432 protein-coding genes, 2 tRNA genes and 2 pseudogenes (2 of these 436 only partly in view) are annotated in these 448,600 nt (G+C 72.2%); 284 read left to right on the top strand and 152 right to left on the bottom strand.

What is annotated here, in order from left to right; translation table 11 throughout:
- The 3 genes from CLV56_RS03230 to CLV56_RS03220 form a co-directional block, all read left to right on the top strand.
- On the top strand, nt 1-103 hold the final stretch of the coding sequence (locus CLV56_RS03230; RefSeq protein WP_039370321.1) for a protein meaA. Its footprint begins 1,910 nt before the window's first position; 103 of the gene's 2,013 nt are visible here — the last part of the coding sequence; the start codon falls outside the window, past its left edge; the stop codon is at nt 101-103.
- A gap of 136 nt (nt 104-239) precedes the next feature.
- Nucleotides 240-764 (top strand): ferritin, encoded by a 525-nt coding sequence (locus CLV56_RS03225; protein WP_100414377.1) that lies wholly within the window; start codon nt 240-242, stop codon nt 762-764.
- A gap of 16 nt (nt 765-780) precedes the next feature.
- A complete protein-coding gene (locus tag CLV56_RS03220) occupies nt 781-1,707 on the top strand; it encodes an FAD-dependent oxidoreductase (RefSeq protein WP_039348513.1) in 927 nt (308 codons plus the stop codon).
- A gap of 7 nt (nt 1,708-1,714) precedes the next feature.
- On the opposite strand, the gene CLV56_RS03215 is transcribed toward CLV56_RS03220, so the two are convergent.
- Entirely contained in the window at nt 1,715-2,320 is a 606-nt protein-coding gene (locus CLV56_RS03215) for an SLATT domain-containing protein (protein WP_100414376.1), read from the bottom strand.
- Between the two features lie 146 nt (nt 2,321-2,466).
- Between CLV56_RS03215 and CLV56_RS03210 the strand changes: the two genes are divergently transcribed.
- A complete protein-coding gene (locus CLV56_RS03210) occupies nt 2,467-3,000 on the top strand; it encodes a hypothetical protein (protein WP_039348935.1) in 534 nt (177 codons plus the stop codon).
- Between the two features lie 27 nt (nt 3,001-3,027).
- Here the strand turns inward: CLV56_RS03210 and CLV56_RS03205 are convergent, their stop codons facing one another.
- Both CLV56_RS03205 and CLV56_RS03200 read right to left on the bottom strand, forming a co-directional pair.
- A complete protein-coding gene (locus tag CLV56_RS03205) occupies nt 3,028-3,552 on the bottom strand; it encodes an O-acetyl-ADP-ribose deacetylase (RefSeq protein WP_039348519.1) in 525 nt (174 codons plus the stop codon).
- Between the two features lie 75 nt (nt 3,553-3,627).
- Nucleotides 3,628-4,239 (bottom strand): LysE/ArgO family amino acid transporter, encoded by a 612-nt coding sequence (locus CLV56_RS03200; RefSeq protein ID WP_039348522.1) that lies wholly within the window; start codon nt 4,237-4,239, stop codon nt 3,628-3,630.
- An 80-nt stretch (nt 4,240-4,319) separates the two neighbouring features.
- Here CLV56_RS03200 and CLV56_RS03195 point away from each other — a divergent pair, with 80 nt between their 5' ends.
- The gene (locus CLV56_RS03195; RefSeq protein ID WP_039348523.1) at nt 4,320-5,201 is read left to right on the top strand and encodes a LysR family transcriptional regulator ArgP; all 882 of its coding nucleotides are present in this window, start codon (nt 4,320-4,322) and stop codon (nt 5,199-5,201) included.
- A 30-nt stretch (nt 5,202-5,231) separates the two neighbouring features.
- Here CLV56_RS03195 and nucS read toward each other — a convergent pair whose 3' ends face one another.
- Both nucS and CLV56_RS03185 read right to left on the bottom strand, forming a co-directional pair.
- On the bottom strand, nt 5,232-5,909 hold the full coding sequence (gene nucS, locus CLV56_RS03190) for an endonuclease NucS (RefSeq protein ID WP_039348527.1): 678 nt from the start codon (nt 5,907-5,909) through the stop codon (nt 5,232-5,234).
- A gap of 9 nt (nt 5,910-5,918) precedes the next feature.
- Nucleotides 5,919-6,416 carry a hypothetical protein gene (locus CLV56_RS03185; protein WP_039348529.1) on the bottom strand — a complete coding sequence of 166 codons (498 nt, stop codon included), beginning with the start codon at nt 6,414-6,416 and terminating at the stop codon, nt 5,919-5,921.
- Between the two features lie 408 nt (nt 6,417-6,824).
- On the opposite strand from CLV56_RS03185, the gene CLV56_RS03180 reads away from it, so the two are divergent.
- From CLV56_RS03180 to CLV56_RS03165, 4 genes are all read left to right on the top strand, one after another.
- A complete protein-coding gene (locus CLV56_RS03180) occupies nt 6,825-8,603 on the top strand; it encodes a 3-hydroxyacyl-CoA dehydrogenase family protein (protein WP_039348937.1) in 1,779 nt (592 codons plus the stop codon).
- Nucleotides 8,604-8,675: 72 nt separating this feature from the next.
- Nucleotides 8,676-8,954, top strand: coding sequence for a hypothetical protein (locus CLV56_RS03175; RefSeq protein ID WP_100414375.1), 279 nt, complete (start codon nt 8,676-8,678; stop codon nt 8,952-8,954).
- Nucleotides 8,955-9,079: 125 nt separating this feature from the next.
- Entirely contained in the window at nt 9,080-9,466 is a 387-nt protein-coding gene (locus tag CLV56_RS03170) for a DUF7144 family membrane protein (RefSeq protein WP_039348535.1), read from the top strand.
- A gap of 40 nt (nt 9,467-9,506) precedes the next feature.
- Entirely contained in the window at nt 9,507-10,298 is a 792-nt protein-coding gene (locus CLV56_RS03165) for an alpha/beta hydrolase (protein ID WP_039348539.1), read from the top strand.
- A gap of 94 nt (nt 10,299-10,392) precedes the next feature.
- Here the strand turns inward: CLV56_RS03165 and CLV56_RS03160 are convergent, their stop codons facing one another.
- A complete protein-coding gene (locus CLV56_RS03160) occupies nt 10,393-11,679 on the bottom strand; it encodes a coiled-coil domain-containing protein (RefSeq protein WP_100414374.1) in 1,287 nt (428 codons plus the stop codon).
- 83 nt (nt 11,680-11,762) lie between these two features.
- Entirely contained in the window at nt 11,763-13,100 is a 1,338-nt protein-coding gene (gene ccrA, locus CLV56_RS03155; protein WP_039348542.1) for a crotonyl-CoA carboxylase/reductase, read from the bottom strand.
- Nucleotides 13,101-13,327: 227 nt separating this feature from the next.
- Between ccrA and CLV56_RS03150 the strand changes: the two genes are divergently transcribed.
- From CLV56_RS03150 to CLV56_RS03140, 3 genes are read left to right on the top strand one after another with little or no spacing between them, the layout of a single operon-like run.
- The gene (locus CLV56_RS03150; protein WP_039348545.1) at nt 13,328-14,083 is read left to right on the top strand and encodes a LamB/YcsF family protein; all 756 of its coding nucleotides are present in this window, start codon (nt 13,328-13,330) and stop codon (nt 14,081-14,083) included.
- Nucleotides 14,084-14,126: 43 nt separating this feature from the next.
- Nucleotides 14,127-14,756: a 5-oxoprolinase subunit B family protein gene (locus CLV56_RS03145; RefSeq protein WP_039348549.1), complete on the top strand. Its 630-nt coding sequence runs from the start codon at nt 14,127-14,129 to the stop codon at nt 14,754-14,756.
- Between the two features lie 13 nt (nt 14,757-14,769).
- On the top strand, nt 14,770-15,630 hold the full coding sequence (locus tag CLV56_RS03140; RefSeq protein ID WP_039348553.1) for a 5-oxoprolinase subunit C family protein: 861 nt from the start codon (nt 14,770-14,772) through the stop codon (nt 15,628-15,630).
- Nucleotides 15,631-15,667: 37 nt separating this feature from the next.
- Here the strand turns inward: CLV56_RS03140 and mce are convergent, their stop codons facing one another.
- Nucleotides 15,668-16,105 carry a methylmalonyl-CoA epimerase gene (mce, locus tag CLV56_RS03135; RefSeq protein WP_100415017.1) on the bottom strand — a complete coding sequence of 146 codons (438 nt, stop codon included), beginning with the start codon at nt 16,103-16,105 and terminating at the stop codon, nt 15,668-15,670.
- Between the two features lie 275 nt (nt 16,106-16,380).
- On the opposite strand from mce, the gene CLV56_RS03130 reads away from it, so the two are divergent.
- The 4 genes from CLV56_RS03130 (at nt 16,381) to CLV56_RS03115 (ending at nt 19,376) form a co-directional block, all read left to right on the top strand.
- On the top strand, nt 16,381-17,574 hold the full coding sequence (locus CLV56_RS03130) for an acetyl-CoA C-acetyltransferase (protein WP_039348556.1): 1,194 nt from the start codon (nt 16,381-16,383) through the stop codon (nt 17,572-17,574).
- A 10-nt stretch (nt 17,575-17,584) separates the two neighbouring features.
- Nucleotides 17,585-18,541 (top strand): methylmalonyl Co-A mutase-associated GTPase MeaB, encoded by a 957-nt coding sequence (meaB, locus tag CLV56_RS03125; RefSeq protein WP_039348559.1) that lies wholly within the window; start codon nt 17,585-17,587, stop codon nt 18,539-18,541.
- A 135-nt stretch (nt 18,542-18,676) separates the two neighbouring features.
- Nucleotides 18,677-18,832, top strand: coding sequence for a hypothetical protein (locus tag CLV56_RS03120; protein WP_211287960.1), 156 nt, complete (start codon nt 18,677-18,679; stop codon nt 18,830-18,832).
- A 16-nt stretch (nt 18,833-18,848) separates the two neighbouring features.
- On the top strand, nt 18,849-19,376 hold the full coding sequence (locus CLV56_RS03115; protein WP_245857558.1) for a PH domain-containing protein: 528 nt from the start codon (nt 18,849-18,851) through the stop codon (nt 19,374-19,376).
- A 60-nt stretch (nt 19,377-19,436) separates the two neighbouring features.
- Here the strand turns inward: CLV56_RS03115 and pepN are convergent, their stop codons facing one another.
- The 3 genes from pepN to CLV56_RS03100 all read right to left on the bottom strand — a co-directional run bounded on the left by pepN (nt 19,437) and on the right by CLV56_RS03100 (nt 24,132).
- Entirely contained in the window at nt 19,437-21,977 is a 2,541-nt protein-coding gene (pepN, locus tag CLV56_RS03110) for an aminopeptidase N (RefSeq protein ID WP_039348562.1), read from the bottom strand.
- A gap of 194 nt (nt 21,978-22,171) precedes the next feature.
- Nucleotides 22,172-22,948 (bottom strand): SDR family NAD(P)-dependent oxidoreductase, encoded by a 777-nt coding sequence (locus tag CLV56_RS03105; protein WP_039348565.1) that lies wholly within the window; start codon nt 22,946-22,948, stop codon nt 22,172-22,174.
- Nucleotides 22,949-22,989: 41 nt separating this feature from the next.
- On the bottom strand, nt 22,990-24,132 hold the full coding sequence (locus CLV56_RS03100) for an acyl-CoA dehydrogenase family protein (RefSeq protein WP_039348568.1): 1,143 nt from the start codon (nt 24,130-24,132) through the stop codon (nt 22,990-22,992).
- 74 nt (nt 24,133-24,206) lie between these two features.
- Here CLV56_RS03100 and CLV56_RS03095 point away from each other — a divergent pair, with 74 nt between their 5' ends.
- Nucleotides 24,207-24,803, top strand: coding sequence for a TetR/AcrR family transcriptional regulator (locus tag CLV56_RS03095; RefSeq protein ID WP_039348572.1), 597 nt, complete (start codon nt 24,207-24,209; stop codon nt 24,801-24,803).
- Nucleotides 24,804-24,866: 63 nt separating this feature from the next.
- Here the strand turns inward: CLV56_RS03095 and CLV56_RS03090 are convergent, their stop codons facing one another.
- Entirely contained in the window at nt 24,867-25,541 is a 675-nt protein-coding gene (locus tag CLV56_RS03090) for a TetR/AcrR family transcriptional regulator (RefSeq protein WP_039348575.1), read from the bottom strand.
- Nucleotides 25,542-25,630: 89 nt separating this feature from the next.
- Between CLV56_RS03090 and CLV56_RS03085 the strand changes: the two genes are divergently transcribed.
- The 8 genes from CLV56_RS03085 (at nt 25,631) to CLV56_RS03050 (ending at nt 32,220) form a co-directional block, all read left to right on the top strand.
- The gene (locus CLV56_RS03085) at nt 25,631-26,332 is read left to right on the top strand and encodes an NAD(P)-dependent oxidoreductase (RefSeq protein WP_039348579.1); all 702 of its coding nucleotides are present in this window, start codon (nt 25,631-25,633) and stop codon (nt 26,330-26,332) included.
- Nucleotides 26,329-27,081, top strand: coding sequence for a DUF4386 domain-containing protein (locus CLV56_RS03080; protein ID WP_039348582.1), 753 nt, complete (start codon nt 26,329-26,331; stop codon nt 27,079-27,081). Before CLV56_RS03085 ends, CLV56_RS03080 begins: the two co-directional genes overlap by 4 nt.
- Before the next feature lie 88 nt (nt 27,082-27,169).
- A complete protein-coding gene (locus tag CLV56_RS03075) occupies nt 27,170-28,309 on the top strand; it encodes a glutamate--cysteine ligase (RefSeq protein ID WP_039348585.1) in 1,140 nt (379 codons plus the stop codon).
- A gap of 50 nt (nt 28,310-28,359) precedes the next feature.
- Nucleotides 28,360-28,965 (top strand): mycothiol-dependent nitroreductase Rv2466c family protein, encoded by a 606-nt coding sequence (locus CLV56_RS03070; protein ID WP_039348587.1) that lies wholly within the window; start codon nt 28,360-28,362, stop codon nt 28,963-28,965.
- Nucleotides 28,966-29,015: 50 nt separating this feature from the next.
- On the top strand, nt 29,016-29,855 hold the full coding sequence (locus CLV56_RS03065) for an alpha/beta hydrolase (RefSeq protein WP_100414372.1): 840 nt from the start codon (nt 29,016-29,018) through the stop codon (nt 29,853-29,855).
- A 108-nt stretch (nt 29,856-29,963) separates the two neighbouring features.
- On the top strand, nt 29,964-30,737 hold the full coding sequence (locus CLV56_RS03060) for a sulfotransferase family protein (RefSeq protein ID WP_100414371.1): 774 nt from the start codon (nt 29,964-29,966) through the stop codon (nt 30,735-30,737).
- Between the two features lie 70 nt (nt 30,738-30,807).
- On the top strand, nt 30,808-31,290 hold the full coding sequence (locus tag CLV56_RS03055) for a ribose-5-phosphate isomerase (protein ID WP_039348590.1): 483 nt from the start codon (nt 30,808-30,810) through the stop codon (nt 31,288-31,290).
- Nucleotides 31,291-31,293: 3 nt separating this feature from the next.
- Complete coding sequence (locus tag CLV56_RS03050; RefSeq protein ID WP_100414370.1) at nt 31,294-32,220, top strand: Fpg/Nei family DNA glycosylase; 927 nt, start codon at nt 31,294-31,296, stop codon at nt 32,218-32,220.
- Here CLV56_RS03050 and CLV56_RS20480 read toward each other — a convergent pair.
- Together CLV56_RS20480 and CLV56_RS03045 are read right to left on the bottom strand one after the other, a co-directional pair.
- Complete coding sequence (locus CLV56_RS20480; protein WP_157805045.1) at nt 32,177-32,353, bottom strand: hypothetical protein; 177 nt, start codon at nt 32,351-32,353, stop codon at nt 32,177-32,179. The genes CLV56_RS03050 and CLV56_RS20480 overlap by 44 nt on opposite strands.
- Before the next feature lie 221 nt (nt 32,354-32,574).
- Nucleotides 32,575-32,648, bottom strand: a tRNA-Gly gene (locus CLV56_RS03045).
- Between the two features lie 162 nt (nt 32,649-32,810).
- Here CLV56_RS03045 and CLV56_RS03040 point away from each other — a divergent pair.
- The 8 genes from CLV56_RS03040 to CLV56_RS20475 all read left to right on the top strand — a co-directional run bounded on the left by CLV56_RS03040 (nt 32,811) and on the right by CLV56_RS20475 (nt 38,681).
- A tRNA-Pro gene (locus CLV56_RS03040) sits at nt 32,811-32,884 on the top strand.
- Nucleotides 32,885-32,939: 55 nt separating this feature from the next.
- On the top strand, nt 32,940-34,298 hold the full coding sequence (tig, locus tag CLV56_RS03035) for a trigger factor (protein ID WP_039348591.1): 1,359 nt from the start codon (nt 32,940-32,942) through the stop codon (nt 34,296-34,298).
- 117 nt (nt 34,299-34,415) lie between these two features.
- Nucleotides 34,416-34,901 (top strand): hypothetical protein, encoded by a 486-nt coding sequence (locus tag CLV56_RS03030; protein WP_039348593.1) that lies wholly within the window; start codon nt 34,416-34,418, stop codon nt 34,899-34,901.
- 94 nt (nt 34,902-34,995) lie between these two features.
- Nucleotides 34,996-35,475 (top strand): SRPBCC family protein, encoded by a 480-nt coding sequence (locus CLV56_RS03025; RefSeq protein WP_039348595.1) that lies wholly within the window; start codon nt 34,996-34,998, stop codon nt 35,473-35,475.
- 135 nt (nt 35,476-35,610) lie between these two features.
- Nucleotides 35,611-36,201: an ATP-dependent Clp protease proteolytic subunit gene (locus CLV56_RS03020; RefSeq protein WP_039348597.1), complete on the top strand. Its 591-nt coding sequence runs from the start codon at nt 35,611-35,613 to the stop codon at nt 36,199-36,201.
- A gap of 38 nt (nt 36,202-36,239) precedes the next feature.
- Nucleotides 36,240-36,875 (top strand): ATP-dependent Clp protease proteolytic subunit, encoded by a 636-nt coding sequence (locus CLV56_RS03015; RefSeq protein ID WP_281254181.1) that lies wholly within the window; start codon nt 36,240-36,242, stop codon nt 36,873-36,875.
- A 104-nt stretch (nt 36,876-36,979) separates the two neighbouring features.
- Nucleotides 36,980-38,254 carry an ATP-dependent Clp protease ATP-binding subunit ClpX gene (gene clpX, locus CLV56_RS03010; RefSeq protein ID WP_039348600.1) on the top strand — a complete coding sequence of 425 codons (1,275 nt, stop codon included), beginning with the start codon at nt 36,980-36,982 and terminating at the stop codon, nt 38,252-38,254.
- Between the two features lie 148 nt (nt 38,255-38,402).
- Nucleotides 38,403-38,681 carry a hypothetical protein gene (locus CLV56_RS20475; protein ID WP_039348604.1) on the top strand — a complete coding sequence of 93 codons (279 nt, stop codon included), beginning with the start codon at nt 38,403-38,405 and terminating at the stop codon, nt 38,679-38,681.
- Here the strand turns inward: CLV56_RS20475 and CLV56_RS03005 are convergent.
- Together CLV56_RS03005 and CLV56_RS03000 are read right to left on the bottom strand one after the other, a co-directional pair.
- A complete protein-coding gene (locus CLV56_RS03005; RefSeq protein ID WP_039348609.1) occupies nt 38,608-39,513 on the bottom strand; it encodes a M56 family metallopeptidase in 906 nt (301 codons plus the stop codon). The two genes, CLV56_RS20475 and CLV56_RS03005, sit on opposite strands and share 74 nt — an antisense overlap.
- Nucleotides 39,510-39,875, bottom strand: coding sequence for a BlaI/MecI/CopY family transcriptional regulator (locus CLV56_RS03000; protein ID WP_100414368.1), 366 nt, complete (start codon nt 39,873-39,875; stop codon nt 39,510-39,512). The genes CLV56_RS03005 and CLV56_RS03000 overlap by 4 nt, the downstream gene beginning before the upstream one ends.
- Before the next feature lie 180 nt (nt 39,876-40,055).
- Between CLV56_RS03000 and CLV56_RS02995 the strand changes: the two genes are divergently transcribed.
- Genes CLV56_RS02995 through cydC form a run of 4 tightly spaced genes read left to right on the top strand, consistent with a single transcriptional unit; the run spans nt 40,056 to nt 45,882 of the window.
- Entirely contained in the window at nt 40,056-41,468 is a 1,413-nt protein-coding gene (locus CLV56_RS02995) for a cytochrome ubiquinol oxidase subunit I (protein ID WP_039348612.1), read from the top strand.
- A gap of 12 nt (nt 41,469-41,480) precedes the next feature.
- Nucleotides 41,481-42,476, top strand: coding sequence for a cytochrome d ubiquinol oxidase subunit II (cydB, locus tag CLV56_RS02990; protein ID WP_039348615.1), 996 nt, complete (start codon nt 41,481-41,483; stop codon nt 42,474-42,476).
- The gene (gene cydD, locus CLV56_RS02985) at nt 42,473-44,146 is read left to right on the top strand and encodes a thiol reductant ABC exporter subunit CydD (protein ID WP_039348618.1); all 1,674 of its coding nucleotides are present in this window, start codon (nt 42,473-42,475) and stop codon (nt 44,144-44,146) included. The genes cydB and cydD overlap by 4 nt, the downstream gene beginning before the upstream one ends.
- Nucleotides 44,143-45,882 (top strand): thiol reductant ABC exporter subunit CydC, encoded by a 1,740-nt coding sequence (gene cydC, locus CLV56_RS02980; protein ID WP_100414367.1) that lies wholly within the window; start codon nt 44,143-44,145, stop codon nt 45,880-45,882. Before cydD ends, cydC begins: the two co-directional genes overlap by 4 nt.
- 84 nt (nt 45,883-45,966) lie before the next feature.
- On the opposite strand, the gene CLV56_RS02975 is transcribed toward cydC, so the two are convergent.
- The 3 genes from CLV56_RS02975 to CLV56_RS02965 all read right to left on the bottom strand — a co-directional run bounded on the left by CLV56_RS02975 (nt 45,967) and on the right by CLV56_RS02965 (nt 49,098).
- Nucleotides 45,967-46,881: a glycine betaine ABC transporter substrate-binding protein gene (locus tag CLV56_RS02975; RefSeq protein WP_039348622.1), complete on the bottom strand. Its 915-nt coding sequence runs from the start codon at nt 46,879-46,881 to the stop codon at nt 45,967-45,969.
- A 64-nt stretch (nt 46,882-46,945) separates the two neighbouring features.
- A complete protein-coding gene (locus tag CLV56_RS02970; protein WP_039348624.1) occupies nt 46,946-47,884 on the bottom strand; it encodes an ABC transporter permease in 939 nt (312 codons plus the stop codon).
- A complete protein-coding gene (locus CLV56_RS02965; RefSeq protein ID WP_039348627.1) occupies nt 47,881-49,098 on the bottom strand; it encodes a quaternary amine ABC transporter ATP-binding protein in 1,218 nt (405 codons plus the stop codon). The genes CLV56_RS02970 and CLV56_RS02965 overlap by 4 nt, the downstream gene beginning before the upstream one ends.
- Nucleotides 49,099-49,355: 257 nt before the next feature.
- Here CLV56_RS02965 and ftsY point away from each other — a divergent pair, with 257 nt between their 5' ends.
- Complete coding sequence (gene ftsY, locus CLV56_RS02960) at nt 49,356-50,561, top strand: signal recognition particle-docking protein FtsY (RefSeq protein ID WP_039348630.1); 1,206 nt, start codon at nt 49,356-49,358, stop codon at nt 50,559-50,561.
- Between the two features lie 84 nt (nt 50,562-50,645).
- On the opposite strand, the gene CLV56_RS02955 is transcribed toward ftsY, so the two are convergent.
- Nucleotides 50,646-52,532, bottom strand: a complete 1,887-nt coding sequence (locus CLV56_RS02955) for a penicillin-binding transpeptidase domain-containing protein (protein WP_170224751.1) — start codon at nt 52,530-52,532, stop codon at nt 50,646-50,648.
- A 251-nt stretch (nt 52,533-52,783) separates the two neighbouring features.
- Here CLV56_RS02955 and CLV56_RS02950 point away from each other — a divergent pair, with 251 nt between their 5' ends.
- From CLV56_RS02950 to CLV56_RS02920, 7 genes are all read left to right on the top strand, one after another.
- A complete protein-coding gene (locus CLV56_RS02950) occupies nt 52,784-54,148 on the top strand; it encodes an ammonium transporter (RefSeq protein ID WP_100414366.1) in 1,365 nt (454 codons plus the stop codon).
- A complete protein-coding gene (locus CLV56_RS02945; protein WP_039348636.1) occupies nt 54,145-54,483 on the top strand; it encodes a P-II family nitrogen regulator in 339 nt (112 codons plus the stop codon). The genes CLV56_RS02950 and CLV56_RS02945 overlap by 4 nt, the downstream gene beginning before the upstream one ends.
- A complete protein-coding gene (locus tag CLV56_RS02940) occupies nt 54,417-56,747 on the top strand; it encodes a [protein-PII] uridylyltransferase (RefSeq protein ID WP_100414365.1) in 2,331 nt (776 codons plus the stop codon). Before CLV56_RS02945 ends, CLV56_RS02940 begins: the two co-directional genes overlap by 67 nt.
- 97 nt (nt 56,748-56,844) lie before the next feature.
- Nucleotides 56,845-58,419 carry a signal recognition particle protein gene (gene ffh, locus CLV56_RS02935; protein WP_039348640.1) on the top strand — a complete coding sequence of 525 codons (1,575 nt, stop codon included), beginning with the start codon at nt 56,845-56,847 and terminating at the stop codon, nt 58,417-58,419.
- A gap of 76 nt (nt 58,420-58,495) precedes the next feature.
- On the top strand, nt 58,496-59,704 hold the full coding sequence (locus tag CLV56_RS02930; protein ID WP_039348643.1) for a CaiB/BaiF CoA transferase family protein: 1,209 nt from the start codon (nt 58,496-58,498) through the stop codon (nt 59,702-59,704).
- Nucleotides 59,704-60,387, top strand: a complete 684-nt coding sequence (locus CLV56_RS02925; protein ID WP_100414364.1) for an isochorismatase family protein — start codon at nt 59,704-59,706, stop codon at nt 60,385-60,387. The genes CLV56_RS02930 and CLV56_RS02925 overlap by 1 nt, the downstream gene beginning before the upstream one ends.
- Nucleotides 60,384-60,962 (top strand): hypothetical protein, encoded by a 579-nt coding sequence (locus tag CLV56_RS02920; RefSeq protein WP_039348646.1) that lies wholly within the window; start codon nt 60,384-60,386, stop codon nt 60,960-60,962. Before CLV56_RS02925 ends, CLV56_RS02920 begins: the two co-directional genes overlap by 4 nt.
- An 81-nt stretch (nt 60,963-61,043) precedes the next feature.
- Here the strand turns inward: CLV56_RS02920 and CLV56_RS02915 are convergent, their stop codons facing one another.
- Complete coding sequence (locus CLV56_RS02915; RefSeq protein ID WP_039348649.1) at nt 61,044-62,471, bottom strand: MFS transporter; 1,428 nt, start codon at nt 62,469-62,471, stop codon at nt 61,044-61,046.
- 74 nt (nt 62,472-62,545) lie between these two features.
- Between CLV56_RS02915 and CLV56_RS02910 the strand changes: the two genes are divergently transcribed.
- From CLV56_RS02910 to CLV56_RS02900, 3 genes are all read left to right on the top strand, one after another.
- Nucleotides 62,546-64,240 (top strand): nitrilase-related carbon-nitrogen hydrolase, encoded by a 1,695-nt coding sequence (locus CLV56_RS02910; protein WP_100414363.1) that lies wholly within the window; start codon nt 62,546-62,548, stop codon nt 64,238-64,240.
- A 67-nt stretch (nt 64,241-64,307) separates the two neighbouring features.
- Entirely contained in the window at nt 64,308-65,000 is a 693-nt protein-coding gene (locus CLV56_RS02905) for an energy-coupling factor ABC transporter permease (protein WP_039348652.1), read from the top strand.
- Nucleotides 64,997-65,308 (top strand): PDGLE domain-containing protein, encoded by a 312-nt coding sequence (locus CLV56_RS02900; protein ID WP_039348653.1) that lies wholly within the window; start codon nt 64,997-64,999, stop codon nt 65,306-65,308. Before CLV56_RS02905 ends, CLV56_RS02900 begins: the two co-directional genes overlap by 4 nt.
- A 102-nt stretch (nt 65,309-65,410) precedes the next feature.
- Here CLV56_RS02900 and CLV56_RS02895 read toward each other — a convergent pair whose 3' ends face one another.
- A complete protein-coding gene (locus tag CLV56_RS02895) occupies nt 65,411-66,121 on the bottom strand; it encodes a GntR family transcriptional regulator (RefSeq protein ID WP_100414362.1) in 711 nt (236 codons plus the stop codon).
- Between the two features lie 97 nt (nt 66,122-66,218).
- Here CLV56_RS02895 and CLV56_RS02890 point away from each other — a divergent pair, with 97 nt between their 5' ends.
- The 14 genes from CLV56_RS02890 to CLV56_RS02825 all read left to right on the top strand — a co-directional run bounded on the left by CLV56_RS02890 (nt 66,219) and on the right by CLV56_RS02825 (nt 81,205).
- Nucleotides 66,219-67,604, top strand: a complete 1,386-nt coding sequence (locus CLV56_RS02890) for a flavin reductase (protein WP_100414361.1) — start codon at nt 66,219-66,221, stop codon at nt 67,602-67,604.
- A gap of 6 nt (nt 67,605-67,610) precedes the next feature.
- Nucleotides 67,611-68,909, top strand: a complete 1,299-nt coding sequence (locus CLV56_RS02885; protein WP_039348656.1) for an acyl-CoA dehydrogenase family protein — start codon at nt 67,611-67,613, stop codon at nt 68,907-68,909.
- On the top strand, nt 68,906-70,408 hold the full coding sequence (locus CLV56_RS02880) for an aldehyde dehydrogenase family protein (protein WP_039348659.1): 1,503 nt from the start codon (nt 68,906-68,908) through the stop codon (nt 70,406-70,408). The genes CLV56_RS02885 and CLV56_RS02880 overlap by 4 nt, the downstream gene beginning before the upstream one ends.
- Entirely contained in the window at nt 70,405-71,295 is an 891-nt protein-coding gene (locus CLV56_RS02875; RefSeq protein ID WP_039348662.1) for an isocitrate lyase/PEP mutase family protein, read from the top strand. Before CLV56_RS02880 ends, CLV56_RS02875 begins: the two co-directional genes overlap by 4 nt.
- Entirely contained in the window at nt 71,292-72,485 is a 1,194-nt protein-coding gene (locus tag CLV56_RS02870; protein ID WP_039348664.1) for an FAD-dependent oxidoreductase, read from the top strand. Before CLV56_RS02875 ends, CLV56_RS02870 begins: the two co-directional genes overlap by 4 nt.
- Nucleotides 72,482-73,972: an aldehyde dehydrogenase family protein gene (locus CLV56_RS02865; protein WP_100414360.1), complete on the top strand. Its 1,491-nt coding sequence runs from the start codon at nt 72,482-72,484 to the stop codon at nt 73,970-73,972. The genes CLV56_RS02870 and CLV56_RS02865 overlap by 4 nt, the downstream gene beginning before the upstream one ends.
- Nucleotides 73,973-74,153: 181 nt before the next feature.
- Nucleotides 74,154-74,969, top strand: a complete 816-nt coding sequence (locus tag CLV56_RS02860; protein ID WP_039348666.1) for an oxidoreductase — start codon at nt 74,154-74,156, stop codon at nt 74,967-74,969.
- A 5-nt stretch (nt 74,970-74,974) separates the two neighbouring features.
- Complete coding sequence (locus CLV56_RS02855) at nt 74,975-75,970, top strand: alpha/beta hydrolase family protein (protein ID WP_039348670.1); 996 nt, start codon at nt 74,975-74,977, stop codon at nt 75,968-75,970.
- 14 nt (nt 75,971-75,984) lie between these two features.
- Complete coding sequence (locus tag CLV56_RS02850; RefSeq protein ID WP_100414359.1) at nt 75,985-77,202, top strand: aromatic ring-hydroxylating dioxygenase subunit alpha; 1,218 nt, start codon at nt 75,985-75,987, stop codon at nt 77,200-77,202.
- The gene (locus CLV56_RS02845) at nt 77,199-77,975 is read left to right on the top strand and encodes a hypothetical protein (protein WP_100414358.1); all 777 of its coding nucleotides are present in this window, start codon (nt 77,199-77,201) and stop codon (nt 77,973-77,975) included. The genes CLV56_RS02850 and CLV56_RS02845 overlap by 4 nt, the downstream gene beginning before the upstream one ends.
- The gene (locus tag CLV56_RS02840) at nt 77,972-78,961 is read left to right on the top strand and encodes a calponin homology domain-containing protein (protein ID WP_100414357.1); all 990 of its coding nucleotides are present in this window, start codon (nt 77,972-77,974) and stop codon (nt 78,959-78,961) included. Before CLV56_RS02845 ends, CLV56_RS02840 begins: the two co-directional genes overlap by 4 nt.
- On the top strand, nt 78,958-79,785 hold the full coding sequence (locus CLV56_RS02835) for an SDR family oxidoreductase (RefSeq protein ID WP_039348673.1): 828 nt from the start codon (nt 78,958-78,960) through the stop codon (nt 79,783-79,785). Before CLV56_RS02840 ends, CLV56_RS02835 begins: the two co-directional genes overlap by 4 nt.
- Complete coding sequence (locus CLV56_RS02830) at nt 79,785-80,465, top strand: hypothetical protein (protein ID WP_039348675.1); 681 nt, start codon at nt 79,785-79,787, stop codon at nt 80,463-80,465. The genes CLV56_RS02835 and CLV56_RS02830 overlap by 1 nt, the downstream gene beginning before the upstream one ends.
- On the top strand, nt 80,462-81,205 hold the full coding sequence (locus CLV56_RS02825) for a maleate cis-trans isomerase family protein (protein ID WP_039348678.1): 744 nt from the start codon (nt 80,462-80,464) through the stop codon (nt 81,203-81,205). Before CLV56_RS02830 ends, CLV56_RS02825 begins: the two co-directional genes overlap by 4 nt.
- 153 nt (nt 81,206-81,358) lie before the next feature.
- Here CLV56_RS02825 and CLV56_RS02820 read toward each other — a convergent pair whose 3' ends face one another.
- Together CLV56_RS02820 and CLV56_RS02815 are read right to left on the bottom strand one after the other, a co-directional pair.
- Nucleotides 81,359-81,544, bottom strand: a complete 186-nt coding sequence (locus CLV56_RS02820; protein WP_039348680.1) for a hypothetical protein — start codon at nt 81,542-81,544, stop codon at nt 81,359-81,361.
- Between the two features lies 1 nt (nt 81,545).
- Nucleotides 81,546-82,208, bottom strand: coding sequence for a class E sortase (locus CLV56_RS02815; RefSeq protein WP_100414356.1), 663 nt, complete (start codon nt 82,206-82,208; stop codon nt 81,546-81,548).
- A gap of 154 nt (nt 82,209-82,362) precedes the next feature.
- On the opposite strand from CLV56_RS02815, the gene CLV56_RS02810 reads away from it, so the two are divergent.
- The 8 genes from CLV56_RS02810 to CLV56_RS20470 all read left to right on the top strand — a co-directional run bounded on the left by CLV56_RS02810 (nt 82,363) and on the right by CLV56_RS20470 (nt 93,729).
- Complete coding sequence (locus CLV56_RS02810; RefSeq protein WP_157805043.1) at nt 82,363-84,108, top strand: neocarzinostatin apoprotein domain-containing protein; 1,746 nt, start codon at nt 82,363-82,365, stop codon at nt 84,106-84,108.
- 130 nt (nt 84,109-84,238) lie between these two features.
- On the top strand, nt 84,239-85,261 hold the full coding sequence (locus CLV56_RS02805; protein ID WP_100414355.1) for a WxL protein peptidoglycan domain-containing protein: 1,023 nt from the start codon (nt 84,239-84,241) through the stop codon (nt 85,259-85,261).
- The gene (locus CLV56_RS02800; protein WP_100414354.1) at nt 85,261-86,595 is read left to right on the top strand and encodes a hypothetical protein; all 1,335 of its coding nucleotides are present in this window, start codon (nt 85,261-85,263) and stop codon (nt 86,593-86,595) included. The genes CLV56_RS02805 and CLV56_RS02800 overlap by 1 nt, the downstream gene beginning before the upstream one ends.
- A gap of 50 nt (nt 86,596-86,645) precedes the next feature.
- Nucleotides 86,646-88,028, top strand: a complete 1,383-nt coding sequence (locus CLV56_RS02795) for a type 1 periplasmic-binding domain-containing protein (protein WP_039348685.1) — start codon at nt 86,646-86,648, stop codon at nt 88,026-88,028.
- Nucleotides 88,009-88,779: an ABC transporter ATP-binding protein gene (locus CLV56_RS02790; RefSeq protein ID WP_157805042.1), complete on the top strand. Its 771-nt coding sequence runs from the start codon at nt 88,009-88,011 to the stop codon at nt 88,777-88,779. The genes CLV56_RS02795 and CLV56_RS02790 overlap by 20 nt, the downstream gene beginning before the upstream one ends.
- Nucleotides 88,776-91,634, top strand: a complete 2,859-nt coding sequence (locus tag CLV56_RS02785) for a branched-chain amino acid ABC transporter permease/ATP-binding protein (protein WP_170224750.1) — start codon at nt 88,776-88,778, stop codon at nt 91,632-91,634. Before CLV56_RS02790 ends, CLV56_RS02785 begins: the two co-directional genes overlap by 4 nt.
- Nucleotides 91,635-91,702: 68 nt before the next feature.
- Complete coding sequence (locus CLV56_RS02780) at nt 91,703-92,359, top strand: neocarzinostatin apoprotein domain-containing protein (RefSeq protein WP_039348689.1); 657 nt, start codon at nt 91,703-91,705, stop codon at nt 92,357-92,359.
- Entirely contained in the window at nt 92,356-93,729 is a 1,374-nt protein-coding gene (locus tag CLV56_RS20470) for a hypothetical protein (RefSeq protein ID WP_039348691.1), read from the top strand. Before CLV56_RS02780 ends, CLV56_RS20470 begins: the two co-directional genes overlap by 4 nt.
- A gap of 68 nt (nt 93,730-93,797) precedes the next feature.
- Here CLV56_RS20470 and CLV56_RS02760 read toward each other — a convergent pair whose 3' ends face one another.
- Both CLV56_RS02760 and CLV56_RS02755 read right to left on the bottom strand, forming a co-directional pair.
- The gene (locus CLV56_RS02760) at nt 93,798-94,658 is read right to left on the bottom strand and encodes an NAD-dependent epimerase/dehydratase family protein (RefSeq protein WP_039348693.1); all 861 of its coding nucleotides are present in this window, start codon (nt 94,656-94,658) and stop codon (nt 93,798-93,800) included.
- On the bottom strand, nt 94,655-95,473 hold the full coding sequence (locus CLV56_RS02755; protein WP_039348695.1) for a hypothetical protein: 819 nt from the start codon (nt 95,471-95,473) through the stop codon (nt 94,655-94,657). The genes CLV56_RS02760 and CLV56_RS02755 overlap by 4 nt, the downstream gene beginning before the upstream one ends.
- Nucleotides 95,474-95,524: 51 nt before the next feature.
- Between CLV56_RS02755 and CLV56_RS02750 the strand changes: the two genes are divergently transcribed.
- Together CLV56_RS02750 and CLV56_RS02745 are read left to right on the top strand one after the other, a co-directional pair.
- Entirely contained in the window at nt 95,525-95,842 is a 318-nt protein-coding gene (locus CLV56_RS02750) for an antibiotic biosynthesis monooxygenase family protein (RefSeq protein WP_039348698.1), read from the top strand.
- Complete coding sequence (locus CLV56_RS02745; protein WP_039348701.1) at nt 95,839-96,531, top strand: alpha/beta fold hydrolase; 693 nt, start codon at nt 95,839-95,841, stop codon at nt 96,529-96,531. Before CLV56_RS02750 ends, CLV56_RS02745 begins: the two co-directional genes overlap by 4 nt.
- Here CLV56_RS02745 and CLV56_RS02740 read toward each other — a convergent pair.
- A complete protein-coding gene (locus CLV56_RS02740; RefSeq protein ID WP_039348703.1) occupies nt 96,506-98,059 on the bottom strand; it encodes a class I adenylate-forming enzyme family protein in 1,554 nt (517 codons plus the stop codon). The two genes, CLV56_RS02745 and CLV56_RS02740, sit on opposite strands and share 26 nt — an antisense overlap.
- 142 nt (nt 98,060-98,201) lie before the next feature.
- Between CLV56_RS02740 and CLV56_RS02735 the strand changes: the two genes are divergently transcribed.
- Together CLV56_RS02735 and CLV56_RS02730 are read left to right on the top strand one after the other, a co-directional pair.
- Nucleotides 98,202-99,008, top strand: coding sequence for an IclR family transcriptional regulator (locus CLV56_RS02735; protein WP_245857554.1), 807 nt, complete (start codon nt 98,202-98,204; stop codon nt 99,006-99,008).
- A gap of 84 nt (nt 99,009-99,092) precedes the next feature.
- A complete protein-coding gene (locus CLV56_RS02730; RefSeq protein ID WP_039349010.1) occupies nt 99,093-99,977 on the top strand; it encodes an HpcH/HpaI aldolase/citrate lyase family protein in 885 nt (294 codons plus the stop codon).
- Between the two features lie 11 nt (nt 99,978-99,988).
- Here the strand turns inward: CLV56_RS02730 and CLV56_RS02725 are convergent, their stop codons facing one another.
- From CLV56_RS02725 to CLV56_RS20785, 12 genes are read right to left on the bottom strand one after another with little or no spacing between them, the layout of a single operon-like run.
- On the bottom strand, nt 99,989-101,146 hold the full coding sequence (locus CLV56_RS02725; RefSeq protein ID WP_039348705.1) for an acyl-CoA dehydrogenase family protein: 1,158 nt from the start codon (nt 101,144-101,146) through the stop codon (nt 99,989-99,991).
- Complete coding sequence (locus tag CLV56_RS02720) at nt 101,137-101,577, bottom strand: Zn-ribbon domain-containing OB-fold protein (RefSeq protein WP_100414348.1); 441 nt, start codon at nt 101,575-101,577, stop codon at nt 101,137-101,139. The genes CLV56_RS02725 and CLV56_RS02720 overlap by 10 nt, the downstream gene beginning before the upstream one ends.
- Nucleotides 101,574-102,719, bottom strand: coding sequence for an acetyl-CoA acetyltransferase (locus tag CLV56_RS02715; protein ID WP_039348706.1), 1,146 nt, complete (start codon nt 102,717-102,719; stop codon nt 101,574-101,576). The genes CLV56_RS02720 and CLV56_RS02715 overlap by 4 nt, the downstream gene beginning before the upstream one ends.
- A complete protein-coding gene (locus CLV56_RS02710; protein ID WP_039348709.1) occupies nt 102,716-103,153 on the bottom strand; it encodes a MaoC/PaaZ C-terminal domain-containing protein in 438 nt (145 codons plus the stop codon). Before CLV56_RS02710 ends, CLV56_RS02715 begins: the two co-directional genes overlap by 4 nt.
- On the bottom strand, nt 103,150-103,650 hold the full coding sequence (locus CLV56_RS02705; protein WP_039348711.1) for an FAS1-like dehydratase domain-containing protein: 501 nt from the start codon (nt 103,648-103,650) through the stop codon (nt 103,150-103,152). The genes CLV56_RS02710 and CLV56_RS02705 overlap by 4 nt, the downstream gene beginning before the upstream one ends.
- Before the next feature lies 1 nt (nt 103,651).
- Complete coding sequence (locus CLV56_RS02700) at nt 103,652-104,875, bottom strand: RidA family protein (protein WP_100414347.1); 1,224 nt, start codon at nt 104,873-104,875, stop codon at nt 103,652-103,654.
- On the bottom strand, nt 104,872-106,269 hold the full coding sequence (locus CLV56_RS02695) for an MmgE/PrpD family protein (protein ID WP_039348713.1): 1,398 nt from the start codon (nt 106,267-106,269) through the stop codon (nt 104,872-104,874). The genes CLV56_RS02700 and CLV56_RS02695 overlap by 4 nt, the downstream gene beginning before the upstream one ends.
- Nucleotide 106,270: 1 nt before the next feature.
- Nucleotides 106,271-107,506 (bottom strand): CaiB/BaiF CoA transferase family protein, encoded by a 1,236-nt coding sequence (locus CLV56_RS02690; protein WP_039348716.1) that lies wholly within the window; start codon nt 107,504-107,506, stop codon nt 106,271-106,273.
- Entirely contained in the window at nt 107,503-108,543 is a 1,041-nt protein-coding gene (locus CLV56_RS02685; RefSeq protein ID WP_245857552.1) for an LLM class flavin-dependent oxidoreductase, read from the bottom strand. Before CLV56_RS02685 ends, CLV56_RS02690 begins: the two co-directional genes overlap by 4 nt.
- On the bottom strand, nt 108,540-109,064 hold the full coding sequence (locus CLV56_RS02680) for a MaoC family dehydratase (RefSeq protein WP_039348720.1): 525 nt from the start codon (nt 109,062-109,064) through the stop codon (nt 108,540-108,542). The genes CLV56_RS02685 and CLV56_RS02680 overlap by 4 nt, the downstream gene beginning before the upstream one ends.
- A gap of 20 nt (nt 109,065-109,084) precedes the next feature.
- Complete coding sequence (locus tag CLV56_RS02675) at nt 109,085-109,822, bottom strand: hypothetical protein (RefSeq protein ID WP_211287959.1); 738 nt, start codon at nt 109,820-109,822, stop codon at nt 109,085-109,087.
- Nucleotides 109,819-111,114, bottom strand: a complete 1,296-nt coding sequence (locus tag CLV56_RS20785) for a DUF4437 domain-containing protein (protein WP_100414346.1) — start codon at nt 111,112-111,114, stop codon at nt 109,819-109,821. Before CLV56_RS20785 ends, CLV56_RS02675 begins: the two co-directional genes overlap by 4 nt.
- A gap of 129 nt (nt 111,115-111,243) precedes the next feature.
- Between CLV56_RS20785 and CLV56_RS02665 the strand changes: the two genes are divergently transcribed.
- From CLV56_RS02665 to CLV56_RS02655, 3 genes are read left to right on the top strand one after another with little or no spacing between them, the layout of a single operon-like run.
- A complete protein-coding gene (locus CLV56_RS02665) occupies nt 111,244-111,774 on the top strand; it encodes a gluconokinase (protein ID WP_039348723.1) in 531 nt (176 codons plus the stop codon).
- Between the two features lie 32 nt (nt 111,775-111,806).
- Entirely contained in the window at nt 111,807-113,540 is a 1,734-nt protein-coding gene (locus CLV56_RS02660; RefSeq protein WP_039348725.1) for an ABC transporter ATP-binding protein, read from the top strand.
- Entirely contained in the window at nt 113,537-115,462 is a 1,926-nt protein-coding gene (locus CLV56_RS02655; RefSeq protein WP_039348727.1) for an ABC transporter ATP-binding protein, read from the top strand. The genes CLV56_RS02660 and CLV56_RS02655 overlap by 4 nt, the downstream gene beginning before the upstream one ends.
- Before the next feature lie 19 nt (nt 115,463-115,481).
- Here the strand turns inward: CLV56_RS02655 and CLV56_RS02650 are convergent, their stop codons facing one another.
- Both CLV56_RS02650 and CLV56_RS02645 read right to left on the bottom strand, forming a co-directional pair.
- The gene (locus CLV56_RS02650) at nt 115,482-118,373 is read right to left on the bottom strand and encodes a tetratricopeptide repeat protein (RefSeq protein WP_039348728.1); all 2,892 of its coding nucleotides are present in this window, start codon (nt 118,371-118,373) and stop codon (nt 115,482-115,484) included.
- 147 nt (nt 118,374-118,520) lie between these two features.
- Nucleotides 118,521-118,967: an HIT family protein gene (locus CLV56_RS02645; RefSeq protein WP_039348731.1), complete on the bottom strand. Its 447-nt coding sequence runs from the start codon at nt 118,965-118,967 to the stop codon at nt 118,521-118,523.
- Nucleotides 118,968-119,163: 196 nt separating this feature from the next.
- Between CLV56_RS02645 and rpsP the strand changes: the two genes are divergently transcribed.
- The 13 genes from rpsP to CLV56_RS02580 all read left to right on the top strand — a co-directional run bounded on the left by rpsP (nt 119,164) and on the right by CLV56_RS02580 (nt 128,747).
- Nucleotides 119,164-119,628 (top strand): 30S ribosomal protein S16, encoded by a 465-nt coding sequence (gene rpsP / locus CLV56_RS02640; RefSeq protein ID WP_039348734.1) that lies wholly within the window; start codon nt 119,164-119,166, stop codon nt 119,626-119,628.
- A gap of 8 nt (nt 119,629-119,636) precedes the next feature.
- A complete protein-coding gene (locus tag CLV56_RS02635) occupies nt 119,637-119,879 on the top strand; it encodes an RNA-binding protein (protein WP_039348736.1) in 243 nt (80 codons plus the stop codon).
- Nucleotide 119,880: 1 nt separating this feature from the next.
- Complete coding sequence (gene rimM, locus CLV56_RS02630; RefSeq protein WP_039348739.1) at nt 119,881-120,420, top strand: ribosome maturation factor RimM; 540 nt, start codon at nt 119,881-119,883, stop codon at nt 120,418-120,420.
- Nucleotides 120,420-121,139 carry a tRNA (guanosine(37)-N1)-methyltransferase TrmD gene (trmD, locus tag CLV56_RS02625; RefSeq protein WP_039348742.1) on the top strand — a complete coding sequence of 240 codons (720 nt, stop codon included), beginning with the start codon at nt 120,420-120,422 and terminating at the stop codon, nt 121,137-121,139. Before rimM ends, trmD begins: the two co-directional genes overlap by 1 nt.
- 341 nt (nt 121,140-121,480) lie before the next feature.
- Nucleotides 121,481-121,831 (top strand): 50S ribosomal protein L19, encoded by a 351-nt coding sequence (rplS, locus tag CLV56_RS02620; protein WP_039349028.1) that lies wholly within the window; start codon nt 121,481-121,483, stop codon nt 121,829-121,831.
- A 95-nt stretch (nt 121,832-121,926) separates the two neighbouring features.
- The gene (lepB, locus tag CLV56_RS02615; RefSeq protein ID WP_245857549.1) at nt 121,927-122,622 is read left to right on the top strand and encodes a signal peptidase I; all 696 of its coding nucleotides are present in this window, start codon (nt 121,927-121,929) and stop codon (nt 122,620-122,622) included.
- A gap of 49 nt (nt 122,623-122,671) precedes the next feature.
- Nucleotides 122,672-123,388 carry a signal peptidase I gene (gene lepB / locus CLV56_RS02610; RefSeq protein ID WP_039348744.1) on the top strand — a complete coding sequence of 239 codons (717 nt, stop codon included), beginning with the start codon at nt 122,672-122,674 and terminating at the stop codon, nt 123,386-123,388.
- A gap of 7 nt (nt 123,389-123,395) precedes the next feature.
- Nucleotides 123,396-124,223 carry a ribonuclease HII gene (locus tag CLV56_RS02605; protein ID WP_245857547.1) on the top strand — a complete coding sequence of 276 codons (828 nt, stop codon included), beginning with the start codon at nt 123,396-123,398 and terminating at the stop codon, nt 124,221-124,223.
- A gap of 57 nt (nt 124,224-124,280) precedes the next feature.
- Nucleotides 124,281-124,589: a DUF2469 domain-containing protein gene (locus tag CLV56_RS02600; protein WP_039348746.1), complete on the top strand. Its 309-nt coding sequence runs from the start codon at nt 124,281-124,283 to the stop codon at nt 124,587-124,589.
- A 99-nt stretch (nt 124,590-124,688) separates the two neighbouring features.
- Entirely contained in the window at nt 124,689-125,057 is a 369-nt protein-coding gene (locus tag CLV56_RS02595) for a YraN family protein (protein ID WP_039348749.1), read from the top strand.
- Nucleotides 125,057-126,634: a YifB family Mg chelatase-like AAA ATPase gene (locus tag CLV56_RS02590; protein WP_100414344.1), complete on the top strand. Its 1,578-nt coding sequence runs from the start codon at nt 125,057-125,059 to the stop codon at nt 126,632-126,634. The genes CLV56_RS02595 and CLV56_RS02590 overlap by 1 nt, the downstream gene beginning before the upstream one ends.
- Nucleotides 126,631-127,809 carry a DNA-processing protein DprA gene (locus CLV56_RS02585; RefSeq protein ID WP_039348751.1) on the top strand — a complete coding sequence of 393 codons (1,179 nt, stop codon included), beginning with the start codon at nt 126,631-126,633 and terminating at the stop codon, nt 127,807-127,809. The genes CLV56_RS02590 and CLV56_RS02585 overlap by 4 nt, the downstream gene beginning before the upstream one ends.
- Complete coding sequence (locus CLV56_RS02580; RefSeq protein WP_039348754.1) at nt 127,806-128,747, top strand: tyrosine recombinase XerC; 942 nt, start codon at nt 127,806-127,808, stop codon at nt 128,745-128,747. Before CLV56_RS02585 ends, CLV56_RS02580 begins: the two co-directional genes overlap by 4 nt.
- A gap of 32 nt (nt 128,748-128,779) precedes the next feature.
- Here CLV56_RS02580 and CLV56_RS02575 read toward each other — a convergent pair whose 3' ends face one another.
- Nucleotides 128,780-129,700 carry a peptidoglycan DD-metalloendopeptidase family protein gene (locus CLV56_RS02575; protein WP_170224749.1) on the bottom strand — a complete coding sequence of 307 codons (921 nt, stop codon included), beginning with the start codon at nt 129,698-129,700 and terminating at the stop codon, nt 128,780-128,782.
- Between the two features lie 131 nt (nt 129,701-129,831).
- On the opposite strand from CLV56_RS02575, the gene CLV56_RS02570 reads away from it, so the two are divergent.
- From CLV56_RS02570 to CLV56_RS02515, 12 genes are all read left to right on the top strand, one after another.
- A complete protein-coding gene (locus tag CLV56_RS02570) occupies nt 129,832-130,359 on the top strand; it encodes a CAP domain-containing protein (protein ID WP_039348757.1) in 528 nt (175 codons plus the stop codon).
- Nucleotides 130,360-130,638: 279 nt separating this feature from the next.
- On the top strand, nt 130,639-131,553 hold the full coding sequence (rpsB, locus tag CLV56_RS02565) for a 30S ribosomal protein S2 (RefSeq protein WP_039348759.1): 915 nt from the start codon (nt 130,639-130,641) through the stop codon (nt 131,551-131,553).
- 85 nt (nt 131,554-131,638) lie between these two features.
- Nucleotides 131,639-132,463: a translation elongation factor Ts gene (tsf, locus tag CLV56_RS02560; RefSeq protein ID WP_039348762.1), complete on the top strand. Its 825-nt coding sequence runs from the start codon at nt 131,639-131,641 to the stop codon at nt 132,461-132,463.
- A gap of 155 nt (nt 132,464-132,618) precedes the next feature.
- Nucleotides 132,619-134,154: an SLC13 family permease gene (locus tag CLV56_RS02555; protein ID WP_039348765.1), complete on the top strand. Its 1,536-nt coding sequence runs from the start codon at nt 132,619-132,621 to the stop codon at nt 134,152-134,154.
- A gap of 84 nt (nt 134,155-134,238) precedes the next feature.
- On the top strand, nt 134,239-134,946 hold the full coding sequence (gene pyrH, locus CLV56_RS02550; protein WP_039348769.1) for a UMP kinase: 708 nt from the start codon (nt 134,239-134,241) through the stop codon (nt 134,944-134,946).
- 48 nt (nt 134,947-134,994) lie between these two features.
- Complete coding sequence (gene frr / locus CLV56_RS02545; RefSeq protein ID WP_211288084.1) at nt 134,995-135,549, top strand: ribosome recycling factor; 555 nt, start codon at nt 134,995-134,997, stop codon at nt 135,547-135,549.
- Complete coding sequence (locus CLV56_RS02540) at nt 135,549-136,391, top strand: phosphatidate cytidylyltransferase (protein WP_039348775.1); 843 nt, start codon at nt 135,549-135,551, stop codon at nt 136,389-136,391. The genes frr and CLV56_RS02540 overlap by 1 nt, the downstream gene beginning before the upstream one ends.
- A gap of 11 nt (nt 136,392-136,402) precedes the next feature.
- Complete coding sequence (locus tag CLV56_RS02535) at nt 136,403-137,401, top strand: zinc-binding metallopeptidase family protein (RefSeq protein ID WP_039348778.1); 999 nt, start codon at nt 136,403-136,405, stop codon at nt 137,399-137,401.
- Nucleotides 137,402-137,447: 46 nt separating this feature from the next.
- The gene (gene rlmN / locus CLV56_RS02530) at nt 137,448-138,578 is read left to right on the top strand and encodes a dual-specificity RNA methyltransferase RlmN (protein WP_039348781.1); all 1,131 of its coding nucleotides are present in this window, start codon (nt 137,448-137,450) and stop codon (nt 138,576-138,578) included.
- Nucleotides 138,544-139,449, top strand: coding sequence for an HAD family hydrolase (locus CLV56_RS02525; RefSeq protein ID WP_100414342.1), 906 nt, complete (start codon nt 138,544-138,546; stop codon nt 139,447-139,449). The genes rlmN and CLV56_RS02525 overlap by 35 nt, the downstream gene beginning before the upstream one ends.
- Nucleotides 139,450-140,184 (top strand): enoyl-CoA hydratase, encoded by a 735-nt coding sequence (locus CLV56_RS02520; protein WP_039348783.1) that lies wholly within the window; start codon nt 139,450-139,452, stop codon nt 140,182-140,184. It abuts the gene before it with no gap.
- A gap of 3 nt (nt 140,185-140,187) precedes the next feature.
- Nucleotides 140,188-140,898 (top strand): AMP-binding protein, encoded by a 711-nt coding sequence (locus CLV56_RS02515; RefSeq protein ID WP_039348786.1) that lies wholly within the window; start codon nt 140,188-140,190, stop codon nt 140,896-140,898.
- A gap of 84 nt (nt 140,899-140,982) precedes the next feature.
- On the opposite strand, the gene CLV56_RS02510 is transcribed toward CLV56_RS02515, so the two are convergent.
- Nucleotides 140,983-141,456: an Lrp/AsnC family transcriptional regulator gene (locus CLV56_RS02510; protein ID WP_039348789.1), complete on the bottom strand. Its 474-nt coding sequence runs from the start codon at nt 141,454-141,456 to the stop codon at nt 140,983-140,985.
- A 218-nt stretch (nt 141,457-141,674) separates the two neighbouring features.
- Here CLV56_RS02510 and CLV56_RS02505 point away from each other — a divergent pair, with 218 nt between their 5' ends.
- Genes CLV56_RS02505 through CLV56_RS02490 form a run of 4 tightly spaced genes read left to right on the top strand, consistent with a single transcriptional unit; the run spans nt 141,675 to nt 145,720 of the window.
- Nucleotides 141,675-142,841, top strand: coding sequence for a polyamine ABC transporter substrate-binding protein (locus CLV56_RS02505; protein ID WP_039348792.1), 1,167 nt, complete (start codon nt 141,675-141,677; stop codon nt 142,839-142,841).
- Nucleotides 142,825-143,994, top strand: a complete 1,170-nt coding sequence (locus tag CLV56_RS02500; protein WP_100414341.1) for an ABC transporter ATP-binding protein — start codon at nt 142,825-142,827, stop codon at nt 143,992-143,994. Before CLV56_RS02505 ends, CLV56_RS02500 begins: the two co-directional genes overlap by 17 nt.
- A complete protein-coding gene (locus CLV56_RS02495; RefSeq protein ID WP_039348795.1) occupies nt 143,991-144,899 on the top strand; it encodes an ABC transporter permease in 909 nt (302 codons plus the stop codon). Before CLV56_RS02500 ends, CLV56_RS02495 begins: the two co-directional genes overlap by 4 nt.
- A complete protein-coding gene (locus tag CLV56_RS02490) occupies nt 144,896-145,720 on the top strand; it encodes an ABC transporter permease (RefSeq protein ID WP_039348798.1) in 825 nt (274 codons plus the stop codon). The genes CLV56_RS02495 and CLV56_RS02490 overlap by 4 nt, the downstream gene beginning before the upstream one ends.
- 105 nt (nt 145,721-145,825) lie before the next feature.
- Here the strand turns inward: CLV56_RS02490 and CLV56_RS02485 are convergent, their stop codons facing one another.
- Nucleotides 145,826-147,202 (bottom strand): aspartate aminotransferase family protein, encoded by a 1,377-nt coding sequence (locus CLV56_RS02485; protein ID WP_039348801.1) that lies wholly within the window; start codon nt 147,200-147,202, stop codon nt 145,826-145,828.
- A 169-nt stretch (nt 147,203-147,371) separates the two neighbouring features.
- Here CLV56_RS02485 and CLV56_RS02480 point away from each other — a divergent pair, with 169 nt between their 5' ends.
- Complete coding sequence (locus CLV56_RS02480; RefSeq protein ID WP_211287958.1) at nt 147,372-148,814, top strand: gamma-aminobutyraldehyde dehydrogenase; 1,443 nt, start codon at nt 147,372-147,374, stop codon at nt 148,812-148,814.
- Between the two features lie 211 nt (nt 148,815-149,025).
- On the opposite strand, the gene CLV56_RS02475 is transcribed toward CLV56_RS02480, so the two are convergent.
- On the bottom strand, nt 149,026-149,670 hold the full coding sequence (locus CLV56_RS02475; protein WP_039349049.1) for a response regulator: 645 nt from the start codon (nt 149,668-149,670) through the stop codon (nt 149,026-149,028).
- Nucleotides 149,667-150,836: a sensor histidine kinase gene (locus CLV56_RS02470; RefSeq protein WP_039348808.1), complete on the bottom strand. Its 1,170-nt coding sequence runs from the start codon at nt 150,834-150,836 to the stop codon at nt 149,667-149,669. Before CLV56_RS02470 ends, CLV56_RS02475 begins: the two co-directional genes overlap by 4 nt.
- A 162-nt stretch (nt 150,837-150,998) precedes the next feature.
- On the opposite strand from CLV56_RS02470, the gene CLV56_RS02465 reads away from it, so the two are divergent.
- The 5 genes from CLV56_RS02465 to ispG all read left to right on the top strand — a co-directional run bounded on the left by CLV56_RS02465 (nt 150,999) and on the right by ispG (nt 156,530).
- Nucleotides 150,999-151,931 (top strand): ABC transporter ATP-binding protein, encoded by a 933-nt coding sequence (locus CLV56_RS02465; RefSeq protein WP_039348811.1) that lies wholly within the window; start codon nt 150,999-151,001, stop codon nt 151,929-151,931.
- The gene (locus tag CLV56_RS02460) at nt 151,928-152,722 is read left to right on the top strand and encodes an ABC transporter permease subunit (protein ID WP_039348815.1); all 795 of its coding nucleotides are present in this window, start codon (nt 151,928-151,930) and stop codon (nt 152,720-152,722) included. Before CLV56_RS02465 ends, CLV56_RS02460 begins: the two co-directional genes overlap by 4 nt.
- A gap of 102 nt (nt 152,723-152,824) precedes the next feature.
- Nucleotides 152,825-154,045 (top strand): 1-deoxy-D-xylulose-5-phosphate reductoisomerase, encoded by a 1,221-nt coding sequence (gene dxr, locus CLV56_RS02455; RefSeq protein WP_039348818.1) that lies wholly within the window; start codon nt 152,825-152,827, stop codon nt 154,043-154,045.
- Nucleotides 154,042-155,343 (top strand): M50 family metallopeptidase, encoded by a 1,302-nt coding sequence (locus CLV56_RS02450; protein ID WP_039348821.1) that lies wholly within the window; start codon nt 154,042-154,044, stop codon nt 155,341-155,343. Before dxr ends, CLV56_RS02450 begins: the two co-directional genes overlap by 4 nt.
- 38 nt (nt 155,344-155,381) lie before the next feature.
- Nucleotides 155,382-156,530 (top strand): flavodoxin-dependent (E)-4-hydroxy-3-methylbut-2-enyl-diphosphate synthase, encoded by a 1,149-nt coding sequence (ispG, locus tag CLV56_RS02445; protein WP_039348824.1) that lies wholly within the window; start codon nt 155,382-155,384, stop codon nt 156,528-156,530.
- 26 nt (nt 156,531-156,556) lie between these two features.
- Here ispG and CLV56_RS02440 read toward each other — a convergent pair whose 3' ends face one another.
- Nucleotides 156,557-157,069: a DinB family protein gene (locus CLV56_RS02440; protein WP_039348827.1), complete on the bottom strand. Its 513-nt coding sequence runs from the start codon at nt 157,067-157,069 to the stop codon at nt 156,557-156,559.
- Nucleotides 157,070-157,122: 53 nt separating this feature from the next.
- On the opposite strand from CLV56_RS02440, the gene CLV56_RS02435 reads away from it, so the two are divergent.
- The 6 genes from CLV56_RS02435 (at nt 157,123) to CLV56_RS02410 (ending at nt 162,088) form a co-directional block, all read left to right on the top strand.
- Complete coding sequence (locus CLV56_RS02435; RefSeq protein ID WP_039348830.1) at nt 157,123-157,965, top strand: GNAT family N-acetyltransferase; 843 nt, start codon at nt 157,123-157,125, stop codon at nt 157,963-157,965.
- A 123-nt stretch (nt 157,966-158,088) separates the two neighbouring features.
- On the top strand, nt 158,089-158,619 hold the full coding sequence (locus tag CLV56_RS02430; protein WP_039348833.1) for a hypothetical protein: 531 nt from the start codon (nt 158,089-158,091) through the stop codon (nt 158,617-158,619).
- 48 nt (nt 158,620-158,667) lie between these two features.
- Complete coding sequence (locus CLV56_RS02425; protein WP_039348834.1) at nt 158,668-159,198, top strand: hypothetical protein; 531 nt, start codon at nt 158,668-158,670, stop codon at nt 159,196-159,198.
- A gap of 67 nt (nt 159,199-159,265) precedes the next feature.
- Nucleotides 159,266-159,850: a hypothetical protein gene (locus CLV56_RS02420; RefSeq protein ID WP_039348838.1), complete on the top strand. Its 585-nt coding sequence runs from the start codon at nt 159,266-159,268 to the stop codon at nt 159,848-159,850.
- Nucleotides 159,850-160,248, top strand: coding sequence for a DoxX family protein (locus tag CLV56_RS02415; RefSeq protein WP_039348841.1), 399 nt, complete (start codon nt 159,850-159,852; stop codon nt 160,246-160,248). The genes CLV56_RS02420 and CLV56_RS02415 overlap by 1 nt, the downstream gene beginning before the upstream one ends.
- A 67-nt stretch (nt 160,249-160,315) precedes the next feature.
- Nucleotides 160,316-162,088 carry a proline--tRNA ligase gene (locus tag CLV56_RS02410; RefSeq protein WP_039348844.1) on the top strand — a complete coding sequence of 591 codons (1,773 nt, stop codon included), beginning with the start codon at nt 160,316-160,318 and terminating at the stop codon, nt 162,086-162,088.
- A 24-nt stretch (nt 162,089-162,112) separates the two neighbouring features.
- Here the strand turns inward: CLV56_RS02410 and CLV56_RS02405 are convergent, their stop codons facing one another.
- The 3 genes from CLV56_RS02405 to CLV56_RS02395 are packed head-to-tail and all read right to left on the bottom strand — an operon-like array spanning nt 162,113 to nt 164,294.
- On the bottom strand, nt 162,113-163,270 hold the full coding sequence (locus CLV56_RS02405; RefSeq protein ID WP_039348848.1) for a GNAT family N-acetyltransferase: 1,158 nt from the start codon (nt 163,268-163,270) through the stop codon (nt 162,113-162,115).
- A 23-nt stretch (nt 163,271-163,293) separates the two neighbouring features.
- On the bottom strand, nt 163,294-163,743 hold the full coding sequence (locus CLV56_RS02400) for a ferritin-like domain-containing protein (protein ID WP_100414340.1): 450 nt from the start codon (nt 163,741-163,743) through the stop codon (nt 163,294-163,296).
- Entirely contained in the window at nt 163,740-164,294 is a 555-nt protein-coding gene (locus CLV56_RS02395) for a hypothetical protein (RefSeq protein WP_039348851.1), read from the bottom strand. Before CLV56_RS02395 ends, CLV56_RS02400 begins: the two co-directional genes overlap by 4 nt.
- 114 nt (nt 164,295-164,408) lie before the next feature.
- On the opposite strand from CLV56_RS02395, the gene rimP reads away from it, so the two are divergent.
- The 10 genes from rimP to CLV56_RS02345 all read left to right on the top strand — a co-directional run bounded on the left by rimP (nt 164,409) and on the right by CLV56_RS02345 (nt 174,228).
- A complete protein-coding gene (gene rimP / locus CLV56_RS02390) occupies nt 164,409-164,867 on the top strand; it encodes a ribosome maturation factor RimP (RefSeq protein ID WP_039348853.1) in 459 nt (152 codons plus the stop codon).
- On the top strand, nt 164,867-165,955 hold the full coding sequence (gene nusA / locus CLV56_RS02385; RefSeq protein ID WP_039348858.1) for a transcription termination factor NusA: 1,089 nt from the start codon (nt 164,867-164,869) through the stop codon (nt 165,953-165,955). The genes rimP and nusA overlap by 1 nt, the downstream gene beginning before the upstream one ends.
- 71 nt (nt 165,956-166,026) lie before the next feature.
- Nucleotides 166,027-166,332 (top strand): YlxR family protein, encoded by a 306-nt coding sequence (locus tag CLV56_RS02380; protein ID WP_039348861.1) that lies wholly within the window; start codon nt 166,027-166,029, stop codon nt 166,330-166,332.
- A gap of 112 nt (nt 166,333-166,444) precedes the next feature.
- Nucleotides 166,445-169,384 carry a translation initiation factor IF-2 gene (gene infB, locus CLV56_RS02375; protein WP_039348864.1) on the top strand — a complete coding sequence of 980 codons (2,940 nt, stop codon included), beginning with the start codon at nt 166,445-166,447 and terminating at the stop codon, nt 169,382-169,384.
- Between the two features lie 112 nt (nt 169,385-169,496).
- Entirely contained in the window at nt 169,497-169,937 is a 441-nt protein-coding gene (rbfA, locus tag CLV56_RS02370) for a 30S ribosome-binding factor RbfA (protein ID WP_039348867.1), read from the top strand.
- Nucleotides 169,934-170,836, top strand: a complete 903-nt coding sequence (gene truB, locus CLV56_RS02365) for a tRNA pseudouridine(55) synthase TruB (protein WP_039348870.1) — start codon at nt 169,934-169,936, stop codon at nt 170,834-170,836. The genes rbfA and truB overlap by 4 nt, the downstream gene beginning before the upstream one ends.
- Nucleotides 170,837-170,877: 41 nt before the next feature.
- Nucleotides 170,878-172,113, top strand: coding sequence for a phospholipase D-like domain-containing protein (locus CLV56_RS02360; RefSeq protein WP_100414339.1), 1,236 nt, complete (start codon nt 170,878-170,880; stop codon nt 172,111-172,113).
- A 157-nt stretch (nt 172,114-172,270) separates the two neighbouring features.
- Nucleotides 172,271-172,717, top strand: a complete 447-nt coding sequence (locus CLV56_RS02355) for a hypothetical protein (protein ID WP_039348874.1) — start codon at nt 172,271-172,273, stop codon at nt 172,715-172,717.
- Nucleotides 172,718-172,887: 170 nt separating this feature from the next.
- Nucleotides 172,888-173,337, top strand: a complete 450-nt coding sequence (locus CLV56_RS02350; protein WP_100414338.1) for a hypothetical protein — start codon at nt 172,888-172,890, stop codon at nt 173,335-173,337.
- Nucleotides 173,338-173,340: 3 nt separating this feature from the next.
- Nucleotides 173,341-174,228 (top strand): serine/threonine-protein kinase, encoded by an 888-nt coding sequence (locus CLV56_RS02345; RefSeq protein ID WP_039348880.1) that lies wholly within the window; start codon nt 173,341-173,343, stop codon nt 174,226-174,228.
- A gap of 21 nt (nt 174,229-174,249) precedes the next feature.
- Here the strand turns inward: CLV56_RS02345 and CLV56_RS02340 are convergent, their stop codons facing one another.
- From CLV56_RS02340 to CLV56_RS20780, 3 genes are read right to left on the bottom strand one after another with little or no spacing between them, the layout of a single operon-like run.
- Nucleotides 174,250-174,918: a response regulator transcription factor gene (locus CLV56_RS02340; protein WP_039348884.1), complete on the bottom strand. Its 669-nt coding sequence runs from the start codon at nt 174,916-174,918 to the stop codon at nt 174,250-174,252.
- Nucleotides 174,915-176,441 (bottom strand): sensor histidine kinase, encoded by a 1,527-nt coding sequence (locus CLV56_RS02335; RefSeq protein ID WP_170224748.1) that lies wholly within the window; start codon nt 176,439-176,441, stop codon nt 174,915-174,917. Before CLV56_RS02335 ends, CLV56_RS02340 begins: the two co-directional genes overlap by 4 nt.
- On the bottom strand, nt 176,380-176,763 hold the full coding sequence (locus CLV56_RS20780) for a hypothetical protein (RefSeq protein ID WP_039348888.1): 384 nt from the start codon (nt 176,761-176,763) through the stop codon (nt 176,380-176,382). The genes CLV56_RS02335 and CLV56_RS20780 overlap by 62 nt, the downstream gene beginning before the upstream one ends.
- 113 nt (nt 176,764-176,876) lie before the next feature.
- Here CLV56_RS20780 and CLV56_RS02330 point away from each other — a divergent pair, with 113 nt between their 5' ends.
- Nucleotides 176,877-177,839 (top strand): bifunctional riboflavin kinase/FAD synthetase, encoded by a 963-nt coding sequence (locus tag CLV56_RS02330; protein ID WP_425437691.1) that lies wholly within the window; start codon nt 176,877-176,879, stop codon nt 177,837-177,839.
- Nucleotides 177,840-177,893: 54 nt separating this feature from the next.
- Here CLV56_RS02330 and CLV56_RS02325 read toward each other — a convergent pair whose 3' ends face one another.
- On the bottom strand, nt 177,894-178,085 hold the full coding sequence (locus CLV56_RS02325) for a hypothetical protein (RefSeq protein ID WP_039348891.1): 192 nt from the start codon (nt 178,083-178,085) through the stop codon (nt 177,894-177,896).
- A 221-nt stretch (nt 178,086-178,306) separates the two neighbouring features.
- On the opposite strand from CLV56_RS02325, the gene rpsO reads away from it, so the two are divergent.
- From rpsO to kynU, 5 genes are all read left to right on the top strand, one after another.
- A complete protein-coding gene (gene rpsO, locus CLV56_RS02320; RefSeq protein WP_039349064.1) occupies nt 178,307-178,570 on the top strand; it encodes a 30S ribosomal protein S15 in 264 nt (87 codons plus the stop codon).
- Between the two features lie 300 nt (nt 178,571-178,870).
- Nucleotides 178,871-181,117, top strand: coding sequence for a polyribonucleotide nucleotidyltransferase (locus CLV56_RS02315; protein WP_100414335.1), 2,247 nt, complete (start codon nt 178,871-178,873; stop codon nt 181,115-181,117).
- A 2-nt stretch (nt 181,118-181,119) separates the two neighbouring features.
- Entirely contained in the window at nt 181,120-182,442 is a 1,323-nt protein-coding gene (locus CLV56_RS02310; protein ID WP_245857544.1) for a M16 family metallopeptidase, read from the top strand.
- A gap of 67 nt (nt 182,443-182,509) precedes the next feature.
- Entirely contained in the window at nt 182,510-185,221 is a 2,712-nt protein-coding gene (locus tag CLV56_RS02305; RefSeq protein ID WP_100414334.1) for a cation-translocating P-type ATPase, read from the top strand.
- Entirely contained in the window at nt 185,218-186,435 is a 1,218-nt protein-coding gene (gene kynU / locus CLV56_RS02300; protein ID WP_039348897.1) for a kynureninase, read from the top strand. Before CLV56_RS02305 ends, kynU begins: the two co-directional genes overlap by 4 nt.
- Before the next feature lie 110 nt (nt 186,436-186,545).
- Here kynU and CLV56_RS02295 read toward each other — a convergent pair whose 3' ends face one another.
- Complete coding sequence (locus tag CLV56_RS02295) at nt 186,546-187,577, bottom strand: NYN domain-containing protein (RefSeq protein ID WP_039348898.1); 1,032 nt, start codon at nt 187,575-187,577, stop codon at nt 186,546-186,548.
- Nucleotides 187,578-187,689: 112 nt separating this feature from the next.
- Between CLV56_RS02295 and dapB the strand changes: the two genes are divergently transcribed.
- Nucleotides 187,690-188,442, top strand: coding sequence for a 4-hydroxy-tetrahydrodipicolinate reductase (dapB, locus tag CLV56_RS02290; protein WP_039348901.1), 753 nt, complete (start codon nt 187,690-187,692; stop codon nt 188,440-188,442).
- 76 nt (nt 188,443-188,518) lie between these two features.
- Here dapB and CLV56_RS02285 read toward each other — a convergent pair whose 3' ends face one another.
- Genes CLV56_RS02285 through CLV56_RS02270 form a run of 4 tightly spaced genes read right to left on the bottom strand, consistent with a single transcriptional unit; the run spans nt 188,519 to nt 190,751 of the window.
- Nucleotides 188,519-188,818: an AzlD domain-containing protein gene (locus CLV56_RS02285; protein ID WP_039348903.1), complete on the bottom strand. Its 300-nt coding sequence runs from the start codon at nt 188,816-188,818 to the stop codon at nt 188,519-188,521.
- Nucleotides 188,815-189,564: an AzlC family ABC transporter permease gene (locus CLV56_RS02280; RefSeq protein ID WP_039348906.1), complete on the bottom strand. Its 750-nt coding sequence runs from the start codon at nt 189,562-189,564 to the stop codon at nt 188,815-188,817. The genes CLV56_RS02285 and CLV56_RS02280 overlap by 4 nt, the downstream gene beginning before the upstream one ends.
- Nucleotides 189,551-190,201 (bottom strand): DUF2461 domain-containing protein, encoded by a 651-nt coding sequence (locus tag CLV56_RS02275; RefSeq protein WP_039348909.1) that lies wholly within the window; start codon nt 190,199-190,201, stop codon nt 189,551-189,553. The genes CLV56_RS02280 and CLV56_RS02275 overlap by 14 nt, the downstream gene beginning before the upstream one ends.
- On the bottom strand, nt 190,194-190,751 hold the full coding sequence (locus CLV56_RS02270) for a GNAT family N-acetyltransferase (protein WP_039348911.1): 558 nt from the start codon (nt 190,749-190,751) through the stop codon (nt 190,194-190,196). The genes CLV56_RS02275 and CLV56_RS02270 overlap by 8 nt, the downstream gene beginning before the upstream one ends.
- A 110-nt stretch (nt 190,752-190,861) precedes the next feature.
- On the opposite strand from CLV56_RS02270, the gene CLV56_RS02265 reads away from it, so the two are divergent.
- The 4 genes from CLV56_RS02265 (at nt 190,862) to CLV56_RS02250 (ending at nt 195,175) form a co-directional block, all read left to right on the top strand.
- On the top strand, nt 190,862-191,674 hold the full coding sequence (locus tag CLV56_RS02265) for a thymidylate synthase (protein ID WP_039348913.1): 813 nt from the start codon (nt 190,862-190,864) through the stop codon (nt 191,672-191,674).
- Nucleotides 191,675-191,700: 26 nt separating this feature from the next.
- Nucleotides 191,701-192,198, top strand: coding sequence for a dihydrofolate reductase (locus tag CLV56_RS02260; protein ID WP_039348915.1), 498 nt, complete (start codon nt 191,701-191,703; stop codon nt 192,196-192,198).
- A gap of 363 nt (nt 192,199-192,561) precedes the next feature.
- Entirely contained in the window at nt 192,562-193,479 is a 918-nt protein-coding gene (gene dapA / locus CLV56_RS02255) for a 4-hydroxy-tetrahydrodipicolinate synthase (RefSeq protein WP_039348916.1), read from the top strand.
- A 4-nt stretch (nt 193,480-193,483) separates the two neighbouring features.
- Nucleotides 193,484-195,175, top strand: coding sequence for a ribonuclease J (locus tag CLV56_RS02250; RefSeq protein WP_039348919.1), 1,692 nt, complete (start codon nt 193,484-193,486; stop codon nt 195,173-195,175).
- A 222-nt stretch (nt 195,176-195,397) separates the two neighbouring features.
- Here CLV56_RS02250 and CLV56_RS02245 read toward each other — a convergent pair whose 3' ends face one another.
- Complete coding sequence (locus CLV56_RS02245; protein ID WP_245857542.1) at nt 195,398-195,691, bottom strand: MerR family transcriptional regulator; 294 nt, start codon at nt 195,689-195,691, stop codon at nt 195,398-195,400.
- A gap of 145 nt (nt 195,692-195,836) precedes the next feature.
- Here CLV56_RS02245 and CLV56_RS02240 point away from each other — a divergent pair, with 145 nt between their 5' ends.
- The 14 genes from CLV56_RS02240 to CLV56_RS02175 all read left to right on the top strand — a co-directional run bounded on the left by CLV56_RS02240 (nt 195,837) and on the right by CLV56_RS02175 (nt 213,555).
- On the top strand, nt 195,837-196,253 hold the full coding sequence (locus CLV56_RS02240; RefSeq protein ID WP_425437688.1) for an Hsp20/alpha crystallin family protein: 417 nt from the start codon (nt 195,837-195,839) through the stop codon (nt 196,251-196,253).
- 349 nt (nt 196,254-196,602) lie between these two features.
- The gene (locus CLV56_RS02235) at nt 196,603-197,973 is read left to right on the top strand and encodes an MFS transporter (RefSeq protein ID WP_039348923.1); all 1,371 of its coding nucleotides are present in this window, start codon (nt 196,603-196,605) and stop codon (nt 197,971-197,973) included.
- Nucleotides 197,970-200,105, top strand: a complete 2,136-nt coding sequence (locus CLV56_RS02230; protein ID WP_100414332.1) for a molybdopterin oxidoreductase family protein — start codon at nt 197,970-197,972, stop codon at nt 200,103-200,105. The genes CLV56_RS02235 and CLV56_RS02230 overlap by 4 nt, the downstream gene beginning before the upstream one ends.
- Entirely contained in the window at nt 200,102-201,616 is a 1,515-nt protein-coding gene (locus CLV56_RS02225; protein ID WP_100414331.1) for an FAD-dependent oxidoreductase, read from the top strand. The genes CLV56_RS02230 and CLV56_RS02225 overlap by 4 nt, the downstream gene beginning before the upstream one ends.
- A 46-nt stretch (nt 201,617-201,662) precedes the next feature.
- Nucleotides 201,663-204,275, top strand: coding sequence for a nitrite reductase large subunit NirB (gene nirB / locus CLV56_RS02220; RefSeq protein ID WP_100414330.1), 2,613 nt, complete (start codon nt 201,663-201,665; stop codon nt 204,273-204,275).
- Nucleotides 204,272-204,769, top strand: coding sequence for a nitrite reductase small subunit NirD (gene nirD, locus CLV56_RS02215; protein WP_100414329.1), 498 nt, complete (start codon nt 204,272-204,274; stop codon nt 204,767-204,769). Before nirB ends, nirD begins: the two co-directional genes overlap by 4 nt.
- Nucleotides 204,766-205,875: a uroporphyrinogen-III synthase gene (locus CLV56_RS02210; RefSeq protein ID WP_039348926.1), complete on the top strand. Its 1,110-nt coding sequence runs from the start codon at nt 204,766-204,768 to the stop codon at nt 205,873-205,875. The genes nirD and CLV56_RS02210 overlap by 4 nt, the downstream gene beginning before the upstream one ends.
- Nucleotides 205,876-205,887: 12 nt before the next feature.
- The gene (locus tag CLV56_RS02205) at nt 205,888-206,589 is read left to right on the top strand and encodes a sirohydrochlorin chelatase (protein WP_039348929.1); all 702 of its coding nucleotides are present in this window, start codon (nt 205,888-205,890) and stop codon (nt 206,587-206,589) included.
- Nucleotides 206,590-206,685: 96 nt separating this feature from the next.
- Nucleotides 206,686-209,229, top strand: a complete 2,544-nt coding sequence (locus tag CLV56_RS02200) for an FtsK/SpoIIIE family DNA translocase (protein WP_211287957.1) — start codon at nt 206,686-206,688, stop codon at nt 209,227-209,229.
- 1 nt (nt 209,230) lies between these two features.
- Nucleotides 209,231-211,243, top strand: a complete 2,013-nt coding sequence (locus CLV56_RS02195; protein WP_100414328.1) for a helix-turn-helix domain-containing protein — start codon at nt 209,231-209,233, stop codon at nt 211,241-211,243.
- Nucleotides 211,244-211,358: 115 nt separating this feature from the next.
- Nucleotides 211,359-212,000, top strand: a complete 642-nt coding sequence (gene pgsA, locus CLV56_RS02190; protein ID WP_039348932.1) for a CDP-diacylglycerol--glycerol-3-phosphate 3-phosphatidyltransferase — start codon at nt 211,359-211,361, stop codon at nt 211,998-212,000.
- Entirely contained in the window at nt 211,997-212,548 is a 552-nt protein-coding gene (locus CLV56_RS02185; RefSeq protein WP_100414327.1) for a CinA family protein, read from the top strand. The genes pgsA and CLV56_RS02185 overlap by 4 nt, the downstream gene beginning before the upstream one ends.
- Before the next feature lie 100 nt (nt 212,549-212,648).
- Nucleotides 212,649-212,945, top strand: coding sequence for a helix-turn-helix domain-containing protein (locus tag CLV56_RS02180; RefSeq protein ID WP_039343733.1), 297 nt, complete (start codon nt 212,649-212,651; stop codon nt 212,943-212,945).
- Between the two features lies 1 nt (nt 212,946).
- Entirely contained in the window at nt 212,947-213,555 is a 609-nt protein-coding gene (locus CLV56_RS02175; protein WP_281254173.1) for a GNAT family N-acetyltransferase, read from the top strand.
- A gap of 20 nt (nt 213,556-213,575) precedes the next feature.
- Here CLV56_RS02175 and CLV56_RS02170 read toward each other — a convergent pair whose 3' ends face one another.
- The 7 genes from CLV56_RS02170 to CLV56_RS02140 form a co-directional block, all read right to left on the bottom strand.
- Complete coding sequence (locus CLV56_RS02170) at nt 213,576-214,229, bottom strand: hypothetical protein (RefSeq protein WP_039343736.1); 654 nt, start codon at nt 214,227-214,229, stop codon at nt 213,576-213,578.
- Nucleotides 214,226-214,675 (bottom strand): MarR family winged helix-turn-helix transcriptional regulator, encoded by a 450-nt coding sequence (locus CLV56_RS02165; RefSeq protein WP_039343813.1) that lies wholly within the window; start codon nt 214,673-214,675, stop codon nt 214,226-214,228. The genes CLV56_RS02170 and CLV56_RS02165 overlap by 4 nt, the downstream gene beginning before the upstream one ends.
- Before the next feature lie 71 nt (nt 214,676-214,746).
- Nucleotides 214,747-215,211 carry an SRPBCC domain-containing protein gene (locus tag CLV56_RS02160; RefSeq protein ID WP_039343738.1) on the bottom strand — a complete coding sequence of 155 codons (465 nt, stop codon included), beginning with the start codon at nt 215,209-215,211 and terminating at the stop codon, nt 214,747-214,749.
- Nucleotides 215,211-215,867, bottom strand: coding sequence for a dihydrofolate reductase family protein (locus tag CLV56_RS02155; protein WP_039343741.1), 657 nt, complete (start codon nt 215,865-215,867; stop codon nt 215,211-215,213). The genes CLV56_RS02160 and CLV56_RS02155 overlap by 1 nt, the downstream gene beginning before the upstream one ends.
- A gap of 1 nt (nt 215,868) precedes the next feature.
- The gene (locus tag CLV56_RS02150) at nt 215,869-216,210 is read right to left on the bottom strand and encodes an ArsR/SmtB family transcription factor (protein ID WP_039343743.1); all 342 of its coding nucleotides are present in this window, start codon (nt 216,208-216,210) and stop codon (nt 215,869-215,871) included.
- Between the two features lie 100 nt (nt 216,211-216,310).
- Nucleotides 216,311-217,102: a DNA-formamidopyrimidine glycosylase family protein gene (locus CLV56_RS02145; RefSeq protein ID WP_039343745.1), complete on the bottom strand. Its 792-nt coding sequence runs from the start codon at nt 217,100-217,102 to the stop codon at nt 216,311-216,313.
- Between the two features lie 3 nt (nt 217,103-217,105).
- A complete protein-coding gene (locus CLV56_RS02140) occupies nt 217,106-221,830 on the bottom strand; it encodes an Lhr family helicase (RefSeq protein WP_039343815.1) in 4,725 nt (1,574 codons plus the stop codon).
- A gap of 72 nt (nt 221,831-221,902) precedes the next feature.
- Between CLV56_RS02140 and CLV56_RS02135 the strand changes: the two genes are divergently transcribed.
- The 6 genes from CLV56_RS02135 to CLV56_RS02105 all read left to right on the top strand — a co-directional run bounded on the left by CLV56_RS02135 (nt 221,903) and on the right by CLV56_RS02105 (nt 227,343).
- Nucleotides 221,903-222,844, top strand: a complete 942-nt coding sequence (locus CLV56_RS02135) for an ATP-binding cassette domain-containing protein (RefSeq protein ID WP_170224747.1) — start codon at nt 221,903-221,905, stop codon at nt 222,842-222,844.
- Nucleotides 222,841-223,614, top strand: coding sequence for a hypothetical protein (locus CLV56_RS02130; protein ID WP_039343748.1), 774 nt, complete (start codon nt 222,841-222,843; stop codon nt 223,612-223,614). Before CLV56_RS02135 ends, CLV56_RS02130 begins: the two co-directional genes overlap by 4 nt.
- On the top strand, nt 223,611-224,474 hold the full coding sequence (locus tag CLV56_RS02125) for a hypothetical protein (RefSeq protein WP_039343749.1): 864 nt from the start codon (nt 223,611-223,613) through the stop codon (nt 224,472-224,474). Before CLV56_RS02130 ends, CLV56_RS02125 begins: the two co-directional genes overlap by 4 nt.
- 562 nt (nt 224,475-225,036) lie before the next feature.
- A complete protein-coding gene (locus CLV56_RS02120) occupies nt 225,037-225,660 on the top strand; it encodes a hypothetical protein (RefSeq protein WP_157805040.1) in 624 nt (207 codons plus the stop codon).
- Nucleotides 225,661-226,690: 1,030 nt separating this feature from the next.
- Nucleotides 226,691-226,918, top strand: coding sequence for a FitA-like ribbon-helix-helix domain-containing protein (locus tag CLV56_RS02110; protein ID WP_039343821.1), 228 nt, complete (start codon nt 226,691-226,693; stop codon nt 226,916-226,918).
- Nucleotides 226,915-227,343, top strand: a complete 429-nt coding sequence (locus CLV56_RS02105; RefSeq protein WP_039343755.1) for a PIN domain-containing protein — start codon at nt 226,915-226,917, stop codon at nt 227,341-227,343. The genes CLV56_RS02110 and CLV56_RS02105 overlap by 4 nt, the downstream gene beginning before the upstream one ends.
- 206 nt (nt 227,344-227,549) lie before the next feature.
- Here CLV56_RS02105 and CLV56_RS02100 read toward each other — a convergent pair whose 3' ends face one another.
- Entirely contained in the window at nt 227,550-228,299 is a 750-nt protein-coding gene (locus tag CLV56_RS02100) for a TetR/AcrR family transcriptional regulator (protein WP_039343757.1), read from the bottom strand.
- 131 nt (nt 228,300-228,430) lie between these two features.
- Between CLV56_RS02100 and CLV56_RS02095 the strand changes: the two genes are divergently transcribed.
- The 5 genes from CLV56_RS02095 to CLV56_RS02070 all read left to right on the top strand — a co-directional run bounded on the left by CLV56_RS02095 (nt 228,431) and on the right by CLV56_RS02070 (nt 234,432).
- Nucleotides 228,431-230,620, top strand: a complete 2,190-nt coding sequence (locus CLV56_RS02095; protein ID WP_100414319.1) for an MMPL family transporter — start codon at nt 228,431-228,433, stop codon at nt 230,618-230,620.
- Nucleotides 230,617-230,811 (top strand): DUF3046 domain-containing protein, encoded by a 195-nt coding sequence (locus CLV56_RS02090; protein WP_039343759.1) that lies wholly within the window; start codon nt 230,617-230,619, stop codon nt 230,809-230,811. The genes CLV56_RS02095 and CLV56_RS02090 overlap by 4 nt, the downstream gene beginning before the upstream one ends.
- Before the next feature lie 243 nt (nt 230,812-231,054).
- Nucleotides 231,055-231,867: an S-methyl-5'-thioadenosine phosphorylase gene (locus tag CLV56_RS02080; protein ID WP_039343762.1), complete on the top strand. Its 813-nt coding sequence runs from the start codon at nt 231,055-231,057 to the stop codon at nt 231,865-231,867.
- A gap of 37 nt (nt 231,868-231,904) precedes the next feature.
- Nucleotides 231,905-232,948, top strand: coding sequence for an NAD-dependent epimerase/dehydratase family protein (locus CLV56_RS02075; protein WP_039343764.1), 1,044 nt, complete (start codon nt 231,905-231,907; stop codon nt 232,946-232,948).
- A gap of 269 nt (nt 232,949-233,217) precedes the next feature.
- A complete protein-coding gene (locus tag CLV56_RS02070; protein ID WP_039343766.1) occupies nt 233,218-234,432 on the top strand; it encodes a fibronectin type III domain-containing protein in 1,215 nt (404 codons plus the stop codon).
- 52 nt (nt 234,433-234,484) lie between these two features.
- On the opposite strand, the gene CLV56_RS02065 is transcribed toward CLV56_RS02070, so the two are convergent.
- The 3 genes from CLV56_RS02065 to CLV56_RS02055 are packed head-to-tail and all read right to left on the bottom strand — an operon-like array spanning nt 234,485 to nt 237,607.
- Nucleotides 234,485-235,504 carry a sensor histidine kinase gene (locus CLV56_RS02065; RefSeq protein WP_039343768.1) on the bottom strand — a complete coding sequence of 340 codons (1,020 nt, stop codon included), beginning with the start codon at nt 235,502-235,504 and terminating at the stop codon, nt 234,485-234,487.
- A complete protein-coding gene (locus tag CLV56_RS02060; RefSeq protein WP_039343771.1) occupies nt 235,491-236,255 on the bottom strand; it encodes a response regulator transcription factor in 765 nt (254 codons plus the stop codon). The genes CLV56_RS02065 and CLV56_RS02060 overlap by 14 nt, the downstream gene beginning before the upstream one ends.
- A 2-nt stretch (nt 236,256-236,257) precedes the next feature.
- The gene (locus CLV56_RS02055) at nt 236,258-237,607 is read right to left on the bottom strand and encodes a hypothetical protein (protein ID WP_100414318.1); all 1,350 of its coding nucleotides are present in this window, start codon (nt 237,605-237,607) and stop codon (nt 236,258-236,260) included.
- A gap of 202 nt (nt 237,608-237,809) precedes the next feature.
- On the opposite strand from CLV56_RS02055, the gene CLV56_RS02050 reads away from it, so the two are divergent.
- The 12 genes and pseudogenes from CLV56_RS02050 (at nt 237,810) to CLV56_RS02010 (ending at nt 248,815) form a co-directional block, all read left to right on the top strand.
- Nucleotides 237,810-238,925, top strand: coding sequence for a flavin-containing monooxygenase (locus CLV56_RS02050; RefSeq protein ID WP_039343826.1), 1,116 nt, complete (start codon nt 237,810-237,812; stop codon nt 238,923-238,925).
- A 59-nt stretch (nt 238,926-238,984) separates the two neighbouring features.
- Nucleotides 238,985-240,622, top strand: a complete 1,638-nt coding sequence (locus CLV56_RS21145; protein WP_039343773.1) for a LuxR family transcriptional regulator — start codon at nt 238,985-238,987, stop codon at nt 240,620-240,622.
- A gap of 381 nt (nt 240,623-241,003) precedes the next feature.
- On the top strand, nt 241,004-241,666 hold the full coding sequence (locus tag CLV56_RS02040; RefSeq protein ID WP_039343775.1) for a glycosyltransferase family 2 protein: 663 nt from the start codon (nt 241,004-241,006) through the stop codon (nt 241,664-241,666).
- Nucleotides 241,663-242,373: a TIGR04282 family arsenosugar biosynthesis glycosyltransferase gene (locus CLV56_RS02035; protein ID WP_039343777.1), complete on the top strand. Its 711-nt coding sequence runs from the start codon at nt 241,663-241,665 to the stop codon at nt 242,371-242,373. Before CLV56_RS02040 ends, CLV56_RS02035 begins: the two co-directional genes overlap by 4 nt.
- Nucleotides 242,370-243,056, top strand: coding sequence for a class I SAM-dependent methyltransferase (locus tag CLV56_RS20455; RefSeq protein ID WP_211287956.1), 687 nt, complete (start codon nt 242,370-242,372; stop codon nt 243,054-243,056). The genes CLV56_RS02035 and CLV56_RS20455 overlap by 4 nt, the downstream gene beginning before the upstream one ends.
- Complete coding sequence (locus CLV56_RS02030; protein WP_245857534.1) at nt 243,053-244,342, top strand: molybdopterin-dependent oxidoreductase; 1,290 nt, start codon at nt 243,053-243,055, stop codon at nt 244,340-244,342. The genes CLV56_RS20455 and CLV56_RS02030 overlap by 4 nt, the downstream gene beginning before the upstream one ends.
- Entirely contained in the window at nt 244,339-244,824 is a 486-nt protein-coding gene (locus CLV56_RS02025; RefSeq protein WP_100414317.1) for a hypothetical protein, read from the top strand. The genes CLV56_RS02030 and CLV56_RS02025 overlap by 4 nt, the downstream gene beginning before the upstream one ends.
- Before the next feature lie 97 nt (nt 244,825-244,921).
- Nucleotides 244,922-245,563: pseudogene (gene recA / locus CLV56_RS21320) on the top strand (recombinase RecA); the annotation flags it as partial.
- Nucleotides 245,546-246,406, top strand: a pseudogene (locus tag CLV56_RS21315) (LAGLIDADG endonuclease); the annotation flags it as partial. The pseudogenes recA and CLV56_RS21315, both read left to right, overlap by 18 nt.
- Nucleotides 246,407-246,451: 45 nt before the next feature.
- Complete coding sequence (locus tag CLV56_RS21310) at nt 246,452-247,141, top strand: hypothetical protein (RefSeq protein ID WP_342745031.1); 690 nt, start codon at nt 246,452-246,454, stop codon at nt 247,139-247,141.
- 2 nt (nt 247,142-247,143) lie between these two features.
- Entirely contained in the window at nt 247,144-247,761 is a 618-nt protein-coding gene (locus CLV56_RS02015) for a regulatory protein RecX (protein WP_100414316.1), read from the top strand.
- 43 nt (nt 247,762-247,804) lie between these two features.
- On the top strand, nt 247,805-248,815 hold the full coding sequence (locus CLV56_RS02010; protein WP_245857531.1) for a M28 family metallopeptidase: 1,011 nt from the start codon (nt 247,805-247,807) through the stop codon (nt 248,813-248,815).
- Here the strand turns inward: CLV56_RS02010 and CLV56_RS02005 are convergent.
- On the bottom strand, nt 248,812-250,278 hold the full coding sequence (locus CLV56_RS02005; RefSeq protein ID WP_039343781.1) for a CapA family protein: 1,467 nt from the start codon (nt 250,276-250,278) through the stop codon (nt 248,812-248,814). The genes CLV56_RS02010 and CLV56_RS02005 overlap by 4 nt on opposite strands.
- Before the next feature lie 62 nt (nt 250,279-250,340).
- Here CLV56_RS02005 and CLV56_RS02000 point away from each other — a divergent pair, with 62 nt between their 5' ends.
- Both CLV56_RS02000 and CLV56_RS01995 read left to right on the top strand, forming a co-directional pair.
- The gene (locus CLV56_RS02000; RefSeq protein ID WP_100414315.1) at nt 250,341-250,895 is read left to right on the top strand and encodes a GNAT family N-acetyltransferase; all 555 of its coding nucleotides are present in this window, start codon (nt 250,341-250,343) and stop codon (nt 250,893-250,895) included.
- Between the two features lie 22 nt (nt 250,896-250,917).
- On the top strand, nt 250,918-251,376 hold the full coding sequence (locus CLV56_RS01995) for a hotdog fold domain-containing protein (protein ID WP_039343784.1): 459 nt from the start codon (nt 250,918-250,920) through the stop codon (nt 251,374-251,376).
- A 36-nt stretch (nt 251,377-251,412) separates the two neighbouring features.
- Here the strand turns inward: CLV56_RS01995 and CLV56_RS01990 are convergent, their stop codons facing one another.
- The 6 genes from CLV56_RS01990 to CLV56_RS01965 all read right to left on the bottom strand — a co-directional run bounded on the left by CLV56_RS01990 (nt 251,413) and on the right by CLV56_RS01965 (nt 257,367).
- Complete coding sequence (locus CLV56_RS01990; protein ID WP_100414314.1) at nt 251,413-252,321, bottom strand: amino acid ABC transporter permease; 909 nt, start codon at nt 252,319-252,321, stop codon at nt 251,413-251,415.
- Nucleotides 252,318-252,965, bottom strand: a complete 648-nt coding sequence (locus CLV56_RS01985) for an amino acid ABC transporter permease (protein ID WP_039343786.1) — start codon at nt 252,963-252,965, stop codon at nt 252,318-252,320. Before CLV56_RS01985 ends, CLV56_RS01990 begins: the two co-directional genes overlap by 4 nt.
- 89 nt (nt 252,966-253,054) lie before the next feature.
- Complete coding sequence (locus CLV56_RS01980; RefSeq protein ID WP_039343789.1) at nt 253,055-253,957, bottom strand: glutamate ABC transporter substrate-binding protein; 903 nt, start codon at nt 253,955-253,957, stop codon at nt 253,055-253,057.
- A gap of 92 nt (nt 253,958-254,049) precedes the next feature.
- Nucleotides 254,050-254,778, bottom strand: coding sequence for an amino acid ABC transporter ATP-binding protein (locus CLV56_RS01975; RefSeq protein ID WP_157805169.1), 729 nt, complete (start codon nt 254,776-254,778; stop codon nt 254,050-254,052).
- A 306-nt stretch (nt 254,779-255,084) separates the two neighbouring features.
- Nucleotides 255,085-256,704 carry an MFS transporter gene (locus CLV56_RS01970; protein WP_100414313.1) on the bottom strand — a complete coding sequence of 540 codons (1,620 nt, stop codon included), beginning with the start codon at nt 256,702-256,704 and terminating at the stop codon, nt 255,085-255,087.
- An 84-nt stretch (nt 256,705-256,788) separates the two neighbouring features.
- The gene (locus CLV56_RS01965; protein ID WP_100414312.1) at nt 256,789-257,367 is read right to left on the bottom strand and encodes a TetR/AcrR family transcriptional regulator; all 579 of its coding nucleotides are present in this window, start codon (nt 257,365-257,367) and stop codon (nt 256,789-256,791) included.
- 87 nt (nt 257,368-257,454) lie between these two features.
- On the opposite strand from CLV56_RS01965, the gene CLV56_RS01960 reads away from it, so the two are divergent.
- From CLV56_RS01960 to miaB, 3 genes are read left to right on the top strand one after another with little or no spacing between them, the layout of a single operon-like run.
- Nucleotides 257,455-257,706, top strand: a complete 252-nt coding sequence (locus CLV56_RS01960) for a hypothetical protein (RefSeq protein ID WP_039343793.1) — start codon at nt 257,455-257,457, stop codon at nt 257,704-257,706.
- Complete coding sequence (locus tag CLV56_RS01955) at nt 257,706-258,092, top strand: VOC family protein (protein WP_039343795.1); 387 nt, start codon at nt 257,706-257,708, stop codon at nt 258,090-258,092. Before CLV56_RS01960 ends, CLV56_RS01955 begins: the two co-directional genes overlap by 1 nt.
- Nucleotides 258,093-258,149: 57 nt before the next feature.
- Nucleotides 258,150-259,745, top strand: coding sequence for a tRNA (N6-isopentenyl adenosine(37)-C2)-methylthiotransferase MiaB (gene miaB / locus CLV56_RS01950; protein WP_100414311.1), 1,596 nt, complete (start codon nt 258,150-258,152; stop codon nt 259,743-259,745).
- Between the two features lie 105 nt (nt 259,746-259,850).
- Here miaB and CLV56_RS01945 read toward each other — a convergent pair whose 3' ends face one another.
- The 10 genes from CLV56_RS01945 to CLV56_RS01900 form a co-directional block, all read right to left on the bottom strand.
- Nucleotides 259,851-260,408: a type 1 glutamine amidotransferase domain-containing protein gene (locus tag CLV56_RS01945; protein WP_039343800.1), complete on the bottom strand. Its 558-nt coding sequence runs from the start codon at nt 260,406-260,408 to the stop codon at nt 259,851-259,853.
- Between the two features lie 153 nt (nt 260,409-260,561).
- Complete coding sequence (locus CLV56_RS01940) at nt 260,562-261,155, bottom strand: hypothetical protein (protein WP_039343802.1); 594 nt, start codon at nt 261,153-261,155, stop codon at nt 260,562-260,564.
- 83 nt (nt 261,156-261,238) lie between these two features.
- The gene (locus tag CLV56_RS01935) at nt 261,239-262,645 is read right to left on the bottom strand and encodes an FAD-dependent oxidoreductase (protein ID WP_100414310.1); all 1,407 of its coding nucleotides are present in this window, start codon (nt 262,643-262,645) and stop codon (nt 261,239-261,241) included.
- Entirely contained in the window at nt 262,642-263,286 is a 645-nt protein-coding gene (locus CLV56_RS01930; protein WP_039359871.1) for an aspartate/glutamate racemase family protein, read from the bottom strand. Before CLV56_RS01930 ends, CLV56_RS01935 begins: the two co-directional genes overlap by 4 nt.
- Before the next feature lie 19 nt (nt 263,287-263,305).
- Nucleotides 263,306-263,611, bottom strand: a complete 306-nt coding sequence (locus tag CLV56_RS01925; protein ID WP_039359868.1) for a muconolactone Delta-isomerase — start codon at nt 263,609-263,611, stop codon at nt 263,306-263,308.
- A gap of 1 nt (nt 263,612) precedes the next feature.
- Entirely contained in the window at nt 263,613-264,317 is a 705-nt protein-coding gene (locus CLV56_RS01920; protein WP_245857529.1) for an ABC transporter ATP-binding protein, read from the bottom strand.
- A complete protein-coding gene (locus CLV56_RS01915; protein ID WP_039359865.1) occupies nt 264,314-265,033 on the bottom strand; it encodes an ABC transporter ATP-binding protein in 720 nt (239 codons plus the stop codon). The genes CLV56_RS01920 and CLV56_RS01915 overlap by 4 nt, the downstream gene beginning before the upstream one ends.
- Complete coding sequence (locus CLV56_RS01910; protein ID WP_039359863.1) at nt 265,030-266,079, bottom strand: branched-chain amino acid ABC transporter permease; 1,050 nt, start codon at nt 266,077-266,079, stop codon at nt 265,030-265,032. The genes CLV56_RS01915 and CLV56_RS01910 overlap by 4 nt, the downstream gene beginning before the upstream one ends.
- Nucleotides 266,076-267,068: a branched-chain amino acid ABC transporter permease gene (locus CLV56_RS01905; RefSeq protein WP_100414309.1), complete on the bottom strand. Its 993-nt coding sequence runs from the start codon at nt 267,066-267,068 to the stop codon at nt 266,076-266,078. Before CLV56_RS01905 ends, CLV56_RS01910 begins: the two co-directional genes overlap by 4 nt.
- 36 nt (nt 267,069-267,104) lie before the next feature.
- Nucleotides 267,105-268,325, bottom strand: a complete 1,221-nt coding sequence (locus CLV56_RS01900; protein ID WP_039359860.1) for an ABC transporter substrate-binding protein — start codon at nt 268,323-268,325, stop codon at nt 267,105-267,107.
- 237 nt (nt 268,326-268,562) lie between these two features.
- Here CLV56_RS01900 and CLV56_RS01895 point away from each other — a divergent pair, with 237 nt between their 5' ends.
- Nucleotides 268,563-269,342, top strand: coding sequence for an IclR family transcriptional regulator (locus CLV56_RS01895; RefSeq protein ID WP_039359857.1), 780 nt, complete (start codon nt 268,563-268,565; stop codon nt 269,340-269,342).
- Nucleotides 269,343-269,410: 68 nt separating this feature from the next.
- Here the strand turns inward: CLV56_RS01895 and CLV56_RS01890 are convergent, their stop codons facing one another.
- The 4 genes from CLV56_RS01890 to CLV56_RS01875 are packed head-to-tail and all read right to left on the bottom strand — an operon-like array spanning nt 269,411 to nt 274,375.
- A complete protein-coding gene (locus CLV56_RS01890) occupies nt 269,411-270,880 on the bottom strand; it encodes a dihydroorotase (RefSeq protein WP_039359900.1) in 1,470 nt (489 codons plus the stop codon).
- Nucleotides 270,881-270,885: 5 nt separating this feature from the next.
- Nucleotides 270,886-272,361: an MmgE/PrpD family protein gene (locus CLV56_RS01885; protein WP_100414307.1), complete on the bottom strand. Its 1,476-nt coding sequence runs from the start codon at nt 272,359-272,361 to the stop codon at nt 270,886-270,888.
- Entirely contained in the window at nt 272,358-273,179 is an 822-nt protein-coding gene (locus CLV56_RS01880) for a cyclase family protein (RefSeq protein WP_039359855.1), read from the bottom strand. The genes CLV56_RS01885 and CLV56_RS01880 overlap by 4 nt, the downstream gene beginning before the upstream one ends.
- Nucleotides 273,176-274,375 (bottom strand): CaiB/BaiF CoA transferase family protein, encoded by a 1,200-nt coding sequence (locus CLV56_RS01875; protein ID WP_039359854.1) that lies wholly within the window; start codon nt 274,373-274,375, stop codon nt 273,176-273,178. The genes CLV56_RS01880 and CLV56_RS01875 overlap by 4 nt, the downstream gene beginning before the upstream one ends.
- A gap of 197 nt (nt 274,376-274,572) precedes the next feature.
- Here CLV56_RS01875 and CLV56_RS01870 point away from each other — a divergent pair, with 197 nt between their 5' ends.
- Nucleotides 274,573-275,922: an MmgE/PrpD family protein gene (locus CLV56_RS01870; protein ID WP_157805039.1), complete on the top strand. Its 1,350-nt coding sequence runs from the start codon at nt 274,573-274,575 to the stop codon at nt 275,920-275,922.
- Nucleotides 275,923-275,963: 41 nt separating this feature from the next.
- On the opposite strand, the gene CLV56_RS01865 is transcribed toward CLV56_RS01870, so the two are convergent.
- Nucleotides 275,964-276,425, bottom strand: a complete 462-nt coding sequence (locus tag CLV56_RS01865) for an NUDIX domain-containing protein (RefSeq protein ID WP_039359851.1) — start codon at nt 276,423-276,425, stop codon at nt 275,964-275,966.
- Nucleotides 276,426-276,509: 84 nt separating this feature from the next.
- Here CLV56_RS01865 and CLV56_RS01860 point away from each other — a divergent pair, with 84 nt between their 5' ends.
- Nucleotides 276,510-278,051 carry a glycoside hydrolase family 5 protein gene (locus tag CLV56_RS01860; RefSeq protein ID WP_100414304.1) on the top strand — a complete coding sequence of 514 codons (1,542 nt, stop codon included), beginning with the start codon at nt 276,510-276,512 and terminating at the stop codon, nt 278,049-278,051.
- A 189-nt stretch (nt 278,052-278,240) separates the two neighbouring features.
- Here the strand turns inward: CLV56_RS01860 and CLV56_RS01855 are convergent, their stop codons facing one another.
- On the bottom strand, nt 278,241-279,302 hold the full coding sequence (locus CLV56_RS01855) for a class I SAM-dependent methyltransferase (RefSeq protein WP_039359848.1): 1,062 nt from the start codon (nt 279,300-279,302) through the stop codon (nt 278,241-278,243).
- 16 nt (nt 279,303-279,318) lie between these two features.
- Nucleotides 279,319-279,609, bottom strand: coding sequence for an antitoxin (locus CLV56_RS01850; protein ID WP_039359845.1), 291 nt, complete (start codon nt 279,607-279,609; stop codon nt 279,319-279,321).
- Between the two features lie 54 nt (nt 279,610-279,663).
- Here CLV56_RS01850 and miaA point away from each other — a divergent pair, with 54 nt between their 5' ends.
- On the top strand, nt 279,664-280,596 hold the full coding sequence (gene miaA, locus CLV56_RS01845; RefSeq protein WP_245857526.1) for a tRNA (adenosine(37)-N6)-dimethylallyltransferase MiaA: 933 nt from the start codon (nt 279,664-279,666) through the stop codon (nt 280,594-280,596).
- A gap of 178 nt (nt 280,597-280,774) precedes the next feature.
- Here the strand turns inward: miaA and CLV56_RS01840 are convergent, their stop codons facing one another.
- Nucleotides 280,775-281,413: a TetR family transcriptional regulator gene (locus CLV56_RS01840; RefSeq protein ID WP_245857523.1), complete on the bottom strand. Its 639-nt coding sequence runs from the start codon at nt 281,411-281,413 to the stop codon at nt 280,775-280,777.
- Between the two features lie 144 nt (nt 281,414-281,557).
- On the opposite strand from CLV56_RS01840, the gene CLV56_RS01835 reads away from it, so the two are divergent.
- The gene (locus CLV56_RS01835) at nt 281,558-282,652 is read left to right on the top strand and encodes a ferredoxin reductase (RefSeq protein ID WP_100414302.1); all 1,095 of its coding nucleotides are present in this window, start codon (nt 281,558-281,560) and stop codon (nt 282,650-282,652) included.
- Between the two features lie 37 nt (nt 282,653-282,689).
- On the top strand, nt 282,690-283,925 hold the full coding sequence (locus CLV56_RS01830; protein ID WP_245857520.1) for a fatty acid desaturase family protein: 1,236 nt from the start codon (nt 282,690-282,692) through the stop codon (nt 283,923-283,925).
- 86 nt (nt 283,926-284,011) lie between these two features.
- On the opposite strand, the gene CLV56_RS01825 is transcribed toward CLV56_RS01830, so the two are convergent.
- Nucleotides 284,012-285,325 carry an aminotransferase class I/II-fold pyridoxal phosphate-dependent enzyme gene (locus CLV56_RS01825; RefSeq protein WP_039359843.1) on the bottom strand — a complete coding sequence of 438 codons (1,314 nt, stop codon included), beginning with the start codon at nt 285,323-285,325 and terminating at the stop codon, nt 284,012-284,014.
- 220 nt (nt 285,326-285,545) lie between these two features.
- On the opposite strand from CLV56_RS01825, the gene CLV56_RS01820 reads away from it, so the two are divergent.
- Entirely contained in the window at nt 285,546-288,194 is a 2,649-nt protein-coding gene (locus CLV56_RS01820; RefSeq protein ID WP_100414300.1) for a M14 family zinc carboxypeptidase, read from the top strand.
- A gap of 200 nt (nt 288,195-288,394) precedes the next feature.
- The gene (locus CLV56_RS01815; protein ID WP_100414299.1) at nt 288,395-288,652 is read left to right on the top strand and encodes a hypothetical protein; all 258 of its coding nucleotides are present in this window, start codon (nt 288,395-288,397) and stop codon (nt 288,650-288,652) included.
- A gap of 24 nt (nt 288,653-288,676) precedes the next feature.
- Here the strand turns inward: CLV56_RS01815 and CLV56_RS01810 are convergent, their stop codons facing one another.
- Nucleotides 288,677-289,603 carry a LysR family transcriptional regulator gene (locus CLV56_RS01810; RefSeq protein WP_039359837.1) on the bottom strand — a complete coding sequence of 309 codons (927 nt, stop codon included), beginning with the start codon at nt 289,601-289,603 and terminating at the stop codon, nt 288,677-288,679.
- A 72-nt stretch (nt 289,604-289,675) separates the two neighbouring features.
- Between CLV56_RS01810 and CLV56_RS01805 the strand changes: the two genes are divergently transcribed.
- Genes CLV56_RS01805 through CLV56_RS01795 form a run of 3 tightly spaced genes read left to right on the top strand, consistent with a single transcriptional unit; the run spans nt 289,676 to nt 294,136 of the window.
- Nucleotides 289,676-291,715, top strand: a complete 2,040-nt coding sequence (locus CLV56_RS01805) for an NADH:flavin oxidoreductase (RefSeq protein ID WP_039359835.1) — start codon at nt 289,676-289,678, stop codon at nt 291,713-291,715.
- A 43-nt stretch (nt 291,716-291,758) separates the two neighbouring features.
- Nucleotides 291,759-293,024 (top strand): aromatic ring-hydroxylating oxygenase subunit alpha, encoded by a 1,266-nt coding sequence (locus CLV56_RS01800; protein WP_100414298.1) that lies wholly within the window; start codon nt 291,759-291,761, stop codon nt 293,022-293,024.
- Nucleotides 293,021-294,136, top strand: a complete 1,116-nt coding sequence (locus CLV56_RS01795; RefSeq protein WP_245857517.1) for an FAD-binding oxidoreductase — start codon at nt 293,021-293,023, stop codon at nt 294,134-294,136. The genes CLV56_RS01800 and CLV56_RS01795 overlap by 4 nt, the downstream gene beginning before the upstream one ends.
- Before the next feature lie 24 nt (nt 294,137-294,160).
- Here the strand turns inward: CLV56_RS01795 and panB are convergent, their stop codons facing one another.
- Together panB and CLV56_RS01785 are read right to left on the bottom strand one after the other, a co-directional pair.
- A complete protein-coding gene (gene panB, locus CLV56_RS01790; protein WP_039359832.1) occupies nt 294,161-295,039 on the bottom strand; it encodes a 3-methyl-2-oxobutanoate hydroxymethyltransferase in 879 nt (292 codons plus the stop codon).
- 85 nt (nt 295,040-295,124) lie between these two features.
- Nucleotides 295,125-296,879, bottom strand: a complete 1,755-nt coding sequence (locus tag CLV56_RS01785; protein ID WP_039359829.1) for an NAD+ synthase — start codon at nt 296,877-296,879, stop codon at nt 295,125-295,127.
- A 357-nt stretch (nt 296,880-297,236) separates the two neighbouring features.
- Between CLV56_RS01785 and CLV56_RS01775 the strand changes: the two genes are divergently transcribed.
- Complete coding sequence (locus CLV56_RS01775; RefSeq protein WP_039368831.1) at nt 297,237-298,574, top strand: glutamine synthetase family protein; 1,338 nt, start codon at nt 297,237-297,239, stop codon at nt 298,572-298,574.
- Nucleotides 298,575-298,643: 69 nt separating this feature from the next.
- The gene (locus CLV56_RS01770) at nt 298,644-301,598 is read left to right on the top strand and encodes a bifunctional [glutamine synthetase] adenylyltransferase/[glutamine synthetase]-adenylyl-L-tyrosine phosphorylase (protein ID WP_039368925.1); all 2,955 of its coding nucleotides are present in this window, start codon (nt 298,644-298,646) and stop codon (nt 301,596-301,598) included.
- 108 nt (nt 301,599-301,706) lie between these two features.
- On the opposite strand, the gene CLV56_RS01765 is transcribed toward CLV56_RS01770, so the two are convergent.
- Nucleotides 301,707-301,961, bottom strand: a complete 255-nt coding sequence (locus CLV56_RS01765; protein ID WP_342744983.1) for a WhiB family transcriptional regulator — start codon at nt 301,959-301,961, stop codon at nt 301,707-301,709.
- Nucleotides 301,962-302,189: 228 nt separating this feature from the next.
- On the opposite strand from CLV56_RS01765, the gene CLV56_RS20910 reads away from it, so the two are divergent.
- Complete coding sequence (locus CLV56_RS20910; RefSeq protein ID WP_100414297.1) at nt 302,190-303,134, top strand: MerR family transcriptional regulator; 945 nt, start codon at nt 302,190-302,192, stop codon at nt 303,132-303,134.
- A gap of 42 nt (nt 303,135-303,176) precedes the next feature.
- On the top strand, nt 303,177-303,572 hold the full coding sequence (locus CLV56_RS01755; RefSeq protein WP_039368827.1) for a hypothetical protein: 396 nt from the start codon (nt 303,177-303,179) through the stop codon (nt 303,570-303,572).
- Nucleotides 303,573-303,633: 61 nt separating this feature from the next.
- Here CLV56_RS01755 and ligD read toward each other — a convergent pair whose 3' ends face one another.
- The gene (ligD, locus tag CLV56_RS01750) at nt 303,634-304,521 is read right to left on the bottom strand and encodes a non-homologous end-joining DNA ligase (RefSeq protein ID WP_039368826.1); all 888 of its coding nucleotides are present in this window, start codon (nt 304,519-304,521) and stop codon (nt 303,634-303,636) included.
- Nucleotides 304,522-304,607: 86 nt separating this feature from the next.
- Here ligD and CLV56_RS01745 point away from each other — a divergent pair, with 86 nt between their 5' ends.
- The 5 genes from CLV56_RS01745 to CLV56_RS01725 all read left to right on the top strand — a co-directional run bounded on the left by CLV56_RS01745 (nt 304,608) and on the right by CLV56_RS01725 (nt 310,800).
- The gene (locus tag CLV56_RS01745; RefSeq protein ID WP_100414296.1) at nt 304,608-307,058 is read left to right on the top strand and encodes a hypothetical protein; all 2,451 of its coding nucleotides are present in this window, start codon (nt 304,608-304,610) and stop codon (nt 307,056-307,058) included.
- An 89-nt stretch (nt 307,059-307,147) separates the two neighbouring features.
- Complete coding sequence (locus CLV56_RS01740; RefSeq protein WP_039368821.1) at nt 307,148-307,699, top strand: Dps family protein; 552 nt, start codon at nt 307,148-307,150, stop codon at nt 307,697-307,699.
- Between the two features lie 28 nt (nt 307,700-307,727).
- The gene (locus CLV56_RS01735) at nt 307,728-308,771 is read left to right on the top strand and encodes an acyl-CoA dehydrogenase family protein (protein WP_100414295.1); all 1,044 of its coding nucleotides are present in this window, start codon (nt 307,728-307,730) and stop codon (nt 308,769-308,771) included.
- Nucleotides 308,768-310,096 carry a PIG-L family deacetylase gene (locus CLV56_RS01730; protein WP_039368818.1) on the top strand — a complete coding sequence of 443 codons (1,329 nt, stop codon included), beginning with the start codon at nt 308,768-308,770 and terminating at the stop codon, nt 310,094-310,096. Before CLV56_RS01735 ends, CLV56_RS01730 begins: the two co-directional genes overlap by 4 nt.
- Nucleotides 310,093-310,800, top strand: coding sequence for a glycosyltransferase family A protein (locus tag CLV56_RS01725; protein WP_039368815.1), 708 nt, complete (start codon nt 310,093-310,095; stop codon nt 310,798-310,800). The genes CLV56_RS01730 and CLV56_RS01725 overlap by 4 nt, the downstream gene beginning before the upstream one ends.
- A gap of 7 nt (nt 310,801-310,807) precedes the next feature.
- Here CLV56_RS01725 and CLV56_RS01720 read toward each other — a convergent pair whose 3' ends face one another.
- Nucleotides 310,808-311,992, bottom strand: coding sequence for an NAD(P)/FAD-dependent oxidoreductase (locus CLV56_RS01720; protein ID WP_039368812.1), 1,185 nt, complete (start codon nt 311,990-311,992; stop codon nt 310,808-310,810).
- Nucleotides 311,993-312,198: 206 nt separating this feature from the next.
- Between CLV56_RS01720 and CLV56_RS01715 the strand changes: the two genes are divergently transcribed.
- Nucleotides 312,199-313,002 carry a sigma-70 family RNA polymerase sigma factor gene (locus CLV56_RS01715; RefSeq protein ID WP_100414292.1) on the top strand — a complete coding sequence of 268 codons (804 nt, stop codon included), beginning with the start codon at nt 312,199-312,201 and terminating at the stop codon, nt 313,000-313,002.
- On the opposite strand, the gene CLV56_RS01710 is transcribed toward CLV56_RS01715, so the two are convergent.
- The 3 genes from CLV56_RS01710 to CLV56_RS01700 are packed head-to-tail and all read right to left on the bottom strand — an operon-like array spanning nt 312,999 to nt 317,837.
- A complete protein-coding gene (locus tag CLV56_RS01710; RefSeq protein WP_100414291.1) occupies nt 312,999-314,900 on the bottom strand; it encodes a SpoIIE family protein phosphatase in 1,902 nt (633 codons plus the stop codon). The genes CLV56_RS01715 and CLV56_RS01710 overlap by 4 nt on opposite strands.
- Entirely contained in the window at nt 314,897-315,649 is a 753-nt protein-coding gene (locus CLV56_RS01705) for a GAF and ANTAR domain-containing protein (protein WP_170224746.1), read from the bottom strand. The genes CLV56_RS01710 and CLV56_RS01705 overlap by 4 nt, the downstream gene beginning before the upstream one ends.
- A gap of 49 nt (nt 315,650-315,698) precedes the next feature.
- Complete coding sequence (locus CLV56_RS01700; protein ID WP_100414289.1) at nt 315,699-317,837, bottom strand: catalase; 2,139 nt, start codon at nt 317,835-317,837, stop codon at nt 315,699-315,701.
- 127 nt (nt 317,838-317,964) lie between these two features.
- Here CLV56_RS01700 and CLV56_RS01695 point away from each other — a divergent pair, with 127 nt between their 5' ends.
- The 3 genes from CLV56_RS01695 to CLV56_RS01685 all read left to right on the top strand — a co-directional run bounded on the left by CLV56_RS01695 (nt 317,965) and on the right by CLV56_RS01685 (nt 321,731).
- Nucleotides 317,965-318,912, top strand: coding sequence for a TIGR03557 family F420-dependent LLM class oxidoreductase (locus tag CLV56_RS01695; RefSeq protein WP_039368810.1), 948 nt, complete (start codon nt 317,965-317,967; stop codon nt 318,910-318,912).
- Nucleotides 318,913-318,985: 73 nt separating this feature from the next.
- Nucleotides 318,986-320,776, top strand: coding sequence for a thiamine pyrophosphate-requiring protein (locus tag CLV56_RS01690; protein WP_039368807.1), 1,791 nt, complete (start codon nt 318,986-318,988; stop codon nt 320,774-320,776).
- 364 nt (nt 320,777-321,140) lie between these two features.
- Nucleotides 321,141-321,731: a DNA polymerase ligase N-terminal domain-containing protein gene (locus CLV56_RS01685; protein ID WP_039368804.1), complete on the top strand. Its 591-nt coding sequence runs from the start codon at nt 321,141-321,143 to the stop codon at nt 321,729-321,731.
- 48 nt (nt 321,732-321,779) lie between these two features.
- Here CLV56_RS01685 and CLV56_RS01680 read toward each other — a convergent pair whose 3' ends face one another.
- Together CLV56_RS01680 and CLV56_RS01675 are read right to left on the bottom strand one after the other, a co-directional pair.
- Nucleotides 321,780-322,391: a flavodoxin family protein gene (locus CLV56_RS01680; protein WP_039368906.1), complete on the bottom strand. Its 612-nt coding sequence runs from the start codon at nt 322,389-322,391 to the stop codon at nt 321,780-321,782.
- A gap of 62 nt (nt 322,392-322,453) precedes the next feature.
- Nucleotides 322,454-323,338, bottom strand: coding sequence for a TIGR03557 family F420-dependent LLM class oxidoreductase (locus CLV56_RS01675; RefSeq protein ID WP_281254171.1), 885 nt, complete (start codon nt 323,336-323,338; stop codon nt 322,454-322,456).
- On the opposite strand from CLV56_RS01675, the gene CLV56_RS01670 reads away from it, so the two are divergent.
- The 3 genes from CLV56_RS01670 to CLV56_RS01660 all read left to right on the top strand — a co-directional run bounded on the left by CLV56_RS01670 (nt 323,304) and on the right by CLV56_RS01660 (nt 326,921).
- Entirely contained in the window at nt 323,304-324,485 is a 1,182-nt protein-coding gene (locus CLV56_RS01670) for a zinc-dependent alcohol dehydrogenase (protein ID WP_039368801.1), read from the top strand. The two genes, CLV56_RS01675 and CLV56_RS01670, sit on opposite strands and share 35 nt — an antisense overlap.
- Before the next feature lie 70 nt (nt 324,486-324,555).
- Nucleotides 324,556-325,587, top strand: a complete 1,032-nt coding sequence (locus tag CLV56_RS01665; RefSeq protein ID WP_245857511.1) for an NAD-dependent epimerase/dehydratase family protein — start codon at nt 324,556-324,558, stop codon at nt 325,585-325,587.
- A gap of 131 nt (nt 325,588-325,718) precedes the next feature.
- Nucleotides 325,719-326,921: a TetR/AcrR family transcriptional regulator gene (locus CLV56_RS01660; RefSeq protein WP_039368901.1), complete on the top strand. Its 1,203-nt coding sequence runs from the start codon at nt 325,719-325,721 to the stop codon at nt 326,919-326,921.
- A gap of 39 nt (nt 326,922-326,960) precedes the next feature.
- On the opposite strand, the gene CLV56_RS01655 is transcribed toward CLV56_RS01660, so the two are convergent.
- The 5 genes from CLV56_RS01655 to CLV56_RS01635 all read right to left on the bottom strand — a co-directional run bounded on the left by CLV56_RS01655 (nt 326,961) and on the right by CLV56_RS01635 (nt 331,942).
- Nucleotides 326,961-328,169, bottom strand: coding sequence for an oxygenase MpaB family protein (locus CLV56_RS01655; protein ID WP_039368898.1), 1,209 nt, complete (start codon nt 328,167-328,169; stop codon nt 326,961-326,963).
- A 357-nt stretch (nt 328,170-328,526) separates the two neighbouring features.
- Entirely contained in the window at nt 328,527-329,036 is a 510-nt protein-coding gene (locus tag CLV56_RS01650; protein ID WP_100414287.1) for a hypothetical protein, read from the bottom strand.
- Between the two features lie 11 nt (nt 329,037-329,047).
- Nucleotides 329,048-329,686: a hypothetical protein gene (locus tag CLV56_RS01645; RefSeq protein WP_039368792.1), complete on the bottom strand. Its 639-nt coding sequence runs from the start codon at nt 329,684-329,686 to the stop codon at nt 329,048-329,050.
- A gap of 103 nt (nt 329,687-329,789) precedes the next feature.
- Complete coding sequence (locus tag CLV56_RS01640; RefSeq protein ID WP_100414286.1) at nt 329,790-330,584, bottom strand: acyl-CoA thioesterase domain-containing protein; 795 nt, start codon at nt 330,582-330,584, stop codon at nt 329,790-329,792.
- Nucleotides 330,581-331,942 (bottom strand): MFS transporter, encoded by a 1,362-nt coding sequence (locus tag CLV56_RS01635; RefSeq protein WP_039368789.1) that lies wholly within the window; start codon nt 331,940-331,942, stop codon nt 330,581-330,583. The genes CLV56_RS01640 and CLV56_RS01635 overlap by 4 nt, the downstream gene beginning before the upstream one ends.
- Before the next feature lie 54 nt (nt 331,943-331,996).
- On the opposite strand from CLV56_RS01635, the gene CLV56_RS01630 reads away from it, so the two are divergent.
- Together CLV56_RS01630 and CLV56_RS01625 are read left to right on the top strand one after the other, a co-directional pair.
- Entirely contained in the window at nt 331,997-332,476 is a 480-nt protein-coding gene (locus CLV56_RS01630) for a winged helix-turn-helix transcriptional regulator (protein WP_039368786.1), read from the top strand.
- Between the two features lie 103 nt (nt 332,477-332,579).
- A complete protein-coding gene (locus CLV56_RS01625; protein ID WP_100414285.1) occupies nt 332,580-332,993 on the top strand; it encodes a nuclear transport factor 2 family protein in 414 nt (137 codons plus the stop codon).
- A gap of 7 nt (nt 332,994-333,000) precedes the next feature.
- Here the strand turns inward: CLV56_RS01625 and CLV56_RS01620 are convergent, their stop codons facing one another.
- The 4 genes from CLV56_RS01620 to CLV56_RS01605 form a co-directional block, all read right to left on the bottom strand.
- A complete protein-coding gene (locus tag CLV56_RS01620) occupies nt 333,001-333,435 on the bottom strand; it encodes a DUF4260 family protein (protein WP_039368783.1) in 435 nt (144 codons plus the stop codon).
- Nucleotides 333,436-333,439: 4 nt separating this feature from the next.
- A complete protein-coding gene (locus CLV56_RS01615) occupies nt 333,440-334,279 on the bottom strand; it encodes an alpha/beta fold hydrolase (protein ID WP_039368779.1) in 840 nt (279 codons plus the stop codon).
- 91 nt (nt 334,280-334,370) lie between these two features.
- Nucleotides 334,371-335,090 (bottom strand): ABC transporter permease, encoded by a 720-nt coding sequence (locus CLV56_RS01610; protein WP_039368777.1) that lies wholly within the window; start codon nt 335,088-335,090, stop codon nt 334,371-334,373.
- Between the two features lie 46 nt (nt 335,091-335,136).
- Complete coding sequence (locus tag CLV56_RS01605) at nt 335,137-336,015, bottom strand: ABC transporter ATP-binding protein (protein ID WP_039368774.1); 879 nt, start codon at nt 336,013-336,015, stop codon at nt 335,137-335,139.
- Nucleotides 336,016-336,193: 178 nt separating this feature from the next.
- Between CLV56_RS01605 and CLV56_RS01600 the strand changes: the two genes are divergently transcribed.
- Nucleotides 336,194-338,962: a helix-turn-helix transcriptional regulator gene (locus CLV56_RS01600; protein ID WP_039368771.1), complete on the top strand. Its 2,769-nt coding sequence runs from the start codon at nt 336,194-336,196 to the stop codon at nt 338,960-338,962.
- A 48-nt stretch (nt 338,963-339,010) separates the two neighbouring features.
- Here the strand turns inward: CLV56_RS01600 and CLV56_RS01595 are convergent, their stop codons facing one another.
- From CLV56_RS01595 to CLV56_RS01580, 4 genes are all read right to left on the bottom strand, one after another.
- Entirely contained in the window at nt 339,011-340,432 is a 1,422-nt protein-coding gene (locus CLV56_RS01595; protein WP_039368769.1) for an aminotransferase class I/II-fold pyridoxal phosphate-dependent enzyme, read from the bottom strand.
- A complete protein-coding gene (locus CLV56_RS01590) occupies nt 340,422-341,561 on the bottom strand; it encodes a M20 family metallopeptidase (RefSeq protein ID WP_100414284.1) in 1,140 nt (379 codons plus the stop codon). The genes CLV56_RS01595 and CLV56_RS01590 overlap by 11 nt, the downstream gene beginning before the upstream one ends.
- A 45-nt stretch (nt 341,562-341,606) precedes the next feature.
- Nucleotides 341,607-342,665 (bottom strand): alpha/beta hydrolase, encoded by a 1,059-nt coding sequence (locus tag CLV56_RS01585; protein ID WP_039368765.1) that lies wholly within the window; start codon nt 342,663-342,665, stop codon nt 341,607-341,609.
- Between the two features lie 125 nt (nt 342,666-342,790).
- Nucleotides 342,791-343,120 carry a winged helix-turn-helix transcriptional regulator gene (locus CLV56_RS01580; RefSeq protein WP_039368762.1) on the bottom strand — a complete coding sequence of 110 codons (330 nt, stop codon included), beginning with the start codon at nt 343,118-343,120 and terminating at the stop codon, nt 342,791-342,793.
- Nucleotides 343,121-343,198: 78 nt separating this feature from the next.
- Between CLV56_RS01580 and CLV56_RS01575 the strand changes: the two genes are divergently transcribed.
- The 4 genes from CLV56_RS01575 (at nt 343,199) to CLV56_RS01560 (ending at nt 347,312) form a co-directional block, all read left to right on the top strand.
- Nucleotides 343,199-344,707, top strand: coding sequence for an MFS transporter (locus tag CLV56_RS01575; RefSeq protein WP_157805038.1), 1,509 nt, complete (start codon nt 343,199-343,201; stop codon nt 344,705-344,707).
- A 59-nt stretch (nt 344,708-344,766) separates the two neighbouring features.
- A complete protein-coding gene (locus CLV56_RS01570) occupies nt 344,767-345,423 on the top strand; it encodes a response regulator (RefSeq protein WP_039368887.1) in 657 nt (218 codons plus the stop codon).
- Nucleotides 345,424-345,638: 215 nt separating this feature from the next.
- Complete coding sequence (locus CLV56_RS01565) at nt 345,639-346,103, top strand: hypothetical protein (protein ID WP_039368756.1); 465 nt, start codon at nt 345,639-345,641, stop codon at nt 346,101-346,103.
- A gap of 3 nt (nt 346,104-346,106) precedes the next feature.
- Nucleotides 346,107-347,312 (top strand): amidohydrolase, encoded by a 1,206-nt coding sequence (locus CLV56_RS01560; RefSeq protein WP_100414282.1) that lies wholly within the window; start codon nt 346,107-346,109, stop codon nt 347,310-347,312.
- A 38-nt stretch (nt 347,313-347,350) separates the two neighbouring features.
- Here CLV56_RS01560 and CLV56_RS21305 read toward each other — a convergent pair whose 3' ends face one another.
- Nucleotides 347,351-350,020 carry a helix-turn-helix transcriptional regulator gene (locus CLV56_RS21305; RefSeq protein ID WP_157805037.1) on the bottom strand — a complete coding sequence of 890 codons (2,670 nt, stop codon included), beginning with the start codon at nt 350,018-350,020 and terminating at the stop codon, nt 347,351-347,353.
- Between the two features lie 138 nt (nt 350,021-350,158).
- On the opposite strand from CLV56_RS21305, the gene CLV56_RS01550 reads away from it, so the two are divergent.
- The 6 genes from CLV56_RS01550 to CLV56_RS01525 all read left to right on the top strand — a co-directional run bounded on the left by CLV56_RS01550 (nt 350,159) and on the right by CLV56_RS01525 (nt 353,893).
- Entirely contained in the window at nt 350,159-350,743 is a 585-nt protein-coding gene (locus CLV56_RS01550; RefSeq protein WP_039368749.1) for a dihydrofolate reductase family protein, read from the top strand.
- Nucleotides 350,744-350,902: 159 nt separating this feature from the next.
- On the top strand, nt 350,903-351,319 hold the full coding sequence (locus CLV56_RS01545) for a polyketide cyclase (RefSeq protein ID WP_100414281.1): 417 nt from the start codon (nt 350,903-350,905) through the stop codon (nt 351,317-351,319).
- Nucleotides 351,316-351,717, top strand: a complete 402-nt coding sequence (locus CLV56_RS01540) for a hypothetical protein (RefSeq protein ID WP_039368746.1) — start codon at nt 351,316-351,318, stop codon at nt 351,715-351,717. Before CLV56_RS01545 ends, CLV56_RS01540 begins: the two co-directional genes overlap by 4 nt.
- An 88-nt stretch (nt 351,718-351,805) precedes the next feature.
- Nucleotides 351,806-352,657 carry a helix-turn-helix domain-containing protein gene (locus tag CLV56_RS20770; RefSeq protein ID WP_039368743.1) on the top strand — a complete coding sequence of 284 codons (852 nt, stop codon included), beginning with the start codon at nt 351,806-351,808 and terminating at the stop codon, nt 352,655-352,657.
- Nucleotides 352,658-352,721: 64 nt separating this feature from the next.
- A complete protein-coding gene (locus tag CLV56_RS01530) occupies nt 352,722-353,117 on the top strand; it encodes a VOC family protein (protein WP_039368741.1) in 396 nt (131 codons plus the stop codon).
- A 155-nt stretch (nt 353,118-353,272) separates the two neighbouring features.
- Nucleotides 353,273-353,893 carry a DNA alkylation repair protein gene (locus CLV56_RS01525; protein ID WP_157805036.1) on the top strand — a complete coding sequence of 207 codons (621 nt, stop codon included), beginning with the start codon at nt 353,273-353,275 and terminating at the stop codon, nt 353,891-353,893.
- A 147-nt stretch (nt 353,894-354,040) separates the two neighbouring features.
- On the opposite strand, the gene CLV56_RS01520 is transcribed toward CLV56_RS01525, so the two are convergent.
- Nucleotides 354,041-354,643, bottom strand: a complete 603-nt coding sequence (locus tag CLV56_RS01520) for a TetR family transcriptional regulator (protein ID WP_100414278.1) — start codon at nt 354,641-354,643, stop codon at nt 354,041-354,043.
- Nucleotides 354,644-354,729: 86 nt separating this feature from the next.
- Between CLV56_RS01520 and CLV56_RS01515 the strand changes: the two genes are divergently transcribed.
- Nucleotides 354,730-355,566, top strand: a complete 837-nt coding sequence (locus CLV56_RS01515; protein WP_039368737.1) for an SDR family NAD(P)-dependent oxidoreductase — start codon at nt 354,730-354,732, stop codon at nt 355,564-355,566.
- A gap of 443 nt (nt 355,567-356,009) precedes the next feature.
- On the top strand, nt 356,010-356,369 hold the full coding sequence (locus CLV56_RS21135) for a cyclophilin-like fold protein (protein ID WP_245857509.1): 360 nt from the start codon (nt 356,010-356,012) through the stop codon (nt 356,367-356,369).
- A 210-nt stretch (nt 356,370-356,579) separates the two neighbouring features.
- Here CLV56_RS21135 and glnA read toward each other — a convergent pair whose 3' ends face one another.
- On the bottom strand, nt 356,580-357,998 hold the full coding sequence (gene glnA / locus CLV56_RS01505) for a type I glutamate--ammonia ligase (protein WP_039368735.1): 1,419 nt from the start codon (nt 357,996-357,998) through the stop codon (nt 356,580-356,582).
- A 230-nt stretch (nt 357,999-358,228) separates the two neighbouring features.
- Between glnA and CLV56_RS01500 the strand changes: the two genes are divergently transcribed.
- On the top strand, nt 358,229-358,624 hold the full coding sequence (locus CLV56_RS01500; RefSeq protein WP_157805034.1) for an RDD family protein: 396 nt from the start codon (nt 358,229-358,231) through the stop codon (nt 358,622-358,624).
- 109 nt (nt 358,625-358,733) lie between these two features.
- Here CLV56_RS01500 and CLV56_RS01495 read toward each other — a convergent pair whose 3' ends face one another.
- The 3 genes from CLV56_RS01495 to lipB all read right to left on the bottom strand — a co-directional run bounded on the left by CLV56_RS01495 (nt 358,734) and on the right by lipB (nt 361,190).
- Nucleotides 358,734-359,450: a DUF4191 domain-containing protein gene (locus CLV56_RS01495; RefSeq protein WP_039368732.1), complete on the bottom strand. Its 717-nt coding sequence runs from the start codon at nt 359,448-359,450 to the stop codon at nt 358,734-358,736.
- A gap of 9 nt (nt 359,451-359,459) precedes the next feature.
- Complete coding sequence (gene lipA, locus CLV56_RS01490) at nt 359,460-360,383, bottom strand: lipoyl synthase (protein ID WP_211288076.1); 924 nt, start codon at nt 360,381-360,383, stop codon at nt 359,460-359,462.
- 87 nt (nt 360,384-360,470) lie between these two features.
- A complete protein-coding gene (gene lipB / locus CLV56_RS01485) occupies nt 360,471-361,190 on the bottom strand; it encodes a lipoyl(octanoyl) transferase LipB (RefSeq protein WP_245857506.1) in 720 nt (239 codons plus the stop codon).
- Between the two features lie 97 nt (nt 361,191-361,287).
- On the opposite strand from lipB, the gene CLV56_RS01480 reads away from it, so the two are divergent.
- The 3 genes from CLV56_RS01480 (at nt 361,288) to CLV56_RS01470 (ending at nt 363,332) form a co-directional block, all read left to right on the top strand.
- Nucleotides 361,288-361,725, top strand: coding sequence for a hypothetical protein (locus CLV56_RS01480; RefSeq protein ID WP_039368730.1), 438 nt, complete (start codon nt 361,288-361,290; stop codon nt 361,723-361,725).
- 99 nt (nt 361,726-361,824) lie between these two features.
- On the top strand, nt 361,825-362,379 hold the full coding sequence (locus tag CLV56_RS01475; protein ID WP_039368727.1) for a hypothetical protein: 555 nt from the start codon (nt 361,825-361,827) through the stop codon (nt 362,377-362,379).
- Nucleotides 362,373-363,332, top strand: coding sequence for a hypothetical protein (locus tag CLV56_RS01470; RefSeq protein ID WP_039368724.1), 960 nt, complete (start codon nt 362,373-362,375; stop codon nt 363,330-363,332). Before CLV56_RS01475 ends, CLV56_RS01470 begins: the two co-directional genes overlap by 7 nt.
- A gap of 3 nt (nt 363,333-363,335) precedes the next feature.
- Here CLV56_RS01470 and CLV56_RS01465 read toward each other — a convergent pair whose 3' ends face one another.
- The 3 genes from CLV56_RS01465 to CLV56_RS01455 form a co-directional block, all read right to left on the bottom strand.
- Entirely contained in the window at nt 363,336-364,235 is a 900-nt protein-coding gene (locus CLV56_RS01465) for a TIGR01777 family oxidoreductase (RefSeq protein ID WP_039368721.1), read from the bottom strand.
- Nucleotides 364,236-364,311: 76 nt separating this feature from the next.
- Nucleotides 364,312-366,201 carry a 2-oxoglutarate dehydrogenase, E2 component, dihydrolipoamide succinyltransferase gene (gene sucB / locus CLV56_RS01460; protein ID WP_100414275.1) on the bottom strand — a complete coding sequence of 630 codons (1,890 nt, stop codon included), beginning with the start codon at nt 366,199-366,201 and terminating at the stop codon, nt 364,312-364,314.
- A gap of 20 nt (nt 366,202-366,221) precedes the next feature.
- Complete coding sequence (locus tag CLV56_RS01455) at nt 366,222-366,437, bottom strand: hypothetical protein (RefSeq protein ID WP_039368715.1); 216 nt, start codon at nt 366,435-366,437, stop codon at nt 366,222-366,224.
- Between the two features lie 169 nt (nt 366,438-366,606).
- Here CLV56_RS01455 and CLV56_RS01450 point away from each other — a divergent pair, with 169 nt between their 5' ends.
- On the top strand, nt 366,607-366,966 hold the full coding sequence (locus CLV56_RS01450) for a hypothetical protein (protein WP_039368713.1): 360 nt from the start codon (nt 366,607-366,609) through the stop codon (nt 366,964-366,966).
- Nucleotides 366,967-367,002: 36 nt separating this feature from the next.
- Here the strand turns inward: CLV56_RS01450 and CLV56_RS01445 are convergent, their stop codons facing one another.
- The gene (locus tag CLV56_RS01445; protein WP_039368711.1) at nt 367,003-368,535 is read right to left on the bottom strand and encodes a leucyl aminopeptidase; all 1,533 of its coding nucleotides are present in this window, start codon (nt 368,533-368,535) and stop codon (nt 367,003-367,005) included.
- A gap of 37 nt (nt 368,536-368,572) precedes the next feature.
- Here CLV56_RS01445 and gcvT point away from each other — a divergent pair, with 37 nt between their 5' ends.
- Entirely contained in the window at nt 368,573-369,664 is a 1,092-nt protein-coding gene (gene gcvT / locus CLV56_RS01440; protein WP_039368709.1) for a glycine cleavage system aminomethyltransferase GcvT, read from the top strand.
- Between the two features lie 136 nt (nt 369,665-369,800).
- On the opposite strand, the gene CLV56_RS01435 is transcribed toward gcvT, so the two are convergent.
- Nucleotides 369,801-370,367, bottom strand: a complete 567-nt coding sequence (locus tag CLV56_RS01435; RefSeq protein ID WP_039368707.1) for a DUF3043 domain-containing protein — start codon at nt 370,365-370,367, stop codon at nt 369,801-369,803.
- A gap of 144 nt (nt 370,368-370,511) precedes the next feature.
- Here CLV56_RS01435 and CLV56_RS01430 point away from each other — a divergent pair, with 144 nt between their 5' ends.
- From CLV56_RS01430 to CLV56_RS01375, 12 genes are all read left to right on the top strand, one after another.
- The gene (locus CLV56_RS01430; protein WP_211287954.1) at nt 370,512-371,258 is read left to right on the top strand and encodes a PspA/IM30 family protein; all 747 of its coding nucleotides are present in this window, start codon (nt 370,512-370,514) and stop codon (nt 371,256-371,258) included.
- Nucleotides 371,255-371,533 (top strand): PspA-associated protein PspAA, encoded by a 279-nt coding sequence (pspAA, locus tag CLV56_RS01425; protein ID WP_039368706.1) that lies wholly within the window; start codon nt 371,255-371,257, stop codon nt 371,531-371,533. Before CLV56_RS01430 ends, pspAA begins: the two co-directional genes overlap by 4 nt.
- Before the next feature lie 110 nt (nt 371,534-371,643).
- Nucleotides 371,644-372,543: a zinc metalloprotease HtpX gene (gene htpX, locus CLV56_RS01420; RefSeq protein WP_039368704.1), complete on the top strand. Its 900-nt coding sequence runs from the start codon at nt 371,644-371,646 to the stop codon at nt 372,541-372,543.
- Nucleotides 372,543-373,115 carry a PspA-associated protein PspAB gene (gene pspAB, locus CLV56_RS01415; protein WP_039368702.1) on the top strand — a complete coding sequence of 191 codons (573 nt, stop codon included), beginning with the start codon at nt 372,543-372,545 and terminating at the stop codon, nt 373,113-373,115. Before htpX ends, pspAB begins: the two co-directional genes overlap by 1 nt.
- 118 nt (nt 373,116-373,233) lie before the next feature.
- Nucleotides 373,234-374,508 carry an aspartate aminotransferase type Ic gene (locus CLV56_RS01410; RefSeq protein ID WP_039368699.1) on the top strand — a complete coding sequence of 425 codons (1,275 nt, stop codon included), beginning with the start codon at nt 373,234-373,236 and terminating at the stop codon, nt 374,506-374,508.
- A 4-nt stretch (nt 374,509-374,512) separates the two neighbouring features.
- A complete protein-coding gene (locus CLV56_RS01405; RefSeq protein WP_100414274.1) occupies nt 374,513-375,685 on the top strand; it encodes a glycerate kinase family protein in 1,173 nt (390 codons plus the stop codon).
- A 91-nt stretch (nt 375,686-375,776) separates the two neighbouring features.
- The gene (gene erpA, locus CLV56_RS01400) at nt 375,777-376,133 is read left to right on the top strand and encodes an iron-sulfur cluster insertion protein ErpA (protein WP_039368697.1); all 357 of its coding nucleotides are present in this window, start codon (nt 375,777-375,779) and stop codon (nt 376,131-376,133) included.
- A gap of 224 nt (nt 376,134-376,357) precedes the next feature.
- Nucleotides 376,358-377,296 carry a carbohydrate kinase family protein gene (locus CLV56_RS01395; protein ID WP_245857503.1) on the top strand — a complete coding sequence of 313 codons (939 nt, stop codon included), beginning with the start codon at nt 376,358-376,360 and terminating at the stop codon, nt 377,294-377,296.
- Between the two features lie 133 nt (nt 377,297-377,429).
- On the top strand, nt 377,430-378,335 hold the full coding sequence (ctaC, locus tag CLV56_RS01390; protein WP_245857499.1) for an aa3-type cytochrome oxidase subunit II: 906 nt from the start codon (nt 377,430-377,432) through the stop codon (nt 378,333-378,335).
- A gap of 71 nt (nt 378,336-378,406) precedes the next feature.
- Complete coding sequence (ctaD, locus tag CLV56_RS01385; protein ID WP_483869447.1) at nt 378,407-380,098, top strand: aa3-type cytochrome oxidase subunit I; 1,692 nt, start codon at nt 378,407-378,409, stop codon at nt 380,096-380,098.
- A complete protein-coding gene (locus CLV56_RS01380) occupies nt 380,095-380,490 on the top strand; it encodes a cytochrome c oxidase subunit 4 (RefSeq protein ID WP_039368689.1) in 396 nt (131 codons plus the stop codon). Before ctaD ends, CLV56_RS01380 begins: the two co-directional genes overlap by 4 nt.
- A gap of 99 nt (nt 380,491-380,589) precedes the next feature.
- Complete coding sequence (locus tag CLV56_RS01375) at nt 380,590-381,828, top strand: L,D-transpeptidase (RefSeq protein WP_100414273.1); 1,239 nt, start codon at nt 380,590-380,592, stop codon at nt 381,826-381,828.
- Nucleotides 381,829-381,852: 24 nt separating this feature from the next.
- Here CLV56_RS01375 and CLV56_RS01370 read toward each other — a convergent pair whose 3' ends face one another.
- The 5 genes from CLV56_RS01370 to ctaE all read right to left on the bottom strand — a co-directional run bounded on the left by CLV56_RS01370 (nt 381,853) and on the right by ctaE (nt 388,294).
- Nucleotides 381,853-383,706 carry a glycoside hydrolase family 15 protein gene (locus CLV56_RS01370; RefSeq protein ID WP_039368686.1) on the bottom strand — a complete coding sequence of 618 codons (1,854 nt, stop codon included), beginning with the start codon at nt 383,704-383,706 and terminating at the stop codon, nt 381,853-381,855.
- Between the two features lie 201 nt (nt 383,707-383,907).
- A complete protein-coding gene (gene qcrB, locus CLV56_RS01365) occupies nt 383,908-385,602 on the bottom strand; it encodes a cytochrome bc1 complex cytochrome b subunit (protein ID WP_425437684.1) in 1,695 nt (564 codons plus the stop codon).
- A 4-nt stretch (nt 385,603-385,606) separates the two neighbouring features.
- On the bottom strand, nt 385,607-386,704 hold the full coding sequence (gene qcrA / locus CLV56_RS01360) for a cytochrome bc1 complex Rieske iron-sulfur subunit (RefSeq protein WP_100414272.1): 1,098 nt from the start codon (nt 386,702-386,704) through the stop codon (nt 385,607-385,609).
- Complete coding sequence (gene qcrC / locus CLV56_RS01355) at nt 386,701-387,534, bottom strand: cytochrome bc1 complex diheme cytochrome c subunit (RefSeq protein WP_039368679.1); 834 nt, start codon at nt 387,532-387,534, stop codon at nt 386,701-386,703. Before qcrC ends, qcrA begins: the two co-directional genes overlap by 4 nt.
- A gap of 112 nt (nt 387,535-387,646) precedes the next feature.
- A complete protein-coding gene (ctaE, locus tag CLV56_RS01350; protein WP_100414271.1) occupies nt 387,647-388,294 on the bottom strand; it encodes an aa3-type cytochrome oxidase subunit III in 648 nt (215 codons plus the stop codon).
- 135 nt (nt 388,295-388,429) lie between these two features.
- On the opposite strand from ctaE, the gene CLV56_RS01345 reads away from it, so the two are divergent.
- Complete coding sequence (locus tag CLV56_RS01345) at nt 388,430-388,858, top strand: hypothetical protein (RefSeq protein ID WP_039368674.1); 429 nt, start codon at nt 388,430-388,432, stop codon at nt 388,856-388,858.
- A complete protein-coding gene (gene trpD, locus CLV56_RS01340; protein WP_039368672.1) occupies nt 388,858-389,904 on the top strand; it encodes an anthranilate phosphoribosyltransferase in 1,047 nt (348 codons plus the stop codon). Before CLV56_RS01345 ends, trpD begins: the two co-directional genes overlap by 1 nt.
- A 6-nt stretch (nt 389,905-389,910) precedes the next feature.
- Here the strand turns inward: trpD and CLV56_RS01335 are convergent, their stop codons facing one another.
- Complete coding sequence (locus CLV56_RS01335) at nt 389,911-390,195, bottom strand: Lrp/AsnC family transcriptional regulator (protein WP_039368669.1); 285 nt, start codon at nt 390,193-390,195, stop codon at nt 389,911-389,913.
- 94 nt (nt 390,196-390,289) lie between these two features.
- Nucleotides 390,290-392,092 (bottom strand): DEDD exonuclease domain-containing protein, encoded by a 1,803-nt coding sequence (locus CLV56_RS01330; RefSeq protein WP_100414270.1) that lies wholly within the window; start codon nt 392,090-392,092, stop codon nt 390,290-390,292.
- A 130-nt stretch (nt 392,093-392,222) separates the two neighbouring features.
- Here CLV56_RS01330 and CLV56_RS01325 point away from each other — a divergent pair, with 130 nt between their 5' ends.
- Both CLV56_RS01325 and CLV56_RS01320 read left to right on the top strand, forming a co-directional pair.
- Nucleotides 392,223-392,492: a hypothetical protein gene (locus tag CLV56_RS01325; RefSeq protein WP_100414269.1), complete on the top strand. Its 270-nt coding sequence runs from the start codon at nt 392,223-392,225 to the stop codon at nt 392,490-392,492.
- Between the two features lie 263 nt (nt 392,493-392,755).
- The gene (locus tag CLV56_RS01320) at nt 392,756-393,754 is read left to right on the top strand and encodes a C40 family peptidase (protein ID WP_039368666.1); all 999 of its coding nucleotides are present in this window, start codon (nt 392,756-392,758) and stop codon (nt 393,752-393,754) included.
- Nucleotides 393,755-393,871: 117 nt separating this feature from the next.
- Here CLV56_RS01320 and CLV56_RS01315 read toward each other — a convergent pair whose 3' ends face one another.
- Entirely contained in the window at nt 393,872-395,668 is a 1,797-nt protein-coding gene (locus CLV56_RS01315; RefSeq protein WP_039368663.1) for an AMP-dependent synthetase/ligase, read from the bottom strand.
- A 97-nt stretch (nt 395,669-395,765) separates the two neighbouring features.
- Here CLV56_RS01315 and CLV56_RS01310 point away from each other — a divergent pair, with 97 nt between their 5' ends.
- Genes CLV56_RS01310 through CLV56_RS20895 form a run of 6 tightly spaced genes read left to right on the top strand, consistent with a single transcriptional unit; the run spans nt 395,766 to nt 400,353 of the window.
- Nucleotides 395,766-396,260 (top strand): polyketide cyclase / dehydrase and lipid transport, encoded by a 495-nt coding sequence (locus CLV56_RS01310; RefSeq protein ID WP_100414268.1) that lies wholly within the window; start codon nt 395,766-395,768, stop codon nt 396,258-396,260.
- Complete coding sequence (locus CLV56_RS01305; RefSeq protein WP_039368660.1) at nt 396,238-396,681, top strand: SRPBCC family protein; 444 nt, start codon at nt 396,238-396,240, stop codon at nt 396,679-396,681. Before CLV56_RS01310 ends, CLV56_RS01305 begins: the two co-directional genes overlap by 23 nt.
- Nucleotides 396,678-397,958, top strand: a complete 1,281-nt coding sequence (locus CLV56_RS01300; protein WP_245857497.1) for an ArsA family ATPase — start codon at nt 396,678-396,680, stop codon at nt 397,956-397,958. The genes CLV56_RS01305 and CLV56_RS01300 overlap by 4 nt, the downstream gene beginning before the upstream one ends.
- Before the next feature lie 60 nt (nt 397,959-398,018).
- Nucleotides 398,019-398,438 (top strand): hypothetical protein, encoded by a 420-nt coding sequence (locus tag CLV56_RS01295; protein ID WP_039368658.1) that lies wholly within the window; start codon nt 398,019-398,021, stop codon nt 398,436-398,438.
- Complete coding sequence (locus CLV56_RS20900) at nt 398,429-399,376, top strand: ROK family glucokinase (protein ID WP_039368655.1); 948 nt, start codon at nt 398,429-398,431, stop codon at nt 399,374-399,376. The genes CLV56_RS01295 and CLV56_RS20900 overlap by 10 nt, the downstream gene beginning before the upstream one ends.
- Nucleotides 399,373-400,353 carry an ROK family glucokinase gene (locus CLV56_RS20895; protein ID WP_211287953.1) on the top strand — a complete coding sequence of 327 codons (981 nt, stop codon included), beginning with the start codon at nt 399,373-399,375 and terminating at the stop codon, nt 400,351-400,353. Before CLV56_RS20900 ends, CLV56_RS20895 begins: the two co-directional genes overlap by 4 nt.
- 30 nt (nt 400,354-400,383) lie before the next feature.
- On the opposite strand, the gene CLV56_RS01285 is transcribed toward CLV56_RS20895, so the two are convergent.
- Nucleotides 400,384-400,788 (bottom strand): hypothetical protein, encoded by a 405-nt coding sequence (locus CLV56_RS01285; RefSeq protein ID WP_100414267.1) that lies wholly within the window; start codon nt 400,786-400,788, stop codon nt 400,384-400,386.
- A 175-nt stretch (nt 400,789-400,963) separates the two neighbouring features.
- On the opposite strand from CLV56_RS01285, the gene CLV56_RS01280 reads away from it, so the two are divergent.
- The 5 genes from CLV56_RS01280 to CLV56_RS01260 all read left to right on the top strand — a co-directional run bounded on the left by CLV56_RS01280 (nt 400,964) and on the right by CLV56_RS01260 (nt 406,039).
- Nucleotides 400,964-401,683, top strand: coding sequence for a lysophospholipid acyltransferase family protein (locus tag CLV56_RS01280; protein WP_100414266.1), 720 nt, complete (start codon nt 400,964-400,966; stop codon nt 401,681-401,683).
- Between the two features lies 1 nt (nt 401,684).
- Nucleotides 401,685-402,854: a MacS family sensor histidine kinase gene (macS, locus tag CLV56_RS01275; protein WP_100414265.1), complete on the top strand. Its 1,170-nt coding sequence runs from the start codon at nt 401,685-401,687 to the stop codon at nt 402,852-402,854.
- A 10-nt stretch (nt 402,855-402,864) separates the two neighbouring features.
- The gene (locus CLV56_RS01270) at nt 402,865-403,509 is read left to right on the top strand and encodes a response regulator (protein WP_039368839.1); all 645 of its coding nucleotides are present in this window, start codon (nt 402,865-402,867) and stop codon (nt 403,507-403,509) included.
- Nucleotides 403,510-403,569: 60 nt separating this feature from the next.
- On the top strand, nt 403,570-404,592 hold the full coding sequence (locus CLV56_RS01265; protein WP_039368652.1) for an ATP-dependent 6-phosphofructokinase: 1,023 nt from the start codon (nt 403,570-403,572) through the stop codon (nt 404,590-404,592).
- A 97-nt stretch (nt 404,593-404,689) separates the two neighbouring features.
- Nucleotides 404,690-406,039: a class II 3-deoxy-7-phosphoheptulonate synthase gene (locus tag CLV56_RS01260; RefSeq protein WP_100414264.1), complete on the top strand. Its 1,350-nt coding sequence runs from the start codon at nt 404,690-404,692 to the stop codon at nt 406,037-406,039.
- A gap of 43 nt (nt 406,040-406,082) precedes the next feature.
- Here CLV56_RS01260 and CLV56_RS01255 read toward each other — a convergent pair whose 3' ends face one another.
- Complete coding sequence (locus CLV56_RS01255; protein ID WP_039368648.1) at nt 406,083-406,709, bottom strand: flavin reductase family protein; 627 nt, start codon at nt 406,707-406,709, stop codon at nt 406,083-406,085.
- 37 nt (nt 406,710-406,746) lie between these two features.
- On the opposite strand from CLV56_RS01255, the gene pdxY reads away from it, so the two are divergent.
- Complete coding sequence (gene pdxY, locus CLV56_RS01250) at nt 406,747-407,604, top strand: pyridoxal kinase PdxY (protein ID WP_039368645.1); 858 nt, start codon at nt 406,747-406,749, stop codon at nt 407,602-407,604.
- Nucleotides 407,605-407,639: 35 nt separating this feature from the next.
- Here the strand turns inward: pdxY and CLV56_RS01245 are convergent, their stop codons facing one another.
- Nucleotides 407,640-408,521, bottom strand: a complete 882-nt coding sequence (locus CLV56_RS01245) for a deoxyribonuclease IV (RefSeq protein WP_039368642.1) — start codon at nt 408,519-408,521, stop codon at nt 407,640-407,642.
- 108 nt (nt 408,522-408,629) lie between these two features.
- Nucleotides 408,630-410,711, bottom strand: coding sequence for a Stk1 family PASTA domain-containing Ser/Thr kinase (pknB, locus tag CLV56_RS01240; protein WP_039368833.1), 2,082 nt, complete (start codon nt 410,709-410,711; stop codon nt 408,630-408,632).
- Between the two features lie 193 nt (nt 410,712-410,904).
- On the opposite strand from pknB, the gene CLV56_RS01235 reads away from it, so the two are divergent.
- On the top strand, nt 410,905-411,273 hold the full coding sequence (locus CLV56_RS01235) for an Rv2175c family DNA-binding protein (RefSeq protein WP_039368639.1): 369 nt from the start codon (nt 410,905-410,907) through the stop codon (nt 411,271-411,273).
- 9 nt (nt 411,274-411,282) lie between these two features.
- Here the strand turns inward: CLV56_RS01235 and CLV56_RS01230 are convergent, their stop codons facing one another.
- The gene (locus CLV56_RS01230; protein WP_245857489.1) at nt 411,283-412,335 is read right to left on the bottom strand and encodes a polyprenyl synthetase family protein; all 1,053 of its coding nucleotides are present in this window, start codon (nt 412,333-412,335) and stop codon (nt 411,283-411,285) included.
- Nucleotides 412,336-412,417: 82 nt separating this feature from the next.
- Here CLV56_RS01230 and metF point away from each other — a divergent pair, with 82 nt between their 5' ends.
- The gene (gene metF / locus CLV56_RS01225) at nt 412,418-413,302 is read left to right on the top strand and encodes a methylenetetrahydrofolate reductase [NAD(P)H] (protein ID WP_039368635.1); all 885 of its coding nucleotides are present in this window, start codon (nt 412,418-412,420) and stop codon (nt 413,300-413,302) included.
- A gap of 71 nt (nt 413,303-413,373) precedes the next feature.
- Nucleotides 413,374-413,643, top strand: coding sequence for a hypothetical protein (locus CLV56_RS01220; protein ID WP_039368631.1), 270 nt, complete (start codon nt 413,374-413,376; stop codon nt 413,641-413,643).
- Here the strand turns inward: CLV56_RS01220 and CLV56_RS01215 are convergent.
- Together CLV56_RS01215 and CLV56_RS01210 are read right to left on the bottom strand one after the other, a co-directional pair.
- The gene (locus CLV56_RS01215) at nt 413,629-414,933 is read right to left on the bottom strand and encodes a phytoene desaturase family protein (RefSeq protein ID WP_100414261.1); all 1,305 of its coding nucleotides are present in this window, start codon (nt 414,931-414,933) and stop codon (nt 413,629-413,631) included. The genes CLV56_RS01220 and CLV56_RS01215 overlap by 15 nt on opposite strands.
- A 158-nt stretch (nt 414,934-415,091) precedes the next feature.
- Nucleotides 415,092-415,562, bottom strand: a complete 471-nt coding sequence (locus CLV56_RS01210) for a YbaK/EbsC family protein (protein ID WP_039340172.1) — start codon at nt 415,560-415,562, stop codon at nt 415,092-415,094.
- Between the two features lie 80 nt (nt 415,563-415,642).
- Between CLV56_RS01210 and CLV56_RS01205 the strand changes: the two genes are divergently transcribed.
- Nucleotides 415,643-416,362 (top strand): class I SAM-dependent methyltransferase, encoded by a 720-nt coding sequence (locus tag CLV56_RS01205; RefSeq protein WP_157805033.1) that lies wholly within the window; start codon nt 415,643-415,645, stop codon nt 416,360-416,362.
- Here CLV56_RS01205 and CLV56_RS01200 read toward each other — a convergent pair.
- Nucleotides 416,344-417,186 (bottom strand): L,D-transpeptidase family protein, encoded by an 843-nt coding sequence (locus CLV56_RS01200; protein ID WP_100414259.1) that lies wholly within the window; start codon nt 417,184-417,186, stop codon nt 416,344-416,346. The genes CLV56_RS01205 and CLV56_RS01200 overlap by 19 nt on opposite strands.
- A gap of 179 nt (nt 417,187-417,365) precedes the next feature.
- Here CLV56_RS01200 and CLV56_RS01195 point away from each other — a divergent pair, with 179 nt between their 5' ends.
- A complete protein-coding gene (locus tag CLV56_RS01195) occupies nt 417,366-417,746 on the top strand; it encodes a DUF3040 domain-containing protein (protein ID WP_245857486.1) in 381 nt (126 codons plus the stop codon).
- Nucleotides 417,747-417,854: 108 nt separating this feature from the next.
- On the opposite strand, the gene CLV56_RS01190 is transcribed toward CLV56_RS01195, so the two are convergent.
- Genes CLV56_RS01190 through CLV56_RS01180 form a run of 3 tightly spaced genes read right to left on the bottom strand, consistent with a single transcriptional unit; the run spans nt 417,855 to nt 422,376 of the window.
- Nucleotides 417,855-420,152, bottom strand: a complete 2,298-nt coding sequence (locus CLV56_RS01190) for a transglutaminase TgpA family protein (protein WP_039340175.1) — start codon at nt 420,150-420,152, stop codon at nt 417,855-417,857.
- The gene (locus tag CLV56_RS01185) at nt 420,149-421,384 is read right to left on the bottom strand and encodes a DUF58 domain-containing protein (protein WP_100414257.1); all 1,236 of its coding nucleotides are present in this window, start codon (nt 421,382-421,384) and stop codon (nt 420,149-420,151) included. Before CLV56_RS01185 ends, CLV56_RS01190 begins: the two co-directional genes overlap by 4 nt.
- Entirely contained in the window at nt 421,384-422,376 is a 993-nt protein-coding gene (locus CLV56_RS01180; RefSeq protein ID WP_100414256.1) for an AAA family ATPase, read from the bottom strand. The genes CLV56_RS01185 and CLV56_RS01180 overlap by 1 nt, the downstream gene beginning before the upstream one ends.
- A gap of 304 nt (nt 422,377-422,680) precedes the next feature.
- Here CLV56_RS01180 and mraZ point away from each other — a divergent pair, with 304 nt between their 5' ends.
- The 18 genes from mraZ (at nt 422,681) to CLV56_RS01090 (ending at nt 441,165) form a co-directional block, all read left to right on the top strand.
- A complete protein-coding gene (gene mraZ / locus CLV56_RS01175) occupies nt 422,681-423,112 on the top strand; it encodes a division/cell wall cluster transcriptional repressor MraZ (RefSeq protein ID WP_039340177.1) in 432 nt (143 codons plus the stop codon).
- Between the two features lie 225 nt (nt 423,113-423,337).
- A complete protein-coding gene (gene rsmH, locus CLV56_RS01170) occupies nt 423,338-424,291 on the top strand; it encodes a 16S rRNA (cytosine(1402)-N(4))-methyltransferase RsmH (RefSeq protein ID WP_039340178.1) in 954 nt (317 codons plus the stop codon).
- Nucleotides 424,288-424,737, top strand: coding sequence for a cell division protein FtsL (gene ftsL / locus CLV56_RS01165; RefSeq protein ID WP_100414255.1), 450 nt, complete (start codon nt 424,288-424,290; stop codon nt 424,735-424,737). The genes rsmH and ftsL overlap by 4 nt, the downstream gene beginning before the upstream one ends.
- The gene (locus CLV56_RS01160) at nt 424,734-426,470 is read left to right on the top strand and encodes a peptidoglycan D,D-transpeptidase FtsI family protein (RefSeq protein ID WP_039340180.1); all 1,737 of its coding nucleotides are present in this window, start codon (nt 424,734-424,736) and stop codon (nt 426,468-426,470) included. Before ftsL ends, CLV56_RS01160 begins: the two co-directional genes overlap by 4 nt.
- A gap of 21 nt (nt 426,471-426,491) precedes the next feature.
- Complete coding sequence (locus tag CLV56_RS01155; RefSeq protein ID WP_039340275.1) at nt 426,492-428,060, top strand: UDP-N-acetylmuramoyl-L-alanyl-D-glutamate--2,6-diaminopimelate ligase; 1,569 nt, start codon at nt 426,492-426,494, stop codon at nt 428,058-428,060.
- A 5-nt stretch (nt 428,061-428,065) separates the two neighbouring features.
- Entirely contained in the window at nt 428,066-429,457 is a 1,392-nt protein-coding gene (locus CLV56_RS01150) for a UDP-N-acetylmuramoyl-tripeptide--D-alanyl-D-alanine ligase (protein ID WP_342745029.1), read from the top strand.
- Entirely contained in the window at nt 429,454-430,518 is a 1,065-nt protein-coding gene (gene mraY, locus CLV56_RS01145) for a phospho-N-acetylmuramoyl-pentapeptide-transferase (protein ID WP_039340181.1), read from the top strand. The genes CLV56_RS01150 and mraY overlap by 4 nt, the downstream gene beginning before the upstream one ends.
- Entirely contained in the window at nt 430,515-431,981 is a 1,467-nt protein-coding gene (gene murD / locus CLV56_RS01140; RefSeq protein ID WP_039340182.1) for a UDP-N-acetylmuramoyl-L-alanine--D-glutamate ligase, read from the top strand. Before mraY ends, murD begins: the two co-directional genes overlap by 4 nt.
- Before the next feature lie 38 nt (nt 431,982-432,019).
- On the top strand, nt 432,020-433,327 hold the full coding sequence (gene ftsW, locus CLV56_RS01135; RefSeq protein ID WP_100414253.1) for a putative lipid II flippase FtsW: 1,308 nt from the start codon (nt 432,020-432,022) through the stop codon (nt 433,325-433,327).
- Nucleotides 433,324-434,415: an undecaprenyldiphospho-muramoylpentapeptide beta-N-acetylglucosaminyltransferase gene (gene murG, locus CLV56_RS01130; protein ID WP_039340184.1), complete on the top strand. Its 1,092-nt coding sequence runs from the start codon at nt 433,324-433,326 to the stop codon at nt 434,413-434,415. The genes ftsW and murG overlap by 4 nt, the downstream gene beginning before the upstream one ends.
- On the top strand, nt 434,412-435,833 hold the full coding sequence (gene murC / locus CLV56_RS01125; RefSeq protein ID WP_039340185.1) for a UDP-N-acetylmuramate--L-alanine ligase: 1,422 nt from the start codon (nt 434,412-434,414) through the stop codon (nt 435,831-435,833). The genes murG and murC overlap by 4 nt, the downstream gene beginning before the upstream one ends.
- Nucleotides 435,830-436,549 (top strand): cell division protein FtsQ/DivIB, encoded by a 720-nt coding sequence (locus CLV56_RS01120; protein WP_100414252.1) that lies wholly within the window; start codon nt 435,830-435,832, stop codon nt 436,547-436,549. Before murC ends, CLV56_RS01120 begins: the two co-directional genes overlap by 4 nt.
- Nucleotides 436,550-436,721: 172 nt before the next feature.
- The gene (gene ftsZ, locus CLV56_RS01115; RefSeq protein ID WP_039340283.1) at nt 436,722-437,999 is read left to right on the top strand and encodes a cell division protein FtsZ; all 1,278 of its coding nucleotides are present in this window, start codon (nt 436,722-436,724) and stop codon (nt 437,997-437,999) included.
- The gene (locus CLV56_RS01110; protein ID WP_039340188.1) at nt 437,999-438,733 is read left to right on the top strand and encodes a purine nucleoside phosphorylase YfiH/LACC1 family protein; all 735 of its coding nucleotides are present in this window, start codon (nt 437,999-438,001) and stop codon (nt 438,731-438,733) included. Before ftsZ ends, CLV56_RS01110 begins: the two co-directional genes overlap by 1 nt.
- Complete coding sequence (locus CLV56_RS01105; RefSeq protein ID WP_039340189.1) at nt 438,730-439,446, top strand: YggS family pyridoxal phosphate-dependent enzyme; 717 nt, start codon at nt 438,730-438,732, stop codon at nt 439,444-439,446. The genes CLV56_RS01110 and CLV56_RS01105 overlap by 4 nt, the downstream gene beginning before the upstream one ends.
- A gap of 53 nt (nt 439,447-439,499) precedes the next feature.
- Entirely contained in the window at nt 439,500-439,982 is a 483-nt protein-coding gene (locus tag CLV56_RS01100; protein ID WP_039340190.1) for a cell division protein SepF, read from the top strand.
- 1 nt (nt 439,983) lies between these two features.
- Complete coding sequence (locus CLV56_RS01095; RefSeq protein WP_039340192.1) at nt 439,984-440,277, top strand: YggT family protein; 294 nt, start codon at nt 439,984-439,986, stop codon at nt 440,275-440,277.
- A gap of 123 nt (nt 440,278-440,400) precedes the next feature.
- Nucleotides 440,401-441,165 (top strand): DivIVA domain-containing protein, encoded by a 765-nt coding sequence (locus CLV56_RS01090; protein ID WP_039340193.1) that lies wholly within the window; start codon nt 440,401-440,403, stop codon nt 441,163-441,165.
- A 407-nt stretch (nt 441,166-441,572) separates the two neighbouring features.
- Here CLV56_RS01090 and ileS read toward each other — a convergent pair whose 3' ends face one another.
- Nucleotides 441,573-444,716 carry an isoleucine--tRNA ligase gene (ileS, locus tag CLV56_RS01085; RefSeq protein WP_039340194.1) on the bottom strand — a complete coding sequence of 1,048 codons (3,144 nt, stop codon included), beginning with the start codon at nt 444,714-444,716 and terminating at the stop codon, nt 441,573-441,575.
- 440 nt (nt 444,717-445,156) lie between these two features.
- Between ileS and CLV56_RS21300 the strand changes: the two genes are divergently transcribed.
- The 4 genes from CLV56_RS21300 to CLV56_RS01065 form a co-directional block, all read left to right on the top strand.
- Nucleotides 445,157-446,095: a TraR/DksA family transcriptional regulator gene (locus tag CLV56_RS21300; protein ID WP_100414251.1), complete on the top strand. Its 939-nt coding sequence runs from the start codon at nt 445,157-445,159 to the stop codon at nt 446,093-446,095.
- Nucleotides 446,068-446,706 (top strand): signal peptidase II, encoded by a 639-nt coding sequence (gene lspA, locus CLV56_RS01075; protein ID WP_100414250.1) that lies wholly within the window; start codon nt 446,068-446,070, stop codon nt 446,704-446,706. Before CLV56_RS21300 ends, lspA begins: the two co-directional genes overlap by 28 nt.
- Complete coding sequence (locus CLV56_RS01070) at nt 446,703-447,653, top strand: RluA family pseudouridine synthase (protein WP_100414249.1); 951 nt, start codon at nt 446,703-446,705, stop codon at nt 447,651-447,653. The genes lspA and CLV56_RS01070 overlap by 4 nt, the downstream gene beginning before the upstream one ends.
- Before the next feature lie 234 nt (nt 447,654-447,887).
- A protein-coding gene (locus CLV56_RS01065) for a hypothetical protein (RefSeq protein ID WP_211287952.1) crosses the window boundary here: on the top strand, nt 447,888-448,600 show its 5' portion. Its footprint extends 1,201 nt past the window's final position; only the first 713 of its 1,914 coding nucleotides appear in the window; it begins with the start codon at nt 447,888-447,890; the stop codon falls past the right edge of the window.

Here is a 448,600-nt window from a genome sequence, read left to right as displayed (position 1 = left end):
CGAGGCCGGCGTCGCCGCGGTCTACACGCCGAAGGACTACGGCATGACCCAGATCATGGACGACATCGTCTCGGTCATCCGGACCGCGAACGACCTGGCCTGACGGCCGTACGCACCGGCCCCGCGCGGTGGGGAAGGTGAGCCATTCCTGCCTGGTGGCGGCGTGGCGGCGGCGCTAGCGTCGTTCCCGAGCCGCCCAACCGACGCGAGGAGCGTCCTCGCAGGCAGGAGTGTCCACGATGGCTTCGGAGAAGTTCGCCGCCCAGCTCAACGAGCAGATCGGCAACGAGTTCGCCGCCCACCAGCAGTACGTCGCGATCGCCTGCTACTTCGACGGCCTCACGATGCCGCAGATGGCGCAGCTGTTCTTCGACCAGGCGCTGGAGGAGCGCGACCACGCGATGATGATGGTGCGCTACCTGCTCGACGCCGATGCCCCGGTCGCGATCCCGGGGGTCGCGAGCCCGGTCAACGACTTCGGCGACGTCGTCGCGCCCGTCCAGCTGGCCGTCGACCAGGAGAAGCTGGTCACGCGGCAGATCAACGAGCTGACCGCGATCGCGCGCTCGGAGCACGACTTCGCCTCGGACCAGTTCATGCAGTGGTTCATCAAGGAGCAGGTCGAGGAGGTCGCGAAGATGAACGACCTGCTCGCGGTGGTCTCGCGGTCCTCCGACGATCTCGAGGCGATCGAGCTGTGGGTCGCGCGCGAGGAGACCGAGTCGGCCGACGACCCGACGGCGCCGCCGGTCGCCGGCGCCTGAGCCGGAAGCCGATGTCGTGCGCGTCCTCGTCGTCGGCGCCGGGGTCACCGGGCTGACCTGCGCCGTGGTGCTGGCCGAGCGCGGTCACACCGTCGACGTCGTCGCACGCGACCTGCCCGCCGAGACCACCTCCGCGGTGGCGGCCGCCTGGTGGTACCCGTATCTCGTCGAGCCCCGGCACCTCGTCCTCGGCTGGGCGGCCCGGACGTACGAGGTCCTGACCGGGCTCGCCGTCGGGGTCGACGCTGTCGCGGTGCGGCGGGCGCACGTGCTGTTCCGGACGGCGCAGCCCGACCCGTGGTGGGCCGAGGCGGTCCCCGAGCTGGGACGGGAGGCAGGCCTTCCCGACGGGTTCGCCGACGGCTGGACGTTCGCGGCGCCGGTCGCGCGGATGGACGCGTACCTCCCGTACCTCGCCTCTCGGCTCGAGGCGGCCGGGGGGACGGTGACCCGGATGGCGCTGTCGGCGCTGCCCGACGGAGCCGACGCCGTGGTCGACGCCTCCGGGCTGGGGGCCCGCCTGCTCGCCGGCGACGACACGGTGACGCCGACGCGCGGCCAGGTCCTCGTCCTGGACGGCCACGCGGTCGACGACGCCTGGTTGGTCGACGACGCCGAGGGCCTGATGTACGTGGTGCCGCGCGGCGCCGACGTCGTCGTCGGCGGGACGTCCGAGTCCGGCGACTGGACCCTCGCCCCGCGTCCGGAGCAGAGCGAGCAGATCCTGGCGCGGGCCCGAGCGATCGTCGGAGGGCTGGAGACCGCGCACGTACGGCAGACGAAGGTCGGACTGCGCCCGAGCCGACCGGCTGTCCGGCTCGAGGTCGAGCAGCGCGCCGACGCGTCACCGGTGGTGCACTGCTACGGCCACGGCGGTGCCGGCGTCACGCTGTCGTGGGGGTGCGCCGAGGACGTGGCCGACCTGGTCGACGGCCTGACCTGAGCACCCGTCAGCGCGCGGCGAGCTCCTGCTCGTCGCGGTCCTCGCTCGCGTCGGCCGCCTGGTCGTCGGCGGGGGACGTGTCCGTGGGCGTCATGTCGGCCGGCGCCGGCTCGGGCTCCGGCTCGGCGATCGCGGGCTCGTCGGTGGCCCCCGACCGACGGGCCGCGACCGCGCGGACGGTCCGCGGGGTCAGCGTCGGGGACGAACGCTCGAGGCGGGTCCAGCTCGCACGGATCTCGGCGAGGCGGTCGTCGGTGATCCGCTCGGACAGGATCGCCTGCTCGAGCTGTCGGCGCAGCCCCGCGTACTCGGTCGCGGCGTGCTGGTGCGCGATGGTCTGGCCGGCGTCGTCGGCGAACGCGTGCAGCAGCGAGAGCAGCGCCGTCGCCACGGCGAGAGAGCCCGCCACCACCGAGACCCACGGGTCGAGGTCGGCCAGCAGGTCCACGATCACGACCACGGCGGTCGCGACCGCGAACACGGCCGTGACCGCTCCGACGAGCCGGTGCCTACGGCGGGTCAGGCGCGCCGCGCGGCGATGGGCTTCGTGGGCGGTCGCGATGTCGTCGAGCCACGACACCACGGTCGGTTCGTCACCTCGGTAGGTCCACACCGACCGGATGCTAGCGAGGTCGGGCCCCTCGGCGGGGGCCGATTGCCACAACATCCCACGGGATGGATCCGTGCGCGTCGCCACCGCGCTTCCGCTGTCGGCAGAACCGGGTGGAACTGGACATCGAGAAGCGTAATCTGGATTACATGATTACGAACGAGCAGCAGGATGAGATCAGGGGCTGGTTCGCGGGCCGCCTCCCGGAGGGGTTGTTCGAGGCCCTCGTGGAGGTCGCGGTCGACCGCGAGGAGATCGTCGTGACCGGGCGTGTTCCCGCGCCGACGACATCGGAGGGCGCGTCGGACGCGGAGCGTCGCGGCGCCGTCGAGGGTCGGGTCCGCGAGTTCCGCGAGCGCACCCGCGACGAGCGGATCGGGATCGCGCGGGAGGCCGAGCACCGCTTCGACCGCAAGGTCTCGTGGGCCGTGGAGTGCGACGGCCGCAGGGTGCTGTTCACCCACGTCGCCGCACCGGTGATGACCCGGCTGCGCCAGCCGGAACGCCAGGTGCTGGACACGTTGATCGAGTCCGGTGTCGCGCGCAGTCGCAGCGAGGCCCTCGCGTGGTGCGTCCGCCTGGTCCAGCGGCACGCCGACGGGTGGCTCGACGAGCTGCGTGACTCGCTCGACGAGGTGCGCAGGGTCCGGGAGCGAGGACCTGACGGCGACACCGACGGCTGACGGCTGCCCGGACAGCGGGCCCGAGCACTACGTCGGCTCGGTCTCCCCGACGACCTGCCGCAGCATCCGATCGGCGGCCTCGCCGTACGCCACCATCCGCACGGTCTCCACGGTCGTCGACGCGTCCCGGATCGACGCCACGGCCTGGGCGACGGCGTCGTCGAGCGGCCAGCCGTACGCGCCGGCCGAGATCAGCGGGAACGCGACCACGCGAGCCCCGACCTCGTCGGCGACCGCCAGGGTCCGGGCGTAGCAGGAGCGCAGCACCGGCGTCCTGTCCTCGGACTCCGACCAGACCGGCCCGACCGTGTGGATCACCCAGCGTGCCGGCAGCAGGCCCGCGGTCGTCGCCACGGCGTCACCGGCCGGGAGACCCGCGGGATGGGTCGTGGCGCGGATCTCCCGGCAGGCGGTGAGGATCTCCGGCCCCCCGACCCGGTGGATCGCGCCGTCCACGCCACCGCCCCCGAGCAGCGTCGAGTTGGCGGCGTTCACGATCGCGTCCGCGTGGACGCCGGTGATGTCGCCCTGGACGACCTCGATGCGCAGCATGCTTCCTGCATACCCGAACCGCCGGGTGTCGACCAGCCGCCGGCCTCTCTGTGCCTGCCCGTCGCCCGCCGGCGCTCAGGCGCCGAGCAGCAGCGAGGTCGCGAGCACGATCATCGTCGCGGCGACGAACGCGTCCAGGACGCGCCACGCGGCGGGCCGAGCGAACAGCGGCGCGAGCAGGCGCGCGCCGTACCCGAGGCCGGTGAACCACACCAGGCTGCCGAGCACGGCGCCGATGCCGAACGAGACGCGTGCGTCTCCGTACGTCGAGGAGAGCGACCCGAGCAGCACGACGGTGTCGAGGTACACGTGCGGGTTGAGCCACGTGAGCGAGATGCAGACGACGACGGTCGTACGCAGCGACGTCGCGGTGGTGCCGCGTGCCGTGAGCGACCCCGGGTTCCACGCGCGGCGGGCCGCCAGCACCGCGTACGTGAGCAGGACGGCGGCGCCCGCGACGCGGATCGCGACCATCACCCCGTCGAGGTCGGCGAGCAGGGTGCCGAGACCGGCGACCCCGGCCGCCACCAGCACCGCGTCCGAGGCCGCGCAGATCGCGACCACGACCCCGACGTGCTCCCGCGCGATGCCCTGGCGCAGCACGAACGCGTTCTGGGCCCCGATCGCCACGATCAGCGACAACCCGAACCCGAGGCCGGCGAGCGCGGCCGGCAGCGACAGCTCCATGACGCCGACGCTAGAGCGCCGCATCGATGTAGATCAGCGAATGTTTCTGCAGGAACATCACGAACGCTTAAGATAGCGAGGTGAGTCTCGATCTTGCGCAGCTACGGGCGCTGGCCGCGGTGGTGACCGAGGGCAGCTTCGATGCCGCGGCTCGTTCGCTGCACGTCACGCCGTCCGCGGTGAGCCAGCGGATCAAGGCGTTGGAGAGCGCGGCCGGGCGTACGCTCGTCCGCCGCACCCGCCCTGTGGCGGCGACCGAGGCCGGCACCCGGATGCTTCGGCTCGCACGCGACGTCGACCTGCTCGTCAGCGAGGCCCAGGCGTCGCTGAGCACCGACCCCGACGCCGGCCCGGTGCGCGTCCCGATCGCGGTCAACGCGGACTCCCTGGCCACGTGGGTGCTCCCGGCCCTGGCGGAGGCGGCCGACGGCGTCGTCGTGGACCTCCACCGCGCGGACCAGGACCGGACGGCCGGGCTGCTGCGCGACGGTGTGGTGATGGCCGCGGTGACCAGTGACCGCGCCCCGGTGCAGGGCTGCTCGGTGACCCGGCTCGGCACGATGCGGTACCGGCCGTGCGCCGCGCCCGGGTTCGTGGCGCGCCATCTGGACGGGCGGCCGTTCGGGCGGGCGCTGCGGAGTGCGCCCGTGGTCGTGTTCGACCGGACGGACCGGCTCCAGGACGACTACCTCACGCGGCACGCCGTACGACCGGGCGACCCGCCGCGCCACCACGTCCCCGGCTCGGACGAGTTCCTGGCGGCCGTCCGGCTCGGACTCGGCTGGGGGATGCTGCCGGACCTGCAGACCGAGGCGCTGCGTGCCGCCGGGGACGTGGTCGTCCTCGAGCCGGGCGCCTCGGACGACGTCGAGCTGGTGTGGCAGCGGTGGAGGCTGCCGTCGGAGGCGCTCGACCGGGTCACCGCCTCGGTCGTCCGGCACGGCCGGGCCGCCCTCGCATGAGCCGGCCTCCGGCGGGAGCCGACCTCGGGCTCAGAAGAGCCGCAGGCTGGGGTCCTCGATCCCGCGCAGCGCGTCGTAGTCGACGATCCGGCACTCGATGCCACGGTCGGTGGCGAGCGTGCGCGCCTGCGGCTTGATCTCCTGCGCGGCGAAGATGCCGCGGACGGGGGCGAGCAGCGGGTCGCGGTTCATCAGCTCGAGGTAGCGGGTGAGCTGCTCGACCCCGTCGATCTCGCCACGGCGCTTGATCTCGACGGCGACCGAGCCGCCCCCGGGGTCCTTGCAGAGCAGGTCGACCGGACCGATCGCCGTCATGAACTCGCGGCGCACCAGCGCCAGGCCGTCCCCGAGCGTGCCGGGATGGTCGGCGAGCAGCTCCTGGAGGTGCTTCTCGACGCCGTCCTTCTGCAGCCCCGGGTCGACGCCGAGGTCGTGGTCGGAGTCGTGCAGGACCTCGTCGATCAGGATCCGGAGCGTGTCGTCGGTCTTGCCGGCTGCGACCGTCCACTCGAGGCGGCCGTCGTCTGCGGAGGACTCCTTCAGCGTGCAGGGAGGGCTCATCCAGTTCAGCGGCTTGTAGGCACGGTCGTCGGAGTGGATCGAGACCGACCCGTCGGACTTGACCAGGATCAGGCGGGTGGCCAGGGGCAGGTGGGCGGTGAGCCGGCCCGCGTAGTCGACCTGGCACCGGGCGATGACGAGACGCACCCCGACAGGCTAGCGACCGCCGGTCCGGGTCAGCACGCGTCCCCGGATCGTGAGCGTCGCGCCGTCGTAGCGAGCCCGCGTCGTGACGCCGTCACGGCCCTTGAGCCGGATCCGGGTCTTGCGAGGCTGCTTCCAGGTCCCGTTGCGGAAGTTCTTGAACCCCTCGAAGTCCTCGCGGAACGTGCCGTCGGCCTCGAGGTGGATCTTCCACCGCATCTGCTTGTTGCGGTAGGAGCCGACGGGATCGTCGGCGTACGCCCCGGCCGGCGGCTCCGTCGCCGCCTCGCTCGCCGTCGGCTCGGCGGTCGGCGTGGTCGGCGGGGGCGTGAGCGTCGTACGGGTGGGTTCGGGTGTCGGTGTCGTGGCGGTCGACGGGGCGTCGGTCGCCGACGGGCTCGCCGAGGACGCGCTCGAGGTCGGTTCGCTCGAAACGGCTGCGGGTTCGGTGCCGCTGCAGCCGGCAACCGTCAGGCAGAGGACCGTCACGACGGCCGCGAGGACACGCATGGCGCCATGCTAGGCAGCCCGGTGGCGCCGCCGTCCGAGGCGCGGCCGACAGTCTCGGGAGGCCTCCCGCTGGCAGTCTCCGTAGCCGGCCACGGAGACCCTCACCTGGCCCTGACGGTTTCCCCAGCCCGGTGACGGTCTGCGTAGCGAGGTGAGACCGCGTCTCGATCACTCGCTGCGCTCGTGCCTCGACGAGCGGATGGGGGCGCGCTCGTGCCTCGACGAGCGGATGGGGGCGCGCTCGTGCCTCGACGAGCGGGTGGGGTGCGCTCGTGCCTCGACGAGCGGATGGGGGCGGGGGAGTGACCTGGCTCACGGCGCGGATGGTGAACCTCTGGAACACTCCCACTACCCGGCAGTAACATGTCGGACACACATCGGCCGCATCACCACCACGAGGAGACGTCCGTGGCGCGCGAGATCACCACTGTCGGAGTTGTCGGACTGGGCACCATGGGCGCCGGGATCGCGGAGGTCCTGGCGCGTCACGGCCTCGGCGTCGTCGGCGTCGACGTCGACCAGTCGTCCCTGGACCACGGGCGTGCGACGATCGAGCACTCGACCCAGCGCGCCGTCGACGGCGGGAAGCTGGAGGAGGGCGACCGCAAGATGCTCCTGGACCGGATCGGCTACGCCACCGATCTCGGAGCCCTGGCGGAGGTCGACTTCGTGATCGAGGCCGTCGTCGAGCAGATCGACGTGAAGATCGCGGTGTTCACGGCGCTCGATGGCATCGTCGCCGACGACGTCGTCCTCGCGACCAACACCTCGGCGCTGGCCGTGACCCAGATCGCGTCCGCGACCCGTCTCCCGAGCCGCGTGGTCGGGATGCACTTCTTCAACCCGGCGCCGGTCCAGCAGTTCGTCGAGATCGTCCGTACGGTCGTCTCCGCGCCCGAGGTCGTCGAGTCTGCGAGCGCACTGTCGACCCGTCTCGGCAAGAGCCCCGTGGTGGTGGGCGACAAGGCCGGCTTCATCGCCAACGCGCTGCTGTTCGCCTACCTGAACCACGCCGCGTCGATGTTCGAGCAGCAGTACGCCAGCCGCGAGGACATCGACGCTGCGATGCGGCTCGGCTGCGGCTACCCGATGGGGCCGCTCGCGCTGCTCGACCTGATCGGCCTCGACACCGCGTACGAGATCCTCGAGACGATGTACCTGCAGGACCGCAAGCGGGTCCACGCGCCGTCGCCGATCCTCAAGCAGATGGTCACGGCCGGGCTCCTGGGCCGCAAGTCGGGCCGCGGTTTCTACACCTACGCCGAGCCGTACTCCTCGACGGTGGTGGACGACACCGCCGGCAGCGCGGCCGCAGCCCCGCAGCTGCGGCGCGAGATCGCGACGGTCGGCGTGGTCGGGACCGGCACGATGGCGTCGGGGATCGTCGAGGTGTTCGCCAAGGCGGGCTACCCGGTGACGTTCGTCGGCCGGTCGCAGGACAAGCTCGACGGCGTCGTCGCCGCGATCACGAAGTCGCTCGACAAGGCGGTCGCGCGGGGCCGGATGACCGAGGACGCGAAGTCCGACGTGCTCGGCCGGCTCAGCGGCGCCACCGAGCGGGAGGCGCTGGCCGACGTCGACATCGTGGTCGAGGCGATCGCGGAGGACATCGACATCAAGCTCGACCTCTTCCGCGACCTGGACCGGATCTGCAAGCCCGGCGCGATCCTCGCCACCACCACGTCGTCGCTGCCCGTGATCGCGTGCGCGTCGGTCACGAGCCGTCCCGGCGACGTGATCGGGATGCACTTCTTCAACCCGGCGCCGGTGATGAAGCTCGTCGAGGTCGTCTCCACGGTCGCGGTCGACGACGAGGTCGCGGAGACCGTCCGGGCCCTGTGCGGAGGGGTGGGCAAGCACGCCGTGTCCTGCGGCGACCGCGCGGGCTTCATCGTGAACGCCCTGCTCTTCCCGTACCTCAACGACGCGGTGAAGATGCTCGAGGCCCACTATGCGACCGCGGACGACATCGACCTCGCGATGAAGCTGGGCTGCCGCCTCCCGATGGGTCCGTTCGAGCTGCTCGACGTGGTCGGCAACGACGTGTCGCTGGCGATCGAGCAGACCCTGTTCCGTGAGTTCCGCGAGCCTGCGTGGGCGCCGGCGCCGCTCCTCGAGCACATGGTCACGGCCGGCTACCTGGGTCGCAAGACCGGGCGCGGCTTCCGCGACTACGCCCGGCGCTGACCCGAGACCGACGGCGGTGGCGGGCCGACCGCGACGCGCGGCCCGCCACCGCCGCCCCAGTACGCTGACCGCATGTCCCGCCGCCGCCGTACGCCACGTGCGCCCCGGGGGACGCACCCGCCGAGCGGGGGTCACGAGGTCGTCGAGGAGCGGCCCGACGGTGCCTGGGTGGTCCGGTCGATCACCGGGTCGTCGTCGACCAAGACCTACACCTGTCCCGGGTGCGGGCAGCCGATCCGGCCGGCGACGCCGCACGTCGTCGCGTGGCCGGTCGAGCCGGGGCTGCTGAGCACCTCCGGGCTCGACGAGCGGCGGCACTGGCACACGTCCTGCTGGCGTCGTCGGCGCTGATCCGGCACGGCGCCCCGCCGGCATACGCGAGTCCGCGACGCGCCGTGCACACGAGTGGCGCACGCGGGTCCGTGTCCGCCATCCTGGCCTCGGCCGGACTGCCCGGCCTTCGAGAGGAGAGACCCATGGCGACGCGCTCCAACCCGGTGGCCCAGGGCGTGACCCTGTTCGCGACCGCGCTGCTCCTGATGCTCGGCATCGTGCAGATCTTCACCGGGATCGCCGGCATCGCCAAGGACGACCTGCTCGTCGCGACGCCGGACTACATCTACGCGCTGAGCACGACCGCCTGGGGCTGGATCCACCTGATCCTCGGCATCATCTTCGTCGTCGTCGCGATCATGATCGTGACCGGCAGCACGTTCGCGCGCATCGTCGGCATCGGGATCGCGGTGCTGTCGCTGATCGCGAACTTCCTCTGGCTTCCGTACTACCCGTTCTGGGCGTTCCTCGTGATCGCCTTCGACGTCCTCGTGATCTGGGCGCTGAGCCGCTACACCGTCGACGACTGACCGCGTACGGGGTGGTGCGGGCGGCTCGTAGGGTGGGGGCGTGAGCGAACCCCAGACGATCCGTGGCAGCTCCGTGCTGCCCGCGCGCCGCGAGCCCATCACGCTGCACACCGCCGACGGGCTGGAGCTCGTCGGCGAGCTGGCCCTGCCGCCGGAGAACGACCCCGTGGCGACGATGGTGTGCCTGCACCCGCTCCCGACCCACGGCGGGATGATGGACAGCCACGTCTTCCGCAAGGCGTCCTACCGCTTGCCGGCGCTGGCCGACGTCGCCGTGCTGCGGTTCAACACGCGCGGCACCACGAGCGCGCAGGGCACCAGCCAGGGGGCGTTCGACGACGGCGTCGGGGAGCGCTACGACGTCGCGGCCGCGATCGAGTACGCCGACTTCACCGACCTGCCGAACATCTGGCTGGTGGGCTGGTCGTTCGGCACCGACCTCACGCTCCGCTACGGGCTGGACGACGAGGTGGCCGGAGCGGTGCTCCTGTCGCCTCCGTTGCGCTACAGCACCGACGCGGACCTGGACGCCTGGGCGGAGTCGGGTCGCCCGCTCGTGGCGCTCGTCCCGGAGCACGACGACTACCTGCAGCCGCCCGAGGCGCGCGAGCGGTTCGCGCGGGTGCCGCAGGCCGAGGTCGTCGCGGTCGACGGCGCCAAGCACCTGTGGGTCGGAGACACCGAGCGTGTGCTGGACGAGATCGTGGCGCGGCTCAACCCCGCCGCGAGGGTCCCGCTCCCGCACACCTGGGACGGGCCGATGGAGCGGGCGGACTCGTCGATGTACGCAGACCGCACCGTCGCCGCGTTCGACACGACGGACCGCGACTGAACCGTCCGGCCACGGGACGGCGTCCGTACCCGAGCAGCGCCGAGGCCCCGGCCCCGTTGGGGGGACCGGGGCCTCGGCGGCGTCACGCGGGTGCTCAGGAGCGTGCGTCACCCTCGTCGTCGGCGTAGTCGCCGGCCGACGGGCCGCCGAGCTTGGCACGCTGCACGGGCGGGGAGTCGGCCGGCCGGTCCGGAACGATCTCGGCGTCGATCACGTCGTCGTCGGTCTCGTCGTCGGCAGCAGCCTCGTCCGCGACCGCCACGTGCTGCTCGAGCTCGAGCGCCGACGGTGCCTCGACCGCGGCGGGCGTCCTGGCCGAGGACGTGGTGTCGTCGTCGAGCGAGTCGAGACCGGCGAACGACCCGATGACCTGGCGCAGCTTGCCGAGCTGGGCCTTGACGGTGTCCCGCTTGCTGACCAGGTCGTCGAGCTCGTTGCGGGTCTCCTTGATCTGGCGCTCGGCATCGGCCCGGGCCTGTGCGAGCGCGTGCTCGGACTGGCTGCGTGCGGTCGACATGAGCTGCTCGGCCTCGCGCTTGGCGCGGGCGAGCACCCGCTCCGACTCCGCCCGGCTCTCCTCCCGGCGCTTGGTCGCCTCGGCGATCGCCTCGCGCGCCCGCGACTCCGCGGCGCTCGCCCGGGACTCGGCGTCGGCGATCATCTTCGTGGTCTGCTCGGTGGCGACCTCGTGGGCCTCCGCCGCCTCCTTGGCCATCCGCTCCTTCTCGAGCGCGAGCACGCGCCGAGCCTCGGTGAGCTCGCGGTCGGCGGCGGCGCGGACCTTCTCGGCCTCACGCGTCGCGGTCAGGCGTGCCGAGCTGGCGGCCTGCGTGGCGGCGAGCTGGATCTGGTCGGCCTCCCGCTTGGCCTTGGCGAGCACGTCCTCGGCCTCGGCCAGAGCGAGGGCGCGCTCGCTCTCGGCCTCGGCGAGCAGCCGCTCGCGGGTCTCCTCGACGTCGGCGAGCTGCACCGCGCGCAGGTCGTCGGCCTCCTTGGCCGCGCTGGTCTTGATGGTGGCGGCCTCGGACTCGGCGACCCGACGCAGGTCGTCCGCGTCCCGCTTGGCACGGTCCAGCATGTCCGCGGACTGGGCCTCCGCGAGCGACAGCAGCTCCGCCGCGCGACCCCCGAGGCCGGCGTAGCTGGGCTTGGCGTTCTCGGTGAGCTGCGTCCGCAGACTCTCGATCTCCCGCTCGAGCTCGCCGAGCCGCGCCTGGGCGGCGCTCGCCGACTCCTCGGCCTTCGCGACGTCGCCGTTGTGCTGCTTGAGGTACGCGTCGACCGCGTCCTTGTCGTACCCGCCTCGGCGCACCAGGGGGAAGCCGGCGTCACCGGTCGAGCGGGCTGGGTCGTTGTCGAGGATGGAGAAGTTGTCTGTCATCGATGGGGGCCTTCACGTCGGAGGTGTGCGGAGGTCGCGTGTGCACAGAGCCTACCGCGACCTCCCCACTGAACTCACCCCCGTCAGACTCCCCGAAAACGGTTGATCTCGGCCTCGTGACGGGCACGCTTCTCCTGGTCGCGGACCCCCAGACCCTCCTCGGGCGCCAGGCAGAGCACGCCGACCTTGCCCTGGTGGGCGTTGCGGTGGACGTCGAGGGCCGCCTGACCCACCTCGTCCATCCCGTAGACCTTGGAGACCGTCGGGTGGATCATGCCCTTGTCGACGAGCCGGTTGGCCTCCCACGCCTCGCGGTAGTTCGCGAAGTGCGAGCTCTTGATGTTCTTCAGGTTCATCCAGAGGTACCGGTTGTCGTACTGGTGCATGTAGCCCGAGGTCGACGCGCAGGTGATGATCGTCCCGCCCTTGCGCGCGACGTACACGCTCGCGCCGAAGGTCTCGCGGCCCGGGTGCTCGAAGACGATGTCGGGATCGTCCCCGCCGGTGAGCTCGCGGATCTTCGCGCCGAAGCGCTTCCACTCGCGGGGATCCTGCTCGTGCTCGTCCTTCCAGAACCGGTAGCCCTCGGCGGAGCGGTCGATCACCAGCTCCGCGCCCATCGAGCGCACGATCTCGGCCTTCTCCGGCGACGAGACCACGCAGACCGGGATCGCGCCGCCGTTGAGGGCAAACTGGGTGGCGTACGAGCCGAGGCCGCCCGAGGCGCCCCAGATCAGCACGGTGTCGCCCTGCTTCATGGCCGCGCCGTTCTTGCTGACGAGCTGGCGGTAGGCCGTCGAGTTGACCAGGCCCGGGCTCGCGGCCTCCTCCCAGGAGAGGTGGTCGGGCTTCGGCATCAGCTGGTTGGCCTTGACGACGGCGAGCTCCGCCAGTCCGCCGAAGTTGGTCTCGAAGCCCCAGATCCGCTGCTGGGGGTCCATCATCGTGTCGTCGTGGCCGTCGGGGCTCTCGAGCTCGACCGACAGGCAGTGGGCGACGACCTCCTGGCCGGCCTTCCAGGCGTTCACGCCGGGGCCGGTGCGCAGCACGACGCCGGCCAGGTCGGAGCCGACGACGTGGTACGGGAGGTCGTGCCGCTTGGTGTACTCGGAGACGCGGCCGTACCGCTCGAGGAAGCCGAAGGTGGAGACGGGCTCGAAGATCGAGGTCCACACGGTGTTGTAGTTGATCGAGCTGGCCATGACGGCGACCAGCGCCTCACCGGGTGCGAGCTCCGGCACCGGCACGTCGTCGACGTGGAGGCTGCGGCGCGGGTCCTTGTCGCGGGTCGCGAGCCCTTCGAACATGTCGACTTCGTCCTTGTGGACCGTGACACCTCGGTAGGACTCGGGGATCGCGATGCTCGCGAACTCCTCGCCCGGGGTGTCGCCTGCCATGATGGCGTCCAGGATGTTCTTCACGTCGTCCTCCAGTTGACCGGCGCGTTCTGCGTTACGCGGATATTACTAATCGGTAATAACCGGGGGTAGGTGGTGTGACCGAAGTCCCACCGGCCGGGTGATGGCGCGGACGGGGACGGAGCTTGCGCGTGCGGGCGTGGTGACACCCGGACGTGGCAGCAGGTCGATCGTAGGATGGCGACCTGGTCGCCGGGCAGCCGGTCCCCGGGACCGCAGGAGGGAATGACGTGCACGTCGACCTGAACAGCGACGTCGGGGAGTCGTACGGTCGGTGGACCCTGGGCGACGACGACGCGGTCCTGCGGGTGGTCACCAGCGCGAACGTCGCGTGCGGGTTCCACGCGGGCGACCCGTCGGTGCTGCGCGCCACCTGCCGCTCGGCGGTGCAGCAGGCGGTGGTGATCGGTGCGCAGGTCGGGTACGGCGACCTAGCCGGGTTCGGCCGACGTTTCGTGGACGTGGCGCCGGCGGACCTCGAGGCCGACGTGATCTACCAGATCGGGGGGCTGGACGCGATCGCGCGGACGGTCGGCGGCCGGGTCCGCTACGTCAAGCCGCACGGGGCGCTCTACCACGCGACCGTCGACCACGCGGGACAGGCCGAGGCGGTCGTCCGCGCGGTGGCGACGCTCGACCGCGGCCTCCCGGTCCTCGGTCCGCCCGGCTCGATGCTGCTGGAGGCCGCGCGCGCCGCCGGCCTGCGGACCGTGGCGGAGGCGTTCGCGGACCGCGGCTACCGCTCGGACGGTCGTCTGGTGCCCCGCGGTGAGCCCGGAGCGGTGCTCTCCGACCCCGAGACGGTCGCGCGCCGCGCCGTGCGCATGGTCACCGAGGGACGTGTCGAGGCGGTCGACGGGAGCGACGTCGACGTGGCCGCGGGATCGCTGTGCCTGCACGGCGACACCCCGGACGCCGTCGGGCTCGCGACGGCCGTGGCCGGCGCGCTCACCGGCGCCGGCGTCGAGCTGCGTGCGTTCGGGTGATCCGCGTGGGTCCCGGGTCGAGATCGGCCGGGAGCGGCGGCCGGTGAGCGTTCGTGCGCAGCGCGTCGTCGCGTACGGGGACCGGGCGGTGCTGGTCGAGCTCGCGGGCCCCGACGAGGTGGTCGCGTGGACTGCGGCGCTGCGGGCCGGGCCGCCGGGCTGGCTCGCCGACCTCGTACCCGCGGCACGGACGGTGCTGGTCGTCGGGGACGGTTCGCTCCCGGTGCCGCAGCTGGCCGAGCGGGTCGCCCGGATCGAGGCGGACGCCGACGCCGGCGGCACGAGCGAGGGTCGCGAGGTCCGCATCGAGGTCCGCTACGACGGCCCCGACCTCGCGGAGGTGGCGCGGGCGACCGGTCTGGACGAGGCCGCGGTGGTCCGGGCGCACACGGCTGGTCCGTGGAGGGTCGCGTTCGGCGGGTTCGCGCCCGGGTTCGCCTACCTCGTCGGAGGAGACCCGCGGCTGCGGGTCGGGCGTCGCGACGCGCCCCGCCCTCGTGTCCCCGCCGGCGCCGTCGGGCTCGCCGGCGCGTACACCGGGGTCTACCCGCGCGAGTCCCCGGGCGGCTGGCAGCTGATCGGGCACACCGACGCGGCGCTGTGGGACGTACGCTCCGACCCGCCGGCGCTGCTCGCCCCGGGCGACCGGGTGCACTTCGTGGAGATCGGATGAGCGTGGAGATCGGATGAGCTTCGCGCTGGAGGTGCTCGCCGTCCGGGGGCCGGTGCTGGTGACGGACCCGGGACGCCCGGGCCTGGCGTCGATCGGCGTGGGCCCGTCCGGCCCTGCCGACCGTGGGGCGTACGCTGCCGCGAACCGGCTCCTCGGGAACGATCCCTCCGCCCCGGCGCTGGAGGTGACGATGGGCGGGCTCGTGGTGCGTGCCGACCGCGGCCTCTGGATCGCGGTGTGCGGTGCCGAGGGCGACGTCGTCGTCGACGGCACCGAGCACCCGGTCGGGATCGCGCTCCCCGTGCGCGACGGCAGCACGGTCGAGATCGCGACTCCTCGTCGCGGTGCCCGCAGCTATCTCGCGGTGCGCGGCGGGCTGGACGTGGCGCCGGTGCTCGGCTCCGCCGCGTACGACACGCTCGGCGAGGTCGGGCCGCGCCCGCTCCGCGCCGGGGACCGGCTCGCGGTCGGGCCCGGCGGTGCGCCGTTGCCGGGCGTCGACTCCCCGGTGCCCCCGCACGTCCCGACCGAGCCGGTGGTCCTGCGCGTGGTCCGCGGGCCGCGCGACGACGCCCTGGAGGACCCCGAGGCCCTGATCGGAACCCGGTGGACGGTCGCGCCGGACAGCGACCGCGTGGGCGTGCGGCTCGACGGCCCACCGCTGGCCGCGGCCGGCGAGCGCGTCGGGTCAGGGGAGAGCGAGGGCGTGCTGCGTGGCGCGGTCCAGCTCCCGCCCTCCGGACTCCCGGTCGTCTTCGGGGTCGACCATCCCGTGACCGGCGGTTACCCCGTCGTCGCGGTCGTCGTCGACGCGGACGCCGACGTCCTCGGGCAGCTGCGCCCCGGGGAGCAGGTCCGGCTGGCGTGGGCCTGAGCCCGGACGCGAGCCCGGGCCCGTGGTCCGACGTGGATCAGTGCGCGGCGTCGGCGGCCGGCTCGACCAGCTCGACGAGGACGCCGCCCGCGTCCTTGGGGTGCACGAAGTTGACGCGGCTGTCCGAGGTCCCGCGGCGCGGCTCGTCGTACAGCAGGCGCACGCCCCGGTCGCGCAGGGTCGCGCTCGCCGCGTCGATGTCGCTCACGCGGTACGCGAGCTGCTGGATGCCCGGACCGTTGCGGGTCAGGAACTTCGCGATCGTGGAGGCGTCGGACAGCGGCGCGAGCAGCTGGATCCGCTGGTCGGTGTCGCCGACGGCGAGCATCGCCTCGCGCACCCCCTGCTCCTCGTTGATCTCCTCGTGCACGGAGTGCAGACCGAAGACGTTGGCGTAGAACTCCAGCGCCTCGTCGAGGTCGGGCACCGCGATGCCGACGTGGTCGATGGCGATGAGCAGATGAGCGGGAACCATGCGCCGCAGGATAGGCCACCGCGGCGACGCCCGGTGACGGTGCGTACGATCGGGTGCCACCGACGGCCCGCCGTACGACCCGGTGCCGGCCTCGACGGCTTCGATCCGAGCGCCCACCCGCGCGCCCTCGAACCGCGCCCACGCGCACCGCACACTGGTCGTGTGACCTTCCTCACCGGTCGCCGCGCCGATGTTACGCACGGGTATCGTGCTGCAGAGGTCAGCACCGGTCCATCGGCACCACCGCGCTGCTCCAGCGCACGAAGGAGATCCTCATGTCCTCTCGTCAGTCCGTCATCGTCGCCGGCGCCCGGACGCCCATCGGTCGTCTGCTCGGCGGTCTCAAGACGCTCTCCGCGGCCGACCTCGGCGGCATCGCCATCGAGGGCGCCCTGGAGAAGGCCGGCGTGTCCGGCGACCAGGTCGAGTACGTGATCATGGGCCAGGTGCTCGGGGCCGGGGCCGGCCAGGTCCCCGCCCGTCAGGCGGCGGCCAAGGGCGGGATCCCGCTCGACGTCCCGGCGATCACGATCAACAAGGTCTGCCTGTCCGGCCTGAACGCGATCGCGACCGCGGACCAGCTGATCCGCGCCGGCGAGTACGACGTCGTGGTCGCCGGCGGGCAGGAGTCGATGACCCGCGCGCCGCACCTGCTCACGGGGTCGCGCGAGGGCTTCAAGTACGGCAAGACCACGATGCTCGACCACATGGAGTACGACGGGCTCTGGGACTCGCTCACCGACCAGGCGATGGGTGCGCTGACCGAGGCGCGCAACGCCGACGTGGACGACCTGACCCGCGAGGAGCAGGACGCGTTCGGTGCCCGTTCGCACCAGCTCGCCGCGGCCGCGCAGAAGAACGGCGTGTTCGACGACGAGATCGTCCCGGTGGAGGTCGCCGGTCGTCGCGAGACCGTGACGGTCGGCGCCGACGAGGGCGTCCGCGGCGACACCACCGCGGAGTCGCTCGCGCGGCTGCGCCCCGCGTTCTCCAAGACCGGCACCATCACCGCCGGGACCGCGTCGCAGATCTCCGACGGCGCCTGCGCGGTCGTCGTGATGGCGAAGGAGAAGGCCGAGGAGCTCGGCCTGACCTGGATCGCCGAGATCGGGTCCGCCGCGACCGTCGCCGGGCCCGACTCGACGCTGCAGATGCAGCCGGCGAACGCCATCGTCAAGGCCTGCGCGAAGGAGGGCATCGACCCCGCCGACCTCGATCTGGTCGAGATCAACGAGGCGTTCGCCGCTGTCGGCATCGCCAGCCAGCGCTCGCTCGGCATCGCCGAGGACAAGGTCAACGTCAACGGCGGTGCGATCTCGCTGGGCCACCCGATCGGGATGAGCGGCGCCCGCGTCGTGCTGCACCTCGCGCTCGAGCTCGGGCGGCGCGGCGGCGGCGTCGGCGCGGCCGCGCTGTGCGGAGGCGGCGGCCAGGGCGACGCCCTGATCGTCCGCGTGCCGCAGCGCTGACCGCCGCCGGATGCCACGCCGTACGGTCGCCGTCGACGAGCTGGTCCGCTCGGCTCGCGACGGCGACCCGCGCGCGGTCGCACGGCTGATCTCGCTCGTCGAGGACGACGCGGCCACGCTGCCGGAGCTGAGCGCCGCGCTCACGCCGTACGTCGGGGGTGCGCAGGTCGTCGGGCTGACCGGCTCGCCCGGGGTCGGGAAGTCGACCTCGACGGCGGCCCTCGTCGGTGCGCTGCGGGCGGAGGACCTGCGGGTCGGCGTGCTCGCGGTCGACCCGACCTCGCCGTTCTCCGGCGGGGCGCTGCTCGGCGACCGGATCCGGATGTCCGAGCACGCGACCGATCCCGGGGTGTTCATCCGTTCGATGGCGACCCGGGGCCATCTCGGAGGGCTCTCGGTCGCGGCGCCGCTCGCGCTGCGGGTGCTCGACGCGGCCGGCTGCGACGTGATCCTGGTCGAGACCGTCGGCGTGGGGCAGTCCGAGGTCGAGGTCGCCGGGCTCGCCGACACCACGGTCGTGCTGCTGGCCCCGGGGATGGGCGACGGGATCCAGGCGGCCAAGGCCGGCATCCTCGAGATCGGCGACGTCTACGTCGTCAACAAGGCCGACCGTGACGGCGCCCGCCAGGTCCGCAGGGAGCTGCGCGCGATGCTGTCGTTGGCGGAGCGCGGCGAGGGTGCCTGGAAGCCGCCGATCCTGCTGACCGTCGCGTACCGCGGCGAGGGCGTCGAGGAGGTGGTCGCGGCGATCCGCGACCACCGTCGCTGCGCCGACGACTCCGGCGACCTCGACCGTCGTCGGCTGCGCCGCGCGCGCGACGAGATCGAGGCGATCGCGGCGGCGCGGCTGCGGGCACGGTTCGCCTCGCTGCACGGGGACGGCCGCCTCGACGGGCTCGCGGCCGACGTCGTCGCGTCGCGCACGGACCCGTACGCGGCGGCCGAGGCGGTCGTCGCGGCGCTCTGAGCCGTGCTGCGGCCGCCCCGGTGCGGGCGGCCGATCGGTCGGGCGGCGGCGCGCCTGTATCGAACCCCCTCACCGATCCGATATAAACGTGCGTGACTGTGCCTGTCCCGAGCCCCCGAGAAAGGCAGCTCCTCCGTGAAAAAGGCGCTCATCTGGATCCTGATCGGGTTCGTCATCTACTTCCTGGTGACGTCTCCCGACGGTGCCGCCGGTTTCGTGGAGACCATCTGGGACTTCATCCTCGACCTGTTCGAGGCGATGGCGGACTTCCTCGAGAGCCTGCTGTCCTGAGGCCGCGGGGGATCCGGTGCTGAGTCTGCTCCTGCGTCTGGTCCCCGACCGGGACCTGGGCCGCCACCTCCTCCTCGACGAGGGGGAGCGGGTCAAGGACGTGGTGCGCCACCACTGGATCGTGTTCGTGGTCCCGTACCTGCTGGTCGCGTGCGGGTTCGTCGTCTTCGTGCTGGGGTTCTTCGGCCCGATCCAGGTCGGGTGGCTGCTGTTCATCGCCGGGATCGGCCTCGGGGCGTGGGGTGTCTACCGGGCGGCCTACCAGCACCTCGACGTCTTCGTGATCACGAACTTCCGCGTGCTGAAGATCCGCGGGGTCTTCGAGGTCAAGATCGCGACGATGCCGATGGCCCGAATCCTCGACGTCACCGTCGACCGACCCTTCATCGGTCGCCTGCTCGGCTTCGGTCACTTCATCTTCGAGTCGGCGGCGCAGTCCCAGGGCCTGCGGGACATCCGCTTCATCTCCGACCCGTACGGTCGCGATCGCGAGATCCAGCGCGCGCTCCAGGAGGCCGGCCTGCGCGGTCCCGCCCCCCGCTGACCACGTCCGGCGGGGCCGCCCGAACCCGCCGGCGCGGGATCTCTCGAGCGGCCGGCGCGTTCAGCCCTGCGCGTCGCGCTCCTGCGCGGCCAGAGCGCGGGCCAGGTCGGCACGCCCTTCGCTGACGTAGCGCCGCGTGGTCGGGTCGATGTCCGCCGTGGCCAGCCACGCGTCGACCGTCGCGAGCGTCTCGGCGCTCGGGTTGGCCCGCGGGAACATCGACTCGAGGATGGTCGACGCGCGCCACACGCCCTTCTCGATCACGGTCTCGGCGGTCTCGAGGTAGCGGGCGACGTACGGTGCGAGCACCTCGGCCTGCCCGCCGACCTGGAACGACGTGGCGATGCTGCGCTGGGTCTCGTTCGGAAGGTCGTCGCGCACGACGACCGCGTCCCACGCCGCGGCCTTCGCGTCGGCGTCCGGGCGGATCGCCCGGGCCCCCGCCGCGTGCTCCTGACCCGCGATCGTCCGGTCCCGCTCGAGCTCGGCGTCGATCTCGGCGTCGCCGTACGCGCCGGTCCGCGCCAGCGCGGTGACGAGCGTCCAGCGCAGGTCCGTGTCGACGGTGAGGCCGTCGAGGACGAGCGACCCGTCGAGCAGCCCGCGCAGCATCGCGACGGCGTCGTCGGATCGCGCCGCCGCGGCGTACCCGCGCGTCAGCGCGAGCTGGTGGTCCGAGCCCGGTACGGCGTCGGTCAGCAGCCGGCGCAGCCCGGTCTCCCAGCGCGAGGCCAGCGCGTCGCGGTGCTGCGGCGCGGCGTACTGCGTGACGGCCGAGAGCCCCTGACGCAGCAGCGACTGCACCGCGGTGAGGTCGGACTCGGTGCCGACCCCGGCCAGGACGATCTCCACGAACGTGCGGGCGCCGACCTCGGCGTCGCGGAGCATGTCCCAGCTCGAGCCCCAGCACAGCGCCCGGGCGAGCGAGGAGTCGATCGTGGCGATCGAGGACCGCAACGTCTCCAGCGACCGGTCGTCGAGCCGGATCTTGGCGTACGTGAGGTCGTCGTCGTTCAGCAGGACGAGGTCCGGCTGGGTCTCGCCGAGGAGCTCGGGGATCGGCGTGGAGGCGCCGGTGATGTCGGTCTCGACGCGGTGCCGGCGGACGAGCCCGTCGGCCGTGCGGTCGTACAGGCCGATCGCGATCCGGTGGCGGCGCAGCGTCGGGTAGTCGGCCGCGGCGGTCTGCTCGACCGCGAACGCGGTGAAACGGCCGTCGGCGTCGACCTGGAAGGCCGGCCGCAGCGTGTTGACGCCGGACGTCTGGAGCCACTCCTGGGCCCACGCGTGCAGATCGCGCCCGGAGGCCTCCTCGAGCTCGGCGAGCAGGTCGGCGAGCTCGGTGTTGCCGTAGGCGTACTTCGTGAAGTAGGCCCGCAACCCGGCGAGGAAGTCCTCCTCGCCGACCCAGGCGACGAGCTGCTTGAGCGTCGAGGCGCCCTTGGCGTAGGTGATGCCGTCGAAGTTGGCCTCGACCGCGTGCAGGTCGTAGTTGTCCGCGGCGATCGGGTGCGTCGAGGGCAGCTGGTCCTGGCGGTACGCCCAGTTCTTGCGCTGGTTCGTGAAGCCGGTCCAGACGCCGGTGTACCGCGTCGCCTTCGCCTCGGCGTAGTGCGACGCCCACTCGGCGAACGACTCGTTCAGCCACAGGTCGTCCCACCACTTCATCGTGACGAGGTCGCCGAACCACATGTGCGCCATCTCGTGCAGGATCGTGTTGGCGCGCGACTCGTAGGCCGCGTGGGTCTGGCGGCTGCGGAAGATGTACTCGTCGCGGAACGTCACCGCGCCGGCGTTCTCCATCGCGCCCATGTTGTACTCCGGCACGAACGCCTGGTCGTACTTCCCGAACGGGTAGCCCATGGCGAACGCGTCCTCGAAGAACGCGAAGCCCTGCTTGGTGACCTCGAGGATCTCGTCGGCGTCGAGGAACTCCCGCAGGGAGCGACGCACGAGGATCGCGAGCGGGATCTCCTCGTAGTCACCCTTGTAGGCGTCGGTGACGACGTCGTACTCACCGGCGACGAGGGCCGTGATGTAGGTCGACATCCGCTTGGTCTCGGCGAACGACCAACGCTCGACGCCCGAGCGGACCTCGGTCGGCTCCGGGGTGGCGGCGTTCGAGATGACGGTCCAGCCGGCCGGGGCGTCGACGGTGAAGGTGAAGGTCGCCTTGAGGTCCGGCTGCTCGAAGGTCGTGTAGACGCGTCGAGCGTCGGGGACCTCGAACTGCGTGTAGAGGTAGACGCGCCCGTCGGCGGGATCGACGAACCGGTGCAGGCCCTCGCCCGTGCGCGAGTACGGCAGTCGCGCGGTGACGCGCAGCTCGTTGTCGGCCTCGAGCCCGTCGAGCGCGAGCCGTTGATCGGCGTACGCGGCGGCGTCGAGCTCCGTGCCGTTCAGCCAGGCGCGGACGTCCCGCCCGTCCACCAGGTCGGCGAACGTCGACGCGCCCGCTTCGCGGCTGGAGAACGTGACCACGGTCGTCGAGGCGAACTCGGTCTCGGAGACCGTGAGGTCCAGCTCGACGGCGTAGTGGCGGACGTCGATCAGCGCGGCGCGCTCGGCGGCCTCGGCGCGCGTCAGGTTCGTTCCAGGCATGCGCCCATCCTTCCACGGCGTCCCAGAACGTGGACTCCACCACCCGTGGGTCGAGGCGCGACCCCTGTGCCCTCCGTCGGTCGAGGCGCGAACCTCTCCGATGGTCGAGGCGCGAGCGGAGCGAGTGATCGAGACCCGTAGGCGTCTCGATCCTCGCTCCGCTCGGCCTCGACGAACGGGATCAGCGGGCTCGCTCAGCGGGGCGCCATGCGCAGGGCGCCGTCCATCCGGATCACCTCGCCGTTGAGGTAGTCGTGCTCGACGATCATCGTGACGAGGTCCGCGAACTCCGACGGCTTCGCGAGCCGCTGCGGGAACGGCACGCCGGCAGCGAGTCCGGCGCGGAACTCGTCCGAGACCGTGGCGAGCATCGGGGTGTCGACGATCCCGGGCGCGATCGCGCAGACCCGGATCCCGTACTGCGCGAGGTCGCGCGCCGCCGGGAGGGTGAGGCCGACGATCCCGCCCTTCGACGACGCGTACGCGGCCTGGCCGACCTGGCCGTCGTACGCCGCGATGGAGGCGGTGTTCACGACCACGCCGCGCTGCCCGTCCGCGTCCGGCTCGGTCCGGGCGATCGCCTCCGAGGCCACCGCGAGCACGTTGAAGGTGCCGACGAGGTTGACCTGGACGACCTTCGCGTACAGGTCGAGGTCGTGGACGCCGCGCCGCGACAGGATCCGAGCCGACGGGCCGATCCCCGCGCAGCTGACGACCGTACGCAGAGGGGCGTCGCCGGAGGCGGCCGCGGTGATGGCGCTGCGGACCGATGCAGCATCGGTGACGTCGGTCGCGACGTAGGTGATGTCGCCGGTCGAGCCGCCCCCGTCGCCGGTCGAGACCTGCTCGATCGCGCCGGCGAGGTCGAGCGCGTACACGGTCGCGCCGCGTGCGGCCAGGGCGGCAGCGGTCGCGGCTCCGAGACCGGAGGCGCCTCCGGTGACGACGGCGGCGGTGGTGGCGAGGTCCATGGGTCTCCTGCTGTTCTGGTCGGGTCGGTCAGCGGGCTCGGTCAGCGGGCGAGGTCGCGGCCGATCACGAGTCGCTGGATCTGGTTGGTCCCCTCGAAGATCTGCATGACCTTCACCTCGCGCATGTAGCGCTCGACGGGGAAGTCCTTCGTGTAGCCGGCGCCGCCGAGCACCTGGACGGCGTCGGTGGTCACCTTCATCGCGTTGTCGGTCGCGACGAGCTTGGCGATCGAGGCCTGGCGCCCGTACGGCCGGCCGGCGTCCTTGAGCCGTGCGGCGGCGAGGTAGGTGGCGCGGGCGGACTCGACCGCGGCCGCCATGTCGGCGAGCACGAACGCGAGGCCCTGGTGGTCGATGATCGGCCGCCCGAACGACTCGCGGTCCTTCGCGTACGCCACGGCGACGTCGAGCGCGCCCTGCGCGACACCGGTGGCGACCGCCGCGATCCCGAGCCGCCCCGCATCGAGCCCGGCGAGCGCGATCGGCAGGCCCTGCCCCTCGTCGCCGAGACGGCGCTCGGCCGGCACCCGCACGTCCTCGAAGAGCATCGTCGCGGTCGTGGAGCCCATCAGCCCCATCTTGTCCTCGGGGTTGTCGGCGCTCAGACCGGGCGTGTCCGCGGGCACCAGGAAGCACGAGATCCCGCGGCCGCCCGCATCCGACGTGCGGGCCATCACCGTGTAGAAGTCGGCCTCGCCGCCGTGGGTGGTCCACGCCTTCGCGCCGTTGATCACGTACTCGTCGCCCTGCCGGACCGCGCGCGTCCGCATGGCCGCGGGGTCGGACCCGGCGTGCGCCTCGGACAGGCAGTACGCACCGAGCAGCTCGCCGCCGAGCATGTCGGGGAGCCACCGCTGCTTCTGCTCCTCGGAGCCCGCGGTGAACAGACCGAAGCACGACAGCGCGTGCACGCTGGTGCCGACCCCGACCGACGCCCACGCGGAGGCGATCTCCTCCAGCACCTGGAGGTACACCTCGTACGGCTGGCCGCCGCCCCCGTACGTCTCGGGGTAGGGGAGCCCGAGCAGGCCCGTACGGCCGAGCGTGCGGAAGACGTCGCGCGGGAAGGTGGCCGTCCGTTCCGCCTCGTCGACGCGTGGACGGAGGTCCTTGTCCACGATCGCGCGGGTCAGCGCGATCAGGTCGGCGGACTCCTCGGTGGGCATCAGGCGTTCGACGGGCATGCGGGCCTCCTGCTCTCGGCCACGACCGGGGATCGGGACTGTACTCATCGTGCTACTCCAGTACAGTAGCCGGTATGCCTCGGCCGCTGCACACCCCCCGACGCTCGCCGCGCCAGGTGGCTCTGCTCGAGGGCCTCGTCGACCTGTTCCTGACCCAGGGCTTCCTGCGGTTCGGGATCGGCGACCTCGCCGAGCGGTTGCGCTGCTCGCGCTCGACGCTCTACGAGATCGCGCCGAGCAAGGAGCAGCTGGTGATCACCGTGGTGCGGGCGTTCTTCCGGCGCTCGACCGAGCGCGTCGAGGCCCGGGTGGAGGCGGAGCGCGACCCCGTACGGCGGATCGGTGCGTACCTCGACGCGATCGCCACCGAGCTCTCCCCGGCGACGCCCGCCTTCTACGCCGACCTGGACGCGTTCGCGCCGGCGCGCGAGGTCTACGCCCAGAACACCGCCGCCGCGGCGCGCCGCGTGAAGCTGCTGGTCGAGTCGGCCGCCGACCCGGCCCGCGCCGTGGACGCCTCGTTCGTCGGCGCGGTGGCGGCCGAGGTGATGGAGTCGATCCAGCGCGGCCAGATGGAGGCGATGACGTCGCTCGACGACGCGCAGGCCTACCGCCGGCTCGCCGACCTGATCGTCGCAGGCGTCACCGGCGCACCCCTTCGCGCTGTGTGACGACAGCCCCGGACCGCTCCGGACGGAACGGGCGCCACGTCACGCAGCGGGGAGGGACGCGGGTCACCACGTCGCGCGGTGGGCGTCGAGCCCGTCGAGCACGACGTCGAGCCCGACCTCGAACTCGTCGGCGAAGGCGTAGCCCGGCCGCAGGGCGTACGCGGTCATCTCCGCCATCGACGGCAGCTCGTCGCGCGGGAAGTCCGCCATGATCGCGGTCGCGAGCGCGGCGAGCTCCTCGGGCGTCTGCCCCGACGGGTCGAACGGGACCGCGTTCTCCTGCAGCGCGAACCCGTACACGTAGCTGTCGAGCAGTGCGTACGCGTGGCCGGCGCCGGCGATCGTGAAGCCGGCGCGGCGCAGGCACCCGAGGACGCGGTCGTGGTGGCGCAGGGTCTCGGGGCCGGGTGAGGTCCTCGACTCCAGCAGTCCGACGGCCCACGGGTGACGCACCAGCACGTGGCGCAGCGAGGAGCAGCGGGCCCGGATGGCCGAGCGCCAGTCGCCGTCGATCGCCGGCGCCTCGACCTCCGCGAACACGGCGTCGACCATCCCGTCGAGGATCGCGTCCTTGTTCGCGACGTGGTGGTACAGCGACATCGCCTCGATCCCGAGCCGGCGTGCGAGTCCTCGCATCGACAGGGCCGCGGTGCCGGACTCGTCCGCGAGCGCGACCGCCTCGCGCAGCACGGTCTCGCGCGTCAGAGGTACGCGTCGGGTCGGGTCCTGCTCGGTCATCGGCTCTCCTCGGTCGGCTCCAGGGCTTGACACCTTACAGCGTAAGGAGCATCCTTACGGTGTAAGGCACCACGAGACGGGGGATTCCCATGCCGAAGAAGATCTGCATCGTCGGGGCGTCGGGCAAGGTGGGCCGGTACATGATCGGCCACGCGCTCGACCGGGGCTACGAGGTCGTCGGCGTCTGCCGCGAGCAGAGCGTCGACAAGCTCGCCGACGTCGCCGACCGGATCACGATCGTCCCCGGCCCCACGGACGACCGGGACGTGATCGCACGTGCCGTCGAGGGCTGCGACGCCGTGCTCGTCGTGCTCGTCCCGTGGGGGATGAAGCACTACGCCTCGGGTACGGCGCAGGCCGTGCTCGACCTCGCACCGACCGACGCGCGGCTGATCTTCTCCTGCGGCTGGCACATCACGCGGGACGGGCAGGACGTGTACAGCTGGAAGGTGCGGTTCCTGGTCGGTGCGATGGGGCGGCTGGCGCCGATCATCCGGGTCGTCGACCTGAACGACCAGGTGGAGGCCGCCCGGCGGATCTTCGCCAGCGACCGGCGCTGGACCGTCGTGCGCGGCAGCGACCTGGAGGAAGGCGAGAGCCAGGGTCTGCCGGTCTGGAGCCGCCACGTCGGCGACCCGGTCCTGGCGAGCAACCTGACGCGCCGGACGGACTTCGCGCTCTTCATGGTCGCGGCGGTCGACGACGAGGAGCTCGTGCACGAGGCGCCCGCGATCGTGGGCCGCCTGACGCCGTCGGCTCGGGCGCACGCGCGGACGGAGGAGACGGCATGACCGCCGTGGCGGCGCCGGCGCGCGACCTGCACGCGCCCGACAACGGTGCGCCCCTCCGTACGAGCGAAGGCGCACGCCGGCGGCTCGCCCGGTTCACCGGCGCCCTCTACCTCCTGCTCGCCGTGCTCGGGATGCTCGGCCCGCTCACGCTCGAGTCGCTGCTCGTGCCCGGTGACGCCGTCGCGACCGCGGACGGCCTCGCGCAGTCCCAGGGACTGTTCGGGCTGAGCCTCGGGGCCTGGATCGGGATCACGGTGATCGACGTGGTCGTCTCGGTCACGCTGCTGGCCGTGCTCGCCCCGCTCGGCGCGGTCCGCGCGCTGCTCTCGTCGGTCTTCCGGCTGGTCTACACCGTGATGATGGCCGCGGGCCTGGTGCACCTGTTCGCCGCGTACGGCGTGGTGGCCGGGACGGCGGCGACCCCCGGGTCCGATGCCGAGGTGCTCGCGTCGCTCGAGACGTTCAGCACGGGCTTCCTGGTGGCGCTGGTGCTGTTCGGCGTCCACCTCGTGCTGCTCGGCGAGCTGCTCCTGCGCTCGCGCGCGGTGCCCCGCGTCCTGGGCGGGCTGCTCGTGGTCGCCGGGATCGGCTACGTCGTCGACTCGCTCGCGTCGCTGCTCGCCCCGTCGTACGGCGGGGTGCTCCCGGTCGTGCTGCTGACGCCCGCCGTCGTCGGGGAGGTGGGCCTGGCACTGTGGCTGCTCGTCCGCGGTGTCGCCCCGCTGCGCACCTCCCTTCGCGCTGCGTGACCCCGGGCTCGTCCTCGGGCGGCCGGATCGGGGTCCACGTCACACGGCGCGAAGCGCACCGCGCGTACGGGCGCGGCAGGATGGGGGCATGGGACTGCCCTTCGCCACGTCGCCGCGCTCGACGGTCGGGATCGAGTGGGAGCTCGCGATCGTCGACGCCGACACCGGCGACCTCCGCCAGGTCGCGCGGCCGGTCCTGGACGCGCTCGCCGGCCCCGACGGCAGCCCGCACCCGCACGTGCACCAGGAGCTGCTCCTCAACACGGTCGAGCTCGTCACCGGCGTGCACGAGACCGTGGCGGGCGCGGCCCGTGACCTCGCGGACAACCTCGCCGAGGTGCGCGACGTGGTCGAGCCGCTCCGTGCGGACCTGATGTGCGCCGGCACCCATCCCTTCGCGCAGTCGGACCACCAGAGGGTCACCGACCAGGAGCGCTACAACACGTTGATCGAGCGGACCCAGTGGTGGGGTCGTCAGATGCTGATCTACGGCGTGCACGTGCACGTCGGGATCGAGGACCGCGCCAAGGTCCTCCCGCTGGTGCGGGCCGTCCTGGCGTACTACGGGCACATGCAGGCGCTCTCGGCGTCGTCGCCGTTCTGGGGCGGCCGCGAGACCGGGTACGCCTCCAACCGGGCGCTGATGTTCCAGCAGCTCCCGACGGCGGGCCTGCCGTTCCGGTTGGACGAGTGGTCGGACCTCGAGCGCTACACCTCCGACATGCTGCACACCGGGGTGATCGACGACTTCTCCGAGATCCGGTGGGACGTCCGGCCGTCACCGCGGTTCGGAACCGTCGAGGTCCGGGTCTGCGACGGGCTGCCGAGCCTCCTGGAGGTCCGGGCGATCGCGGCGTTCACCCAGTGCCTGGTCGAGCACTTCTCGGCCGAGCTCGACGCCGGCCGACCTCTGCCGGACCTGCCGCAGTGGTTCCTCCAGGAGAACAAGTGGCGTTCCGCCCGCTACGGCATGGACGCCATCCTGGTGCTCGACGCCGACGCGAACGAGGACCTCGTGACGACCGACGTGCGGCGGATGCTCGAGGTCCTGGCCCCGGCGGCGGAGCGGCTGAAGTGCTCCGAGGACCTCGCGGCGATCGAGCAGATCCTCGACGCCGGCGCGTCGTACCAGCGACAGCGCGAGGTCGCGCGACGCTCGGGTGGCGACCTGCAGCCGGTCGTCTTCTCCCTCGTGGAGGAAATGCGAGCGGGGCGTCCGTTGTTGTGAGCAACCAGGTGCGCCCCCGCGTACCGGCTGCCCCCGACGAGAGGACGACGATGAGCACGACCGTCGACATGTGGTTCGATCCCGCCTGCCCCTGGGCCTGGATGACGTCGCGCTGGCTGCTCGAGGTCGAGCAGGTCCGTGACGTGAGCGTGGACTTCCACGTGATGAGCCTCGCGGTCCTGAACGAGGACAACGACGAGCTCCCCGAGGAGTACCGCGCGATGCTCGCGCAGGCCTGGGGACCCGTGCGGGTGGCGGTGGCCGCGGCCGCGAAGCACGGCGACCACGTGCTGCGCGACCTCTACACCGCGCTCGGCGACCGCCGGCACCTCCAGGGGCGCGACCTCGACCGCGAGACCGTCACCGAGGCGCTCGTCGAGGTCGGCCTCGAGCCCGAGCTGGGCGACGCGTTCGACTCCGAGGCCTTCGACGACGCGCTGCGCGGGTCGCACCAGCAGGCGATGGACCTGGTCGGCACCGACGTCGGCACGCCGGTGGTCTCGATCGGCGAGGTCGCGTTCTTCGGGCCGGTCGTGAGCCCGGCGCCGAAGGGCGAGGAGGCCGGGAAGCTCTGGGACGGCTGCCTGCTGGTCGCCGGCACGGACGGCTTCTTCGAGCTGAAGCGGACCCGGACGCGCGAGCCGATCCTCACCTGACGGCGGTCCGGCTGCCCTCACCCCGGTCCGGTCGCGGCTAAGGTGCCCCGGTGGACATCGACATCGCGGCCGACCGGGTCGACGACCGCGCGGCGGCCCTCGCCGAGCGGCACCTCGCGCTGGACCTCGAGCACGTACGGGACGTCGACGCCGACGGAGTCGCCTGCCGGCTCTACCGGCCGTACGCGGGGGCGCCCGTCGCGTTGTACGTGCACGGCGGCGGGTGGGTCTTCCACGACCTGGAGACCCACGACCGGTTCTGTCGGCATCTCGCGGACGCGACCGGGTGGGCGCTGCTCGCGGTGGACTACCGGCGCGCGCCCGAGCACCCGTACCCTGCGCCGCTCGACGACGTCGAGACCGCGCTGCGGTGGCTCCGCGGCCACGCGGGCGACCTCGGAGTGGACGCGACCGTGGTCGCCGGCGTGGGCGACTCCTCGGGTGCGAACCTGATCGCCGGGCTGAGCGTGCGCGACCCCCGCGCGCTCGACTTCCAGGTCCTGGTCTACCCGCCCCTGGACGCCCAGGCCGAGACCGAGTCGCGTCGGACCGAGGGGACGGCACAGAACGGGTTCGAGCCGGCCGAGATGGACTGGTACTGGGCGGCGTACGCCCCGACCGCGCAGGCCCGGCACGACCCGGAGGTCTCGCCGCTGCGCGCGGCCGATCTCAGCGGCCAGCCGCCGACGCTGGTGATCACGGCCGAGCACGATCTCCTGCGCGACGAGGGGGAGCAGTACGCAGCGGCGCTGCGCGGCGCCGGGGTCTCCTGCGTCGCCTGGCGCTCACTCGGTACGACCCACGGATTCTGGCGCCGTCCGTGGGAGTTCGCGGAGTCGGTCTCGGCCGTACGGCTGGTCGCCGCGACGCTGGCCGGTCTGCGGCCGTGAGGGCTCGCGGGCGCGGAGGCCTCGCCTGTTAATCTCGGCCATCGGCCGAACTGATCGGACCGCCGTCATCCCATCGCCGCTCGATCGCCGAACGACCGGAGACCGCTCATGCCCCTACCCACCTTCCTGATCGTGGGAGCCCAGAAGTGCGGCACGACGACGCTGGCGGCGACGCTGCGCCAGCACCCGCAGATCACGATGGCCCGGCCGAAGGAGCTGCACTTCTTCGACCGGCGACCCGAGCGAGGGCTCGACTGGTACGCCGAGCAGTTCAAGCCGAACCGCCGCACCAAGCAGTGGGGAGAGGCGACGCCCGCGTACATGTACCTTCCCGAGACCCGCGAGGCGATCCACGAGGCCGTGCCGCAGGCGCGCCTGGTGGTGATCCTGCGTGATCCCGTCAAGCGTGCGTACTCGCACTTCTGGCACACCAAGCGCAAGGGCCGCGAGGACCTGGACTCGTTCGAGGAGGCACTGGCGCTCGAGCCGGAGCGGCTCGCCACGGGGACGATGCGTGAGCGCGCCCAGTACTCCTACGTCGACCGCGGCCACTACGTCGACCAGCTGGAGGCGCTCGCGCGGCTGTACGGCCGCGACCGGCTGCACGTCCTGCTGCTCGACGACCTGATCGCCGACCGGGACACGACCCTCGAGCAGGTGCTGGGGTTCCTCGGCGTCGACGCGTCGAAGGCCGGACAGCTCGAGGAGAAGTGGAAGAACCGCTACCGCGTCGCGGAGAAGCCCGACCAGGCGCCGACGCCGGTCGCGTACCCTCCGCTCGACCCGCAGACCAGGGAGCGGCTCGCGGAGGTCTACGCGCCGTCGAACGAGCGGCTCGCCGCGTGGCTCGGTCGGGATCTGCCCGGGTGGACGCGTCCCTGACCCCGGCGGCGTCCGGGTGCCGGCGCGAGACCCGGCCCGAGCCGGGCGGGACGTGGGAGACAATGGCGGCATGCGCGTTCACATCGGTTGCGACCATGCCGGGTTCGAGCTCAAGAACCACCTCGTCGAGCATCTGAGGGGCCAGGGGCACGACGTCGTCGACCACGGGCCGCAGACCTACGACGCCGAGGACGACTACCCGCCGTTCTGTCTGGCCGCCGGCGAGGCCGTGGTGGCCGAGACGGGCAGCCTCGGCATCGTGATCGGCGGCTCGGGCAACGGCGAGCAGATCGCCGCGAACAAGGTCGACGGCGTACGTGCGGCTCTGGCGTGGTCGGTCGAGACCGCCGAGCTGGCCCGTCAGCACAACGACGCGAACGTCATCGCCGTCGGCGCGCGCATGCACACGACCGACGAGGCGACTGCGCTGGTCGAGAGGTTCCTCGCGACCCCGTTCAGCGGTGCCGAGCGGCACGCGCGCCGGATCTCGCTGCTCACCGCGTACGAGCAGGCGCGTGGCACCGACGTCGCCGTGCACCGCGAGGACTTCTGAGGCGTGCCCGAAGGTCACACGCTCCACCGTCTCGCCCTCGACCTCGACGCCGCGTTCGCCGGTCGGCCGACGCACTCGTCGAGCCCGCAGGGACGGTTCGCCGACGGCGCCGCGCGCATCGACGGGCGGGTGCTGGCCGGGGCCGAGGCGTACGGCAAGCAGCTGTTCGTCGCCTTCGACGGGTTGGCCGAGCAGGTCCGCATCCACCTCGGGCTGATCGGCGGACTGACGATCAGCAGCGGGACGGACCGTCCGGTGGTGGGGGCGGTGCGGTGGCGGCTGGAGTCCGACGAGGCCTGGGCCGACCTGCGCGGGGCGACGGTCTGCACGCTGATCGGCCCGGCGGAGAAGGAGGCGTACGTCGCCGGGCTCGGTCCCGACCCGTTGCGCGGCGACGCCGACCCCGACCGCGCCTGGGCCCGGATCACGCGGTCGCGCCTGACGATCGCCGCGCTGCTGATGGAGCAGGGCGTGCTGGCCGGCGTCGGCAACGTCTACCGCGCCGAGCTGCTCTTCCGGCACGGGCTCGATCCGTTCATGGAGGGTCGGTTCCTGCGGCGCGGGGAGTGGGACGCGCTGTGGGCGGACCTCGTGGCGCTCATGCACGTCGGCGTGGAGCGCAACCGGATCGACACCGTCCGGCCCGAGCACGAGCCGGAGGCGATGGGTCGCGAGCCGCGCCAGGACGACCACGGGGGCGAGGTCTACGTCTACCGCCGTGCGCACCTGCCGTGCTGGGTGTGCGGGACGCCGGTCCGCACCCAGGTGCTGGCGGGCCGGAACCTCTTCTGGTGCCCGCGGTGCCAGCCGCGCAGCCGTCGGCGGGTCCCGGTCACCCGGGCGGCGGCCCGACGGCCCGGGGCGAGGGGAGCGACCGGTCGTACGGTCAGCTCGCGTCCGGAAGCATCCGGGCGGCCAGCATCGCGCTGATCTCCTCGCGCTCGCGACGGGCGGCGGAGAGCTCGTGCGCGCTCCCGAGGGCGTTGGCCGCGGAGATGTCGGCCGAGGCGAAGTGGGACAGTCCGCTGGCGGCGACGTGCCAGGCGAAGACGAGTGCGCGCATCCGACCTCCCGGGTGTGGAGTCGACGCGGCGCCTGGGCCGCCTTCCCTGCCAAGCGGGCCAGGCGCCGCGTTGTGGATGCCGAACCGGCGATGCGTAATCGCGTCGTCGACGTCTTCGACACTAGGAGCGCCAGACAGCCAGGGCGTTAGGCCCGTATGACGGTTTGGTAAACGGTCCGAATCGGACAAGTGAGACGCGCCACGTCGACGCGGTCGAGGAGTGGAGCGGGCGACGGGAATCGAACCCGCGTAATCAGTTTGGAAGACTGAGGCTCTACCATTGAGCTACGCCCGCGCGCCGAGATCCGGGTCTCGCGCGGCCCGGCGACGGCGACCATGATGCCACACCACCCGGTGGGTGTCGTACGGGGACTCCCGTGCGGCGCGGCGCCGATTCGGGGTCGCGCGGCCCCGGCCGCTAGAGTGGATCGGACGTCCGCCTCGCGGAGTCGAGCACCGGGATGTAGCGCAGCTTGGTAGCGCATCCGCTTTGGGAGCGGAGGGTCGCAGGTTCAAATCCTGTCATCCCGACGGTGCCGCCCGAGCGCGGCGGCCAGATGCAGTCACGACCAAGGAGAACGTACTCGTGAAGAGTGCCCAGGAGACACTGAGCCCGACCCGGGTGAAGCTCACCATCGAGGTGCCCTTCGAGGAGCTCGAGCCGCAGCTTCAGAAGGCGTACAAGACCATCGGGTCGCAGATCCAGGTCCCCGGATTCCGTCGCGGCAAGGTGCCCGCGAAGGTCGTGGACCAGCGGGTCGGGCGCGGCGCGATCCTGGACCAGGCGATCAACGACGCGCTGCCGGAGATCTACTCCAAGGCCGTCGCCGAGGCCGAGGTGCAGCCGCTCGGGCAGCCCGAGGTCGACGTGAGCCGCCTCGAGGACGGCGAGCTGGTCGAGTTCACCGTCGAGGTGGACGTCAAGCCCGAGTTCGAGACCCCGGACCTGTCCGGTCTCGAGGTCGAGGTGGCCGACGTCGCGGTCTCCGACGACGACGTCGAGGAGCAGCTCCAGGGCCTGCGCGAGCGGTTCGCGACGCTGACCGAGGTCGACCGCGCCGCTGCCGAGGGCGACTTCGTCACGATCGACCTGTCGGCCAGCAAGGACGGCGAGAAGATCGACGCGGCCCAGGCGAGCGGGATCGTGTACCAGATCGGCAAGAACACCATGCTGGACGGCCTCGACGACGCCGTGACCGGCATGTCGGCCGGCGAGACGACGACGTTCCAGACCAAGCTGGCCGGCGGTGACCTGGTCGGCGAGGAGGTCGACGTCGAGGTGGCGGTCGACGTCGTCAAGGAGCAGGAGCTCCCGGAGCTGGACGACGACTTCGCCCAGACGGCCTCGGAGTTCGACACTGTCGAGGAGCTCAAGGCCGACCTCGCCGAGAAGCTCTCGCGCGGCAAGCGCCTGGAGCAGGCGGCCGAGGCGCGCGACGCCGTGCTCGAGGCCGCCCTGGAGAAGCTGGACGTCCCGATCCCCGACGGCGTCGTCGAGGCCGAGATCGCGAACCGTCGCCAGCAGATCGAGCAGCAGCTCGCGATGGCCGGCATGACGATGGAGGCCTACCTCGACTCCGAGGAGCAGACCATCGACGAGTTCGAGGCCGACCTGGAGAAGCGTGTGCGCGACTCGCTGGTGGCGCAGTTCCTCCTCGACCAGATCGCGGCGGAGTCCGAGATCGGGATCGAGCAGGACGAGCTCACCGAGCACATGATGCGCCGGGCCCAGCAGTCGGGCGAGGATCCCCAGCAGTTCGTCCAGCACATGGTCGAGCACAACCACATCCCCGAGCTGGTCGCCGAGGTCGTCCGCGGCAAGGCGCTGGCCCAGGTCGTCGAGGGCGCGAAGGTCACCGACGCCTCGGGCAACGTCGTCGACGTCGCGAACCTCCGCGGCGACGGCACGTACGGCGAGGACGAGGAGTCCTCCGAGCAGGACTGACCCCCGCGCGTCCCACGACGGCCCCTTCCCGCACCGCGGGTCGGGGCCGTCGTCGTCGGGGCCGCCGACCAGGCGTCTGCCGGGCGCCGGCACGGCGACCGCCCTATCGTGGCGACTGTGGAGGCGCTCGCCGGCTGGCACGACTTCTGCGTCGCCACCGCGGGTGCGACGGCGGCGCTCGCCGGGCTGACCGTGGTGGCGCTGTCGGTCAACATCGGCCAGATCCTGGCGACCCCGACGATCCCCGCACGAGCCGGGAGCGCGCTCGCCGCCCTGGTCGCGGGTGTGGTCGCCGCGTGCGCGGCGCTGGCGCCGGGCCAGCCGCTGTGGGCCCTCGGAGCCGAGATCGGCCTCGTCGCCGTGCCAGGCGTCGCGCTGCAGGTGGTCGCGGTGCGCCGGATCGTCGGATCGGGCGTGGCGCCGGTGCTGGGCGCCACGCAGGTGCTCGTGGGCGCCGTGGCTCCGGTCGCCTACCTGGTCGGCGCGATGCTGCTCCTGCTCGGCCTCGAGGCCGGGTTCGGCGTCGTCGCGGTGGCGATCGTCGCCTCGTTGGCCGCGGGTGTCTTCGTCTCGTGGGTGGCTCTGGTCGAGGTCCTGCGCTGACGCCCTGCCGGAGCGAGGGACCGACGGCGCGTGGCGCGGCCGCCGCGGTCTCGGATACCGTCAGTATGCGAATGCCCCCGGAGGAAGGACTCCCATGACCGCCCCCGCCATCGACCCGTACCTGATCGAGGAGACCATCGAGATCGACGCGCCCGTCCCTGCGGTCTGGGACGTCGTCTCCGACCTGCGCCGGATGGGGGAGTGGAGCCCGCAGTGCCGACGGATGTGGGTCCGGGGCCCGATCGGGGTCGGGACCCGCACGATCAACCTCAATCGCCAGGGATGGAAGGTGTGGCCGACGACGGCGCGGGTCGTCCGGTACGAGCCGCAGACCGCGATCGCCTTCCGGATCACCGAGAACCGCACGGTCTGGACCTTCGAGCTCACCGACCTCGGCGACGGCCGGACCCGGCTGGTCGAGCGCCGGACGGCCCCGCACGGCACCTCGTCGGTCTCCCGCGCCCTGGTCGCGGCCGTGCTGGGCGGCGACGCGGCGTTCCGTGACGAGCTGGCCCAGGGGATCGCCTCGACGCTGGCGCGGGTGCGGACGGAGGCGGAGGGGGCGCGTCGCTGATGCCGCCGACCGCCGCGGCTCCGTCCGCCGGGGCCGGGTTGTGCGCCCGTAGCGAAATCGCCCGGGTTCGCCTCGGGTTCGTCACAGGCCCCCGCTAGGGTCGGAGCCGTGAACAGTGAGACGACGAATCCTCGGATGGCCGGCGAAGCCGGACCGAACGACCTGGACGGGCACATCTACCAGCGCCTCCTCAAGGAGCGGATCGTCTTCCTCGGCTCGGAGGTGCGCGACCAGAACGCCAACGCGATCTGCGCCCAGATGCTCCTGCTGAACGCGGAGGACCCGAAGTCCGACATCCGGCTCTACATCAACTCACCGGGTGGCTCGGTCGACTCCGGCATGGCGATCTACGACACCATGCAGTTCATCTCCAACGACGTGGTGACCGTCGGGATGGGGCTGGCGGCCTCGATGGGGCAGTTCCTGCTCGCCGCCGGCACGCCGGGCAAGCGGTACGCCCTGCCGCACGCGCGCATCATGATGCACCAGCCGTCCGGCGGTCTCGGCGGGTCGGCGTCCGACATCAGGATCCAGGCCGAGCAGAGCCTGATCCTCAAGAAGCAGCTGAACGAGCTCCAGTCGCAGCACACCGGGCAGTCCATCGAGACGATCGAGCTGGACTCCGACCGCGACCGCTGGTTCACCGCCGAGCAGGCGCGCGAGTACGGCTTCATCGATCACGTCGTCGCCCGTGAGGACGCCGTGACGCGAGGTGAGGCCTCGTGACCGCGACCCCCCTTCCCCTCGGGAGCACAGGAGCCGACATGCCGATGCCGCACCAGCAGTTCGCCCCGTCGATGAACTACTACATCCCCCAGTGGGAGGAGCGGACGTCGTACGGCTTCCGCCGCATCGACCCGTACGCGAAGCTGTTCGAGGACCGGATCATCTTCCTCGGCACCCCGATCTCCGACGAGGTCGCGAACGCCGTGATGGCGCAGATGCTGTGCCTGCAGTCCATGGATCCCGACCGCGACATCAGCCTCTACATCAACTCGCCGGGTGGCTCGTTCACCGCGCTGACGGCGATCTACGACACGATGCGCTACCTGAAGCCCGACGTGCAGACGATCTGCCTCGGCCAGGCCGCATCGGCCGCGGCGGTGCTGCTGGCGGCCGGGACGAGCGGCAAGCGCCTCGCCCTCCCCAACAGCCGCATCCTGATCCACCAGCCCTACACCGAGGGCACCTACGGCCAGAGCTCCGACCTGGAGATCACCGCCAACGAGATCCTGCGGATGCGCGAGCTGCTGGAGACGATGATCTCCGAGGCCTCGGGCAAGTCGAAGGACGAGGTGAGCCGTGACGTGGAGCGCGACAAGATCCTGACGGCGGAGCAGGCCGTCGAGTACGGTCTCGTGGACCAGATCCTCGAGACCCTCAAGACCCCTGCGGTCTGACGACAACCGACACACCCCGGCCGGGTCGGCCGCGCATCGGCCCGGCTCGGGGTACGGTCGGAGGGCAATGACGGCCCACGGCCAGCAACGACGGAGGGTGACCGGTGGCACGCATCGACGGCGGTGAGCTGCTGAAGTGCTCGTTCTGCGGGAAGAGCCAGAAGCAGGTCAAGAAGTTGATCGCCGGTCCCGGCGTGTACATCTGCGACGAGTGCATCGACCTCTGCAACGAGATCATCGAGGACGAGCTCCAGGAGACCTCGGAGGTCTCCCTCGAGGAGCTGCCGAAGCCGCGTGAGATCTACGAGTTCCTGAACCAGTACGTCATCGGTCAGGACGCGGCGAAGAAGTCGCTCGCGGTCGCGGTGTACAACCACTACAAGCGGGTGCAGGCGTCGGCGGCCAGCGGGCGGCACAAGGACGACGCCGTCGAGCTCGCGAAGTCCAACATCCTGCTGGTCGGGCCGACCGGGTGCGGCAAGACGTATCTCGCGCAGACGCTCGCGCGGATGCTCAACGTCCCGTTCGCGATCGCCGACGCGACGGCTCTGACGGAGGCCGGCTACGTCGGTGAGGACGTCGAGAACATCCTGCTCAAGCTGATCCAGGCCGCCGACTACGACGTCAAGAAGGCCGAGACGGGGATCATCTACATCGACGAGGTCGACAAGATCGCCCGCAAGTCCGAGAACCCGTCGATCACGCGCGACGTCTCCGGCGAGGGTGTCCAGCAGGCCCTGCTCAAGATCCTCGAGGGCACGACGGCCTCGGTGCCGCCGCAGGGCGGCCGCAAGCACCCGCACCAGGAGTTCATCCAGATCGACACCACGAACATCCTGTTCGTGGTGGGCGGCGCCTTCGCCGGGATCGAGCAGATCATCGAGAGCCGCAGCGGCAAGGTCTCGCTCGGGTTCGACCCGAACCGCGACGAGACCAAGCAGGCCCGCGTCACCGGCGCCGTCTACTCCCAGCTGATGCCCGAGGACCTGCTCAAGTTCGGCCTGATCCCCGAGTTCATCGGTCGGCTCCCGGTGATCGCGACCGTCGACAACCTCGACAAGGCTGCGCTGGTCGAGATCCTGACCCAGCCGCGCAACGCCCTGACGAAGCAGTACGCCCGGCTGTTCCAGCTGGACAACGTCGAGCTGGAGTTCGGGGACGACGCGATCGAGGCGATGGCCGATCTCGCGCTGCTGCGGGGGACGGGCGCGCGGGGTCTGCGCGCGATCATCGAAGAGGTCCTGCTCAACGTGATGTACGAGGTCCCGAGCCGCGACGACGTGGGCAAGGTCGTCGTGAGCAAGGAGACCGTGCTCGACAACGTCAACCCGACGTTGGTTCCGCGACCGGCCGAGCAGCGGCGCGACAAGGCGTCCTGAGCCTCGGGCGAAGGCATCTCGGGCTGGGCGCCGCCACGTCCTGGGTGGGCGTGACCGACGCCACCTCCTCGCGATGGCCGAGTTGAGCCGATCGTGTGAGAGCCTTTGCTCTGTCCATCGATGACCGATCCGGGGGGTTTGTCACACTATGTCCGCAGCAATCGTCATCGTGCCGGTCATGGCCCTGATCGTCGGGGCGGCCGTGCTCGGGCTGCTGGTCCTCGCGTACCCGGGCCAGGGGCGGACCGCGCCGGGGGCGCCGTGGCTCGACGAGGGACTGCGGACCATCGCCGAGCGGATCGGTCTCGTGGAGCGCAACGATGCCGACGGCGGGCCCGGCCGGCCTGCGGAGGTCAGCCGAGGCGGAGCGTCGCAGCAGCAGACGACAGCCACGGGATCGCGAGAGCAGCGGTCGGTCCGATCGTGACCGCGGCGGCCAGCAGGTAGCAGGCGGCGGCCGCTGCGCGGGCCTGCGGAGGGTCTGCGATCCGGAGCAGTCGTCGCTCGAGCACGCCACCCCCGGAGCCGAGCGCTCCTTGCGGGGCGGGACGGCCCCCGACCTTGACCAGAGCCCGCGCGAGCGGCAGCTCTCCGGTGCGCACCCGTGCCCGGTCGTCCGCCAGCATCTCGACCAGCTCGCGGGTCCGGTCGAGCGACGCGTCGCTGCGCAGCAGGCGCGGGAACGCCCGGTGCAGCGCCGAGAATCCCTCGACGACGAGGTCGTGCCGGGCCCGGAGGTGTGAGCGCTCGTGCGCCAGCACGGCCTCGACCTCGGGCTCCTCGAGCGCGCTCAGGGCTCCGCGCGTGATGACCACCCGGGAGTCGAGACCGGGGACGCAGTACGCGATCGGGTCGGAGGCGTCCAGCACGCGGACGCCTCCGTGCGCGGCGTCGGGCGCTCCGAGCAGGTCGACGAGGTGACGGTGGCGCCGACGAGCCGATCGGAGCTCGCGCCCGACCGACCACGCTGCCCAGGTGAGCCGGACACCGACCAGCAGCGTCAGCCCGAGGCAGGCGACGTGCAGCCCCACCCGGAGCAGGCCCGGGTCGGCGACCGGGCGGCCCTCGTGCAGCACCAGCCACCAGGCAGCGGAGAGACCGGCGCCCAGGGTCGCCAGGACGGCGGCGAGCGCCAGGGACTGCCAGAGCACGATCGCCGCGCGGGGTGACCGGTCGGGCCAGCGTGTGCGGGCGAGCGCCGCGGGGACCGGCTGCGCAAGGGCCAGCGCGATCATCGCGAGCATCAGGGGCGTCGTCATCGGTGGCGTGCCTCGATGCGCTCCAGGGCGCGGCGCAGCGCCTCGGCCTCGTCGTCCGTGGCCTGCTCGGCGAAGTGGACCAGGGCGCCGGTCGCGTCGTCGCCGGCCGAGTCCAGGACGGACCTGAGCATCTGCGCGGTCAGCTCGTCGCGGCCGACGGACGCGTGGTACTGGTAGCTGCGGCCGACACGGTCGCGCCCGGCGAAGCCCTTGCCGACGAGTCGGTCGAGGATCGTCGTCACGGTCGTGTACGCGAGGTCGCGATCGCGCAGCGACTCGAGGACCGATCGCCCGGTCATCGGGGTCTCGGCGTCCCACAGCCGGTCCATCACGACGCGCTCGAGCTCTCCCAGGGTGGCCACGGAGCCGATCCTACCGACCCGCTACGACGTCACGTCGTAGCCCCAGGGCCAATCTACGACAGCGTGTAGTAGATTGTGCTCAGCGGCGAGACGCACGACCCCCTGGAGGGGGCCCCGTCCGAGTCGCCGCACCCGGTCGCCCGTACTAGCGTGGCGAGGGTCGTGAGCCGAGGGGGCTGGATGGAAGCACTCGACATCGCACGGTGGCAGTTCGGCATCACCACCGTGTACCACTTCTTCTTCGTCCCGATCACGATCGGGCTGTCGTTCCTCGTCGCCGGCCTGGAGACCGCGTGGGTCCGCACCCGCAACGAGAAATGGCTCCGGCTGACGAAGTTCTTCGGGAAGCTCTTCCTGATCAACTTCGCGATGGGGATCGTCACCGGCATCGTGCAGGAGTTCCAGTTCGGGATGAACTGGTCGGACTACTCCCGCTTCGTCGGTGACATCTTCGGCGCCCCGCTCGCGATCGAAGGCCTGCTCGCGTTCTTCCTCGAGTCGACGTTCCTCGGGCTGTGGATCTTCGGCTGGGACAAGCTCAGACCCGGCCTGCACGCCGCCTGCATGTGGATCGCCGCGTTCGGCACCGCCCTGTCGGCGTACTTCATCCTGGCCGCGAACTCGTTCATGCAGAACCCGGTCGGCTACACCTACAACGAGGTCCGGGGCCGCGCCGAGCTCGACGACTTCATGGACGTCCTGACCAACCAGGTCGTCCTGATCACCCTGCCGCACACGCTCTTCGGCGCGTTCATGGTCGCCGGCGGTCTGATGGCGGCGGTCTCGATGTGGTGGCTGCTCCGCGGCAAGGGCGTCGACGCGGACGCGTTCCGCTCGACGCTGCGCCTCGGCGCGGTGACGCTGATCGTCGCCGGCCTCGGCACGATCGTCACCGGCGACATCCAGGGCAAGGTCATGACCGAGGTCCAGCCGATGAAGATGGCCTCCGCGGAGGCGCTCTACGAGGACGCGCAACCGGCACCGTTCTCGCTCTTCACCTGGGGGACCCTCGACGGATCCGAACCGACGCTCCAGATCGAGGTCCCGCACCTGCTCTCCTACCTCGGGACCGGCGACTGGAACGGCGAGGTCCGCGGGATCAACTCGCTCCAGGCCGAGTACGAGGAGACCTTCGGGCCAGGCGACTACACGCCGTACATCCCGGTCACCTACTGGTCGTTCCGCGCGATGATCACGGCCGGAGGCCTGGCCATGCTGATCGGCATCTGGATGCTCTGGTCGACCCGGAGGGGGAGACTGCCGAGCACCGGCGCCCGGTGGCCCGTGTGGGTCGCGGTCCTCGCGACGCTGCTGCCGCTGGCCGCGAACTCGTTCGGGTGGATCTTCACCGAGATGGGCCGGCAGCCCTGGGTGGTCTTCGGCCTGATGCAGACCGCCGACGGCGTCTCGCCGAACGTCGGACCGGGCACGGTCCTCACGTCGTTGATCGTGTTCACCCTGCTGTACGGAGTGCTCGCCGTGATCGAGGTCAAGCTCCTGCTGTCCGCCGTCCGCAAGGGCCTGCCCGACGTCGACCCCGACCGCGAGACCGGACCGCAGGACGACGACGCGCCGCTGGCGTTCGCGTACTGAGAGGAGACGACCATGGAGCTCACCACCGTCTGGTTCTGCATCGTCGCGTTCCTCTTCATCGGGTACTTCGTGCTCGAGGGATTCGACTTCGGCGTCGGCATGCTGCTGCCCGTGCTCGCCCGCGACGACCGCGAGCGACGCACGATGATCAACACGATCGGTCCGCTGTGGGACGGCAACGAGGTCTGGGTGATCGTCGCCGGCGCGAGCATCTTCGCCGCGTTCCCCGAGTGGTACGCCACGCTGTTCAGCGGGTTCTACCTGCCGCTGCTGCTGATCCTCGTCGCGCTGATCGTGCGTGGGGTCGCGTTCGAGTACCGGCACCAGCGAGACGACGCCGCCTGGAAGCGCCGCTGGGACCTCGCGATCATCGTCGGCTCGTTCGTCCCCGCGCTGCTGTGGGGGGTCGCCTTCGGCAACATCGTCCGCGGCGTCGAGATCGACGCGGACAAGAACTACGTCGGCACCTTCTTCGACCTCCTCAACCCGTACGCCCTGCTGGCCGGGCTCGTCACGCTGACGCTGTTCCTGACGCACGGCGCCAACTTCCTCGCCCTGAAGACGCGCGGGATCATCCACGAACGCGCCCGCACGTTCTCGCTGCAGGTCGGACTGGTCGCCGCGGTGCTCGCGGTGGCGTTCCTGCTGTGGACCTGCCTCGACCACGACGACGCCTGGGTGTGGGTCCTGTCGGGGCTCGCCGCGCTCACCTTCGTCGGCGGGCTGGCCGCGGCATGGTTCCGCCGCGACGGGTGGGCGTTCGTCGGCACGATGGCGGCGATCGGGTTCGCGGTGACGGCGCTCTTCGTGGCGCTGTTCCCCGACGTGATGCCGTCGACGCTCGACCCGGCGTACAGCCTGACGACCGAGAACGCCTCGTCCACGGACACCACGCTCACGATCATGAGCTGGGTCGCGGTGATCTTCGTCCCGATCGTGCTGGGCTACCAGGCGTGGAGCTACTGGGTCTTCCGCAAGCGGATCAGCGTCGAGCAGATCCCGGCATGACCGACCGGCGACCGCTCGACCCCCGCCTGGTCCGCCGATCCGCAGCCGTCCGCCGCTACGTCGTAGCCGCCGTGGCGCTTGCGACGCTGTCGGCCGGCACCGTGGTCGCGTCGTCGTGGCTGATCGCGGACGTGGTCTCGCGTGGATTCGACGGTGAGGGAGTCACCGACACCGTCACCGCCCTGCTGGCGGCGCTCGCGCTCGCCCTCGGCGCGCGGGCGGTGCTGGGATGGGTGCAGACGGTGGTGGCCGCGCGGGCGTCGGTCCGGGTGAAGGCGGACCTCCGGGCCGAGATCGTCGACCGGGCCCTGGCGGCCGAGCCGGCCCCAGCCGGACGGGCAGCACCGACGTCGACGGCGCTGGCCACCCTGCTCGGTCCGGGCCTGGACAAGCTCGACCCGTACTTCGCGCGGTTCCTCCCGCAGCTGTTCCTCGCGGCGACCGTGCCGCTGACGGTCGTGGTCGCGATCGCGTTCGCCGACCCGCTGTCCGCCGTCACGATCGCGGTGACGCTGCCGCTCGTGATCGTCTTCCTGGCGCTGGTCGGTCAGCTGACCCGGGAGCGCACCGAGCGGCGCTGGCGGTCGCTGGTGCGGCTCTCGCACCACTTCGCCGACGTGCTCGACGGGCTCGTCGTCCTCAAGGTCTTCGGCCGCTCGGCCAACCAGACCGAGGGCCTGGCGCGGGTGGGGGACCGTAACCGCACGACGACGATGAGTGCGCTGCGGACGGCGTTCCTGTCGTCGTTCGTCCTCGAGCTCGTCGCGACGATCTCGGTCGCGCTCGTCGCGGTCTCGATCGGGCTGCGCATCGTCCACGGCGAGATGGCGCTGGTGACCGGCCTGTTCGTGCTCGTCCTCGCGCCCGAGGCCTACCTGCCCGTGCGCCAGGTCGGCACCCACTTCCACGACTCCGCCGAGGGCCGTGCGGTCGCCGACGACGCGTTCGCGGTCCTCGAGGGACCGCGACCGGCGCGCTCCGTACGGCCGCCCGACCTGTCGCGCGCCCGGGTCGTCGTCGCGAGTCTCACGGTCGCCTACCCGGATCGCGCAGCACCGGCCCTCGACGGCCTGGACCTGACCGTACGGCCGGGTGCGTTCGTCGCGGTCACAGGACCGTCGGGCTGCGGCAAGTCGACCCTGATCGACGTCCTGCTCGGGTTCGTCCGGCCGACCGGAGGCCGGGTGTCGATCGTGCCCGACGACGCTGACGGCCCCGACGTGGACCTGGCGGACGTGGACCTCGCTGCGTGGCGGTCGCAGATCGCGTGGGTGCCGCAGGTCCCGGTGCTGCTCGCGGGGACCGTCGGCAGCAACGTCGCGCTCGGCGCGCCCGACGCGACCGCGACCGACGTGGCGGCGGCGCTGCGTGACGTGGGCGCCGACGACCTCGCGCCGACGCGCCCGGTCGTCGAGGCCGGGGCGGACCTGTCCGCCGGCCAGGTCCGGAGGGTCGCGCTCGCCCGTGCGCTGCTGCGGGTCCGCTCGGGTGGTGGCCGGCTGCTGCTGCTCGACGAGCCGACCGCGGGGCTCGACTCCGAGCGCGAGCAGCACGCGGTCGATGCGGTGCGGGCCGCAGGAGCGACCGTCCTGGTCGTGGCGCACCGTGCCGCGTTCGTCGACGCCGCGGACACCGTGGTCGAGCTCGCTGTGCCGGCGGTGCCGCGATGAGCGGCGGGTCGCCGTCGGCGCTGCTGCGCGATCTCGGCGGGATGTCGCGGACCGCACGAGGGCGGCTGGCCGGCGGGACGGTGCTCGGCGTGCTCGCGAGCCTCGCGTCGATCGGCCTCCTGCTGACCTCGGGCTGGCTCATCTCGCGCGCCGCCCAGCACCCTCCGGTGCTCTACCTGATGGTCGCGATCGTCGCCGTCCGTGCGTTCGGGATCGCGCGCGCGGCCCTGCGCTACGCCGAGCGGCTCGCGACCCACGACGGCGCGCTGCGGGTCGGGACGGATCTGCGGGTGGCGGTGTACCGGCGGCTCGAACGCCTGGCGCCGTCGACGCTGGCCGCGGGGCGCCGTGGCGACCGGGTGGCCAGGATCGTCGGGGACGTCGACGCCGTCGGCGACCTGCTGGTCCGGGTCTTCGTCCCGCGGATCGTCACCGCCGTCAGCGCGGGGGTCGTCGTCGGGCTCGTGCTCGTGATCCTCCCCGCCGGCGGCGTCCTGCTCGGTGCGTGCGTGGTCCTCGGATGGCTGCTGGCCGAGACCGGCGTCCGCTTCGGCGGCCGTACGGCCAGCGCCGCCACGACCGGTCTGCGCGGCGTGCTCGCCGCCGAGGTGGCGGAGTCGGTCCGCGCGGCGCGGGAGATCGCCGCGTACGGCGCGTCCGCCACGTACGCCGGACGGATCGCGTCCGCGTCGTCGGGTCTCGCGCACGCCGAGCGGCGCACCGCGTTCCTCGACGGCGCCGGAACCCTCGCGATCAGGTTCGCGATGACGCTGGCGCTCGTCGGCATCGCGAGCCTCGGCGTCGCCGCCGTCGCGGCCGGCGACCTGGACCCCGTGCTGCTCGCCGTCGTCGTGCTGGCACCGCTCGCGCTGCTGGAGCCGCTCGAGGCCGTGCCCGGCATCGTGGCCCAGGAGCAGCGCTCGACCCTGTCGCGCCGTCGCCTCCTCGAGCTGTCCGCGCAGCGCGACGAGGCGCTGCGCGATCCGCAGGACCCGGTCGCGCCCCGGTCCTCGGTCGCCCTGCACGTCCGCGACCTCCGGCTCGGCTGGGGAGAGGCCCCTGACCTCGTCGCGGGGTTCGACCTCGATCTGGACGAAGGAGCCACGGTCCTGGTGACAGGACCGAGCGGAGCGGGCAAGTCGACCCTGGCCGCGGCGCTCCTCCGCCTGGCGGCACCCCGGGGCGGATCGATCACGATCGGCGGCGTGGAGACGTCCACGATGACGGGAGCGGACGTACGCGCTCGGATCGGTCTGCTCCGACAGGACGAGCACGTCTTCGACACGAGCGTGCGCGAGAACCTGCGGATCGCCGACCCCGACGCCGACGACGAGCGGCTCCTGATCGCACTGCGCGGCGCGGGGCTGGGCCCCCTGCTCGACCGGCTGCCCGACGGGTTGGAGACCGAGGTCGGGGAGAACGGACGCCGGCTGTCCGGCGGCGAGCGCCAACGCCTCGGGCTCGCCCGCCTGCTGCTCGCCGACCATCGGGTGCTCGTGCTCGACGAGCCCACCGAGCACCTCGATCCGTCGGCGGCCGACCGGCTGGTCGACGACCTGCTGGCGCTGGCCCCGGCCCGGTCCCTGCTCGTGCTCTCGCACGATCCGCGGTTCCTGGCACGCGGCCTGGAGCGCGTCCGACTGGACGCGTGGCACCCGGCCGGCGCCACCGGAGCGGTCGTGGGTGACGGGGCCACCGCGGCGCCGCCCGGGCAGGACCGGCGCGCCCTCACCTGAGAGCGACCGGGACGAACGAGACCCCCGGTCCGCGCGATGCGGGCCGGGGGTCTCGTCGACGGCGTCAGAGCGCCGCGTGGTGCGTCAGCCCTGGAGGCTGTCGATGAAGTCCGGGTTCTCCTCGAGCCAGGCGTCGATCGCCTCTTCCTCCTGGCCCTCCTCGAACTGGTTGACCACGGTGTCCTCGAGCGAGCCGTACTGCTCGTCGTCGAGCTTCATGTTGGCCATCATCTCCGCGACCTCCGGGAACTCGTCGGAGAAGCCGGCGGTGGCCACCTCGTGCAGGCCCTCGGGCTCGCCGAGCGCACCCATCGGGTCCTCGAGGTCCTTCACCGGGAACGCGGTGTTCGCCCAGTACGGACGCCACAGCGTGACGATGATGTCCTCGTTGTTGTCCGTCGCCTTCTGGAGCTCGGTCAGCATGCCCGTCGTCGACGACGTCTGGAGCTCGTACTCGTCACCCAGGCCGTACTCGGGGATGACGCTCTCCTGCACGACCTTGGTCAGTCCGGCACCCTTCTCGATGCCGACGATCGTGTTGTCGTACTGGTCGCCCTTGCCCTTGAGGTCCTCGAGCGAGTTGAGCTCGGAGTACTCGGGCACGGCGACGGTCAGCTTGGCGTTGTCGTAGTACGTGCCGACGTCCTCGAGGTCGTCGCCGTACTGCTCCATGTAGGACGCGTGCGTCACGTCGGGCCACGCCGACGGGTAGACGTCGACGTCGCCGTTGGCCAGGCCGGCGTAGAGCGGCGCGGCCTCGCTGAGCTCGGTGATCTCGACGGTGTAGCCCTCGCCCTCGAGGACGTTCTTCCACAGGTACGCGGTGCTCAGGCCGTCGGTCCAGGAAGGGATGATCCCGAGATTGATGGTGCCGCCACCGTCACCCGAGCTCCCTCCGTCCGAGTCGCCGTCGTCCGAGCCGCAGGCGCTCGCCAGGAGCGCCACGCTCAGGAGCGTGGCCGCGACGGCGCTTGCTCGTGCTGTCAGTGTCTTGCGCATCTATCTTCCTTCCTATCTTTTCTCCGGACGGCGCTTCCGCGGCGTCCGAGGTCAGTGGGGTGCGTCAGCTCGTCCCGGCCGAGCTGGCCATGGCACGCGCCGAGCGGTAGCGCTCCTTGAGAACGCTGAGGGCGTTCGGCCGCTGGCCGCGGTTCTGCCCGATCGACGCCGTGACGCGGTCCAGGTAGATCGCGAGGGCGACCACGGACAGGCCGGCCTCGAAGCCGAGCCCGAGATCGAGGGTCGCGATCGAGGAGGTGACCTCGCCGCCGAGACCACCCGCGCCGACGAGGCCGGCGATGACGGCCATCGAGAGGGCGAGCATGATCACCTGGTTGACGCCGGCCATGATCGTCGGCATCGCGAGCGGGATCTGGATCCCGCGCAGGATCTGTCCCGAGGAGCTGCCGAAGGCCTGACCGGCCTCGACGACCTCCGAGTCGACCTGCCGGATGCCGAGCTCGGTGAGCCGGACGGCGGGCGCGACGCAGAAGATCACGGTCGCGACCACGCCGGCCGCCTCGCCGATGCTGAAGAGCGTGACCACGGGGATCAGCCAGACGAACGCCGGCATGGTCTGCAGCAGGTCCATCACCGGTTTGACGACGGCACTCACCCGGGGCGAGCGCGACGCCCAGATCCCGAGCGGGATGCCGATCACCAGAGCGATCACCGTCGCGACCGCGACCAGCGCCAGCGTCTCCATCGCGTTGGTCCACTGGTCGACGCTGATGATGAACAGCAGGCCCAGCAGCGAACCCAGCGCGAGCTTCCAGCCGTGCGCCAGCCAGGCGAGCAGGGCGAAGACGACCGCCATCAGGACCGGCCCCGGGGTGTCGAGCACCGTGATGATGCCGTCCACCGAACCCTCGATCATGTCGCTGACGGTGGAGAAGAACCCCGAGAAGTTGTCGGTGATCCAGTCGAACAGGTCGGTGAACCAGTCGCCGACGTTGATCCGGGGGATGAACGTGCCTTCGACGTTCTCGGCGAGGATCGTCATGCCGGCACCTCCGTGCTCGTCGGGCCGGTGAGCTCGACTGCCGCGTCGTTCGGGCCGAGCGCGTTGAGCAGGGTCACCCGGGGGATGACCCCGCACAGCCGGCCGTCGTCGTCGACCACCGCGATCGCCGCGCTCTGGTACGAGGCTCCGAGGAGGTCCGCGATCATCGTGTCCGGGTGCACGGTGGCGACCGACCGGAGCGCACCGTCGAGCGAGTCCTTGCCGGCGCGCACGGCCTCGGCGACGTCGTCCTCCTCGACGATCCCGGCGAGCCGCTTCTGGCGGTCGGTGACCATGAGGCTCGAGATCTGGTGCTCGCGCATCAGCTTGTGCGCCGTCCGGGGCCCCTGCTCCGCGCCGAGCACCGCGACCGCGGGCTCCATCACCGACGAGGCCGAGAGCACGCGGGTCCGGTCGACGTCCTGGACGAACTGGGCGACGTAGTCGTTGGCGGGATCGTTGAGGATCTGCTCGGCGGTCCCGATCTGCACGATCCGGCCGTCGCGCATCATCGCGATCCGGTCGCCGAGCCGCATCGCCTCGTTCAGGTCGTGGGTGATGAAGAGCACGGTCTTGCCGAGCTTGCTCTGCAGCTCGACGAGCTGGTCCTGCATCTCGCGACGGATCAACGGGTCGAGGGCGCTGAACGCCTCGTCCATCAGCATGATGTCGGTGCCTGCTGCGAGCGCGCGGGCCAGACCGACGCGCTGGCGCATCCCGCCCGAGAGCTCGCCGGGCATCGAGCCGCCCCAGCCCTCGAGACCCACCATGCCGAGAGCCTCCTCGGCCTTGGCCTCGCGGTCGGAGCGGTTCAGGCCCTGCACCTTGAGCCCGTACGCGGCGTTCTCGCCGACGGTGCGGTGGGGCAGCAGCGCGAAGTGCTGGAAGACCATGCTGACCTTGTCGCGCCGGACCCGACGCAGACCCTTGGTGTCGAGCTTGGTGATGTCCTCGCCGTAGACCTCCATGGTGCCGGCGGTGGGCTCGAGGAGGCCGTTGACCATCCGGATCAGCGTCGACTTGCCCGAGCCCGAGAGCCCCATCACGACGTAGATCTCGCCCTCGCCGACCTCGAAGGAGGCGTCGATGACCGCTGCGGTCGTGTTGTCCTGCAGCAGGTCGTTGCGTGTCTCGCCACGCTTCAGTCGGTCGACCCCGGCCTTCGGTCGGCGACCGAAGACCTTGTAGACCTCGTTCGCTTCGATCGCGTGCACGTGACTCCTCGGAACGCGGCTGATCGCCGACGCACTCACCACGACTCGATCAACCTGAGATTCTGCTGAAACTGGTAACCCGGTCTTTCACACTAACAACCGGTTCCAGCCCGCACCGACCACCGGGGCCCGGAATCGTGGGCTGAAACACACTTGTGATGTTCCGCGGAGCGCGTCGTGGGCGTGCCGCGGCGCGCTCCGCGGCGGTGGACGGCGGTGCGCCGCGCGGCGCACTGCGGCCCGTAGGATCGTGACTCGTGAACGCGACCCAGCTCTTCATCGTCCTCGCCGTCGCCGTCCTCGTGCTCGGCGTCCTCGCTGCGCTCGTGATCTCGGCGCGGGGCCGGGCGCTGCCGCCCGCCGACACCGTCGACCGCCGTCTCGACCACATGCGCGAGCACCCGGAGGAGCCGGTCGCGGAGACCGGCGAGGGACTCGAGCCGGTCCTGCCCGACGCCGGCGAGCTCGACGAGGCCGACACCGACAACGAGACCGGTCTCGACGTCGCCGAGCAGGAGACGCTCGCGCCGGAGGTCGAGACGCCCGCGCCGACCGCCGGCCGGCTCACCCGGCTGCGCGAGCGTCTGTCGCGGTCGCAGTCCTCGTTGGGCCGCGGCCTGCTCGCCCTGCTCAGCCGGGAGCGCCTCGACGAGGACACCTGGGAAGAGATCGAGGACACCCTGATCGGCGCCGACGTCGGCGTCGCCCCGACGCAGGAGCTCGTCGAGACCCTGCGGACCCGGCTGCGGGTCGAAGGGGCGTCCGACCCGTCCCGTGCCCGCGCGGTGCTGCGCGAGGAGCTCGTCGCCCTCGTCGACCCGAGCATGGACCGCTCCCTGGCCGCCACCGGCACGGACGCACCGGGCGTGGTCCTCGTCGTCGGGGTCAACGGCACCGGCAAGACGACGACCGTCGGGCGGCTCGCGCGCGTCCTGGTGGCCGACGGCGACCAGGTGATCCTCGGCGCTGCCGACACCTTCCGCGCCGCCGCCGCCGACCAGCTGCAGACCTGGGGTGAGCGCGTCGGGGTCCCGACCGTACGCGGGCCCGAGGGCGGCGACCCCGCGAGCGTCGCGTTCGACGCGGTGAAGACCGGCAAGGAGGGCGGCTACGACACCGTCGTCGTCGACACCGCAGGCCGGCTGCACACCAAGGCCGGGCTGATGGACGAGCTCGGCAAGGTCAAGCGCGTGATCGAGAAGCAGGCCCCGGTGACCGAGGTGCTGCTCGTGATCGACGCGACCACCGGCCAGAACGGCCTGACCCAGGCGCGTGTCTTCGCCGAGGTCGTCGACGTGACCGGGATCGTGCTGACCAAGCTCGACGGTACGGCGAAGGGCGGGATCGTGATCGCGGTCCAGCGCGAGCTCGGCGTCCCCGTCAAGCTCGTCGGTCTCGGCGAGGGCGCCGACGACCTCGCCCCCTTCGAGCCGGAGGGCTTCGTCGACGCCCTCCTGGAGTGACCGCCCGACCCCGATTCGTCGAGTTGCGGTCGGATCTGCGGGAGGCAATCCCGCCGCAAGTCGACGAATCGGGGACGAGTGGGGTCAGCGCACGGCCTGCAGGAACTTCCTGAGCAGGGGACCGGCGACGCCGGAGCCGGAGTCGCCGTTCTGGACGAAGACCGCGACCGCGAGGTCGTGCCTCGGGTCGGAGGCGACCATCCAGGCGTGCGTACGGACGGGTGAGCCGTACTCCGCCGTGCCTGTCTTCGCTCCGATGCCCGGCCCGAGACCTTGGAGCACGCGGCCGCTGCCCTGAGCGACGGTTGCGCGCATCATCGCGCGCAGGTCGGACGCCTCCGCCTTGGTGAGCGTGCTCTCGACCTCGGGCTGCGCGACCTCGGGCAGCAGGTACGGGACGGTGGTCGCCCCGGACGTGATCGATGCCACGACGGTCGCCATCGTGAGCGGGGCCGCCGTGATGCGGCCCTGACCGATCATCGAGGCGGCGTGCTCGGTGCGGGTCTCGGCCGGGGTCGGGACCTCGCCGAAGTACGCGGGGAACCCGAGGTCCTGGTCGACGCCCATCCCGAGCGACGCAGCCGCGTCGGCGAGACCGGCCTGGTCGATGCGGCCACGCGCGTTGATCATCGCGGTGTTGCAGGACTGCGCGATCGCGCTCCGCAGCGGGATCCGACCGTTCGCCGACGCGGGATAGCCGTCGTAGTTCTCGAACCGCTTGCCGTCGACCACCACCGCGCGCGGGCAGCTCAGCGTGGTCGAGGGCGTCGCCCCGGCACGCAGCAGTCCCAGCGCCGCGACCAGCTTGAACGTCGACCCCGGGGCGTACCGCCCGTAGTTGGCGATCGGCTGGCCGCCGGCCCGGTCGTTGACCGCAGCGGCGAGGATCGCGCCGTCGGACGCGCGCAGCGCCACGAGCGCGCTGGCCGGACGGCTGCCCGACAGGATCCGCTCGGCCGCGCTCTGCGCCTGCCGCGAGAACGTGGTCCGCAACGGCTCACCCGGCTCGGGGGGCTGCTCGAAGGCTGTGCTCGGCTCGATCTCGGGCGCGGGGTTGGCCGGGTCGTCCTCGACCTCGCTCACGCGGGTGATCACCCAGCCGTCGCGGCCGCGCAGCGACTCGTCGTAGCGCAGCTGCAGACCCGAGAGGCCGGTCCGGTCGCCGACCTCGAGCCGCCCGTCGCTCTGCTCGATCAGCTCGGCGGTCGCCTCACCCACGGTGCCGAGGATCGGCGCCGCGAAGCTCGCGGTCGGGGCGAGCGGAAGCTCGTCGTCCAACGACCGGGCCCCGAGGATCGCCTCGATCCGTCCGGAGGAGGGCGCGTCGGCGGTGCGGAGCACGATCGCCTCGACGAAGGCCCTCGGACCCGCGGCGGCGACGGAGCGTACGAAGTCGGGCGCATCGACGCCGACGAGGCGGGCCAGGTCACGGGCAGAGGTCGCCTGGCGTGCCGCTGGGACGAGCGTCTTGTCGATCCCGATCCGCTGGACCGCGCGCGGCCCGACGAGCACCGTGCCGTCGCCGGCGAGCACGTTGCCTCGCACCGGCGTGACCCGCTCGATCTCGAGCCGCTCGTCGGGCCCCATGTCGGCGACGAGCAGCGCAGGGTCCCAGTGCACCTGCCAGGTGTCCTCGACCAGGTCGAGGCGGGCCTGCGTCTCGTACGACCAGGTGACGTCGTCGGCGACCGGCCAGGCGTACGCAAGTGTGACGTCGGCGGTGGTCTCGCCCTGCTCGACGTCGCTCACCTCGACCGTGGGACGTCGCTCGCCGAGGTCCTCGGTGATCGCGGTCACCTGGCTCTGGGCCTCGGTGGCGTCGAGCGGGACCGTGGAGAGGTCGAGGGCCTCCAGAGCCGTGGCCAGATCCTCCGCGAGCGGCTCGGCGTCGGGCGTGGGGTCGCTGCAGGCGGTGGCCAGGCCGGCGACGAGAGCGAGTGCGGCGAGCGGGGGGAGCAGTCGCTTCGGCATGCAGCCCATCCTCACCCGGACGAGGGTCAGCGCCTACCGCGGCACGCGGGGGAGCGGGTGCGAGCACATTCCTGCGGTCGCGCAACTGGGAAACGTCGGCGTAACAAAACCGGGGGAAGTGTCACTTCTGCGAAACGTGAATACGCCGACCACGAAACGTGGCGCCGTGAATCTGGCACACAACGAAGCCGCTCGACGGACACCGTGGTTCGCGCGCCGGCACTGGATTGAAACCTAACCCTGGAGGTTCCATGGACACCGGCCACGCTGCCTGGCTCCTGACTTCCGCGTCGCTCGTGCTCCTGATGACGCCGGCTCTGGCGTTGTTCTACGGCGGGATGTCGCGGACCAAGTCCATCTTGAACATGATGATGATGTCGTTCAGCGCGCTCGGCATCGTCATGGTCGTCTACGTGCTGTGGGGCTGGTCGATGTCCTACAGCAGCACGGTGGGCGGGTTCTTCGCCAACCCGTTCGAGCTGTTCGGGCTGAGCGGCGGCGACATCGACTACATCGCGGTCGCGTTCCAGGCGACGTTCGCGATCATCACGGCTGCGCTGATCTCCGGCGCCCTCGCGGACCGCGTGAAGTTCTCGTCCTGGCTCGTGTTCGTGCCGATCTGGGTCACGCTCTGCTACTTCCCGCTCGCCCACATGGTCTGGGGCGGCGGCTTCCTGTCGGACTCCCCGGACGGCCTCGCGGCGATGATCCTCGGCACGACCGACGGTGCGGCCACGGTCGCCCCGGTCGACTACGCCGGCGGCACGGTCGTCCACATCAACGCCGGCATGGCCGCGCTCGTGCTCGTCATGATCATCGGCAAGCGGATCGGCTTCGGCAAGGAGCCGATGCGTCCGGGCAACCTGCCCTTCACCATGCTCGGCGCGGGCCTGCTGTGGTTCGGCTGGTTCGGATTCAACGTCGGCTCGTACGTCGACGCCACCGGGGTCGAGCCGATCTCGTCGGGTGCCGAGGGCTTCGCCGAGAACTCCATCGCCTACGCGACCGCGTTCGCCTCCGAGACCGGCCTGGTCTGGGTCAACACCGCGGTCTGCACCGCGGCGGCGATCCTGGGCTGGCTGATCATCGAGAAGATCCGCGACGGCAAGCCGACCTCGCTCGGCGCCGCGTCCGGCGCGGTCGCCGGTCTGGTCGCGATCACCCCGGCCTGCGGCTCGCTGAGCCCGGTCGGCTCGATCATCCTCGGCCTCGTGGCCGGCGCGCTGTGCGCCCTGGCGGTCAGCCTGAAGTACAAGTTCGGCTACGACGACTCGCTCGACGTCGTCGGCGTCCACCTGGTCGGCGGCATCGTCGGTACGCTCGGCATCGGCTTCCTGGCGACCAGCGGCGGCCTGTTCTACGGTGACGGCATCGACCAGCTCGTCGTCCAGTTCGCCATCGCCGTGTTCGCCATCCTCTGGACCGGTGTCTTCACCGCGATCCTCGGCTTCGCGATCAAGGCGATCATGGGGTGGCGGATCTCCGACGAGGACGAGGTCGACGGCATCGACTTCGCCGAGCACGGTGAGACCGCGTACGACCTGACGCCGTCGACCGGCGCGGCGCGGCCGACCCGCCAGACCACCACCACCGCCCCCGAAGGAGCCAAGGCATGAAGCTCGTCACCGCGGTGATCAAGCCGCACAAGTGGGAAGAGGTCCGTGAGGCCCTCGAGACCTTCGGCGTCACCGGCATGACGGTGACGGAGGCCAGCGGCTACGGCCGGCAGAAGGGCCACACCGAGGTCTACCGTGGCGCCGAGTACGACGTCTCGCTGGTGCCGAAGATCCAGGTCGAGATCGTGACCGAGAACGAGGACGTGGCCGACGTGGTCGACGTCATCGTCAAGGCCGCCGCGACCGGCAAGATCGGCGACGGCAAGGTCTGGGTCGTCCCCGTCGACTCCGTGGTGCGCGTGCGCACCGGGGAGAAGGACGAGGCCGCGCTCTGACCGAGGAGCTCAGCGCACGGCGCCGGTCGAGGGCCTCGGCCACCGACCGGCGCCTGCGCGACTGCTTCACCAAGGCCGTGGCCGAGACCGGGCATCCGGGTCTCGGCCACGGCCTCGCGCTGGTCGCGGTCGGCGGGTACGGCCGGGCGGAGCTGTCGCCGTCGAGCGACGTCGACGTGGTCCTCGTCCACCCGGGTGACGCCGATGCCGTCGCCGTCGACGAGATCGCCCAGCGGATCTGGTATCCACTGTGGGACGACGGCGTCGACCTCGACCACGCGGTGCGCACCGACGCCCAGATGATCGAGACGGCGGAGGCGGACGTCCGTGCGGCGCTCGGGATGCTGGACGCCCGCCCGGTCGCGGGCGACTCCTCGGTCGTGGTCGCACTGCGCTCCCAGGTGCTCGCCGGGTGGCGCCGCGACGCCCGCCGTCGGCTGCCGGAGCTCGAAGCGGCCTGGCGCGACCGGGTGGAGCGGGTCGGCTGGCTCGCGCAGTCGGCGGTCATGGACCTCAAGGAGTCCGGCGGCGGGCTGCGCGACGGCGTCGTCATGCGTGCGCTGGTGGCGACCTGGTTGGTCGACGTGCCGCACCGTGAGCTGGAGGCGCTGCGCGCCGCGATGCTCGACGTCCGCGACGTGCTGCACCACGTCACCGGCCGGCGGACCGACCGGCTGACCCCCGAGCTCGTCGCGGACGTCGCCGCCGAGATGGGCTTCGCCCCCGACCAGCTCGACCACCACGTCCGCGATCTGGGGCGTCGCACGGCCCACCTTGCGAGCACCACCTGGCGCCGCGTCGACGACGTGCTCGCGTCACGGCCGCGGCGGCGCAGCGGCTCAGGACCCAGGCTCGACGAGATCGCTCCCGGTGTCGCCGTCGTCGACGACGAGGTCGTGCTGACGGGGTCGGCCGACCCGGCGACCGACGCCCTCGTCTCGCTGCGCGCCGCGTCCGAAGCCGCTCGTCGCGGGTTGGCCCTGTCCGCCCCTTCGGCGGCACGGCTGGCGCACGGCGCCGTGCCCGGACAGCCGTGGCCCGCGGAAGCGCGCCGCCTGCTCGTCGAGATGCTCACTGCAGGCCGTGGACTCCTCGGGGTCTGGGAGGAGCTCGACCTGGCGGGTGTGGTCGACCTGTGGCTGCCGGAGTGGGCGCCGATCCGGCTGCGCGGATCGACGTCGCCCGTGCACCAGTGGACCATCGACCGGCACAGCATCGAGACCTGCGTCAACGCCACCGCGCTGATGCGCACCGTCGCCCGCCCCGACCTGCTGGCTGTGGCCGCTCTCCTGCACGACATCGGCAAGGGCGTGCCGGGGGACCACAGCGAGGTCGGTGCGCCGATCGCCGAGCGGGTCGTCCGGAGGTGGGGGTTCCACGCCGACGACGCAGCGGCGGTCGGCCGACTGGTCCGCCTCCACCTCGTGCTGCCCACGGTCGCGACGCGGCGCGACATCGAGGACCCGGACACCGTGGTCGCGGTTGCCGACCGGATCGGGGACACCGAGACGCTCGACCTGCTCGCGGCGCTGACCGAGTCCGACGCGCGAGCGACGGGCCCGAGCGCCTGGACAGCCTGGCGCGCCGGGCTGATCCGCGGCCTCGTCGCCAAGGTGCGAGCGGTCCTCGCCGCCCAGGAGGACGGGCGCGAGCCGCGGGTCGACGACTACGCCGGCTGGCCGGCCGCCGAACCGCGGCCCGACGGCGACCTGGGCGGTGAGCCGTTCGTGGTCGCCACGCGCCCGCACCACGACGGGACGCTGATCCGGATCAGTGCTCCCGACCGTCGCGGACTGCTGGCCGACCTGGCCGGGGCGATCGCCCTCGCCGGCACGGACATCCGCTCGGCGCGCAGCAGCACCGACGACGGCGTCGCCACGAGCATCTGGGAGGTTCCGGACCCGTCGTTGAACGAGCGCCGCCTCACCACCCGGGTCCGCCAGGTGCTCGCCGGCGACCTCTCGCTGGAGTCGCGGCTCGGGCTGACCGAGGCGGCACCCGGGATCGCGCCGCAGGTCCTGCTCCACGCGCGCTCCTCGACGTCGGCGACCGTGATCGAGGTGCGTGCGGCCGACCGTCGGGGCCTCGTCTGGACGTTGTGCAGCACGATCGCGGCGGCGGGTCACGAGATCCGCTCCGCGCACCTGTCGACGTTCGGCCCGCAGGCACGCGACGTCCTGTACGTGGTGGGCGAGGACGGTGCCCCGCTCGACGAGGCCGCCGCGCAGGCGCTGACCGCCCGCCTCGCGGCGCTCCCGCTGTGACGCTCCGCCGGTCGGGTATTGGTGGCCTGCCGTTAGGCTGGACGGTGCGCCGACGCCCGGCGCGACTGAGCATCGCGACACCTGAGGACCGGCTGTCTTGTTCGACACACTCCAGAACCGCCTGCAGACGACCTTCCGCAACCTCCGCGGCAAGGGAAAGCTGTCCGAGGCCGACATCGACGCCACCGCGCGGGAGATCCGCGTCGCGCTGCTCGAGGCCGACGTCGCGCTCCCGGTGGTCAAGGAGTTCGTCGGTCGGGTCAAGGAGCGCGCTCGCGGCGCGGAGGTCAGCCAGGCCCTGAACCCGGCCCAGCAGGTCGTCAAGATCGTCAACGCCGAGCTGGTCGAGATCCTCGGTGGCGAGACCCGCCGGCTGCGGCTGGCGAAGACCCCGCCGACCGTGATCATGCTCGCCGGCCTCCAGGGTGCCGGCAAGACCACGCTCGCCGGCAAGCTCGGCCTGCACCTCAAGGAGCAGGGCCACGCGCCGCTGCTCGTCGCGGCCGACCTCCAGCGCCCGAACGCCGTGAACCAGCTCCAGGTCGTCGGCGAGCGTGCCGGCGTGGACGTGTACGCCCCGCAGCCCGGGAACGGCGTCGGCGATCCGGTCGTGGTCGCGACCGACGCCCTGACCGAGGCCCGTCGTACGCTCCACGACGTCGTGATCGTCGATACCGCCGGCCGGCTCGGCATCGACGAGGAGCTGATGAAGCAGGCCTCCGACATCCGCGACGCGGTGCAGCCCGACGAGGTCCTGTTCGTCGTCGACGCGATGATCGGTCAGGACGCGGTACGCACGGCCGAGGCCTTCCTCGAGGGCGTGGACTTCTCGGGCGTCGTGCTCTCCAAGCTCGACGGTGACGCTCGCGGCGGTGCGGCGCTGTCGATCGCGCAGATGACCGGACGCCCGGTGATGTTCGCGTCGAACGGCGAGAAGCTCACCGACTTCGACGTCTTCCACCCTGACCGGATGGCCTCGCGCATCCTCGACCTCGGCGACATGCTCACGCTGATCGAGCAGGCCGAGAAGGCGTTCGACGCGGAGCAGGCCGCGAAGGCCGCCGAGAAGCTGACCGGCAAGGGCGGCGACTTCACGCTCGACGACTTCATGCAGCAGATGCAGGCCGTCCGCAAGATGGGCTCGCTCACCAAGATCCTCGGCATGCTGCCCGGGGCCGCGCAGTTCAAGGACCAGCTCGCCGACTTCGACGAGCGGGAGATCGACCGGATCCAGGCGATCATCTCGTCGATGACGCCGGCCGAGCGCCACGACCCGAAGATCATCGACGGGTCGCGCCGCTCTCGGATCGCGCGCGGGTCCGGCACCCAGGTCAGCGACGTCAACCAGCTGGTGGACCGCTTCTTCGAGGCCCGCAAGATGATGAAGCAGATGGCCAAGGGCGGTGGCGTGCCCGGGATGCCCGGCATGCCGGGGATGCCGGGGATGGGCGGCAAGCGTGCCGGTGCCCGCCAGCAGGCGAAGAAGGGCAAGGGCAAGGGCCGCCGGGTCTCCGGCAACCCCGCCAAGCGCGCTGCGGAGGCGAAGGCCGCGCAGGAGAAGCAGCAGGACCCGAGCGACGGCGCGTCCGCGTTCGGCTTCGGCAACCAGCAGCAGGGCGCGCAGTCGGCCTCCGACCTCGAGCTCCCCAAGGAGATCAAGGACCTCTTCTGACCCACCGGGTCCGGGGTCGGTCGTTCTCCCTCGGGTTGCTCTATGCCGTAGAGTCTATCTGATATACGATCTACCCATGCCAATCGAGGAGACGCCCGGGCCTCTCGCCGGGGTGCGCGTCGTGGAGGCCGGTCAGCTCCTGGCCGGCCCGTTCGCCGGTCAGCTGATGGGTGACCTGGGGGCCGACGTCGTGAAGGTCGAGCCCCCGGGCTCGGGCGACCCGATGCGTCAGTGGGGACGCGAGAAGCCGCACGGTCACTCGCTGTGGTGGCCGGTGGTCGCGCGCAACAAGCGATCGGTGACCCTCGACCTGCGACGCGAGGAGGGCCAGCGGCTGTTCCTGCGCCTCGTCGAGCACGCCGACGTCGTCCTCGAGAACTTCCGTCCGGGCACGCTGGAGCGCTGGAACCTCGACTACGACCGCCTGCGCGAGCACAACCCCGGGATCATCCTCGTCCGGGTCAGCGGCTACGGCCAGACCGGGCCGTACTCCGGGCGCGCCGGGTACGGCTCCATCGGCGAGGCGATGGGAGGACTGCGCTACATCACCGGCGAGCCGGACCGTCCGCCGTCGCGCACCGGCCTGTCGATCGGCGACTCGCTGGCCGCCACCCACGCGACGGTCGGGACGCTGGCCGCGCTGCTCCACCGCGAGCGCACCGGTCAGGGGCAGGTCGTCGACAGCGCGATCTACGAGGCGGTGCTCGCGATGACCGAGAGCCTCGTGACGGAGTGGGACGTCGCCGGCTACCAGCGCGAGCGGACCGGCCCGATCCTGCCGAACGTCGCACCGAGCAACGTCTATCCGACCGCGGACGGGCACGCGATCCTGATCGCCGCGAACCAGGACACCGTGTTCCGCCGGCTCGCCGCGACCATGGGCGAGCCGGAGCTGGCCGAGCTCCCTGCGTACGCGACCCACGGTGCGCGGGGCTCCCACCAGGAGGAGCTCGACCAGCGGATCGCGGACTGGACCGCCAAGCACGACGCGGATGCGCTGCTCGACCTGCTGCACGAGGCGGGCGTCCCTGCCGGGCGGATCTTCCGCGCCGAGGACATGCTCGCCGACCCGCACTACGCCGCCCGCGACGCGGTGGTGCGCGTGCCGGACCCGACGTTCGGGACGTTGGCGATGCCGAACGTCGTTCCCCGCCTCTCGGCGACGCCGGGCAGCGTCCGCTGGACCGGTCCGACGCTGGGGGAGCACAACGAGGCGGTGTACGGCGACCTGCTCGGCCTGGACGCCGACGAGCGCGCGGCGCTGGGTGCGGCCGGGGTGATCTGATGCCCGCCGACAGCGACCGCGGGGTCGATCCCGGGGCCGACTACCGCGGAGCCGGGTTCCTCGGCCGGCTCGGCGCGGGCGTCCGTCCAGCGGTCCTGGTGGTCGACGTGGTCGAGGCCTACCTCGACCCGGACTCGCCGCTGTCCGACTCGGGCGGGCGGTTCGAGGCGGCCCGTCGGGCGACGGCGGACCTGGTCGCCGAGGCTCGCACGGCCGGCGTCCCGGTGGTCTTCACCGAGGTGCGGCTCGTGCGCGGCGGCGCCGACGGCGGCCTGTTCCGGGTCAAGGTGCCGGCGCTGGCGGCGTTCGAGGAAGGATCGCCGATGGCGCGCTTCCCCGACGACCCGGCGCCGCAGGACGGTGAGGTCGTCGTCTCCAAGCAGTACGCCTCGGCGTTCTTCGGCACCTCGCTGGCCTCCACGCTGAACGCCTGGGGGATCGACACCGTGCTGATCGCCGGGTTCTCGACGAGCGGATGCGTCCGGGCCAGCGCGACCGACGCGCTCCAGCACGGCTTCCGGCCGCTCGTGGTCGCCGACGCCTGCGGCGACCGCACCGCCCAGATCCACGAGCGCAACCTCTTCGACCTCGACGCCAAGTACGCCGACGTGGTCGGCCTCGACGACGCGCTCGCGTACGTGCGCCGGACCCGTCCCGCCCCCGCAGAAGGAGCAGCACGATGATCGAGCAGGACCTCAGAGACGACGACGTGGAGTGGATCGGCTTCGCGCCGGCCGGAGCGGACCAGAAGGCCGAGCTGGTGATGCTCTACCAGTCGGCCGACGCGACCCGACGAGCCGTGCTGGTCCGCTTCCCGGCGGGCTGGGAGCGCACGATCACCGGGCACCAGCCCGCGGGCGAGGAGATGGTGGTCCTGTCCGGCGCGCTCGCGATGAGCGGCCGGACCTGCACCCCCGGGACCATGCTCGTCGTCACGCCGCGGGCGACCCGGTCGGCGACCGCGACGCCCGAGGAGACCAGGGCAGTCGTGTGGTTCAGCGGCGCCGCAGGTGGCTGGAGCCCGACCGAGTCCGACGAGCCGGGCGAGGTGAGCCTCCGGCCGCTCGAGCCCGGAGTCGTGCGGCCGGCGACGCCGGGCCTGTCCGGCTCGGTCGAGGTGGTCGACGGCTCGACCCTGACCACCTTCGAGGTCGAGGTCGACCTGATCAGCCCCGGCGAGGGGCGCTGGTTCCACCTCGCCGCCGGAGAGCGCGCCCCCGGGCTCGCCGGCGACGTGGTGGTGCGCCGCTGGGACTGAGCTCCCAGGCGACGCAGGAAGGGGGCTGCCCGCCGGGCGGCCCCCTTCGTCGTTCCCGCGTACGGCGGGCGTCGCGTGCGCTCAGCGGCCCGCCAGCGCGCGCTCGGCGTCGCTGTCGTAGGACGTCGCAGCGAACCGCAGCACGAGCACGCTCGCGAACAGCGGCGGAACGAGCGCCAGGAACGCGGTGTTGATCGACCCGGTGGCGTCGGAGACGGCGCCGATCAGCAACGGGCCGACCGCGCCGCCGAGCGTCAGGAGGAACTGGACGAGTGCGAACCCGATCCCGCGCTGGTCGGCCGGCACGACGTCGGCGGATGCGGCCGTGAGGTTCGGGATCGCTCCGGCGAAGCCGACGCACGCCAGTGCGACGAGGGCGATCCGAAGGCCGAGGCCGGGCAGCAGCACGACGGCGGTGATGGAGATCGCGCCGAGCAGCAGGAAGACCAGGCTGACCCGGATCCGCCACCCGTCCCGCACCCCGTGGAACCGGTCGCCGATCCGACTGCCGAGGAGGATGCCGATCACGATCCCGGTCCCGCCGACGGCCCCGGCGAGGCCGGCCGCGGTGTCGTACGCCAGCGACTCGGTCCGCTCGAGCAGCGTCGGCAGCCAGTAGAACAGTCCGCCGAGCCCGAGGTAGAGCAGCGCGAGGCTGATGATCACACCCCGCAGGGTCCGGATCCGCAGCAGGGCCCGGGCCTCCGCGACGACGCCCGCGCGGACCGATCGTTCGACCTCGGACTCCGGTGCCGACGGGTCCGCGTTCGTGCGGGCCCGCAGACGATCGATCCGGTCGCCGATGCCCCGGATCGGCTCGCGGAGCGTGAGGACGAGCAGCGCGACGAGCACGCCGGGCACCGCGATCACGAAGAACACCGCCCGCCACCCGAGCGCGTCCGCCACGGCGCCTCCGAGCGCGACGCCGACCGGCAGACCGAGGTAGTAGCCGGCTCGCTCCAGGCCGTACGCCTTGCCGCGCGCCTGGCCTGGGTAGTAGTCGGCGAGCAGGCTGGAGGCCGGGGGGTTGTACAGCTGGCCCGCGGCACCGAGCATGATCCGGGTGACGAAGAACAGCGCGAACGTCGTCGCCAGGCCGCTGAGCACCGAGCAGACGGCCCAGGCGAGGACGACCAGCGCGATGATGCCGGTGCGCCGCCCGGTGTCGGCGAGCCGTCCCGCCGGGAGCAGGAGAACCACGCCGGCGACGGCCGCGGCCGTCGGGATCGCGCCCGCCCAGGTGTCGCTGAAGCCGAAGTGGTCCTGGATCGCCGGGAGCGCACCGGCGACGAGGTTCACCTCGACACGGTCGATGAAGGCGACCAGGGCGACCACGGCCGCTGCCCACCATCCGAAGGGAGCGGGCCGGTCCAACGGCACGAGGGTCTCCCCGCGTCCGGCGAAGGCGTTCAGCCGGGCCGTGCGTCCGCCGGCCCCACCGGCGTCGCCGGGGGTCGCCTCCGTCGCTGCTCCCGGTGCCTCGGGGTCCTGCGGGGGGTGCTCGCTCACGTCTGGCTCCTCTCACCCTGATCGGGTTGGGCGAAAGTCTAGGGGAAAATCATAGAAGGATATATGGTTTGCCCATGACAGTTCGTGTTGCCGCCGTGCAGCTCGCCGCCACCGAGGACGTCGAGGAGAACCTCGCCGCCGCCGTCCGGCTCGTCTCCGACGCCGTGGCCCGGGGCGCTGAGCTGGTCGTTCTCCCCGAGTTCGGGAACCACGTCTCGTGGTACACCGACCGGGCCCACGCGCGGCGGATGGCGGAGACGCTCGACGGACCGTTCGTGACGACCCTCGCCGAGCTGGCAGCCCGCCACGGCATCCACCTCATGGTCAACTGCACGCTGGCCCGCGCGGACGGACGGACGACGGGGACCAACGTCCTGATCGGCCCGGACGGCGGGGTCCTCGCGACCAGCGACAAGCAGGTCCTGATGGGGAGCGAGCGAGACCATCTGGACCCCGCGACCGCACCCTCGCCCGTGGTCGAGACACCGCTCGGACGGATCGGGTTGTACTCGTGCATGGACGGGGTGATCTACGAGACGCCGCGCATGCTCGCGGTCGACGGGGCGCAGATCCTGCTGAACAGCGTCAACTCCTTCGCCCTCGACGAGGCGAGCCTGCACGTACCGGTGCGCGCGGTCGAGAACGGCGTCTGGGTCGTCGCCGCGAACAAGGTCGGCCCGCTCGTGCCCGACCACAGCATCCACGCGGTCGCCGCCGGCGTCGGGGTCCCGGTCGACATGCTGCACGGAGCAGGGGAGAGCCAGATCGTGGCGCCCGACGGGACGGTCGTCGCGATCGCGCCGCGGGCCGGCGAGGCGGTCGTCGTCGCCGACATCGACGTGGCCCTCGCCGACGCCAAGGCACGGCCGGACGGCACCGACCCGATGGCAGGGCGCAGGCCCGAGCTCTACCGGCCGATCGTCGAGGCCCCGCGCGGTCGTACGGCGCCGGCCGGCGCCGCTGCGCTCACGGCGGCGGTGGTCTGCCCCGGACCCGGCGACGACGCGCTCGCCGGACTGCGCTCCGCGGTCGCCGGCGGTGCTCGCCTGGTGGTGCTCCCTGAGCTCGCGGCGTGGTCGGACGGGCGCGTCCCCGCCGCCGGCGGCGCCGGCGCGTTCGGCCTCGCCGACGTCGTCGAGGCACTCGACGGCACCGATGCCGTCGCCGTGTGGTCCGAGCGGGACGGCGGCACCCACCTCGGCCTCGCGGCGGACGCCTCCGGCGTGGTCCTGCGCCAGCCGCAGCTGCACGCGAGCGCGCGGCACGAGGACTGGGTCTGCGAGCTCGGGGACTCCGTGACCGTGGTCGACGTGCCCTGGGGCCGGCTCGCCGTGGTCGTCGGCGACGACGCCCTCTATCCCGAGACCTTCCGGCTCGCGGCGCTGGCCGACGCCGACGTGGTCGCCGTCCCTTTCACGACCACCGCCGCGCGGGACCTCGACCTGATGCTGCTCGAGCGTGCCGCGGAGAACCGGCTGAATCTCGCGGTCGCCTCCCGTCCGGGTCCCCATGGCGCCGGCATGCTGGTCGGTCTCTCGTCCGACTTCACGCTCTGGGCGTCCTGGGCCAACCCGTTCGCCGGCGTGATCAGCCGGCCCGACCCCGTCCTCGCGCGCGCTCCGGTGACCAGCGCCGTGCTCCGTCCGGCCTGTGCGACCAACCGGATGGTCACCCGGGGCACCGACGTGGTCGACGGACGGCCCTGGGACCTGGCCGCGGTGCTCGTCCGGCCCCACGCTGCCGCCGGTCCGAGCAGGGCCGGCGCGTGAGCGCGCCCGTGAGCCCCGCACCCGAATCCTGTCCGAACGCAACCCCGTCCGACTGAAAGGTCTCGACATGCACGTCCCCGATGGATACTTCGACGCCCCGACCGCCGTGGCCACGACGATCGCCGCGACCGCGATCGTCGGGCAGGCGTTCACCCGCGCCCGACGTGAGCACCACCAGCAGCACGCCGCCGGCATGATCGGACTCGTCACGACGTTCGTCTTCGCCGCCCAGATGGTCAACTTCGCAGTGGGGAGCGGGACGAGCGGACACCTGATCGGCGCCGCGCTCGCGGCCGTTCTGCTGGGGCCCTGGGCGGCGGTGCTCAGCATCACGCTCGTCCTGACGGTCCAGGCGGTGCTGTTCGCGGACGGGGGCATCACCGCGCTCGGTGCCAACGTCGTCCTGATGGCCGGCGTCGGCGTGGCGGTCGGCTGGGGTGTCTTCCGGCTCGCGCGGGCCGTGCTCCCGCGCCGGCCCGCCTCGGTCCCGGTCGCGGGCGCGCTCGGTGCGCTGGTCTCGGTGCCCGCCTGTGCGCTGGCGTTCGCGGCCCTGTACGCGATCGGCGGCACCCACGACGTGGCCCTCCCGGACCTGGTCGCGGCGATGGTCGGGTGGCACAGCCTGATCGGGCTCGGCGAGGCGCTCGTCACGGGCGCGGTGCTGGCGGGCGTGATGGCCCTGCGTCCCGACCTGGTCCGCGGTGCCGACGACCTCGCGCCCGCGGCGCGGGACCGTTCGGCCGAGCAGGTCGTGGCATGAGCGCCGCGCGGATCTCCACCCGGACGTTCATCTGGGTCGCGCTGGCGGTAGCGGCGGTCCTGGCCGGAGCGGTCTCGCTCGCGGCGTCGGGCAGCCCGGACGGGCTGGAGTTCGTCGCGGGTCGGCTCGGGTTCGACGCCGCCGCGACGCCGCACCTGCTCGCGGGCCTGCCGACGGCGGACTACGTCGTCGGCGGAGTCTCCGACGCACGGATCTCCGGCGCGGCGGCCGGGCTGCTCGGCTGCGCGGTCGTGGCAGCCGCCGGCTTCGGTCTCGACCGGCTGCTGCGTCGCGGAGCGACCGACTGAGCTTCCGGGCCCGCGTTCACGGGTCGGGCCCGGAAGCACGGAGGCCCGGTCACCACCTGGTGACCGGGCCTCCGTCGTCCGTCGGCCTCCGGGCGGCGGCGATCAGGCCGAGTCCGCCACGTCGCTGCGGGCCTCGAGCGCGGCGTGCAGAGCCTGCTCGCTGCCGTTGAGATGGTTGATCCAGGAGTCGCGGAAGCCCTCCGCGTCGCGCACCTTCGCGAGCTCGAGCAGCTCGCGGTGCTCGTTGATCCGCTGCTCCTGGGTCTCGGGCGACTGGTCGAGGCTGGACATCAGCAGGTGGAGGTAGCGGTCGGCCGAGTGCCACAGGAGCTCCAGCACGTTCTTGTCGACGTTGCCCATGACGTCGGCGAGCAGGGTCTCGTGGAAGGCGTGGTGCGCGGCCGCGAGCGTCGCCGGCTCACGCTCGATCGAGACGTACTCCTCGAGGGCCTCCTCGGCCTCCGCGAGCAGCTCCGGCGTCATCGTCCGACCGGCCTGGAGCGCGAGGTCACCCTCGATCAGGCGGCGCAGCCGGTAGATGTCGGTGAGGTCGTCGGCGCTCAGCGCCGCGACGAGAGCGGAGCGACCGGGGCGCAGGCTCACGATCCCTTCGCTCTCCAGGCGCCGCAGGGCCTCGCGTACGGGGATGTGGCTCACGTCGTACAGCTCGCAGAGCTCGACGATCGAGACCGACGAACCGGGCTGGATCTCGCCCGTGAGGATCGAGGCGCGCAGCTCGTCGGTGACGCGGTCGACGAGTGAGACGTGGGCGATCGGCCGGGACGTCCGGCTGGATCGGCTGCGTCGTGCCATGCGGGTGCTCCTCTGCGTTACGGACAGGTGCGATGCGGATCAGTCGTCTACATCATAGATTCTTGCACCTCCGTCACCCGGGCGTTGCATTCGTGTCATGTGGCGAAAGGCATGGCGCTCGGTCAATCAGATATTGTATATTCTCTACCACGCACAGGAGGTGGTCCCCTTGGTCGAGGCTTCGATGTTCCGTGACGTGCTGGCCCAGTGGCCCAGCGGCGTCACCGTCGTCACCACGGTCGTCGACGGCGTGCGTCACGGGATGACGGCGAGCTCGTTCTCGAGCGTGAGCCTCGACCCGCCTCTGGTGTCGATCTGTCTCGACCGCAAGCTCTACAGCCACGGACTCGTCGAGCGCGGCGGCGTCTTCGGGATCAGCGTCCTCGCGAAGGACCAGGCGGACGTCGCGCGGCGGTTCGCCGGCATGACCGACGCCGAGGACCGCTTCGCCGGCGAGAGCTGGTCGACGGCCTCGACCGGCGTCCCGCTGCTCGACTCTGCCCTCGGCTGGCTCGACTGCCGCGTGGTGCACGCCTACCCGGGCGGTGACCACACGATCTTCGTCGGTGAGGTCCTCTCCGGCCGCGCTGCGCGCCGCACGGCGCCGCTGCTCTTCCACTCCCGCGGCTGGGGCCAGTTCGCGGACGTGCTCCCGGACGTGGCGACGCTCGCCGACAGCGGCCTGGTGCCGTCGTTGCTCCAGCACGGGCAGAGTGGCGAGGAGGTCCGCCGCACGGCCCACCGGGTGCGGCGCAGCGGGATCCGCGTCCGGGTCGCCGACCTGACCGGCACGGCCTCGTTGGAGAACCTGGCCTGGCACGACGGCCCGTCGCGGCCCGGTGACGGGCGGATCGAGGGGAGTGCGCTGGTCGAGTCCCGGCTGCAGGCGCGACAGGCGGCCGATCGTGGCGTCAGCGTGCTGGAGACCCGGGCGAGCGCCCGTGACCTGCGCTCGGTCCGCCGTGCCTGCGACCTGCTCGGGCACTTCGCCTCGACCCCCGGCGCCGACCAGCGGGTGGTCGTGCTGAGCGACGTGTTCGCCGACGAGCGGGTCGACGAGACGCTGGCGGCGATCGACAGGCTGCTGTCCGCCGACGCGACCGAGGTCTGTCTCGACGACACGACCGGGTCGGCGACCCCGCTGCAGGTGAGGGCGCTGCTCCAGGACTCGGTCGGGCTGGCGCGCCCGGTCCCGCTGCGGCTCCGGCTGCGCGACAACGACAGGCTCGGCCTGGTCAACGTGCTCACGGCGCTGAAGTCCGGTGTGCACCACTTCGACACGACGCTCGGCGGCCTCGACGGCGCCGTGGCGACCGAGGACCTGGTCCGCCTGCTCGGCACGCTCGACGTGACGACACCGGTCGACCCCTCGACCCTCGACACCCTTGTCCGCCAGGTGCGCGAGCGCGTCTCGCGCACCTCCTCGGTCGCGGTCGGCTCCGGCCTCACCACGACCGACCCTGCCCCCCTGCCGACCCTGTAGGAGCTGATGACGGCCATGCTGACCGCCGAGTACCTCCTGGACGACCTCGACCCCGACGAGCGCGCCCGCGCCGAGCGGGTCGAGTCGATCCTCCCCGCCGTCCGCGACGCTGCTCAGGACGCCGACGCGCGGGGCGAGTTCCCCACGGGCCACGTCAAGCTGCTCGCCGACGCGGGTCTCCTCGGCCTGGTCGTGCCGCAGGAGTTCGGCGGCCTCGGCGGCGGACTGCGCGACCTCGCCGCGACCACCTACGCGCTCGGCACCGTGTGCGGGTCGACGGCTCTCGCCTACTTCTTCCACTGCTCGGCCTCCTCTCGCGGGCTCCTGCCGCTGGCTGCGCTCGACGCGGGCCTCTACGGCGAGGACGAGGCCGACGAGGTCCGGACCTTCGCCGAGCGGGTGCTCTACCTGATGGGCCGCGACACGAGCTGCCTGGCGAACTTCGCCAGCGAGGCACCCAAGGCGAGCAACGCCAACGTGCTGATCTCGACCACCGCGACCCCGACCGACGGTGGGTGGTTGCTCAACGGGGAGAAGTCGTTCGGCTGCCTGTCCGGGACCGCCGACTACTACCTGGTCACCGCACGACGCTCGGACGTCGACGGGCTCGACGCGATCTCGCTCTTCCTGGTCGCCCGCGACTCCGAGGGCATCCGTCCGCGCCAGCAGTGGAACGGCCTCGGCATGCGGGCCTCCGACAACCACGGCCTGGTGATGGAGGACACGTTCGTCCCGGCGGCCGACGCGCTCGCGGTCCCCGGCGGCTTCGCGCGCGCCACCACCCTGTCGCGCGGCTCCTGGGTCGGCAACCAGGTGGCGATCGCCGCGATCTACGCCGGTGTCGCCCAGGGAGCGTGGGACTTCGCCTTCGACCGCACGATGAACGCGCGTTTCGCCGACACCGGCAAGCCGATCGCGTCCAGTCCGATGCACCAGGCCCTGATCGGCGAGGCCCAGCAACGGCTCGGCGACATGCACCTGTGGCTGCGCAGGCAGGTCGAGCTGGAGGCGAGCGATCCTCCGATCCTCCCGAAGCCCGACGTCGTCAAGAGCTGGAAGCTGGCGAAGGGGGCAATCTGCGAGAACGCCTTCGCCGTGGCGATCGCGTCGATGAAGATGTGTGGGACGTCGGGTGCGCTGATGGACAACACGATCGGCCGTGCCGTGCGCGACACGGCGATGGGCCTGGTCCAGGCGTTCCCGGCCGAACGGGGACGGCTCGACCTGGCCCAGATGCTCGTCGACGACGAGTCCTGGCTGGGCCTGACCACCCAGGACGCGATGGACCGCAAGGAGAGGGCATGACGACCACCGGCGAGGCTCTGGTGAACGTCGCGCTGCCCGACGCCGTCGACGTGGTCGCCGGTCGGGTACGACCGGTCTCGCGGAGGCTCGCGGTCGTCCTCGAGGACCCCTACCGCGGCACGCCGCTCGCGCCGGCCGCGCTCAGCGACGAGGTGGTGGTCGAGGATGCCCTCGCCGCCGCGTGGGACGCGCACAACAGCGGCGCCTGGTCGTCGGTCCCGGCGCAGCGGCGCGCCGAGCTGCTCGAGGCGATCGCGGCGGCGCTCGAGCACGAGCTGCCCCGCATCACCGGGCTGGAGGCGTTCGCGACCGGCGTCCCGGTCCGTCAGACCGGTGTCGTCGGGATGATCGTGCCGGGCGCCTTCGCGCTCGCGGCCCAGATGCTGCGTGCCGGGGTCCTCTCCGAGGAGCAGGTCGACGAGGCCACCGGCCGTCGCACCGAGGTGCTGCGGCTCCCGCTCGGCCCCGCGGTCTGCCTCGTCCCGTGGAACGCGCCGGCCCCGATGGCCGCGCACAAGGTCGCCAGCGCCCTCGCAGCGGGCTGCCCGACGATCCTGAAGCCGAGCGAGTACGCACCGTACGCGACGACCGTGCTCGCGACCGTCGTGGCCGGCGTGCTCGCCGACGCCGGGATCGACCCCGGGGTCTTCCAGCTGGTCCAGGGCGGCGCGGAGGTCGGAGCGCAGCTCGTGGCGGACCCTCGCGTCCGTGCGGTGTCCTTCACCGGCGGCAAGGTCGGCGGTGCCGCCGTCGCGGCGGCGACCACCGGGCGCCTGGCCGGCCTCCAGCTCGAGCTCGGCGGCAACAACCCGCTGGTCGTGATGCCGGATGCCGACCCCGAGGACGCCGCACATGCCGCGGTCGACCTGCTCACCACGATGAACGGTCAGTGGTGCCGGGCGCTGGGTCGCCTGGTCGTGCCGGCCGACCGGCACGACGAGGTCGTCGAGCGGGCGCTCTCCCGGCTGGCCGACCTGAGCGCCGGCGACCCCCTCGACGAGCGGACCGATCTCGGTCCGATCGCCCACTCCTCCCACCTGCGGCGGCTGCGGACGACGCTCGCCGACCTCGAGGCCGCCGGAGGCACCGTGCGGACCGCGACCACGGTTCCCGACGCCGGCGGGAGCTTCCTGGCGCCGGCCCTGGTCACCGGGCTGGACCCCGACGCGGCGACCGAGGAGATCTTCGGGCCGGTCGCGACCGTGCACTCCTACGGCGACGAGCAGGAGGCGCTCGCGATCGCCAACGGCACGGCGTACGGGCTGGAGGGGTACGTCGTGGGCACGGACACCGACCGCGCGCTCGCCGTCGCCCGGCGCATCGAGGCCGGCGAGGTCAAGGTGAACGGGTCGTCGATCATGAGCCTGCACCTCATGACGCCGCGACCGGCCTGGGGGATGTCCGGCGCGGGAGAGGAAGGCACCGTGGAGACCATCCGGTGCTTCACCGGAGCGAGGGTCGTCGGCGTCGAGGGCAGCTTCGCGCTGCACGGACGATGACCGCGGCCGCCCAGCGGCTGCGCACCCTGCTCGCCGGCGACACGGTGGTCCACCTGCCGGGCGTGCACGACGCGGTCACCGCGCGTCTCGCGGTCGCCTCGGGGGCGCGGGCGGCCTGCCTCTCGGGCGCGGTCGCCTCCGCCGTCGGCCTCGGACTCCCGGACCTGGGCTACGTGCACGGCAGCCAGATCGCCGCGCGGGCCCGCGACGTGGTCCCGGCGCTGAGCGACCTGCCGCTGCTGGCCGACGCCGACACCGGGTACGGCAGCGCGCTGCAGGCCCGCGAGACGACCCGGGTCTACGCCGCGGCCGGGATCGCCGGGCTGCACCTGGAGGACCAGGTCGCGCCGAAGCGGTGCGGGCACATGACCGGCAAGGCCGTGGTCGACGTGGACGAGGCGGCGGCGCGGGTGCGGGCCGCGGTCGACGCGGGCACCGGCACGGTGGTCGTGGCGCGCACCGACGCGCTGTCGGTCGAGGGCCCGGACTCGGTCGTCCGGCGGGCCGCTGCCTTCGTCGAGGTCGGCGCCGACGCGGTCTTCGTCGAGGGCGCCGACCTGGCGACGCTGGCGAGGGTGCGTGACGCGCTCGGCCCGGCCGTCCCGTTCGTGCTGAACCGGTCGGAAGCCGCGGCGGCCGGCGGCACGGAGACCGACGCCGAGCTCGCCGCCGTCGGCGTGCGGCTGATGATCCACCCGGTCTCCGCCCTGCTGGCCGCGACCCGCGCGATCGCCGACACGTACGCGGCGATCGCGGCGCGCGGAACGGCCGAGGACGTTGCGCGCTGGCCGTGGGACGACCTGACGGCGCTGCTCGGCCTGGACGAGCAGCTCGGTCTGGAGCAGCTCTACGCAGCCGGCTCCGTCGAGGAAGGAAGCCGAGGATGAGTGAGCGGATCCTCGTGGTCGGGGCGGGTCCGGTCGGCCTGACCTCCGCCCTGAGCCTCGCTCGTGCGGGCCACGCCGTGACCGTGCTGGAGGCGGGTACGCAGCTGTCGTCCGAGTCGCGGGCGAGCACGTACCACCCCCCGACGCTGGAGATGCTCGACGACCTCGGGGTCCTCGACGCCCTGCGGTCGGTCGGGATCGAGTCCCAGCGGTTCCAGTACCGCGACCGCACCGACGGCCCGATCGCCGAGCTCGACCTCGGGCTGCTCGCCGACGAGACCCGCTACCCGTTCCGGGTGCAGTGCGAGCAGAGCAAGCTGACGCCGATCCTGGCCGAGGCCCTGCTGCGGCACGCCGGCTGCGCCCTGGAGCTCGGCGAGCCGGTGACGGGCGTGACGATCGAGGGCGCGACCGCCAGCGTGACCTCGGCGACGGGACGGACCTGGACCGCGGACTGGGTCGTCGGTGCCGACGGCGCCGGCTCGCGCGTGCGCAAGGCGATCGGTGCCGCGTTCGAGGGGCTCACGTACCCGGAGCGGTTCCTCGTCGTCTCGACCACCGAGGACCTGAGCGCCGCGCTGCCGGGGATCGCCGACGTGAACTACGTCTTCGACCCCCGTGAGTGGCTCGTGCTGCTGCGGACTCCCGAGCACTGGCGGATCCTGTTCCCGACCGATCCCGAGAGCCCGGCCGAAGCCGAGGTCGCCCCCGCCCGGGTGCAGGAGCGGCTGCGCCGGGTCGCTGACCTCGGACGGGACTGGGACGTCCTGCACTCGTCGCTCTACGCGGTCCACCAGCGGGTCGCGAGCACCTTCCGGGTCGGCCCGGCGATCCTGGTGGGCGACGCCGCTCACGTCAACAACCCGCTCGGCGGGATGGGGATGAACAGCGGCGTCCACGACGCCGTGCTGGTGTCGGGTGCGTTGGCGGACCTGCTCGACGGCCGCGCGGGCGTCGACGAGCTCGACGCGGTCCTCGCGCGGCGCCGCGAGGTCGCACGGTCCTACGTCAGGACCGTGACGCACGACAACTGGAAGCAGCTGCGTGAGTCCGACCCGCGGGCGCGCGCCGCACACCACGCGGAGCTGCGGGCGCTCGCGGCCGACCCCGCTGCGGCGCGCTCGTACCTGCTGCGCACGTCGATGATCGACTCCCTGCGGCCCCGTCCCGCGGCCGAGGCGGCCGGGTGACGTCCGGAGCTCCGGCGCCGCGGGCGTCGGCCGCGGCCGTCGCTGCGGAGACGGTCGTCCGCGAGAACCCGGCCCGGACCATCGAGGTGGTCGGCCGGCTCGCGACGACCGGTCCGGACGACGTCGACGCTGCCGTCCGTCGCGCACGGGACGCCCAGGCGGTCTGGAGCCGGCAGCCGGTGCCGGAGCGCGCCCGCCTGCTGCGGGTGGCCTCGGACCTGCTCGCGTCCGACGTCGAGGCGCTCGCCGAGCTGATGGCCCGCGAGACCGGCAAGCCGCTGCCCGACTGCCGTGGCGAGATCACGTTCTCGCTGGCCGTCCTGCGCTGGGCGGCCGACCGCGGCGAGGCGCTGCTCGTCGACGGCGTCACCGACGACGAGGACGGTCGGCTGGTGCGGCGGCACCGGCCGTACGGAGTCGTGGGGGCCGTCACGCCGTGGAACGCGCCGGTCGTGCTGGCCGCGCTCAAGGTGGCGCCGGCGCTCGTCGGTGGCAACGCGATCGTGGTCAAGCCGTCGCCCCTGGCTCCGTTCGCCGTCGAGCGCTTCGTGGGGCGGATGGGCGAGGTGCTTCCGGAGGGCTGCCTCCAGGTCGTGCACGGGCACGCGTCGACCGCGACCGCGCTCGTCGGGCACCCGGGGGTCGACCGGGTCGCGTTCACCGGTGGCGAGACGGCGGGTCGCGCGATCGCGGCGACGGCGGCACGGGCGCTGACGCCGTCGTTGCTCGAGCTCGGCGGCAACGACCCGGCGCTCGTGCTGGACGACGCCGTGCTCGACGACGGGTCCCTCGAGCGGATGGTGATGGCGGCGTTCGCGACCAGCGGTCAGGTGTGCATGGCGCTCAAGCGGCTCTACGTCCACCGGTCGCGCTACGACGAGGTCGTCGACGGGCTGCGGGCGGCGGCCGGCCGGCTGCTGCGGACCGGTGACCCCCTCCACGACGGCGTGACCATGGGTCCGGTGGTCTCCGAGCCGTCGGCCCGCCGGGTCGAGGACCTCGTCGGTGCGGCGCGCGCCGGCGGAGCGGACGTCACCGAGCTCGGCTCGGTGGATCCGGGTACCGACCTGGCGGCGGGCTGGTTCGTGCGGCCCACGCTCGTGCTCGGTGCCTCGGACACCGACGCGGTCGTGGCCGTCGAGCAGTTCGGACCGACGCTGCCGGTGCTGGCCTTCGACACCCTCGACGAGGCGGTCGGTCGTGCGAACGCGGGGGACCTCGGTCTGGGGGCCTCGGTGTGGTCCGCGGACGAGGACCGCGCGTTCGCGGTCGGCGCCCGGCTCGACGCGGGCTTCACCTTCGTGAACACCCACAACCGCACCGGTCTGTCGCTGCGCGCACCGTTCGGCGGTGTGAAGCGCTCCGGCTGGGGCCGCGAGTACGGCGACGAGGGGATCCTCGAGCACGTGCAGACGTGTGTGCTGCACGCTCCCGCGGCGTTCCGGGCCGGCGGTCGCGGTCTGGGCGCCACCGCGTACCCCTCCTGAACGTCCACGGCGTCCCCGGGAGCCGGCGGTCGGTGTCTCCGTTCGATGACAAACCTGTCACGTCGGACGAATCGGCAGACGCGCGGGTGCTCCCGGGTGAAGATTCCTCGCAGAACCACTATCCGCGACGGTATAGATCATATATAGTCGCATCACTGGATCGGCAGTCGAGGAGGAGTCCGTGAGTCAGACGCTGAAGCACGTGCAGGAGCACCTGGACGAGTCGGCTCCGACCGACGTGACCGAGACCTTCTCCGCCTGGCTGGCCCTCGTCGAGCGGCTGCAGGCACGGGTCCAGGAGCGCTTCTCGCTCGAGCGCGACCCGTCCTCGGAGGTCCTCGAGGACGTCGGCTCCGACGACGGGCCGCGCGGACGGGTCCGCACCTACGCCGGTCCGGAGATCGACTGGATGGTCCACTCCCACATGGAGAACGCCGCCGCCGGCTTCTGCAACGTGCACCTGACCATCTGGCTCGGACCCCAGGTCAAGGTTCCGCACTTCGGGATGGCGCTCGGGTGCTTCCCTCACGGCTGGATGTACCTCGACTCCGTCCCGCGCAGCTACCTCGTCACCGACACCGACTCCTACGACCGGTACTACGAGCCCGTCAATGCGCGCTGGGAGCAGGTCCGCAACGACAACGACTGGCTCGAGCCGTTCATCAGCCGCTCGGGATTCGTCCGGGCCGGGCTCTCACCGACGGCCTTCTGCTACATGGCGCCCGCAGACGAGCGGATGACCGACCTCGTCAGCGAGCTGGCCACCGAGCACCTGGAGCGCTGGCTCGGCTGGGTCGACGAGGCGCCGCGCGTGCCCGCCGACGAGCAGGCCGCGCTCGCTGCGGCCGACGAGGCGATCCGTCGCAACATCGCCGAGCGGGACCCGGCGAACGTGATGGGCGACCGCTACTTCGGGGCCGACACCACCCAGCGCCTCGTCCGGGCGCTGTGGGGCGGCGACCGGATGCTGCCGCGGGCGCACGAGCAGGGCGCCTGAGGACCGTGGCCGCTCCCGCCCTCGTCCGCGCGCTCCGCACCGCGACCCGGATCCCGGGCGCCGAGGCGCCGTACGACACCGCGCACGTGACCGTGAGGTACCCCGCGCTCGCCGCCCGCACGGACGCCGAGCGCATGAGCGGTCGTCTGGCCGCCGACCCCGCCGGGGGACCGTACCCGGTCGTGGTCCTGCTGTCGGGCGTCAACGTGGCAGCCGAGGCGTACGCCTGGCTCGCGACCACGCTCGTCGAGTCCGGGTTCGTCGCGGTGACCTACGACTGGGTCGGGGAGCTGTTCGCGGGTGAGCACGGGCTGACTCCCGGGGTCGACCTCGGCGCGGTCGGACCTGACACCTACGGCCGCCGCCCCACCACCCAGGCGCTCGGGCCCGTCCTCGAGACGGTCGGCCGGCTCGGCCACCACGGTCCGCTCGCCGGGCTGCTCGAGCCCGGCGCCGTCGGCCTGTTCGGGCACTCCGCCGGCGGGACGGTCGCGCTGCAGTCGGCCCGACCGGCCTGGTTCGACCAGGTTCGGGCCGTCGTCACCTACGGCGCGCACACGATGGCGTCGCAGCAGCTCGGACACGCGGCGGGCACCGTGCTGCCGGTCGCGGTCGAGGTCCCGGTCCTGCTCGTCGGGGGCAGCGCGGACGGTGTCGTCGCCGCGAGCGCGCTGCGCTACGGCGGCGACGCGGGCGATCCCGACCACGACCCGATCGCCGCCACCTGGCGCGACGCCGTCCCGGCCACGACCGACGCGTGGCTCGTCACGCTCGCAGGCGCGGGCCACATGCTCGCCGCCCACCCCGACGACCCCACCACGGCTCGCGGCTTCCTCGAGGAGGCCACCGGCGGCGATGCCGCGGCCCTGCGAGCGACGCTCGCCGAGACCGTCGCGACCTTCCTGCGCGCCCACGTGCGCGGGGAGGCCGAGGCCAAAGACGCGCTGGAGCTGCTGGTCGAGCAGCCCGGTCCACAGATCGCCGAGATCCGGCGACGGTAGGAGGAGATTCCGCGATGTTCAAGAACTTCTGGTACGGGGTGGAGTTCAGCGACGACCTCGTCGTCGGGACGCCCAAGCGCATCAAGGTGCTGGGGCAGCAGCTGGTGATCTACCGCAAGCCCAGCGACGGATCGGTCGTGTGCCTCTCGGACCTGTGCGTCCACCGCGGTGCCGCGCTCTCGGCGGGCGAGCTCAAGGGCGACTGCATCGTCTGCCCGTACCACGGGTGGGAGTACAACGAGCGCGGCGAGGTCCTGAAGATCCCCGCGCACCCCGAGAAGGGGATCCCGCGCAAGGCGCGGATCGACGCGTACCCGGTGGTCGAGCGGCACAAGATGATCTGGGTCTTCCTCGGCGACCTGCCGGAGGAGGAGCGGCCGCCGATCCCCGACTGGTCCGCGGTCGACGACACCGAGACCTACCGTGCGGTGACCGGGACGTTCCTGTGGAAGTCGAACTACGAGCGGATCCTGGAGAACGGCGTCGACATCGCGCACACGCCGTTCGTGCACCGCGGCGCGTTCGGCAACCCGGAGAAGCCCGAGGTGCCGGAGTTCGAGGTGGAGACGTCCCCCTGGCACTGCAAGGCCTCGGTCAAGCTGAACCCGCCGAAGCCCAAGGGCCTGTGGGCACGGATGAACCCGGGTGGGGGCGACCTCCTGAACCGCCCCCTCGTGCCGGTGTCCACCACGTGGTGGCTGCCCAACGCGATCCTGCTCGAGGTCGACCTGCCGATGGGAAAGCTGAAGATCTTCGACATCAACATCCCGATCGACGAGGAGACCACCCTCGTCAAGTTCATCGCGCTGCGGACCTTCTTCAAGGGCAGGTGGGCCGACAAGGACGCCAGGCGCCGCGTGTTCAAGGTGCTGAAGCAGGACGAGGCCGTCGTCGACACGGTGCGGCCCGAGCTGCTGCCGTACGACCTGTCCGACGAGCTGCACGTGCGCAGCGACTACAACCAGGTCATGTACCGCCGCCGCCGTCGCGAGCTGATCGAGGCGGGATGGTCGGTCGAGGGCAACACGATCGTCGGCGAGGGCCCGGCGCGGGTCGAGGCGCGGGTCGTACCGTCGCCGGTCCGGCGCGAGGTGCCCGAGCTGGCCTCGGCGTGGAACTTCAAGGAGGTCCGGAGCAAGGAGCTGCTCGGGCAGCGCGCCGAGCGCGAGGAGCGCGGCGACCTCCCGCGGACCGACACCGTGGAGGCCCCGGGCGAGGAGGTGCCGGCATGAGCGCCACCGAGGCCGAGAGCACGAGCCTCTCCGGCGGGCTGTGCCGGCGCACCTGGGAGCGGATCGTCCACGAGCGCGGCCTCGTCGAGGCTCGGTCGGCCTCCGGCCGGGCGTTCCGGACGCTCGTCTCGCCGATGTCGCCGGACCCCGTGGGCGAGGTCCGCGTGTTCACCGCCGCCGACGAGACGGAGCCGGTCGCCAAGCTGGTCTACGTCGGGCTCACCGTGCGCGCGATCGGGCTGGACAGCCACATGGTCTTCGCCTTCGTCCGTCCCGACCTCCCGGTGCCGCACTTCACGCTGGACTCCGTGCAGGGGCAGGGCTCGTACGCCTTCCACCTCGACCTGATCCCGCGTGCCGACCTCGGCACCCACCTGACGTACCTGGACTGGGCGCACGCCCCGCTGACCCCGGCGTTCGAGGAGGTCTCGCAGCGGCCCGGGCTGAGCAAGGCCGCGATCGGGCCGCGCCAGTTCGCGATGATGTCGCCCTGGATGCTCGTGCACCGGGCCGAGGAGGCGGCGTTCACCGGGATCGACGACGCGGTGACCACCTACCTGGACCACTGGTTCGGGTTGCTCGCCGCGCCGGTCCCGGACGCGGTGGTCGCCGACGTGGCCGACACCGACCTGAGCCTCCGTGACGCCCGCAACCGCGCCAACATCTTCAGCCCCGACGTCGACCACGTGTGGGCGCAGGTCGCTCGTCTGGTCGGCGACGAGGCCATGGAGGACGTCCGGGCCCAGCTGCTGGACAACGAGGTACGGGCATGACCGCGACGGACGCGGAGACCGACGCCTCCGCGCAGAGCAGCGAGACCAGCGCCTGGCAGCAGCGGATCGAGGGGGAGTGGCACGGCCGGCCCTCGCTCTTCGACGCCGAGGGCAACCACGTCGGCTACGAGCACGTGGTCCGGGCGAGCGTGGTCGACGGCGACGTCGCCCGCTACTGGATGCGGACCAGCCTCGAGGGCTCGGGTCCGCTGCGCAACCGCCTCGAGCTCGGTGCGCAGTTCGACTTCGGCATCGTCGACTCCGACGAGAACCGCGTCTACTGCGGACCGGACTTCTACGGCACCGGCCAGCCGTACGGCCTGTTCGTGGACGCGCACTACTACTCGCCGGGCTGGCAGGCCGACCTGCGCACCTGGAACCAGGTGCTGCCCGACGGCGAGACCCAGGTCTACTCGTCGGTGCTGCACGACGGCTGGGCGGTCTGCGCGGTCTTCAACGGCGTCTACAAACGCACGTCCGACCACGCGACGAACCCGCAGACCCAGGCCTTCGTCGACGAGTGGATCGCGGCGGAGACCCGGCGCGGGTCGACCCCGCAGGTCCTGCCGACCAAGGAGCGCGGCCGCTGGACCGGGACGCTCGCGGTGCACGGCGCCGACCAGGAGCCGCTCGGCGAGACCGAGGTCGTGATCGAGCACGAGCCGGAGTCGCTGCGGCGTGCCCGGCAGCGGATCACCTGGCGCGGAGCGCTCGACCGCAGCTACGCGCTGGAGCGCTCGCGCGACGGCGCCCGGGTCCAGTACGACGGTCCCGAGGTCTACGGCAACGCGATCGCGTACGGCCGGGCGCTGTTCACCAGCCAGCACCTGGTGGGGACCGACGCGCGCGGGGTCGAGAAGATCAAGGGCCGCGAGGTCCTCATCGACCCCGACACCCGTGACCTGGCCGTGGTCTGGCAGCTGATGCGCGGCGACACCACGAGCCACGTCGTGCACGGCCTGCTGAGCTGGGAGCCGCAGCGGTGAGCGCCGCCGGCCGGGTCGTCGTCGTGACCGGCGGGACCCGGGGGATCGGGCTCGGCCTGGCCCGCGAGCTGCTGGCGCGCGGCTGCCGGGTCGTGGTGTGCGGGCGCTCGCCCGAGCGGCTCGCCGACGCCGTGACCGAGCTCGGTGCGGCCGGCGACCCGTTCGCGGTCACCGGCCTGGTCGCCGACATCACCGACCGTACGGCGCTGAGCGCGCTGTGGGACCACGCGGTCGCGACCTTCGGGCGCGTCGACGTCTGGATCAACAACGCCGGGATGTCCGCGCCCCGCCGCCCGCTGGCCGAGGTGCCGTCCGAGGCCGTCGAGACCGTGGTCGCGACCAACCTGGTCGGCACCGTGCACGGCTGCGCGGTCGCGTCGGCGGGCCTGGCCGCCCAGTCCGGGGGCGGCTGGATCTGGAACATGGAGGGGTTCGGCTCCGACGGGCAGATCCAGCCGGGGATGGCGGTCTACGGCGCCAGCAAGCGCGGCGTCAGCTACCTCACCGCGGCGCTGGTCAAGGAGACCAAGGGCACCTCGGTGAAGGTCGGGTCCCTCTCGCCGGGGATCGTTGCCACCGACCTCCTCGTCGACGACTACGACGGTCAGCCCGAGGCGTTCGAGAAGGCCCGCCGGATCTTCAACATCCTCGGCGACCGGGTCGAGACGGTCACCCCCTGGCTCGCCGAGCGGCTGCTGGCCGAGCCCAAGCACGGCGCCAAGGTCGCGTGGCTGACCCGGTCGAAGGCGTTCGGGCGCTTCATGACCGCAGGGTTCCGGTCGCGGGACATCTTCGCGCCGTCCGGTGACCGAGCGGCGGCGTGATGGCGGTCGATCCGTGCACCGAGTACGGCCTGGCGCTGGCCGTGGAGGACTTCGTCCCGGTCGTGCTGGCCGGTGCCGGCGCGCTCGCGCTCGCCTCCGCGACCGGCCGCGCGCTGCCGCGCGTGCGGGCGGCGGCGCTGGCCGGCGGCGTCGTGGTCACCCTCGGCGGGCTGGCGAAGGCGGTCTGGAAGCTGCTGGTCGCCATGGAGCCGTGCCGGCAGTACGACCTGCTGGAGAACCTTCTGTTCCCGTGCCTGATGGTCGGGTTCAGCGCGATCGCGTGGGCGCTGACGAGCGTGCTGCGCAGGCGGGCGGTCGCCTGGTGGCCGTTCGCGCTGGTTCCTCTCGTCGGGGCCGGGTGCGCCGTCGGGCTCGGGAGCACCATGCCGATGCTCGGTGTCGCGGCTCTGGCCGCGGTGGCGGTCGGCGTGCTGGCGGCGACGCTGAGCCGACGGCACGGCGACCGGCTCGGAGCCTGGCTGTTCGTGGTGTACCTCGCCGGGACGCTGGTCCTGCCCCCGCTCGCGGCCCGCGAGCACCAGACCGAGCTGGTGCAGTGGGCCGAGCAGCTGACCAACTCGCTGGTCCAGCTGTGCTTCCTGCTGGGCGCGCTGCGCCTGCGCAGCCGCCTGGGTGCTCGGAGCACCCCCGAAGTCCCCGAAGGAGAGCGAGTCCGATGACCGACCGCCTCGGCTGGCGCCGCAAGTTCGGCGTGATCGCCCCCAGCACCAACACGATCGTGGAGCCCGAGTTCGCGATGATGGCGCCGCGGGGCGTCACCTCGCACTTCTCCCGGATCCACATCCGCGACCAGAACATGGCCGACGACGCCGGCATGGAGCGGCTGCTCGACCAGATCCGCGAGGAGATCGGGTCCTCGTGCGAGCGGGTCCTGACCTGCGAGCCCGACTACATGGTGATGGGCATGAGCGCGGAGACCTTCTGGGACGGCGTGGAGGGCAACCGCCGCTTCAAGAAGCAGATCACCGACATCACCGGCCTGGAGGTCGCCACCGGAGCGGAGGCGTGCGAGCGCGCGCTCCAGCTGTACGGTGCGCGTCGGATCGGTGTCGTCACGCCGTACCAGCCGATCGGCGACGAGAACGTCGTGCGGTTCTTCGGTGAGCTCGGCTTCGAGGTCGCCTCGATCCGTGGTCTGCGCTGCCCGACGGCCGTGTCGATCGCGCACGTGAGCGAGCAGGACCTGCGCGACGCGATCCTGGCGGTCGACGGCGAGGACGTCGATGCGATCGTGCAGTGCGGCACGAACCTGTGCATGTCCGAGCTCGCCGACGAGGCCGAGCGGTGGCTCGGCAAGCCGGTGATCGCGATCAACGCGGCGACCTGGTGGATGGCCCTGCGCGACAACGGGATCCACGACCAGCTGGACGGGTTCGGCTCGCTGCTGCGCGAGCACTGATCACCGCACCCCACGACTCCGTACGGGGCAGCCCTCCCGACCCCTGGGCTGCCCCGTACGGAACTCCACGCGCACCCCCGGGACCAGGGCCCGGGGGTGCGTTCGTCGGCCGACCGGGCGCGGCCGTCCCCGGACAGGGTGGTGTGCCGGGCGTCAGCGCGGCTGGGCGCCGGACGCGGTCTGCGGCTCGAGCGTGATCTGCTCGAGCGGGAGCAGCGGCTCCAGGGCCGGGAACACCACGAGGAAGAGCAGCGCGACCGCTGCGAGGAAGAGCACGAGCGCGAGCAGGACGCGGACCGGCGTCGGGCCGGGCAGCAGTCGCCAGAGGGTCGCGTACACGTCAGGCTCCCGTCCCGGTGATGGTGCGCTGGAGGTGGCCGTGCACGATCATCCGCTCGCTGGAACCCCACCGTGGGTGGCACGTGACGAGTGTGATGCGGGCCTTCTTCGGCGTCGCGTCCGGGCGGTCCGGCACCGGAAGCAGGACCCCGGTGGAGCTCGGCGCGACGATCTCCGTGCGGGTCACGACGTACTCGTACGCCGCCCCGGGTGTCTCGACCAGGATGGTGTCACGCGGCTGGACCTGGTCGAGGTGGGCGAAGGGCTCGCCGTGGGTCGCACGGTGGCCGGCGACCGCGAAGTTGCCCGTCCGGCCCGGCAGCGCGGTCTCGGGGAAGTGACCCGGGCCACGGGCGATCTGGTCGTCGGTCACGCCCTCGACGACGACCCACGACCAGTCGGCGCCGAGCCGGGGGATCGACATGACGGCGATCCCGCTGCCGACGGCCGGCTTCGCGGCGACCGGCTGGGTGGCGGGCCCGTCCTGGGCGGCCTCGACCTGCTGCTCGAAGTCGTCACGCAGCCCGACCTGGGCCACGCTCGCCTGCACGTCGCTCCAGAACACGAGGTAGACCCCGAAGAGCAGGACCACGGCACCGCAGGTGACCAGCAGCTCTGCCGCGGCGCGCGCGAGGCTGCGGGTGGCCGTCGAACGAACGAACACCGAAATCCTCTCTGATATATCATTGACAATATCGAGGTTGGTGCTTCAGCCTATCTCTACTTGCACTCCCGATGGGTGCGAATGGCAGTAGACAGGGCTGCGACCTAGGTCGGGTCCCTTCGGGGCCCCCTACCCGAAGAAGAGGAGCGGGTAGATGAGATCGAAGAATCGCACGGTCGCCTTGCTGGCGGGAGCCGGCATGCTGGCCGCGTCGGCGGTCGTCGTCAGCGCCGGACCAGCGGCAGCGGTAACCCCCACAGGTGGATGTTGGGTCTACTCACCCCCGAGTGGAGCCGACATCGAGGACACCAACCCCGCGAGCAACACCTCGTCCACGCTCGCACCGTGGACCGACCCGGCGATGGCGCCCGTCGGTGACGCGGACTACACCATCACCACCACCGGTGGCACGACCGTCGGCAGCACGCGCGACTTCTCGCTGACGTTCAACAAGGGGCCGAAGAACGGTGGTCCGCCGGCCAGCGGCACGGCGTACTACTACTTCTCGGTGAACGGCACCAACCTGCCGGCGATCACCTCGGGGTTCTCCGCGGGCGGTGCTGCGCTGATCCCCGGTGACACCATCAGCGGCTCGTTCACGATCACCTCGGCAGGGACCAACACGGTCCGGCTGCGCAAGGTGATCTACGACATCCCGACCTTCCTGACCCGCGTGAACTGCAACGGTCAGTCGGTCGGCGTCGCGAACGGCGTCAACCCCGCCACCACCCCGTTGGACACCAACATCGCGGCGAGCTTCTCCGCGGTCGGGCCGACGGCGACGATCACCGGCATCACCAACCAGGTCGTCACCACGGCGGCCCGCAGCGGTGATGCGATCAGCTTCGGCGTGTCGAACTTCGCGGGTGCGGGGACCGGCACGGTCGAGCTGTGCAACGCGTCGGGCAGCACCTGCGACGCCACCACCGGCTCCGTGACGATCGCCGCCGCGGGTACGGGCTCGGGAACCTATGCCGTGCCCTCGGGCGCGACCACCGGTTCACGGGCCCTGAAGGTCACGTCGGGTGGTGAGACGAGCCTGACTCCGATCACCGTCCTCGCCGGCGTGACGGTGTCCACCAACGTGACCGGCGGTGGCGCCGGGACCGTGGTGACGGTCTCCGGGAGCAACTGGGACCCGGGCCAGGCCGTGACGATCGGCGGCTACCAGAACGGTCCGCCGTTCCCGCCGCCGGCGTCGTCGGACCCGACCGTCTCGACGACGGCCGACTCGTCCGGCAACATCTCGGCGACCTTCACGGTCAACGACGCGGCCACCGCGTTCATCGGCGCCAGCCGCACCCACGCGGCCGGTCCGCCTCCGACCGTCCTGTTCGGCTCGCAGGCCTTCACCTTCTCGGGTGACACCTGCACCGCCAAGCAGGGTGCGGCCACCACGGGCAGCTGCTCGCTGCTCGAGACCGTCGACCTCACGGTCGTCGCCGGTGACCTCAAGATGTCGAAGGACGCCGGCAACGTCGCGATGGACGGGGTCACGCTGGACGGCACCGTCCAGACCTCGACCGGCGACCTGCAGGACGTCACCGTCATGGACTACCGCGGTGGCACCCTCGGCTGGTCGCTCGTGGGCCGGTTCTCCGGCCTCAACGGTCCGGCGAACCCCGCCGGCGGGAACTTCACGATCCCGTCGAGCGCGATGAGCTGGACGCCGTCGTGCACGGCCGACGCCAACAACGACGACACCGTCGTCGCGGGTGGCACCGGGTCGTTCACGACGGACTCCACCGACCTGCCGCTCTGCTCGGTCGCCACGACCGGGCTGGGCACGGACGGGACCAGCGGCGGCGACACCCTCGCCGACGCCGGGCTCTCGCTCGAGGTCGGGTCGTCGCAGGCAGCCGGCAACTACACCGGTCTGCTCACGCTGACGCTGTCGTGACCCTCGGGTCCCGACACGTCATCTGAGATGACGAGAACCGCACCACCGAAGTAACCCGACCCGGGTGGGTGTCGCCGGCCGACACCCACCCGGGACGGATCGTTCCTACCCCCCGGACGAGGAGCCGTCGATGTCCGTCGCGAAGCGCCTGGTGCGCCCCCTCATCGCCCTGGCCGTCGCCGCGGTCGCGGTCGTCGGCCCGGCTGTTCCCGCTCAGGCCGCCGACAACGGCGCCTGGTCGGTCACGCCGACGCCGGCCGACGACTCCTCGCCGACCCCTCGCAGCTACTTCGTGCTCGAGGGCGCCCCCGGCGCGACGCTCACGGACAAGGTCCGGATCCGCAACTTCACGAAGCGGGCCCTGACCTTCTCCATCTACGGCGCGGACGGGTACAACACCACCGAGGGAGGATTCTTCGCCCTGCGTGGCCTGGAGTTCCCGCAGAAGGACGTGGGCGCCTGGGTGACGGTGCCGGTCCAGACGGTCAAGGTCGCGAAGAAGACCCAGGTCGACGTGCCGATCACGATCCGCATCCCCGACAACGCGACCCCGGGAGACCACGTCGGTGGGATCGTCGCACTGAACGGCGCCGTCGAGGGCACGACCGAGGCCGACGGTCTCGAGGTCGGGCTGAAGCGGGCCGTCGCCGCACGGCTCTACCTGCGGGTCAGCGGGCCCACGATGCCCGCCGTCGAGGTGACCGACATCGAGCTCGAGCACGATCGCGGCGCCCTCGGGTGGACCGGTTCCTCGAGCGGCACCGTCAGCTACACGGTGACGAACACCGGCAACCTCCGGCTGTCCCCGCAGAGCGTGATCACTCTGAGCGGACTCCCGTCGCGCGAGCTCGACGCCGTCGAGTCGGCCGGCGTCGTCGACCTGCTCCCCGGCCAGTCGGCCCGGCTGAACGCCGAGGTCGAGGGGATCGGCCCGTTCGACCGCGTGACCACGACGGTGACGCTCACGACCGCCGAAGGCATCGGCGACGTCGGCGAGACCACGACCTGGGTCGTTCCCTGGGTCCTGATCGCCGTCGTCCTCGCGTTGCTCGCCCTCGGCGCGTGGTGGTGGCTGCACCGCCGCGCCGAGCGACGCCGCGCCTTCGAGGCGCTCGAGAACGCCCCGACCCTCACGGTCTCGGCCGGCCGGTGATGTCGAGGCGGTTGCTCTGGCTGCTCGTGCCGCTGGTCCTCGCGCTGACGGCCGTCCCGACCGCGCACGCGGCGGACACCGCGGACGGTGCCGAGGACGGTCCGGGGCTCGGGGCCACGGCGTCGCCCGGGGCTGGCGCGCCCGGAGACCGGATCCACATCGACGGTGCGGGCTGGCCCGCGCTCACCCAGATCCAGGCCGTCGTCTGCGGCGACCTCGCGGTCGGCGGGTCGGCGGCGTGCGACCAGACCACGGCGATCCTGGCGGTCGCCAACGTCGACGGCGAGATCGACCTCGACATGGTCGTCGGGAACCCTCCCAAACCCTGCCCGTGCGTCGTCCGGGTGGCGTCGTACACCGGCCCGGCGCTCGCGGTGGACATCCCGTTCGTGGTCAGCGGGCACCCCACCGGCACACCGCCGTCCGCCGCCCTGCCGATCCCGAGCCTGCGGGTCACCGACGTCCGTCTCGAGGGCGACGGGGGGATCGCCGGCCTCTTCGGCGCGTCGCCGGAGCGCACCCTCGTCGTCACCGTCGAGAACGTCGGGAACGCCCCGGCGGTCAACCCCGAGGTGAAGATCGGGGTGGGGCGCTCCGACCGCACCGAGCCGACGGTGATCACCGAGCGCAACGTGACGATCGAACCCCTCCAGAGCGTCGACATCGAGACCACGGTGGCGCTGCCGTTCGCCGCGTTCGGGACCTACCACGTCGTCGGCGTGGTCGGGCAGGGAGAAGCGGGCACGTCGTTCTCCACCACGTGGAAGGCCTACCCCTGGGGCCTGGTGGCGCTGAACGTGATCGGCGTCGTGCTGCTCGTGTGGGGCATCCGCCGTCGGATGGCGGCGCGCCGCGCCCGTCCGACGGTCGATGCCGCTCGGCGGGCCGAGATCGCGAGCCGCCCGTACCCGCTGCCCGACGTGGTCTACGTCGAGGCGATCGGCGGCTTCCTCGTGAGTCCTGCGGCGGTCGGCCGCACCGGCCTGATCAAGAAGCTCGACGGGCGGCTGGAGAGCGAGGACCTCGAGGCGTTGCTGCGGGATCCGGGGCTCGCCACCGGCACGACCGTCCTGCGGGGCGCTGGTGAGTCGTCGGCCCGTGACGGCGCTGCGGTGGTCGACCTCGCCGCTCTCGACGCCTGGCTCGTCCGGGGGAGCGCACGTCGCCGGGCGGACGTGGGGATGCAGGTCCTGGACCCGTTGGCACCGCCTCTGCCGACCGACCCGGACGCGGGTGGGGGGCCTGCGGAGGCGCCCGCGACGACCGACGCGGTCGTCGACATCGACGCCGCGGACGGCTGGTTGGACCGCCGACAGAGGAAAGAATCTTCCTAGGTCGCTCGATATCGTATATCCTCACTTCACCTACTCACTCCGGAGCGAGCATGCGGCCATCGATCGTCGAACGGAACAGCGGTCTCGACCGCTCGCTGCTGGTGCGTGCGAGCGTCGCGCTCGCCGCGTTCGCGCTCGCGCTGGTGGGATGCGGCAGCGTGATGCCGGGGAGCATCCGTGACGGGGCCGGCAGCGGCACGTCGCCCACCGCCGCCGGCAACGGCCCCGGGGTGACCGAGGACTCCGTCAAGGTGGTCTTCGTCGGCGTCGACCTGGAGGGCGTCAAGAGCATCACCGGCTTCCAGTCCGCGGACGCCGGGAACCCGGCCAAGCAGGTGAAGGCCCTGGAGACCTGGGTCAACGCGAACGGCGGGATCGGCGGCCGCACGCTCGACGCGGTCTTTCGGATGTACGACGCCCAGGTGGACTCACCGGCCGCCGAGGAGCAGCTCTGCAACAAGATCACCCAGGACGACCAGGCCTTCGCGGTCGTCCTGACGGGGCAGTTCCAGAGCAACGCGAGGCCGTGCTACGCGCAGCGCGAGACCCTCGTGCTCGACGCGACGCTCGTCGCCACCGACGAGGCCACCTACGCCGAGCTGTCGCCGTACCTGTGGTCGGCGAGCTACCCGTCCTACGACGGCTTCGTCGAGGCCTACGTCGCCACGCTGGCCGAGCAAGGGTTCTTCGACGGCCGCGAGGAGGTCGGCGTCGTCGCCGCCGACAACCCGATCAACCGGGCGACGATGGAGGAGCTCGCGATCCCGCTGCTCTCCGACGCCGGCGTCCGCGCCGAGGTCGCCTGGGTCGACACCACCGACCAGGGGAGCCTGTTCCAGGGCAACGAGCAGGGTGCCGTGACCTTCCGCACCGCGGGGATCGACCGCGTCATGTTCCTCGGCGGGGCGCGCCTCGCGTCGATCTTCGCAACGGTCGCGAGCTCGCAGAGCTTCGAGGCGCAGTACTCGATCTCGACGTTCGACAACCCGGCGTTCTTCGTCAACAACCCCGACACCATCCCGCCCGGGGTGATGGACGGCATGGTCGGGGTCGGGTTCGCGCCCTCGCAGGAGGTCGCGGACGACGCGCTCGCGTTCCCCGACTCCGAGGCCGAGCAGCGCTGCGTCGACATCTACGGCGAGTCCGGCATCACCTTCTCCTCGCGCGAGGCCGCCCGGGTGGCCCTCCCGTACTGCGACGCCGCGCTGCTGCTGCAGGCCGGCGCGATCGACCTCAGCGGCGACCTGAACGCGTCGGCCTGGGGTGCCGCGGTCGAGAAGCTCGGCTCTGCCTTCGTCCCGGCGACCGGCTTCGCGGGAGCACTCGGCCCCGGCCGGCACGCCGCCTCGGGTGCCTACCGCGTGATGCGCTTCGACAGCGACTGCGGCTGCTTCGTCTACGAAGGGGGCGACGTTGAGTTCCCGACGTCATGACGCCTCCGCGCCGCGCGGCGGAGCGCCCGTGCTCGCCTGCGAGGGCGTCGCGTGCTCGTACGGCCAGGTCCAGGTGCTGTTCGATGCCGGCCTGCACGTCGAGCAGGGGGAGATGGTCGCGCTGCTCGGACCCAACGGCGTGGGCAAGTCGACCCTGCTCAAGGTGATCGGCGGACTGCTCGCGCCCGACGCCGGATCGGTGTCGATCCAGGGGGTCGACGTGACGCGGGCACCCACCCGGGAACGGATCGAGCGGGGGCTCGCCCAGGTCGTCGGCCAGGCCACCTTCGGCTCGCTGACGGTGGCCGAGAACCTGCGGGTGCACGCGTACACGATCGACGACCAGGCGTGGGCCCGGGAGGCCGTCGACGCCGCGCTCACGGTCTTCCCCCGGCTGCACGCGCGACGGGACCAGCCGGCGTCGACGCTGTCCGGAGGCGAGCGCCAGATGCTCGCTCTCGCGAAGGCGATCGTGCAGTCACCCCGGGTCCTCGTCGTCGACGAGTTCTCGCTCGGGCTCGCTCCGGTCGTGGTCGGCGGCCTGCTCGAGCTGGTACGCCGGCTGAACGCCCGGGGCACGGCGGTCCTCATGGTCGAGCAGTCGGTCAACGTGGCGCTCGCCCTGGTCGACCGTGCGTACTTCATGGAGAAGGGGCGGATCGTGGCGTGCGAGTCGGCGCCCGAGCTCGCGGCCGAGCCGGAGCGGGTGCGCGCGCTCATGCTCGGCGGGCACGCGGAGGTGACCGCGTGACGGCGGCGCAGGCGCTGGCCCTCGACGTCGCCGGCTTCGACCTCGGGATCGACCGCCTGGTGATCGGCGTCTTCACCGGACTGACGTACGGCCTGCTCGCCGTCGGCCTGGTCCTGGTGTACCGGTCGAGCAAGTTCGTCAACTTCGCGTACGGGTCGATCGGCGCCTTCGGCGCCTCCGTCCTCGGGCTGCTCGTGGTCGACTGGGGCGCCCCGTACGTGCTGGCGTTCCCCGTCGCGATCGCGGTCGCCGCCGCGCTCGCGGGCGGGATCGAGGTGGGCGTGATCCGCCGGCTCGCCGGGCGGCCGAGCCTGATCGGGATGATCGCGACCCTCGGCCTCTCGCAGTTCATCCTGATCATGGCGCTGCTGGTGAACAGCGACGGCGTCAGCGGCTTCACGTTCCCCGAGCCGCCGTTGCTCCCGTCGTTCACGCTCGGCAGCACCCCGGTCGGCCCGTCGTACCTGGCGATGCTCCTGCTCGCCCCGGCCGTGCTGGTCGGCCTGGCCCTCTTCCTGCGTCGCTCGAAGCACGGCCTCGCGATCCGGGCTGCCGCCGATGCGGCCGAGACCGCGGAGCTGGAGGGCATCCGGGCCCCGCGGATGGCGTCGTTCGCCTGGGCGATCTCCGGGGGGATCGCGGCGCTGTCGGCGATCCTCGTGACCCCGACGACCGCGGGCCAGTCGATCGACACGCTCGGGCCGGACCTGTTGCTCAAGGGCCTCGCCGGGGCGGTGATCGCACGGATGTCGTCCATCCCGATCGCGTTCGCCGCGTCGATCGGGATCGGCGTGCTGGAGCAGGTCCTGCTCTCCAACCCCGACACCCGCGGCCTGGTGCCGGTCGTGCTCGGCCTCGTGATCGTGGTCGCGCTCCTGCGGCAGCCGTCGCTGGGACGCGCGGAGGCCGACCGGGGCGGCTGGCGCCGGGTCGGCGCACCGCCGATCCCCGCCGCGTACACCCGGGTGCGCTCGATCAGGCTGAGCGCCGTGGCGGTGGTCGCGTTCAGCGTCGTGCTCGCGGTCGCGCTCGCCTACGTGGTCAGCAACGAGACGGCCTCGGTGCTCACCAGCGTGGCGGGCTTCGCGCTCGTCGGCCTCAGCGTCGGTCTGATCACGGGTGTCGCCGGCCAGCTCTCGCTCGGCCAGTTCGCCTACGCCGGGATCGCGGCCGCGGTCTCGGTCCACATGATGGAGTGGACCGGCGGGTGGGTCGTGGGCGTCCTCGCGGGGGTCCTGGCCGGTGCGGTCGTCTCGGCTCTCGTCGGGATCCCGGCGCTGCGTCTGCGCGGGCTCGCCCTGGCCGTCTCCACGCTCGCCTTCGCCCTGGCGACGACGGCCTGGGTGCTGCGGCTCGACCTCTTCCTCGGTGACGGGGTCGCGCCCGGCAAGCCGTCGTGGTTCGGCTACCCCATGGAGCTCGCGCGCGACTACTACCTGTTCGCGATCCTCATGCTCGCGCTCGGCGTGTTCGTCTCGGCGAACCTCTGGCGCAGCGGCTTCGGCCGCTCCCTCCAGGCGCTGCGCGACAACGAGGACGCGGCTCGCGCGTTCACCGTTCCGCGGACTCTCCGCAAGCTCCAGCTGTACGCGGTGGCCGGCGCGCTCGCCGGCCTCGGCGGCGTCGTGATCGGGCACGGCCAGACGCAGCTCACGGTCAACTCCTTCCCCGCGGCCGCGAGCATCGACGTCGTCGCACTGACGGTCGTCGGCGGGCTCGGCCTCGTCATCGGCCCCCTGATCGGCGCCCTGATCATCGTCGGGATCCCCGGGGCGGTCGCACTCGGGATCCCCGGCCAGGCGGCGCTGGCGCTCGGCTGGCTGCTGGTCGTCGTGCTGCTGCCCGACGGCCTCGGCGGGGTCGGGATGCGGCTGCGCGACCGGTGGTACGACTGGTTGGCCGCCCGGGCCGGGATCGACCCGGCCGTCGCGCGGGCCCACCCCGACGTGACCCAGCGCTCGCCGCTGCACCACGGCGCGGACATCGGTGGGATCTTCGCGGTCGACGAGGTCGACCGGGCCTCCGGGCCGGGCGCGGCGCCGCTGCTCCAGGTCCACGGAGTCGGACGTCGCTTCGGCGGCGTGGTCGCGGTGGACCACGTCGACCTGGTCGTCGACCCCGGTGAGATCGTGGGCGTGATCGGTCCGAACGGCGCAGGGAAGACCACGCTGTTCGAGATCGTCGCAGGGTTCACCCGTCCGGACGCCGGCCAGGTGGTCTTCGCGGGCCGGGACGTCACCGGGGCGAGCCCGGAGCAGCGCGCGGTCGCCGGGCTCGTGCGCTCCTTCCAGGACGCGGCGCTCTTCCCGACCCTCACCGTGCGCGAGACCGTCATGCTCGCCGGGGAGCGGACCCGTCCCAGCCGGCTGTGGGTCTGCGCTCTGGGGACTCCGGTGCCCGACCGGCAGCGGGCCGCGCGGGCCGACGAGCTGATCGAGCGGATGGGCCTGGCCCCGTTCGCGGACCGTACGATCAGCGAGCTCTCCACCGGGACCCGTCGCGTCGTCGAGCTGACCTGCCTGCTCGCGCTGGAGCCGCGCGTGCTGCTCCTCGACGAGCCGTCGGCGGGGATCGCGCAGAGCGAGTGCGAGGCGCTCGGAGAGCTGCTGCTCGACGTCCGTCGCGACCTCGGGACCGCGATGGTCGTGATCGAGCACGACCTGCCGCTGCTGTCACGGCTGAGCGACCGGATGGTCGCGATGAACCTCGGGCGCGTGATCGCGGCGGGGACGCCGGACGAGGTCCGGACCCATCCGGACGTCGTCACCTCCTACCTCGGCTCGGACCTCGCCGCCATCGAGCGCTCGGGCCCGAGCCTGACCCCGGTCGCACCGCTGCCCGCGGGGTCGCCGTGATCGCACCACGCCGCACCGTCACCCGTCCGATCCGTCACGCACCCATCCCACGCACCCGGAGAACGCCCATGACATCGAACCTCATCAGGGCCGTGCGAGGCCTCCTCGGCGCGCTCGCGCTCGGCGTCGTCATGCTCGTCGCCGCGCCCGCAGCCTCAGCAGCCCCGCAGCTCGACGTGAGCGAGACGACCGGTCTCAGCGACGGGCAGTCCATCACCGTCGACGGTTCCGGGTTCGACCCGAACCTCGAGGGCATCGCGGTCGGCCAGTGCAAGGAAGGCTTCACCGGTCCGTCGGACTGCAACCTCCAGGGCGGTGCGACCTTCCGCAACGCCGACGGCTCCGGCACGATCGCGACGGTCACCCTGAAGCTCGCGGAGTCGTTCAACGGGATCGACTGCACCACCCAGCAGTGCGTGATCGGCGCTGCACCGCTGCCGACCGCGAGCTCCCAGGCGGTCGTCGACGCGAACACCGCGATCGTGCCGCTCGAGTTCGGCGCAGCGGCCGGGGGCGGCGCCGAGGAGGCGTCGGCGCCGGCGGAGGCTCCGGCGCAGGCGCCGGCCGAGGCTGCGCCGGCGCAGGCCGACGCGGGCGCCCTTCCCAAGACCGGCCCGACCGACAGCCTGCCGGTGCTGCTGCTGGCCGGCGCGGCGCTGGTCCTTCCCGGGGCCGCCCTGATGCTCGCCCTCCCGTCCCGCCGCCGCAGCGGAGCCGGAGCATGAGTGCGCGGGCGCGGCGCTCCGCCGCCCTGCGGGTCGTGGCGTCGGCCGTGCTCGCGGCGGGTGCGCTCGTGCTGACCTCGCCGCCGGCTCAGGCGGTCGCGCCGACCGGCGGGTGCTGGGTCTGGTACGCCGGGACGCCGTCATCGAACATCTCGACGTCGCTCGCGCCCTGGGCGGACGCGGCGTCGGCACCGGCAGGTCCCGCCGACCACACGATCACGCTGTCGCCGAGCGATCCGGCGCCGGGCCAGCGGGTGACGATCGAGTACGCCTTCAACAAGGGTCCGAAGAACGGCGGCCCGGCGGCGGCCGTGGCCGGGACGTTCACCTTCTCGGTGAACGACGGCACCGAGGTCACGGCGAGCAAGGACTTCGGCACCGTCGCCGGCGGCGCTGCGATCCCCGGATCGACCGTGACGACGAGCTTCGTCGCGGTCGAGGGCGACAACGACGTCCGGCTGGAGGGCGCGGTCTTCCGGGCGACGGCGTTCGACATCCGGATCGACTGCAACGGTCAGACCAGCGGCACCGCGCAGACGAATCCGCGGACGGCGCCCCTGCCCACGAACGTGACAGCCAGCGTGGTCGCGTCGGGTGACCCCGTGGATCCGGAGCCGACGACCGCGCCGACCACCACGCCGCCGACCACGACCCCGACGACCGCGCCGACGAGCGCGCCCACGAGCGCCGCGACCACGGCGCCGACCACGTCGACACCGACGGCCGCCCGTGAGGGCGAGCCGGCCACCGGTGACGTGACGTTCGCCTGCACCCTCGAGCCGCTCGGGACCGAGTTCGACTACCCGGCCGAGATCTCGGTCCTCGGGTACCGTGCGGCCGACTCCGACCCGGTCACCCTCCAGGGCGAGCTGAGCGACCTGCCGGGGATCGCGCCGCTGCCGATCAACGGCACGATGGACGTCACGCTCGATCTCGTCGCCGGCGGTCAGGACGTCACGCTCTCCGGCGGCGGTCACGTGGAGGCAGCCACCAAGGCCCCCGTCCCGGTCCCGGTGCTCACGGGTGAGATGACCTCGGAGGAGGCGGAGATCGACATGGCGGTCACCGGCTTCACCTTCGACTTCCCCGACCTCGACATCAGCGCGGACTGCACGGGCGACGCCGAGCTCTCGAGGATGGTCGTCGGCTCCGAGGTTCCCCCGGACGGCGGGGACGGCGGTGGCGGCGACGGTGACGGCTCGGGCGGCGGCGACGGCGGGGGGACCGCCTCCGGCGGCGGCACGCTGCCGCAGACCGGCGGGACGGACGGCCTGGTGGTCGCCGCGCTCTGGGCCGGGGCGCTGCTGCTGCTCGGTTCCGCGGGCCTGGTCCTGGTGCCGGGCCGGCGCCGCACGGCGGCGGGCGGATGACCGCCTGACGCCCCACAGACGGCGGACTCCCTGGCGTACCTGTCAACGCCAGGGAGTCCGCTCGTACGTCAGCGTGCCAGCAGCGGGTGCGGCACGTACGACCGCTCGGCCACGAAGCCGGCCTCGGCCAGGCGCCGGGTCGAGACCGGGACCGACGGAGCGGCGATCTCAGCCCGGTAGACCAGGGGCTCCAGGCCCTGGCTCGCGGCGATCGTGTCGAACAGCTCGGCGTTGCGGGGCGGGACCTCGGGGTGCGTGAGGTTGAAGACCCCGACGAGCTCGTTCTGCACCGCGTGCAGCACCGCGTCGGCGGCGTCGTCGACGGAGAGCCGGTAGAAGAGGGCGTCCGCGCCGAACGGCACCGACCCGCCGAGGTGGGTGTGCGCGAGGGCGACCTTGGCCTCGATCGGGGGATCGTCGGCGCCGAAGACGTCGCCGCACCGGAAGATGGTCAGCCGGTCGCCGGCGGTGTCGCGGTAGACCTGCTCCATCGCGAGGAACATCCGCGGGCTCGGGTCGTCGTCGCTGGTCACCGGCGCGTCCTCGGTCACCTCGTCCAGGTGGTCGCAGGCGTTCCCGTACACCGAGAGCGCGGACAGGGCGACGAGGTGCGTGCCCGCGCCGGCCGCCGTGACGCTGAGCGCGGTCTCGACCAGCACCTCGTGGTACGTGGCCGCCCGGTCCTCGGGCGTCATCGCGCGCGCGGCCGCCGGTCCGGCCGTGACGACCACGGCGTCGGCATCGGCGACGTGCCGTGCGACGGCGGCGCGATCGGTCCCTCGCAAGACGACCACGTCGTCGAAGCGTCGGCGCAGGTCCTCGACCCGCGCCGGCGTGGTCGTGGTGCCGGTGACGTGATGGCCGGCTGATCTCAGGCGCGCGCCGGCCGCCGTCCCGACCAGCCCGGCACCGATCACCAGGACCCTCATCGGGTGCTCCGGATCTGCTCGAGCCCGGCGCGGACGGAGACCAGCTCCTCGACGCGCTGCTCGCCGAGGAACCGCTTCGAGAGCTCGTTCATCGGGTCGAGCGTGTAGGCGTACGTCCGCAGCGCGTGGTCGCGCTCGCGCAGCGCGGCGCGCTGCTCGACGGGGACGGGCTCGGCATCGCGGACCCAGCCGAGCCAGGTGGTGACCCGCTCCTCGACGTGGGCCCGCAGCGTCTCGATCACGGACTCGTCGCGCTCCGCGACGTAGGAGGATCCGGTGGGGGAGAGGAACGCCCGCATGTAGGTGCCGTGGCTGACCGACCAGGTGAAGCGGTCGTCGCCGCGCAGCGCGAGCCAGGAGGCGTTGTCCGGCTCGTAGTAGCGGTCCAGGTAGTCGATGTCGGTCATCAGGTCGCGGCGCGGGATCGCGTCGCTGAAGTGGAAGACGTTCGGGATCGTGCCGAACACGATCACGAGGTGCGGCACGTCGACGTGCGGTCCGAGCCAGACCTGGAGGTTCATGTCGAGGATCGAGGCCCGACGGTTGCCGATCCAGGAGTGGACGAGCCACTCGACGCCTTCGTCGGGATCACCGGCGTAGGTGTTCAGCGAGCCCTCGTAGGTCTCGTCCGGGGTGCTCCACGCGCTGAGCCCCGCGCTGCTCGGGTGCGGCTGCACGTCGAGCTCGGCGGTGATCCGGTCCTTCGCCGCGGTCAGGATCTCCCAGAACGCCTGCCACAGCTCGCGGCTGTCGACGTCGGGGGCCTCCGCGAGGAACTCCGGGATGGTCTTGGTCTGTGCGCTGCTGCTTGTCATGACCGAATCATAATGATATATGATCTATGCGTCGAGAGTCTGGAGCACCGCATGATCGTCGTCGTCAGTCAGGCCTGGACCCGACCGGGTGAGGAGCACGCGGAGGCCTACGTCGCGCTGTCCGGCGCGTTCGGCCGGTTCTTCGCCGACCACCCCGGCTACCGGGGGCGCCGCCTGGTCCGCGGGGTGGAGGACCGCACCCACTTCACCCACCTGCGCTTCTTCGACACGGTCGAGGACTACGAGGCCTGCACCCGGCACCCCGACTACACCGCGCACCTCGAGGCGATGTACGAGCACCTGCGGCCGTACGAGTCGTACCCGCGCGAGTACCTCGAGGTCGTCCTCGACGAGCCCGACCCGCGATGACGACCTTCCTGCTCGTGCACGGGGCGTTCCGTGGGGGCTGGGCGTGGCGGCGCGTGCGTCCGCACCTCGTCGCCGCCGGGCACGACGTGTACGCCCCGAGCCTGGTCGGTGCCGGCGAGCGGGTCGGTGAGCCCGTCGCCGGCCTGGCGACCTGGGTGGACCAGCTCGCCGGCCTGCTCGACACAGAGGACCTGACCGAGGTCGTCGCGGTCGCGCACAGCCAGGGCGGGGTCGTCGTCCGCGCGCTGGTCGCGGCGGCGCCGGAGCGGATCGCGCAGGTCGTCTACCTCGACGCGGCGGTCCCGGATCCCGGTGAGCGTGCGATCGACCTCACCCCGCCGCCGCCCGGGTTCGCGCTGCCCGGGCGCGATGCGCTGGTCCCGGCCCGTCCGCCCGAGCCGGGCGGTGACGTCGACGACGAGCTCGCCGCGTGGATGGCGGGCCGGCTCACCCCCACACCGTTCGCGCCGTCGCTCGACCGGGTCGTCGTCACGGCGGAGCGGGCGGTTCCGGCCTCGTACGTGTTCTGCGCGGACACCCCGGCCGGCTACCCGTCGGAGGTGACGCGCACGCGGCTGGACGAGCGTGGGATCGGCTACCGCACGCTCGACGCCGGCCACGACGCGCCGCTGACGGCTCCGCGTCTCGTGGCCGACGTCCTGCTCACGGCAGTGGAACGTCCCGCTTGACGACCTTGCCCGCGGCGTTGCGGGGAAGAGCCTCGATGGTCGACCAGCGGCGTGGGACCTTGAACCCGGCGAGCGAGGTGCGGCAGTGCGCGTCCAGCGCGTCGGTGTCGAGCTCGCGGCCCGGCGCCATCACGACCACCGCCGCCACCTCCTCGCCCCACGTCCGCGACTCCACGCCGAGGACGCACGCCTCCATCACGTCCGGGTGGGTGGCGAGGACGTCCTCGATCTCGCGCGGGTACACGTTGACGCCGCCGGAGACGATCATGTCCTTGGTGCGCCCGACGATGTGCAGGTAGCCCTCCTCGTCCAGCCGGACCAGGTCGCCGCAGGTGACGAACCCGTCCTCGGTCGTGCACGCCGCCGTCGCGTCGGGGTCCTTGAAGTAGCCGCGCATCAGGTACGGCGACCGGCTGAACAGCTCGCCGGTGCCGCCCGGGCCGACCTCGGCGCCGTCGTGACCGATCACGCGCGTCTCGGTCATGTACCAGGGCAGGCCGACCGAGCCGGGCTTGCGTGCCGCGTCCGGGGGGCGGAGGTTGGAGATGATCCCGCTCTCGGTCGAACCGTAGAGCTCGTGCACGGCGACGCCGGGGAACGTCGCCATCACCCACTGCTTGAGCCCCCACGGCAACGCCGCGGCGTTGAAGTAGAGCGTGTCGAGCCGGCTCAGGTCCCGCGCTGCGATCGCCTCCTCGCCGAGGGAGCGGAGCATCTGCGCGTGGGCCGGCACCAGGAAGACCGACTGCACGCCGTGCCGCTCGGTCAGGTCGAGCATCGCCTCGGGCGACCACGCGCGCAGCATGACCACCGTCCCGCCGGTGAACACCGGTGCGTAGCCGAACGCGAAGCCCGCGCCGTGGTAGAGGGGTGCCACCGCGAGCGAGACCCGGCCGTTGCCGAGGCCCCACTCGGCGGCCGCCTGGTAGAAGGTGAGGGTCCGCGACCGGTGGCTGATCATCACGCCCTTCGGCCGCCCGGTGGTGCCGGACGTGTACGCGATCGAGAACGGGTCGGACTCCTCGACCGGGCGGTGCGGGTCGAGGGGTGAGGCCGCCGCCAGCACCGTCTCGTAGTCTTGCACGACTCCGCCGTCGACGGTCCTGCCAGGGGCGCCGTCGCCGATCACGATCATCGGGATCCCGCGCGCGCTCGCGGCCGGGGTGACGACGTCGAGGAGAGCGGCCTCCACCACGACCGCCGCCGTCTCGGAGTGCTCGATCACGTACCCGGCCTCGGTCGCGGTGTAGCGCGGGTTCACCGGCACCGTCGTCATGGCGGCCATGGCGGTGCCGCAGGCGACCTCCAGGTGCTCGCCGCGGTTGCCCACGCACACCGCGACGTGGGCGCCGTCCGCGAGTCCGAGGTCGATCAGGGCGTTCGCCCAGCGAGCGGAGCGCTCCGCGAGCCGTGCGTACGTCCAGGTGCGCTCGCCGTCGACGACGGCTGTGGCGCGGGGGGTGGCCCGCGCGAACTCGCGCACGCCGTTGGCGATGTTGAGGGAAGCTCCGAGAGCGGTCAGGGTCATGGGATCACCTCGTGCGTCGTCGGGTCGGGGACGGTACGGCGGTCCGTGGTCGCGAGGCGTCTTGCCTCGGACGCGGCTTCGTGGGAGAACGGTGTTCGCCGGCTCCGAGCGCGGAGTCGGGGAGCAAGCGCGAGGAGGGGCCGTGGCGGAGCCGAGGAGCGACGCGACCGTGGACGCGGCTGCACCTGCGGGGACCATCACCGCGGTGGAGCGGGCGGCCGACGTGCTGCTCCAGCTCGCCGCGAGCTCCGAGGCCGACCTCGGCGTCACCGAGATCGCGTCCGCCCTGTCGTTGCCCAAGGCGGCCGTCCACCGGATCCTGGCGTCGCTGCGCAGCCGCGACCTCGTGGTCCTGGACGAGCAGACCCGGCGGTACGCGCTCGGTCCCGCCGCGGTGCGGCTGGGGGTCGTCTCGCTCGAGCGGATCGACATCCGTCGGACCGCTCGGCCGCTGCTGAAGGAGCTGTCCGAGCGGACCGGGGAGACCGCGACGCTGTCGGTCCTGCACGGGACCGACAGCCGGATGTACGTCGAGCAGGTGACGCCGGACCGCGAGGTGATGATGACCGTCTCGCTCGCCGTCCCGTACCCGCTGCACGCGGGCGCGTCCTCCCGGGCGCTGCTGGCCTTCCTGCCCGAGGAGCGCCGCGGGGCCTACCTGTCGAGCGGGCCGCTGAGGGCGGTCACCGGTGCCACCCTGGTCGACCCCGACGAGCTGCGGACCGACCTGGCCGCGATCCATGACCAGGGGTGGGCGCACTCGCGCGGAGAGCGCCTCGACGGGGCCGCGTCGGTCGCGTCCCCGGTCCTCGGCCACGACGGCCTGCCCCTGGCGGTGGTCAGCGTCTGCGGGCCCGCCGAGCGGTTCGAGTCCGAGGTCGACGCGTGTCGAGAGGTGCTGCTCGAGGTCACCCGCCGGTTGTCCCACGCCGCGGGGTGGACGGGCTGACGTGACGACCGCGCCGCGTTGACGGAGGTCGGGCAGCCGGTCTACGGTCAAGCGAAACAGCGTTTCGTATTCGGAGGTCGCGCCGTGGTCGCTCGTTCGTACCTCTACGTCCCGGCGACGGCGGGCGACAAGCTCGCCAAGGTCCTGCAGCGCGGTGCCGACGCGGTCATCGTCGACCTGGAGGACGCCGTCCCCTTCCCCGCGAAGGACGGAGCGCGTGCGGACGTCGTCGCCTGGCTGGAGGGCCTGGACGGAAGGAGCGACGTCGACCGGCGGCCGGCCGGTCCGCCGGACGTCGAGATCTGGGTCCGGCTGAACGCCGGCGAGCCGGGTCTGGTCGACGCGGCCGCCGTCGCGGCTCCGCGCGTCGCGGGCGTGATGCTGGCCAAGACCGAGACCCGTGAGGAGATCGACGCGCTCGACGCGGTCCTCACCGATGCGGAGCAACGCCGCGGCCTCCCGAGCGGCTCGATCGGGGTCGTGCCCCTGCTCGAGTCCGCGGCCGCGCTGCTGCGGGCGCCCGCGATCGCGGCCGGTCCGAGGGTCGTGCGGCTGCAGGTGGGGGAGGCCGACCTGGCCGCGGACCTGGGGTTCGGCGAGGACGCCGACGACGCCGACTGGGCGCCGATCCGCAGCCAGATCGTGGTGACGAGCGCTGCTGCGGGGATCAGCGCCCCCGTCGCGCCGGTCTCGACGGACTTCCGCGATCTCGACGCGCTCGCGGCGAGCACGCGAGCGCTGGCGCGGCGCGGCTACGTCGGCCGGGCGTGCATCCACCCCGCCCAGGTCTCGGTCGTCAACGACGTGTTCACCCCGAGCGAGCAGCGCCTCGCCGCGGCCCGCGCGCTGATCGCCACCTTCGACCGCGCGGTCGAGGCCGGCCAGGGCGTGATCGTGGGACCCGACGGGCGGATGATCGACGAGGCCGTGGTCCGCCGGGCCCGCAACCTGGTGGCGCTCGCGCGCTGAGCCGGGCGGGCTCATCTCCCCACCACCGTCGTCCCGTCGACGAGCGAGCGCGCCACCACCGTGCGCAGCACGTCGTTCGTGCCCTCGCCGATGCTCATCAGGATCGCGTCGCGGTAGAGCCGCTCGACCTCGAACTCGGTCGAGTACCCGTAGCCGCCGTGCACCTTCATCGCGTCGATCGCCGCGTCGAGCGCGACCTCGGAGCAGAAGATCTTCGCCATCCCGGTCTCGCCGTCGGCCCGGCCGCGTCGGACCGCGTCGGCGGCCCACCAGGCCATCAGCCGCGCCGCCTGGAGCCGGGTCCCGATCGTGGCGAGCGTGAGCTGCACGGCCTGGAACTCGGCGATCGGCCGCCCGAACGCCTGCCGCTGGCGTGCGTACGCCAGCGCCTCGTCGAGCGCCCGCTGGGCGATCCCGACCGAGCGGGACGCGATGTTGACCCGGCCCCACTCCAGTGCCGAGAGCACCTGCTGCATGCCGCGGCCCTCGACACCGCCCAGCAACGCCGAGACCGGGACCGTGGCCTCGTCGAGGACGACCTCGCAGGACTCGGTGCCCTTGTAGCCGAGCTTCGCGATGTCCCGCGTGACGGTGAACCCGGGCGTGTCCGCCTCGACCAGCAGCACGCTCATCCCGCGGTGCGCCGGCGTCGCGGACGGGTCCGTCTTCACCAGAACCGGCAGCGGGTCCGCGTGCCGGGCGTTCGTGATCCACGTCTTCGTCCCGGACACCACGTAGTGGTCGCCGTCGCGCCGCGCCGTCGTCCGGATGCCCTGGAGGTCGGTGCCCGCGTCGGGCTCGGTCAGGCCGATGCCCGTCCGGCGCTGCCCGGTCGCGAGGTCGGGGAGATAGCGCTGCTTCTGCTCGTCGGTGCCGTGGGTCGCGATCATCCGGCACGCCAGCGAGTGGCTGCCCAGGATGCCGGCGATCCCCATCCAGCCGCGGGCGATCTCCTCGAAGACCAGCGCGAACGAGACCGGGTCGAGGTCCAGGCCGCCGTACTCCTCCGGCACGGTGATCCCGAACAGCCCCATCCGGCCGAGCCCGGCGACGATCTCGGTCGGGTAGCGCCCCGACTGCTCCCACTCCCGGGCGACCGGCACGATCTCGCGGTCGACGAAGCTGCGCAGGAGGTCGCGGAAGTCCTGCTGGTCTGCGGTCAGGTCCATGGCGATCCTTCTCTCGGGCCTGCTTCTCGGGCGGGGGCGGGGACGGCGACCGGCAGCGCGCGTCCGTCGGGCAGGTCGGCCCACGCGAGCGCGACCGGGTCCCCGATCCGCCAGGACTCCGGGTCGTCGCGCCCCTCCAGCCGGGTCAGCAGGACGACGCCGCCGTCGAGCCGGACGCGGGCCACGACGTACGGGACGTCCAGGTCGGCGCGGGGCGCGCGGTGCACGACCGTGAACGTGTCGACCACGCCGCGTCCGTCGGACTCGGTCCAGCCGAGCCGGTCGGTGCGGCCGCAGCCGGTGCACAGCGCACGCGGCGGGTGCTGGCGGTGGCCGCAGTCGCAGGTCTGGACGAGCAGCACACCCCGGCGCGTCGCGTCCCACCACGGCGCCGTGGTCTCGTCCGGCGGCGGTACGACGGATGCGGTCATCGGTCGGCTCCCAGCACGACCGTGGCGTGGGTGGAGAGGATCCCGCCGGTGCCGTGCACGAGGGCGGTCCGGGCGCCGGGGACCTGGCGGGCGCCCGCCTCGCCGCGCAGCTGCCGGACGGCCTCGACGAGGAGGAGGATGCCCATCTGGCCCGGGTGGCAGTACGAGAGCCCGCCGCCGGAGGTGTTGAGGGGCAGAGCGCCGCCGGGACGGATCGCGCCGTCCGCGACCAGGTCGAGCGCCTCGCCGCGGCCGCAGAGCCCGAGCTCCTCCAGGGTCAGCGCGACCGTGATCGTGAACGAGTCGTACAGCTCGAGCACGTCGATGTCCGCGATCGCCAGGTCGGCGGCCGCGAGGGCATCGGCGGCGGCGCCGGACGCCCCGGTCTCGGTGATCACCGGGCGCGTGGTCATCGAGGTGTTCGTGGTCCGCTCCCCGTAGCCCAGGACGTGCACGGGCGGCCTGGGCAGGTCACGGGCCCGCTCGGCGGAGGTGACGACGACGGCGCCGCCGCCGTCGGTGACCAGGCAGCAGTCCGCGGCGGTGAGCGGGCTGGAGATCATCGGCGCGTCGAGCACGTCGGCTATGGTCAGCGGCCCGGCCTCGTGGCGGTACGCCGCCGGGTTGAGGAGGGCCCACGCGCGCGCCGCGACGGCGATCTCGGCCAGCGCGGCGCGGTCACGCCCCGCGCGGTGGAGGTACGCGCGTGCGGCCATCGCGTAGTACGACAGCGGGTAGAGCGGGTCGTACGGCGACTCGAACTGCGCCTCGAGCGTGTGCTGGTCGCTCGCCCCGGCCAGGCTGCGCGAGCGGGCCGAGCGCTGGTTGGAGGCGAACGAGATCACCACGACCTCGGCCTGGCCCGCCTCGATCGCCTGCGCCGCGCGGGCGACGAACATCTCGAAGGCCGAGCCACCCGCGAACGTGGAGTCGCCCCATCGGGGCTGCACGCCGAGGTAGTCGGCGAGCTGCGTCACCGAGAACCGCGACACCCCGGTGGCCGCGAGGCCGTCGACGTCGGCCAGGGTGAGCCCCGCGTCGTCGAGGGCGCGGGTGATCGCCTGGGTCTGGAGCCCGAGGACCGACCGGCCGGTGACGCCGAGGTCGCACTCGGCCGCACCGACGATCGCGACGCCGCTCATGGCGTGCCCCCGGGACCCTCGGCCGAGCCCAGCAGCACCACGGCGGACGCGGGCGCGACGGCGGTCCGCTCCGCCGTCCCGCCCGCACCGACCACCTCGACGCGCAGGGTGAGCGCGACGCGATCGGGTGCGGACTCGGTGACCTCGCCCGTGCAGCGGATCGTCTCGCCGGCGAAGACCAGCGCGCGGTACCCGATCTCGAGGCTGCGCACGAAGCAGTCCGGGCCGAGCCAGTCCTGGAGCGCCTGCACGAGGTAGGCACCGAAGACCTGGCCGTCGACGATCGGACCGGGCAGGCCCTTCGACGCGGTGTACGCGGTGTCGTAGTGCAGCCGGTGCCAGTCCCAGGTCGCCCCGGCGTACGCGACCATGTCGGTCAGCGTGATCGTGCGCTCCAGCGGCGGCATCGGGGTGCCGACCTCGGGGCCGCTCATGCGCTCGGCTCCAGCGCGACGAAGATCAGCGTCTCGGCGTTCTCGGCGAGCAGGTCGCCGCCCGAGGCCGTGTAGGTGGCCGTCGACGAGACCACGAGCATGTCCGCGCCGGAGCGGGTGGACTTCTCGGCCACGTCGGTAATCCGCCAGGTCGCCGTGACGACGTCGTCAGGACGGGTCCGCCGCCCGAACGTGTAGCGGTTGCCGCCTCGGACCTGACGCGTGCCGGGGAGCTCCAGACCCCAGGTGTGGCCGGCGTACCCCTCCGCGTCGGGGGGCAGGCCCGCGTACTGGTTGGTCTCGCAGATCAGGGTCGGCGGCGCGGTCACCCCGGCGAGGCCGTGCTCGCGGGCGAACGCGTCGTCGGTGTAGAGCGGGTTGGCATCGCCGACGGCGAGCGCGAAGTAGCGCCCGGCGGCCGCGCCGAGCGGCTCCGGGGCCGTGTACGTGCGGGTCGTGCCGATCATCGCGCGCAGCTCGTCGGTCAGCAGGCTCACGTCAGGCCCCCTCGGGGTAGCGGGCGGTCGGGAAGACCTCGAGCAGGAACTCGGGGCGCAGCAGGTCGGCGCAGATCGCGCCGGTCGAGGCCGGCCACGGCGGCGCGAGCAGCCGCTCGCGGACGTCGGCGACGACCTTGTAGTCGCCCAGCGCCCGCTCGACGCAGAACTCGATCGTGCTGGTCAGGTGCTGCGGCCCGAGCCCGGCGTGCGCGAGCAGCTGCAGCACCGCGCCGTACGTGGTCTCGGCCTGCGCGGCGAGGTCGCCGGGGTGCAGCGCCTCCTGCGTCTCCATGTCGAGCGCCGCGAAGCCGGACATGAACAGCGTGCGACCCGCCCGGACGCCCGGTGCGTAGGTGAGCGTGTCGTAGCGCTCCCAGCCGGGGTTGACCAGCTCCAGCGGGTGCCGCGACGCGGTCACGTCGATCGCGACCAGCTGGTCGGGGTGGTGCAGCCGGCTCATCAGGATCCCGCCGGCACCCGGGTAGACGCCGGCGCCGCCGAGGAGCTCCGTGCGGACCCGGTGGGTGCGGCGGTACTCACCGCGGGTGGCGGGGGTCGAGTAGTCGTAGGTCGTCACCGCCGCGTCCAGGCTGAGCCCGGCCTGCTCCAGCAGCGCCCCCGCGCGCTCGAGGCAGTAGCGGTACTGGCCCGTGAAGTCGCCAGGAGCCACGACCTCGCCCGACGCGTCGAGCGGCACCAACGTCGGCAGGTGCACGGTGCCGTCGTGGCCTTCGGTGACCGGCGACGCGATCCAGGTGCCCGCCTGGCGCCGCTCGCTCGCGGCCAGCACGACGCCGGCGCCCGACGACGCCCGGATCTCGACCTCGAGCAGAGCCGCCGAGCGGACCAGCCGGTCGACGACCACGGTGCTGATCGTCGGACCGGCGTCACCGCCGCCGTGGAGGCCGAGCACCTCGTCGCGCACGCCCGCGGCCTGGTCGTACTCGGCCAGGCCCGCGATCGTCACGTACTCGGTCACGTGCGTGACCTCGTGCGCGCCGAGTCCTGCCGCCTCGATGATGGTCAGCACCTTGCGGTACGCGGTGCCGGCCTGCTCGACCATCGAGCCCGACACGGTCATCTTGCCGATCGCGGCATCCATCGCCGCCGCGGTGTGCCCCGAGGTCCACGCGTGCCCCCGCTCGGCCAGACCCAGGCTGAAGGTGAACCCGTCGGCGGGCAGCCAGCCGAAGTCGTCGGGGCGGATGTCGGTCACGGTCATGCGTCGGCCTCCTGGCGGTCGGGGGTCGGGATCTCGTCGGGCGCCTCGACGGCACGGGCGACGGCACGGAGCAGCCCTCGCAGGTCGGGCGCCAGGGGGAGCGCGGCGACGGCGGCGGCGACCTCGTCGGCCCGCGGGCCGGCGTTGCCGCGCAGCTTGGCGTGCAGGTCGCGCGCCGGCAGCGCGCCGTCGCTCCCGGGGCTGCGCTCGACGCGGCCGTGCAGCGTCCTGCCGTCGTCGAGGCGCAGGCGGACGTCGCCGGGTGCGTCGGCCGCGTGCCCGACCGCCGCGGCGTCGACCTCCCACGTCACCGCCGCGGCCAGGGCGCGCGCGTCGGCACGCTCGAGCGCGGTCTCGGAGTACGTGTCGGTGCCGAGCCGGCCGTCGAGGACCAGCGCCGCGACGCTCCACGGCAGCGAGAACTTCGCCGCGTACGGGCTGGCGGGCGCCGCCAGGTCGCGGTCGGGGGCGCACACGACGGACGCCGAGTCGGGGTGCACCCGCGCGTGCACCGCCCGGACCCGCGACCCCGCGACGCCGGCGGCGAACAGCCCTGCCTGCGCCGCGGCCATCGTGGCGTGCGCGAGCTGGCAGGTCGGCCACGGCTTGAACCCGATCGAGCGGACCTCCCAGCACTCGCCGAGACCCTCGACCACCTGCGACGGGCGGGCGGTCGTGTCGGCCAGCGCGTCGTACAGGCCGTGCGGCCCGTCGAGCACCGTCGCCGGCCCGCTCGCGCCGGCCGCCGCCAGGCGGGCCGCGAGGATCCCGGCGTGCGACGCGAGCCCGGGGTGCAGCTGCTTCGTGCTGGCCCCGGTCCCGAGGAACGCGAGCAGACCACCGGCCTGGCTGCCGGCGATGCCGAGCGCATCGGTCGTGGTGGTCGCATCGAGCCCGGACAGTCGGGCTGCGACCGCCGCCGAGGCGAACACGCCGGCGACCATCGTGGCGTGGAGCCCGCGCCGGTGGAAGGCGTGCGGCGCCGCCGCGCCGATCCGGCACGCCACCTCCAGCCCGACCGTCACCGCGTCGAGCACCTCGCGACCCGTCGCACCGACCTGCTCGCCGACCGCGAGCGCCGCGGGCAGCGCGACCGCGGTCGGGTGCACCAGGCCGCCCGCGTGGGTGTCGTCGAAGTCGAGCGCGTGCACCATCACGCCGCTCGCCAGGGCCGCCGCCGGGGCGCCGACGCGGGTCGCCTCGCCCAGCAGCGTCGCCTCCGCCGGCCCGCCGAGGCCACGTGCCACCGTCAGCGTCGGCCCGCACGCGTCGAGCCGCCGCGCGCCGACCGCGGTCCCGAGCCCGTCGAGGACGTGCGCGAGCGTGGTCGCGGTGACGTCGTCGGGGATCTCGGCGGCCTCGACCACCCAGGCGGCGAGCTGCTCGGCGATCACCTCAGGCCCCCGTACGTTCCGGGGCCGTGCGATCCGGTTCCGTGCCGAACGCGCCCGCGTCGGCGAGCGAGGCGATCCGCTCCGCGTCGTAGCCGGCGATCGAGCCCAGCACGTGGTCGGCGTCCTCGTTGCGGCGCGGCGCTCGGCGGTACGTCGGGGGCTCCGACCCCACCCGGACCGGCGACGCGACCTGACGCAGCGTCCCGTACCGCGGGTGCTCGGTCTCGACCACCAGCCCGCGGGCCGCGGTGTGCTCCTCGCGCAGCGCCTGCGGCACGTCGTTGACCGGCCCGCACGGGATCGAGGCGGGGTAGAGCACCGCGAGCCACTCGGCCACGGTGCGCTCGGCGAAGATCGCCTCGAGCTGGGCCAGCAGCTCGACCCGGTTCTCCTGGCGACCGGAGAAGTCGGCGTACGGCGACGGCTGCTCGGCCCACTCGGGGTGCCCGACGACCACGGCGAGTCGCGCCCAGAACTTCTCCTTCGCGCACCCCACCACGAGCCAGCCGTCGGAGGCCTCGAACGCCTGGAACGGGACCAGCGACGGGTGCGCGGAGTGCCGGGTGCGCTCGGGCTCGTAGCCGGCGTTGAGGTGCCAGGTCGCCGGATAGGTGAGCATCGAGACCGCGGTGTCGTACAGGCTCACGTCACAGTCGGTCCCGACACCGTCACGCCGGGCCGCGTGCAGCGCCGCGAGCATCGACAGCGCGGCGACGTACCCGCCGGAGAAGTCGACCAGCGAGAGCCCGGACTTCGTGGGCGGTCCGTCGGGCTCCCCGGTCAGGTCCATCCAGCCCGCCAGCCCCTGGAGGACGTAGTCGTAGCCCGGCTCGGTGCTGCGCGGCCCGGTCATCCCGAAGCCGGTCAGCGAGCAGCACACGATCGCGGGGTTGAGGTGCGCCAGGTCGGCGTAGGTGATCCGCATCTTGGCGGGCACGTCGCCGCGGAGGTTGGAGTAGACGACGTCGGAGACCCGCACCAGGTCCTCGAAGACCGATCGGCCGGCCTCGGTCGACAGGTCGAGGCTGAGGCTGCGCTTGTTGCGGTTGAAGGTCTCGAAGAACAGCGAGTCCTCGTCCTGCGCGTACGGCGGGACGTACCGCCCGACGTCGCCGCCGACCCGCGGGTCCTCGATCTTGATCACCTCGGCGCCGAGGTCGGCGAGGTGGACGCTCCCGAACGGGCCGGCGCCGTACTGCTCGACGGCGACGATGCGGACGTCCTCGAGGGGCTTCATGCGTGACCTCCGGTGAGCGTGGCGACGAGCGCGATGATCGAGTCCTGCGCCGCACGGGTCTGCGCGGCGTCGATCCCGTGGGTCGGCGGGCTGAGCTTGACCGAGTCGGCCAGGCCCTCGTACGCGGCCAGCCGCCCGGCGACCGCGTCCGGGTCGCCCGCCAGGGTCAGGCAGTCGACCATCGTGTCGTCGACGGCGTCGGCGAGGTGGTCGGCGCCGCGCCCGCCGCGGAACGCCTCGCGGACCTGCTCCTGCTGCGCGGCCAGCCCGTGGAAGGCGAAGAACTCGGCGTACGTCCGGACGCTGGCGTAGAACCCGACGGTGGCGGCCACGCGTCGTCGGGCCGTGGCCGCGTCGTCGTCGACGCTGCAGCAGGCGGACACCACGACGTCGAGCTCCGTGCGAGCACGCCCCGCCTGCTCGAGCCCGGTCTCGAGCTCGGGCAGGATCCGCTTCTCCAGGTACGCCGGTGAGCACAGCTCGTGGCTGATCCAGCCGTCGCCCACCCGACCCGCGAGCCGGGTCATCGCGGGGCCCATCGCGGCGAGGTAGACCGGGATCGCCGGGCGACGGACGGCGTACGGGCGCTGGTAGCCGCGGATGCGCATGGGCTCGTGCGCGCCGTCGAGCTCGATCGGCTCCCCGGTGGTGCATTCGGCGACGAACGTGCGGATCGCGCGGACGGTCTCGTCGAGGTGGGCGACCGGCTTGCCCCAGCGGGCGTGGTGCCAGTCCTCGTTCAGCCGCTGCACGCCCGAGCCGAGCCCGAGCACGAACCGGCCGTCGGCGAGCTCGTCGAGGTCCATCGCCTCGAGCGCCGTCACCATGGGGCTGCGGGTGAACGCCAGCGCGATGGCGGTGCCGACGCGTGCCGTCGTGGTCGCCGCCGCGACCGCGGCGGCGGTCACGGTCGCGCTGCGGTGCAGCTCGGGGACCCAGATCACCTTTGCCCCCGCCGCCTCCGCGCGCCGGGCGGCGTCAGCGACCTCCTCGAGCGTCTCGCCCCACGGCGCGTAGCCGATCCGCACCGTGCTCACGCACCCTCGGCCGACAGCGGATGCTTCGGGGTGGGGAAGGTGTCCTCGACCTGCTCGGCGCCGCGCCGGTAGACGTAGAAGGTCCGCTTGAAGGAGCAGACCTCGTCGCCGTCCTGGTTCAGCGTGCGGGTGCGGACGGTGACGATGCCCGCGTGCGGGCGGCTCGCCGACTCGCGCTTCTCGAGCACCATCGACTCGCTGAACAGCGTGTCGCCGGCGAAGACCGGGTGCGTCATCCGGATCTCGTCCCAGCCGAGGTTCGCGAACGCGTTCTGGGTGATGTCGGTGACGCTCTGGCCCACCGCGATCGCGACCGTCAGGGTCGAGACCACCAGCGGCTTGGAGAACTCCGACCTCGCGGCGTACTCGGTGTTGAAGTGCATCTGGTTCGTGTTCATCGTCAGCAGCGAGAACCACGTGTTGTCGGTCTCGGTGACCGTCCGGCCGAGCGGGTGGCGGTAGACGTCGCCGACCTCGAAGTCCTCGTAGAAGCGACCGGTCCAGCCCTGCTTGATGGTCATCGTGTCCGTCCGTTCGTGGGTCAGAATGCGGTCGATCCGGGCTTCACGACGCCGAGGACGGCGGCGAGCAGCACCAGGGCCCAGATGCTGTAGACGTAGGGTTCGCAGCTGCGCAGCGACGACCGGATGTCGTGCTCGACCTGCGGCGTCGAGCCGGTCGCCATGAGTCGGCCGAAGGCGGGTCCGAAGCCGCGCAGCCGCCACCTGATCAGGACGCCGGCGAGGATGCACAGCGCGTACGCGCCGAGCTTCGCGCCGAGCCACCTCGGGTTCGTGTCGACGCCGAACGGGTCGGTCGCGATCATCGTGTAGCCGGCGATCGCGAGCAGCACGGCCACCAGGCCGTACCGCACCGCGAGGTCGAGCCGCTGCACCGTCCGGCCGAACCGGGTCGCGCCGCGGGTGTAGTCGTAGACGGCCATCGCGAGCCACACCCCCGACGCGATCCACAGCAGCGTCAGCAGGACCGGGCCGACGAAGAACTCGTCGCCGAGCGGACCGGCCGCCATCAGGGTGACCCCGCTCGGCAGGAACAGCACGAGGCAGATCCGTGGGGCCAGGTCGACGCCGTGCATGATCTTCAGCGCGGTGGCGCGGGCCTGCGGGGCGAGGTCGTCCCGCAGGATGAACCGGCTGGAGTAGTAGACGCCGAGATCTCCGCCGAGCCAGTAGACGAACAGGAGGATGTGCAGCAGGATCGCGAGGCTGTAGGCGTTGACCCCGTGCACCGCCTCGACGGCCGCGAGCGTGGTGGTCACATCCCGTCCCCGTCCCAGCGGCCGCGCGAGCGGCTGCGCACCGGCAGCGACGAAAGGATCGGGGCGGGGATCGGGTCGCCGGCCTTCCACGGACGACCCGCGCCCCAGCTGTGCGCCTGGTCGTCGGTGCGCTCGTCCGCGTGCTCGGTGCTGCGGCCGAACCAGCCGAAGTCGAGATTGATGACTTCGCGCTCGTGGCTGTGCTCGTGCTCGTGCTCGTGCTCGTGGTCGTGGTCGTGGTCGTGGTCGTGGTCGTGGCTGTGCCCGTGGCCGTCGTGGCCGCCCTGGAGGTTGTAGGCGTCCATCGCCTTCGCGATCGCGACCGCGGCCGGGTCGGTCCCCGAGCCGTGGTGCGTCACCGGGGCGTCGAACCGGTCCTGGTCCTTCTGGAACTGCCAGGACGCCTGCAGCTGACGCATGTCCTCGTCGGTGCGCCACGGCTGCGCCATCGCGTGCGTGGAGTGGGCCCAGCGGAGCGCGGGGTGCGGGCTGTCGTCGAGACCCTCGGGGCCGTAGTTCACGCCCTCGCCGCCCCACATCACCCACTCGTTCTGGGTGTACCAGTTGGCGAGCTCGCCGTCGGAGCGCAGCAGCCAGGTCGCGCCGCCCTCCATCGTCGTGAAGTGCCCGTGCTTGACCCGCGCCGGGCGGAAGAAGTAGGTGCCGAGGTCGAGGGTGCCGAAGTTGTACTCCATGTGGCCCTCGGTCGTGTACGCCTCCTCGTAGCACGGGTGGTGCGCGAGGCGGTGGTCCGCCCAGCCCTCCTGCGCGTGCACGAGCCTGGTGTAGAAGCCGGTCGTCGGGTCGACGTGCAGGTACTTGATGAAGAGGCCGGGCATCGGCCCGGGGTTGGGCACGGCGTCCCACGGCATCGCCTCGGAGTCGATGACGATGACGTCCTCGCGCGCGTCGTCCCAGCGCTTCGCCGAGGCGACCGAGTCGATCGGGTCGAAGCCGGCGTCTCCGTACTCGCGGTAGTGCAGCAGGCGGGTCCCCTCGGCGATGCGGAGGTAGTCCGTCGGCACGCCCTTCGGGGCGTAGACGTACCCGCCCTTGCCGATCCTGCGTCCGCCGTAGTCGATCTCGCCGTCGAGCACGTAGTACTCGGTGTTCGCGTGGTGGATGCCCGGGCTGCGGCCCCAGTCGGTGTGGAAGTCGACGCGCAGCGAGGAGGAGCCGTCCTCCTCGTCGACCGACAGCCGTCGCTCGCTGGCCCGCCCCTCGCCGGTGGGCAGCTCAGCGGCGTGCCAGACGTAGTCGTCTTCCTGGATGAGCTCGACGTGGGGTCGCACGGTGCCTCCTGATGCTGAGCGGATACGAGAATATACGATATCTATTCAAGGCCTCCGTGACCAGGGTTCCCGGGGATCTCCCTTGCAAGATCCGGCGGGACTGCGAGGGTGGGCGCGAGGAGGTGGGCGATGGATCCCGTACGACCGGCACCGCTCGTGGTCGTCATGGGCGTCTCCGGGGTCGGGAAGTCGACGGTCGGGCAGGCTCTCGCCACGCGCCTCGGGGTCCCGTACGCCGACGGCGACGACTTCCACCCGCCGGAGAACGTCGCGGCGATGGCGGCCGGGCGGCCGCTGACGGATGCCGAGCGGGAGCCGTGGCTCGACACGGTCGGCGCATGGCTCGCCGACCACGTCGGCTCCGGAGCCGTGGTCAGCTGTTCCGCGCTGCGGCGCCGCTACCGCGACCGGCTGCGCGCCGCCGCGCCGGACTGCGTGTTCCTCTCGCTGCAGGCGTCCCGGGACGTGCTGCTCGAGCGCATGCGGACGCGCGAGCACTTCATGCCTCCGGCGCTGCTCGACTCCCAGCTGGCGACCCTCGAGCCGCTCGCGCCGGACGAGCCCGGTCTCACCGTCGACGCAGGGGGCGCGCCCAGCGAGGTCGTCGACACCTTCCTCCGCCGGTCCGAGGGCGGAGGTGGGCCCGCGAATTCGGTGTGATTCGCAACCAGCGTGGGGGTAGGTTTCCTCCCGTGCTCCTCACCCTTGCGCGGACCTACCTGCGCCCGTACGCGGGTGCGATCGCCGTCGTCGTCGCCTTCCAGGCCGTCCAGGCGCTGGCGAACCTCTACCTCCCGGGGCTGAACGCGGACATCATCGACAACGGGATCGTCACCGGCGACACCGGCTACATCCTGCGGATCGGCGCCGTCATGATCGCCGTCACGGCGCTCCAGGTGGTCGCCGCGATCGTGGCCGTCTACTACGGCGCCCGGACCGCGATGGCATTCGGGCGCGACCTGCGCAAGGCGACCTTCGACCGGGTCCAGACGTTCGCCGCCGAGGAGGTCGGGCGGTTCGGAGCGCCGACGCTGATCACGCGGACGACCAACGACGTCCAGCAGGTCCAGCTCGTCACCTTCATGTTCTTCGCGATGCTGATCGCGGCGCCGATCATGGGGATCGGCGGCATCATCATGGCGATGCGTCAGGACCTCGGGCTGTCGTGGCTGATCGCGGTCGCGGTCCCGGTCCTCGTGGCTGCGGTCGCGTTCATCATCAGCCGGATGCGACCGCACTTCCGGAAGATGCAGACCCGGATCGACGCGATCAACCGGGTGCTGCGCGAGCAGATCATGGGCATCCAGGTGATCCGGGCGTTCGTGAAGACCGACTACGAGCGTCGCCGGTTCGAGGTGGCCAACGACGACTACCGCCAGGTCGCGGTCCGTGCGGGGCAGTGGATGTCGCTGATGTTCCCGACCGTGATGCTCGTGATGAACGTCTCGAGCGTCGCGGTGATCTGGTTCGGCGGGCATCGCGTCGCCGACGGCACGCTCGAGGTCGGCACGCTCTCCGCGTACCTGACCTACCTGGTCCAGATCCTCATGGCCGTGATGATGGCGACGTTCCTGTTCGTGCTGCTCCCGCGCGCCGAGGTCTCCGCCGAGCGCATCCACGAGGTGCTCGCGACGGATCCGAGCGTGACCGACGCCGCCGACGCCGTCGACGTGCCCGTCACCACCGGGACCGTCGACCTGCGCGACGTCACCTTCTCCTACCCGGACGCGGAGGAGCCGGTGCTCCGAGGCGTCGACCTGGTCGCGCGACCGGGGGAGACCACCGCGATCATCGGGTCGACCGGCTCCGGCAAGTCGACCCTGCTGAACCTCGTGCCCCGCTTGTTCGACGTCACCGGGGGACAGGTGCTGCTCGACGGGGTCGACGTCCGTGAGCGGACCCTGACGACCGTGTGGTCGTCGATGGGTCTCGTCCCGCAGAAGGCCTTCCTGTTCGGCGGCACGGTCGCCTCGAACCTCCGCATGGGCGACCCCGACGCGTCCGACGAGGCGCTGTGGGAAGCGCTCGAGATCGCCCAGGCCCGCGACTTCGTCGAGGCGATGCCGCAGGGGCTCGACGCCTCTGTCTCGCAGGGCGGCGCGAACCTCTCCGGCGGACAGCGCCAGCGGCTCGCGATCGCCCGCGCGATCGTGGCCCGACCGCGGATCCTCCTCTTCGACGACTCGTTCTCGGCGCTCGACTTCGCCACCGATGCGGCGCTGCGGCGGGCGTTGCGGGCCGCGACGGCCGACGCCGCCGTGATCGTCGTCGCCCAGCGGGTCAGCACGATCCGCGACGCCGACCGGATCGTCGTGCTCGACGAAGGCCGGGCGGTCGGGACCGGCCGGCACCACGAGCTGATGGAGTCGTGCGAGACCTACCGCGAGATCGTCCTGTCCCAGCTGAGCGAGGAGGAGGCGGCATGAGCGGCCGAGGGCCGGGCCCCCTGGGCCACGGCGGCCAGGCGGGGCCCCCGCGCCGCGCCGAGGACTTCCGAGGCTCGGCGAAGCGGCTGTTCGCCACCCTGCTCGTGGACCGGGCGTCGGTGATCGGCGTCATGGTGCTCGGCACCATCGGGGTCGGCCTCAGCGTCGTCGGTCCCAAGGTGCTCGGGCACGCCACCGACATCGTGTTCTCCGGGTTCGTCGCGTCGCAGCTGCCCGAAGGCGTGACCAAGGAGCAGGCCGTCGATCAGCTGCGCGCCTCCGGCGACGGGCAGGTGGCCGACATGGTCGGGGCGATGGACATCACCCCGGGCCAGGGGATCGACTTCGACGCGCTCGGGCAGGTGCTGCTCGGCGTGATCGCGATCTACCTGCTCGCCTCGATCTTCATGTTCGTCCAGGGCGTCCTGACCACCCGGCTCGTCCAGCGCACGGTCGCAGGCCTGCGCAGCGAGGTCGAGGACAAGATCGCCCGACTGCCGCTGGCGTCGTTCGACACCCGCTCGCGCGGCGAGATCCTCTCGCGCGTCACCAACGACCTCGACAACGTCGCACAGTCGCTCCAGCAGACGATGAGCCAGCTGGTCACCTCGCTGCTCACGATCGTCGGTGTGCTCGTGATGATGCTGACGATCTCACCGATGCTGACGCTGGTCGCGATCGTCACCGTCCCGGTCGCCGGGTTCGTCGCGGCGGCGATCGCCAAGCGGTCGCAACCGCAGTTCGTCGAGCAGTGGAAGTCGACCGGCGTCCTCAACGGGCACATCGAGGAGAACTTCACCGGCCACGAGGTGGTCAAGGTCTTCGGCCGGCAGGAGCAGGCCAAGGTCACCTTCGACGAGGCGAACGACCGCGTCTTCGGCGCGAGCTTCCGGGCGCAGTTCGTCTCCGGGATCATCCAGCCGGTGATGATGTTCGTCTCCAACCTGAACTACGTGGTGATCGCGGTGATCGGCGCGCTGCGGGTCGCCTCGGGCGCGATCTCGGTCGGCGACGTGCAGGCCTTCGTCCAGTACTCGCGCCAGTTCACCCAGCCGCTCACCCAGGTCGCGTCGATGATCAACCTGCTCCAGTCCGGGGTCGCCTCCGCCGAGCGCGTCTTCGACCTGCTCGACGAGGAGAACGAGGTCCCCGACCTGTCCGAGGCCCTGGCACCGACGCTCGTGCAGGGACGGGTCGCGTTCGAGGACGTCTCCTTCTCGTACAAGCCCGACGAGCCGCTGATCGAGCACCTCGACCTGGTCGCCGAGCCCGGCCAGACGATCGCGATCGTCGGACCGACCGGGGCCGGCAAGACGACCCTGACGAACCTCGCGCTGCGCTTCTACGACGTCGACGCGGGCCGGATCACCCTCGACGGGGTCGACGTCCGCGCGATGGACCGCGACGTGCTGCGTGCGAACTTCGGCGTGGTGCTCCAGGACGCCTGGCTGTTCGGCGGGACAATCCGGGACAACATCGCGTACGGGCGCGAGGGGGCGTCCGAGGACGAGATCGTCGCCGCGGCCACCACCGCGTACGTCGACCACTTCGTCCGCACCCTCCCCGACGGCTACGACACCGTGGTCGACGACGAGGGCAGCAACCTGAGCGCCGGGCAGCGCCAGCTGCTCACGATCGCCCGGGCGTTCCTCGCGAACCCGTCGATCCTCGTGCTCGACGAGGCCACCAGCTCCGTCGACACGCGCACCGAGGCGCTGGTCCAGCAGGCGATGGAGGAGCTGCGGCGCGGCCGCACCAGCTTCGTGATCGCCCACCGGCTCTCGACGATCCGCGACGCGAGCCGGATCGTCGTGATGGAGCACGGGCACATCGTCGAGCAGGGCACGCACGACGAGCTGATCGAGGCCGGCGGGGCGTACGCCCGGCTGTACGCCGCGCAGTTCGCCGGCGCGACGATCTGAGGCCGGGTCGAGCTGGGGGTCAGACCCCGCCGGGGTCGCCGAAGATGCTCATCGCGCTCATCCGGATCTTGTCGCTCCCGAAGTTCACGAGGACGTACTTCCCGGCCTCGAGCTCGGGCCCGACCTCGATCCCCAGGTCCGCGATCCGGCCGCGGCCGTCGAACTCGACGTAGAACGCGCTGTCGAACGACCCGACGTAGGGGAGCACCGCCTTCGTGCCGACGAAGACGGTCGTCGTCGACTCGGTCCCGTAGAGCTGCTCGACCCGCGCGAACGCCTCCAGGAACCGGACCCCGCCAGCCACCTCCATGGAGGCCTTCTCGCAGCTCGACTTGACCTTGGCGACCTTGAGGTCGACCTCGAAGGCGAACTTCGACTCCAGCGAGCCGGCCTCGCAGAACGCGTCAGGATCGTCCGTCTCGGCCCCTGGTTCCTCCTCGAGGTCGGGCGGCGGCGGCGGCGCGTCGAAGCAGCTCTGCATCGAGTGGTGGCCGCCGAGGGTATCGATGGCAGTCAGCAGGTTGATCATCAGCCAGACGTCGTTGGCCTGGATCGTGAGGCCGGCGGCCTGGCGGGCGGTCGGGTCGGACAGTGCGGCACGGGCCGCGGTGGCGACCCGCCAGCGCTCCTCGTGGTACGCCACCGTCGCGTCGACGGCGGCGTAGAAGCGCGTCGACCACGCCTGGTAGAAGCCGGTGGCGAGGATCGAGCACACCTGGGGAGGGTCGACCGCGCTGTAGCGGCAGACCGTGAGCTCCTGGAACTGCCCGTGGCAGCTGTTGAGGCGCAGGATCCGGTCGTTCGCCTCCCACCAGTCGTCGTAGGCGTCCCGGACGGTTGCCTCGGTCACGTGGGCAGCAGACGCTCGATGGATCAGGTCCCGGGTGACGCGCGCCTCGGCCGGGTCGGCCGACGCGAGCCGCGCGTAGACCTGACCTCTCAGCGTGCTTGCTTGCTGATTGAGGGCGGTCCACTCGGCCTGGAGGCGCTGCAGGTGGGTGCGGTAGTAGCTCTCGTACCCGCTCATCGAGGCGAGCTCCGACGCCGTGTCCGGCAGGGTCGGGAGCACCAGGCCGGGCGGCTCGCCGACCATCGACGTGTCGAGCAGGCGTGTCGTGTCGAGGAACGACAGCGGGTAGTCGAACTCACCCGGCTCGACGTCGTCCGGTCCTTCGTCGATGCGCAGGGCGCGCTTGGCGTGCGGCAGCGACGCCTCGCGATCCCGCTGGCACTGGTGGATCCGGGCGAGCTGCTGGTGGACGTGCGGGCTGTCGGGGGCGACGAGCAGCGCCTGTCGCACGGTCGCTTCGGCGTCGTTCCAGCGTTGCATCAGCCCGTAGGCGTGGCCGAGGTTGACCAGGCGGACCGCCTCGGAGTCGACGCCGACCGACGGTGCGGGACCGAGCGTCCCGGCGTGCCGCAGGAACGCGATCGCCCACTCCGGGCGGTTGAGCATGTTCGCGGCCACGGCGGCGTTCGACAGCGCGATCGGGTCGCTCGGATCGAGCGCGTGCCCGCGCAGCGACGCCGCCAGCGCAGCACCCGGGCGCTTGTCGGCGAGCGCGGCCAGCACGACCTCGTCGATCAGCTCGGGCTCGGTGAGCGCGGGCTCGTCGGCCCAGGCCTCGGCGTGCTCGGAGACGATCGCGTCGTCGACCCAGGCCTGGGCGGTGTCGATCGCCTGGGCGAAGGACGGGATGCTCGCGGTGCTGCCGGGGATGGTGCATCCGTACGGGCTCACGGCCTCGGGCTCCGTGGGAGCGCCGCGGAGCTCGCGGGCCATGTGCAGCCCGTCGCCGAACCGTCCGCCGCCGGCGGGCTCGGCGACCACCTGCACGGCAGCGGGCACCGTGACGCCGGCGATCGTGGCGTCGAGGGTCAGGGTCGTCGGCGTGGAGGGTGCGCGCCACCGCAGCCGGTAGGCGCGGGTCGACCCAGCCTCCACCGTCGGGACCGGCGCGCTCGCGATCCCGGAGTCCGGATCGGTGTCCAGGTCGTGCGGAGGCGTCACCTCGCTGCCCGAGGTCGGCACCTGCACGGTGAGCGTGCCGGAGGTCGGGGAGCCTTCCCGGCCCACCGCGAACACGACCTCGAAGACGGACCCGGTGACCACCCTCGGTGGGGCCTCGACGGTCAGCGGAGCGCCGGTCGCCTTGGTCTGGCGGGTGAGGGCTGCACTGGTGCCACCCGCGCGCGTCGACGTGGCCGCCAGGCCGATCCGGTACGCGTGGGTGCCTGCGCCGGGCGGGGTCCACCCGATGCTCGCCTTCCCGGTGGACCCGGTGGTGACGACGGGCGAGACCCGCGACCACCGGGTCCCGGAGCGGCGCTCGAGCCAGACCCGGCGGCCCGCGGTACGCGGAGAGACCGTGGCGGCCACGGTGATCCTGCGCCCGACCGTCCACGGGCCGGCGGGGACGGTGGCCGCCACCGTGCTGCGGGCCCTCACGACGGTGACCGACGTGGTGGCGCGGCGACGGGGCTGGCCGCGGTACGCGACAGCGGTCGCCCGCAGCCGGGTCGCCCCCACCGAGCGCAGTGTCGTGCGCAGCGTCGCGAGTCCACGGCTGTTCGTGCGGGCGCGGCCGACGCGGACCCAGCGCTCTCCGACCCGCCGGTCGACCAGCACACGCCGTCCGCGGACCCGTGGTGTCACGGTCGAGCGGAGCGTGAACGCGACGCCGACGGTCGGCGTACGGTCGCTCGCCCGGATGCTCAGGGACCCGCGGGTGCGTGCGGCCGACCAGGCCTCGGCGCCGCCGGTGGTCGGCCCTGCACCGGCGACGGCGTCCGCCGGGCCCGGCCGCGCAGGTGCTGCTGTGGCGGCCGAGCCCAGCAGCAGCGCCGCAGCCAGCGCGAGGACGAGAGCCGAGGTCGTAGCCGCGCGTGAGCGCCGGTGCGTGCGCGTCATGGAACCGTGCCACCTCCGTGTCGGCGAGCACGAACGCTCGCCGCACCAGCGTGGCGTGAGGCGACGGCGGTGTCGTCGTTCGCGAGGACGACCGGTGTCATCCGCGAGGACGACGCCGGCCGGTCCGCGCCAGCCGTCGGGCGCGGCTCAGCGCGCGGCGCTGGACACGTCAGGAGGGACGTGCGCGCCGTCCCCCTGGGTCACGAGAGCCTCGCGGATCGCCGCGGCGTCGGCGTCGAGACGAGCGGGGTCCGGATCCTGCTCCACGCGCTCGAAGCTGAAGTCGCCGAGGTCGTGGACCGGCCACACGTGCACGTGCAGGTGCGGGACCTCGAACCCCGCCACCATGAGCCCGATCCGCGGCGGGGCGAAGGCCGCCTGCTGCGCGGAGCCGATCCGCTTCGCCACCTGCGTCAGGTGCGCGAGCAGGTCGTCGTCGGCGTCGAGCCAGTGGTCCACCTCCTGGCGGGGGACCACCAGTGCGTGCCCCGGTCGGATCGGGCCGATCGTGAGGAACGCGACCGCCCGGTCATCGGCCCAGAGGAAGCGTCCGGGGATCTCGCCGTCGATGATCTTGGTGAAGAGCGTGCTCATGCGGCTCAGTCTGCCGTACGTCGGACGGGCCGGAGTTGGAGCCGCCTCGGACCGTCTGGCAGAATGGATGGTCGATTCCGTCTCGCGCGTGAACCCTCTCATTCGCGCGCGTCCGGATCCATCGGTCAGGTGCTCGCGAAACCCCACTCCGTGCGCTGGACCACCCACTCACGTTTTCTGAGGAGACACCACACCCGTGGCAGTCAAGATTCGCCTGAAGCGGATGGGCAAGATCCGCACCCCGTTCTACCGTGTCGTCGTCGCCGACTCGCGCACCAAGCGCGACGGTCGCGTGATCGAGGAGATCGGGACGTACAACCCCAAGACCGACCCGTCGACGGTCAACATCAACTCCGAGCGCGCCCAGTACTGGCTCGGAGTCGGTGCGCAGCCGAGCGAGGCCGTCACCGCGCTGCTCAAGCTCACCGGCGACCTCCAGGCCGCTCGTGGCGAGAAGGCCGAGTCGACGCTGAAGACGCCGGCCGCCAAGCGCGACAAGGCCGAGGTCTTCAACGAGGCCCTCAAGGCCGTCCACGCCGAGCCGGTCGCCGAGGCCGTGACCTCGTCGAAGAAGGCCGACAAGGCCGAGGCGAAGGCCGACAAGGCCGAGGCCAAGGCGGACAAGGCCGACGAGGCCGAGACCGAGGCCGCGGAGGCCTGAGCGCCGTGATGGTGGCCGAAGTCATCGAGCACCTCGTCGGCGGCATCGTCGACCACCCCGACGACGTCGACGTCCGGGCCAAGCAGCTGCGGCGCGGGCTGCTGTACGAGGTCCGCGTCAACCCCGAGGACCTCGGCAAGGTGATCGGTCGCGGCGGCCGCACGGCCACCGCGATCCGCACCGTCGCCGGGGCCGTCGCCGGGAAGGGCGGCGCGCGGATCGACTTCGTCGACGTCGACCGCCGGCGCTGACGTGGAGGTCGTCGTCGGCCGGATCGGCCGCGCGCACGGCATCCGCGGCGAGGTCAGCATCGACCTGACGACCGACGAGCCCGAGCGGCGCTTCGCCCCGGGCTCGTCGGTCGTTCTGCGTCCGCGCGAGGGCGCACCGCGCGAGCTCGTCGTCGGTGCGTCGCGCGCCCACGCCGGGCGCCTGCTCGTCACCTTCGAGGGGATCACCGACCGCACGGCGGCGGAGCTGCTGCGCGGTGGCCGGGTGGTCGCCGAGGTCGACGCGAGCGAGCGCCCCGACGACCCCGAGGAGTTCTACGACCACCAGCTGGTCGGGCTCACGGTCGTCTCCGGCGGTCGCGAGCGCGGCACCGTCCGGCAGGTGCTGCACCTCCCGGCCCAGGACATGCTGGCCGTCACGACGTCGGAGGAGACCGAGGTGCTCGTCCCGTTCGTGGCCGCTCTCGTCGAGGTCGACCTCGACGCCGGCACGGCCGAGGTGGCCGAGGTCCCCGGTCTGCTGGACCCCGATGCCGCTCAGAGCGCCGGGCCGGAGTCCTGATGCGGATCGACGTCGTCACCATCTTTCCCGACTATCTCGCACCGCTCGGGCTCTCGCTGCCGGGCAAGGCGCAGGAGCGCGGCCTGGTCGACCTCCGCACGCACGACCTGCGCGAGCACACCCACGACCGCCACCGCACGGTCGACGACACACCCTCCGGCGGTGGAGCGGGGATGGTGATGCGGCCGGAGCCGTGGGGCGAGGCGCTGGACGCGATCCTCGCGTCGCCGCCCGAGCCCGCCGTACGCCCGCGTCTGATCGTGCCGACCCCGTCGGGGCACCCGTTCCGCCAGGCCGACGCGCACCGGCTCGCCGCCGAGCCGTGGCTGGTGATGGCCTGCGGCCGGTACGAGGGGATCGACCAGCGCGTCGTCGACTGGGCCGCCGAGCGCATGCCCGTCGAGGAGATCTCGCTCGGCGACTTCGTCCTGAACGGCGGTGAGGTCGCAGCGCTCGCCGTGATCGAGGCCGTGATCCGTCTGCTCCCGGGCTTCATGGGCAATCCGGAGTCGCTCGCCGAGGAGTCCCACGGCGGCGACGGCCTGCTCGAGTACCCCGTCTACACCAAGCCGGCGTCGTGGCGTGGGCACGACGTGCCGGACGTCCTGCTGTCGGGCGACCACGGCAGGATCGCTGCCTGGCGCCGCGAGCAGGCGGAGCGTCGCACCGCCGAGCGCCGCCCGGACCTGCTCGCCGACGAACCGGGCTCCGGCGACTGACCTCGCCGCACCGCGCTGACGACGCATTCCTGCATCACGCTTGCCGCGTCCACGCCTGCATGGCCTACCCTGTGCGGACCGAGGGGCCGGTTCCGGGGTCGGCTCGGGGCCGACGGGGGTGGCTCCGAGTCGATCCCGGCCCCGGCGCGCGTGCCCCGTCGCGACCCCTCGATTTCGTTGCGTTCCCAGGCATGTGGCAGACTGGGAGGTCGGTGCCGGACTCAGCTGCCACAGGGGTGATGGAGTCCTCGTTCGCCCGTGTCCCGGGCCAGGCGCCGCACACCGAGACCAGACGTACGAGTCCGTGGGTGACCTGTGGCACCGACGAGGAAGAAGTCGAGATGACCAACGTTGTCGATGCCGTCGCCAGCCAGTCCCTGCGTGACGACGTCCCCGAGTTCCGCGCCGGAGACACCCTGAAGGTGCACGTGCGCGTGGTCGAGGGCAACCGCTCCCGCGTCCAGGTGTTCCAGGGCGTCTGCCTGCGCCTGCAGGGCTCGGGCGTCGGGCGGACCTTCACCGTCCGCAAGGTGAGCTTCGGGGTCGGTGTCGAGCGCACGTTCCCGCTGCACACCCCGGTCGTCGAGCAGATCGAGGTCGTGACCCGCGGTGACGTGCGGCGCGCCAAGCTCTACTACCTGCGCAACCTCCGCGGCAAGGCCGCGAAGATCAAGGAGAAGCGCGAGGTCTGAGCGCCTCGTCTGGAGGAACGCTCATGGAGACCGACGGCGCTGCCGGCGCCGAGGATCGACCAGGTACGCACCGGGCAGGCCGTGACGGCCGCCCGGTGCGTACGTCTGTGCGCTGGCCCTGGCCGTGGTGGGGCTCGCGGCCGACCCCGCTGTGGGTCGAGGCGGGAGTCCTCGTGCTGGTGGCCGTGCTCCTGTCCGTCGCGGTGAAGGCGCTGTTCCTCCAGACCTTCTACGTCCCGTCCGAGTCGATGGAGCCGACCCTGACCGGTCACGACGACGGGATCCAGGACCGGATCGTCGTCCAGAAGGTCTCGTACTGGGGACGCGACCCGCACCGCGGCGAGGTCGTGGTGTTCCGTGATCCCGGCGGCTGGCTGCGCACCGAGGAGGCTGCCCGCCCCAACACCGCGCAGCGCCTCCTCGCCACCGCTGGCCTCTATCCGTCCGGCGGCCACCTGGTGAAGCGCGTGATCGGGGTCGGCGGCGACCGCGTCCAGTGCTGCGACACCCAGGGCCGGATCGAGATCAACGGGCTGCCGATCGAGGAGGACTACGTCCTGGATCCCGAGGCGACCGCACGCTCCCCGTTCGACGTCACGGTGCCCGAGGGCTATCTGTGGGTGATGGGGGACAACCGCGCGAACTCGGCGGACTCGCGCGCCCACGCCTCCGAGCCGGGCGACGGTTTCGTCCCGGTCGACATGGTGGTGGGCAAGGTGGCGTTCGTGGTGTGGCCCTGGGACGACCGCGCGGTGCTGGAGGATCCCGAGGTCTTCGACAGCCTGGACTAGGGTGCTCGACCGCCTCCGGGCGCAGGCGTGGGCAGGTTAGGCTGGCGGGGTGCACGCCAACGACACCTCGGCAGAGACCCGTCACGAGCCGTCGTCCGGCGGCCGTCGGGGACGCAAACCGCTGCCGTTGTGGCAGGAGACGATCCTGCTCGCCGTGCTCGCGCTGGTCCTTGCGATCGTCGTCAAGACGTTCTTCGTCCAGGCGTTCTACATCCCGTCGGGCTCGATGGAGCAGACGCTGCAGGTCAACGACAGGATCCTGGTCCAGAAGGTCTCGTACTGGACGGGCGAGCCGCAGCGTGGCGACGTCGTCGTGTTCGACGACCCGGGGGGCTGGCTCGGCCCGGGGGCCGAGGAGCCGCTGGGCCCCGTGCAGAGGGTGCTGTCCGTCTTCGGCCTGTACCCGACCGGCGGGCACCTGGTGAAGCGGGTGATCGGCGTCGGCGGCGACCGCGTGCGATGCTGCAACACCGACGGGCAGCTGGTGATCAACGGCGTCGCGATCGACGAGCCCTACGTCGCGAACCCCGCGGCGACCGCAGCCCAGCCGTTCGACATCCGCGTGCCCGAGGGCCGGGTCTGGCTGATGGGCGACAACCGCAACAACTCCCAGGACTCGCGTGCGCACATGGGGGAGCCAGGGGGCGGCTTCGTGCCGGTCGACGACGTGCTGGGCAAGGCGTGGGTGATCGTCTGGCCGTGGGACCGGACCGGCTCCGCGGGCTCCGACTCCGAGCCGTTCGCCGACGTCGGCACGCCCGAGTGAGGCCGCGGTGAGCCCGGCTGCCGCACCGTCCCTGCGGATCGAGCGCAGTCTGCTGCGCGGCGGCGTCAGCGCGCTCGCCTGCACCGACGAGGTAGGGCGGGGAGCGCTCTGCGGTCCGGTCACGGTCGGAGCGGTGCTGGTGACCGAGACGACGCGGACCGCGCCGCAAGGGGTGCGCGACAGCAAGCTGCTGACCGCCCAGGCGCGCGAGGCGCTGGTCCCGCGGATCCAGCGGTGGGCCCCCTCGTGGGGCGTGGGTCACGCCGGTCCCGACGAGATCGACCGCTACGGCATCATCGCCGCGCTCCGCCTCGCCGGTCACCGTGCGCTGGCGCGGCTCAGCGTCGAGCCCGACACCGTCCTGCTCGACGGCAACCACGACTACCTGACGGTGCCCGAGCAGGCGGCGCTGTTCGGGCCGCCGGCCGAGGTCGACCGGGTCCCCCCGGTCGTGACGATGATCAAGGCGGACCTGCGGTGCTCGGCCGTGGCCGCGGCGAGCATCCTCGCGAAGCAGGCCCGTGACACCATCATGCTCGAGCTGGCCTCCGAGCACCCGGAGTACGGCTGGGCGGAGAACAAGGGCTACGCCGCCCCGGAGCACCTCGCGGCCCTGCGGGCGTCCGGGCCGACGGTGCACCACCGTCGGTCGTGGCGGCTGCCGGGGTGCGGTGAGGAGGACGGGACCGGAGGGGGCCCGGATGCCGCCTGGGAGCCCGTGTCGTCGGAGGAGGCGGCCGGCCAGAGCCGGGTCGTGCTCGATCCCGGGCTCGGCACGGCCGCGTACGACCCGTCGACGGAGCCGGGCGAGGACCTGGTCGACGACCGCTGCTGAGGGCCCGCCCGGGGAGTACGATCGCCACACCCGGGCCGAGAACGACGAGGGAGGGCGATGAGCGCGGAGGACCTCGAGCGCTACGAGGCGGAGATGGAGCTCGCGCTGTACCGCGAGTACCGCGACGTCGTCGGCATCTTCACCTACGTCGTCGAGACCGACCGGCGCTTCTATCTGTGCAACTCCGTCGACGTGAAGGTCCGCTCCGAGTCCGGCGACGCCTACTTCGAGGTCACGATGACCGACGCGTGGGTCTGGGACGTCTACCGGCCCGCCCGCTTCGCGAAGAACGTCAAGGTGCTGACGTTCAAGGACGTCAACGTCGAGGAGCTGGCGACCAGCGACTTCGAGCCGCCCAAGGCCTGACGTCCGTTCGGCCTCCCCAGCCCACCGTCCTCCCCAGCCGGCAGCCGTGCACGGGGCCGGTCGGCTCCTCGCACCACGGTGGGCGTGGAGGTGGTGCGGATGGGTTCGACGTACGAGCAGCGGCGCGCACTGGGGACGTACGGCGAGGACCTCGCCGTGGCGTACCTGCGGGGTCAGGGGATGGAGATCCTGCTACGCAACTGGCGGGTCCGCGAGGGAGAGGTCGACGTGGTCGCCCGGGACGGGGCGACGCTCGTGGTCTGCGAGGTCAAGACCCGGCGCGGCGAGGCGTACGGGTCGGCTCTCGAGGCGGTCACCGACAACAAGGCCGCACGGCTGCGCCGGCTTCTCGGGCGCCTGCTCGACGAGACCGGCTGGCACCCCGGTGAGGTCCGGATCGACGTGGTCGCGGTCCAGGTGCCGCGCCGCGGGGCGCCGACGCTGACCCACCTCGAGGGGGTCGGCTGATGGGCGTCGGGAGGACGCGGTCGGTGGCCCTGTCCGGGATGCAGGGCCGGATGGTCGAGATCGAGGTCGACGTCAGCGCGGGTCTGCCGCGCACCGTCCTCGTCGGCCTGCCCGACACGTCGCTGGCCGAGTCCCGTGACCGCTGCCGGGCGGCGGTCGCGAACAGCCGGCTGCCCTGGCCCGACCGCAAGGTCACCATCAACCTCTCGCCGGCCGACCTGCCGAAGTCGGGCGCGTCGTTCGACCTGGGGATCGCGCTGGCCGTGCTGGCGAGCCAGGCGTACGTGCCCCAGGACCGGCTCGCGCGCGCCGCGGTGCTGGGCGAGCTCGCCCTCGACGGGCGGCTGCGCGCCGTGGCCGGGGTGCTCCCGGCGACGGTCGCCGCGGTCGCCGCGGGCTGCGAGGCCGTGCTCGTCCCCGAGGCGAACGCCGCCGAGGCAGCCCTCGTCCCGGGTGCCAGGGTGGTCGGCGTCCGGTCGTTGTGCCATGCCGCTGCACTGCTGCGGGGCGAGCCGGAGCCTTCCGAGCCGCCCGTCGTCGAGATGTCCGCGATCGCCGTCCCGTTCGGCGACGCCGACCGGTTGGAAGCCCTGGACCTCGCCGACGTCGTCGGGCAGGACCCCGGTCGGGCCGCACTGGTGGTCGCCGCCGCCGGGGGCCACCACCTGATGCTGACCGGCCCGCCCGGCGTCGGCAAGACGATGCTCGCCCACCGGCTGCCCGGGCTGCTGCCCGACCTGGACCACCAGCAGGCGATGGAGACAGCGGCCGTCCACTCGGTCGCGGGCCTCGTGTCGGCCGACGCGCCGCTGCTTCGGCGGCCGCCGTTCGTCGACCCGCACCACACCGCGTCCGCGGTCGCGCTCGTCGGCGGGGGCAGCCGCGGCATCCGACCGGGTGCGATGAGCCTGGCACATCACGGCGTCCTCTTCATGGACGAGGCGCCGGAGTTCCGGCGCGACGTGCTCGACGCGCTGCGTCAGCCGCTGGAGAGCGGGCGCGTGACGATCTCGCGTGCGGCCCAGACCGCGACCTTCCCGGCGCAGTTCCAGCTCGTGCTCGCCGCCAACCCCTGCGGCTGCGGGGAACGAGCCGAGGTCGGCGAGGCGTGCTCGTGCCTCCCCGTGGCGCGCCGTCGCTACGGGGAGCGGATCTCGGCCCCGGTGCGCGACCGGATCGACCTGCGGTTGACCCTCCGGTCGCCCTCGGCCCAGCACCGGCCGGGCGGCGGGGTCACGCAACGGGGCACGACCGAGCGGGCTCAGGCGTTGGTCGCTGAGGCCCGGGCCCGCCAGCACCGACGCTGGGGCGAGCACGGACAGCGTGCGAACGCCGGGGTCCCCGGAGCCGTCCTTCGCGAGCACGGGCTGGTCCCCGACGCGGAGGAGGCCCTGACGTCGCGGGTCCGGAGGGGCCGGGCGAATGCGCGCAGCGTCGATCGCGTGGTGCGGGTGGCCTGGACCGTCGCGGACCTGCTCGGCCACGACCGGCCCTGCGACGACGACGTCGAGGCCGCGTGGCGGCTCCGCGACGATGCCGGGCTGACGGAGACGTTCCTCGCGGAGGTGCTGCGGTGAGCGGCGCCGACCGGTCGGCTCGCCGCGACCGGATGGCGCTCTCGCTGGTCGTGGAGGCCGGAGATCCCCGACTGGCGGCAGCCTTGGTCGACCGGGAGCCGGGCGCGGTGCTCGAGGCCGTCCGCGCCGGCGACCCAGGCATCCCGGAGCCGTGGCGAGCACGAGCGCGCTCGTTGGAGGCGCGGGTCGCGAGCACGCTGGCGCGTGCGCGTGACGCGCGCCTGCGCTGGGTGTGCCCGGGCGACGCCGACTGGCCGGCGCCGCTCGACGACCTCGATCACGTCGGAGTCCACGCGGGCGTGGCGGGACGCCCGCTCGGGCTGTGGATGCGCGGTCGCCGCGACCTGGCCGCGGACGGCGGGGTCGCCGTGGTCGGGTCCCGCGACGCCACCGCCTACGGCTGCGACGTGGCCGCCGATCTCGCGGCCGACCTCGCCGAGTCGGGTCGGTGCGTCCTCAGCGGAGCGGCGCTCGGGATCGACGGTGCGGCACACCGCGGTGCGCTCGCGGTCGGCGGACCGACCCTGGCCGTGCTCGCGTGCGGCGCCGACGTCGACTACCCCCGTGCGCACGCCGGTCTGCTCACCCGCCTCTCGGAGGTCGGGGCGGTCGTGAGCGAGCAGCCGCCGGGCTCGGCCCCGACCCGGGCACGGTTCCTGACACGCAACCGGCTGATCGCCGCGCTCGGAGCCGGGACGGTCGTCGTGGAGGCCGCCGTCCGCAGCGGCGCCCTCAACACCCTGGGCTGGGCCGCGGAGCTCGGCCGTCTCGTGCACGCGGTGCCCGGGCCCGTGACCAACCGCTCGTCGAGCGGGGTCCACCAGGCGATCCGCGACGGCCGGGCGGTGCTGGCCGCGAGCGCGGCCGACGTCCTGGAGGACCACGGCGGCCTGCTCGCGGACGGGCTGGCGCGGACGCCCGGCAGCCGCGCGGCGTCGACCTGGTGGGATGCGCTGGCGCCGCGCGCCCGGCAGGTCCTGGAGGAGGTGCCGGCTGCGGGCGGGATCAGCGGCCCCCGGCTGGCCGACGAGATCGGGCGTCGCCCCGACGACGTCGAGGCGACGCTCCGGTCCCTCGCCGCCGCGGGCCTGGTCGCGCGCACCGAGCGCGGGTGGCGGCTGGTCCGGCGCGCCGACTTGGAGCCGGCGGACGGTCGCCCGACACTCAGGGAGTGAGCGGAGACCACCCGGTCGCGTGGGCCGATGCGCTCGAGGCCTACGAACGACACCTCGCGGCCGAGCGCGGGCTGAGCGACCACACCGTCCGTGCCTACCGCGGTGATCTCGACCAGCTGGCCGCGCACGCCGTCGCCCGCCGGGTCACCGACCCGGGGGCGCTCGGGCTCGCGGATCTGCGCAGCTTCCTCGCCGCCCAGCAGGTCCGCGGGCGGTCCCGCAGCACGCTGGCGCGGCGCGCGGCCGCCGTACGACGGTTCACCGCCTGGATGGTGCGCACCGGCCGCGCGGACGCGGATCCCGGCGCGCACCTCGCGAGCCCACGCCGCCATCGGGAGCTCCCGGGCGTCCTCAAGGACGGTGACGTGCGTGCCCTGCTCGACGCGGCCGCCCGGCGCTGCGAGGACGAGGAGACCGGTGGCGACCCGGCTGCTCGCGCGGTCGCGGTGCGCGACCTGGCGATCCTCGAGCTGCTGTACGCCACCGGGATCCGCGTCGCGGAGCTGTGCTCGCTGGACGTCGACGACCTCGACCGGCAGCGGGGGGTCGTCCGGGTGCTCGGCAAGGGCGCCAAGGAGCGGTCGGTGCCGTTCGGCGCTCCGGCTGCGCACGCGCTGGACCGGTGGCTCGCGTGCCGTCCCGACCTGGCCGTCCACGGCGGGCCCGCGGTGTTCGTGGGCCGCCGCGGTGGCCGGATCGACCCGCGGACCGTCCGCCGGACCGTGCACGCCCGGCTCGAAGACGTCGACGGTGCGCCCGACCTGGGGCCCCACGGTCTGCGTCACACCGCCGCGACGCACCTGCTCGAGGGCGGGGCGGACCTGCGCTCGGTCCAGGAGCTGCTCGGGCACGCGTCCCTGGCGACCACGCAGGTCTACACCCACGTGAGCTCCGAGCGCCTCCGGGCTGCCTATCGCCTGGCTCACCCACGGGCCTGAGCCGGGTCGGCACGCGTTCTGGCGCGGACGGCTCAGGGAGCGGTCAGCAACGGCTCGGGATCGACCGGCTGCCCGCCGAGGAGCACGCTGAGGTGCAGGTGGCACCCCGTCGACAGTCCGGTCGAGCCGACCGCACCGACCGTCTGCCCCTGCGCGACGGGCTCGCCGGCCCCCACGGCGAAGGAGGCGAGGTGGTTGTAGGTCGTCGCCGTCGCGCCACCGTGCTCGATGCGGACGCGGTTGCCGTAGCCCGGCACCGACCCCACGGACGACACGGTCCCGGCGTCCGCGGCGCGCACCGGCGTACCGCAGGAGGCCCCGAAGTCCGTCCCGTCGTGGAGCTTGTGGACCCCGGTCACCGGGTGGACCCGCATCCCGAAACGGGACGTGACCGGCGCGTCGACCGGCATCAGAAGATCGCCGCTGGGCACGACGCGCTCCGGCTCCGGCGGCACCGGGGCGGGACCGTGCGGCGGGAACAGCCGCACCTGCGCCTGGGGGGACAGCAGCGCCAGCGGATCGGCGTAGCCGTCCGCCTCGATCCGGCCGAGGTGCAAGCAGGCCCTCGGGCCGCAGTGGCTCCCGACCGGGCTCAGCCGGCCGAGGGGCTCGCCTCGGGAGACCTCCGCGCCGGACCGGACGACCGCCACGACCGGCTGGTACGTCGACCGGCGTCCACCGTGGTCGACCGTGACGGCCCCGACCCCCGCCACCCGCCCGGCGAACGTCACCGTGCCCGCCGCGACCGCCCGGACCACGGAGCCGGTCGGTGCCGCGACGTCGAGGCCACGGTGTCCCGGCCCGTACGGGCTCGTCGGCGGGAGGTACCCGGCGGCGACCTCGCCTCCGTCGACCGGCCAGTCCCACGCCGCGTACGCGGCGGAGCCGGAGGCGGGGAGCGCGGCGACGGTGAGAGCGAGGGCGAGGAGGAGCAGGGCGCGGGTCCGGGTCACCTCGCCATGCAACATCGTGGATCGCGGCTAGCCTGGCCGCACAAGGGAATCTGGGGACGAGCAGACCGGGTCGGGGGGCCTGGGGACGACGACCGGACCTTTCCTCCGCCCGTGCTGAACGGGGGAACTCCATGCGCATCATCGTCACCATCGCCGCCCTGGCGGCATCATTGCTGGTCGCGCCGGCCGCGACCGCGACGACCACCGCGTCGCCCGCCGGACGTGCGGCCTCCGCCGGCGTGCCCGGCAGCACGCCGGGCGCCCTGGCCGCCGCACGCCGGGGACTCAGACCGGGGGTCTACGAACGTCGTGTGGTCCGGCACACGAACCGCAAGCGCACGAACCGAGGACTGCGGGGTCTGAGACGGTCGGCGTGCCTGGACCGGTTCGCGCAGCGCTCGGCGAACCGGATCGCACGGAACGGGCGGCTCACCCACCAGAACCTCCGACCGGTCCTCGACCGCTGCAACGCCTGGATGGTGGGCGAGAACATCGCGTACGGCTACGTCTGGCCGCGCCGGGTGGTCCGCGCGTGGATGGCGTCGCCGGGCCACCGCGCGAACATCCTCCAGCGGCGCTACCGCCGGATCGGCGTCGGGATGGCCCGCGACGCGTCGGGAACGGTCTGGGTCGCGCAGGTCTTCGGCCAGCCGCGCTGACGCCGCCGCGGGCTCGAGGCCGTCGCTCGCCCGGTCCGGACCGGGCGGCCGGCGGCGTCGGGCCACGAGGATTTCGCTGGTTTCACGGCGTGCCCTAGACTGGTCCGAGCACCTCGGTCCGCCGAGGTGACTTCGCGCGCCCGACCGCCGGTTCTCCGGATGCGCGGTCCTGGTCCCCGTCTCGACGGGGCGGGCCACGTACGGGCGCCAGGGTGCCGACGACCGGTGTCGGCACGACAACCAGGACGGGCGTCCGCGCCCTGCACAAGGAGGAACGCCATGGCCGTCGTGACCATGCGCCAGCTGCTCGAGAGCGGTGTCCACTTCGGACACCAGACCCGCCGCTGGAACCCGAAGATGAAGCGCTTCATCCTGACCGAGCGCAACGGCATCTACATCATCGACCTGCAGCAGTCGCTCGCGTACATCGACCGCGCGTACGACTTCGTGAAGACCACCGTCGCCCGCGGCGGCACGATCCTGTTCGTCGGCACGAAGCGCCAGGCGCAGGAGGCCATCTCCGAGCAGGCGACCCGCGTCGGCATGCCGTACGTGAACCACCGCTGGCTGGGCGGCATGCTCACCAACTTCTCGACCGTCAACGAGCGGATCAAGCGTCTCAAGGAGCTCGACGAGGTCGACTTCGACGACGTCGCCGGCTCGGGCCGCACCAAGAAGGAGCTGCTCGGCCTCAAGCGCGAGCACGACAAGCTCGAGCGCTCGCTCGGCGGCATCCGCGGCATGACCCGGACCCCGTCGGCGGTGTGGGTGATCGACACCAAGAAGGAGCACCTGGCCGTCGACGAGGCGAAGAAGCTGGGCATCCCGGTCGTCGCGATCCTCGACACCAACTGCGACCCCGACGACGTCGAGTACCCGATCCCGGGCAACGACGACGCGATCCGCTCCGTCACCCTGCTCACCCGCGTCGTCGCCGACGCCGTGGGCGAGGGCCTGATCGAGCGCGGCGCCGGCAAGGAGGACGCCGCGGCCCAGACCGACCAGGTCGCCGCCGGCGAGCCGCTGGCCGAGTGGGAGCGCGAGCTCGCCGAGGGCACCGACCCGGTCACCACGGAGGCTGCGCAGGCCGAGGTCCAGGAGTCGGCGTCGGCCGACGACACCCCGGCCGAGGTCGCCGAGGAGACCGCCCAGGCCGAGGAGAACCTCGCCGAGGGCAAGCCCGCTGACGCCTGAGCGTCACCGGTCAACACCGCACGGTCGCTGACGCGGCCACGAACGCTGAGCGATCACGAACGACACGACGAGAAGAGACGAGACGATGGCGAACATCTCTGCAGCAGAGGTGAAGAAGCTCCGCGACGCGACCGGCGCGGGGATGATGGACGCGAAGAAGGCGCTCACCGAGGCCGAGGGCGACTACGACAAGGCCGTCGAGATCCTGCGCGTGCACGGTGCGGCGAAGGCCGAGAAGCGCGGCGCCGAGCGCGAGGCCACCGCCGGTCTGGTGGCGGCCTCCGGTGACGCGATCATCGAGCTGAACGCCGAGACCGACTTCGTCGCGAAGAACGACCAGTTCATCGCGCTGGCCGAGGAGCTCGCCGCGCTCGCCGACTCCACCAGGCCGGCGACGGCCGAGGAGTTCGCGGCCACCGACAGCGGCGACGGCACGACCGTGGCCGACAAGATCGGCTCGCTCGCCGCGATCATCGGCGAGAAGCTCGAGCTCGGCCGGGTGGCCGTCCTGTCCGGCGAGGGCCGCACGGCCACCTACCTCCACCGGCGGGCCAGCGACCTGCCGCCGGCCGTCGGCGTGCTGATCGAGTTCCACGGCGAGGACGAGGAGGTCGCGCGCGGCGTGGCCATGCAGGTCGCCGCGATGCGCCCGCGCTACCTCACCCGCGACGAGGTCCCGGCCGACGTCGTGGCCAAGGAGCGCGAGATCGCCGAGGCGGCCGCCCGCGAGGACGGCAAGCCGGAGCAGGCGATCCCGAAGATCGTCGAGGGCAAGGTCAACGCCTTCTTCAAGGACACCGTGCTGCTCGACCAGCCGTCGGTGACCGAGCAGAAGAAGTCGGTCAGCCAGGTTCTCGACGAGGCCGGGCTCAAGGTGACGCGGTTCGCGCACATCGAGATCGGCGCCTGAGTCGACGCGACGGCCGATCCGGTCGTCGCCCGGGCCGATGGCCCGACGAACGGCCCCCGCAGGGATTCCTGCGGGGGCCGTTCGCGTGCGTGGCGACCTGTGCCCACGTCTGGCGGCCTCTACGGTGTGGGGTGACCACGGTCACAGGAGGGCAGATGAGCACGGACGTCTTCGATCGGGGACACGGCCGGGACGAGTCGCCGGGAGCGCAGGCGGCGGAGGTGCCGGTGCGCAGGAACCGGATCCGGTGGGGCGGCGTCGTCGCAGGGGTCGCGCTCGCGCTCCTGGTGTACGCGGTGCTCCCTGGAGACCTCGCCGTCGCGGCGAGGATCACCGCGGCCACCGCCACGCTGATGGCGGCCTGGTGGATGACCGAGGCGATCCCGATCCCGGCGACGGCGCTCCTGCCGCTGCTGATCTTCCCCGTCCTCGTCGACGACGTCACGGTCGACGACGTCGGGGCGTCGTACGGCAACAACATCATCTTCCTGTTCATGGGCGGCTTCATGCTCGCTCTGGCGATGCAGCGCTGGAACCTCCACCGCCGGATCGCCCTCCTCACCGTGCGGGCGATGGGGACGAACCCGCCGATGGTGGTCGCGGGGTTCATGGTCGCGACCGGCTTCATCAGCATGTGGGTGTCGAACACCGCGACGGCCGTGATGATGCTCCCGATCGGTGTCTCCGTCCTCGTGCTGGTCACCGACATCGGGGCGGAGGACGACGGCGAGGTGAAGGAGGCGGTGATCCGCTCCAACTTCGGGACCGCGCTCATGCTGGGCATCGCCTACGCCGCCTCGGTGGGATCGCTCGCGACGATCATCGGGACGCCGCCGAACACGCTCCTGGTCGGCTACATGGACAGCGAGTACGACGTCGAGATCGGCTTCGGGCAGTGGATGCTGGTCGGCCTGCCGCTCGCGGTCGTGTTCCTGGTCATCTGCTGGTGGATGCTGGTCAAGGTCCTCTTCAAGCCGGAGATCGACGACATCCCGGGCGGACGCGAGATGCTCGGTGCCGAGCTGGACAAGCTCGGGCCCACGTCGCAGGGCGAGTGGCGCGTGCTCGCCGTCTTCGTGCTCGCCGCAGCGAGCTGGGTGACCCTTCCACTCGTCTTCGACGAGCCTCCGATCAGCGACGCGGGAATCGCGGTCGGGATCGCCGTCCTCCTCTTCCTCCTGCCCGCCGGAGCGGCCCGCGGCGTACGCCTGCTCGACTGGGACGCGGCGGTCAAGCTCCCGTGGGGCGTCCTGCTGCTCTTCGGCGGCGGCCTGGCGCTCTCGGCGCAGTTCACCTCGAGCGGACTCACCGAGTGGATCGGCGAGCAGGCCGGGGGTCTCGACGGCGTCCCGGTCGTCCTGCTCGTCGTCATCGTCGCCGCCGGGGTCCTGCTGCTGACCGAGCTCACGAGCAACACGGCGACCGCAGCGACCTTCCTGCCGGTCGCGGGCGGCGTGGCGCTCGGCCTGGACCTCGATCCGCTCCTGCTGGCGATCCCGGTCGCGCTCGCGGCCACGTGCGCGTTCATGCTGCCGGTGGCGACGCCTCCGAACGCGATCGCGTTCGGCTCGGGGTACGTCACGATCAGCCAGATGATCCGGGGCGGGATCTGGCTCAACCTGATCGGGGTCGTGCTCATCACGACCGTGACGATGACGCTCGCGGTGTGGGTGTTCGGGATCGCGTACTGACGCCGTCCTGGCGGGGCCGCGCCGCAGCCGAGCCCGTGCTCCCGCCGTCCGGCGGCCGGTGGGCGATCGGATAGGCTCGTCCCCATGTCACGACGGGTCCTCCTCAAGATCTCGGGCGAGGCGTTCGGCGGCGGCCATCTCGGCGTCGACCCCGACGTCGTGAACGCCATCGCCCACCAGATCGTCGACGGCGTCCGAGCCGGGGTCGAGGTGGCGATCGTGATCGGCGGCGGCAACTTCTTCCGCGGCGCCGAGCTCCAGCAGCGGGGCATGGACCGCGCCCGCGCCGACTACATGGGCATGCTGGGCATCGTGATGAACTGCCTGGCGCTCCAGGACTTCCTCGAGAAGCTCGAGATCGAGACCAGGGTCCAGACCGCGATCACGATGGGTCAGGTGGCCGAGCCGTACATCCCGCGGCGCGCGATCCGGCACCTGGAGAAGGGCCGCGTCGTGATCTTCGGTGCGGGCGCGGGGATGCCGTACTTCTCGACCGACACCGTCGCCGCGCAGCGCGCCCTGGAGATCCGGGCCGACACCGTGCTGATGGGCAAGAACGGCGTCGACGGGGTCTACACCGCCGACCCGCACCAGGACCCGACCGCGACCAAGATCGACTCGATCACCTACGCCGAGGCGCTCCGCCAGGGCCTGCGGGTCGCCGACGCGACCGCGTTCGCCCTGCTGATGGAGAACAAGCTCCCGATGACCGTCTTCGGCATCGAGGGTGAGGGCAACATCGCCGCGGTGCTCCGGGGTGAGAAGATCGGCACGCTGGTGCACGCAGACTGACCCCGAGCCGCAGACGCGGTACGAGCACACGAAGGAGCCCCGAGGGTGATTGACGAGACACTGCGCGACGCCGACGCCAAGATGAACAAGGCCGTCGAGCACGCGCGCGAGGAGTTCGCGGCGATCCGGACCGGGCGTGCGCACCCGGCGATGTTCGCCAAGATCACGGCCGACTACTACGGCACGCCGACGCCGATCCAGCAGCTCGCCGGGTTCCAGATCCCCGAGCCGCGGGTGGTCATCGTCAGCCCGTACGACCTCGGCGCGAAGAGCGCGATCGAGAAGGCGATCCGCGAGTCCGACCTCGGGGTGAACCCGACCGACGACGGCAAGATCCTGCGGATCACGCTCCCGCAGCTCACCGAGGAGCGCCGCAAGGAGTACATCAAGCTGGCGAAGTCCAAGGCGGAGGAGGGCCGCGTCGCGGTCCGCAACGTCCGCCGCGGCGCCAAGCAGGCGATGGAGGCCGCCCAGAAGGACGGCGACATCAGCGAGGACGACGTGACCGGTGGGGAGAAGCGCCTCGACGGCCTCACCAAGAAGCACGTCGACCACATCGACGAGCTCCTGCGCAACAAGGAGCAGGAGCTCATCGAGGTCTGATGAGCTCACCCGACGTCCCCGCGGCGCCCCGACAGCGCGGCGGGCGCAACCTGCCTGCCGCGATCGGCGTGGGCGTCGCCCTCGGCGCCGCGGTCGTCGCGTCCCTCCTGTTCGTCAAGGTGCTGTTCGTCGGCGTCGTGCTCGTCGCCGGCGGCGTGGCCGTCTGGGAGCTGTCGGGCGCCCTGCGCAAGGCCGGGGCGCGGGTGCCGCTCCCGCCGGTGATGGCCGGCGGCCTCGCGACCCTCGCCGCGACGTACGTCGCAGGACCGGAGGCGATCGCTGTCGGTGCCGCACTGACCGTACTCGGCACCTTCGTGTACCGCATGCCCGACGGCGCCGACGGCTGGGTGCGCGACGTCAGCGCCGGGATCTTCACCTTCGCCTACATCCCGGTCCTCGGATCCTTCGTGGTCCTGATGGTGGCCGAGGACGACGGGCCGGCCCGGATCGTCACCTTCGTGGTCGTGACGATCGCGTCCGACATCTTCGGCTACGCCGCCGGCTACAAGCTCGGCAAGCACCCGATGGCCCCGACGATCAGCCCGAAGAAGTCCTGGGAGGGCTTCGGCGGATCGGTGGTCGGCTGTGTGCTCGCGGGTGTCGCCTGCGTGGTGCTCCTGCTCGACGGCCCGTGGTGGGCCGGCGTGGTGCTGGGGCTCGCGGCGGTCGCGATGGCGACGCTGGGCGACCTGTCGGAGTCGATGGTCAAGCGTGACGTCGGCATCAAGGACATGAGCGACCTGCTCCCGGGCCACGGCGGACTGATGGACCGCCTGGACTCGCTGCTCGCGGTCGCTCCGGTCTGCTGGCTCGTGCTGCACTTCCTCGTCCCGGTCGCCTGAGGACGGCGGCGGTGCGGTCGTTCCGGTGCACGGTGTGCTCGAGCACCCTGTACTTCGAGAACTCGGTGTGCCTCGGCTGCGGCTCACCGGTCGGGTTCTCCCGTGCGGAGCGCCGGGTCCGGGTGCTCGGCGACGACGCCGTCTGCGTGAACGCCCGGCTGAACGGCTGCACGTGGATCGTCGAGGCGCCGGGGGAGCAGTGCGGCAGCTGCGCGCTGACCCGGACCCGCCCGGACGACGACAACGCCGTCGGGCTCGGCCGGTACGCGCTCGCCGAGCAGGCGAAGCGGCGTCTCGTCTTCGAGCTCGACGAGCTGGGGCTGCCGATCGTCACGCGCGAGCAGGACCCCGACCGCGGGCTAGCCTTCGACCTGCTGTCGTCGCGTGACACCCCGGTGACGACGGGCCACGCCGACGGTGTCGTGACGATCGACCTCGCCGAGTCCGACGACGCGTACCGCGAGCGGCTGCGGATCGAGCTCGACGAGCCGTACCGCACGATGCTCGGGCACCTGCGTCACGAGATCGGCCACTACTACGAGATGGTCCTCGTGCTCGACGAGCACAGCAGCTGGCGGGGGCGGGTGCGCGACCTGTTCGGCGACGACACCGCCTCGTACGCCGAGGCGCTCGACCGGCACTACGCCGAGGGTGCTCCGCAGGGCTGGCAGGACGCGTACGTGAGCCAGTACGCCACGATGCACCCGTACGAGGACTTCGCCGAGTGCTTCGCGCACGTCCTGCACGTCCACGACACGGTCCAGACCGCCGGCGCGTTCGGCCTGGCGGTGTCGGTCGACGCGGCCACGCTCGACTTCGCCAGCCTGATCAGCGCGGTCTGGCTCCCGCTGTCGTACGCCTTGAACCAGGTGAACCGCAGCATGGGTCAGCAGGACCTCTACCCGTTCGTGCTCGCGCCGACGGTGCTCGACAAGCTCGCGCTCGTCGGCGAGATCGTCGCCGCGACCGGGTCCGCGTCCCGCGTGGGTCGCCTCCGCGGGACGCCGTGAGCGCTGTGCGGTGCCGGTTGGTCGCGGATGCGACACTGGGACGGTTATGTCGAAGGTGAACCCGAACCCGCTCCCGCTGGTCTTCGAGCAGCCCAAGGGGAGGGGCAAGCCGCCGCGCCACCTCGCCGACCTCGATCTCGCCGCGCGGGTCGATGCCGTCGAGGGTCTCGGCCTGCCCGGGTTCCGCGCCAAGCAGCTCTCTCGGCACTACTTCACCCGTCTGGTCGACGACCCCGCGGACATGTCCGACCTCCCCGCCGACGTGCGCGACGCGATGGTCGACGGGCTGATGCCCCGACTGATCGAGCCGGTCCGCACGATGGAGGCCGACCGCGGCACGACCCGCAAGACGCTGTGGAAGCTCTTCGACGGCGCGCTGGTCGAGTCGGTGCTGATGCGCTATCCCGACCGCGCGACGATCTGCGTCTCCAGCCAGGCCGGCTGCGGGATGGCGTGCCCGTTCTGCGCGACCGGCCAGGGCGGTCTGCAGCGCAACATGTCGACCGCCGAGATCATCGAGCAGGTCGTCGACGGCGCCCGGGCCATGCACCGCGGTGAGATCCCCGGCGGACCGGGCCGGCTGTCGAACGTCGTCTTCATGGGGATGGGCGAGCCGATGGCGAACTACCCGGCCGTGATCGGCGCGGTGCGTCGGATGGTCGACGAATCGCCTGCGGGCCTCGGCATGTCCGCCCGCAACATCACCGTCAGCACCGTGGGGCTCGTGCCGCGGATCAACCAGCTCGCGTCCGAGGGCATCCCCGTGACGCTGGCGCTGTCGTTGCACGCGCCGGACGACGAGCTGCGGGACGAGCTCGTGCCGATCAACACCCGCTTCAAGGTCGCCGAGGCGGTCGAGGCGGCGTGGGAGTACGCCCGTACGACCAAGCGCCGGGTCTCGATCGAGTACGCCATGATCCGCGACATCAACGACCAGGCGTGGCGCGCGGACATGCTCGGTGACCTGCTGCGCTCGTACGGCGACTGGGGCTGGGTCCACGTCAACCTGATCCCCCTGAACCCGACGCCGGGGTCGATCTGGACCGCCTCCGACCCCGCCGACGAGCGCGAGTTCGTGCGCAGGCTCGAGGCGAAGGGGATCCCGACGACCGTGCGTGACACCCGTGGGCAGGAGATCGACGGTGCCTGCGGACAGCTCGCCGCCGTCGAGGGCTGAGTCCGCGGCGCCGGTCGCCGTGCTCGCCACCGACCTGGACGGGACCCTGCTGCGCGCCGACGGGACGCTGTCGCCGAGGACTCGTGACGCGATCGCCGCGGCGCAGCGCGCCGGGGTCCCGACCGTCTTCGTGACCGCCCGGCCACCACGCTGGCTCGACCACCTCGCCGACGTGGTCGGTGATGCGACGGGTGGGATCGCGCTGAGTGCCAACGGTGCGTTCGAGTACCACGTCGCGTCCCGTACGGTCACCGAGGTCGGCACGATCGCCCCGGCGGACCTCGCGGCGATCGCCGCCAGGCTGCGGGCGGCGGTGCCCGGGATCGCGTTCGCCGTGGAGCGGGCCGACGGCTTCGTGCGGGAGGAGACCTTCGTACGGCGGCGCCGGCTGCCGACCGACGACCGGGTCGAGACCTGGGACGCGGTCGCGTCCGTGGCGGCCGGCAAGCTGCTCGCGGTCGCTCCCGACCTGGCCCCCGCCGCGTTCCACGACGCGGTCGCCGCGGCACTCGGCGACACGGGCGAGCTGGGCTTCTCCGGAGCCGTGGGCCTGGCGGAGATCACCGCCCGTGGCGTCACGAAGGCGTCTGGTCTCGCCCGGTGGTGCGCGGCGCGCGGCGTGGACCGTCACGAGGTCTGGGCGGTCGGGGACATGCCGAACGATCTCCCCATGCTTCGGTGGTCCGGGCGGTCGTTCGCGGTCGCGAACGCCCATCCGGACGTCCGTGCGGCCGTCCACGAGGTGGTGGCGGCGAACGAGCAGGACGGGGTTGCTGACATCCTGGACCGGATCGCCCTCGACCGGATCGCCGGCAGGGCCGGGAGGGCCGGCGACCGCGCCGTGGCGCCGGCGAGCAGACAGGAGTCCTGAGTGATCGACGTGACCCGCACCGACGACGTGACGGTGGTGGAGCTGCGCCGCCCGGAGCGGCGCAACGCGCTCGACGCCGCGACCTGCGACGCGCTGCGCGAGGCCGCGCTCGCCGCGGACGCCGACGGCACCCGCGCGCTGGTGGTCACCGGTGCCGGGACGAGCTTCTGCGCCGGAGCCGACCTCGACGGCGTGTACGGCGAGACCTTCATCGCGGCGCTGTACGGGATGCTGGGCACCCTGACCGAGCTGCGGATCCCCGTGGTCGCGGCGGTGAACGGCCCCGCGATCGGCGCCGGCACGCAGCTCGCGCTGGCCTGCGACCTGCGCGTCGCGGCGCCGACGGCGCGGTTCGGCGTCCCGACCGCCCGCAACGGCATGGCCGTCGACGCGTGGACGATCCGCACGCTCGCCGCGGTCGCCGGCACGGGCACCGCACGGGCGATGATGCTGGGGGCCGAGATGCTCGACGCGGACACGGCGTACGTCCGCGGGCTGGTCGACCGGATCGGCGACCTCGACGCCGCGCTGGCGTGGGCCACGGAGATCGCCGGGTTCGCGCCGCTCACCCTCGCGTACAACAAGCTCGTCCTGAACAGCCGGCCCGCCGACGCCGACGCCGATGCCGGTGCGCGGATCGCGGCCGGGTGGGACGCCTGCTGGTCCAGCGAGGACGTACGGGAGGCCTCGATCGCGCGGACCGAGAAGCGGCCACCGGTCTTCGTGGGGCGCTGAGCGGTGCCGGCGCCTTCCGAGCCCACCTGGTTCACGCGCCCCTCAGGCGCAGACCTGGCCACCGGTCGCCTCAACGCCGCCTACGACGCAGCGGACCGGCACGTCGTCGCCGGCCGCGCCGACGACCTCGCCCTCCGGGACGGCGCGAGCGCCTGGTCGTACGCCCGGCTGGTCGAGGACGTCGGATCGCTCGCGGGGCTGATGCGCGCGCTCGGCGTCCGGGCCGGCGACCCGGTGGCCTCGGCGGCCGGTTGGCGGGCGGAGACGGTGCTGCTCGCGCTCGCCGCGGCCCGGATCGGTGCGGTGCTGTGGACGGCGGACGAGCCGCTCGAGGCCGTACGGCGGGCTCGGCCGCGTCTGACGCTGGCGAGCGCCGAGGTCCTTGCCGAGGTCGCCGCCGCGCTCGCGGACGTGCCCGACGACGAGCAGGCCCGGCTCGTGCTCGACCCCGACGAGGCCGTCCTCGACGAGCGGCTCGACATCGGCTGGGCCGTCGGACTGCGCGCCGGGGCGAGCGATCCCGCCGGCATCGACCCCGTGGCGGGCGACCAGCCGCTCGCGGTGGCGCTCGACGGAGGTGCCGAGCAGGTCGTGCTGCACGTGCACGCCGTCGACGGCTCGCTGAGTGCGCATCCGGTCCCGTCCGCTGCCCGGCTCGGTCGCATCTGGTCCACCCTGGTGGCGGGCGAGTCGGTCACCCTCCCGCTCACCTGACCGCCGCGTCCGCGATTCGTCGAGTTCCGGACGGAATCAGACGTCCGGATCCGTCCGGAACTCGACGAATCGGGGACGGGACGGTCAGTGCACGCCCCAGGCGTAGGTCTGCTTGCGCAGGTTGAGGTAGACGAACGACTCGGTGGTCCGCACCTGCGGGACGGACCGGATCCGGTCGCTGATCAGGTCGAGCAGCTGGTCGTCGCTCTCGCACACGATCTCGGCGAGCAGGTCGAACCGCCCCGCGGTGATCACCAGGTAGTCGATCTCGTCGATCTTCGCGAGCTGCTCGGCCGCCGCCTCGAGGTCGCCGTCGACGGTGATCCCGACCATCGCCTGCCGTGCGAACCCGACCTCGCGCGGGTCGGTGACCGCGACGATCTGGATCACCCCGGTGTCGGTCAGCCTCTGGACGCGCTGGCGCACGGCCGCCTCGGAGAGCCCGACCGCCTTGCTGATCGCTGCGTACGACCGGCGCCCGTCGACCTGGAGCTCGGCGATGATCCGCTTCGAGGTCTCGTCGAGCGCCGTGGTCGGTACGGGTCTGCGTTCGTTCATGGAGCCATCCTGCCGGAGCGTCGGGGTCACCGATACCCGGGGAGCAGATTCGTCGCGTTCAGGAATCACCCAAATCAACCGGAACTCGGCAGTGATTCAGTTGCAATGATGTAAATCCTGTGCGGAATCGCTTGTGGTGACACGCGTCTCCGTGTGACGATTCCGGGCACCACTTCGCGGCGTCAGGCTGCGGGACGCACGGAACGAGGACCTCAGCCTTGGCACGACAGATCAGCCGGCGGACCCTGCTGCGGGGTGCGGGGGTCGGTGCGTTCGCGCTCGGGAGCGCCGCGGTGCTCCCGCTCTTCGGGACGCCGGACCGCCGCCAGGACCCGGCGACGTGCACGACAGCCGACCTCTCCGAGAGCGATCGTCGGCTGATCGTGTCGAACTGGCCGGAGTACATCGACCCGCCCGAGGACGGCTACGTCTCGACGCTGCAGGACTTCGAGGCCGAGACCGGGATCACGGTCCGCTACACCGCGGACGTCAACGACAACAACGAGTTCTTCGCCAAGGTGATCAACCAGCTCGGCGCCTGCCAGCCGGTCGACCGCGACATGTTCGTGCTGACGGACTGGGCGGCCGCCCGGTGCATCCAGATGGGCTGGGTCCAGCCGATCGCCGCCGCGAACGTCCCGAACCTGCACGCCAACCTGATCGACTCGCTGAGCGGCCTGGCCTGGGACCCCGAGCGCGAGTTCTCCGCGCCGTGGCAGGCCGGCCTGACCGGGATCGCCTACAACAAGAAGCTGGTCGACAAGCCGGTCGGCTCGTTCTCGGAGCTCGTGACCCGCCCCGACCTCAAGGGCCGGATCACGCTGCTGACCGAGATGCGCGACACGATGGGCTTCTTCCTGCTGATGGACGGCGCCGACCCGGCGGACTTCACCGACGCGCAGTGGCAGAGCGCGATCGAGCGGCTCCGCGAGGTCAAGAGCGCCCGCCAGGTCCGTGCCTTCACCGGCAACGAGTACGTCCAGGACCTCGCCGCCGGCAACATCGCCGCCTGCGAGGCGTGGTCCGGCGACGTGCTCGCGGCCGGTGACCCGAACATCGAGTTCGTGGTCCCCGAGGAGGGCCTGATGATCTGGGCCGACAACATGCTCGTGCCGAACAAGGCCGAGCACCTCGCGAACGCCGAGAAGTGGATCGACTTCTACTTCCGGCCCGATGTGGCCGCCAAGCTCGCCGCCTGGGTGAACTACATCTGCCCCGTCCAGGGTGCCCAGGAGGAGATGGAGAAGATCGACCCCGATCTCGCGTCCGACCCGCTGATCTTCCCCGACGACGAGACCCTCGCCCTGACCAACTCGTTCATGGCGCTCGAGGAGTTCCAGATGCGTGAGTACGAAGGAGACTTTGCCGATGTCACTGGTGGCTGATGTGCCCGCGACCGGCCGCGACGGTGACGCCGGCCGCTCCGGCGACCTGCGCCTGGAGGCCGTGACGAAGGAGTTCGCGTCTTTCACGGCGGTGCGCTCCCTCGACCTCGTGGTCCCGCAGGGATCGTTCTTCGCCCTGCTCGGCCCGTCCGGGTGCGGCAAGACCACGACCCTGCGGATGGTCGCGGGGCTGGAGACGCCGACCTCGGGCCGGATCCTGCTCGGCGATCGCGAGATCACCGCGGACAAGCCGTACAAGCGTCCGGTCAACACCGTCTTCCAGAGCTACGCGCTGTTCCCGCACCTCGACATCGCCGAGAACGTCGCGTTCGGCCTTCGGCGCCGAGGGGTCAAGGACACCGACAAGCAGGTCAGCGACATGCTCGACCTCGTGGAGCTGACCGGCCAGGCGAAGAAGAAGCCCGGCCAGCTCTCGGGCGGCCAGCAGCAGCGCGTCGCGCTGGCGCGGGCGCTGATCAACCGCCCCGAGGTGCTCCTGCTCGACGAGCCGCTCGGCGCGCTCGACCTCAAGCTGCGCCGCGGCATGCAGATCGAGCTCAAGCGGATCCAGACCGAGGTCGGCCTCACCTTCGTGCACGTCACGCACGACCAGGAGGAGGCCATGACGATGGCGGACACGGTCGCGGTGATGAACGGGGGCGTGATCGAGCAGATGGGTGCGCCGGCGGCACTGTACGACAACCCCCGCTCGACGTTCGTCGCGAACTTCCTCGGTCAGTCCAACCTGCTCGCCGGAGAGATCCTGGGGCCGGACGGCGACGTGGTCCGGGTCAACGTGCACGGCACCACCGTCTCGATCCCGGGCGACCGTGCGCACGCCGACGGTGCCGACGGGTGGGTCGGCGTACGGCCCGAGAAGGTGATGATCGCCGAGGTCGGCGGTGAGATCGACGCGCCCGGCAACCGGTTCACCGGTGGGGTGGTCAGCGACGTGAGCTTCGTCGGCGTCTCGACGCAGTACCTGGTCCGGATGCCGTGGGGTCAGGAGATGATGGTCTTCGAGCAGAACACCGGTCGCCGCCCGATCCTCGCGGTCGGGACGCCGGTCGACCTGTCGTGGCGGCCGGAGTACGCGTTCCTGCTCGACGCCAGCCAGGACGCGAGCGCCGGCACCGACGAGCCCGACGCATGAGCGCGCCGACCGCGCCGCCCGGCGCGCCGCCCGACGCGCCGGCCGCGCCGCCGCCGAAGGAGCGGGGTCGTCTCACCGGCTACTGGCTCGCTCTGCCGGCCGCGGGGTGGCTCCTGCTGTTCTTCGTCGTCCCGTTCTACTCGCTCGTGGCGATGAGCCTGTTCGACCCCGAGGGCTCGGCGCTGACCGGGTACGAGATGACGTGGCACGTCGGCAACTACGTGGACGTCCTGCAGAAGTTCTACGGCCCGTTGCTCCGCTCGCTGTGGTACGCCGCGATCGCCACGGTCGCGTGCCTGCTTCTCGGCTACCTGCTCGCATACACGATCGCGTTCAAGGCCGGGCGCTGGAAGAACCTGATGCTGGTCCTCGTGATCGCGCCGTTCTTCGCGAGCTTCCTGGTCCGGACGCTGTCGTGGAAGCTGATCCTGGCCGACGAGGGCTTCGTCGTCGACACCCTCCAGACCATCGGGATCCTCGGTGCCGACGGGCGCCTCCTCGCGACCCCGTTCGCGGTGATCGCCGGCCTGACGTACAACTTCCTGCCGTTCATGGTCCTACCGCTGTTCGCCAGCCTGGACAAGATCGACCCGCGGCTGATCGAGGCGGCGAACGACCTGTACGCCTCGCCGGGGCGGGCCTTCTTCAAGGTCACGTGGCCGTTGTCCCTGCCGGGGGTGGTCGCGGGCACGCTGCTCACCTTCATCCCGGCCGCCGGCGACTACATCAACGCGGACCTGCTCGGCAGCCCGAACCAGCGGATGGTCGGCAACGTCATCCAGAACCTCTTCACGAACCAGGGCGACTACGCCGCTGCCGGTGCGCTCTCGATGATCCTCATGATCATCATCACCGTCGCGGTCGTGGTCTCCATCCGCAAGGCCGGGACGGAGGACCTCGTATGAGTCCGCTGCAGCGCACGGGCCGCTGGATCGGCGAGCACCTCGTGCTGGCCGGTGGCCTGCTCGTGCTGATCTACATGTTCGTGCCGATCGCCGTGATCGTGCTGATGAGCTTCAACGACCCGGCGTCGCGCAACGTGTACCGGTTCGACTCGTTCACGCTCGACAACTGGCTCAACCCCTGCGCGCCGCAGGGGATGTGCTCGGCGGTGGCGCGCAGCATCGAGATCGGCCTGCTCGCCACGCTGATCGCGACGGTGCTCGGCACGCTGGCGGCCTTCGCCCTGGTCCGGCACGAGTTCGCGGGCCGCCGGATCGCGAACACGTTCATCGTGCTGCCGATGGCGGCGCCGGAGATCGTGCTCGGCTCCTCGATGCTCGCGCTGTTCGTGTCGGCGGGCCTCGGCGGTCAGCTGGGCTTCTGGACGATCCTGATCGCGCACGTGACGTTCTGCCTGTCGTTCGTGATCATCACCGTACGGGCGCGTCTGGCGGGCCTGGACTCCCATCTCGAGCAGGCCGCGATGGACCTGTACGCGAACGAGAGCCAGACGTTCTGGCGGGTCACGTTCCCGCTGGTCTTCCCCGGCATCCTCGGCGCGGCCCTGCTCAGCTTCTCGCTGTCGTTCGACGACTTCATCATCACGAACCTGAACGCCGGCCAGACCGTCACGTTCCCGATGTTCGTGTGGGGTTCGGCCCAGCGCGGCGTGCCGATGCAGGTCAACGTGGTCGGCACGGCGATGTTCGTGATCGCGGTCGCGATCGTGCTCGCCGGCGAGGTGGCGCGTCGGCGCGAGCGCGGGGGAGCCGTCACCCGCTGACCGCGCCGTACGGCGTGACCCTCCTGACCGCGTACGAGAAGCGGGCCGGAGCCCGACGCCGTTGTCGGTCTCCGGCCCGCTGGTTCGTGCGGTCCGCGGGGCGGATCAGATCAGGTTCTGGCCCTCGCTGATCACGTCGCGCAGGATGCGCTCCATCTCGTCGAAGTGCTCGGAGTCGCAGATCAGCGGCGGAGCGAGCTGGATGACCGGGTCGCCACGGTCGTCGGCGCGGCAGTAGAGGCCCGCGTCGAACAGCGCCTTCGAGAGGAAGCCGCGCAGCAGCCGCTCGGACTCGTCCTCGTCGAACGTCTCCTTGGTGGCCTTGTCCTTGACGAGCTCGATCCCGTAGAAGTAGCCGTCACCGCGCACGTCGCCGACGATGTCGAGGTCGAGCAGCTTCTCGAGCGTGGAGCGGAACGTGTCCTCGTTGGCGCGGACGTTCTCGTTCAGGCCCTCGCGCTCGAAGATGTCGAGGTTCGCCATCGCGACCGCGGTCGAGACCGGGTGGCCGCCGAAGGTGTAGCCGTGCAGGAACGACTCGTGGCCCTTGAGGAACGGCTCCATCAGGCGGTCGCTGGCGATCATCGCGCCGAGCGGCGAGTAGCCCGAGGTCAGGCCCTTCGCGCAGGTGATGATGTCGGGCTGGTAGCTGTACCGCGTCGCGCCGAACATCTCACCGAGTCGCCCGAACGCGCAGATCACCTCGTCGGAGACGAGCAGCACGTCGTACTCGTCGCAGATCTCGCGGACCCGCTGGAAGTACCCGGGCGGCGGCGGGAAGCAGCCGCCGGCGTTCTGGACCGGCTCCAGGAAGACCGCGGCGACCGTGTCGGGGCCCTCGAACTCGATCGCCTCGGCGATCCGGTCGGCAGCCCAGCGGCCGAAGGCCTCGGGATCCTCGCCGTGCTCGGGAGCGCGGTAGATGTTGGTGTTCGGGACGCGGAAGGTGCTCGGCACCAGCGGCTCGAACGGCGCCTTCATCTCCGGGATGCCGGTGATCGACAGGGCGCCCTGCGGCGTGCCGTGGTAGGCGATCGAGCGCGAGATGACCTTGTGCTTGGTCGGCTTGCCCTGCAGCTTGAAGTACTGCTTCGCGAGCTTCCAGGCCGACTCGACGGCTTCGCCGCCGCCGGTGGTGAAGAACACCCGGTTGAGGTCGCCCGGCGCGTAGTTCGCGACCCGCTCGGCGAGCTCGATCGCGCCCGGGTGGGCGTACGACCAGAGCGGGAAGAACGCGAGGTCGCGGGCCTGCTTGGCGGCGGCCTCCGCGAGCTCCTCACGACCGTGCCCGGCCTGCACCACGAACAGGCCGGCCAGGCCGTCGAGGTAGCGCTTGCCGTTCACGTCGGTCACGTACGCGCCGTCGCCGGAGACGATGATCGGCACGTCGGCGTTGTCGTAGCTGGAGTGCCGGGTGAAGTGCATCCAGAGGTGGTCCTTGGCGGCGCGCTGGAGGTGCGCCGGGTCGGCGTGTTGGCTCATGCTGTCGAGTATCACCTACCGACCTTCCAGATGCAACCGATCCAGTTGCTTGAGACGTCATCAACTACGGATTCCGTTGAGCACGGCGAGTTGACACGACCAATCCATTGCCGACGCCGTGGTGCTGTGACAGATTGGGAGCACCATCCCAGAGGAAGGCAGGATCACGATGACCGAGAGCATCGCCAACGTCGTCAACGGCGAGAAGCAGACCGCGGCCGACGGGGCCACGTACGAGGTCCTGGACCCGACGACCGGCCAGGCGTACGCGACCGCGCCGCTGTCGCGCGAGGCCGAGGTCGACGCGGCCATGCAGGCGGCCCAGGCCGCCTTCGACGGCGGATGGCGCGACACCACGCCCCGCGAGCGCCAGGCGGCCCTGCTCAAGCTCAACGCTGCGATCGCCGACCGGCTCGACGAGATCGTCGACGTCGAGGTCAAGGACACCGGCAAGCCCCGTGGCCTCACGGTCAGCGAGGAGATGCCGATGGCCGACGACGCGCTCACCTTCTTCGCCGGCGCGGCACGGGTGCTCGAGGGACGTGCGGCCGGCGAGTACATGGCGGGCCACACCTCGATGATCCGTCGCGAGCCGATCGGCGTCGTCGCGCAGGTGACCCCGTGGAACTACCCGCTGCTGATGGCGATGTGGAAGATCGGCCCCGCGCTCGCGGCCGGCAACACGATCGTGCTCAAGCCCAGCGACACCACCCCCGCCTCGACGGCGCTGCTCGCCGAGATCGCCGCGGACATCCTGCCGCCGGGCGTGCTCAACGTCGTGTGCGGCGACCGCGACACCGGTCGGCTGCTGGTCAGCCACCCGACCCCGCAGATGGCCGCGATCACCGGCTCGGTCCGCGCGGGCATGGAGGTCGCGCGCTCCGCCTCCGACGACGTCAAGCGTGTCCACCTCGAGCTCGGAGGCAAGGCCCCGGTCGTGGTGTTCGACGACGCCGACATCGAGGCCGCGGCCGCCGCGATCGCCGAGGCCGGCTACTTCAACGCCGGGCAGGACTGCACCGCCGCCACCCGCGTGCTCGCCTCGCCGAAGGTCTACGGCGACTTCGTGGACGCGATCGCCGAGGTCGCCAAGGGCACGAGGACCGGGCTGCCGAACGACGAGGACGCGCTGTACGGCGCGCTGAACAACGCCGATCAGCTCGAGCGCGTCGGCGGCTTCGTCGACCGGCTCCCGTCGCACGCGAAGGTCGCGGCCGGCGGCAACCGCCCGGGCGGGGACCTCGCGAACGGCTACTTCTTCGAGCCCACCGTGCTCGCCGATCTGAAGCAGACCGACGAGGCGATCCAGAACGAGATCTTCGGCCCGGTCATCACGGTCCAGCCGTTCACCGACGAGGACGAGGCGGTGGCGTGGGCCAACGGCGTCCAGTACGGCCTCGCGTCGAGCGTGTGGACCAAGGACCACGGCCGCGCGATGCGGATGGCCAAGCGGCTCGACTTCGGCTGCGTGTGGATCAACACCCACATCCCGCTCGTCGCCGAGATGCCGCACGGCGGGTTCAAGCACTCGGGCTACGGCAAGGACCTGTCGATGTACGGGCTCGAGGACTACACGCGCATCAAGCACGTGATGACGAACATCGAGGCCTGACCCGCCCTTGCCGCTGGTCGAGGCGCGAGCCCGCCCTTGCGGCTGGTCGAGGCGCGAGCCCGCCCTTGCGGCTGGTCGAGGCGCGAGCCCGCCCTTGCCGCTGGTCGAGGCGCGAGCCTGCCCTTGCCGCTGGTCGAGGCGCGAGCGGAGCGAGCGATCGAGACCCCCCGTCTCGATCCTCGCTCCGCTCGGCCTCGACGAACGGGGAGAGTCAGACCAGGCCGGCGTCGTGGACGAGCAGGGCGACCTGGACGCGGTTCGTCGCGTCGAGCTTGCCGAACACGCGGGTCAGGTGGGCCTTCACGGTCGCCAGGCTCATGTGCAGCTCGGCGGCGATCTCGGCGTTCGAGAGGCCCTGTCCGACGGCGACCGCGACCTCCCGCTCGCGTTCGGACAGGGCTGCCACCAGGTCCGTACGGCTCGGCGGCACCACCTGCTCCTGCGCGGTGACCCGCCGGATCAGCTGCTCGGTCACGCTCGGGGACAGCATCGGCTCGCCGGCGGCGACCTTGCGGACCGCTTCGACGAGCGCGTCGGGGGGTGTGTCCTTCAGCAGGAAGCCGCTCGCGCCTGCGCGCAGGGCGCGCAGCACGTCGTCGTCGGCGTCGAAGGTCGTCAGCACGATCACCTGCGGCGGCTCGGTGCGCCGCAGCAGCGCGGCGGTGGCCTCGAGGCCGTCGACGCGGGGCATCCGGATGTCCATGAGGACGACGTCGACGTCCGTGCCCACCGCGCTCGCGACCTCGTCACCGTCGGCGGCCTCCGCGATCACCTCGAGGTCGTCGGCGCCGCCCAGGATCAGCCGGAGCCCGGCACGGACCAGCGGGTCGTCGTCGACCAGCGCGATGCGGATCATGTCGGCCACGGTAGCGCCAGCACGAGGACGAACTCGTGCTCGACGATCCGGTACGACAGCCTCCCGCCGGCGAGCTGTGCGCGCTCGCTCATCCCGGCCAGACCGAGCCCGGACTCCGGCAGCGCAGGCGGGCGTGGCGTCCCGACCCGCAACGGGTTGCGCGCCTCGACGACCACGCCGTCGTCGGGACTGCCGTTCAGCGCGATCCGTACGGTGGTGCCGGGCGCGTGCTTGTGCGCGTTCGTCAGCGCCTCCTGCACGACGCGGTACGCGGTCCGCCCGGCCCGCTCCGGGGGTCGCTGAGCGGTGATCTCGTCGTCGAACAGGACCCGCATCCCGGCCGACCGGGCGCCGTCGATCAGGTCGGGGAGGTCGTCCCACGAGGGCTGCGGAGGCTCGGGCGCTTCGGACGGGGTGTCGTCGCGCAGGATGCCGAGGACCTCCCGCAGCTCGGTGAGCGCGAGGTGGGCGTTGTCGCGGATCACGCCGCTGGCCTCGCGCACCTGCTCGGGCGGCAGGTCCTCGCGGTAGGCGAGCGCGCCGGCGTGCATGGCGACGAGCGAGATCCGGTGGGCCAGCACGTCGTGCATCTCGCGGGCGAGCCGGGTCCGTTCCGCGACCCGGGCCTGCGCCACCCGCTCGGCCTGCTGCTCCTCGGCCGTACGGGCGCGCTCGCGCAGCGTGTACAGCAGCTCACGGCGCGACCCGACGTACAGCCCGATCGCGACGACGACCACGACGACGAGGACACTCAGGACGGAGACGAAGCCCCGATCCTCGGTGAGCGACGGGTCGACCAACGTGAACACGATGACGGAGACGACCGCGACCGCGGAGACGGAGACGATCTCCGGCCAGCGGCGGCGGGTGGCCAGCGACGCCATCGCCAGCAGGTGGGGCCCGGCGGCCAGCGCGGAGAACGCGACGGCGAACGAGCAGATCAGCGCCACGGTGACCGGGTAGCGCCGCCGCAGGGGCAGGAGCGCGAAGCAGGCGAGTCCCGCGACCAGGTCGGCGACGGCCCACAGCGGGCTGTTCCGCCACTGCCACGGAGCCAGCGACAGCCAGGCGACCCCGCTGGTCATCGCGGCGAGGGCGTAGCGCCACCCGCTGTTCCACCAGCGCAGGGGCGGTTGGTAGGCAGCGGGCGTGACGGGCGAGTCCACGGCGTCAGCCTAGGGTGGGCCGCTGACCCTGACCCACCTCCTTCGGGCTGATCCGCGGCGCCGAAGGGCCGGTGTCGGCCGCGGGGTCTACGACCTTCGGCCACCCGACGTCCAGCCCATCGCCCGATGTGCGCTGACCCTCGTGGGGTCCAGGGTGGAGGCATGATCGAAGTCCAGAACCTCACGAAGAGGTATGGCGACACCCTCGCCGTCGATGACATCAGCTTCACCTGCAAGCCCGGGTCGGTGACCGGGTTCCTCGGGCCGAACGGCGCGGGCAAGTCGACGACCCTGCGGATGCTGACCGGGCTCACGCCGGCGACGTCCGGCCGCGCGACGATCGGCGGGCACGCGTACCGCGCGATCCCCAACCCAGGCACCCAGGTCGGCGTGCTGCTCGACGCGTCGGCCCAGCATTCGGGCCGCACGGGCCGCGAGGTGCTGACGATCGCCGCGAAGACGATGGGCCTGCCGGACTCCCGGGTCGACGAGATGCTCGCGGTCGTCGGTCTCTCGCCGAAGGAGGCACGCCGCCGGGTCGGCAACTACTCGCTCGGCATGCGGCAGCGTCTCGGCGTGGCGCAGTCGCTGCTGTCCGACCCGCAGGTGCTGATCCTCGACGAGCCGGCGAACGGCCTCGACCCGGCCGGCATCCACTGGATGCGTCAGCTCCTGAGGATGTACGCCGACCGCGGCGGCACCGTCCTGTTGTCGTCGCACCTCCTGCACGAGATCGAGGTGATCGCCGACGAGCTGATCGTGATCGGACGCGGCCGCATCGTCGCGCAGGGCACCAAGGACGACCTGCTGGCCGGCGCCGGGACGTTCGTCCGGGCCCTCGAGCCCGACCTGCTGGCCAGCGCGCTCGCCAGCTCCGGCATCCACGTCACCCCGGCGACCACCGACGGGTTCCACACCGACGCCGAGCCGGCGGACGTCGGCAAGGCCGCGGCGGCGGCCGGGATCGCCCTGGTCGAGCTCCGGCCGGGCGACCGGGCCGGTCTCGAGGACCTGTTCCTCCAGCTCACGTCCGACGACCAGCGCGACGACCTCGTCCACGGCGTCCAGAACGCTCCGAAGGGAGTCCAGGCATGACCGCGACCAGCACCCCCGCGGTGGGGATCGACCTCGACCGTCCCACGATCCCGTTCAGCCGCATCGTGGGCGTCGAGCTGCGCAAGCTCGCCGACACCCGCGCGGGACGATGGCTGCTCGGGGCGGTCGGTGTGATCAGCGTCGTCGTCATGGTGATCATGCTGTGGGTGATCGTGGCGAACGACGTGGCGGTCGGCTTCAAGGACTTCCTGATCGCGATGAGTCTGCCGATGGGGGTTCTCCTCCCTGTGCTCGGCGTGCTCTCCGTGACCAGCGAGTGGTCGCAGCGCACGGCGCTCGTCACCTTCACCCTGGTGCCGCACCGGGGCCGTGTCCTGGCGGCGAAGGTCGTCGTCGGTCTGATCGTCGCCGCTCTCGCGGTCGTCGTGGCCGCGCTCGCTGCCGCCATCGGGATGGTCCTGGCCGGGATGGCGGTCGACACCGCCTGGAACGTCAACCCGCTCGAGCTGCTCGGGTTCTTCGCGCTCCAGGCGCTCGGGCTGCTGATGGGCATCACGTTCGGCGCCCTTCTCCTGAGCTCGCCGGCCGCGATCGTCACGTACTTCGCGTGGGCGTTCGTGCTGCCGACGATCTTCGGGGTGGCGACGGTGTTCATCAGCTGGTTCGGCGACCTCCAGCCGTGGATCGACTTCAACACCGCCCAGCAGCCGCTCTTCGACGGCGGTTGGACCGGCGAGAAGATCGGCCAGCTCGCGACGTCCGGCACGATCTGGCTGGTCGTCCCGTTCGTGTTCGGCGCGATGCGCGTGATGCGCAGCGAGGTGAAGTAGCGCACCCGGCTCCGGCCGGGTGGCAGGACCGGCGAGGTCCGGGCGTGTCGGGGGACCGCCCGGGCCTTCGTCGTGTCCGGAGGGCCCTGAGAGACTGACCTCATGCACGAACGCCGCGACGTCGTCGTCCTCGGGTCGACCGGATCGATCGGGACCCAAGCGCTCCGGATCGTCGCCGCCAACCCCGACCGCTTCCGCGTGGTGGGCCTCTCGGCCGCCGGCTCCGATCCGGCGCTGCTCGCGGCGCAGGCGATCGAGCACGGTGTCGCGGTCGTGGCCGTGGCCCGCGCCGGTGCCGCCCAGGACGTGCAGCTCGCGCTGTACGCGGAGGCGCAGCGCCGCGGGTACGCCGAGGGCGACCACCGGGTTCCGCGGCTCCTCGCCGGTCCGGACGCCGCGACCGAGCTGGCGGCGGTGCGCTGCGACGTCGTCCTCAACGGCATCACGGGTGCGGTCGGGCTGGGACCGACGATCGCGGCCCTCAGGGCCGGGACGACCCTGGCGCTCGCCAACAAGGAGTCGCTGATCATCGGCGGCCCCGTCGTCACGGCGCTCGCGGAGCCCGGGCAGATCGTGCCCGTCGACTCCGAGCACTCCGCGATCGCGCAGGCGCTGCGCGGCGGACGTACCGACGAGGTCCGCAGGCTCGTGCTCACCGCGAGCGGGGGCCCGTTCCGCGGGCGCGACCGCGCGGCGCTCGCCGACGTGACGGTCGAGCAGGCTCTGGACCACCCGAACTTCGCGATGGGCCCGGTCATCACGGTGAACTCCGCGACCCTGGTCAACAAGGGCCTCGAGGTGATCGAGGCCCACCTGCTGTTCGGGGTGCCGATGGAGCGGGTCGACGCGGTGGTGCACCCGCAGCAGGTGATCCACTCGATGGTCGAGTTCGTCGACGGGTCCACGATCGCCCAGGCGTCCCCGCCGTCGATGCTGATCCCGATCGCGCTCGGGATGGGCTGGCCCGACCGGGTCCCGGACGCCGGGCCCGGGTGCGACTGGACGACGGCGTCGACCTGGGACTTCGCCCCGCTGGACGACGACGCGTTCCCCGCCGTACGGCTGGCTCGGCGCGCCGGCGACTTCGGCCGGACCGCGCCCGCGGTCTACAACGCCGCCAACGAGGAGTGCGTCGCCGCGTTCCTCGACGGCACTCTCGGGTTCCTCGGGATCGTCGACACCGTCGGGCAGGTGCTCGAGGAGCACGTCACCGACCCGGGCGTACGCTCGATCACGGGCGGCCTGACCGTCGACGACGTGCTCGCCGCCGACCGCACCGCCCGTGAACGTGCCCGGGCCCTGATCGAGGAGGCTGGTCGATGAGCGAGCCGTTGCTCTACGCGCTCGGCGTCGTCGTCTTCCTGGTCGGCCTGGCCGTCTCGATCGCCCTGCACGAGGTCGGGCACATGGTGCCGGCCAAGGCCTTCGGCGCGAAGGTGACCCAGTACTTCGTCGGCTTCGGGCGCACGGTCTGGTCGAGACGGCGCGGCGAGACGGAGTACGGCCTGAAGGCGATCCCGCTCGGCGGCTTCGTGAAGATCGTCGGTATGCTCCCGCCGCACCGCGGCGACGACCCGAGCCAGGTCCGGACCTCCAACACCGGCCTGTTCACCCAGCTGGTCTCCGACGCGCGCACGGCCGAGTACGAGCACGTCACGCCCGACGACGAGCCGCGGCTGTTCTACAAGCTGCCGTGGTGGAAGAAGGCGATCGTGATGGCCGGGGGACCGGTCGTCAATCTCGCGATCGCGTTCGCGCTGTTCGCGGCGATCTTCCTGTCGATCGGCGCGCAGACGCTCACGACGACGATCTCCTCGGTCTCGGACTGCGTGATCCCGGCCGCCGAGGCGCCGCGGACCTGCACCTCGACCGACCCGGTCGCCCCGGCGAAGGAGTCCGGTCTGGAGGCTGGCGACGAGATCGTGTCGTTCAACGGCGAGCCGATCGACGACTGGTCGCAGATGCAGACCGCGATCCGATCCAACGGCGACTCCGCCGCCACGATCGGCTACGTCCGCGACGGCGAGACGTACGAGACCACCGTCAACACCTCGGTGCAGCCGCGACCGGTGGGCGACGATCCGGCCGTGACCGAGGAGGTCGGCTTCCTCGGTGTCGCGCCGACGGCCGGCTACGAGCGGCAGGACCTCGGCTACGTCGTGACCACGATGGGTGACATGACCGTCGGCACCGTCGAGGCGATCGCGTCGCTGCCGCAGAAGATGGTCGAGGTCACGCAGTCGATCTTCGGCGCCGAGCGCGCCGACGACACCCCGATGAGCCCGGTCGGCGCAAGCCGGGTCGCCGGTGAGATGGTGACGATCGAGGGGACGACCTGGACCGACCGCGTCTACCGGATCGCGACGCTGCTCGCCGCCGTGAACCTCTTCGTCGCGCTGTTCAACTTCATCCCGTTGCTCCCGCTGGACGGGGGCCACATCGCCGGCGCGCTGTGGGAGGGTCTGCGCAACGCGATCGCCCGGCTGCGCCGGCGGCCGCTGCCGGGCCCCGTCGACGTCGGGCGGATGCTCCCGGTCGCGTACGGCGTGGGTGCGCTGCTCCTGGTGATGGGTGTCATCCTGATCCTGGCCGACATCATCAATCCCGTACGCCTGACCTGACCGCACGCCCGACCGAACTCGAGGAGAGCCGCACCCGCATGGACGTCAACCTGGGAATGCCGGCGGCACCGCCGCCGACCCTCGCCCCGCGTCGCCGCAGCCGCAAGATCAAGGTCGGCGCGGTCGAGGTGGGCGGCGACGCCCCGATCTCGGTCCAGTCGATGACGACGACCCCGACCGTCGACGTCAACTCCACCCTGCAGCAGATCGCCGAGCTGACGGCGGCCGGCTGCGACATCGTGCGGGTGGCGTGCCCGAGCCAGGACGACGCGGAGGCGCTGCCCGACATCGCGCGCAAGTCGCAGATCCCGGTGATCGCCGACATCCACTTCCAGCCGAAGTACGTCTACGCGGCGATCGAGGCCGGGTGCGCCGCGGTCCGCGTGAACCCGGGCAACATCCGCAGGTTCGACGACCAGGTCAAGCAGATCGCGCAGGAGGCGAAGGACCACGGCACGTCGATCCGGATCGGCGTCAACGCCGGCTCGCTGGACAAGCGGCTGCTGGAGAAGTACGGCAAGCCGACGCCGGAGGCGTTGGTCGAGTCCGCGGTGTGGGAGGCCTCGCTGTTCGAGGAGCACGACTTCCACGACTTCAAGATCTCGGTGAAGCACAACGACCCGGTCGTGATGGTCAAGGCGTACGAGCTGCTCGCGGAGCGCGGCGACTGGCCGCTGCACCTCGGCGTGACCGAGGCGGGTCCGGCGTTCCAGGGCACGATCAAGTCCGCGACCGCGTTCGGCGCGCTGCTGAGCCAGGGGATCGGCGACACGATCCGGGTCTCGCTGTCCGCCCCGCCGGTCGAGGAGGTCAAGGTCGGGATCCAGATCCTCCAGTCGCTCAACCTCCGTCCACGCAAGCTCGAGATCGTGTCGTGCCCGTCGTGCGGGCGCGCCCAGGTGGACGTCTACAAGCTCGCCGAGGAGGTCACCGCCGGGCTCGAGGGCATGGAGGTGCCGCTGCGGGTCGCGGTGATGGGCTGCGTCGTGAACGGCCCGGGGGAGGCGCGGGAGGCCGATCTCGGCGTCGCGTCCGGCAACGGGAAGGGCCAGATCTTCGTCAAGGGCGAGGTGATCAAGACCGTCCCGGAGGCGAAGATCGTCGAGACCCTGATCGAGGAGGCGATGCGGATCGCCGAGGACATGGAGCCCGTCGACGGCGGCGGCGCGGAGGTCACCGTCTCCTGAGACGGGCGCGCCGGTCCCGCTCGCCGCTACTCGCCGGTCGTGCCGTCGACCAGCTCGCGGACGATGTCGAGGTGGCCGAGGTGGCGCGCGTACTCCTGGAGCAGGTGCACGAGGATCCACGCGAGGTTCGGCGGGTCGGACTCGAACCGGCCCCCGGTCGCGGCCACGTCCAGGAGGTCCGCCTCGGCGACGATCGACCGTGACGTCGCGACCTGCTCGCGGAACGCCGCGAGCAGCTCCTCGTACGTCCCGGGCCCGACGGCCCAGCCGTCGTCGGCCGGGTCGGAGTCGCCCCACGGGTCGACCACCGGCTCCCCGAGGAACCCCCAGACCAGCCAGCGCCGCTCCACGTACGTCAGGTGGACCAGCAGCCCCAGGGGCGTCCAGCCCGACGGCACCCGGCTGGACGTCAGGTCCTCGAGGCTCATCCCGTCCAGCTTGCGCTCGAGCGCGTCACGGTAGTGGTCCAGCTGGTCACGGAGCAGGGCCAGCGGGTCGGTCACGGAGCGGGCAGGTTCACCGATCGGATCTGCGGCCATGCGCTTCACTGTAGGCTTTCACCTGCGCGAACGGTCAGCGGGGAGGTGGTCGGATGCTCGGCACGACGACCGGGGTCCGGGTGCTCGGTGAGCACGACCTGTCCGCCGTCCAGCGCCTGGTGGACCGTGACCCGCTGGTCAACCTCTTCGTCGACCACCGGCTCGCGACCACGCGGATGCAGCCGCGCTGGCTGGGCGGCGAGATCTGGGGCTACTTCGACGGTGGCGAGCTCGTCTCGGCGTGCCACGTCGCCGCGAACTTCGTGCCGGTCGAAGCGACCCCGGACGCGATCGACGCCTTCACGCGCCGGGCGCGCCGCACGGGTCGGTTGTCGTCGTCGATCGTCGGCCCAGCGACGGAGGTCGGTGCCCTGTGGGAGCGGCTGGAGCCGCACTGGGGTCCGGCCCGTTCGCTGCGCCTGAACCAGCCGTTCCTCCAGATCGCCGGTCCGCCGCGGATCGCGCCGGACCCCCGCGTACGGCCGGTGCTGCTGGACGAGGTCGACGTCCTGTACCCGGCGTGCGTGGCGATGTTCACCGAGGAGGTCGGCGAGAGTCCCGAGCTGCCGGGTCGGCACAGCTACCGTGCGCGGGTGACGCAGCTCGTCACGCGTGGCTGGTCGTACGCGATCATCGAGGACGGCGAGGTGCTGTTCAAGGCCGAGGTCGGGTCGGCGACCGCGCGCGGATGCCAGGTCCAAGGGGTCTGGGTCGCGCCCGAGCACCGGGGCCGGGGCCTCGCGGCGCGCGGGATGGCCGGCGTGGTGGAGCTGGCGCGGCGGGAGGTCGCGCCCGTGGTGACGCTGTACGTGAACGACTACAACGTCGCGGCGCGGGCGGCGTACGCGCGGGCGGGGTTCGTGCAGACCTCGACGTTCGCCTCGGTGCTGATGTAGCGGAGCTCGCCGCCCGGACTCCGGGACGCGGTCACGGTTCGGTCACACCCGGGCGGTCCTCGATCGCCGACCGACCGTGTCACCTAGAGTGGCAGATCCGTTCCCCCGCTGAGGAGTTCCCTCATGGTCCGCCGGATCTGTGTCCTGCTCGCCGCCGTCGGCGCTGCCGTCGCTCTCGCCTCGCCCGCCTCGGCCGGCACGCGCTCCGTGCCCGATCCGCGCGGTGACGCCGTGGCAGCGGTCGACTTCACGAAGGTGAAGGTCACGAACGGCAAGAAGGCCGTGCGTGTCCGTGTCGTGATCCCGCGCTTCCGGCGCTCGAAGGCCGGCTTCGTGAGCGTGACGGTGAGTCGGAAGGCGAAGGGGCTCCCCTTCTACCAGCTGAGTCGGGAGCACCGGCGGAACGCCTGGACGAAGCCTCGGCTGGTCGATGAGGCGGCGAAGCCGATCCGCTGCCGGGGGGACAGGGTGCGATTCCGCAGCAACGGGTTCGTGGCGCGCATCCCGCAGCGCTGCATCGACGACAACCGGAAGAAGGTGGTCGCCCTTCCGACGACCTTCGCCCGGGACTTCGACGTCGAGACCGACTTCGACGCCGAGCCGTACCCGTACGACGTCCCCGACCGCCGCGGTCGCTGGGTCCGGTACCGCTGACCCGGACCTCCGCCGTATCCATCACGACTCCGACCCCGAGGAGCCCCCATGATCCGCCGGATCTGTGTCCTGGCCTGCGCCGTCGCCCTCGCTCTGTCCCTCGCGTCACCCGCCTCCGCGGCGAAGCGCACCGTCCGCGACGAGCGCGGCGATGCGGTCAGGTCGATCGACTTCACGAAGGTGAAGGTCGCCAACAGCAAGAACTACCTCCGGGTGCGGGTGACCATCCCACGGTTCCGGCGTGCGAAGGCCGGTACCGTCGGCGCTTCGATCGCGGTGGATGGCCGTGCGTCGTTCCTGTACGTGGGGCGGACCCGTCGGGCGTCGGACGAGCGCTGGACGAAGCCGCGCATGCTCAACAACGAGACCGGCAAGCGCGTGCGCTGTGCCGGTGACCGGGTGCGGTTCCGCAGCAACGGCTACGTCATCCGAGTTCCGCAGCGGTGCCTCCGCAAACGCGGTGCCGCAGTGCACGTCGAGCCCACGACCGCCGTCCGGAACGCGATCTGGTCGTCGAGCCTGACCCCGCCTGACTTCGACTCCAACGACCGATACGGCCGTTGGGTCGCCTACCGCTAGCCCCCACATCCTCGTCCGTTCGTCCGCTTCGTGCGGACGCCCCCGACTCCGAACCCCAGGAGCCTCCATGATCCGTCGGATCTCCCTCGTCCTGGCCGCCGCAGGACTCGCGATCACCGCCGTCGCCTCGCCCGCGTCGGCCCAGACCAAGCGGTTCGAGGACCGCCGCGGCGACGCCGACGAGGCGATCGACATCACGCGTGTGAAGGTCAAGAACGCCAAGGGCGCGATCCGCGTCAAGGTGGTCATCCCGCAGTTCCGTCGCTCGGGGACCGCCGCTGCCGCGGTCACGGTCAAGCGGCTGCGCAAGCCTCGCACGCGCGTCGCGGTGTCCCGCTTCCACCTCGCGGGCTTCGGGTGGTCACGCGGCGAGCTCCTGAACGAACGGACGGGCGAGCCGATCCGCTGCAAGGGCGACCGAGTCCGCTTCACCGACCGCGGATTCGCGATCCGGATCCCGCAGCGATGCCTGCCGGGCAAGCCCGGCCGCATCCGCGCCGCCGCGTACACGATCACGCGCGACGCCTTCTCGTTCGACAGCGACGAGGACGACCTGGTGCTGAGCGGGCCCGACGCCGACATCGACGTCTTCCCCCAGCAGAGCCTCGAGCGCGTCCGGCCGAAGCTCAGCCCGGCCGTCCGGTACCGCTGATGCCGGGCTCCTCCGTACGCCCGTCGGGTCGCCCGCCCCGCGACGTCACCGCTCTGGCCGGCCTGCTCGCGGTCGCGGGCGTGGCGCACTTCGTGGCACCGAAGCCGTTCGAGTCGATCGTGCCGCGCGCCCTGCCGGCGCGGCGTGCCCTCGTGCACGCGAGCGGTGTCGCCGAGCTGGCCTGCGCCGCCGGACTGGTCGCGCCACGGACCCGCCGCGCGGCCGGGTACGCGACGGCGGCGCTGATGGTCGCGGTCTTCCCGGCGAACGTGCAGATGACCGTCACCGCGCTGCGCAGCCCGCGCGCCTCCACCGGCTACCGCGCCGCGACGATCGCCCGGCTGCCGCTGCAGTGGCCGCTGGTGCGCACGGCGTGGAAGGCCGCCCGGTCCGGCTGAGACCGGGCGCTAGGCTGGGCGCTGCCCTGCCGCGGCTCGCGGCCCCGTACGACCTCCAGGAGCAACCGTGGTCACCCGCATGTCCCGATTCTTCGTGCGCACCCTGCGTGAGGACCCGGCGGACGCGGAGGTGCCGTCGCACCGCCTGCTCGTGCGCGCCGGCTACGTCCGTCGCGCCGGGCCGGGGATCTACTCGTGGCTGCCGCTCGGTCTGCGGGTGCTCCGACGGATCGAGACGATCGTCCGCGAGGAGATGGAGCGGATCGGCAGCCAGGAGGTGTCGTTCCCCGCGCTGCTCCCGAAGGAGCCGTACGAGGCGAGCGGTCGGTGGGAGGAGTACGGCGACAACATCTTCCGGCTGGCCGACCGCAAGGGCGCCGACATGCTCCTCGGTCCGACGCACGAGGAGATGTTCACGCTCCTGGTCAAGGACCTGTACTCCTCGTACAAGGACCTGCCGCTGTCGATCTACCAGATCCAGACGAAGTACCGCGACGAGGCGCGGCCGCGTGCGGGCCTGCTGCGTGGGCGCGAGTTCGTGATGAAGGACTCCTACTCCTTCGACGTCGACGACGACGGCCTGAAGCGCGCGTACGAGGCGCACCGCGAGGCGTACATCCGGATCTTCGACCGGCTCGGGCTCGACTACGTGATCGTGCAGGCGGTCTCGGGTGCGATGGGCGGCTCGGCCAGCGAGGAGTTCCTCGCGACCGCGGACAACGGCGAGGACACGTACGTCCGCTCGCCCGGCGGGTACGCCGCCAACGTCGAGGCCGTCACGACCGTGGCGCCGGCGCCCCTGAGCGACGACGCGATCGCCGCGCTGCCCGCCGCGCACGTCGAGGACACCCCGGACACCCCCACGATCGAGACGCTGGTCGCGGCCGCCAACGAGCGGTTCGCCCGCGACGACCGGCCGTGGGGCGCCCACGACACGCTGAAGAACGTCGTGATGTGGGTCCGCCAGCCCGACGGGTCGCGCGAGATCCTCGTCGTCGGCCTGCCCGGTGACCGCGAGGTCGACCTCAAGCGGCTCGAGGCGCAGCTGGCTCCCGGCGAGATCGAGGCGTTCGAGGACGGCGACTTCGCGAGTCACCCCGCGCTCGTGCGCGGCTACATCGGCCCGCAGGTGCTGGGGGAGGACTCGGAGTCCGGCATCCGCTACCTCGTCGACCCGCGCATCGCCGCCGGGACCGCGTGGATCACCGGCGCCAACGAGCCCGGCAAGCACGTCTTCGACCTCGTCTTCGGCCGCGACTTCACCGCGGACGGCACGATCGAGGCGGCCGAGGTGCGCGCCGGCGACCCGGCGCCCGACGGCTCGGGCCCGCTCGAGCTGGCCCGGGGCATCGAGATGGGCCACATCTTCCAGCTCGGCCGCAAGTACGCCGACGCGCTCGGGCTGGAGGTGCTCGACGAGAACGGCAAGCTCGTCACCGTGACGATGGGCTCGTACGGCGTGGGCGTGTCCCGCGCGGTCGCCGCGATCGTCGAGAACTCCCACGACGAGGCCGGGATCGTCTGGCCGGCCGAGGTGGCGCCGTTCGACGTCCACCTCGTCGCGACGGGTAAGGACCCGGCGATCTTCGACGCCGCGGCGAGCCTCGCCGACGACCTGGCGGCGGCCGGGCTCGAGGTGCTGTACGACGACCGCCCGAAGGTCTCGCCCGGCGTGAAGTTCAAGGACGCCGAGCTGATCGGGGTCCCGACGATCGTCGTGGTCGGGCGCGGTCTCGCCGAGGGCGTGGTCGAGGTCAAGGACCGGCGCAGCGGGACCCGCGAGAACATCGCGCTCGACGACGCGGTCGCGACCGTGAAGGTCCGCACGGCCCGGGGCTGACCAGCGGCTCGACCGGGCCGCTGCTCAGACTCCGAGCAGCGGATTGACCCGGTCGAGCAGCAGCGCGTCGGCGATCCGACCGTCACGGCCCAGCATCGACGCCCGTTCCGAGCCGGCCATCGCGAACCCGGCGGCCTGCGCGACCCGCAGCGACGCCGCGTTGCCCTCCTGGATCCTCACGAAGGCACGGACGACGCCGAGCCCGCCGCGCTCACGCGGCGCGAAGGCGTGCCCGACGAGCCGCTCGACCGCCTCGACCGCGATCCCGCGACCGCGGGCCTCGGGATGCAGCCAGTAGCCGATCTCGACGCCCGCCTCGCTCTGCCGGGGGATGCCGATCGTGCCGAGGAGCGCGTCGCTCGACGCGTCGGCGATCGCCCACGACGCGCTGCGTGCCGCCGCGACGCCGTCGAGCACGGCCGCGCGGAACGCCGCCGCGTCGGTGGGGCGGTACGGGACGGGCAGCATCGGCAGCCACCGCACCGTCGTCGGGTCGCTGCAGCCCTCGACGATCCGCGGGTCGTCACGCTCCTGCAGGGCCCGCAGCACCACGCGCTCGGCGCGCAGCGTCTCCAACGACCACCAGGGTCCCCGGGGACCCGGCGGATCGTCGCGGCGCAGCGTGCCGGTCCAGGCGTCGGTGATCGTGCCGTCGTGGGCACCGAGCCAGCCGCGGACCACCCCGTCGAAGCTGAACCCGTGCCTCCACGCGAGCTTGCGCGACGGCCAGTTGCCGCGCTCGGACTGCCACAGCACGGTCTGGAGGTCGAGCCGCTCGAACCCGTACCGCAGCAGCAGCCCGAGCGCGGTGTGCATCGCGCCGGTGCCGCGTGCGGCCGGGTGCGCGACGTACCCGACGATCGCGCGCCCCGGGCCGGCGTCGCGCAGCGTCACCGTGCCGGCGTACGCGCGAGCGCCGTGCCGCGGGCCGCCGGAGCGCGGGGCATCGACGGCGAAGACGTGCTCGGTCCCGCTGGACCACGCGGTCTCGTTGAACCGCAGCCACGCTCGGGCCTGCTCCCGGTCGTACCCCTCCGGGATCGTCGTCCAGCGCAAGGTGAGGGGGTCGACCGACTGCTCGACGACGGACTCGAGGTCGGGCTCCGCCAGGGCTCGCAGGGTCACCGGGCCGTCGGACAGGACCGGCACGTCGTCGGGGAAGCGGTGGGTGGGCATCGCCATGCGGCGAGCCTCGCACAGGTCGGCTACACGCCGAGGCCGGGCAGCGCCGAGGGCCGCCCGCCCCACGCCAGGATCGCCGCCGAGGACTCCGTGAGCGCCTCGACGGCCGCAGCCCGCGTCGGGCCGTCGGTCGCCGCCACGACGGCCCCCCAGGTCACGGCCAGGCGCGACTCGATCGTGCGCGCGACGCGCCGGACGTCGCGTGGCCGGTCGGTGCGCCCGACGTCGTAGGCAGGCTCGCTCGGCACGGGAACCTGGCCGTCGGCCGTGAGGGTCTGCTCGAGCCGGTCGCGGCGGTCGCGGTGGGACGCGAACGCGCCGGCGCTCTGCGCCTGCAGCGCCGTCCCCGCGTCGAGCCGGCCCGCGAGCAGGCCGTAGGCGTACACGGCCGCGTGCTCGCCCGCGAGGGCGGTCTGCAGCGCGTCGACCGCCTCGCTGCCGAGCGTGGGCGTGCCGGGCGTCGCCGTGCTCATCGCGCCCCCAGCGTGTCGCGGAGCACGAGGGCGTCCTGCGCGTGCCCGGCGGCGACGCAGGCCAGGAGCCGGGCGACCTGGCCGTCGGCGGCCTCGAGCGCGGCCGCGCTGCGGGCGTCCCGGGTCCGTCGGCTCTCGCGGGCCAGGCGCCGCAGCGTCGGTGCGGCGCCGGTCGTCCGGCTCGCGCTCGGCTCGGACCCGCTGGACTGCGTCACCGTCGGCGCGCTCGCGCTCGCCGAGGGTGACGCACCCGTCCCGACCGCCGCCGCCAGGACGTCGACCCGCTCCTGGCACCGCTGGGCGACCCCGGCCGCCGCCTGTGCCTGGGCGCCGTCGGCGGTGCGCACCGCGGTCGCGGTCGCGAGCACCTGCTCCTCGTCGGCGAGCGCCGAGGCGAGCAGGTCGGCGTCGGGGTGGTCGTCGCGCTCGGGATCCTTCGGCGGCAGCGCCCAGTCGCACGCGGCGGTGGCGACCAGGGTCGCGGACGCGGCGGCGCCGAGCAGCAGCCGACGCCGACCGACGCCGTACGGTGCGTGGGGGCGCGAGGTCACAGGGCGAACCTATCGCCCGCGCCGTATAGGCTGGGCCTCGGCACGACCACGCGACCGACCGCGCCACTGAACGACGGCCTCGCCCGCCGACAACCGAACACGGAGGCTCCCGAGATGGCTTCGACCCCCCTTCCCGACGACCTCCAGGCGGTGCTGGACGGCGTCGTCGGCTCGTTCGGACTGGACCTCGACGCGGTCGAGCTCTCCGCGTCCCGTGTGCTGCGCGTGGTGGTCGACGCCGACGGCGGCGTGTCGCTCGACGACCTCGCCGAGGTGACCCGCGCGGTCTCGGCGAAGCTCGACGAGACCGACGTCATGGGGGAGAGCCGCTACACCCTCGAGGTCACCTCCCGCGGAGTCTCCCGTCCGCTCACGCTCCCGCGTCACTGGAGCCGCAACGCGGGCCGCCTGGTCAAGGTGCGTCTGACCGACGGCACCGAGGTCAGCGGCCGGATCGACGGCTCCGACGATGCGGGAGCGCAGATCGCCACCGAGGATGGACAGCGACGGATCGCGTACGACGACGTCAAGAAGGCCAAGATCGAGCCTGAGCTGAAGCGGAAGGACACCTGATGGACATCGACATGGCAGTGCTGCGTTCCCTCGAGCGTGAGAAGGACCTGTCGTTCGACGTCGTGGTGACCGCGATCGAGCAGGCGCTCCTGGTGGCCTACCACCGCACACCGGACAGCCGGCAGCGCGCACGGGTCGAGCTCGACCGCTCGTCGGGGCACGTCGTGGTCTGGGCGCGCGAGCGGGTGCTCGACGACGACGGTGCGCCGGTCGTCGACGACGAGGGCGCGCCGACGTTCACCGAGGAGTTCGACGACACCCCGGACAACTTCGGCCGGATCGCCGCGACGACCGCGAAGCAGATCATCCTGCAGCGCCTGCGCGACGCCGAGGACGAGCAGAAGTTCGGCGAGTTCTCCGCCCGCGAGGGCGACGTGGTCTCCGGGATCATCCAGCAGGGTCGGGACCCGGGCGACGTGATGGTCGACCTCGGCAGGATCGAGGCGCTGCTGCCCGTCGCCGAGCGGGTGCCGGGGGAGTCCTACGACCACGGCGAGCGGATCAAGGCGCTGGTCACCAGCGTGCGTCGCGGCACCCGTGGACCTCAGGTCCAGGTCTCGCGGACGCACCCCAACCTGGTGAAGAAGCTGTTCGCCCTCGAGGTTCCCGAGATCGCCGACGGCACGGTCGAGATCGCCGGGATCGCACGCGAGGCCGGCCACCGCACGAAGATCGCCGTACGGTCGCGCGTGGCGGGCGTGAACGCCAAGGGCGCCTCGATCGGGCCGATGGGCCAGCGGGTCCGCAACGTGATGGCCGAGCTGCACGGCGAGAAGATCGACATCGTCGACTTCTCCGAGGACCCGGCCGAGTACATCGCGCACGCGCTCTCACCCGCGCAGGTGTCGAGCGTCACAGTCGTGGATGCCGACGGGCGCGCGGCGCGCGTGATCGTGCCGGACTTCCAGCTGTCGCTCGCCATCGGCAAGGAGGGCCAGAACGCCCGTCTCGCGGCCCGTCTGACGGGGTGGCGGATCGACATCCGGCCGGATGTCGATCCGGCGCCGACGGGGGCGGCGGCCGAGCCCGCAGCGCCGGGCGCCGACGGCGCCGCAGGTGACGGCGTGGCGGGGGGCGCGACACCGTGAGGACCGCCGCGCTAGACTGAACGACGGTGAAACACTCGAACCTGCCCGGCGCCTCGGCGTCGGAGGCTCCGATGCTCCGACGGCCTGTCCGGACGTGCGTCGGTTGTCGGGTTCGGGCGGACAGATCCGACCTGCTGCGGGTCGTGGCGGTCCGAGGTGGCACGACAGTCGTCGTGACGCCCGACCTCTCCGGCTCGGCACCCGGCCGCGGGGCTCACCTGCACCGCGACCAGGCGTGTCTCCAGCTGGCCGTCCGGCGCAAGGCGTTCGGGCGGGCACTGCGAGTCGCGGAGCCGGTCGATCCGACACCGCTGGTCGACCTCCTCACCGGAGCGACCAGCCAGATGCACGCGGCCCCGCCGAGAAGCGGGGCTTGACAGAAGTGGAGCACGCGCTCATGAGCACTCGATGAGTTCCGCGCAATGAGCATGCACATCGTCTAGCGGTCTGCGTCCACACCCGGACTCGGACCGCCCCTGAAGGAGAGCAGTGGCAAAGGTCCGAGTCCATGAACTCGCCAAGGAGTTCGGAGTCACCAGCAAGGACGTCCTGTCGGCGCTGACCGACATGGGCGAGTACGTCCGGTCGGCCTCGTCGACCGTCGAAGCGCCGGTGGTCCGCCGACTCACGGAGAAGTACGGCGACGAGTTCCGCACCAAGGGTGCGGCGAAGAAGTCGCGCAAGGCACCTGCCAAGAAGGCGGCTGCCGCGCCGGCGTCCGATGAGACGCCGGCCACCGAGACCCCCGCGGCGCCGACCCCGGCGCCGCGCAAGAAGGCAGCAGCCCCGGCCGAGCCGACCCCGGCTCCGGACGAGCCGACACCTGCCGTCGAGGAACCCGCCGCGGCCGCACCGGCTGCACCGGCGGAGCCCGCCGAGCCGACCCCGGCTCCCAAGCCGGGCGGCCCGAAGCCGGGCCCGAAGGCGACCCCTCGCCCGCGTCCGGAGCAGCCGGCTGCGCGCAGCGACGCCCCCCGCCCCGGCGGTCGGCCCGCGCCGCGCCCCGGCCAGGCTCCCCGCTCCGGCGAGGGTGGTGCACGTCCTGGCGCCCCCCGCCCCGGCGCTCCGCGTCCGGGTGGTGCACCCCGACCGGGTGGTCCGCGTCCGGGTGGTCCGCGTCCGGGCAACAACCCGTTCTCCTCGACCCAGGGCATGCAGCGTCCTGGTCGCGACGGCGGCCGGGACGGCGGTCGTGACGGTGCGCCTCGTGACGGCGGCACCCGTGACGGCGCACGTCCCGCAGCGCCGCGTCCGCCCGCAGCGCGCGACGGTGGTTCGTCGCCGCGTCCGGGCATGCCGCGCCCCAACCCCGCGATGATGCCCAAGCAGAGCGCCGTCGGTCCGACGCGTTCGGGCGGCGGCGGACGCGGTCGCGCCGGTGGTCCCGGTGGCGGCGGAGGCCGCGGTCGTGGCGGTGCGCCCGGCGGCGGTCCCGGTGGTGGCGGCGGTCCTCGTCCTGGCGGCTTCGGCCGTCCGGGGCCGGGCCGCGGTGGCCGCGGCGGCACGCAGGGCGCGTTCGGCCGGCCCGGAGGTCCGGCGCGTCGCAGCCGCAAGTCGAAGCGTGCGAAGCGCCAGGAGTTCGATCAGATGCAGGCGCCGTCGATCGGCGGCGTGCGCGTCCGCAAGGGCGACGGGCAGACGATCCGTCTCGCCCGTGGCGCGACGCTGACCGACTTCGCCGAGAAGATCGGCGCCGACGCGGCGTCGCTCGTGCAGGTGCTGTTCGCGCTCGGCGAGATGGTCACGGCGACGCAGTCGGTCAACGACGAGACGCTGCAGATCCTCGGCGAGGAGCTCAACTACGACGTCCAGGTCGTCTCGCCGGAGGACGAGGACCGCGAGCTGCTCGAGTCGTTCTCCATCGAGTTCGGCGAGGACGAGGGCAGCGAGGAGGACCTCGCGCCGCGTCCGCCGGTCGTGACCGTGATGGGTCACGTCGACCACGGCAAGACGAAGCTGCTGGACGCGATCCGCAGCGCGAACGTCGTCGACAAGGAGGCCGGTGGCATCACCCAGCACATCGGCGCCTACCAGGTCGCGACCGTGGTCGACGAGCAGGAGCGTCGGATCACCTTCATCGACACCCCGGGTCACGAGGCGTTCACCGCCATGCGTGCCCGCGGTGCGCAGTCGACGGACATCGCGGTGCTCGTGGTCGCGGCCGACGACGGCGTGATGCCGCAGACGGTCGAGGCGCTCAACCACGCGAAGGCCGCCGACGTGCCGATCGTGGTCGCCGTCAACAAGGTCGACAAGCCCGACGCCGACCCGTCGAAGGTGCGTGGTCAGCTCACCGAGTACGGCCTGGTGCCCGAGGAGTACGGCGGCGACACGATGTTCGTCGACGTCTCGGCGAAGTCGCAGCTCAACATCGAGGGCCTGCTCGAGTCCATCGTGCTGACCGCCGATGCCTCGCTCGACCTGCGCGCGAACCCGGAGCAGTCCGCCGAGGGCGTCGCGATCGAGGCGCACCTCGACCGCGGCCGCGGCCCGGTGGCGACCGTGCTGGTCCAGCGCGGCACGCTGCGGGTCGGGGACTCGATGGTCGCCGGACCGGCGTACGGCCGGGTCCGGGCCATGCTCGACGAGCACGGTGACCCGGTCGACGTGGCCGATCCGTCGCGTCCGGTCCTCGTCCTGGGCCTGACCGCGGTCCCCGGCGCCGGCGACACCTTCATGGTCGTCGCGGACGACCGGGTGGCTCGCCAGATCGCCGAGAAGCGCGAGGCGCGCGAGCGCAACGCCGCCCTGGCCCAGCGCACGGCCCGCCGTACGCTCGAGGACTTCATGCAGCACATGGAGAAGGGCGAGACCGACGAGCTGCTGCTCATCCTCAAGGGTGACGGGTCCGGCTCGGTGGAGGCGCTGGAGGAGGCGCTCAGCAAGATCGACGTCGGCGACGACGTCTCGCTGCGGGTCATCGACCGCGGTGTCGGTGCGATCACCGAGACCAACGTGATGCTCGCGGCCGCCTCCGACGCGGTCATCATCGGCTTCAACGTCCGTCCGCAGGGCAAGGCCACCGAGCTCGCCGAGCGCGAGGGCGTGGAGATCCGGTACTACTCGGTGATCTACTCCGCGATCGACGAGATCGAGGCTGCGCTCAAGGGCATGCTGAAGCCGGAGTACACCGAGGCCCAGCTCGGGCAGGCGGAGATCCGAGCGATCTTCCGGTCCTCCAAGATCGGCAACATCGCCGGCTGCATGGTCACCTCCGGGTCGATCAAGCGGAACTCCAAGGCCCGGCTGCTGCGGGACGGGTCGGTCGTGGCCGACAACCTCGACATCAGCAGCCTGCGGCGTGAGAAGGACGACGTCACCGAGGTCCGTGAGGGCTTCGAGTGCGGTCTGACGCTCAAGGGGTACAACGACATCAAGATCGGCGACGTCGTCGAGACGTTCGAGATGCGAGAGATCCCACGGGATTGAGGCCGGGCCCGCTCTGGTCGAGGTCGCCGACCTGAGCAGAGCGGGTACGACCAGGAGAGGGTGCCGTACCGTCGAGGTGCGGCACCCTCTCGCCGTCACGAAGGAGACAACGATGGGAAGCGTGCGCGTCAACAAGGTCGCCGACCGGATCAAGGTCGTCGTCGCCGGGATGCTCGACCGACGGATCAAGGATCCGCGGCTCGGTTTCGTCACCGTCACCGATGTCCGGGTGAGCGGCGACACCCAGCACGCCACCGTGTTCTACACGGTGATGGGTGACGCCGAGGCCCACGCGGGCACCGAGGCGGCCCTGGCGAGCGCCACGGGGCTGATCCGGTCCGAGGTCGGCAAGCAGCTGGGCATGCGGCACACGCCGACGCTGGAGTTCGTCCGCGACGCCGTGCCGGAGAACGCCCGGCAGATCGAGGACCTGCTGGCGAAGGCGCGCGAGAGCGATGCCGAGGTCGCCGCCCGGGCGGCCGGGGCGCAGTACGCCGGCGACGCCGACCCGTACCGCGTCAAGGACGAGCCCGACGACGCCGACGAGGCGTGAGCGGGTCGTCGCGCGCCGGCGAGCCGACCCCCGGCATCGTCGTCGTCGACAAGCCGGCCGGGTGGACGTCGCACGACGTGGTCGCGCGGACCCGTCGGCTCGCCGGGACGCGCAAGGTCGGCCACGCCGGCACGCTCGACCCGATGGCGACGGGCGTGCTGGTGCTCGGCGTCGGCCGGGCGACCCGCCTGCTCGGGCACGTCGCCGGCCACGACAAGGACTACACCGCCACGATCCGCCTGGGCGCGTCGACGACGACCGACGACGCCGAGGGCGAGGTCGTCGCGACGGCCGACGCCGGGGGCCTCGCACGATCGGCCGTCGCGGAGGCGGCGGCCGCGCTGACCGGGGACGTCGACCAGGTCCCGTCGTCGGTGTCGGCGATCAAGATCGACGGTCAGCGGTCGTACGCCCGGGTGCGCTCCGGCGAGCAGGTCGAGATCCCTGCGCGCCGGGTCCACGTCGAGCGCTTCGACCTGTCCGAGCTGCGGTCCGCCCCTGACGGCTGTGTCGACGTCGACGCCGTCGTGACGTGCTCGAGCGGCACGTACGTCCGCGCGCTCGTACGTGATCTCGGCGCCGCGCTCGGAGTCGGCGGGCACCTCACGGCCCTGCGCCGGACGCGTGTGGGTGGGTTCACGCTCGAGCAGGCGCGCACGCTCGACGCGCTCGCCGAGGACTTCACGCTCGTCCCGCTCGCCGAGGCCGCCCGCGCCGCGTTCCCGAGCGTCGACCTCGACGCGGAGCCGGCCCGGCTCGTCGGCCACGGGAGACCGCTGCCGCAGCTCGAGCTCCCGGCGCACGGTCCCGTGGCCCTCTTCGACCCCGACGGGCGCTTCCTGGCGCTGTACGAGCGCAGCGGAGGCGGCGCTCGGCCGATCGCTGTGTTCATCGGGTGAACACGCACCACGGCGAGGGCCGGCTGCCCTAGGGTGTGGCCATGTCGACGCTGCTGACGGTGGCCCTGTGGGTCGTGGTGATCTGGTTCGTGCTGATCGTCATCGTGACGACGGTGCTGATGACCGTGGTCGCGCGGCACACCAAGAAGGACGAGTCGGCCGAGGTCAGCTTCCCGACGCTGGAGCCGATCTCGGAGCAGGTCGGGGACTCGACGATCACGCTCTACACCTACGGCCAGGACGTCTACGACGCGATGCTCGCGGAGATCCGCGGTGCACAGGACCACGTCTACCTCGAGTCGTACATCTGGAAGAACGACGAGCTCGGCGAAGAGTTCAAGCGCGAGGTGATCGCGGCCGCCGATCGCGGGGTCGATGTCCGTCTCGTCTACGACAGCTTCGCGAACGCCGTGGTGCCCCGCGCGTTCAAGCAGTTCGGCCCGAAGATCCAGGTGATGCGGCACGGGTGGTTCTCGCTGTGGATCCTCGTGCTCCGGATCCGCAAGCTCGGCCGCGACCACCGCAAGATCCTGGTCGTGGACGGTCGCGTGGGCTTCGTCGGCGGCTACAACATCGGCGCCGACTACGCCACGAAGTGGCGCGACACCCACATGCGGATCCAGGGACCGCTGACCTGGGAGCTCCAGAACGCCTTCGTCGACTTCTGGAACGCGCACGCGAAGAAGCGGAAGGTCGAGCCGCTGGACGACCCGGGCGCCGACCACTGGGAGCCGCGTCTGCGCGCGCGGCGCAACGCGCCGATCCAGATGTCGTTCCCGATCCGCAACATGTACCTCGACGCGATCGATCGCGCGAAGGTGCGGATCTCGATCACCCAGGCGTACTTCATCCCCGACAGCGACATCCTCGATGCTCTGCTGCGCGCAGCCGGGCGGGGCGTCGACGTCCGCGTCCTCGTCCCGGAGAACTCCAACCACGTGATGGCCGACTGGCTGTCGAAGGCGTTCTACAGCCGGATGCTCGAGGGCGGGATCCGGATCCTCTTCTACCAGCCGACGATGGTGCACGCGAAGACCGCGACGATCGACGGCCGGTGGGCCACGGTCGGCACCGCGAACATCGACCGGCTCAGCCTGACCGGCAACTACGAGATCAACGTCGAGGTGGTCGAGGAGTCCGTCGCGGCGATGATGGACCGGATCTTCGAGAACGACTGCACGGCGACCCGGGAGCTGACGCTCGACGAGTGGTCGCAGCGCGGCCGGATGGCACGCTTCGGTGAGGTCGTGCTGATCCCGCTCCGCCCGATCATGTGAGAGCGGCGCGCGGGCCGAGTGGCGGCCCGCGCGGCCCTCCGGGCGGATGAGAGGGCTCTCACACCGACTTCATCCACCCCTCACCGCCGATGACGAACCTCGAGGTGTCAAGAGCAGGACACCGAGGCCGCAACGCGGCCACCGAGGGGAGATCATCATGGTCAAGCACATGATCCGAGCAGGCGTCGTCGCTCTCGGCGCCGCCGTGGCACTGGGCACCGTCGCCGTGGGTGCCCAGGTGACGAGTACGGCCGGCAAGGAGCCGCCTGCCGGCGTCACGAAGCGGACCGACGGGATCGACGACGTGGTCCTCGTCGCCGACGACGATGACGACGACGGCCGCGCCGGCGCGCGCGACAACACCCGTTCGCGCGACTCTCGGTCGAAGGCGAGCCGGAGCAGGGCGAGCCGTCTGACCCGCAGCCGGGGTCGCAGCCGCGACGCGACCAACAGCCGCAAGACCCGGGTGAGCCGCGACCGGGACCGCAGCCGCTCCGACCTGACCCGCGACTGGACCCGGGACGGCAAGGGTGGGAAGAAGCGCGACTGGAGCGCGAACAAGACCAACGACCGCAGTCGCAACGACACCCGCCGACGCCGCTGACGAGCGGGTGGTGCCGCGGGCCGGGCGTGCGTACGCCCGAACCGTCCGCGGGCTCGGGCGCGTGAGCCGTCGATGAGAGAACCCTCATCGACGGCTCACGGCCGTCTCACCGCCGCGGACCACGATGGAGACATCGACAGGGGCCGGGCCCCACGGAGAAGGGATCACCCATGAAGCAGCAGCTCGTTCGTTCCGGAGTCATGGCTCTCGCCGCGACGGTCGGTCTCGGGGGCCTGGCCCTGACGGCGCAGTCGACCACGGCCGCCGCCGGCAACGGCGAGGTCGCGGTCACGAAGCGGGTCGACGCGGTCGACGACGTGGTGCTGGTCGCCGACGACGACGATGACGACGACGACACGCGTACGCAGGCCACCCGGAGCAAGGCGACGCGGAGCAAGGCCACCCGGAGCAAGGCGAGCCGGCTGACCCGCAGCCGCGGCAAGAGCCGGGACCGGACGAACAGCCGCCGCACCAAGGTGAGCCGCGACAAGGATCGCAGCCGCAGCGACCTCACGCGAGACTGGACGCGTGACGGCAAGGGCAAGAAGAAGCTCGACCGCAGCGCGAACCACACCAACGACCGCAGCAAGAACGACACCCGGAAGATCCGCCGGGGCTGAGCGATGAGCGACGAGCAGGCTGCCTGGGACTTCGCCCGCGGTGACGAGATCGCCGACGGACTGATCGCGATGAAGCTGCTCGGAGGCGGGAACGCGTTCGAGGCCTACCTCGCGTTCGACGAGATCCTCTACGCGCCCGTGGTGGTCAAGGTCGTACGCCCGGACCAGGTCGACGATCCGGACACGCTGCGCGGGCTGGAGCGCGAGATCGACATGATCGACGCTCTCGAGCACCCCGCGATCGTCCGGCGGTTCGGGGCCGACCTCGACGGCGACCGACCGTACGTCATCCTCGAGAACATCGACGGACCCCGCCTGTCGTCGCTGATCCGTCGTCACGGACCCCTCCCGGTCCAGCAGCTCCTCCCGCTCGCGCTCGAGATCGCCTCGGCGCTGCACTACATGCGGCTGCGCGACGTGTGCCACCTCGACATCAAGCCGAGCAACGTCATCATGGGCGCGCCCGCGCGCGTCATCGACCTCAGCATCGCCCGCTCCGCGGCCGCGGCGGCCCGCCTGCGCGACGTGATCGGCACCGACGACTACCTGGCGCCGGAGCAGGCGGACCCGACCTCGGACCGGGGGACCCCGGGCTACGCCTCGGACGTGTGGGGGCTCGGCGCGACCCTCTACCACGCGGCGACAGCGCAGCGCCCGTTCGACGTCGGCGACGAGGGCGACCCGCTGGACGTCCAGTACCCCCAGCTCGTGTCCAGGCCCCGGCCCATGCCCGAGTTCGTGGAGGTTCCGGTCGCCGAGCTCGTCTACCGGTGCATGGCGCCGAGGCCCGAGGACCGGCCGGAGCCGGCCGAGGTCGCGGAGATGGTGCAGCCGCTGATGGAAGCGATGCCGAAGGCACGCCTCGCGGGCTTCAAGATCAGCGCCCGGTGAGCACGCACGACGTGCGGCCGGTCAGCCGTCGAACCGGTAGCCCATCCCGCGCACCGTCGTGATGGCCGACGCACCCAGCTTCTTGCGCAGGTAGCCGACGTAGACGTCGACCACGTTCGAGCCCGGGTCGAAGTCGTACCCCCAGACCTGGGAGAGCAGCTGCTCCCGGGTGAGCACCTGCTTCGGGTGCCGCAGGAACACCTCCGCCAACCGGAACTCCCGGGCCGACAGCTCGATCTGCCGGCCGTCGACGGCCAGCTCGCGCGTGCGCAGGTCGAGCCGCAGCCGGCCGGCGGTGAGCACGTCGTCACCGGACGATCCGACGTTCGCCGCCGTACGCAGCCGCAGGCGGACCCGGGCCAGAAGCTCGTCGAACCGGAAGGGCTTGCTCATGTAGTCCACCGCGCCGCCCTCGAGCGCCGCCACGGTGTCGGTGACGGAGTCGCGCGCGGTCAGCACGATCACGGGGAGGCTCGGTTGCTGCGCGCCGACCTGCTCGAGCACGCCGAACCCGTCGATCCCCGGCAGGCCGATGTCGAGCACGACCAGGTCGAAGTCGCCCGTGAGGGCGTAGTCGATCCCTGTGTGGCCGTCCGCGACCCGCGTCACGGTGTAGCCGTGCGCGGTCAGGCCCTTCGCGAGGAACGAGGCGATCCGGTCCTCGTCCTCGACCACCAGGATGCTGCTCATGGTTCTCCTCTCGTCACCGGGCGGCTCGGCAGCACCAGGCGGAAGGTCGCTCCGGGCCGGTCAGGATCGTCGGGGTCGAGAGCAAGGTAGCCGTCGTGGGCGCGCGCGATGGCGGTCGCGATCGCGAGGCCGAGACCGAAGCCGTCGCCGGCCTCCGCGGCGCCGCGCTGGAACCTGTCGAACAGGCGCTCGCGGTCCTGCGGTGCGACGCCGCGTCCGGAGTCGCGCACCCACAGCGTCAGCTGCGGCCCGTCGATCGCGGCGCCGATGGCGATCTCGTCGCCGTCGGAGGTGTGGCGGACCGCGTTCTCGGCGAGCTGGAGGATCGCCTGCGTGACCCGCTGCGGGTCGATCGACGCGACGACCGACGGTTCCGGGGCGTCCGCGCGGACCCACCTGCGCGGACCGAGCGCGCGGCTCTTCTCGACGAGGTCGTCGATCAGGTCGGCGACGACGACCGGCGCCGGGACGACGAAGTCGGGCCTGCGGGCCTTCGCGAGGACGAGCAGGTCCTCCACCAGCAGGCTCATGCGGTCGATCTCGTCGAGCAGGAGCGCCCGGGTCGCGCTGACCTCGGCCGGGTCGGCGACGTCGACCAGCTCGAGGTGGCCGCGCAGCACCGTCAACGGGGTGCGCAGCTCGTGACCCGCGTCGTCCAGCAGGTCGCGCTGGGACGCGAACGCCTGCTCGAGCCGCTCCAGCATCGCGTTGAACGTGCGGCTCAGCTCGGACAGGTCGTCGCGGCCCTCGACCCCGATCCGCTGGGACAGGTCGGCGCTGTCCGCGATCGCGCGGGTGGCGTCACTGAGGTCACGAACCGGCCGCAGGAGGCGGCCTGCCGTCAGCCACGCCACCAGCGTGATCGCCAGCCACGAGATCGCGGCGACGGCGGCGTAGGTGAGGATCAGGCTGCGCAGCGTCGCGCGCTCGTCGGTCAGGTTCCAGGTGACCACGAAGGCGCCGCTCCCCGACGGGTCGCTGACGGGGCGCACGGCGACGAGCTGGCTGTCGCCGTCGACGGTCTCGATCACCTGGCTCCCGCCGGACTCCTCGAGGTCCCCGAGCGCCTGCTCGAAGGCCGGGTCGCCGAACGGGGCCCCGGCGGAGCGGCCGACGTACGCCCGGGAGCCGTTCGTGTTCACCACGAGGAGCCGTTCGTTGTCGTCGGGCTGGTTGCGACTGAGGAACAGGTCGAGCAGACGGTCGGCGGTCGCGAAGGGCTCTCCGGTCTGCGGGTCGATGCCCTCACCCTGGAGCGTCTCGAACTCACGCATCTCCTGTGCCACCTGGTCGCGGACGTCCCCCTCGATCCGTCGGAACTCGACCAGGTACGCGGCAGCGCCGGCGAGCACCAGGGCCAGGAGCGTGAGGACGGCGACCGCGACGACGATCCGGGTCCGGACCGTCAAGGTGCTCAGGCGGCGCAGCGGTGGGCGAGGGTCGGCGCGCAGGTCGGCGCGACTAGTCGTCGTCCCCTTCATCGTCGTCGTCCCCGTCGTCGCCGTCGTCATCGTCGTCGTCACCGCCCCCGCCTCCGCCTCCGGAGTCCAGTCGAGGAGCCTGACCGACGCCGCCCTCACCGTGGAGCGTACGAGGCTTCGGCGCCCGGTGCTCGAGCCTGTCGTCGTCATCGTCGTCGTCATCGGCGTCGTCGTCCTGCGGGGCGGCCGTCGAGCCGGGTCGTGCGGTGCTGTCGGGCGCGGTGGCCGGCGGGTCGATCCGCACCGGCGTCGTCACCCCGGGATCGGGGGCGGGGGAGGTGAGCGCCGCGGCGAGGGCCGCACCGCCGACCACCACGGCCAGCGTGGCGAGCAGCCCGAGCGCGAGCTTGGTCGTCCACGTCATGCGACCAGCCTGGCGGTCCACCATGCCACGGCGATGAGACGTCGATGAGAGATCTCTCATCGACGGCCGGGCGCGGTCGGCGCGGTCCGCGGCGGGCATGGCACAGTTGCCCTGTGACCGTGTGGCGAGCGAACGGATACCTGGCCGGCGGCCCCCGGACCGGACCGTGCGTGGCGACCCTGGGGGTCTTCGACGGCGTGCACGTGGGACACCGCCGGGTCGTGGACCGCGCCTGCGAGGTCGCGGCGGCGGCAGGGGGCACCGAGCCGCTCCCGGTCGTGGCGGTGACCTTCGACCCCCATCCGACCGCCGTGTTCGCACCGGATCGCGCGCCGCTGGCGCTGACCACCGTGCACCAGCGAGCGACGCTGCTGCGCGACGCCGGCGCGGCCGAGGTGCGTGCGCTGGCGTTCGATCGTGCGATGGCCTCGTGGAGCCCCGAGGAGTTCGTCGAGCGCGTGCTGCTCGGCGAGCTCAAGGCAGCGGGCGTCGTGGTGGGCTCGAACTTCACCTACGGCACCAAGGCCGGCGGGAACGTCGACACGCTGGCGGCCTCCGGACGCGAGCACGGCTTCACCGTCGACGTGCTGCCGCTCGAGGAGGCGGCGAGCGGGACCGTCTCGTCCTCGACCTACATCCGGGCGATGCTGGCCGCGGGCGACGTCGAGGCCGCGAGACGGGCGCTGGGTCGCCCCCACAGCCTCTGCGGCGTGGTGGTCGAGGGGGACAAGCGCGGACGCGCGATGGGCTTCCCGACGGCGAACGTCGCACCCCCGACCGGGTTCGCGGTGCCGGCCGACGGCGTGTACGCCGGCTGGCTGACGCGACTCGACGACGGTACGCGCTACCCGGCGGCGATCAGCGTCGGGACGAATCCGACGTTCGACGGCGTCTCGCGCCGGGTCGAGTCGTACGTCCTCGATCGCGACGACCTCGACCTGTACGGCGTGGAGGTCGAGATCGCGTTCTCCCATCGTGTCCGCGGCCAGGTGCGCTTCGACTCGATGGACGAGCTCGTCGCGAGGATGCACCTCGACGTCGCCGAGGTGCGCGAGGTCCTGGCACCCCAGCCCTGACCCTCGCGAGTCGTTCATGGCGGGGTCGCGAGTCACGCCGGGTGTGGTCGCGAGTCACTCGCGGTCGAAGTCGTCGTCGAGCGCGACCTCCCACGCCTGGTCGATCCGGTCGGCCTCGTCCGCCTCGGCGTCCGGATCCAGGTCGTCGACCTCCACGCCGTGCGGCGGCGGCGCCACCTCCGGGTCGCCGGTCGCGCGGTCGTCGGGCCCGGTCTCGAAGGTCTCCTCGATCTCGTTCTCGCTCATGCGACCCCCTCGGATCTCGTCGGTCCTTCCGATGGTGCTGCGCCGTGCGCGTCGGGGCAACCGACAGGGTCCCGAGCGTCTGGAGCGCCCTGATACTCTGGGAGACGCCGTCAGAACGGCCACGGATTCAGAGTGCCCGGGTGAACAGGCCCCGGCGCGCCGTGCAACGACCATCACGAGGAGACTGCGTGCCTGCCACGAAGACGTTCACCCCTGCTGAGATCAAGGACCTTCCGAAGTCCGAGATCGTCACCGAGTTCGCGACCGCCGAGGGCGACACCGGCTCCCCGGAGGTCCAGGTCGCCCTGCTGACCGCGCGGATCGCGCACCTCACCGAGCACCTCAAGTCGCACAAGCACGACCACCACAGCCGCCGTGGGCTGCTGCTCATGGTCGGTCGTCGTCGGCGCCTGCTGAACTACCTGCAGGACAACGACATCGATCGTTACCGCAGCCTGATCGAGCGCCTCGGCCTGCGGCGATGACCTCGACGACGAGCGGCCCCTCCGCCACGGACGGGCCGCTCGTCGCATGCAGGGCGGGTCGTCCTTCGGGCACACTGAAGTCGACCCGCGACAACAACTGAACAGATCGCACGACCATCCAGCAGACGGAGCAGCGCACGGTCGATGTTCGGTCCTCGGTAGTGGTCCGCGGATGGTGACCCGGCTCAGGCCGGATCGCACTGCGCGGACCTCGATCGAAGACCGACGCCCACCGAGGCAACTCCTCGCACCCCGGGTGCGACCGCTCGCGTGACTGCTCCGCGAGGACCACGTGCACAGATGCGCGTGAGAAAGGGGTATCCCGTGACGGGACCCGAGATCCACTCCACGACTGCCGTCATCGACAACGGGTCGTTCGGCAAGCGTGAGATCCGCTTCGAGACCGGAGTCCTGGCTCGCCAGGCTGCCGGCGCCGTCGTCGCCTACCTCGACGACGACACGATGCTGCTGTCGGCCACCAGCGCCGGCAAGCACCCGAAGGAGCACTTCGACTTCTTCCCCCTGACCGTCGACGTCGAGGAGCGGATGTACGCCGCGGGCCGCATCCCCGGCTCGTTCTTCCGCCGCGAGGGCCGGCCGAGCGAGGACGCGATCCTCACCTGCCGCCTCATCGACCGTCCGCTGCGCCCGTCCTTCACCAAGGGCCTGCGCAACGAGGTCCAGGTCGTCATCACCGTGATGGCGCTCAACCCCGACGTCGCGTACGACGTGCTGGCGATCAATGCCGCGTCGGCGTCGACGCAGATCTCCGGGCTGCCGTTCTCCGGCCCGATCGGCGGCGTCCGCGTCGCTCTGATCGACGGCCAGTGGGTCGGGTTCCCGACCCACAGCCAGCTCGAGAACGCCGTCTTCGACATGGTCGTCGCCGGCCGGATCGCTGACGACGACGTCGCGATCATGATGGTCGAGGCCGAGTCGACCGAGTCGACCTGGGAGCTGGTCCGCGGCGGCGCGACCGCCCCGACCGAGGAGATCGTCGCCGAGGGCCTCGAGGCCGCGAAGCCGTTCATCCGCACCCTGTGCGAGGCGCAGGGGGCGCTGGCGGCGTCGGCCGCGAAGCCGGTCGAGGAGTTCCCGGTCTTCCCCGACTACGCCGACGACGCGCTCGACGCCGTCGAGGGTGTCGCGACCGAGCCGCTGCGCGAGGCGCTCACGATCGTGAGCAAGTCCGAGCGCGAGGCCCGTCTGGACGAGATCAAGGCCGACGTCCTCGACCGGCTCGGCGAGCAGTTCGCCGGTCGCGAGAAGGAGCTCGGCGCCGCGGTCCGCGCGGTCACCAAGAAGCTCGTCCGCCAGCGCGTGCTGACCGACAAGGTCCGCATCGACGGCCGCGGCCTGGCCGACATCCGGACCCTGCACGCCGAGGTCGGCACCGTCCCGCGCGTGCACGGATCGGCGCTGTTCGAGCGCGGCGAGACCCAGATCCTGGGCATCACCACGCTCAACATGCTGACGATGGAGCAGAAGCTCGACACGCTCTCCCCGGAGAAGACGCGTCGCTACCTGCACAACTACAACTTCCCGCCGTACTCGACCGGTGAGACCGGCCGGGTCGGCTCGCCGAAGCGTCGCGAGATCGGCCACGGCGCCCTCGCCGGGCGCGCGCTGATGCCGGTGCTGCCGACGCGCGAGGAGTTCCCGTACGCGATCCGCCAGGTCTCCGAGGCGCTGAGCTCGAACGGCTCGACCTCGATGGGCTCGGTCTGCGCCTCGACGATGGCCATGCTGAACGCCGGCGTGCCGCTGCGCGCTCCGGTCGCAGGCATCGCGATGGGCCTCATCTCCGGTGAGGTCGACGGCAAGGACGAGTACGTGACGCTCACCGACATCCTCGGGGCCGAGGACGCGTACGGCGACATGGACTTCAAGGTCGCCGGCACGCGCGAGTTCGTCACCGCGCTGCAGCTCGACACCAAGCTCGACGGCATCCCGGCCTCGGTGCTCGCGGGGGCGCTGACCCAGGCGCGCGACGCCCGGTTCGCGATCCTCGACGTGATGGGCGAGGCGATCGCCGAGCCGGACGAGATGTCGCTGTTCGCGCCGCGGATCATCACGATCAAGATCCCGGTCGACAAGATCGGCGAGGTGATCGGGCCCAAGGGCAAGGTCATCAACCAGATCCAGGACGACACCGGCGCCCAGATCACGCTCGAGGACGACGGCACCGTCTACGTCGGTGCGGAGTCCGGCGACGCCGCCGAGGCCGCGCGGGCCGCGATCAACGCGATCGCCAACCCGACGATGCCGGAGGTCGGCGAGCGCTACCTCGGGACCGTCGTGAAGACGACGAACTTCGGTGCGTTCGTCTCGCTGCTGCCGGGCAAGGACGGCCTGCTGCACATCAGCAAGCTGCGCGAGCTCAACGACGGCAAGCGCGTCGAGGCCGTCGAGGACGTCGTGTCGGTCGGCCAGAAGGTCATGGTCCAGATCGCCGAGATCGACGACCGCGGCAAGCTCTCGCTGGTTCCGGCCGTCGACGACTCCGCGTCCGACTCCTCCGACGACACCGCGTCCGACGACGAGTGAGCGTGCCGCTCGACCCGGCTCAGCCTGCCGGGACCACCCGTACGCTCCTCACCGAGGGGGGCCTCGTCCGACGGACGGTGCTCCCCGGGGGGCTGCGGGTGGTCTCGGAGGCGATGCCGGGCGTGCGGACCGCAACGATCGGGATCTGGGTCGGCGTCGGGTCCCGTGACGAGAAGCCCTCGCTGAGCGGCGCCTCGCACTTCCTCGAGCACCTGCTGTTCAAGGGGACGCAGCGTCGCGACGCGTGGGAGATCTCTGCCGCCCTGGAGGCTGTCGGTGGCGAGATGAACGCCTTCACCGGCAAGGAGTACACGTGCTACCACGCGCGTGTGCTCGACGACGACCTCCCGCTCGCGGTCGACGTCCTCGCCGACATGCTGACCTCGTCGACGATCGCGACCGACGACGTCGAGGCCGAGCGGGACGTCATCCTCTCGGAGATCGCGATGAGCGAGGACGACCCGGACGACGTCGTGCACGAGCTCGCCACCGGCCTGGCCTGGGGCGACACCCCGCTGGGCCGCCCGGTGGCAGGCGACCCCGGCTCCGTCCGGACGCTGCGCCGCAGCCAGGTCCAGCGGTTCTACCGCCGGCACTACACGGCGTCGTCGATGGTGGTGGCCGTGGCCGGCAACGTCGACCACGAGCGCGTCGTGGAGCAGGTCGCGGACGCGTTCGCGCCGCTCCTGACCGACGACGCCGGTGCCACGGCGAGCGCGACGACCCGCCGCCGCTCCGGAGGCTCCCGGTTCCGGCGGGCCCGGGGGCTGGTGACCCGGCCGACCGAGCAGGCGAACGTCGTGATCGGTCTGCCCGGGCTGGCACGCGGGGACGACCGGCGGCACACCCTCGGCGTCGTGAACACCGTCCTCGGCGGTGGCATGTCGTCACGCCTGTTCCAGGAGGTGCGCGAGAAGCGCGGACTGGCGTACGCGGTGTACTCCTTCGCTCTGAGCTACAGCGACGCCGGGATGCTGGGCGTGTACGCCGGGTGCGCGCCGGCGAAGCTGCGCGACCTGCTCAAGGTGGTCACCGACGAGCTCGCGACGTTCTCCGAGCGTGGCCTGTCCGCCGAGGAGCTCGAGCGGGGCAAGGGCCAGCTCAAGGGCGGGATGGTGCTCGGTCTCGAGGACCCGGCGTCCCGGATGAGTCGGATCGGCAAGGCCGACCTGCTCAACGGCGAGCTGACCGGGCTGGACGAGATGCTGCGCCGGATCGACGCGGTCACGCTGGACGACGCGAACGAGATGGCCGTCGCGTTCGCCGGCAAGCCGTCGCTGGCGGTCGTCGGGCCGTTCGACTCGCTCGACGACGTCACCGGCTGAGCCCCACACGGGTCGCGCCCGCCCGTACACCGTGCGGGCCGGCGCCCGGGGCGGTTCGATGGTCTCCATGGAGACACGCGCCGAGGCCCCGCCGGTGTGGGCCCGTACCGCCGGTGAGGTTCTGGACGACCTCGGCACGAGCCACGACGGGCTGACGGCGGCCGAGGCCGACCGGCGGTACGGCGAGGTCGGTCCGAACCGGCTCGAGGCGGCCGCGCGCGTGCCCTGGTGGAAGCGCGTGCTGGCGCAGTTCCAGGACACCCTGATCTACATCCTGCTCGCGTCCGCGGCGGCGAAGGCGCTGCTCGAGGACTGGGTGGACTTCGCCGTGATCATGGCCGTGGCCGTGATCAACGCGGCGATCGGGCTCATCCAGGAGGGCCGCGCCGAGAAGGCGCTCGACGGGATCCGCGCGATGCTGTCCGTCCAGGCCGACGTGTTGCGTGACGGCGCCTGGACCCGGCTCGACGCCGACCTGCTCGTCCCCGGGGACGTGGTGCGCCTGCGTGGCGGCGACAAGGTCCCGGCGGACCTGCGCGTCCTGGCGGCGACGAACCTCCAGGCCGAGGAGTCGGCCCTGACCGGTGAGTCCGTGCCGACCGCGAAGAGCGTCGGTGAGGTCGCGCAGGACGCCGGGGTGGGGGACCGGCACGACATGCTGTTCTCCGGCACGCTCGTCACCGCCGGCAGCGGCCAGGGAGTCGTCACCGCGACGGGCCCGGCGACCGAGGTCGGCCGGATCCAGACCCTGGTCCAGGAGGTCGAACCGGTCGAGACCCCGCTGAGTCGGCAGCTCGACGCGTTCGGCAAGGCGCTCGCGCTGCTGATCGTCGTGATGGCCCTCGTGATGGTGCTGATCGGACGCCTGATCCACGACTTCTCGGTGCCGGACCTGGTCTCCGCGACGATCGGTTTCGCGGTCGCCGCCGTTCCGGAGGGCCTCCCTGCGTTGGTCACGATCATCCTCGCGCTGGGCGTGCAGCAGATGGCGGCGCGGCGGGCGATCGTACGGCGGCTGCCCGCCGTGGAGGCGCTCGGCTCGGTGACGACGGTGTGCTCGGACAAGACCGGGACCCTGACGAAGAACGAGATGACGGCGCGCGTCGTCGTGACGCGCGCCCACGCGTACGACGTGGAGGGGATCGGGTACGCGCCGACGGGGCGCGTGCTGCTCGACGAAGAGCCGGCCGACCTCGCGACGTACCGCGACCTGAACGCCGTCGTCACCGTGATGGGCCGCTGCAACGACGCCGAGGTCCACGAGTCCGACGGACGCTGGTCGCTGGTCGGAGTGCCCACCGATGGAGCGCTGCGGGTGCTCGGTCTGAAGGCGGGACTCTCCGAGGACGGGTGGGAGAGGCTCGACGAGATCCCGTTCGACTCCGAGACCAAGTACATGGCGACCCTGGAGCGGGACCCGACCGGGGCCCGGACGCTCTGCGTGAAGGGGGCGCCGGACCGGGTGCTCGACCGCTGCGCGCGCCAGCACGGTGCCGACGGCCGCGTGGAGCCGCTCGACCGTGCGTGGTGGGAGTCCGAGATCGACCGGCTCGGCGCGGACGGGCTGAGAGTGCTCGCGGCAGCGCTGCGGCCGGTCCGCCACGGCGACGGCTCCACCATCCGCGACGGTGACGTGGACGAGGACCTCGTCCTGCTCGGCCTCGTCGGCATCGTCGACCCTCCACGCCCGGAGGCCGTCGACGCGATCGCGCAGTGCCGCCGGGCGGGGATCCGGGTCAAGATGATCACCGGGGACCACGCCGGGACCGCCGTGGCGATCGGGCGGGAGATGGGGATCGTCGGAGAAGGCGGACCCGAGGTCCTCACCGGGGCGGATCTCGAGGCGATGAGCACCGAGCAGCTGCGCGCGGTCGTACGCGACGTCGACGTGTTCGCCCGGACCAGCCCGGAGCACAAGATCCGGATCGTCTCCGCGCTCCAGCACCACGGCGAGGTGGTCGCGATGACCGGCGACGGGGTGAACGACGCGCCGGCACTCACCCAGGCCGACGTCGGCGTCGCGATGGGGATCAAGGGCACCGAGGCGACCAAGGAGGCCGCCGACGTCGTCCTCACCGACGACAACTTCGCCACGATCGAACGGGCCGTCGAGGAAGGCCGCCGGATCTACGACAACGTGCGCAAGTCCGTGCTGTTCCTGCTGCCGACCAACGGGGCGCAGGCGCTGGTCATGCTCGTCGCCGTGGTGTTCGGGCTGACGCTCCCGCTCCAACCCGTCCAGGTGCTGTGGATCAACATGGTCACCGCCGTGTCGCTCTCGTTCGCCCTCGCGTACGAGAAGGCGGAGCCGGGAGTGATGGACCGGCCGCCCCGCGATCCCGGCACCTCAGTCGTCGACCTCACGTACGGGCGGCGGATCGTGATCGTCTCGCTCCTGATCGGCGGCGCCGCGCTCTTCGTCTTCTACCGCAGCGACGACCGCGGCGTCCCGTTGGACGAGGCGCAGACCGCTGCGGTCACGATGCTCGCGCTGGGTCAGCTCGCGTACCTCTTCAACAGCCGGTTCCTGGACCGCAGCAGCCTCACGCCGGCGGTGCTGCGCGGCAACCGGGCCGTCTGGGGCGCGTCCGCCGCGATGCTGGTCGCGCAGCTGGGGTTCGTGTACCTGCCGTTCATGAACACGTGGTTCGCCTCCGCACCGATCGGGCTCGACGTGTGGGCGTGGACGGCGCTGCTGGCCGTCGTGGTGTTCCTCCTGGTCGAGGCGGGGAAGGCGACCGACCGCTGGATCGCGGCGCGTGGCAGAGTCGCAGAGTGACGATCACGCTCGACGACGCCCGTGCCCTGGACCGCGACGACTCGCTCGGCCGCTTCCGAGACGAGTTCCTGATCGGCGACGACCCCGTCGCCTACCTCGACGGCAACTCGCTCGGCCGCCCGCCCCTGCGCACCCTCGCTCGGGTCGAGGACCTGATGCGCCGCGAGTGGGGCGGGCGCCTGATCCGCGGCTGGGAGGACGGCTGGCTCGAGCTGCCCGAGCAGGTCGGCGACCGGCTTGCGGCCGCGAGCCTGGGAGCGGCGCCCGGCCAGACCGTCGTCGCCGAGTCGACGTCGGTGAACATCTTCAAGCTGCTGCACGCCGCCTGCGACCTGCGCCCGGGTCGCGACGAGATCGTCGCCACCGACACCGACTTCCCGACCGACCGCTACCTGGTCGAGTCCGTCGCCGCCGCTCGCGGCATGACGGTGCGGTGGCTCAGCCCCGACCTCGTCGTCGGCGTCGAGCCGGAGGACGTACGGGCGGCGCTGTCCGAGCGGACCGCCTTCGTGCTGCTCAGCCACGTCGACTACCGCTCCGGCGCGCTCGCCGACCTGCCCACGATCACCGCGCTCGCCCACGACGCCGGCGCGCTCGCCGTGTGGGACCTCTGCCACTCCGCCGGCGCGGTGCCGCTCGCACTCGACGCCGACGGCGTCGACCTCGCGGTCGGCTGCACCTACAAGTATCTCAACGGCGGGCCGGGCGCCCCGGCGTTCCTGTACGTCGCGGAGCGCCACATCGGTGCGGTCCGCCAGCCGATCACCGGCTGGTGGGGAGTCGCCGACCGGTTCGCGATGGGCCCGACGTACGAGCCCGCACCCTCGATCCGCGTGATGCTGTCCGGCACGGCGTACGTGCCGGGGCTCGTCGCCGTCGACGCGTCGGCGGAGGTGGTCGCGGAGGCCGGGCTGGAGGCGATCCGCGCGAAGTCGGTCGCCCTCACCTCGCTGTGCGTGGAGCTGGCGGACGCCTGGCTGGAGCCGCACGGGTTCAGGGTCGCGTCGCCGCGGGACCCGGCCCGCCGGGGGAGCCACATCACGGTCCGCGGTCCCGGGGCGCGGGCGGTCGCGGACGCGATGACGCAGGCCCGGGTGATCCCGGACTACCGCAATCCCGACATGATCCGGCTCGGCCTGTCGCCCCTGACCACCTCGTACGCCGAGCTGTGGACCGCGCTCGACGTGACCCGGCGGATCGTCGAGGAGCGGTAGCGACGGACAACCCGTGCGGACGTACGATGCGAGGCCTTCACGTCTCGAGTGCCGGCGTGTCGCCCCGGGCTGTACGTCCGCGCGGTCGTTCGGTCCTGCGCCGGTCGGCGTCAGGAACGGGCGAGCAGCCGTACCAGCCGGGCCGTGCTGGACTCGTCGAGCTCGGCCAGGTCGTCGCGCGACTTCACGAAGTCCGAGAACGACTTGTAGCCCAGCGCCTTCTCGTTGAACGACGGGTCCATCCGCTTCATCTGACTCTTCACCACCGAGCTGTGCAGCCAGTCGGCATCGTCCTTCTCGTGGCCGAGCCGCAGCGCGCGGGCGAGCAGCCGCGTCGCGACCGCCTGCAGGTCCTCGGGCTCCGGCTCCTGCTCGTCGCTCCCGGGCTCGGTGAAGACCGGGGCCTGCGCGCTGCTGGTCCGCTTCTTCGCACCGGAGCGCCCCCGCGCGGGTGCCGCCGCCTCCTCGGGAGCAGCCGGCTCGGCGGTCTCCGCCTCGTCGTGCGTGGCCTTCTTCGTGGTCCGTTTGCGCGTGGACTTCTTCGGGGCAGCCTCGGCTGCGGGCGGCGGCTCGATCCCGGGCAGCGCGTCGTACGTGATCATCTCGTCGCACGCCGCCGCCAGCGACTTGCTGGTCGAACCCGCGACGCCGACCCCCACCACGTACCGGCCGAGCCGCTTGCACCGCTGCGCGAGCGCGATGTAGTCGGAGTCGCCGGCCACGATCACTACGTGGGTCAGGTCGGGCAGCCGGAACATGTCCTCGACCGCGTCCACGGCGAGCCGGATGTCGGCGCCGTTCTTGCCGTACGCCGCCGCGGGGAAGAGCTGGACCAGATCGACGGCCCGCCCGACGAGCTGGCCGCGGTAGTCGGCGTTGATCGGCGCCGACCAGTCCGCGTACGCCCGGGTCAGGACGAGCGTGCCGTACGACGAGGCGTAGTCGATGATCGCGCCGATGTCGACGCCGGCCCGCTCGAGCTTCTCGGTGACCTCCGGATCGGGGTCGGTCCCGGCCGGCACCGAGACCTTCTGGCGGTCCCGCTGGAACTGGTTGCGACCGTTGACCTGGTCGTAGCGCGAGATCACGATGTTGTCGAAGTCGATGTAGACGGCGACGCGGGTGTCTCCCGGTTCGGCCATGCGTGCTCCTCCTGTCCGCGACCGGTCGGTCGTACGCCGGCGGGTCTGCGTGCCAGTCTGCCCGACCCGGTGCCCGCGAGGGGTTCGCGCGCCGCGATGAGAGGATCGGCGCATGAGCGAGATCACGGTGGGCGTGCTGGGCGCGCGCGGGCGGATGGGGTCGGAAGCGGTCGGCGCGGTGGAGGAGGCCGACGGCATGACCGTGGTGGCGCAGGTCGACGCGGACGACGCGCTGGACGCCCTGGTCGACGGTGGTGCGCAGGTCGTCGTCGACTTCACGAACCCGAGCGTCGTGATGGACAACCTGCGGTTCTGCATCGAGCACGGGATCCATGCCGTCGTGGGCACCTCCGGCTTCGACGACGACCGCCTCGCCGAGGTGTCCACGATGCTCGCCGACCGCGAGGACGTCGGCGTGCTGATCGTGCCGAACTTCTCGATCGGCGCCGTGCTCATGATGCGGTTCGCGGCGATCGCGGCTCCGTACTTCGAGTCCGTCGAGATCGTCGAGCTGCACCACCCCGACAAGGTCGACGCCCCGTCGGGCACGGCGACGCGGACCGCGGAGATGATCGCCGCCGCACGCCGCTCGGCAGGCTCGGCGCCGATCCCGGACGCGACCACGTCCGACCCGCTCGGCGCGCGCGGTGGCGTCGTCGACGGCGTCCACGTGCACGCCGTACGGTCCCGCGGGCTGGTCGCGCACCAGGAGGTGCTGCTCGGCGACCAGGCCGAGACCCTGACGATCCGACACGACTCCGTCCACCGCTCGTCGTTCATGCCCGGCGTCGTCGCCGGGGTCCGCGGTGTCGTCGGCCGCCCCGGGCTCACCGTCGGTCTCGACGCGGTGCTCGGCCTCGACTAACCCGTCGCGGCCCCGCCATGGGCGACTCGCGACCCTGCCATGGGCGACTCGCGACCCCGCCATGGGCGACTCGCGGTCAGAGGAGGCGGACGAGGGCGGTGGCGAGGGCGGCCGCGAACACGATCACGAGGAACGGCGCTCGCAGCACGAGCAGCACGACCGCCACCCCGATCCCGACGAGCCGCGCGTCGAGGACCAGAGCGGTCCCGTCGGCGAACACCTGCACCGCGACCAGCGCCCCGAGCAGCCCCACGGGGATCAGCGCGGCGACCCGTACGGTCGTGGGGTGCTCGAGCACCCGCTGCGGCACCGACAGCCCGACCAGCTTGAGCCCGTAGCAGGCCAGCGACGCGGCGATCAGCGCCCACCAGATCACGGTGCACCCCCGCCGTGGTGCGGATCGTCGGGGTGCTCGAGCTCGTCGGCGATCGCGTCGGCACCGCGGCGGCGGGTCAGCCACAGCCCGACGACGACGGCGACCGCGCCGCCGACGATGATCGGTGCGCCCGCAGGCGTCACGGGCACCGTCCCGACCGCGACCAGCGCACCGCTGAGCGCGACCAGCCGCTGCGGCCACGCCGTCAGTCGCGGCCACAGCAGCGCGAGGAACGCGGCGCCGACCGCGGCGTCCAGGCCGTACGTCCGGGGGTCGCCGAGGGCGTTGCCGGCGAGCGCGCCGAGGAACGTCATGAGGTTCCAGAGCACGAACACCGACGTCCCGGTCACGTAGAACCCGATCCGCGCGTGCCGGTCGGTCTCGCGCGCCACCCCCATCGCCGTCGACTCGTCGATCACGATCTGCGCGGCCACGAGCCGCCGCCACCCGCCGACGCGCAGGCGCGGGGCGAGTCCGAGGCCGTAGAACATGTTCCGGCTGCCGAGCAGCACCGCCGTGACACCCCCGGTGACGGCGCTGCCGCCGGCGGCGACGACCCCGGCGAACGCGAACTGCGACGCCCCGCTGAACATCAGCAGCGACAGCACGCACGTCTGGAGGACCGACAGGCCGGACGCGGTGCCGATCGCGCCGAAGGAGATCCCGTACGCGCCGGTCGCGAGGCCGACCCCGAGCGAGTCGACGACGACGGATCGGTCACCCGGCGCGAGGTCAGGCCGCCACATGCTTGCGGTGCCACTCCAGCAGCGGCGTCAGGGCACGCCAGTCCTCCGCTACCCGGACGGCGAGACCGGGCGTGCTCATCCAGTCGGGCGTGCCGTACGAGCGCATCAGTGTGAGCGTGTTGTGCCGGAGCAGCTCGATCCGGCGGTGGTCGGCGGGCCAGCCGCGGGGCTGCGTCCTGACCTTGTCTCCACCCAGCGCGTACCCCGCGTCGGTGAGGCCGGCCAGGATCCGCTCCAGGGCCGCCCCGGCACGACCGTCGACCGCCTCGCGATAGCGGGTCTTCGCGCGGGAGTCCGCGCCGTACCAGCCGGCGCCGACCCGCAGGCCGGACGCGTCGAGCTGGACGTAGTAGCCGGTCGAGTCGGCGGTGGCGACGTACGCGCCCTGGTGGGTCTTGTACGGGGTCTTGTCCGCGCTGAACCGGACGTCGCGGTACGGACGGAAGATCTTCGCCGGCCCGAACTCGTCCGCGAGCGCGTCGGTCAACGCGACCATCGGAGCCCGCACGAGGGTCTCGTAGTCCTGCTTGTGCGCAGTCCAGAAGGACTTGGTGTTGTCGTTCTCCAGGTCCTCGTAGAAGTCGGCGGCGGCGACCGTGAAGCCCACCGGGGCGGAGCCCGCCACCGCGTCAGCCATCGTCGTCCTCACCGACGAGCGCGGTGTGGAGGCGGACCTGCTTCAGCCGTGTCCCGTCGCCGACCGGGTCGACCTCGCGGTGCGCGCCGTCGGGAGCCCACCCTGTGCCGGTGACGAACGAGCGCAGCGCGTCGTCGGTCGCGTCCAGCCAGATCGTCGCGCGGCGGAACCGGTCGGCCCGCAGCGTGTCCGCGCACGCCTGCAGCAGCCGCGAGCCGTGACCGGCGCCGGTGTGCTCCGGGTCCACGATCAGCTCGGCGACCTCCCCGTCGGCGACGGGGTCGGCGTCCTCGTCACCGGACGGCCCGACGATGGCGAACCCACGGACCGTGGCCCGCTCGAGCGCCACGAGCACGCGATTGCGGGCGTCGCCGGGCTTGGTCAGCGACGCCTCCCACTTCGGTGCGAACAGCTCCGCGGTGATCTGCTCCAGCAGGTCGGCGGGCAGCACCTCGGCGTACCGGGTCCGCCAGGCCTGAGCCTGCAGCGCGGCGATCGCGTCGGCGTCGGCGCTCCACGCGACGCGGACGCTGGTGTCGGCGGTGGGCATCTGGCGATTGTGCCAGGAGGCGCCGACACGCCGTACGGGCGGGCGCGGCCAGGCGCACGGGTCGGCGCGGCCGGCGTACGAGCGCACGCCCCGGGGGTTAGCCTGACGACGTGCAGGCCTATCTCGATCTCGTGCAGCGGATCCTCGACGACGGCGTGGAGAAGGGGGACCGGACCGGCACCGGCACGCGCAGCGTGTTCGGTCACCAGATGCGGTTCGACCTGCGTGCCGGGTTCCCGCTGGTCACCACGAAGAAGGTGCACCTGAAGTCGGTGGTCGCCGAGCTGCTGTGGTTCGTCGCGGGCAGCACGAACACCGCGTACCTCAAGGCCAACGGCGTCTCGATCTGGGACGAGTGGGCCGGTCCGGACGGTGAGCTCGGGCCGATCTACGGCTACCAGTGGCGCTCCTGGCCGGCACCGGACGGGCGGCACGTCGACCAGCTCGCCGCCGTGATCGAGCAGATCCGCACCGATCCGGACTCGCGCCGCCACCTGGTCAGCGCGTGGAACGTCGCCGACCTCGACGCGATGGCGCTGGCGCCGTGCCACACGCTGTTCCAGTTCTACGTCGCGCCGAGCCCCGACGGCGGGCTCGGGCGGCTGTCCTGCCAGCTCTACCAGCGCTCCGGCGACGTGTTCCTCGGCGTCCCGTTCAACATCGCGTCGTACGCCCTGCTGACGCACATGGTCGCTCAGGTCACGGGGCTCGAGGTGGGGGACTTCGTGCACACCCTCGGCGACGCCCACCTCTACCTCAACCACCTCGATCAGGCCCGCGAGCAGCTCACCCGCACGCCGCGGCCGCTCCCGACGCTGCACCTGGACCCGTCGGTGACGTCGATCGACGGCTTCACGCTGGAGTCGGTCCGGGTCGAGGGCTACGACCCCTACCCGGCGATCAAGGCCCCGATCGCGGTCTGAGACGACGGACGGACGGCGGCGTACGGATGGCAGGCAAGCGCGCGCGGACCACCCTCGTGGCCGCGCTGGGACGCAACGGCGTGATCGGTCGCGACGGCGCGCTGCCGTGGCCGCGCACGGGTGACCTCAAGCAGTTCCGTGAGCTCACGGGCGGTCACGTGGTGGTGATGGGACGCGCGACGTACGACTCGATCGGCCGCCCGCTGCCCGACCGGATCAACATCGTGATCACGCGCCGGACCGGCTGGCAGGGACCCGACGAGGTCGTGGTGAGCCACGACGTGCAGGGCGCGCTGGAGCTGGGGGCCGAGCTCGACGACGAGGTGTTCGTGATCGGCGGGGCGCAGGTGTACGACCAGGCGCTGGAGCTCGCGGACCGGATGGTGCTGACCCACGTGGACGCCGAGCCGGAGGGCGACGTGTGGTTTCCCGAGGTCGACTGGTCGGAGTGGGACGAGACCGGCACCACCGCGTACGACGGTTACCGGATCGCGACGTACGAGCGGGTCGCCCCGCGCCGCTGAGGCTGCAGCCGGGGCACCGGGCGACGGAGACCCGCACCGGGCTGGGAATACCGTCAGGGTCAGGTGCGGATCTGCGTAGCCGGCTACGGAGACCGCCAGGATCGCCGCGTACGGACGGGGACGCTGAGGTGCTGCTGAGCCCGTCCTCGGGCACGTGCTCAAGAAAAATTGAAATCGGGTGTAACGCTTCCGGACCGCCGGGCGATAGTCCCAGTGTCCCGGTCCTGTCCGGGCCCCCGAGCGGACAGGGCCGGGACCTTCCATGTACGGGCGCGGCCGGGCCGCCCCACCGGTCGTACAGCGGGCCGAGGTCGGGCCAGCCGGTGAGGGCCGGGAGCCGGACCAGGCGGTAGCCTCGTGCACATGACCTCTCCCTTCGCTACGCCTGCGGCCCCCTTCGGCCGGGTGCTGACCGCCATGGTGACTCCGTTCACCCCGGACGGCGCCCTCGACCTCGATGCGGCGGCGAAGGTGGCGAAGAAGCTGGTGGACGCCGGCTCGGACGGCCTGGTGGTCTCCGGGACGACCGGCGAGTCCCCGACGACGAACCCGGACGAGGACGGCAGGCTGCTCGCCGCGGTGCTCTCCGCCGTCGGCGACCGGGCCACCGTCGTGGCCGGCGTCGGCAACAACGACACCCAGGCGTCCGCACGCCTGGCCCGGCAGGCGAAGGCGGAGGGCGCCCACGGCACCCTGCTCGTCTCGCCGTACTACAACAAGCCCCCGCAGGCCGGCCTGCTCCGCCACTTCCTGACCGTGGCCGACGCCGGCGACGGTCTGCCGGTGATGCTGTACGACATCCCGGGTCGCGCGGTCGTGCGGATCGCGCCGGAGACCTACCACGCGGTCGCGCAGCACGAGGCGATCGTGGCGGTCAAGGACGCGGTCGGGGACCTGGCGTCCGGGTCGACGCTGATGCGTGACACCGGCCTGGCCTGGTACTCCGGTGACGACGCCCTGAACCTCGCCTGGCTGGCGCACGGCGCCGCCGGCGTGGTGTCGGTCGTGTCGCACGTCGCCGCAGCCCAGTACGCCGCGATGGTGCGGGCGATCGACGCGGGCGAGCTCGGTGAGGCGCGCGCGATCAACGAGGCTCTGCTGGACGTGGTGGCGACGATCATGTCGCCTGAGTCGCAGGGGGCCATCATGGCGAAGGCTGCGCTGCAGGTCCGCGGGGTGCTGGAGCACCGCACGGTCCGCTCGCCGTACGTCGACGCCACCGACGACCAGGTCGATCGGCTCCGTGAGGTGCTGGACACGGCCGCGCTGCTGAAGGACTGACCCGATGAGCCACCCGCACCCCGAGCTCGGGGCCCCGCCCGCCCTGCCCGACGACGGCCTGCGCGTGATCGCGCTCGGCGGCCTCGGTGAGATCGGCCGCAACATGACGGTCTTCGAGCACGCCGGCAAGCTGCTCGTCGTCGACTGCGGCGTGCTGTTCCCCGAGGACCACCAGCCCGGTGTCGACCTGATCCTCCCGGACTTCTCCGCGATCCGGGACCGCCTCGACGACATCGTCGCGATCGTGCTGACCCACGGCCACGAGGACCACATCGGCGGCGTCCCGTACCTCCTGCGCGAGCGCGAGGACATCCCGGTCGTCGGGTCGCGCCTGACCCTGGCGCTGGTCGACTCGAAGCTGCGCGAGCACCGCCTGAAGAACGTGCCGAAGTACGTCGTCGCCGAGGACGAGAAGCTCAGCCTGGCGCCGTTCGACCTCGAGTTCGTGGCGGTGAACCACTCGATCCCGGACGCGCTCGCCGTCGCCATCCGTACGTCCGCCGGGCTCGTCCTGCACACGGGCGACTTCAAGATGGACCAGCTCCCGCTCGACGGCCGGATCACCGACCTGCGGGCGTTCGCGCGGCTCGGTGAGGCCGGCGTCGATCTGTTCCTGACGGACTCGACGAATGCCGACGTGCCGGGCTTCACGACCACCGAGCGCGACATCTCCCCGGTCCTCGACCGGGTCTTCGCGGCGTCGCGCCAGCGGATCATCACCGCCTGCTTCGCCTCGCACGTGCACCGCGTCCAGCAGATCCTCGACGCCGCGGTCAAGCACGGCCGCAAGGTCGCCTACATCGGTCGTTCGATGGTCCGCAACATGCAGATCGCCCGCGAGCTCGGCTACCTCGACGTGCCGGACGGCGTGGTCGTCGACGGACGCAAGATCTCCGACTACCGGCCCGAGGAGCTCGTGCTCGTCTCGACCGGGTCGCAGGGCGAGCCGATGGCGGCGCTGTCGCGGATCGCCGCGAACAGCCACGACTCCGTACGGATCGAGCCGGGCGACACCGTGGTGCTCGCGAGCTCGCTGATCCCGGGCAACGAGAACGCCGTCTACCGCGTCATCGACGGCCTGACCCGGCTCGGCGCGCGGGTCGTGCACAAGGGGAACGCCCTGGTGCACGTCTCCGGCCACGCCTCCGCCGGCGAGCTGCTGTACTGCTACAACATCGTGCGGCCGAGCAACGTCATGCCGGTCCACGGCGAGGTGCGCCACCTGCACGCGAACGCCGCGCTGGCCCGTTCGACCGGGGTCGAGCACGACCGTGTGGTGATCGCCGAGGACGGCGTCGTCGTCGACCTCGTCGACGGGCGCGCGAAGGTGACCGGCAAGGTCGACTGCGGCTACGTCTACGTCGACGGCGCCTCGGTCGGCGACATCACCGAGTCCGAGCTGAAGGACCGCAGGATCCTCGGTGAAGAGGGCTTCATCTCGGTGATCGTCGTGGTGGACTCCTCGACCGGCAAGCTGATCAGCGGCCCGGAGATCAAGGCGCGCGGGTTCGCCGAGGACGACTCGGTGTTCGCCGACGTCGTCCCGCTGATCGAGCAGGCGCTCGCGAACGCCGTTTCCGACGGCACCGACGACACCCACCAGCTCCAGCAGGTGATCCGCCGCACGATCGGTCGCTGGGTCTCGGGCAAGCTGCGTCGCCGTCCGATGATCGTGCCGGTGGTGCTCGAGGCCTGACGGTCTTCCCAGCCGGCTACGCAGACTCTCACCCGGCGCGGCTCGAGGTTGACGGTCTTCCCAGCCGGCTACGCAGACTCCCACTCGGCGCGGCTCGAGGCCTGACGGTCTTCCCAGCCGGCTACGCAGACTCCCACCCGGCGCGGATGGTTTCCCCAGCCGGGTGCGGGTCTGCGTTGCCAGGTTGGGCCGGCATCGGACTCGGTCACCGCGCGGACGCGGTCAGGTGTGCTCGGCTCCGGTCGTACGGGGGAGCGCGCCGAGCTCGGCACGAAGCTCATCGTTCTGCGCCTCGAGATCGAGGACCATCGCGATCCCGGCGAGATTGAGGCCCGCGTCGAGCAGCACGACGATGCGCTGCAGGCGGGTGACGTCGCTGTCGCTGTAGCGACGCGTCCCGCCGTCGGTCCGCGCGGGCCGGACCAGGCCTTCACGCTCGTACACGCGGAGGTTCTGGGCGGCCGTCCCCGCCAGCTCGGCGGCGACGGAGATCGCGTACAGCGGTCGCTCGGCCACCGCACTCACCTCCCCTCGGCCGCCACCCGGAACCGGGCTGGTCTCCACTTGAACATCTTCATGCTATCGGTTATAAAACCTCTATCAACTGTTTCAGATTCTGCGTCTCCAGCGCAGCCGTTCTGTGGAGGTGATGATGATGCTCATGCGCACCGACCCCTTCCGGGAGCTGGACAGGCTGAGCCAGCAGGTGTTCGGGACGACGGCACGACCGGCCTCGATGCCGATGGACGCGTGGCGAGACGGCGACATGTTCGTCGTCGAGCTCGACCTGCCGGGGGTCGACCCGGACTCGATCGACATCGATGTCGAGCGCAACGTCCTGACCGTGCGAGCCGACCGTCCCGCCCGCGAAGGGACGGCCGAGCTGCTGGCGGCCGAGCGGCCCCGTGGCGTGTTCAGCCGGCAGCTGATCCTGGGTGACAGCCTGGACGCGTCCAGGATCGAGGCCCGCTACGCCGACGGCGTCCTCCGCCTGTCGGTTCCCGTGGCGGAGCAGGCGAAGCCGCGCAAGGTCTCCGTTACGCACGGCGACGACGCGCAGCGCGCGATCAGCGCCTGAGATCGCTTCGACCTGCTCGAGGGGCGTGGGCCCGGCGCTCGTGCCAGGCCCACGCCCGCGCTCGGGGCCGGGGGGTCTCGATCCCTCGCTGCGCTCGCGCCTCGACCAGCGGGGAGGGCTGCGCTCGCGCCTCGACCAAGAGGTGTTCCGTTCGTCGAGGCCGAGCGGAGCGAGGATCGAGACGCGGCGGCGTGATGCGCGTCACGTCCCTCACACGGCCGCCTGCCGTCCTGTGCGAGAAGAGTTACGGCCCCGCCACCGCGAGGGCAACGGGGGCGAAACACCCCGTTCATAGCGTCAGCGCCATGATCCCGGCACACGGCCGGGGCACCTCCCACCAGGAGTCGTCATGGCGCTCTCGACCGCCGGCACCGAGCCGGGCACCACGACTACGACCTCCGCGCGACGTCGCCGGACCGGACGCTGGATCGATCAGTGGGACCCCGAGGACTCCGAGTTCTGGGAGTCCGAAGGTCGTCCGATCGCCCGCCGCAACCTGATCATCTCGATCGTCGTCGAGCACCTCGGCTTCACGGTGTGGATGCTCTGGAGCATCGTCGCCGTCAATCTCAACAACGCAGGCTTCTCGCTCACCAACTCCCAGCTGCTGTGGCTGGTGGCGATGCCGAGCCTGGTCGGCGCGGCGCTGCGCCTCCCGTACACCTTCGCCGTCGGGCTCTTCGGAGGTCGCAACTGGACGATCGTGTCCGGGCTCCTCCTGCTGATCCCGTCGGTCGGCCTGGCGTGGGCGGTGGCCAACCCGCAGATCCCGTTCTGGATGCTGCTGGCGATCGCGTCGACGGCCGGCTTCGGCGGCGGCAACTTCGCCTCGTCGATGACGAACATCTCCTACTTCTACCCCGACCGCGAGAAGGGCTGGGCGCTCGGCCTGAACGCCGCCGGCGGCAACATCGGCGTCGCCGTCGTCCAGGCACCGTTCGTCGTGACCGCCGTGATCACCGCGGGCGGTGGACTGGTGCTGTGGCGTGCCGGCCTGATGTGGGTTCCGCTGATCCTGATCGCGGCATTCCTGGCGTGGAAGATGATGGACAACCTCGGTACGGCCGAGGCCGACTTCGCCACCTCCGCCGCGGCCGCGAAGCGCAAGCACACCTGGGTGATGTCGTTCCTCTACATCGGGACGTTCGGGTCGTTCATGGGGTACGCCGCGGCGTTCCCGATGCTCATCAAGATGGAGTTCCCCGACGTCAACCCCGCGTCGTACGCGTTCCTGGGGGCGCTCGTCGGGTCCCTGGCGCGTCCGTTCGGCGGCAAGTGGGCCGATCGTGTGGGCGGGGCGCGGGTGACCGCGCTCAGCTTCGTCGTGATGGGCGGCGGGGTCGGGTTCGCGGTCCTGGCGCTGCGGGCGGAGTCGTTCGTGTTCTTCCTCGCCTCGTTCCTGCTCCTGTTCGTCGCGACCGGCGTCAGCAACGGGTCGACGTACCGGATGATCCCGTCGATCTTCCGGGTCACCGCCGGTGAGGGTGACGAGGCGCAGCTGCGCTCGAAGCGCGAGGCGGCCGCGGCGATCGGCATCATCTCGGCGCTCGGCGCGTTCGGTGGGTTCTTCGTGCCGCGGATCTACTCGATGGCCGCCGACCGGGCCGGCACGATCGAGCCGGCGATGCTGATCTACATCGGGGTGTACGCCGTGATGCTCGCCGTCACCTGGTTCTTCTACCTGCGGCCGGGTGCGGAGATGACCAAGGCGCGGGTATGACCGTCGCCGAGACGCACTGCCCGTACTGCGCCCTCCAGTGCGCGATGCGGCTGGCTCCCGAGGCGAGCGGTCGGCTGGCCGCCTCGCCTCGGGAGTTCCCGACGAACGGCGGCGGGATGTGCCAGAAGGGCTGGACGTCGGCCGAGCTGTTGGACAGCCCGGAGCGCATCACCGTGCCGCTGCGCCGCGACGGGGGCCGGTTCGTCGAGGTCGGCTGGGACGAGGCGCTCGACGAGATCGCCGTACGGGTGCGTGCGCTGCAGGAGGCGGAGGGCGCGGACGCGGTCGCGGTGTTCGGCGGTGGCGGCCTGACCAACGAGAAGGCGTACGCGCTGGGGAAGTTCACCCGGACCGTGCTCGGCACGCGCTACATCGACTACAACGGCCGGTTCTGCATGTCGTCGGCGGCGGCCGCGGGCAACCGTGCGTTCGGTCTCGACCGCGGGCTGCCGTTCCCGCTGACCGACCTGGGTGACGCCGAGGCGGTCCTGCTGCTCGGCAGCAACATCGCCGACACGATGCCGCCGGCCGTGCAGCACCTGGGCGGCGCGCGGGACCGCGGTGGTCTGGTCGTCGTCGACCCGCGGCGCAGCGCGACGGCAGCGCTGTGCGACGACGGCGCCGGGATCCACCTCGCGCCCGTCCCCGGGACCGACCTGGTCCTGCTGCTCGGGCTGACGCACGTGGTCCTCGCCGAGCGCCTCGCCGACGTCGACTACCTGGCCGCGCGGACGCAGGGCTTCGAGGACGTACGGCGAAGCGTGGCGGCGTGGTGGCCGGAGCGGGTCGCGTCGGTCACCGGCATCGACGAGGCCACGCTGCGCCGCGTCGCGCGGCGGCTCGCTGCTGCGGCCCCGCACCGCGGCGGACGGGGCGCGTACGTCCTGACCGGGCGGGGTGCCGAGCAGCACCGCGACGGCACCGACACCGTGACCGCGGCGATCAACCTGGCGCTGTGCCTCGGCCTGCCGGGCCGCGACCGCAGCGGGTACGGGTGCCTGACCGGGCAGGGCAACGGCCAGGGTGGTCGCGAGCACGGCCAGAAGTCCGACCAGCTGCCCGGCTACCGGATGCTCGCCGACCCCGCCGCCCGGGAGCACGTGGCGGGTGTGTGGGGAGTCGATCCCGCCAGCCTGCCGGAGCCGGGCGTCCCGGCCGTCGAGCTGCTCCGCCGGCTGGGCACGCCCGAGGGCCCGAAGGCGTTGTTCGTGCACGGCTCGAACCTCGTCGTCAGCGCTCCGGACGCGCGTGCGGTCACCGACCGGCTGCGTGCGCTGGACCTGCTCGTGGTCTGCGACTTCGTCGCCTCCGAGACCGCCGCCCTCGCCGACTTCGTCCTCCCGACGACCCAGTGGGCGGAGGAGGAGGGCACGATGACGAGCCTCGAGGGTCGGGTGATCCGGCGCCGGGCTGCGGTCGCGGCGCCGGCCGGGGTGCGCAGCGAGCTGGAGATCATGGCCGCGCTCGGTGCCCGGCTCGGTGCGCGGGTGGCGCTGCCGACCGATCCGCGCGAGGTCTTCGACGAGCTGCGTCGGGCCTCGGCCGGGGGCAAGGCGGACTACGCCGGGATCAGCTACGACCGGCTCGACGCCGGCGAGGCGCTCTACTGGCCGTGTCCCGACGACACGCACCCCGGCACGCCGAGGATGTTCACCGACTCCTTCGCGACGCCGGACGGGCGGGCCCGGATGGTGGCCGTGACGCCGGTCGGTCCCGAGGACGACGTGCGCGACGACGCCCCGGTCTACCTGGTCACCGGGCGGGTGCTGCAGCACTACCAGTCCGGTGCGCAGACCCGCCGGGTCGACCGGCTGAACAGCTCGATGCCCGCGGCCTACGTCGAGCTGCACCCGTACCTCGCGGCGCGGCTCGGGATCGAGGGCGTCGAGTCGGTCCGGATCACGTCGTCACGCGGCTCGATGGTGGCGCAGGCGCGGATCAGCGCCGACATCCGGCCGGACACGGTGTTCGCGCCGTTCCACTTCTCCGGCCTCGGCCGGGTCAACTCGGTCACCAACGCGGCGACCGACCCGATCTCCGGGATGCCGGAGTTCAAGGTGTGCGCGGTCGTCGTCGAGGCGGACGACACCGGTGTGATCGACACAGCGACGGCGAGGGAGGTCGTGGCATGACGCGACAGCGTGTGGTGGTGGTCGGCGCCGGCATGGTCGGGGTCCGGTTCGCCGAGGAGCTGATCAAGGACGACCGGGACGGCCGGTTCGAGGTCGTGGTGCTGGGGGAGGAGGAGTACGAGCCGTACAACCGGATCCTGCTCACCGAGCTCGTCGCCGGACGGGCCGACCTGTCCGGCCTCTCGCTGCTCTGCCCGAGCGGCATCACTCTGCGCCGCGGAGCGCCGGTGAGCGCGATCGACCGCGACGCCCGTACGGTCACGGCCGGCGGCGAGACCTGGCCGTACGACCACCTGGTGCTCGCGACGGGGGCCCGGGCGCGAGTCCCGCGGGTCCCTGGTCTGGACGGGCCGGCGGTCGAAGGACTGCCCGGCGGGGTGTTCGTGCTGCGCAGCGTCGACGACGCCCGCGGGATCACCGCGGCCGCCCTGAACGCGCGCCGCGCCGTCGTGATCGGCGGGGGACCTCTGGGGGTCGAGGCGGCCTGCGGGATGCGGCTGCGAGGTGTCGACGTCGACGTGGTCTCGTTCGCCGGGCACCTGCTCGACCGCGACCTCGACCCCGAACCCGGCCGGCTGCTGGCCGACGCGGTCGCGGACCTCGGGATCGGGTTCCACGGCGAGGCGGCGCTGGCTTCGGTCGGCGTCGACGAGCACGGCCACGTGGACGCGGTGGTGCTCGACGACGGCCGTACGCTCGCCGCCGACCTGCTGGTGCTGGCCTGCGGCGCCGTCCCGGAGACGGCGCTGGCTGCGGCAGCCGGCCTGGAGACCGCGCACGGGATCGTCGTCGGCGACGACCTGGCCACCACGCGGGACCCGCGGGTGCATGCGATCGGCGACTGCGCGCAGACGCCGTCGGGCACCGCCGGGCTCGTGGCGCCGGGATGGGACCAGGCGCGGTCGCTCGCGCGCCGGCTGGTCGACGGCGTCGCGAGCGAGGCCGTGCCGGTCCAGCTCGACGGCGCGGCGATGCGGCTGAAGGCCGCCGGGGTCAGCCTGGTCGCGATGGGGCGCAAGGCCTCGAACGCCGGCGACGCCCGAGTCCTGACGCTCAACGACGCGTCGGCGCGCCGCTACGTCGAGGTCGTCGTCGAGGGCGACGAGCTCGTCGGGATGACCTGCCTCGGCTCGGCCGACCTGGCCGCGTCGCTGAGCGTGCAGTTCGGTCGCCGCGGCGTGCTGCCGCTGGACCCGCTCGCGCTGCTCGCGCCGACCGCCGGGGCGGCTCCGGCCTCGGCCGGCTCGCCGACGACGATGCCGGGCAGCACCACGGTGTGCCGCTGCAACGGGGTCACCAAGCGCGACCTGGTGCACGCGTGGGACTGCGGTGCGACCAGTCTCGACGCGCTCGCCGCGGACACCCGCGCGACGACCGGCTGCGGCGGGTGCCGCTCGCTGGTCTGCGGGATCGTCGACTGGCTCCAGGCCAGCGACCCCGACGATCCCGGCACCGAGCCGACCTCACACGCGACCTCCGATGCCCGTGAGCCCGTTGTGAAGGGTGCGTAACGCCATGACACAGAACGCGAAATCTCCGATTCCTACTGTCGACGCCATGGACGAGAGCACGCAGATCTCCGAGACCACCGAGGCGGTCCGCGACCGCCGGCGCCTCGCCGTGATCGGCGCCGGCATGGTCGCCCACCGCCTCGTGGAGGCCCTGGTCGAGCGCGGCGCGACGGACGCGTGGACGATCGACGTCTTCGGCGAGGAGAGCCGACCGCCGTACGACCGGGTGGCGCTCACCTCGTTCTTCTCCGACCGCGATCCTGACGAGCTGCTGCTCGGCGAGCCGTCGCTGTGGCAGACCCCCGGCGTACGGCTCCACCGCGGCGTCAAGGCCCACGAGATCGACCGGGAGGCGCGGACGGTCCGGGCCCGCGGTCGCGACTACCGCTACGACGCGCTCGTGCTGGCCACCGGGTCGTACGCGGTGGTGCCGCCGGTCGAGGGCTCGGAGACTCCGGGTTGCTTCGTCTACCGCACCGTCGACGACGTCGCGGAGCTGCGGCAGTGGGTCAACGACGCCGCCGACCGCCTCGGCCGCCCGGTTCGCGGCGCCGTGGTCGGCGGCGGGCTGCTCGGCCTGGAGGCGGCGGGTGCGCTCCAGGCGCTCGGCGCCTCCTCGACGGTGATCGAGTTCGCGCCGTGGCTGATGCCGATGCAGGTCGACGAGGCCGGCGGCCGGACGCTGCGCCGGATCATCGAGGGTCTGGGCGTGCAGGTCCGCACCGCGACCGCGACCTCGCGGGTCCGCGCCGGGCGCGACGGCCGGGTGAGCCGGATGGACTTCGCCGACGGCGGCGGCCACCTGGACGTCGACGTGGTCGTGTTCGCGACCGGTGTCCGGCCGCGCGACGAGCTGGCCCGCGCGGCCGGGCTGTCGGTCGGCGAGCGCGGTGGCGTCACCTGCGACGAGGCGTGCCGGACCGACGACGAGGCGATCTACGCGATCGGCGAGGTCGCGCACGTCGCCGGCCGCACGTGGGGGCTGGTCGGTCCGGGCTACACGATGGCCGAGGTGGTCGCGGACCGGCTGCTCGGCGGGGACGCCGCGTTCACCGGCGCGGACATGTCGACCAAGCTCAAGCTGCTCGGCGTGGACGTGGCGAGCTTCGGCGACGCGTTCGCCGCGACCGACGGCAGCCTCGAGGTGGTCTACGCCGACCCGGTCGGCGGGGTCTACAAGAAGCTCGTGATGAGCGACGACGCCTCCACGCTGCTCGGCGGCATGCTGGTCGGCGACGCCCAGGCGTACGCGTCGCTGCGGCCGCTGGTCGGCAGCGAGCTCGGCGCCGACCCGACCGCGTGGCTGGTCCCCGACGGCGTCACCCCGGTCAGCGGGGGAGCGCTGCCCGACGACGCGAACGTCTGCTCCTGCAACAACGTCAGCGCCGGCGAGATCCGCGGGGCGGTGCGCGGCGACGGCTGCGAGGCCTGCCACGACATCGGTGCGGTCAAGGGCTGCACGAAGGCCGGGACGAGCTGCGGCTCGTGCCTCCCGCTGGTCAAGCGGCTCCTCGACGACGAGCTGACCGCGGCTGGGATCGAGACCAGCAACGCGCTGTGCGAGCACTTCGCGATGAGCCGCGCGCAGCTGTTCGACATCGTGCGCGTGACCGGGATCCGCACCTTCTCCGAGCTCGTCGACCAGCACGGGACGGGCCGCGGCTGCGACATCTGCCGTCCGGTGGTGGCGTCGATCCTCGCGTCCCTCGGTGCGGGGCACGTGCTCGACGGCGAGGCCGCGTCGCTGCAGGACACGAACGACCACGTCATGGCCAACATGCAGAAGGACGGCACGTACTCCGTGGTGCCGCGGATCCCCGGCGGCGAGGTGACGCCCGCCGGACTGATCGCGATCGGGCAGGTCGCCGAGGAGTTCGGGCTCTACACGAAGATCACCGGCGGTCAGCGGATCGACCTGTTCGGCGCTCGGATCGAGCAGCTGCCGGCGATCTGGCAGCGGCTGGTCGACGCCGGGTTCGAGTCCGGCCACGCGTACGGCAAGGCGCTGCGGACGGTGAAGTCGTGCGTGGGGTCGACCTGGTGCCGCTACGGCGTGCAGGACTCCGTCGCGCTCGCGATCGCGCTGGAGCTGCGCTACCGCGGGCTGCGCTCCCCGCACAAGATCAAGCTCGGCGTCTCCGGCTGCGCTCGCGAGTGCGCGGAGGCACGTGGCAAGGACGTGGGCGTGATCGCGACCGACGCGGGCTGGAACCTCTACGTCGGCGGCAACGGCGGCTTCACCCCGAAGCACGCCCGGCTGTTCGCCGAGGACCTGACGACCGAGCAGCTCGTGAGGGCGATCGACCGGTTCCTGATGTACTACGTGCGCACCGCCGACCGGCTCCAGCGCACCGCCGCCTGGCTCGACGTCGTCGAGGGCGGGATGGATCACGTACGATCGGTGGTGCTCGACGACAGTCTCGGGATCGCCGACGATCTCGACGCGGCGATGGCGGCGCACGTCGACGGGTACTCCGACGAGTGGGCCGACACCCTCGCGGATCCCGAGAAGCTGCGGAAGTTCGCCAGCTTCGTGAACAGCCCCGACACCCCGGACCCGGATCTCGCGTACGTCCCGGAGCGCGGTCAGCGACGACCCGCCACCGCAGACGAGCGCGCGACCCTGATCGCCGGGACCACGCTGGAGGTTCGCGCATGACCACTCCGAGCACGAGCACCGCGACCCGTTCCGCCGGCTCCGCGCCCACCACCTGGGTACGCGTCTGCGCGCTCGACGACCTGGTTCCCGACCGCGGTGCGGCCGCGCTCGTCGGCGACCAGCAGGTCGCGCTGTTCCGGCTGTCCGGCGACGACGTGCCGGTCCGCGCCGTGGGCCACCGCGACCCCTACGCCGGCTCGAACGTGATGGCGCGCGGCCTGGTCGGCAGCGTCGGGGACGTGGCCGTGGTGGCGTCGCCGCTGCTCAAGCAGCGCTTCCGGCTCGACGACGGACGTGCCGTGGAGGAGCCGGAGGTCGGTCTCGGCTCCTGGCCGGTCCGGGTCGTCGACGGGATCGTCGAGGTCGGCGCGACCCCGGTCGTACGGCCGGCCGCGCCCGGTACGAGCGCCGACGCCGATGAGGCTTCCGCCGACGCCGACGCCGACGCCGACGCCGACGCGGCGACCGCGGACCCGGTCCTGGCGGCGCCATGACGTCGCTCGGCCCCGTCCTCGCCGGCTGCGCCGTCCTGGTGACCGCGCAGCGCCGTGCGGACGACCTCGCGCTCGCCCTCGGGCGTCGCGGGGCGTCGGTCGCGGTCGCGTCCGCGCTCGGGGTCGAGTCGCACATCGACGAGGAGGTGCTGATGGAGCGCACCCGCGCGCTGATCAGCACCGGGGCCGACGTGGTCGTCGTGACCACCGGCATCGGCTTCCGGTCGTGGCTCGACACGGCGGAGGCCTCGGGGATCGGTGACGAGCTCGTCGCCGCGCTGGAGAGCACCCGGCTGGTCGCGCGCGGCCCGAAGGCCCGCGGCGCGCTCCAGGCGGCCGGCCTGACCCCGGACTGGGTGGCGGAGTCGGAGACGTCGGCGGAGATCGCGGAGTTCCTCGTCACCGAGGGCGTCGACGGCCTGCGGATCGCGGTCCAGCACCACGGCGCCGGCGACGACGGGCTCGAGTCGCGGCTGCGCGCCGCCGGCGCCGACCCGTACGGCCTGGTCGTCTACCGCTGGGGCCCGCCGCCGGATCCCGAGGCGGTGCGCGAGTCCGTGCGCGACACCGCGGCGGGGTGCTACGACGCGGTCGCGTTCACCTCCGCCCCGGCGTCGGCCGCGTGGGTGTCGACCGCGCGCGACGAGGGGGTCCTCGAGGCGATCCGCGGGCTCGAGAAGGACGGCGCGCTCACCCTCGCGGCGGTCGGGCCGGTGACGGCCGACCCGCTGCGCTCGATCGGCTTCGACCCGCTGATCCCCGACCGGGGGCGGCTGGGGTCGCTGGTCCGCGCCATGATCATGCACCTCGGCGACGAGCACGAGGAGATCGCGACCGAGGCGGGCGCGCTGCGGCTGCGGGCCCGGTGCGCGACGCTCGACCACGAGGTGCTCTCGATCTCCCCGAACGGGCTCGCGGTGCTGCGGGCCATGGCGAAGGTGCCCGGGGCCGTGGTGTCGCGGGAGGCGCTGCTCCGGGTCCTGCCCGGGTGCTCCTCGGACCCGCACACGGCCGAGGTGGCCGTGGCCCGGCTGCGCGACGCGCTGGCCGGTCGACCGTTGGTGCAGACGGTGGTCAAGCGTGGCTACCGCCTGCGCCTGGCATGAGGAGGTGACGCGATGACCACGCTCATCGCCTGCTCCCACGGGACCCGCAGCGACGCGGGCCAGGCTGCGATCCGCGGACTCGTCGCGGCGGTACGCCACCGGCTGGCGCCGGTCGACGTCGCCGAGACCTTCGTCGACGTCCAGCAACCGCAGGTGGCCGAGGTGGTCGCCGCCACGGACGGTCCGGCCGTCGTGGTCCCGCTGCTGCTGTCGGCCGGGTTCCACGTGCACGTCGACATCGCCGAGGCGGTCGCGGGCCGCGAGGACGTGGTGGTCGCGCCTCCGCTCGGGCCCTCGCCGGTGCTCACCGAGGTGCTCGCCGACCGTCTGGTGCAGGCCGGGTTGCGCGACGACGACCGGGTCGTGCTGGCCGCGTCGGGGTCGTCCGACGCCGGCGCGCTGCGCGACACCGACTCCGCCCGCAACCGGCTGGCGGCGCTGCTCGGGCGACCGGTCGGGCTCGGCCACGTCGGCGGCCCGGGCCGTCCGATCGATCGGGTCGTGTCCGACCTGCGGGCGTCCGACCCGGCGCGCCGGGTGGTGATCGCCTCGTACCTGCTCGCTCCCGGCTGGTTCCGCGACCGGCTCGACGAGACGGGCGCGGACCTGGTCTCGGCGCCGCTGCTCGGGGTCGAGCCGCCGGACCCCCGGCTGGTGTCGCTCGTGGTCGACCGGTTCCGTACGGCCGAGAACGACCGCCGCGTGGTGGCCTGACCCGCCGCGCCCCCCGATCTGACAGTCTGGATCGGCCGGGCTCCACGCGGCGTGTGATACCGGGGATCGGGGTCCGCGGCTCGTAGGCTCGCGACCATGGCGAGCCGTACGTCTTCCCCGCCGCGGTCGGCCTCCAAGAGGTCGTCGCGGTCGTCCGGTGGCCAGGCCCGGTCGCAGTCGCGGAGCCGGTCGAGCAAGCGTCAGCCTGCTCCACCGCCGCTGCCCGCCGGTCCTGGTCCGGTCGTCCGCGGCCTGCGCGCGGTCGGCGTCGCGATCGCCGCGGTCTGGATGGGGATCGCCCGCACGATCGGCGCGATCCTGCGCAGCATCGGTGGTGCCGCCCGCGATCTCGAGCCCGAGCACCGTCGTGACGGGGTCGGTCTCGGGCTGATCGGCGCCGGTGTCGTCGTCATCGCCGCCGTGTGGTGGCAGGTCGAGAGTCCGGTGACCGACGGGGTTCGCGAGGCCGTGATCGCGAGCGTCGGGCTGCTCGGCTGGTCGGTCCCGCTCGCACTGTTCGTGATCGCCTGGCGGACGATGCGGCACCCCGACGAGAACGGCCCGGTCGGGCGGCAGGTGATCGGCTGGACGTCGCTCGCCGGTGGGGTGCTCGGGATCGTGTCCATCTCGCACGGGATCCCGAAGCCCTCCGACGAGGGGGGTGCGGCGGTCCGCGAGGCCGGTGGCGCGATCGGCTACTTCGTCTCCCAGCTCCTCGACGACCTGTTCCGCACCCCGTACGTGACGGTGCCGCTGCTCGTCCTGCTCGCGTTCTTCGGGCTGCTCGTGATCACGGGGACGCCGGTCTACCGCATCCCCGACCGCCTGCGGGCCGGGCGCGACCTGCTGCTCGGGCGCCGCCACGACGACGAGGCCGAGCTCGACCCCGAGGGCGCGGACGGGTCCAAGGCGTCGCGTCGCAAGCGCCGCAAGGACGGCGGGACCGCTCCCGACGGCACCGACAAGCCGTACGACACCGCGCTCGTCGACGGGCCGGACGAGCCGACCGTCGTCACCGGCGGCGGTGCCGACGACGACACGAGCGAGGTCCCGGTCACCGCCGCGGGCGTGACGGCGGCCAGCTCCACCGGCAAGGACTCCGACGACCACCCGGGCGAGATGCCGCCGATGACGCCGCTGCCCGCGCGCGCCGAGCAGCTCGCGCTGTCCGGGGACGTCGTCTACACCCTCCCCCCGAACGAGATGCTCCGCGAGGGCACCCCGCACAAGGCGCGCACGTCGGCGTCCGACAGCGTCGTGACGAGGCTCACCGGTGTGCTGGAGGAGTTCAAGGTCGACGCCGAGGTCACCGGCTACACCCGCGGTCCCACGGTCACGCGGTACGAGATCGAGCTCGGCCAGGGTGTGAAGGTCGAGAAGATCACCGCGCTCGCGAAGAACATCTCCTACGCCGTGGCGTCCAACGAGGTCCGGATCCTCTCGCCGATCCCCGGCAAGTCCGCGATCGGCATCGAGATCCCGAACACCGACAAGGAGACCGTCTCCCTCGGCGACGTGCTGCGCTCCGGCAAGGCACGCGGCGACCACCACCCGATGGTGGTCGGGCTCGGCAAGGACGTCGAGGGCGGTTTCGTGGTCGCCAACATGGCGAAGATGCCGCACCTGCTCGTCGCCGGCGCCACCGGCTCGGGCAAGTCGAGCTTCATCAACTCGATGATCTCGTCGATCCTGATGCGGGCCACGCCGGACGAGGTCCGGATGATCCTCGTCGACCCCAAGCGCGTCGAGCTGACGGCGTACGAGGGGATCCCGCACCTCATCACGCAGATCATCACGAACCCGAAGAAGGCTGCCGAGGCACTCCAGTGGGTCGTGCGCGAGATGGACCTGCGCTACGACGACCTCGCGAACTTCGGCTTCCGGCACATCGACGACTTCAACAAGGCCGTACGGGCCGGGTCGGTGACGGTGCCGCCCGGCAGCGAGCGCGAGCTGGCGCCGTACCCGTACCTGCTCGTGGTCGTCGACGAGCTCGCCGACCTCATGATGGTGGCGCCCCGGGACGTCGAGGACGCGATCGTGAGGATCACGCAGCTCGCCCGCGCCGCCGGGATCCACCTGGTGCTCGCGACCCAGCGTCCCAGCGTCGACGTGGTCACCGGTCTGATCAAGGCCAACGTTCCGAGCCGGCTGGCGTTCGCGACGTCGTCGCTGGCCGACAGCCGCGTGATCCTGGACCAGCCCGGCGCCGAGAAGCTGGTCGGGGGCGGCGACGGGCTGTTCCTGCCGATGGGCGCCAACAAGTCGCTGCGGATGCAGGGCGCGTGGATCACCGAGAACGAGATCCACGACGTGGTCGCGCACTGCAAGGACCAGCTGAAACCGATCTACCGCGACGACGTCACTGCACCGCAGACGCAGAAGCGGGAGCTCGACGACGAGATCGGCGACGACCTGGACCTCGTGCTCCAGGCGGTCGAGCTCGTCGTCAACACGCAGTTCGGCTCGACCTCGATGCTGCAGCGCAAGCTGCGGGTGGGGTTCGCGAAGGCCGGACGGCTGATGGACATCCTGGAGTCCCGAGGGGTGGTCGGCCCGAGCGAGGGGTCGAAGGCCCGGGACGTGCTGATCAAGCCGGACGACCTCGACGAGGTCCTGGCGACCCTGCGAGGGGAGTGACATGAGTCGTCGCCCGGAGAAAACCACGACCGTGGAGCAGGACCCGGTCACGTCGGGCGCCGACGAGGCCACGTCCGACGTGCGGGTCGCGCACGACGAGGTGCTCGAGGTCCGCCGCAGCACCGGCGTGTTCGCGCTGGTGGCGCTGGCGTCGGCCGCGCTGGCCGTCGCGTACACGGTGCGCGCGTTCGAGTCGCCTGCGCTGCTGCTCGTCGTCGTCACGATGGCCGCGATCGCTGCCGTCGCGGCGCGGGGCTGGGTGGACTCGCGCAGCCCGCTGCTGGTGGCCGACGGGCTCGGGATCCGGGTCCGGCACGGCCGCTCGTGGCGCGGTCTGCCCTGGGAGCAGGTCGATCACGTCGTGCTCGTCCCGTCGCGTGGTGTGCTGCGTGACGGTGCGCTCGAGGTCGTCGGCGACGACGGCTCGGTGTCCGTGGTCCCGCTCGGGCTCGCCGTGCGTGCGAGCCGCGAGGACACCGCTGCTGTGCTCGCGACCCTGAGCGGTGATCCCGACCTCGTCGTCGTCCCGGAGCCGCCGGTGGTGGAGGCGCCGGCCGCCGATGCTGCCGGCGCAGGCGCGGTCGACTCGGACCCGGAGACCGGTGAGCTGCCCGCCGACATCGTCGGCGACGCTTCGCCGACGGGTGCCGCAAAGTCGGAGGACGGCGCGAAGCCGGAGGACGGCACGAAGCCGGAGGACGGCGCGAAGCCGGAGGCTGGCCTGAAGCCGGAGGATGGCGGGAAGCCGACTGATGGCGCGAAGCCGACAGGCGGAGGGGCGCCGTCGGGTGGCGCGGGAACGACATCTGCGCCAGCACCCGAGCTCGTGGAAGCCGCCGAGCCGCAGGACGTCTCGGTGAGCGCGCCGGCCCTCGCGGCCGGACCGAGCCGCGTCGACGTCCACCGCAGCCAGGGATCGACGGCGCTCGCCGCGAACCCAGACGTACGAACGGTGACCGCGCTGCGTGCGGTCGGAGGACGACCCGAGCTCGTCCTCGAGAAGGTGGAGCCGCGGACGTGGCCGAGCAGCGCCCTCGGTCCCGGGAAGGTCGGATCGTCCGTCGAGGCCGGCGAGCCCGTCGGCGACACGGCGACCGAGGACGACGCTGACGTGATGCGTGATCAGCCGGCGCCCGAGGGCGCGGGGTCCGAGGCAGCCACCGACGACGTGGTGACGGCCGACGCGGCGACCGGCGACACGGTGACGGACGACGCGGTCGCGCGTCCCAGCCGTACGGTCTGGGGCCGGCGGCGCAGCGCACCCGAGCCCGAGCCGGAGCCCGGCCCGTCCCTCGGCGCGCTCCTGCGGGCCGCGCGCGAGGACGCCGGTCTGTCCGTGGCCGCGCTGGCGGAGCGGACCCAGGTCCGCGAGCACGTGATCGAGTCGCTGGAGGACGACGACCCGGGTCCGTGCGGCGGCGACTTCTACGCGCGCGGACACGTACGGACGCTCGCGTCGGCTCTGCGGACCGACCCTGCTCCGCTCGTCGAGGCGTTCGACACCCAGCACGCCTCGGACCCGGTGCCGGCGCGCCTGGTCTTCGAGGCCGAGCGGCGCAGCGGGACCGGTGCGATCCGCCCGGCCCGCGGCGGCCGGAGCTGGATGGCGATCGTCGCCGCGGTCCTGGTGCTGGCGATCGTGTGGGGGATCGGTCGCGTCGTCACCGACGGCGGCGGGTCCGCAGGTCCGGCGGACCTCGACAGCGCTCCGGCCGCGCCCGTCGAGGGCAGCAAGCCGAAGTCGATGGCGCCTCTGGCGGGTCCCACGACGAACCACCTCGTGCTCCGGGGCAAGGACGGGCAGCCCACCCGCGTCAAGGTGCGCGACAGCGACGGCGCGACCGTCTGGAGCGGGCGTCTGGCACGCGGCGACCGTCAGCGCGTCGACGTGGTCGGCAAGGCGCGGGTGACCGCCGCGCGCGGTGATGCGGTCACGGTCACCGTCGACGGGCGGAAGACCCGCAAGATCGGGCCGGACGACGCGAAGGCGACCCGCGAGGTCGGCATCGCCTGAGGCCGGGGCCTGAGGCGCGCGGGGAGCCCAGGGCCGCCACGCTAGGGTGGATGCTGGTCGCGACGACCGGGGCAGTGCCGCCCTGAGCCCCGAGACGAACGCCGAGGAGTGATCGATGGACCCGACGACGCCCGCGGCATCGCAGGCGCCGAGCAACTACAACATCGCGAACGCGCTGACGGTCCTGCGGATCTGCTTCGTCCCGGTGTTCGGCTGGTTGCTGCTGACCGAGGGCGGGGAGAGCACCGGCTATCGGCTGGGCGCGTTCGTCGTGTTCGTGGTCGCGATGGCGACCGACCGGATCGACGGCAACCTCGCGCGCAGCCGCGGCCTGATCACCGACTTCGGCAAGATCGCGGACCCGATCGCGGACAAGGCGCTGACCGGGATGGCATTCGTCGGTCTCTCGATCATCGACGCGCTGCCGTGGTGGGTGACGATCGTGGTGCTCGCCCGTGAGTGGGGGATCACGGCGATGCGCTTCGCGGTGATCCGCTACGGCGTGATGCCGGCGTCGCGGGGCGGCAAGATCAAGACGGTGCTCCAGTCGGTGGCGCTGTCGATGTACGTGTTCCCGATCGAGGCGCTCCTGCCCGACTGGATGCTCTGGATCGCCTACCTCACGATGGCGGCTGCGGTGGTGGTCACCCTCGTGACCGGGTTCGACTACGTGGCGCAGGCCGTCCGGATGGTCCGCGACTCGCGTGACGCGCCCACGACCGGGACGTCCGGTTCGAGCGGCGACCGTACGGGATGAGGCCGGAGCCGGGTGCGTCTGGTCCGACCTCGGGAGTGGTCGCGCCCGAGCCGCCGGCCGACCCCGCGGAGGACCCTCGGATCGACCCGCAGGGTGTGGTCGAGGCGCTGCGGATGGGCGGGGAGACCGTCGCCCTGGCGGAGTCGCTGACCGGTGGCCTGCTGACCGGGAGGCTGGTCGACGTCGCGGGCGCCTCCGACGTCGTGCGCGGTGGCATCGTCGCCTACGCGACGGATCTCAAGGCGAGCCTGCTCGGCGTCGACGCCGACCTGCTCGCGCGGGCCGGTCCGGTCGATGCCGGGGTCGCGGAGCAGATGGCGACCGGCGTACGGGACCGGCTGGGCGCCACGTACGGCCTGGCGACGACCGGCGTCGCCGGACCCGGGCCGGCCGACGGCGCCGAGGCCGGGACGGTGTTCCTGGGGATCGCGACACCGTCGGCGACGGAGTCGGTCGCGCTCCGGCTCGACGGTGACCGGTCCCAGGTCCGTGCGCTCGCGGTCGAGAGCGCGCTCGAGCTCCTGATGCGCCATCTGATCGACGACTGACCCGCGCCACCTTGGTGCGGCTCACCCGTGAGCGCGTAGGGTGGGGGAAGAAGTCGGCTCGATGGCGAGTTGTACGTGGTGTGGCGAGCGGAGGTGGACCATGGCGGTGCTGAGGCGACTGATCGGTGAGGTGCTTCGCGCACGACGGATGGCCAAGGGCCTGACGCTGCGCGACGTGTCCGCCTCGGCTCGGGTGAGCCTGGGCTACATCTCCGAGGTCGAGCGAGGCCAGAAGGAGCCGAGCTCCGAGCTGCTCGCCGCGCTCTGCGAGGCTCTCGACGTGCCGATGTCGCAGGTCCTGCGCGACGTCAGCGCGCTGATGGAGATCCAGGAGCAGTCGACGCTGGAGACTGCGCTGGCGCTGTCGCCGGAGTCCGACTCGGTGGGCGTCGGCTGACGTGAGGTCCGGCCTCGATCCGGCTGAGCGGGTCGAGGCCCTCTTCACGGACCGTCTGATCCTCGACCGCGTGACGTCGAGGGACGTCGACGACGTGCACGCGGTGTTTCGCGATCCCGCGACCTGGCAGCATCTTCCGGCGGGTCAGTACGTCCTGCGCGAGCAGTCCGAGCGCCTCGTCACGCGCTCGGACGAGAGCTGGGAGCGCGTGGGACTCGGCGACTGGGCCGTACGCGCGGTCGCGGTCCCGGGCCTCGCTGCCGGCGCGTTCGTCGGCATCGTCGGTGTCACGCGCGCCGAGCTCGACGCCGGCGTGGTCCTCAACCTCGGTTATCGGCTCGACCCGTCGGCGTGGGGTCGCGGGATCGCGACGGAGGCGTCGGCTGCTGCGCGCGATGCCGCCGCTCGGGTGCAGCCGGACCTGCCGCTCACGGCACGCGCACTCACCGCGAACCCGGCCTCGATCCGGGTGCTCGAGCGGGTCGGGCTCTCCGAGGTGTGGCGTGGGACGGTCGAGGCGGACGGCATCACCGCCGGGATGGAGCTCGTCGTGTCCTCCGACCGCGTGCTGGCCGACGACGTGCTGGACGGGATCATCGCGCTCGGCTGAGTGCAACACCCGACGGGCGATCACTGCGGGCGATCGGGTGCGGGCTCGCGGCGGCTCAGCGTACGGGCGACGGTGCGCGGGTCGTCCGCCCAGAGGCCGACGCGCTCGGCGCGCATCTCTCCCTGCGACGTGCGGAGGACGGTCGGACCCTCGAGGAGCAGCTCCACGTTGGTGCGGCTGCTCACGCCCACCAGGAGCAGGTCGTCCTCGTGGTGCAGGTCGCGGATCACGCCCGGCAGCTGGTGCTCCGCGGTGCGGGCGGACCCGATCGCAGTCAGAGGCAGCTCGACCCAGGTGAGCGCGCCGGCCCGGATCCGCAGGAGGCCGTCCGACAGCAGGTGCGGCCGGACCCGGTGGGCGGCGAGCATGCCGAGCATCCACACCAGACCCCAGATCCCGATCACGAGGATCGGCAGCCGGATCGCCTCGGCCCACCCGGCGTCGATCTGACGCAGGACGACCTCGACCACGACGACCTCGGTGGCCGACCCGAAGATCCACAGCCACATCATCGGTGCGGCCAGCTGGGCGTAGCCGATCGGTGTCGTGCCAGCGGGCACGTCGGGGCGGCGTGTGATCCAGCGCGCGAGCGCGCGATAGAGCGCGAGCTCGAGCACGACGGCGCGCCGGCCGAGCCCGACGAGACGTCGGGGAGACGTGCGGCGGGCGGTCATGCGTGGTCCTTCATCAACCGGGTCACGGTCGCGATGGTCTCGTCGAGGGTCGCGTCGAACGCCGCCAGGCGGGACGCGGGGACGTCGGCGAACAGCTGCTGCGCGAGGTCCGCGTGGGACTCCCGGAGATCGCGGATGGCGCGTGCGCCGGAGGCGGTGGGCGTCACGAGCGTCGCGCGACGGTCGCTCGGATGCGGCTGCCGGGTCACGTGGCCCGAGGCCACCAGCCCGTCCACGAGGCCGGTGACGTTGCGTGGGGTCACCTCCAGCGCCGACGCCAGCACCTGCTGGGTGCTCGGTCCGTGCAGACCGAGCACCCACAGCAGGTGGATGCGCGCGGAGGTCAGGCCCGTCTCGCGCTCGAACCGCGCCTGGTCGGCCGCCAGCAGCGTCGACAGGTGCAGGACCTTGTCGAGCGTGGTGGTGAGGGAGGTTCGGTCGGTCACATAGTGAAGGTACTTCATGATGTTGTATCTACACAAATAGCCTCCGAGTGGTTCAGGCGCCGCGGCCTCGCTCACCCGGACAGGTGGGTCGCCAGCTTCTCCAGCAGCCCGCGGCTCCCGAGCTCCCGGTCGGGGCCGTCGGCCCAGAAGCGGTCGAAGAAGACCCCGTGCTCCACGTGGGTGAAGCGGGTCCCCTCGTCGACCGGCTCGAACTCGAACGAGGCCACCGAGGTGGACATGTGCACGCCGTCGAGCCACATGTCGTACGTCGTGACGATCCGCACGTGCTCGACGATGTCGGTGTAGGTCGCCTCGTAGCGCGAGAGCGGGCCGCCGTGGAACTTGCCTTCAGCGACGTCGTGTCCTCCGACCCGGAAGTCGAACGCCCACGCGCCGGACTCGAAGGCGTCGTCCGCGCCGAACCACGCCACCTTCTGGTCCTCCTCGGCGAAGGCCGCCCAGACCCGGTCGACCGGGACGGGATAGGTGCGGGTGAGGTCGAACCCGGAGCGGGCCAGGCGTCGTTCGGTGCGCATCAGCCGTCCTGACGGGTGAAGGTGACGTGGATCGTGCCGCTCTCCGCGACCTCGGAGGTCACGTGGTGGGTCTGCTCAAGGCCGCGCAGGTCGTCCCAGAGGCGGGCGCCGCGGCCGAGGACGATCGGCGCGATCATCACGTGCATCTCGTCCACGAGGCCGGCGCGCAGGAACGCCCGCGCGGTGCCCAGGCCCCCGCCGACCCGGACGTCCAGACCGTCGGCCGCCGTGGTGGCCTCGGCGAGCACGTCCTCGATCGCTCCGTCGCGGAAGTGGAACGTCGTGCCGCCGGCCATCGTGATCGACGGCCGCGGCGCCGTGCTCGTGAGCACGTAGACGGGATATCCGAACGGGGGCTCCTCGCCCCACCAGCCCTTCCAGTCCGGATCGTCGGGGAAGGAGTGCAGACCGAACATCGCGGCACCCATGATCTCGGCACCGATGCCCTCGGCCTCCTGTGCGGCGTAGCGGTCGTCGACGCCGGTCGTCCCGGACCCGCTCGTGTCGTGGAGGACGCGCTGCCGGAAGGTCCGGGTGGCGGCGTAGCCCGCCGTCAGGCGCTCCCAGTCCGCGCCCATCGGGTTGTCGGAGGTCTGGTCGGTCGTGGTGGAGCAGCCGTCGATCGAGCTGAACAGGCTGACGCGGACACGGGTCATCTCAGGATTCCTTGATCTCGGTCGTACGGGTCAGGTGGATCCCCAGGCGGTCGGCCTGGTGCTCCGCGGGGGTGCGCTGCTCGCCGAGCCACAGGTGCAGCACGTCGAGCGCGCCGGGTCGCAGGCTCACGGTGCGGACGCGCCCGTGCTTCTCGGACGTCACCAGGCCCGCGTCCTCGAGCACCCGCAGGTGCTGCATGAAGGACGGGAGGGACATCGGGTACGGCTCCGCGAGCTCGGACACGACGGCCGGGGACTTCGCCAGGCGTTCGACGACGGCCCGGCGCGTGGGATCCGCGAGCGCGCGGAGCACGGCGTCGAGCTCGTCGTGATACTTAGGCATAAACCTAAGCATACGCACCGACCGCGACTCGGGCGATCTGGGCACGAACCACCGCGCGTACTCTTCACCGAATCGCCCGAATCGTGGTCGGGAGGGACGCTCAGACCGGCTGACAGTGCGGGCACCAGTACGTGACCCGCTCCTCGGCGCCGCGCGACTGCGTGACGACGGGATCACGACGCTCGATCCGGGTGCCGCAGCGGCGGCACGGCGCGCCGCCCCGCCCGTACACCCAGGTCTGCTGTCCCCTCCGGTCGACGCCGGTCGTGACGATCGCCGACGTCTCGCGGTTGACGAGGAGCATCCGGCGGGCCAGGTCGAGGGTCCGCGCCGGGTCCTGGTCGTCGGCGATCGCGACATCCGGGTGGAGCCCGCGCAGGAACATCACCTCGATCCGGAAGATGTTGCCGATCCCCGCGACCACGGTCTGGTCGAGGAGGGCGTCCGCGAGCGAGCGTGCCGGGTCCACGGTCAGCCGGCGCAGCGCCTCGGTGGCGTCGTACGCGGGGTCCAGGAGGTCCGGGCCGAGGCGTTCGACGACCGCGCTCTCGTGCTCCGGCGTCAGCACCTCGACGACCGGCAGCAGGAACCCGACGGCCTCGACCGGCCCGGCGCGCAGCACGACGCGGGCCTGGAACGCCGGGCGGTCCCAGCGGGCGCCGGACCGGTAGGTGCGCCACGACCCGTCCATCCCGAGGTGGGTGTGGAGGCTGAGGTCGCCGAGATGGGCGAACAGGTGCTTGCCGCGACTCACGACCTCCTCGACCGTGCGCCCGGACAGGTCGAGCGTGGCGTACGCGGGGACGCGCAGGTCCGCTGCGTCGAGCAAGCGCCCGTGCAGCGCCCGGTCGAGACGCCGCGCCGTCCGCCAGACCGCGTCGCCCTCCGGCACCGCTCAGCCCCGGATCCGCAGCCCACGCGGGGTCGCATGGAACCCGGCCCGGGCCAGCGCCTCGCCCAGCGGCGTCCCGAGCACGGAAGCGCCGTCGGCCCTCTCGACGGTCAGCCGCCCGAGCGCACCGTCGCGGACCGCGGCCGCGAGGGCGTCGATCGCCGGGGTCAGCCGGGCGGCTCCCTCGTCGCTGTCGAGTGCGTCGAACGTCAGCAGGGTGCGGCCGCCGCGCTCGACGTACAGCGCGAGGGACCCGTCCACGAGGACCACGAGCGCCCCGGCCTTGCGACCGGGGCGGTGCCCGCCGTCGGTCTCGGGCCAGCCCAGCGCCGCGCCGTACGGGTTCGCGGGGTCGGTGGCCGCCAGCACGACAGCACGGCGCTCCGGGTCCTGGCCGGGCTCGCGGGCGTACGTCCGCAGGCGGTCGACGGCCCCGGTGGTGGCGAACTGGGCAGCGCCGAGACCGTCGACGAAGTAGCCGCGCCGGGCCCGGCCGGCGTCCTCGAACCCCGACAGCACCTTGTAGACGCCCGCGAACCCGCCGGGCACGTCCTCGCTCACCACGGATCCGCGGGTGACGAGGCCGTGACGCTCGAGCAGCAGCTCGGCGCGGGCGTGCGCCCGGACGGTCGGGTTGACCTCCGTGGCCGCGACCAGCGACCAGCGGCCCGACACCGTCGGGGGAGCGCTGCGCAGACCGCCGCGGACCCCGGCCGGCGTCGCGAACGACGGACGGCGCCGCGCACGAACGCGAGGCTGCGACCGGGTGCGGTGCGACGACGAGCCGGACCCGACGACCGTACGCAGCGCCGCGAGCGTGTCGCCGGTGACGAACCCGGCCCACGCGAGATCCCACAAGGCGTCCGCGATCTCGCCATCGGTCGGTCCGGTCGTCGGCGCCGCGGTCGGGTCGAGCCCCGCGCGCACGGCGGCGGCGAGCTGGGCGAAGAAGTACGCGCCGCCGGGCTGGAGGACCGCGAGCAGCGCCTCCTGGGTCGGCGTCACCTCGAGCTCGACCGGCTCCGGCAGGGTGAGCGCGGCGGTGTCGGCGAGGTGCAGCGAGACCCAGCCGTCCGAGCCGGGCAGGGCGCCCTGCCCGACCCACAGGACCTCCCCGGACGCGCTCAGCTCGTCGAGCATCGCGGGTGAGTAGTCGACGACGCGCGACGGCAGCACCAGAGTCTCCAGCGCACTCGCCGGGACGACGGCGCCCGCGAGCTGGTCGAGCGCGGTGAGGAGGCCGTCGACGCCGCGCAGCCTCCCGCCGACGTGCTGCCAGGCCGGGAGGAACCGGCCGAGCGTGGCCTGGTCGACCGGCTCGACCTCGCGGCGCAGCGCGGCCAGCGACCGGCGACGCAGCCGGCGCAGGACCTCGGCGTCGCACCACTCCGAGCCGCCGACGCCGGGGGTGTACTCACCCTCGGCCACCCGACCCGCGGCCGCGAGCCGGCTCAGCGCGTCGGCGACGACGGCGACCCCGAGCCCGAGCCGCTCCGCGACGTCGGCGCCGGTGAACGGCCCGTGGGTCCGGGCGAAGCGGCTGACGAGATCGCCCAGCGGGTCCGCGACCGGCTCGATGAACGCGTCCGGCACCCCCATCGGCACCGGGACGCCGAGCGCGTCGCGCAGGCGCCCCGCGTCCTCGACGGCGACCCACCACTGCTGGTCGGCGAACGACACCCGCAGCGCACGACGCCGCTCGGCCAGCGCCACCAGCCAGGCCGACGCGCTCGCCGGCTCGGTGCAGCGCTCCGCGACCTCCTCGCTGGTCAGCGGGCCGAGCACGCGCAGCAGGTCGGCGACACCCTCCGCGTCGCGGGCCAAACGGTCGTCCACGAGCCGCTGGAGCTCGGCCTCGGTCTGCTCGATCACGTCCGCGTCGAGCAGGTCGCGCAGCTGCGCGCGGCCCAGCAGCTCCGACAGCAGCGACGAGTCCAGCGACAGGGCGGCCGCGCGCCGCTCCGCGAGCGGGCTGTCCCCCTCGTACAGGAAGGTCGCGACGTAGCCGAACAGCAGCGACTTCGCGAACGGCGACGGCTCGGGCGTCTCGACCTCGACGATCCGCAGCCGCTTGCGCTCGACGTCGCGGGCGAGCTCGACGAGCGCCGGGACGTCGTACACGTCCTGCAGCACCTCCCGGACGGTCTCCAGGACGATCGGGAACGTCGGGTAGCGACGGGCGACCTCGAGCAGGGACGCCGCACGCTGGCGCTGCTGCCACAGCGGGCTGCGCCGGCCCGGGTCGCGGCGCGGGAGCAGCAGCGCGCGGGCGGCGCACTCGCGGAACCGCGACGCGAACAGCGCCGACCCGCCGACCTCCTCGGTGACCATGTCGGCGACCTCGTCGGGCTCGAGCACGAAGAGCTCCGCGCCGGGCGGCTCCGCGTCGGTCTCGGGGAGCCGGACCACGATCCCGTCGTCGGAGGCCATGCTCGCCGAGTCGGTCCCGTACTGCGCCCGGACCCGAGCCCCGACCGCCAGCGCCCACGGGGCGTGCACCGCCAGACCGTACGGAGAGTGCAGCACGAGCCGCCAGTCGCCCAGCTCGTCGCGGAACCGCTCGACCACGAGCATCCGGTCGTCGGGGACCCGCCCGGTGACGGCCTTCTGCTCGTCGACGAGCGCCATCAGGTTGTCGACGGCCCACGCGTCGAGCCCGGCGTCCTCGCAGCGCGACCGCGCCTGGTCACGGTCGCCGGTCGCGATCATCCGGGTGAACGCGCCGAGGGCACGGCCCAGCTCGACCGGACGGCCCGGGTTGTCGCCCCGCCAGAACGGCAGCCGGCCCGGCAGACCGTACGCGGGGGTGACGATCACGCGGTCGTGGGTGATCTCCTCGATCCGCCAGCTCGTCGCCCCGAGCGCGAACACGTCGCCGACCCGCGACTCGTAGACCATCTCCTCGTCGAGCTCGCCGACCCGGGCGCTGCCGCGGGCGTTGGACTCCGCGCCCGCGAGGTAGACCCCGAACAGGCCGCGGTCGGGGATCGTCCCACCGGAGGTGACCGCGAGCCGCTGCGCGCCCGGCCGGCCGCTGATCGTGCCGGCGACGCGGTCCCAGACGACCCGCGGCCGCAGCTCGGCGAACTCGTCGGACGGGTAGCGGCCCGCGAGCAGGTCGAGGGTCGCCTCGTACGCCGAGCGGGGCAGCGTCGCGAACGACGCCGAGCGCCGGACCAGGTCGTACAGCTCGTCGACGTCGACCTCGTCCAGCGCGCTGATCGCGACGATCTGCTGGGCGAGGACGTCGAGCGGGTTGGCCGGCACGCTCAGCGCCTCGATCTCACCGGACCGCATCCGCTCGATCGTGACCGTGGCCTGGAGGAGGTCACTGCGGTGCTTGGGGAAGACGACCCCTCGGGAGACCTCGCCGACCTGGTGCCCGGCGCGGCCCACCCGTTGGAGCCCGCTGGCGACCGACGGTGGCGACTCGACCTGGACGACGAGGTCGACCGCGCCCATGTCGATGCCGAGCTCGAGGCTGGACGTGGCGACCACGCAGGCCAGCCGCCCGGACTTGAGGTCGTCCTCGATCAGGGCGCGCTGCTCCTTGCTGACCGACCCGTGGTGCGCACGGGCGAGCACCGGACCCTCGGCCGCCGCCTGCGGGTCCCTCGTCGTCGTCGATCCGGCCTGCGCCATCACCTCCGCCGGGGGCGACCCCGGACCGGGCACGCCGAGGCGGGCCTGGTGGATCTCGTTCAGGCGGGCGGTGAGGCGCTCGGCGAGGCGACGGGAGTTCGCGAAGACGATCGAGGACCCCGCCTGCTCGACGAGATCGACCACCCGCTCCTCGACGTGCGGCCAGATCGACGCCCGCTCGCGCGGGTCCTCGTCACCGGACGCGAACGCGGCGTCGGCCAGCTCGTCGGGGTCGGGACCCGCGAACCCCGTCGTACCCCCGTCGCCTTCCCCGTGCGCGCCGTCCGCCCCACGTTGCGCCGACGGCACCCCGCCCAGCGCGGTCATGTCCTCCACCGGCACGACCACCGACAGATCCCACCGCTTCTCCGCCTCCGGCGCGACCACGCGGACCGGCGCCGCGCCGCCGAGGAACCGCGCCACCTCCGTGTGCGGGCGCACGGTCGCCGACAGGCCGATCCGCTGCGCCGGCTGCTCCAGCAGCGCGTCGAGTCGCTCGAGCGACAGCGCGAGGTGGGCGCCGCGCTTCGTCCCCGCGACCGCGTGCACCTCGTCGACGATCACCGCCTCGACCCCGCGCAGCGTCTCGCGCGCGGCGGAGGTGAGCACCAGGAACAGCGACTCCGGCGTCGTGATCAGCACGTCGGGAGGCCGGGTCGCGAGCGCCCGCCGCTGAGCCGGCGTGGTGTCGCCGGAGCGAACACCCACCCGTACGTCCCGGGGCGCGGGCGACGCGCCCTCGGCCGCGAGCCGGCGTGCCGTCTGGGTGATCCCGACCAGGGGGGAACGGAGGTTGCGCTCGACGTCGACGGCGAGGGCCTTGAGCGGTGAGACGTACAGCACGCGGGTCGCCTGCTTCGGGTCCTCGGCCGGCTCCCCGGTGACCAGCCGGTCGAGCGCCCACAGGAACGCCGACAACGTCTTGCCGGACCCCGTCGGCGCGACGACGAGCGCGTGACGGCCGTCGGCGATCGCCTCCCAGGCGCCGGACTGCGCCGCCGTCGGGGCCGGGAACGCGCCGCGGAACCAAGCGGCGGTGGCCGCGGAGAACCGGTCGAGCGGGTCGGCTGCTGACATGCCCTCCATCATCGCGCACACCACCGACATCACCAGGCGGTGAGATCGGTGGAGGCAACCAGGCGCGGGTACCGTCGAGACGTGGCGTCGTTGGTGGTCGAGGCACGCGGTCTGCGTCTCGACGTCGCGGGCACGGCCGTCGTCCGCGACGTCGATCTCGAGGTGCGCTCGGGCGAGGTCGTGGGCCTCGTCGGGGCCGGGGGAGCGGGCACGTCGGCCCTGCTGGCGATGCTCGCCACGGCCACGCGTCTGACCTCCGGGCACCTGTCCGTGCTCGGGCTCGACCCGGCCGTCGACGGTCCCCGGATCCGCGGCCGCACCGGGGTCGCGACCCAGCACGACAGCCTCGATCCGCGGCTGCGGGCGCGCGCCGAGCTCAGCAGCTACGCGCGCTGCTTCGGGTACGCGGCGCGGGCCGCACACGGGCGCGCCGACGCGGCGCTGGCGTTCGCGGGGCTCACCGATCGAGCGAGGACGGTCGTCGGACGCCTCACCCGCGGGGAGCGCCGCCGCCTCCAGGTCGCGCGCGCCTTCGTCAACGATCCCGAGCTCGTCCTGCTCGACGAGCCGACCGCCGGCTGCTCGCCGCGTGACACCGATGCGATCGGTGACCTCGTGCTGCGGATGCGCGCCTCCGCGCGGGCCGTCGTGCTCGCCACCCACTCCTTCGAGGAGGCCGAGCGGGTCTGCGACCGTGTGCTCGTGATGGACGCGGGGCGGGTGCTCGTGGAGGGCGCGCCCTCGTCGCTGCTCGCCGGGAACCGCCCTTCGGAGGTCGTCGAGGTCCGCACGCCCTGCGGTGCCGACGGCGCCGCGCTCGCCGTCCTCGGGGACCTGGTCGACCGGGTCGAGGTCCACGGCGACCGCGTCCTCGCGTACACGTCCGACGGCCTGACCGTCGCCGAGCGGGCGGTCGCCGGCGGCCTCGCGCCGGACGGCACCCGGGTCCGGCCGGTCACCCCGGACGAAGCACTCGGGCTGCTCGCCGACGACGAGGCGAGGCGGTGGAGGTCGGTCGAGTGACGGCGCCGATCGAACCGCCGGCTGAGGCAGTGCCGACCGCGCCCGACCGTACGGCCGGCGGCTGGGCCGACGCGCTCGCGCGCCAGGTGCCGGGCCTGCGGCCGTACGGCGTGGCGTCCTGGCTCGTCCAGGTCGGGCTGTACGTGGTGCTGCCGATGCTGGCGACCGCCGCGCTGGTCGCGGGGCTGGAGGGTGCGCTCGACCCCGAGGCGCTGCTCGGCGCCGGAGCGGTGGTCGCCGTGGGCGTCCTCGCCCTGACGGTCGCGGCGAGCGATGCCGCCGACCCGCGGACGGCCTGGGTCGCCCTGACCCCGCTCCGCCCGGCCGAGCGGACCGCCGGGCTGGTCGCGGCGGCCTCCGTACGGGCTGGCGCTGCCGTGCTCGCGTCGCTGGTCGTGCTGCTCGTGCTCGGCACGGTCGGGCTCGGCCGTACGCCGTGGTTGCTGGCCGCGGCCCTGCTCGCGCTGGCCGCCCACGCTCCACTGCTGGTCGCGGGGGCGGTCGGTCTGGCGCGCCCGGCGTGGACGGTCGTCGTGCGCGTGGTCGTGCCGGCGGTGGTGCTGTTCAGCGGGGCGCTGTTCGTGCTCGTCCTGCCCGGGTTCGTGGACGCGTCCACCTGGCTGCTCCCGACCAGGCACGCCGTGGCGGTGGGTCACGCGGCGGTCGTCGGACCGGTCGACCTGGCGGTCCTCGGGCACGTCGTCGTCCTGCTGGCGTTCGCCGCTGCCGGAGGCTGGCTCGCCGAGCGGGCGGTCCGGAGGTCCGGATGAGGCCGGTGGAGGTCGCGACGGAGCGCCGGACCGGTCCGGCCCAGGTCGTGGCGCGCGAGCTCATGGCAGCGCAGTCCGCGTGGCCGCGAGCGCTGACGGGGCTGGCGCCGGTGCTGCTCGTCCTGGTCGCGTTCGTCGCCGGGATCTCGTCGGCGTTGCCGGCCACGCCGTACGACGGGGCGGCGGTCTCGGCCGCGGCCTGGGTCGCCCCGGCGCTGGTCGTCGTGCAGGCCATGCTGGCTGCCCTCTGGCCGGTCACGGCGCTCGCGACGCCGTCCCGCCCGTACGGAGGGTCGGTGCACGGCGGCGGGCTCGGGCCCGCGTACGGCTCCTCGAACGGCTCGGTGCCACCGGTCGGCGGTCACCGGACGACGTTGCAGGCGACGCCGCTGCGGACCGTCGACCTCGCGGTGGCGGACCTGGCGCTCGGCGCGCTGCGCGCGTTCCTCGGGGGAGCGGTCGTGCTCGCCGCGGCTGTCGCGCTCGGCGCCGTGGACGCCGTGCGCGCACTGGTCGCCGTTCCCGCGCTGATGCTGGTCGCGTTCGTGGCCGGGGGTGTTGCGGCGGCGGTGGTGGCGTGGGTGCGGACCGAGAACGCCGCGCGCGGGGTCCGGCTCGTCGTGCTCGCCCTCGCGGTGCTGGGAGTGGCCGGTCCGGGTGCGCTTCCGTCGCTGCTGTCGGCGGCGGCTGCGCTCTCACCGGTGGGCTGGGCGGTCGAGCTCGTCCGTACGGCCTGCCTGGCCGCGCCGCCGGACCTCGCCGACGTGGTCGCGATCGTGTGGCTGGTGGGCGGTCTGCTGGTGGTCGGGATCGCCGGGACGGTCGCCGGCGCCGTACGCCACGGCGGCCGACCACGCTGACCCGATCGGTCACGGGTCACGTCGAGGTGTCGCGGCGGTCGTGCGACGGATCCCCACTCGGGGTCAGCGCCGATTCGGCCCCGTCGGCGCGTGGTTCGTCCAGGACGCCGACGGTGCCGAAACGTCGCTGACCGGGGGCGTGCGGTCGGCGCCTCGGCGAACGGAGAGCGGCGTCTCGGCGAGGGGTCTGTCCTGCGCGAGCGCAGTCGCGAAGCGCTTCGGCGGCCGGTGCTCACGGATTGTCGCAGATCTCGTCCGGGCTTCAGCAGAGCTCTCGTCTGGGTTGTCTCGACGACGGCCTGGAGCTGGCCTGACGTCAGTGCTGCTCGCGCTGGCGGCCTCTGCCCGGCGCGTTGTCGCAAGCCAGGCCCTGCGGTGACCGGCAGCCGAGTCGCCCAGCCACTGCAACTCAGTGGGATGGACGGTCGCATGTATTTGCTGTTGCATATCAGAGTTGCACCATGTGATTCTTGAGCAGTCGTCGGCCGTCCGGGCGGCTGATGATGTGAGGAGCAGCTGTGCGCGCGGTTGCTTCGTCCGTAAGACGTGTGACCGTGCTGGCATGGCTCTTGGCAGCCGTTCTCTCAGCCGCCGCCGTCAAGCTAGCGGCGCCCGCTTTCGCAGCGCCCGCGTACGACATCATCATCCCGACGGCACCTGGGATCAGCAGTGCATCTCTGGTCGGAGCCCCACCGAGATCTGTCTCACCGACGACTCCAACGTGTACTACTACATGGACAGTAGTGGGGAGTTCGAGCTGGAGACTCCCGACCGGGACGCCGTCAAGTCCGCGCTGTCGCGGTACCGCACCAACACCGATCTGTCGATCACCTACGACGCGACTCCTGTCTTCTCGGGTGGTGGTGAGACGGACACGATCTGGCAGGAGGGGGCGTTCGGGATGCCCGACTACTTCAGGGGGCTCACGTGGTGCAACGACCCAGTCAACGGAACAAGACATCGGTGCGATCAGCACTACATCCGAATTCGAGGGGCCGGTACCTACAATCAGAAGATCGCCGGTCATGAAGCGGGCCATGCGTTCGGTCTGGTCCACGGTGCCGAGGCGTCGCCGGTGCAGGGTCAGTGCGCGGACCGTATGGGAATCATGCGTGCCTCGGTGTCCTGCACCGATTCGCCGGGCCTAGGCGCCGTCGTCAAGCAGAACATCAACTGGATCTACTGAGGCTGAGCCGAGATGCATTCGCGGATGAGAAGGCTCGCTGGTGGACCTTGCGCTCCCCTCACCCTCGCCGGGGTTGCTGTCGCCGTCATCGCGTGGACAACGCTCGACGTTGGTGAACAGGGTGGCCATGAGGCCGCCGCAGGCCCGCGGGCGCAAGGCGTGACGTTGCTGGCCGGCCTGGAGGCTGTCCCGTCAGGCAGTCTGCAGGATTGGGTTGGGACGGCTGACTACGTGGTTGCGGCCACGGTCACCGGCGAGAGGCGGCTGACGTCGCCCACATCCGAGACCGAGAGTTCGAGTGACGGCGGTCTCGTGGGGAGGGACGTCACCCTGCAGGTTTCCGACGTCATCTGGGCGGCGCCGGCCGCGAAACCTGCTGCCCCTACTACCTTCCGCATGCCCGGCTTCGGATGGCTTCGGTCAGCTGCGGGTGCTGAGACCGAAGTTGCACCTCGAGGCGGATCCCGCCTTGAGGTCGGTCAGGACTACGTTCTCGCGCTGACCTGGAAGCGGGCCGAGTGCGATGGCAACGAACACTACCCCGCGCGATGGTCAGCCATCGGGACCGGCGGTGTGCTGCCGGCGGGGGGCGGCGTCATCGGCGTCGGTGAGTATGAGGGTGCTCGTCACCTATTCGCAGCGGACGGCGAGTATGTCGGGCCCGCAGTCGCGCAGGCATTTGCGGGGAAGAACCCTCGTGCGCTCGCCACGCCGTTGCACTCGGCGATCGCTGCGAGCGACGAGTCGGGTGAGATCTCGACGTTCGAAGGTGGGAACACGGTCGGGTGTACTCAGAAGTAGTAGCGTCGCGCGTCAAGATTTCCTGGCAGGACAGCTGAGTCAGTCAAGGAGAATCGGAACCATGGGTAGACCTGTCTGATCCCGGCCGAGAGGAGGACGCGGATCGTGATGCGCGTGTTGTTGGTAGGCGAGATGACGCTCGCCGAGGCACGCGAAATGGCGGGACCTGAGGAACCGCCGACCCGACTCGCTAAGTGATATCGTTGACCTGATATCGGAGGTGGTCGTCGTGGAGCAGATCCTGATTCGCAATCTCCCCGAGGGGACGAAGGCCGCGCTCAAGGCGCGCGCCGAGCATCACCGCCGGTCGGTCGAGGCCGAAGCCCGAGAGATCCTCGCCGACGCTCTCGAGCGCGATCCAGTCACGATCGTCGACCTGCTCAGCACGGACGAAGGCGCCGACATCGATTTCGAGCCAGACCGTCTGGGTCTCACTGCTCGCACGCCCGAGCTGTGACCGACCCGACGCGGTACGTCCTGGATACCAACGTGGTCTCTGCGCTGCGCGTCCGTGGGCGCAATCCAACGGTCGAAGCCTGGGCGGCGTCGGTTCCAGCCGCTGACCAGTTCGTGGCAGCGCCGACCGTGGCCGAGATCGAGCGTGGAGTTGTTGCCAAGGAGCGGTCGGACCCTGCTCAGGGCGAGGTCCTGCGACGGTGGTTGGAAGATCGCGTGCTTCCCACCTTCGCTGGACGCGTGCTGCCCTTCGGCCTGCCCGAGGCCCGGGTCCTGGCCACCTACCGAGTCCCCGAACGAGCCCCGCTCGATGACGCCCTGATCGCCGCCATCGCTCAAGCCGCCGAGATGGTCGTGGTGACGCGCAACGCCCGGCACTTCGAGCCCCTCGGCGTCCCCTGCCTCGACCCGTGGGCACTGACCTGAGGACGAGAAGCGTCGGGTGGCCGCCGGCGTCTCGATCGCTTGCTGCGCTCGCGCCTCGACGAGCGGGGGGGCGTGCTGCGCTCGCGCCTCGACGAGCGGGGGTCCTCGCTGCGCTCGCGCCTCGACGAGCGGGGGACCTCGCTGCGCTCGCGCCTCGACGAGCGGGGGGCGTGCTGCGCTCGCGCCTCGACGGGCGGGGAGCAGCTTCAGGCCGACAGGACGGCGTCGACGACGACCTGGAGCTCGTCGGCGCGGTCGCCGAGCCCGAGCAGGCGGCCGCACTCGCGCATCGTGTCCTGGAACAGAGCCCCGGACTCCACCACACCGTCGGAGACGTGGCCGAACGTTTCCAGGGTCACCGTCCCGTACAGCCGTGACCAGGCCCGCAGGAACGCCCACTGCGCGCGCTCGGGCAGCTCCCCGACCCCCGGCTTCTCGTGCACGGCCGCGATCGCCTCGGCGTCGGCCGGCCCGGACGGAGCGGCGGGCAGGTCCGAGAACCCGCGCTCGCTCCACAGTTGCGCGACCCGCTCGCCGAAGAACCCGCCGAACCGCATCCCCGACTCCGCGCACGGCCCCTCGCCGTGCTTCGACGCCGACGCACCGATCACCGGGTTGGCGAACGTGAGCGCGAACTCGCCGCGGTGCGCGAGGCTCCACCGTCGGAACGCGGCCGCACCCGCGACGATCTCGGACGCGGGGTCCGGCGCGTACGGGCCCGACGCCTCGAGCATCAGGTCCAGCAGGTCGTCGTAGACCGAGCCGGCCACGCGTTGGCTGAGGTCCTCGATGTTGTCGACGTAGCGGTACAGGGCCGGCGCGGTCATCCCCATCGCCGTCGCGACGGCGCGCAGCGAGATCTCCTCGCCGCCCGCGACCATCCGGCGGGCCGTCACGACGATCTCGTCGAGCGTCGCCTGCCGCTGGGTCTCGCGCCGTGTCGGTGCCGTCGTCATGACCCCATCGTCTCCTGTCAGCCCCTTCATGTCAGCACGGTGCTTGACATCCTCCCGCGCCGCCTCCCATAGTAAACACCGTAAACTGTTAACGCCGTTCACGAAAGTGAACGCCCATCACGGGGGACTTCATGAATCGCTGGGCAGACATCGTCACGAGGCACGCACGCGCCGTGCTGGGCCTCGGACTGGCCCTGGTCGTCCTGGCCGGGCTGTACGGGACGGGGGTGTTCAGCTCGCTCAGCGACGGGGGATTCGACGACCCGGACGCCGAGTCGGCACGCGCCGCCGTCCAGACCGAGCAGGCCTTCGGCCACCGCGACCCCGACGTCGTCGCGGTCTACTCGTCGGACGACCTCACGGTCGACGACGCGCAGTTCCGTACGGCGGTGGCCGACGTGGTCGACGGCCTTCCTGCCGACGCGGTCACCTCGGTGACCAGCTATCTCGATCCGGGGCCCGGCGCGCTGGTCTCCGACGACCGGCACGCGGCCACGGTCACGATCTCGCTCGCAGGCAGCGACCAGGACGCCCGCCTCGAGGCGTACGACGAGGTCGCGCCGACGCTGCAGTCCGACGTGCTCGAGACCGACATCGCCGGGCAGTGGGCGGTCTTCGACGACGTCAACGAGACCGTCTCCGCCGACATCGCGCGCGCCGAGATGATCTCGATGCCGCTGGTGCTGCTGCTCAGCCTGGTGGTGTTCGGGAGCGTGGTCGCGGCGCTGATGCCGGTCGGGGTCGGCATGGTCGCGGTCCTCGGCGCGTTCGCGGTGGTGCGCCTGCTCACCACGGTCACGGACGTGTCGGTGTTCGCGATCAACGTGATCACGCTGCTCGGGCTCGGACTGGCGATCGACTACGCGCTGTTCGTCGTCAGCCGCTTCCGGGAGGAGCTCGCGGCCCGCACCGGCGACGACGCGGTCGCCGGTGCCGTCCGCACCACGATCGTCACGGCCGGCCGTACGGTCCTCGTCTCGGGCCTGACCGTCGCGCTGGCGATGTCGTCGCTGCTGATCTTCCCGCAGACGTTCCTGCGGTCCATGGCGTACGGCGGGATGGCCGCCGTGCTCGTCGCGATGGTCGCCGCGCTGACCCTGCTCCCGGCGACGCTGATGCTGCTCGGCCGGCGGATCGAGGCCGGTGCGATGCCGTGGCGCCGCCGGGCCCGGCGCAGCTCGACCGGGTGGGCGCGGTTCGCCCACGCGGTGATGCGCCGCCCGGTCGTCGGACTCGTCCTTGCGGGCACGCTGCTGATCGCGCTCGCGTCGCCGTTCCTCCAGGTCGCCTGGGGGAGCGTCGACGAACGCGTGCTGCCCGCCGACTCGCCCGCCCGGGTCGCGGCGGAGAAGCTCGCCGAGGTCGCAGGGCAGGAGACGTCGTCGGCCGAGGTGCTGGTCGAGGACGCCGCACCGGCGGACGTCACCGCGTACGCCCAGAGTCTCGGCGCGGTGCCCGGTGTCGACGAGGTGACCCCGGTCGCCGGGCCCGAGCAGGCGAAGGCGACCGCCGACGGGACACCGTCGCTGCTGCGGGTCTCGTGGGAGGGGACGTCGCAGAGCGAGGCGTCGCAGTGCGTGATCGACGAGCTGCGGTCCGTCCCCGCGCCCGGCGAGGTGCTGATCGGCGGACCGACCGCGCAGACCGTCGACATGCTCGACAGCATCGGTGAGCGGCTGCCGTGGATGGCGGGGTTGATCGCGGTGACGATGTTCGCGCTGCTGTTCGTCGCGTTCGGGTCGGTGGTGCTGCCGATCAAGGCGATACTCGTCAACATCGTCTCGATCAGCGCGGCGTTCGGCGTGGTGACGTGGATCTTCGCCGAAGGGCACCTGGAGGGCCTCCTCGGGTTCACCTCGACCGGCTACCTCGACGGCACCCAGCCGATCCTGATGGCGGCGATCCTGTTCGGGCTGTCGATGGACTACGAGGTGTTCCTCCTGTCGCGGATCCGCGAGGAGTGGGACGCGACCGGCGACAACGTCGCCGCGGTCGCCGCCGGGGTCCAGAAGACCGGCCGGATCATCACCAGCGCCGCGCTGCTTCTCGCGGTCGTGATCGGCGCGTTCGCGACCTCGGGGATCGTGTTCATGAAGATGATCGGCGTCGGGATGCTCGTCGCCGTGCTCCTGGACGCGACCGTCGTGCGGCTCGTCCTCGTCCCGGCCACGATGCGGCTGCTGGGTCGTGCGAACTGGTGGGCCCCAGGACCGATGCGCCGCTGGTGGGAGCGCTACGGGCTGCGCGAGGGGCCGTCCGCGCCGGTCACGGGCTCGGCCGCGAGCTCGGACGTGGAGCCGGAACGCATACTGGCCCCGTGAGGCACAGCGAGTTCTGGGAACGCATGGAGCAGCACCTCGGGTCCGCGTACGCCCCGGTGTGGGCGGACCAGCAGGTGCTGGCCGAGCTCGACGGGCGCACTGCGGCCGAGGCGCTCGACGCCGGGGTGCCGCCGAAGGTGGTGTGGCGCGCCGTGTGGTCCCGCCTCGGCCTCCCGCCGTCCGAGCGCTGAGCGGCCGGCGCTAGGCAGTCGGGGACCGTCCGAGCGCGCCTTGCCGAATCCGAGCGCTTCCTGCAAGACGCGCTCGGAATCGGCAAGGCGCGCTCGGTGCGTCGGTGCGGGACGTACGCGGGGTGCGGGACGTACGCGGGGTGCGGGACGTACGCGGGGTGCGGGACGTACGCGGGGTGCGGGACGTACGCGGGGTGCGGGCCGCCTGCGCGGCGTCGGGGTCCGGTGGCAGACTGCGGGACCATGGACGCTGAGCGCATCCCCGAGGTCGCCGTGATCGGCGGGACGGGCTTCTACTCGCTGTTCGACGACGTCACCGAGGTGGAGGTCGACACCCCATACGGGCCGCCGTCCGCGCCGGTGACGGTCGGTACGGTCGCCGCCGACGGTGGGCCGCGGACCGTCGCGTTCCTCCCGCGCCACGGCAAGCACCACGCCTTCCCCGCCCACCGGGTCCCGTACCGCGCGAACCTCTGGGCCCTGCGCAGCCTCGGCGTCCGCCAGATCCTCGCGCCGTGCGCCGTCGGCGGGCTCCAGCCCGAGCTCGGACCGGGCACGCTCGTCGTCCCCGACCAGCTCGTCGACCGGACCACCAAGCGGATCCAGACCTACTACGACGACGGCGCGGTCCACGTCGCGTTCGCCGACCCGTACTGCCCGCGGCTGCGCGACACGCTGCTCGCCGGCGCGCCGGGCGGCGCGGTCGACGGCGGGACGCTCGTGGTGATCGACGGGCCGCGGTTCTCGACCCGCGCGGAGTCGCGCTGGTACTCCGGCAACGGCTGGTCGGTGATCGGCATGACGGGCCACCCCGAGGCGATCCTCGCCCGCGAGCTCGCGCTCTGCTATGCCACCGTCTGCCTCGTCACGGACCTCGACGCCGGGGTCGAGGCGGGCGACGAGGTGAGTCATGCGGAGGTGATCCGGGTGTTCGCGGAGCACCTCGACCGGCTCCGCCCCGCGCTGCGCGACATGGCCGCGACCGTGCCCGCCGACCGCGACTGCGGGTGCAGTCACGCGCTCGACGGGCTCGACCTGCCGATCACGCTCCCGTGAGCGACCGTGCTGTGAGCCCGGACCGGATGAGCGCCGGATGAGGGTGCTGGTGACCGGCGCGGCCGGGTTCATCGGGACCCACGTCAGCGCGGTGCTGCGCGAGGCCGGCCACGAGATCGTCGGGCTCGACCTCATGCATCCCGCCGCACACCGCGCGCAGGCCCCCGTACCGCCCGGCGTCCGCCACGGCGACGTACGGCGCGCCGCCGACGTCGACGCGGCGCTCGAGGGCGTCGACGCGGTCTGCCACCAGGCCGCGATGGTCGGCAACGGCGTCGACGCGCAGGACCTGCCCGCCTACGCCGACCACAACGACCACGGCACGGCGGTCCTCCTCGCCGCGATGGGGCGCGCCGGCGTCGGGCGGCTCGTGCTGGCGTCGTCGATGGTCGTGTACGGCGACGGGCGCTACACCTGTGCGGAGCACGGCGACGTCCCGCCGGCGCCGCGGCGGGTCGACGACCTGGACGCGGGGCGGTTCGACCCCGGCTGCGGGGTCTGCGGAGCGCCGGTGACGTGGCGGCACGTCGGCGAGGACGCGGCCTTCGAGCCCCGCACGTCGTACGCCGCGTCGAAGGTCGCGCAGGAGCACTACGCGTCCGCGTGGTGCACGCTCGAGGGCGGCTCGGCGGTGGCGCTGCGCTACCACAACGTGTACGGGCCGGGGATGCCCGCAGACACCCCGTACTCCGGGGTCGCGGCGATCTTCCGCTCGGCGCTGGAGCGCGGGCAGGCGCCGCGGGTGTTCGAGGACGGGCAGCAGATGCGCGACTTCGTGCACGTCCGCGACGTCGCGCGGGCCAACCTCGCGGCCCTGGAACGCGTCGGTGACCTGGCCAGCGGCCTGCACGCGTACAACGTGGCGTCCGGCCACCCGTGCACGTTGGGGGAGATGGCACGGATCCTCGCGGCGGCCGGCGACGGTCCGGATCCGGTGGTCACCGGCGACCACCGCCCGTACGACGTCCGGCACGTGGTCGCGTCGCCGCAGCGGGCGTACGACGAGCTCGGGTTCACGGCGGAGGTCCCACCCGCCGAGGGGCTGGCGGATCTCGCGCACGCGCCGCTCCGCACCCGCTGACGAGCTCGTCGGAGCAAGGGCCGGCTGAGCCCGCCGTGCGACGAGCACCGTGCGTCTTGATTTCCTCGCACACCGTACGCGCACGGTGTGCGAGCAAATCAAGACGCACACATGCCCTGCAGCTCGCGGCCCGGGTGGAGTGCTGTCCGCGTGCGTCGTGCCGGCCCGGCCGTCCCTGAAAGACGGCCCCGAGTGGTCCCCGGGCACCGCTACGCTCGCGGAGCCGCCGCGGTTCGTCCGGCGGCGATCGTGCCGACGGGGGAGCGACGATGAGACGACTGAGGTCGATCGCGGCGGCGGCCGCGCTGGTGCTGGCGGCGCCGACCGCTGCTGTCACGGCGGTGAGCAGCCCGGCCGCCGGCGTGGACGTCGAGGTGCTGCGCTGCAGCGAGCCGGGCGCAGGTCTGCCGTGCGTCGCGTCCGTGACCCGTGACGGCGTGGCGATCCCCGCCGGCCACCCCGTCTGGGACCTCTACGTCCACCGCTGGACGTACGAGGGCGGCCGGGTGATCGGTGCGTCGCTGCTGAAGAACGGCGACCCGGACATCGGCGGGTCCGAGCTCGGGCACCGGTGGGTGGTGACGCTCGAGACGGGCAGCATGATCCCGCGTGTGGTCACCGGGAGCGGTCGCGACGTCGCGGTGCAGCGCAGCCGTCCGGGCGGCTACCGCGTGCGTCTCGCGCTGGATCCGGTGACGATCTCCGGGCAGTGCGACCAGTCGTCCTGGCCCTGGACCTGCCCGGAGTGGGCCGACGACCCCGACCCGGTGGAGAACGGTGAGTGGGACGCCGCCCTGAACTTCCAGGTCACCGACTTCGGCCAGTGGCGCAACACGACCCAGCGCGCCGCGTCGTACGGGATGACCTTCTTCACCAACGTCGCTGCCAGCAGCGGCCTGCCCGAGATCGTGGACGATCCCGCCGGTCGTGCGATGCTGCGGATCCTGCTCGCAAACCGTCACTACCGTGAGGACGGCACCACGGTGGTCCGCGGGCGTACGGAGCTCGTGGTGCCGGACGCGTTCCTGCGGGTGGCGTACGGCGTGCCGGACCCGTCGACGCTCACGACGTCGGGGATCGACGTGCTGGGTGCGGGTGGCGCCACCGTACGGATCAGCCTCGTCGGCAGCGAGCTGCAGGTGCTGCTCGACAACATGACGTTCTCTGCACGCAACGTGCGGATCCGCCGCGGCACGGTCACACCGACCCGTCCGACGAAGGTGAGGGCGAAACGCGTCAAGGCGCGCAAGGGTGCGGTCCGGTACCGCGCGTCGAAGGCTCGCGGGGCGCGGATCAAGGGCTACAAGGTGATGTGCAAGGCGACGCGCGGCCATCACCGCCGGAAGGCGTCGGCGGGAGCGGCGAAGCGGAAGATCGTCGTGAAGCGGCTGAAGCGCAATCGCGCGTACCGGTGCCGCGTGGTGGCACGGTCGGCTGCAGGCCCGAGCGCGCAGAGCCGCGCGGTGAAGCTCCGCCGCCGCTGAGCGGCTGTCCGGCGCCCGCCGTACGGGCGCAGGCGGCACCGGTCGTACGGGCTCAGGGCTGGACGCGGTCCAGCGGCATCCGGATGCTGAAGCAGCACCCACCGGGCACGTTGCGAACACCCACCGCACCGCCCTGCGCGTGCAGCAGCCCGGCGGCGATCGCGAGGCCCATCCCGGCTCCTGACTCGCCTCCGGGGTCGGTCTCGCGAGCCAGCGTTCCGCGGTAGCCCGGCTCGAACAGGTGCGGCAGGTCCGCCTCGGGGATCCCGCCGCACGCGTCGACGACGTCGATCCGACCGGCGGTCCCGTCGACGCCGGTCAGCACGCGCACGACCTCGTCGGCGGGGGTGTGGCGCAGGGCGTTCGCGACGAGGTTCGCCAGAGCGCGGGCGAGCTCGTCGGGGGCGGCGACGACGATCGCGTCGACCCCGCGCCGCTCGAGCGTCACGCGTCCGGCGTCCGCCTGCGCCCGCGCCCACGCGACCACCTCGTCGGCCAGCATGGCGAGCGAGACCGGCTCGGTGAGCAGCCGGAACCGCGGGGCGGTGATCCGCGACATCTCGAACAGGTCGTCGACCATCCGCCCGAGCCGCACCGACTCCGAACGGATCCGCCGCGCGTAGTCGCGTACGTCGTGCGGCCCCGACACGATGCCGTCCTCGAGCGCCTCGCTCATCGCGCGGATCCCGGCGACCGGCGTCCGCAGATCGTGGCTCAGCCAGGTCATCAGCTCGCGCCGCGAGGCCTCCGCGGCCCGTTCGCGCTCCAGCGCCTCACGCTCCCAGACGATCCGCCGCGCGAGCATGCGGCCGAGCAGCACCGCGGCCGGGAGGCAGACGAGCGCGACGCCGAGCCAGACCAGTGTGGTCCGGCGCAGCTCGGCGGTGAACATGAACCCGCTGGTCACCGCCACGCCGGCGACGATCGCCACCAGCGGGACCAGGGTGAGCAGCAGCAGCGAGACGGCGAGCGCACGCTGCCGTACGGCTCGCAGCGCCAGCGCTCCTGCGCCGACGACGATGAGGGAGCAGAGCATCCCCAGCGCAACCGCCCGCAGGTCATCCGACGCCATCGCCGACCCCCTCCCGCTCGCGCTCCCCGTCGGCCTCGCGGTCGTAGCGGTAGCCCACCCCGTACACCGTGACGATCCGGCGCGGCTCGGCCGGGACCTCTTCGATCTTGTGCCGCAGGCGCTTCACGTGCACGGTGACGGTCGAGTGGTCGCCGAACGACCAACCCCAGACCTGCGCCAGCAGGTCAGCCCGGCTGAACACCTGCCCGGGCCGCGCGAGCAGGAACGCGAGCAGGTCGAACTCCCGCGCGGTCAGCGCGAGCGGCTCCCCACCGAGCTCGGCGGTACGGGCGGCCGGGTCGAGCACGAGGTCGCCGTCGCGCATCGGGCTCGGGGCGGGCGCGGCACCCGGATCGGCGGCGGATCCCGCCGTACGGCGCAGCACCGCGCGGACCCGCAGCGCGAGCTCCTTCGCGCTGAACGGCTTCGTCACGTAGTCGTCGGCGCCGACGGTGAGGCCGGCGATCCTGCGCTCCTCCTCGACGAGCGCGGTGAGCATGACGACCGGCGTGGTCCCGCGCGCGGGGTCGGCGCGCAGCCGGCGGCACACCTCGATCCCGTCGATCCCCGGGAGCATCAGATCGAGCACGACGAGATCGGGCGCGTCGTCGAGGGCCGTACGGAGGCCGGACTCGCCGTCGACGGCGACCGTGACACGGTGGCCGTCGTGCTCGAGGTAGCGGCGCACGACGTCGCGGACGCTCGGGTCGTCCTCGATCACGAGCACGTGGGCGGTCGCGGCAGCCTCCATCGTCACCACCGCGTCATGAGGAGATGCTGGATCAGCAGGGCGGTCACGACCTGCACGACCAGGAACGGGCGGCGCAGGCGTTCGGGGAGCAGCGCCGCGGCCGGGAGGACCCAGAGCGTGAACGGGAGCCAGATCCGCTCCACCTCGGCCTTGCTCATCCCCGACAGCGTCGCGGCGACGATGCAGGTCAGGCCGGCGGCGACCATCGCAGACAGCGCGAACCGACCGTCTCGTACGACCGGCCGCCGCAGCAGCGCCGATGCTGCCGCGGGCAGGCCGGCCCAGGTCGCGAGCCCGACCGTGAAGGTCCACGCGGCGACGTTGGCCCAGACCCAGTAGCCGTACGGACGGTCCGACGCGATCCCGGCGTAGTAGCGGTCGTGCAGCACGCCGTACGCCTCCCACCACGCGAACCCGGCGAGCGTGAACGCCGCCGCGATCGCCAGCGCGCCGAGCAGCGCCCAGGCCAAGGGCGCGAGGCGGCGCGTGAGCAGGAGGATCGCGACCGCCGGGATGCCGAGCAGCACCAGCCCGTACGAGAGGTAGACGCAGAACCCGAGAAGCAGCCCCGCGCCGAGCCCGGCCACGGCTGTACGGAGTCGGCTGCGGGTGACCCCGGCGTACGCCAGGGCGGCGAGCCCCCAGGCGGCGACCGCAGCGAACGCGGCGTCGGCCGTGACGCCGATCCACACCGCGGCCGGCGCGAGCACCCACCACGGCCCCGCACGGCGCGCCCAGTGCTCACCGGCGAGCAGACGCAGGGTGATCGCGGCCGCGACCACCGCCGTACAGCCGATCGTGGCGACCACGAACCCGACCGCCACCGGGTCGCTGATGCCGATCCGGTCGAGGCCGACGAAGGAGATCAGCGCGCCCGGCGGGTGCCCGGCGACGTGGATCCACCAGTGGTCCGGCGCCGACAGCGGGATCCGGTCGACGAACTCCGGCAGCATCGCGGGGATCGAGGTGACGCGGCCGGCGTCGTAGAGGTACTCGCCCTTGCGGGTGAACACCTCGCCGAGCCCGTCGAGGCCGTCGACCAGCGCCAGCGACATCACCCACGCCCACGTCGCCGCGAACAGCGCGCCGAGGAACGCCGGCCAGCGCAGCCGCGCGATCCGCGGCCAGAGCACGATCACCGCGATCCCGACCAGGACGGGGAGGATCGACGTGGCCGTGACGCCGGGGCGCCAGTTGGCGTGCAGGGGCGGGAAGCGCGGCCAGCCCGAGATCCCGATGTGCACGTCGGTCCCGGACAGCGCCGGCCAGGCCGTCGCGACCGCGACCAGCACCGCGCCCGCGGCCGCCCCGGCCAGCGCCGTGCGGGTACGACGACGTTCGGTGGAGGCCACGCGCCCAGCGTAGAGGCGGCCTGCGGCGGACGCGGGCCGCGCGCGGGAGCGTCACGGGTTCGTCACGGGGAGGTCGCGGCGCGCCGTACGCAGTCCTGCCCACGTGCCCGCCGTGCAGGTGCGCATCGCTGCCGACGCGGCCGGCGCCGTGCGCTCCGTAGCGTCCTGGACGTCCCCCGACGAATCGAACGAGGAGGACGCCATGTCCAGGCACACCACCGAGAACGTCGAGACCCTGATCGTGGGAGCGGGCCAGACCGGCCTCGCCACCGCGTACCACCTGAAGCGGACGGGCCACGACGCCCTGGTCCTCGACGCCAACGAACGGGTCGGCGACAACTGGCGCCGGCAGTGGGACTCGCTGCGGCTCTACACGCCGGCGCGGTACGACGGGCTGCCCGGGCTGCCGTTCCCGGGAGACCCGTGGTCGTTCCCCGGCAAGGACGACGTCGCCGACTACCTCGAGGCCTACGCCGAGCACCACGCGTTGCCCGTGCGGCTCGGCACCCGCGTCCGGGCGCTCGACCCGGACGGCGGCGGCGGGTTCGTCGCGACCACCTCGGACGGGCTGATCCGGGCCGACCAGGTCGTCGTCGCCACCGGCACCTTCGGACGCACACCGTACGTCCCCGCCGGTGCGGCCGAGCTCGACGACGCGATCGTGCAGCTGCACTCGAGCCGCTACCGGCGGCCCGGGCAGCTTCCGGACGGGCGCATACTGGTGGTCGGGGCGGCGCACTCCGGCACGGACATCGCCTACGAGCTCGCCGAGTCGCGTCCGGTGACCCTGTGCGGACGTGACGTCGGCGAGCTGCCGGTGACGCTCGGGTCGGGCCGGTTCAAGGCGGTCTTCCCCCTGCTGCTGTTCGTGTTCGGGCACGTGCTGACCCGGAGGACCCCGATCGGACGCAAGAAGCTCGACGAGGTCCGCCACCACGGCGGGCCAGCGCTCCGCGTCAAGCGGGCGGACCTCGCAGCACGCGGCGTGGTGCGGACGGAGGCTCGGTTCGCCGGCGCCGACGACGGAAGCCCGGTGCTCGACGACGGTACGGTCGTGGACGCGGCGGCGGTCGTGTGGTGCACCGGGTTCCGTCAGGCGTTCGACTGGATCCACCTCGACGTCATCGGCGACGACGGGTGGCCGCGCGAGTACCGCGGTGTGGTCGCCGACGTGCCCGGGCTGTACTTCTGCGGGCTGAGCTTCCAGTTCGGGTTCGCGTCGATGCTGCTGCCGGGGGCCTCGCGCGACGCCGCGTACGTCGCGTGCCGGATCGACGAGCGCGTGCGCAGTCGGACCAGGCGACCGGTCGCGGCGTGAGGAGCCGCACACGGCCGCGGACGGGGACCTGACGCGCGTATCGTGAGGCGCGAGGGCCCATGGGCATCGTCGAGCAGCTTCACCGCGCGCGGCAGGCGTACCAGCAGGGCGACTGGGCGACTGCGGGCACCGCCCTGTCGGCCGTCCCGGACGAGCAGATGGACGCCGACGACCTCCAGCGGGTCGCGACGACCGCGTTCATGCTGGGCCGGACCAGCCGCAGCGCGGAGGCGTTCCAGCGGGCCTTCGACGCTGCTGCGGCCGCCGGTGACGTCGACCGTGCACTGCGCTGCGGCAGCCTGGCCGCGCGGGTGTACGTCACGAGCGGCGAACCCACCGTCGCCGCCGGCTGTCTCGCGCGGGCGCGGCGCCTCGCCGACGAGCAGGACGAACCGCTCGCGGGCCACGGCTACCTGATGCTGCACGACGTCGACCGGCGCCGCAGGCACGGCGACGTCGAGGGGGCGTACGAGGCGGCGCTCGACGTCGCGCATCTCGCGAACCGGTTCCACGATTCCGTGCTTTTCGCGCTGTCCCTCGCGATGCAGGGAAGGCTGCTCATCCGCCTCTCACGGATCCGTGAGGGAGTGGACCTGCTGGACGAGGCGATGGTGTACCTGGGTTCCGGTGAGGTCGATCTGATCTTCGCGGGTGAGGTGTACTGCATGCTCGTCGAAGGCTGCCAGGAGGTCACGGACCTCGCGCGCGCCGCCGCCTGGACGGCGCAGCTGTCGGCATGGTGCGACCGGCAGCCCGGTCTGGTGATGTTCACCGGTCAGAGCGCCGTCCACCGGGCACAGATCATGCGGCTGCGCGGCGCGTACGACGACGCATCCGCCGAGCTGGACGTGGCCGAACATCGGTACCGGGCCGTCGGGAACGTGGACGCCGTCGCGGCGGTGCACCGCGAGCGGGGCGACCTGCACCGGATCCGCGGGGACCTGGCCGCCGCGCGAGGCTGCTACCGGCTCGCTCGCGAACTCGGGCTCGATCCGCAGCCCGGCGCGGCCCTCCTGATCCGCGACGAGGGAGACGACCAGGCTGCGGCTGCCGCCGTACGCCGTGCGGTGGGGCAGGACCCGGATCCGCTCGCGCAGGCTCGGCTGCTCCCCACCGCGGTCGAGGTCCTGATCGGTGCCGACGCGCTGGACGAGGCGGCCGAGGCTGCCGCGCGGCTGACGCAGCTCGTCGACGACTTCGGGTGCGACGGGCTGGCGGCTTCGTCGGCGTGGGCCGATGCGCAGGTCGCGTGGGCCCGTGGCGATCCGAGCGCGGCGCTGCAAGCCGGTCGGCAGGCGCAGCGCAGCTGGGCCGCGCTCGGCGCGGTGTACGAGAGCGCGATGGCGCAGGCGCTGTGCGCGGTGGCGGTGCACGCGCTCGGTGACGTCGACTCGGGTCGCGAGGAGCTCGCCCAGGCGTGCGCGAACCTGACGGCGATCGGCGCACTCCCCGCCGCGGCGCGAGCACGGGCGCTGCTGGAGCCGCCGCCCCGTCCCGACGGCCTCACGGCTCGCGAGGTCGAGGTCCTGGCGCTGGTCGCCGAAGGGCTGGGGAACGCCGAGATCGCCGACCGCCTGGTCCTGAGCGACCGCACCGTGGCTCGGCACCTGAGCAACATCTTCGCGAAGATCGACGTCGGTTCGCGGACCGCGGCGGCGGCGTACGCGTACGAGCACCGGCTGGTCACGCGGGGCTGACCGGACGCGGTGGTTGCGGATTGCGGGTTGAGGGTCTGCCCGTGGCGGTCTGCCCAGCCGGCTACGGAGTCTGCCAGTGGGCGCGGAAGGTTTCCCGTGCCCAGTGCGGGTCTGCCCAGCCGGCTACGGAGTCTGCCAGTGGGCGCGGATGGTTTCCCGTGCCCAGTGCGGGTCTGCCCAGCCGGCTACGGAGTCTGCCAGTGGGCGCGGATGGTTTCCCGTGCCCAGTGCGGGTCTCCCCAGCCGGCTACGGAGTCCGCCGGGCGCGTCCGCGCCGGGTCCGCGCGCGGTCCGGCCCACGCAGGCCCGGTCGGCGCGGTGTCACGGGTTCGTCACCGCTTCCGGCCTGCGGAACGGCGCAGCCGTCCGTACGTTCGAGACATGGACGAACCGGTGTGCGACCTCGTGGTGCCGTGCCGAGACGAAGCCCTGGCCCTGCCGGGGGTGCTGCGACAGGTGCCGCGGCGGTTCGGTGTCGTGGTCGTCGACAACGGCTCGCGCGACGGCACCGCTGACGTGGCCCGGAGCCTCGGAGCTCGGGTGGTCGCGGAGCCGACACCGGGGTACGGCGCGGCGGTGCACGCCGGTGTGCTGGCGGCCACCGCGCCGTACGTCGCGGTGATCGACGGCGACGCATCGCTCGACCCGCGCGACCTCGACCCGCTGCTCGACGACGTGCTCGCCGGCCGTGCCACGATGGCGATCGGACGTCGCCGGCCGGTCGCGCGCGGCGTGTGGCCGTGGCACGCCCGGGCCGGGACCGCGTTGATGGCGTGGTGGATCCGGCGCTCGAGCGCGCTCGGCATCCACGACCTCGCGCCGCTGCGCGTCTGCTCCCGCGAGGCGCTGTTGGAGCTGGACGTGCGCGACCGGCGGTTCGGCTACCCGCTCGAGCTCATGATCAAGGCCGGCGGGGCGGGTTGGACGATCACCGAGCACGACGTCGCGTACCGCCCACGTGCCGCCGGGACACGCTCGAAGGTCTCCGGCTCGGTACGAGGGACGGCGCGGGTCGCGGTGGACTTCGCGAAGGTCGTCCGATGAGCGCTCGTCCGGCGCGGGCGGGCGCTCCGACGCTGCTCGTCGTCGCCAAGGCCCCGGTGCCCGGCGTCGCGAAGACCCGGCTCGCGACGACCGTCGGGGCGAGCGCCGCGGCGACGGTGGCCGCCGCTGCGCTGCTCGACACGCTCGACGTCGCCGCGACCAGCCCGTGGCCGGTCGTGATCGCGGTCGCGGGGTCCTTCGCCGACGGGGTGGACGCCGACGCGATCACCGCCGCCTGCGCGCCGTACCGCGTGGTCGCGCAGCGCGGGGAGACGTTCGCCGAGCGGCTCACGGCGGCCCACGCGGACGCCGACGACGGGCACGGCGTGGTGCAGATCGGGATGGACACGCCACAGGTGACGCCCGCGCACCTCGAGGCCGTCGGCGCCGGTCTGGCCGAGGCCGACGCGGTCCTCGGGCCGGCGACCGACGGCGGCTGGTGGGTGCTCGGCGTCCGGGCGGCGCGCTGGGCCGAGCCGCTGGCCGACGTGCCGATGTCGCGCCACGACACCGGCGAACGGACCAGCGACGCGCTCGCCCGCGCCGGTGCGCGGGTCGCGTACGGCCCCACGCTGTCCGACCTCGACACGTGGGACGACGCGGTCGCGATCGCGTCGGCCGCGCCGCAGACCCGTACGGCGAGGGCCGTGCAGGCGATCGCGGCGGCCCGGCGTACGCCCGGCCGGCGAGCCGGAGCAGCCCGGTGACCGCGCTCCGCACGTCCATGGACGAGGCCGGGGGCCGCCGTTCCCGGAGTGTCGTCGACCACGCGTACGCCGGGGCGTCCGCCGAGGTCGTGACCGACCACGGCACCTCGCTGCGGCTGCCGGTCGGGCGCTGGTGCGGTGACGCGGACGAGGGCGACCACCGGTTGTTCGTGGACCGCTGCTCCGGCTTCACCCTCGACATCGGCTGCGGTCCGGGCCGGCTCGCGGGGGCGCTCACGCGTCGGAAGGTCCCGGCGCTCGGGATCGACATCTCCGCCGAGGCCGTGAGGCTCGCGCGCGGACGAGGGGCGCCGGCGCTGCGGCTCGACGTGTTCGACCGGGTGCCCGGTGTCGGCACGTGGCACCACGCGCTGCTCGCGGACGGCAACATCGGCATCGGCGGTGACCCCGTACGGCTGCTGCGGCGGATCGGTGCGCTGGTCCGGGCGGGCGGGACGGTGCTGGCCGAGGTCGAGCCCGCCGGCGTCGGACTCAGCGTCCAGCGGCTGCGCGTACGGGTAGGGGAGCGGACCAGCGAACCGTTCGCGTGGGCGCGCCTCGGTCTCGACGCCCTCGCCGGCGTGGTCGCTGCCGCGGGCATGCGAGTGCTCCGTCTCCACGAGCACGGGGGGCGGTACGTGGTGGAGCTGGAGCGCGCTGAATCGGAGCGGGAGGGGCCGTGAGCCTCCGGCTGCCGCGCGTCGAGGACTTCCCGCAGGCGGGGCGGGGGCCGCGGACGACGGCGCGGGTGGGGACGTGGCTCGGGCTGGCGTTCGGGATCTGCTTCCTCACCGGCCTGTGGAGCCACGTGCAGCAGACGCCGCCGGCATGGCTGACGCTGCCGACGGATCCGGCGTGGCTCTACCGGGTGACCCAGGGGATCCACGTGATCGCTGGGACCGCCGCCGTACCGCTGCTGCTGGTGAAGCTCTGGTCGGTCTTCCCGCGGCTGTTCGTCCGGCCGCCCCGCGAGCGGGTCGCGCTGATGTTGCACGGGCTCGAGCGGCTGTCGATCCTCGCGCTGGTTGCGGCCGGGATCTTCCAGCTCGCGAGCGGGCTGACGAACATCGTGCAGTGGTACCCGTGGTCCTTCAGCTTCCGCGCCACGCACTACGCGGTGGCGTGGCTGGCGATCGGCGCGCTGCTCGTACACCTGGCGGTGAAGTGGCCGACGATCCGCGCGGCGTACGCCCGCGCGCCGGTTGAGCCCGCCCCGCCGGTCGAGGCGCGAGCGGAGCGAGCGATCGAGACCCCGACCCCACCCACCGCCCCGCTGGTCGAGGCGCGAGCGGAGCGAGCGATCGAGACCCCCACCCCCACCACCCCGTCGGTCGAGGCACGAGCGGAGCGAGCGATCGAGACCCCCACCCCACCCACCGACGACGCCACCACCCGCCGCGCCGTCCTCACCGCGACCGGCGTCGCCAGCGCACTCGCTGTCGTCCTCACCGCGGGGCAGACCGTGCCGTGGCTGCGTCGCGTCTCGGTCCTCGCCGTCCGCTCGGGCGACGGCCCGCAGGACCTCCCGGTCAACCGCACCGCGGCCCAGGCCGGCGTCACCGTCCCCGACGACTGGACGCTCGAGATCGTCCACGGCACCACCTCTCGTACCCTCACCCGCGACGATCTCGCCGCGATGCCGCAAAGCACCGAGCGGCTGCCGATCGCGTGCGTCGAAGGGTGGAGCCGCTCCGCGGACTGGACCGGCGTCCCCGTACGCGCCCTGCTCGCGACCGTCGGTGCGCCCCCGGACACGGACGTACGGGTGACGTCGCTGCAGACCCGGGGCGCGTTCGCGAGCTCGGACCTGCCGGCGCCGTTCGCGGCCGACGAGCGGACTCTGCTCGCGCTGCGGCTCAACGGCACCGAGCTCGACCTCGACCACGGCTTCCCGTGCCGGCTGATCGCCCCGAACCGCCCCGGCGTCCGGCAGACCAAGTGGGTCACCCGGATCGAGGTGGCGGCGTGAGCGTGTCGGCGCGGGCGCGAGGGGTCAGCACCGGGCGCCTGCTGCTCGGCGCGGCCGGCGTCGCTGTCGGTACGTACGGCGTGTGGCTGCTGCTGCGCGAACCGTTCGACGGGCTGGTCTCGGCCGTGCTGTGGCTCGGGGGCGGCGTGATCGTGCACGACGGGATCCTCGCGCCGCTGACGCTTGTCGTGCTGCTGCTGGGGACGCGGTTCCTGCCTGCGGCGGCGCGGCTGCCGGCGGCGCTGGTGCTGTTGGTGTGGGGGACCGTGACGGTGATGGCGGTCCCGGTGCTGGTCGCGACGACGGCGGGCCTCGGGCGCGGAGACCAGAACGCGACGCTGCTCGACCGTGCGTACGGGCCCGCGTGGTGGGGTCTGACCGTGGTGGCGGTCGTCGTCGCGGTGGTGTGGTCCTGGCGGCGGTCACGGAAGTTGCGGCGCGTGAACGGCGTGTCGCGCGCTTCGAACACACGTTCGGCCTAGTCTGTCCACAGGCCGACGAACGGGTGCCACGACTGTCAGTGGTTCTCCCTATCGTCGAAGGTGGCCTGCGGACACGAGACAAGAGGGGACCACACTGATGGCTGCTGACCCGGGCAAGGGTGGAGCGAAGGACCGCGACAAGGCGCTGGACGCCGCTGTCGCGCAGATCGAGCGGGCGCACGGCAAGGGCTCGGTGATGCGGCTGGGCGAGCGGGGCAAGGTCCCGATCGAGGTGATCCCGACCGGCGCGACGTCGCTCGACGTGGCGCTCGGCATCGGGGGCCTCCCGCGCGGTCGCGTCGTGGAGATCTACGGGCCGGAGTCGTCGGGCAAGACGACGGTGGCGCTGCACGCGGTCGCGAATGCGCAGAAGGCCGGAGGCATCGCCGCGTTCGTCGATGCGGAGCACGCGCTCGACCCGGAGTACGCGAAGGCGCTCGGCGTCGACACCGACGCGCTGCTGGTCTCCCAGCCGGACTCCGGCGAGCAGGCGCTGGAGATCGCGGACATGCTGATCCGCTCCGGCGCGCTCGACATCATCGTCATCGACTCCGTGGCCGCGCTCGTGCCGCGGGCCGAGATCGAGGGCGAGATGGGCGACAGCCACGTCGGCCTGCAGGCGCGCCTGATGAGCCAGGCGCTGCGCAAGCTGACCTCGGCACTCCACAGCGCGGGCACGACGGCGATCTTCATCAACCAGCTCCGCGAAAAAATCGGAGTGATGTTCGGGTGTCTGTCTGGAGACACGCAAGTGTCGTTGGCGGACGGCAGCAAGATGAGGATCCAGAAGATCGTCAACCAGAAGCTCCCGGTGGAGGTCCTGTCGTACGACGCGGAAACCGACAGTGTCGTCCCCCGCAAGGTGACGAACTGGTTCAACAACGGCCCCACAACCGAGTTCCTCCACTTTCGGGTCGCGCGACCGTTGGGGAGCGGCGCGGAGACCGGCTTCTCAGTGACTCCTAATCACCTCGTCCGCACTCCCGGCGGATGGCGTGAAGCCGGAGAGCTGATCGCCGGAGATCGTGTCATGCACACGGTCAAGCAGTTCCTTTCCTCGACGCAGTGGCAGATGATCCTGGGTGGGTTGATGGGAGACGGCAGTCTCTCGGCTACCGCCAATGGCCTCGCTGCCCGATTCCGTTGGGGCCACGGCGCCAAGCAGGACGCGTACGGCAGCTGGAAGGCGAGCATGTTCGAGAACCTGACCGTGTCCGAGATCAGGAACTCTCGCGGCGGCCTCTCCCACGACGTGACGCCACTGGCCGAGCTCGCTGAGCTGCGACGAGCGATGTACCTCGGGGATGGGAAGAAGGTTCTTTCCGATGAGTACCTGAAGGCGTTGACACCCCTGGCGCTCGCCGTCTGGTACATGGATGACGGTGGATTCACCGTCCGGTCGAAGGGTCTCCAGGCGCGCACCGAAGGCGGAAGCGGCCGGAGCGAGATCTGCGTCGAAGCCATGAGTGAGGGCTCGCGGATTCGTTTGCGCGACTACCTGCGCGATGTCCACGGGCTCGATGTGCGTCTGCGACTCGCAGGTACGCGGAAGAAGGCCATTCTGGTCTTCAGCACCGCAGCCACTGCCCGGTTCCACGAGATCGTTGCGCCGTATGTCCACCCCTCGATGGAGTACAAGCTGCTTCCTCGATACCGCGGGGCGTTCGCGGTCGAGCAGGAGTTTGTCGAGCCCACCGACGTCCTCATGCCGTGCCCCATTCGCTCGGTCAAGCCGAAGGCTCTGTCGTCGACCCAGCCGCGTAGCCGCTACGACATCGAGGTCGAGGGAACGCACAACTACTTCGCGGACGGGGTGATGGTCCACAACTCCCCGGAGACCACCACGGGCGGCAAGGCGCTGAAGTTCTACGCGTCGGTGCGCCTCGACGTCCGACGGATCGAGACGCTGAAGGACGGCACCGACATGGTCGGCAACCGCACCCGCGTCAAGGTCGTCAAGAACAAGATGGCGCCGCCGTTCAAGCAGGCGGAGTTCGACATCATGTACGGCCAGGGGATCAGCCGCGAGGGCAGCCTGATCGATGTCGGCGTCGAGGCGGGATTCGTCCGCAAGGCCGGCGCTTGGTACACCTACGAGGGAGACCAGCTCGGCCAGGGCAAGGAGAACGCGCGCAACTTCCTGCGCGACAACCCGGACCTCGCGGACGAGCTCGAGAAGAAGATCAAGGAGCACCTCGGTGTCGGCCCGACGGTCGACAACCCGGCGGACGCGCTCGATGCGGCGGCTGACGCCGGTGCGGTCGCTGGCGTGAAGAAGGGCGCGAAGGCCGGCAAGGCCGTCGAGGTCGACTTCTGATCATGGCGGGACGTCGTCACTCGGCGTCCCGCCATGCGCGGGACGCCGAGTCCGATCCGAGCCGTGACCTCGGCCCGCCGGCCGACCCCGAGGCGGTCGGCCGGAAGATCCTGCTCGACCGGCTCACCGACCAGCCCCGGTCGCGCGCCGAGCTCGCGGCATTCCTCACGCGGCGTCGCGTGCCGGACGACGTCGCGCAGCAGCTGCTCGACCGGTTCGAGCACGTCGGTCTGATCGATGACGAGCAGTTCGCCCGGATGTGGGTCGAGTCGCGGCAGCGCAGCCGCGGCCTCGCAGGACGAGCCATCGCCGTCGAGCTCCGTCGCAAGGGCGTCGAGGACGACGTCGTACGCGACGCCGTCGAGGCGATCGAGCCCGAGGACGAGGAGGACGCTGCCCGGACCCTGGTCCGCAAGAAGCTGCGCAGCCTCACGCGCGTCGCCGACGAGCAGACGAAGGTCCGGCGGCTCGTGGGGATGCTCGGTCGTAAAGGGTACGGACCGGGGCTCGCGTACCGCGTGGTCCGGGAGGAGCTGGCGTTGTCGGCCGAGATCGACGACGGGCTGCCCGACGGCGACGCGCTCGCGTTCGACGCGGAGATCAACGCGGACAGCGAGTGATCGACCCGACGTGCCAGCTTGGTGGGCGTGCCAGCATGGAAACGTGCGGTCGTTGGCCTGGCTCGGAGTCGTCGCAGCGCTGAGCTGCGGCTGCACGGCGGCCACCGACGACAGCGCCGACGACGACAGCGGTCCAACGGCGAGCCGCCCGGCCGGGTCGACCACGCCGGGCGAGCCCACTCCGACGCCGACCGCGGCCAGCGAGCCCACCACGACGGCGACCTCGGACGCGACACCGAGCGCTGCTCCACCCGCCAGGATCGACGTCGACCGGATCCGGGCCGACGTCCGTCACCTCGCCGGTCGGATCGGTCCGCGCCACGCGACCAGCCCCGCGTACCGTCGCGCGGCCGACTGGGTTGCGCAGCGCTTCACGGCACTCGGGTACGACGTGTCGCGGCAGCGCTTCGATGTCCCGGCCGGTGACTCGTGGGGCGTGCCGGTCGACGCGGGACGCTCGAGCAACGTGATCGCCGACCCTCCACGGTTCGATCCACGCGCACCGCACCTCGTCGTCGGCGCGCACCTCGACACCGTCGCTGTGGCGCCCGGCGCCGAGGACAACGCTTCGGGGGTTGCGTCAGTCCTCGAGATCGCACGGGTGGCCGCGACGAACGGGACGCGGCTTCCGGTGCGGTTCGTCGCGTTCGGCGCCGAGGAACCGCGCGGGCCTGGTGACGACCTGCACCACTTCGGTTCGCAGCACCTCGTCGCGACGCTCGGTCCGGCGCAGCGCGAGGCCGTCCGTGGCATGGCGAGCCTCGACCGAGTGGGGGTGCGCGGTCCTGACGTTCCGATCTGCGACGCCGGCCAGGGACCGGCCCGGGTGCGGCGCGCCCTGGTCGAGCGAGCCGGCGGCGTGCCGACGAGCACCTGCGAGGACCGCGCGAGCGACCACTGGTCGTACGCGAAGGCGGGGATCGCCGCGGCCCGCATCGGCAGCATCCCGTACGCCGGATACCACTCGGCCGGTGATGTGCCGCGGGTCGTCGACGACCGTCAGCTGCGCCGGTCCGCGACCGTCGCCTGGCGCTGGATCAAGACGACCAGCTAGCGACCGTACGGGCCGGTGCTGGTCTCCCAGGCCGTCTCGAGCACGGTCCGCGCCCGTGAACCGCGCACCACGCGAGGGGTGAAGTCATCGCTGCCGATGACGTACGGCACGAGGTCGGCCGCCTTCAGCTCGCCGTCCCACAGCACGACCTCGAGCAGCGCGCCCTCCTGGGTGCGTTGCTGGAAGTCCATGTCGAAGACCGTGTTGCCGAGGGAGTGCACCACCAGGGTGCCGCCCGCGTTCTCCCATCCCTGCAGCCAGTGCGGGTGTCCGCCGACGACGAGGTCGGCACCCGCATCCGCCAACCGGCGTGCGACCCGGCTCTGCACCGGCTCGGGGACGTTCGTGTACTGCGTCCCCCAGTGCGCCAGCACCACGACGGTGTCGACCCGGCCGGACAGGGTGCGGACCTGCGCGGCGAGCCTGCGGAGCCGATCACGATCGAGCGGCCCGGTCCGGGGCGGCATCGAGAGGCGATTCGCACCCGGCCCGTCCGCCGTCGCGGCCGGCGTCTCACCGATCGCGTCGAACGCCACGAACGCCACCCGCGTCCCGCTCCGCTCGACCACGAGCGGCCGACGCGCTTCCGCCCGGTCCGCACCGGCCCCGACGTACGGGAGGCCGCGGGCCCGCAGCCGTTCGAACGTCCGCAGCATCGCGGTGTCGCCGTAGTCGCCGAGGTGGTTGTTCGCGAGCCCGATCACGTCGAGGCCGGCCAGCCGCAGACCACGCCGTACGGAGGGGTCAGCGCCGAACGAGTCGCCGCCCTGCGTCGGCGAACCAGCCTGCGACAGCGTGGACTCCAGGTTCGTGACGGCGATGTCGGCGGAGCGGAGGCGCGGCGCGAGCGGACGCAGCACGGCAGCCGGATCGCCGACGGTGTCGAGGTAGTCGCCGACACGTCGACCGAGCATCACGTCGCCGGTGAACGTCATCGTGACGACGTCGGGTGTCGGAGCGGCCTCGCCGGCCCGCAGTGGGTAGCGGGCGGGGGAGCGCAGCGGATCGACCCCGCCGACGGACACCACCCGTACGGTCTCGTCGACCTCGGAGGCGCGGACGATGCCGAGCGTGCGGCGGGAGCGGTGGACGGCCGCGAGGGCGGTACGTGAATCGGGGACACGGCGGGCGGCGCTCGATGGGAGATCGTCGAGCGTGGTCACGATGCGAAGGGGCCGGTCGGCAGCGCCGAGGGCTGACCACGAGGCGGCTCCTTGATCGAGCAGCCGTCGGGCCCGGGCCTCGCTGACGTCGAGCGGCGCGCGGCGGTGGTGCGTGACGAGGACGGTGAGGTCGGGGTCTCGATCTTCGCTGCGCTCGGCCTCGACCGACGGGGACACCGAGGGGGAGGCCGACTCGGTCGGTGACGTGGCACCGGACCCCTCCGTACCGCTGCACGCCGCGAGCCCCACCACGACCACGACGGCCGCGGCGACCGATGCTGTCCGTGCCGGAGGACGCATGCCCCGAGCCTAGGCAGATCGCACCCGTGGATCACGTGCCGTCGTGCCGATAGCCTCGGTGGATGCCGGTGTGGACGTTCCGTGCGATGACCGACGCCGACCTGCCGGACTTCGTGCGGTGGCGCAACGAACCGCACGTGACGACGTGGTTCCCGCGCCCACCGGCCGATGTCGACGCGGCGCGCGATCGGTACGGCGCGCGGCTCCGTGGCGATCACCCGACCGTGATGCGGGTCGCGATGCTCGACGGCCGGCCGGTCGGCTACGTCCAGGACTTCCCCGTCGATGCGAACGACGAGTACGCGGTGCGCATCCAGCTCCCGGGCGCCGCCGGGTTCGACTACCTGATCGGCGAACCGGACCTCGTCGGACGCGGACTCGGCACCGCCATGCTCCGTGCGTACGTCCCTGCGGTGCTGCTCGACGCGCACCCGGACGCGCCGTGGATCGTCGCGTGCCCGGATGCACGCAACGCCGCGTCGCTGCGCGTGCTGGACAAGCTGGGATTCGAGCAGCGGCAGTGGATCACGCCGCCGGGGGAGGAGTTCGCGGTGATCGTGTGCCGGCTCGCGCGCGCCGACGCGAACGCGCTCGGGAACGTGGTTACCAGTGAGTAACAACGGTGGTACGCTGCCGCGCATGACCTCGACGTACGACCTCTACCGCCGGGCGACCGGACTCCCGCTCGGCGACAAGCTCTTCGGCTTCGCGTTCAGCCTGAAGGCGCCGTATTTCCGCACGATCCGCCCGCAGGTCCGCACGATGCAGCCGCACCGCGCCGAGGTCGGGCTCCGCAAGCGCCGCGCCGTGCACAACCACATCGGCACCGTGCATGCGATCGCCGTCTGCAACGGGCTGGAGGCCGCGATGGGCCTGCTCGCGGAGGCGACCGTCCCGTCCGACATGCGGTGGCTCCCGAAGGGGATGGAGGTCGCCTACCTCGCGAAGGCGACCAGTGACCTGACGTGCGTCGCCGAGACGACCGAGGCCGACTGGGCCGGCGCGCCGGACGTGCCCGTGACGGTCTACGCCGTGCGCGACGACGGTACGCGCGTCGTCGAGGGCACGATCCGGCTCTGGGTCACGCCGAAGGGCTGAGCCAGAGCCGGACAGCGCGCCGACGACGGCGTGACGTCACGTACGGCCCTGGCCACCGCCCCCCAGGCTCTCGGGGCCGAACCGCACGGCATTGGCCTTCTCCGCAGCGGTGCGTTCCTCGTCACCGAGCGCGCCGACGGCATCCACGTGGAGCTTCCGCCCTTGGCTGAACCTGCGTTCCGCCCACACAGCCAGCCGTTCCAGGAGCAGGTTGAGGACGAGGTAGAGCATGAGCAGGACGAGCGCCGTCGCCAGGTAGTTGCCGAACGTGCCCCAGATCAGGCGGCCGGCGGTCGTGAGTCCCGGTGCGAGGATCAGGTAGCCGAGCGACGTGTCCTTCAAAGCGACGACGCACTGGCTGATGATGGACGGAAGCATGATCTTGACAGCCTGGGGGAGCAGGACCGCCGTCATCACCTGGTTCTTGCGCATTCCGACGGCGTAGGCAGCCTCCGACTGGCCGTTCGGCAGAGCGTTGATACCCGCGCGGAAGACCTCGGCCAGGACCGCGCCGTTGTACAGGACGAGGCTGATCACGAGCGAGATGTACGAGCGATCGGGCTGGAGCGAGTACAACGACCAGACGAAGAAGATGAGCATGACCAGAGGGACCGCGCGGAAGAACTCAACGACGAGCCAGCACGGCCAGCGGATCCAGGCGTGCTCTGACAGCTTGCCGATCCCGAAGACGATGCCGAAGAGAACAGCGCCGATGATGGCGAGGACTGCGGCTCGGATCGTGTCGAGGAGGCCTTGCCACAGCAGCTCCATGATGCGAGGTGTGACGAAGGGCTCCCAGACCTCTTCGGTGAACTGGTCGGCCTTGTACAGCTGGTAGATCACGAGCGCCGCGATGGCGATGAGGACGAGCGAAGAGATGATCCCGATCGTGCGGTAGAGCCGTCGAGCCCGGGGGCCCGGTGCGTCGTACAGAACGGTGCTCATCGTTCCCTCCTCCACCGGCGCTCGAGCAGCGCGGCCCCGAGCGAGATCGCCTCGACGATGATGATGTAGCCCAGGGCGATCCCGCCGAAGATCCACCACCGCGAGGTCGGGAAGTCGTTCAGCAGTTCCTTGCTTCGAAAAGATGCCTCGGCGATGCCGAATCCGAGAGCAAGAGACGTGTTCTTGGTGAGCGCGATGAAGACGCTCGCGAGAGGCGGCACCACGTTCCTGAGCGCCTGCGGGAAGACCACGGTGCTCATGGACTGGGAGAACGTGAGTCCGAGCGATCGTGAGGCTTCTGCTTGACCCAACGGGATCCCATTGATGCCCGACCGGAGGGACTCGGCCACGAACGCCGCGGTGTAGAGGCCCATCGCCATCGTGATCATCGTGAAGAACCCGAAGTCGATGCCGATCTCCGGCAGTCCGTAGTACGTGATCAGGATGAGCACCAAGAGCGGTGAGTTGCGGAAGATCGCGACGTAGACCGTCCCTGTCCTTCGCAGGACCGGGACCGGACTCACGCGGAACAACGCGATGAGTGTGCCGACGATCATGGCGATGACACCGGAGACTGCCAGCAGCTGCAGCGTCTTACCGAAGCCCTCGAGGATGACCGGCAGGTTGTCGATCAGGACGTCCACGCGCTCACCTCCTTAGCCGTTCGGGCATGGGCACGGTTGCCGGGTGACCCGAACCAGCCGGGTCACCCGGCAACCGTCGATGCATCAGGTCAGCTCGGGCACTCGTCGAGCTCGGGGGTGTCCGGAACATCCATCCCGGAGTCTCCCAGTGAGTCGTCGAACGCGTCCTCCCAGGTACCGTCGTCGAACGCGCCCTCGAGGGTCTCGTTGATGAACTCGCAGAGCTCCGGAGCGTCCTGGCTGTAGCCGATGCCGTAGCGCTCCTCCGAGAACGGGTCGCCGACGACCTTCATCGTGCCCGGATCGTCGGCGGCGTAGCCGGCCAGGATCGCACCGTCGGTCGTGACGGCGTCCACAGAGCCGTTCTTGAGCTGGTCGACGCACTCGGAGTAGGTGTTGAAGCCAGCAGGCTCGGCGCCGTACTCCTCCTCGACGGTCGCGATCGACGTCGAGCCGGTCACGGAGCACACGCTCTTGCCCTCGAGGTCCTCAGGACCGCCGATGTCCTCATTGCTCTCCTGGACGAGGAGCTGCTGACCGGTCACGTAGTACGGACCGGCCTGGCCGACGAGCTGGCGCCGCTCGTCGGTGATCGAGTACGAGGCGATGACGAAGTCGACCGTCCCCTCCTGCAGGAAGGGCTCGCGGTTGTCGGAGATCGTCTCGGTCCACTCGATCTGCCCAGGCTCGATGCCGAGCTGTCCGGCGATGACCTTGCCCATGTTCGGGTCGAACCCGACGGGCTCGTCGGCGCCGGCAGGCATGAAGCCGATCCCCGGCTGGTCGAACTTGACGCCGATCTTGACGGTGCCCTGCTCGGCGAGCTCCGCCATGCGGGTGCCGTCGTCGAACTCCGGGCTGTCGACGACCTCGGCGCTGAAGCCGTCGCCGTCGCCGTCACCTCCGTCGTCCTCGCCCGCGTCACCGCAGCCGGCCAGCGCCAGCGTCGCGGCCGCGGCTACGGCAGCGAGCTTGAACTTGTCGAGCTTCATGTCTATCCCCTCGTCGTGTGCTCGTCGTGCTGGGCCCGCGGTCGCGAGCCCGTGGGTGCGGCGAGGCGGCGTGCCCCGACGCGGGTCTGGTGTCAGTGCTTGAGGATCTTGGCGAGGAAGTCCTTCGCGCGATCGGAGGTGGGGTTGTCGAAGAACTCCTGCGGGGTGTTCTCTTCGACGATCTGCCCGTCGGCCATGAAGACGACACGGTGCGCGGCCGTACGGGCGAAGCCCATCTCGTGGGTGACGACGATCATCGTCATGCCGCCCTCGGCGAGCGCCACCATCGTGTCGAGGACTTCCTTGATCATCTCCGGGTCGAGCGCGGAGGTCGGCTCGTCGAAGAGCATGACCTTCGGGTCCATCGCCAGGGCGCGGGCGATCGCGACGCGCTGCTGCTGGCCGCCGGAGAGCTGGGCCGGATACTTGTTCGCCTGGTTCTCGACGCCGACGCGGGTGAGGAGCTCCATCGCGCGCTTCTCGGCGTCGGACTTCGACTTCTTGCGGACCTTGATCGGCCCGAGCGTGACGTTCTCGAGCACGGTCTTGTGCGCGAACAGGTTGAACGACTGGAAGACCATCCCGACGTCGGCGCGCAACTGTGCGAGCTGCTTGCCCTCCTCGGGCAGCTTGTCGCCGTCGATCGCGATCGTGCCCTCGTCGATCGGCTCGAGCCGGTTGATCGCCCGGCAGAGGGTCGACTTGCCGGAGCCGGACGGACCGATCACGACCACGACCTCGCCCGGGGTCACGTGCAGATTGATGTCCTGGAGAACGTGCAGATCGCCGAACCATTTCTGCACATCGTCCATCGCGACCATGTATTCATCGGCCATGTGGTCGAACCTAGGGCCGCAAGGGGTCATGGGGCCACTCGGACTGCGGCGGTTCACCACGTCGTTGCGAGAACGTGACCCGGGTGCGTCGTGCCATCAGCGTTGGCAGTGCCGCGCGGCCGCTGGGTTCCGTTGCCGGCAACGCAACCTTGTTCGGGGCAACGCAAACGCACGCGTTCTTCGCGTTGCCCGGAGCCACCTTCCGTTGCCGGCAACGCAAACGCACACCGGCTGTACGGGGTGGTGCGGCCCGTACGGGGTGTCGGGTCGTACGGGGCGGTGCGGGTCGGCTCAGCCGTCTGCCGGCCCGGCCGCTGCGCGGTCCAGTTCCGCGTAGTGGCCGAGCAGCCGGTTCTCCCCGTCCTTCCCCGGGAACAGCACACCGATCAGCGCGGCGCCGACCAGCACCGCCACGATCCCGGCGATGTACGCCCAGTGGTCGCCGTCCAGGAACGAGTCCCGCGCGGCGGCGATGATCTGGTCCGCGTGCTTCGGATGGGACTCGGCGAGGTTCGCGGCGCTCGCGAACGACTTCGTCAGGGTCGCCTCGGTGGACGACGAGATCGAGTCGGCGTCCTTCGAGCTCGCGATCGTCGAGCTCAGCGACGATGCGTACCCGGCGGTGAGCAGCGTCCCGAAGATCGACTGGAGCAGCGCGCCGCCGAGGTCGCGCTGCAGGTCGGCGGTCCCCGACGCCATCCCCACCCGCTGCACCGGCACCGAACCGGTCAGCGAGTGCGACGCCGGCGTACCGGCGAAGCCGACTCCCGCGCCGACGAACATGTAACCGAGCGCGACCTGCCAGTACGGGCTCGACTCGCCCCACAGGATCAGCATCGTGGCGAATCCCAGCAGCACGAACACGTACCCCGCGAGCAGCGTGAAGCGCGATCCGCGCGAGTCGACGAGCCGGGCCGAGAACGGCGCGATCAGCACCATCATGAACGCCGCGGGCAGGATCGCGGCGCCGGCTTCGAGGCTGGAGTACCCGAGCACGTTCTGGAGGTACTGCTGGCCGATGAACATCGCGCCCATCAGCGACCCGAACACGATGATCCCGGCCACCGCTGCCACCCAGAAGATCCGACGCCGCGCCACGTCCAGGTCGTACAGCGGGTTGCGTGCCCGACGCTGACGCAGGAAGAACAGGACCCCGGCCGCCAGCGCGATCACCGAGAGGCTGAGCACGAGGCCCGTGCTGTCGGGCACCGCGAGGAAGTTGATCGCGACGACGAGCGCACCGATCAGCAGCACGGACAGCGCGCCACCGAGGTTGTCGACAGGCTCGGTCGCCTCGTTGACGTGCGACGGGACGAAGACGACCGCGAGCACGAGCGCCACGACCGCCAGCGGCAGGGTCACCAGGAACACCGAGCCCCACCAGAAGTCCTCGAGCAGGTAGCCCGACACGAGTGGGCCGAGCGACGAGATCGCGCCACCGACGGCCGACCAGAGCGCGATCGTGCGGGTACGGAGGGTGCCGGACCACAGCGCGGTGATCAGCGCGAGGGTGGTCGGGAACGCCATGCCGGCCGCGACCCCGCCGAACACCCGCGCCGCGAACAGCACCTCGTCCGTCGGTGCGTACGCGGCGAGCAGGCAGGCCGGCACGGACAGCGTCACGCCGAGCACCAGCATCATCTTGCGGCCGTAGCGGTCGCCCAGGGCACCGAGGTACAGCACCGAGCCGGCGAGGCCGAGCGAGTAGCCGACCGCGACCAGGTTGAGCATGGTCTGCGAGGAGTCGAACGCCTTGCCGATGTCGGGGAGGGCGACGTTGGCGACGGCGAGGTTGAGGTTCGCGACCGCGGCGCCGAGGATCAGGGCGATCAGGACCAAGGCGGCACGTGCGGGAGCGGTGCCGGTGGTGCTCTCGGGATCGGATCCGGCCTGGGCTGGCGTGGTCGTCACGCGCCGAGATTACGACGACTGAGCGTGGTCCGCGCGGTGTTTGCTTCGGCCGTGCAACCGGGCCCGGGCGGTGGTCGCTGGGCGTCAGCAGGCGCGCAGCGTCGCGAGCGCGGTCCGCATGCACGTACGGAGGGTGCCGTCGCCACGGGCCCAGGCAGCGGTCCCGGCATCCATCGCGGCGACGACGCACGCGACCTCCGTCTCGCGTTCGAGCCGGCTGCGCTGGTCGCGGCCCTCGGTCGCGGCGAGCACCTCGGTCGTGAACCCGGCGGCCTTCGCGTGGGCCGCAGCACCCAGCTGAGGGTGCGCCGCGATCAGCTCCAGCCGGAGTCGGCCCGTGGACTCGACCGCGTCGACGGCGTCGTCGGGGAAGGTCTCGACCAGGTCGGTGGCCGCCTGGACCACGCCGGCGCCGTCGTGGAGACGCTCGAGCAGTCCGGCCAAGGCGTCCTGCTCGTCCGGCGCCCAGCACACGAGGTTCTCCTTCGTACCGAACCGGCGGTAGAGCGTCGCCGGCGAGACTCCGGCCTCCCTCGCCACGGTCTCGATCGTCACCTCGTCGAATCCACGCTCACCGAACAGCCTGATCGCGACCTCCGCGATGGCGCGCATGACCTCCGTCCGCTGGCGCTCCCGGGCGGCGCGGATAGGGGAAGGGGGCATCGACAGTCTCCTCCAAGGCTGATAGCGTCCCTCACTGGTGAGAGTGACTCTCACCCTAGAGCATCGCAGACCGAGAAGGGAGCCGACATGCCCACCACCGCCAAGCACGTCGTACGAGGAGTCGCAGGCGTGACCCTGGTCCTGCTGGGATCGCTGTGGGTGCTTCAGGGCGCGGACCTCGTCCGCATCCGGCCGATCCTGTGCGTCGCGGACTGCGAGCCCCTGACCGGCGGCTCGCCGACGTGGTTCGTGATCGGGATCGTGTCGGTCGTCGCTGGCATCGTGCTCCTCGTCCGTCCGTCGATCAGCCGACGGCGTGCACGAGAGGAGAGCTCCTGATGCCCGACCGCACCGCAGCCGCCCCGGCGCGCGTCGTCGCGTACACCCACGTGGAGGACGTCGCCGCGTCCCGCGCGTTCTACACCGACGTCCTCGGGTTCGCGGTGGCGATGGAGGACCCGGTGGTGGGAGTCAGCTCCCCTGCGAACCCGACGGCGCAGGTCCTCGTGCTCCCGGTCGGCTTCGAGGATCCCGCACCGCGGTTCGGCGTCGACCTCGGCGAGCCCGAGGCTGTCGATGCCGCCCACGCGGCCGCGCTCCGTGACGGGCTGCGGGTCGTCTACCCGCTGACGACCGAGCCGTGGGGCGTGCGCCGGTTCTTCGTCGAGGACCCGGGCGGCACGATCATCAACGTGCTCGCCCACGTCGAGGCCGAGCCGCAGTAGGCGGAGCCGCCCACGGGGTCGAGGGTGACGGGGACCAGCCCGTACCCTGGGGTGGTCATGACTGCCACGCCTGAGACCGAGACCGCGGGTCTCGAGACGCTCGCTCCGCTCGCTCCTCGACCGGCGGAGGGGGCCGATGCTCCGCTCGCTCCTCGACCGGCGGACGACCCGACCCGCACGTATGAGGTCCGCACCTACGGGTGCCAGATGAACGTCCACGACTCCGAGCGCCTGAGCGGCATGCTCGAGGACGCCGGGTACGCAGCGGCGCCCGAGGGCGCGACCGCCGACGTGATCGTGTTCAACACCTGCGCGGTCCGGGAGAACGCAGACAATCGGCTGTACGGGACGCTCGGCCACGTCGCGAGCCTCAAGCGCGAGAACCCGCGCATGCAGATCGCCGTCGGCGGCTGCCTCGCGCAGAAGGACCGCGACACGATCACGAAGCGCGCCCCGTACGTCGATGTCGTGTTCGGCACGCACAACATCGGGTCGCTCCCGGCGCTGCTCGACCGCGCGCGGGTCGCCGAGGAGAGCCAGGTCGAGATCCTCGAGTCGCTCGAGGTGTTCCCGTCGACGCTGCCGACCAAGCGCGAGTCGGCGTTCGCGGCGTGGGTGTCGATCAGCGTGGGCTGCAACAACACGTGCACGTTCTGCATCGTGCCGAGCCTGCGCGGCAAGGAGAAGGACCGCCGTCCGGGCGAGATCCTCGCCGAGATCGAGGCGCTGGTCGCCGACGGCGTCGTCGAGGTGACCCTGCTCGGCCAGAACGTCAACTCGTACGGTGTGGAGTTCGGTGACCGCTTCGCGTTCGGCAAGCTGCTGCGCGCGTGCGGCGAGATCGAGGGCCTGGAGCGCGTACGGTTCACGTCGCCGCACCCGGCCGCGTTCTCCGACGACGTGATCGAGGCGATGGCCGAGACCCCGAACGTCATGCCGCAGCTGCACATGCCGCTGCAGTCCGGCTCGGACCGCGTGCTGAAGGCGATGCGGCGCTCGTACCGCAAGGAGCGGTTCCTCGGCATCATCGACCGGGTCCGCGCCGCGATGCCGGACGCCGCGATCACGACCGACATCATCGTCGGGTTCCCGGGCGAGACCGAGGAGGACTTCCTCGAGACCATGGACGTGGTCCGCAAGGCGCGGTTCTCGAGCGCGTTCACGTTCCAGTACTCGCCGCGCCCCGGCACCCCGGCCGCCGAGATGGACGAGCAGCTGCCGAAGGCGGTCGTCCAGGACCGGTACGACCGGCTGGTCGCGCTCGTCAACGAGATCGCGTGGGCCGAGAACCGCGCGCTGGTCGGGAAGCGCCTCGAGCTGCTCGTCGCCGACACCGACGCCGGTCGCGGCGGCAAGAAGGACGGCGCGACGCACCGCCTGACCGGCCGCGCCCGCGACAACCGGCTCGTGCACTTCCGCCCCGGCGATGCCGAGATCCGCCCGGGCGACCTGGTGACCGTCGAGCTCACCCAGGCCGCCCCGCACCACCTCGTCTCCGACGCGGTCCCGATCGACGTCCGACGTACGCGCGCGGGGGAGGCGTGGCGTGCCCGGCACGAGGCGCCGACACCGGTCGGGGTCGGGCTCGGGATGCCGTCGGTCGGCGTACCGGCTCCGCTCCCGGTCGCCGACGGCCCCGGCTGCGCCTGCTGACCGACCCGTACGACCCGCCCCGTCCGCGATTCGTCGAGTTCCGGACGGAATCACAGCCCCGATTCCCGCCGGAACTCGACAAATCGTGGTCGGGAGGGGACCGGGTCAGGACGTCAGCGCGTCCTCGACCGCACCGAGGAACGCATCGAGGTCCTTCGGCGTCCGCGAGGTGATCAGGCGGAAGCCGTTCGCGGCGTCCACGACGACCTCTTCGTCGGTCCACTCCTGCGCCCCGGCGTTGCGGATGTCGGTCGCCAGCGAGGCGTACGACGTCAGCCGCTTGCCACGGACCAGACCGGTCTCGACCAGCGCCCACGGGCCGTGGCAGATCGCGGCGACCGGCTTGCTCGCCGCCGCGAACGCGGTCACGAGGCCCATCGCGTCGGCGTCGAGCCGCAGGGAGTCGGCATTCAGCGTCCCGCCGGGGATCACGAGCAGGTCGTACGCATCCGCGTCCACCGCGCCGTACGTCGTGTCGGCCCGGACGGTCTTGCCGGGGTCCTTGTCGCCGACGAGGGTCTGGATCTCGCCCTCGGACTGCGCCGCCACGGTCACGGCGGCACGGCTCCCGCGCAGCCGTTCGACGGGCACGACGAGCTCGTCCTGCTCGACGCCGTAGTTCGTCACGATCGCGAGGACGTTGCGTCCGCTGAGATCGGCCATGACGTGCTCCTTCCGTCGCTGTTTCGGGCCTCCCTCCCGAGGCTGCCACGCGACCGGTGAGCCGTCAGACCGCGCCGACCACGATTCGTCGATTTCGGGACGGAATCACAGCTCCGATTCCCGCCGGAAGTCGACGAATCGGGGTCGGGAGGGTCAGGTGCGGGACATGAAGAGGGGATGGTGCAGATCGAGGTAGCGCACGTCTGCCATCGCCTGCTCGAACTGCTCGCGGACCTCGTCCGGCATCTCCGTGGACTCGCCCTGGCGCGCAGCGGCCTCGTCGGTGAACGCGACCGTCTCGGTGAAGGTCCCGTCGGCGTCGATCGCGAGCGTGCCGCCGATGATCTCGGGGCGCATCCGGTGCAACGAGTCGGTGTCGGTCGACATCGCGCGCAACGCGTCGGCGTCGAGCACCCGCCCCTGGATGATCTGCACGAAGCCGGCGTCGTCGGACCCGCCGTCCATCATCATCGTGACATCGGTGCAGTCGTGGAACTCGATCGGCCCGTCGAACAGCTGCGACGTGCGGTCCCACCATGCGCTCTGCTCGCGGCTGTCGGAGTTCGCGCGCGCGGCCTCCTCGGACTCGAACCGGACGACGGCCACGCAAAGGCCGTCGTCGGTGAAGCCGTACGTCCCGCCGAGCCAGCCGACGACCTCCGGCCCGCGCTCGGCCTCCCACTCCGCCATCGCGGCCTGCATCTCGTCCTGCCGCGAGCAGCGTCCCTGAATCACCTGGATGAACATCCTCGTCCTCCTCGTACGACGTGGTCGATCGATCGGGGGACAGCTCCACGCTAGGCCCGACGGCGCCGGGCGGGAAGGAATGTTCAGCCGGACCTCGGCGGCGACCCGCCCGCCACGTCCTCCGCCGCCAGGAAGGCGAGCCCGAGCGCGGGAAGCAGCCCGTTCCCGGCGAGGTAGCCCGCCGCGCCGTGGCCGGAGATCCCGGCCGCCGCACCGCCCGACGCGTACAGCCCGGGCACGGGCGACCCGTCGGCCCTGCGCACGCGGGCGTGCTCGTCGACCACGAGCCCGCCCTGGGTGTGGAACAGCGCGGGGGAGACCGGGATCGCACGGTACGGAGCGTGCAGCGGGCCCTCCCACCGCGACCGGCCGTACGGGTCGGGCTCGCCGGCAGCCGAGCGGCCGGCCTGGTCGAGGGTCGCGCCGAGCGTCGCCGGGTCGGTGCCGGTCAGCTCGGCGAGCGCGGCGAGGTCCGCGGCCGGCCGGCTCGCGCCGGACTCGACGGTGTCGCGGTAGTCCGCGAAGACCAGGCACGCCTCGTGGATCCGCTCGTCGATGACGATCCAGCCGCGGCTCTCGTCCTGCTCCCGCAGCCGTGCGGCGTACTCGGAGTAGCCGGTCGTCTCGTCTCCGAACCGCCGACCGTGCACGTCGACCATCACTCCGCCGTGCATGATCGTCGCCCAGCCCGCCAGGGTCGCCGCCGGCGTCAGGGCGGCGTGGCCCTGGTAGGCGTCGAGGTAGGCGGTCGCGGCGCCGAGCCGCTCACCGATCCGCAGCGCGTCGCCGGTCGAGCCCTCGCTGCCGTGGTACGTGGCGCCCGCGATCTCGGGCAGGTGCTGCGCGACCAGATCGGGGTCGGCGCCGAAGCCGTTCGTGGCGAGCAGGACCGCGCGCGTGGGGATCCGCTCCTCGCCGTGAGGCGTGTCGACGACCACCTCGCGGACGCCGCCGTCCTCGTCGACCACCACGTCGACCAGCCGCGCGGGCGTCATCACGTCGATCAGGTCGGAGGCACGGACCGCGCGGACCAGGTCGCCGAGCATCGCCTGGCCCGACCGGCCGGGCACGGTGTGGCAGCGCATCCGCGAGTGGCCGGGGTAGTCGAAGTCCGTGACCAGCGACAGCGGGAGACCGGCGTCGTCGGCGAGCCACTCCACGAGCCGCGCGCTCACGTCCGCGAGCGCGGTCGCGAGCCGCAGATCAGCCTCACCGTGCGTCTTCGCCTCGACGTCGCCGACGAACCGGGCGGGGGAGTCGTCGATCCCGGCCTCGCGCTGCCAGCGCGAGCCGGCGCCGGGAACCATCGCGGTCGACATCGCGGTGTTGTTGCCGCGGGCGAAGTGCTCGTTGCGCTCCACCACCAGCACCGACAGCCCGAGCGACGCGGCGCGCAGCGCCCCGACCAGCCCGCCGCCGGCACCCGCGACGACGACGTCCGGCCCGTCGAACGCCTCGTCGGCGGCCTCGCGGCCCGCTCCAGCGGTCATCGTCGTGTCCCCGTCGCCTCGCTCCGCACGGCGAGCATCGCGAGCGCGGTGCGAGTCGGGTCGAGCAGGTACGGCGCGCTGGGCTGCTCGGCGACCTCGACGGCCGAGCAGGCGTTGAGGACGAAGTCGCAGTCGAGACCGGCCGTACGGCGGGTGACCGCCGCCGCCCAGGCGGCGTCGTCGGCGATGTCGTCCACGGACAGGTCGAGCACGACGGTCGGCCCGACGCTCGGAGAGCCGTACGCCGCCAGCTTGCGGTCCAGCTCCACGGCGATCGCGTCGTTGCGCGCGACGGCGGCGAGGCTCGCGTCCTGGCCGGCGACGAACGCGGCGGCGAGCCGCCCGATCCCGAAGACCGGGAGCGGCAGGCCGTGGTCGAGCTCGCCGAGCGGATCGAGGACGCAGTCGGGGAGGAACCCGTCGTACCCGGTCGGGTCCGCGGCCCGATAGCGCGCCAGCAGCGCCTGCTCGCTGGTGCGGACGTCCTCGTCGGTCTCGAGCGCGCGGGGCACGTCGGGGCCGGTCCCGAGGTTCTCGAGGTGGATCTCGACGCCGTCGGGGGCGAGCGCGTCGTAGCGCGCCTGCCGGCGGCGCAGCTCGGCGTCGTCGACCGAGATCGGGGTGATCGCGAGCAGTCGCATGCGGTCGGTCCTCCTGGCCTCAGGGCGCGTCCGGGTCGATGCCCAGCGCGCGCGGGTCGTTCGGGTGCTCGGCGAGGGCGTGCACCTCGATGTCCATCCACGGGTAGAGCGGCAGCGAGCTCAGCGACTCGTGCAGCTCGGTGGCGTCGGCGACCTCGTACAGGCTCCAGTTCGCCCAGCGCCCCGGCACCCGCCACAGCCGGCGGAGCCGCCCGGCGGCAGCCAGCCGCTGTCCCTGCTCGAGCTCGCGGGCGAAGATCTCCGCCTTGCGCTCCTCGGGGGCGTCCGGCGGCCAGTCGATCTCGATGTGGACGAGGAACTCCACCTCAGACCCCCAGGTACGCTTCGCGGACCCGCGGGTCGTCGGCGAGCTCGGCCGCCGGCCCGTCGAGCACGATCGAGCCGGACTCGATCACGTACGCGCGGTCGGAGATCGCGAGCGCCTGCGAGGCGTTCTGCTCCACGATCAGGACCGTGACGCCGGACTCGCGGATGCGCTGGATCGCCTCGAGGACCTGGGCGACGAGGTTCGGGGCCAGGCCGATCGACGGCTCGTCCAGGGTCAGGCAGGTCGGTCGCGCCATCATCGCCCGGCCGATCGCGAGCATCTGCTGCTGCCCGCCCGACAGCGTGTCGGCGCGCTGGGTGCGGCGCTCGGCGAGGATCGGGAAGAGCGCGTAGACCTCGTCCAGCGACTGCCTGACCGTGGAGCGCGACTGGGTGTACGCGCCCATCTCGAGGTTCTCCAGCACCTGGAGGTCCCCGAACAGCGCACGGTCCTGGGCCACGTGGACCAGCCCCGACCGTACGATCTGGTGCGGCTTGAGGCGGTTCATCTCCTGGCCGTCGAAGCTGATCCGCCCGCCGGTCGGGCTGATCAGCCCCGCGACCGCACGCAGCGTGGTGGTCTTGCCGGCGCCGTTCGCGCCGATCAGCGAGACGATCTCGCCGCGATCCACGTGCAGCGTGAGGCCGTGCAGGATCTCCAGCCGCCGGTATCCGGCGTGCAGGTCGTCGATCTCGAGCATCATGCGTACTCCTCACCGAGGTAGGCCTCGATCACACGCGGGTCCGCCACGACCGTCTTCGGGTCGCCGAGAGCCAGCTCGCGGCCCTCCGCCATCACGAGCAGCCGCTCCGACAGCGCCATCACGGCCGCCATGATGTGCTCGACGAACATCACCGTGATGCCGTCGGCGTGGATCTCGCGCAACAGCTCGATGATCGGCGCCCGCTCGGCCGGGACGAGTCCCGCGAGCACCTCGTCGAGCAGCAGCAGCCGGGGCGACAGCGCGAGCGCGCGGGCCAGCTCGAGCCGCTTGAGCCCGGCGGTCGGGAGACTCCCCGGCGACGCGTGGACGTACTTCTCCAGGTGGACGCGATCGATCACCTCGAGCGCGTGCCGCCGCGCGGCCTTGCGCGAGCGGTGCCGGTGGTGCGCCGCGATCGCGACGTTGTCGAGCACGGACATGCTCTCGAACGGCCGCATCAGCTGGAACGTCCGGACCAGCCCGGCGTCGGCCACCCTGTTCGGGGACCAGCCGGTGATGTCGGTGCCGTCGAAGACGACCCGGCCCGACGTCGGCGTGAGCTGGCCCGCCAGCAGCGAGAACAGCGTGGTCTTGCCGGCGCCGTTCGGACCGATGATGCCGAGGAACTCGCCGTCGGCGACGGTGACGTCCACGGAGTCGACCGCGGTCAGGCCGGAGAAGGACTTGGTGAGGGTCTCGACCTCGAGCAGGCTCATGAGCGGAACCGATCACGCAGGGTGCCGTAGATGCCCTTCGGCATGAACAGCACGATGAGGATGAGCAGGGTGGCGTAGACCGCGACGTCGAGGCCGGTCAGGCCCTGCAGGAAGTCCAAGAACGGCGGCGGGTCGCGCAGCACCTCGGTCAGCCACTCCGACAGCGGGCCGACGATCAGGGCGCCGACGAGCGGGCCCCAGATCGTCCCGATGCCGCCGATCACGGCGGGCACGATCGCGTTCACCGACACCGCGGCCCCGAAGGCCTGCTCCGGACCGACGAAGAAGTAGTACTGGGTGTAGAACGCGCCGGCCAGCGAGGTGAACCCACAGCTGAGCGCGACCGTGATCAGGCGGTACCGCATCACCGGGATGCCGAGCGACTCGGCCGCGACCTCGTCGTCGCGGATCGCCTGGACGTACTGCCCGGTCCGCGAGTGCACGAACCAGATCGTCCCGGCGAGACCGATCGTCAGGATGCCGAGCGGGATCCAGTAGTAGATCGGGCTGCCCTGGTCGAACTGCATCATCGACCACGACTCCTCGGGCAGGATCGGCACGTTGAAACCCTCCGTACGGTTCAGCGCGTCGATGTTCTGCACGGCGAGCAGGAAGACCTGGGCGAACGCGAAGGTCGCGAGCGCGAAGTACGCCCCGGCGAGCCGGTAGCGCAGGCACAGGAACGCGATCAGCGTGCCGGCGGCCGCCGACAGCACGGCGCCCGCGCCCATCCCGATCCACGGAGAGATGTCGTGCTCGACCAGCAGGTACGCGCTGGTGTAGGCGCCGATGCCGAAGAACGCGGCGTGGCCGAAGCTGAACATCCCGCCGTAGCCGCTCATGAGGTTCCAGCCGACGGCCATGATCGCGAAGATCAGGGTGCGGATCGCGACCGTCTGGCTCTGCTCGTCCAGCACGAACGGCAGCACCGCGAGCAGCGCGACGAGGATGCCGAGGGCGATGAAGGACCGCATCGTGGTGCGGTCGCGCAGCCGCGGGTCGCCGGGATCGACGACCGGTGCGGGGCGCTCGGTGACGGCGCTCATGGCTTGGCTCCAAAGATCCCTTGCGGGCGGAAGAACAGGACGCAGACGAACACGGCGAACACGAGGATCAGCGAGCCCGTCCCCGGCAGGTACAGCGCGCCGACGGTCTGGACCAGACCGATCACCAGGCCGCCGACCATCGCGCCGCCCACGCTGCCGAGCCCGCCGAGCACGACGATCACGAACGCGAGGATGGTGAACTGCTCGCCGACCGACGGCGTCAGGCTGAGGAACGGCGCCATCAGGCCACCCGCGACCGCGACGCAGGCCGAGCCGATCCCGAACGTCATGCCGTAGATCCGGCTGACGTCGACACCGACCAGCGAGGCGCCCTGGGCGTTCGCCGAGACCGCGCGGATCGACATCCCGAACGACGTCTTGCGCAGGATCACGGTCAGCAGCAACGCCACGAGCAGCGCACCGACGAACGCGATCACCCGCTCGTACGACGCGATCGCGCCGAACAGGTGGATCGAGCCATCGACCGAGCCGCCGACCTTCAGCGGACGACCGCCGTAGATCATCAGCAGCACGTTCGCGATCAGCAGCGACAGCCCGAGCGTGATCAGCATCGGACCTTCGTGGCTGCCGGCGAGCGTGAGCTTGTTCAGCAGCGTGGTCTGCACGAGCACGCCGAACAGGTACATCACCGGGATCGCGATCAGGGTCGCGACGTAGACCGGCAGGCCCCACGACGACGTCATCGTGTACACGAGGTACAGCGCGAGCGTCAGCATGGCGCCCTGGGCGAAGTTCACGATCCCGAGCACGCCGAAGATCAGCGTCAGCCCGACCGAGACCAGCGCGTAGACGCCGCCGAGCAGCAGCCCGGTGGCGATCGACTGGGTCACCAGGCCGGCCTCGCGCTGGCCGAAGACGTAGACCCCCACCAGCGCGACGACGACGGCGAGGGTGACCCCGAGGGGCAGCGCCGGCACGCGGAGCCGCCCCTCGGTCCGGGTCTGCGACCCGGTCACGGTGTCACTCATGTCCGTTCCCGTCCTTGGTCCGTGCGACCGACCAGGTCACTGGTTGGTCGGGTAGACGACGTCGGAGGTCGCGAAGTCCTCGGGGAAGACCTGCTCCACGGCGTCGCCCTGGATCTGCATGACGATGACGGTCGCGTTCTCGTTCTGGCCGGTCTCGTCGAAGGTGATCGGACCGTCGAACGCGAGCAGCGGGTCGTCGACCTCGATGTCGGCGATCGCGTTGCGCAGCTCCTCCGGGTCGGTCGAGCCGGACTCCTCCAGCGCCTGGGCGATCACCCGGACCGACTGGTAGGCGAGGACCGAGGCGGTCTCCATCGGCTTGCCGAACTCCTCCTGGAACCGCTGGCGGATGTCGGCGACCTCGTCGTTCGTGGCCCCGTAGTGGTAGTTCGCGCTGAGCACGTTCTGGCCCGCGGCGCCCGCGTCGCCGGGGAAGGCGCTGTCGTCGAAGCCGCCGTTCGCCACGCCGTACAGCGCGTCGATGTCGGGCTGGAGGGCGTTCACGGCCTGGGCGACGAGGAGGCTGTCGGGGTAGTAGCCGGTCGCGACGATGACGTCGGGGTTCACCGAGGCGGCCTCACGGACCTGCGTGGTGGCGTCGGTGAAGTTGGTCCCGGCGTAGGTGACCTCCTTGAGGACCTGGACGCCCTGCGCCTCGGCCTCGGCCTTGAAGGCGTCGAACACGCTCTGGCCGAACGCGCCCTCGATGTGGATGTACGAGACGGACTCCACGGGCTTGCCGGCGGCCTCGGACATCTCGATCAGGTCGTTCGCGCCGTCGGTGCCCATGCTGGTGGCGTTCGGCTGGATCCGGAAGCTGTACTGGTAGCCCTGCTCGAGGATCGAGTCGTCGACGGCGACGTCGATCACGAGCGGCACCTTCGACCGCTCGGCGACCGCGGCGACGTTGGTGGTGACGTCGCTCTGGTAGGTGCCGACGAGCGCGACGGCGCCGTCGCCGATCAGTCGCTGGGCCTCGCTCTGCCCGGTGTCGGCGGCGCCCTTGCTGTCGCCCTCGCCGAGGGTGAGCTGCGCGCCGTCGAGGGCCTCGATGCCGCCGTCGGCGTTGATGTCGTCCACGGCGAGCTTGGCGCCGTCGTTCATCAGGGCGCCGACGCCGGCGAGCGCGCCCGTGAGGGGGTGCACCGAGCCGATCATGATCTCGTCGGTCGACGACCCGTCGTCCGACGAGCCGCCGCAGGCGGCGAGCGCGAGGCTCCCCGCAGCCAGCGTGGTGATCAGGGTGAGCTTCTTCAAGGGTCCGAACCTTCCTTCTGTGCCTGCTCCCAGCCAGCGTTCCTGGTGAAGGAACGACATCGGTCCTGAGTCTCGTTCCGCTGAGCGGGTGGGCAAGTCGTGATTGCCTGTCATCGGTGGTGCGGTGATTCGTGAGTATGGCACGGGATTGACGGTGGCGTCTAGGGGTAGCGCGCCGATCCGAACCAAGATAGGGTTCCGCTAGGCGAAACGGATATATGATTTGGGGGTTCGCTCATGCAGACGCAGAAGATCACGGGATCGCCCCGCGAGACGGCAGGCGGAACGGAGTCGGCGGACCGGGTCGCCGACGTTCTCCTGGCCTTCGCCCGCTCCGACGAGCCCCTGGGGGTCTCCCGGATCGCCCGCTCGCTGTCGCTCAGCAAGGCGGTCGTGCACCGGATCCTCCAGTCGCTCGTGTCGCGCTCGCTCGTGCAGCCGCTCCCCGGCGGCTCGGCGTACGTGCTGGGCCCGGCCGCGGCCAGCCTCGCGACGCGAGCGTGGAGCCAGCTCGACGTGCGGTCGACCGCGGCGCCGATCCTGCGGCGGCTGCGGGACGAGACCCAGGAGACCACCACGCTGTCCGTGCTGGTCGGCAACCAGCGGATGTACCTCGACCAGTTCGAGAGCCCGCAGGAGATCAAGATGGTGGTCGAGATCGGCCCCCGCTTCCCGCTGCACTCCGGCGCGTCGAGCCGGGCGATCCTGGCCCACCTGCCGGGGTCGCTGGTCGAGCACGAGATCAGCCAGCTCGTGGTCCGCAAGCCCGACCTGGACATCGCCGACTACCGCGCCGAGCTGGAGGCGACCCGCGAGCGCGGCTACACGGTCTCGCTGAACGAGCGCAACACCGGCGCCGCCTCCATCGCCGCGCCGTTCTTCGACGCTGCCGGCAACGTGCTCGGGTCGGTGAGCGTGTCCGGACCGGTCTTCCGCTACGCCGACCGCCCCGACGAGCAGCTCGCGCGCCTGGTGGTCGGAGCCGCGCGCGAGATCACGGTCAAGCTCCGCCCCTGACGGCGCCGCGCCACGCCGGCGAGCCCCTCCACCGCGACCGCGGCGGAGGGGCTCGTCCCGTCCGACGCTCAGCGCTTGCCGGACCGGCGCACGAACTGTCCGCGCGGGGAGCCGACGATCGCACCGTCGCGCAGCACGGCCTCGCCGCGCAGGTACGTGTCGGTGACCTTCGCGGTGAGCTCGAAGCCCTCGAACGGCGTGTACTCCTGCGTCGAGAGCGAGTCGGCGGCGTGCACCTCGTACGTCAAATCGTCGTCGAGCAGGCAGAAGTCTGCGTCGAGCCCGACCGCGACGTCGCCCTTGTTCTCCAGGCCGAAGCGCTTCGCCGGGCTGGTCGCGGTCAGCTCCGCGATCCGGCCGTACGACAGGCCGCGCTTGCGCCCCTCGGTGACCAGACCCGGCAGGAGGTACTCGGTGCCACCGAACCCGGACTTCGCGAGGAAGACGTCCTCGCGCGGCTCGCCGAACTTGACCTCGTCGCGGCAGCACGCGTGGTCGGAGGTGACCCACGAGAAATGCCCGGCGAGCAGGTGCTCCCAGAGCGACTCGACGTCCTCGGGGGAGCGCAGCGGCGGGTTGACCTTGCCGCCGAGGTTCGCGGTGTTGTAGTTCGCGACCAGGTGCCCGATCGTGACCTCGCGACGGAAGTCGATGTGCGGGAACGTCTGCTGCATCATCATCGCGGCCTCGATCGCCTTGCGGGAGGTGAGGTGCAGCAGGTTGATGTTCGGCAGCTCGGTCTCGTGCGCGAGGTAGGACGCGATCGTGATCGCGAGGCCCTCCGAGTGCGGCGGCCGCGACGCGCTGTAGGCCTCGAGGCCGCTGAGCGTGCCCTCGGACTCGACGAGCTTGGTGTACGCGCGCATGATCTCGGCCGTCTCGCAGTGCAGCGACAACGAGATCACGTCCCGGTCCTCGGCGAAGCGCTCGTCCTCGCGCGCCTTCTGCAGGCCCCGCATGATGAACTCGAAGTGCGCCAGGTCGTACGACTCGTCCTCGGGGATCATCAGGAACGAGCTCTGGTCCGCGGAGCGCCCGTGCAGGCCGTGGCTCCCGTAGAACATGAAGACCTTGAACGACGGGACGCCGTACTCCTCGATCATCATCGGGATCTCGTCGATGTGCTCGGCCAGGATCGGCGCGACGTGGAAGGCGTAGTCGACGTACGCGCGGCCGTCGGTGGCGGCGAGCACGTCGGGGAAGACCTCGCGGTACGGGCCGGTGCGGTTCAGGTAGTACGCGCCGGTGCGGATATAGGTGATCCCGGAGGTCACACCGCCCTGAGCCGCCGCACGGCTCTCGCTGTCGGCGTCCTCGCCGAGCTCGTTGTAGATCCCCCAGTGCTGGTGCACGTCGACGACCCCGGGGAAGAGGTGCTTGCCGCCGGCGTCGACGACCTCGGCGGCGCTCGCAGGATCGATGCTGGGCTCGATCGCGGCGAAGCGCCCGTCGCGGACCGCGACGTCGACGCGCTCGGGGGCGTCCCGGCCCGCGCGGACCACCTGTGCGTTCGTGATCACCAGGTCGTAGTCGGTCATCTGATTCACCCTTCGCTCGTCGCCGCAGCCGCGGCGGACGTCGTCTTCTGCTGGTCGGCAGAACCGGTGGGGTCGAGGCGCGTCAGCGGCGCCAGCACGGCCCCCAGGTCGGTCCGGTGGTCGAGGTCGCGGCACGCGTCCGCGAGTGCGGCCACCTCGTCCGGGCCGAGCGTGCGTGAGGCGTTCGCCTCGAACTTCGCGGTGAGCTCCGCGAAGGACAGCGGCCGCTGCGGGCCGCCGCGTGTCGTCAGCACCTCCTCGACGAGCTCGCGCCCGTCGGTCAGGCGCGCGGTCAGCACCGCGGGGAACTGGTGGGGGAAGATCGCGGTGCACCGCTCGTCGGCGACGACGTCGACCTTGGCCATGAGTGCGCGACGCTGCGGGTCGACGGCGAGCTCGTCGGTGTAGTCCTCCACGCCGGCGCCGAGGCCGTGACCCCCGAGCAGCCCGACGGCCACGGCGTACGGCCCGCTGAACTGCGCCATGTAGCCGGTCTCGGGGGCGCGCTTGACCTCGATCGGCTCTCCGATCGTGCGCAGGTTGGGCGCGGGGACCCCGAGGGTGAGCCGCTCGACGTCGTCCGGCGTCACGCCCTTGGCCCGCAGGGCGGCGGCCGCGTCGACGGCCGCGTGCGTGAAGTGGTTGGCCGGGTACGGCTTGAAGAAGATCCCCGGCACGGCCCAGTCGGTGCCGAGGCCGTCGGAGATCGCGGACGGGTCGAAGACGCCGTGCAGCCAGGCCTGGAAGAAGCCGAACCGCCCCTCCAGCACCGTCGGGGGACCGGTGAACCCGAACGCGACGAGCTCCGCGGCCGAGACGGCCGCGTGCGCGGCCCAGCCGCAGTGCATCCGCTTGACGGTGCCGCCGGTGCGGTTCGCCTCGATGATGCCCGACGACATCGACGCGGTGACGCCGAGCGCGTCCACCACGCCGCGCGCGTCCGCGCCGTACAGCACGGCCGCCGCGACCGCGCCGCCCATCGCGCCGCAGATCGACGTCGCGTGCTGGCCGTGCTCGAAGAACGTCGAGTTCTTCGCCTTCTCGTCGTATCCGGCCATGCCGAGCCGGACGCAGGTCTCGAGCCCGAGCGCGATCGCCCGTACGAGGGCGCGTCCGTCGGCGCCGTTGCGCTCCGCGGCCGCGAGCGCGGCGGGCACGACCGCGGCGCTCGGGTGGAGCACGGAGGGGAGGTGGGTGTCGTCGTAGTCGAGCGAGTGCGCGAGGGTGCCGTTGACGAACGCCGCCTGCGCCGCGGGCAGTCGCCGCTCCACACCGACGGCCGAGGCCGCCTCGACCCCGCCCTGGGACGCTGCCCAGGCCCGGGCCGCGCGGCTCGTCTCCAGCGTCGCGGCCGCAGCCGCGATCCCGATCGTGTCGAGCACCCGCTTCTTCACGCTGTCGACCACGTCGGCGGGCAGGTCCTCGTACGCGGTGGCGGCGGCGAAGCCGCCGAGCTGCTCCGCCAGGGTCGGCGCGCTCACGCCGCGCCCTTCGGACGGACCGCCAGCGGGCGGACCGGCGAGCCGGTGGCGCCGTAGATGTTCAACGGGACGAGCATCAGCGTGAACTCGCTCCAGCCCGCCTGCGCGAGCCCCTCGAGGTCGAGCGCCTCGATGATGTAGATCCCGTGCTCGACCAGCAGCACACGGTGCGCCGGCAGCAGCGCGTGGCCGCCGCCGGGGGCGAGCCGCTCGAACGCGATCGTGTCCGCGCCCGCGGCGTGCACGCCGTGCTCGGCGAGCCAGACCGCGCCGTCCTCGCCGACGCCGGGGACGCCGCTCGGGCCGCCGACGTACGGCGCGCCCTCGGCGAACTTGCTGCCCCAGCCGCTGCGGATCAGCACGACGTCGCCGGCCTCGACGACCACACCCTGGCGCTTCGCGGTCGCCTCGAGATCGTCGACGGTGATCTCGTACCCGCCCTCGCAGTGCTCCACGCCCAGGTGCCCCGCGACGTCGAGCAGCACGCCGCGCCGGATCATCGGCTCGATCGTGTGCACGCCGAGCTCGTCGTACTTGCCGCCGACGCCGGACGCGACCGCGTCCACCCCGCCGTACATCGAGCCCTGGTACGAGACGTGGGCGAGCGCGTCGATGTGGGTGCCGACGTGGGTGCCGGTCGAGATCATGTCGTTCGCGGCGCTGCTGCCGTCCGAGCGCACCATGTCGCCGTGACGCCGGGGGAGGGTGTGCCAGAACTGCGGGTGGTTGGGGGACTGGGGCATCCCGGTCCGCAGCTGACGGCCGAGGTCGACGACCTCCAGGCCGGAGCCCACCACCTGGAGCAGGGCGTCGGTCATCGGACGGTCTCCTCTCGCTTGAGCTGGTCGATCTGGTCGGCGGAGTAGCCGAGCTCGCCCAGCACCTCGTCGGTGTCCTGGCCGATCGAGCGGCCGGTGAAGCGGATGCGCCCGGGGGAGTCGCTCATCCGCCACATCACGTTGTGCTGGAGCAGGGCCCCGAGGTCGGGGTCGTCGACCTCCACCAGCATCTCGGTCTCGCGCACGTGCGGGTCCTCGACCAGGTCGCGTGCGTCGTACACAGGGGCGATCGCGGCGCCCGCGTCGGTGAACGCGGCGAGCACGGTCTCGCGGTCGCGCGCGCCGATCCAGTCGCCGACGTACGTGTCGAGCAGCTCGACGTGCTCGGCCCGGCCGGCGCCCGTCGCGAACCACGGCTCGTCGATCACCTCGGGGTGCCCGACGAGCTCGAGGACGCGCTCGGCGATCCGCTGTGCGCTGGTCGAGATCGCGACCCAGCCTCCGTCGGCGGTGCGGTAGGTGTTGCGCGGCGCGTTGTTCGTCGAGCGGTTGCCGTGGCGCTGCGCGATCTCGCCGGTCTGCTGGTAGACGGTCGGGCCGGGGCCGACCGCGGTCATGATCGGCTCGAGGATGCTCAGGTCGACCACCTGGCCGCGGCCGGTGCTGTCGCGGTGCCGCAATGCCATCATCACCGCCGACGAGGCCGCGATGCCGCAGATGCTGTCGGCGAGGCCGAACGCCGGCAGGGTCGGCGGACCGTCGGGCTCGCCGGTGGTCGCCGCGAACCCGCTCATCGCCTCGGCCAGCGTGCCGAACCCGGCACGCGAGGCGTACGGCCCGGTCTGGCCGAAGCCGGTGAGCCGGACGATCACGAGGCCGGGGTTGTCGGCGAGCAGCGTGTCCGGGCCGATGCCCCAGCGCTCGAGGGTGCCGGGCCGGAAGTTCTCGACGACGACGTCCGCGGTGGCCGCGAGCCGCCGGAACACCTCGCCGCCCGACTTGAGGTCGAGCGCGACCGTCCGCTTGTTGCGGCTGATCTCCTTCCACCACAGCGGGACGCCGTCCTTGCTGCGGCCGTGCCCCCGCATGCTGTCGCCGTTGACCGGGTGCTCGAGCTTGATCACGTCGGCGCCGTAGTCGCCGAGGATCTGGCAGCACAGTGGCCCCGCGAGGATCGTCGAGGCGTCCACGACGCGCAGTCCGTCGAGAGGCATGGGATCCGGCACGAGGCTCATCCATTCCGCTTGTAGAAACGCTCTGGCTGGCCATCACTCTAACCGGAGGAGGGTCGATCCGAGAAGAGGGAGCAGCAAGATCGCGCAGCCGACCTGATATTGCAGCAAACCGCGACCACGGGGGCGTTGACCTCGAGCGAGCGCGATCGTACGGTCAAGATATGCAGTCGAGCCAATCGTTCCGTCAAGCGGAACAGATGCGTTCCGCAGTCGACACGTTGGCCGCCCGGCTCCGCTCGCTCGGACCGGACCGCGCCCCGACGGTCCACGACCGACTGCCGATCGTGCTCACCGACCTGCTCGGCGTCACCGTCGCCGCGGTCCGCACCCCCGAGATCGGCGCGCTCCTCGACGCGTGGCCGATGCCCGCCGGGCGCTGCGGCGTGATCGGCACGTCCCGGACGACGACGCCCGAGACCGCGGCGCTCCTCTCCGCGACCGCGGCCTGCTCGCAGGAGCTCGACGAGGGCAACAAGTACGCCGCCGGCCACCCGGCCGCCCACGTGGTCTTCGCGGCCGTCGCCGCCGCGCAGCAGGCCGACGGATCCGTCTCGGGTGCGCGCTTCCTGTCGGCGGTCGGCGCCGGGTACGAGGTCGCGGCGCGGTTCGGACGAGCCGTGCGGCGGGGCGCGCCGTGGCACACCCACGGGCACTGGGGAGCGACCGGGGCCGCCTGCGCAGCGGCGCTGATCGGGGGCGGGGACGTCGACGAGGTCGCGGCCGCCGTCGACGCGTCCACGGGCCTGATGACGGTGGCGCCGTGGGCGACCGTGCTGGCCGGCGACGTCACCCGCAACCTCTGGATGGGCCAGGCGAACGTCGCCGGCCTCTCGGCCGCCCACCTCGCCCACGCGGGTCTCGTGACCAACCGCGGCGGGGCGTACGGCGCGCTGAGCCTCGTCGGGGACGTCGACCCGGCCTCGCTGACGGCGGACCTCGGGACGCGCTGGCTCGCTGCCGAGGGCTACGTGAAGCAGCACGCCGCCTGCTCGTACACCCACGCGGCCGTCGACCTCGTGCTGGCGCTGCGCGCGAGCGGTTCGTGGAGCGTCGAGGACGTCGTCGCCGTCCGCGTCGGCACGCACTCGCTCGCCGCCCCGCTGTTCCAGCGGGGCGCCGACAGCCGGCTCGCCGCGATGTTCTCGCTGCCGTTCGTCGTCGCGACGGCGCTGGTGAGCGGCGCCGTCGACCCGACGACGATGGAGCCCGGCACGCCGGCGTTCGCCCGCGCCCGGACGGTGAGCGAGCGGGTCGACGTCCGCGTGGTCGACGCGCTCGACGGCTACCTCCCCGACCGGCGGGTGACCGAGGTCGAGATCGAGCTGGCCGACGGGACCACCGTCGGCCTGGCTCAGCCGGACCCGATCGGCGACACGGCGCACTTCCCGTTCTCGGCCGACGACGTGGTCGCGAAGGTCGCACGCCTGCTCGGCGACTCCGCCGGGGACCGGCGCGCCGCCGCCGGCCTGTACGAGGGTGTCCGGGCGCTCGCCGACGCCGACGACGTCGTCGCGGCCCTGGAGGCCCTGCCGCTCGTGCGGGCGTAGGCCGGCGTACGCCCGTCGCCTGTTCGGGTCGTGGGCGAGCCTCAGTGCTCGGTGGTCTCCAGCAGCGGTTGCAGCCTGCCGCGCACGTAGGCGTCGAGCACGAGACGTTCCTGCGGGACGCCCGGTTCGGGGAGCGCGCGCACCGAGAACCAGCGCTGCTCGGCGGCCTTCTGCGGTTCGCGGATCGACGGCGCGCCGGACCAGCGGCGCGTGGCGAAGAAGAAGTCGACCCGCTGCTCGACCGGCGGGCCTCCGACCTCGATCCGGTGCACGACGGTGATCGGCTCGAGATCGACCGGGTCGACGACGACACCGGCCTCCTCCGCGGCCTCGCGCACGGCCGCCTCGCGCGCGGTCTCGCCGGCCTCGACGTGGCCGGCGACCAGCGCCCAGTGGCCGTCGCGATACCCGGTGTTCTGCCGGAGGTGGAGGAGCACCTCCTCCGCGCCCGGGTGCCCCCGCAGGAGCAGGACGTACGCGGCGGGGACCAGCGAGTGCGCCATGCGAGCACCCTAGCGGCGGCAGGTCGTGTACTGTGCGTCACACTTGGGCGACCGTCCAAGCCCTCTCGACCCCCAGGAGGAACGATGCGCGTGCGCTCCGCGCTCGTCGCCGCGCTGTCCGGCGTGGCGCTGACCGCCGGTGTGGTGGCCACCACCGCGCCGGTCTCGGCATCACCGACCGCCAGCGCGTCGGCGAGCACCGCGTTCGACCTGCGCTCGGGCCACGGTGCCTACCGCACCCGGACGGCCTTCCCGACGCAGACCGTCACCGACGACGCCGGCAACGCCGTCCTCGCCGACCGGCGCGGGCGCACCGTCCAGCTCCGCGGCACCAACCTCGGCAAGTTCGACGACATCACCCGCGCCGACGTACGCGCGATGGGTGCCGCCGGCTTCACGCTGCTGCGCCTGCCGATCCAGTGGAGCAAGGTCGAGCCGACGCAGGGGCACTACGACAAGGCGTACCTCAAGCACGTCGAGAGCGTCCTCGACTGGGCCGACGACGAGGGCATCCTCGTGCTGGTCGACTGGCACCAGGACGTGTACGGCCCGGCCTTCGGCTTCAACGGCATCCCCGAGTGGGCGACCCGCACCGACGGGATCGACTTCGAGCGGCTGCCGGGCGACGACTGGTTCGCGAACTACTTCCACCCCGCCGTCCAGGCCGCGTTCAAGCACCTGTTCAGCGACACCGACCTGCAGCAGGCGCAGGTGCGCACCTGGACCCACCTCGCCAAGCGGCTGTCCGGGCACCCGGCGCTGCTCGGCTACGACCTCTTCAACGAGCCGATGGGCCAGATGGGATTCGAGGACCTCGACGACCCGATGGCGATGGTGCAGAAGTCCGCGGCGTTCGAGACCGACGAGCTCCCGGCGATGTACGACCGGCTGATCTCCGGGATCCGCTCGGTCGACTCCCGCTCGTGGCTGTTCGTCGAGCCGACCGTGCTCGTCGGTGAGGGCGTCCCGACGGCCCTTCCCGGGTTCGACGACCCGCGCCGCGGCGACGACCGGATCGGCTACGCGCCGCACGCGTACTCGACCGCGGTCGAGGCCGGCGGCGACTGGGACACCTCCAGCGGGTTCGTCGAGGCGTACGAGGCGGCCATCACCGCGTACCCGCGCAGCGAGCAGATGCCCGTGATCGTCGGCGAGTGGGGCCCGATCGGCGCCGGAGCGTCGTACCCGGGCAACGTGGAGCTGGTCGAGCAGCAGGCACGCAGCTTCGAGAGCTTCGCATCCGGGTGGGCGATCTGGTACGGCTGCGTCTCGCCCAACGGCGGCGCGTACTGCGTCTTCGCCGACGACGAGGGGCGACTCGATCCCGGCCGCGCCGGGGCGTGGACCCCGTACGCCGTGCGGCTGGCCGGCGTACGGCAGACCGAGTCCGTCGCCGACGGCACCTACGCGGTGACGTTCGACCCACAGCGCGGTCTCGGCGCGAGCCAGATCGTGGTGCCGTCCGGGTTCGGCGACGACGTGGCGGTGACCGTGGAGCAGAAGGGTCGACGGGCGCTCGCGGTCACGAAGGTCTCGCGACCGACCCGCGCCGGCGCCCGTACGGTCGACGTCGTGCTCCTCTCGCGCGGTGACGCCCCGGTCACCGTCACGCTCCGCGCCCGCTGAGCACCGGGTCTCGATCCTCGCTCCGCTCGGCCTCGACCACCGGTGCCCCCTGAGCACCGGGTCTCGATCCTCGCTCCGCTCGGCCTCGACCACCGGTTTCCTTGCCGATCGTCGAGGCGCGAGCGGAGGCTCCACCCCCCGATCGTCGAGGCGCGAGCGGAGCGAGTGATCGAGACGCCGACGGGCAGGTCAGGACAGCAGCCGGTACAGCCGGAACACGTCGTGCTCGATCGGCAGCACCTCGACGTCGACGAACCCGGCTTCCTGCGCGTACCTGCGCAGGACGTCCAGCCGCATCACCGTCCCGGTCGCGCGGGTCGGGCGGTGCGCCATCGCATCCGGCAAGCAGATCAGCGTCGAGTACCCGTACATCAGTCGCTCGACGTCGTCGCCCGGTCCGGTGAACGCATCGGGAACCCGCTCGTCCATCACGAGCACCCACCCGTCGGGCTGCGCCATCCCGCGCATCCCCGCCAGCACGGACACCGGATCGGGCAGGTCGTGGATGCACTCGAACGCGGTCACCAACCCGTACTCCTGGACCTGCGGTGGCCGCGTGGCGTCGACCTGGTGGAACGTGGCCCGGTCCGCGACGCCGGAGTCCCGGGCGTTCGCCTGGGCTGCGGCGATCGAGTCGGGGTCGACGTCGTAACCGTCGACGGTCACGTCCGGGTACGCCCGGGCGATCGCGATCGAGCCCCAGCCGTCGCCGCAGCCGATGTCCGCGACGCGCGTCCCGGCCCGCAGCCGCTCGTGCAGCTCCGGCAGCGACGGCAGCCACGCGCGGGTCATCGAGCCGAGGTACAGCGGCCGGTTGCCGTCGGCCTGGCCCCGGCGCATCGCGGGACCGTACTGCGCCCACGGCACGCCTCCGCCCGTGCGGTACGCCTCGGCGAGTGCCGGCAGCTGCGCGGCCGCGGCGGCGACGATCTGGGTGATCGCCGCCAGGTAGTCCTCCGAGTCGCGGTCGCGCAGGGTCTCGGCCGCGTCGGGCGTGAGCGAGTAGCGGCGCTCGTCGGCTGCCGCACCCGGGTCGTCCACGCCCACCCAGCCCGCCACGCACTGCTGCTCGACCCACTCGCGGGCGTAGCGCGGGTCGATCCCGGCGTGCTCGGCGAGCGCCGGGGCCGTGATCGGCCCGTGCGCGTGCAGCACGTCGTACAGCCCGAGGCGGTCACCGAGCGCGATCGTCAGGACGTCGAACGCGCCCAGGATCGAGTCGAAGAGCCGGTCGACGGCGCTGTCGGACACGGCACGGTCCCGACGCTCAGCGTGCGCCGGGCCCGGACGGACCGGCGGGGCCGGACGGCGGTGAGGTCGGGGGCTCGCCGCCCGAGCCACCCTCGCCGATCTTGCGCACACCGCTGCGTGCGGCGTCGTGCGCCTTGTCGATCTTGGCGTCGTACTTGCCCTTGGTGACGTCCTTGGCCTTGGCCTTCGCCTTCTCCATGACGCCGTCGATCTTGGCCTCGTTCTGGTTCACCATCGTCCCCGCCTTGCTGCGGAGATCCTTCGCGGTGACCTTGGCCTTGCCGAGGTACTCGTCGAACCTGCTCATGGTCGTCCTCCTGTCGAGGGCAGCTTTCTTCGAGGCTACGACACAATGGTCGGCGTGGCGGACGGGCGAGCAGGTGGAGTCGGCGACACCGGCGTGATCGCCGTCGTCGGCCCGACCGCCGCCGGGAAGTCCGACCTCGCGGTCGCGCTCGCGCGGCGGATCGGCGGCGAGGTCGTCAACGTCGACGCGTACCAGATCTACCGCGGGATGGACGTCGGCACCGCGAAGATGCCGGAGGCCGAGCGTGCCGGGGTTCCGCACCACCTGCTGGACGTGCTCGACGTGTCGGCGCCGGCGACGGTGGCGGAGTTCCAGGAGTGGGCACGGGCCGCGGTCGACGACATCACGGTGCGTGGCGCGGTGCCGGTCCTCGTCGGCGGCTCGGCGCTGTACGTCCGCGCCGTGGTCGACCGGTTCGAGTTCCCCGGGACCGACCCGACCGTACGGGCGCGTCTGCAGGCCGACCTGGACGCGCTGGGCCCGGAGGCGATGCACGAACGGCTGCGCGCAGTCGACCCGGCGGCGGCGGAGACGATCCTGGCGAGCAACGGGCGCCGCATCGTCCGGGCGCTCGAGGTCGTCGAGATCACCGGGCGGCCGTTCGCAGCCAGCCTGCCGGGACACGATGCGTACTACGACGGCCTGCGGCTGATCGGGCTCGACGTGCCGCGCGACGTCCTCGACCAGCGGATCGCGTCCCGGGTCGACCGGATGTGGGAGGCGGGTCTGGTCGACGAGGTCCGCGGCCTGCTGCCGGCCGGGTTGGCGGACGCGCCGACGGCGTCGCGGGCGCTCGGGTACGCGCAGGTGCTCGCTCACCTCGCGGGGGAGTGCAGCGAGGACGACGCGCGCGACGCCACCGTGCGGGGGACGCGGAAGTTCGCACGGCGACAGGACGCGTGGTTCCGCAAGGACGCCCGGATCGTCTGGCTCCCGTACGACGCGCCGGACCTCGTCGACCGCGCGGTGGCGGCAGTCGCCGGCTGAGCGACCCCGGTGGTCGAGGCCCGCTACCCCCCGGTGGTCGAGGCCGAGCGGAGCGAGGATCGAGACCGGAGGTCCCCTGGCGTCTCGATCGCTCGCTGCGCTCGCGCCTCGACGGACGGAGGGGGCGCGCGTCTCGATCGCTCGCTGCGCTCGCGCCTCGACGAGCGGAGGGAGGTCGTCAGTGCGGAGGGTGCCAGGAGGCGAAGCCGAGGACGATCAGGCGCATCTGCCGGCGGGTGTCCTCCTCGATCTCCTCCAGCAGGTCGTCGCGGGCCTCGGGTGTCTCGATCACCTGCTCGGCGGTCGAGACCATGATGCTGACGAAGAGCCGTGCGGCCATCTGGACGTCCTGCGACTCCCACGCCGAGATGTACGGAAGGGTCCGCAGGTCGACGGCGAGCTCGGAGACGAACAACCGCAGCTCGGCGCGGATCCGGCGCCGTACCGCCGGCACGCCCCCGAACCGCTCCCGCGCGATGAACGCGAAGTGCGACCGGTGCGCCCGGACGTGGGTCACGATTACCGACGCCGAGACGTTGATGATGTCGTCGTAGTTGGCCGGGTCGGAGCGCGCGTCCCGCGCCATCTCCCGCAGCGTCGTGAAGGTCTGCTCGACGAGAGCGAGCCCGAGGTCGTCCATCGAGGCGAAGTGGCGGTAGAAGGCGGTCGGCACCACGCCGGCGTCGCGCGCGACCTGGCGGAGGCTCACGCCGGCGAATCCGTGGTCCGCGGTCAGCTCGAGCGCCGCGTCGAGCAGCGCCTGGCGGGTGCGCTCCTTCTGGGTGCGGCGCGGAACCACCTCGTCGTTCGCCTGCACCGGCGCACCATATCGCGGATCGGCCGGTGTACGCCCGTACACTGTGTGTCTCGCCTCACGTCGAGGGGCGTTGACCCACCGCGGCGTCGCTGGAGACACTCGGTGTACAGGTGTTCACACGAGGCACGCACGGACGGGGTACGGATGGCACGGCGAGGACCGATCAGGGCGCTCCTGGCCTCCAGGTACGTCCATGCGCTCACCACCCCGCACAGCGTCGACCACTACCTCGACCGCGTCCACCCGATGCTCTCGGTGCACCAGGTCCGCGCCGTCGTCGAGGAGGTCCGGCCCGAGACCGACGCGGCGAGCACGGTCGTGATGCGACCCAACGACACCTGGCGCGGTGCCCGGGCCGGCCAGCACGTGCAGTTCGGGGTCGAGGTCGACGGCACGCGGCGGATCCGCTGCTTCTCGGTCGTCGACTCCGAGTCCGACACCCGCGACCGGATCACCGTGAGCGTGAAGGTCCACCCCGAGGGATACGTCTCGCAGCACCTCAAGGAGGGCCTGCGCCCGGGGACGATCGTGCACCTCTCGCAGGCCGAGGGCGACTTCGTCCTCGACGACCACGTGCCCGACCACCTCACGCTGATCAGCGGCGGCTCCGGGATCACCCCGGTGATGGCGATGCTGCGGACCCTGCGCGACCGCGGGCACGACCGCCCCGTGACGTTCGTGCACTACGCGCGCAGCCGCGCCGACGAGATGTTCTCCGACGAGCTCGACGCGATCGCGCGCGACTGCACCTGGGCCCGGGTCGAGCGGATCTACACCCGGGACCCGGACCCGACCGCGGCGGTCGAGGGCCGTTTCACCCCCGACCACCTCGACGCGTTCGCGATCGACGCCGCACGGCACCCGACGTACGTCTGCGGTCCCGCCGGGCTGATCGACGTCGTCGGCGAGACGTACGACAAGCTCGGCGGCGACCTGCGGCGCGAGTGGTTCAAGGTCCCCACGGTCGACCTGGATGCCGAGGACGCGACCGGGACCGTCACGTTCGAGGCGTCCGGTCGCGCGACGGACAACGACGGACGCACCCTGCTCGAGCAGGCCGAAGGGTCCGGTCTCGCGCCGGAGTTCGGCTGCCGGATGGGGATCTGCAACACCTGCTCGACCCGCAAGGTGCACGGCGCCGTGCGCAACGTCATCACCGGCGAGGTCCGCGCCGACACGGACGAGAAGATCAAGATCTGCGTCAACGCCCCGGTCGGCGACGTCTGCCTCGACCTCTGACCCGACGCCCTCCGACCCGACGACGAGAGAGGTTCCCATGACTGCTCTTCGCGAGAACGACACCCCGCTCTACGACGCCGAGTCGACGCGCGTCTACGACGCGACCGATCACGACATGGCCCCCGAGCCGCTCGTCAGCGACGACGCGACCCGTACGTCCACCGTGGGGCTCGACCTCCTCACCCCCGAGGAGCTCGACGAGCTCGGCCGCGAGCTCGACGCGATGCGGGTGCGTCTCCTCGCCGAGCTCGGTCAGGAGGACGCGGACTACATCCGCCGCGTGATGAAGGCCCGCACCGCGCTCGAGGTCGTCGGCCGCGGCCTGTTCTTCGTCCCGTTCGTCCCGGGCGCGTGGCTGGGTGGCGTCGCGTCGCTGTCGTTGTCGAAGATCCTCGACAACATGGAGATCGGCCACAACGTCATGCACGGCCAGTACGACTGGATGAACGACCCGGAGCTCAGCTCGAAGGCGTTCGAGTGGGACACGGTCGGGATGGCGAAGGGCTGGAAGAACACCCACAACTACGTCCACCACACGTACACCAACATCCACGGCAAGGACCGCGACATCGGGTACGGCCTGGTCCGGATCGACCCCGACCAGCCGTGGCACCCGGCGTACCTCGGCAACCCCGTGTACGCGATGGCGCTCGCGCTGCTGTTCGAGTGGGGCGTGCTCGTGCACGACCTCGAGCGCGACCGCGTCACCCGCGGTGAGGAGACGCCCGAGGAGTGGAAGGCCCGCAACGCCGGCACGCTCGCGAAGATCCGCCGTCAGCTGCTCAAGGACTACGTCGTCTTCCCCGCGCTGACCGGCCCGTTCTTCCTCTCGACGCTGCTCGGCAACCTCTCCGCCAACCTGGTCCGCAACGTCTGGGCGTTCGCGGTGATCTTCTGCGGCCACTTCCCGGCCGACGTGGAGAGCTGGACCGAGGAGGAGGCCGAGAACGAGACCCGCGGCCAGTGGTACCTGCGGCAGCTCCACGGCTCCGCGAACATCTCCGGCGGCCGGCTCTTCCACATCATGACCGGCAACCTCAGTCACCAGATCGAGCACCATCTCTTCCCCGACATCCCGTCGCGGCGCTACCCGCAGATCGCCCCGGAGATCCGCGCGATCTGCGAGAAGTACGGGCTGAAGTACAACACCGGCCCGCTGTCGCGGCAGCTCGGCTCGGTCGCGAAGAAGATCACGCGGTACGCCCTGCCGCCGCGCAAGCGCGGTGGGCGCGGGTTCTTCGACCGGGAGTGGACCGCCCCGCACGGGCGGTGAGTGAGTTCCCACGCGAGTCGGCGTGGTGGGAACCAGCTCACCGACGGTCGGATGCCGGCGCGAGTGGTGAGTGGGTTCCCACCGGATCACGCGGCGGCGAGCAGGCCCGCCACCGCGTCGTGCTGATCACGCAGCCCGGCCACCGCGAGGCGGACGTGCCTGCGGCCGTAGTCGGGTGAGGCGAGGGCGGTCCCGGAGTGTGCGAGGACGCCGGCGCGTGCCAGGCGGCGTGTCGTCGCGTCGGCGTCGCCCACCCGCACCCACAACGCGAGACCGCGCCCGCCGACGGCTCTGACCCCGCGCAGACGCAGCGCGTCCACGATCGAGCGGCGACGGTGCGTGTACCGCGCGCGTGCGACCCCCAGGAGCTCGCCGATCGCCGGGTCCTGAGCCATCATGCGGAGCGCGCGCTGGGCCAGTGACGGGGGGAACGAGCCCGTGACCGCCTGGCGTTCGCGGATCCGCTCGACGATCGTGGACGGGCCGCCGACGAGCGCGATCCGCGCCTGCGGGCCGAGCCCTCGGTGGTATCCGCGAACGAGGATGCATCGGTGCGGCAGGTGCCCCCCGACGGAGACCGACGGGTCCTCCGCGAGCGCCGCGCTCCCGTCTTCCTCGACGACGAACGCGTCGTGACGGCTGAAGACCGCCGCCAGCTCTCGTGCGCGCTGGTGCGTCAGCGCGTGCCCGAGCGGATCGGCCATCCGGGGCTGCACGACCGCGAGGACCGCACGCGTGGACAAGGCGCCGGCCAGCGCGTCCGGCAGCATGCCGTGGTGGTCGGACGCGACGTGCACCGGGCGAACACGCGCGGTCGAGAGCACAGCCATGGTCTCGGGGGAGCACGCTTGTTCGACGAGGACGCGGTCCGCCGGGCTCGCGACGAGGTCGACGATCTGGGTCAGAGCATCGGGGTAGCTCCAGGCGACGGCCATCGACGCCGGCTCGAACGGCCACGCGGCGCGCGCGAGCGCTTCGAGGTCGGGATCGACCACCGGCGCGTCAGGAAGGTGGAGCGGATGACCAGCCGCTGCTCGAGCGAGGTACGCGGTGGGGTCGGGGATCAGGTCGACGTCGTACGAGTCCGACGTCAGATCGAGCTCGATCGGGACGCGATGGGCGGCTCGGGAGGCGGGGGCGTCGCTGAGGTCGCGCACGAAGGTGCCGTTCCGGCCCTCCGACCGGATCAGGCGGCGCTCGTGGAGGATCGCCCACGCGGTCGCGACCGTGGTCGGGCCGACGTGCAGGGCAGCCGCGGTCGCCCGCACGGTCGGAAGCCGCACGCCGTCGCCGATGGTGCCCGTGCGGATCAGCCGGGTGACGTGCTCGGCGATCCCGCGCGCCGAGGGGTCGGGAACACCGTCGGCGAGCGCAGCGGCCGGTGCGACGCCCGCACGCATGCGCTGATCCCTTCCCCCCATGAGGAATTCCTAGTTGGTTCCGCAGGGAAGCGCCAGTCGAAGCCGGACGCCGTCGTCGCGACTCGCGGAGACACCGGTTGTCCTACTCCGAAGTTCGAACAATGCCGAACAATCGAGGCCGCCTCGGCGGCGTGAACGATCGTTAACGTGTGGCCACCTCGCCGCACACCGGCGGCGGGTCCTTGCGGAAAGGGAGCACATGAGACTCACCAAGGTCTCCGGCGCCGTAGCGGTGGCGTCGGTCGCACTCCTCGGGACCAGCCTGGTCGCCTCGTCGGCGACCGCAGAGGCGCCGTATCGAACCACGTTGCCGGCAGCGGCCGGCGACATCGCCACGCCGGAGCAGTTCTTCGGCTTCGAGATGGGGACGGAAGGCAAGCTCGCCGCGTACTCGGACGTCCTCGACTACATGAAGACGATCGCGGACCAGTCGGACCGGGTCACGTACGAGACGGTCGGCGAGACCACGATGGGCAACGAGTACGCAACCGTGTTCATCAGCGCGCCGGAGAACCTGGAGCGCCTCGACGAGATCGTCGCGATGAACCAGAAGCTCTCGGACCCGCGCTCGACCTCCGAGCCCGAGGCCCGGGCGCTCGCTCAGGACAGTGTGCCGATCTACCACCTCGAGGCCACGATCCACTCCACCGAGGTCGGCAACGGACAGGCGATCAACGACATCGTCCACCGGCTCGCGACCGAGACCTCGGACTTCACCGACGAGGTGCTCAACAACGCCGTCATCATGCTCGTGCCGTCGCAGAACCCGGACGGCCAGGAGCTCGTCGTCGACCACTTCAACCGCACGGCGGGCACCGATCTCGCGCGGGTCTACCCGGACCTCTACCACAAGTACACCGGGCACGACGACAACCGGGACTGGACGATGTTCACGCAGATCGAGGCGCAGTACCGGCTCGAGCTGACGAAGAAGTACCGGCCCGTGATGACCCACATCATGCACCAGCAGGGCAACAGCGGAGAGCGGATCTTCGTGCCGCCGTACGGCGGGATCACGAGTGAGAACGTGCCGACCAACATGAACGCGTCGACCGCGGCCGTCGGCCAGCACGCGGCTCGCCAGCTCGCCGCGGAGGGCAAGGCCGGCGTCGGGACCGGTGACTACCACGTGTTCTGGACCTTGGAGCAGCCGGTCGGGTTCTTCCCGTTCACCGGCACCGGCGCGTTCCTCACCGAGATCGCGTCGGTACGGGACCTCGCGTACCCGCAGACGTCCGACGACGGTTCGCCGCTGGGTCCGCAGCAGGCCACGCAGCTCCTGATCGAGCCGTACGAGAAGGACACGTGGACGCTGAAGGACATCGTCGAGTACGCCGAGACCGCCACGTACGCCGGGATGGAGTACGTCGCGCAGAACGGCGAGAAGCTGCTGTACGACAACCTCTTCTCCGTTCCGCAGGAGTACATGGAGGACGGGGTCGACTCCGGCACCTGGGCATTCGTGGTCGACGCCGAGCAGCGCGACCCGTACGCCACCTTCGAGATGCTGCAGCGGCTGGACTGGACGCAGGTCGAGATCGACCGGGCGACCGGTCCCTTCACGGCCGGCGGTGAGCAGTACGCGGCAGGCGCGTACGTGATCAAGACCGAGCAGCCCCGCGGCAACTGGGTCGACCAGGTGCTCGGGACCGACGAGTACCCGGTCGACGACCTTCCGTACGCCGAGGCGACCACGAGCCTTCCGATCCAGCTGGGCGTCGACGTGGCGGCCGTGGACGAGTCGTTCGAGGCGCCGCTGGAGCGCGTCGAGTCGGTCGAGCTTCCCGAGGTGTCGATGCCGGCTGCTCCGGGCGCCGACGGCGCGTACCTGGTGCGCCCCGAGTCGTACGGCACGATCTCGATGGTCGCAGCGCTGCAGAGGCGCAACATCACCACGTTCCGCACGGCGGCCGGCTTCTCCGACTCCGGGACCGACTACCCGGCGGGCACCTACGTGGTCCCGGCGACGCCGCAGGCGCGTTCGGTGCTGGCGGACGCCAGCGCCGAGGTCGGGGTCCCGGTCGCTGCGACGGCCGTCGCTCCGAAGGTGGAGGGGATCCAGCTCAAGCCGCGTACGCGGGTCGGGCTGTTCCGCGGTGCGAACAACATGCCGGGCGGCTGGGACATGTGGCTGATGGACCAGTACGGGATCAACTACGAGGTCGTCGGTGCGCAGGACTTCCAGAGCGGACAGCTCAACGACGTGTACGACACGATCGTGCTGCCGCAGGGGATCTCGGGCGACGACATCGTCGAGGGACTGGATCCCGAGCGGTACGACGAGGAGTTCGCGTGGGCGTACGGCGTCGGTGAGAAGGGGTGGAAGAAGCTGCGCCGCTTCGTCCGCAACGGCGGCACGCTCCTCGCCATCGGCAACTCGGTCGCGACCGCCCAGGAGCTCGTGAACCTCCCGATCGAGCCCGTCCTTCCCGGGCGGAGCGACTTCGCGACCGGTGGCAGCCTGCTGAACCAGGAGTTCGACACCGACCAGATGGTCGCCTGGGGCATGCCGGAGGAGTGGCCGGTCTGGCTCTACAACACCCAGGCGTGGGAGCCGACGAAGAAGAAGGTCGAGGTGGCGTCGCGGTACCCGGAGTCGGACGTGCTCGCGAGCGGCTACCTGCGCGGTGAGGAGTACATCGCCGGCGCGGGGAACGTGCTCTCGACCAAGGTCGGGCAGGGGACGGTCGTCACGTACGGCAGCGAGGTGACGTTCCGTTCGCTGCCGCGCTCGACCTTCAACCTGGTCTACAACGCGGTCTACGGCGGCCCGGCGACGGAGGTGAGCAAGACGCAGCTGAAGCGGCTGCAGCCGGCGTTCGCACCGAACGGCCGGCTGCTTCCGTAGCGCGGCGCGTCGCGGCGGCCGTACCGCCGCCACGGTCGGTGAGCTGGTTCCCACGCGGGTCTCCGTGGTGGGAACCAGCTCACCGCGCGGGCCCGTACGGTGGCGCCCCGAGCGGAGACGGCGGCGCGAGCCGATCCGGTAGCGTGGCCGCGACAGCTCAGGCGGCCGGTCGCGACCGGCGCGAGTCACGAGGAGCGGCGATGGCGTTGCGGCGACGCGAGATCAACAAGGACGTCGTTCAGCAGGCCGCCGAGGCCGTGACCGCGAGCGCCCAACGCCTCTCCGTGATCGTCCTCGGCGCGACGCGGCAGGTGATCACGGAGGTCGGCGACCTGGCGACCGAGCTGTTCGAGATCAGCGACGCCGCCGGACGTGCGCGTCGGGACGCGGACGGCGACGAGACCGCAGGCGCTTCCGAGCTCCTCGACGACGCGGCCGATCACCCCGACGACGTCTGACCCGCGCCTCCCGCACGCCGCGTCTCACGCCGACGGCGCCGACAGCACCCGACTGCGTGCCGCCGCCTCCTCGAGGAACGTGAGCGCGTCGGCGATCGCGGGATGGCGGCGCGAGCCCTGCCGTACGGCGGTGAGCACGTGCCGCGCCGGACTCGGTGATCCGCTCAGCGGCACGCGCACGATCGGGTAGCCGGCCGGGAGACGAGCCAGCCGCGGCGCCATCGAGACGCCGAACCCGGCGGCGGTGAGGGCGGCGCCGGTGTCCCACTCGACCGCCTCGTGGGCGTGGTACGGCGTGAAGCCCGCGGCGGCGCACGCGGTGACCACGAGCTGGTGGTGCGGACGGCCGGGGTGGTCGAGGATCCACGGCTCGTCGGCCGCGTCGGCGAGCGAGACCGACGACTGGTCGGCCAGCCGGTGGCCCTCGGGGACGAGCAGGTCGAGCGGGTCGTCGAGCAGCGGCTCCTGGTCGAAGCGCGCGTCCAGGCTCGACGGGAGCGTCGGCGTGGAGACGACGACGGCGAGGTCGGCGTCTCCGTTGAGCAGCCGGTCGAAGCACTCGTCGGGGTCGGCCTCGATGATCCGGACCGACAGGTGCGGACGGGTCGCCCGCGACCGTGCGGCGACGTGGGGGAGCAGCGCCGCGGCGGCGGTCGAGAACCCGCACAGCCGCAGCTCCTCGGCCCGTTCCTCCGATGCGACCGCGAGGTCGGCCTTGATCTCCTCCCAGCGCGCGAAGAGGTCGTCGGCGTGGGTGAGCAGCGTCCGGGCGGCTGCGGTCAGCCGGACGCCGCGTCCCTCGTGGACGAGCAGCGTGACGTCGAGGTCGCGCGCGAGCGTGCGGAGCTGGTGCGAGACCGCTGACGGCGTGAAGTGCAGGGCCGTGGCCGCGGCGGTCACGCTGCCGTGTGCGGCGACCATGCGCAGCACGTGGAGGCGGTGATCGATCATGCAACAGCATTGCACGGTTTCGTGCACATCCGTTCGCTATTCTTCAGCAGTCCTCGGGCTCACACTGACGGTGTGCGCACGCTCGACCCACTCCTGCAGCCCTACGACCTCCGGACGATCCGGCTCCGCAACCGGGTCGTCAGCACGTCGCACGAGCCCGCGTACTCCGAGGACGGGATGCCGAAGGACCGGTATCTGCGCTACCACCTCGAGAAGGCCCGTGGCGGCGTCGGCCTCACGATGATCGGCGGGTCCGCCGTCGTCTCGCCGGACAGTCCGCCGGCGTTCGGCAACCTCCTGCTGTACCGCGACGAGATCGTCGGCTGGCTGCGCCGGCTCACCGACGCCGTCCACGAGCAGGGCGCCGCGGTGATGTGCCAGGTCACCCACCTCGGGCGCCGCAGCACCGACGACACCGCCGACTGGCTCCCGCTCGTCTACCCGTCCGCCCAGCGCGAGCCGGCGCACCGGGCGTTCCCGAAGGTCGCCGAGCCGTGGGACCTCGACCGGATCGTCCGGGACTACGCCGACGCCGCCGCACGCTGCCAGGCGGCAGGGCTCGACGGGATCGAGCTCGAGGCGTACGGGCACCTCCTCGACGGCTTCCTGTCGCCGCTCACCAACGACCGCGACGACGCGTACGGCGGGGACCTCGCCGGCCGCGCCGCGTTCCCCCGCCGGGTGATCCGGGCGGTACGGGAGGCGGTCGGACCGGACTTCGTGGTCGGCATCCGGATGTCGATGGACGAGGACCTGCCGGGCGGACTCGGCCGTGCCGAGGCGCTGGCCGCGCTGCGGGCCTACGTCGCCGACGGGATCGACTTCCTCAGCGTCATCAAGGGAACGATCGAGAGCGACGCGCACCTGGCGAAGGTGATCCCGTCGATGGGGACGCCGTCGGCGCCGTTCCTGGAGTTCGCCGGCGGGATCAAGCGGGAGCTCGACATCCCGGTGATGCACGCGTCGCGGATCTCCGACGTGGCGACCGCCCGCTACGCCGTGCGCGAGGGTCTGCTCGACCTCGTCGGGATGACACGCGCCCAGATCGCCGACCCGCACCTGGTCCGCAAGCTGGCCGACGGCGACGAGGACCGGATCCGCCCCTGCGTGGGCGCGAACTACTGCCTCGACGCGATCTACGCCTCCGGCGACGCGAAGTGCATCCACAACCCGGCGACCGGGCGCGAGCTCACCCTGCCGCACCTGATCCAGCCCGCGGCACGCGCCCGTACGGCGGTGGTGGTCGGAGCCGGCCCGGCCGGGTTGGAGGCCGCGCGCGTCCTCGGCGAGCGGGGTCATCGCGTCGTCGTGCTCGAGGCGGCCGACGTGCCCGGCGGCCAGATCCTGCTCGGGGCTGCGTCACCGCGCCGGCGCGACCTCGTCGGGATCGTCGACTGGCGGGTCTCCGAGGCGAAGCTCGCCGGCGTCGAGTTCCGCTACGGCGTGTACGCGGAGGAGGGCGACGTGCTGGCGTACGACCCCGACGTGGTCGTGGTCGCGACCGGCGGCCTGCCGAACCGCACCTTCCTGGCAGAGGGGCAGAACCTCGTCCTCGACACCTGGGACGTGATGGACGGTGCGGCCCGACCGCGCGGCGACGTGCTGGTCTACGACGACCACGGCGCGGAGCCCGCGATGGATGCCGCCGAGCTCCTCGCGGGCAGCGGCGCCCGGGTCGAGATCGTGACGCCGGAGAGGATGCTCGCCGTGAAGGTCGGCGGCATGAACTCTCCGGCGTACCTCAGGGCGTTCGCCGAGCACGACGTACGGACCACCCTCGCGTACCGGCTGCGCGCGGTGCGCCGCACCGACGACGGGCGGCTCGAGGCCGAGCTGTTCAGCGAGTACGCCGAGCACTCCGTGCGCCGCGTCGTCGACCACGTCGTCGTCGAGCACGGGACGCTGCCGAACGACGCGCTCTACCTCGCGCTGCGGGCCGGCTCGTCCAACGGCGGCGAGGTGGACCACGCCGCGCTGATCGGCGGACGGCCGCAGGACGTCGTCCGCAACCCGGACGGCCGCTACCAGCTGTTCCGGATCGGCGACGCCGTGAGCAGCCGCACCATCCACGCCGCCGTCTACGACGCGCTCCGCCTCTGCATCACCGTCTGAGTCCCCTACCCGTCGACCCCCGCGCAACCCGAGAGGAGTCCCCATGACTCTCGTCACCGGCCCGACCGACATGCTCGACCTGGCCCGGCTGGTCGACAGCCGGATCCCAGGCCGGGCCCTGCCGGCCCCGTTCTACACCAGCCGCGAGGTCCACGAGCTCGACGTCGCGGCGGTGTTCGCGACGAGCTGGATCTTCGTCGCGACCGAACCGGAGATCGGTGAGGCCGGCGACTACCTCACCCTCGACGTCGGGCCGTACTCGATCATCGTCGTGCGCGACGACGACGAGCAGGTCCGTGCATGGCACAACGTGTGCCGGCACCGCGGCTCGCGGATCCTCACCGAGCCCAGCGGCTCCGTCGGCAACATCGTCTGCGGCTACCACCAGTGGACGTACGGGACGGACGGCAGGCTGCTCCATGCGGGCACCCAGGCGCCGGGCTTCGACCGCAGCTGCTTCGGCCTGAAGCCCGTGCACGTCCGCTCGGTGTCGGGACTGCTGTTCGTCAGCCTCGCCGAGCAGCCGCCCGCCGACTTCGACGACGTCGCTGCCCGGATCACGCCGTACCTCGAGCCGCACCGGATCCGCGGGACGAAGGTCGCGGCGCAGCACGACCTGGTCGAGCACGCCAACTGGAAGCTCGTGATGGAGAACAACCGCGAGTGCTACCACTGCGAGGGCGGCCATCCCGAGCTCACCTGCACGTTCTTCCCGTCCTACGGCTACACGCCCGAGGAGATGCCGCGTCACCTGCAGCCGGCGTACGCGCGCTACCTGGCGGCGGAGGCGGAGCTCGAGCGGACCTGCCGCGAGCGCGGCCTGCCGTACGAGAAGATCGAGGAGCTCAGCGGACGGGCCTCGGCGTTCCGGATCCAGCGCGAGGCGCTCGACGGGGCGGGGGAGTCGTTCACGCGCGACGGGAGGGCGGCCTCGCGCAGGCTGCTCGGCGACCTCGACGTCGCCCGGCTCGGCCGCACCTCGATGCACCACCAGCCGAACTCGTGGTTCCACCTGCTCAGCGACCACGTCGTCACGTTCACCGTGCTGCCGATCGCGCCCGACCGCGCGCTCGTGCGGACGACCTGGCTCGTGCACGCGGACGCCGTCGAGGGCGTCGACTACGACCTCGACACCCTCACCGAGGTGTGGGACCACACCAACGAGCAGGACGGGACGCTCGTCGCCCGGGCCCAGGCCGGGGTGAGCAGCCCGGCGTACGAGCCGGGGCCGTACGCGCCGAACGAGTCCCACGTGGACGCGTTCTGCGACTGGTACCTGAGCCGCGTGAGGGAGTACCTGCAGCCATGACCGACATGCTGATCGGACCCGCCCGTACGGCTGCCGCTGATCGTCACGCCGCTGATCCCGCCGCGGTCGACCCCGAGCGGGCCGGCGAGATCGACGAGACTCTGGTGTGCACCGGCGTCGCGCAGGTGACGCACGACGTCCGGAGCTTCACGCTCGCCCCGACGGAGTCCCGGTCGTTCGCGTTCGAGGCCGGCCAGTACGTGACGGTGCGGGTCGACGTCGACGGCGTGCCGCTCGAGCGCTGCTACTCGATCAGCTCCCCGCCGAGCCGGACCGGCTCGATCGAGATCACCGTCAAGCGCGTCCTGGGCGGCCCGGTCTCGACCTGGCTGCACGACCAGGTCGGACCGGGATCGCGTCTGCACGTCGCGGGACCGTACGGGCGGTTCACCCGGGCGGGGCGGTCCGGCAAGGAGCTGTGGCTGTCGGCGGGAAGCGGGATCACGCCGATGATGGCGATGGCGCGTGAGCTGCGCGACCGGGGGACCGGAGCCGACGTCGTCCTCGTGCACAACGCCCGGACGCCGCGCGACATCCTGTTCCGGCGCGAGCTCGAGGCGCCGCCGCCGGGCCTGGAGGTCGCCGCCGTGTGCGAGCGGGACGCCGATGACGAGGCGTGGCACTCCTACCGCGGGCTGCTCACGCTGCCGATGCTGACCGCGATCGCCCCCGACCTGCTGGAGCGCGACGTCCTGCTCTGCGGGCCCCCCGCGTACATGGCGGCCGTGCGCGAGCTGCTGGCGGTGGCCGGCGTCGATCCCGGGCGGTGCCGCGAGGAGCGGTTCGAGCTGGGCGCCGGGGCAGGTGAGACGCCCGACGACGGCGACGTGCCACCGCCGTCGGACGTCCGGCTGCACAGCATCGAGCTGCGTCGCAGCGGCCGGACGATCACCTGCGACGCGGCGACCACGATCCTCGAGGCGACCGCGAGCGCGGGCGTCCGGGTCCCCTCGTCGTGCCACGAGGGTCTGTGCGGGACGTGCAAGAGCGACCTGCTCAGCGGCTCGGTCGACATGCAGCACCAGGGCGGGATCCGCCCCCGCGAGATCCGCGAGGGCAAGATCCTGCTCTGCTGCTCGACTCCGACCGACGACCTCGTGATCGACGCCTGAGCGCCCGCTCGCGGCGGGGCGGGGTCAGAACGTGTGCTCCGGCCCCGGGAAGGCGCCCGTGCGCACGTCGTCGGCGTACGCTCGGGCGGCGTCCAGCATCGTGCTCCGCAGATCGGCGTACTGCTTCACGAACCGCGGCAGCCGGCCGGTGCGCAGGCCCATCATGTCCTGCCAGACCAGCACCTGGGCGTCGCACCGCGACCCGGCGCCGATGCCGATCGTGGAGATCTCGAGCCGCTCGGTGATCTCGGCCGCGACGTCCCCGGGCACCATCTCCATCACGACCGCGAACGCGCCGGCGTCCTGCACCGCGAGCGCGTCCGCCATCGTCTTCGCGGCCGCGTCCCCGCGCCCCTGCACGCGGTATCCGCCGAGCGAGTGCTCCGACTGCGGGGTGAAGCCGATGTGCGCCATCACCGGGATGCCGCCGTCGACCAGCCGCCGGATCTGCGGGGCCATCTCGGCGCCGCCCTCGAGCTTGACGGCGTGCGCGTGGCCTTCCTTCATGAACCGCACGGCCGTGTCGTACGCCTGCTCGGGCGAGCCCTGGTACGAGCCGAACGGCAGGTCCGCGACGACGAGGGCGTAGCGGGTCGCCCGGGTGACGGCGCGGTTCAGCGGGATCAGCTCGTCGACCGTCACCGGCAGCGACGACTCGTACCCGTAGACGTTGTTCGCGGCGGAGTCGCCGACGAGCAGGACCTCGATCCCGGCCTCGTCGAAGATCTCGGCGGCGTACTGGTCGTAGGCCGTGAGCATCGCCCACGGCTGTCCGTCCTGCTTCATCCGACGCAGCTGGTGGGTGCGGACCCGGCGCCGCGGCGCGGGTGCGTCACCCCCGCTCGCGCCGGGCCCCGAGCCGTACGGGGCGGTCTCCTCGGCGGAGGGAGTGTGCTCAGACATGGTGCTCCTTCGATCTCGCGGCTCCCGGACGGAGTCCACGGACGTCTCCAGCGTGCCACCGTGGCCGAGGCTCGTGCCGCGCGGGTCAGCCCAGGTGCTCGCGCCACCGGTTCGTGATCGGCACCCGGCGGTCCCGCCCGAAGTTGCGCGCGGTGACCTTCGGGCCCGGTGGGTACTGCCGGCGCTTGTACTCCGCCCGGTCCACGAGTGTGACGACGTGCTCGACGGTCGTCGCGTCGAACCCTTCCGCGACCACCGCAGCCGCGCCGAGATCGCGCTCGACGTACGCGTCCAGGATCGCGTCGAGGATCTCGTACGGCGGGAGCGAGTCCGTGTCGAGCTGGCCGGGCCGCAGCTCGGCCGACGGGGGCTTGCTGATCGCGTTCTCGGGGATCGGCGGGACCTCGCCGTGCGCCTCGGCGTAGGCGTTGCGCCACCGTGCGAGCTCCCAGACCAGGGTCTTGCGCACGTCCTTGATCGGGGCGTAGCCGCCGACGGCGTCGCCGTAGATCGTGGAGTAGCCGGTCGCGAGCTCCGACTTGTTGCCGCAGGCGAGCACGAGGTGGCCCTCGGCGTTCGAGAGCCCCATCCAGACCACCGCCCGCACGCGCGACTGGAGGTTCTCCTCGGCCAGCCCGCTCAGGGACAGCGAGTCCTGGAACGCGTCGACCATCGGCGCGATCGCCACCGTCCGCAGGTCGAGGCCGGTCCGCCGGGCCAGCTCCTCGGCGTCGGTGCGGGAGTGCTCGGTGGAGTACGCGCTCGGGTTCGACACCCCGAACACCCGCTCCGCGCCCAGCGCGTCCACCGCGATCGCGCCGCACAGCGTCGAGTCGATCCCGCCGGACAGACCGAGCAGGACGCTGCGGAACTCGTTCTTCTCCACGTAGTCGCGCAGACCCACCACGAGGGCGCGGTAGATCTCCTCCAGGTCGTCCAGCGGCGTCGCGACCGGCGACCCCAGCGGCTCGTACGGAGCGACCGGCTCGGCCGAGACGATCGTGCGCTCGATGTGCAGCCCGGAGAACGTCGCGTCGGTCGACGGCATCGTGTCGGTCGCGGCGGGCAGCTCGAGGTCGACGAAGAGCAGCTCCTCGGAGAACTGCGCGGCCCGGGCGAGCAGCCGGCCCTCGGCGTCCACCACGAGGGAGTCGCCGTCGAAGACCAGCTCGTCCTGACCGCCGACCATGTTCACGTACGCCAGTGCGCACTCGCCCTCGACCGCCCGCCGGGCGCACAGGTCGAAGCGCACGTCGTCCTTGTTCGCCTCGTACGGGGAGCCGTTCGGGACGAGCAGCAGGGCGGCCTCGGCCGCACGGGCCGCGGCGGACGGGCCGTCGCGCCACAGGTCCTCGCAGATCGCGATCGCCACGTCGACGCCGTGGACCTGCACGACGTTGATCGTCGAGCCGGGGACGAAGTTGCGGGCCTCGTCGCCGACGCCGTAGTTCCACAGGTGGTGCTTGGCCTGGCGGGCCACGATCTCGCCGCCGTGCATCACGGCCACCGAGTTCTGGGGCGCGTTCTTCGGGATGCCGAATCCGGACGGCACCCCCGGGACCTGGTCGAGGAACCCGACCACGGCCACCAGGTCGCCCATCTTCTCCGCCGCCAGCCGCTCGGCGAGCTCGTCGGCCGCCCGACGGGACGCGGCGACGAACGAGGCGCGCATCGCGAGGTCCTCGATCGGGTAGCCGGTCAGCACCATCTCGGGAAACAGCACGATGTGCGCCCCCGCCTCGTGGGCCGCGCGGCAGTGCTCGAGGATCAGCGCGCTGTTGTGCGCGACGTTGCCGACGATCGGGTTGACCTGGGCGAGGGCGACACGGAGCTGAGGCACGTCCCGAGCCTAGCGAGGCCGCACCGCCGGGTCGTCGGTCGCCGGCGAGCGCGCCCCCGACCCCGACCCCGACCGGCCCGACCAGACCCCCGCCCGGCCCGACCAGCCCCCCGCCCGGCCCGACCCCCGCCCGACGCGACCAGCCCCCCGACCGGCCCGACCAGCCCCCCGCCTGGCGGTCTGCGTAGCCGGCTACGCAGACCCGCACTCGGCACGGACGGTTTCCCCAGCCCGGTGAGGGAGTGCGTAGCCAGCTGCGAGCGGGGTCTGCTGGTTTCGACGAGCTCGACCAGCGACGCCGGCGCCGTACGGGGACCCGTTCACGCGCGCGTAACGGATCATGGGCAGACTGTCCCCATGGGAAAGCAGGAAGACTTCGTGCTGCGCGCGCTCGAGGAGCGCGATGTCCGGTTCGTCCGGTTGTGGTTCACCGACGTGCTCGGCCACCTGAAGTCGGTCGCGGTCGCACCCGCGGAGCTCGAGGGCGCCTTCGAGGAGGGCATCGGCTTCGACGGCTCCGCGATCGAGGGCTTCGCCCGCGTGCACGAGGCCGACATGCTGGCCAAGCCGGACCCGTCGACGTTCCAGATCCTTCCCTGGCGCGGTGAGACGCCGGCGACCGCGCGGATGTTCTGCGACATCCTGCTTCCCGACGGCAGCCCCTCGTACGCCGACCCGCGGTTCGTCCTCAAGCGGACGCTCGCCAAGGCGGCCGAGATGGGCTTCACCTTCTACACCCACCCCGAGGTCGAGTTCTTCCTGCTCAAGGGCAAGCCGGAGGTGGGTGACCGGCCCGTTCCGGTCGACGACTCGGGCTACTTCGACCACACCGCGCAGGGCGGCGGCCAGGACTTCCGCCGCGAGGTCATCACGATGCTCGAGGCGATGGGCATCTCGGTCGAGTTCAGCCACCACGAGGGCGGGCCCGGCCAGCAGGAGATCGACCTGCGCTACGCCGACGCGCTGACGACGGCCGACAACATCATGACGTTCCGCACGGTCGTACGGGAGGTCGCGCTGTCGCAGGGCCTGTGGGCGACGTTCATGCCCAAGCCGTTCACCGACCACCCGGGCTCCGGCATGCACACCCACATGAGCCTGTTCGAGGGCGACGAGAACGCCTTCTTCGAGGCCGGCGCCGAGTACCAGCTGTCCCGCACCGGCCGCGCGTTCATCGCGGGCGTCCTGCAGCACTCGCCCGAGATCACCGCGGTCACGAACCAGTGGGTGAACTCCTACAAGCGGCTGATCTTCGGCGGCGAGGCCCCGTCGTACGTGTGCTGGGGCCACAACAACCGCTCCGCGCTGATGCGCGTCCCGATGTACAAGCCGCACAAGGGACAGTCCGCTCGCGTGGAGCACCGTGCGATCGACTCCGGCTGCAACCCGTACCTCGCGTTCGCGATGGTGCTCGCTGCCGGGCTCAAGGGCATCGAGAAGGACTACGAGCTGCCGGCCGAGGCCGAGGACGACGTGTGGGCGCTGACCGAGGCCGAGCGTCGAGCGCTCGGCATCGCGCCGCTCCCGCGCAACCTCGACGAGGCGATCCGTGAGATGGAGGCCAGCGAGCTGGTCGCGGAGACCCTCGGCGAGCACGTCTACGACTTCTTCCTGCGCAACAAGCGTGCGGAGTGGCACGACTACCGCTCGCAGGTCACGCAGTTCGAGCTGGACACCCTCGTCACCCGGGTCTGACGCGACGGCGGTACGGCCGGGTGCCTGCCCGGCGCGGTGGGCCGCAGGACGTCTCGTACTGTGGTGCCCGTGTCGAGCGAGTCCGCAAGCACCGAGAGCTCACCGCCGGCCTCCCGGCTCCGCACGTCGTCCGGGTCGCTGGCCCGGCTCGGGTTCGCCGATCCCGAAGCCGCCGCCGCCCTCGTCGCCGACTGCGGCGGCCTCGAGCCGTCCCTGGTCGAGAGGGCGGCGCAGGGTGCCGATCCGGACCTGACCGTACGGCGCCTGTGCGCGCTGGTCACGGGGTACGACGGCGACCTCCCGACGTTGCTGCGCGCCGATCCGGACTTCCTGTCCCGTCTGGTCGCGGTCCTCGGCGCCAGCACGGCGCTCGGCGAGTTCCTCGTGGTGCACCCCGAGCACGTCCTGGCGCTGCGGACCGAGGCCGTCGGTCGCGCCCCGAAGGACCAGCCCGGCTTCGAGGACGCGCTCGCCGACGTGGAGGATCCGGACGCGCTGCGCGTGGTGTACCGCCGGCTGCTGCTCCAGATCACCGCGCGCGACCTGACCCGCGAGATCGACTACGAGACGTCCGTGGCCGCGCTGTCGGACCTCGCCGGCGCGACGCTCTCCACCGCGCTGCGGCTCGCCCGCGGCGATGTCGAGGGCGCGGAGACCGTACGGCTCGCCGTGATCGCCATGGGCAAGTGCGGCGGACGCGAGCTCAACTACGTCAGCGACGTCGACGTGATCTTCGTGCACGAGCCCGCCGACGGGGCCGACGACGTCCGCGCGGGGCGCGTCGCCACCCGGCTCGCGGCGAGGACGATGCGGATCTGCGCGGACCACACGCGCGAGGGCACGATCTGGGAGGTCGACGCCAACCTGCGCCCCGAGGGCAAGGACGGTCCGCTGAGCCGCACGCTGTCCAGCCACGTCGCGTACTACGAGCGCTGGGCGAGCACGTGGGAGTTCCAGGCGCTGATGAAGGCGCGGCCGGTCGCCGGCGACGCCGACCTCGGCGCGGCGTACCTCGAGGCGGTGACGCCGATGGTGTGGGAGGCGAGCCGGCGGGACAACTTCGTCGGTCAGACCCGCGCGATGCGCCGCCGGGTGGTCGACAACATCCCCTCCGAGCAGCTCGACCGTGAGCTCAAGCTCGGCCCCGGCGGGCTCCGCGACGTCGAGTTCGCCGTCCAGCTCCTCCAGCTCGTCCACGGCCGCGCCGACGCGTCGCTGCGGACGGCATCGACGACCGGGGCGCTGCGCGCGCTGGTCGACGGCGGCTACATCGGCCGGGGCGACGGCGCGGCGATGACCGAGGCGTACGTGTTCCTGCGGATGTTCGAGCACCGGATTCAGATCGAAGGTCTGCGCCGGACCCACCTGGTGCCGACCGACCCCGACCTGCTGCGGTCCATCGGGCGGACCCTCGGGTTCCGCGCCGACCCCGGCGCGTACCTCCTCAAGGAGTGGAAGGCCGAGAAGCGCGAGGTTCTGCGGCTGCACCAGAAGCTCTTCTACCGACCGCTGCTCGACGCGGTCGCGCCGCTCCCACCGGACGCGCTGCGGCTGTCGGCGGAGGCCGCCTCCGAGCGGCTGGTCGCGCTCGGGTTCGAGGACCCGCGCGGAGCGCTCGCGCACATCGCCGCACTGACCGCCGGGGTGCGTCGCTCGGCGTCGATCCAGCGTCAGCTGATGCCGGCGATGCTGTCGTGGTTCGCCGAGTCGCCCGACCCGGACGCAGGGCTGCTCGCGTTCCGCAAGGTCTCCGAGAGCCTCGGCGGGACCCATTGGTACCTGCGCAAGCTGCGTGACGAGGGGGAGGGCGCCGAGCAGCTCGCGAAGGTCCTCGCCGGGAGCGCGTACGTCACGGACCTGATCCTGCGGGCACCCGAGTCGGTCGCGATCCTCGGCGACGAGGCCGAGCTGACCCCGCGGACGCGCGAGCGGATCCTCACCGAGACCCGGTGGGCGGCGTCGCGGCACGAGAACCCCGACGACGCCGTCCGTGCGATCCGGCGGGTCCGCCGGCGCGAGCTGTCGCGGATCGCGATCGCCGACGTCCTCGACCGGGTCGACGTGGTCGAGGTCGGCCACGCACTGTCGGACCTGACGATCGCGGTGCTCGACGGCGTCCTGCGGGTTGCGTGCCGCGCGGTCGAGGCCGAGCGGGGCCCGTTGCAGACCCGGATGGCGATCGTGCTGATGGGTCGCCTCGGCGGACTGGAGAGCGGCTACTCCTCCGACGCGGACGTGATGTTCGTGCACGATCCCGAGCCGGGTGCGGACGAGTCGGCGGCCGCGTCGGCCGCGATGGCGGTCGCGACGCAGGTCCGGCGGATGCTCGGTGGCGCCGGACCGGATCCTGCGCTCGAGGTCGACGCCGACCTCCGGCCCGAAGGCAGGTCCGGTCCGCTGGTCCGCTCGCTGGCGTCGTACCGCGCCTACTACGAGCGGTGGTCGTCGACGTGGGAGGCCCAGGCCCTGCTGCGGGCCTGTCCGGTCGTCGGGGACGAGCAGCTCAGCGCCGCGTTCGGGGACCTCATCGACCCGCTGCGCTGGCCGGCCGACGGGCTGGCGGAGTCCGACGTCCGTGAGATCCGTCGGATCAAGGCTCGGGTCGACTCCGAGCGTCTGCCGCGTGGCGCCGACCCGCGGACGCACCTCAAGCTCGGCCGCGGAGGGATCGCCGACGTCGAGTGGACGGTGCAGCTGCTCCAGATGCAGCACGCGCACGCGGTCGAGGGGCTGCGGACGACCGAGACGCTGCCGGCCCTGCGTGCGGCGCGCGACGCCGGACTCGTCACGGCCGAGGACGCGGCGACGCTCGAGGACGCCTGGCTGCTGGTCAGCCGGATCCGCAACGCGTTCGTGCTGCTGCGCAACCGGGCAGCAGCATCACTGCCGGAAGCCGCACGCGACCGCGCGGGCGTCGCCTGGCTGCTGGGGTACGGGCTCGAGGAGAGCGAGCAGCTGGTCGACGACTACCGCCGCTCCACCCGCAAGGCACGCCAGGTCGTGGAGCGGGTGTTCTGGGACTGACCCGCACCGGGTTGCGGTCACGTCCGTGGACTGTCGGTCGTCGTCGGTCGGTCGGATGGTGCGAGGCGGATGGTCACCGGCGGCGGGGCGGGGGCCCGACCGTCGGCGTCATCCTGCCGAGCGCTCGCCAGTGAGCAGCGCGGCCCTCTCGCCGGTCGTGAGTCCACCCCAGACCCCGTAGGGCTCCTTCACCTTGAGAGCATGCTGCAGGCACTGGTCACGGACCGTGCAGCGAGCACAGTACGTCTTGGCCAGATGCTCTCGTGCGTGCCGACGCGGACCGCGTTCGGACTCAGGTGAGAAGAAGGTCTCCGGGTCGGCTTCGCGACAGGCACCTTCGTACTGCCATTCGTAGGCCTCCATCAGAGGCATCGGAAGGCGTGCAATGCTTGCCATGTTGGTACCCCCTTGTTTGCAACGTGGCAATGCAAGTGGTCAGAACTTATCCAAATCTGATTCAGTGCACAAGATCCATGTGGCGAATCACATCGGGAGCGGTGAGACTCGATCAGAACGGACTCGAGAGGTCCTGATCGGGGAGGGGGCGCGCGGGTCCGGCGGCCGTCGACGGCCGCCGTGCTGCGTGGACGCATGGAGGGTTCCGAGCTGCTGTGGGGTGTGGGGGCGGTCGCCGACCGGCTCGGGATCGCCACGCCCACGCTGCGGACCTGGGAGCGCCGCTACGGGATCGGTCCGAGCCAGCGCACCAGCGGTGGGCACCGCCGCTACAGCGAGACCGACATCCGGCGGGTGCAGATGATGAACCGGATCGTCTCCAGCGGGGTCCCGGCACAGTCTGCGGCGCGGGTCGCGCTCTCCCTGGACCCCGCGGGGCTGCTCGCGGCGCTGGACTCCGACGAGCCCGGCGCGTCGAGGCCCGCGCACGTGCTCGCCACGCCGGCGGAGTCGCGCGAGCGGATCGAGGCGGCCGCGTGCGAGCTGGACGTCGTCGGGCTGTCGGACCTGCTGTCGGACACCATGCGGGAGTGGGGCGTGATCGGCGGGTGGGTGAACGTGCTGGCGCCGTCGTTGGCGCACCTCGACCTGCAGGTCGCGGTCGGTGCGGCCGGCGAGGAGGTCCGACGGCTGGCGCGCGACCGGGTGGAGTCGGAGCTGCGGTCGTTGTCGCGCGGGTTCGGTGCGCGCTTCACGGGCGTACGCCCGGTCGTGCTCACCTCCGTCGAGCCCGAGCGGGAGTCGCTGACGCTCCTGGCCCTGGAGGCGGCGCTCGCCGCCAAGGGCGTCGCGGCCGTCAACCTCGGCTGCGCGATCACACCGGGCGCGCTCGGGGCCGCGGTCGGGCGCCTGGCCCCGGCGGCGGTCTACGTCTGGTCGATGACCGAGGACGTCGACTGGCTGGATGCGGTGGTCGCGGACGCCCCGCCGACGACGAGCTTCCTGCTCGGCGGCGAGGGCTGGGCACCGTCGCGGCCGGTCGTCGGCGAGGGCGGGCGGGAGGCCGAGCGGGCGCCCGACCTGCTCGCCACCACCGACCGGCTGATCACGATGATGCAGACCACGCCGCAGCCCGGATGACCTGCCCCGCGGCCGCCGCGGCCGGCCAGGCATGATCGGGGGATGAGGTTCACCGAGCACGAGCTGACCGCGGCGCTCACCGGGGCGGCGAAGAGCATCGTGGCCGCGAAGGACAAGGACGTACGACGCGGTCGGCGCGACGCCGAGGACGCGTGGAGCGCGTTGTCGCGCTACGAGCGGTTCCAGATCGTCTCGGGGCTGGGAGACCAGCTCCTGCCCGTGCTCGTCGACCTGCCGGACGTCGAGGTCGAGTCGGGCACGCGGCCGACGTTCACCGACGAGCAGATCGCCGCGTCCGTCGAGGCCCGGATGGGTGGGGAGCGGGGGATCCGCCGCAAGGCCCTCGCCAAGGCACGCGTCGCCCTCGTCAAGGTCGCGCTCTCCCACGTCCCCCCGCGCTCGGACCCGGACGCGCTGACGGTCCCGGACCACCTCTGACGGCGCCTCGTCCCGCTGCGCGACGCCGGCGACGTTTCCGCTCGGCCTTCCGGTGTCGGCGTCACACAGCGCGAAGGGCGGCCATCGGGTCGCCGTAGGTCTCCAGCCGGCCGGGCATCTCGTGCGCCAGGACCTGCGTCACCTCCGAGGGATCGTCCAGCTCCTCCCAGACCCGCGGCGCCGCCACCCAGGGTCGCTCGCGCCCACGCAGCGAGTACGGAGTGACGGTCGTCTTCGCCGCGACGTTCTGGCTCCAGTCGAGGAAGACCTTCCCGCGCCGCTCCGCCTTGCGCATCACCGACAGCACGCGCTTCGGGTGCGCAGCGGCGAGCTCGTCGGCGATGCCGTGGGCGTAGTCGCGCAGCGTGTCGGACGGGGCGGTCGCGCCCCGGCCGGCGTACAGGTGGACGCCCTTGCTCCCGCTGGTCACGGGCACGACCGTCCAGCCGTCGTCGGTGAGGCGGTCGCGGACGAGGTGCGCGACCTCGACGGCCTCGGCCAGCCCGGCCGGTGCGCCCGGGTCGAGGTCGATCACGAGCCGGTCGGCGTCGTGGATGCCGCCGCGCGGCCCGACGGTCCACTGCGGCGTGTGCAGCTCCAGCGCCGCGAGGTTGGCCACCCAGACCAGGTCCGCCCGGTGCGCGAGCACCGGGAAGTCGGCGGAGTCCCGGCCCCGCGACGACCCGGGCGTCGCCACCTCGACGACCCGGACCCACTCCGGCGTCCCGCGGGGCGCGTTCTTCTCGAAGAAGCTGTCCGCGTCGACGCCGTCGGGCCAGCGCTTGCGGGTGCAGGGGCGGTCGGCGAGCTGGGCGAGCAGCGGGTCGGCGACCGCGAGCACGTACTGGATGACGTCGTACTTCGTGGTGCCGTCGGACGGATAGAGGACCTTGTCGAGGTTGGAGACCTTGACCGTCCGGTCGTCGATCTCCAGCACGTTTCCCGCCATCGCACCACCATCCCACCGCGCGGGGCTGCAAGCAGCACGGCAGCGCACCCCGCGGCGCCCTAGCCTGCTCGGTGGAGGTGGCGCGGATGTCCGGTGCGGACTGGGTCGAGCTGCGGGTGCACGGGGTGAGCGGTGCGCCGCCGGAGTCGATCCTCGACCGGCCGTACTGCACGCAGGTCGCAGGCGACGCCGACTCCCGCTACTTCCGCGCGGTCGACTCGTCGGGTCACGAGCTGCGGGGCGCGGACGGCCACGTCGTGGAGGCCTACCACTGGGGCCGCTTCACCTCCGGCAGCTGGCTCCAGGCGCTGTGGATGGTGCTGCTGCCGTTCGGCATGGTCAACGCCGCGCAGTTCATGCTGCCCGCCGCCGGACCGGGCCTGCTCGCGCGGATCTGGCACCTGCTGTGCGGTGCTCTGCTGCGCTTCGTCGCCCTGATGCTGACGCTGCTGCTGACGTTCGCCGCCGGGCTGATCCTGATCGACCTGCTGGCCTGGCGGTGGGCTCCCGGCTCGCGCCAGCTCGGGTCCTTCCCCGAGACGTGGACGGTCGGTCTCGCGATCGTCGCGACGGCGCTGGTCTCGTACGTGCTCTACCGGCTGGGCCGCGGATACGGCGTGGTGGACGACGCCGAGCCGCGCAAGCGGACCGAGGGGCGCTACGTCGACGCGGTCGAGCCCGGGGAGCCTCGGACCCCGCTGGCCCGCGACCGGTTCTACCGGGGCGACACCGACGCACCGGTCCTGCGCAACCTGCACCTCGCGGCCGCGGTGCTCACGGTCGCGAGCATGGGTGCGTGGGCGGTCCACCCCGACGGGTGGGTGGACCGCGACCCGGTCCTGCTCGCGTCGACGATCGCCCTGGTCCTCGTCGTCGTGCTGACGACGCTGCTCGGCGACCCGGAAGGGACCGCGAGCCTGCCGCTGTCCGGCCGGATCGCGGCGTTCCGGCTGTGGTGGCACGTGACGATGGTCTGGATCGCCCGCGGTGCGATCGCGGTCGCCGTCGTCCTCCTCGCCCTGTCGGCGTGGGGAGCGAGCGACGTCGACCGGGCGGCCGCCGAGCGGCCGGTGATGTTCGACGACGTCGCGAACGGCCTGCTGTGGGCCGGGTTGGCAGCGCTGATCCTCCTCGGGTTCGCCAACCTCGCGCTGGTCCTCAGCGTGCGCGGCTCCTGGGGGACGACCCCGGGCCACCGTGCGTTCCGTCCGTACGCCCTCGGGATGACCGCCTACCTCGTGGCGAGCATCGCCGCGTTCCTCGGGGTCGGGCTCTCGGCGGCGGCGGCGACCGGCGTCTCCTCGCTGCTCGATCTGTCGGTCCGGACGCGCACCACGGCCGAGGGGATCGAGGTCGATGTCGGGACGACGCCGATGCTCGACCGGGTCTCGTACGCGTGGGGCCTGAACCTCCTGCTGTTCGCGCTGCTCGCCACCGGGGCCGGCATCTGGATGATGGCCCGACGCCGAGCGGACCGTGCACGCGCCGCCGGGATGTTCGCCGCGGCCGACGGCGGCCCGCGGCTCTCGGCGGGCTGGTTGGAGACGGTCGCGCGCGCGATCGGCACCGCGCGCCTCAAGAACCTGATCCCGGTCGGCGGCACCGTCTTCGTCCTCTTCGGGACGCTGCTGGGGATCGCGCTCGCGCTCGAGCTGGCCGGCTGCCAGGGCGGCCAGGATTTCGGGACCTGCCGGTCGCTGCCGGGCCCGCTGGACCTGCTGAGCCAGCCGAAGTACGTGACCGGCTCCGCCGCGGTCATCTGGGTCTCCAACGTCGTGGCCCTGATCGGGGCGTGGGCGCTGATCACGGCGGCGGCGGCGCTGCTCGCCACGGGACGGTCGGCGGTCTCCGAGCAGGGGACGCGCCGCAGTCTCAATGTCGTCTGGGACGTGATCGCGTTCTGGCCGCACGCGGTGCACCCGTACGCGCCCCGCCCGTACTCGATGCGGTGCGTGACCGATCTGCGCAACCGGCTGCGCTGGTACCGCCGTGCTCAGCCGGCTCCCCACGTCGTCGTCTGCGGACACAGCCAGGGCAGCCTGATCGCGTTCGGTGCGCTCGCGGCGCTGCACCGTGAGGAGCGCGACGGGATCTCGCTGCTCACGTTCGGGTCGCAGCTGCAGGTGATCTTCCCGCGGGCCTTCCCCGAGTACGTGAACCTCGACGCGGTCGGCGACGTGCACGACGTGCTCGGCGGGGCCTGGATCAACCTCTACCGCGAGACCGATCCCCTGGCCGGCCCCGTGCTGTCGTGGCGGCACGGGGCGGAGGGTCCCAGCACGACCTCCGGTCACCTGCCGGGGGCCCTGGACGGGGCGCGGCCGGACGTGCACGTGCCCTCGACCGGGCGCCACGAGTGCGGCGACGACTGGCGGGTGCTCGACCCCACGCCGTACGACCAGGAGATGAACGACGGTGCGGTGACCGGCCTGCTCAAGCACGGGCACTACTGGCGCGGGCCGGACTGGGCCGACGCCCTCGAGCGGGTACGGAAACCTCACGCCGCGGGACCGGGTGGCGCTCCGGAAGGCGGCTGAGTCCGCGCCGACTCGGCTCGACCGGACGTTTGGCGCGACCCGTCTTAGGGTACGGCTGAACCCAGAATCCCGAGTCGAGGAGCAGACGAATGACCGTGTCGTACACCGTTCCGGGCCTGTCGACGGACGATGCCGAGCAGGTCGTGGCCGCACTGCAGGGGCGGCTGAGCGCGTACAACGATCTCCACCTCACCCTCAAGCACGTGCACTGGAACGTCGTCGGGCCGCACTTCATCGCCGTGCACGAGATGATCGACCCCCAGGTCGACCTGGTCCGCGGGTACGCCGACGAGGTCGCCGAGCGGATCGCGACGCTGGGTGCGTCGCCGAAGGGCACGCCGGGCGCGATCATCGCGGACCGCACCTGGGACGACTACTCGGTCGGCCGCGACACCGTGCTCGCTCACCTCGGCGCGCTCGACCTCGTCTACAACGGCGTGATCGAGGCGAACCGCGAGGTGATGGCGCTGACCGACGACCTCGACCTGGTGACGCAGGACATGATCATCGCGCACACCGCGGAGCTCGAGAAGTTCCAGTGGTTCGTGCGGGCGCACCTCGAGGACATGCGGGGCCGGCTGTCCACCGCGGGCGCGGACTCCGAGTCCGCCGCGGCCGACGACGCTCGCGCCGACGGCTGACGCGGTCACGGACGGGCGGACGCAGCGCGTGGCGGGTGTCAGGGTCGGGGTCACGGCGGAGCCGGACCCGTGGCTCGACGAGGTCGCCACGCGCTGCGCGCGTGTCGCCGGCGACGTGCAGGGTGCCCTGCGCCTCGGCCGTGAGCTCGGCCAGGACTGTGCTCTGCCGGGCGTCGACACCGCCGCGCGGTGGTCGTGCCTCGCGTCGCTGGGAGCCTGTGATCTCACCGTCGCCCGTGCGGTGGAGCCGCACCTGGACGCGTTGGCCATCCTCGCCGAGGCTCAGGCGGGGGAGGAGACGGTTCCGGCGGACGCCGTGCTGGGGGTGTGGGCCGCCGAGGGTCCCGGCACGCGCGTGGTCGCGCGGCCCCTGCCCTCCGGCGGCGCGCCCGGACGCTGGGCCCTCGGCGGGACGAAGCCGTGGTGCTCGCTCGCCGACGACGTCACCCATGCGCTGGTCACCGCCTGGATCGACGAGGAGCGGCGTGGTCTGTTCGCGGTGGCGCTCGACCAACCCGGCATCCAGACGGCGGACGAGCCCTGGGTGCCGCACGGTCTGCGCCGGATCCGCAGCACGTCGGTGCGCTTCGCGGAGGCGGAGGCGGTGCCGGTCGGTGGTCCCGGCTGGTACCTCGAGCGGGACGGCTTCGCGTGGGGCGGCATCGGCGTCGCCGCCGTCTGGTACGGGGGAGCGGTCGGGCTCGTCCGGCGCCTGACCGACGCGGCCGCGAAGCGCGAGCCCGACCAGATCGGGCTCGCCCACCTGGGCGCGACCGACGCGGCGCTGTACGCGGCGGCGAGCGCGCTGAGCCGTGCAGCTCGCCTCGTCGACGCCGGTGAGGCCCGGGGCGACGCCGGAGCCGTCCTCGCCCTGCGGGTGCGTCAGGTGGTCGCCGACTCCGCCGAGCGGGTCCTCCGCAGCGTCGACCACGCGCTCGGACCGGGTCCGCTCGTCAGCGAGCCCGAGCACGTCGCCCGGGTCTCGGACCTGCGGGTGTACCTGCGTCAGCACCACGCCGAACGGGACGCCGCGGCCCTCGGCCGCCACCTCGTGCACGGGGGCTCGCGATGACCGCGTCGTTCACCCACGACCAGCCCGGTACGCCCGCCTCGGCGTGGCGCGGGCACCCGGCCGCGCGGGCGTGCCCCGAGCTCGAGCTGGACCGGTTCGACCGACTGGTCGTGCTCGCCGCCCACCCTGACGACGAGACGCTCGGCGCCGGCGGGCTGATCGCGACCGCGCACACCGTCGGGCTCGAGGTCGAGGTGCTGGTGGCCACCGCCGGTGAGCGCAGCCACCCGCGATCCCCGACGCTCGGGCCGATCGGGCTCGCGCGGCGGCGTCTGGCCGAGCTGGAGGAGGCCGTCGGCGTTCTCGCCCCGGGATCGTCGTGCACCTTCCTCGGACTTGCCGACGCCGAGGTCGCCCTCGCGGAGTCGACGCTGGTCGAGCGCGTGGTCGAGGTGATCGGTGACGGGCGCCGGACGCTCGTGCTCGCACCGTGGCGCCACGACGGGCACAGCGACCACGAGGCTGCCGGGCGCGCGGCAGGAGTGGCCGCTGCCCGTACGGACGCCACCTTGCTGGAGTTCCCGATCTGGTGGTGGCACTGGGCTCGTCCCGAGTCCGCGCCCTGGGAGCGGATGTGCCGCTTCGCGCTGTCCGACGAGGCGCAGCAGCGACGGTCGGCCGCGATCCGGAGCCATCGCAGCCAGATCCAGCCCCTGTCGGCGGAGCCGGGCGACGAGGCGCTGCTCACCCGCGAGGTGCTGGAGCACTTCCGTGGGGAGTCGGAGTACTTCGTCTCCGAGGACACCCACGACGACGCGCTGGAGACGTTGCACGCACGCGCCGCGGACCCCTGGGGCGTACGGGACCGGTGGTACGAACGCCGCAAGCGCGATCTGCTCCTGGCGGCCCTTCCGTGGCCGCGGTTCGGGCGGGCCCTCGAGGTCGGGTGCTCGATCGGTGAGCTGACCGTCGCGCTGGCGGAGCGGTGCGACCAGGTCGTTGCCGTCGACTCGAGCGAGGCTGCCGTGCGCGCGGCGCGCGAGCGGCTCGCGGGCACGGAGGTGGAGGTGATCCAGGCGCGCGTCCCTCGGGAGTGGGTCGACGGCAGGTTCGATCTGGTGGTGCTGTCGGAGATCGGGTACTTCCTCAGCCCGGCCGGCCTCGACGGACTCCTCGACCGGATCACGTCGTCCCTGTCCCCGCGGGGGACGATCGTGCTGTGCCACTGGCGCCACGAGGTGGACGGGTGGCCGATGGACGGGCCGGCGGTCCACGCGGCGGTACGGGACCGGCGGGGGTGGGTCGAGCATGCGTCGTACGTCGACCGCGACGTCGAGATCGTCGTCCTCGGGGCGGATGCCGCCTGGCCGGAGCCGCACGCGTGAGCCTCGACGCCGCCGCGCCGGAGGTCGTGCACGTCGTGGTTCCCGTGCACGACGAGGAGCAGCGGCTCGGACGGTGCCTGACGGCGATCGAGCAGGCGGTGATCAGGCTGCACCAGGCGACGGGGATCGGCGCCCGCATCACGGTGGTGCTCGATCGCTGTCGCGACGGGTCGGCGGCCGTGGCCGCACGGCACGACGTCGACACGGTCATCTCCGGTGCCGGGTGCGTCGGCGTGGCGCGCGAGGCCGGCGTCGACCGGGTGGCGCGGCTGGCCCGGGGGCGCGAGCACGATCGGGTGTGGGTCGCGATGACCGACGCCGACTGCCTGGTCGGGCCGGGATGGCTCGTCCGTCAGCACGTCCTGGCATCGGACGGGTTCGCGCTGGTGGTCGGCCGGGTCCGCCCCGATCCCGACGAGATCGACCCGGCGCTGGCGCGCTCCTGGGACGACCGTCACCGCGACGGGCTGCACGTCCACGGCGCGAACCTCGGCTTCACCCTGGCTGCGCACCGTCTCGCCGGTGGCTTCAGCGCCTTGGACGAGCACGAGGACGTCGTGTTCGTCCGCTCGGCGATCGCGGCCGGGTGTCGGTGGACGAACCAGGGGAGCCGGGTGCGGACGTCGGCGCGGCTGCGCGGGCGCACGAACGGTGGCTTCGCCGGCTATCTCCGCGACCTCGCCGCGGCGCCCGAAGCGGGCTGAGGACGGCTCACGCGGCCGCCACGTCGCTCCAGTCGGCGCCGGACTCGACCAGCGTGCGACCACGCTCGTAGTCCGGGTCGTGCCGGTGGGTCAGGACCCCGACCACCCGACCGCCGGCGCCGTACCATGCGGTGAAGGCGCCCTCGCCGTGGTCGCTCAGGAGGACGGCGTCGTAGCCGTCGCCCCAGGCGGCGTACTTCAGGACCCGATCACCGATCCCGCTCCAGAATCCCGGCGCCTGCGCCCAGCGGTCCTGCACGCCGGCGGCGTTGGCTCCGGCGACCTCGCCCATCCTGACGGCGTCGCCCCAGTGCTCCACGGCGAGCCGCCGCCCTGCCGCGTGGTTCGTCGCGAGGGCGACGTCGCCGGCGGCCAGCACGTTCGCCCGGCTGGTCCGCATCCGTGAGTCCGCGAGGACCCGGCCGTCGGCGCACGCGATCCGTCCGGCGGCCGCGAGCGCGTTGTCGGGCGCGACCCCGGTGGCGAGCAGGACCATGTCGCCCGAGTACGCGCCGGCCGAGGTGCAGACCGTCCGCGCCTCGACGATCGAGCGGACCGTCGCGCTGGTGACGAGGCGTACGCCCGCGTCGTCGAGCCAACCGGCGATCCTGGCGGCCACCTCGTCGCCGAGCCGCGCGCGCTGCGGCGCCCGCTCCATCGTGATCAGCGTCGTGGTGACCCCCCGGGCGCACAGCGACGCCGCGGCCTCGCACCCGATGAACCCCGACCCGATCACGACCGCGGACCCGGCCGACTCCGCGGCCTGGCGCAGGGCGATCCCGTCGTCGAGGGACCGGACCTCCAGGACGCGTGGATCGTGCGCCCCGGGGACCGGCAGGCTGACGGGCCGGCTGCCGGTCGCCACCACGCAGGACCGGAAGTCGACCGTCTCGCCGCCGTGCATCGTGGCCCGGTCCCGATCACGGTGGATCGCGGTCACCGTCCGCCGCAGGGTGAGCTCGATGCGGTGGTCGGTGTAGAAGTCCGGTCCGGAGAGCGCGAGCTCGTCGGAGGCGGTCTCTCCGCGGAGATGCTCCTTCGTCAGGGGCGGCCGCGCGTAGGGCGGGTACGCGTCCTGGGAGACCACCAGGACGCGTCCGTCGCCGCCCGACTCACGGTACGACCGCGCGGCGGCGTGGCCCGCGGGACCGCCTCCGACGACGAGGAGACCGGCCGACGTCGAGCTCCGCACGCGCCACCTCCTCGGGTCGGCGTGACCGCGTCGTGCCACGTCACAGGCCCCGTACCCGCCGCGAGCGCCGCTCATGCGCCGGTGGCGGGCAGGTGGTGCGGAGGCCGAGTGTGGAGTTCGGACGGTGATGCCGCTAGGGTCGCAGGAGTAGCACCCTTCGCTGAAGAAGCCGGCGAGCCGCACGACCGTTTCCTTGGGAGCGTCGTATGTCTCGCACGTCGACCATTCCGTCCGCCGCGTCCGGCGGTGCCGCAGTCGAGAAGCTGGTTCTCGAGCACATCCCGCTGGCGCACTCCGTCGCCCTGCGCTTCCGCGATCGGGGCATCGACGTCGATGATCTCGTGCAGGTCGCCTACGAGGCGCTGATCAAGGCGGCTTCGCGCTTCGACCCGCAGCGAGGCGTGGGATTCGGCGCCTTCGCCGTGCCGACGATCCGGGGGGAGCTGCGCAAGCACTTCCGTGACGACGGCTGGCTGGTCCGCCCGCCGCGGCGGATCCAGGAGCGACAGTGGGCCGTCAACCGCGCGGTCGAACGGATCCGGGCCGAGCGTGGTCGGGAGCCGACCCGCGCGGAGGTGGTCGAGGACGTGGGCATCGACGAGGACGAGTACCACGAGTGCATGGCCGCGAGCGGATGCTTCCACGGCGTATCGCTGGACCAACCGGTCGAGGGCGACGGGGAGGGTGCTCTGCTCGAGGTGATCAAGGGGGAGGACGGAACCGACGCGGGCGAGGCGCGCGCCGTGCTCGCCCCCGTCGTGCGACGTCTGTCCTCGCGGGACCGCCGCATCCTGTTCCTCCGCTTCTTCGAGGACCGGACGCAGCGCGAGATCGGTCAGGACCTCGGGATCACGCAGATGCAGGTGTCCCGGCTGCTCAACCGCATCCTGACGCAGCTCCGGGACGAGATCGACGACGTCGCGGATCCCGAGGTGGCCGCGTCGGCGACCGAGCACGGCGCGCGGAGCGAACCTCAGGGCGCCGGGGCCGACGAGCTGGGCGTGGCCTAGACCGAGTCCGGCCGTCGCCAGGGCAGGCCGCTCGCGTCCAGCACCTGCTCGGCGACCGAGCCGGCGGGGGCGACCACCCGGAGCTCGGGACCGGTGACCAGGGCGTCGTCGATCAGTCGGAGGGCAGCGCTGCCGAGCAGGTCGACAGCCGTGAGGTCGATCGTGACCGGGTCGGCGTTCCCGGCGTGCGCCCGCAGGATCACGCCGAGCTCGTCCGCGGCGGACTCGTCGACGGCGCCGACGAGGCGGATCCGACGATCCTCGATCGCGGCCGTGAAGGGCATGTCGGCGTTCTCTCCTCGCCGGTCGTCGGTCGCCGCGAGGAAGAGGTGAGCGGGACGTGTCAGACGGTGGCGGACCGTGGCGGTGGTCCCGTCGGCGGTGCGGTCGATCACGAGCTCGTCGACCAGCCCGCTGGCCATCGCGAGCCCGCGCCCGCCTCCGTCGCCCGCGCGGGCCGCCCACCGCCCGTGATCCGCCACGCGGCAGGTGAGGGTGCCGTCGGGCGCCACCTCGGCCGTGACCCGGACCGTCCCGTCGCCCGACGGATAGGCGTGCTCGAGGGCGTTGACGACGAGCTCGTGGACGGCGTGCAGGACGGCGATCTGGTCGACCGCGCGCACCTGGAACGACTCGAGCCACCGCGCCAAGGCCGTACGGGCGTGCACCGGGGTCTCGGCCGCTTCTCCGACGCCGATGTCGAGCCCGGGTGGGTGCGGCGCGCGCGCAGCGACGAGCAGCGCGAGGTCGTCGACGGGCACGGAACCACGGCCGAAGGTCTCGAGTCCGAGCCGCGCGACCCTGTCGACCAGACGTGCTCGGTCGTCGGGGGCGCGGCCGGAGACGTGGGGGGCCAGCAGCTGCGCCAGCTCCTCCACGGAGCGGGCCGGCCCCACGTGCTGTCGGTCGAGGATCCCGTCGGTGCAGAGGATCAGGACGTCGCCGGGCGCCAGGGCGTCGGTGGCCGTCGTGTGCGCTCGGGAGCGCCCGAGGACCGGCGAGCGCGCCTCGGTGAGCGGCCGCACCTGAGCCTCCGACGTCACCACGACTGGGTCCGGGTGCCCCGCGGTGGCGTACTCGAGGCGGCCGTCACGGGGATCGACGACCACGACCGCCATCCGTGCGCCGATCGCGGTCGGGCTCGTCGACGCGAAGCGGTCGATCCGCTCCAGGACGTCGCCCGGCGGGGCGCCCTCGAGCAGAGAGGCCGCCGATGCGGCGCGGAGACGACATGCCGTCACCGATGCCGAGACCCCGCGGCCGACGACGTCGCCGATGACGAGCGCGACGGTGCCGTCGGCACGCGGCACGGCATCGAACCAGTCGCCCCTCACCGGGATCTCCGCTCCCGCGAAGACGTAGCCGGCGGCGACGTCGACGCCTGGTACGAGCGGCAGCTCGTCGGGCAGGACCTCGTCGTGCACCGCGGTGCGAAGGTCTGCGTCCCCGGCCAGATGGTGCGGTCGCCGCTCGCGGCGGATCTCCTGGGGCTGGCCCCGTCGGCCGTGCGAACCGACCGGGACCGCGCGGGCGACCACCCCGGCGCGCCCGGCGTCACGGTCCGACCAGCGGCAGGCCGACACGTCGAACAACCGAGGCGTCTCCGCCGTCCCGCCGACGTCGACGCGTCGCGTCTCCCACGTGAAGGCGTGACCGCCCTCGATCGTGTCGTCGAAGAGGCGGATCAGCCCGACGCTCGCTGCGGATCCGCCGACCGTCTCCTGGAGCGGGCGGCCTGGCGTCGGGGTGGGCCCAGGCAATGCCGCCGCCGACAGGTTGGAGCCGACCAGGAGGTGATCCTCGCCCTCGGTCACGAGGATCAGGTCGGGACTCTGCTCGAAGGCGATGGTCGCGGCGTCCGGCCGGGCGCGCTCGTCGTGTCGGTCCTGATCGCTCATGGCGGGTCCGGCGAGTCGTGGCCGCGGCGCCCGGTCTCCTGGGCGAGCGAGCGATCCAGCAGGTCGGGTGGGAGCGCGCCCGCTGCGACGACCTGGGCGGCGATGTCGCTCAAGCGGATGTTGGTGTCGTTGGAGCAGCGGCGCAGGACGTCGAACGCGCTCTCCACGTCGATCTCGTAGCGGGCGACGAGGATGCCTTGGGCGATCCCGATGAGGTGGCGGCTCTGCATGGCGGTCCGCAACCCGGTCACCAGCCGCGCCGAGCTCATGGCGAGCGTGGCGTGGGAGGCGAAGATCAGCGCCGTGTCCACGTCGTCGGCCGAGAACGCGTCGTACTCCTCCGCGTACAGGTTGAGCGACCCGATCGTCTCGTCGTCGCTGACCAGGCGGATGCTGAGGACCGAGTGGATCCCCTCGGCGGCGGCAGCGGGACCCCAGCGTCGCCACCGCGGATCGTTCTCGAGGTCACCGGACAGGTACGACTCGTCCTCCCAGATCGCCTCCAGGCACGGGCCCTCGTCGAGCTGGTACTGCAGGTTGTCGCACCGCTCCCCGCGGGGCGAGCTGGCTGAGGCGGTGACGACCGTGGCACGCCGTCGACGCAGCATCAACCCGCAGTCGTCGCAGGCGGGGACCAGCTCGATCGCGAGCTGGACGACGCGCTCGACGGTCGGCACCGCGTCGTCCTCGCGGAAGAGCTGGCGCCCGAGCGCCGCGAAGCGGGCTGCGAGCTCGTGCTCGGTCGCCATGATCTGCTCCGTTCCTTCAGGGATGGGGTCTCCATCCTGCTGCTCGCGCTCAGTTCGCGCTGCTCGAGAACCTGTCCCAGACGCGGTGGGAGGCGAGGGCATCGGTGGTGGCGGCCACCGCGTCCGGCCCCGAGTCCGCACGGGCGACGCCGGGGCCTTCGCAGCCGGTTGCGTCGAGCACGTCGATGCCGGCTCCGAGTGCGGCGAGGGGCTTCGCGTGGCGGTAGCACTCCTGGACGAGCAGCAGCACGCGCGGGTCGATCGCATCCTCGTCCCGGCTGCCGACGCCCGCCTTGGCATCGCCGACGGGGTCGGCATCGGCTGCGGGTGCGGGCCTGCCGAGGACGATGAGGGCGTCGAGCTCGACGGAGCGCACCGACGAGAACGCGTGGGCGACCGGGAGGCGACCGACGCGGCCGCCGTGGGCCGCGATGACGAGCGGGGTCGCCTGCGCGCTGCTCAGCGCGGCGACGACGCTCTGCGCCTCCTCGTCGTCCCCGTCGACCACGACGCCGACGCGACGCCCGTCGACCGGCCATCGGTCACCGAGCTGGGAGAGGGCCGGCGAGGGGTCGGGCTCGGCGAGAGGATCGTCCGGGTCGGGGACCGGCATGCCGAGTGCGTCCGCGACCTGCGCGCACAACGACGGGTCGATCCGGGCGAGGCACGCGACCTGTCGTTCCTGGACGGTGCGGTCCGAGCACTTCAGGAGCTCGAAGCTGTAGGCCGCCACGATGTGCTGCTGCTCCACGGCGGACATGCTCAGCCAGAACTGGCGCGGCTGGGTGAAGTGGTCGGAGAACGACGTCGGCACCGCGCGGATCTTCGGCCCGGCCTCGACCGTGACGGGGATGTCCTCGCGCCCGCCGTCGGCCGGCGGGACCTGCACCGGGCAGCCTCCGTCGAGGGAGTTCGGGCGGTACGGCGCGACGCCGGAGTGCACCGCCTGCTGACCGAACCCGTCGCGGAGCATGTCGTTCACCGGGGTCCGCGGCCGGTTGATCGGCAGCTGGGAGAAGTTGGGCCCGCCGAGCCGCGTGAGCTGGGTGTCGACGTACGAGAAGAGCCGTGTCTGCATCAGCGGGTCGTCGGTCGCGTCGATGCCCGGCGGCAGATGACCGACGTGGAACGCCACCTGCTCGGTCTCGGCGAAGTAGTTCGTGGGGTTGGCCGTCAGGACCATCCGCCCGATCGGCTGGATCGGGGCGAGCTCCTCGGGGACCAGCTTGGTCGGATCCAGCAGGTCGATGTCCTCGAAGCTCTGGTCCGGTGTGTCACGGAACACCTGGATCCCGAGCTCCCAGGAGGGGAAGGCGCCGGCGTCGATGGCGTCGGCGAGGTCGCGTCGGTGGAAGTCCGGGTCGATCCCGCCGAGGAGCTGAGCCTCCTCCCACGTCAGCGAGTGCACGCCGAGAGTGGGCTTCCAGTGGAACTTCACCAGTGACGTGTGCCCCTCGGCGGTCCTCGTCCGGAAGGTGTGGACGCCGAAGCCCTCCATCATGCGGTACGAGCGGGGGATGCCGCGGTCGGACATGTTCCAGATCGTGTGGTGCTGCGCCTCGGTGTGGAGCGACACGAAGTCCCAGAACGTGTCGTGCGCGCTCTGCGCCTGGGGGATCTCGCGGTCGGGGTGCGGCTTCGCGGCGTGGATGATGTCGGGGAACTTGATCCCGTCCTGGATGAAGAAGACCGGGATGTTGTTGCCGACGAGGTCGAAGGTCCCCTCGTCGGTGTAGAACTTCGTCGCGAAGCCGCGGGTGTCGCGCACGGTGTCGGCCGATCCGCGGGACCCGAGCACGGTGGAGAACCGGACGAAGACCGGAGTCTCACGGTCCTTCTCCAGGAACGTGGCCCGGGTGAAGTCCGACGCCGCGCCGTAGCCGGTGAAGACGCCGTGCGCTGCCGCGCCACGCGCGTGCACGACACGTTCGGGGATGCGCTCGTGGTCGAAGTGGGTGATCTTCTCCCGCAGGTGGTGGTCCTGGAGCAGCGTCGGACCCCGCGGACCCACCTTGAGCGAGTGGTCGGTGTCGGGCAGCGGAGTGCCGTGCGCCGTCGTCAGACGTTCCCCCTGCTGCTGCAGCGTGTCGCGACCGCCGGGCTCTGCGCCCGTCGGCGACGGTGGCGCGGGCGGTGGGGTGCCGATGTCGTCGGTGGACCGTCGGCTGGTCGCGTCGTCCGGCTGCATGATGACTCCTCGGGTGGCGTGCCGTGGGCGTACCCGGATCGCGGGATCGGCAAACGGGTGCAGGCCGTACGCATGCCCCGTCTCGGGCTGGGTACAGCCGGGGTGTCGACGAGGTGAGGAGGCACCCATGCGTGTCGGATACTTCCTGTCCACCGAGGAGTACGGGCCGGCCGACCTGCTCGCGCAGGCGCGCGCGGCGGAGGAGGCGGGCTTCAGCGGACTGTGGATCAGCGACCACTTCCACCCCTGGAACGACGAGCAGGGCAACAGCCCGTTCGTGTGGAGCGTGATCGGAGCGATCAGCCAGGTCTGCAACCTGCCGGTGACGACTGCGGTCACCTGCCCCACCGTGCGCGTGCACCCGGCGATCGTCGCCCAGGCGGCGGCGACCTCGGGGGTGCTGCTGGACGGCCGCTTCCGGCTCGGGGTCGGGTCCGGTGAGGCGCTCAACGAGAGCATTCTCGGCGGCGCCTGGCCGACCGCGGACGTACGGCTGGAGATGCTCGAGGAGTCGCTCGAGCTGATCCGGAGGCTGTTCACCGGCGAGGTCGTCACCTTCCGCGGTCGGCACTACACGGTCGAGCACGCCAGGCTCTACAACGTCCCGGCCACTCCGCCGGAGATCTACGTCTCGGGCTTCGGCCCGAAGGCGACCGACCTGGCGGCACGGATCGGCGACGGCTACATCAGCACGTCGCCGGACGCCGAGCTGGTCGCACGCTTCAAGGAGGGGTCGTCGGGCAAGCCGGCCCAGGCAGGAGCGAAGGTCGCGTACGCGCAGACCCAGGACGAGGGGTGGGAGCACGCGTACCGGCTCTGGCCGAACGCCGGGCTCCCGGGGGAGCTGGCGCAGATCCTGCCGACACCGGAGCACTTCGAGCAGGCCACGCAGCTCGTGACGATCGACTCCACCCGCGAGTCCGTCGTCGCCGGCAACGACCCGGCCCAGCACCTCGAGCAGATCCGCTCGTACGCCGACGCCGGCTACGACGAGCTCTACATCGCGAACATGGGTCCGCACTTCCTCGAGATGATCGAGTTCTACGGGCAGAAGGTGCTCCCGGAGGTCTCATGACCCGCCGCCCGGAGCCTGCCGAGGCGCCGTCCGACGCCACGAGGCCCTCATCCGAGACCACGAGGAGGAAGCGATGACGACGACTGTCTCCGACCATCTGCTGGAGCGCCTGCGGGAGTGGGGGGTGCACCAGGTCTTCGGCTATCCCGGCGACGGGATCAACGGGATCCTGGGCGCCTTCTCCCGCGCCGACGACCGGCCACGCTTCATCCAGGCACGGCACGAGGAGATGTCGGCCTTCGAGGCGGTCGGCTACGCGAAGTTCAGCGGCCGGCCGGGGGTGTGCATGGCGACCTCCGGTCCGGGTGCGGTGCATCTTCTCAACGGCCTGTACGACGCCAAGCTCGACCACGTCCCGGTCGTCGCGATCGTCGGCCAGACCAACCGCACGGCGATGGGAGGCAGCTACCAGCAGGAGATCGATCTGCTCAGCCTGTTCAAGGACGTCGCCAGCGACTACGTGCAGATGGTGACCGTCCCCGAGCAGCTGCCGAACGTCCTCGACCGTGCGATGCGCGTCGCGATGGGACGGGGGGCGCCGACCGCGATCATCATCCCCAACGACGTCCAGGAGCTCGACTACCAGCCGCCCGAGCATGCCTTCAAGATGGTGCCGTCGAGCCTCGGCATCAGCTGGCCCGAAGCCGTGCCGGACGACGAGGCGGTCCGTCGCGCGGCCGAGATCCTCAACTCCGGGGAGAAGGTCGCGATGCTGGTCGGGCAGGGTGCCCGTGGGGCTGCCGACGAGGTCGTCCGGGTCGCCGACCTGCTCGGCGCCGGCGTGGCGAAGGCCCTGCTCGGCAAGGACGTGCTCAGCGACGAGCTGCCGTTCGTCACCGGCTCGATCGGCCTGCTCGGCACCCGACCGAGCTACGAGATGATGCGTGACTGCGACACCCTGCTGACCGTCGGGTCGAGCTTTCCGTACACGCAGTTCATGCCCGAGCTGGACCAGGCCCGAGCGGTGCAGATCGACATCGACCCCACCATGATCGGGATGCGCTACCCGTACGAGGTGAATCTCGTCGGCGACGCCGCCGCTACGTTGCGAGCGCTCGTCCCCCTGCTGGACCACAAGGAGGACCGCGGCTGGCGCCGCGACCTGGAGGAGAAGGTCGCGCGGTGGTGGGAGGTGATGGACGCCGAGGCCCGGGTCGATGCCGACCCGATCAACCCGATGCGGCTCTTCAGCGAGTTCTCCGCCCAGGCGCCGCCCGACGCGATCGTCGCCGCCGACAGCGGGTCGGCCGCCAACTGGTACGCCCGACAGATCAGGATGCGCGCCTCGATGCGCGGGTCGCTGTCCGGCACGCTCGCGACGATGGGACCGGCCGTGCCGTACGTGATCGGAGCGAAGTTCGCGCATCCTGACCGACCGGCGATCGCCTTCGAGGGTGACGGCGCGATGCAGATGAACGGGATGGCCGAGCTCCTGACGGTCGCACGGTACTGGGAGGAGTGGGACGACCCGCGTCTGGTCGTGGCCGTGCTCCACAACGACGACCTCAACCAGGTGACCTGGGAGCTCCGTGCGATGGGCGGGACGCCGACCTTCGTCGAGTCGCAGGCGCTCCCGTCGATGTCCTACGCCGACTTCGCGGCGTCGATCGGACTCGGCTCGGCCACCGTCACCGATCCCGATGACCTGGCCGGCGCGTGGGAGACGGCGCTGTCGGCCGATCGGCCGTTCGTCCTCGACGTGCACTGCGACGCCGACGTGCCGCCGATCCCGCCGCACGCCGACCTCGAGCAGATGACGAATCTCGCCGCAGCGCTGGCGAAGGGTGACTCGTCCCGCTGGGGCGTCATCAAGCAGGGCATCAAGACGAAGGCCCAGGAACTGCTGCCGGACCGCGACGGGTGAGCCGCGCCCCTGCGGTCGGGCGCGCCGCACCAGCGTATGACCCCCGGCTCCGCGTAGGGCCGGGGGTCATACGGGGCGGCGCCCGACCCCTCCGGGCGTCGCCGTCCTGGGTGGTCAGCCGCCGAGGCGGCCGGCCGGCTTCGCACGTCCTCGTCCTTCTGGTTGATGCGCGGGACCGGATGCTGGAGCGGGAGACTCCGACACCCGGTCCCGACCCCCGCGATCACCTCCCCAGTACCCCGTCGGACGCCCGGGCATGCGTCGCCTCGAGAGATCCGGTGGCGACCAGCCCGGACGGGACGGCCGTGCGAGGCTGGCGCCACGGAATGTCGAACGAACTGCCCGCCGCAGGAAGGCGGTCGCCATGACCGACGAGAAGCTGCACGCGTATCGCGACAAGCGAGACACCGACGCTTCGGGCGAACCGAGCGGGAAAGGCAGCGCCCCGACGTCGGACGACCGGCCCGTGTTCGTGGTCCAGCGGCACGACGCCTCGCGCCTGCACTTCGACCTGAGGTTCGAGATCGCCGGGGTGCTCGTGTCCTGGGCGGTACCGAAGGGACCCTCCGTGGACCCGCGGGAGAAGCGGCTCGCGGTGCGCGTCGAGGACCATCCGCTCGACTACGCGGACTTCGAGGGTCGGATCGGGGAGGGTTACGGCGAGGGCACCGTGATCGTGTGGGACACCGGCCCGTACGAGAGCCTGACCCAACGGGACGGCGAGCCGATCGACGCGGACGCTGCCGTACGGGCGGGGCATCTCAAGGTGAGGCTCCACGGCTCGAAGCTCACCGGGGCGTTCGCCCTCACCCGCACCGGCTCACGGGACGGCAAGGAGCAGTGGATCCTCGTCAAGATCGACGACGACGGTGCTGATCGCCGCCGGCGCCCGACCTCGACGCAGAACGAGTCGGTGCTGACCGGCCGCACGAACGAGGACCTGGAGGACGAGTGAGCGAGTGAGGACGTGCGGTCGGCCGGGTCTCGTGCATCACGCCGGCCGTCAGCTCGGCGGGTACGGCCGTTGCTGGAGGAGCGTCGCGAGGTGCGTGGCCGCGAGCGCGGCGTCGCGTGTGCTCTGCACGGTGGCGGACGGGGACGGGTCCACGTCTCGGTAGTCGGTCGATCCCATCGCCTCACCGACCCAGTACGTGCCGGCGTTGGGCGGGATGCTGAAGCCGGTGTCGTTGAGGCACTGCAGCACCTCGGCGACGACGTGGTGGGCGCCGTCCTCGTTGCCGACGGCGGCCACCAGCGCCACCTTGTCGTAGGTGAGCATGCGGCCCTGCTCGTCGGTCTCGCTGATCTCGGCGTCGAGGCGCTCCATCGCCATCTTGCAGACCGACGACGGCTGTCCCAGCCAGATGGGGGTCGCGACGACCAGGACGTCGCTGTCGAGGAGCTTGGCCCGGATCGGCGGCCAGGCGTCGCCGTCGCCCTCGTCCGTGCTCACACCGAACCTCACGTCGTGGTCCACGACGCGCACGACCTCGCCGGTCACTCCGAGCTGCTCCAGCTCGTCGAGCACCTGACGACCGAGCAGGTCCGAGCTCGACGGCGCCGGTGAGGGCTTCAGCGTGCACACGAGGACGAGCGCTTTCAGTGAGTTGCTCATGGCACCGGGGTACCCGCCAGCCGACGGCATCATGCGTGCGGCACCGTCGGGCAGAGCGACCGTCACGTCGACCGCAGACGCTCCAGCAGGGGACCGGCCGCCTCGTCGAGGAAGCGGTCCTGGTCCTCGTCGCCGACCTGGACGATCGCGACGTCGGTGAACCCGGCGTCGACGTACGCGCGGATCGCGTCGGCAGCGCGGTCCAGGTCGGGCCCGCACGGGATCGACGCGGCGACGTCCTCGGGCCTGACGAACTGGGTCGCGCCGGCGAATCCGGCCGGTGTCGGCAGGTCGGCGTTCACCGACCAACCACCGGCGAACCATCGGAACTGCTCGTGTGCGCGTTTCACGGCCGTCTCCTCGTCGGGGTCCCAGCAGATCGGGATCTGGCCGATCGCGCGCGCTCCGTCGCCGACCCGCGGGGCGTCGGGGACGTCGTTCCACCTCGTGACCAGGGACGGGTCGGGTTCGACCCCGATGAGGTGGTCGCCGAGCGGCGCGAAGGTCTCGATCGCACGGCCTCCCGCGACCGCGATGCCGATCTCGACGGGATCGTCCGGCAGGTCCCAGATCCGCGCCGAGTCGACCTGGAAGTACTCGCCGCGGTGGTCGACCAGCTCCCCGGTGTGCAGGGACCGAATCACGCCGACGGCCTCGGCCAGCTGGGCGTGACGGTCCCGGATCGCCGGCCAGCGCTCACCCACGACGTGCTCGTTGAGGTTCTCCCCGCTGCCGAGACCGAGGACGAACCGTCCCTCGGCGAGGATCTGGAGCGTCGCGGCCTTCTGCGCCACGATCGCTGGGTGGTAGCGCAGGGTCGGGCATCGATGCGTCGAATGTCGGGACCGGCCGAATCGTCTGCCGCCTCGGTGGGTACGGGAGTGTCGTCCGACCACCAACAGGAGGTACGAGATGAAGGCCGTCACGTGGCAGGGACGCAAGGACATGCGGGTCGAGGAGGTCCCCGACCCCGTCATCCAGCAGCCGACGGACGCGATCGTACGCGTCACGAGCACCGGGTTGTGCGGCTCGGACCTGCACCTGTACGACCCGCTGGCTCCGTTCATGACCCCGGGCGACATCGTCGGGCACGAGCCGATGGGCGTCGTAGAGGAGGTCGGCCCGGAGGTTCGGGACCTCACGGTGGGCGACCGCGTCGTGGTGCCGTTCAACGTCAGCTGTGGCTCGTGCTGGATGTGTGAGCGCAACCTCCACAGCCAGTGCGAGACCACCCAGAACCGCGACCAGGGGACGGGGGCGAGCCTGTTCGGCTACAGCAGCCTGTACGGGCAGGTGCCGGGCGGGCAGGCCGAGCTCCTGCGCGTGCCGTTCGCCGACTTCCTCCCGGTCCGTGTGCCGGAGGGGCCGCCGGACGAGCGCTTCCTCTACCTCTCCGACGTCCTGCCGACCGCGTGGCAGGGCGTGGAGTACGCCTCCGTGCCCGAGGGCGGGACGCTGCTGGTGCTGGGTGCCGGCCCGATCGGTGACATGGCAGCGCGGATCGCTCTCGAGCGGGGTGTCCGGGTGATCGTGGTCGACCGCGTGCCGGAGCGGCTGTCCCGGGTCGTGGCGCGGGGCGCGGAGACCATCGACCTCGCGGCCTGCGACGACGTGGCCGAGCGGGTGCGGGAGCTCACGGACGGCCGCGGCGCCGACAGCGTCCTCGACGCCGTCGGGATGGAGGCTCACGGGTCGCCGGTCGCGGAGCTCGCCCAGAAGGGCCTGAGCCTGCTGCCGAAGAGCGCCCAGGCCGCCGTGATGACGAAGGCCGGAGTCGACCGGCTCGGCGCGCTCCACACGGCCGTCGACGCGGTCCGGCGTGGCGGCACGATCTCGATCTCGGGGGTGTACGGCGGCGCTGCCGACCCGATGCCGATGATGCAGCTGTTCGACAAGCAGGTGCAGCTGCGGATGGGCCAGGCGAACGTGCGGGCGTGGACCGACGACATCCTCGATCTGCTGGGGCGCGACGACGACGTTCTCGGTGTGGAGGAGTTCGCCACCCACCGCCTCCCGCTCGACGACGCGCCCCAGGCGTACGCGAGCTTCCGTGAGAAGCAGGACGGGATGGTCAAGGTCGTGTTCAAGCCGTGACGGCGACCCGCCCCACGGCACGGCGGCGGGCCTGGCCCTTCGACGACGGGACGCGGTCGTGAGGATCGCGGTGACCGGAGCCAGCGGGAACGTGGGCAGCGCGGTCGTGCGACGACTGCGTCGGGCCGGCCACGACGTCGTGGGCGTGGTCCGCAGACCGGGGGGCCAGCCGATCGACTGGGTCGTGGCCGACCTGTCGCGCGACTGCCACCAGGTGCTGGTCGACGCGTTCCGAGGCGCGGACGCCGTGGTGCACCTGGCTTGGGGGTTCCAGCCGACGCACCGGCCCGACTACCTGGAGAGCCTGGGCGTCGGTGGAACTCGCAGGATGCTGGACGCGGTGAGCGAGGCCGGGGTGCGGCACGTGGTGCACCAGTCGTCGATCGGTGCGTACGCCCCGCGCCGCGACCGGGCTCCGGTCGCCGAGGACTGGCCCACGACCGGGATCTCCTCCTCGCCCTACAGCCGGCACAAGGTGGCCGCGGAACGGCTGCTCGACGCCTTCGAGGCGCGCAGCGAGACGATCGTGACCCGGATGAGACCGGGGATCATCGGCCAGTCCTCCGCCGGGTCCGCTCAGCTGCGGTACTTCCTTCCCACCGTGGTGCCGGCGGCCGTCCTGCGTCGCGTTCCGGTGCTGCCGCTGGACCGGGACCTCACGCTGCAGGTCGTCCACGCCGACGACGTGGCCGAGGCGATCGCCCGTGCTCTGGAGTCGGAGGCGCCGGGTCCCTTCAACCTCGCGGCCGATCCGGTCCTCAGCCGTGACGACGTCGCGACGGCACTCGATGCCGTGCCTCTGCACGTCCCCATGCCGGTGCTGCGCGCGGTCGCGGACCTGTCCTGGCGGGCGCGCCTCCAGGGGGTCGACCCCGGATGGGTCGATCTCGCGGCCACCGTGCCGATCCTCGACACCTCGAGGGCCCGCAGCGTGCTCGGCTGGGCTCCCGCGCACACGGCGCCGTCGGTGCTGGCCGAGATGATCGAGGGCCTCGCGGCGGCCGACCACGGACCCAGCCCGGTTCTGCGCCCACGCACCGTCCTCGACGGTGTGCGCCGGGCATGGCGGAGGGGCCCGGTCGCTCAGCGGCGCAGGCCTTGATCGTGCTCCGCTTCGGCGTCCGCCGGTGCCGGGCCCGCGTCTTCTGCGGCGGTTCGTGGTCGGCGGCCTCCGGCAGGTGATTGACTGGGCGCCATGAAGCTGCTGCCGGGCCTGGGGACGGTGTGACCCCGTTGCGCACCGAACCCACCCCGGCGTCCACCGCGCCCACCCGGCCGCGGAACCGTCGGCAGCTCATCATCGACGCGGCCGGGCGGGTCTTCAACGAGCGCGGCTACCACGCGGCCTCGATGGAGGAGATCGCCCTCCGGGTCGGGATCACCGCCCCGGCGCTCTACCGGCACTTCCCGAACAAGTACGCCCTCTTCAGCGAGTGCGCGAACTTCATGGCCGACGGACTCGTCGAGGCCCTCGATGCGCTGCCTGACGACGCGAGCGTCGAGGAGCTCATGATCGCGGCGACCCGGGTGACGATCGCCCACCGTGACACCGGCGGCGTGTACCGGTGGGAGGCGCGCTACCTGAACGCCGACGACCGGCGGGTGCTGCGCCGCAAGTTCGGGCACGTCCTCGACCGGGTGGCGGTCGCGGTGCAGGCCGAGCACGCCGTCTCCGACGGTCACCTGCGGGCCGCGGCTGCGCTCGGCGCGATCGGGTCGATCACCACCCACCGGACCCGGATCTCCTCGCAGCGGGCCGAGGCCCTCCTGGTCGAGGCGTCGACCCGGGTCGTGGAGGCGGACCTGCGTCGGGCGGCGCCGTCGTCGGCGGTGGGGGTTCCGGCGCAGCCGGTCGCGAGGACCCGTCGCGCGCAGATCCTGGCGGCAGCGATCCCGCTGTTCGAGCGCGACGGGTTCGCGAACGTCTCGCTGGGCCGGATCGCCGAGTCCGTCGGGATCGTCCCGTCGGCCATCTACCGCCACTATCCCGGCAAGGTCGACATCCTGGCCGCGGCGTGCATGCAGGCTGCCGGTCTGCTGTCGCAGGCGGTGGAGCAGGCGCTCACGGGCTGTGCCGATCCCGAGGACGCCGTGGTCGCGCTCGCGGCGACCTACGTCGCGTACAGCTTCGAGCACCGCGCGCTCACGAGCGTCGCCGAGGCGGAGCTGGCCGGTCTCCCCGCCGAGCTCCAGCGTCCGCTGATCCTGGCGCAGCGCGAGCACATCGCGATCTGGGAGCAGCAGCTGCGCGCCGTGCGGCAGGACCTCAACGGCCGGCAGGCGCGGGTGCTGGTCCACGCCGGGCTGGGAGTCGTCGTGGAGGCCGGCCGGCGGCTGCACTGGGAGGACACCGACGAGCACCGCCGCACGGTCACCGCGCTGCTGGTCTCGGCGTTGGGGATGCCGGGGGACCGACTGCCGGCAGGTGGGCCCTAGCCTCTCCGAGCACGGCTCGGACCCACCCGCCGACGACGGTCAGACGCCCGGTCGGTTCATGTCGGGAATCGTGATCGCCGTCGTCGTGCCGGACTCGCCCCGGTTGAGGAACGCCATGGCGATGGCGCGCACGAACTGGTCGAACATGTAGAACGTGCGGGGCATGATCGGCAGGAGTCCCTCGCGGAAGGCGATGTAGGTCGGCCAGCCCGCCCGGATCACCCCGGCGGACACGTAGTCGCGGCGCAGCCCGAGCCAGTCGCCCACGTCGTTGCCGAGCTGGTAGCGCACGAACTCGTTGAGGAACCCGCGCGTGACCCCGAGGTCGATCTGCGCCGTGAGCCCGAGCAGCACCTCCGCGAGCTCCTTGCCTTCCGGCGTGGGGGCGAGGATCGGGGTGAGGACCTGCTCCGACTGGGCGTGGGCCGCGGCCCAGGTGGCCGGGATGTACTCGTCCCGCACGCCGAGAAGGTGGAGCGAGACCTGCCACAGGTGCAGGAACGCCTCCTCGTCGGCCGGCGACATCGGGACGCGCCAGTCCTTGAGCTTCTTGTGCGCGAACGTCCCGGTGCTGTGGAAGGTGACGAGGATGTCGGCGTTGCTGATCGGGATCTCCTCGTCGGCGACCGCGCTCCAGTACGGAGAGTTCGGCAGCATGTGGCGGACCGCTGCGTGCACCATCCGGGTCTTGTTCGCCGTCACGAGCATCTCGCCGTTCGGCTCGAAGGCGTTGATGTCGCTCTGGTCGTAGCCGAACGTGAAGGTCTTCGCCGCGCGGTCCTGCATGTCGGCGCCGCCCTTCGACCAGTAGACCGAGCGGGCCTCGCGGGGGATCACCGTGCTCATGATCCCGCCGCCGATCCCGTAGATCATGAAGAGGTACGTGTCCTTGCGGCGGTTGAAGTCGGCTGCGCGGCGGAGCTTGGCGACGTCGGCCCACGGTGGCAGCTGCGTGGCGTCCTCGAGGAACGCGGCGAGCTCCGGCGGGAGGCCGGACGGCACGGGCTGGTGGTTGTGGACCCACGACTCGATGGCGTTGTTCACCGACGGGACCTGGCCGTTGTCGATGACCGAGGCCATGATCCGGTCGATGTCGTCGTCCCACACCCACTGCGGGTCGACTCCCGAGCCGCTTCCGGACACGGACGCCGACGGCGACCAGGACCAGGCGGCCGACGGGTTGACGACGCTCGCGAGTCCGAGCGCGGCTCCTACCGTGAGCACACGGCGTCTGTTGATCTCGGGCACGTGATCCACCTCTCCTCCAGAAGGGGATGGGCATCACCGCCGCCGCGATCGTGCTCGCTGCTCCGGTCCCCGCAACCATCCACCATTTGTGTGATTCGCCATTAACATAGAGGTGTGAGCGACATCACGCAACCCCGAGATGCACGCGTGTGTTCCTGCCGACAGGGTGGGCTAGAACGCTGAAAAGACAACGATCGGCGCCCGGACGGCCCGTTCGCCAAGGAGCGGATGATCCTTCAGCGAGATCAGAAAGAACGAGCAGAAGGATTCACTTCGTGCGTGCTCCGGTGCGGCGGTGATCGCTCAGGGCAGGCTGATCGCTCAGGGCAGGCTGATCGCTCAGGGCAGGCTGATCGCTCAGGGCAGGAAGGGGTCGTCCATCGCGTCGAACTGGATGGCCGCCTGGATGTGCTCGGCGTGCTCCCGCGCCTCGCGCCCGCCGAGCAGTCCGCGCAACGGCGCGATCGCTGCGTCGTCGCCGAGGACCCCGGCGTACCAGCCGGCGGTGCTCGTCGGTGCGAGCGCGGGCAGTGCGGACTCGAGCTCCCCGGTGTCCAGCCGCAGGGCCGTTGCCGTCGCGAGGAGGTCGATCTCGAACGGCAGGCCGTCCGGGTGCCCGTCGGGCCGGACCCGCAGGACCGCCCGCGAGGACGAGTCGAAGAACGCGAGCGAGCCGCGGAAGGGTGCGACGGCATGGAAGTACGGGCCGAGCGTGGCGTGCACCGAGTCCATCAGGTCACCGAGCCCACGCTCCGCGGCCTTGGCGAGCGGCCCGCGCAGCTCGTCGTGCTCCCGCGCCAGCCGCGCCGCCCGCGCCTCGGCTGCCCGGGACGCCTCGAGCTTCGCCTGCATCTCGTTCGGGCCCATGTGCGGCATCGTCAGGCCTCGCTCTCGGTCGCAGGCGCCGGTTCGGTGGGGGCGACCGGCCGCAGCGCCTCGGCCGGGACCACCGTGTACGCGGTCCACATCATGGGCCGGCGTCGCCGCCCGTGTCGCGTCATCAACGCCGCGCGCAGGCGGTACGCGACGGTGAGCCCGCCGCGGTCGGCCAGGGGCGGCACGAAGACCTGCTCGTCGACGACCGTCTCGCCCGGCTCGACGGTCTCCTGGGTCTCGAGCAGCGTGACCGTGTGGGCGACCAGCTCGTCCCGCGTCGCCCGCGACGGCGTGGCCGGAGAGCCGTCAGCCTCCTCGGCCCGGTCGTCCGGCGCCGGCGGCGACCAGACCGCCGGGCCGTCGTCCCACGCTCCGCTGGTCAGGCGCGTCACCAGCACGTTGGGTGGGGAGGTCAGGTCGACCTTGGACAGCCCGGCGTTGGTGAACGCCAGCCGGACCACCAGCGCAGGCTCGCCGCTGAAGGTGTGGAGCCGGGCGTCGACCGTCAGCTGTCCACGGCGGTGGAACGTGCGACCGCGGAAGAACTTCCAGTACGTCCAGACGCCGCCGACGGCGATGGCGACGATCTGGACGACGTCCGCCGCGGCGTCGATCCACAGACGCGCCTGTCCACCGTCCACGGTCGTCCCCCTCGCCGTTCGCACCACGCCGTCGAGGGACAGTCTGGCGGCCCGGCCGGCCGGCCGCTGGGTTTCTCCACGACGACCGACCGGCCGAGCCTGCTCAGACCAGCAGCCGCAGCTGCGACGCCGTCGCCAGCGTCGTGCCGTCGGGTGACCAGACGTGGATCGTCTCGGTGAGCCAGCCGTCCGCCCCTGCGTGGGTCGTCGTGGCTCGGACGAGGACCCAGTCGAACACGGTGGTCGCTGCCTCGGGCACGAACCGCACGCTCGTCCGGACCGTCGGGACCGGTCGCGGTGCCGCCAGCACCGCCGCGTACGAGGGGGCGAGCGCGTCCGCCAGGACCAGCAGGCGCTCCCACGGGTCCTCGACGGGATCGGTCAGGCGGATCCACGCGCACAGCTCGGGTGCGTCCGCGGCGGAGAACGGCAGGCGCGCGGTCGCGGGACGGATCTCGAAGCGCGTGGCGATCGGGACGAGCTCCGGGGGGATCGCGAAGCGTTCGGCGTTCGCCACCGGCCGTACGTCGGTCGGTCGCGGCTCGGCCCACGCGGCCGGCCCTCCCGGCGCCCGTGGGTCGAGCGGTGCAGCCAGCACTGCGGTCGCGTGGGCGGCCGGGCGCTCGCCGCTCGTGGCGGCGGCGGACGCGAGCGTGAGGGCGCGGCCCGTGTGGGCGATCGCGGTGTCGAGCTGCGGACTCTCGGTGATCGGCCGGACGAGGTGCGCGGTGACCTCGACGGGCCTGAGCGCCCGAGCAGCTGCGCTCCGCATCGCGCGCAGCAGGAGCGCGGTCGTGAGCCCGCCGTGCAGTCCGCCGAACCCGTGGAACGCCCGCAGGTCGACCTCGCCCGTGCGGGCCAGCGCGTCGGAGAGGGTCGGGGCGGCGAGGGTGGTCATGCGCGCCTCCGCTCGACGGCTGTGCCTGCGGCGAGCACGGCGACCACGGCGGTGACCCACCAGGCCGCCCGGAACGCGTCGGTCCCGGCCGCGCTGCCGAGGACGGCGACCACGATCGCGACTCCGACGGCGATCCCGATCTGGCGTGCGGTCGTCAAGACGGCGGAGCCGGTCGAGAACCGTGTCGGTGGCAGGTCGCCCGATCCGAGCGCGACGGCGGTCGGGACCGTGAGCCCGACCCCGATCCCGGTGAGCAGGATCCCGGGTAGGAACCCCGTCACGTAGCTTCCCGCGCCGTCGGCCAGGAGGGCCCACGCCGCCACGCCCGTGGCGAACACCATGGCGCCGGCCGTGACGGTCGGTCGTGCACCGATCTGCGCGACCACCCGCCCGGCGCCGACCGCGACGAACGGCACCAGCAGCGGACCCGGCGCGATGCCCAGGCCCGTCTCCAGGGCCGAGTAGCCCCAGACGTCCTGCAGCCACAGCACGGCGGACAGCAGCATCGCGCCGAACGCGACGTGGAACACGAAGAGGCTCGTGCTCATCGCCGCGAACTGAGGCACCCGCAGAAGCGTGACGTCGACGATCGGCGAGGCGGACCGTACGATCAGCCGCCCGTTCACGCCCACCCCGACGGCGGCGAGCGCGAACAGGCCGAGCGTGGCCGGCGACGACCAGCCCCACTCCGGCCCGTTCACCAGCGCGGTCACGAGCGCTGCCACGGTGGCGACCAGCGCGAGCGCGCCCGCGAGGCCCGGCCGGCGGTCCGGGTGCCGTGGGGTCTGGGGGAGGACCCGCATCCCGATCACCAGCGCCGCGACGCCGACCGGGATGTTGATCAGGAACACCCACCGCCAGTCGGCGTGCACGAGCAGTCCGCCGACCACCGGTCCGAGCGCCGCGCCGAGCCCGCCGAGCCCCGCCCACAGTCGTACGGAGCCCGCGCGGCGCTCGGGAGGTGCGGTGGCGATCACGAGGCCGAGCGACGACGGGATCATGAGCGCCGCGCCGACGGCCTGCACGACCCGGAACGCGACCAGGCTCGCCAGGGTCGGGCTCGCGGCACACAGGGCGGACGCCGCCGTGAACAGCGCGAGACCGGCGAGGAAACCGCGTCGGGCGCCGATCAGGTCGCCGATCCGGCCGGCCGGGACGAGCAGGGCGGCGAACGCGATCGTGTACGCGTTCAGCACCCAGGAGAGGTCGGAGAGGTCGGCGACGTCCATCGCGGCGGCGATGTCGCCGAGCGCGACGTTGACGATGAACAGGTCGAATCCGGAGAGCAGGACGCCGACGGCCACGATCGGCAGGACCAGCCGCTGTGCCGTTGGTCGAGGAGTGGTCAGTTGTGTCATGCAACGCACACTAGACCTAGTGCGTTGTTTGAAGCAACGCACTAGGCTGGCGGCATGCGCCGCACCAGCTTCGAGGACATGAACTGCTCGATCGCCCAGAGCCTGGAGATCGTCGGCGAGTGGTGGACCCCGCTGATCCTGCGCGACGCACTCATGGGGGTGCGCCGCTTCGAGCAGTTCCAGAGCCGGCTCGGGATCGCCCGGAACGTCCTGGCGACCCGGCTGCAGACGTTGGTCGAGCGCGGCGTGCTGGAGGAGGTCCCGTACTCCGACCGTCCGGTCCGGCACGAGTACGTCCTCACCGAGATGGGGCGCGAGCTGTGGACCGTGATGACGATGCTGCTGCAGTGGGGCGACCGCTGGCTCGCACCCGACGGCGCCCCGGTCGAGCTCGTGCACGACACCTGCGGCGAGGTCGTGCACGCCGAGCTGATGTGCTCGGGGTGCGGTGAGGCGCTGCAGCGGTCGGAGGTGTCGCTCCGGCACGGGCCGGGTGCTCCGGACGGCGGGATCCTGCTGACCGACGACGGGTGAGCAGGAGGCAGAGTCCGCACGAGGCGTCGACGGCCGTACGGCCGTACGGCCGCGGCTGAGGCGCTAGGGTCGTGCGCCGACGACGCATCCGGTGGGAGGACCGATGACCGAGGCCGTGATCGAGAGGCCGGACCCTGCCGGGATCGCCCAGGCCGAGGCGCTCGCGCGCCGGTGGCTGCCGGCGTTCCTCGCAGGCCGGCGCGCGCCGGAGGACGTGTACGCCGACGCCGTCAGCACCTGGCACAACACGGGGGAGTGGGAGGCGGCGATCGAGCGGACGCCGTCGCGTGCCCGTCGGGTGGCCGACGGGGCAGACCTGAGGGTCGAGGACGTACGGGTGCGGATCTTCGACGGCGGGTGGGTCGTCCAGTCCCGGACGGTCGGGACGAACCCGGAGGGCGAGCCCGTCCGGATCGCGTCCTGCCTCGTGGTGACGGTGCGCGACGGGCGGATCGCCCGCTTCGAGGAGTACGCCGACTCGCGCGCGACCGACGCGCTGTTCGCTGCCGGCGGCTGACCGGCGTTCAGAGAGAGCCCTCGCGTGGTCGCGCCGCACGACCCCGTCTCGCCGACGGGGTCGTGCCGATCGCGCCGAGATGGGTGCTCCTGAACGAGTCCGGCAGCTTCAGGCCGTACCCGAGAGCGCGATCGACGCCGACGTGGAAGGCCCACGCGCACGCGACGACGCCGACGGCCGTCGAGGCGACCGGATCCGCCGGTGCCACGACGACCGCGGCAACCGCAGCCACGGCGGGGGCGACGAAGTTGTGGACCAGGTTGTACGTCGTGGCGCCGACGGCGGACGACCGCAGGTAGCCGAGCATCGAGAGGTCGAAGGCGAGGAACGCCGCGAGGACCACCCACCACCAGCCGGGATACAGCACGACGGCCGCGGTGAGGGCGAGGAGAGCGGCCGCACCCGCCTCGAGCCGCTGGGTGACCCGGATCTGGGTGGGCATCGGCTCAGCCGAGGAAGGCGCGCAGGGCCGCGTTGACGTCGTCGGCGTGCGTCCACAGCAGCCCGTGCGGCGCGCCCTCGATCTCGACGTAGGTCGCGTCGGGCAGCAGCTGGCGGAACCGTCGGGCGGTGGCGTCGATGGGAAGGATGTTGTCGGCCGTGCCGTGCAGGATCATGGTGGGCTTCCCGCTCTCGCGGACCGACTCGACGTCCGCCCGGAAGTCCTCGATCCAGGAGTCGACGACGGCGTAGGCCGCCACCGGTGCACTGGAGACCGCGACGTTCCAGCTGGCGGTGACGGCGTCCTGGCTGATGCGTTCGCCGAGATTCTCGTCCAGGTTGTAGAAGTCGGAGAAGAACTGCGAGTACCACGCGTAGCGGTCGTCCTTCGCCGCTGCCTGGATGCCGTCGAAGACCTCCTGCGGTACGCCGTCGGGATTGTCGTCGCGGACGGGGAGGAAGGGCTCGAGCGAGGCGAGGAACGCGAGCTTCGCGACCCGCTCGTGGCCGTGGCGTGCGACGTACCGAGCCAGCTCTCCGGTGCCCATGGAGAAGCCCACCAGCACGACGTCGCGGAGGTCGAGGGTCTCCATCACGGTGTCGAGGTCGGCCGCGAACGTGTCGTAGTCGTAGCCGGAGCCGACCTTCGAGGAGCGGCCGAAGCCGCGGCGGTCGTAGGTGATGACGCGGTATCCCTCGGCGAGCAGCTCGCGTGCCTGACGCTCCCAGCTGTGGCCGTTCAGGGGGTAGCCGTGGATGAGGACGACGGGCTGGCCCGTTCCGTGATCCTCGTAGTAGAGCTCGATCGGGGTGGTGTTCTCTTCCCCGACGGTGATGAGTCCCATGATGGTTCCTCTCGGTGTGCTCGTTGGTCTCTTGTCTCCGAGTCTCGGCGCGCGACACCGGCCCCGCGACCCCGCGCTGTGTCCCGTTCGGTCAGCGGCGCGGCTCCCAGCGAAAGAGCCGGACTGCCAGGGCCACAGCAACCAGCACCCACGCCAGGGTGGGGACCAGCAGGGGCAACGAGTCGGCGAGGGCGACTCCGCCGTTCCAGGCGTCGACGACCAGCTCGGTCGCCGACCCGCCGGGGAGGAGTCGCTTGAGGAGGGTGAGCTCGTCGGTCCCCGCGATCCCCACCCAGCTGGCCACCGCGATGATGCCGAGACTCACGGGCAGCGTGGTCACCTGCGCGTGCTCGGGCGACGTCGTGAGGCCCGCCGTGGCGAGGGCCAGCGCGACCATCATGACGACGGACGCCAGGATGGCCACCACCAGCAGCGGCACCTGCGCGGGGCTGCTCGCGACCACACCGAAGACGGCCAGGATCGCGACCACCTGGAGGAGCGAGATGACCGTGAGGGGAAGAACCAGGCCGGTGAGGATCCCGGAGTCCGAGGCGGCGGTGGAGCGGAGCCGCTTGAGGAAGAGGTTCTGCCTACGCGAGGCCAGCGTGGTCACCGCGGTCGCGTACAGCCCGAAGGCCATCACGGTGAAGACCACGATCGCCGCGATGTAGCCGAGGCTCGCCTCCTCGGTGAAGAACTCGTGGCGGTAGACGAAGAACGCACTGACGACGAACGGGATGACCAGCCCGGTCACGAGGACGAGCCGGTTCCGGAAGATCTGGATCAGCTCGCTGCGAGCGATCTCGAGCATGGGTCGTTCCTCTCGTGGGGAGGCCGGTGGCCGTCGGTCGGTGGGCTCAGGCGGCTTCGAGGGCGCGGAAGACGTCGTCCAGACGGGTCGGACCGGCTTCCAGCTCCTCCAGCTCGACCCCGGCGCCGTGCGCCCAGTCCAGCAGCCGGTAGAGGTCGCCCTGCAGGTCGAACGTCTCGACGTGGAAGGCCCCGTTGCGCGCTCCGACGGTCGGGGGCTCGGGCGCCCCGGGTGGGAGGGCGAAGGTGATCACCGACGGCAGGGTCTGCGTCAGCTCGACGACGGTTCCCTCGCGGCGCAGGGTGCCGTCGTGCATGAGCCCGATCCGGTCGGCTCGCTGCTGGGCCTCTTCCAGGTAGTGGGTGGTGAGCACGACCGTGGAGCCGTCCTCACGGAGGCGGTCCACCGCGGCCCAGAGTGCATCCCGCGACTGGATGTCGAGGCCCGTCGTGGGCTCGTCCAGGATCACCAGCTCGGGGCCGCCGAAGACAGCCGTGGCGAAGTCCAGGCGACGCTTCTCCCCACCGGACAGCTGTGACACGCTCGCATCCTTCTTCCGCGTGAGCCCGGAGACTCCGAGCACGCGGCCGACGTCGTCGTCCCGTCCGCTCAACGCACCGAACAGGCCGACCGACTCCTCCACCGTCAGATCGGGCGAGAAGCCGCTCTCCTGCAGCATGATGCCCATCCGCGGCCGCACCGCTCGCCGGTCCTGCGGGCTCCTGCCGAAGATCCGTACGGCCCCGGAGGCCGCGCGACGGTGACCTTCGACGACCTCCAGCGTGGACGTCTTGCCTGCTCCGTTCGTGCCGAGCAGTGCGTAGAGCTCACCGGGTCGGACCTGCAGCGACAGGTCGCGTACGGCCTCGAAGTCGCCGTACGTGACGTGCAGACGCTCGACGTCGATGACGGGAGAACCGGGCATCGAGCACTCCTCTCGTGTTCGGGTCGGTGCCGTGCGATCAGGTTCTCGCGCGAGCCTGCGGCGTCGCATCGGTAGAAGGCCCTGATCTCGCCGCCGGTCACGTGCCCCGGCGCCAGGCACCAGGCCTGACAGGTGCCGTCGGCATCGGTGACAATCGCCTAGACCGGGGCGAACGGGGATGGGAGAGCGCGTGGACCTCGTGGGCCGGCGCGCGGAGCGCGAAGCGGTCGACCACCTGCTCGCCGAGGCGCGGGCCGGGCGGAGCGGGGCGCTCGCGGTGCTCGGCGAAGCCGGGATCGGGAAGACGGCGCTGCTCGAGCACGCCCGCGCGGTCGCAGCACGATCCGGGTTCCGGGTGGAGACCTCGGTCGGGGTGGAGGCCGAGATGCAGTTCGCGTTCGGCGCTCTCCACCAGCTGTGCGCGCCTCTCCTGACGCAGCTCGACGCGTTGCCCGAGCCGCAGCGGGTCGCTCTGGCTGTGGCGTTCGGGCAGCGCGAGGGAGCTGCTCCGGACCGCTTCCTGATCGGGCTGGCCGTCCTCAACCTGCTGGCCGAGGTTGCCGAGGAGCAGCCGCTGATGTGCGTCGTCGACGATGCGCAGTGGCTGGACGAGGCGTCGGGTCAGGTGCTGGCCTTCGTGGCGCGGCGCGTGGCCGCCGAGCGGATCGCCCTGCTCTTCTCGATGCGCGATCCCGCCGACGGCGGCGACCTGAGCTCGTTCGTCGGACTGCCCGAGCTGCGCCTCGACGGGCTGGACGACACCAGCGCACGAGCGCTGCTGGCCGCGACGCTCCCGACGCCGCTCGACGACGGCGTGCGCCACCGGATCATCGCCGAGGCACGCGGCAACCCCCTCGCGTTGCTGGAGCTGCCGCGCGGTGCGCCTCCGACGCGGCTGGCCGGCGGGTTCGACCTGCCGGACGCGTCGAGCGTCCCGCGCCGCATCGAGGACAGCTTCCGGCGGCGCTCCGTGAACCTGCCGACCGAGACCCAGCTGCTTCTGCTGCTCGCAGCGGCCGAGCCGACCGGGGACGCGGCTCTGCTGTGGCGCGCAGCCGCTCACCTGGGCATCGATCCCGAGACCGTTGCGCCCGCAGAAGCTGCCGGGATGCTGGAGATCGACAGCCGAGTCCGGTTCCGGCATCCGCTGGCGCGCTCGGCCGTGTACCAGAACGCGACCGAGCCGGACCGTCGGCGCGTGCACGGTGCGCTGGCGGCTGCCACCGATCCTCGGCTCGATCCCGATCGGCGTGCGTGGCACCGTGCACGGGCGCTCCTGGGAGCCGACGAGGACGTCGCCGCGGAGCTGGTGCGCTCAGCCGGGCGAGCGCAGTCCCGCGGCGGGTTGGCCGCCTCGGCGGCGTTCCTCCGGCACGCGGCCGAGCTCACGCCTGACCCGGCCGTCCGGGCCGGTCGTGCGCTGGACGCTGCCCACGCCGAGCACGAGGCCGGTGCGTCCGAGGCTGCGCTGGAGCTGCTCGCCGTCGCTGCGACCGGGCCGTTGGCGGCCATGCAACGCGCTCGCCTCGACCTGCTCCGCGCCGAGATCGCGTTCCATCTGACGCGGACCAGCGACGCGGTGGGGATGCTCGTCGACGTAGCCAGGACGCTCACGCCGCTCGACGCGGGCCTGGCCCGCGAGAGCTACCTCCGCGCGCTCGACGCCGCGATCGTCACGGGCGACGCGGGTCCCGGTGGACGGGTGCTGGAGGTGGCCGAAGCTGCTCGAGCCGCGCCCGCACCACCGGGCCCGGCGCGACCGGCTGACCTGCTGCTCGACGGGCTGGTGACGACGTTCACCCTGGGGTACGAAGCGGGCGTGCCCGGACTTCGGCGCGCGGTGGAGACGTTCCGCACCCGCGAGCCACGCGCTGACGGCGAGGGCTCGAGCGACGGCCAGCGCTGGCTGTGGCACGCCAGCCGCACGGCGACGGCGCTCTTCGACGACGAGGCGGTCCACGAGCTGGGTCGTCGCCACGTGGACCTCGCACGCGAGTCGGGCGCGCTGGCCACCCTCCCCGCGGCGCTCCTCTTCCGTTCCGTGTCGCTGGTGCTCGCCGGCGACCTGGCCCGCGCGACCGAGCTCGCCGACGAAGGAGTCGCGATCGCGGCGGCGACCAGGGCGATGCCCTTGCTCCACGCCGAGCTCATCCTGGCGGCCTGGCGCGGCCGCCCGGAGCAGACGGCCGAGATCTCCGCCGCCATCGTCAGCGGGGCCGGCCCTCGAGGGCGCGGCACCGAGGTCTCACTCGGCCAGTACGCCCTGGCGGTGCTCCACAACGGCACGGGCGACTACCGTGCCGCGTCGGACGCCGCCGCGCGCGCCTGCGAGTCGGCTGAGCTGAACCACAGCAACCTGGCTCTGCCCGAGCTCGTCGAGGCTGCGTGTCGCACCGGCCAGCAGGATCGCGCGGCTCGTGCGCAGCACGAGCTCGGCGCGCGGGCCCGCGCCGCCGGGACCCCGTGGGCACTCGGGCTCGAGGCGCGCTCCCGGGCCTTGACGACCACCGGCCCGGGCGCCGAGAGCCACTATCTCGAGGCGATCGAGCACCTGAGCAGGTGCCGGATGGCCGTCTACCTCGCCCGCACCCACCTCGTGTACGGCGAGTGGCTCCGCCGCGCACGTCGGCGCCAGGACGCCCGCGTGCAGCTCCGGACGGCCCACGAGCTGTTGTCCGACATGGGCGCGGAGGGGTTCGCCGCCCGCGCTGCACGCGAGCTGCGTGCCACCGGCGAGCACCCACGGAAACGCACCGCCCAGCCCACCGACGCACTCACGCCCCACGAGCTGCAGATCGCGAGACTGGTGGCCACGGGAGCGACGTCCCGTGAGGTGGCGGCGCAGCTGTTCCTCAGCCCTCGCACGATCGAGGCCCACCTCCGCAACATCTTCCGCAAGCTGGGGATCACCTCACGCCGACAGCTCAGGGAGCTGCCGCTCTCCTGACTCCTCGCCGGCGGCCGCGTCGGGATCCGGCGCAGCGACGTCACCGCCTCAGCCCCGGGTCACCCGCAGGGTACGCAGGGTCGGGTCGGCTGCGTACGCGATGCGCACGCCGGCGTGCTGAGCGTCGCGAAGGGCCGCGCGGGTCTCGGCGGTCACGCGTTCCCCGGGGGCGAGCACCGGGATGCCGGGAGGGTACGGCGCGACGAGCTCGGCGCTGACCCGGCCGACGGCGTCCTCCAGGGGCACAGCCTCGGCCGCTGCGAAGAACGCCTGCCGGGGAGGCGTCGCGGTCACCGCCTCGACCCGGTAGGTCGACGGCCCGACGACGGGTCGGGGCGCGCTGCGGTGTCGCGCGACGGACGCGACGATCTCGCCGGCGAGCCGGTCCAGCGACTGCGCGGTGTCGGCCAGCGACACCACGGCGACGATCACGTCGCGGTCGGCGGACTCGACGGGCAGCCCGGCGGCCAGCAGGTCGCGCTCGACGGCGTTGCCGTCGGCGCCCGTGCCGCTGAGAACGAGGGCCAGCTTGAGCGGATCCATCGCTGCGCCGTCGAGGACGGCCAGCCCGTCGACGGCCCGCAGCCGGTCGCGTGCTGCCCTGGTGGCGGCGATCGCGCCGCCCAGCAGCTCCTCGCCGTCACGCTCGAGCAGCGCGCGGGCGGCGTCCGTGCTGGCCAGGATCGCGCCGGCGGGGCTCGTGGTCGCGGTCGCCTCCACACCGGCGTCGAGGCGGGCCGCATCGATCCGCTCGGTGCGTGCGAGGACGAGCGCGGCCTGGCTCCACGCCGGCAGCGTCTTGTGCGCACTGGTGATCATCACGTCGGCGCCGAGCTGGAGCGGGTGGCGCGGCAGGTCGGGGTGGAAGCCGAAGTGTGCCGCCCAGGCCGCGTCGACGATCAGCGGGACGCCGTGGTCGTGAGCGGCGTCGGCGATCCCGGCGACGTCGCCGACCGTGCCGACGTACGACGGGTCGCCGACGAACACGGCCCGTGCGTCGGGATGGTCGGTCAGCGCCTCGCGTACGGCCGTCGGTGGTACGCCGAGCGGCAGCCCGGTCTCCGCATCGATGTCCGGCCGGACCCAGACCGGCGTCAGGCCGGCGAGCACGAGCCCGAGCAGCAGCGAGCGGTGCAGCGTACGGCTGACGACGACCTCGTCGCCGTCGCCCGCCACCGCGAGCGCGACCGCCTGGTTGGCGTGCGTCGCACCGCCGGTCGAGAAGCGGCAGACGTCCGCGGCCCACAGCCGTGCGGCACGGCGCTCGGCCTGGGTCAGGGTGCCGCCGGTGAGCTTCATCGTGTCCAGGCCGGCGTAGAGCGGGACGTCGCCGGCGACCACGTCGCCCACGAGATCGGTGCGCTGCTTGTGCCCGGGGATGGTGAACGGCGTCGGCGGCTCCTCGCGGAACCGCAGCCAGGCATCGAGGAGCGGCGCGTCGTGTCGCAGGCCGCGGGGGTCAGTCGGCATCGGGCCTCCAGTCGGTCGGCGTCGTGCTCAGGACCGTGATGAGTGCGGTCGTGAGGGCCCTGACCTGGCCGAGGTCGACCCACTCGTCGACCGCGTGCAGCCCACCGCCGGAGGGTCCGCAGACCAGAGTCGGGCAGACCTGCTGCCACAACGGTGCCTCCATCCAGTACGGGGCGTCGAACGTCGGCGTCGTCCCCAGCACGTCGCAGAGCCGGCCGGCGAGGTCTGCGGCCGGCCCGGCCGGGTCCATCCGCCAGCCGTCCCGGTGCGCGAGCAGCGCGGCGTCGGCGCGCCACCCGGGAGCGATCAGGGATCGGACCTCGTCGAGTGCTGCGGCGCTGGCCAGCTCGGGCCGGGTCCGCATCTCGACGAGGCACTCGGCGTGGTCGGGCACGACGAACGCGGAGGAGCCGCCGGCGGCAACGGTCGCCACGAGGTCGCCGCCGGACTCGCGGACGGCGTCGGCGCGGGCGTCCACGGCGTGGAGCAGGCGACCGAGGTGGGTCACGGCGTTGACGCCGAGCTCCGCCTGCGAGCTGTGCGCCGCCACGCCCTCGAAGGTCACGCGCACCACGGCGAAGCCGCGCAACGACCGGCACGGGGCGAGGTCGGTCGGTTCGGCGATCAGGCAGACGTCAGGCCGGATCCCGAGCGTCGGGAGCGCGGCGATGACGGCCTCGCTGCCGAGGCAGGCGTGCTCCTCGTCGGAGACGAGCGCGAGCACCGGCCGTACGGCCGCGCCGGCTGATGACAGGTGCTCCGCCGCGGCGACCATCGCAGCGACACCGCCCTTCATGTCGGCGGCGCCGCGGCCGCTGAGCCGGTCTCCGTCGACGTGGGGCACGAACGGGTGCGCCATCCCGTCGACACCGACCGTGTCGAGATGACCGACGAACACGATCGTCGGCTGGTCCTCCGGGCCGGGCGCCACGGCGAGCAGGCTCGGTCGATCCGCGACGCCCGGCGCGTCCACCACCGTCGTAGCGAACCCGGTGGCGTCGAGTCGCGTGCGGACGTGCTCGACGATCCGCGTCTCTCCGGCAGCTCCGGGCACCAGTCCGGGGTTGACGCTGTCGATCGCCACGAGCTCGGCCAGCAGCTCGACGGCGCTGATCTCCGCCTCGTGCATGGTGCGAGCCTACGGATCCGGAGCCGTCCCTGGCATGCCGTTCGCTCAGCCGCCGGCGTTCAGCAGCCCGAGGAGCACCGGATAGGTGACCGACGTCTGCTGTGACGGGTTCGCGACGTCGACCACGTCGTGCGGGAGGCCGAGGCGTGCCGGGAAGGCCCGTGCGATGACGTGGGCGCCCTGCTCGCGCCACTGCCGTACGAGGACCTCCGTGCGAGCGTTCGCGACCTCGGTGTCCGCTGCGTTCGTGACGACCGTGACGTCCACGGTCTGCGGTGGTTCGCGGTCCGACTCGGCCAGGATCGCACGCGACAGCAGCATCATCTCCGCCGCGCCGCTGATCGTCTCGCCCCCGTACGCGTGGTCGAGGTCGCCGGTCGCCGACACGGAGAAGTCCGGGAGGCGGGAGACGAGGTTCGGCGCCGCCCAGCCGAGCGGGCCCGGCAGGACGCGCAGTCCGACCGCGGGGGCGACGGCGACGACGCGCTCGACCTCGCGGTTCTGGGCCGTCCAGGCTGCGACCAGCCCGCCCATCGAGATGCCCATCACCCGGACCGAGTCACCGAGGCCGGCGGCCACGTCCACCGACGCGTCGGCCCAGCGGACCATGTCCTCGGCGGAGAACGAGGATGCCTCGGAGACCGGGCCGATCCCGGTGCCGCTCTCGTCGGCGATCCCGTGCTTGGGCGCTCGCAGCACCACGACGTTCATCCCCTCCGTCCGGAGCGACTCGGCGATCTCGCGGAACTGCCGCGGACAGTTGGTCAGGCCGTGGAACAGCACGACCGCGACCTGCGTACGCGCGCCCGTGTCGTAGAGCGCGCTGCGGCACGGCTCGAAGACGTTCTCCTCGTCCTCCGGAGCTGCCCACGCCTCGAACAGCTCCACGGCCTCGCCGCGGTTCGTCGCCGGCTCCCCGTGCGACTCCTCCAGCGCGCTGACGTCGACGGGGACGAGGGCCAGGCCGAGCGTGAGGAGGATGAACGCGAGCAGTGCGACCCCGGTCCAGCGGAGGACGCGGCGTACGGCGGAGCGCCTCGGTCGTGGGGAGGGACCGGCCGGCTGACCGGAGCCGTCGCCGTCGGTGGTCGGGTCTGCGCCCATCCCGTGTCTCCCCGTGGACTCGAGCGGTCCTGTTCACCGAAGCGTGGACCCATCGGGCGGGCCCGGCAACCGAAGGGCGGGTCGCACCGGGGACCGCGAACCGTTCGAGGTCGAGGCGCTCCGGCCTAAGCGCTCCGTGCGGCCCGGATGGACGGGTAGTTGGCCTCGGCCCAGTCGCCCACGGGCTCGAGCAGGGCCAGGAGCTGCTGGCCCAGGTCGGTCATGGAGTACTCCACTCGGGGCGGGACCTCGCCGTAGCTGTGCCGGAGCACCAGGCCATCGTGCTGCATCTCCTTGAGCTGTTGCGTGAGCATCTTCGCGGAGACCTTCTCGAGGCTGCGCCCCAAGGAGTTGAACCGCTGTGGTCCCTCGCGCAGCTCCCACAGGATCAGCGCCTTCCACTTCCCGCCGATGAGGTCGACCGCGAGGTCGAGACCGCATGAGTAGCCGTCCATGACACTTCCTTTTTGGTAAGTACTGCACTTTAAAGTGCATACTAGCGCTCGGGTCTGTATGAGTGGATGGTAAGTGCCATGAGCCTTCACGGTCCCTCCACCGCTCCATCCGGCACGACACCGCGCGCGTGGCGCCCCTGGGCTGGTCTCGCCGTCCTGGCACTGCCCACGCTGCTGCTGTCGCTCGACATCACCGTGCTCCACTTGGCGGTGCCTCATCTGTCTGCCGACCTCGACCCCACCGCCAGCCAGACCCTGTGGATCATCGACATCTACGGGTTCCTGCTGGCGAGCCTGCTCATCGCGATGGGCGCCGTCGGCGATCGCTGGGGAAGGCGTCGACTCCTCCTCGTCGGAGCGCTCGCCTTCGGGGCGGCCTCGACCGCTGCCGCCTTCGCGCAGACCCCCGAAGCCCTGATCGCCGCGCGGGCCACCATGGGCATCGCGGGCGCTGCGATCATGCCGTCAACTCTCTCGCTCATCGCGAGCCTCTTCCCCGATGCTCGTCAGCGGGGCACGGCCATCGGGATCTGGGCGGCGATGTTCTCCGTGGGGATCGCCTTGGGGCCGGTCCTGGGCGGCGTCATGCTGGAGCACTTCTGGTGGGGTTCGGTGTTCTTGCTGGGCGTCCCCGTGATGGTGCTCCTGCTGCTGGCCGGGCCCCGACTCCTGCCCGAGCCGGCCACCGACGCACGGGTCCAGGTACGGCCGTCGAGCGTGCTGCTCCTCATGGGCGCGTTGTTGGCTGCCACGTACGCACTCAAGGACGCGGCGTCGCACGGAGCTGGCGCCCCAGCCCTGCTCGGCGTCGTGGCCGCACTCGTCCTCGGCACCGCCTTCGTGGTCCAGCAGCGTTCGGCGTCCTCGCCGCTGCTCGACCTGTCCCTGTTCGGTGAGCGCCGGGTCCGAGCCACCCTGGTGTCCCTGCTGGTCAGCGTCGGCGCCGTCGGCGGGATCTACCTGTTCGTCACCCAGTTCCTCCAGCTCGTCGCCGGGCTCGACCCGCTGCCTGCGGGGCTCAGCCTCGTACCGGCAACGGCCGTGCTGATCGCGACCTCGGTGCTGGCTCCGAGCCTGGCTGCGCGCATCGGCGCGGGTCGGGTGCTGGCAGGCGCACTGGCGATCTCCGCGGCGGGATTCGTGGCGCTGGCCGCCACCTCGGCCGGCAGCTCCCACTGGTGGGTGGTGGCCGGGTTCGCCGTCGTCTACGCCGGAGTCGGCCCGGTGATGGCTCTGGGAACGGATCTGGTGGTCGCGTCCGCTCCGCCCGCGCGGGCCGGCGGGGCGGCTGCACTGAGCGAGACCGGCAGCGAGCTCGGCATCTCGTTGGGCGTGGCGATGCTCGGATCCCTCGGCACGGCGGTGTTCGCCGCGCGTGCCGGAGCTGACGTGGACGGTGGACTGGACTCCCTGAGCGCGGTGGCGGCGCAGGCCGGCCGATCGGCGGAGGCGAGCGGTGCCGTCGGCGTCGCCCAAGCGGCCTTCGTCGACGGGATGACCACCGCCAGCTGGGTCGCGGCGGCCCTCCTCGTGCTCGCGGCCGGGGTGACCTGGCGAGCCTTCTCGGCCGTGAGGGACAGGGCATGACCTTCGGCACGACGCCGCCGTCCGGTCGGGGAGGCGCTGTGACGCGACCGCCGCGTGTGATGGTCGTGGACGACCAGACGTTGGTGCGGCAAGGCATCCGTGCGTTGCTGGATCTCAGCAGTGAGGTGGCTGTGGTGGCGGAGGCCGCCGATGGCGACGAGGCCATGGCGAGGCTCGCGGAGATCGCGGTGGACGTCGTGCTGCTCGACCTGCGTACGTCAGGCTGCGACGGGCTCTCCGCACTTGCCGACCTGAAGGCGCGGGGGTTCGACGTTCCCGTCCTGCTGCTCACCACCGTCTACGACGAGCGGCAGGCGGGTGACGCGCTCCAGGCGGGTGCTCGTGGATACCTGCTCAAGGACGTGTCCTTGGCCCAGCTCGTCGGAGCGATCCGCTGCCTCGCGAACGGCGGCACCTTTCTCCAACCGGTCGTGACCGAACGGCTGCTGCGCGTCGTGAGGACGCGCCGGACGGATCTGGACGCGACGCCGAACCCGGTGCCCCTCACCGCGCGCGAGGTGGACGTCCTCCGACTCGCGGCCTCGGGCTGGTCGAACCGAGAGATCGCGGCGGGTCTGCATCTGGCCGAGGGCACCGTCAAGAACCACATGTCGGCCGCCCTGGTGAAGCTGGGAGTCCGCGACCGGACGAGGGCGGTCCTGCGTGCACTCGAAGAGGGACTGCTCGCGCCCGCGTCGAGCGCCGAAGCGCCGTGAGCGTACTCCTCGCGGAGTGGCGTTGCGCGACCACAACCGTGACTTTCGGCACGCCCGCAGTCCGCCCGTGTTTCCTAAGGTCGGACGTAAGACGCCCGCCACCTGAAGGACTCGACATGTCGCTCCCGGCCGTTGAGGCGTCCCTCGACGCCCGTCCAGGACCGGCCGCCCGATGGCCTGCGTATGCCATCGCGGGAGGTGTAGGACTCTTCTGCGTGGTGGTCGGCGCGATGTGGGTGGTCGACCACGTCGTCCACGGTCGGCCGATCGACGGCACGGCGTGGATCATCCTGGGCGCGACCCTGCTCCGGATCCTCACCATCGGTATCGCGCTCGCCAGTGTTCAGGCGTGGGGCAGGGCGCTCCCGAACGCGCTGGTCCTGACGGGTCTGTGGGGGTGTGCCGCCGCGCAGATCGTCTACCCTGCCACCGAGCTGGTCGTGAAGGTGGCCGTCCTGCTCGGGCTGCTCGACCTTCCTCCCACGGGCATCGGCAACATGAGCGCAACCGGTTGGTTCAACTTCTCGATGGCCTGGCTCGTCTTCGGCGTTCCCGGCCTCCTGTTCGTCGCCGCCGCGCGATCGTACGTGAGTCGCCGGGGGAGTGCGGGGTGGTGGCCGCTGGTGGGGACGGTTGCGGGGACGGTGCTGCTGTTCGGCATCGGGTGGATGATCGGATGACCGATGACTACTGACGAGGAGCCGGGCCACACCGGCCTCGACCCGGTTGACGACCTGCGGATCCGCGGCGTCACCTGCGTCGACGGGCGCCTGCGGGATCTGACCATCGAAGGCGGCGTGCTGATCCGCGCGCGCGTATCACCGGACGGTGCCGTCGGCGGGTCCCTTCCCGTGCTCGACGGGCGCGGCCTGGTGGCACTGCCCGGGCTGGTGGAGGCTCATTGCCACCTCGACAAGACGTTGTTCGGGCGACCATGGGTCCCGCACCTGGCGGAGGACTCACTGACCTCCCGCGTCACCACCGACCGAACCCATCGCGCGCGGCTGGGCATCCCCGACCCGATCGCGATGCGGGCGCTCCTGGCCCAGATGGCGGCCACGGGCACCAGCCTCGTCCGCAGCCACACCGACGTGGATCCCGAGGTGGGGTTGCTGGGCATCGAGCGGGTGCGTGACGTCGCCAGCGAGGTGGCGCACGTGATCGAGGTGCAGCAGGTGGCGTTCCCGCAGCACGGCTTGCACGCCAACCCCGGGACGCTCGACCTGATGGCAGCCGCCCTGGCTGAAGGGGCCCAGGTGGTGGGAGGACTCGATCCCACCTCGGACGGGGACGCGCGGGACTACCTCGATGCGATCTTCGCGCTGGCAGAGCGCCACGGCGCGAAGGTCGACCTGCACCTGCATGCGCGGGGCGACGTCGGCCTTCAGGAGCTCGATCTGGTGATCGAGCGCACGAAGACGCTGCACATGGCGGGGCGGGTCGCCGTCAGCCACCTGTACTGCGTCGGAGATCTCGATCTCGACGGCGTGCGGGCGCTGGCCGACAAGCTCGCCTCGGCCGGCGTCGGGGTCGTGACGGCGGCGCCGTACAGCTTTCCGGTGCCACCGATCCGGGAGCTCATGGCGGCGGGCGTGGTGGTGGGATGCGGACACGACGGCATCCGGGACCTGTGGGGGCCGTACGGGACGGGCGACATGCTCGACCGCACGCGCCACATCGCCATGCGCAGCGGCTACCGGAGCGACGCGGACATCGAGCTGGTGCTGGCGGCGGCCACCAGCGGCGGACGCCGGCTCCTGGTCGGCGAGGCGGGTGGGATCGTCGAAGGTCGGCGAGCGGACCTGATCCTGGTCCCGTCGTCATGCGCCGCCGAGGCGGTGGTCGCAGCACCGCCTCGACGGCGCGTCGTACGCGGCCGCCTGCGGTGAGCCACCCGCGTGCACGGCCTCGTGCAGGGACACGAGACCTACTGCGACTCCTCGCGCCCTCGCGTGCTCTCGACGTAGGCGGCGAGCGCGGTGCGGTTGCTCACCCCTAGCTTGGCGTAGACGTGAGCGAGGTGGGTCTTCACGGTGCCGCGACTGATGAAGAGCCGGGTACCGATCTCGGGATTGGTGAGTCCTTGCACGGCCAGGGCGACGACCGTCTCCTCGGTCGGAGTGAGGCTGCCCCACCCCGAGCTGGGGCGGTGGGTGCGGGTCCCGCGCATGCGACGCGCGAGCTCGACTGCCGCCAGGCCGAGGCCCTTGCCACGAGCGACCAGGGCCGGATCCGGCTCGACATCGGGCGGTGGGCCCGCGTCCACCCGAAAACCGATCGTGTCCCGGGCGGCGGCCGTCGCCGCCACCAGCACCACGGCCAGGTCCGCCGAGCCGCGGCCAGGCAGGAGTCTCGCGAGGCTCTCGACGGCCGTCACGCAACCGAGCACGGCTCCGATCTGGTCAGCGACGGCCAGGGACTCGTGGAAGGCCTCGAACGCGGCGTCGTCGTCCTCGGCCACGAGGAGGTGTCCCCGCTCGGCACATGCGGCTGCGCGGGCACGGGGGAACCGGCCCTGCGCCGTCTCCTCCAAGACCCCGTCGACCAGGACTCGCGCGTCCTCGAAGCGGCCCACCACCCGCAGGGCCTGCGACTGGATCACGCGGGTCTCGGGTGAGACGTCGTCGCCGAGGCCGGAGAGCCGGCCCCACCATGCAGCCTCACGTTCGCACCACTGGAGGCAGTCGTCGATGTTCCCGGACCACAGCGACACCCGTGCCGCGGTGCGTTCCCAACCGGGCACCAGGACGGGATCGGGCAGACGGTCCAGGACGTCCTGGACAGGACGCATCACGGCGGTGGCTTCGTCGAGCCGCCCCTGGAGCGCCAGGACCTCGGCCAGAGACGCGGCAGCGACCCCGCGCCGGTGGAGGTCCCGGAGCGGTTCGGCGACCGAGCAGGCACGACGCGCGTCCGCCTCGGCGGTGATGAGGTCGCCGGAACGCGCACGTGCGAGGGCGAGATAGGCCAGACCGGTCGACGCGATGCCCCGGTCTCCCGTCGCGACCAGGGCTGCGCAGGGGTCGGGCAGGAGGGCCGTGCTCCGTCGGTAGTCGTCGCGCAGGTAGGCGACGACCCCCAGGAGCACGGCCGACGCGTGCTGCACCAGCCGGTCACCCCGGGCTGTCGCCTCGGCCTGCAGAGCCGTCGCCCGTAGCGTCGCCTCGTCGAGGTCGCGCCACATCACGTACACCGCCTCGAGGGTCCGCGCGAGCCGGTCGGATTCGCCGTCCCCGGCCACGCGAGCGGCCTGCGCCGCCTCAGCCGCCCACCCCGGGGCGTGCAGAGGGTCGGCCGTGTCGGCCGCGAGCGCGGCCGAGAGCAGAACCCTCGCGTGGAGGGGCGTACGTTCACCGGCGCCCGCCTCGATGGCCGCCCTGGCGAGTCGGAGGCCGTCTCGCCGGTGCGACTCCAGATGCCACCACCACCCCAGGTGAGCCGCGATCGTGCGGGCCGCCACCGGGGCGGGCCCGGCGAGGCCCTGCTCGATCGCCCAGGACAGGTTGCTGTACTCCGCCGCGACGACCGATCGCCACAGGTCCTTGTCCTTCTCGCGCAGAGGTGCAGCACTCTCGAGGAGATCGAGCATCACGGTGACGTGGCGCCGTCGTACCTCGTCCTCCTCACCGGCCTCCGCCAACCGTTGCGCTGCGACGGCGTGGATCGTGTGCAGCAGGTGGTACCTGGCCACCGGTCCTGTCGTGTCCGACGACAGCAGGGAGGCGTCGACGAGCCTCCGCAGCGCGGGGACGACGCGGGCTGCCTCGACCGAGGAGCCACAGCAGACCGACTGTGCCTGCTCCGCCGTGAAGCCGGCCCGGAACACCGACAGCCGTCGGAACACGACCTGGTGCTCGCTCTCGAGGAGGTCGTGGCTGCGGCGGATGGACGACTCCAGGCCCTCCAGATGGAACGACGGGCCTGGCGTGTCGGCCAGAAGGTCCAGGGGCTCCCGAACTCGTGCCGCGATCTCCTCGACGGACAGCGTCGTCGCCCAGCCTGCCGCCAGCTCCAGCGCCAGCGGCAGGCGATCGATGCGGTCGCACATCTGACGTACGGGACCGGGAGCGACCGTGACCTCCGACAGCGCGCCGACGCGGTCGGTGAAGAGGGCCACGGCCTCGTCCGGTCGCAGACCGAGGAGCCGTATCGGCCGCTCACCCTCGATCCCGAGCCGCACCCGGCTCGTTGCCAGGAACCGCGGCGCGTCGCCGGCCCGCAAGGCGTGGACGAGCCGGCCGAGGTGGGCCGCGACGTGCTCGCACTCGTCCAGGACGAGCAGCGTCGCGGGTCCGGTCATGGCCGCCACGACCGAGGCCAGTGGGTCGCTGCGTGAGGTCGGGGCGCCGACCGCGGCGCCGACCGCGTCGACGACGTCGTTGAACGACCGTGCGGGTCCTAGCTCGACCCAGCAGGGGTCGACCCCTTCGGTGGCCGTCGCGGTGGCGAGCATCGCCGCGAGCCTGGTCTTGCCGACCCCTCCGGGTCCGAGGAGGGTCACCAGCACACCGGACCCGAGTGCTGCGCGCATGTCCTCGATCTCACCCTCACGGCCGACGAAGGTTGAGGCGTAGTGCGGGGGTCCTGCGGCAGCCACGACGGCGAGTCTGGCACGGATCATCCCGGTACGCGCGCGAGATCTGCCAGGTGGCAGATGTTCTTGCGCGCCCACGGCCGAAGACTCGTACCACCGCCGCGGACCAGCCCCGGCGGCCCTCACCCAAGGAGAATCCCGATGGCACGCAAGGTAGTCGCCAACATCACCCTCTCCCTCGACGGCCGGACCACCGGCCCCGCCGGCCCCTACGACATGGGGTGGATCGTGCCCCACAGCATCACGGACATGGCGCGTGACCACCTGGTCGCCATCACCGACGCCACGACGGCCGTCCTCGGTCGCAGCAACTACGAAGGCTTCGGCGGGTTCTGGCCGACGGTGGTCGACGACGAGAGCGCGGACGAGCGGGACCGCCAGTTCGCCGAGTGGCTGAACAAGACGGAGAAGGTCGTCTTCAGCCACACCCTCGAGGAGCTGCCGTGGGAGAACTCCCGCGCCGCGGACCGCGAGCCGGCAGAGATGATCCGACAGCTCCGCGAGGAGGAGGGACGGGACATCTACGTCCTCGCGAGCCAGTCGATCATCCGGCATCTGCTCGACGCAGGAGAGGTGGACCGGCTGAGCATCAACCTCGCTCCCGAGGTCGTGGGAGGGGGCGCCCGGCTCTTCGAGGACGGCCTGCAGGCCTCCTCCTGGACCCTGACCGACCTCGCCACCAGCGACTCGGGGTCCGTCTGGCTCATCTACGACCGCGTCCGCTGAGCCGTCCTGGGCGCAGGGGCAGACCATCAGCCGACGGGTGGGTGACAACGCCAGGGGTAGGCAGGACCGGGCGTGGTACGGCGGCGGGACCGAACCCACGATGAAGCTGTCGGGGCACCCCGGCCGTCCCGCACCGGGACGTCATCGAGAGGAACCTCAATGAGCAAGACGATGCACGACCAGCCCGCAGCAGCCGAGGTCACCCGCCTGGTGGACGGCTACCTGAACGCGTGGAACGAGGTCGACCACACGGAGCGGATCCAGATCATCGAGCAGTGCTGGGAGGTCGACGGCGCCCTGGTGGACCCGCCCATGGACGGGCAGGGCCACGCAGGGATCGACGCCTTGGTCCGCGCACTGCACGAGCACTACCCCCGCCACCGATTCGTCCGCTGCGGGGAGGTGGAGTCCCACCACGACGCATTCCGCTTCCGGTGGCGGCTGGTGGGGCCGGACGGTACCGACGCCCTCACCGGAGTCGACTACGGCCTCGTAGGTGACGGTGGCCGGATCGCACGGGTCACCGGCTTCTTCGACGCCTCTCAGGACGCCGACGGCACGGGAGCGGGCCGATGACCAGCGACGCATCGGTGTCCTCGCAGGGCACGGGCAGCAGCGAGCTCCGCATGTGGCTGCAGATCGACGCTGTCGTCACCGGGGTCAACGCTCTGGCCTACCTGGTCGCGGCGCCGCTGGTGGTGGACTTGCTCGGGTCGACGGAGGGCATCGTGCGGGGCATCGGAGCGTTCCTGCTGCTGTTCACCCTCGTGGTCGTAGCCGCCGCCGCGCGGGCCGGGCGTACGCCCGGTCTCGCGTGGGCAGTGGTGGCGGGCAACGCGATCTGGACCGTCGTCTCGCTGGCCGTGGTTGTGATGGGCAGCCTGGAGCTCACCACTGCGGGGTCTGCGTGGGCGGTGGCCCAGGCCGTGGTCGTCGGTGGTCTCGCGGCGCTCCAGCTGCGCGCCCTGCGGTGAACGACCGTGCCTGCCACCCCGCGGGTGGCGGGCACGGTCGTGACTTCCGGCACTGGTGGCAATCCCGAGGGGAGAGGACGGTGTTGCAGTGCGACCGACCGCAGCCGACATCGAGCTCGGCGACTTCCTGCGTTCCCGACGCGGCGCCCTGTGTCCTGGCGACGTCAACGTGCCGACGTACGGTCGTCGGCGCGTGCCCGGGCTGCGTCGGGAGGAGGTGGCCTTCCTCGCCGGTGTCAGCACGTCGTACTACACCCGGATCGAGCAGGGGACCGCAGGCGCTGTGTCCGCCTCCGTCCTGTCCGCCCTCGCGGACGCGTTGCAGCTCGATCACGACGACCGTTCCCACGTGGCACGCCTGACACGCGTGACTCTCGCCCGTCCGGCCGCGCAGGGCCAGGTCCTGCTGCCGAGCATCGCCGCGGTGATGAACCACCTCCACGACGACGTACCCGTGGCCGTGCTCGGCCGCGGCATGCGGGTGCTCGCGTGGAACCGGCTCGCCCACCACGTCTTCGCACCCCACCGGGGGTTCGAGGAGCCCTTCGTGGATCGTGGCCTGAACTGGGCCGAGGTGCTGCTGCTCGATCCCTCCTCGCGCGGGCACTTCGCGGACTGGCCGCTCGTGGTGGAGGACATCGTCGGCCGGTTGCGCGTGGACGCGGCCCGGCGACCGGGCGACCCGGAGGTCACCGAACTGATCGAACGGCTGGCGCGGGTGAGCCCGGAGTTCCGGGCCGCATGGGACCTCCACCCCGCCCGCGAGCACCCGCTCGGCGGCACCGTGATCGAGCATCCGCTTCTCGGCCACCTCGAGCTCACCGACACGGTCCTCCGCTCGGTCGAGGACGAGGACCAGTCACTCATCGTCTTCCACTGCGAGCCGGGCAGCCCCACGGAGGTCGCGCTGCGAGCCCATGCCCGTCGGCGCCACGCATGACGTCAGTCGGCACCGGCGGCCTCGCCGTGCCGCTGCACTCACCCACACGAAAGGACAAGGCACCATGGAGATGAAGCTGGAACTGATCCCCGTCCCGGTCGTCGACATCGATCGGGCTAAGACCTTCTACGTCGACCAGGTCGGGTTCGTCGAGGACGTCGACGTCCGACCCGCCGACGGCGTCCGGTTCGTGCAGCTGACTCCGCCCGGATCCAGCTGCTCGATCGTCCTCGGCACCAACCTGCCCTCCATCACCGGCATGACACCGGGATCCTTGCTGGGCGTCCACCTGGTGGTGGACGACATCGCGGCAGTCCGCGACGAGCTCGTCTCGCGCGGGGTCCAGGTCGCCCAGATCCGAGACATCGGCGGCGGCGTCCAGTTCGCCGAGATCACCGACCCCGACGGCAACCGCCTGCTGCTGCAGGAGATGGCCTGGCGCACAGGCGACAAGTTCTGACCCGAACCGGGCGGCTGGCACCGATGAGCCCCCCGCAGCCGCGTCGTCCTACTCGCAAGACCTCACGACCAGCACAAGGAGGTTTCCATGGGCAACCAGCCGACCGCCACAGCCGTCACCCACCAGAACGCCTTGAACGCCGAGAAGAGCGCAACATGAGCGGCGCGGAGTGGACGGCTGAGCGAGTACGGGCCGAGCTGTCGCCTGGGATGCGCATGCGGACCTTGTTCGACACAGCGAAGGCGGCAACCTCGATTGCGCCCCATGAGCTGGAGCTGCTCCTCGCCGACAGCTCCTACGAGGCGCGCATGACTGCGTGCTGCATCCTCGACTTCCAGGCTCGCCAACGGCTAGGCGACCCCGAGCTCCGCGACATCTACCTGAGGCACCACGACCGGATCGATGACTGGGGCATGGTCGACAGGGCCGCACCCCGCGTCATCGGCGCCACCCTCGCAGGCGGCCCGTACGACCTGCTGCACGACCTCGCGGCCTCGCCGGATCCACATCGCCGGCGCACCGCCATGACTGCACCACTGTGGTTCGTGAAGTACGGCGACGACAGCGATGTCGAGGAAGGTATCTCGATCGCAGAAGTGCTGCACGCAGACCCCGATCCCGTCGTCCACAAACCGGTCGGCATCTATCTCGCCTACGCCGGTGAGCGGCTGCCAGAGCGACTGACCGAATTCCTGAGCCAGCACGGCGAGAAGATGCCCCGGGCAGCACTCCGCATCGCGACACGTAAGCGGAGGCCAGCATCCGACAGCGCTTGATCCAACAAGGGCTACAACCTCCGACCTGGAAGTGCGAATGGCCCCTGTGGGACACCGTGACCTCACGGCCCGCGGGCGAGATCCCCCGGAAGTACGTCCTACCCAGCCGCTCGGCCTCGGCGGACGACCTCCCGCACGGCCGATCGCTCAGGGGTGCATGGCACGCATGGCGCGGTCGGCCGTAGTCGTCAGGGGCACATCGAATGCTGACGAGATCGCGCGTGCGGCGCTCATGCAGGCGAACGCGGCGCCGACCATGGCCTCGGGCGCGGGGTCGTCGGGCGCGTACGCCGCTCCGATCCGTGCGGCTCGCTGGCGTGCTTCGGCGGCGATGGTCGTCTGGATCGACTCGAGCCGGTATAGATAGCCGCCGCGCAGGGCGGGTGTCTCGTCGACGATGCGCTCGATGGCATGGACCGGGATGTCGTCGTTGACGCCGCCGGCGGCACTGACCACCGTCTCGAACATCCCGCGAAGCGCTGTCCACAACGGCTCGTCGTCGGCCCTGGCCCGGAACGCCTCAAGGAGCTGCTCGCCGAGGAGGTCGTACTTGCCCAGGACCAGTTCCTCCTTGGAAGCGAAGTAGCGGAAGAAGGTCCGCCGGCTCATGCCCGCTGCCGTGGCGATGGCGTCGACGGTCGTGTCCTCGTAGCCGAATTCGTCGAAGAGCTCCTGGGCGACGGAGACCAGCTCTGCCTGGACGGCACGACGGGCGACGTCGCGGACCGTACGACGGGGTGACGAGGACATGGAGGCAGCCTAACGGTGCGATTTTGACACAGAGTGTCATAATTGACGTAGAGTGTAAGCATCAGATCCCGAAGGATGGAACAGTCGTGGCACAGCGAACGATCGTGATCACTGGGGCGTCGGACGGCATCGGCGCCGCCGCCGCGCGCAAGCTCGCCGCTCAGGGCGAGCGTCTGCTGCTCGTGGGGCGCCGCCGGGACAAGCTCGAGGCCGTCGCTCGGCCGTTGGGTGCCCAGAGCTTCGTGGCCGACTTCGAGCACCTGTCCGAGGTGCGCGCGCTCGCCGGGGAAGTTCGTCAGGCCACGGACCGGATCGACGTGCTGGTCAACAACGCCGGTGGTGTGTTCGCCGAGTACGTGATGACCGAGGACGGCAACGAGCGCACGATGCAGGTGAACCACTATGCCGGCTTCCTGCTGACCCACTTGCTGCTCGATCTCGTCCTTGCTGGGGAGGGGACGGTCGTCAACACCTCCAGCGTCGGCGCCCACGCGTTCGGGAAGATCGAGCTGGACGATCTCGACCACACGAAGAAGTACAAGACGATGAAGGCCTACGGCGACTCCAAGCTCGCGAACATTCTCTTCGCCAAGGGTCTCCACTCGCGGTACCACCAGCAGGGTCTGAGCGCGGTCGCGCTGCACCCGGGCAACATCGCGTCCAACTTCGGCAAGGAGACCGGGAACGCGATGATGAAGGCCATCTACAAGAGCCCGCTCGCCCGGTTCTTGTCGACGCCCGAGTCCGGAGCCGACAACCTCCTGTGGGCGATCAACGGCACCCCGGGTGAGACCTGGGAGTCGGGGGAGTACTACACCGACCGCCGCAAGCTGCCGAAGAAGCCCAACCCGCAACAGAACGACACGGCTCTCGCTGACGCATTCTGGGCCGCGAGTGCACGCCGCGTCGGCATCGACTGCTGACGCCTCGGCGCCACCAGCCGTGACCGCGGGGTTTGCTCGACACTGCCAAAGCCCAGATCGAGAGCAGGCGCCCGACGCTCGGGTTCTGACCATCGTCGCGGACAACCAGGATCATGACTCTGGGGGGCCCTGGGAGTGCCCTGGTCGAGGGTGACTTGCGGCCGGTGCGGCCGGCGAGTTCACTCGGACTCGTGTCGCTCGATCCTGCTCGTGTGCTGCGGGCAGCGGTGCTCGTCGCCGTCGGCTCGCTCGTGGTGGCCTGCGGCGCCGACGACACCGCCGGTGAACGATCGGGCGACGGCGCGTCACCGCAGACATCGATCAGCAGCAGCCCGACGAGGTCCCCGGGGGACGGTGCAGGCGGATCACCCAGCGGTGAGCCGGGCGGCAGCGCGTCGGCCGGTCGGGAATCGGCGGGCGGCGCTCGAGGTGAGGAGGACAGGTTGAGGATCCAGATCACCATCGGTGAGCAGCGGTTCGGTGCCACCCTCGCCGAGAGCGCCGCAGCTCGTGACCTGGTTGCGCAGCTGCCGGTGACGGTCGACATGATCGATCACGGAGGGGTGGAGAAGACCGGTCCGCTTCCGTCGCCGCTGTCCCTGGACGGTCAGCCCGACGGGGCGGATCCCGATGTGGGTGATCTGGGGTACTACGCCCCGGGGAGCGATCTCGTCCTGTACTACGGTGACCAGTCCTACTTCCCGGGCATCGTCGTCCTCGGCCGGCTCGACGGGGACGCTGCGCAGCGCATCTCCGAGCTCACCGGTTCCGTCACGGCGAGGGTCGAGGCGCTGGACGACTGACCGGCCGTCAGCCGCGTCGGCGTCCTGCAGTACACCGACGCGGCTGGGTCGACCACGCCAGAATGCGTGGCGGCGACATCCCGAGCGGCGGACCTGCGCGTACCTGGAGGAGGCGCTCCCCAACGTCGATGGCCCCGGCGAACCGGGGCCATCGACGCTCACGACGCCAGAGCGACGTGCTCAGTCTGCAGATCTCGCTCAGTCTGCCGATCAGATGTCGTAGTACAGCTCGAACTCGTGCGGGTGCGGGCGGAGCTGCAGCGGAGCGATCTCCTCGGTCCGCTTGTAGTCGATCCACGTCTCGATCAGGTCCGGCGTGAAGACGTCGCCCTGGGTGAGGAACTCGTGGTCGGACTCGAGCGAGTCGAGCACGGCGCCGAGCGAGGTCGGCACCGAGTCGATCTGCGCGTACTCGTCCGGCGGCAGCTCGTAGATGTTCTTGTCGACCGGCTCCGGCGGCTCGATCTTGTTCTTGATGCCGTCGACGCCGGCGAGCAGCAGCGCAGAGAACGCGAGGTACGGGTTCGCCGACGGGTCGGGGCAGCGGAACTCGATGCGCTTGGCCTTCGGGTTCGAGCCGGTGATCGGGATGCGGACACAGGCCGAGCGGTTGCGCGAACTGTAGACCAGCGCGATCGGGGCCTCGAAGCCCGGCACCAGACGGTGGTAGGAGTTCACCGTCGGGTTGGTGAACGCCAGCAGCGACGGCGCGTGCTTCAGGATGCCGCCGATGTAGTGGCGGGCGGTGTCCGACAGACCGCCGTAGCCGGCCTCGTCGTAGAACAGCGGCTCGCCGTTCTTCCAGATCGACTGGTGGCAGTGCATGCCCGAGCCGTTGTCGCCGAAGATCGGCTTCGGCATGAAGGTCGCGGTCTTGCCGGCGGCCCAGGCGGTGTTGCGGATGATGTACTTGAACTTCATCACGTCGTCCGCGGCCTTGAGCAGCGTGTCGAAGCGGTAGTTGATCTCCGCCTGACCGGCCGTACCGACCTCGTGGTGCGCCCGCTCGACCGTGAGGCCGGAGCTCTCGAGGTTGAGGACCATGTCGTTGCGCAGGTCGGCGAAGTGGTCGGTGGGGGAGACGGGGAAGTAGCCGCCCTTGTAGCGGACCTTGTAGCCGCGGGCCTCGTCCTCGGCGCCCGTGTTCCACGCGCCGGCGATCGAGTCGATCTCGTAGAAGCCGCGGTTCGCCGACGTCTCGAAGCGCGCCTTGTCGAAGACGTAGAACTCGGCCTCGGGAGCGAAGAACGCGGTGTCGCCGATCCCGGTGCTGGCGAGGTACGCCTCGGCCTTGCGGGCGATGTTGCGCGGGTCGCGCGAGTACGCCTCACCGGTCAGCGGGTCGTGGATGAAGAACTCCAGCGCGAGGGTCTTCTCCGGGCGGAACGGGTCGAGGTACGCCGTGGTGGGATCCGGGAACAGCGCCATGTCCGACTCGTGGATCGCCTGGAAACCGCGCACCGAGGAGCCGTCGAACATCAGCCCGTCCTCGAACACCGACTCGTCGAACGAGCCGGCCGGGACCGTGAAGTGCTGCTGGATGCCGGGCAGATCGGTGAAACGGACGTCGACGAACTGAACACCCTCGTCCTTGATGTAGGCCAAGAGCTCGTCGCGGTTTGAGAACATAAAGCCTCCTCGGCCGGGCGCTCAGGCTGTCGCGGCCGTCTTGTACGGGGACGAACTGGAGTCACGTCGCTGTGTCGTGATCGAACGTAGGCAGGCGTAGTTTCCCGTCAGTGACCCAAGTGTTTCGCCCATGTTACGAAGTTCGCAGGTCGTCTGACCAGGGTGAGAAGAGCCTCACGGGCTCGAACCGTACGCCGGGGGCAGCCCGGGCGGCAGGTACGCTGACGGACGTGTCCGGCACCTCCGAACCCTCCACCATGCCCGAGATCGCAGGCTTCGGGCGCCGCCTCCTGGCGCTGCTGATCGACTGGATCGTCGCCAGCCTGACCGTGGCGCTGGCCACGGGGACACCGCTGGCCGGTCCCGAGGCCGCGAGCTCGTGGTGGGTCCTGTTCGCGTTCTTCGTCGAGGTGGCGATCCTCGACGCGACGCTGGGCTACTCGATCGGCAAGCGGATCGTCGGGATCCACGTGATCGGCCCGCACGGCGGGCCGGTCGGCGTGATGGCGTTCCTGAGGACAGCCCTGCTGTGCCTCGTGCTCCCGGCGATCCTGCAGAACTCCGAGGGCCGCGGCTTCCACGACATCGCCGCGGGCTCGGTCATCACGCCGATGCGCCGTGCGTGACTCTCGAGGGCGCCACGGATGACTCGCGACCACGCCGCAGATGACTCGCGAGGGCGCCACGCCTGACTCGCGACCACGCCGCGGATGACTCGCCGGTCGTGCGGAGCGGTCAGCGGCCCTGCATCATCCGGCGGGCGCCCTTGGCGCTCGTCGGTACGGGGCCGCGCGGGAGCGGCATCTGCGGCCGCATGGCGTCGAGCGCCTTGAGCTTGTTCAGGACCGGCGTCATCTGCGCCGGCTTGAGGGCACGCGGCATCTTGCGCAGCTTCGCGACCAGCTTCGGCAGCGGGACCTGGCCGGCGTCCTTGTCGTTGCCCACCACGACGGTCGAGACCGGGACGTCCTCGCCGACGATCCGGGCGGTCTTCTTCAGCTCGGTGTTGAGCAGGTTGCGGACCCGGGCCGGGTTGCCCTCGCCGACCAGCACGATCCCCGGGGGTCCGACGACGCGGTGCACCACGTCCTGGCTCTTGGTGAAGCCGACCGCGGGGGAGACCTTCCACCCGCGCTTCAGCATGTTCAGGGCGCCTGCGGCGGCGCCGACCTGGCCCTCCACCTGGGAGTACGCGGCACGCTCGGCGCGCCGGCCGAAGACGATCAGCGCTGCGAGGACACCGCTGAGCACGGACAGGATGCTGACCAGGATGATGCCGAGGAGGCTGTTGCCGCCCCCGACGACCCACCCGATCCCGAAGACGATCCCACCCACCAGCAGGAACCACGCGAGCAGGCGGAGCCCGATCGTGCGGTCGGTGCGCTTGGTGATCGTGTAGGCCTGACGGATCTGGGCGATCCGGCCCTGCGGTGGAGCCTCGGGAGTGGACATGGGTCCAGACTACGCCGTCGCCCTCGACGTCGATGCGGCGGAGCGTGCCTCCTGCGCCTGGGCGTACAGCCGACCGGCGCGGTACGACGAGCGGACCAGCGGGCCCGACATCACGCCGGAGAAACCGATCTGCTCGGCCTCGGCGGCGAAGTCGACGAACTCCTCGGGCTTGACCCACCGCTCGACCGGGTGGTGGCGCGGGCTGGGGCGGAGGTACTGGGTGATCGTGATCAGCTCGCACCCGGCGTCGTGCAGGTCGCGCAGCGCCTGGCTGACCTCCTGCGGCGTCTCGCCCATCCCGAGGATGAGATTCGACTTCGTCACCAGCCCGAAGTCGCGGGCCGCGGTGAGCACCGACAGCGACCGGTCGTACGTGAACGCCGGGCGGATGCGCTTGAAGATCCGCGGGACGGTCTCGACGTTGTGCGCGAGGACCTCCGGGCGGGACTCGAACACCTCGGCGAGCAGGTCCGGCTTCGCGTTGAAGTCGGGGATGAGGTTCTCGACACCCGTCTCGGGGTTGAGCTCGTGGATCTTGCGCACGGTCTCGGCGTACAGCCAGGCGCCGCCGTCCGGCAGGTCGTCGCGCGCCACACCGGTGATCGTCGCGTAGCGCAGACCCATCGTGCGGACGGACTCGGCGACGCGGCGGGGCTCGTCGCGGTCGAGCGGCGCGGGCTTGCCGGTGTCGATCTGGCAGAAGTCGCAGCGCCGCGTGCACTGCTCACCGCCGATCAGGAACGTCGCCTCACGGTCTTCCCAGCACTCGAAGATGTTGGGACAGCCGGCCTCCTGACACACCGTGTGCAGGCCCTCGCTCTTGACGAGGTTCTTCAGCTCGGTGTACTCCGGACCGTTGCGGACCCTGGTCTTGATCCACGCGGGCTTCTTCTCGATGGGGGTCTCGGCGTTGCGGACCTCCAGCCGGAGCATCTTGCGTCCTTCTGGTGCGATGGTCACGACGCCCACCCTACGCCGTGGCCACAGCCGGGCAACGCGCGCCGCGGGCCGTCGGCGTCGTCACGCCAGGTGACCGGCGAGGCCGTAGCGGACGCCGTCGTCCGGCACGACGCTCAGGTCCTCCGAGGGGCGGTACGGCTGCCAGTCCAGCAGCTCGACCAGGTGCGGCTCGAGGACGTCGGCGATCTCGGTCGACGGCACGGGGCGCCCGAGCTCACGCGCCAGCGACGTCACGCCGGCGTCGGCGATCCCGCACGGCACGATCCGGCCGTACCACGCGAGGTCGACGTCGCCGTTGATCGCCAGTCCGTGCATCGTCACGCCGCGTGCCACGCGGATGCCGATCGCCGCGACCTTGCGATCCGGGCCGCGGTCGTCCGCGGGCAGCCACACCCCGGACCGTCCCGGCACCCGGCCGCACGCGACGCCGAGGTCGGTGACGGTGCGGATCATCGCCTCCTCGACCCGCCGTACGTAGTCCACCACGAGCACGTGGGCGGGGAGGGCGACGATCGGGTACGCGACCAGCTGCCCCGGTCCGTGGAAGGTGATCTTGCCGCCGCGGTCGATGTCGATCACCGGGCTGCCGTCGCTCGGACGCTCGTGCGGCTCCGTACGGGTGCCGGCGGTGAAGACCGGCGTGTGCTCCAGCATCAGCGCGACGTCGCCGATCTCCTCGGCGCAGCGCTGCGCGTGCAGGTCCCGCTGGTGCTGCCAGACGGACGCGAAGTCGAGCTGGTCGTCGCCGAGGCCGAGTCGTCGGATCTCGAGAGGGCTCACCCGGCCAGCGTATCCCCGTGATCGTGATCCCCCGTCGTGATCGTGCCTGTGGACGACGAACGCGTGACGTCGGCCCGTCCTGCCACAGTGGTGCGCCATGACGCTGATCGCCTGGCTGCTCGCCGTGCTCGGGATCCTCCAGACGGCCGACGCCGCTCCGTGGCCCGAGCGGCTCGCGGAGCTCGACGCCGCCCGGGGCCGCGCGTTCGTCCAGGCCGACGCGTCCCTGCTGGACCGCGTGTACGTCGCGGGGTCGACCGAGCGGAGGGCCGACGCGCGACTCCTGCGGCGCTACCGCGACCGCGACCTCGAGCTCGACCAGGTGCGGCTCGAGGTGCGGTCCGTGGTCGTGGAGCGTCGGGGCGACCGGACGACCGTCCTCCGTGTGGTCGACCGCCTTGCACCGGTCCGCGTGCGCTCACCGGGCGGTCGGTGGACCACCCTGCCGGCCGACGCGCCGACCGAGCGGCGCGTCGCGCTCCGTCGCACGGCACGGGGCTGGCGGATCGCCGCGATCGAGAGGTTGGCCGGATGAGATCGCGCCGTGTCCCTCCTGACATCCGCATTCGATAAGGTGATCGCGGTCCGCCCGGATCCGGGACCGACGGACGACCGAAGGGAAGCCCCCACCCTCATGACTCCACGTACGCGTGCGCGCGCCGCCGGCGTGGCGCTGACGACCGCGCTCGTGCTGTTCCTCGGCGCGTGCGGCGGCGACGACGAGGTGGACATCGACGCGTCCTCGAGCGCCGAGAGCCCGTCGGCGGCCGCGAGCACCGACGCGGACGGCTACACCCCCGAGGAGCGCGAGGCGATCGACGCCGTCGACGCGTACCGCGCGGCGGTCTTCGACCGCGGCGACCAGCCGATCGAGGAGTCGCTGGAGGGCACGGTCACCGACGAGCTGTACGCCGCGATCGTGCCGGACGAGCAGGCGATCACCGAGGACGCGGGGAAGTGGCGGATCGGTGAGGCGACGTTCGAGCCCGAGTCGGTGACGATCGACGGGGACGAGGCCGTGGTCACGGGGTGCATGGACACGGCTCGCTCGTTCATCGTCGACGCCGGCGACACCGAGGTGAGGGGCGCCGCGACCGGCGGCATGCGGACGCCCCTGAAGGTCACGCTGGAGCGTGGAGACGACACGTGGCTGGTCGCCACGCCGGAGACCCAGGAGGGGTCATGCTGAATCGACTCGCTGCCGTGCTCGCGGGCGCGCTGCTCGCGCTCGCCTCGACCGTCGGGCTGACGCTGGCAACGGCGACCTCGGCGTCCGGCGCCGAACCGACCTGCGAACCCCCCGCGCAGGCGCAGTGGAACGGCTTCAGCTACACCTGCGTGGTGCCCGGCGGAGGCGGGGGCGGCGGCAACGACGGCGGTGGCGACAACGGCGGCGGTGACGGCGGCGGACCGTCCGAGCCGACCTGCGACCTGGACAGCGCGGACCTGACCGGCTGGGAGAACTGGAACCCCACGGCGCTCTACTGCGTCGGGACCCAGCCGTGCTTCACCGGGGAGATCCTTCCCCCGATCGCGTTGCCCGAGGGCGAGAAGCCCGAGGAGGACTCGAAGGCGTTGGCCCAGGTGTGCTTCAACGGGTTCTCCTGGGAGGCGGGACCTTCGTACTGGAGCGATGACGCCGAGCCGCAGCCCCCGTCGCTGGCCGAGCAGGCGCAGGAGGCGATCGGCAACATCGACCTCGGCAACCCCGAGATCAAGACGAGCCCGCAGACCCGCAGCCTGGTCAACCTCGACACCTGGTACTGGCTCGACGGGGTGCCGGAGGAGGTCACCGGGTCGTCGGCGTTCGGCCTCGTGGCGATCGCGACGTTCCAGTCGATGTCCGTCGATCCCGGTGACGGCTCGGGCGGCATGAGCTGCCCGTGGACCACGAGTCGCGCACAGGCGGAGTCCGACTGCACCTACACCTATCACCGTGCGTCGGTCCGCGGGTCCGCGAACGTCGACGGCAAGCGCGCGTACCCGGTGAGGATCACTACGGTCTACGACCTGCGGTTCGAGGTGAACGGAGTTCCGGTCGAGGGAGAGATTCCGGGTGCACCGCCCACGCTCGACGGCCCGCCCGCGACCGCGGCGCTGGTGGTCGACGAGGCGCAGTCCCTGGTCACCCGGATCGACTGAGCCTCACGCAGGGTCCGCCAACGCCGAGGCGATCACCGCGTCGACGTCGGTGTCGGCGAACGTGTAGCCCGACGCCTGCAGGCGGTCGGGGACCGATCGCAACGAGCCGAGGGCCTGGACGGACAGCCCGCCGAGCGCCGCCCGCAGGGCGAAGGAGGGGGCGCGGAGCACGGCCGGACGATGCAGCGCAGCGGCGAGAGCCGCGGTGAACTGGGCGTTCGTCGCCGGCGTCGGCGCGACCAGGTTGTAGGGGCCACGCGCGTCGTCGGTGGTCGCGAGGTGCTGGACTGCACCGACCCAGTCGCGCAGCGAGATCATCGGGAAGTACTGCTCGCCCGACCCGAGCCTGGCGCCGAGGCCGAGCCGGAACGGGATGAGCATCAGCCGGAGCAGCCCTCCGGACCGGTCGAGCACGGGGGAGGTCCGCAGCAGGCAGACCCGGGCACCCGCCCGATCGGCGAGCCCGGTGGTCTCCTCCCACCGTCGGACGAGGTCCGCGAGGAAGCCGGCGCCCCGGTCGCTGCTCTCGTCGAGCACCGCGGTGCCGCGGTCGTCCCCGTACGCGTTGATCCCGCTCGACGACAGCAGGACGGGCGGGCGGCGGGCCTGAGCGACCGCGCGGGCGAGCGTCTCGGTGCTCCGCAGGCGTGACTCGACCAGCTCGCGACGGTACGCCTCGGTCCACGGCCAGTGCGCGATCGGCGCGCCCGAGAGGTTCACGACGACGTGCGACCGGGCGATCACGCCGTGGTCGACGACGCCCTTCGCCGGGTCCCAGCGCGACTCGCCGGGTCCCTCGGCCGCGCGTCGCACGAGCCGTACGACGGTGTGGCCGTCGGACTCCAGGCGCGCGGCGAGCGCCTGTCCGAGGAATCCGGACGCTCCGGCGATGCAGAACCTCATGCCCCCATCCTGCCTGGGGGCACGAGGTCCTGTCGTGTCGCCGAACAGCCGACCGTACGGCCTGCCGGCCCTCGGATCAGCCGAGCTCGGACTCGAACGCACCCTCCTCGAGCCGCTTCTTCACGGTCGAGAGGAACCGACCGGCGTCCGCGCCGTCCACCAGGCGGTGGTCGTAGGTCATCGGGAGGTACGCCATCGAGCGGATCGCGAGCGTGTCGCCGCCGACCTCGTCGGTGACGACCACCGGACGCTTCACGACCGCACCGGTCGCGAGCATCGCCGCCTGCGGCTGCACGAGGATCGGGGTGTCGAACAGGCCACCGAAGCTGCCGATGTTCGTGATCGTGAACGTCCCGCCCGACAGCTCGTTCGGCTTGATGTCGCCGCTGCGCGCCCGGCTCGCGAGATCGTTGATCCGCTGCGCGAGACCGGCCAGGCTCAGGTCGCCGGCGTCGTGGACGACGACCGAGAGCAGACCGCGCTCGGTGTCGACGGCGACGCCGAGGTTCACGTCCGGGTGGTACGTGATCTCCTTCGCGTCCTCGTCGTACGAGGCGTTGATGTTGGGGTGCGCCTTCAGCGCCTCGACGGTCGCCTTCGCGATGAACGGCAGGTACGTCAGCTTGACGCCCTCGCGCTCGAGGAACCCGGCCTTGAAGCGGTCACGCAGCCGCGCGATCCGGGTCAGGTCGACCTCGTGGACCTGGGTGAGCTGGGCCGCGATCTGCAGCGACTCCTTGGTCTTCGTCGCGGTGAGCTGACGGATCCGGCTGGCCTTCTGCGTCGTGCCGACGAGCCCGGACAGGTCGGGGCCCGACGAGGCAGCGGCGGGAGCGGCAGCCGGAGCCGACGCGGGCGCGGGCTCGGCCGCCTTCTTCTTCGCCTCGGCGGCATCGAGCACGTCCTGCTTGCGCACGCGCCCACCGACGCCGGTGCCGGTCACGTCGTCGAGCGAGACGCCGTGCTGGTCGGCGAGCTTGCGAACGATCGGGGTCACGTACTGACGTCCGTCCGGCTTGACCGCGCTCGGCCCGGTGGTGGGCTGCTCGGACGTCGCCTGGGCGGGCTCCGGCTCCGGCTCGGACTTCTGCTCGGGCTCGGGCTCGGGCTCCGGCTCGGGCGCCGGCTCGGGCTCCGGCTCGGGCTCGGGCTCCGGCTCCGACTTCTGCTCGGGCTCGGGCTCCGACTTCTGCTCGGGCTCGGGTGCCGAGGTCCCACCGCCGTCGCCGCTCCCGATCAGGGCGAGCACGGCGCCGACCTCGATGGTCTCGTCCTCGTCGGCCTTGATCTCGACGAGCGTGCCGGCGACGGGGGAGGGGATCTCGGTGTCGACCTTGTCGGTCGAGACCTCGAGCAGCGGCTCGTCGACCTCGACCGAGTCTCCGACCTGCTTCAGCCAGCGGGTCACGGTGCCCTCGGTGACGCTCTCGCCGAGCTCGGGGAGGGTGACCTCCGACGTCTCGCCGCCGGTGGACCCGCCGTCGTCCGACCCGCTCGAGCCGGCGTCCGACGACGTCGTCTCCGCCTCGTTCTGGTCGTCGGCCGGCGCCTCCTCCGACGCCTCTGCGGGCGACGCGTCCGCGGCCTCTGCGGCGGAGCCGTCGTCGGCGGCCTCTGCGGGCGTCTGGTCGTCCGGGACCTGCTCCTGGCCGTCGTCGTCGGACGGCTGCCCGTCCTGAGCGCTCTCGTCCGACGACTGCTCCGGAGCGTCGTCTCCCGCGGACTCGCCCTCGTCCCCGACGACGGCGAGGACGGCGCCGACCTCGACGGTCTCGTCCTCGTCCGCCTTGATCTCCAGGAGCGTTCCGGCCACCGGCGACGGGATCTCGGTGTCGACCTTGTCGGTCGAGACCTCCAGCAGCGGCTCGTCGACGGCGATCGTGTCGCCGACCTGCTTGAGCCAGCGGGTGACGGTGCCTTCGGTGACGCTCTCACCGAGCTCCGGAAGCGTGACGGGCGTTGCCATGGGTGGACCCCTGTCTGATCTCAGGCGTGTGCGTGACGTGGTGTACCGGCCGCCGCGGGGTAGGCCGCTGCGGTGGCGAGGGGGTGCTTCGTCGGGCGGACACCCGGGTCCTGGCCGCGGGTTGCGTCCGACTCGCCGACGACGTCGTCGAGCGCGCGGGCCCCGAGCCGGCCGACGGGGGCGTCGTCACCGAACCCGCGAGCCACGACGACGTCGTGGCGAGCGGACTGGATCACGGGTGCCTCCGGGCGTGCAGCGGGCGGCGAGATCTTCGCCGTGGGGCCGTCATCATCTTGTCACTGCGATCCCTGCGACGCACATGTGGGTCGCTACCCGTCAGTACGGCACACTGGGTGCCTACCCTGGTGGCCAACCGGTTGCCACGAGAGCACAGGAGCGCACCTGATGGGCCTGTTCGGGCGCAAGAAGCGGACGCGGACGCGCGGTGGGGCGGTGGTCGCCGACCGCTCGGCCGACGCGCACGACCGCAAGCACCTCGAGCAGTTCATCGAGTCCCGCACCGGCGTCGAAGGCTTCGTGGAGCCGCCGACCGCCGTCTCGCAGACGACGCTCCTGCTGGTCGCGAAGGACGGCGAGTGGACCCGCCGCCGCGTCCCGTCGGCGGGGTGGGCGCACGAGTTCGCCAACAAGCACCAGGTCCCGACGTACGACGCGGGGGTGGTCGGCTACCCCCAGCGGATGCGGGAGTACAACCGCCGGGTCGCCGCCGAGCGCAAGCGCCGCGACCGCGAAGCCGGCGCCTGACGGTTCCCGCCGCCGGCCCCCGCCGTACGGCCGGGCTCAGCTCTGCGAGTCAGCCAGCGACTCCGCGAGCGCGACCAGCGTGCGCACGCTCATGCCGGTCCCGCCCTTCGGCACCTCGTCGTACGGCGCGCCGTCGTTGAACGCGGGTCCGGCGATGTCCAGGTGGGCCCAGGTGGTGTCGTCGTCGACGAACTGCTGCAGGAACGCGGCGGCGTACAGCGTGCCACCGGCCGGCTTCGGGTTGTGCTGGCGCACGTCGGCCAGCTCGGAGCTGGTGACCTTGTCGAGCACCTCACGGGTGATCGGCAGCGGCCAGAACGCCTCGCCGACGGACTCCCCGAGATCCACCACGCGGCTGCGCAGGTCGGCGTCGTTGCCGAGCACGCCGGCGGTCCGCTCGCCGAGCGCCACGACCGCGGCACCGGTGAGGGTCGCCACGTCGACGAGGACGTCGGGCTTGGCCTCGGACGCGACCCGCAGGCCGTCCGCGAGGACGAGCCGGCCCTCGGCGTCGGTGTTGTGGATCTCGACGGTGGTGCCGCCGCGGATCGTGATGACGTCGCCGGGTCGCAGTGCCGAGCCGCTCGGCATGTTCTCGGCCATCGGGGCCACGCACGTGACCTGCACGGGCAGCCCGATCGCCGCGATCGCGAGCGTCGCGGCGACGACCGAGGCCGCACCGGCCATGTCGCACTTCATCGTCATCATGCTCGCGCCGGGCTTGAGGCTGAGCCCGCCGGAGTCGAACGTGATGCCCTTGCCGACGAGCGCGAGGTGCGCCACGGCCTTGCGCGGCTTGTAGGTCAGCGTGACCAGGCGCGGCGGGCTCGCCGACCCCTGCCCGACGGCGAGGACACCCCCGCACTTCTCCTTGGCCAGCCGGGCCTCGTCCCACACGGTCGCCTTGACACTTCCGCCGTCGGCGAGCCCGCTCTTCGCGACCTCCGTCACGGCGTCCGCGAACGCCTCGGGCGTCAGGTCGCCGGGGGGCGTGTTGACCCAGTCGCGGGCGTGGTTCACCGCCGACGCGGTGGCCCGACCGGCGTCGAGCGCGGCTGCGGCCTCGGCGTCGCGCGACAGCCGGGTCAGGACCACGACGGCGTTGGGGTGGTCCTCGGCGTCGCTCGCGGACTCGGCCGACGTCTTGTAGCGGTCGAAGCGGTAGCCGCCGAGCAGCGCGCCCTCGGCGATCGCGCGGACGCAGTCGGGCGTCGGCGTCGGCAGCGCGTACGCGAGGGTGGCGACGTTGTGCGCGGCGGTGAAGGTCTTCGCCGCGATCCGGCGCAGCCGGACCGGGTCGGGCGCCTCGGACCCCGCACCGACGGCGATCACGACACCCGCCCGGATCGCGCCCTGGGTGGGGATCACCGCGACCTGACCGGGCTTGCCGCTGAAGCCGAGCATGCTCAGCATCGTCGAGAACCGCCGCCCGAAGGCCTTGCCGACGTTCTCGGCCGGTGCCAGGGCGTGCAGGTCGCTGTCGACCGCGATCACGACGGCGTCCGCGCGTGTGGTCGTCGGCGAGGCGGAGCTGAGGGTGAAACGGGGCTCGGTCTTCTTCGTCGCCATGCACGTCACCCTACGGCGAGCGGGTAGGTTCGCGTCCATGACGCTGCTCTCCTCACCGTTGCACCGCCGTCACGTCGAGCTCGGGGCGAAGCTCGCGGAGTTCGGTGGGTGGGAGATGCCGCTGGAGTACGCCGGCGGCGGTGTCCTCGCCGAGCACAAGGCCGTACGGGAGGGGGTCGGCGTCTTCGACGTCAGCCACCTCGGCAAGCTGGCGGTCCGGGGCGCCGGCGCGGCCGCGCTGGTGGACCGCTGCCTGACGAACGCGCTCGAGCGGATCGGTCCCGGGCAGGCGCAGTACACCCTGTGCTGCACGCCCGACGGTGGTGTCGTCGACGACCTGATCGTGTACCGCCGAGCCGACGACGACCTGCTGGTCATCCCCAACGCCGCGAACACCGCAGCGGTCGCAGCGGTTCTCACCGAGCACGCGCCGGGCGGCGTGGTCGTCACCGACCGGCATCGCGACGACGCCGTGATCGCCGTGCAGGGACCGCGGAGCGCCGAGGTTCTCGAGCGGATCGGTCTGCCGGTGGCGCACGACTACATGGGGTTCGAGACCGCCGAGCTCGCCGGTGCGACGCTCACGGTCTGCCGCACGGGCTACACCGGCGAGAAGGGGTACGAGATCGTGGTCGCCGCCGACGCCGCGGTCGCGGTGTGGGACGCGGTGATGGCGTCGGGGGAGTCCGACGGGATCCGTCCGTGCGGCCTCGGCGCGCGCGACACCCTGCGGACCGAGATGGGCTATCCGCTGCACGGCCAGGACCTGTCGCTCGACATCACGCCGGTGATGGCGCGGCTCGGCTGGGCCGTCGGATGGGACAAGCCCGAGTTCGTCGGGCGCGACGCGCTGCTCGCCCAGCGGGCGGAGGGCTCCGTACCGCTGCTGCGCGGGCTGCGCGGCACCGGGCGCGGCATCGCCCGGCCCGGGATGCGGGTGTCCGCCGGCGGTGCCGATGTCGGCCGCGTCACCTCGGGGACGTTCTCTCCGACCCTGCGGACTCCCGTCGCGCTGGCGCTGGTGGACCGCTCGGTCTCCGTCGGCGACGAGGTCGTGGTCGACGTGCGCGGTCGCGAGGCGTCGTTCGAGGTCGTCAAGCCGCCGTTCGTGCAGCCGTCGACCCGCTAGCGGCCTCAGGGCGGGCCGAGCTGCCGGACCGTCCGGCACCCGTGCATCCCCTCAGGTGCGACCGTAGCCGCCGAAGTGCGCACCTACGGGGCTGCGCATGCGCCGGCGGGGTCTCGACGGGCTCGCCGGCAGGGACTCAGATCTTGTCGCCGTGGCGCACCTGCGGCTTGGGGAGCCGCAGGCGCCGGATCTGCGTGCTGCGCAGCAGGGCGTACGCGGTCAGGCCCTTGGTGGAGGCGTCGGGGAAGCGCTCGCGCACCCCGCGCTTGACCTTGCGGACGAGCACGAACGAGTCGATCACCGTGCCGACGATCGCGACCAGCCACAGCGTGTAGATCGTCGAGACCGCCCACGCCGCCGGCACCAGCGACATCAGCAGGATCACGACGAGGACCGGCATGAGGTACTCGCCGAGGTTGCGACGCGAGTCCACGGTGTCGCGCACGAACCGGCGGACCGGGCCGCGGTCGCGGGCCGGGAGGTAGCGGTCGTCGCCGGTCTCCATCGCCTGGCGGATCTTGCCGCGCTCGGCGGACCGGCGCGCGCGGTCCGCCTTCGCCTGCTCCTTGCGCGAGCCCGGAGACTTCAGCGCTGCCTTGCGAGCCGCCTCCGCCTCCTTGCGCGTGGGGGTCGGTCGACCCTTGCCTCCCGCCTTCGGCTCGGGGATCGGCTCGGCGGCGGACTTGTCGTTGCGTCGGAACACGGGTGCCTCGGTCGTTCGGTCGGGAGGGCGGCTGCTGGTCGAGCCTACCGGGGCGCCCCTCGCGCCAGAAGAGGCCGGTGCGTTCCTGACGCCCTGGGCCGTAAGGTGGAGCCAACAGCGACTCCGAAGGGGACAGACTCCACGATGGGCATCATGAAGCGGATGGGGATGATCTTCCGCGCCAAGGCCAACAAGGCTCTCGACAAGGCCGAGGATCCGCGCGAGACCCTGGACTACAGCTACCAGAAGCAGCTCGAGCTGCTCCAGAAGGTGCGTCGCGGCGTCGCCGACGTGGCGACGAGCCGCAAGCGCGTCGAGCTGCAGATCAACCAGCTCGAGCAGCAGGGCACCAAGCTGCAGGACCAGGCGAAGAAGGCGCTGGCGGCCAACCGCGAGGACCTCGCCCGCGAGGCCCTGACCCGTCGTTCGGGTCTGGAGCAGCAGATCTCCGACCTCCAGACGCAGCACGCCGCGCTCCAGGCCGAGGAGGAGAAGCTCACCCTCGCGTCGAAGCGCCTCCAGGCCAAGGTCGAGTCGTTCCGGACGCGCAAGGAGACGATCAAGGCGACCTACACGGCCGCCGAGGCGCAGACGCAGATCACCGAGGCGTTCTCCGGGATCTCGGAGGAGATGGGTGACGTCGGCATGGCGATCCAGCGTGCCGAGGACAAGACGGCCCAGCTGCAGGCGCGCTCGGGCGCGGTCGACGAGCTGCTCGCCTCCGGCGCCCTCGACGACGTGACCGCCGGCCCGAACGACGACATCTCGCGCGAGCTGGACGCGCTCGCGTCGAGCTCCAGCGTCGACGCCGAGCTCGAGGCGATGAAGAAGCAGCTCGGGGGCGGCGACGCCAAGCCGGCGATCGACGCGAAGAAGGAGGACGAGGCGTGATCGTCCGGATCCTCACCGAGGGCCAGTTCCGGGTGCCCGACGCCGACGTCGAGCGGCTCGAGGCCCTGGACGACGCCGTCGAGGCAGCGGTCACCGCTCACGACGATGCCGCCTTCGTGTCCGCGCTGAACGACCTGCTGGGGGCGGTCCGCGACCACGGCACCCCGGTCCCGGACGCCGAGATCGTGGAGTCGGACCTGATCCTGCCCGCGTCGGACTCGTCGATCCACGAGGTCGAGGAGCTGCTCGGTGCCGACGGGTTCATCCCCGGCTGAGTCCGGCTGAGTCCCGGGGGAGGACCGGTCGAGGTCCACCCGGGAACGGTCGGGCCTCGACGGTCGTTGTTCAGGTGGAGCGGGCCGTGTGCGGCCCCGGGAGAGGAACCATGTCCAGGACTCGCTTTCGCAGCGACGCCAAGCTGACCCGCCGGATCGGCGCGGTCAGTCTCGGTCTGGTCGCGCTGTACCTCGCATTCGGTGCGGTGCTGATCACCGTCATGCCGAGCGCTCTGACCGCCGCCGTCGTCATCATCGCGATGGCGTGGGGGCAGTGGTACTTCTCGGACAAGCTGGCCCTGGCCTCGATGAAGGCCCGCGTCGTCACGCCCGAGCAGGCGCCGGAGCTGCACGGCATGATCGACCGGCTGTGCGCGCTCGCCGACATGCCGAAGCCGACGGTCGCGGTGGCCGACACCGACCTCCCGAACGCGTTCGCCACCGGTCGCTCGCCGCAGCACTCGGCGGTCTGCGTGACCACCGGGATCCTGCGTCGCCTCGACGCCGAGGAGCTCGAGGGCGTGCTGAGCCACGAGCTGGCCCACGTCGCCAACCGCGACGTCGCGGTGATGACGGTGGCCTCGTCGCTGGGCCTGCTCGCCGGGTTCCTGATCCGTTGGGCGCCGTTCCTGGGCGGCGGGCGCGACCGCAACAACAACGCAGCGCTGATGTTCATCGTGGTCTGGCTGGCCAGCATGATCGCCTACTTCATCAGCTTCCTGCTCACCCGTGCGCTGTCGCGCTACCGCGAGCTGTCCGCCGACCGCTCCGGCGCGTACCTCACGGGCAAGCCCTCCGCGCTCGCCTCGGCGCTGACGAAGATCACCGGCGAGATGGGCCGGATCCCCAGCCGCGACCTGCGCGAGGTCGAGAACATGAGCGCGTTCTTCTTCGCCACACCGGCCTTCGACCGCCAGTCGCTGGCGGGCATGTTCGCGACCCACCCGCCGGTCGAGAAGCGCCTCGAGCAGCTCGCACGGATCTCCGCCGACCTCGGACGACCCCTCTGATGGGGTTCTTCGACTCGCTGTTCGGCCGGACGAAGCCGCCGAGCGCCGACCTGGACGCGTTGTTCGCCCTGCCCTCGGCAGCCATCACGCTCGAGGCGGCGGCCGGCATCCGCCCGACCGGCATCGGCGCGGTCTGCTACCGCCAGAGCGAGGGTGCGGCCTTCCACGACACCCAGCGCGACGTCACCGAGCTGCTCGACGCGGACCAGGGACCGAAGGTCGAGCGGACCGTCGACGACTTCGGCTTCACGTGGCTGCTGTGCCGCCACGACGCCGGCGACGTCGGCGGGCTGGTGACCGACCTGCACGCGATCAACACCGCGCTCACCGACAACGGCTTCGGACCGCAACTGCTGTGCTCCACTGTCGCATTCACCACGGCCGACGGCGCCCCGTTCGCGCTGGTCTACCTCTACAAGCGCGGCACCTTCTACCCCTTCGCACCGACCGGCCCGAACCGCCGTGACAACGCCCTCGAGCTCCAGGTCCGCGGGATCGTCGGCGACGACCTGCGGATCGAGTCGGACCTCGGCCGCTGGCTCGCGGTCTGGGGCGCTCCGGGTCTGGGATAGACGGACGGCTCGGCGCGGCCCCACCGGGGTAGGCGCCTGGGGCGGCGCCGAGGCCGCTCGGTAGATTCGAGGACGCGCGCCGCCGGCGGCTCGCTCCGTCACCACTTCGAGGACACGCATGACCATCGTCACCCTGGACCGCGACCAGATCTCCACCCTGCTGGGCGAGCAGCGCGACGCGTACGACGCGCTGAAGGCTCGTGACCTCGCGCTGGACCTGACCCGGGGCAAGCCCGGGGCCGACCAGCTCGACCTCTCGAACGCGCTGCTGTCCCTCCCGGGCTCCGACGACTACCGCGCCGCCGACGGCACCGACACCCGCAACTACGGCGGTCTGGACGGTCTGCCGGAGCTGCGTGCCATCTTCTCCGACCTGCTCGGCATCCCCGTCGATCAGCTGCTCGCGCAGGGCAACTCCAGCCTCACGCTGATGCACGACGTCATCGTGTGGGCGCTCCTCCACGGCTTCGACGACTCTCCGCGGCCCTGGTCGGCCGAGGAGACGGTCAAGTTCGTCTGCCCCGTGCCGGGCTACGACCGCCACTTCGCGCTGCTGGAGTCGCTCGGCATCGAGATGGTCACCGTCGACATGCTCTCCGACGGCCCGGACGTCGACGCCGTCGCCGCGCTGATCGGCTCCGACCCGTCGTTCAAGGGTCTGTGGCTCGTCCCGACGTACGCCAACCCGACCGGTGTGACGACGACACCGGAGGTCGCCGCCCGGCTGATGGCGCTCCCGGCGGCGGCCCCGGACTTCCGGGTGTTCTGGGACAACGCGTACGCCGTGCACCACCTGACCGAGACCGAGACGAAGTCGGCTGCCGCGCTCGAGCTGGCCGCCGCCGGCGGGCACCCGGACCGCGTGGTCTTCTTCGCCTCGACCTCCAAGATCACCTTCGCCGGCTCGGGCGTCGCGTTCTTCGGCTCCTCGCCGGCGAACGTCGCCTGGTTCCGCCGCCACCTGTCGTTCGCCTCGATCGGTCCCGACAAGGTCAACCAGCTGCGCCACGTCCGGTTCTTCGGCGACGCCGACGGTGTCCGCGCGCACATGCACGAGCACACCGAGCTGCTGGCTCCGAAGTTCGCCGCGGTCGAGCAGATCCTGACCGACCGGCTCGCCTCGTACGGTGTGGCGCGGTGGAGCACGCCGACCGGCGGCTACTTCGTCGACCTCGACGTCGTGGACGGCACCGCGGCGCGGGTGGTGGAGCTCGCGAAGGGCGCCGGGATCGCACTCACCCCGGCCGGGTCGGCGTTCCCGTACAAGCAGGACCCGAACGACCGCAACATCCGGATCGCTCCGACGTTCGCCTCGATGGACGACCTGCGCACGGCCATGGAGGGGGTCGCGACCTGCGTCCTGCTCGCCGCGGCCGAGAAGGCGCTGGCCTGATCCGATGCGCGTGCTGGTGGCGCCGGACAAGTTCGCCGGCACCCTGAGCGCGCCCGAGGCCGCCGCGGCGATCGCGGCTGGGTGGGCGCGGCGGGCGCCGGACGACGTCCTGGACCTCGTCGGGATGGCCGACGGGGGACCGGGCTTCGTGACGACCCTGCACGCGGCCCTGGGCGGCCGCGTGCAGCGAGCGAGCGTCCGAGGGCCGCTCGGAGCCCCGGTCGACGTCGAGATCCTGCTCGTCGACCACGGTGCTGGGGGCGCCGCACCCGACGGCCCCACGGCGTACGTCGAGTCCGCGCAGGCCTGCGGCCTCGCCGCGGACGACCGACGTGAGCCCGATCGCGCGAGCACGTACGGCGTGGGTCAGGCGGTCGCGACCGCTCTCGACGCGGGCGCTCGTACGGTCGTGGTCGGGCTCGGCGGGAGCGCGACCACCGACGGCGGTGCCGGCTTGCTCGCCGCACTCGGCGCGGAGGCCGACCGGCCGCTCGACGGCGGCCCGCAGGCGTTCGACGGGATCGGCCGGCTCGACCTCGCGCCGGCGCGGTCCCGGGTCGCGGGGGTCCGGCTGGTCGCGGCGACCGACGTGACCACGCCGCTCCTGGGGATGTTCGGCGCTGCCCGGACCTTCGGCCCCCAGAAGGGCCTGGACTCCGACGGCGTGCTGCGGGTGGACGGCCTCCTTGAGCAGCTCGTCGTCGCGGCCTGCGGGTCGTCACCCGCCGAGCGGCGTGCGGCCGACGCCGCGGGAGCCGGCGCTGCCGGCGGCCTGGGCTTCGCGCTCCAGCTCCTCGGCGCCGCCACCGAACCGGGCGTCGAGCTGGTGGCCGACGCCGTGGGGCTCACCGAGCGGGCCCGGTCCGCCGACGTCGTGATCACCGGCGAGGGGTCCTTCGACATCACCTCGGCGGCCGGGAAGGTCGTGGACGGGGTCGCCGACCGGGCGGCGGCGGCCCTGCGTCCGTGCGTCGTGCTCGCCGGACGGGTGGAGGTCGGTTCGCGGGAGCGTCGCGCGATGGGGATCGAGGCGGCCTACGCGCTGGTCGACCTCGTCGGCGCCGAGCGTGCGATGGCCGAGCCCGCGGCCGCGTTGGCCGAGCTGGGCGAGCGGGTGGCGACGACGTGGTCGTCCACCGGGCGGCGCGACACGGGGTCCGTCGGCCCGACGGCGTAGGCTTGGGCCCGTACGGTGGAATGAACAGGCGAGCCGCCGCGTTCGAAGGTGAACGGACGCGTCCTTGCACCAGAGACATACGGGAGAACACATGACCGTGCAGAGCACCGACGACACCGCGATCCAGGGCGTCACGCTCACGGACAACGCGGCCTCCAAGGTCAAGAGCCTGCTGGAGCAGGAGGGCCGCGAGGACCTCTCGCTGCGCATCGCCGTGCAGCCGGGCGGCTGCTCGGGCCTGCGCTACCAGCTCTTCTTCGACGAGCGCACGCTCGACGGGGACGAGGCGGCCGAGTTCGACGGGGTCTCGCTGGTCGTCGACCGGATGAGCGTCCCTTACCTCCACGGCGCCACGATCGACTTCGTGGACACGATCGAGAAGCAGGGCTTCACGATCGACAACCCGAACGCCACCGGCTCGTGCGCCTGCGGCGACTCGTTCCACTGAGCCGCCGTACGACCGGGTCGGCGCCGGCCTAGCAGCACGGCACCGAGCCGACCCCGCACGACCACGAGGACCGTGCCTCACTCCCGGTGAGGCACGGTCCTCGCGTTCTGCGCCCCGGGCCCGCGCGCCGGTCGGGGGGACTATCGTGACTGCGGCACTGTTCGTCGACCGAGGAGCCTCCGTTGCAGATCGCCGTGTCCGGATCCATCGCGAACGATCACCTGATGACGTTCCCGGGGCTGTTCTCCGACTCGCTGGTCGTCGACCAGCTCGACAAGATCTCGCTGTCCTTCCTCGTCGACGACCTCGAGGTACGCCGCGGGGGCTGCGGCGCGAACATCGCGTTCGGCCTCGCGGTGCTGGGCCAGCGCCCCGTGCTGATCGGCGCCGTGGGGGAGGACTTCGCGGACTACCGCTCGTGGCTGGAGCGGCACGGGGTCGACTGCTCGGGGGTCCACACCTCCGAGACCAAGCACACCGCGCGGTTCGTCTGCACGACCGACCGGTCGCACGCCCAGATCGCGACCTTCTACGCCGGGGCGATGTCGGAGGCGCGCGAGATCGAGCTCGCCCCGATCCACGACCGGTCAGGCGGTTGGGGGATCGTGCTGATCGGACCCGACGACCCCGAGGGGATGGTCCGCCACACCGAGGAGTGCCGCAGCCGTGGCTATCGCTTCGCGGCCGATCCCTCCCAGCAGCTCGCCTGGGCCGACGGCGACCTGATCCGCCGGCTGATCGACGGCGCCGCGTACCTGTTCTCCAACGAGTACGAGGCCGCGCTGACGGAGAAGAAGACCGGGTGGAGCGCAGGCGAGATCGCCGAGCGCGTCGGCACCCGTGTCGTCACCCGTGGTGCCGCCGGCGTCACGGTCTTCGAGGAGGACGGCTCCGTGCTCGAGGTTCCGGCGATCGCCGGGATCGACGCGGTCGACCCGACCGGGGTGGGTGACGCGTTCCGGGCGGGGTTCCTGGCCGGGCTGGCCCTCGAGCTCGGGCACGAGCAGTGCGCGCAGCTGGGGTGCACCCTTGCGGCGGGCGTGGTGGAGACCACCGGGACGCAGGAGTACCGCCTCGACCGGGCCGGTCTGCTGGCCCGTCTGGGCGTGCAGTACGGCGACGAGGCGGCGCGCATCGTAGACGATGCCCTGCCCGCGCTGTGAGGGGACCTCTGGCGGCTCGACCGACCAGTCCGGGGTAGGGTGCTGTCGTTCGCGGTCGGACGGTACCGCTGCTCCGGGAGCGCCCTCCGTCACCGCTGCGGTCAGAAGACGTATCGAGCCAGAAAGGCGCCTGGTGGGTCTGGAACTCTTCGCGCGCGACAAGCGATCCGAGGACAAGCGTCGCCGCCCGAGCACCACGGTGCTGGGCGTCGTGTCCGTGGTCGCCGCGACCGTGATGCTCAGTGGTTGCTCTCCGACGGACGCGAACGAATGGAAGCGCCTGGCGCTGCCGGTCGGCGCGAGCGACCGGGTCGACGCGATGTTCCCCCTGTGGGTGGGAGCGTGGATCGCGAGCGGCGTCGTCTTCGTCCTCGTCTTCGGCCTGATGGCCTGGGCGATGGTCCGCTACCGCAAGCGTGACGAGGACGCCCCGAGCCAGATCCGCTACCACCTCCCGCTGGAGGTGCTGTACACGGTGGCGCCGATCATCGTGGTCGCGATCTTCTTCGCGGAGACCGTCTCGGCGCAGAACGAGATGCTGGAGAAGGTCGACGACCCCGACCACACGGTCACGGTGGTCGGGAGCAAGTGGCAGTTCACCTTCAACTACCTGGACGAAGAGGCCACCGGCGGCGTCCCGGTCTTCGACACGGGCGACACCGACAACCCGACCGAGCTGTGGCTGCCGGTCGACGAGTCGGTGCGGTTCAACCTGGTCTCGCCCGACGTCATCCACTCGTTCTGGGTGCCGGAGTTCTACTTCAAGATGGACGTCGTCCCCGGCAAGGTCAACAGCTTCGACCTCACCCCGAACCGAGAGGGCACGTTCACCGGCCGCTGCGCCGAGCTGTGCGGTCTCTACCACTCGCGGATGATCTTCACGGTGCGCATCGTCTCCAGCGAGGAGTACGACGCCCACCTGCAGGAGCTCCAGGCCGCCGGCCAGGTCGGTGAGCCCGAGGGCGCCGCCGAGGCGTACCGGATCGCCGGGCTCGCCGAGGCCGAGGCAGCCAACGCAGAGAACGGAGAAGAGGAGTGACCGCGGTCGCAGAACCCACCGCCGCCAGCGGGACACCGGAGCCCTCGGGCCCGAAGCCGCTCGGCAAGCGGATCGTCAACCTGATGACGACGACCGATCACAAGCAGATCGGCACCCTCTACCTCGTCACGTCGTTCGTCTTCTTCCTGATCGGCGGCATCCTCGCGCTGCTGATCCGCGCGGAGCTGGCTGCGCCGGGCACGCAGGTCGTCGACGACGAGACGTACAACCAGCTGTTCACGATGCACGGCACGATCATGCTGCTGATGTTCGCGACGCCGCTGTTCGTCGGCTTCGCGAACTGGATCATGCCGCTGCAGATCGGTGCGCCCGACGTCGCCTTCCCGCGCCTCAACATGTTCAGCTACTGGCTGTTCCTGTTCGGCAGCACGATCGTCGTGGCCGGGTTCTTCGTCCCCGGTGGCGCGGCGAGCTTCGGCTGGTTCGCGTACGCCCCGCTCTCGGACGCGATCAACTCACCGGGCGTCGGCGGCGACATGTGGGTGCTGGGCCTCTACATGTCCGGTCTGGGCACCATCCTCGGTGGCGTCAACTTCGTGACGACGATCTTCACGATGCGCGCCCCCGGCATGACCATGTTCCGGATGCCGATCTTCACCTGGAACGTCCTGGTCACGAGCCTTCTGGTGCTGATCGCCTTCCCGATCCTCGCGGCCGCGCTCCTCGCGCTGTTCGCGGATCGTCAGTTCGGCGCCCACGTCTTCGACCCCGCGACCGGCGGGCCGATCCTGTGGCAGCACCTGTTCTGGTTCTTCGGCCATCCGGAGGTCTACATCATCGCGCTGCCGTTCTTCGGCATCGTGACGGAGATCCTGCCGGTCTTCAGCCGCAAGCCGATCTTCGGCTACATCGGTCTGGTCGGCGCCACCCTGGCGATCGCCGCGCTGTCCGTGGCGGTGTGGGCGCACCACATGTTCGTCACCGGGTCGGTCGACCTCGCGTTCTTCTCCTTCATGACGTTCCTGATCGCGGTCCCGACCGGAGTGAAGTTCTTCAACTGGATCGGCACGCTCTGGGGCGGTTCGCTGAGCTTCGACACACCGCTGGTGTGGACCCTGGGCTTCCTCACGACGTTCCTGTTCGGTGGCCTGACGGGCATCATCCTGGCGTCGCCGGCCCTGGACTTCGCGCTGTCCGACAGCTACTTCGTGGTGGCGCACTTCCACTACGTCGTCTTCGGCACCGTCGTCTTCGCGATGTTCGCGGGGTTCTACTACTGGTGGCCCAAGTTCACCGGCCGCATGCTCAACGAGCGGCTCGGCAAGATCCACTTCTGGCTGCTGTTCGTCGGCTTCCACACGACCTTCCTCGTGCAGCACTGGCTGGGTGTCGAGGGCATGCCGCGCCGCTACGCGGACTACTCGCCGGGCGACGGCTTCACGATCCTCAACCAGGTCTCGTCGGTCGGAGCGATCCTGCTGGCGATCTCGACGCTGCCGTTCTTCTACAACCTGTGGATCTCCCGGAACAACCCGAAGGTCGGAGTCGACGACCCGTGGGGCTGGGGCCGCTCGCTGGAGTGGGCGACGTCCTGCCCGCCGCCGCGGCACAACTTCACGAAGCTGCCGCGGATCCGTTCGGAGAGCCCGGCGTTCGACCTGCACCACCCCGAGCTCGCCCTGCTCGAGCACGCCGACAACGACAACCTCGAGTCGAAGACGGCAGACGCGCCCGATGTGAACGGGCGTCGGGAGCATCTCGAAGGTCAGACGCAGGAGCGTCGGGAAGGTGAGGATCGGTGAAGGCCGAAGCCTGGGTGGTCGCGTCGGTCGCGATCTTCTTCGTGATCGTGACCCCCATCTACTGGATCGCCTCGGGTGATCCGACCGGCACGACGGCGCTGGTGATGGCCGCCCTGCTGGCTGCTCTGCTGGGGTTCTACCTCGGTGTGGTGGCCAAGCAGATCCCGGCCCGGCTGGAGGACCGCGACGACGCCGAGATCGCCGAGGGCGCCGGAGAGCAGGGCTTCTACCCGCCCTGGAGCTGGTGGCCGCTGTGGTGCGCCCTGGCCTTCGGCGCCATGATCATCGGCCTGATCTTCGGGTGGTGGCTGTTCATCATCGCCTCCGGCTTCGGCGCCATGGCCGTGTGCGGTTGGGTCTTCGAGTACTACCGGGGCGTCTTCGAGCACTGATCCACCGCCGCTGGTCCACCGCCGCTGGGCGGTCGGCCCGCGGCGCGTGTGGGGGCGGTTGCTACCCTCGGAGGGGTTCTACGTGCTCCAAGGGGGATCATGACGACTCGTACGCCCAGGATCGACCGCCGACGGCACCTGCTCGTCGGCGGCGTGCTGAGCGCTGCGCTGGTGCTCGCCGGTTGCTCCGGCGCCGCCGACGCCGGCCTCGGCAGCTCCGACGATCCGGAGACGTCTCCGACGCCGACCTCGGCGCCGGATGTCGTGCTCTCCTCGAACGTCGACGACGGCGCGCGCGATGTCGCGGTCGACACCGAGGTGTCCCTCGCCGCGGAGAACGGCACGATCACCGCCGTGACGGCCCACTTCGGCAAGAAGGCGAAGCCGAAGCGGACCGTCCAGGGGGAGATCAGCTCCGACGGCGCCTCCTGGACCGCTGACGGCACGCTCGAGCCCGGCAAGAAGTACCGCCTCGAGGTGACGACCCGCGACGAGGACGGCGCCACCGAGACGGTGCAGCGCACGTTCCGCACGACCGACTTGAGGCTCGACCAGCAGGCGTACGCCTCGATCTCGCCTCTGGACGGCCAGACCGTCGGCGTCGCGATGCCGATCATCGTCCGGTTCGACATCCCGGTGACCCGCCGGGCCGAGGTCGAGCGCCACCTCGAGGTGAGCTCGAAGCCCCAGGTCAACGGGACGTGGAGCTGGGTGAGCGACTCGGAGGTCCACTTCCGTCCCCGCAAGTACTGGCCGGCCGGCACCGACGTGGACGTGAACGTCAACATCAACAGCCTGAAGACCGCCAAGGGGATCTACGGGCAGATGGACCGCTCGACGTCGTTCCAGATCACCGACCAGGCGGTCACCAGCGTCGTCGACGTCGCGAACCACACGCTGACCGTGAAGGTCGACGGGAAGGTCGCCCGTACGATCCCGGCGACCACCGGCAAGGCCGGGTTCGAGACCCGCAACGGCACCAAGGTCATCATGGAGAAGCACCTGGAGAAGCGGATGGACGCCGCGACCACCGGGATCTCCGAGGACGACCCGGAGTACTACAACATCTCCGACGTGAAGTACGCCATGCGGGTGACGAACTCCGGCGAGTTCGTCCACGCGGCCCCGTGGTCGGTCGGGTCACAGGGCTCCGCCAACGTCAGCCACGGCTGCACCGGTCTGAGCGTCGAGAACGCCCAGTGGTACTACGGGATCTCCACGATCGGTGACCCGGTGAAGTTCGTGAACTCGAGCCGGACCGTGCTCGAGCCCCAGAACGGCTGGACCGACTGGAACATCTCGTACAAGGAGTTCAAGAAGGGCTCCGCGCTGAGCTGAGGACGCGGCGCGACCGGTCGCTGCTCAGCTGAAGCCGGCGACCGGTCCGTCGTCCTCGGCCGGCCCGATGCGGTCGGGGGAGAGGGTCGCGGCGGCGACGATCAGCCCGAGGTGGGAGAACGCCTGCGGGACGTTGCCGAGCATCCGCTGCGCGTGCGGGTCGTACTCCTCGGACAGCAGGCCGACGTCGTTGCGCAGGGCCCGCAGCTTCTCGAAGAGAGCGACGGCGTCGTCGCGCCGTCCGATCAGGGCGAGCGCGTCGACGAGCCAGAAGGTCGTGAGCAGGAACGCACCCTCGCCCGGGGGAAGCCCGTCGACGGGGTGGTCGTCGTCGGACTCCATCGGATAGCGGAGCACGAAGTCGCCGACCTTGAGGTCGCGCTCGATCGCCTCCACGGTCGCGATGATGCGCGGGTCGTCCGGGGGGAGGAAGCCGACCCGGACCATGGTGAGGAGCGCTGCGTCGACGACGTCGGCGCCGTAGTACTGCACGAACGTCCCCCGTTCCTCGTTCCAGCCCCGCTCGCAGACCTCGGCATGGATCCGGTCGCGCAGCTCGGCCCAGCGGTCCTGAGGGACGCTCGTCCCGAGGCGGAGGTGCTCCGCGATCCGGAGGGCCCGGTCGAACGCCGTCCAGGCCATCACCTTCGAGTGGACGAAGTGGCGACGAGGTCCTCGGATCTCCCAGATCCCCTCGTCCGGCTCGTCCCAGACCCGTTCGAGGTGCTCCATGATGGCAGGCAGCAGGGCATCCTCCTCGTTCCGCTGAACGGGGAGGTCCTCGTCCTCCGGCTTCACCAGCCCGCTGCTCAGGGCCGTCCACGTCGCCTCGAGCACCTCACCGAACACGTCCAGCTGGAACTGGTCGCTCGCGGCGTTACCGATCCGCACGGGTGCCGATCCCTCGTACCCGGGGAGCCAGTCCAGCTCGAGCTCGGGCAGGCGACGCTCTCCGCCCACGCCGTACATGATCTGGAAGTCGCCGGGGTTGCCTGCCACCGCGCGACGGAGCCAGGCGTACCAGGCCGCTGCCTCGGCGCCGTAGCCGCACTCGACGAGCGCCTGCAGCGACAGCGAGGCGTCGCGCAGCCAGGAGAAGCGGTAGTCCCAGTTGCGGACACCACCGATGTGCTCGGGCAGCGAGGTCGTGGCGGCAGCCACGACCGCACCGGTCGGGGAGTACGACAGCGCCTTGATCGTGATGAGCGAGCGCCGGACGTCCTCGGCCCACGCACCGTCATAGGTGCACCGGCTCGACCACCGGGTCCACCAGGCGTCCGTACGGGCGCACGCGGCGGCGGCATCGAGGGGGAGCGGCGGGTGGTGGCCGGCGGCGTACCAGGCCAGTGAGAACGACTCGTCCTGGCCCTCCTCGCACCGGAACCGGGCTACGGTCCGCATGTCGTGTCCTTCGACCGGCACGGACGCGTGCAGGCGCAGCCCGTCCGGCCCGGCGACGAAGGTCTGGCCGGTGGCGGTGGCGTTCACCCACGGCGTGACCGAGCCGTAGTCGAAGCGGACCACCAGCTCCATCGTCATCTCGACGGTGCCGCGGAGCCCTTCGACGAGACGGAAGATCCGGGAGTGGTCGTGGTCGGCGGGGGACATGAAGTCGACGACGCGGACCGCGCCGTCGGCGGTCTCGAAGTCGGTCTCGAGCACGAGCGTGTCAGGGCGGTAGCGGCGGCTCACGGCCGTGACGTCACCCGCGGGCCGGAGGAGCCACCGCCCGTGCCCCTCGTCGCCCAGCAGGGACGCGAAGCACGCTCCGGAGTCGATCCTCGGGACGCACCACCAGTCGATCGAGCTGTCACGCCCGACCAACGCGACGCTGCGGGTGTCACCGATGATCGCGTAGTCCTCGATCATGCTCGCCATGGTCGTCCTCTCGCTCACCGTCGCACCGGTCCTCACCCTCGTGGCGGCGGACCGGTGGCATCACCGTCTCGCCCCGCCGCCACGACCGCAACCGATGCTCGCCGGCAGCGTAGCGGGGTCGGCGGCCGGCGCGCCTGGGGACCGAACGCGAGACGGCCCCGCCCCCGGTGAGGGGACGGGGCCGTCTCGGCCGGTGGTGCGTCAGTGGGACTTCGGCACGCCGGTCTCGCTGACCCCCGAGAAGTCCTCGGGCAGCTCGTTCGCCGGGTACGGGTCGTCGGAGTGGTGGTGTGCCGCCTCCTCGACCTCCTCGACGGTCGGCTTGTCGAGATCGTGCTCGTAGAACTTCCGCGAGAACCACGCCCGCAGCCGCTCCTTGCGACTCGCGGGGTTGCGGACACCGTGCTCGTCCTCGGTCTCCGGGGCTTCCAGGACCTGCGGCCGCTTGCGGTCGCTGAGCGTGAACGCCTGGTCCGCCGGGAGCGGAGCGTGCGCCTCGGCGTAGGCCCCGTCGGGCGACCGCACGATGATGCCGGTCTCGTAGCCGTGCAGCAGCGTCTCGTTGTCCTTGCGCTGCAGGCTGATGCAGATCCGCCGGGTGACGATGAACGCGATCACCGGTCCGACGAACACACCGATCCGGCAGAGCCACGTGATCACGAAGATGTCCAGGTTGAACTTCAGCGCGATGATGTCGTTGCCGCCGGCGATCCAGCAGACCCCGTAGAAGGTCATGCCCGCGACGCCGAGCGCGGTGCGGGTCGGCGCGTTGCGCGGGCGCTGGAGCAGGTGGTGCTCCGCGTTGTCGCGGGTCACCCACCGCTCGGCGAACGGCCAGATCGCGAGCACCGTGAACAGCAGGCCCATCAGCAGCACGGCCGGGATGAAGACGTTCAAGGAGAACGTCTCGGGACCGATCGTGAACTCCCAGTTGGGCATGATCCGGACCGCGCCCTCGACCCAGCCCATGTACCAGTCGGGCTGGCTGCCCGCCGTCACCTCGGAGGGGTTGTACGGGCCGTAGGTCCAGATCGGGTTGATCTGGATGAACGCCGCCATCAGCGCGGTGAACCCGAACACGATGAAGAAGAAGCCGCCGGCCTTCGCCGCGTAGACCGGGAGCATCGGGTAGCCGACGACGTTCTTCTCGGTCCGGCCGGGCCCAGGCCACTGCGTGTGCTTGTGGTAGACGAGCAGCAGCATGTGCGCGGCGATCAGACCGAGCAGCAGACCCGGGATCAGGAAGATGTGTGCCATGTACAGGCGGGCGATGATCAGGTCGCCGGGGAACTCACCACCGAAGACGAAGTACTCGAGGTACGAGCCCACGATCGGGATCGAGCGGATGAGGCCGTCGACGAAGCGAAGCCCGGTGCCCGACAGCAGATCGTCGGGGAGCGAGTAGCCCGCGAAGCCCTCGATCAGCGCCAGGGAGAACAGCCCGACGCCGATCAGCCAGTTGAGCTCACGCGGCTTGCGGTACGCGCCGGTGAAGAAGACCCGGAGCATGTGGGCCATCATCGCGGCGACGAACAGGGCCGCGGACCAGTGGTGGATCTGCCGCATCAGCAGACCGCCGCGGATGTCGAACGAGATGTCGAGCGTCGAGGCGTAGGCCTGGGACATCTCGAGCCCGCGCATCGGCTCGTACGAGCCGTTGTACGTGATCTCGTTCATGCTCGGCTGGTACCAGATCGCGAGGAACGTGCCGGTCAGCAGCAGCACGACGAACGACCACAGCGCGATCTCGCCGAGCAGGAACGACCAGTGGTCCGGGAACACCTTGCGGATGTTCTTCTTCACCAGGGGGCCGAGACCGAGACGGTCGTCGAGCCATCCCACGGGTCCGGCGGCCTTCTGGCCGAACTTCGTGTCCTTCAGTGGGGTGGTGCTCACGGTGTCAGTCACGGTTCTGATGCACCTCCGGGAAGCTCGGGCCAACCGGCTCACGGAAGTCGCTGGTGGCGATCAGGTACCCCTCGGAGTCTACCGCGAGCGGCAGCTGGGGCAGGGGACGGTGGCCGGGACCGAAGATGACCTTGCCGCCGTCGGCGAGGTCGTAGGTCGTCTGGTGGCACGGGCACAGCAGGTGGTGGGTGTGCTGCTCCCAGAGACTGATCGGGCAGCCGACGTGGGTGCAGATCTTGGAGTAGCAGAGGATCCCGTCGACGTCCCAGTTCTCCTGGCCCTCACGCGGGTTGTTGTCCTCCGGGCGGATCCGGACGACGATCACCGACGCCTTGGCCTTCGCCTGGAGCAGCTCGGTGCCGTGGAAGACGGCGTGGCCGTGGCTGTCGGTCTCGAAGAACACCTCGGGCTGGGCGTTGATCAGCTGGCCGACCTCGATCTGCCCCGGCTCCAGAGGCGTGCCGGCGACGTCGTTGACGACCCTCATGCCGCGTCGCCAGACCGTGTGGAACTGCGTGTCACCCGGCAGCGGGCCGAGGTCGCGCAGCATCACGATCGCGGGGAGACCCAGAACACCGACGGCACCGAGCAGCGTGTTGCGGATCAGCGGCCGCCGACCGAAGCCCGACTCCGAGACTCCGGTGTCGAGGATCGCGAGAGCCTCCTCACGGTCCTCGTCCGACGAGTGCGCGGGGTGCCGCATCTCGATGATCTCGTGGTCGTGCATGAGCTTCTTCGCCCAGTGGATCGCACCGACCCCGATGAGGAACAGCGCACCGCCGAGGGTCAGGCCCAGGGCGAGGTTGAGCGAGAACCAGCCGAAGACCACGGCGTCGGTGGGGATCGTGAAGTAGGCGACGCAGAAGGCGAGCGCGAGCAGGATCGAGACGCCGAACAGGCCGGCGACCTGACGCTCCGCGCGCTTCTCCATCCGGGGATCCACGTCCGTCGGACGCGGCAGGTGCTCGGGCAGGCCCGGATTCTCGATCGGCTCCGCAGGCTCGATGTCGTTCCTGGCCCGCGGGGTCAGGGAGGTGTCGTCGCCGGGACGGTCGTCGTCGGGACGCTCGTCGTGCGTGTCGGAGCTCATGACCTCTTCTTCTTCACCCGGGCGCCCTGCGCTGCCAGCCAGATCGCGACCAGCACCAGACCGCCGATTCCGATGATCCAGGCGAACATGCCGTCGGCGACCGGGCCGACGCCACCGCCGCCGAAGCCGCCCTGGGGCTGCGACTGGACCGACTTGATGTAGCCGATGATCGCGCGCTTGTCCTCAGGCGTGATCACCTCGTCGTTGAAGACCGGCATCTGCTGAGGCCCGGTCTGCATCGCCTCGTAGATGTGCTTCTCGTCCACGCCCGCCAGCGTCGGCGCGTAGCGACCGCTCGGCAGCGCTCCACCGGCGCCGACGGAGTTGTGGCAGGCCGTGCAGTTGGTCCGGAAGAACTCGCCGCCGCGGGTGAGCTCCTCCTGCGAGAGGTCCGAGACGTCCGTGTACTCCTCGTCCGGGACGGCGGGGCCGGGGCCGAGGGAGGCGACGTACGTCGCGAGGGCGTCGATCTCGTCCTCGTCGTACTCGACCTTCTTGCGGGGGGCCTGGGGCGCGGTCTGCGCCATCGGCATGCGGCCGGTGCCGACCTGGAAGTCGACGGCCGCGGCGCCGACGCCGATCAGCGACGGGCCGAAGTTGCCGCCGCTCTTGGTGGTGACGCCCTCGGCGTTCATCCCGTGGCAGCTCGCGCAGCCGACGAGGAACAGCTGGCGACCCTCGTCGATCTTCGTCGTGTCGCTCGCGGAGTCCTGCGCGTCCGCGGAGCTCGGGGAGAACGCGTAGTACAACGCGCCTGCGAGCAGCAGACCGAAGAGCAGCACCGCGTACCCCGCCAGCGGGTGCCTTCGGTGGGTGGACAAGAACCGCACGGAGTGAACCTCGTTCCCCTTGCTCGTCGACCGATCGTTCGATGCGGCCGGATGAAATGTCCGAATTTATCTTCTCTTGTGGCGAGCGCGTCCGCTGATCGCGGCGAGCTCGCTACTGCAGAACGTAGATCGTGAGGAACAGGCCGACCCAGACGATGTCCACGAAGTGCCAGTAGTACGAGACCACGATCGCCGAGATCGCCTGCTCGTGGGTGAACCGACGCGCCATGAAGGTGCGCCCGATCACCAGCAGGAACGCGATCAGACCGCCGATCACGTGCAGGCCGTGGAAGCCCGTGGCCAGGTAGAACACCGATCCGTAACCGGACGAGGCCAGCGTCACGTCGTGGTGCACCAGCTCGACGTACTCGACCGCCTGGCCGGCGACGAAGACGGCACCCATGAGGTAGGTGAGCGCGAACCACTCACGCATCCCCCACTCGCGGAAGTTGAGCAGCGAGCCGCTCCGGCCCACCTTGCCCTCCTCCGCCGCGAACACGCCCCACTGGCACGTGACCGACGACAGGACGAGGATCGTCGTGTTCACCGTGGCGAACGGGACGTTGAGCTTCGCGGTCTCCAGATCCCACAGCTCGGGGCTGACCGCGCGGATCGTGAAGTAGGCGGCGAAGAGAGCCGCGAAGAACATCAGCTCGCTCGAGAGCCACACCACCGTGCCCACCGTGACCTGAGACGGCCGGTTGGGCTGCCCGTGGAGGCGGGATGCTGGAATCACACTTGTCGTCGCCACGCGAGTCATTATGAACCCCGGCGCTGACGGAAGCATCCCCGACCCCTGTCTCGCGGCCGTGCTCGCCCGTGCTGGGGCGCGACAGCCTTCGTACGGGGCCGGTGGTGGTGCCGCGAGCAGCAGGGTCTCGCTACGATCGCGGGTGTGAGCGAAGAAACGACCGTCACCCGTCCGAAGGACGTGCTGCGCGTCCTCGTCTACTCCGACGACTCCGACACGCGTGCGGAGGTGATCTCCTCGCTCGGTCGGCGGCCGCACCCCGATCTGCCGCCGGTGGAGTTCGTCGAGTGCGCCACCGAGCCGGTCGTACGGCAGCAGATGGATGCGGGAGGATTCGCGCTGGCGATCCTCGACGGCGAGGCCGTGCCGGCCGGGGGCATGGGGATCGCCCGTGCCCTCAAGGACGAGATCTTCCGGTGCCCGCCGCTCCTCGTGCTGACCGGGCGGGAGCAGGATGCATGGCTCGCGACGTGGTCGCGCGCCGACGGCGTGACGAGTCACCCGATCGACCCGCTGCGCCTCGCGCAGGCTGCGCTCGGTCTGCTGCTGCCGGCCGCGTCCCGAGCCGTGTGATGCCGCACGCGATCACCTGGCCCGACGTCCTCTCCACGCTGGTCGCCGGACGCGATCTCGATGCGGGCCTCACGGCCTGGGCGATGGAGGAGATCCTGTCCGGCAACGCGACGCCGGCGCAGATCGCGGGCTTCGCGGTCGGCCTGCGAGCGAAGGGCGAGCGGGTCGAGGAGGTCGAGGCGCTCGCCGAGACGATGTACGCCCACGCCCGCACCATCTCCGTGGAGGGCCGGACCGTCGACATCGTCGGGACCGGCGGCGACCGGGCCCGGACGGTCAACATCTCCACGATGTCCGCCGTCACGATGGCGGGCGCCGGCGCGCTGGTGGTCAAGCACGGCAACCGCGCCGCCTCGAGCTCCAGCGGTGCCGCCGACGTCCTCGAGGAGCTCGGTGTCCGTCTCGACCTCGCGCCCGAGCGCGTGGCGGAGCTGGCGCCCGAGGTCGGGATCACGTTCTGCTTCGCGCCGGTCTTCCACGCGTCGTTCCGCTTCACGGGAGGGCCGCGCAAGGAGCTCGGGATCCCGACGGTCTTCAACTTCCTCGGCCCGCTGACCAACCCGTCGCGGCCGGCGGCGATGGCGGTCGGTGTCGCCGACGCCCGGATGGCGGCGGTCATCGCGGGGGTCTTCGCGCGCCGCGGCGTCGACGCGCTGGTGTTCCGGGGCGACGACGGCCTGGACGAGATCACCACGACGACCACCAGCACGATCTGGACCGTCGCCGGTCCGGAGGGCGACAAGTCCGTCGTCGAGTCGACCCTCGACCCCGCCGTGCTCGGGATCGAGGTGTCGGGTGCGGAGGCCCTGCGAGGCGGCGACCCGGCCTTCAACGCCGACGTGTTCCTCCGGGTCCTGGCGGGGGAGAAGGGTCCCGTCCGGGACGCGGTCGTGATGAACGCCGCTGCGGGGCTGTGCGCGCACGAGGGCGGCGAGGACGACCTGCTGACGCGTCTGGAGAGGAACGTGGCCCGCGCGCGCGAGTCGCTGGACTCCGGTGCCGCGCGCGACCTGCTCCGCGCCTGGGCCGCGGCCTCGCGAGCCTGAGGCGCGTCAGGCGCCCTCGACGCCGATGCTGAACGCCGCCTCGAGGTCGTGCTGGGAGTACGCCCGGAAGGCGATGTGCGTCTCGGTCGAGGTGACGCCGGGGACCTTGTTGAGGCGGTCGGCCACCACCGACGCGACGTCCTCGTGCTGGCGGACCCGCACCAGCGCGATCAGGTCGATGTGCCCCGTGACCGAGTAGACCTCGCTGACGCCGTCGAGCGCGGCGATCTCCTCCGCCACCTCGGGGATGCGGGCGACGTCGGCGTTGACGAAGACGATCGCAGTGATCACGGAAGCTCCTCGTGGGTGGTACGGCGTGCGGCGCCGGTCGGTGTCCGGCCTCGGGTCGCGTTCGCTCTGTCCCGACGCTGCTCGAGCCTACTCGTCACCGCGGGGGCTGGTGCTGGGTGCGCCAGCCGCCCGCGCGGCGCTCGTCCGCAGGCACGGCCTCGGCACGCGCGTGCTCGACCTCGGCGACGAGCGTGTGGTGGCGGCCCGCACCGCGGATCGGCAGCGCCCAGTCGCCGTGCAGGTCCACCAGCCGCACGCCGTCGGACTCGAGCCAGCGCACGACCAGGTCCGTCTCGGCCGCCACGGCGGCCGGTGTGCCCGCTGTCACCGTCTCCGCGGTCGTCCGCAGGGTCGCGACCCACCCGGCGGAGGGCGTCCGTGGTGGCAGCACCCCTGAGGCGACCAGCCGGCCCGACCTGATCACGTGGACGTCCCACGAGCCGGGAGACCGCTCCGCGGGGCGTGCCGCGACGATCTCCTCGCACGCCGCGACCGCGCGGAGCCGCTGACCACGGCTCGCGGTGCGCAGGAGCAGGGCCAGGCGGTCACGGTGCGCGGCGGCGTCCTCGAAGCGGCCCTGGGAGGAGAGCGTCCGCATCCGCGCCCGGACGGACTCGACGACCTCGGTCGGGTCGGACTGCATCGCCTCGCGGAGGCGGTCCACCTCGCCGGCGTAGAGCTCCTGGGTCGTCGAGCCGTCGCACGGGGACAGGCACCGGCCCAACTCGGCGAGCACGCACGGGCTCTGCCGGGCACGGCGCGCGAGCCGGGTGGTGCACTGGCGCACCTGGAAGGTCTCGTGCAGCGCCGAGGCGGCACGCTCGGCGCTCGCGCGGCGCGGGAACGGTCCGATCGCGACCGCGTCCGGAGCCGGGGCCCGCACGATCGACAGCCGGGGCCACGGCTCGTTGGTCAAGGTGAGCCAGACGGCGCGCTCCGGGTGCCGCGAGCGGCGGTTGTAGGGAGGCTTGAGGGCCCTGATCAGGCGCAGCTCGCGGATCTCGGCCTCGAGCGGTGTCGCGCACACGATCGCCTCGACCCGCTCGGCGAGCGCGACCATCTCGCCCATCCTGCTGCGCGTCTCGCTGGCGGTGAAGTAGGTCCGCACGCGGGTGCGCAGGTCCTTCGACGTGCCGACGTAGAGCACCTGGTCGGTGCGGTCGCGAAACAGGTAGACCCCGGGCGCGTGGGGCAGATGGTCGGCCAGGCCCGCCTTGCGCCGCTGCCGACCGGCGACCTTGGCGCTGAACGCGACGAGCTCCTCCAGGGTGCTGACGCCGAGCGTGCCGACCCGCTCGAGCAGGCCGTGCAGCACGTCCACGGTCGCGCGTGCGTCGCTGAGGGCCCGGTGGTTCGGTGTCGTCGTGGCGCGGAAGTGGTGCGCGAGCGTGTGGAGCCGACAGTTCGGCACCTCGTCGCGGAGCAGGGCGCTGCGCGCGAGCCGGACGGTGTCGACCGTCTCGAACCGGGGCCGCGCGAGCCCGAGCTGCTCGGCGGCGCGGACCAGGAAGCCGATGTCGAACGGGGCGTTGTGCGCGACCAGGACGCAGCCCCGCGCGAACTCGAGGAACGAGGGCAGCGCCTCGCCGATCCTCGGCGCGTCCACGACCATCGCGTCGGTGATGCCGGTCAGCACGGTCACGGCACGCGGGATCGCGCCCTCGGGGTCGACCAGCGTCTGGAACTCGCCCAGGACCTCTCCGGCGCGGACCTTCACCGCGCCGATCTCGGTGATCGAGGCGTCGGCTCCCGCGCCCGTCGTCTCGAGGTCGACGACGCAGAACGTGATGTCGACCAGGGGGCGGCCCAGGTCGTCGATCCCGAGCTGGACGCCGGGCGACGGGTCCCGGCGGCCGGGAGCCGGACCGGAGCGGGGAGGTGGAGCAGCGGCGACCATGGGCACGACGCTAGGGATCCGCACTGACACCTCTCGGCCGACACACCGGCACCACGGCGGCGACACGCCGGGTCCGACACGCGACACGCCGGAGGCAGAGTTGTCAGTGCGGATCCTTAGCGTCGTCGACATGAACGAGACGAACGCAGCACACCGGCCTCCTCGGCCGCCGGCGGAGGTGGCCGGCGACGAGGTCCTCACCATCGATTGCGCATCCTGTCTCGCCCGTCCACAGGCGTGCGGTGACTGCGTCGTCACGGCCCTGCTCGGGCCGCCGTCGCACCTCGAGATGGACGCAGACGAGACCGCTGCCCTGGACGCGCTGAGCTCGGCGGGGCTGCTCCCACCGCTCCGGCTGGTCACCCCCACCGACTCCCGTGCCGACCCTCCTCCGCCGTGACGGATCGGGCAGGCACGGTCCGTCGCGCGCCTCCTTCGCGGGCCTCGCAGGCCGGTTGCGGTGCGCCAGGTCACGAAAATGTCACAGACCCTCATTGATTCGTGCCGGGGCGGCCGCATAAGGTGAGGGTCGCGTGCCTGAGGAGCTCTTCGTACGGAAGAGTGCAGGGACGCCGCCTCGGGAGGCCTCCACCTCCCGGATCCCCCCACCCGGGAGGCGTGCGAGACCGAAGGAGACCCCTCGACGTGCGGAACGGTCGAACGATGACGCTGCGTGCAGCCGTCGTCGCCGGGACCGGCGTGGTCATGATGGCCACGCTCACTGCGTCCCCGAGCGCTGCGGATCCTGACGCGACGAACCTCGCCGATGCCAAGCGACAGGTCGAGAAGCTCAGCCACCAGGCGGAGCAGGCCAACGAGCGCTACCTCGAGCTCGCGCACGAGGTGGAGACGGCTCGCAAGCAGATCCGGCACCTGAAGGCCGACGTCGCCGACCAGAAGGCGCAGGTCGAGGAGATCCGGTCCGAGGTGGCCGGCGTGATCGCCGACCAGCTCACGAGCTCCCCGATGGGCACGACCACGCAGCTGCTGAACAGCGACGACGCCGACGACTTCCTCGAAGGGCTCACCGTCCTGCAGAGCTACAACGCGACGCAGGCCGACCAGCTCTCGTCGTTCGAGGACGAGACGGCCCGGCTGAAGTCGCGGACCAAGATGCTGAAGTCCAAGCTCGCGGTCATCTCCGACGCCGAGGAGGAGATGGACGAGCAGCAGGAGAAGCTCGACGAGAAGGTGGCCGAGGCCGAGGCGCTGGTCGAGCGGCTCACGCCGGTCGAGCGTGAGCAGGTCTACGGCGGGGACACCCAGACGAGCCGCGACGGCGACCGGCCGAGCGCGCCGAAGGTCGACGCCTCCGGGCGGGCCAAGGCCGCGATCGACTTCGCCCTGGCGCAGCTCGGGGAGCCGTACTCCTACGGCGCCGCCGGGCCGAGCAGCTGGGACTGCTCCGGGCTCACCATGGCTGCGTACGGCGCCGCCGGCGTCTCGCTCCCGCACTCGTCCTCGGCGCAGGCAGGGATGGGGACGTCCGTGTCGACCTCGTCGATGAGCCCGGGCGACCTGGTGTTCTACTACAGCCCGGTCAGCCACGTGGGGATCTACATCGGCGACGGGCAGATCGTGCACGCGCCCCGTCCCGGTCGCAGCGTCGAGATCGTCTCGGTCAACACCATGCCGCTGACCGGGGTCCGTCGCGTCGGCTGACCTCACCGTCCCGAGAGCCGGCCGTACGGAGCACCGTACGGCCGGCTCTCGCGTGCGAGGCCCCACGGGCGGGGCTGCCCCCGGGTCAGGCCCGGGCTGTCACGCGCCCAGCGCCGCTCAGGTGTAGAGCGCCTCGACGTCGTCGCGGTGATCCCGCAGGACGATGTTGCGCTTGAGCTTCAGCGTCGGTGTGACGTGACCGCTGTCCTCGGTCCACTCGCCCGGAAGGATCCGGAACTTGCGGATCGACTCGGCGCGCGAGACGTGGGTGTTGGCCTCGTCGACGGCAGCCTGGACCGAGGCGATCACCTCGTCGTCGGTCGTGAGGCGTGCGACCGGTGTGTCCGGGTCGTGCCCGTGCTGCTCGAGCCACCCGGGGACGGCCTCGTGGTCGAGCGTCACGAGCGCGCCCACGAACGGCTTCCCGTCGCCGACCACGAGCACCTGGCCGACGAGCGGGTGCGCCCGGACCGCGTCCTCGAGGACGGCCGGGATCACGTTCTTGCCGCCGGCGGTGACGATGACCTCCTTCTTGCGGCCCGTGATCGAGACGAAGCCCTCGTCGTCGATCTCGCCGAGGTCGCCGGTGTGGAACCAGCCGTCGGGGTCGAGCACCTCCGCGGTCGCCTCCGGGGCCTTCCAGTAGCCGCGGAAGACCTGCGGACCACGGAACAGCAGCTCGCCGTCGTCGGCGACGCGCACGGCGGTCCCCGGGAACGGCCGCCCGACCGTGCCGATCTTGAGACCGTCGGGCGTGGTCGCGGACAGGGCGGCGGTCGTCTCGGTGAGGCCGTAGCCCTCGATCACGTCGAGCCCGATTCCCGAGAAGAAGTGCGCGAGCCGCTCGCCGAGCGGAGCGCCCCCCGAGATCGCGTAGTCGACCCGCCCGCCCATGGCGTCGCGCAGCTTGCCGTAGACCAGCCGGTCGAACAGCGCGTGGCGCGCGCGCAGCATGGCGCCAGGACGCCGGCCGGACTGCCGGGCCCGGGACACGGAGATGGCGGTCCTGGTCGCGACGTCGAAGACCTTGCCCCGTCCGGAGGCGTGCGCCTTCTGGCTCGCTCCGTTGTAGACCTTCTCGAACACGCGCGGCACCGCGAGGATGAAGGTCGGCCGGACCTCCCCGAGCTCCTCGAGCAGGTTCTTGACGTCGGGCGTGTGCGCCAGCCGGACTCCGGCGCGGATCGCACCGACCTCGATGATCCGCGCGAAGACGTGGGCGAGCGGCAGGAACAGCAGGGTGGTGGCGTCGTCGCGGTCGAACAGCTCGGGCAGCGTGTCGATCGCCGCGCCGAGCTCGTACATGAAGTTCGCGTGGGTCAGCTCCGCGCCCTTCGGGCGGCCGGTCGTCCCCGAGGTGTAGACCAGCGTCGCGAAGTCGTCGGGGGCGACCGCCTCCCGCCGGCTGCGGACGGTGCCGGGGTCGACCGACGACCCGCGCTCGACGAGGTCCTCGAGTCCTCCGTCGTCCATCGTCCAGATCTGCTGCACGGTGGGGACCTGGTCACGCACCTGGGTGACGCGCGCCTCGAGCGCGGCGGACTCGACGACGCACCCGACCGCCTCGGCGTCGCTGAGGACCCACGCGATCTGCTCCGGGGCGGAGGACTCGTAGATCGGGACGACGACGGCACCGATCCACCACAGCGCGTAGTCGACGACGCTCCACTCGTAGCGTGTGCGCGCGAGCAGCCCGACGCGGTCGCCGTGGCCGACACCGGCTGCGACGAAGCCGCGTGCGAGCGCCTCGACCTCGTCACGGAACCGCGCGATCGTGACGTCGGTCCACCCGTCTTCGGTGCGCCGCAGGAAGGCGACCCGTTGCGGGTCCTCGTCGACCCGGGCGACGACGTCGTCGGTGATGCTTCCCGACGGCGGGACCCGATAGGTCGTGGGGGTCGCGTAGGTGCGCACAGTGCCTCCGATCGGCGAAGATGACGAGATCCAGGACGGCGTCCCCTCACGGCAGGTTACAGTCATGGCGCACCGCGGGCCCGACTCAGGAGGGACGATGCCTCTCGTCGATGTGGTCGATCAGACATACGTCGCCGTCGGCCCGGAGAGGTTGCGCGCGCGGCTCTGCGACGAGGTCGCCCTCGCGGCCGTCCTCGGCCCGGGACTCGCCGTGCGCTGCTTCGAGGACCGAGGTCGGCGCGGCAAGCGCTGGCGCCTGTCGGGCGCGCTCGACGGCACCGCCGAGGTGTGGCTCGAGGAGCTGGCGGAGGGGACGGTGGTCCATGTGTTCGTCCAGGCGGACCCGTCACGCTCACCGCGGTCCGCTCGGGCGCGCCGACGGGTCGAGGAGCGCTACCACCAGGCGCTGTCGCGCTGGGTGACGTCGGTCCGTGACGAGCTCGACGGGTCGCGGCCGGTCGGGGCGGCACCGGTGCCGCGAGCCGGACGCGCCGCGCCTGCTCCCGCGTCCGGGACAGGGCCGGAGCGCGATAGTGTCGCTGCACGCAGCGAGCGAGCAGGAGGACTCGATGACCAACCAGACGACGAGTGACATCGTGATCGACGCGTCGCCGTCGCAGATCATGTCCGTCATCGCCGACTTCGACTCGTATCCCGAGTGGGCCACCGGGGTGAAGCAGTGCGACGTCGTCGAGCCCGGTCCCGACGGTCGTGCCACCAAGGTCGCGTTCGTCCTGGACGCGTCGCCGATCCGCGACAGCTACACGCTCGCCTACACGTGGGCCGAGGACCACGTGGAGTGGGCGATCGACGAGCCCGGGTCGATGCTCAAGGCGATGGACGGCGCGTACGTCGTGGAGGAGCTGCCCGACGGGTCGGCACGCGTGACGTACCGGCTGGCGGTCGAGGTCGGGATCCCGCTGCTCGGGATGCTGCGGCGCAAAGCCGAGAAGGTCATCATCGACACCGCGCTCAAGGGCCTGAAGAAGCGGGTGGAGTCGACCTCGTCGTGACGCCGGCCGTGGAGACCGTCCCGCGGATCGTCGTCTTCACCGGCAAGGGCGGCGTCGGAAAGACGACGTCCGCCGCCGCCGTGGCGGTCGCGTCCGCTCGCCGGGGCCGGCGCACCCTGGTCCTCTCCACCGATGCCGCCCACTCGCTGGCCGACACGCTCGACGTCGCGGCCGGCCCCGAGCCGGCGCAGGTCTCCGACCACCTGTGGGTGCAGCTCGTCGACACCCAGCGGCGGATGGAGCAGTCGGCCGCGCAGCTCCGGTCGACGCTGCGTGCGCTGCTCGACGGTGCCGGCGTGGACCCGCTGGCCGCCGAGGAGATCACCGTGCTGCCCGGCGCCGACGAGGTCCTCGTCCTGCTCGAGCTGCGCGCCCAGGCCGCGTCCGGGCGGTGGGACGTCGTCGTCGTGGACGCGGCACCGACGGCCGAGACGCTGCGCCTCCTCGCGCTGCCCGAGGCGCTCGGCTGGTACGCCGAGCGGCTGTCCCCGCTGGAGGAGCGCGTGACCCGCATGGCCGTCCCCGCGCTCGCGCGGGCGACCGGGCTCGGTCCGATCGGTCCGGGCGTCCTCGACGCCGTCCGGGCCCTGTGCCGGGACCTCGCCGAGGTGCGGGCGTTGCTGACCGGCCCGTCCGGCTCGGTGCGTCTCGTGCTCACGCCCGAGCGCGTGGTCGTGGCCGAGTCCCGCCGCGCGCTGACGACGCTGTCGTTGTTCGGGTACGCCGTCGACGGCGTCGTGGCCAACCGCGTCTTCGGTGAGGACGGGGCCGACGGGTGGAGGGCGGGCTGGGCGCGGGCACAGCGTGGCGTGCTCGACGAGGTGATCGCATCGTTCGCGCCGCTGTCGGTCTGGCAGACCGGGTTCGCGGCCGCCGAGCCGGTCGGCATGGACGCCTTGGCGGCGGTGGCCGAGGACACCTACGGCCGCGACGACCCGCTGGCGCGAGCAACCGGGGAGCCCGCTCTGCAGGTGCAGCGCCACGAGGACCACGTCGACGTGGCGCTGGCGCTCCCGTTCGCAGCCCGCGGTGACGTGTCCGTCGCGCGGCACGGCGACGAGCTGATCGTCACCGTGGGCTCGTGGAGACGTCTGATCGCCCTGCCCGCGCTCCTCGGCCGCTACGACGTCGCGCGAGCGCGGATCGCCGACGGGCGGGTCGTCGTCCGCTTCGCCGCGCGCGAACGGTCCGAGGTCGCACGCGATACCGACGTCGCGCCCCGGTCGCAGCCGGTCCGGCCCCCCGGGCGTGCGGGCACCCGGGCCCCGTCTCGATAGGATCCAGCGACGCAGGAACGAGCCGGGCGAGCCTGCCCGTGCGCGACCACAGGAGGTCCGATGACGGCACCGCCGGGCGGCGACGCCGTCGGCAGTCTGCTCGAGGAGGCGGTCAAGCTCGCGCGGGTGCTCGCCGAGGACGCCGGGAGGGCCGGGACCGAGGACACGGGCCGGACCGACGGGACTGCGAGTGCCCACGAGCGAGGGACGAGCGCCGAGGAGGCCGGTGGCGGGGGCGGGCCCGCGGGTCCGCACACCGCGTCGAGCTGCGCGCTCTGCCCGCTGTGCCAGCTGATCACGCTCCTGCGCGAGGCCAGGCCCGAGGTCGCCGATCACCTGGCGTCGGCGGCGGCCTCGCTCGCCCTCGCGCTGCGTGGTGTGGTGGACTCGTTCTCGCAGCCCCCTGGTTCCGGTGCGGGTGAGCACGGGCGTGATCGTGGAGTGCAGGACATCGATCTGGAGGATGGCGGATGGGACTGACCGTCGGGGTGGACATCGGTGGGACCAAGATCGCCATCGGGGTGGTCGACGTCGACGGCACGATCGTCGCCCAGGACCGGCTGGAGACCCCCGCGACCGAGCCAGGGCTGATCACCGACGCGGTCGCACGCGCCGTGGCGGGGCTGAAGGAGCGACACGAGATCGAGGCGGTCGGGGTCGGCGCCGCGGGGTTCGTCGACGCAGCCCGGCGTACGGTCCTGTTCGCCCCCAACATCGAGTGGGAGGACGAGCGGATCGCGGACGAGCTCGAGCGTCGTACGGATCTCCCGGTGGTGGTGGAGAACGACGCGAACGCAGCCGCCTGGGGCGAGTTCCGCTTCGGCGCCGGCGCGGACGTGGACGACCTCCTGCTGGTCACCGTCGGGACCGGGATCGGCGGCGGGATCGTGCAGGCGGGTCAGCTGAACCGTGGCGCGAACGGCGTCGCGGCCGAGATCGGGCACCTGCGGGTCGTCCCGGCGGGGATCAAGTGCGGGTGCGGCCAGTACGGCTGCTGGGAGCAGTACGGGTCGGGTCGTGCCCTCGTCCGTCAGGCGCAGGACCGGATCCAGGCGGGGATGAAGGAGGTCGCTGCGCTGTCGGCTCTCGTCGACGGCGACCCGTCGCGGATCACCGGCCCGTTGATCACGGAGGAGGCACGCCGCGGCGACCCGCTCGCGATCGACCTGATCGCCGACGTCGGCCGGTGGCTGGGGGAGGGGATCGCCTCGCTCGTCGCGGTCCTCGACCCGAGCGTCGTCGCCGTCGGCGGTGGCGTCGCGAAGGCGGGCGACCTGCTCCTCGACCCGGCGCGCGCAGCGTTCTGGCGCACCCTCCCGGCTGCTCTGAACCGTCCCCAGGCCGCCATCCGGCGTGCGACCCTCGGCAACGACGCCGGCATGATCGGCGCGGCGGACCTCGCCCGGTCGCACGCGTGAGCGCTCGCCCCGCGATCGGAGTCGACGTCGGCGGCACCCGGGTCAAGGCCGGGGTCGTGGACGCGGACGGCCGTGTCGTGGAGCGGACGGAGGTCGACACACCGCCGCTCGGGACGCCGGAGGTGCTCGACGTGATCGGCGAGGTCGTGGAGACGCTGGCGGCCGGCCTGCCGCGGTCGACCCGGGTCGGGATCGGCGCAGCGGGCTTCGTCGACGCGACCCGCTCGACGGTGCTGTTCGCTCCGCACCTGCCGTGGCGCCACGAGCCGCTCCGCGACGCGGTGACGCGGCGGACCGGGCGGCGGGTGCTGGTCGACAACGACGCCAACTGCGCGGCCTGGGCCGAGTGGCGTTTCGGCGCGGCGCAGAACGAGCCGGATCTCGTCTGCCTGACGCTGGGCACCGGGATCGGCGGCGCGATCGTCGTCGACGGTCGGCTCCATCGCGGGCGCTGGGGCGTGGCCGGTGAGTTCGGGCACATGCAGGTCGTCCCGGACGGACGACCGTGCGAGTGCGGGAACCGCGGCTGCCTCGAGCAGTACGCGAGCGGCAACGCGCTGGCGTACGCCGCGCGGCGGGCGGTCGCCGACGACCTGCCGCTCGGGCGCCGGCTCGTCGAGGCTGCGGCACCCGCGGCCCCCGGCGGGGCCACCGTGGGTCGCCTGGCCGCCGAGGGCGATGCGGACGCGGTCGAGGTGCTCGCCGAGGTCGGCCGTTGGCTCGGTGTCGGGCTCGCGAGCCTGGCCGCGGCTCTCGACCCCGGGGTCTTCGTGGTGGGCGGGGGCGTCAGCGTCGCGGGCGACCTGCTGCTGGAGCCGGCCCGCGAGACGCTGCGGCGTACGCTCACCGGTCGCGGCTACCGGCCGGACGCCCGGGTGGTCCGGGCCCACCTCGGCAACGACGCGGGGCTGGTGGGGGCCGCCGATCTCGCGCGCACCCGCCGTCGTCCCGTGCGGTCCCGCCGCCCGACCCGCTAGCCGGGGGTGCGGCGGCGCGGGACGCCCGGCTCAGACGACCGCGCCGTTGTCCGGGTCGCTGCCGCGGTCCGTGCCGCTCCTGCGTGCCATCAGCGTCACGAACGCCGCGACGATCCCCAGGGCGATCACGGCGAGCACCGGCCCTGACAGCCGGACGCCGGCCAGCGCGAGCACGAGCAGCAGCGCGGGCCCGCCGACGAGCACCGTCCAGGCGATCCGGCTGACCCGGTCGCCGACGGAGACCGGCGGCGGCTCGGGCGGGACGAACACGTCGTCGGGGTCGGCGTCGGACTCCTCCAGAGGGTCGGACCACCGGGGCTCGAAGACGTCCGGCTCGGCGCGGGCCGGGGCGGGCTCGTCGTCCTCGTCGGGCACGGAGAGCTCGAGACCGGCGACGATCCGCTCGAACTCGTCGTCCTCGCGCGACGGGCTCACCGCGTGCTCCCGGGTGCGGGTGCCGCGGCAGGCGTACGACGAAGGGACATGTCCCCATCTTGACTCACACGACCCAGCGGAGCCAGGACCGGGCGGTGAGGGGCCGTCCCGTACGGTCGGTCGGGCCGGCGAGGCGTCGCGCCTGTACGCTTTCGCTGATCGAGGAGGGGATGTCTTGACCTACTGGCTGCTCAAGTTCGTGTTCCTCGGACCCCTGCTGAAGCTCGTCTTCCGGCCGTGGGTCTCGGGGGCCGAGAAGGTCCCGCTCGAGGGACCGGTGATTCTGGCGAGCAACCACCTCTCCTACGCCGACTGGCTGTTCATGCCGTTGGTGGTGCCGCGCCGCGTGACGTTCGTGGCGAAGGCCGAGTACTTCCACACGCCCGGGATCAAGGGGCGTTTCCAGAAGACGTTCTTCTCCTCGACGGGGCAGGTCCCGATCGACCGGACCGGTGGCCGCGCGTCCGAGGGTGCGCTGCGCACGCAGCTGCGTCTGCTGCGCAAGGGCGAGGTGTGCGGCATCTACCCGGAGGGCACGCGCTCGGGCGACGGCCGGCTGTACCGCGGGCGGACCGGCGTGGCGCGCCTCGCCCTCGAGTCCGGGGTGCCGGTGATCCCGGTGGCGGTCACGAACACCAACGTGATCGCACCGCCGGGCAAGGTGTTCGGACGCTTCGCGCGGCCGGGCGTGACGTTCGGTCGGCCGCTGGACTTCAGCCGGTACGACGGGATGGCGGACGACCGCTACATCCTGCGCGCGGTCACCGACGAGATCATGTACGAGATCATGCGTCTGTCCGGGCAGGAGTACGTCGACCGCTACGCGTCGCGGTCGAAGAACGTCGAGCCGACCGAGCCCGGCCCGGACGTGAGCGACCTGCCGAAGGCCTCCTAGCGTGGACCGGGTCGCACGGGCCGCGCAGCAGGTGGACGACCAGTTCTACCGGGTCTTCACCGTGCTCCGTGCGATCACGCTCGCGTACGCCGTCGGGGTCAACGCCGCCCGCTGGCGCGACTTCGAGCACCCGACGGCGGCGTGGGTCCTGATCGGCGTGATGGTGGTCTGGTCGGGGCTCGTGACGTGGCTGTACGAGCCGCGCCGCCGCCGGGGCTGGGTGTTCATCGCGGACATGGTCGTGACCGTCACGCTGCTGCGCTCCACGGAGTACGTCCACACCGACGAGATGCTCGCCTCGAGCACGAACACGCTGACGACCTACTGGGTGACCACGGTCGTGCTGTGCTGGGCGGTGCACTGGGGCGTCACCGGTGGACTGCTCGGCACGGCGATCGTGCAGAGCGTCGACGTCACCTTGCGGCCCGGGATCGACTCGTCGACCGTCGGCAACATCTTCCTCATGGTGCTGGCCGCGATGCTGGTGGGCTACTGCGCCCACGTGCTGCGGGTGGCGGCCGTGGGTCGTGTGGAGGCCGAGCGCGCGGCCGCGGTGGCGGCCGAGCGTGAGCGGCTCGCGCGCGCGGTGCACGACGGGGTCCTCCAGGTGCTCGCCCTGGTGCAGCGGCGCGGCCGCGAGCTCGGGGGCGAGGCGGCCGAGCTGGGGCGTCTCGCGGGGGAGCAGGAGGTGGAGCTGCGCCGGCTGATCCAGTCGCGGTCGCTGGGTCCCGACCCGACGGTCGCGGGCTCGGGTGGTCTCGTCGACCTGGGCCGTGCGCTCGACGAGCTCGGGACCGCCGCGGTCACCGTCGCCACCCCGAGCCGCCCGGTGCTGCTGCCCGCGGACGTCGTCGAGGAGGTCGTCGCCGCCGTCCGCGCCTGCTGCGTGAACACCCGGATGCACGCGGGGCCGGGGGCGCTGGTCTGGATCCTGCTGGAGGAGGGCCGCGACGAGGTCGTGGTCAGCGTCCGCGACGACGGGCCGGGGATCCCGCCCGGCCGCCTCGTCGAGGCCGTCGGCGAGGGCCGGCTCGGCGTGACGCAGTCGATCCAGGGTCGGATCCGCGACCTCGGCGGTGTCGCGACCCTGCTCGAGGACGGCGCGCAGGGCTGCGAGTGGGAGCTGCGCGTCCCGGCGAGCGGGCTAGGCGAGGACGCCTCGGAGCGATAAGGTGCGCGGCATGGTGCGCGTGATGGTCGTCGACGACCACCCGCTGTGGCGGGAAGGGGTCGCACGGGACCTGGACGAGGCCGGCTTCGAGGTGGTCGCCACGGCGGCCGACGGTACGGAGGCGGTGAACCGCGCGCTCGCGACGCGGCCCGACGTGCTGCTCCTCGACCTGAACATCCCGGCGCCGGACGGCGTCGAGGTCACCGCGACGCTGGCCCAGCGGGCCCAGGAGACCAACGTGCTGGTCCTGAGCGCGTCGGGCGAGCAGCAGGACGTCCTGGACGCGGTCAAGGCCGGCGCCTGCGGCTACCTCGTGAAGTCGGCGTCGCGGGAGACCCTCCTGGACGCGGTTCAGTCGGTCTCGCGCGGCGAGTCGGTCTTCACCCCGGGCCTGGCCGGACTGGTCCTCGGCGAGTACCGCCGCCTGTCGGAGGCTCCGCCGGCCGACGAGCCGGACGCCCCGAAGCTGACCGAGCGCGAGACCGAGGTGCTGCGTCTGGTCGCCAAGGGCCTGACCTACAAGCAGATCGCGGACCGGCTGGTGCTGAGCCACCGGACGGTGCAGAACCACGTCCAGAACACCCTGCGCAAGCTCCAGCTGCACAACCGCGTGGAGCTGGTCCGCTACGCCATCGAGCGCGGGCTGGACGAGTAGCGCCCACGACCACGAGCACGCGTCCGGCCGCGCCGAGGCGGTCGACGGGACGGGAGATCGATGCGGATCGGTGTGCTGACCGGTGGAGGTGACTGCCCGGGCCTGAACGCGGCGCTGCGTGCCGTGGTGATGGCGTCGGACGCGCGGGGCTGGGACGTCGTCGGGTTCGCCGACGGGTGGCGCGGCCCGATGGACGCCGATGCCCGTCCGCTCGGGATCGACGACGTCGCCGACGTGCTGGACCGGGGTGGGACGATCCTCGGGTCGTCGCGGACGAACCCGGTGGGGGTGGACGGCGGGCTCGAGCGGGTCGGGGCCGGCCTCGCGGCGCACGGCTGCGACGCCCTGGTGGCGATCGGTGGGGAGGACACGCTCGGGGTGGCGAACACCCTCGCTCGGACCGGCGTGTCCGTGGTCGGCATCCCGAAGACGATCGATGACGACCTCGGCGCCACGGACGTGACGATCGGGCACAGCACGGCCGTCGGGATCGCGACCGAGGCGGTCGATCGGGTACGGACGACCGCGCAGTCCCACCTGCGGCCGGTGGTGGTCGAGGTGATGGGACGGCACGCCGGCTGGCTGGCGCTGCGTTCGGCGATCGCGGGGGGCGCCCAGGCGGCGCTCATCCCCGAGCGGCCGTTCGACCTCGACGAGGTCCAGGACCGGGTCGCCGCGTCGTTGGCCAGGCGGCGGGCTCCGGTCGTGGTGGTCGCGGAGGGTGCGCTGCCGGCAGGCGGTGCCGAGACGGTCTCCTCGGGTGAGACCGACGCGTTCGGCCACATCCGGCTCGGCGGGGTCGGGGAGTGGTTGGCGGCGCGGCTCGACGAGCGCAACGACGCCGACGTCCGTGCCGTCGTGCTCGGGCACGTGCAGCGCGGGGGACCGCCGAGCGCGTTCGACCGCGAGCTCGGCACGCGGCTCGGTCTGGCAGCCGTCGACGCCGTGGCGCAGGGGAGCTGGGGATCGATGGCGGCGTTGCGCGGGGAGCAGGTCGAGCTGGTCGCGCTGGCCGACGCGGTCCGGGAGCTGAAGCTCGTTCCTGCCCAGCAGTACGACGCGATCGCGCCGCTGCTGCGATGACGCCGCGCTGCGCGCCGTACGGGGCGCTCGGCGGTGCCGTCCGGTCCGCACTGCGGGACCCGCGAGGGCCCGGTGGCCGGCCGCGTAGTCTGGACGGGTGACGAACGCCGACCTCACCCTGCCCACGCTGGCCGAGCTGCACGCTCTCGGCCCGGCCCAGCAGCCCACGTACGCCGATCCGGCTGCCCGCGACGCGGTGGTCGACCGGCTGCGGACGATGCCGCCGCTGGTCTTCGCCGGCGAGGCCGACCAGCTCCGCGAGAAGCTGGCGGCCGTGGCTCGGGGCGAGGCGTTCGTGCTCCAGGGTGGCGACTGCGCCGAGACCTTCGCCGGTGTCAACGCCGACAACATCCGCAACAAGCTGCGGGTGCTCCTGTCGATGGCGGTCGTGCTGACGTACGCGGCGAGCGTCCCCGTCGTGAAGCTCGGCCGGATGGCGGGTCAGTACGCCAAGCCGCGCTCGAGCGACGACGAGACCCGCGACGGCGTGACCCTGCCGGCCTACCGCGGCGACGCGGTCAACGGCTTCGACTTCACGCCCGAGGCCCGGCGCCACGACCCGCAGCGGCTGATGGAGGTCTACCACGCCTCGGCGGCGACGTTGAACCTCGCGCGCGCCTTCACGCAGGGCGGGTACGCCGACCTGCGGCAGATGCACGCCTGGAACACCGACTTCGTCCGCAACAGCCCGGTCGGGGCGCGGTACGAGTCGATCGGTGCCGAGATCGACAAGGCGCTGGCGTTCATGGATGCGATCGGGGTGGATCCCGACGAGCTGCACACGGTCGACTTCCACTCCTCCCACGAGGCGCTGATCCTCGAGTACGAGCACGCACTGACCCGCACCGACCAGCGGACCGGTGACCTGTACGACGTGTCGGGCCACTTCCTGTGGATCGGGGAGCGGACCCGCCAGCTCGACGGCGCGCACGTCGAGCTGCTCAGCCGGATCGCGAACCCGGTCGGCATCAAGCTCGGGCCGACGACGACGCCGGACGACGCGCTCGCCTACGCCCGCAAGCTGAATCCGCACAACGTCCCGGGCAAGCTGACGTTCATCACCCGCTTCGGTGCCGGCAAGATCCGCGACCTGCTGCCGGAGCTGGTCGCGAAGGTCGACGGAGCCGGGGTGTCGGTCGCGTGGGTCTGCGACCCGATGCACGGCAACACGTTCGCGACCGAGAACGGCTACAAGACCCGTGAGTTCGACGACGTGATCGACGAGGTCCGCGGCTTCTTCGAGGTGCACCGCAGCGTGGGCACCTGGCCGGGCGGCGTGCACGTGGAGCTGACCGGCGACGACGTGACCGAGTGCGTGGGCGGAGGGAGCAGGCTGTCCGCGGCCGACCTCACGCATCGCTACGAGACGCTGTGCGACCCCCGCCTGAACCGCGCCCAGTCGCTGGAGCTCGCCTTCCTCGTCGCCCAGATGCTGCGGGAGCGCTGAGCCCGACGCGACGGCGTCACGGCGGTTGCGGTAGCGAGTGCCGCTAGCGCGGCCTGCGCATCTCGAGCCGGTGCTCCGGGCGGATGCCGAAGTAGGTCGACGGTCCGCCGCCGCGCAGCAGCGGGCGGGCGGCGGCCGTGTCGTAGATCCCGTCGGTCAGCGCCGAGCGGGCGATGTGCACCGCGACGACCTCACCCAGCACGAGCCAGGTGTCGACCGGGTCGCCGGCGGCGGTCGTGAGGCGGACGACCTGGGAGGTCCGGCACTCGAACGAGACCGGGGTCTCGGCGACGTACGGCACGTCGACGACGTCGCCCGCCACCGGGGTGAGCCCGGCGAGCGCGAGCTCGTCGACGTCGGCGGCGACGGTCGCCGAGGTCGCGTTCATCTGCTCGGCGAGGTCCTCGGTGGCGAGGTTCCAGCAGAACCCGCCGGTGGTCTCGGCGTTCGTCACGCTGTCCTTGTGGCCGAGGCTCGCGAAGCCGACGATCGGGGGCACGTAGTTGAAGGCGTTGAAGAAGCTGTACGGGGCGAGGTTGACGACGCCGTCCGCGCTGAGCGTCGAGACCCACCCGATCGGCCGCGGCGCGACGATCGCGTTGAAGGGGTCGTGCGGCAGGCCGTGGCCGTCCGCGGGGTAGTACGTGTGCGTGTCCGGGCCCGGTGCCATCCGCCGACCGTATCGTGGCGCCGTTAGGCTGACGGACGTGCAGGTGCTCTCGATCCAGTCCCAGGTCGCCTACGGTCACGCGGGCAACAGCTCGGCCGTCTTCCCGCTGCAACGTCTCGGGGTCGACGTCTGGCCGGTGAACACGGTGGGGTTCTCCAACCACTCCGGCTACGGCGTGTGGCGTGGCACGGTGTACGAGGCGTCGCAGGTGGCCGACGTCGTGACGGGCGTCGCCGAGCGCGGGGTGCTCCCGGGGATCGACGCGGTCCTGTCGGGCTACCAGGGCTCGCCGGACATCGGCGAGGTGATCCTGGACGCGGTGGAGCAGGTCAAGGCCGCGAACCCGCGGGCCGTCTACTGCGCGGACCCGGTGATCGGCGACCGCGGGCGCGGGGTGTACGTGCGGCCCGGGATCGCCGAGCTGATGCGCGACCGGATCGTACCCGCGGCGGACCTGACGACCCCGAACCAGTTCGAGCTCGAGCTGCTCGCCGGTGGTCCGGTCGGCACGCTCGACGAGCTGCTCGACGCGGTCGCCGCGCTGCGGGCCCGTGGTCCGCGGACCGTGCTCGTGACGTCGGTCGAGGTGCTCGATCCCGGCGGGGACACGATCTCGATGGTGGGCGTCGACCCCAGCGGCGCGTACGTCGTGACGACGCCGATGCTCACCATGAAGGTCGTCGCGGGCTCGGGCGACGCGACGACCGCGATGTTCCTCGGCCGCATGCTGCAGTCCGGCATGGACCTGCCGGGCTCGCTCGAGAGGGTCGCCTCGTCGATCTTCGGCGTGCTCGACCACACCCGGCGCACCGACGCTGCCGAGATGGAGCTGGTGGCGGCGCAGGACGTGATCGCGAACCCGCCGACGGAGTTCGCCGTCGAGCGCCTGGTCTGAGGGGCGGGAGCCCGCAGGGCAGCCGCCTGGCTGCGTCAGGCGTCGCGCAGGGAGGCGAGCAGCGCGAGATCCTCTCGCCAGGCCGCGACGCCGCCCGGGGTCTCCAGGACGAACGGGACCCCGTCGGTGAGCGGGTGGCGCAGGAGGGCTGCGAAGGCGTCGGTGCCGAGATGGCCCTGCCCGATCCGTTCGTGCCGGTCCTTGAGGCTCCCGCGCACGTCCTTCGAGTCGTTGGCGTGGACCAGCGCGAGCCGGTCGGGTCCGGTCACCGCGACGAGGCGGCGCAGGGTGTCGTCCACGCCGTCGGCGGACCCCAGCGGCTCACCGGCGGCGAAGGCGTGGCAGGTGTCGAGGCAGATCCCGACGGCCGGGTGGTCCTCGAGCGCGGCGAGGTACGGCGCGAGGTCGTCCACCCGTGCGCACAGCGAGCGGCCCTGCCCGGCGGTCGGCTCGAGCAGCAGCCGCAGCCCGCTGCCGTCGAGTGCGTCGAGCAGGGGGAGCAGGCCCTCGCGCACCTGCCGGAGCGCGGTCTCGTACCCGCCGTCGTCGACGCACGATCCCGTGTGCACGACCAGGCCCTGCGCCCCGAGCGAGGCCGCGCGGGCGAGGTTGTGGGTGACGGCGTCGACCGAGCGCCGGTAGGTCTGCGGGTTCGGTGAGCCGAGGTTGACCAGGTAGGGAGCGTGCACGAAGGCGAGCAGGCCGTCGTCCGCGCACCGCTGGGCGAACGCGGCGTCGGTGGCCGGGTCGCCGGCGGAGGCCGCCCAGCCGCGCGGGTTGCCCGCGAAGATCTGGAGCGCGCCGGCGCCGAGACCGGTCGCGGTCGCGAGGGCACCCGCGATCAGCCCCTTGCCGACCGCGACGTGGCTCCCGAGCGGGTTGCGGACGCGGGTGGGGGAGACGGGCACGCCGGCCATCGTAGGCGGCCCGGACGGGGCGGCCGCGCGCGCCTCCGGGGGCGCACGACGGCGGGTCGGCCGTCGCGGGTCAGACGATCCGGAGAAGGCCAGACGATCCGGAGAAGGTCAGACGATCCGGAGAAGGATCGTGTCTCCCGGCTGCGCGAGGTCCCCGCCGCCGGGGGACTGGCGCGAGACCAGGTTGCTGCCGAAGTGGATCCGCTCCTTCTCCACCTCGACCTCGAACCCGGCGTCCTCGAGGATCTGGCGGGCGTCGTCGACGTTGCGGCCGACCACGCCCGGAACCTCGATCGGCTCGGGGCCGTCGGAGACCGTGAGCGTGATGGTGTCGCCCTCGAAGACCCGGCCCGCGGGCGGGTCCTGGCTGATCACGTCGCCGGCCTCGACGTCCTCGGAGTACTCGGTGGCCACCTCGACCTCGAGTCCGGCCTTCTCGAGCTTCCCGGTGGCCTTGTCGGCGGACTTGCCGGTGTAGTCCTTGACGTCGACGGGCTTCGGTCCCTTGCTCACCACCATGTCGACCTCGGTGCCCGGGCGGACCTGGGTCCCGGGGTCGAGCGCGGTCCGGATCACCAGGCCGTCGTCGACCTTGGTGCTGAACCGTCGCTCGACGGTGCCCGGCACGGCCTTGACCTCGTCGAGGGCCTCCTCGGCGTCCTGCTCGGTCATCCCGGTCAGGTCGGGCAACGGATAGCGCTCCTTGCCCTTGGAGACGAGCAGCTCGATGGTGCTGTCGGGGAGGAGCCGGTCGCCCGGTGCGGGCTCCGACGAGCTGACCGTGCCCTTGGACGCCGTCTCGCTGAACTCGCTGCCGACCATCTCGACGGCGAACCCCTGGTCCGCAGCGGCCGCACGCGCCTCCTTCATGCTGAGGCCGACCAGGTCGGGCGCGGAGTCGTACCGTGCCACCCCGAACCACCAGCCGAATGCCGCGGCGCCCAGCGCGAGGACCACGGCCAGGATCAGCAGCGCGCGGCCGCGCCGACGCGCACGCTCGTTGCGGGTCGCCGCCCCCGGCGAAGCGGACCCGGAGCCGTCCGCCGGTGACCGGGGTGGTCCCGCGGCCGAGGACCCGGGTGGGCCCGGGTCGGCGGGCGGGGGGCCGGAGGGCACGGCGGTGACCGCCCGGGTCGCCTCGTAGCCGGTGGCGCTCGTCGCCTCGTACCCGCCGGGGCCGGCCGCCGCGGTCACGTCGAGGGCGCCGAGACCGGCGTCGGCGGCCCGCTCGGCGGCGAGGGTCGCCGTGGCCACGGCCACCGGCGGCGGGTCCTCGGTGCCGGTGGCGGCGACGTGATGGAGGCGGAGGTCGTCGGTCAGGTCGGGATCGTCGGGAAGGTTCGCCTCCAGGGCCGAGCGGACGCGGCGGACCTGGTGCAGCAGCACGCGGGCGTCGGCCGAGCGGTGGTCGCGGTCACGGGCGCAGGCCCGCGCCACGAGCGCGTCGACGTACGGGGGGATCCCGGCGACGGACTGCGACGGCGGCGCCACGTCGGCGTGCACGTGCTGGTAGGCGACCTGGATCGGGGTCTCGCCGGTGTGCGGCTTGCGTCCGGTCAGGAGCTCGTACAGCACGGCGCCGACGGCGTAGACGTCGCACCGGGCGTCGGCGCCCTCGTTCAGCACCAGCTCCGGCGCGAGGTACGAGACCGAGCCGATCAGCACCCCGGTGGTCGCCTGCGAGCGCGCGGTGATCGCGCGGGCGAGGCCGAAGTCGGCGACCTTCACCTGCCCGTCGGGGCTGATCAGGACGTTCTCCGGCTTGACGTCGCGATGGATCATCCGGGCGTCGTGCGCGGCGGACAGCGCCATCAGCAGCGGCTCGATCAGGGCCAGAGCCCGACGCGGCGGCAGCGGTGCCTCGTCGGCGACCACGTCGCGCAGCGTACGGCCGGGGACGTACTCCATCACGAGGTACAGCAGGCCGTCGTCGTCTCCCTGGTCGTACACGGCGACGACGTTCGGGTGGCTGAGGCGGGCCGCAGCGCGGGCCTCGGTCCGCAGCCGCGCGGTGAAGTCGGCGTCCCCGCCGACGTCGTTCTGCATCACCTTGACCGCGACGGTGCGCTCGAGACGCGTGTCCGTGGCGAGCATCACGGTGCCCATGCCGCCGTGCGCGAGGACCTGACCGAGCAGGTACCGACCGTCGAGGAGCCGCCCGACGAGCCGGTCGGTGCTGGTGGTCGTCACGGTCACCTCCTCGTCGTCGCTCGAGCGCTCACCTGGACGTGGAAGCCGGGGATCGCGGGCTCCCGGGCGCCCATTCTAGGTGAGCGTGTCACAGGGGCGTGGGATGCTCACGGTGCTGCGTGGCAGGGCGAGGCGCGGCCGGGCCCGAGGGGCCTCGACTGGTCGGTGGCGCCGGTGCTGGCAGGCTGGAGCCATGTCCGACGACACGAGCGCCCTCCTGGACGAGCTGGTCGAGGTGTGGCTGACCCTGCCCGAGGCGGCCGAGGCGATGGGGACGACCGTCAGCCGGGTCCGACAGCGCGTCCGTGACCGGGACCTGGTGGCCGTCGCGACGGCATCCTCGCGGCAGCCGCGCGTGCCGGCCGAGCTGCTGGTCGACGGTGCGCCGGTCGACCGCCTGCGTGGCACGCTCGTGCTCCTGGCCGACGCCGGCTACACCGAGGACGAGGCGCTCGTCTGGCTGTTCACCCCGGACCCGACCCTGCCGGGACGGCCGGTCGACGCGCTGCGCGAGGGACGGGCACGGGAGATCCGCCGGCGCGCGCAGGCGCTCGGGTTCTGAGGGCGTCGCTCAGGCGTTGCGCCGTACGGCGCGCCCGGCCAGGTCCGCGAGGAGGTCGGCGTGGGGACGCAGGGCGTCGTCGTCGAGCGCGTCGCGAGCCTGCTCCTCCAGCGCGGTGATGTCGGCCTCGACCCGGGCGAGCGCGCCGACGTCGATCATCAGCGCACGGAGGTCGGCGACATCGGTCGGGCCGAGCGCCGGGTTGCCGAGGCCTGCCTCGAGGCGCTCGCGCTGAGCCGGGCGGGCCGCCGAGGCGGTGTGCGCCACCAGGGCGGTGCGCTTGCCCTCGCGCAGGTCGTCGCCGGCCGGCTTGCCGGTCACCGCCGGGTCGCCGAAGACGCCGAGGACGTCGTCACGGAGCTGGAAGGCCTCGCCGAGCGGCACGGCGTACGCGCTCAGCGCATCGATCGTGCGCGGGCCCGCACCGGCCAGTGCCGCGCCGAGGTGCAGCGGACGCTCGACGGTGTACTTCGCGGCCTTGTAGCGGACCACCCGCATCGCGTCCTCGAGCGAGGCGCCGCCGCCGGCCTGGACGGCGAGGTCGAGGAACTGGCCCGCGACGACCTCGTTCTTGCAGGCGTCCAGGAAGCCGGTCGCGCGCGCCAGCTCGTCAGGTGAGAACCCGCTGGTCCGGAACATCTCGTCGGCCCACGACAGCATCAGGTCGCCGAGCAGCACCGCAGCGCCGACCCCGAACAGCTCGGCGTCGCCGCGCGAGCCGGACGAGCGGTGCGCGTCGGTGAACGCTGCATGGGCCGCCGGGCGTCCCCTCCGCGTCGCCGAGTCGTCGATCACGTCGTCGTGGACCAGCGCGCTGGCCTGGAGCCACTCCAGCGAGCTCGCGGCACGCACGACGTCGTCGGGGACCCCGGCGCCGCCACCGACCCGCCAGCCGGCGACGCAGAACGCCGGACGCAGCCGCTTGCCGCCCGCCACGGCCACCGCGGCGGCGTCGAGGAGCGGCTCGACGCGAGGTCCCAGCGGCTCGAGCTGGGTGCGGCGGTCGCCGAGGAACGACGCGAGCGCGTCATCGACCCGGGCGGGGAGATCTGCGTCGGTCACGCCCGTCACCCTAACCGTCCCGTGATCGTCTCGGCGTGTGGGAGCCGGGCCGACCGACGCCCGGCCTCGGTATCGTGACGCCATGTCCGTAGCCCGTGTCGGTGACCTCGTCACCGGTCCCGACCCGACGTTCTCGTTCGAGTTCTTCCCCCCGAAGAGCGACGCGGGCGAGCGGGCGCTCTGGACCGCCGTCCGCCAGCTCGAGCCCCTGCAGCCGACCTTCGTCTCGGTGACCTACGGCGCCGGCGGCACGACCCGTGACCGTACGGTCCGGATCACCGGCCGGATCGCAGCGGAGACGACCCTGCACCCGGTCGGCCACCTGACCTGCGTCGGTCAGAGCCGGGACGAGCTGCACACCGTCCTGAGGCAGTACGCCGACGCGGGCGTGCGCAACGTGCTCGCGCTGCGTGGAGACCCCGAGGGCGGCCCGGGAGCGCCGTGGAGCTCGCACCCGGAGGGGCTCGACCACGGCGACGAGCTCGTTGCGCTCGTCGCGTCGACGGGGTCGTTCTGCGTGGGTGCTGCCGCGTACCCGAAGGGCCACCGCGAGGCCGCCTCGCTGGAGGCGGACGCCCAGGTCGTGGCCGCCAAGGCGCGCGCCGGGGCGTCGTTCGCGGTGACCGACTTCTTCTTCCTGGCCGAGGACTACCTGAGCCTCGTCGAGCGGGTCCGCGGGCTCGGCTGCGCGATCCCGATCCTGCCGGGCATCATGCCGATCACGAACCTCGCGCAGATCACCCGGATGGCCCAGCTGTCGGGCCACCAGGTCCCGCGCTCCGTGGTGGCGCGGCTCGAGCCGTGGGTCGACGACCCCGAGGGTCTCAGGGCCGAGGGCATCACGATCGCGACCGAGCTGTGCGACCGCCTGCTCGCCGCGGGCGCGCCGGGTCTGCACTTCTACACGCTCAACCGTTCGCTGGCGACGCGACAGATCTACGAGAGCCTCGCCGCGACCCCGGTGTAGGCTCCCGGCGCGACACGCACGAACGGTCCAAAAGGCCCGCAACGGACACTGGCCGGTGTCATCCTGATCACATGACTCGGGAGCAGCACCGCAGGCACCGGTTGTGGTTGCTCGGCATGGTCCTCGCGGCCGCCGTGTTCCTGACCTGCGCCTATCTGCACCTCGCCGGGGGCGTGCGCTCCGACCTCGTGGTGCTGCTGTGGTGGTTCTCCGGGCTGGCCTCGTGCCTGTGCGGGGTCGAGGTCTGCCGGGTCGAGGACGACGGGATCGAGCGTCCTCGCTACCTGGGCTCCCTGGTCAGCGGGCTGCGCGAGGAGTGGACCCACTCACCCCGCGGCTGACGTCGGCGGGCGCAGGGTCTCGGCCGCCGACGCGGCGCCGAGCGTGACCGCCTCGAGCGACGCCCCGGGGTGGGCGTTGGCGCCGATCCTCAGCAGGCCGGCCGGTCGAGGTCGACCCACGCCGGGCAGCGTGCAGCCCGTGCGCCATCCCGACCAGCACCAGCCGTACCGCGCGCCGCCGTCCCGCACCGCGTCGAGTGCGCTGACGTCGACACGCGCCCGGACGTGCGCGCTGAGACGGAGACCGTGGCGTGCGAGCGCGTCGACGGGATCCTCCGCGCCGAGGTGCTCGACCGTCCAGGCCTGGCCGGGACCGTCGTGGGTGGCGCTCGGGCTGATCCTCAGCGGGGCGTGGTCGTGGACGATCGTCTCCTGCTCGAGCCGAGGAGCGTCGGGTCCCAGCCCGAGGTAGGTCCGGGCCGCGGGGACCCGGGGCAGCGCGTCGCTCTCCCGACGACCCCCGGGTGCCGCCGGTGCCGCCCACACCACGACGTCACCGCTGACGACGCCGTCGGCGGTCCGCACGCCCTCGACGCGGTCCGTGCCGACCACGTCCAGGGCACGGACGCCGGTGCGCACGTCGACGCGGCGCTGCGCGAGCCGTCGCTCGAGCGCGGTCACGAGAGCCGAGGTGCCGCCGACCACGCGCCAGCGGCCGAACGACCGCTCGACCAGGTCCAGCACGCCGAGGAACGCGGGGAGCAGGCCCGGCTGCTCCCCGTCCAACCGGTGCCGGTCGATCACCAGGGCTCGCAGCCTCGGGTCCCGCAGCCCGCGACGCGCCGCGCGCTGGAGCCCCGCCCGCGGGCGCAGCATCCGCCACTGGGCGTTGTCGAACGCGGCGCGGCCCTCGAACGGCTGCTCCAGCGCACGGGTGCGGAGCACCTCCCAGACGTCGGTGTAGGCGTCCAGCCACCGGGTCCACCGGGCGCCGCTCCCGCGTCCGAGGACCTGGTCGATCGCGTCGGTCTGCGCCGCGCGGCTCCCGGTCGGCAGATCGAGGACGTCTCCGTCCCCCAGGACGTGCCGGCGGGCGACGGGGAGCGGGACGAGCTCGAGCTCCGAGTCCAGCGGCCGGCCGGACTTGCGGAACAGGTCGCGCAGCGTCGCGGGCAGCGTGACCTCGGACGACCCGTGGTCGAAGGAGAACCCGTCGTGGACGAGGGGGAGCAGACGTCCGCCGACCCGGTCGGCGTCCTCGACCAGCACGACGCGGTGACGCAGCTTCGCGATGCGGACGGCCGCTGCCATCCCGGCGAGCCCGCCGCCGACCACCACCACGTCCGCCACCCGGCCAGGGTAGCGACCGTGTGCCCGGTGAGGTACTCGTCGGAATCTGAGTACCTTCGCTCATTCCGTTCGCGACCGAGGGGAGCGAGACTGGGTCGTGCAGGCGCCGTTCGTCCGGCTCGCGTCGGGGGTCGAGCCGGACGAACGGCCCGCTTGTCTCAGGCGCCGGTGACGATCGTGGGCGTCCCGCCCGTGAGCCGCACCAGCCCGTCGAAGCTGGTCGCGAAGACGCTCTGCGGATGTCCCGCCGCCGCCCAGACCACGTCGTGGTCGGCCAGCGCGACGTCGACGTAGGTCCGCAGGGCCTCCGGGTGCCCGACCGGCGCGACCCCGCCGATCGGCTGTCCGGTGTGGTCGCGGACGAAGTCCGGGCTCGCGCGGCGCAGCGGCGGAAGGTCCCACGCAGCAGCGAGCGCGGCCACGTCGACCCGGTGGGCTCCCGAGGTCAGCACCAGGACCGGGGAGCCGCCGGCGTCGAAGACGAGGCTGTTGGCGATCGCGCCGACCTCGACGTCGAGCGCGTCGGCCGCCGCGGCCGCGGTCCGGACGGACTCGGGCAGGAACCGGACGTCGGAGTCCTGGCCGTGCGCCGCGAGGACGTCGACGACCCGGCGGACCCGGGGAGGCATATCGGTCACCCGAGCACCGTACCGGCGGGCCCCACGGCCGTGCTCGCGTCCCGACCGCGGAGCCTGGCAGAGTGGGCCGCGTGCAGGAGACAGCCACAGAGGTCCACGAGGTCGTCACGGACGCCGTCGCCCGGCTCGGGGGAGGCCCCGCCCGGCCGCTGCGGGTGGTCGACGTCGGAGGAGGCACCGGCGGTCAGGCCGTCGCCCTGGCCGAGCAGGGTCACGCCGTCGTGGTCGTCGACCCGAGCGCGGACGCGCTCGCGACCCTCGGCCGGCGGGCGAGGTCGGCCGGCGTCGAGGTCGAGACCGTCCAGGCGCGCGCGACGGAGATGGTCGGCGTGGTCGGCCCGGACGCGGATCTCGTGCTGTGCCACGGTCTGCTCGAGGTCGTCGACGATGTCGAGCAGACCCTCGCGTCCCTCCATCAGGTCCTGCGGCCCCAGGGTCTGCTCAGCGTGGTCGTCGCCGGTCGTCCGGCGGCGGTGCTCGCCCGGCTGCGGGCCGGCGACGTCGAGGGCGCGACCGCGGTGCTGGCAGGCGACGGCCGGTCGGGTCCGCGCCGCTTCGACGCTGCCGAGCTGACCGGGCTCGTGCGGGGCGCCGGCTTCCGGCTCGAGCAGCTGGACGGCCTGCGGATCGCGGCCGCGCTGCTGCCGGCCGACCCCGACGGTGCCGTCGGCCGGCGCACGGTGACCGCGTTCGAGCGCGCGGCCGCGGCCGACGAGACGCTGCGCGTGCTGGGCTCGAGCCTGCACGCGCTGGCGTCACGTCCGGACGCGGCTCAGTCCCAGGCCCCGTAGACGACGACCCGCATCGGGTCCGACGCGGTCAGGTTCCACAGCTGGCGGGCGTCGGGGATCGACATGTTGACGCACCCGTGGCTGTGTCCGTCGAACGGGTCCATCATCAGGTACGACGCGTGGAACGCCTGGCCCCCGGAGAAGAACTGCGCGTACGGCATCTTGGACTCGAACAGCGAGCTGACGTGGTGGCGGCTGCGCAGGAACACCGAGAACCGGCCCGTGCGGGTCGGCGTCGAGGCCGATCCGCCGCGGACGAGCCACGCGTTCCACATCCGGCCGCTGCGCCAGAGCGTGACCTGGTGGCGCTTGCGGTCGTAGCAGGCGACCCAGCCCTTGCGCTTGCAGGCCTTCGGGATCTTCTTGCGTGCCCGGGTCGTCTTCGGGATCAGCTTGGCCCACGTCCGCGGGTTGGCCTTGCCGGTCCGCCGCAGACCGACGCGCTTCTGGAACCGCTTGACGGCCTTCTTCGTCGACTTCCCGTAGTAGCCGCTGACCCGGCCGCCGTACGCCCCCGCCCAGCGCAGGCGGTACTGCAGCTCGCGGACGTGCTTGATCGACGTCGGCGAGGCGTCTCGCTGCCCGGGACGGGTGATCGTCCGGGCGAAGCGGCGCAGATTCTTGCGCCGGGCGACCTCGGCGGCGGCACGCGCGGAGTCGGCGCCCGAGGCGGACACGGCCGGACCGGCCGGGGCCGCCGAGGCCACCGTCGCGGGCGCGGACGACACGACCTCCGCCGCCGACGCCGCCGAGGCCGGCGGCGCCACCACGACCACCGAGGCGGCGACGACGAGGGCGCTCGCGAGCGCACAGGACCTGATCATGGGTGTTCCTTCCCCCAGGCACACCCGAGCCCCTCCCGAGCGGCGACGGACAAACGATAGCCCGTAGTGTGGCGTCGCCGAGGTCGGCTGCCTAGACTGGACCCGACGGGCCAGCACCCCCGCCGGACCAGCGAAGCCAAGGGAGGCCTGACGTGCCGCTCTCAGAGGAAGAGCAGAGGATGCTCGAGCAGCTCGAGCAGGCGCTCGCTGCCGAGGATCCCCGCCTGGCATCGACGCTGCGTGGGTCGCGTCTGCGTGCCCGCGCCCGAAGGATCGTGGTCCTCGCCTCGGTCGGGTTCGTGCTCGGTGTCGGCCTCCTCATGGCCGGCGTGATCACGACGTCCACCGTGCTGGGCGTCGTCGGCTTCGTGCTGATGGTGGCCGGCGCCTACTTCTTCCTCACCGCGTGGCGCTCGCGCGGCACCGACGAGGACGAGCAGACGGCCCAGCCGCCGACGCGCGGCGGCGCGAGCGGCCAGGCACGTCCGAGCAGCAACGACTCCTTCATGAACCGCATGGAGGAGCGCTGGCGTCGTCGGCGCGACTCCGACGGTCGCTGACCGCGCTCCGCGAGCGTCGACGGATTGCACAGCGTCGACGGATTGCACAGTGTCGACGGGTCGCACAGCGTCGGCAGGTCCCGGGACGCGCCGGCATCCGGTGGGCGACTACTCCTGCAGGCTCAGCACCTCGGAGTGCTCGTCGTCGCCCCCACGGTCGCGGCTCCGGGTCCGCAGCACCGAGCGCGGCATCACGGTCGCGCGGACGCGACGCCGGCGGTCGACTCCCGCGATCAGCGCGTCCCGCACGACCACGACGTCCTCCCAGGGCGTCCCGTCGCCGGCCTCCGCCGCGTAGCGGGCACGTTCGAGCTCGGTGACGATGCGGGTCAGAGCGGCTGAGGCGTCGGGCGCGGACGAGAGCCGGGCGCGCAGGGGCGCCGAGGCTGCGCGCGCCGAGAGGCCGTCGTCCCAGCCGAGGCCGAGATCCTCCGCCGTGTCGGCGATCTCCGCCCACGCCGCCTCTGCCCGGGGGCCCGCGCCCCGCGTCTGCGTGCGCCGCCGTCGGCGGAGCACCCGGATCGAGGCCGGCGCGACGAGCAGGAGGACGAGCGCCAGAGCGGCGAGGCCGAGGAGCGCGTACGAGCGCCGCCCGTCCGCCGCCGTCCCGTCCGGTGCGGCACCCGAGTCGGAGACCTGACCGGGGGCCGTGGTCGCCTCGGCCTCGTCGGGCTGCTGTGCGGCGTCCCCGGACTCGTCCGACGACGAGTCGCCACCCTGACCGCCCTCGAACGACGGCGGGCTGTACCCGCTGCCGCCCGGCGTCGGCTCGAAGCCGACCCACCCGATGCCGGCGAAGTACAGCTCCGGCCACGCGTGCATGTCGGTGCCACGGAAGATCCAGCTGTCGTCCGTCGATCCCTGCTCACCGCTCAGGAAGCCGATCGCGACGCGGGCCGGGATCCGCAGCGCACGCGCCATCATCGCCATCGCCGACGCGAACTGCTCGCAGTAGCCGACGCGCTCGTCGGTCAGGAACGCCTCCATGGTCTCCATCCCCGACCCCGGGGCGCTCTGGACGTCGTAGACGAACCCGCCGTCCTCGCGGAGCCACCCCTGCAGCGCGAGCGCCTGGTCGAACGGGTCCTGCAGGTTGCCGACCACCTCCAGCGCCCGGTCGGTGACGACGCCGGGGGTGTCCTCGGGGAGGCGGGTGTAGGCCGACATCGTGATGGCTGAGGACGGCGCGAGCCGCAGCTGGGTCGACGTGGGCGACGAGAGGTCCGAGGCGAACTGGTAGGTGTCCCCGGCGAACGTCCCCGTGTCGGGGAGACGACTGATGTCGAGCATCCGGCGGTCGACCTGGACGTCCTCGGCCTCCCCGACGGAGACCGAGACCGGCGCGTACAGGTGGGGGAGCCACCGGGTGGCGAACGCGGGGTCCACGGTCGCGGTGTAGCGCGCGCGCTCGGCCTCGAGCTCGTCGTCGCGGCCCGGCGCCGCGGGGATGCCGTCGCTGACCGGCTGGGACGCGCCGACGCGGTCACCGAGCGTCCAGCCGTCGGGTTCGAGCGAGGGCAGCGAGGCCAGCCGCACGTAGCGCGGCCGCGGGGCGGAGTCGAGTGCGGTGACCGTGACCATCCGGCTGTTCGACTGCTCCTGGAGGTTGCGGCGCATGTCCAGCACCGGGTTCGTCAGGCCGGAGCCCGGTCCCGAACCGGAGCCGCCCGTACCGGACAGCAGGTTGGCCGTGGCGGCCGGCAGCACAGGAGCGAGCGCGACGGCGCCCACGATCGCGACGGCGGTCACGGCGGCCGCGGTCGCCTGGTGACCGGCGGGCGTCGGCGGGTCGTCGTCGAGCTCGGCGAGCGACGTGGCGCGTCTGCGGGCGCCCGGTCCGGTCGCGACCACCAGGCCGCCGAACGCGATCGCGGACACCACGAACCCCGCGATGCCCAGGTCGTCGCCGACGAGCGTGGCCGGCGTGACGTAGAGCGCGATCCAGACCAGCCCCAGCAGCACGGCCTGCCCGAGCCAGACCGCGACCGCGTCGGTGAGCAGCGTGAGCGCGAGCACCGCGCCGATCAGCATCGCGTCGAGGTCGGGGCTGGGAGGCACCGGCGGGGCGTACTGCTGAGCGTGCGTGCCCGCTCCGCTGAGGATCTCTCCGATCTGCGCCAACGTGGCCGGGGTCGGGATCACCCCCAGGATGCCCGTCCCGGGGGTGAGCGCGTAGGTGACGCACGCGACCGCGCCGGCGGCCTCGGCGAGGACCGCGGTCCCGTCGCCGAGGCCGACGCCGCGCGCGAGCACGCCGAGAGCGACGACGAACCCGGCGAACGTCGCCGCCCGGCCCACGAAGAGGTCGTCGGCCAGCAGCGGTGCGAGCACGATCGCGGAGGCGAGTCCGCTCGCCCACACCCACAGGCCCACCCAGGCAGCGCGCGCCAGCCGCTCCGTGCTCATCGCTGCTCCCGGGTCAGGGCGCCGACCCGAGCCGACCGCCAGGCCTCCGACACGGTCGTGCGCGGCCCGACCACGACCGACGCCCACCCGCCGGCGCGTGCGGACTCGACCACGTCCGCGGCCGACGCGGTCGGGCCGGACGGAACCCGCCACGCCGCCGGGTCGAGCACGAAGGCCAGCCGGTCGCGGGCCCCGTGGGTCACGGTGTGCAGCCGGTCGAGGATGTCGGCGTCCGTCGCGGAGACGATCGCGAGCGCAGCACCGCGCCCGGCGACGAGCGCGGGATCGATCGGCACGGGGTCACGGTGGACCGACGGCCGGACCGCCGCGAGCTCGTCGAGGATGAGCGACAGGGTCTCGGGGGCGGCATCGTGGGAGCGCGTCGCGTCGGTCACCAGGCGTACGTCCCATCCGCGGGCCGCGACGTGGCTGACCACCGAGGCCGCGGCGGAGACCGCCCACTCGAAGCTGCCGTCGTCGCCGAGCGTGTGCGCCGCGCGCCGGGTGTCGAGATAGACGACCAGGTCGGAGTCGCGGCCCTCCTCCTCCCGCCGCACCATCAGCTCGCCCGCGCGGGCGGTCGAGCGCCAGTGGATCCTGCGCAGGTCGTCGCCACGGCGGTACTCGCGCACGGTCGCGTCGTCGGAGCGGCCCGCCGCGGCCAGCCGGATCCGGTGCTCGCCCTCGTCGCTGCCCGAGCCCGAGGTGTGCGGCGTCCCGAGGGGGTGCACGACCGGGGTGACGACGAGGGGGGAGGTGCTGCGGAAGGTCCTCGAGAACGCGAGGAAGCCGAACGGGTCGGTGACCCGGATCGACGTCGGGCCGATCTGGTAGACGCCGCGGCGCCGGGGACGCAGGTGGTAGTCGATGGTGCAGGTCCAGCGGCGTCGCCCGCCGCGGATCCGGAACCGACGGTCGCTCCCGATCGCGTCGGGGATCCGCTCGGTCACCCCGGTGGTGCCGCCCGCGCCCCGTCCCGTGCCGTCGAGCACGAGCCGGACGTCGATCAGGTCGCCGGCGCTCACGCGTGCCGGCGCGAGCGTGCGCCGGGCTCGTACGGTGGTGCGTGCGCGGAGCACCAGCAGGACCGTGAGGACCGGCCAGAGCAGGGCGAGCACGCCGATCCGCAGCAGCGGCTCGAGCCCGAGGACCGCCGCCGCGGCCAGCACGGCGACACCGCTCGCCAGGAACGCCCGCCCGCGTGTGGTGAGGGCGTCGACGGCGGCGCGCATCACGACCCCGGGGACGGGACGCGCACGTCCGCGACGACCTCCGCGACGACGTCGTCGGGCCGGGTGCCGGCGACCGCGGCGTCCGCCGCGAGCAGCAGCCGGTGGGCGAGCACGGGGCCGGCCAGGGTGGCCACGTCGTCGGGGATGACGTACGCCCGTCCTTCCAGCACCGCGAGCGCCCGCGCGGCCCGTACGAGGTGCAGCGTCGCGCGGGGTGAGGCCCCGAGGCGCAGTCGCGGGTGCGTGCGGGTCGCGGCGCTGAGCGCGACGGCGTACTGCTCGACGGCGGGAGCGACGTGCACGCCGCGCACGGTGGTGACCAGGTCCGCGATCTCCTTGACGTCGGTGACCGGGACGAGCTCGGAGATCGGGTCGAGCGACCCGTGCCCGGCGAGCATCTGGGCCTCGGCCTCCGCCGAGGGGTATCCCAGGCTGATCCGCGCCGTGAAGCGGTCCCGTTGAGCCTCGGGGAGGGCGTAGGTGCCCTCCATCTCCAGCGGGTTCTGGGTCGCGACGACCATGAACGGGTCCTCGAGGGTGTGGGTCGTCGTGTCCACCGTGACCTGACGCTCCTCCATGCACTCGAGCAGCGCGGACTGGGTCTTGGGGGAGGCGCGGTTGATCTCGTCGCCGACCACGATGTTGCCGAAGACCGCGCCCGGGTGGAACTCGAACGCGCGTGCCTGCGGGTCCCAGACCGACGTCCCGGTCACGTCGCTGGGCAGCAGGTCCGGGGTGAACTGGATCCGGCGCACCGTGCCGTCGATCGAGCGTGCCAACGCCTTGCTCAGCATCGTCTTGCCGACGCCGGGCACGTCCTCGAGCAGCAGGTGCCCGCCCGCGAGCAGCACGATCACCGCCGTGCGGACCGCGCCGGACTTGCCGACGACCACCGTCTCGATGTTGGTGACCAGGCGGTGGGCGGTCTGCTGGATCTCGGTCGTGCGCTGCGGCTCCGGGGGCGCTGGGTGGTCGCGTCGTGAGGTGGTCAACGGTCCTCCTGTCGGAGCCGGTGGCGTGACGGCGCGGCTCGGCGCGTCCTGGTGATCGAGCCTACCCGCGACACCAGGCCTGTGCGGTCCGGTCGCTCCACTCCGCTCCACCGGGCCGGCGCACGAGCTCGTCGCGGGGTTCCAGGGCGGTGTGGAGGGGGAAGTGGGGCGCGAGGAGGCGCTATGTGGTTGACGGTGGGGCGAAGTGGGGTACAGTGGCGCAAAGTGGAGGACTAGCCGGTCCGCTCGGGAACCGGTCGGGGGCCGCAAGGTCCGCTTCGTGGAGGGGGGAGGTCGCGGTGCGATGTTCGTCGGCACGTACACGCCTCGCCTCGACGACAAGGGCCGGCTCTTCCTGCCGGCGAAGTTCCGGGAGCGCTTCGCGGAGGGTCTCGTGCTGACCAAGGGCCAGGAGCGGGCGATCTACGTCTGGACCGCCGCGGACTTCCAGGCCTTCACCGAGCGCATCCGCAACACGCCGTTCACCAACAAGGCGACCCGCGACTTCGTCCGGGTCCTCTTCGCCGGGGCCTCGGACGACGCCCCGGACAAGCAGGGCCGGATCACGATCCCGCCACCGCTGCGGGAGTACGCGCGGCTCGGGCGCGACTGCGTGGTCGTCGGGGCGGGCGAGCGGGTCGAGATCTGGGAGGCCCAGAGCTGGGCCGACTACTCCGAGGCACAGGAGGAGAGCTTCGCTCAGCTCTCGGAGGAGGTGATCGAAGGCCTGTTCTGAGACTCGGCGGCGAGCGAGGCTCGTGCGGCGAGGTCTCTCGGCCGCTCGGCACACGCGCTGGCGCACCTTCCCCGGTGCCAGACCGTGACCATCGAGCGGCCAGGGACCTGGTCGGACGAACCGAGGAGCTCGCCCGGACGGGTCCGGACGAACGAGTACGACGCAGCAACCACACGGAACGAGGGGTCGAGATGGTGGTGGGACGTCCCAGGGGGGCCGGGACGCATGGCTGAGCCGCAGCACGTGCCGGTCATGCTCGAGCGGACGCTCGAGGTGCTGGCGCCCGCCCTCGACCACGACGGCGCGATCCTGGTCGACGCGACGTCGGGTCTGGGCGGGCACAGCGAGGCGGCGCTTCGCCGCTTCGGCGGTGCGCGGGTGATCGGGATCGACCGTGATCCGCAGGCGCTGGAGCACGCGACGGCACGGCTCGCGCCGTTCGGCGACCGGGCCCGGCTCGTCCAGCGGGTCTACGACGACCTGGTGGCGGTCGTCGAGGAGCAGGGGCTCACGTCGGTCGACGCGGTGCTGATGGATCTCGGGGTCTCGTCGATGCAGCTCGACGTGGACGAGCGCGGGTTCTCCTACGCCCGGACCGCGCCGCTCGACATGCGGATGAGCCAGGACGACCCCCTGACCGCGGCCGAGGTGCTCAACACCTATCCGCCCGGGGACCTCGTGCGGATCCTGAGGACGTACGGCGAGGAGAAGCACGCGACGCGGATCGTCGACGCGGTCGTACGCCGCCGCGAGCGCACGCCGATCGCCACGAGCGACGAGCTCGTCGCCCTGGTGCGCGAGGCGCTGCCCGCCGCCGCGATGAGGACGGGAGGCAACCCCGCCAAGCGGACCTTCCAGGCGCTGCGGATCGAGGTCAACGACGAGCTCGGTGCGCTGCGCCGGGCGGTGCCGGCGGCCCTGGACGTGGTCGGGGTCGGCGGGCGGGTCGTCGTGATGGCCTACCACAGCCTGGAGGACCGGATCGTCAAGCAGGCCTTCTCCGCCGCGACGACCACCGACGCGCCCCCGGGCCTCCCGGTGGTGCCCGACGAGCTCCAGCCACGCTTCGCCTCCGTGACCCGGGGTGCGGAGCAGGCAGGAGAGGACGAGGTCGAGGACAACCCGAGGGCGAAGCCGGTGCGGCTGCGTGCCGTGGAGCGGATCAGGGAGGACGCATGAGCATCGTGAACCCGGTGCGTCGCGCCGGCACCGCGCCGCGCCCCGGTCCTCGCAACCCGCTGCGGGCCGTTCCCGACCGCGTGCAGCGCACGCCGCGGACCCCCTTCGTCCTGCTCGTCGTCAGCCTGCTGGCGGGCGGGCTGGTCGGTCTGCTCCTCCTCAACACGTCGATGCAGGACTCCGCGTTCGAGCTCGCGACGCTGGAGGACAAGGCCGAGGCGCTGCAGAGCCGCCGCGCGGAGCTGACGATGGAGGTGGAGAAGCGGGAGACCCCGCAGGCGCTGGCACGCCGCGCGTCGAAGCTCGGCATGGTGCCGAACGAGAGCCCGGTCTTCCTCCGGCTGTCCGACGGCACGGTCGTGGGCGACCCGGAGCCGGCCTCGGCGGACGGGCCGCCCTCGGGCCTCGGCGGTCCTTCGCCGGCCGAGGTGGGGGCGCGGGGATGACGGCGCGGGTGCGCAACCGCGCGCGGTTCTGCTTCGCGGTCGTCGCGCTCCTGCTGGTTCTCTTCTCCGTCCGCCTGATCCAGATCCAGGGCGTCGACGCGAACGCGTACGCCGCGAGGGCGCTGGCCGAGACCTCGGTCCCGTCCGTGCTGCACGCCGAGCGTGGCGAGATCCTCGACCGTGACGGCGACGCGCTCGCCACCACGATCGACGCGCGCGCGATCATCGCCGACCCGTTGCTGACCCGTGAGCACGCGACCGCGATCGCCGAGGTCCTGGCGGACGTCGTCGACCTCGACTACTTCGACACCGTCGACCGGCTCCGTCGGGAGGACACACGGTTCGTCTACCTGGCCCGCAAGGTCCCGACCTTCACCGCCGACAAGGCGGTGCAGCGTCTGCGCGCCGCCGAGCTGCCGGGCATCAGCACCGAGCGCGACCCGTTGCGCAGCTACCCGGGCGGGACGCTGGCCGCCACGGTCGTCGGCCTGGTCGCCGAGGACAGCGGCGACGGGACCAGCGGGCTGGAGGAGGCCTTCGACGACGTCCTGGCCGGGGTCGACGGCAAGGCGGTCTACGAGACGTCGCCGGACGGCGTGCGGATCCCGCTCGCGCGCCAGACGACGAAGGAGCCGGTGCCCGGGCGGGACGTGCGGACGACCATCGATCGCGATCTCCAGTGGTACGCGGACCGCCGGCTCGCCAAGGCCGTGCGCAGCAGCGACTCCGGCTGGGGCGTCGCGGTCACGGTGGACCTGAAGTCCATGGAGGTGCTCCAGCTGTCGCAGCTGCCGACCTTCGACGCCGGGGACCGTTCGACGGTCACGCCGGGAGCCTTGAACAACCGGGCCGTGCAGAACGTCTACGAGCCGGGCTCGGTCCAGAAGGTCGTCACCATGGCGGCGCTCGCGGACGCGGGACTGGTGACGCCCCGGACGAAGGTGAAGGTCCCGAGCGACGTGAGCCTGGACGGGTTCACGATCGGCGACTGGTGGGACCACGGCACGATCCGTCTGACCGCGGCCGGGGTGGTGGCCCAGTCGTCGAACGTCGGCACGATCGCGCTGTCGCAGCAGATGAGCAGCGAGGACCTGCACGACTACCTGGTCGCCTTCGGGTTCGGCCGGCAGACGGGGCTGGGTCTGCCGTCGGAGTCGCGGGGGATCCTGCACGACGCGGACGCCTGGTCGGAGGCGGCGCACGCGACGGTCTCGTTCGGACAGGGGATCTCGGTGACCGCGATGCAGGAGGTGGCGGCGATCGCCACGATCGCGAACGGCGGCGTCTGGCAGGCGCCGCGGCTGGTCGCCGACGTCGAAGGGGGCGGTGAGCCGGCGGACGACCTCGAGGTGCCCGAGTCGCGGCGCGTCGTCTCCGCGGAGGCGGCGTCGATGGTCACGAGGATGATGGAGGCCGTCACCTCCGACGAGGGCGTCGCACCGCAGACCCGCGTCGACGGCTACCGCGTCGCGGGGAAGACCGGCACCGCCTGGCGGGTTGATCCCGAGACCGGCCGCTACCAGAGCGGCCGCAACACGGTCTCGTTCGTCGGGTTCGCGCCCGCCGACGCGCCGCGGTTCCTGACGTACGTCGTGCTGGACGACCCTGCGGGGTCGGCCTCGGGCGGCGGGACCGCAGGTCCGGTCTTCCACGACATCATGCAGCAGGCGCTCCAGCGCTACGGCGTGGCACCGACCGGCAGCAAGGCTCCCAGGACTCCGCAGGAGTGGTGAGTGCCGATACGCTCGGCCGCGATGGCCGCTGATCCTGATGACCTGATCGACACCCGCCCGCAGCGCGTGCGCCCGGTGCGGCTCGGCGCACTCGACGTCCTCGGCTCGCGGGACCCGGGCTCGCCCGACCTCGCAGCCGCGGCGGACGTCACGGTGACGGGCGTCACGCTCGCCTCGGCCGACGTCCGCCCGGGCGACCTGTACGCCGCGCTGCCGGGGGCCCGTACGCACGGCGCCCGCTTCGCCGCGGACGCGATCGCGCGCGGCGCGGTCGCGGTCCTGACCGACGCCGCCGGGGCCGCGATCCTCGCCGAGACGGCAGACACCGGGGCGGACCGCGTGGCCGTCGTGACCGTCGACGATCCGCGATCGCGGCTGGGTGCGCTCGCGGCCCAGGTGTACGGCGACCCGGCGGAGCGACTCACGACGTTCGGGGTCACCGGGACCCAGGGCAAGACCACCTGCACCTATCTCGCGGCCTCCGCCCTGGCGGGAGCAGGGGAGCGGGTCGGACTGATCGGCACCACCGGGACGCTCGTCGACGGCACGCCGGTGGCCTCCGCGCTCACCACACCGGAGGCCCCGGCGCTGCACGCGCTGCTCGCCGTGATGGCCGAGCGGGGGGTCGGCGCGGTCGCGATGGAGGTCTCGAGCCATGCGCTCGCGCTGCACCGCGCCGACGGGGTGGTCTTCGACGTCGCCGCGTTCCTCAACCTGGGGCGCGACCACCTCGACTTCCACACGGACCTCGAGGACTACTTCGCCGCGAAGGCGTCGCTGTTCACCCCCGAGCACGCCGCGCGGGCGGTCGTCGACGTCGACGACCCGTACGGGCGCCGGCTGGTCGAGCAGACCACGCTGCCGGTGCGGACGGTCGACCTGGCGGGAAGCGCGCAGTGGAGCGTGCGCACCCTCGATGAGGGCCCGCGCGGATCGACGGCACGGGTCGTCGCGCCGGGGGGCCGCGAGCTGGACCTCGTCGTCAACCTGCCCGGACGGTTCAACGTCGCGAACGCCCTGGTCGTGCTCGCCTCGCTCGCCGAGGTCGGCTACGACCCGGAGGCGCTGGCCGCGGGCATCGCTGCCTGCGCGGGGGTCCCCGGACGGATGGAGCGGGTCGAGGCCGGGCAGCGGTTCACCGCGATCGTGGACTACGCCCACAAGCCGGACGCGCTGCGGGCCGTCCTCGACTCGCTGCGCGGGCTGAGCCCCGGCCGCCTCGTCCTCGTGATCGGGGCGGGCGGCGACCGCGACCCCGGCAAGCGTCCGCTGATGGGGGCGGTCGGAGCCGAGCTCGCCGACGTGCTCGTGGTCACCGACGACAACCCCCGTACGGAGGATCCCGCCACGATCCGTGCCGCCGTCCTCGCCGGGGCGGCCGCGCAGGACGCCGGTACGGAGGTGGTCGAGATCGGTGACCGCGCCGAGGCGATCGCGCGTGCGGTGGCGCTGGCCGGTGACGACGACGTCGTGGTGGTGGCGGGCAAGGGCCACGAGCGCGGGCAGATCGTGGGGGACTCGGTGCTCGCGTTCGACGACCGCGACGTCCTCGCCGCCGCGATCGAGGACCGCCTCGGGGGTGGCCGGTGATCCCGATGCGCCTGGCCGAGATCGCCGCCGTGGTCGGGGGTCGCGTCGAGCCGGAGCACGCCGGTGTGGAGGTGGTGGCGCCGGCAGCGATCGACTCGCGCGTCGTGGAGCCCGGCGGGCTCTTCGTCGCGCTGGCGGGCGAGCACACCGACGGGCACGCGTTCGTGGGCGCCGCGGCCGACCGGGGTGCCGCGGCGGTCCTCGCGGCCCGGCCCGTCGGCGCACCGTACGTCCTCGTCGACGACCCGGCGGCTGCGCTGTCGCTGCTCGCGGCCGAGGTGCGGCGACGACTCCGGGGCTGCGCGGTGATCGGGATCACCGGGTCCCAGGGCAAGACCAGCGTCAAGGACCTCCTCGCGCAGGTGTTGGCGGCACAGGGGGCGACGGTCGCGACCGCCGGCAACTTCAACAACGAGATCGGTGTCCCGCTGACCCTGCTGCGGGCGGACGCCTCGACCCGCTACCTCGTGGTCGAGATGGGCGCCCGGCACGTCGGCAACATCGCCGAGCTGTGCGCGCTCGCTCGTCCCGACGTCGGCGTGGTGCTGAACGTCGGGTCGGCCCACGTGGGGGAGTTCGGGTCCCGCGAGGCGATCGCGCAGGCCAAGGGCGAGCTGGTCGAGGCCCTGTCCGCCGACGGCACCGCGGTGCTGAACGCCTCCGACGAGGCCGTGGTGGCGATGCGGAGCCGGACGGCCGCCCGCGTGAGCACGTTCGGTGCCGACGAGGAGGCCGACGTGGCCGTGCGCGACGTCGTGCTGCGCCGCGACGGCACGGTCGAGGCCGACCTGCGCCTGGCCGGGCGGTGGTCGCGTCTGCGGCTCGGTCTGCTCGGGGCGCACCAGGCCACCAACGCCGCGGCCGCGGCCGCGGCGGCGCTCGCGGTCGGGATCACCCCGGACGTGATCGTCCGCGAGCTCGGCGCCGCCTCGCCGCGGTCGGCCTGGCGGATGGAGCGTGCGGTGACCCCGGACGGTGTCGTGGTCGTGAACGACGCCTACAACGCCAACCCGGAGTCGACGGCGTCCGCCCTGCGGACGCTCGCCGCGATGACGCCCACCGACGCCGCCTCGTACGCGGTGCTGGGAGAGATGCTCGAGCTCGGCGGTGCGGCAGCGCGCGCGCACGCCGACGTTGGTAGTCTCGCCGCGGAACTCGGACTCACCCACGTCGTCGCGGTCGGCGCCGGAGCCCACGGCGTGCACGACGCGGCGCGGGCGGCCGGGGCAGCGTCCGTCGCCGTCGCGGACGTGACCGAGGCGGTCGGCTGGCTGCGCACGCGCATCCGGCCCGGCGACGTCGTCCTGGTCAAGGCGTCCCGGGCCAGCGGGCTGGACCGGGTGGCGGCCGCGCTCCTGGAACCGCGGGACTTCGACGAAGGGGACGACGCTCGATGAGGGCCATTCTGATGGCAGGCGGCTTCGGCCTGCTGGGCACGCTGCTCGGCACACCGCTGGCGATCCGCCTGCTCGTCAGCAAGGGCTACGGACAGCTGATCCGCGACGACGGGCCGACCTCCCACCACACCAAGCGCGGCACGCCCACGATGGGCGGTCTGGTGATCATGATCTCGGTCGTCGTCGCGTACTTCCTGGCCGAGCTGATCACGGGCAACGAGCCGTCGGCCTCCGCGCTGCTGCTGCTGTTCCTGTTCGTCGGCCTCGGGCTCGTGGGGTTCCTCGACGACTACATCAAGATCGTCAAGCAGCGCAGCCTCGGCCTGCGCTCGAAGGCGAAGCTGGCGGGCCAGGCCATCGTCGCGCTCACCTTCGCCCTGCTCGCCCTGAACTTCCCCGATGCGAACGGCCGGACCCCGATCTCGGAGTCCATCTCCTTCATCCGTGACCTGCCCTCCTGGGGTCTGCCGGCCGCCGTGATCGTGGTGTGGGTGCTGCTGATGGTCTGGGGCACGAGCAACGGCGTGAACCTCACCGACGGGCTCGACGGGCTCGCGACGGGCGCCTCGGTGATGGTCTTCGGCGCCTACATGCTGATCAACATCTGGCAGTCCAACCAGTCGTGCGCGATCAACCCCGGACCGAAGTGCTACGACGTGCGCGACCCGCTGGACCTGGCCGTGGTCGCGGCGGCGCTGACGGGGGCGTGCTTCGGGTTCCTCTGGTGGAACACCTCGCCGGCGAAGATCTTCATGGGCGACACCGGCTCGCTGTCCCTCGGCGGCGCGATCGCCGGGTTCGCGATCATGACCCGCACCGAGCTCCTGCTGCTCGCGATCGGCGGCCTGTTCGTGCTGATCACGCTGTCGGTGATCCTCCAGGTCGGCTGGTTCAAGCTCTCCGGCGGCAAACGGCTCTTCCGGATGGCACCGCTGCAGCACCACTTCGAGCTGCTCGGGTGGGCGGAGATCACGATCGTCGTCCGCTTCTGGATCATCTCGGGGCTGTGCGTCGCGCTCGGGCTCGGCATCTTCTACGCCGAGTGGGTCAGCGGCGCATGACGCGGCCCGACCTCGCACTCCTGGGCCGCGGCGACTCCTGGGAGGGGGTCCGGGCGGTCGTCGCGGGCCTCGGCGTCAGCGGGTACGCAGCCGCGGACGCCCTCGTCCAGATGGGCGCGTCCGTCACGATCCTGGACGACGCCGACTCCGAGACGGTGCGCGAGCGGGCGCAGATCCTCGAGGTGCTGGGGGCGCAGGTGCGCCTCGGCCCGGGAGCGACCGCCTCCCTGCCCGACGGCGCCGACCTCCTCGTCCCGTACCCGGGGCTGCCGCCACGCACCCCGATCGTCGCCGAGGCGCTCGCTGCGGACACCGCCGTCTGGTCCGAGCCGGAGCTCGGGTGGCGGCTGCGCGCCGACGACGCCGCACCGTGGATCGCCGTCACCGGCACGAACGGCAAGACCACCACCACCCAGATGCTCGACGGGATCCTGCGCGCGGGCGGGCTGCGCAGCGCCGCGGTCGGCAACATCGGCGTCCCGGTGACCGAGGCGGTGATGGACCCGACCGGCTTCGACGTGCTCGCCGTGGAGCTCTCGAGCTTCCAGCTCCACTTCGACGCCTCGATCGCGTGCGAGTCGGCCGCCGTGCTGAACGTCGCGCCGGACCACCTGGACTGGTACGACGACCCGCAGGACTACGGTCGTGACAAGGGCCGGGTCTACGAGCGGGTCGAGCGCGCGTGCGTCTACAACGTGGCCGACCCGGCGACCGAGGCGCTGGTCCGCGAGGCCGACGTGGTCGAGGGTGCGCGGGCGATCGGGTTCACCCTGGGCATCCCCGGTCCGGGCCAGGTCGGCGTCGTGGAGGACGCGCTCGCCGACCGGGCGTTCGTCGCCGAGCGCGCCACGAGCGCGGCGGAGCTGGCGACCACGGCCGATCTCGCCGGCCCGGCCGGCGAGCCGCCCGCCCCGCACCTCGTCGCGAACGCTCTCGCGGCGGCCGCGCTCGCACGCGCACACGGCGTCGAGCCGCGCGCGGTCCGTGACGGGCTGCGCGCCTACCGACCGGGCGCGCACCGGATCCAGCAGGTCGACGAGGTCGGCGGCGTCGCGTACGTCGACGACTCCAAGGCGACCAACCCGCACGCCGCCCTGTCCTCGCTCGGGGCGTACCCGTCGGTGGTCTGGGTCGCGGGCGGGCTCGCGAAGGGAACGACCTTCGACGACCTGGTGCGTACGGCCCGCCACCGGCTGCGGGCAGCGGTGCTGATCGGTCGCGACCGGGCCGTGATCGCCGACGCATTGCGGCGACACGCTCCGGATGTGCCGGTGGTCGAGGTCGACTCGGGCCACGATGACCCCATGGATCGCGTCGTCGACGCGGCAGCCGGGTTCGCCCAGCCGGGCGACACCGTCCTGCTCGCGCCGGGGTGCGCATCCATGGACCAGTTCTCGGGCTACGCGGCGCGTGGGGATGCCTTCGCCGCCGCGGTCGCCCGGTACGCGGCGTCCGGGCGGTGAGGACCGCCCTCGGAATCGACCAGGGCGGGAGGCGCGAGGTGGCTCGAGCCGCAGACCGTACGCGCCCGTCCGACTCCGTGCCCCGCCTCGGGACGCACCCCCTGACGTCGTACTACCTGGTGCTCGCCGTCTCGGCCCTGCTGGTGGGCTTCGGGATGGTGATGGTGCTGAGCTCGAGCTCGGTCACGTCGTACGACCTGCACGGCAGCCCGTACACCATCGCGAGCCGGCAGGCGATCTTCCTGGTGGTCGCGCTGCTCGCGTCGGTCGTGGTGTGGCGCCTCCCGATCCGGGTGATCCGCGCGTTCGCGTACCCGCTGTTGCTCGTGGCGCTGGCCCTGCTGGCCGCGACGTTCACCCCGCTCGGGTCGGACGTGAACGGCAACCGCAACTGGATCGACGTCGGGGCGCCGTTCCTCATCCAGCCGTCGGAGATCGCGAAGCTCGCGGTCGTGGTCTGGAGCGCGGACCTCTTCGCCCGCAAGCTCCGGCTGCTCGACCGGCCCAAGCACGTGTGGATCCCGATGATGCCGGTCACCTTCGGCGTGGCGATGGTGGTCGTCCTGCAGCGCGACCTCGGCACGGCCGTGGTGCTGTTCGCGATCATCCTCGGCATGCTGTTCGCGGCCGGGCTGCCCGGGCGGCACTTCCTGGTGGCCTTCCTGCTGCTCGCCGCGGTCGCGCTGGCGTTCGTCCGCGCCGACGAGGAGCGGATCAGTCGGCTGACCTCGTTCACCGACCCGTTCGCGGACCCCACCGGGGCCGGCTACCAGGCGGCGCACGGACTGATGGGGTTGGCGACCGGCGGCCTGTGGGGCGTCGGGCTGGGCGGGAGCCGGCAGAAGTGGGGCGCCCTGCCCGAGGCGCACACCGACTTCGTCTTCGCCGTGATCGGGGAGGAGCTCGGCCTGATCGGCGCGCTCGGCGTCCTCGTGCTCTACGGCCTGCTGGCCTACGCCGGGTTCCGGATCGCGCGCCGCGCCGGCGACCCGTTCGCCCGGTTCGCGGCCGCCGGGATCACCGTGTGGATCCTGGTCCAGACCCTGATCAACGTCGGGATGGTGATCGGTGTCGCCCCGGTCATCGGCATCCCGCTCCCACTGATCTCCTACGGTGGGTCTGCGCTCGCACCGACGGTCGTCGCGCTCGCGCTGCTCGCGAACTTCGCGCGCACCGAGCCGGGAGCGGCGGCGGCGCTGCGAGCCCAGCGCGAGCGGCGTCAGCGGCGCCGTTCCCACGACGCCGTCGCACCCCCGACGGGTGCGGCGACCCGGCGACCGGCCGTACGGCGGGTCGCCGATCCCAGACCACGGACCGGTGGGGTGCCCGCCGGAGAGGAAGGATGACGGTGACGCGACGCGTCCTGCTCGCCGGCGGAGGAACCGCCGGTCACGTCTCGCCCCTGCTCGCGACGGCGGCGGCGCTGCGCCGCGCCGAGGGCGACGTCGAGGTCACGGCCCTGGGCACCCCGAAAGGGCTCGAGGTCACGCTGGTGCCGCAGGCGGGCTACCCGCTCGAGCAGGTCCCCGCGGTGCCGCTCCCGCGCCGCGTCAGCGCGGACCTCCTCAAGGTGCCCGGGCGGCTCGCCGGCACGGTCCGTGCGACGGGCGAGGTCTTCGACCGCGTCCGCCCCGACGTCGTCGTGGGCTTCGGCGGGTACGTGTCGGTTCCCGCGTACCTGGTGGCGCGCAAGCGCCACGTCCCGATCGTCGTCCACGAGCAGAACGCCCTCCCGGGGATCGCGAACAAGCTCGGCGCCCGCTTCACCGAGCGGGTGTTCACCAGCTTCCCCGACACGCCGATCGCCCACGGTCGCTACATCGGTCTGCCCATGCGCACCTCGATCGCCGGGCTCGACCGCGATGCGACCCGGACCGAGGCGCGGGCGCACTTCGGTCTCGACCCGGACCGTCCGACGCTGCTCGTCACCGGCGGCTCGCAGGGCGCGCGGCGGATCAACCAGGCGGTCTCCGGGGCCGCCGACGCGTTCGCCGAGGCGGGGGTGCAGGTGCTCCACGCCGCCGGCCGGGTCGAGGAGGCCACGGTCGAGCGCGCCGACGGCGAGCCGCCCTACGTCACGGTGCCGTACATCGAGCGGATCGACCTGGCCTACGCCGCCGCCGACCTCATCGTGTGCCGCGCGGGTGCCGGGACGGTCTCGGAGGTGGCGGCGGTCGGGCTGCCCGCGATCTTCGTGCCGCTGCCGATCGGCAACGGCGAGCAGGCGCTCAACGCGCACCCGGTCGTGACGGCCGGGGGCGGCATCCTGCTCGAGGACGAGTCGGCCACCGCGACCTGGATGGCCGACCACGTCGTCGGTCTGCTGCGCGACCGCGACGGGCTGCGGGCGATGTCGCGGGCGGCCGCCGGGCTGATGCCGCGCGACGCCGACGCGGTCCTGGCGTCGGCCGTGCTCGAGGCGGTCGCACGGTGAGGCTCGACGTCCCGGAGCGGATCGAGGCCGCGGAGGATCTCGGCCGTGTGCACTTCGTGGGGATCGGCGGTGCCGGCCTGTCGGCGATCGCGCGGATCATGGCGCAGCGGGGGATCGCCGTGCAGGGCAGCGACGGGCGGGACTCGGCGACGCTGACCGCGCTGCGCAACGAGGGCGCGTCGGTCTTCGTCGGCCATGCAGCACACAACCTCGGCGATGCCGACACGCTGGTGGTCTCGACCGCCGTCCGCGAGGACAATCCCGAGGTCGTCGAGGCGCAGCGGCGCGGCCTGAGGCTGTACCCGCGCTCGGCCGGGCTCCAGTCGGTGATGGCGGGCCGCTCGGTGCTCGCGGTGGCAGGCACGCACGGCAAGACGACCACGACCTCGATGCTCACGGTGGCGCTGCTGGCCGCCGGCCTCGACCCCTCGTACGCGATCGGTGCCACCGTCGCGGCGCTCGGCACGAACGCGCACGCCGGCACGGACCGGTGGTTCGTCGCCGAGGCGGACGAGAGCGACGGCGCGTTCCTCGTCTACCGCCCCTACGGCGCGGTGGTGACGAACGTCGAGGCCGACCACCTGGACATCTGGGAGACCGAGGGGGCCTACCGCGACGCGTTCGTCCGGTTCGTCGACCGGATCGACCCGGACGGGTTCGTCGTGCTGTGCGCCGACGACCCCGGCGCCGACGCGCTCGGGTCGCCCGCGCGGCAGCGGGGCCTGAGGGTGATCCGCGTCGGCACGGCCGACGGCGCCGACCTGAGGGCGGTGGACCTGCGGGTCGAGGACGGGGGGACGACGTTCCGTGTGCTGCGCGGGGAGTCCGACCTCGGCCGGGTCCGGCTGCAGGTGCCCGGGCGCCACTACGTGCTGGACGCGCTCGCTGCGCTCGCGGCGGCCCTGGAGGCCGGTGCGAGCTTCGCCGACGCCGCCACCGGACTGGCGTCGTACGGCGGGGCGAGCCGGCGGATGGAGCGTCTCGGCGAGGTCGGGGGGATCCGCGTCTACGACTCGTACGCCCACCACCCGACGGAGATCGCCGGCGACCTCGAGGCGGCCCGCGGGCTGGCCGGCGACGGCCGGGTCGTGGTCGCGTTCCAGCCGCACCTGGTGAGCCGGACGCGGATCTTCGCCGCAGCCATGGGTGCCGCGCTGTCGGCAGCCGACGAGGTGGTGGTGACCGACGTCTACCTCGCGCGTGAGGAGCCCGATCCCGCGGTGACGGGCGCGCTCGTACGCTCGGCCGTGACGCTGCCCCCGGAGGCGGTGCACGCGGGCGTCCCGCTCGACGAGCTCGACCGCCAGCTGGCGGCGCTCGCGCGGCCCGGCGACCTCGTCCTGCTGCTGGGCGCCGGCGACATCACCTCGGTCGGTCCGCGTCTGCTGCACACGCTCGAGGAGCACCCGCAGCCGTGACGACCACCACGGACCGGTTCGCCGCCCGGCGATGGCGGGCGCGGCTCGTGCGGGCGCGGCCGTGGCTGCTCGCCCTGCTCGGCCTCGGTCTCGTCGCCGTGGCCGTCTGGGTGGTCGCCGGCACGTCGGTCCTCGGGGTCGACGACGTCGAGGTCGACGGAAACCGCACCGTGGACGCCCAGGTCGTCGTGGACGCCGCGGAGGTCGTGACCGGCACGCCGCTGGTCCGGCTCGACACCGACGCGATCCGGGAGCGGGTGGCCACGGTGCCGCAGGTGGCCTCCGTCGAGGTACGGCGGCGGCTGCCCGGAACGGTCGTGGTCACCGTCGTCGAACGGACCCCGGTCGCCGAGGTGACGATCGCGGGCGAGACGCTGCTGCTGGCCGACGACGGCGTCGTCTATCCCCCGGCGGGGCGGGTTCCCGGGCGGCTGCCGGCGGTCGAGGTGGCGGATCGCGTGCGCGACCGTGACGCCGCGCTGAGCGAGGTCGCCGCAGCGATCTCGGCGATGGAGGAGTCGGTGGCACGCCGGGTGAGCGAGGTCCAGGTCCGCAGCCGTGACGGCATCACGCTGTCCTTGCGCGACGGGGCGGTCGTCGAGTGGGGGAGCGCGGACCAGCCCGAGCTCAAGGCCGAGGTGCTGGGCGTCCTGCTCGCGCAGAAGGCCGCCCGCTACGACGTGAGCACGCCGGGGCGGCCCACGATCGTCCCGTGACACGCCGTGGCGGCGTGTCGTCGCGGATCGGCGTGCCCGGCCACGTAGTTTCTTCCCATGGCAGGGGTTGACATAACTATAACCCTCAAGTAGAGGGTTAAGGTTCGTCGGCTCGCCGGGGAGAGCGGTTTCCCGCAGAACTCGAAGCACACCCAAGCACGTGAGGGGCACCATCGTGGCAGCGCAGAACTACCTGGCCGTGATCAAGGTGGTCGGCATCGGCGGCGGCGGCGTGAACGCCGTCAACCGGATGATCGAGGCCGGTCTCAAGGGCGTCGAGTTCATCGCGATCAACACCGACGCGCAGGCCCTCCTGATGAGCGACGCCGACGTCAAGCTCGACATCGGGCGTGAGCTGACCCGCGGACTCGGCGCGGGCGCCAACCCCGGCACCGGCCGCCAGGCGGCCGAGGACCACGCCGACGACATCGAGGAGGTCCTCAAGGGGGCCGACATGGTCTTCGTCACGGCCGGCGAGGGCGGCGGGACCGGCACGGGCGGCGCGCCCGTCGTCGCCCGGATCGCCCGCTCGCTCGGTGCCCTGACGATCGGCGTGGTCACGCGTCCGTTCTCCTTCGAGGGCCGCCGCCGCGCCAACCAGGCCGACGACGGGATCGAGTCGCTGCGCGAGGAGGTCGACACGCTGATCGTGATCCCGAACGACCGGCTGCTGTCGATCAGCGACCGCGGGGTCACGATGATCGACGCGTTCAAGCAGGCCGACCAGGTGCTGCTGCAAGGCGTCTCCGGCATCACCGACCTGATCACCACCCCGGGACTGATCAACCTCGACTTCGCCGACGTGAAGTCCGTGATGTCCGACGCCGGTTCCGCACTGATGGGGATCGGCTCGGCGCGCGGGGACGACCGCGCGGTGGCCGCCGCGGAGATGGCGGTCTCGAGTCCGCTGCTCGAGGCGTCGATCGACGGGGCGCACGGCGTGCTGCTGTCGATCGCCGGCGGCTCGGACCTCGGGCTGTTCGAGATCAACGAGGCGGCCGCGCTGGTGAGCGAGGCCGCGCACGCCGAAGCCAACATCATCTTCGGCGCCGTGATCGACGACGCACTGGGCGACGAGGTGCGGGTCACCGTGATCGCCGCCGGGTTCGACGGCGGTATGCCCAAGCGACGCGACGCGTCGCGGCCCGCGCTGCGCCGTGACGCCGCTCCGGCCCGCCCGACTCAGCGCGAGACGCCGTCCTCGCCGTCGGTCGAGCGCGAGCGCGACCCGCAGCCGGTGGGCGCCGCCGCGAAGACGAACGGCAGCACGGGCGGCCCCGCGCCGTCGGAGCGCACGACGGCCGCGAGCTCGCGGACCGAGCCCGACCGCCCGCGCGAGGAGCGCCCGGACGGCGAGACCGAGGTGGTCCGGCGCAGGGACGGCTCGACCGCCAAGCGGCAGCCCGACGCGTTCGACGACGACCTCGACATCCCCGACTTCCTCAAGTAGTGCTCGCCTTCCACCATCGGACGCAGCGGGCCGACCTCGCCTTCACCGACCGCCACGGCGGCGCGAGCAGCGGACCGTGGGCGAGCCTCAACCTCGGCTCCAGCAACGGCGACGACGGCGAGGTCGTCGAGCGCAACCTCGCCGTCCTGGCCGCCGCTCTCGACACCGACCGTCCCCGGCTCGTGCTGATGCGCCAGCACCACAGCGCCCACGTCGCGGTCGTCGGAGCCGAGGACGTGGATGCGCCGCCGGACGCCGACGCCCTGGTCACCGACCGGCCGGACGTGGCTCTGCTGGTCCGGGTCGCCGACTGCGTCCCGGTGCTGATCGCCGACGACGAGGCGGGCGTGGTCGCGGCGGTGCACGCCGGGCGCCGTGGCGTCGAGCTCGACGTCTGCGGCGCCGCGGTGGCAGCGATGCGGGAGCTCGGTGCCCGGGCACCGGAGGCGTGGATCGGTCCGCGTGCCTGCGGGCGCTGCTACGAGGTGCCCGAGGGCATGCGCGACGAGGTCGCGGACCTCGAGCCCGCGACGTGGTCGGAGACGTCGTGGGGGACCCCCGCGCTCGATCTCGCGGCCGGCGTCGGGGCACAGCTGCGCCGCGACGGGGTGCTGGTGCACGATCTCGCCGACCACCACCCCGCCTGCACGATCGAGCACGAGGACTACTTCTCCTACCGGCGCCAGGGCGTACGGTCCGGCCGGCTCGGCGGGATCGTACGGTTGCGACCGTGAGCGACGAGCGCAGGAGCGAGCTGGCAGCCAACCTCGAGCGGGTGCGCGGCCGCATCACCGCCGCCGCCGAGGCGGCCGGGCGCGACCCGGCGGAGCTCACGCTCGTGGTCGTGACCAAGACGTACCCGGCCTCCGACGTCGCCCTGCTCGCCGAGCTCGGGGTCACCGATGTCGGCGAGAACCGCCATCCCGAGGCCGGGCGCAAACGAGACGAGGCCGCCGAGGCGGGGGCGCGACTGCGCTGGCACTTCGTCGGCGGACTCCAGACCAACAAGGCCAACGCCGTCACCCGCTACGCCGACGCCGTGCACTCCGTGGACCGGCTCCGCCTCGTCACGGCGCTGGAGTCCGGCGCGGCCGCGGCGGGTCGGCGGATCGACGCGTACGTGCAGGTGAACCTCGAGGGACGCGACGACGAGCCCGCCGGTCGGGCGGGTGCGGCACCGGCGGACGTACGGTCCGTCGCCGACGCGATCGCATCCGCCGAGCACCTGCGCCTCGCCGGTGTGATGACCGTCGCTCCGCTGGACGCGGACCCGGACGACGCGTTCGCCCGGCTGTCCGAGGTGGCCGCCGAGGTTCGTGCGGAGCACCCCGGCGCGGTCGCGATCTCCGCCGGGATGAGCGGTGATCTCGAGCAGGCCGTGGCGCACGGCGCGACACACGTGCGGATCGGGCGTTCGGTGCTCGGTGAGCGCCCTGCGCTCGGGTAGGGTCGCAACGACAGCGAGCAGGGGATTCGCAGCAGTTCCAGGGAGGTCAGGCGATGGCTGGCGCGATGCGCAAGATGGGTGAGTACCTCGGCCTCGTCGAGCAGGTCGACGAGTTCGACGACTACGACGACGACTACGCCGAGCAGGACTCGTCGCGCCGTTCGGCGCGCCCGGCGCCCCGCGAGTCCGAGGTGCGCACGGTCGCGCGCCTCGACGAGCGCCGGCGACCGACGCCGGTGCCGGCTCCGGTCGCCGAGTTCTCGCGGATCGTGACGCTGCACCCGCGGACGTACAACGAGGCCCGCACGATCGGCGAGCAGTTCCGCGAGGGGATCCCCGTGATCATGAACCTCACGGAGATGGACGACGACGACGCCAAGCGGCTCGTGGACTTCGCAGCCGGGTTGATCTTCGCGGTCCACGGCACCATCGAGCGGGTCACGAACAAGGTCTTCCTGCTGTCGCCGCCGAACGTCACGGTCACGGCCGAGGACCGTCAGCGGCTCGTCCAGGGCGGGTTCTTCAACCAGAGCTGATATGCGAGCTGTCGGTGAGATCATCAACTTCGTCCTGTGGGCTTGCATCCTTCTGCTGCTGGCCCGCTTCATCCTCGACTGGGTCCAGCTCCTGGCTCGCTCCTGGCAGCCCAAGGGCTTCGTGCTGGTGCTCTGCGAGGCCATCTACTCGGTGACCGACCCGCCCCTGCGGGCGGTCCGTCGCGTGATCCCGCCCGTACGGTTCGGGGGGATGGCGCTGGACCTGTCGCCGATGGTGCTCCTGATCGGCCTGTACCTCCTGCAGATCGTCAACCTGAACATCTTCTTCAGATGACGGGGATCTTCTACCCACGACCACCTCTCGCCTATGGTGGTCTCGGGGCGCCGGTCGGCGCCTCCCTGTGACCGAGTACGGTTGTCAGCAAGTGTCCGAGAATCATGACTCCGAGGTGAAACCATGCCGTTGACGCCAGAGGACGTGCGGAACAAGCGATTCACCCCCGTCCGGCTCCGTGAGGGCTACGACATGGGGGAGGTCGACCAGTTCCTCGACGAGGTCGAGGCCGAGCTCGAGCGCCTGACGCTGGAGAACGAGGATCTGCGCTCCAAGCTTGCCGCTGCGTCGTCCGGTCCGTCGACGTCGTCCTTCGACACCTTCCAGCCGCCTGCGCCGGCCCCGATGCCGGTGGCGCCGCCTCCGGCGCCCACGCCGGCCCCGGTGCCCGCGCCGACCTCCGTCGGCGACGCGTCGAGCGCTGCGGCTCGCCTGCTCGAGATCGCGACCAACAACGCGGACGAGCTCGTCGAGAACGCCAAGAACGAGGCCGACCGCATCCTCGGTGAGGCCCGGACCAAGGCCGACCGCGTCGAGAACGAAGCGCGCGGCAAGGCCGAGCGGATGGAGTCCGAGGCTCGGATGCGCGCGCAGAAGCTCGACCAGGAGACCGCGGAGCGCCGCCAGCAGGCGTTCGGCAACATCGAGAAGGAGCGCGACGACCTCAACCGCGAGATCGAGCACCTCCGCACCTTCGAGCGCGAGTACCGCAGCCGCCTCAAGAGCTACTTCCAGGCCCAGCTCTCCCACCTCGAGGGCGAGCAGTCGGTGGCCGCGGCCCTGCCGACGCAGCAGTCCGCGCCGGCCCCGGCCGCCGTGCACAGCGCACCGCCGGAGCACGCGCCGCGCCGCCTGAAGTCGCTGTTCGGCGACGACGACGGTCGCTGATCCTCAGGACACACGCGAGGGCCCGCCGAGCACCAGCTCGGCGGGCCCTTTCGCGTGTTCACCCGCATCCCGGCCCGCCGCTCCCGGCCTGACGGTCTCCGTAGCCAACTGGGCAGTGCCGCACTGGGCGCGGATGGTTCTCCGAGCCAGGTGGGGGTCTCCCCAGTTGGCTACGGAGTCTCCGGGCCCCGGCCGTTCGGTGGCGCGGCCGGTGGGGGTCTCCCCAGTTGGCTGGGCAGTCCCGCACCGGGCGCGGATGGTTCTCCGAGCCAGGTGGGGGTCTCCCCAGTTGGCTACGGAGTCTCCGGGCCCCGGCCGTGCGGTGGCGCGGCCGGTGGGGGTCTCCCCAGTTGGCTACGGAGTCTCCGGGCCCCGGCCGTGCGCTGGCGCGGCCGGGGCGGCGGGACTCAGGCGCGGACGACGGAGACGGTGAGACCGAGGTCGTCGTCCGCGGCGACGGTTGCACCGTCGGGGGCCGCGGACTCGGCGAACTCCAGCGCCAGCACCTCGCCGGCGATCGCGTCGGCATGGGCGCGTACGGCGTCGCCGACCTGACCGTCGGCACTCCAGGTGACACGGATCCGGTCGGTGACCTCGAGACCGGCGTTCTTGCGCGTGTCCTGGAGGAGGCGCACGACCTCCCGCGCGACACCGGCGCGACGCAGCTCGTCGTCGAGCTCGAGGTCGAGCGCGACGGTCTCACCCTGGTCGTTCACGACGGCCCAGCCTTCACGGGGGCGCTCGGAGACGATCACCTCGTCCGCCCCCACCGCGACCTTCTCACCGGCCACGTCGACGGTGAACGTCTCGCCCGCGGCGAGTGCACCGGCCAGCGCTGCGGCGTCCGCCTCGGCGATCGCGGCAGCGACAGCCGGGGTCTGCTTGCCGAACCGCTTGCCGAGCGTACGGAAGTTGCCCTTCGCGCTGTGCTCGACCAGATCGCCCCCGACGTCGGCGAGGGACTCGAGCGCGGTGACGTTGAGCTCGTCGCACACCTCCGTACGGAGCTCGTCGCCGAGTCCGGACCAGGCACGGGACGGCACCAGCGCACGGCGCAAGGGCTGGCGGGTGCGGACCTTCGCCTCGGCGCGCGCCGCCCGTCCGAGCTCGGTGATCCGGCGGGCGAGCGCCACCTGATCGTCGAGGCCCGCGACCTCGAGCGCGGGATCGGCGACCGGCCAGTCGGCCAGGTGCACGGAGTCGGCGGCCGCAGGATCGGCCGGGCGTACGACGTCCTGCCAGACCTGCTCGGTGACGAACGGTGTCAGCGGCGCCATCAGCCGGGTGAGGACGTCGAGGGTGTCGTGCAGGGTGGCGAGCGCGGCGGGGTCCCCGTCCCAGAACCGGCGGCGGGACCGCCGGACGTACCAGTTGGACAGGTCGTCGACGAAGGTCGAGATCGCGGTGCCGGCACGCTGGGTGTCGAAGCGCTCCAGGCTGGCGGTCACGTCGGCGACGAGTCGTTGCGTCTGCGAGGCGAGCCAGCGGTCGAGCACCGGCCGGTCGGCGACCTGCGGAGCGCCGTCGGCGGGAGACCAGCCGGCGCTGCGCGCGTACAGGACGTGGAAGGCGACGGTGTTCCAGTACGTCAGCAGGACCTTGCGGACGATCTCCTGGAGGGCGGTGTGACCCACACGTCGTGCCTGCCACGGTGAGCCGGACGCGGCCATGAACCAGCGGACCGCGTCCGCGCCGTGGGTGTCCATCAGCGGGACGGGCAGCAGGATGTTGCCGAGGTGCTTGGACATCTTGCGACCGTCCTCGGCGAGGATGTGGCCGAGGCAGACGACGTTCTCGTAGGAGTTGCGGTCGAAGACCAGCGTCGAGACCGCCATCAGCGAGTAGAACCAGCCGCGGGTCTGGTCGATCGCCTCGCAGATGTACTGCGCGGGGAAGGCGCGGTCGAACCTCTCGGCCGACCCTTCGACGTGCGGGTAGCCCCACTGCGCGAACGGCATGGAGCCCGAGTCGAACCAGGCGTCGATCACCTCCGGCACCCGGCGGTACGTCCCCTCCTCGCCGTCGATCGTGAAGGTGACGTCGTCGATGTACGGGCGGTGCGGGTCGAGCTCGGACAGGTCCCGGCCGGTGAGCTCGGACAGCTCGGCGAGCGACGCGACGCAGACCGTACGGGTGGGGTCGGCGTCGTTGCGCCAGATCGGCAGGGGCGTGCCCCAGAAGCGGTTCCGGGACAGCGCCCAGTCGACGTTGTTGCGCAGCCAGTCGCCGTAGCGGCCCCACTGGATGGTCTCGGGGAACCAGTTCGTGTCCTCGTTCTCCCGCAGCAGCGCGTCCTTGGCGGCCGTCGTGCGGACGTACCAGGCAGGGGAGGCGTAGTACATCAGCGGGGTGTGGCAGCGCCAGCAGTGCGGGTAGGCGTGCTCGTACGGGACGTGCTTGTAGAGGAGGCCTCGTGCCGTGAGGTCCTCGACGAGGGCCGCATCGGCCTTCTTGAAGAACGCACCGCCGATCAGGTCGAGGTCGGCCGCGAAGTGCCCGGTGCCGTCGACGGGGTTGACCATCGCGATCCCGTGGCGTCGCCCGGACGCGAAGTCGTCCGCACCGAAGGCCGGGGCCTGGTGGACGAGGCCGGAGCCGTCCTCGGTCGTCACGTAGTCCTCGGTGACGACGTAGTGCGCGTTGTCGTCCGGCCAGGCCACGAGATCGAACGGTCGTTCGTAGCGCCACCCCTCCAGCTCGGATCCGGTCAAGCGGTCGGTGATGTCCCAGCCCTCGCCGAGTGCCTGCTCCAGCAGCGGTTCCGCGACGACCAAGGTCTCCTCGCCGTTGGTCGCGGCGACGTACGAGACGTCGGCGCGCGCGGCGACGAGCGCGTTCGAGACCAGCGTCCACGGTGTGGTCGTCCACACCAGCAGGGCGGCCCGGCCCGCGAGCGGCCCGGAGGTCAGCGGGAAGCGGACGAAGACCGACGGGTCGACCACGGTCTCGTAGCCCTGGGCGACCTCGTGGTCGGACAGGCCGGTGCCGCAGCGCGGGCAGTACGGGGCGACGCGGTGGTCCTCGTTCAGCAGACCCTTGTCGTAGATCTGCTTCAGCGCCCACCAGACGCTCTCGACGTACGGGGTGTCCATCGTGCGGTACGGGTCGGACATGTCGACCCAGTAGCCCATCCGGTCCGTCATCTCCTCGAAGAGATCGACGTTGCGGAGCACCGCCTCACGGCACCGCGCGTTGAACTCCGCGATCCCGAAGGCCTCGATGTCAGGCTTGCCGTTGAACCCGAGCTCCTTCTCGACCGCGATCTCGACCGGCAGCCCGTGACAGTCCCAGCCGGCCTTCCGGTCGACCTGGTAGCCCTGCATGGTCCGGAAGCGTGGGAAGACGTCCTTGAAGACGCGCGCCTCGACGTGGTGCACGCCCGGCGTGCCGTTGGCCGTCGGCGGGCCCTCGTAGAACGTCCAGCGGGGTGCGCCGTCACGCTGTGCCAGCGAGCGGGCGAACGTGTCGTCGCGCTGCCACAGCTCGATCACCTCACGCTCGAGCGCGGGCAGGTCGACGTGGGCTGGGACGGGGCGGTAGGCGGCGGTCACGTGACTCCTCCGACAGAAAGACCTGGTTGGTGCTTGCTGACGAAGGGACGAGGCGTCGGGCCCCGCGGTACCACCCTTCTTGGCGTGCCGTCGGGCACACCCTCTCTTGCTCGCCGCTGCACGGTTCTACTGGACCCGAGGGTCGTTCCTCCGGCGGCTCAGGGGTGATGAACGACGCGGCGTGCCCCCGGGCTCCCACCGTCCCCGGGTCGCTTCTGGCGCGCGGATCGCGACGTCCCTGTCCCCGTCGTCACCTGCGGCTTCTCCGAGTGTAGTGCAGCCGGTGAAGGGGCGATCGGAGCGGCTGCCCCGGGCGACACGTGCATCTCGGCTTGTCTGCGACCCCGGGCGGGCCTACTCTTCCGGCACTGTTGCACATCGCGAACGCACCCGGCGCTCGGCGGTGTGCGAGTCGTGTGCACGACCGAGGGGGCCGAGCAATGGCAGGCGCAGCAACGACCACGAAGGCCGCGACGCGCGCGGGTCCGTCGAAGAAGACCGCGGCGAAGAAGACCGCGGCGAAGAAGACGGCCGCGAAGAAGACGGCCGCGAAGAAGACGGCCGCGAAGAAGACCGCGGCGAAGAAAACCGCGGCGAAGAAAACCGCGGCGAAGAAGACCGCGGCGAAGAAAACCGCGGCGAAGAAGACGGCCGCGAAGAAGACGGCCGCGAAGAAGACGGCCGCGAAGAAGACCGCGGCGAAGAAAACGGCCGCGAAGAAGACGGCCGCGAAGAAGACCGCAGCGAAGAAGACCGCGGCGAAGAAGACGGCCGCGAAGAAGACCGCGGCGAAGAAGACGGCCGCGAAGAAGACCGCGGCGAAGAAAACAGCGGCGAAGAAGACGGCCGCGAAGAAGACCGCGGCGAAGAAGACCGCCACGAAGGCACCAGCGAAGAAGACCGCCACGAAGGCACCAGCGAAGAAGACGACCGCGAAGAGAGCGCCCGTGAAGAAGACTGCCGCGAAGAAGACCTCCGCCAAGGCCGCGGCGCTCGCCGTCAAGGCGGACGAGTCACCGTGGACCCAGGCGGAGCTCGCCGAGGTGCTGGACGTGCTGACGAGCGAGCGCTCGCGGCTGTACGACGAGATCGGCATCGCCGAGCGCGGTCTCGCCGATCTGCTGAGCGGGGGAGTGGACGGAGCGGGCAACGATCAGGCGGACGTCGGCTCGAACTCCCTGGAGCGTGACGCCGAGATGTCCCTCGCCGCGAACCACCGGGAGCTCCTCGTCCAGGTCGAGAAGGCGATCAAGCGGATCGACGCCGGGACGTACGGCATCTGCGAGAGCTGCGGGCAGCCGATCGGGAAGATGCGGCTGATGGCGTTCCCGCGTGCGACACTGTGCATGACATGCAAGCAACGCGAGGAACGTCGCTGACCCCGTCGAACGACGACCCCACCACGCCGAGCCGCCGACGGCGGCTCGGCCTCTTCGTGGCGGTCGCGGTGATCGGGTACCTCACCGACGTCATCACCAAGATCATCGCGGTCGCCCGGCTCGAGGGCGCCGACTCCGTCGTCGTGATCCCCCACGTCCTGCACCTCACGTTCGTCCGCAATCCCGGGGCGGCGTTCGGGATGGCCACGGGTTTCACGATCGTGCTCACGCTCATCGCCGCCACGGTCTGCGTCGTCGTCATCCGGATGGCGCCGCGCCTGCGGGACCCGGGCTGGGCGGTCGGGCTCGGTCTGCTGCTCGCCGGGGCGCTGGGCAACCTGACCGACCGGATCTTCCGGGACCCGGCGCCGTTGCGGGGCCACGTCGTGGACTTCCTCCAGTTCCCGGACTGGCCGCCGAGCTGGCCGGTGTTCAACATCGCCGACGTGATGATCAACCTGGCGGCCGTCATCATCGTGATCCAGACCGTCCGCGGTGTCGGGCTGGACGGTACGCGAGCCGGACGGCACGAGGCGGAGCCGTCGTCGGACCCCGACCCGTCGGGTGCTCGCGGGGAGGTCGACGAGCCCGACGAGCCCGACCAGCGATGACCGGCCCCGATCTCTCGGGCGCCGAGCACCGCGTGTACTTCGTGCCCGACGGGCTCGCCGGGCAGCGGCTGGACGCCGCGCTCGCTCGTCTGCTGGGGCTGTCTCGCACCCGGGTGGCCGAGCTCGTCGCTGCCGGCCACGTCCAGGTGGACCATCACGCCGCCGGCAAGTCCGATCGCGTCGAGCCCGGGGCGTTCCTCGAGGTCACCATCCCGCGGGAGCGCGACCACACCGCGGTGGTCCCCGAGGTCGTCGAGGGTGTGCGGATCGTGCACGACGACGAGGAGATCGTGGTCGTCGACAAGCCGGCGGGCGTCGCCGCCCACCCGAGCGTGGGCTGGACGGGCCCGACCGTCGTCGGCCATCTCGCCGGCGCGGGGTTCCGGATCAGCACGTCCGGTGCCCCCGAGCGGCAGGGCATCGTGCAACGGCTCGACGTCGGGACGAGCGGCCTGATGGTCGTGGCGAAGTCAGAGCACGCCTACACCGTGCTCAAGCAGGCGTTCCGCGACCGCACGGTCGACAAGACGTACCACGCGCTCGTCCAGGGCCACCCGGACCCGCTCGAGGGCACGATCGACGCCCCGATCGGCCGGCATCCCAAGCACGACTGGAAGTTCGCGGTGATGGCCGACGGCCGTGCCAGCCTGACGCACTACGAGACGCTCGAGGCGCACCGCTTCGCCAGCCTGCTGACGATCAAGCTGGAGACCGGTCGGACGCACCAGATCCGTGTCCACATGGCTGCGCTCAAGCATCCGTGCGTCGGTGACCCGCTGTACGGCTCGGACCCGACGCTCGCGCGTCGTGTGCGGCTGGACCGGCAGTGGCTCCACGCCGTACGGCTGGGTCTCGAGCATCCGCGGACGCGCGACTGGATGGAGTTCTCCAGCCCGTACCCGCAGGATCTCGAGCACGCGCTCGAGGTCATCCGCGGCGCCGACTGACGTCCCGGACGGCCCGTTCGGGGCACGGGCGGCGGCGAGGGCTGAGCGACGGACCGACCTGTCGCGATGCCGTCATGCCCCCGTCCAACCCTCACGTTTTCGTGCGCGTCCTGTGTTGACTCCGTCACATCGTGGCTCTACGGTCTCTGCGTCTCGAAATATTCGACATCTGTTCGGATATGTCGAACGCTCTCGGGTCGACACTCCGAACCGACCTGCACGAAGGAGCACGCCATGAGGACTGGGCACAAGAGCGCGACTCTTGCGGCCTCCGCAGCCGCGGCCGCCCTGTGCGTCGGCGCGTTCGCCGCCCCGCCCGGGGTCGCGAGCACGTCGACCGCAGCCGCCGTGGACGAGCCGGACGCATCGATCGTCCTGGGCGAGACGAACGAGCCGGCCGGGCTCACCCAGGTCGAGCAAGGGGACGGGCAGACGACACCGGTCGTGATCGGCGGGCAGAGCGCGCGCCGTACGGTCGGGACCGGCGCCAAGTACCTGTACGTGGACATCGACGACGCGATCGCGTACGACAGCCCGTACGTCGCCTGCATCCGCGCGGAGTACTACGACGAGGGGAAGGACGGGCTGAGCCTGCAGTACGACTCGCAGGCCGGTGCGTACGCGTCGGCGGGAACCGTGGTCCGTGCCGACACCCAGGAGTGGCAGACCGCAGCCTTCAACGTCGTCGACGGGCGCTTCGCCAACCGGGAGAACGGCGGGACCGACTTCCGGCTGGCGGCCGGTTCGGCCGGCGTGGCCATCCACAGCATCTCGCTGACGATCATCGAGGACGACGACGGTGTGACGCTGCCGTGCGCGGCGGGCGAGGCGGCGCCGTCGACGAAGTGGAAGGTGCTCCACTCGGAGAACTTCCAGGCGCAGAGCCGGGCGGTCGACACCGACAGCGCGCCGTGGGTCCGCTACGACTACGACGAGCCGTTCGACAC

The organism is Mumia flava, from assembly GCF_002797495.1.
GTDB lineage: Bacteria > Actinomycetota > Actinomycetes > Propionibacteriales > Nocardioidaceae > Mumia > Mumia flava.
This window is presented reverse-complemented; position numbering and strand designations above follow the sequence as displayed.

What these genes read in the sequence shown, in the direction of transcription:
- CLV56_RS03225 (WP_100414377.1), top strand. Translation starts at nt 240, where the DNA reads ATGGCTTCGGAGAAGTTCGCCGCCCAGCTCAACGAGCAGATCGGCAAC.
- CLV56_RS03210 (WP_039348935.1), top strand. Translation starts at nt 2,467, where the DNA reads ATGATTACGAACGAGCAGCAGGATGAGATCAGGGGCTGGTTCGCGGGC.
- CLV56_RS03205 (WP_039348519.1), bottom strand. Translation starts at nt 3,552, where the DNA reads ATGCTGCGCATCGAGGTCGTCCAGGGCGACATCACCGGCGTCCACGCG.
- CLV56_RS03200 (WP_039348522.1), bottom strand. Translation starts at nt 4,239, where the DNA reads ATGGAGCTGTCGCTGCCGGCCGCGCTCGCCGGCCTCGGGTTCGGGTTG.
- CLV56_RS03185 (WP_039348529.1), bottom strand. Translation starts at nt 6,416, where the DNA reads ATGCGTGTCCTCGCGGCCGTCGTGACGGTCCTCTGCCTGACGGTTGCC.
- CLV56_RS03175 (WP_100414375.1), top strand. Translation starts at nt 8,676, where the DNA reads ATGTCCCGCCGCCGCCGTACGCCACGTGCGCCCCGGGGGACGCACCCG.
- CLV56_RS03170 (WP_039348535.1), top strand. Translation starts at nt 9,080, where the DNA reads ATGGCGACGCGCTCCAACCCGGTGGCCCAGGGCGTGACCCTGTTCGCG.
- CLV56_RS03160 (WP_100414374.1), bottom strand. Translation starts at nt 11,679, where the DNA reads ATGACAGACAACTTCTCCATCCTCGACAACGACCCAGCCCGCTCGACC.
- CLV56_RS03140 (WP_039348553.1), top strand. Translation starts at nt 14,770, where the DNA reads ATGAGCTTCGCGCTGGAGGTGCTCGCCGTCCGGGGGCCGGTGCTGGTG.
- mce (WP_100415017.1), bottom strand. Translation starts at nt 16,105, where the DNA reads ATGGTTCCCGCTCATCTGCTCATCGCCATCGACCACGTCGGCATCGCG.
- CLV56_RS03130 (WP_039348556.1), top strand. Translation starts at nt 16,381, where the DNA reads ATGTCCTCTCGTCAGTCCGTCATCGTCGCCGGCGCCCGGACGCCCATC.
- meaB (WP_039348559.1), top strand. Translation starts at nt 17,585, where the DNA reads ATGCCACGCCGTACGGTCGCCGTCGACGAGCTGGTCCGCTCGGCTCGC.
- pepN (WP_039348562.1), bottom strand. Translation starts at nt 21,977, where the DNA reads ATGCCTGGAACGAACCTGACGCGCGCCGAGGCCGCCGAGCGCGCCGCG.
- CLV56_RS03105 (WP_039348565.1), bottom strand. Translation starts at nt 22,948, where the DNA reads ATGGACCTCGCCACCACCGCCGCCGTCGTCACCGGAGGCGCCTCCGGT.
- CLV56_RS03100 (WP_039348568.1), bottom strand. Translation starts at nt 24,132, where the DNA reads ATGCCCGTCGAACGCCTGATGCCCACCGAGGAGTCCGCCGACCTGATC.
- CLV56_RS03095 (WP_039348572.1), top strand. Translation starts at nt 24,207, where the DNA reads ATGCCTCGGCCGCTGCACACCCCCCGACGCTCGCCGCGCCAGGTGGCT.
- CLV56_RS03090 (WP_039348575.1), bottom strand. Translation starts at nt 25,541, where the DNA reads ATGACCGAGCAGGACCCGACCCGACGCGTACCTCTGACGCGCGAGACC.
- CLV56_RS03085 (WP_039348579.1), top strand. Translation starts at nt 25,631, where the DNA reads ATGCCGAAGAAGATCTGCATCGTCGGGGCGTCGGGCAAGGTGGGCCGG.
- CLV56_RS03080 (WP_039348582.1), top strand. Translation starts at nt 26,329, where the DNA reads ATGACCGCCGTGGCGGCGCCGGCGCGCGACCTGCACGCGCCCGACAAC.
- CLV56_RS03075 (WP_039348585.1), top strand. Translation starts at nt 27,170, where the DNA reads ATGGGACTGCCCTTCGCCACGTCGCCGCGCTCGACGGTCGGGATCGAG.
- CLV56_RS03070 (WP_039348587.1), top strand. Translation starts at nt 28,360, where the DNA reads ATGAGCACGACCGTCGACATGTGGTTCGATCCCGCCTGCCCCTGGGCC.
- CLV56_RS03060 (WP_100414371.1), top strand. Translation starts at nt 29,964, where the DNA reads ATGCCCCTACCCACCTTCCTGATCGTGGGAGCCCAGAAGTGCGGCACG.
- CLV56_RS03055 (WP_039348590.1), top strand. Translation starts at nt 30,808, where the DNA reads ATGCGCGTTCACATCGGTTGCGACCATGCCGGGTTCGAGCTCAAGAAC.
- CLV56_RS20480 (WP_157805045.1), bottom strand. Translation starts at nt 32,353, where the DNA reads ATGCGCGCACTCGTCTTCGCCTGGCACGTCGCCGCCAGCGGACTGTCC.
- CLV56_RS03025 (WP_039348595.1), top strand. Translation starts at nt 34,996, where the DNA reads ATGACCGCCCCCGCCATCGACCCGTACCTGATCGAGGAGACCATCGAG.
- CLV56_RS03020 (WP_039348597.1), top strand. Translation starts at nt 35,611, where the DNA reads ATGGCCGGCGAAGCCGGACCGAACGACCTGGACGGGCACATCTACCAG.
- CLV56_RS03015 (WP_281254181.1), top strand. Translation starts at nt 36,240, where the DNA reads ATGCCGATGCCGCACCAGCAGTTCGCCCCGTCGATGAACTACTACATC.
- CLV56_RS20475 (WP_039348604.1), top strand. Translation starts at nt 38,403, where the DNA reads ATGTCCGCAGCAATCGTCATCGTGCCGGTCATGGCCCTGATCGTCGGG.
- CLV56_RS03005 (WP_039348609.1), bottom strand. Translation starts at nt 39,513, where the DNA reads ATGACGACGCCCCTGATGCTCGCGATGATCGCGCTGGCCCTTGCGCAG.
- CLV56_RS02995 (WP_039348612.1), top strand. Translation starts at nt 40,056, where the DNA reads ATGGAAGCACTCGACATCGCACGGTGGCAGTTCGGCATCACCACCGTG.
- cydB (WP_039348615.1), top strand. Translation starts at nt 41,481, where the DNA reads ATGGAGCTCACCACCGTCTGGTTCTGCATCGTCGCGTTCCTCTTCATC.
- cydD (WP_039348618.1), top strand. Translation starts at nt 42,473, where the DNA reads ATGACCGACCGGCGACCGCTCGACCCCCGCCTGGTCCGCCGATCCGCA.
- cydC (WP_100414367.1), top strand. Translation starts at nt 44,143, where the DNA reads ATGAGCGGCGGGTCGCCGTCGGCGCTGCTGCGCGATCTCGGCGGGATG.
- CLV56_RS02975 (WP_039348622.1), bottom strand. Translation starts at nt 46,881, where the DNA reads ATGCGCAAGACACTGACAGCACGAGCAAGCGCCGTCGCGGCCACGCTC.
- CLV56_RS02970 (WP_039348624.1), bottom strand. Translation starts at nt 47,884, where the DNA reads ATGACGATCCTCGCCGAGAACGTCGAAGGCACGTTCATCCCCCGGATC.
- CLV56_RS02955 (WP_170224751.1), bottom strand. Translation starts at nt 52,532, where the DNA reads ATGCCGAAGCGACTGCTCCCCCCGCTCGCCGCACTCGCTCTCGTCGCC.
- CLV56_RS02950 (WP_100414366.1), top strand. Translation starts at nt 52,784, where the DNA reads ATGGACACCGGCCACGCTGCCTGGCTCCTGACTTCCGCGTCGCTCGTG.
- CLV56_RS02945 (WP_039348636.1), top strand. Translation starts at nt 54,145, where the DNA reads ATGAAGCTCGTCACCGCGGTGATCAAGCCGCACAAGTGGGAAGAGGTC.
- CLV56_RS02930 (WP_039348643.1), top strand. Translation starts at nt 58,496, where the DNA reads ATGCCAATCGAGGAGACGCCCGGGCCTCTCGCCGGGGTGCGCGTCGTG.
- CLV56_RS02925 (WP_100414364.1), top strand. Translation starts at nt 59,704, where the DNA reads ATGCCCGCCGACAGCGACCGCGGGGTCGATCCCGGGGCCGACTACCGC.
- CLV56_RS02920 (WP_039348646.1), top strand. Translation starts at nt 60,384, where the DNA reads ATGATCGAGCAGGACCTCAGAGACGACGACGTGGAGTGGATCGGCTTC.
- CLV56_RS02910 (WP_100414363.1), top strand. Translation starts at nt 62,546, where the DNA reads ATGACAGTTCGTGTTGCCGCCGTGCAGCTCGCCGCCACCGAGGACGTC.
- CLV56_RS02905 (WP_039348652.1), top strand. Translation starts at nt 64,308, where the DNA reads ATGCACGTCCCCGATGGATACTTCGACGCCCCGACCGCCGTGGCCACG.
- CLV56_RS02900 (WP_039348653.1), top strand. Translation starts at nt 64,997, where the DNA reads ATGAGCGCCGCGCGGATCTCCACCCGGACGTTCATCTGGGTCGCGCTG.
- CLV56_RS02895 (WP_100414362.1), bottom strand. Translation starts at nt 66,121, where the DNA reads ATGGCACGACGCAGCCGATCCAGCCGGACGTCCCGGCCGATCGCCCAC.
- CLV56_RS02890 (WP_100414361.1), top strand. Translation starts at nt 66,219, where the DNA reads ATGTGGCGAAAGGCATGGCGCTCGGTCAATCAGATATTGTATATTCTC.
- CLV56_RS02885 (WP_039348656.1), top strand. Translation starts at nt 67,611, where the DNA reads ATGACGGCCATGCTGACCGCCGAGTACCTCCTGGACGACCTCGACCCC.
- CLV56_RS02880 (WP_039348659.1), top strand. Translation starts at nt 68,906, where the DNA reads ATGACGACCACCGGCGAGGCTCTGGTGAACGTCGCGCTGCCCGACGCC.
- CLV56_RS02875 (WP_039348662.1), top strand. Translation starts at nt 70,405, where the DNA reads ATGACCGCGGCCGCCCAGCGGCTGCGCACCCTGCTCGCCGGCGACACG.
- CLV56_RS02870 (WP_039348664.1), top strand. Translation starts at nt 71,292, where the DNA reads ATGAGTGAGCGGATCCTCGTGGTCGGGGCGGGTCCGGTCGGCCTGACC.
- CLV56_RS02850 (WP_100414359.1), top strand. Translation starts at nt 75,985, where the DNA reads ATGTTCAAGAACTTCTGGTACGGGGTGGAGTTCAGCGACGACCTCGTC.
- CLV56_RS02845 (WP_100414358.1), top strand. Translation starts at nt 77,199, where the DNA reads ATGAGCGCCACCGAGGCCGAGAGCACGAGCCTCTCCGGCGGGCTGTGC.
- CLV56_RS02840 (WP_100414357.1), top strand. Translation starts at nt 77,972, where the DNA reads ATGACCGCGACGGACGCGGAGACCGACGCCTCCGCGCAGAGCAGCGAG.
- CLV56_RS02830 (WP_039348675.1), top strand. Translation starts at nt 79,785, where the DNA reads ATGGCGGTCGATCCGTGCACCGAGTACGGCCTGGCGCTGGCCGTGGAG.
- CLV56_RS02825 (WP_039348678.1), top strand. Translation starts at nt 80,462, where the DNA reads ATGACCGACCGCCTCGGCTGGCGCCGCAAGTTCGGCGTGATCGCCCCC.
- CLV56_RS02810 (WP_157805043.1), top strand. Translation starts at nt 82,363, where the DNA reads ATGAGATCGAAGAATCGCACGGTCGCCTTGCTGGCGGGAGCCGGCATG.
- CLV56_RS02805 (WP_100414355.1), top strand. Translation starts at nt 84,239, where the DNA reads ATGTCCGTCGCGAAGCGCCTGGTGCGCCCCCTCATCGCCCTGGCCGTC.
- CLV56_RS02800 (WP_100414354.1), top strand. Translation starts at nt 85,261, where the DNA reads ATGTCGAGGCGGTTGCTCTGGCTGCTCGTGCCGCTGGTCCTCGCGCTG.
- CLV56_RS02795 (WP_039348685.1), top strand. Translation starts at nt 86,646, where the DNA reads ATGCGGCCATCGATCGTCGAACGGAACAGCGGTCTCGACCGCTCGCTG.
- CLV56_RS02780 (WP_039348689.1), top strand. Translation starts at nt 91,703, where the DNA reads ATGACATCGAACCTCATCAGGGCCGTGCGAGGCCTCCTCGGCGCGCTC.
- CLV56_RS20470 (WP_039348691.1), top strand. Translation starts at nt 92,356, where the DNA reads ATGAGTGCGCGGGCGCGGCGCTCCGCCGCCCTGCGGGTCGTGGCGTCG.
- CLV56_RS02760 (WP_039348693.1), bottom strand. Translation starts at nt 94,658, where the DNA reads ATGAGGGTCCTGGTGATCGGTGCCGGGCTGGTCGGGACGGCGGCCGGC.
- CLV56_RS02755 (WP_039348695.1), bottom strand. Translation starts at nt 95,473, where the DNA reads ATGACAAGCAGCAGCGCACAGACCAAGACCATCCCGGAGTTCCTCGCG.
- CLV56_RS02750 (WP_039348698.1), top strand. Translation starts at nt 95,525, where the DNA reads ATGATCGTCGTCGTCAGTCAGGCCTGGACCCGACCGGGTGAGGAGCAC.
- CLV56_RS02745 (WP_039348701.1), top strand. Translation starts at nt 95,839, where the DNA reads ATGACGACCTTCCTGCTCGTGCACGGGGCGTTCCGTGGGGGCTGGGCG.
- CLV56_RS02740 (WP_039348703.1), bottom strand. Translation starts at nt 98,059, where the DNA reads ATGACCCTGACCGCTCTCGGAGCTTCCCTCAACATCGCCAACGGCGTG.
- CLV56_RS02725 (WP_039348705.1), bottom strand. Translation starts at nt 101,146, where the DNA reads ATGGACCTGACCGCAGACCAGCAGGACTTCCGCGACCTCCTGCGCAGC.
- CLV56_RS02720 (WP_100414348.1), bottom strand. Translation starts at nt 101,577, where the DNA reads ATGACCGCATCCGTCGTACCGCCGCCGGACGAGACCACGGCGCCGTGG.
- CLV56_RS02715 (WP_039348706.1), bottom strand. Translation starts at nt 102,719, where the DNA reads ATGAGCGGCGTCGCGATCGTCGGTGCGGCCGAGTGCGACCTCGGCGTC.
- CLV56_RS02710 (WP_039348709.1), bottom strand. Translation starts at nt 103,153, where the DNA reads ATGAGCGGCCCCGAGGTCGGCACCCCGATGCCGCCGCTGGAGCGCACG.
- CLV56_RS02700 (WP_100414347.1), bottom strand. Translation starts at nt 104,875, where the DNA reads ATGACCGTGACCGACATCCGCCCCGACGACTTCGGCTGGCTGCCCGCC.
- CLV56_RS02690 (WP_039348716.1), bottom strand. Translation starts at nt 107,506, where the DNA reads ATGAAGCCCCTCGAGGACGTCCGCATCGTCGCCGTCGAGCAGTACGGC.
- CLV56_RS02680 (WP_039348720.1), bottom strand. Translation starts at nt 109,064, where the DNA reads ATGACCATCAAGCAGGGCTGGACCGGTCGCTTCTACGAGGACTTCGAG.
- CLV56_RS02665 (WP_039348723.1), top strand. Translation starts at nt 111,244, where the DNA reads ATGGATCCCGTACGACCGGCACCGCTCGTGGTCGTCATGGGCGTCTCC.
- CLV56_RS02655 (WP_039348727.1), top strand. Translation starts at nt 113,537, where the DNA reads ATGAGCGGCCGAGGGCCGGGCCCCCTGGGCCACGGCGGCCAGGCGGGG.
- CLV56_RS02650 (WP_039348728.1), bottom strand. Translation starts at nt 118,373, where the DNA reads ATGACGCGCACGCACCGGCGCTCACGCGCGGCTACGACCTCGGCTCTC.
- CLV56_RS02645 (WP_039348731.1), bottom strand. Translation starts at nt 118,967, where the DNA reads ATGAGCACGCTCTTCACCAAGATCATCGACGGCGAGATCCCCGGACGC.
- CLV56_RS02635 (WP_039348736.1), top strand. Translation starts at nt 119,637, where the DNA reads ATGGTGGCCGAAGTCATCGAGCACCTCGTCGGCGGCATCGTCGACCAC.
- trmD (WP_039348742.1), top strand. Translation starts at nt 120,420, where the DNA reads ATGCGGATCGACGTCGTCACCATCTTTCCCGACTATCTCGCACCGCTC.
- rplS (WP_039349028.1), top strand. Translation starts at nt 121,481, where the DNA reads ATGACCAACGTTGTCGATGCCGTCGCCAGCCAGTCCCTGCGTGACGAC.
- CLV56_RS02600 (WP_039348746.1), top strand. Translation starts at nt 124,281, where the DNA reads ATGAGCGCGGAGGACCTCGAGCGCTACGAGGCGGAGATGGAGCTCGCG.
- CLV56_RS02595 (WP_039348749.1), top strand. Translation starts at nt 124,689, where the DNA reads ATGGGTTCGACGTACGAGCAGCGGCGCGCACTGGGGACGTACGGCGAG.
- CLV56_RS02590 (WP_100414344.1), top strand. Translation starts at nt 125,057, where the DNA reads ATGGGCGTCGGGAGGACGCGGTCGGTGGCCCTGTCCGGGATGCAGGGC.
- CLV56_RS02570 (WP_039348757.1), top strand. Translation starts at nt 129,832, where the DNA reads ATGCGCATCATCGTCACCATCGCCGCCCTGGCGGCATCATTGCTGGTC.
- rpsB (WP_039348759.1), top strand. Translation starts at nt 130,639, where the DNA reads ATGGCCGTCGTGACCATGCGCCAGCTGCTCGAGAGCGGTGTCCACTTC.
- tsf (WP_039348762.1), top strand. Translation starts at nt 131,639, where the DNA reads ATGGCGAACATCTCTGCAGCAGAGGTGAAGAAGCTCCGCGACGCGACC.
- CLV56_RS02555 (WP_039348765.1), top strand. Translation starts at nt 132,619, where the DNA reads ATGAGCACGGACGTCTTCGATCGGGGACACGGCCGGGACGAGTCGCCG.
- pyrH (WP_039348769.1), top strand. Translation starts at nt 134,239, where the DNA reads ATGTCACGACGGGTCCTCCTCAAGATCTCGGGCGAGGCGTTCGGCGGC.
- CLV56_RS02540 (WP_039348775.1), top strand. Translation starts at nt 135,549, where the DNA reads ATGAGCTCACCCGACGTCCCCGCGGCGCCCCGACAGCGCGGCGGGCGC.
- rlmN (WP_039348781.1), top strand. Translation starts at nt 137,448, where the DNA reads ATGTCGAAGGTGAACCCGAACCCGCTCCCGCTGGTCTTCGAGCAGCCC.
- CLV56_RS02510 (WP_039348789.1), bottom strand. Translation starts at nt 141,456, where the DNA reads ATGAACGAACGCAGACCCGTACCGACCACGGCGCTCGACGAGACCTCG.
- CLV56_RS02500 (WP_100414341.1), top strand. Translation starts at nt 142,825, where the DNA reads ATGTCACTGGTGGCTGATGTGCCCGCGACCGGCCGCGACGGTGACGCC.
- CLV56_RS02495 (WP_039348795.1), top strand. Translation starts at nt 143,991, where the DNA reads ATGAGCGCGCCGACCGCGCCGCCCGGCGCGCCGCCCGACGCGCCGGCC.
- CLV56_RS02490 (WP_039348798.1), top strand. Translation starts at nt 144,896, where the DNA reads ATGAGTCCGCTGCAGCGCACGGGCCGCTGGATCGGCGAGCACCTCGTG.
- CLV56_RS02485 (WP_039348801.1), bottom strand. Translation starts at nt 147,202, where the DNA reads ATGAGCCAACACGCCGACCCGGCGCACCTCCAGCGCGCCGCCAAGGAC.
- CLV56_RS02480 (WP_211287958.1), top strand. Translation starts at nt 147,372, where the DNA reads ATGACCGAGAGCATCGCCAACGTCGTCAACGGCGAGAAGCAGACCGCG.
- CLV56_RS02475 (WP_039349049.1), bottom strand. Translation starts at nt 149,670, where the DNA reads ATGATCCGCATCGCGCTGGTCGACGACGACCCGCTGGTCCGTGCCGGG.
- CLV56_RS02465 (WP_039348811.1), top strand. Translation starts at nt 150,999, where the DNA reads ATGATCGAAGTCCAGAACCTCACGAAGAGGTATGGCGACACCCTCGCC.
- CLV56_RS02460 (WP_039348815.1), top strand. Translation starts at nt 151,928, where the DNA reads ATGACCGCGACCAGCACCCCCGCGGTGGGGATCGACCTCGACCGTCCC.
- dxr (WP_039348818.1), top strand. Translation starts at nt 152,825, where the DNA reads ATGCACGAACGCCGCGACGTCGTCGTCCTCGGGTCGACCGGATCGATC.
- CLV56_RS02450 (WP_039348821.1), top strand. Translation starts at nt 154,042, where the DNA reads ATGAGCGAGCCGTTGCTCTACGCGCTCGGCGTCGTCGTCTTCCTGGTC.
- ispG (WP_039348824.1), top strand. Translation starts at nt 155,382, where the DNA reads ATGGACGTCAACCTGGGAATGCCGGCGGCACCGCCGCCGACCCTCGCC.
- CLV56_RS02440 (WP_039348827.1), bottom strand. Translation starts at nt 157,069, where the DNA reads ATGGCCGCAGATCCGATCGGTGAACCTGCCCGCTCCGTGACCGACCCG.
- CLV56_RS02435 (WP_039348830.1), top strand. Translation starts at nt 157,123, where the DNA reads ATGCTCGGCACGACGACCGGGGTCCGGGTGCTCGGTGAGCACGACCTG.
- CLV56_RS02430 (WP_039348833.1), top strand. Translation starts at nt 158,089, where the DNA reads ATGGTCCGCCGGATCTGTGTCCTGCTCGCCGCCGTCGGCGCTGCCGTC.
- CLV56_RS02425 (WP_039348834.1), top strand. Translation starts at nt 158,668, where the DNA reads ATGATCCGCCGGATCTGTGTCCTGGCCTGCGCCGTCGCCCTCGCTCTG.
- CLV56_RS02420 (WP_039348838.1), top strand. Translation starts at nt 159,266, where the DNA reads ATGATCCGTCGGATCTCCCTCGTCCTGGCCGCCGCAGGACTCGCGATC.
- CLV56_RS02415 (WP_039348841.1), top strand. Translation starts at nt 159,850, where the DNA reads ATGCCGGGCTCCTCCGTACGCCCGTCGGGTCGCCCGCCCCGCGACGTC.
- CLV56_RS02405 (WP_039348848.1), bottom strand. Translation starts at nt 163,270, where the DNA reads ATGGCGATGCCCACCCACCGCTTCCCCGACGACGTGCCGGTCCTGTCC.
- CLV56_RS02400 (WP_100414340.1), bottom strand. Translation starts at nt 163,743, where the DNA reads ATGAGCACGGCGACGCCCGGCACGCCCACGCTCGGCAGCGAGGCGGTC.
- rimP (WP_039348853.1), top strand. Translation starts at nt 164,409, where the DNA reads ATGGCTTCGACCCCCCTTCCCGACGACCTCCAGGCGGTGCTGGACGGC.
- nusA (WP_039348858.1), top strand. Translation starts at nt 164,867, where the DNA reads ATGGACATCGACATGGCAGTGCTGCGTTCCCTCGAGCGTGAGAAGGAC.
- CLV56_RS02380 (WP_039348861.1), top strand. Translation starts at nt 166,027, where the DNA reads ATGCTCCGACGGCCTGTCCGGACGTGCGTCGGTTGTCGGGTTCGGGCG.
- rbfA (WP_039348867.1), top strand. Translation starts at nt 169,497, where the DNA reads ATGGGAAGCGTGCGCGTCAACAAGGTCGCCGACCGGATCAAGGTCGTC.
- CLV56_RS02360 (WP_100414339.1), top strand. Translation starts at nt 170,878, where the DNA reads ATGTCGACGCTGCTGACGGTGGCCCTGTGGGTCGTGGTGATCTGGTTC.
- CLV56_RS02355 (WP_039348874.1), top strand. Translation starts at nt 172,271, where the DNA reads ATGGTCAAGCACATGATCCGAGCAGGCGTCGTCGCTCTCGGCGCCGCC.
- CLV56_RS02350 (WP_100414338.1), top strand. Translation starts at nt 172,888, where the DNA reads ATGAAGCAGCAGCTCGTTCGTTCCGGAGTCATGGCTCTCGCCGCGACG.
- CLV56_RS02345 (WP_039348880.1), top strand. Translation starts at nt 173,341, where the DNA reads ATGAGCGACGAGCAGGCTGCCTGGGACTTCGCCCGCGGTGACGAGATC.
- CLV56_RS02340 (WP_039348884.1), bottom strand. Translation starts at nt 174,918, where the DNA reads ATGAGCAGCATCCTGGTGGTCGAGGACGAGGACCGGATCGCCTCGTTC.
- CLV56_RS20780 (WP_039348888.1), bottom strand. Translation starts at nt 176,763, where the DNA reads ATGACGTGGACGACCAAGCTCGCGCTCGGGCTGCTCGCCACGCTGGCC.
- CLV56_RS02325 (WP_039348891.1), bottom strand. Translation starts at nt 178,085, where the DNA reads ATGAGCGAGAACGAGATCGAGGAGACCTTCGAGACCGGGCCCGACGAC.
- CLV56_RS02315 (WP_100414335.1), top strand. Translation starts at nt 178,871, where the DNA reads ATGCGCGTGAGAAAGGGGTATCCCGTGACGGGACCCGAGATCCACTCC.
- CLV56_RS02305 (WP_100414334.1), top strand. Translation starts at nt 182,510, where the DNA reads ATGGAGACACGCGCCGAGGCCCCGCCGGTGTGGGCCCGTACCGCCGGT.
- CLV56_RS02295 (WP_039348898.1), bottom strand. Translation starts at nt 187,577, where the DNA reads ATGGCCGAACCGGGAGACACCCGCGTCGCCGTCTACATCGACTTCGAC.
- dapB (WP_039348901.1), top strand. Translation starts at nt 187,690, where the DNA reads ATGAGCGAGATCACGGTGGGCGTGCTGGGCGCGCGCGGGCGGATGGGG.
- CLV56_RS02280 (WP_039348906.1), bottom strand. Translation starts at nt 189,564, where the DNA reads ATGTGGCGGCCTGACCTCGCGCCGGGTGACCGATCCGTCGTCGTCGAC.
- CLV56_RS02275 (WP_039348909.1), bottom strand. Translation starts at nt 190,201, where the DNA reads ATGGCTGACGCGGTGGCGGGCTCCGCCCCGGTGGGCTTCACGGTCGCC.
- CLV56_RS02270 (WP_039348911.1), bottom strand. Translation starts at nt 190,751, where the DNA reads ATGCCCACCGCCGACACCAGCGTCCGCGTCGCGTGGAGCGCCGACGCC.
- CLV56_RS02260 (WP_039348915.1), top strand. Translation starts at nt 191,701, where the DNA reads ATGGCAGGCAAGCGCGCGCGGACCACCCTCGTGGCCGCGCTGGGACGC.
- dapA (WP_039348916.1), top strand. Translation starts at nt 192,562, where the DNA reads ATGACCTCTCCCTTCGCTACGCCTGCGGCCCCCTTCGGCCGGGTGCTG.
- CLV56_RS02250 (WP_039348919.1), top strand. Translation starts at nt 193,484, where the DNA reads ATGAGCCACCCGCACCCCGAGCTCGGGGCCCCGCCCGCCCTGCCCGAC.
- CLV56_RS02240 (WP_425437688.1), top strand. Translation starts at nt 195,837, where the DNA reads ATGCGCACCGACCCCTTCCGGGAGCTGGACAGGCTGAGCCAGCAGGTG.
- CLV56_RS02235 (WP_039348923.1), top strand. Translation starts at nt 196,603, where the DNA reads ATGGCGCTCTCGACCGCCGGCACCGAGCCGGGCACCACGACTACGACC.
- CLV56_RS02230 (WP_100414332.1), top strand. Translation starts at nt 197,970, where the DNA reads ATGACCGTCGCCGAGACGCACTGCCCGTACTGCGCCCTCCAGTGCGCG.
- CLV56_RS02225 (WP_100414331.1), top strand. Translation starts at nt 200,102, where the DNA reads ATGACGCGACAGCGTGTGGTGGTGGTCGGCGCCGGCATGGTCGGGGTC.
- nirB (WP_100414330.1), top strand. Translation starts at nt 201,663, where the DNA reads ATGGACGAGAGCACGCAGATCTCCGAGACCACCGAGGCGGTCCGCGAC.
- nirD (WP_100414329.1), top strand. Translation starts at nt 204,272, where the DNA reads ATGACCACTCCGAGCACGAGCACCGCGACCCGTTCCGCCGGCTCCGCG.
- CLV56_RS02210 (WP_039348926.1), top strand. Translation starts at nt 204,766, where the DNA reads ATGACGTCGCTCGGCCCCGTCCTCGCCGGCTGCGCCGTCCTGGTGACC.
- CLV56_RS02205 (WP_039348929.1), top strand. Translation starts at nt 205,888, where the DNA reads ATGACCACGCTCATCGCCTGCTCCCACGGGACCCGCAGCGACGCGGGC.
- CLV56_RS02200 (WP_211287957.1), top strand. Translation starts at nt 206,686, where the DNA reads ATGGCGAGCCGTACGTCTTCCCCGCCGCGGTCGGCCTCCAAGAGGTCG.
- CLV56_RS02195 (WP_100414328.1), top strand. Translation starts at nt 209,231, where the DNA reads ATGAGTCGTCGCCCGGAGAAAACCACGACCGTGGAGCAGGACCCGGTC.
- pgsA (WP_039348932.1), top strand. Translation starts at nt 211,359, where the DNA reads ATGGACCCGACGACGCCCGCGGCATCGCAGGCGCCGAGCAACTACAAC.
- CLV56_RS02185 (WP_100414327.1), top strand. Translation starts at nt 211,997, where the DNA reads ATGAGGCCGGAGCCGGGTGCGTCTGGTCCGACCTCGGGAGTGGTCGCG.
- CLV56_RS02180 (WP_039343733.1), top strand. Translation starts at nt 212,649, where the DNA reads ATGGCGGTGCTGAGGCGACTGATCGGTGAGGTGCTTCGCGCACGACGG.
- CLV56_RS02170 (WP_039343736.1), bottom strand. Translation starts at nt 214,229, where the DNA reads ATGACCGCCCGCCGCACGTCTCCCCGACGTCTCGTCGGGCTCGGCCGG.
- CLV56_RS02160 (WP_039343738.1), bottom strand. Translation starts at nt 215,211, where the DNA reads ATGCGCACCGAACGACGCCTGGCCCGCTCCGGGTTCGACCTCACCCGC.
- CLV56_RS02155 (WP_039343741.1), bottom strand. Translation starts at nt 215,867, where the DNA reads ATGACCCGTGTCCGCGTCAGCCTGTTCAGCTCGATCGACGGCTGCTCC.
- CLV56_RS02150 (WP_039343743.1), bottom strand. Translation starts at nt 216,210, where the DNA reads ATGCCTAAGTATCACGACGAGCTCGACGCCGTGCTCCGCGCGCTCGCG.
- CLV56_RS02140 (WP_039343815.1), bottom strand. Translation starts at nt 221,830, where the DNA reads ATGGAGGGCATGTCAGCAGCCGACCCGCTCGACCGGTTCTCCGCGGCC.
- CLV56_RS02125 (WP_039343749.1), top strand. Translation starts at nt 223,611, where the DNA reads ATGAGGCCGGTGGAGGTCGCGACGGAGCGCCGGACCGGTCCGGCCCAG.
- CLV56_RS02120 (WP_157805040.1), top strand. Translation starts at nt 225,037, where the DNA reads ATGGCTCTTGGCAGCCGTTCTCTCAGCCGCCGCCGTCAAGCTAGCGGC.
- CLV56_RS02100 (WP_039343757.1), bottom strand. Translation starts at nt 228,299, where the DNA reads ATGACGACGGCACCGACACGGCGCGAGACCCAGCGGCAGGCGACGCTC.
- CLV56_RS02095 (WP_100414319.1), top strand. Translation starts at nt 228,431, where the DNA reads ATGAATCGCTGGGCAGACATCGTCACGAGGCACGCACGCGCCGTGCTG.
- CLV56_RS02080 (WP_039343762.1), top strand. Translation starts at nt 231,055, where the DNA reads ATGGACGCTGAGCGCATCCCCGAGGTCGCCGTGATCGGCGGGACGGGC.
- CLV56_RS02075 (WP_039343764.1), top strand. Translation starts at nt 231,905, where the DNA reads ATGAGGGTGCTGGTGACCGGCGCGGCCGGGTTCATCGGGACCCACGTC.
- CLV56_RS02070 (WP_039343766.1), top strand. Translation starts at nt 233,218, where the DNA reads ATGAGACGACTGAGGTCGATCGCGGCGGCGGCCGCGCTGGTGCTGGCG.
- CLV56_RS02065 (WP_039343768.1), bottom strand. Translation starts at nt 235,504, where the DNA reads ATGGCGTCGGATGACCTGCGGGCGGTTGCGCTGGGGATGCTCTGCTCC.
- CLV56_RS02060 (WP_039343771.1), bottom strand. Translation starts at nt 236,255, where the DNA reads ATGGAGGCTGCCGCGACCGCCCACGTGCTCGTGATCGAGGACGACCCG.
- CLV56_RS02050 (WP_039343826.1), top strand. Translation starts at nt 237,810, where the DNA reads ATGTCCAGGCACACCACCGAGAACGTCGAGACCCTGATCGTGGGAGCG.
- CLV56_RS21145 (WP_039343773.1), top strand. Translation starts at nt 238,985, where the DNA reads ATGGGCATCGTCGAGCAGCTTCACCGCGCGCGGCAGGCGTACCAGCAG.
- CLV56_RS02040 (WP_039343775.1), top strand. Translation starts at nt 241,004, where the DNA reads ATGGACGAACCGGTGTGCGACCTCGTGGTGCCGTGCCGAGACGAAGCC.
- CLV56_RS02035 (WP_039343777.1), top strand. Translation starts at nt 241,663, where the DNA reads ATGAGCGCTCGTCCGGCGCGGGCGGGCGCTCCGACGCTGCTCGTCGTC.
- CLV56_RS21310 (WP_342745031.1), top strand. Translation starts at nt 246,452, where the DNA reads ATGGAGTACAAGCTGCTTCCTCGATACCGCGGGGCGTTCGCGGTCGAG.
- CLV56_RS02015 (WP_100414316.1), top strand. Translation starts at nt 247,144, where the DNA reads ATGGCGGGACGTCGTCACTCGGCGTCCCGCCATGCGCGGGACGCCGAG.
- CLV56_RS02005 (WP_039343781.1), bottom strand. Translation starts at nt 250,278, where the DNA reads ATGCGTCCTCCGGCACGGACAGCATCGGTCGCCGCGGCCGTCGTGGTC.
- CLV56_RS02000 (WP_100414315.1), top strand. Translation starts at nt 250,341, where the DNA reads ATGCCGGTGTGGACGTTCCGTGCGATGACCGACGCCGACCTGCCGGAC.
- CLV56_RS01995 (WP_039343784.1), top strand. Translation starts at nt 250,918, where the DNA reads ATGACCTCGACGTACGACCTCTACCGCCGGGCGACCGGACTCCCGCTC.
- CLV56_RS01990 (WP_100414314.1), bottom strand. Translation starts at nt 252,321, where the DNA reads ATGAGCACCGTTCTGTACGACGCACCGGGCCCCCGGGCTCGACGGCTC.
- CLV56_RS01980 (WP_039343789.1), bottom strand. Translation starts at nt 253,957, where the DNA reads ATGAAGCTCGACAAGTTCAAGCTCGCTGCCGTAGCCGCGGCCGCGACG.
- CLV56_RS01975 (WP_157805169.1), bottom strand. Translation starts at nt 254,778, where the DNA reads ATGGTCGCGATGGACGATGTGCAGAAATGGTTCGGCGATCTGCACGTT.
- CLV56_RS01965 (WP_100414312.1), bottom strand. Translation starts at nt 257,367, where the DNA reads ATGCCCCCTTCCCCTATCCGCGCCGCCCGGGAGCGCCAGCGGACGGAG.
- CLV56_RS01960 (WP_039343793.1), top strand. Translation starts at nt 257,455, where the DNA reads ATGCCCACCACCGCCAAGCACGTCGTACGAGGAGTCGCAGGCGTGACC.
- CLV56_RS01955 (WP_039343795.1), top strand. Translation starts at nt 257,706, where the DNA reads ATGCCCGACCGCACCGCAGCCGCCCCGGCGCGCGTCGTCGCGTACACC.
- miaB (WP_100414311.1), top strand. Translation starts at nt 258,150, where the DNA reads ATGACTGCCACGCCTGAGACCGAGACCGCGGGTCTCGAGACGCTCGCT.
- CLV56_RS01945 (WP_039343800.1), bottom strand. Translation starts at nt 260,408, where the DNA reads ATGGCCGATCTCAGCGGACGCAACGTCCTCGCGATCGTGACGAACTAC.
- CLV56_RS01940 (WP_039343802.1), bottom strand. Translation starts at nt 261,155, where the DNA reads ATGTTCATCCAGGTGATTCAGGGACGCTGCTCGCGGCAGGACGAGATG.
- CLV56_RS01935 (WP_100414310.1), bottom strand. Translation starts at nt 262,645, where the DNA reads ATGACCGCTGGAGCGGGCCGCGAGGCCGCCGACGAGGCGTTCGACGGG.
- CLV56_RS01930 (WP_039359871.1), bottom strand. Translation starts at nt 263,286, where the DNA reads ATGCGACTGCTCGCGATCACCCCGATCTCGGTCGACGACGCCGAGCTG.
- CLV56_RS01920 (WP_245857529.1), bottom strand. Translation starts at nt 264,317, where the DNA reads ATGATGCTCGAGATCGACGACCTGCACGCCGGATACCGGCGGCTGGAG.
- CLV56_RS01915 (WP_039359865.1), bottom strand. Translation starts at nt 265,033, where the DNA reads ATGAGCCTGCTCGAGGTCGAGACCCTCACCAAGTCCTTCTCCGGCCTG.
- CLV56_RS01910 (WP_039359863.1), bottom strand. Translation starts at nt 266,079, where the DNA reads ATGAGCGCCGTCACCGAGCGCCCCGCACCGGTCGTCGATCCCGGCGAC.
- CLV56_RS01905 (WP_100414309.1), bottom strand. Translation starts at nt 267,068, where the DNA reads ATGAGTGACACCGTGACCGGGTCGCAGACCCGGACCGAGGGGCGGCTC.
- CLV56_RS01895 (WP_039359857.1), top strand. Translation starts at nt 268,563, where the DNA reads ATGCAGACGCAGAAGATCACGGGATCGCCCCGCGAGACGGCAGGCGGA.
- CLV56_RS01890 (WP_039359900.1), bottom strand. Translation starts at nt 270,880, where the DNA reads ATGACCGACTACGACCTGGTGATCACGAACGCACAGGTGGTCCGCGCG.
- CLV56_RS01880 (WP_039359855.1), bottom strand. Translation starts at nt 273,179, where the DNA reads ATGACCGACGCCCTGCTCCAGGTGGTGGGCTCCGGCCTGGAGGTCGTC.
- CLV56_RS01875 (WP_039359854.1), bottom strand. Translation starts at nt 274,375, where the DNA reads ATGAGCCTCGTGCCGGATCCCATGCCTCTCGACGGACTGCGCGTCGTG.
- CLV56_RS01870 (WP_157805039.1), top strand. Translation starts at nt 274,573, where the DNA reads ATGCGTTCCGCAGTCGACACGTTGGCCGCCCGGCTCCGCTCGCTCGGA.
- CLV56_RS01865 (WP_039359851.1), bottom strand. Translation starts at nt 276,425, where the DNA reads ATGGCGCACTCGCTGGTCCCCGCCGCGTACGTCCTGCTCCTGCGGGGG.
- CLV56_RS01860 (WP_100414304.1), top strand. Translation starts at nt 276,510, where the DNA reads ATGCGCGTGCGCTCCGCGCTCGTCGCCGCGCTGTCCGGCGTGGCGCTG.
- CLV56_RS01850 (WP_039359845.1), bottom strand. Translation starts at nt 279,609, where the DNA reads ATGAGCAGGTTCGACGAGTACCTCGGCAAGGCCAAGGTCACCGCGAAG.
- CLV56_RS01835 (WP_100414302.1), top strand. Translation starts at nt 281,558, where the DNA reads ATGGCACGGCGAGGACCGATCAGGGCGCTCCTGGCCTCCAGGTACGTC.
- CLV56_RS01830 (WP_245857520.1), top strand. Translation starts at nt 282,690, where the DNA reads ATGACTGCTCTTCGCGAGAACGACACCCCGCTCTACGACGCCGAGTCG.
- CLV56_RS01825 (WP_039359843.1), bottom strand. Translation starts at nt 285,325, where the DNA reads ATGCGTGCGGGCGTCGCACCGGCCGCTGCGCTCGCCGACGGTGTTCCC.
- CLV56_RS01820 (WP_100414300.1), top strand. Translation starts at nt 285,546, where the DNA reads ATGAGACTCACCAAGGTCTCCGGCGCCGTAGCGGTGGCGTCGGTCGCA.
- CLV56_RS01815 (WP_100414299.1), top strand. Translation starts at nt 288,395, where the DNA reads ATGGCGTTGCGGCGACGCGAGATCAACAAGGACGTCGTTCAGCAGGCC.
- CLV56_RS01810 (WP_039359837.1), bottom strand. Translation starts at nt 289,603, where the DNA reads ATGATCGATCACCGCCTCCACGTGCTGCGCATGGTCGCCGCACACGGC.
- CLV56_RS01800 (WP_100414298.1), top strand. Translation starts at nt 291,759, where the DNA reads ATGACTCTCGTCACCGGCCCGACCGACATGCTCGACCTGGCCCGGCTG.
- CLV56_RS01795 (WP_245857517.1), top strand. Translation starts at nt 293,021, where the DNA reads ATGACCGACATGCTGATCGGACCCGCCCGTACGGCTGCCGCTGATCGT.
- panB (WP_039359832.1), bottom strand. Translation starts at nt 295,039, where the DNA reads ATGTCTGAGCACACTCCCTCCGCCGAGGAGACCGCCCCGTACGGCTCG.
- CLV56_RS01775 (WP_039368831.1), top strand. Translation starts at nt 297,237, where the DNA reads ATGGGAAAGCAGGAAGACTTCGTGCTGCGCGCGCTCGAGGAGCGCGAT.
- CLV56_RS01765 (WP_342744983.1), bottom strand. Translation starts at nt 301,961, where the DNA reads ATGGAGGCCTACGAATGGCAGTACGAAGGTGCCTGTCGCGAAGCCGAC.
- CLV56_RS20910 (WP_100414297.1), top strand. Translation starts at nt 302,190, where the DNA reads ATGGAGGGTTCCGAGCTGCTGTGGGGTGTGGGGGCGGTCGCCGACCGG.
- CLV56_RS01755 (WP_039368827.1), top strand. Translation starts at nt 303,177, where the DNA reads ATGAGGTTCACCGAGCACGAGCTGACCGCGGCGCTCACCGGGGCGGCG.
- ligD (WP_039368826.1), bottom strand. Translation starts at nt 304,521, where the DNA reads ATGGCGGGAAACGTGCTGGAGATCGACGACCGGACGGTCAAGGTCTCC.
- CLV56_RS01745 (WP_100414296.1), top strand. Translation starts at nt 304,608, where the DNA reads ATGTCCGGTGCGGACTGGGTCGAGCTGCGGGTGCACGGGGTGAGCGGT.
- CLV56_RS01740 (WP_039368821.1), top strand. Translation starts at nt 307,148, where the DNA reads ATGACCGTGTCGTACACCGTTCCGGGCCTGTCGACGGACGATGCCGAG.
- CLV56_RS01730 (WP_039368818.1), top strand. Translation starts at nt 308,768, where the DNA reads ATGACCGCGTCGTTCACCCACGACCAGCCCGGTACGCCCGCCTCGGCG.
- CLV56_RS01715 (WP_100414292.1), top strand. Translation starts at nt 312,199, where the DNA reads ATGTCTCGCACGTCGACCATTCCGTCCGCCGCGTCCGGCGGTGCCGCA.
- CLV56_RS01710 (WP_100414291.1), bottom strand. Translation starts at nt 314,900, where the DNA reads ATGAGCGATCAGGACCGACACGACGAGCGCGCCCGGCCGGACGCCGCG.
- CLV56_RS01705 (WP_170224746.1), bottom strand. Translation starts at nt 315,649, where the DNA reads ATGGCGACCGAGCACGAGCTCGCAGCCCGCTTCGCGGCGCTCGGGCGC.
- CLV56_RS01700 (WP_100414289.1), bottom strand. Translation starts at nt 317,837, where the DNA reads ATGCAGCCGGACGACGCGACCAGCCGACGGTCCACCGACGACATCGGC.
- CLV56_RS01695 (WP_039368810.1), top strand. Translation starts at nt 317,965, where the DNA reads ATGCGTGTCGGATACTTCCTGTCCACCGAGGAGTACGGGCCGGCCGAC.
- CLV56_RS01690 (WP_039368807.1), top strand. Translation starts at nt 318,986, where the DNA reads ATGACGACGACTGTCTCCGACCATCTGCTGGAGCGCCTGCGGGAGTGG.
- CLV56_RS01685 (WP_039368804.1), top strand. Translation starts at nt 321,141, where the DNA reads ATGACCGACGAGAAGCTGCACGCGTATCGCGACAAGCGAGACACCGAC.
- CLV56_RS01680 (WP_039368906.1), bottom strand. Translation starts at nt 322,391, where the DNA reads ATGAGCAACTCACTGAAAGCGCTCGTCCTCGTGTGCACGCTGAAGCCC.
- CLV56_RS01670 (WP_039368801.1), top strand. Translation starts at nt 323,304, where the DNA reads ATGAAGGCCGTCACGTGGCAGGGACGCAAGGACATGCGGGTCGAGGAG.
- CLV56_RS01675 (WP_281254171.1), bottom strand. Translation starts at nt 323,338, where the DNA reads ATGTCCTTGCGTCCCTGCCACGTGACGGCCTTCATCTCGTACCTCCTG.
- CLV56_RS01650 (WP_100414287.1), bottom strand. Translation starts at nt 329,036, where the DNA reads ATGGGCCCGAACGAGATGCAGGCGAAGCTCGAGGCGTCCCGGGCAGCC.
- CLV56_RS01640 (WP_100414286.1), bottom strand. Translation starts at nt 330,584, where the DNA reads ATGACCACCCTCGCCGCCCCGACCCTCTCCGACGCGCTGGCCCGCACG.
- CLV56_RS01635 (WP_039368789.1), bottom strand. Translation starts at nt 331,942, where the DNA reads ATGACACAACTGACCACTCCTCGACCAACGGCACAGCGGCTGGTCCTG.
- CLV56_RS01630 (WP_039368786.1), top strand. Translation starts at nt 331,997, where the DNA reads ATGCGCCGCACCAGCTTCGAGGACATGAACTGCTCGATCGCCCAGAGC.
- CLV56_RS01625 (WP_100414285.1), top strand. Translation starts at nt 332,580, where the DNA reads ATGACCGAGGCCGTGATCGAGAGGCCGGACCCTGCCGGGATCGCCCAG.
- CLV56_RS01620 (WP_039368783.1), bottom strand. Translation starts at nt 333,435, where the DNA reads ATGCCCACCCAGATCCGGGTCACCCAGCGGCTCGAGGCGGGTGCGGCC.
- CLV56_RS01615 (WP_039368779.1), bottom strand. Translation starts at nt 334,279, where the DNA reads ATGGGACTCATCACCGTCGGGGAAGAGAACACCACCCCGATCGAGCTC.
- CLV56_RS01610 (WP_039368777.1), bottom strand. Translation starts at nt 335,090, where the DNA reads ATGCTCGAGATCGCTCGCAGCGAGCTGATCCAGATCTTCCGGAACCGG.
- CLV56_RS01605 (WP_039368774.1), bottom strand. Translation starts at nt 336,015, where the DNA reads ATGCCCGGTTCTCCCGTCATCGACGTCGAGCGTCTGCACGTCACGTAC.
- CLV56_RS01600 (WP_039368771.1), top strand. Translation starts at nt 336,194, where the DNA reads ATGGGAGAGCGCGTGGACCTCGTGGGCCGGCGCGCGGAGCGCGAAGCG.
- CLV56_RS01595 (WP_039368769.1), bottom strand. Translation starts at nt 340,432, where the DNA reads ATGCCGACTGACCCCCGCGGCCTGCGACACGACGCGCCGCTCCTCGAT.
- CLV56_RS01590 (WP_100414284.1), bottom strand. Translation starts at nt 341,561, where the DNA reads ATGCACGAGGCGGAGATCAGCGCCGTCGAGCTGCTGGCCGAGCTCGTG.
- CLV56_RS01585 (WP_039368765.1), bottom strand. Translation starts at nt 342,665, where the DNA reads ATGGGCGCAGACCCGACCACCGACGGCGACGGCTCCGGTCAGCCGGCC.
- CLV56_RS01580 (WP_039368762.1), bottom strand. Translation starts at nt 343,120, where the DNA reads ATGGACGGCTACTCATGCGGTCTCGACCTCGCGGTCGACCTCATCGGC.
- CLV56_RS01575 (WP_157805038.1), top strand. Translation starts at nt 343,199, where the DNA reads ATGAGCCTTCACGGTCCCTCCACCGCTCCATCCGGCACGACACCGCGC.
- CLV56_RS01570 (WP_039368887.1), top strand. Translation starts at nt 344,767, where the DNA reads ATGGTCGTGGACGACCAGACGTTGGTGCGGCAAGGCATCCGTGCGTTG.
- CLV56_RS01560 (WP_100414282.1), top strand. Translation starts at nt 346,107, where the DNA reads ATGACTACTGACGAGGAGCCGGGCCACACCGGCCTCGACCCGGTTGAC.
- CLV56_RS01550 (WP_039368749.1), top strand. Translation starts at nt 350,159, where the DNA reads ATGGCACGCAAGGTAGTCGCCAACATCACCCTCTCCCTCGACGGCCGG.
- CLV56_RS01545 (WP_100414281.1), top strand. Translation starts at nt 350,903, where the DNA reads ATGAGCAAGACGATGCACGACCAGCCCGCAGCAGCCGAGGTCACCCGC.
- CLV56_RS01540 (WP_039368746.1), top strand. Translation starts at nt 351,316, where the DNA reads ATGACCAGCGACGCATCGGTGTCCTCGCAGGGCACGGGCAGCAGCGAG.
- CLV56_RS01530 (WP_039368741.1), top strand. Translation starts at nt 352,722, where the DNA reads ATGGAGATGAAGCTGGAACTGATCCCCGTCCCGGTCGTCGACATCGAT.
- CLV56_RS01525 (WP_157805036.1), top strand. Translation starts at nt 353,273, where the DNA reads ATGAGCGGCGCGGAGTGGACGGCTGAGCGAGTACGGGCCGAGCTGTCG.
- CLV56_RS01520 (WP_100414278.1), bottom strand. Translation starts at nt 354,643, where the DNA reads ATGTCCTCGTCACCCCGTCGTACGGTCCGCGACGTCGCCCGTCGTGCC.
- glnA (WP_039368735.1), bottom strand. Translation starts at nt 357,998, where the DNA reads ATGTTCTCAAACCGCGACGAGCTCTTGGCCTACATCAAGGACGAGGGT.
- CLV56_RS01495 (WP_039368732.1), bottom strand. Translation starts at nt 359,450, where the DNA reads ATGTCCACTCCCGAGGCTCCACCGCAGGGCCGGATCGCCCAGATCCGT.
- lipA (WP_211288076.1), bottom strand. Translation starts at nt 360,383, where the DNA reads ATGCTCCGGCTGGAGGTCCGCAACGCCGAGACCCCCATCGAGAAGAAG.
- CLV56_RS01480 (WP_039368730.1), top strand. Translation starts at nt 361,288, where the DNA reads ATGACGCTGATCGCCTGGCTGCTCGCCGTGCTCGGGATCCTCCAGACG.
- CLV56_RS01475 (WP_039368727.1), top strand. Translation starts at nt 361,825, where the DNA reads ATGACTCCACGTACGCGTGCGCGCGCCGCCGGCGTGGCGCTGACGACC.
- CLV56_RS01470 (WP_039368724.1), top strand. Translation starts at nt 362,373, where the DNA reads ATGCTGAATCGACTCGCTGCCGTGCTCGCGGGCGCGCTGCTCGCGCTC.
- CLV56_RS01465 (WP_039368721.1), bottom strand. Translation starts at nt 364,235, where the DNA reads ATGAGGTTCTGCATCGCCGGAGCGTCCGGATTCCTCGGACAGGCGCTC.
- sucB (WP_100414275.1), bottom strand. Translation starts at nt 366,201, where the DNA reads ATGGCAACGCCCGTCACGCTTCCGGAGCTCGGTGAGAGCGTCACCGAA.
- CLV56_RS01450 (WP_039368713.1), top strand. Translation starts at nt 366,607, where the DNA reads ATGGGCCTGTTCGGGCGCAAGAAGCGGACGCGGACGCGCGGTGGGGCG.
- CLV56_RS01445 (WP_039368711.1), bottom strand. Translation starts at nt 368,535, where the DNA reads ATGGCGACGAAGAAGACCGAGCCCCGTTTCACCCTCAGCTCCGCCTCG.
- gcvT (WP_039368709.1), top strand. Translation starts at nt 368,573, where the DNA reads ATGACGCTGCTCTCCTCACCGTTGCACCGCCGTCACGTCGAGCTCGGG.
- CLV56_RS01430 (WP_211287954.1), top strand. Translation starts at nt 370,512, where the DNA reads ATGGGCATCATGAAGCGGATGGGGATGATCTTCCGCGCCAAGGCCAAC.
- htpX (WP_039368704.1), top strand. Translation starts at nt 371,644, where the DNA reads ATGTCCAGGACTCGCTTTCGCAGCGACGCCAAGCTGACCCGCCGGATC.
- pspAB (WP_039368702.1), top strand. Translation starts at nt 372,543, where the DNA reads ATGGGGTTCTTCGACTCGCTGTTCGGCCGGACGAAGCCGCCGAGCGCC.
- CLV56_RS01410 (WP_039368699.1), top strand. Translation starts at nt 373,234, where the DNA reads ATGACCATCGTCACCCTGGACCGCGACCAGATCTCCACCCTGCTGGGC.
- CLV56_RS01405 (WP_100414274.1), top strand. Translation starts at nt 374,513, where the DNA reads ATGCGCGTGCTGGTGGCGCCGGACAAGTTCGCCGGCACCCTGAGCGCG.
- erpA (WP_039368697.1), top strand. Translation starts at nt 375,777, where the DNA reads ATGACCGTGCAGAGCACCGACGACACCGCGATCCAGGGCGTCACGCTC.
- CLV56_RS01395 (WP_245857503.1), top strand. Translation starts at nt 376,358, where the DNA reads ATGACGTTCCCGGGGCTGTTCTCCGACTCGCTGGTCGTCGACCAGCTC.
- CLV56_RS01375 (WP_100414273.1), top strand. Translation starts at nt 380,590, where the DNA reads ATGACGACTCGTACGCCCAGGATCGACCGCCGACGGCACCTGCTCGTC.
- CLV56_RS01370 (WP_039368686.1), bottom strand. Translation starts at nt 383,706, where the DNA reads ATGGCGAGCATGATCGAGGACTACGCGATCATCGGTGACACCCGCAGC.
- qcrA (WP_100414272.1), bottom strand. Translation starts at nt 386,704, where the DNA reads ATGAGCTCCGACACGCACGACGAGCGTCCCGACGACGACCGTCCCGGC.
- ctaE (WP_100414271.1), bottom strand. Translation starts at nt 388,294, where the DNA reads ATGACTCGCGTGGCGACGACAAGTGTGATTCCAGCATCCCGCCTCCAC.
- trpD (WP_039368672.1), top strand. Translation starts at nt 388,858, where the DNA reads ATGCCGCACGCGATCACCTGGCCCGACGTCCTCTCCACGCTGGTCGCC.
- CLV56_RS01330 (WP_100414270.1), bottom strand. Translation starts at nt 392,092, where the DNA reads ATGGTCGCCGCTGCTCCACCTCCCCGCTCCGGTCCGGCTCCCGGCCGC.
- CLV56_RS01325 (WP_100414269.1), top strand. Translation starts at nt 392,223, where the DNA reads ATGAACGAGACGAACGCAGCACACCGGCCTCCTCGGCCGCCGGCGGAG.
- CLV56_RS01320 (WP_039368666.1), top strand. Translation starts at nt 392,756, where the DNA reads ATGACGCTGCGTGCAGCCGTCGTCGCCGGGACCGGCGTGGTCATGATG.
- CLV56_RS01310 (WP_100414268.1), top strand. Translation starts at nt 395,766, where the DNA reads ATGCCTCTCGTCGATGTGGTCGATCAGACATACGTCGCCGTCGGCCCG.
- CLV56_RS01305 (WP_039368660.1), top strand. Translation starts at nt 396,238, where the DNA reads ATGACCAACCAGACGACGAGTGACATCGTGATCGACGCGTCGCCGTCG.
- CLV56_RS01295 (WP_039368658.1), top strand. Translation starts at nt 398,019, where the DNA reads ATGACGGCACCGCCGGGCGGCGACGCCGTCGGCAGTCTGCTCGAGGAG.
- CLV56_RS20900 (WP_039368655.1), top strand. Translation starts at nt 398,429, where the DNA reads ATGGGACTGACCGTCGGGGTGGACATCGGTGGGACCAAGATCGCCATC.
- CLV56_RS01270 (WP_039368839.1), top strand. Translation starts at nt 402,865, where the DNA reads ATGGTGCGCGTGATGGTCGTCGACGACCACCCGCTGTGGCGGGAAGGG.
- CLV56_RS01265 (WP_039368652.1), top strand. Translation starts at nt 403,570, where the DNA reads ATGCGGATCGGTGTGCTGACCGGTGGAGGTGACTGCCCGGGCCTGAAC.
- CLV56_RS01255 (WP_039368648.1), bottom strand. Translation starts at nt 406,709, where the DNA reads ATGGCACCGGGCCCGGACACGCACACGTACTACCCCGCGGACGGCCAC.
- CLV56_RS01245 (WP_039368642.1), bottom strand. Translation starts at nt 408,521, where the DNA reads ATGGCCGGCGTGCCCGTCTCCCCCACCCGCGTCCGCAACCCGCTCGGG.
- CLV56_RS01235 (WP_039368639.1), top strand. Translation starts at nt 410,905, where the DNA reads ATGTCCGACGACACGAGCGCCCTCCTGGACGAGCTGGTCGAGGTGTGG.
- metF (WP_039368635.1), top strand. Translation starts at nt 412,418, where the DNA reads ATGTCCGTAGCCCGTGTCGGTGACCTCGTCACCGGTCCCGACCCGACG.
- CLV56_RS01220 (WP_039368631.1), top strand. Translation starts at nt 413,374, where the DNA reads ATGACTCGGGAGCAGCACCGCAGGCACCGGTTGTGGTTGCTCGGCATG.
- CLV56_RS01210 (WP_039340172.1), bottom strand. Translation starts at nt 415,562, where the DNA reads ATGCCTCCCCGGGTCCGCCGGGTCGTCGACGTCCTCGCGGCGCACGGC.
- CLV56_RS01200 (WP_100414259.1), bottom strand. Translation starts at nt 417,186, where the DNA reads ATGATCAGGTCCTGTGCGCTCGCGAGCGCCCTCGTCGTCGCCGCCTCG.
- CLV56_RS01195 (WP_245857486.1), top strand. Translation starts at nt 417,366, where the DNA reads ATGCTCGAGCAGCTCGAGCAGGCGCTCGCTGCCGAGGATCCCCGCCTG.
- CLV56_RS01190 (WP_039340175.1), bottom strand. Translation starts at nt 420,152, where the DNA reads ATGAGCACGGAGCGGCTGGCGCGCGCTGCCTGGGTGGGCCTGTGGGTG.
- CLV56_RS01185 (WP_100414257.1), bottom strand. Translation starts at nt 421,384, where the DNA reads ATGCGCGCCGCCGTCGACGCCCTCACCACACGCGGGCGGGCGTTCCTG.
- mraZ (WP_039340177.1), top strand. Translation starts at nt 422,681, where the DNA reads ATGTTCGTCGGCACGTACACGCCTCGCCTCGACGACAAGGGCCGGCTC.
- rsmH (WP_039340178.1), top strand. Translation starts at nt 423,338, where the DNA reads ATGGCTGAGCCGCAGCACGTGCCGGTCATGCTCGAGCGGACGCTCGAG.
- ftsL (WP_100414255.1), top strand. Translation starts at nt 424,288, where the DNA reads ATGAGCATCGTGAACCCGGTGCGTCGCGCCGGCACCGCGCCGCGCCCC.
- CLV56_RS01160 (WP_039340180.1), top strand. Translation starts at nt 424,734, where the DNA reads ATGACGGCGCGGGTGCGCAACCGCGCGCGGTTCTGCTTCGCGGTCGTC.
- CLV56_RS01155 (WP_039340275.1), top strand. Translation starts at nt 426,492, where the DNA reads ATGGCCGCTGATCCTGATGACCTGATCGACACCCGCCCGCAGCGCGTG.
- CLV56_RS01150 (WP_342745029.1), top strand. Translation starts at nt 428,066, where the DNA reads ATGCGCCTGGCCGAGATCGCCGCCGTGGTCGGGGGTCGCGTCGAGCCG.
- mraY (WP_039340181.1), top strand. Translation starts at nt 429,454, where the DNA reads ATGAGGGCCATTCTGATGGCAGGCGGCTTCGGCCTGCTGGGCACGCTG.
- murD (WP_039340182.1), top strand. Translation starts at nt 430,515, where the DNA reads ATGACGCGGCCCGACCTCGCACTCCTGGGCCGCGGCGACTCCTGGGAG.
- murG (WP_039340184.1), top strand. Translation starts at nt 433,324, where the DNA reads ATGACGGTGACGCGACGCGTCCTGCTCGCCGGCGGAGGAACCGCCGGT.
- CLV56_RS01100 (WP_039340190.1), top strand. Translation starts at nt 439,500, where the DNA reads ATGGCTGGCGCGATGCGCAAGATGGGTGAGTACCTCGGCCTCGTCGAG.
- CLV56_RS01095 (WP_039340192.1), top strand. Translation starts at nt 439,984, where the DNA reads ATGCGAGCTGTCGGTGAGATCATCAACTTCGTCCTGTGGGCTTGCATC.
- CLV56_RS01090 (WP_039340193.1), top strand. Translation starts at nt 440,401, where the DNA reads ATGCCGTTGACGCCAGAGGACGTGCGGAACAAGCGATTCACCCCCGTC.
- CLV56_RS21300 (WP_100414251.1), top strand. Translation starts at nt 445,157, where the DNA reads ATGGCAGGCGCAGCAACGACCACGAAGGCCGCGACGCGCGCGGGTCCG.
- lspA (WP_100414250.1), top strand. Translation starts at nt 446,068, where the DNA reads ATGCAAGCAACGCGAGGAACGTCGCTGACCCCGTCGAACGACGACCCC.
- CLV56_RS01070 (WP_100414249.1), top strand. Translation starts at nt 446,703, where the DNA reads ATGACCGGCCCCGATCTCTCGGGCGCCGAGCACCGCGTGTACTTCGTG.